The organism is Chitinophaga varians, from assembly GCF_012641275.1.
Taxonomy (GTDB): Bacteria; Bacteroidota; Bacteroidia; order Chitinophagales; family Chitinophagaceae; genus Chitinophaga; species Chitinophaga varians_A.
This window is the reverse complement of sequence record NZ_JABAIA010000003.1, coordinates 980,416-1,441,788: the sequence shown is the minus strand read 5'-3', so window position 1 is coordinate 1,441,788 and position 461,373 is coordinate 980,416. Positions and strand designations below refer to the sequence as shown.

At 50.9% G+C, this 461,373-nt stretch carries 323 protein-coding genes, 1 tRNA gene and 1 riboswitch (2 of these 325 cut by a window edge); of the genes, 132 read left to right on the top strand and 192 right to left on the bottom strand.

Annotated elements, in window-relative coordinates:
* Positions 1-51: the 5' portion of a LysR family transcriptional regulator gene (locus tag HGH92_RS28470; RefSeq protein WP_168874208.1), read on the bottom strand. Its footprint begins 849 nt before the window's first position; 51 of the gene's 900 nt are visible here — the first part of the coding sequence; it begins with the start codon at positions 49-51; its stop codon lies beyond the left edge, outside the window.
* Between the two features lie 149 nt (positions 52-200).
* Here HGH92_RS28470 and HGH92_RS28465 point away from each other — a divergent pair, with 149 nt between their 5' ends.
* Positions 201-1,376, top strand: a complete 1,176-nt coding sequence (locus HGH92_RS28465; protein WP_168874207.1) for an acyltransferase family protein — start codon at positions 201-203, stop codon at positions 1,374-1,376.
* A 6-nt stretch (positions 1,377-1,382) separates the two neighbouring features.
* Here HGH92_RS28465 and HGH92_RS28460 read toward each other — a convergent pair whose 3' ends face one another.
* From HGH92_RS28460 to HGH92_RS28435, 6 genes are all read right to left on the bottom strand, one after another.
* Positions 1,383-2,054 carry an ABC transporter ATP-binding protein gene (locus HGH92_RS28460; RefSeq protein WP_247655065.1) on the bottom strand — a complete coding sequence of 224 codons (672 nt, stop codon included), beginning with the start codon at positions 2,052-2,054 and terminating at the stop codon, positions 1,383-1,385.
* Between the two features lie 2 nt (positions 2,055-2,056).
* Positions 2,057-3,319, bottom strand: coding sequence for an ABC transporter permease (locus HGH92_RS28455; RefSeq protein WP_211092770.1), 1,263 nt, complete (start codon positions 3,317-3,319; stop codon positions 2,057-2,059).
* On the bottom strand, positions 3,316-4,413 hold the full coding sequence (locus tag HGH92_RS28450) for an efflux RND transporter periplasmic adaptor subunit (protein ID WP_168874205.1): 1,098 nt from the start codon (positions 4,411-4,413) through the stop codon (positions 3,316-3,318). The genes HGH92_RS28455 and HGH92_RS28450 overlap by 4 nt, the downstream gene beginning before the upstream one ends.
* An 8-nt stretch (positions 4,414-4,421) precedes the next feature.
* A complete protein-coding gene (locus HGH92_RS28445) occupies positions 4,422-5,753 on the bottom strand; it encodes a TolC family protein (protein ID WP_168874204.1) in 1,332 nt (443 codons plus the stop codon).
* Between the two features lie 64 nt (positions 5,754-5,817).
* Positions 5,818-6,282 (bottom strand): GbsR/MarR family transcriptional regulator, encoded by a 465-nt coding sequence (locus HGH92_RS28440; RefSeq protein WP_168874203.1) that lies wholly within the window; start codon positions 6,280-6,282, stop codon positions 5,818-5,820.
* Between the two features lie 86 nt (positions 6,283-6,368).
* On the bottom strand, positions 6,369-6,971 hold the full coding sequence (locus HGH92_RS28435; protein WP_168874201.1) for an FMN-dependent NADH-azoreductase: 603 nt from the start codon (positions 6,969-6,971) through the stop codon (positions 6,369-6,371).
* A 130-nt stretch (positions 6,972-7,101) separates the two neighbouring features.
* On the opposite strand from HGH92_RS28435, the gene HGH92_RS28430 reads away from it, so the two are divergent.
* Together HGH92_RS28430 and HGH92_RS28425 are read left to right on the top strand one after the other, a co-directional pair.
* On the top strand, positions 7,102-7,449 hold the full coding sequence (locus tag HGH92_RS28430; protein WP_168874199.1) for a winged helix-turn-helix transcriptional regulator: 348 nt from the start codon (positions 7,102-7,104) through the stop codon (positions 7,447-7,449).
* Positions 7,450-7,465: 16 nt separating this feature from the next.
* On the top strand, positions 7,466-7,840 hold the full coding sequence (locus tag HGH92_RS28425; protein WP_168874197.1) for a VOC family protein: 375 nt from the start codon (positions 7,466-7,468) through the stop codon (positions 7,838-7,840).
* A 212-nt stretch (positions 7,841-8,052) separates the two neighbouring features.
* On the opposite strand, the gene HGH92_RS28420 is transcribed toward HGH92_RS28425, so the two are convergent.
* The 3 genes from HGH92_RS28420 to HGH92_RS28410 are packed head-to-tail and all read right to left on the bottom strand — an operon-like array spanning position 8,053 to position 10,130.
* On the bottom strand, positions 8,053-8,751 hold the full coding sequence (locus HGH92_RS28420; RefSeq protein WP_168874195.1) for an alpha/beta fold hydrolase: 699 nt from the start codon (positions 8,749-8,751) through the stop codon (positions 8,053-8,055).
* Between the two features lie 54 nt (positions 8,752-8,805).
* Complete coding sequence (locus HGH92_RS28415) at positions 8,806-9,417, bottom strand: Crp/Fnr family transcriptional regulator (RefSeq protein ID WP_168874193.1); 612 nt, start codon at positions 9,415-9,417, stop codon at positions 8,806-8,808.
* 32 nt (positions 9,418-9,449) lie between these two features.
* The gene (locus tag HGH92_RS28410) at positions 9,450-10,130 is read right to left on the bottom strand and encodes an NAD-dependent epimerase/dehydratase family protein (RefSeq protein WP_168874192.1); all 681 of its coding nucleotides are present in this window, start codon (positions 10,128-10,130) and stop codon (positions 9,450-9,452) included.
* A 156-nt stretch (positions 10,131-10,286) separates the two neighbouring features.
* On the opposite strand from HGH92_RS28410, the gene HGH92_RS28405 reads away from it, so the two are divergent.
* A complete protein-coding gene (locus HGH92_RS28405) occupies positions 10,287-10,940 on the top strand; it encodes a hypothetical protein (RefSeq protein ID WP_168874191.1) in 654 nt (217 codons plus the stop codon).
* On the opposite strand, the gene HGH92_RS28400 is transcribed toward HGH92_RS28405, so the two are convergent.
* Entirely contained in the window at positions 10,935-12,347 is a 1,413-nt protein-coding gene (locus HGH92_RS28400) for a PLP-dependent aminotransferase family protein (RefSeq protein ID WP_168874190.1), read from the bottom strand. The two genes, HGH92_RS28405 and HGH92_RS28400, sit on opposite strands and share 6 nt — an antisense overlap.
* A gap of 94 nt (positions 12,348-12,441) precedes the next feature.
* Between HGH92_RS28400 and HGH92_RS28395 the strand changes: the two genes are divergently transcribed.
* Positions 12,442-12,891 carry a GNAT family N-acetyltransferase gene (locus HGH92_RS28395; protein ID WP_168874189.1) on the top strand — a complete coding sequence of 150 codons (450 nt, stop codon included), beginning with the start codon at positions 12,442-12,444 and terminating at the stop codon, positions 12,889-12,891.
* 62 nt (positions 12,892-12,953) lie between these two features.
* Here the strand turns inward: HGH92_RS28395 and HGH92_RS28390 are convergent, their stop codons facing one another.
* The 5 genes from HGH92_RS28390 to HGH92_RS28370 form a co-directional block, all read right to left on the bottom strand.
* Positions 12,954-13,343: a DoxX family protein gene (locus HGH92_RS28390; protein WP_168874188.1), complete on the bottom strand. Its 390-nt coding sequence runs from the start codon at positions 13,341-13,343 to the stop codon at positions 12,954-12,956.
* A gap of 237 nt (positions 13,344-13,580) precedes the next feature.
* Complete coding sequence (locus tag HGH92_RS28385; RefSeq protein ID WP_168874187.1) at positions 13,581-13,892, bottom strand: hypothetical protein; 312 nt, start codon at positions 13,890-13,892, stop codon at positions 13,581-13,583.
* Positions 13,893-14,035: 143 nt separating this feature from the next.
* A complete protein-coding gene (locus HGH92_RS28380) occupies positions 14,036-15,307 on the bottom strand; it encodes an erythromycin esterase family protein (protein WP_168874186.1) in 1,272 nt (423 codons plus the stop codon).
* A gap of 87 nt (positions 15,308-15,394) precedes the next feature.
* A complete protein-coding gene (locus tag HGH92_RS28375) occupies positions 15,395-15,928 on the bottom strand; it encodes a GNAT family N-acetyltransferase (RefSeq protein WP_168874185.1) in 534 nt (177 codons plus the stop codon).
* Positions 15,925-16,065, bottom strand: a complete 141-nt coding sequence (locus HGH92_RS28370; protein ID WP_168874184.1) for a hypothetical protein — start codon at positions 16,063-16,065, stop codon at positions 15,925-15,927. The genes HGH92_RS28375 and HGH92_RS28370 overlap by 4 nt, the downstream gene beginning before the upstream one ends.
* A gap of 54 nt (positions 16,066-16,119) precedes the next feature.
* On the opposite strand from HGH92_RS28370, the gene HGH92_RS28365 reads away from it, so the two are divergent.
* Positions 16,120-16,521, top strand: a complete 402-nt coding sequence (locus HGH92_RS28365; RefSeq protein WP_168874182.1) for a VOC family protein — start codon at positions 16,120-16,122, stop codon at positions 16,519-16,521.
* 145 nt (positions 16,522-16,666) lie between these two features.
* Here HGH92_RS28365 and HGH92_RS28360 read toward each other — a convergent pair whose 3' ends face one another.
* Positions 16,667-17,647, bottom strand: a complete 981-nt coding sequence (locus HGH92_RS28360; RefSeq protein WP_168874181.1) for a GlxA family transcriptional regulator — start codon at positions 17,645-17,647, stop codon at positions 16,667-16,669.
* A gap of 232 nt (positions 17,648-17,879) precedes the next feature.
* Between HGH92_RS28360 and HGH92_RS28355 the strand changes: the two genes are divergently transcribed.
* Positions 17,880-18,863: an ABC transporter ATP-binding protein gene (locus tag HGH92_RS28355; protein WP_168874180.1), complete on the top strand. Its 984-nt coding sequence runs from the start codon at positions 17,880-17,882 to the stop codon at positions 18,861-18,863.
* Positions 18,864-19,107: 244 nt separating this feature from the next.
* Positions 19,108-21,294 carry an ATP-binding protein gene (locus HGH92_RS28350; protein WP_168874179.1) on the top strand — a complete coding sequence of 729 codons (2,187 nt, stop codon included), beginning with the start codon at positions 19,108-19,110 and terminating at the stop codon, positions 21,292-21,294.
* A gap of 158 nt (positions 21,295-21,452) precedes the next feature.
* Here the strand turns inward: HGH92_RS28350 and pafA are convergent, their stop codons facing one another.
* The 7 genes from pafA to HGH92_RS28315 form a co-directional block, all read right to left on the bottom strand.
* Complete coding sequence (pafA, locus tag HGH92_RS28345) at positions 21,453-23,096, bottom strand: alkaline phosphatase PafA (RefSeq protein WP_168874178.1); 1,644 nt, start codon at positions 23,094-23,096, stop codon at positions 21,453-21,455.
* A gap of 132 nt (positions 23,097-23,228) precedes the next feature.
* Positions 23,229-24,806: a RagB/SusD family nutrient uptake outer membrane protein gene (locus HGH92_RS28340; RefSeq protein WP_168874177.1), complete on the bottom strand. Its 1,578-nt coding sequence runs from the start codon at positions 24,804-24,806 to the stop codon at positions 23,229-23,231.
* Between the two features lie 21 nt (positions 24,807-24,827).
* Entirely contained in the window at positions 24,828-27,896 is a 3,069-nt protein-coding gene (locus HGH92_RS28335) for a SusC/RagA family TonB-linked outer membrane protein (RefSeq protein WP_168874176.1), read from the bottom strand.
* Between the two features lie 26 nt (positions 27,897-27,922).
* Positions 27,923-28,861: a glycerophosphodiester phosphodiesterase family protein gene (locus tag HGH92_RS28330; protein WP_211092768.1), complete on the bottom strand. Its 939-nt coding sequence runs from the start codon at positions 28,859-28,861 to the stop codon at positions 27,923-27,925.
* Between the two features lie 79 nt (positions 28,862-28,940).
* On the bottom strand, positions 28,941-29,669 hold the full coding sequence (locus HGH92_RS28325; RefSeq protein WP_168874175.1) for an MIP/aquaporin family protein: 729 nt from the start codon (positions 29,667-29,669) through the stop codon (positions 28,941-28,943).
* 38 nt (positions 29,670-29,707) lie between these two features.
* Entirely contained in the window at positions 29,708-31,201 is a 1,494-nt protein-coding gene (gene glpK, locus HGH92_RS28320) for a glycerol kinase GlpK (RefSeq protein ID WP_168874174.1), read from the bottom strand.
* Between the two features lie 60 nt (positions 31,202-31,261).
* The gene (locus HGH92_RS28315; protein WP_168874173.1) at positions 31,262-32,863 is read right to left on the bottom strand and encodes a glycerol-3-phosphate dehydrogenase/oxidase; all 1,602 of its coding nucleotides are present in this window, start codon (positions 32,861-32,863) and stop codon (positions 31,262-31,264) included.
* A 306-nt stretch (positions 32,864-33,169) separates the two neighbouring features.
* On the opposite strand from HGH92_RS28315, the gene HGH92_RS28310 reads away from it, so the two are divergent.
* Entirely contained in the window at positions 33,170-33,940 is a 771-nt protein-coding gene (locus tag HGH92_RS28310) for a DeoR/GlpR family DNA-binding transcription regulator (RefSeq protein WP_317166454.1), read from the top strand.
* A gap of 55 nt (positions 33,941-33,995) precedes the next feature.
* Entirely contained in the window at positions 33,996-34,448 is a 453-nt protein-coding gene (locus HGH92_RS28305) for a YhcH/YjgK/YiaL family protein (RefSeq protein ID WP_168874171.1), read from the top strand.
* 111 nt (positions 34,449-34,559) lie between these two features.
* On the opposite strand, the gene HGH92_RS28300 is transcribed toward HGH92_RS28305, so the two are convergent.
* Positions 34,560-34,958 (bottom strand): DUF2809 domain-containing protein, encoded by a 399-nt coding sequence (locus HGH92_RS28300; protein WP_168874170.1) that lies wholly within the window; start codon positions 34,956-34,958, stop codon positions 34,560-34,562.
* Between the two features lie 79 nt (positions 34,959-35,037).
* On the opposite strand from HGH92_RS28300, the gene HGH92_RS28295 reads away from it, so the two are divergent.
* Complete coding sequence (locus tag HGH92_RS28295) at positions 35,038-35,694, top strand: YiiX family permuted papain-like enzyme (protein WP_168874169.1); 657 nt, start codon at positions 35,038-35,040, stop codon at positions 35,692-35,694.
* A gap of 20 nt (positions 35,695-35,714) precedes the next feature.
* On the opposite strand, the gene HGH92_RS28290 is transcribed toward HGH92_RS28295, so the two are convergent.
* From HGH92_RS28290 to HGH92_RS28245, 10 genes are all read right to left on the bottom strand, one after another.
* The gene (locus HGH92_RS28290) at positions 35,715-36,743 is read right to left on the bottom strand and encodes an MlaD family protein (protein ID WP_168874168.1); all 1,029 of its coding nucleotides are present in this window, start codon (positions 36,741-36,743) and stop codon (positions 35,715-35,717) included.
* A 3-nt stretch (positions 36,744-36,746) separates the two neighbouring features.
* Positions 36,747-37,520, bottom strand: coding sequence for an ABC transporter ATP-binding protein (locus HGH92_RS28285; protein WP_247655064.1), 774 nt, complete (start codon positions 37,518-37,520; stop codon positions 36,747-36,749).
* Position 37,521: 1 nt separating this feature from the next.
* On the bottom strand, positions 37,522-38,316 hold the full coding sequence (locus HGH92_RS28280) for an MlaE family ABC transporter permease (RefSeq protein ID WP_168874167.1): 795 nt from the start codon (positions 38,314-38,316) through the stop codon (positions 37,522-37,524).
* Between the two features lie 249 nt (positions 38,317-38,565).
* Positions 38,566-39,051 carry a GNAT family N-acetyltransferase gene (locus HGH92_RS28275; RefSeq protein WP_168874165.1) on the bottom strand — a complete coding sequence of 162 codons (486 nt, stop codon included), beginning with the start codon at positions 39,049-39,051 and terminating at the stop codon, positions 38,566-38,568.
* 268 nt (positions 39,052-39,319) lie between these two features.
* Complete coding sequence (locus HGH92_RS28270) at positions 39,320-39,811, bottom strand: MarR family winged helix-turn-helix transcriptional regulator (RefSeq protein ID WP_211092767.1); 492 nt, start codon at positions 39,809-39,811, stop codon at positions 39,320-39,322.
* Between the two features lie 23 nt (positions 39,812-39,834).
* Positions 39,835-40,608 (bottom strand): hypothetical protein, encoded by a 774-nt coding sequence (locus HGH92_RS28265; protein ID WP_168874164.1) that lies wholly within the window; start codon positions 40,606-40,608, stop codon positions 39,835-39,837.
* 97 nt (positions 40,609-40,705) lie between these two features.
* On the bottom strand, positions 40,706-42,352 hold the full coding sequence (locus tag HGH92_RS28260; RefSeq protein ID WP_168874163.1) for a glycoside hydrolase family 28 protein: 1,647 nt from the start codon (positions 42,350-42,352) through the stop codon (positions 40,706-40,708).
* A gap of 109 nt (positions 42,353-42,461) precedes the next feature.
* Positions 42,462-42,899: a MarR family transcriptional regulator gene (locus HGH92_RS28255; RefSeq protein ID WP_317166453.1), complete on the bottom strand. Its 438-nt coding sequence runs from the start codon at positions 42,897-42,899 to the stop codon at positions 42,462-42,464.
* Between the two features lie 24 nt (positions 42,900-42,923).
* Positions 42,924-43,601 (bottom strand): type 1 glutamine amidotransferase domain-containing protein, encoded by a 678-nt coding sequence (locus tag HGH92_RS28250; protein ID WP_168874161.1) that lies wholly within the window; start codon positions 43,599-43,601, stop codon positions 42,924-42,926.
* A gap of 10 nt (positions 43,602-43,611) precedes the next feature.
* Positions 43,612-44,037, bottom strand: coding sequence for an organic hydroperoxide resistance protein (locus tag HGH92_RS28245; protein WP_168874160.1), 426 nt, complete (start codon positions 44,035-44,037; stop codon positions 43,612-43,614).
* A 539-nt stretch (positions 44,038-44,576) separates the two neighbouring features.
* Between HGH92_RS28245 and HGH92_RS28240 the strand changes: the two genes are divergently transcribed.
* The 5 genes from HGH92_RS28240 to HGH92_RS28220 all read left to right on the top strand — a co-directional run bounded on the left by HGH92_RS28240 (position 44,577) and on the right by HGH92_RS28220 (position 48,657).
* Positions 44,577-45,419, top strand: a complete 843-nt coding sequence (locus HGH92_RS28240; RefSeq protein WP_168874159.1) for a TIGR02452 family protein — start codon at positions 44,577-44,579, stop codon at positions 45,417-45,419.
* Between the two features lie 2 nt (positions 45,420-45,421).
* Positions 45,422-45,970 carry an NADAR family protein gene (locus tag HGH92_RS28235; RefSeq protein WP_168874158.1) on the top strand — a complete coding sequence of 183 codons (549 nt, stop codon included), beginning with the start codon at positions 45,422-45,424 and terminating at the stop codon, positions 45,968-45,970.
* On the top strand, positions 45,970-46,512 hold the full coding sequence (locus HGH92_RS28230; protein ID WP_168874157.1) for an RNA 2'-phosphotransferase: 543 nt from the start codon (positions 45,970-45,972) through the stop codon (positions 46,510-46,512). Before HGH92_RS28235 ends, HGH92_RS28230 begins: the two co-directional genes overlap by 1 nt.
* A gap of 76 nt (positions 46,513-46,588) precedes the next feature.
* Complete coding sequence (gene map / locus HGH92_RS28225; RefSeq protein WP_168874156.1) at positions 46,589-47,347, top strand: type I methionyl aminopeptidase; 759 nt, start codon at positions 46,589-46,591, stop codon at positions 47,345-47,347.
* Between the two features lie 125 nt (positions 47,348-47,472).
* Positions 47,473-48,657 carry a class I SAM-dependent RNA methyltransferase gene (locus HGH92_RS28220; RefSeq protein WP_247655062.1) on the top strand — a complete coding sequence of 395 codons (1,185 nt, stop codon included), beginning with the start codon at positions 47,473-47,475 and terminating at the stop codon, positions 48,655-48,657.
* A 51-nt stretch (positions 48,658-48,708) separates the two neighbouring features.
* Here HGH92_RS28220 and HGH92_RS28215 read toward each other — a convergent pair whose 3' ends face one another.
* The 3 genes from HGH92_RS28215 to HGH92_RS28205 form a co-directional block, all read right to left on the bottom strand.
* Positions 48,709-49,566 (bottom strand): alpha/beta fold hydrolase, encoded by an 858-nt coding sequence (locus HGH92_RS28215; protein ID WP_168874155.1) that lies wholly within the window; start codon positions 49,564-49,566, stop codon positions 48,709-48,711.
* Positions 49,567-49,615: 49 nt separating this feature from the next.
* Positions 49,616-50,200 carry a TetR/AcrR family transcriptional regulator gene (locus HGH92_RS28210; RefSeq protein WP_168874154.1) on the bottom strand — a complete coding sequence of 195 codons (585 nt, stop codon included), beginning with the start codon at positions 50,198-50,200 and terminating at the stop codon, positions 49,616-49,618.
* Positions 50,201-50,347: 147 nt separating this feature from the next.
* A complete protein-coding gene (locus HGH92_RS28205; RefSeq protein WP_078672604.1) occupies positions 50,348-50,821 on the bottom strand; it encodes an Lrp/AsnC ligand binding domain-containing protein in 474 nt (157 codons plus the stop codon).
* A 235-nt stretch (positions 50,822-51,056) separates the two neighbouring features.
* Here HGH92_RS28205 and HGH92_RS28200 point away from each other — a divergent pair, with 235 nt between their 5' ends.
* Both HGH92_RS28200 and HGH92_RS28195 read left to right on the top strand, forming a co-directional pair.
* Entirely contained in the window at positions 51,057-52,244 is a 1,188-nt protein-coding gene (locus HGH92_RS28200; protein WP_168874152.1) for a serine hydrolase domain-containing protein, read from the top strand.
* Positions 52,245-52,294: 50 nt separating this feature from the next.
* Positions 52,295-53,173: a class I SAM-dependent methyltransferase gene (locus HGH92_RS28195; protein ID WP_168874151.1), complete on the top strand. Its 879-nt coding sequence runs from the start codon at positions 52,295-52,297 to the stop codon at positions 53,171-53,173.
* On the opposite strand, the gene HGH92_RS28190 is transcribed toward HGH92_RS28195, so the two are convergent.
* Positions 53,170-53,589: a response regulator gene (locus HGH92_RS28190; protein WP_168874150.1), complete on the bottom strand. Its 420-nt coding sequence runs from the start codon at positions 53,587-53,589 to the stop codon at positions 53,170-53,172. The genes HGH92_RS28195 and HGH92_RS28190 overlap by 4 nt on opposite strands.
* Before the next feature lie 180 nt (positions 53,590-53,769).
* On the opposite strand from HGH92_RS28190, the gene HGH92_RS28185 reads away from it, so the two are divergent.
* Entirely contained in the window at positions 53,770-54,441 is a 672-nt protein-coding gene (locus tag HGH92_RS28185) for a DUF4136 domain-containing protein (protein ID WP_168874149.1), read from the top strand.
* 4 nt (positions 54,442-54,445) lie between these two features.
* Here the strand turns inward: HGH92_RS28185 and HGH92_RS28180 are convergent, their stop codons facing one another.
* A complete protein-coding gene (locus tag HGH92_RS28180; RefSeq protein ID WP_168874148.1) occupies positions 54,446-54,889 on the bottom strand; it encodes a nuclear transport factor 2 family protein in 444 nt (147 codons plus the stop codon).
* Between the two features lie 81 nt (positions 54,890-54,970).
* Between HGH92_RS28180 and HGH92_RS28175 the strand changes: the two genes are divergently transcribed.
* Positions 54,971-55,198 (top strand): DUF3820 family protein, encoded by a 228-nt coding sequence (locus HGH92_RS28175; RefSeq protein ID WP_211092766.1) that lies wholly within the window; start codon positions 54,971-54,973, stop codon positions 55,196-55,198.
* Positions 55,199-55,283: 85 nt separating this feature from the next.
* On the opposite strand, the gene HGH92_RS28170 is transcribed toward HGH92_RS28175, so the two are convergent.
* Positions 55,284-55,775, bottom strand: coding sequence for a polymer-forming cytoskeletal protein (locus HGH92_RS28170; protein WP_168874147.1), 492 nt, complete (start codon positions 55,773-55,775; stop codon positions 55,284-55,286).
* 18 nt (positions 55,776-55,793) lie between these two features.
* Entirely contained in the window at positions 55,794-56,858 is a 1,065-nt protein-coding gene (locus HGH92_RS28165; protein WP_168874146.1) for a ParM/StbA family protein, read from the bottom strand.
* 246 nt (positions 56,859-57,104) lie between these two features.
* On the opposite strand from HGH92_RS28165, the gene HGH92_RS28160 reads away from it, so the two are divergent.
* Both HGH92_RS28160 and HGH92_RS28155 read left to right on the top strand, forming a co-directional pair.
* Positions 57,105-57,470, top strand: a complete 366-nt coding sequence (locus tag HGH92_RS28160) for a hypothetical protein (RefSeq protein WP_168874145.1) — start codon at positions 57,105-57,107, stop codon at positions 57,468-57,470.
* 369 nt (positions 57,471-57,839) lie between these two features.
* Entirely contained in the window at positions 57,840-59,690 is a 1,851-nt protein-coding gene (locus HGH92_RS28155; protein ID WP_168874144.1) for a M1 family metallopeptidase, read from the top strand.
* A gap of 164 nt (positions 59,691-59,854) precedes the next feature.
* Here the strand turns inward: HGH92_RS28155 and HGH92_RS28150 are convergent, their stop codons facing one another.
* Entirely contained in the window at positions 59,855-60,112 is a 258-nt protein-coding gene (locus tag HGH92_RS28150; RefSeq protein ID WP_168803634.1) for an acyl-CoA-binding protein, read from the bottom strand.
* Positions 60,113-60,309: 197 nt separating this feature from the next.
* Here HGH92_RS28150 and lepA point away from each other — a divergent pair, with 197 nt between their 5' ends.
* Together lepA and HGH92_RS28140 are read left to right on the top strand one after the other, a co-directional pair.
* Entirely contained in the window at positions 60,310-62,103 is a 1,794-nt protein-coding gene (lepA, locus tag HGH92_RS28145; protein ID WP_168874143.1) for a translation elongation factor 4, read from the top strand.
* A 127-nt stretch (positions 62,104-62,230) separates the two neighbouring features.
* A complete protein-coding gene (locus HGH92_RS28140) occupies positions 62,231-64,651 on the top strand; it encodes an AsmA-like C-terminal region-containing protein (protein WP_168874142.1) in 2,421 nt (806 codons plus the stop codon).
* Here the strand turns inward: HGH92_RS28140 and HGH92_RS28135 are convergent.
* Positions 64,648-65,943, bottom strand: a complete 1,296-nt coding sequence (locus HGH92_RS28135) for an O-acetylhomoserine aminocarboxypropyltransferase/cysteine synthase family protein (RefSeq protein WP_168874141.1) — start codon at positions 65,941-65,943, stop codon at positions 64,648-64,650. The genes HGH92_RS28140 and HGH92_RS28135 overlap by 4 nt on opposite strands.
* Before the next feature lie 139 nt (positions 65,944-66,082).
* Between HGH92_RS28135 and HGH92_RS28130 the strand changes: the two genes are divergently transcribed.
* From HGH92_RS28130 to HGH92_RS28115, 4 genes are read left to right on the top strand one after another with little or no spacing between them, the layout of a single operon-like run.
* Positions 66,083-67,471: a 3' terminal RNA ribose 2'-O-methyltransferase Hen1 gene (locus HGH92_RS28130; RefSeq protein ID WP_168874140.1), complete on the top strand. Its 1,389-nt coding sequence runs from the start codon at positions 66,083-66,085 to the stop codon at positions 67,469-67,471.
* On the top strand, positions 67,468-68,547 hold the full coding sequence (locus HGH92_RS28125; RefSeq protein WP_247655060.1) for a DNA polymerase beta superfamily protein: 1,080 nt from the start codon (positions 67,468-67,470) through the stop codon (positions 68,545-68,547). The genes HGH92_RS28130 and HGH92_RS28125 overlap by 4 nt, the downstream gene beginning before the upstream one ends.
* Complete coding sequence (locus tag HGH92_RS28120) at positions 68,531-71,131, top strand: polynucleotide kinase-phosphatase (protein WP_168874139.1); 2,601 nt, start codon at positions 68,531-68,533, stop codon at positions 71,129-71,131. The genes HGH92_RS28125 and HGH92_RS28120 overlap by 17 nt, the downstream gene beginning before the upstream one ends.
* A 30-nt stretch (positions 71,132-71,161) precedes the next feature.
* Positions 71,162-72,112, top strand: a complete 951-nt coding sequence (locus tag HGH92_RS28115; RefSeq protein ID WP_168874138.1) for an NADP-dependent oxidoreductase — start codon at positions 71,162-71,164, stop codon at positions 72,110-72,112.
* 79 nt (positions 72,113-72,191) lie between these two features.
* Here the strand turns inward: HGH92_RS28115 and manA are convergent, their stop codons facing one another.
* Positions 72,192-73,397, bottom strand: coding sequence for a mannose-6-phosphate isomerase, class I (manA, locus tag HGH92_RS28110; protein WP_211092765.1), 1,206 nt, complete (start codon positions 73,395-73,397; stop codon positions 72,192-72,194).
* Between the two features lie 210 nt (positions 73,398-73,607).
* Here manA and HGH92_RS28105 point away from each other — a divergent pair, with 210 nt between their 5' ends.
* Together HGH92_RS28105 and HGH92_RS28100 are read left to right on the top strand one after the other, a co-directional pair.
* The gene (locus HGH92_RS28105) at positions 73,608-73,955 is read left to right on the top strand and encodes a YraN family protein (protein WP_168874137.1); all 348 of its coding nucleotides are present in this window, start codon (positions 73,608-73,610) and stop codon (positions 73,953-73,955) included.
* Between the two features lie 305 nt (positions 73,956-74,260).
* Positions 74,261-74,587, top strand: coding sequence for a hypothetical protein (locus HGH92_RS28100; RefSeq protein WP_168874136.1), 327 nt, complete (start codon positions 74,261-74,263; stop codon positions 74,585-74,587).
* An 82-nt stretch (positions 74,588-74,669) separates the two neighbouring features.
* On the opposite strand, the gene purB is transcribed toward HGH92_RS28100, so the two are convergent.
* On the bottom strand, positions 74,670-76,007 hold the full coding sequence (gene purB / locus HGH92_RS28095) for an adenylosuccinate lyase (protein WP_168874135.1): 1,338 nt from the start codon (positions 76,005-76,007) through the stop codon (positions 74,670-74,672).
* 141 nt (positions 76,008-76,148) lie between these two features.
* Between purB and HGH92_RS28090 the strand changes: the two genes are divergently transcribed.
* Together HGH92_RS28090 and HGH92_RS28085 are read left to right on the top strand one after the other, a co-directional pair.
* Positions 76,149-76,898: a menaquinone biosynthetic enzyme MqnA/MqnD family protein gene (locus HGH92_RS28090; protein WP_168874134.1), complete on the top strand. Its 750-nt coding sequence runs from the start codon at positions 76,149-76,151 to the stop codon at positions 76,896-76,898.
* Between the two features lie 126 nt (positions 76,899-77,024).
* A complete protein-coding gene (locus HGH92_RS28085; protein WP_168874133.1) occupies positions 77,025-77,684 on the top strand; it encodes an NADPH-dependent F420 reductase in 660 nt (219 codons plus the stop codon).
* 77 nt (positions 77,685-77,761) lie between these two features.
* Here HGH92_RS28085 and HGH92_RS28080 read toward each other — a convergent pair whose 3' ends face one another.
* The gene (locus HGH92_RS28080; RefSeq protein ID WP_168874132.1) at positions 77,762-79,411 is read right to left on the bottom strand and encodes a M1 family metallopeptidase; all 1,650 of its coding nucleotides are present in this window, start codon (positions 79,409-79,411) and stop codon (positions 77,762-77,764) included.
* 45 nt (positions 79,412-79,456) lie between these two features.
* Between HGH92_RS28080 and HGH92_RS28075 the strand changes: the two genes are divergently transcribed.
* The 14 genes from HGH92_RS28075 (at position 79,457) to HGH92_RS28010 (ending at position 96,451) form a co-directional block, all read left to right on the top strand.
* Positions 79,457-81,100 (top strand): ABC transporter substrate-binding protein, encoded by a 1,644-nt coding sequence (locus HGH92_RS28075; protein ID WP_168874131.1) that lies wholly within the window; start codon positions 79,457-79,459, stop codon positions 81,098-81,100.
* Positions 81,101-81,202: 102 nt separating this feature from the next.
* Positions 81,203-81,976 carry an acyl-CoA desaturase gene (locus HGH92_RS28070; protein ID WP_168874130.1) on the top strand — a complete coding sequence of 258 codons (774 nt, stop codon included), beginning with the start codon at positions 81,203-81,205 and terminating at the stop codon, positions 81,974-81,976.
* Between the two features lie 139 nt (positions 81,977-82,115).
* Positions 82,116-83,003 (top strand): decaprenyl-phosphate phosphoribosyltransferase, encoded by an 888-nt coding sequence (locus HGH92_RS28065; RefSeq protein WP_211092764.1) that lies wholly within the window; start codon positions 82,116-82,118, stop codon positions 83,001-83,003.
* On the top strand, positions 83,003-84,334 hold the full coding sequence (locus HGH92_RS28060) for an FAD-dependent oxidoreductase (protein WP_168874129.1): 1,332 nt from the start codon (positions 83,003-83,005) through the stop codon (positions 84,332-84,334). Before HGH92_RS28065 ends, HGH92_RS28060 begins: the two co-directional genes overlap by 1 nt.
* Before the next feature lie 25 nt (positions 84,335-84,359).
* Entirely contained in the window at positions 84,360-85,091 is a 732-nt protein-coding gene (locus tag HGH92_RS28055; RefSeq protein WP_168874128.1) for an SDR family oxidoreductase, read from the top strand.
* Complete coding sequence (locus HGH92_RS28050; RefSeq protein ID WP_168874127.1) at positions 85,088-85,681, top strand: HAD family hydrolase; 594 nt, start codon at positions 85,088-85,090, stop codon at positions 85,679-85,681. The genes HGH92_RS28055 and HGH92_RS28050 overlap by 4 nt, the downstream gene beginning before the upstream one ends.
* Before the next feature lie 30 nt (positions 85,682-85,711).
* Positions 85,712-87,403: a hypothetical protein gene (locus tag HGH92_RS28045; RefSeq protein WP_168874126.1), complete on the top strand. Its 1,692-nt coding sequence runs from the start codon at positions 85,712-85,714 to the stop codon at positions 87,401-87,403.
* A 100-nt stretch (positions 87,404-87,503) separates the two neighbouring features.
* Positions 87,504-89,867: an ABC transporter permease gene (locus HGH92_RS28040; RefSeq protein WP_168874125.1), complete on the top strand. Its 2,364-nt coding sequence runs from the start codon at positions 87,504-87,506 to the stop codon at positions 89,865-89,867.
* 117 nt (positions 89,868-89,984) lie between these two features.
* Entirely contained in the window at positions 89,985-90,233 is a 249-nt protein-coding gene (locus HGH92_RS28035) for a DUF2695 domain-containing protein (RefSeq protein ID WP_211092763.1), read from the top strand.
* Positions 90,234-90,278: 45 nt separating this feature from the next.
* Positions 90,279-90,881, top strand: a complete 603-nt coding sequence (locus tag HGH92_RS28030; protein WP_168874123.1) for a short chain dehydrogenase — start codon at positions 90,279-90,281, stop codon at positions 90,879-90,881.
* Between the two features lie 583 nt (positions 90,882-91,464).
* The gene (locus tag HGH92_RS28025; protein ID WP_168874122.1) at positions 91,465-92,085 is read left to right on the top strand and encodes a CGNR zinc finger domain-containing protein; all 621 of its coding nucleotides are present in this window, start codon (positions 91,465-91,467) and stop codon (positions 92,083-92,085) included.
* Complete coding sequence (locus HGH92_RS28020; RefSeq protein ID WP_168874121.1) at positions 92,082-92,987, top strand: EamA family transporter; 906 nt, start codon at positions 92,082-92,084, stop codon at positions 92,985-92,987. The genes HGH92_RS28025 and HGH92_RS28020 overlap by 4 nt, the downstream gene beginning before the upstream one ends.
* 30 nt (positions 92,988-93,017) lie before the next feature.
* The gene (locus HGH92_RS28015; RefSeq protein WP_168874120.1) at positions 93,018-93,977 is read left to right on the top strand and encodes a Gfo/Idh/MocA family protein; all 960 of its coding nucleotides are present in this window, start codon (positions 93,018-93,020) and stop codon (positions 93,975-93,977) included.
* A gap of 284 nt (positions 93,978-94,261) precedes the next feature.
* Entirely contained in the window at positions 94,262-96,451 is a 2,190-nt protein-coding gene (locus HGH92_RS28010; RefSeq protein ID WP_168874119.1) for a bifunctional alpha,alpha-trehalose-phosphate synthase (UDP-forming)/trehalose-phosphatase, read from the top strand.
* A 114-nt stretch (positions 96,452-96,565) separates the two neighbouring features.
* On the opposite strand, the gene HGH92_RS28005 is transcribed toward HGH92_RS28010, so the two are convergent.
* Positions 96,566-98,347 (bottom strand): glycoside hydrolase family 15 protein, encoded by a 1,782-nt coding sequence (locus tag HGH92_RS28005; protein ID WP_211092762.1) that lies wholly within the window; start codon positions 98,345-98,347, stop codon positions 96,566-96,568.
* A 102-nt stretch (positions 98,348-98,449) separates the two neighbouring features.
* Between HGH92_RS28005 and glk the strand changes: the two genes are divergently transcribed.
* The 3 genes from glk to HGH92_RS27990 all read left to right on the top strand — a co-directional run bounded on the left by glk (position 98,450) and on the right by HGH92_RS27990 (position 101,502).
* Entirely contained in the window at positions 98,450-99,502 is a 1,053-nt protein-coding gene (gene glk / locus HGH92_RS28000; protein WP_168874118.1) for a glucokinase, read from the top strand.
* 9 nt (positions 99,503-99,511) lie between these two features.
* A riboswitch (Fluoride riboswitch) is annotated at positions 99,512-99,585 on the top strand.
* 46 nt (positions 99,586-99,631) lie between these two features.
* Positions 99,632-100,939, top strand: coding sequence for a voltage-gated chloride channel family protein (locus HGH92_RS27995; protein WP_168874117.1), 1,308 nt, complete (start codon positions 99,632-99,634; stop codon positions 100,937-100,939).
* A 155-nt stretch (positions 100,940-101,094) separates the two neighbouring features.
* Positions 101,095-101,502, top strand: coding sequence for a VOC family protein (locus HGH92_RS27990; protein WP_211092761.1), 408 nt, complete (start codon positions 101,095-101,097; stop codon positions 101,500-101,502).
* Between the two features lie 984 nt (positions 101,503-102,486).
* Here HGH92_RS27990 and HGH92_RS27985 read toward each other — a convergent pair.
* Positions 102,487-103,278 (bottom strand): SDR family NAD(P)-dependent oxidoreductase, encoded by a 792-nt coding sequence (locus HGH92_RS27985; protein WP_168874115.1) that lies wholly within the window; start codon positions 103,276-103,278, stop codon positions 102,487-102,489.
* A gap of 54 nt (positions 103,279-103,332) precedes the next feature.
* Entirely contained in the window at positions 103,333-103,914 is a 582-nt protein-coding gene (locus tag HGH92_RS27980) for a TetR/AcrR family transcriptional regulator (protein ID WP_168874114.1), read from the bottom strand.
* Positions 103,915-104,049: 135 nt separating this feature from the next.
* On the opposite strand from HGH92_RS27980, the gene HGH92_RS27975 reads away from it, so the two are divergent.
* The 5 genes from HGH92_RS27975 (at position 104,050) to HGH92_RS27955 (ending at position 112,059) form a co-directional block, all read left to right on the top strand.
* A complete protein-coding gene (locus tag HGH92_RS27975; RefSeq protein ID WP_168874113.1) occupies positions 104,050-104,646 on the top strand; it encodes an RNA polymerase sigma factor in 597 nt (198 codons plus the stop codon).
* A gap of 85 nt (positions 104,647-104,731) precedes the next feature.
* Entirely contained in the window at positions 104,732-105,757 is a 1,026-nt protein-coding gene (locus HGH92_RS27970) for a FecR family protein (protein ID WP_168874112.1), read from the top strand.
* A 112-nt stretch (positions 105,758-105,869) separates the two neighbouring features.
* The gene (locus HGH92_RS27965; protein ID WP_168874111.1) at positions 105,870-109,295 is read left to right on the top strand and encodes a SusC/RagA family TonB-linked outer membrane protein; all 3,426 of its coding nucleotides are present in this window, start codon (positions 105,870-105,872) and stop codon (positions 109,293-109,295) included.
* Positions 109,296-109,314: 19 nt separating this feature from the next.
* Positions 109,315-110,895, top strand: a complete 1,581-nt coding sequence (locus HGH92_RS27960; protein ID WP_168874110.1) for a RagB/SusD family nutrient uptake outer membrane protein — start codon at positions 109,315-109,317, stop codon at positions 110,893-110,895.
* A 30-nt stretch (positions 110,896-110,925) separates the two neighbouring features.
* Positions 110,926-112,059 carry a TlpA family protein disulfide reductase gene (locus tag HGH92_RS27955; RefSeq protein ID WP_168874109.1) on the top strand — a complete coding sequence of 378 codons (1,134 nt, stop codon included), beginning with the start codon at positions 110,926-110,928 and terminating at the stop codon, positions 112,057-112,059.
* 114 nt (positions 112,060-112,173) lie between these two features.
* On the opposite strand, the gene HGH92_RS27950 is transcribed toward HGH92_RS27955, so the two are convergent.
* The 3 genes from HGH92_RS27950 to HGH92_RS27940 are packed head-to-tail and all read right to left on the bottom strand — an operon-like array spanning position 112,174 to position 116,147.
* Positions 112,174-113,769 carry an MFS transporter gene (locus HGH92_RS27950; protein ID WP_168874108.1) on the bottom strand — a complete coding sequence of 532 codons (1,596 nt, stop codon included), beginning with the start codon at positions 113,767-113,769 and terminating at the stop codon, positions 112,174-112,176.
* 2 nt (positions 113,770-113,771) lie between these two features.
* The gene (locus HGH92_RS27945; RefSeq protein WP_168874107.1) at positions 113,772-114,845 is read right to left on the bottom strand and encodes an HlyD family secretion protein; all 1,074 of its coding nucleotides are present in this window, start codon (positions 114,843-114,845) and stop codon (positions 113,772-113,774) included.
* A gap of 3 nt (positions 114,846-114,848) precedes the next feature.
* Positions 114,849-116,147 carry a TolC family protein gene (locus tag HGH92_RS27940; RefSeq protein WP_168874106.1) on the bottom strand — a complete coding sequence of 433 codons (1,299 nt, stop codon included), beginning with the start codon at positions 116,145-116,147 and terminating at the stop codon, positions 114,849-114,851.
* A gap of 122 nt (positions 116,148-116,269) precedes the next feature.
* Here HGH92_RS27940 and HGH92_RS27935 point away from each other — a divergent pair, with 122 nt between their 5' ends.
* Positions 116,270-117,079, top strand: a complete 810-nt coding sequence (locus HGH92_RS27935) for a helix-turn-helix transcriptional regulator (protein WP_168874105.1) — start codon at positions 116,270-116,272, stop codon at positions 117,077-117,079.
* A 74-nt stretch (positions 117,080-117,153) separates the two neighbouring features.
* Positions 117,154-118,701 carry a S10 family peptidase gene (locus HGH92_RS27930; RefSeq protein WP_168874104.1) on the top strand — a complete coding sequence of 516 codons (1,548 nt, stop codon included), beginning with the start codon at positions 117,154-117,156 and terminating at the stop codon, positions 118,699-118,701.
* Between the two features lie 74 nt (positions 118,702-118,775).
* Here HGH92_RS27930 and HGH92_RS27925 read toward each other — a convergent pair whose 3' ends face one another.
* Positions 118,776-119,468: a GNAT family N-acetyltransferase gene (locus HGH92_RS27925; protein WP_168874103.1), complete on the bottom strand. Its 693-nt coding sequence runs from the start codon at positions 119,466-119,468 to the stop codon at positions 118,776-118,778.
* A gap of 116 nt (positions 119,469-119,584) precedes the next feature.
* Positions 119,585-122,755 carry a carboxypeptidase regulatory-like domain-containing protein gene (locus HGH92_RS27920; RefSeq protein ID WP_168874102.1) on the bottom strand — a complete coding sequence of 1,057 codons (3,171 nt, stop codon included), beginning with the start codon at positions 122,753-122,755 and terminating at the stop codon, positions 119,585-119,587.
* A 425-nt stretch (positions 122,756-123,180) separates the two neighbouring features.
* Between HGH92_RS27920 and HGH92_RS27915 the strand changes: the two genes are divergently transcribed.
* Positions 123,181-124,938 carry a hybrid sensor histidine kinase/response regulator gene (locus HGH92_RS27915; RefSeq protein ID WP_168874101.1) on the top strand — a complete coding sequence of 586 codons (1,758 nt, stop codon included), beginning with the start codon at positions 123,181-123,183 and terminating at the stop codon, positions 124,936-124,938.
* A gap of 157 nt (positions 124,939-125,095) precedes the next feature.
* The gene (locus HGH92_RS27910; protein ID WP_247655059.1) at positions 125,096-126,424 is read left to right on the top strand and encodes a PQQ-dependent sugar dehydrogenase; all 1,329 of its coding nucleotides are present in this window, start codon (positions 125,096-125,098) and stop codon (positions 126,422-126,424) included.
* 74 nt (positions 126,425-126,498) lie between these two features.
* Here HGH92_RS27910 and HGH92_RS27905 read toward each other — a convergent pair whose 3' ends face one another.
* From HGH92_RS27905 to HGH92_RS27895, 3 genes are all read right to left on the bottom strand, one after another.
* Positions 126,499-127,479: a hypothetical protein gene (locus HGH92_RS27905; protein ID WP_168874100.1), complete on the bottom strand. Its 981-nt coding sequence runs from the start codon at positions 127,477-127,479 to the stop codon at positions 126,499-126,501.
* Between the two features lie 54 nt (positions 127,480-127,533).
* A complete protein-coding gene (locus HGH92_RS27900) occupies positions 127,534-128,109 on the bottom strand; it encodes a DUF417 family protein (protein ID WP_168874099.1) in 576 nt (191 codons plus the stop codon).
* 74 nt (positions 128,110-128,183) lie between these two features.
* The gene (locus HGH92_RS27895; RefSeq protein WP_168874098.1) at positions 128,184-129,044 is read right to left on the bottom strand and encodes a helix-turn-helix domain-containing protein; all 861 of its coding nucleotides are present in this window, start codon (positions 129,042-129,044) and stop codon (positions 128,184-128,186) included.
* 157 nt (positions 129,045-129,201) lie between these two features.
* On the opposite strand from HGH92_RS27895, the gene HGH92_RS27890 reads away from it, so the two are divergent.
* Entirely contained in the window at positions 129,202-129,651 is a 450-nt protein-coding gene (locus tag HGH92_RS27890; RefSeq protein ID WP_168874097.1) for a carboxymuconolactone decarboxylase family protein, read from the top strand.
* A gap of 55 nt (positions 129,652-129,706) precedes the next feature.
* Here HGH92_RS27890 and HGH92_RS27885 read toward each other — a convergent pair whose 3' ends face one another.
* On the bottom strand, positions 129,707-130,090 hold the full coding sequence (locus HGH92_RS27885) for a hypothetical protein (RefSeq protein ID WP_168874096.1): 384 nt from the start codon (positions 130,088-130,090) through the stop codon (positions 129,707-129,709).
* 1 nt (position 130,091) lies between these two features.
* Entirely contained in the window at positions 130,092-130,295 is a 204-nt protein-coding gene (locus tag HGH92_RS27880; protein ID WP_168874095.1) for a hypothetical protein, read from the bottom strand.
* A 248-nt stretch (positions 130,296-130,543) separates the two neighbouring features.
* Between HGH92_RS27880 and HGH92_RS27875 the strand changes: the two genes are divergently transcribed.
* Positions 130,544-132,286, top strand: a complete 1,743-nt coding sequence (locus HGH92_RS27875) for a hypothetical protein (RefSeq protein ID WP_168874094.1) — start codon at positions 130,544-130,546, stop codon at positions 132,284-132,286.
* A 1-nt stretch (position 132,287) separates the two neighbouring features.
* Here HGH92_RS27875 and HGH92_RS27870 read toward each other — a convergent pair whose 3' ends face one another.
* Positions 132,288-132,806, bottom strand: coding sequence for a hypothetical protein (locus HGH92_RS27870; RefSeq protein WP_168874093.1), 519 nt, complete (start codon positions 132,804-132,806; stop codon positions 132,288-132,290).
* Positions 132,807-132,858: 52 nt separating this feature from the next.
* Between HGH92_RS27870 and HGH92_RS27865 the strand changes: the two genes are divergently transcribed.
* Positions 132,859-133,569, top strand: a complete 711-nt coding sequence (locus HGH92_RS27865; RefSeq protein ID WP_168874092.1) for a GNAT family N-acetyltransferase — start codon at positions 132,859-132,861, stop codon at positions 133,567-133,569.
* Positions 133,570-133,612: 43 nt separating this feature from the next.
* A complete protein-coding gene (locus tag HGH92_RS27860) occupies positions 133,613-134,461 on the top strand; it encodes a metallophosphoesterase (RefSeq protein WP_168874091.1) in 849 nt (282 codons plus the stop codon).
* On the opposite strand, the gene HGH92_RS27855 is transcribed toward HGH92_RS27860, so the two are convergent.
* The 6 genes from HGH92_RS27855 to bla form a co-directional block, all read right to left on the bottom strand.
* A complete protein-coding gene (locus HGH92_RS27855; RefSeq protein ID WP_168874090.1) occupies positions 134,462-135,148 on the bottom strand; it encodes an outer membrane beta-barrel protein in 687 nt (228 codons plus the stop codon).
* 162 nt (positions 135,149-135,310) lie between these two features.
* Positions 135,311-135,877 carry a dihydrofolate reductase family protein gene (locus HGH92_RS27850; RefSeq protein ID WP_168874089.1) on the bottom strand — a complete coding sequence of 189 codons (567 nt, stop codon included), beginning with the start codon at positions 135,875-135,877 and terminating at the stop codon, positions 135,311-135,313.
* Complete coding sequence (locus tag HGH92_RS27845; protein WP_168874088.1) at positions 135,874-136,077, bottom strand: hypothetical protein; 204 nt, start codon at positions 136,075-136,077, stop codon at positions 135,874-135,876. Before HGH92_RS27845 ends, HGH92_RS27850 begins: the two co-directional genes overlap by 4 nt.
* 27 nt (positions 136,078-136,104) lie before the next feature.
* Positions 136,105-136,380, bottom strand: a complete 276-nt coding sequence (locus HGH92_RS27840; RefSeq protein WP_168874087.1) for an SRPBCC domain-containing protein — start codon at positions 136,378-136,380, stop codon at positions 136,105-136,107.
* The gene (locus HGH92_RS27835; RefSeq protein WP_247655058.1) at positions 136,377-136,712 is read right to left on the bottom strand and encodes an ArsR/SmtB family transcription factor; all 336 of its coding nucleotides are present in this window, start codon (positions 136,710-136,712) and stop codon (positions 136,377-136,379) included. Before HGH92_RS27835 ends, HGH92_RS27840 begins: the two co-directional genes overlap by 4 nt.
* A 185-nt stretch (positions 136,713-136,897) precedes the next feature.
* A complete protein-coding gene (gene bla / locus HGH92_RS27830) occupies positions 136,898-137,653 on the bottom strand; it encodes a subclass B1 metallo-beta-lactamase (RefSeq protein WP_168874085.1) in 756 nt (251 codons plus the stop codon).
* A gap of 171 nt (positions 137,654-137,824) precedes the next feature.
* On the opposite strand from bla, the gene HGH92_RS27825 reads away from it, so the two are divergent.
* Entirely contained in the window at positions 137,825-138,517 is a 693-nt protein-coding gene (locus HGH92_RS27825) for an ankyrin repeat domain-containing protein (protein WP_168874084.1), read from the top strand.
* A gap of 273 nt (positions 138,518-138,790) precedes the next feature.
* On the opposite strand, the gene HGH92_RS27820 is transcribed toward HGH92_RS27825, so the two are convergent.
* Both HGH92_RS27820 and HGH92_RS27815 read right to left on the bottom strand, forming a co-directional pair.
* Complete coding sequence (locus tag HGH92_RS27820) at positions 138,791-139,303, bottom strand: class I SAM-dependent methyltransferase (RefSeq protein ID WP_168874083.1); 513 nt, start codon at positions 139,301-139,303, stop codon at positions 138,791-138,793.
* Positions 139,304-139,313: 10 nt separating this feature from the next.
* Positions 139,314-140,102 (bottom strand): helix-turn-helix transcriptional regulator, encoded by a 789-nt coding sequence (locus HGH92_RS27815; protein ID WP_168874082.1) that lies wholly within the window; start codon positions 140,100-140,102, stop codon positions 139,314-139,316.
* 89 nt (positions 140,103-140,191) lie between these two features.
* Between HGH92_RS27815 and HGH92_RS27810 the strand changes: the two genes are divergently transcribed.
* The 3 genes from HGH92_RS27810 to HGH92_RS27800 are packed head-to-tail and all read left to right on the top strand — an operon-like array spanning position 140,192 to position 144,141.
* The gene (locus HGH92_RS27810) at positions 140,192-141,499 is read left to right on the top strand and encodes a TolC family protein (RefSeq protein ID WP_168874081.1); all 1,308 of its coding nucleotides are present in this window, start codon (positions 140,192-140,194) and stop codon (positions 141,497-141,499) included.
* Positions 141,496-142,545, top strand: coding sequence for an HlyD family secretion protein (locus HGH92_RS27805; protein WP_168874080.1), 1,050 nt, complete (start codon positions 141,496-141,498; stop codon positions 142,543-142,545). The genes HGH92_RS27810 and HGH92_RS27805 overlap by 4 nt, the downstream gene beginning before the upstream one ends.
* Positions 142,546-142,551: 6 nt before the next feature.
* Positions 142,552-144,141, top strand: coding sequence for an MFS transporter (locus tag HGH92_RS27800; protein ID WP_168874079.1), 1,590 nt, complete (start codon positions 142,552-142,554; stop codon positions 144,139-144,141).
* A 47-nt stretch (positions 144,142-144,188) separates the two neighbouring features.
* Here HGH92_RS27800 and HGH92_RS27795 read toward each other — a convergent pair whose 3' ends face one another.
* Positions 144,189-145,280, bottom strand: a complete 1,092-nt coding sequence (locus HGH92_RS27795; protein WP_168874078.1) for a sensor histidine kinase — start codon at positions 145,278-145,280, stop codon at positions 144,189-144,191.
* A gap of 121 nt (positions 145,281-145,401) precedes the next feature.
* Here HGH92_RS27795 and HGH92_RS27790 point away from each other — a divergent pair, with 121 nt between their 5' ends.
* From HGH92_RS27790 to HGH92_RS27765, 6 genes are read left to right on the top strand one after another with little or no spacing between them, the layout of a single operon-like run.
* Positions 145,402-145,779, top strand: coding sequence for a PleD family two-component system response regulator (locus HGH92_RS27790; RefSeq protein ID WP_168874077.1), 378 nt, complete (start codon positions 145,402-145,404; stop codon positions 145,777-145,779).
* Positions 145,780-145,825: 46 nt separating this feature from the next.
* Positions 145,826-146,971 carry a HEAT repeat domain-containing protein gene (locus tag HGH92_RS27785; RefSeq protein ID WP_168874076.1) on the top strand — a complete coding sequence of 382 codons (1,146 nt, stop codon included), beginning with the start codon at positions 145,826-145,828 and terminating at the stop codon, positions 146,969-146,971.
* 6 nt (positions 146,972-146,977) lie between these two features.
* Positions 146,978-148,420, top strand: coding sequence for a glycosyltransferase family 2 protein (locus HGH92_RS27780; RefSeq protein ID WP_168874075.1), 1,443 nt, complete (start codon positions 146,978-146,980; stop codon positions 148,418-148,420).
* Between the two features lie 23 nt (positions 148,421-148,443).
* Positions 148,444-149,940 (top strand): glycosyltransferase family 2 protein, encoded by a 1,497-nt coding sequence (locus HGH92_RS27775; RefSeq protein ID WP_317166452.1) that lies wholly within the window; start codon positions 148,444-148,446, stop codon positions 149,938-149,940.
* Positions 149,941-149,958: 18 nt separating this feature from the next.
* A complete protein-coding gene (locus HGH92_RS27770; RefSeq protein ID WP_168874074.1) occupies positions 149,959-152,832 on the top strand; it encodes a tetratricopeptide repeat protein in 2,874 nt (957 codons plus the stop codon).
* Between the two features lie 20 nt (positions 152,833-152,852).
* The gene (locus HGH92_RS27765; protein ID WP_168874073.1) at positions 152,853-155,105 is read left to right on the top strand and encodes a DUF4838 domain-containing protein; all 2,253 of its coding nucleotides are present in this window, start codon (positions 152,853-152,855) and stop codon (positions 155,103-155,105) included.
* A gap of 2 nt (positions 155,106-155,107) precedes the next feature.
* Here HGH92_RS27765 and HGH92_RS27760 read toward each other — a convergent pair whose 3' ends face one another.
* From HGH92_RS27760 to HGH92_RS33675, 4 genes are all read right to left on the bottom strand, one after another.
* Complete coding sequence (locus HGH92_RS27760; protein ID WP_168874072.1) at positions 155,108-158,977, bottom strand: PAS domain S-box protein; 3,870 nt, start codon at positions 158,975-158,977, stop codon at positions 155,108-155,110.
* 68 nt (positions 158,978-159,045) lie between these two features.
* The gene (locus tag HGH92_RS27755; RefSeq protein WP_168874071.1) at positions 159,046-160,056 is read right to left on the bottom strand and encodes an NAD(P)-dependent alcohol dehydrogenase; all 1,011 of its coding nucleotides are present in this window, start codon (positions 160,054-160,056) and stop codon (positions 159,046-159,048) included.
* Between the two features lie 81 nt (positions 160,057-160,137).
* Positions 160,138-160,662 (bottom strand): helix-turn-helix transcriptional regulator, encoded by a 525-nt coding sequence (locus tag HGH92_RS33680; RefSeq protein WP_211092760.1) that lies wholly within the window; start codon positions 160,660-160,662, stop codon positions 160,138-160,140.
* Positions 160,663-160,677: 15 nt separating this feature from the next.
* The gene (locus HGH92_RS33675; protein WP_211092759.1) at positions 160,678-161,025 is read right to left on the bottom strand and encodes a hypothetical protein; all 348 of its coding nucleotides are present in this window, start codon (positions 161,023-161,025) and stop codon (positions 160,678-160,680) included.
* 60 nt (positions 161,026-161,085) lie between these two features.
* Here HGH92_RS33675 and HGH92_RS27745 point away from each other — a divergent pair, with 60 nt between their 5' ends.
* Positions 161,086-161,715, top strand: a complete 630-nt coding sequence (locus tag HGH92_RS27745) for a hypothetical protein (protein WP_168874070.1) — start codon at positions 161,086-161,088, stop codon at positions 161,713-161,715.
* Entirely contained in the window at positions 161,705-162,322 is a 618-nt protein-coding gene (locus HGH92_RS27740; protein WP_168874069.1) for an amidohydrolase family protein, read from the top strand. The genes HGH92_RS27745 and HGH92_RS27740 overlap by 11 nt, the downstream gene beginning before the upstream one ends.
* A gap of 45 nt (positions 162,323-162,367) precedes the next feature.
* Here HGH92_RS27740 and HGH92_RS27735 read toward each other — a convergent pair whose 3' ends face one another.
* Complete coding sequence (locus HGH92_RS27735) at positions 162,368-163,285, bottom strand: AraC family transcriptional regulator (protein ID WP_168874068.1); 918 nt, start codon at positions 163,283-163,285, stop codon at positions 162,368-162,370.
* A gap of 118 nt (positions 163,286-163,403) precedes the next feature.
* Here HGH92_RS27735 and HGH92_RS27730 point away from each other — a divergent pair, with 118 nt between their 5' ends.
* Entirely contained in the window at positions 163,404-165,119 is a 1,716-nt protein-coding gene (locus HGH92_RS27730) for an amidohydrolase family protein (protein ID WP_168874067.1), read from the top strand.
* 71 nt (positions 165,120-165,190) lie between these two features.
* Positions 165,191-166,207: a WG repeat-containing protein gene (locus HGH92_RS27725; protein WP_168874066.1), complete on the top strand. Its 1,017-nt coding sequence runs from the start codon at positions 165,191-165,193 to the stop codon at positions 166,205-166,207.
* Between the two features lie 15 nt (positions 166,208-166,222).
* Here HGH92_RS27725 and HGH92_RS27720 read toward each other — a convergent pair whose 3' ends face one another.
* The 3 genes from HGH92_RS27720 to HGH92_RS27710 all read right to left on the bottom strand — a co-directional run bounded on the left by HGH92_RS27720 (position 166,223) and on the right by HGH92_RS27710 (position 170,568).
* On the bottom strand, positions 166,223-167,122 hold the full coding sequence (locus HGH92_RS27720) for a DUF6892 domain-containing protein (RefSeq protein ID WP_168874065.1): 900 nt from the start codon (positions 167,120-167,122) through the stop codon (positions 166,223-166,225).
* A gap of 131 nt (positions 167,123-167,253) precedes the next feature.
* Entirely contained in the window at positions 167,254-167,925 is a 672-nt protein-coding gene (locus HGH92_RS27715) for a DUF4844 domain-containing protein (protein WP_168874064.1), read from the bottom strand.
* Between the two features lie 141 nt (positions 167,926-168,066).
* Positions 168,067-170,568: an ABC transporter permease gene (locus tag HGH92_RS27710; RefSeq protein WP_168874063.1), complete on the bottom strand. Its 2,502-nt coding sequence runs from the start codon at positions 170,566-170,568 to the stop codon at positions 168,067-168,069.
* Positions 170,569-170,693: 125 nt separating this feature from the next.
* On the opposite strand from HGH92_RS27710, the gene HGH92_RS27705 reads away from it, so the two are divergent.
* From HGH92_RS27705 to HGH92_RS27685, 5 genes are all read left to right on the top strand, one after another.
* On the top strand, positions 170,694-171,503 hold the full coding sequence (locus HGH92_RS27705) for a GNAT family N-acetyltransferase (RefSeq protein ID WP_168874062.1): 810 nt from the start codon (positions 170,694-170,696) through the stop codon (positions 171,501-171,503).
* A 78-nt stretch (positions 171,504-171,581) separates the two neighbouring features.
* The gene (locus HGH92_RS27700) at positions 171,582-172,523 is read left to right on the top strand and encodes an alpha/beta fold hydrolase (RefSeq protein WP_168874061.1); all 942 of its coding nucleotides are present in this window, start codon (positions 171,582-171,584) and stop codon (positions 172,521-172,523) included.
* A gap of 93 nt (positions 172,524-172,616) precedes the next feature.
* Positions 172,617-173,765, top strand: coding sequence for an FAD-dependent monooxygenase (locus tag HGH92_RS27695; RefSeq protein WP_168874060.1), 1,149 nt, complete (start codon positions 172,617-172,619; stop codon positions 173,763-173,765).
* A gap of 153 nt (positions 173,766-173,918) precedes the next feature.
* Positions 173,919-174,668, top strand: coding sequence for a hypothetical protein (locus HGH92_RS27690; RefSeq protein ID WP_168874059.1), 750 nt, complete (start codon positions 173,919-173,921; stop codon positions 174,666-174,668).
* A 112-nt stretch (positions 174,669-174,780) separates the two neighbouring features.
* On the top strand, positions 174,781-175,476 hold the full coding sequence (locus HGH92_RS27685; protein ID WP_168874058.1) for a hypothetical protein: 696 nt from the start codon (positions 174,781-174,783) through the stop codon (positions 175,474-175,476).
* A 4-nt stretch (positions 175,477-175,480) separates the two neighbouring features.
* Here the strand turns inward: HGH92_RS27685 and HGH92_RS27680 are convergent, their stop codons facing one another.
* The 3 genes from HGH92_RS27680 to HGH92_RS27670 all read right to left on the bottom strand — a co-directional run bounded on the left by HGH92_RS27680 (position 175,481) and on the right by HGH92_RS27670 (position 178,888).
* The gene (locus tag HGH92_RS27680) at positions 175,481-176,962 is read right to left on the bottom strand and encodes a hypothetical protein (RefSeq protein WP_168874057.1); all 1,482 of its coding nucleotides are present in this window, start codon (positions 176,960-176,962) and stop codon (positions 175,481-175,483) included.
* A gap of 80 nt (positions 176,963-177,042) precedes the next feature.
* The gene (locus tag HGH92_RS27675) at positions 177,043-177,600 is read right to left on the bottom strand and encodes an SMI1/KNR4 family protein (RefSeq protein ID WP_168874056.1); all 558 of its coding nucleotides are present in this window, start codon (positions 177,598-177,600) and stop codon (positions 177,043-177,045) included.
* Positions 177,601-177,661: 61 nt separating this feature from the next.
* A complete protein-coding gene (locus tag HGH92_RS27670; RefSeq protein ID WP_168874055.1) occupies positions 177,662-178,888 on the bottom strand; it encodes a thioredoxin family protein in 1,227 nt (408 codons plus the stop codon).
* A 101-nt stretch (positions 178,889-178,989) separates the two neighbouring features.
* On the opposite strand from HGH92_RS27670, the gene HGH92_RS27665 reads away from it, so the two are divergent.
* The 3 genes from HGH92_RS27665 to katG all read left to right on the top strand — a co-directional run bounded on the left by HGH92_RS27665 (position 178,990) and on the right by katG (position 183,570).
* A complete protein-coding gene (locus HGH92_RS27665) occupies positions 178,990-179,850 on the top strand; it encodes an AraC family transcriptional regulator (RefSeq protein WP_168874054.1) in 861 nt (286 codons plus the stop codon).
* An 81-nt stretch (positions 179,851-179,931) separates the two neighbouring features.
* A complete protein-coding gene (locus HGH92_RS27660; protein WP_168874053.1) occupies positions 179,932-181,080 on the top strand; it encodes an FAD-dependent oxidoreductase in 1,149 nt (382 codons plus the stop codon).
* A gap of 219 nt (positions 181,081-181,299) precedes the next feature.
* On the top strand, positions 181,300-183,570 hold the full coding sequence (gene katG / locus HGH92_RS27655; RefSeq protein WP_168874052.1) for a catalase/peroxidase HPI: 2,271 nt from the start codon (positions 181,300-181,302) through the stop codon (positions 183,568-183,570).
* A gap of 53 nt (positions 183,571-183,623) precedes the next feature.
* On the opposite strand, the gene HGH92_RS27650 is transcribed toward katG, so the two are convergent.
* On the bottom strand, positions 183,624-184,214 hold the full coding sequence (locus HGH92_RS27650; RefSeq protein ID WP_168874051.1) for a YdeI/OmpD-associated family protein: 591 nt from the start codon (positions 184,212-184,214) through the stop codon (positions 183,624-183,626).
* A gap of 203 nt (positions 184,215-184,417) precedes the next feature.
* Between HGH92_RS27650 and HGH92_RS27645 the strand changes: the two genes are divergently transcribed.
* The gene (locus HGH92_RS27645) at positions 184,418-185,899 is read left to right on the top strand and encodes an FAD-binding oxidoreductase (RefSeq protein WP_168874050.1); all 1,482 of its coding nucleotides are present in this window, start codon (positions 184,418-184,420) and stop codon (positions 185,897-185,899) included.
* A 79-nt stretch (positions 185,900-185,978) separates the two neighbouring features.
* Here the strand turns inward: HGH92_RS27645 and HGH92_RS27640 are convergent, their stop codons facing one another.
* The 4 genes from HGH92_RS27640 to HGH92_RS27625 form a co-directional block, all read right to left on the bottom strand.
* Positions 185,979-186,470, bottom strand: a complete 492-nt coding sequence (locus HGH92_RS27640; RefSeq protein WP_168874049.1) for a hypothetical protein — start codon at positions 186,468-186,470, stop codon at positions 185,979-185,981.
* Between the two features lie 114 nt (positions 186,471-186,584).
* A complete protein-coding gene (locus tag HGH92_RS27635) occupies positions 186,585-187,403 on the bottom strand; it encodes an alpha/beta hydrolase (protein WP_168874048.1) in 819 nt (272 codons plus the stop codon).
* A 187-nt stretch (positions 187,404-187,590) separates the two neighbouring features.
* A complete protein-coding gene (locus tag HGH92_RS27630) occupies positions 187,591-189,009 on the bottom strand; it encodes an adenosine deaminase (protein ID WP_168874047.1) in 1,419 nt (472 codons plus the stop codon).
* 298 nt (positions 189,010-189,307) lie between these two features.
* Complete coding sequence (locus tag HGH92_RS27625; protein ID WP_168874046.1) at positions 189,308-190,042, bottom strand: DUF3667 domain-containing protein; 735 nt, start codon at positions 190,040-190,042, stop codon at positions 189,308-189,310.
* 87 nt (positions 190,043-190,129) lie between these two features.
* Between HGH92_RS27625 and HGH92_RS27620 the strand changes: the two genes are divergently transcribed.
* Positions 190,130-190,885, top strand: a complete 756-nt coding sequence (locus HGH92_RS27620; RefSeq protein WP_168874045.1) for a response regulator transcription factor — start codon at positions 190,130-190,132, stop codon at positions 190,883-190,885.
* On the opposite strand, the gene HGH92_RS27615 is transcribed toward HGH92_RS27620, so the two are convergent.
* Entirely contained in the window at positions 190,878-191,534 is a 657-nt protein-coding gene (locus tag HGH92_RS27615) for an Imm19 family immunity protein (protein ID WP_168874044.1), read from the bottom strand. The two genes, HGH92_RS27620 and HGH92_RS27615, sit on opposite strands and share 8 nt — an antisense overlap.
* A 264-nt stretch (positions 191,535-191,798) precedes the next feature.
* Complete coding sequence (locus tag HGH92_RS27610) at positions 191,799-193,226, bottom strand: T9SS type A sorting domain-containing protein (protein WP_168874043.1); 1,428 nt, start codon at positions 193,224-193,226, stop codon at positions 191,799-191,801.
* A gap of 351 nt (positions 193,227-193,577) precedes the next feature.
* Between HGH92_RS27610 and HGH92_RS27605 the strand changes: the two genes are divergently transcribed.
* The 4 genes from HGH92_RS27605 (at position 193,578) to HGH92_RS27590 (ending at position 199,025) form a co-directional block, all read left to right on the top strand.
* Complete coding sequence (locus HGH92_RS27605; protein ID WP_168874042.1) at positions 193,578-195,716, top strand: S9 family peptidase; 2,139 nt, start codon at positions 193,578-193,580, stop codon at positions 195,714-195,716.
* A 51-nt stretch (positions 195,717-195,767) separates the two neighbouring features.
* Positions 195,768-197,888, top strand: coding sequence for a sigma 54-interacting transcriptional regulator (locus tag HGH92_RS27600; protein ID WP_168874041.1), 2,121 nt, complete (start codon positions 195,768-195,770; stop codon positions 197,886-197,888).
* A gap of 159 nt (positions 197,889-198,047) precedes the next feature.
* Positions 198,048-198,803: an SDR family oxidoreductase gene (locus tag HGH92_RS27595; RefSeq protein ID WP_168874040.1), complete on the top strand. Its 756-nt coding sequence runs from the start codon at positions 198,048-198,050 to the stop codon at positions 198,801-198,803.
* Positions 198,804-198,842: 39 nt separating this feature from the next.
* Positions 198,843-199,025, top strand: a complete 183-nt coding sequence (locus tag HGH92_RS27590) for a hypothetical protein (protein ID WP_168874039.1) — start codon at positions 198,843-198,845, stop codon at positions 199,023-199,025.
* A gap of 158 nt (positions 199,026-199,183) precedes the next feature.
* Here the strand turns inward: HGH92_RS27590 and HGH92_RS27585 are convergent, their stop codons facing one another.
* Together HGH92_RS27585 and HGH92_RS27580 are read right to left on the bottom strand one after the other, a co-directional pair.
* Entirely contained in the window at positions 199,184-199,660 is a 477-nt protein-coding gene (locus HGH92_RS27585; protein WP_211092758.1) for a hypothetical protein, read from the bottom strand.
* Positions 199,661-199,676: 16 nt separating this feature from the next.
* Positions 199,677-200,138 carry a hypothetical protein gene (locus HGH92_RS27580; protein ID WP_168874037.1) on the bottom strand — a complete coding sequence of 154 codons (462 nt, stop codon included), beginning with the start codon at positions 200,136-200,138 and terminating at the stop codon, positions 199,677-199,679.
* A 166-nt stretch (positions 200,139-200,304) separates the two neighbouring features.
* Between HGH92_RS27580 and HGH92_RS27575 the strand changes: the two genes are divergently transcribed.
* Both HGH92_RS27575 and HGH92_RS27570 read left to right on the top strand, forming a co-directional pair.
* Positions 200,305-201,444, top strand: a complete 1,140-nt coding sequence (locus tag HGH92_RS27575; protein ID WP_168874036.1) for a glycoside hydrolase family 43 protein — start codon at positions 200,305-200,307, stop codon at positions 201,442-201,444.
* A 243-nt stretch (positions 201,445-201,687) separates the two neighbouring features.
* A complete protein-coding gene (locus tag HGH92_RS27570) occupies positions 201,688-202,125 on the top strand; it encodes a hypothetical protein (protein ID WP_168874035.1) in 438 nt (145 codons plus the stop codon).
* 63 nt (positions 202,126-202,188) lie between these two features.
* Here HGH92_RS27570 and HGH92_RS27565 read toward each other — a convergent pair whose 3' ends face one another.
* The gene (locus HGH92_RS27565) at positions 202,189-202,692 is read right to left on the bottom strand and encodes a transposase (protein WP_168874034.1); all 504 of its coding nucleotides are present in this window, start codon (positions 202,690-202,692) and stop codon (positions 202,189-202,191) included.
* A gap of 152 nt (positions 202,693-202,844) precedes the next feature.
* On the opposite strand from HGH92_RS27565, the gene HGH92_RS27560 reads away from it, so the two are divergent.
* Positions 202,845-203,540 carry a MarR family winged helix-turn-helix transcriptional regulator gene (locus HGH92_RS27560; protein WP_168874033.1) on the top strand — a complete coding sequence of 232 codons (696 nt, stop codon included), beginning with the start codon at positions 202,845-202,847 and terminating at the stop codon, positions 203,538-203,540.
* Here HGH92_RS27560 and HGH92_RS27555 read toward each other — a convergent pair.
* Positions 203,527-204,984, bottom strand: a complete 1,458-nt coding sequence (locus HGH92_RS27555; protein ID WP_168874032.1) for a S41 family peptidase — start codon at positions 204,982-204,984, stop codon at positions 203,527-203,529. The genes HGH92_RS27560 and HGH92_RS27555 overlap by 14 nt on opposite strands.
* A gap of 170 nt (positions 204,985-205,154) precedes the next feature.
* Here HGH92_RS27555 and HGH92_RS27550 point away from each other — a divergent pair, with 170 nt between their 5' ends.
* The 6 genes from HGH92_RS27550 (at position 205,155) to HGH92_RS27525 (ending at position 210,185) form a co-directional block, all read left to right on the top strand.
* Positions 205,155-206,873 carry a peptide MFS transporter gene (locus HGH92_RS27550; protein WP_168874031.1) on the top strand — a complete coding sequence of 573 codons (1,719 nt, stop codon included), beginning with the start codon at positions 205,155-205,157 and terminating at the stop codon, positions 206,871-206,873.
* A 49-nt stretch (positions 206,874-206,922) separates the two neighbouring features.
* Positions 206,923-207,387 (top strand): GreA/GreB family elongation factor, encoded by a 465-nt coding sequence (locus HGH92_RS27545; protein ID WP_168874030.1) that lies wholly within the window; start codon positions 206,923-206,925, stop codon positions 207,385-207,387.
* Positions 207,388-207,402: 15 nt separating this feature from the next.
* Positions 207,403-207,702, top strand: coding sequence for a DUF6597 domain-containing transcriptional factor (locus HGH92_RS27540; protein WP_168874029.1), 300 nt, complete (start codon positions 207,403-207,405; stop codon positions 207,700-207,702).
* Positions 207,669-208,316, top strand: coding sequence for a DUF2461 domain-containing protein (locus HGH92_RS27535; RefSeq protein ID WP_168874028.1), 648 nt, complete (start codon positions 207,669-207,671; stop codon positions 208,314-208,316). The genes HGH92_RS27540 and HGH92_RS27535 overlap by 34 nt, the downstream gene beginning before the upstream one ends.
* Before the next feature lie 51 nt (positions 208,317-208,367).
* Positions 208,368-209,273 (top strand): helix-turn-helix domain-containing protein, encoded by a 906-nt coding sequence (locus HGH92_RS27530; RefSeq protein ID WP_168874027.1) that lies wholly within the window; start codon positions 208,368-208,370, stop codon positions 209,271-209,273.
* Between the two features lie 75 nt (positions 209,274-209,348).
* Entirely contained in the window at positions 209,349-210,185 is an 837-nt protein-coding gene (locus tag HGH92_RS27525; RefSeq protein WP_168874026.1) for an SDR family NAD(P)-dependent oxidoreductase, read from the top strand.
* A gap of 37 nt (positions 210,186-210,222) precedes the next feature.
* Here the strand turns inward: HGH92_RS27525 and HGH92_RS27520 are convergent, their stop codons facing one another.
* On the bottom strand, positions 210,223-210,564 hold the full coding sequence (locus tag HGH92_RS27520; RefSeq protein ID WP_168874025.1) for a hypothetical protein: 342 nt from the start codon (positions 210,562-210,564) through the stop codon (positions 210,223-210,225).
* A gap of 79 nt (positions 210,565-210,643) precedes the next feature.
* On the opposite strand from HGH92_RS27520, the gene HGH92_RS27515 reads away from it, so the two are divergent.
* Positions 210,644-211,621 (top strand): hypothetical protein, encoded by a 978-nt coding sequence (locus tag HGH92_RS27515; protein WP_168874024.1) that lies wholly within the window; start codon positions 210,644-210,646, stop codon positions 211,619-211,621.
* A 69-nt stretch (positions 211,622-211,690) separates the two neighbouring features.
* On the opposite strand, the gene HGH92_RS27510 is transcribed toward HGH92_RS27515, so the two are convergent.
* From HGH92_RS27510 to HGH92_RS27450, 13 genes are all read right to left on the bottom strand, one after another.
* The gene (locus HGH92_RS27510) at positions 211,691-212,497 is read right to left on the bottom strand and encodes a hypothetical protein (RefSeq protein WP_168874023.1); all 807 of its coding nucleotides are present in this window, start codon (positions 212,495-212,497) and stop codon (positions 211,691-211,693) included.
* Between the two features lie 239 nt (positions 212,498-212,736).
* Positions 212,737-217,458 carry a beta-L-arabinofuranosidase domain-containing protein gene (locus HGH92_RS33945; protein WP_247655057.1) on the bottom strand — a complete coding sequence of 1,574 codons (4,722 nt, stop codon included), beginning with the start codon at positions 217,456-217,458 and terminating at the stop codon, positions 212,737-212,739.
* Between the two features lie 8 nt (positions 217,459-217,466).
* On the bottom strand, positions 217,467-219,446 hold the full coding sequence (locus HGH92_RS27500; protein WP_168874022.1) for an alpha-L-arabinofuranosidase C-terminal domain-containing protein: 1,980 nt from the start codon (positions 219,444-219,446) through the stop codon (positions 217,467-217,469).
* A gap of 145 nt (positions 219,447-219,591) precedes the next feature.
* Positions 219,592-220,311, bottom strand: coding sequence for an NUDIX hydrolase (locus HGH92_RS27495; RefSeq protein WP_168874021.1), 720 nt, complete (start codon positions 220,309-220,311; stop codon positions 219,592-219,594).
* Between the two features lie 53 nt (positions 220,312-220,364).
* Entirely contained in the window at positions 220,365-222,047 is a 1,683-nt protein-coding gene (locus tag HGH92_RS27490) for a sodium:solute symporter family transporter (RefSeq protein ID WP_168874020.1), read from the bottom strand.
* An 84-nt stretch (positions 222,048-222,131) separates the two neighbouring features.
* A complete protein-coding gene (araA, locus tag HGH92_RS27485; protein ID WP_168874019.1) occupies positions 222,132-223,610 on the bottom strand; it encodes an L-arabinose isomerase in 1,479 nt (492 codons plus the stop codon).
* 11 nt (positions 223,611-223,621) lie between these two features.
* Positions 223,622-224,320, bottom strand: coding sequence for an L-ribulose-5-phosphate 4-epimerase (locus tag HGH92_RS27480; RefSeq protein WP_168874018.1), 699 nt, complete (start codon positions 224,318-224,320; stop codon positions 223,622-223,624).
* Between the two features lie 5 nt (positions 224,321-224,325).
* Positions 224,326-225,999, bottom strand: a complete 1,674-nt coding sequence (locus tag HGH92_RS27475; RefSeq protein WP_168874017.1) for a ribulokinase — start codon at positions 225,997-225,999, stop codon at positions 224,326-224,328.
* A gap of 428 nt (positions 226,000-226,427) precedes the next feature.
* Positions 226,428-227,150 carry a DUF3823 domain-containing protein gene (locus HGH92_RS27470; RefSeq protein ID WP_168874016.1) on the bottom strand — a complete coding sequence of 241 codons (723 nt, stop codon included), beginning with the start codon at positions 227,148-227,150 and terminating at the stop codon, positions 226,428-226,430.
* A 10-nt stretch (positions 227,151-227,160) separates the two neighbouring features.
* Complete coding sequence (locus HGH92_RS27465) at positions 227,161-229,047, bottom strand: RagB/SusD family nutrient uptake outer membrane protein (protein WP_168874015.1); 1,887 nt, start codon at positions 229,045-229,047, stop codon at positions 227,161-227,163.
* A gap of 12 nt (positions 229,048-229,059) precedes the next feature.
* On the bottom strand, positions 229,060-232,257 hold the full coding sequence (locus HGH92_RS27460) for a SusC/RagA family TonB-linked outer membrane protein (protein WP_247655056.1): 3,198 nt from the start codon (positions 232,255-232,257) through the stop codon (positions 229,060-229,062).
* Between the two features lie 295 nt (positions 232,258-232,552).
* Entirely contained in the window at positions 232,553-233,107 is a 555-nt protein-coding gene (locus HGH92_RS27455; RefSeq protein ID WP_168874014.1) for an RNA polymerase sigma-70 factor, read from the bottom strand.
* 159 nt (positions 233,108-233,266) lie between these two features.
* Positions 233,267-235,195 carry a glycoside hydrolase family 97 protein gene (locus tag HGH92_RS27450; protein ID WP_168874013.1) on the bottom strand — a complete coding sequence of 643 codons (1,929 nt, stop codon included), beginning with the start codon at positions 235,193-235,195 and terminating at the stop codon, positions 233,267-233,269.
* 243 nt (positions 235,196-235,438) lie between these two features.
* Here HGH92_RS27450 and HGH92_RS27445 point away from each other — a divergent pair, with 243 nt between their 5' ends.
* The 6 genes from HGH92_RS27445 (at position 235,439) to HGH92_RS27420 (ending at position 248,624) form a co-directional block, all read left to right on the top strand.
* Positions 235,439-235,993 carry a sigma-70 family RNA polymerase sigma factor gene (locus HGH92_RS27445; protein WP_168874012.1) on the top strand — a complete coding sequence of 185 codons (555 nt, stop codon included), beginning with the start codon at positions 235,439-235,441 and terminating at the stop codon, positions 235,991-235,993.
* A 68-nt stretch (positions 235,994-236,061) separates the two neighbouring features.
* Positions 236,062-237,111, top strand: coding sequence for a FecR family protein (locus tag HGH92_RS27440; RefSeq protein ID WP_168874011.1), 1,050 nt, complete (start codon positions 236,062-236,064; stop codon positions 237,109-237,111).
* An 84-nt stretch (positions 237,112-237,195) separates the two neighbouring features.
* On the top strand, positions 237,196-240,354 hold the full coding sequence (locus HGH92_RS27435; RefSeq protein ID WP_168874010.1) for a SusC/RagA family TonB-linked outer membrane protein: 3,159 nt from the start codon (positions 237,196-237,198) through the stop codon (positions 240,352-240,354).
* 17 nt (positions 240,355-240,371) lie between these two features.
* The gene (locus tag HGH92_RS27430; RefSeq protein WP_168874009.1) at positions 240,372-241,973 is read left to right on the top strand and encodes a RagB/SusD family nutrient uptake outer membrane protein; all 1,602 of its coding nucleotides are present in this window, start codon (positions 240,372-240,374) and stop codon (positions 241,971-241,973) included.
* Positions 241,960-243,171, top strand: coding sequence for a sialidase family protein (locus HGH92_RS27425; RefSeq protein ID WP_211092756.1), 1,212 nt, complete (start codon positions 241,960-241,962; stop codon positions 243,169-243,171). The genes HGH92_RS27430 and HGH92_RS27425 overlap by 14 nt, the downstream gene beginning before the upstream one ends.
* Positions 243,172-243,173: 2 nt before the next feature.
* The gene (locus tag HGH92_RS27420) at positions 243,174-248,624 is read left to right on the top strand and encodes an Ig-like domain-containing protein (RefSeq protein ID WP_168874008.1); all 5,451 of its coding nucleotides are present in this window, start codon (positions 243,174-243,176) and stop codon (positions 248,622-248,624) included.
* A gap of 77 nt (positions 248,625-248,701) precedes the next feature.
* On the opposite strand, the gene HGH92_RS27415 is transcribed toward HGH92_RS27420, so the two are convergent.
* Positions 248,702-249,160 carry a hypothetical protein gene (locus tag HGH92_RS27415; RefSeq protein ID WP_168874007.1) on the bottom strand — a complete coding sequence of 153 codons (459 nt, stop codon included), beginning with the start codon at positions 249,158-249,160 and terminating at the stop codon, positions 248,702-248,704.
* A gap of 150 nt (positions 249,161-249,310) precedes the next feature.
* Between HGH92_RS27415 and HGH92_RS27410 the strand changes: the two genes are divergently transcribed.
* The 3 genes from HGH92_RS27410 to HGH92_RS27400 all read left to right on the top strand — a co-directional run bounded on the left by HGH92_RS27410 (position 249,311) and on the right by HGH92_RS27400 (position 253,373).
* Complete coding sequence (locus tag HGH92_RS27410; protein WP_168874006.1) at positions 249,311-250,231, top strand: NAD-dependent epimerase/dehydratase family protein; 921 nt, start codon at positions 249,311-249,313, stop codon at positions 250,229-250,231.
* Positions 250,232-250,373: 142 nt separating this feature from the next.
* Entirely contained in the window at positions 250,374-251,240 is an 867-nt protein-coding gene (locus HGH92_RS27405) for a creatininase family protein (RefSeq protein WP_168874005.1), read from the top strand.
* Between the two features lie 162 nt (positions 251,241-251,402).
* Positions 251,403-253,373, top strand: a complete 1,971-nt coding sequence (locus tag HGH92_RS27400; protein WP_247655055.1) for a serine hydrolase — start codon at positions 251,403-251,405, stop codon at positions 253,371-253,373.
* A gap of 61 nt (positions 253,374-253,434) precedes the next feature.
* Here the strand turns inward: HGH92_RS27400 and HGH92_RS27395 are convergent, their stop codons facing one another.
* The gene (locus HGH92_RS27395) at positions 253,435-253,833 is read right to left on the bottom strand and encodes an NUDIX hydrolase (protein ID WP_168874003.1); all 399 of its coding nucleotides are present in this window, start codon (positions 253,831-253,833) and stop codon (positions 253,435-253,437) included.
* Positions 253,834-253,982: 149 nt separating this feature from the next.
* Positions 253,983-272,450 (bottom strand): non-ribosomal peptide synthase/polyketide synthase, encoded by an 18,468-nt coding sequence (locus tag HGH92_RS27390; protein WP_168874002.1) that lies wholly within the window; start codon positions 272,448-272,450, stop codon positions 253,983-253,985.
* Positions 272,451-273,441: 991 nt separating this feature from the next.
* Between HGH92_RS27390 and HGH92_RS27385 the strand changes: the two genes are divergently transcribed.
* Both HGH92_RS27385 and HGH92_RS27380 read left to right on the top strand, forming a co-directional pair.
* Positions 273,442-274,440 (top strand): terpene synthase family protein, encoded by a 999-nt coding sequence (locus HGH92_RS27385; protein ID WP_168874001.1) that lies wholly within the window; start codon positions 273,442-273,444, stop codon positions 274,438-274,440.
* A 287-nt stretch (positions 274,441-274,727) separates the two neighbouring features.
* Positions 274,728-276,155 (top strand): Gfo/Idh/MocA family oxidoreductase, encoded by a 1,428-nt coding sequence (locus HGH92_RS27380; RefSeq protein ID WP_168874000.1) that lies wholly within the window; start codon positions 274,728-274,730, stop codon positions 276,153-276,155.
* Positions 276,156-276,350: 195 nt separating this feature from the next.
* Here the strand turns inward: HGH92_RS27380 and HGH92_RS27375 are convergent, their stop codons facing one another.
* From HGH92_RS27375 to HGH92_RS27365, 3 genes are all read right to left on the bottom strand, one after another.
* On the bottom strand, positions 276,351-277,337 hold the full coding sequence (locus HGH92_RS27375) for a terpene synthase family protein (protein WP_168873999.1): 987 nt from the start codon (positions 277,335-277,337) through the stop codon (positions 276,351-276,353).
* Positions 277,338-277,625: 288 nt separating this feature from the next.
* Positions 277,626-278,651: a hypothetical protein gene (locus HGH92_RS27370; RefSeq protein ID WP_168873998.1), complete on the bottom strand. Its 1,026-nt coding sequence runs from the start codon at positions 278,649-278,651 to the stop codon at positions 277,626-277,628.
* Between the two features lie 3 nt (positions 278,652-278,654).
* Positions 278,655-278,939, bottom strand: a complete 285-nt coding sequence (locus HGH92_RS27365) for a hypothetical protein (protein ID WP_168873997.1) — start codon at positions 278,937-278,939, stop codon at positions 278,655-278,657.
* 246 nt (positions 278,940-279,185) lie between these two features.
* On the opposite strand from HGH92_RS27365, the gene HGH92_RS27360 reads away from it, so the two are divergent.
* The 5 genes from HGH92_RS27360 (at position 279,186) to HGH92_RS27340 (ending at position 282,241) form a co-directional block, all read left to right on the top strand.
* The gene (locus tag HGH92_RS27360; RefSeq protein ID WP_168873996.1) at positions 279,186-279,767 is read left to right on the top strand and encodes a peroxiredoxin family protein; all 582 of its coding nucleotides are present in this window, start codon (positions 279,186-279,188) and stop codon (positions 279,765-279,767) included.
* Positions 279,768-279,769: 2 nt separating this feature from the next.
* Positions 279,770-280,057 (top strand): thioredoxin family protein, encoded by a 288-nt coding sequence (locus tag HGH92_RS27355; RefSeq protein ID WP_317166459.1) that lies wholly within the window; start codon positions 279,770-279,772, stop codon positions 280,055-280,057.
* 522 nt (positions 280,058-280,579) lie between these two features.
* Positions 280,580-281,668, top strand: coding sequence for an alpha/beta hydrolase (locus HGH92_RS27350; protein ID WP_211092755.1), 1,089 nt, complete (start codon positions 280,580-280,582; stop codon positions 281,666-281,668).
* Between the two features lie 30 nt (positions 281,669-281,698).
* The gene (locus tag HGH92_RS27345; protein WP_168873994.1) at positions 281,699-281,941 is read left to right on the top strand and encodes a hypothetical protein; all 243 of its coding nucleotides are present in this window, start codon (positions 281,699-281,701) and stop codon (positions 281,939-281,941) included.
* A 60-nt stretch (positions 281,942-282,001) separates the two neighbouring features.
* Positions 282,002-282,241, top strand: coding sequence for a hypothetical protein (locus tag HGH92_RS27340; RefSeq protein ID WP_168873993.1), 240 nt, complete (start codon positions 282,002-282,004; stop codon positions 282,239-282,241).
* Positions 282,242-282,370: 129 nt separating this feature from the next.
* Here the strand turns inward: HGH92_RS27340 and HGH92_RS27335 are convergent, their stop codons facing one another.
* The 31 genes from HGH92_RS27335 to HGH92_RS27185 all read right to left on the bottom strand — a co-directional run bounded on the left by HGH92_RS27335 (position 282,371) and on the right by HGH92_RS27185 (position 368,655).
* Positions 282,371-284,800, bottom strand: coding sequence for an ABC transporter permease (locus HGH92_RS27335; RefSeq protein WP_168873992.1), 2,430 nt, complete (start codon positions 284,798-284,800; stop codon positions 282,371-282,373).
* Positions 284,801-285,029: 229 nt separating this feature from the next.
* On the bottom strand, positions 285,030-285,230 hold the full coding sequence (locus HGH92_RS27330) for a hypothetical protein (RefSeq protein ID WP_168873991.1): 201 nt from the start codon (positions 285,228-285,230) through the stop codon (positions 285,030-285,032).
* Between the two features lie 45 nt (positions 285,231-285,275).
* A complete protein-coding gene (locus HGH92_RS27325) occupies positions 285,276-286,115 on the bottom strand; it encodes a DUF6625 family protein (RefSeq protein ID WP_168873990.1) in 840 nt (279 codons plus the stop codon).
* Positions 286,112-286,339, bottom strand: a complete 228-nt coding sequence (locus HGH92_RS27320; protein WP_168873989.1) for a hypothetical protein — start codon at positions 286,337-286,339, stop codon at positions 286,112-286,114. Before HGH92_RS27320 ends, HGH92_RS27325 begins: the two co-directional genes overlap by 4 nt.
* A 48-nt stretch (positions 286,340-286,387) precedes the next feature.
* Positions 286,388-288,013, bottom strand: coding sequence for a vitamin K epoxide reductase family protein (locus HGH92_RS27315; RefSeq protein WP_168873988.1), 1,626 nt, complete (start codon positions 288,011-288,013; stop codon positions 286,388-286,390).
* A gap of 15 nt (positions 288,014-288,028) precedes the next feature.
* Entirely contained in the window at positions 288,029-294,145 is a 6,117-nt protein-coding gene (locus HGH92_RS27310) for a glucoamylase family protein (protein WP_168873987.1), read from the bottom strand.
* A 54-nt stretch (positions 294,146-294,199) separates the two neighbouring features.
* A complete protein-coding gene (locus tag HGH92_RS27305) occupies positions 294,200-295,093 on the bottom strand; it encodes a thioesterase domain-containing protein (protein WP_168873986.1) in 894 nt (297 codons plus the stop codon).
* The gene (locus HGH92_RS27300) at positions 295,023-295,895 is read right to left on the bottom strand and encodes an aspartate/glutamate racemase family protein (RefSeq protein ID WP_168873985.1); all 873 of its coding nucleotides are present in this window, start codon (positions 295,893-295,895) and stop codon (positions 295,023-295,025) included. Before HGH92_RS27300 ends, HGH92_RS27305 begins: the two co-directional genes overlap by 71 nt.
* Complete coding sequence (locus HGH92_RS27295) at positions 295,892-297,361, bottom strand: aspartate aminotransferase family protein (RefSeq protein WP_168873984.1); 1,470 nt, start codon at positions 297,359-297,361, stop codon at positions 295,892-295,894. The genes HGH92_RS27300 and HGH92_RS27295 overlap by 4 nt, the downstream gene beginning before the upstream one ends.
* Positions 297,362-297,388: 27 nt before the next feature.
* On the bottom strand, positions 297,389-298,837 hold the full coding sequence (locus HGH92_RS27290) for a serine hydrolase domain-containing protein (RefSeq protein ID WP_168873983.1): 1,449 nt from the start codon (positions 298,835-298,837) through the stop codon (positions 297,389-297,391).
* 24 nt (positions 298,838-298,861) lie between these two features.
* Positions 298,862-302,680, bottom strand: coding sequence for a non-ribosomal peptide synthetase (locus HGH92_RS27285; RefSeq protein WP_168873982.1), 3,819 nt, complete (start codon positions 302,678-302,680; stop codon positions 298,862-298,864).
* Positions 302,681-302,706: 26 nt separating this feature from the next.
* The gene (locus tag HGH92_RS27280; protein WP_168873981.1) at positions 302,707-305,844 is read right to left on the bottom strand and encodes a non-ribosomal peptide synthetase; all 3,138 of its coding nucleotides are present in this window, start codon (positions 305,842-305,844) and stop codon (positions 302,707-302,709) included.
* 60 nt (positions 305,845-305,904) lie between these two features.
* Positions 305,905-307,764: an asparagine synthase (glutamine-hydrolyzing) gene (gene asnB / locus HGH92_RS27275; RefSeq protein WP_168873980.1), complete on the bottom strand. Its 1,860-nt coding sequence runs from the start codon at positions 307,762-307,764 to the stop codon at positions 305,905-305,907.
* Positions 307,765-307,812: 48 nt separating this feature from the next.
* Entirely contained in the window at positions 307,813-321,255 is a 13,443-nt protein-coding gene (locus HGH92_RS27270) for a non-ribosomal peptide synthetase/type I polyketide synthase (RefSeq protein WP_168873979.1), read from the bottom strand.
* Positions 321,256-321,300: 45 nt separating this feature from the next.
* On the bottom strand, positions 321,301-341,202 hold the full coding sequence (locus HGH92_RS27265) for a non-ribosomal peptide synthase/polyketide synthase (protein ID WP_168873978.1): 19,902 nt from the start codon (positions 341,200-341,202) through the stop codon (positions 321,301-321,303).
* Between the two features lie 19 nt (positions 341,203-341,221).
* Complete coding sequence (locus tag HGH92_RS27260; protein WP_168873977.1) at positions 341,222-347,572, bottom strand: non-ribosomal peptide synthetase; 6,351 nt, start codon at positions 347,570-347,572, stop codon at positions 341,222-341,224.
* A 206-nt stretch (positions 347,573-347,778) separates the two neighbouring features.
* The gene (locus HGH92_RS27255) at positions 347,779-348,534 is read right to left on the bottom strand and encodes a thioesterase II family protein (RefSeq protein WP_168873976.1); all 756 of its coding nucleotides are present in this window, start codon (positions 348,532-348,534) and stop codon (positions 347,779-347,781) included.
* Positions 348,535-348,600: 66 nt separating this feature from the next.
* Entirely contained in the window at positions 348,601-348,978 is a 378-nt protein-coding gene (locus tag HGH92_RS27250; RefSeq protein WP_168873975.1) for a hypothetical protein, read from the bottom strand.
* Between the two features lies 1 nt (position 348,979).
* Positions 348,980-352,075: a cyclic peptide export ABC transporter gene (locus HGH92_RS27245; protein ID WP_168873974.1), complete on the bottom strand. Its 3,096-nt coding sequence runs from the start codon at positions 352,073-352,075 to the stop codon at positions 348,980-348,982.
* 44 nt (positions 352,076-352,119) lie between these two features.
* The gene (locus HGH92_RS27240; protein WP_168873973.1) at positions 352,120-353,001 is read right to left on the bottom strand and encodes a cupin-like domain-containing protein; all 882 of its coding nucleotides are present in this window, start codon (positions 352,999-353,001) and stop codon (positions 352,120-352,122) included.
* Between the two features lie 89 nt (positions 353,002-353,090).
* Positions 353,091-353,603 carry a UpxY family transcription antiterminator gene (locus HGH92_RS27235; RefSeq protein WP_168873972.1) on the bottom strand — a complete coding sequence of 171 codons (513 nt, stop codon included), beginning with the start codon at positions 353,601-353,603 and terminating at the stop codon, positions 353,091-353,093.
* A 525-nt stretch (positions 353,604-354,128) separates the two neighbouring features.
* Positions 354,129-354,809 carry a response regulator transcription factor gene (locus tag HGH92_RS27230; RefSeq protein WP_168873971.1) on the bottom strand — a complete coding sequence of 227 codons (681 nt, stop codon included), beginning with the start codon at positions 354,807-354,809 and terminating at the stop codon, positions 354,129-354,131.
* A gap of 606 nt (positions 354,810-355,415) precedes the next feature.
* Positions 355,416-355,488, bottom strand: a tRNA-Lys gene (locus HGH92_RS27225).
* 167 nt (positions 355,489-355,655) lie between these two features.
* On the bottom strand, positions 355,656-357,008 hold the full coding sequence (locus tag HGH92_RS27220; RefSeq protein ID WP_168873970.1) for a carbohydrate porin: 1,353 nt from the start codon (positions 357,006-357,008) through the stop codon (positions 355,656-355,658).
* Between the two features lie 329 nt (positions 357,009-357,337).
* Entirely contained in the window at positions 357,338-358,306 is a 969-nt protein-coding gene (locus tag HGH92_RS27215; RefSeq protein WP_168873969.1) for a hypothetical protein, read from the bottom strand.
* Positions 358,307-358,802: 496 nt separating this feature from the next.
* On the bottom strand, positions 358,803-360,725 hold the full coding sequence (locus HGH92_RS27210) for a heparinase II/III family protein (protein ID WP_168873968.1): 1,923 nt from the start codon (positions 360,723-360,725) through the stop codon (positions 358,803-358,805).
* 126 nt (positions 360,726-360,851) lie between these two features.
* Positions 360,852-361,871, bottom strand: a complete 1,020-nt coding sequence (locus tag HGH92_RS27205; protein ID WP_168873967.1) for a DUF4466 family protein — start codon at positions 361,869-361,871, stop codon at positions 360,852-360,854.
* A 22-nt stretch (positions 361,872-361,893) separates the two neighbouring features.
* Entirely contained in the window at positions 361,894-362,298 is a 405-nt protein-coding gene (locus tag HGH92_RS27200; protein ID WP_168873966.1) for a hypothetical protein, read from the bottom strand.
* A 29-nt stretch (positions 362,299-362,327) separates the two neighbouring features.
* A complete protein-coding gene (locus tag HGH92_RS27195) occupies positions 362,328-364,184 on the bottom strand; it encodes a RagB/SusD family nutrient uptake outer membrane protein (protein ID WP_168873965.1) in 1,857 nt (618 codons plus the stop codon).
* 10 nt (positions 364,185-364,194) lie between these two features.
* Positions 364,195-367,344 (bottom strand): SusC/RagA family TonB-linked outer membrane protein, encoded by a 3,150-nt coding sequence (locus HGH92_RS27190; protein ID WP_247655054.1) that lies wholly within the window; start codon positions 367,342-367,344, stop codon positions 364,195-364,197.
* 603 nt (positions 367,345-367,947) lie between these two features.
* Positions 367,948-368,655: a FadR/GntR family transcriptional regulator gene (locus HGH92_RS27185; protein ID WP_168873964.1), complete on the bottom strand. Its 708-nt coding sequence runs from the start codon at positions 368,653-368,655 to the stop codon at positions 367,948-367,950.
* A gap of 286 nt (positions 368,656-368,941) precedes the next feature.
* Here HGH92_RS27185 and HGH92_RS27180 point away from each other — a divergent pair, with 286 nt between their 5' ends.
* The 8 genes from HGH92_RS27180 (at position 368,942) to HGH92_RS27145 (ending at position 380,841) form a co-directional block, all read left to right on the top strand.
* Positions 368,942-372,241 carry a SusC/RagA family TonB-linked outer membrane protein gene (locus HGH92_RS27180; RefSeq protein WP_168873963.1) on the top strand — a complete coding sequence of 1,100 codons (3,300 nt, stop codon included), beginning with the start codon at positions 368,942-368,944 and terminating at the stop codon, positions 372,239-372,241.
* A gap of 17 nt (positions 372,242-372,258) precedes the next feature.
* On the top strand, positions 372,259-373,719 hold the full coding sequence (locus HGH92_RS27175) for a RagB/SusD family nutrient uptake outer membrane protein (RefSeq protein ID WP_168873962.1): 1,461 nt from the start codon (positions 372,259-372,261) through the stop codon (positions 373,717-373,719).
* 10 nt (positions 373,720-373,729) lie between these two features.
* Positions 373,730-374,899, top strand: coding sequence for a sialidase family protein (locus HGH92_RS27170; protein ID WP_168873961.1), 1,170 nt, complete (start codon positions 373,730-373,732; stop codon positions 374,897-374,899).
* A 6-nt stretch (positions 374,900-374,905) separates the two neighbouring features.
* On the top strand, positions 374,906-376,063 hold the full coding sequence (locus HGH92_RS27165) for a sialidase family protein (RefSeq protein ID WP_168873960.1): 1,158 nt from the start codon (positions 374,906-374,908) through the stop codon (positions 376,061-376,063).
* Between the two features lie 13 nt (positions 376,064-376,076).
* A complete protein-coding gene (locus HGH92_RS27160) occupies positions 376,077-377,012 on the top strand; it encodes a dihydrodipicolinate synthase family protein (protein ID WP_247655053.1) in 936 nt (311 codons plus the stop codon).
* 11 nt (positions 377,013-377,023) lie between these two features.
* Entirely contained in the window at positions 377,024-377,932 is a 909-nt protein-coding gene (locus HGH92_RS27155; RefSeq protein WP_168873959.1) for an alpha/beta hydrolase, read from the top strand.
* A gap of 19 nt (positions 377,933-377,951) precedes the next feature.
* Positions 377,952-380,540, top strand: coding sequence for a sodium:solute symporter family transporter (locus tag HGH92_RS27150; RefSeq protein WP_168873958.1), 2,589 nt, complete (start codon positions 377,952-377,954; stop codon positions 380,538-380,540).
* A gap of 133 nt (positions 380,541-380,673) precedes the next feature.
* A complete protein-coding gene (locus tag HGH92_RS27145) occupies positions 380,674-380,841 on the top strand; it encodes a hypothetical protein (RefSeq protein ID WP_168873957.1) in 168 nt (55 codons plus the stop codon).
* A gap of 96 nt (positions 380,842-380,937) precedes the next feature.
* Here HGH92_RS27145 and HGH92_RS27140 read toward each other — a convergent pair whose 3' ends face one another.
* The 20 genes from HGH92_RS27140 to HGH92_RS27045 all read right to left on the bottom strand — a co-directional run bounded on the left by HGH92_RS27140 (position 380,938) and on the right by HGH92_RS27045 (position 418,451).
* Entirely contained in the window at positions 380,938-382,938 is a 2,001-nt protein-coding gene (locus HGH92_RS27140) for a glutaminase family protein (RefSeq protein ID WP_168873956.1), read from the bottom strand.
* Between the two features lie 428 nt (positions 382,939-383,366).
* Positions 383,367-384,629, bottom strand: coding sequence for a hypothetical protein (locus HGH92_RS27135; protein ID WP_168873955.1), 1,263 nt, complete (start codon positions 384,627-384,629; stop codon positions 383,367-383,369).
* A 136-nt stretch (positions 384,630-384,765) separates the two neighbouring features.
* The gene (locus tag HGH92_RS27130; protein ID WP_168873954.1) at positions 384,766-387,042 is read right to left on the bottom strand and encodes a family 20 glycosylhydrolase; all 2,277 of its coding nucleotides are present in this window, start codon (positions 387,040-387,042) and stop codon (positions 384,766-384,768) included.
* A 94-nt stretch (positions 387,043-387,136) separates the two neighbouring features.
* Positions 387,137-387,742 (bottom strand): pseudouridine synthase, encoded by a 606-nt coding sequence (locus tag HGH92_RS27125; RefSeq protein ID WP_168873953.1) that lies wholly within the window; start codon positions 387,740-387,742, stop codon positions 387,137-387,139.
* Between the two features lie 21 nt (positions 387,743-387,763).
* A complete protein-coding gene (locus tag HGH92_RS27120; RefSeq protein WP_168873952.1) occupies positions 387,764-388,219 on the bottom strand; it encodes a hypothetical protein in 456 nt (151 codons plus the stop codon).
* Between the two features lie 112 nt (positions 388,220-388,331).
* Entirely contained in the window at positions 388,332-393,356 is a 5,025-nt protein-coding gene (locus HGH92_RS27115; protein WP_168873951.1) for a DUF4132 domain-containing protein, read from the bottom strand.
* A 60-nt stretch (positions 393,357-393,416) separates the two neighbouring features.
* Complete coding sequence (locus HGH92_RS27110) at positions 393,417-393,842, bottom strand: hypothetical protein (protein ID WP_168873950.1); 426 nt, start codon at positions 393,840-393,842, stop codon at positions 393,417-393,419.
* A 69-nt stretch (positions 393,843-393,911) separates the two neighbouring features.
* Positions 393,912-394,274, bottom strand: a complete 363-nt coding sequence (locus HGH92_RS27105; protein ID WP_168873949.1) for a hypothetical protein — start codon at positions 394,272-394,274, stop codon at positions 393,912-393,914.
* 28 nt (positions 394,275-394,302) lie between these two features.
* The gene (locus HGH92_RS27100; protein ID WP_168873948.1) at positions 394,303-394,839 is read right to left on the bottom strand and encodes a YceI family protein; all 537 of its coding nucleotides are present in this window, start codon (positions 394,837-394,839) and stop codon (positions 394,303-394,305) included.
* An 82-nt stretch (positions 394,840-394,921) separates the two neighbouring features.
* On the bottom strand, positions 394,922-395,992 hold the full coding sequence (locus HGH92_RS27095; RefSeq protein ID WP_168873947.1) for a hypothetical protein: 1,071 nt from the start codon (positions 395,990-395,992) through the stop codon (positions 394,922-394,924).
* Positions 395,992-402,594, bottom strand: coding sequence for a fibronectin type III domain-containing protein (locus HGH92_RS27090; RefSeq protein ID WP_168873946.1), 6,603 nt, complete (start codon positions 402,592-402,594; stop codon positions 395,992-395,994). Before HGH92_RS27090 ends, HGH92_RS27095 begins: the two co-directional genes overlap by 1 nt.
* A 36-nt stretch (positions 402,595-402,630) precedes the next feature.
* Entirely contained in the window at positions 402,631-408,021 is a 5,391-nt protein-coding gene (locus HGH92_RS27085) for a T9SS type A sorting domain-containing protein (RefSeq protein WP_168873945.1), read from the bottom strand.
* Between the two features lie 21 nt (positions 408,022-408,042).
* Positions 408,043-409,836: a hypothetical protein gene (locus tag HGH92_RS27080; RefSeq protein ID WP_168873944.1), complete on the bottom strand. Its 1,794-nt coding sequence runs from the start codon at positions 409,834-409,836 to the stop codon at positions 408,043-408,045.
* Positions 409,837-410,032: 196 nt separating this feature from the next.
* Positions 410,033-410,581: an alpha/beta hydrolase gene (locus tag HGH92_RS27075; RefSeq protein WP_168873943.1), complete on the bottom strand. Its 549-nt coding sequence runs from the start codon at positions 410,579-410,581 to the stop codon at positions 410,033-410,035.
* 84 nt (positions 410,582-410,665) lie between these two features.
* On the bottom strand, positions 410,666-413,143 hold the full coding sequence (locus HGH92_RS27070; RefSeq protein WP_168873942.1) for a glycosyl hydrolase family 95 catalytic domain-containing protein: 2,478 nt from the start codon (positions 413,141-413,143) through the stop codon (positions 410,666-410,668).
* A 93-nt stretch (positions 413,144-413,236) separates the two neighbouring features.
* Positions 413,237-413,968: a DUF481 domain-containing protein gene (locus HGH92_RS27065; protein WP_168873941.1), complete on the bottom strand. Its 732-nt coding sequence runs from the start codon at positions 413,966-413,968 to the stop codon at positions 413,237-413,239.
* Positions 413,969-414,041: 73 nt separating this feature from the next.
* Positions 414,042-416,246 carry a GDSL-type esterase/lipase family protein gene (locus HGH92_RS27060; protein ID WP_168873940.1) on the bottom strand — a complete coding sequence of 735 codons (2,205 nt, stop codon included), beginning with the start codon at positions 416,244-416,246 and terminating at the stop codon, positions 414,042-414,044.
* Positions 416,247-416,326: 80 nt separating this feature from the next.
* A complete protein-coding gene (locus tag HGH92_RS27055; RefSeq protein ID WP_168873939.1) occupies positions 416,327-416,977 on the bottom strand; it encodes a response regulator in 651 nt (216 codons plus the stop codon).
* A gap of 140 nt (positions 416,978-417,117) precedes the next feature.
* Complete coding sequence (locus tag HGH92_RS27050) at positions 417,118-417,888, bottom strand: methyltransferase domain-containing protein (protein ID WP_168873938.1); 771 nt, start codon at positions 417,886-417,888, stop codon at positions 417,118-417,120.
* Between the two features lie 83 nt (positions 417,889-417,971).
* On the bottom strand, positions 417,972-418,451 hold the full coding sequence (locus tag HGH92_RS27045; RefSeq protein ID WP_168873937.1) for a DUF4920 domain-containing protein: 480 nt from the start codon (positions 418,449-418,451) through the stop codon (positions 417,972-417,974).
* Between the two features lie 232 nt (positions 418,452-418,683).
* Between HGH92_RS27045 and HGH92_RS27040 the strand changes: the two genes are divergently transcribed.
* The gene (locus HGH92_RS27040) at positions 418,684-419,442 is read left to right on the top strand and encodes an SDR family NAD(P)-dependent oxidoreductase (protein WP_168873936.1); all 759 of its coding nucleotides are present in this window, start codon (positions 418,684-418,686) and stop codon (positions 419,440-419,442) included.
* 68 nt (positions 419,443-419,510) lie between these two features.
* Here the strand turns inward: HGH92_RS27040 and HGH92_RS27035 are convergent, their stop codons facing one another.
* The 11 genes from HGH92_RS27035 to HGH92_RS34240 all read right to left on the bottom strand — a co-directional run bounded on the left by HGH92_RS27035 (position 419,511) and on the right by HGH92_RS34240 (position 430,640).
* Positions 419,511-420,254, bottom strand: coding sequence for a GNAT family N-acetyltransferase (locus tag HGH92_RS27035; protein WP_168873935.1), 744 nt, complete (start codon positions 420,252-420,254; stop codon positions 419,511-419,513).
* An 86-nt stretch (positions 420,255-420,340) separates the two neighbouring features.
* The gene (locus HGH92_RS27030; RefSeq protein WP_168873934.1) at positions 420,341-422,218 is read right to left on the bottom strand and encodes a hypothetical protein; all 1,878 of its coding nucleotides are present in this window, start codon (positions 422,216-422,218) and stop codon (positions 420,341-420,343) included.
* Positions 422,215-423,774: an NAD(P)/FAD-dependent oxidoreductase gene (locus HGH92_RS27025; protein WP_168873933.1), complete on the bottom strand. Its 1,560-nt coding sequence runs from the start codon at positions 423,772-423,774 to the stop codon at positions 422,215-422,217. The genes HGH92_RS27030 and HGH92_RS27025 overlap by 4 nt, the downstream gene beginning before the upstream one ends.
* Positions 423,775-424,077: 303 nt before the next feature.
* Positions 424,078-424,752, bottom strand: a complete 675-nt coding sequence (locus tag HGH92_RS27020) for a DUF6882 domain-containing protein (protein WP_168873932.1) — start codon at positions 424,750-424,752, stop codon at positions 424,078-424,080.
* A 75-nt stretch (positions 424,753-424,827) separates the two neighbouring features.
* Positions 424,828-425,337, bottom strand: coding sequence for a DinB family protein (locus HGH92_RS27015; RefSeq protein ID WP_168873931.1), 510 nt, complete (start codon positions 425,335-425,337; stop codon positions 424,828-424,830).
* Positions 425,338-425,342: 5 nt separating this feature from the next.
* On the bottom strand, positions 425,343-425,966 hold the full coding sequence (gene catB, locus HGH92_RS27010) for a type B chloramphenicol O-acetyltransferase (protein ID WP_168873930.1): 624 nt from the start codon (positions 425,964-425,966) through the stop codon (positions 425,343-425,345).
* 66 nt (positions 425,967-426,032) lie between these two features.
* Positions 426,033-427,478: an MFS transporter gene (locus HGH92_RS27005; RefSeq protein ID WP_168873929.1), complete on the bottom strand. Its 1,446-nt coding sequence runs from the start codon at positions 427,476-427,478 to the stop codon at positions 426,033-426,035.
* Positions 427,479-427,562: 84 nt separating this feature from the next.
* Complete coding sequence (locus HGH92_RS27000) at positions 427,563-428,384, bottom strand: helix-turn-helix domain-containing protein (protein ID WP_168873928.1); 822 nt, start codon at positions 428,382-428,384, stop codon at positions 427,563-427,565.
* Between the two features lie 68 nt (positions 428,385-428,452).
* Positions 428,453-428,833, bottom strand: a complete 381-nt coding sequence (locus HGH92_RS26995) for a YybH family protein (RefSeq protein ID WP_168873927.1) — start codon at positions 428,831-428,833, stop codon at positions 428,453-428,455.
* Between the two features lie 19 nt (positions 428,834-428,852).
* On the bottom strand, positions 428,853-429,626 hold the full coding sequence (locus HGH92_RS26990; RefSeq protein WP_168873926.1) for an isocitrate lyase/phosphoenolpyruvate mutase family protein: 774 nt from the start codon (positions 429,624-429,626) through the stop codon (positions 428,853-428,855).
* 90 nt (positions 429,627-429,716) lie between these two features.
* Positions 429,717-430,640: a DUF6597 domain-containing transcriptional factor gene (locus tag HGH92_RS34240; protein WP_168873925.1), complete on the bottom strand. Its 924-nt coding sequence runs from the start codon at positions 430,638-430,640 to the stop codon at positions 429,717-429,719.
* Between the two features lie 25 nt (positions 430,641-430,665).
* Here HGH92_RS34240 and HGH92_RS26980 point away from each other — a divergent pair, with 25 nt between their 5' ends.
* Positions 430,666-431,109, top strand: a complete 444-nt coding sequence (locus HGH92_RS26980; protein ID WP_168873924.1) for a nuclear transport factor 2 family protein — start codon at positions 430,666-430,668, stop codon at positions 431,107-431,109.
* 70 nt (positions 431,110-431,179) lie between these two features.
* On the opposite strand, the gene HGH92_RS26975 is transcribed toward HGH92_RS26980, so the two are convergent.
* The gene (locus HGH92_RS26975) at positions 431,180-433,783 is read right to left on the bottom strand and encodes a c-type cytochrome (RefSeq protein WP_168873923.1); all 2,604 of its coding nucleotides are present in this window, start codon (positions 433,781-433,783) and stop codon (positions 431,180-431,182) included.
* A gap of 93 nt (positions 433,784-433,876) precedes the next feature.
* Entirely contained in the window at positions 433,877-435,247 is a 1,371-nt protein-coding gene (locus HGH92_RS26970) for a S41 family peptidase (RefSeq protein WP_168873922.1), read from the bottom strand.
* 90 nt (positions 435,248-435,337) lie between these two features.
* On the opposite strand from HGH92_RS26970, the gene HGH92_RS26965 reads away from it, so the two are divergent.
* Positions 435,338-435,820, top strand: a complete 483-nt coding sequence (locus HGH92_RS26965; RefSeq protein ID WP_168873921.1) for a hypothetical protein — start codon at positions 435,338-435,340, stop codon at positions 435,818-435,820.
* Positions 435,821-435,848: 28 nt separating this feature from the next.
* Here HGH92_RS26965 and HGH92_RS26960 read toward each other — a convergent pair whose 3' ends face one another.
* Together HGH92_RS26960 and HGH92_RS26955 are read right to left on the bottom strand one after the other, a co-directional pair.
* On the bottom strand, positions 435,849-436,421 hold the full coding sequence (locus tag HGH92_RS26960; RefSeq protein WP_168873920.1) for a dihydrofolate reductase family protein: 573 nt from the start codon (positions 436,419-436,421) through the stop codon (positions 435,849-435,851).
* 23 nt (positions 436,422-436,444) lie between these two features.
* Positions 436,445-436,867 carry a VOC family protein gene (locus HGH92_RS26955; RefSeq protein ID WP_168873919.1) on the bottom strand — a complete coding sequence of 141 codons (423 nt, stop codon included), beginning with the start codon at positions 436,865-436,867 and terminating at the stop codon, positions 436,445-436,447.
* A 117-nt stretch (positions 436,868-436,984) separates the two neighbouring features.
* On the opposite strand from HGH92_RS26955, the gene HGH92_RS26950 reads away from it, so the two are divergent.
* Entirely contained in the window at positions 436,985-437,965 is a 981-nt protein-coding gene (locus tag HGH92_RS26950; protein WP_168873918.1) for a GlxA family transcriptional regulator, read from the top strand.
* A gap of 8 nt (positions 437,966-437,973) precedes the next feature.
* Here the strand turns inward: HGH92_RS26950 and HGH92_RS26945 are convergent, their stop codons facing one another.
* The 6 genes from HGH92_RS26945 to HGH92_RS26920 all read right to left on the bottom strand — a co-directional run bounded on the left by HGH92_RS26945 (position 437,974) and on the right by HGH92_RS26920 (position 449,060).
* A complete protein-coding gene (locus tag HGH92_RS26945) occupies positions 437,974-441,219 on the bottom strand; it encodes an efflux RND transporter permease subunit (RefSeq protein WP_168873917.1) in 3,246 nt (1,081 codons plus the stop codon).
* Complete coding sequence (locus tag HGH92_RS26940; RefSeq protein WP_168873916.1) at positions 441,216-444,476, bottom strand: efflux RND transporter permease subunit; 3,261 nt, start codon at positions 444,474-444,476, stop codon at positions 441,216-441,218. The genes HGH92_RS26945 and HGH92_RS26940 overlap by 4 nt, the downstream gene beginning before the upstream one ends.
* An 18-nt stretch (positions 444,477-444,494) precedes the next feature.
* Positions 444,495-445,679 (bottom strand): efflux RND transporter periplasmic adaptor subunit, encoded by a 1,185-nt coding sequence (locus HGH92_RS26935; protein WP_168873915.1) that lies wholly within the window; start codon positions 445,677-445,679, stop codon positions 444,495-444,497.
* Between the two features lie 31 nt (positions 445,680-445,710).
* The gene (locus tag HGH92_RS26930; protein WP_168873914.1) at positions 445,711-447,054 is read right to left on the bottom strand and encodes a TolC family protein; all 1,344 of its coding nucleotides are present in this window, start codon (positions 447,052-447,054) and stop codon (positions 445,711-445,713) included.
* Positions 447,055-447,199: 145 nt separating this feature from the next.
* Positions 447,200-448,420 carry an MFS transporter gene (locus HGH92_RS26925; RefSeq protein ID WP_168873913.1) on the bottom strand — a complete coding sequence of 407 codons (1,221 nt, stop codon included), beginning with the start codon at positions 448,418-448,420 and terminating at the stop codon, positions 447,200-447,202.
* Between the two features lie 46 nt (positions 448,421-448,466).
* Complete coding sequence (locus HGH92_RS26920) at positions 448,467-449,060, bottom strand: TetR/AcrR family transcriptional regulator (protein WP_168873912.1); 594 nt, start codon at positions 449,058-449,060, stop codon at positions 448,467-448,469.
* Positions 449,061-449,284: 224 nt separating this feature from the next.
* On the opposite strand from HGH92_RS26920, the gene HGH92_RS26915 reads away from it, so the two are divergent.
* Positions 449,285-450,925, top strand: a complete 1,641-nt coding sequence (locus HGH92_RS26915; protein ID WP_168873911.1) for a peptide MFS transporter — start codon at positions 449,285-449,287, stop codon at positions 450,923-450,925.
* Positions 450,926-451,056: 131 nt separating this feature from the next.
* On the opposite strand, the gene HGH92_RS26910 is transcribed toward HGH92_RS26915, so the two are convergent.
* The 3 genes from HGH92_RS26910 to HGH92_RS26900 are packed head-to-tail and all read right to left on the bottom strand — an operon-like array spanning position 451,057 to position 453,856.
* Positions 451,057-452,022 (bottom strand): ABC transporter permease, encoded by a 966-nt coding sequence (locus HGH92_RS26910; RefSeq protein ID WP_247655052.1) that lies wholly within the window; start codon positions 452,020-452,022, stop codon positions 451,057-451,059.
* Between the two features lie 17 nt (positions 452,023-452,039).
* Positions 452,040-453,017 (bottom strand): ABC transporter ATP-binding protein, encoded by a 978-nt coding sequence (locus tag HGH92_RS26905; RefSeq protein WP_168873909.1) that lies wholly within the window; start codon positions 453,015-453,017, stop codon positions 452,040-452,042.
* 5 nt (positions 453,018-453,022) lie between these two features.
* A complete protein-coding gene (locus tag HGH92_RS26900) occupies positions 453,023-453,856 on the bottom strand; it encodes an NEW3 domain-containing protein (protein ID WP_168873908.1) in 834 nt (277 codons plus the stop codon).
* Positions 453,857-454,367: 511 nt separating this feature from the next.
* Here HGH92_RS26900 and HGH92_RS26895 point away from each other — a divergent pair.
* On the top strand, positions 454,368-454,874 hold the full coding sequence (locus HGH92_RS26895) for a GNAT family N-acetyltransferase (RefSeq protein ID WP_168873907.1): 507 nt from the start codon (positions 454,368-454,370) through the stop codon (positions 454,872-454,874).
* A 176-nt stretch (positions 454,875-455,050) separates the two neighbouring features.
* Complete coding sequence (locus HGH92_RS26890; RefSeq protein ID WP_168873906.1) at positions 455,051-456,127, top strand: serine hydrolase domain-containing protein; 1,077 nt, start codon at positions 455,051-455,053, stop codon at positions 456,125-456,127.
* 16 nt (positions 456,128-456,143) lie between these two features.
* On the opposite strand, the gene HGH92_RS26885 is transcribed toward HGH92_RS26890, so the two are convergent.
* Positions 456,144-457,082 (bottom strand): proline dehydrogenase family protein, encoded by a 939-nt coding sequence (locus HGH92_RS26885; RefSeq protein ID WP_168873905.1) that lies wholly within the window; start codon positions 457,080-457,082, stop codon positions 456,144-456,146.
* A 122-nt stretch (positions 457,083-457,204) separates the two neighbouring features.
* Positions 457,205-459,220, bottom strand: coding sequence for a glycoside hydrolase family 19 protein (locus HGH92_RS26880; protein ID WP_168873904.1), 2,016 nt, complete (start codon positions 459,218-459,220; stop codon positions 457,205-457,207).
* A gap of 403 nt (positions 459,221-459,623) precedes the next feature.
* Between HGH92_RS26880 and HGH92_RS26875 the strand changes: the two genes are divergently transcribed.
* Complete coding sequence (locus HGH92_RS26875) at positions 459,624-459,809, top strand: class I lanthipeptide (protein ID WP_168873903.1); 186 nt, start codon at positions 459,624-459,626, stop codon at positions 459,807-459,809.
* A gap of 96 nt (positions 459,810-459,905) precedes the next feature.
* Here HGH92_RS26875 and HGH92_RS26870 read toward each other — a convergent pair whose 3' ends face one another.
* The 3 genes in view from HGH92_RS26870 to HGH92_RS26860 are tightly spaced (at most 8 nt apart) and all read right to left on the bottom strand, a layout consistent with a single transcriptional unit that may run on beyond the window.
* A complete protein-coding gene (locus HGH92_RS26870) occupies positions 459,906-460,475 on the bottom strand; it encodes a DUF6620 family protein (protein WP_168873902.1) in 570 nt (189 codons plus the stop codon).
* Between the two features lie 8 nt (positions 460,476-460,483).
* Positions 460,484-461,314, bottom strand: coding sequence for a hypothetical protein (locus HGH92_RS26865; protein ID WP_168873901.1), 831 nt, complete (start codon positions 461,312-461,314; stop codon positions 460,484-460,486).
* 2 nt (positions 461,315-461,316) lie between these two features.
* Positions 461,317-461,373, bottom strand: the 3' portion of a protein-coding gene (locus HGH92_RS26860) for a hypothetical protein (RefSeq protein WP_168873900.1). Its footprint extends 192 nt past the window's final position; only the last 57 of its 249 coding nucleotides appear in the window; its start codon lies beyond the right edge, outside the window — the gene reads right to left on this strand; it ends in the stop codon at positions 461,317-461,319.

Here is a 461,373-nt window from a genome sequence, read left to right as displayed (position 1 = left end):
ACTTTTCTCCCTGGCCACTTCAATAAAAACCTGATGGTGGGTGGAAAGCATAACGTATATCAATTACGAATGACGAATTACAAATTGAGGGCTGTATTTGTAATAACAAGTTACAGGATTAGTTGCCGCAGAAAAAAAATAAAAAAAATAAAACGTTTCCTACTTTTGTAAAACACAAAAAAATCTTCCCAACAAACTTTATGTCCACCCATCCCAGGAACGCTGTTCATGCGTTGCAGCACAAGCTGGCGTCGCTCGATCACCTGCGCGCATTCGCCATCTTCTTCGTCTTTTATTATCATTACCGCATCTTCCCGCATCCGGAATGGCTGGACACGCCGGCGCGGTTTGGATGGACAGGCGTGGACCTGTTTTTTGTGCTCAGCGGTTATCTCATAGCAGGGCAGCTGTTCAGAGAGGTGGCAGACACGGGGACGGTTAAACTGAAACCGTTTTATATCAAACGGTTTTTCCGGATCATCCCGCCATACCTGCTGGTGCTGGCATTGTATGTTTTGCTCCCTGTTTTCCGGGAGAAAGAAATGCTGCCTCCCTTGTGGAAGTTTCTCACTTTCACGCAGAACTTCGGCTTAAATCTCAAAACACATGGAACGTTCTCGCATGCCTGGTCGTTGTGCGTAGAGGAACAGTTTTATATCGTGTTTCCCTGTCTGCTTGCACTGTTGCTGTATGTAAAAGCCGGCCGCAGGGCTTTCTGGCTGATACCGCTGCTTTTTGCCGGCGGCTTTTATTGTCGTTGGTGGATATATACGCAGCAGGTGGCGCCGCTCAGCGACAGTCCCAACTTTTGGGTGGTATGGTACCGGGCTATTTATTATCCGGTTTACAACAGGCTGGACGGCTTACTGGCAGGCGTGTCCATCGCGGCGCTCTTTCAGTTCAGGCCATTGGCGAAGGAGTGGGCCAACCGTTATGCCAACCTGCTTTTCCCGGCAGGGCTGGCCTTGCTGGCCGCCGCCTGGTTTATAACGGAAGATAGTCTTTCCCCTGTAGCGACCGTATATGGTTTCCCGTTAGTGTCTGTTGGCTACGGCCTGATAGTGGCCGCGGCGGTATGCCCGCGTTGCTGGCTGTACCGGATCAACTCACGTGTCACGACGTTGATTGCCACACTGTCCTATGCTATTTACCTGAGCCACAAAGGCGTAATACATGTCACCCAGGAGCTGGCAGGGACGCTCGGCCTCGCCAAAAACAGCGGCTGGATGATGTTGTTATGCACCATTACCTGTATACTGGCAGCTTGGTTGATACGTATCCTGATAGAGAAGCCGGCGCTGAAGATGCGGGACCGTGTGCTGGGACGGGCAACCGTTGCCTACAACGCGCAGGGATTAGAAAAGAAAGTGGCCTGACGGGCGTCAATCGGCAATCTTGCCATCTACCAAATGAATAATTTTATCAGAACGTCGGGCAAAATCATCATCATGCGTAACGGTGAGGATGGTTTGTCCACGTTCTGAAGACAGCTGCCGGAAGAGATCGAACACGATGGCGGCATTCTGGCTGTCCAGATTGCCTGTCGGCTCATCGCCCATAATGATCAGCGGTTCGTTGATCAATGCCCGGGCAATGGCCACTCTTTGCTGCTGACCGCCGGAAAGCATGGACGCCCGTTTGGTGGCTTGCTCGTCTACCCCCAACAGTTTTAAGAGGTCCATGGCCCGGTGTTCTATCTCATCAGGAGCATAACGGGCCAGCTTCAGGGCAGGCAGCATCACATTGCGGAGCGCACTGAATTCGGGCAACAGATAATGGAACTGGAATACAAAGCCAATATGATGGTTGCGGAAGTCTGCCAGCCACCGGTTACGTTTGCCTTGCATCTCTTCACCATTGATACGGATGCTGCCTTCAAAAGCCGTGTCCATAGTGGACAACAGATAGAGCAGCGTGGATTTGCCGCTGCCCGATTTACCGGTGATGGAGACAAAATGGCCTTTTTCTATATCCAGACTGACGTCCGTCAGCACCTGCATTTTGGAGGGCTGGTAAAAATATTTGTTGATGTTCCTTACTTCAATCAGGTTCATGGTCATCCTCTTAAAATAGTGATCGGATCTACGCCGGCAGCTTTGCGCGATGGCAGGTAACCGGCAAGGGTAGTGGTGAGAATACCGAAGGTGAAACCGGTAACATAGTACACAGCACTAAAGCTCACCGGCAGATGGTCAAGGGTGATCATGACATCGCTTTTATACGGCATTTTAGAAATACCATAGGCCGCCAGAAAACCGAACACCAGTCCCATTAACGCACCGGTGATACCGATGATAAGCGCCTGTACCAGGAATATCCACCGGATGTCCGTATCGGAAAAGCCCATCGCTTTCAGAATGGCAATATCTTTCATCTTCTCATAAATCATCATGGTAAGAATGTTAAAGATGCCAAAACCCGCTACCAGTAATATGGTGGTGGCTACGCCATAAACGATCATTTTCCGCAGGGCGTCGCCTTCCAGCAGCGCGGAGTTGTCCTGTTTCCAGTCCGAGCCGTGAAAGCCGTACTTGGCCTGTAATTCCTTCGACATGGCCGGCGCCAGCTCCATATCATGTAATTTAATCTTGATGTCGGTGATATAGGAAACCGGCACTTCGAGGAAACGCTGGACGGTATTGAGACTGGCGTAACTCTGCTGTTTGTCGATGTCCGTAAGGCCGGTCTTGAAAATGCCCACTACCTTCACGGAAAAGTTGTTGCCCTTTTCTGTCGTCACTTCCAGCCGGTCGCCGGTTTTTACATTGAGCCGCCGCGCCAGCCCTACGCCCACCACGATGCTGTTAGGGAGGGTAGACAGTTCTCTGAAGCTGCCATCCACCAGTTTAGACTGCAGGTTGAACAAAGCATTCTCCTGTTCAAAACGGATACCGTTGATCGTACCATTGATACTGCTGGAGCCGAGGCGGTAGAACACCTGGGTGCTGACGGACCCGGAAACCGCGGTTACCCGCGGGTCCTGCTGCAATGCCTGTACTATCTGCGGCCCGTCTTTCAGGTTCAGCAGGATGTCTTTTGGTTTTACATGGCTGACCATATTGATGGTGCCAGGCTCGGCGCGGTCCAGTATATTGGAAGGGGCGGTCTGTATCTCGTTGTACAGGCGCAGATGTGGTGATTGTTCAAACGCGACCGCCTGTACGAAATCATTGGAGCCTTGTATAAAGCTGACCATAAAAATGAACACCGTGATACCAAAGGTGACGCCTGCGGTGGCAATCACCGTTTGTTTTAACCGCGCACGCATGTGCGTGAAGGCAATGGTTGCTGCCAGTTTGATATTGGTGAATATTTTCATTTTCCTTCTTTTGTGGCGATCACGTCGCCTGCTTTCAGACCGGATTTTACTTCTACCCAGTCGCCATTGCGGATGCCGGTGACAATGGCGGTTTTATGTAGTTCTTTGCCTTGCTGCAGGTATACGCTGTCGCCTTTCATCAGATAATCGGAAGGTATTACCAGTGCGTTGATGCGTTCCCGTATGAGAATGTTGGCTTCCACTGATGATTGTGGGTAAAAGAGGGCGGTATCCTGTACGGCCGCTTCCACCTGGAAGCTGCGGCTTTCTTTTTGCAGCAGCGGAATGATCTTGTTGACAGTGGCTTCGAACTGTTTGCCCTTGTACACATCGGTTTCAAAGTATACTTTCTGACCGGTCCGTATCTTGCTGATATCGCGTTCGTCGACCAGCAGTTCCAGTTTGAATTGCCCCGGCAGGCCCACCATGACGATAGGGGCATTGAGCTGGGCAAGTTCGCCTGTTTTCAGGTATACTTTATATACACGCCCGTTGACAGGACTTTTCAGCACTTTTCCTTCGCGGCTTTGTGTAGTGGCGGTCAGTTGTTGCCGTGCCTGCAGCAGTTTGCCGGAAAGATCACTTTGCAATGTCTGGTACTGGTCTTGCAGCGTTTTATATTCCGTGGCGCTGGTGGCGGCCTGTACACGGGCCTGTTCGGCGTCTTTCTCGGATACGGCTTTGCTTCGTGCCAGCTCCGTATATCTGTCAGCGTTAAGCGCGTCCTGTTCCTGTTTGGTTTTGGCCAGCGCGATGCGGCTCCTGAGTTCTGTCAGTGCGGCGGACTGTTCCTGCGCATTGCTGCCGGCCAGCGCCACCTGCCGTTGCAGTATGTCTACCTGCTCCAGTTGACCGGGAGTGCCCAGTACGGCCAGCACTTCGTTTTGATGCACGGTATCGCCCTCTTTTACCATTACTTTGAGCAGCAGGTCGGCGGAATTGGCTTTCAGGAAATAGTAGGCTTCAGGCATGATTTCTCCGGAAGCATATACTGCTTCATTCAGCGTGCGGGATTGCACAGTATAACTGGCGGTTTTAGATTTGCAGGCGGCGAACAGTAAGGTCATCCCTGCGATGGAGAGCAATGTTTTCATGCAGATCTTTATTGATGTTGCAGATAGTTGAGTTCAGTGTAATGTTTATAGAAGTCTGTACGCGCGTCGTTAAGTTTGGCCTGTGCGTCGTAGAGGTCCTGTTGTATCTGTTTCAGTTGTATCATATCGATGATGCCCTTGTTGATCTTCTGTTTGCTGAGGGCTTCATTTTCCTGTGCCAGCGCGATATTTTCCTTTTGCAGTTGAATGTCGCCGGAAGCTTTTTCAAGCAGCAGTTTTTCCTGGCGGTATTTCTTTTCCTGCTCCGATTCGTATTGTTTAAAACGGCTGGATGCGGCCAGCCATTGTGCTTTCATGCTGCGCGGTTTGGCGGAAAAGTTAGACCATGATAACGGAAAACGCAGTTCTACGCCCGCGAAGCCTACCGTAAACCAGGGCGAACGGGTGATGAAATCCATCTTGTCGCCAAACCCCTGCTGCTGGTAAGAACCCTTAAAATGCAGGCTGGGATAGTAGTTGGCCCGGGTGTTATGATATTCCTGAGCGGCCACGGCTACTTTCAATTGCTCGGTTTCATAGTCGGGCAACTGTGAAGTACGGTAGTCGTTGATCTCGAGCGGCAGTAACGGACTGGTGGACTGGGTCGTCAACTGGCTGTCCAGCGGAAAGCCCATCCAGAATTTAAGATCGAGGTAAGCCTCCTGTAGTGAAACGCCGGCCTGCTGTACCGCCTGCTGTCTGTTTTTCAGCAATGTGGCAGACTGATTGAACGCAATTTTATCTGTCAGCCCTTTATCAAATTGTAGTTTGATCAGGTCGTGAATCTGCTGATAGTTGCTGTACAGCTGTTGCGCTACGGTGAGATAATCCTGTTGCAGTTGTGTGCTGTAATAGGCTATGCATATGTTTTTCTGCAGGGAACGCTGTAAGGACCGGTATTCGCTGGCGCCGGCCTGTTGTTGTAACCTGGCCAGTTTGATGGCCTGCCAGGTTTTTACGTCTACCAGTGGCAGATTGGCTTCAGCGCCATAGTTGCCCATCCAGGGGGTGCCCATGCGGACCGGCACAAAGGTACCGGCTGGCTGGTTGACCAGCTCACCGGGAAATACCTGCACGGGAATCTTCCAGTAATTGTTTACCGCTGCGGTGACCGAAACGTCCGGGAGAAGTTTGGCGGTGGCGGCTTTGCGGTCTTCTTCCGCGGCAGCGGCGGATTGCGCTTTACTCAGCAGTTCCTGGTTGTGGGTGCCGGCATAGTCAAGGCACTGTTGCAGACTCAGGGCAGTCGTAGGTTGACCGGTGTCTTTCTCAGGCATGGTCTGTCCGTCTGCTACCCGGAAAGGGATAGCCAGCAACAGTAATAGGATACCTGTTTTCATCTTAAACGTTTATTATTCTTTTAGTTCTGAACTTAGAGAACCAATCGCGGCAAAAAAAAGCCCCTTATGAATGGGCCTTGTTAAGTGCGATGGTGCGTTTCCATCTTTCCAGGATGAGCGGCAGTTCCACCAGCATCATTTTATAGAGCAGGGAAACATCCCCTAACTCCTGGTTAAGCTCATCATCAGTTTGACGCATGGACCTGATTTCATCCAAAATCTCAAAAAACATTTTAATCCTCGCGGTGAGCGTATCTTCATTGAACATAGAAGTCACATTAGGAGAGAAATAGCGTTTTCTTTGCCCACCCACGGTTTTAGACGAAATCATCCTCGCTGATTCCAGCATTTTAATAGCGTTGGACACCGCACTTTTGCTGACCCTAAAATACTCCACGATCTGTTCAAACGTTGCTTCATGGCCTTCACACAGTAACAGGTAAATATATGTCCGTGCCGCCACCGGAGTAAGGCCAAGGCCTTCCATGGCAACACTCAGTTTCTCTATCCTGTCTCTGTATTTTTCCAATGCTGTTGTTTTTGTCAACACAAAGTTGAAAAAATAAAGTTGGTTCTCCAAATAAAGAACCAACTTTATTTTCCCTGATAATGGCATTAAATCGCTTCTACACTGGTTAATCCCTTCTCTACAGCGGTTTCTTTGGTGGCAGACAAGCCGGCGCCTTCTATTCGGTAGGTAGTAATATCTGTAATGCCTACAAAACCCAATACATACCGGAGGTATGGTTCGGCAAAATCATACGGGCGCATCGGGCCTTCTGAATAAATGCCATTGGAAGCAATGGCGAGGTACACCTTTTTGCCGGTCAGCTGCCCGACAAACCCTCCGTCCTGGTAGTTCACCGTTTTACCGGGCCGTACAATGTGGTCTACCCATGCTTTGAGCGGCGCAGGCAGATTAAAATTGTAAAGCGGTACGCCAATCACAATAATATCAGCCTCCTGCATTTGGGCAATGGTCGTATCGGACGCTTCCAGCAATGCCTGTTGTTCGGAAGTAAGCGCCGCGGAAGGGGTACGGTAGGCATCTACCAACTCCTTATGCAACCATTGCCAGGACTGCCCGGCCACATTGTTAACCACTACTTCCTTGTCCGGATTCCGCTGTTGCAGCCTTTCAACAATGCGGTTGCCCAGCAGTATGCTATTGGAGGCGTCTCCGCGTGCACTGGATATGATATGCAAGATGTTTCCCATGATTTGTTTTTTTAGATATTTTTGTTCAACAAGAACTTTTTTGCGGTACAAAAATACCTGCCTTTAAAAGCTATACTATCAACATAACCTGTAGGTTAGTGCTAACCTGCGGGATAGTAAATCCGGATATATGGAAACAATAATTTGCGCAGAAAAATGCCAGAGCATGGTCCCCGCAGCGGAAGACACCTTGTATATTATTGCCGGCAAATGGAAAGTGCGCATCATTATCGCGCTGACCGGGGGAGACAAACGGTTCAATGAACTGCAACGGACCTTATCAGGTATCTCCGCCAGGGTGTTGTCCAACGAATTGAAAGACCTGGAACTGAATGGCCTTGTCAGCAGAAAAATACTGGATGACGGCACTATCCTCTATGTCCGCAATGACTATGCAGACTCGCTGAAAAACGTGATGAAGGAATTGGTGCAATGGGGACTGGAGCACAAACAAAAAATACGGAACCGGGAAATCTGACCGGAAAAAACTGACCATGATAAGACCTGAAATTATTATCGCCGTAAAAGACGTGGAGAAAAGCTCCGCGTGGTACCAACACCTGCTGGGCTGCGAAAGCCGCCATGGCGGCAGCACCTTCGAAATCCTCGCCGACCCCGGAGATGACACCGTTGTGTTATGCCTGCACAAATGGGCCGCACACGGACATCCAACCATGACAGATCCAACCCCGACACCAGGCAACGGATTGATTCTCTTTTTCCGGGTGGCAGCTTTCGAAGAAGCATGGAAGAAAGCACAACAACTGAAAGCCGTTGTGGAAGAGCCCCCGCATATAAACAACAACTCCGGCAGAAATGAATTCTCATTGAGAGATCCGGACGGATATTACGTATCTGTCACGGATTAATATGCATTGCAAACGTCCCAGGGCTGAAGCCCAGGGCTGTGATTAGTTATTGGGTTTCTTTCAATTTTGGGCTCTTTCGTTTAAAGCTCAGGCATTAAATGCCATCCAACATAAACGATTGAGTTCCTAATGCTAAAGAACCTGAACAACAAATCGTAGCCCAGGGCTTCAGCCCTGGGACGTTGTTTGAATATTGCCGATACGCGTTTAAATTATTTCCCCAGAAACTCTTCCAGTATACGGTTGAATTCCTCCGGACGCTCCATCATCGGGGCATGGCCACATGCCGGCAATATGACCAGTTGCGCCTGTGGCAGCAGCGATGCAAATTCACGGGCCACTTCCAGCGGGGTAATACGGTCATCATCTCCCCAAATCAATAACGTCGGGGTAGTTATTTCAGGTAAAAGGGGCGCAACGTAATTACGGTTGGCGGACTTGGCGTTTTGTACAATACGCAGGCACTTGACACGGTCCCTGGTGATCTTAAACACTTCTTCTACCAGGGCATCAGTGGCTATGGCGGGATCATGGAAGGTATAGGCTACCCGTTCCCGGATATATTCATAATTGCCCCGTTTGGGATAGCTGCCCATACTGTTGTTTTCGTACAAACCGGAACTGCCGGTCAATACCAGCTGCGATACTTTATCGGGATGCCGGTGCGTAAAAAGGACGGCCACATGGCCGCCGAGGGAATTGCCAATGATGACCGGCTTTTCCAGCTGATGTTGTTGGATATATTTTTCCAGGGAATGAACGAGGTAGCTGAGATTGTCTTCCTTGTGCTGATCAAAAATAGGCAGTAACGGAATGTGAATGTCATAGCGTGATTCAAAATGCTGTATAACACCTTTCCAGTTGCTAAGCCCGCCGAAAAGTCCGTGTAATAAAATCATGCTTTGCTTCATATGATTATTTTTTTGAAGCAAAATTATCAGTTCGTTCTTTCAGCGTCCGTGATCTCAATCACAAAAGTTGCGGGACTGGTCCAGCAGGTATAAACGCGCTCTGCTCAAGGCTTCGCGGCTGGTGTAGAGGTAGCGGGCGATATTGGTGAGGGATATTTTCTGGATAATGGCGGGTCGCCTTTCCAGCAGGAAACGATACCGCTGCAGCGGCGTTTTCAGCGAAAGGATGTACTGGTGCTCCGACTGCTGTTCAGACAACTCCTGGAACAACTGCAGATTGACATGCAGCAGGTTCATATGCAGATCGTACAGCGGCTGCAGTTTTTTGATGTTCATACGCAATATCACCGCGTCTTCCATAGCGGTGATGCTGACTGCTGACGGTGCTTTCTTATTATAGCTCTCACAGTTGGCGAGGAAGTCGTCTGCAAAACCAAAGCGCACTATTTTTTCATTGCCCTCCTCATCGAGGATAGAAAACTTAAACATGCCGGAGAGAACAAAAGCGGAGTAGCGGGCCACTTTACCATAACGCAGAAAAGACTCTCCTTTGCGGATATGTTTTACTACAGCTATGGAGTCCAGCAGTTGCCATTCTTCCGGCGTCACCACCGGGTACTTTTTCATCAGCCGCTGATACCAGGATGGAAGCTCATAAGTTGTCATGGCGTAAAAATAATGGAAAATTACGGGAATTATCAGCAGCTGCTTTTGGCTAGCCTGATGATGTCTTTTCCGTTGATGATCTGCCGGGGATAGTCCAGCAGCGTAACATTCACCATCGCCTGGCCCAGTTCCCGCAGCGTGCAGAAATAATTGGGCTGTATGATCCTGCCCACGGGGTACAGCCAGTTGATGAAACGGTAAAAGGTATGGGTGTTTTTGAGCCCTTTGGTGGGTCTGATGAAGCCTGGCCGGAAAGCATATACTTTCCCGAATGGCAGCTTCATCAGGTCGTTTTCAGTTTTCCCCTTTACCCGTGCCCAGGCACGACGGCCTTTCTCTGTGCTGTCTGTTCCGGCGCCCGACACATAGCAGAAAACCATACCGCTGTTCTGTTCGCTCAGTACACCGGCGACCCGCATGGTAAGGGTATAGGTGAGATGATAATAGGCATCCTGACTGATGCCGATGGAAGATACGCCCAGGCAGAAATAGCAGGCATCATAGCCCCGGAGCTGCTCTGCAATAGGAGACAGCTCCAGGAAATCGTGATGAATAAGCTCTGTTAATTTGGGATGACTGACGCCACTGGGCTTGCGGCTGATCACCAGTACGCGCGCTACCTGTGGGTGATGCAGGCATTCATGAAGCACTCCTTCACCCACCATACCGCTGGCACCGGTAACAATCACTTTCAGTTGCCGGAGTTCGTTCATGGTGATGTTTTATATACAGTAAGTTAATAGCTTTTGGCCAGTTGCCCAAATCAACGCACCAGCGGTTGTTAAAAGGGCTTTTGTGCCATGTCGTGATCAGGTTGCCCAGCGTAAAGAATATTTGTTTATACTCCTTTTTATTCCATTTTTGCAGGCATGGAGAACAAACTGAAATTTATCATAGAGCGGTTGCTGGGCAGGAAATTACAACCGGAAGACGGCGTCAGCGCAGCGGAAATAACGGAAGCGGAAAAAAAGTCAGGCAGTCCTTTGCCACCTGTGCTACAATCTTTTTACCGGCTGGCCGGCAAAGAAGAAACCGTGATGGACAGCTTCCAGCATTTTACACCGCTGGAAACGCTTTTCACAGAAGGGGACAAACTGGTTTTCCTGGAAGAAAATCAGGGTGTATGTGTATGGGGCATCGCCTTGAATGAAACGGCCAGTGACCAGGCTACCGTATATCAATGCCCATATCCGGATGATAAATGGTACGCGGAAGATGATACGTTGACCGCTTTTCTCGAAGCAGTCCTGTACTACCAGTTTGCACAGGGCGGCTACGAATGGGTGAGCGCCCTCTATACTGGCATGGATGATAAGGAAATAGCGATGGTATTGGAAGACGCGCAGCATTGGGAGAAGGTGGTCAACCAACCTGGTAATCTGATCATCTACTGGTACCAGGATACCCTGGTATGGTATTTTCCCGATAAGGAAGGAGGTGTCAGTGAAACACTCTTTGCTTCCTGCCGCACAGAAGACGCCCTGGCGTATATGGAAGACCGTTACAGCTTTAAAGAATTATAAATTCCCCGCAATCCTGCCCAGCTGTTGAAGCTTGCGCTGCAACTGATCTGACCAGGGCATGCCTATCGCTATCCGAAGGCAATTGTCAAACTGCTGTTGCAGCGTAAACATCCGCCCCGGCGAAATACTGATCTTCTGCCGGATGGCCTGCTCATAAAGCTCTGTCGCATCAATGTCTTTGCATAGCTCCACCCAGAGCGACAGTCCCCCTTGCGGCCGCGATATGCGGGTGCCTTCGGGAAAATGGGCAGCTATTGTATTCGTATAGCGGATGCAGTTAGTATGCAATGTATCCCTTAACTTACGCAGGTGCAGGTCATAACCGCCGTTTTCCAGAAACGTGGCAATAGCCTCCTGGGTAAGGGGAGAGGTGGACAACATATGTACGTATTTCATCCGGAGCAGCTGCTCCTTATAACGGCCGGGCGATACCCAGCCGACGCGGTAGCCTGGTGCCAGTGTTTTGGAAACAGAACTGCACCACAATACATTCCCCGTTTTGTCAAAAGCTTTGCAGGTGGAAGGCCGGGAGGCGCCAAAATACAGGTCGCTATACAGGTCGTCTTCTATCAATGGAACATTGTGCTGGTCCAGCAACTGTACAACGGCTTTTTTATGCGCGTCCGGCATGCAACAGCCCAACGGCGTACTGAAATTGGGCACCAGCAGACACAGGTTGATATCCTTAACGACAGCCTTTAGTGCTTTCAGGTCGATACCCGTTTGCGGGTCAGTAGGCAGTTCCAATACCCGCAATCCCATGCTCTGTGCCAATTGCAGGATACCTGAAAACAGCGGGCTCTCGGTAACAATGGTATCGCCGGGTTTGGTCAGGGCCAGCATACAGAGACTAATAGCATTCATACCTCCACAGGTGGTGATGATATCATCGGGAGATAGACTGCCACCCCACATAAAACTGCGTCTGGCCACGGCCTGGCGTAATTTTTCGTTGCCGGGCAACGGCTCATAACCGGTACTGCTGTCTTTCAGTTCGCGGGACGCTTTTAATAAACATTTGTTGAGCTTGGCCACAGGCAATAGCTCTGGTGCCGGCACGCCAACGGAAAAAAACGTCACACCTTTGCGCTCCGTTTCGCCATATATTTTACTGATCAGTTGATGAGGGATGGACCGGCTGTCTTTTCCGGATGGTTTGCTGGCAGCAGGTAAGGGCAACTGCCGGAGACTTGTTTGGGCAACGAAGTAGCCGGATTGCGGTTTGGAGGTGATCAACGCTTTGCTTTCCAGATCAAGATATACCCGTTTGGCGGTGTTCATGCTGATACCCTGTTCCTGGCAGATAGTACGGATGGAAGGCAGTTTGTCGCCCGGCTTTAATACGCCGCCACGGATCAATTGTGTGATTTTCTGTGCTATCTGTTGATAGATATAGTCCTTCTTCATAATTCCCCGTTTATTAACTGTATCTATCAAAAATACAAAAACTGTAACTGTGTCCATGCGCTGTTTTTTCCCATTTTTGTTAAAACTTTTTCAGATGGAGATAAAAACAGGAGCCGCGCAAATGGACCTCGCGGCAATACATCAGTTCCTGCAAAACGATTCCTACTGGGCCAAAGGGATCGATTTTGATATAGTAAAAGCATCGCTGGAAAACTCTTTTTGTGTCGGCGTGTTCCTGGACAACAAGCAGGTTGCTTTTGCCCGCGTCATCACAGACTACCATACGTTTGGCTGGGTGGCAGATGTGTTTGTGTTGCCTGATTACCGGGGCAGGGGTATTTCCAAAAGTATGATGGGTTTTCTGACAGATCAGCCCTGGGTGGGAAAACTGCGCCGGTTCATGCTGAGCACGCGCGACGCACATGAGTTGTACCGTGGATATGGTTTCAGGAGCCCGGGCAATGCGGCATCCATAATGGAGGTACACCGGCCGGACGTCTATCTTAAACGCACGTCCGAAGAAGCGTCCCATGTGTCCGGATAAAAAAAACGGGGAAACTGGTGATGCACCAATTTCCCCGGAAAGGTCATGAGATTAATCAGCGGTTAATCTTTACGCAAAGGTATCAGATTACGAACACCGTTGTCCTGCAGGTATAATCCTGCCCAGGTGAGTACGCCCATCACTACTGCGAACCAAAACGGCTGCGCCACACGGATCATAATGGCCACGGCGCCGCCAAGGTAAGCCGTGATCAGAATGGCGCCCAGTACGGCTGTACGGGGAATAGCATACAGAATGGTAGCGACCAGCAGTACAAAACCAATGAATTGTACCTGTGAAGCCGGCCATCCCAGGGCTACAGAGCCTTCCATGGAGTATTTATTCTGGATCACTTTCATAATCGCATCAAACAGCATAAAAAGAATTACGATGATACTGATCACTTTGCCGGTGATGCGTACTGATTTGGTAGGAGCTGTTATCGTTGTCATGTGTGTAGTTTTTTGTGTAGGTTTTAATGAATAGTAAATTTTTCTGTTTGCCAATCGCCATCAAATCTTTCCGGAAATCCTTGTGGTGATTGACTGATACAAAAGTAGTGTCAATTGCGATAACGTATGTTGTGTGAATCCGACATTCTTAGGGGGTGTTTGCGGCGAAGTGTAAAATGAGACAGCAGCAGTATACTGCTGCTGTCTCATTTTGAAAAAGATAAAAGGGGGAAACGCTTAACAGTGGCTCTCTGCCAGTACTGCAGCAATGTGCTCGCTGGAAAAAGTAACTTCATCTCCCTGCTGTATTGTTTTTACATGTCGGGTGGGAGAGAGCAGAATACCTTTGTACTGATGGGCTTCCACGGCCGTGACTCTCGCCAGCAGCCGCTCTGCTTTGCGGCCGGAGGTACTGAAACCATAAACGAAAAAAAGACACACCGTGTCGCCGTGGGTCAAACGGGATAACTCTTCTGCGGCGGGTTTACTGAATACTCCGGGATTTTCTGCAAGGATCGCGGATACGTTCTCGAACTGTATTGACGCCATATGGTTAAATTGATTATTGGTTGCTGCGACGAGGAATTATTCTAAGATAGGAATAATTTAGGAATTTTCTGATGTACGATTTTTTGATTTGAAAGCGACCTGATCAACCTCATATCAAAAAACCGTACATCAGAAAAAATGGCTCAACGGTCTACCGGCGTGGAGGCGTGTATGTAAAAAAGACCGTCGAAAATCTCCGGCCAGATACCTTTCGTCGGGATAAAGTCAAACAGGGTGGCCTGTTGTTTTTGCTGCAACCAGCCCTTGGCGGTGCGGTAGTCTGTAAACGCCTGTGCATAGCCGCTGGCATCGAGCTGTCCCTCCACGCTGCCCGGCACTACAGGCGGTACGTTAGCGGTTTGACCGTTATTAAAGTCAATGTAAGTTCCGGTAGAACCGGAGAAGCCGATAACATACGCTGCTTTGCCGAAATGTTTGCTCACCGTGGCGCCCATAGGCACATATGTTTGCAGGAAAGGTATGGGCTTGTCATTAGCGTCTGTTAGCTGACTGGTATTTTTGGAGATGTGGATGTTATGTGCCCACACGATAATTTTTTTACCAGGGAAGGCTTTCTCGGCCAGCCAGATAAAATTTTCTGCCATCTGCTTGTCGCGCACGCTTAGCTCATTGCCGGTCACAAGGCCCCAGTAACGCAATGCCTGCGACTCGATACTTTCGGTGATTTTTAACCAGAAACCGGGAGAGGCAGTGAAGTGTGCAGGGTTGTCCGCTTCTTTGGACAACGTGGCTTTGAGCTTATTCAGTACTTTGAAAAACGTTTCCTGTTCCGCAGCGGCAGGCCTGTACTGGTTGGAGGCAAAGGTGGCCAGGGCAACACGCTGAAACAGTTGCCAGCTGCTGTCCGGAAGGGAGATATGTTTTTGTTGCAGGAATTGGTCAAAATCGGGGAATAGCTTCGTCTTGGCAAATTCGCCGGAATGCTGGCTCTCGAAACCGGTCACGACGAGCGGCGTACGGCTCTTCACGTTTGCCTGAATGTAGTCATGCAGGGGCTGCATCTGTTTGCTGGTGGCATACATGAAGAACAGGCTGCCTATGACTTCTTTGGAAAACTGTCCGCCTTTGACGGTGTTGTCCCAGATACGGGCGCAGTCGTACAGACCACTTTCAAATGCCAGCACTTCAAATCCCATCTTTTCATGCAGGAATTTAATAAGCCGTGTTTTGGCGAGAAACGTAGTGGCTTCTCCGTGTGTCTGTTCCCCGAGCAGCACTATCCTGGAGCGGCCGATAGCGGCGCGGAGCGGCTCCAGGTCTGCATAGCGGTCGTCCGACGGATCTATGGAACGGACCTCAACGGCGTTGGGAATATGGGGCGCCTGTGCGGCGGCTGTCTGGTTGTAGAGCGCGAAGGCCAGTAACAATGGCCGGAGGGATTTGCGTATAAGCATAACTGTTAGTGCATAAAATGATGTGCCAGGAAGTCGGCCTGCCCGTTTAAAAGTACTATCGGGCCAGCCTTCCTCCTGGTAATTTAATCATTTTCGCCTGATCAGGTATACACCCTGTAAGGGCAGCGCTTCCAATTCGTCCTGTTGACCTGTCTGCCGGAAATTGTTTTCCTCAAAGTAGGGCAACAACGGGTTGCCGGCATGCTCATGCATCCACAGTGCGTCATAGGATTGTCCTGCCTGCAGGCACTTTTTCATTAATACCGCTGCGCAGCCGCTGTGCTGGTATTGTTGCAAAACGCCAAAGCCGGCCAGCCGTTTTACCTTTTTTTCAGTGAGTACATCCGGCCGTTTCCCGGCGGAGGTGATCAGCGCATATCCGGCCGGCTCCTTGTCGGCATATACCATAAGCCATTGATTGGAAAAATTGTTGATGTCTGATGTGAGTTGTTGTGGCGTAAACCTGCTCAGGTAATCATCCAGCTGGGCGGAGGATAACAGTTGTCCGTATTTTTCCCTGGCCAGTCCGGTGATGAGGGAAAGCAGGGCCTGTATGTTGGCTTCATTGACAACCACAAATTTGGTGGTGATGTTCTGTACGGTCTCCATTGCGTTATTCATTGTTTCACGGCAAAGGTAATCCCGCAGCCTGCCTTTGAGGTGGTACACATCGTATAAAAAGAAGTAGTACAGTTGCGCGTGGTGGCAGGCAACAGTCGCATTTTGCCACCATTATTGTCGTTTTTGGACGCTATCATACGCAGGAAAACGATATAAGTTTGCATCAACATCAAACAAAAAAAAATCCAATTATGGCGACAGCTATCTTCGTTAATCTGCCGGTTAAAGACCTTCAGAAAAGCATTCAGTTTTTTACGCAGCTGGGATACAGCTTCAATCCTCAGTTTACAGATGATAAAGCAGCGTGTATGGTGATTTCTGATACCATCTATGCGATGCTGCTGGTTGAACCGTTCTTTAAGACCTTCACCAATAATGAGATCTGTGATACCAGTACCCATACAGAGTGTCTCAATTGCCTTTCTGCCAGCAGCAGGGAAGAGGTGGATACCATTGTGGCCAAAGCCGTAGCTGCCGGCGCTACAGCGCCCAGAGCGCCGCAGGACCACGGAATTATGTATGGCCACGGTTTCCGTGACCTCGATGGTCATTTCTGGGAGTATATGTTTATGGAACCAATCCCCGCGAATTAATTACAAATTACGAATTACGAATTACAAATTACGAATTACGAATTACGAATTAAGGGCTTCCTTATGGAGAGGATACTAAGTAAACTTCCCATAAAAGAGCCCTTAATTCGTAATTCGTAATTCGTAATTTGTAATTCGTAATTGCTTATTCTACTTCTATTTCCTTGTTGTACCGGTTCCGGTATTGTACCGGCGACATACCGGTTATCTTTTTGAAGGTGATCCGGAAAGCCTTGGGATCGGTATAACCCACATTGTACATTACTTCGTTGACATTTTCGCGGGATGACTCAAGGCTCTTTTTGGCAGCCTCTATTTTCACCCGCTGGATGTACTCGACCACTGTATTGGAAGTGGCTTTCTTAAACCGCCGCTCCAGGTTCCTCCGGCCAAGCGTGAACATATAAGCCAGCTGGTCTACCGTGATCTTTTCCGTGAAATTTTTCTCAATGAATTCCTGCGCTTTGCGGATAGGTTCGTCTTCATGGTCTTTCTGGCCACGGAACACCATAAAGGGCGATTGGCTGTCGCGCTGAATGTCTATCTGGAAAGCTTTGGAGCAGAAAACGGCTATCTGCCGGTCGCAATATTTTTCTATCAGGTAGAGAATGAGGTTGAGGTAGGAAAAAGCACCACCGCTGGAATATATGCCATATTCATCGGTGAGGATTTTATCTTCCACCAGATCTACCTGCGGGTACATTCTTCTGAAATCATTGGCTGCCATCCAATGGGTGGCACACCGGCGGCCGTTCACCAGGCCGGTGGCAGCCAGGAGGAAAGCGCCTACACAAAGACTGCCCACTTCGGCGCCGCCTTTGTACTGTTGCACGATCCAGGGAAGGAACTCCCTGTTCTGCTCAATGATTTTCGGCATATCACCATCCAATGCCGGAATAATGATAAGGTCTGTTTTAGGGATGTCTTTGATAGTGGCATCCGCATAAACAGTGTACATACCCCCGCATGCGGGTACTTCTCGGGTCAGCCCTACCAGCTGTACCTTAAACATAGGGGAGTCGCCATTGTTTTTCAACATCTTGTTTACCTCGGTAAACACCTGACGGGGCCCTTCAATGCTGCCTAGTACGGCTCCCTTGGGAACCAGGATAGATATGTGTTTCATATGGTAAAGGTAAATGGGGTGTTTGTCGGGATCAACCCCTCCGTTTGGCGGAAATACACCCCCTGGGGATGATATATTAACTATTTTCTTTACGCGGACAGAACCCCCTGCCAGCAAGGATTGGGTTGGTTAAATGACTGTCATGGGGTTGTATTTTACCATTTTCTGTTATATTTGCCCGATTGAAAGGTCTTTCGACCGGGCATTTCCGGGTAACAGACAAACAGGACATATGAGCTTTTTAACGGTCTCCAACATCAGTAAAAACCAATTGGGTGTTCCGGTAGTGAAGGATATCAGCTTCACGGTGGAAAAATTTCAGAAAGTGGCTATCGCCGGGGAAACAGGCTCCGGTAAAAGCACGCTGCTGAAAATGATCGGCGGGTTTGCGCAGCCCGATGCCGGTAAGGTGTCTTTTGAAGACGTGAGGGTAGAAGGGCCGCTGGAAGTATTAATTCCCGGACAACCCGGTATCGCTTATCTCTCGCAGCACTTCGAATTGCGTAACAACTATCGCGTGGAGGAGATCCTGTCTTACAACAACAAGCTCACAGAAGAATCGGCTACAGAGTTATATGAGCTGTGCCAGATCTCCCATTTGCTGAAAAGGAAAACAGACCAGTTGTCCGGCGGCGAAAAACAAAGGATCGCACTGGCCAGGCTGCTGGTCACTGCGCCGCGGCTCTTACTGCTGGACGAACCGTTTTCCAACCTGGACCTTATCCATAAAAACAAACTGAAAGAAGTCATCCACGATATCTCCGAAAACCTGGACATCACCTGCATGCTCATTTCACACGATCCGCTGGACATCCTGTCCTGGGCGGACGAAGTGCTGATCATGAAAGACGGTGAAATTGTCCAGCAAGGCACGCCCCGCGAGGTATATGGCCGGCCGGTCAACGAATACGTGGCTGGTCTGCTGGGCACCTATAATCTTTTCAGTCCTGCGAAGGCAAAGAAATTCGCGGGTTTGCCGGGTGTGGAAACCAACAACAAAAATCTCTTCCTTCGCCCCGAAAGCCTTATGCTGGTACCGGAAAGCGAACTGGCTCTGAAAGGCAAGGTCAAACAAGTGCGTTTCTATGGCAGCTTTTACGAGACGGTTGTTACACTTGCTAAAGACACGGTTCTGATCAGGACCGCCAAATCTGAGGTGAAAAAGGGAGACACGGTGTTTCTCTCCATTCACCAGGACGAAGTCTGGTATCTCTGATCCCGACAAGATAAAAGAACGTAAAAGGCTGCCGGTGTTAAATACCGGCAGCCTTGACTGTTAATTCCGAATTTTTCTTTACCTTCCCCTTTATAGCAGCTGAAAGCGCTGACCATATCCTGAATCATCCGTTTTTCTCGTATCATTTTAATCGTATTGTTTTAATCGTATCAGTAACCATCAGTACTGTAAAACCCTCCTGTACTGTATCGTCTTGTATATTCATAACCAACTATACGTTAACATGCGTCGATCACTTAAAATATTCTTCGTTGTTTTGTTCCTGGCCGCCTTTGCCATTGGCGTGCTGTTTATTTTCGGATACGATGTTCACCAGCGCAGCGCAGGAAAACTGCTGGCGTCGGCAGATACCCTGTCCCGTGATAACCCCGGCATACGCCTTATGGACAATGCGTTGTTGACCCTCAGCCGTGCGGAAAATAATTTCCGCATGTTCACCATCACCTACAAAAGGAACTACCTGCAACAGTTTTCCGTTCAGTTGGGAGAAGTTTTGTCGTCAGTAGACATGGTAGCGGGCATGCTGGCCAAAGCCCCTGGCCATCAGCAGTTCGATGGACTGGTGGCTAAAAAAACCGAAGTCTCTGAACGGATAGCCCAGATGAAAAAAGCAACGGACTCCATGTTGTCCACCTCTCTTACGGACGACCGTATCGATAAGCTGCTGAGCAGTATCCCCAGTTATAAGGTCACCCAGATCAAGAAAGACGAGGTGACCATGGATACTGTCAGCAATGTGCAGGCGCAACCGGAGAAAAAGAAAGGGTTCTTTAAAAGACTGGGCAACGCTTTCTCCAACAAAAACAAAGGAGATACGGTAAAAGCGCAGATGGCCGTGCTGGTGAAAACCAAAAGCGGAAAGGTCATCGACAAAGAGACCTATGATGCCCAGCGTATGAAAGATATTATCACGGACGTCAACGGATATTATAAAAAAATCCTGCGCACTCAGCTGTCCAACCGCCTCAAAATAGACGCTGACGAACAGTCGCTGGCCGGTACCAACATCTCTATGCTGGGAGAACTGGACACGCTGATTGTGGCGTTAAGGGAAAACGCCGCCACGGCCCTGGCGCAACAGAAACAACAGGCCAAACAAAGCGTGTATGCCGATGCCAGTACCATGCGCAGCATCGCGGTATGGGGATTTATTTCCCTGGTGCTGGCAGTCGCCACTGCACTGGGAACATATTGGCTGCTACGCAAAAAAGAATTGCAGCTGGAAGCCAGCGAAGAGGCAGCACGGGAGCAGGCCCGCGTGCGGACGGAATTCCTGGCCAATATGAGCCATGAAATACGGACACCACTGAACGCGGTGGTAGGTTTCAGTGAACAACTGGCATACTCCGAACTGTCCGCCAATCAGCGCGATCTGCTACGTTCCGTGGAAACATCCGCTGACATGCTGATGCAGGTGGTCAACGACGTGTTGGACTTCTCCAAGCTGGAAAAAGAATACATTTCCATCCTGCACGAGCCTTTCTCCCTTTACGATACTTTTGAGGACGTGATCAATACCACCCGTATTCTGGCGGTACAAAAGAACCTGGAGTTCACCGCTGATTTTAAGGGAGAACGGCACCGCGAAGTAATGGGCGATGGCTTCCGGCTGAAACAGATCCTGCTCAACCTGATCAGTAACGCCGTCAAATACACGCCCAGCGGCAGTGTAACGGTTACGGGCACACTGGAAACACACTCCGATACCCATGGTCTGTTCACCTTTGCCGTGAAAGATACGGGGGAAGGTATCAGCAAAGAAGCACAGGCCAGTCTGTTTGAACGTTTCTATCAGGCGGCACCGGCGCGGGTGACCGTCAAAGGCACCGGCCTGGGCCTGGCTATCACCAAGAAGCTGGTGGAAATGCACGGAGGCACTATCTCCTTTACCAGCGAGCCGGGACAAGGGTCAGAATTTATCTGCCGGATACCATATGAACTGTCCACCGGCACCAGCCATGAAGCGGTAACCACCGCGGAAACGGAACAACCGGTAGGAGCGTTTATGGAAGGGCGTTATGTCTTAGTGGCCGAAGACCAGGAGATGAACCTGTTATTGATGAAGATGATGCTGACCCGCTGGAAATGCCGTTTTGATATGGCGCGTGACGGAGAAACAGCTGTGCGCATGTTGAGCCAGCAGCGGTACGATCTCGTGCTGCTCGATCTGCACATGCCTAAACTCAGCGGCCTGGAAGTGGTGGAGCGGATACGGAAGGATGCAGATCCGCAGAAGGCGGCGGTGGTAGTGTTGGCGCTTACTGCGGATATCACGGAACAGGACGTACGCGATTTCAAACGTGCCGGCTTCAACGACTGGCTGATGAAACCTTTCCGGGAAATGGACATTTATCGCGTGATCCGCAGGAACCTTAGGCTGGGTGAAAAAGTATCGCCGGAGCAAAACTAAATCCGCCAGGATCGATTCATATCTCACTAAAATAAAAATCCGCGTTGCAAGTCCGGCAGAAAACCAGCTATATTTTGCAATATCAACTGTTTCCTTCCAGACAGACAACACGGAAATATGTCAATCCCCAATTGTGGCCCAGGGCTTCAGCCCTGGGACTATTTTCGGTTAATAACGCTTTCAATCGGGCGGCCCACGCAGCCGTTCGGCATTTGCACATGCAGCATGGCGGCCAGTGTGGCGGCGATGTCTGTCATATGCGTGATTTCGTTGCTGGCGCCATGTTGAACATGCCATCCCATGAATACAAGTGGGATGTGGATGTCATACATGTTCCAGTTGCCATGGGTAGTGCCTTTCTCGAAGCCCTGGTACCATCCTGGTTCGGGGATGATCATCACGGAGCCGGTGCGTTTAGGATTATAGCCATTGGCGATCATGCTTTTGATCGGCTGTGGTATGGGGCTGTCGCCCAGGTTATCGATATCTGCGGCGAACTGTATACCTGGCTGACGCTGGAGGAATTTCACGGTTTCTTTTTTGATGGCGTCGTAGTCCAGTTTATTGGCTTCTATTTTATTGACGTCGTAGTTCACATGATAGTTCATGCCGGAGCGTACGAGGCCTTTTACGCCGAAACGTACAGCCAGCAGGCTGTCCAGGCTGGCCATCATCGGCTTGTCTTTTACAAAGCCGGCAGGCACATTGTATTCGTTCATAAAGCCTACAGAGTGGGCGGCGCCGTGGTCTGCGGTAAGGAATACGAGGTAGTTGCCTTTACCTACTTTTTTGTCGAGATAGCTGAAGAAGCCGGCCAGGTCTTTATCGAGACGGAGGTAGGTGTCTTCCACTTCAATAGAGTTAGGGCCGTATTGGTGGCCTACATAGTCTGTAGAAGCGCAGTTGATGGTGAGAAAGTCGGTGGCTTCACCGTTGCCGAGGTTGTATCCGTCAACGGCTGCCATCGCGAATTCCAGCGTGAGGGTGTTGCCGGAAGGCGTGGTGCGCAGGCTGCCTGGATTTTTTTTGTAGATCTCTTTCATGTTGTGCGGGAACACAGGTGCTTTCTCGCCGCTGAAGGTGCCTTCCCACGATACGTTGTCTGTGCTGCTCTGCACGTAGCTGTTGATAGGGTACAGCGGCTCCCAGGGTTTGGACATGAGCTGCTCCGGCAGTTTGCGGGCATTGAAACGTTTTACCCATTCCGGCAGGTCTTTCATGTAGTATGTGCTGGTGATAAAGCTGCCGTTGGCATCATCAAACCAGAAAGCGCCGCTGGGTGTATGTCCGGCGGGTAGTATGGAAGCGCGGTCTTTCAGCGACACGCCTACTACTTTGGAACGGAAGTTAGTGGCGAAACGCAGTTCATCGGTGATGGTGGATGCCAGCAGGTTGCGTGGCGACATCTGTCCGGCTTTGGAGGTGCTGCCCACGGATTGTGCCACGGTGTCTTCTGTGCAATACCATTTTCTGCCGGTCAGCTGATCGGTCCAGTCATTGCCGGTGATGCCATGGATGGCGGGTACTGACCCGGTATATACGGTGCTGTGTCCTACAGCGGTAAAGGACGGGAGATGGCTGATGGTGGTGTTCTCGCATGAGAAACCTTCATTCAGCATTCTTTTGAAGCCGCCGGATTCATAACGATCAGCATAACGGTACAGGTAATCCCAACGCATCTGGTCCACTACAATTCCCACTACTAGTTTGGGCCTTTCCGGTGCTTGTGCCATTGCCGATGGTCCCAGCCCTATGGCTAAGGAGCCCATCATCAGCAGGGCGGAGAGTTTTAGTCTGGTCATGTTTTTTTAGATTTCTATATAGCTGTAAATAGTTAGCGGTCCTGGTCCCTCAGGCCAGAACCGCTAAGTTTATTCCGTTTCCGCAATTATGCTGCTTTTTTTTGTATGAACGGACAAATAGCTGGATGAATACTAGTATCCCGGATTCTGCTCCAGATTAGGGTTCAGGTCCTTTTCTCCCTGCGGGATAGGCCACCAGTAGTCACGTTTGGGGTTGAAGGTCCTTTTTTCCAGCACCTTGCCGGCGAAGTCATAGATCTCAGTGTTCAGCTCCGTCTCGGCTGTCTTCCAGCGACGGATATCGTTATAATATAATCCTTCACCTGCAAATTCCACGCGTCTTTCATGACGTATCTCGCGGCGCATGTCATCTTTGGAAAGTCCCGGATTGAAACGCGGCATGCCCACCCGGTCACGGAGCTGGTTCAGCGCTGCGTATACGGTTGCATCAGGGCCCGCCGCTTCGTTTTGCGCTTCGGCATACATCATCAGGATGTCAGCATAACGCAGCACAATGAAGTTGATTTCTGACTGACCGCCTTTCAGGTCTTTATCTGCCTGTGCGGGGGCCAGCGTGTCATACACGCTGAATTTTTTAACGCCATAACCGGTAATCGCAAAGCGGCTGGAGTCTACTTTCTTGCCCTGGTACATGTCGGTTGGGAAAGTGATGGTGCCCTGCAGGCGTGGATCACGGTTCAGATAAGGCTTCGTGGCATCGTATCCGGAAGCGGGATCTGTGATCGGCAATCCATTCTTCATATAATAGGCTTGCGCAAGGCCCAGCAGTGGCGCGTTGGAGTTATACTGAGAGCAGATCAGGTCGAAAGAGTTGCCCTGGTTAGGGAACATGTACTGCACGTCGAAAATAACTTCTTTGTTGTTTTCATTAGCTTTGAGGAACAGGTTGCGATAGTTGGCAAATAATCCATACCCGGTGCCACCCAGGTCCATGACCGCTTTGGCAGCGGCAGCTGCGGCGGCCCATTTGGCTGCGTCGTTGCCCGGGTTCAGCAGGGGACTGGCTTCGTACAATAATACCCTTGCCTTCAGCGCCATGGCAGCGCCTTTGGTGGCTCTGCCCTTGTCTGTGGCGCCGTAGGTGAGCGGTAAAACAGCTGCTGCGTCATCCAGGTCTTTGATCACCTGTGCGATCACTTCTTCACGTTTGTTGCGCGGCAGTTTGCTTTGGGTGTTCATGTCCGGTGGGTCCAGGATCAGCGGAACGCCACCATAGTAGTTTTGTATGGTGAAGTAGTAAAAACCGCGCAGGAAGAGCGCCTGGCCTTTCATGATTTTTTTCTGGGCTTCGTCCATGCCGGGCACTTCGTCCACTTTTTTCAGGAAAGTATTGCAACGGCCGATGCCGCCGTAGCAGTCGGCATAACGGGAGCTGATGATACCACCGCTGCTGGGCATTTGCTGGCCGGAAGCGATGGAGTTATAGGCCATTCCGTTGGTTTTATAGTATGCATTGGGTGACATTGTCTCTTCCCAGAGGGCCGTAGCGTTGTTAGAACCTTTGCCGCCGTAGATGCCGTCATTGCGTAACACGGAATAACAGCCGGTCAGCGCTGCATTGGCGGCTTCCGGAGTTCTCCAGAAAGTCTCATCTGTATATTTGTCGTGCGGTTGTGTATCCAGCAGGCTTTTGTTGCAGGCTGACGCCAGCAGGCCCATGGCTACTATCGCTATATGTATCTTTTTCATTTGGATCATGATTGAATAAGATTAGAAGGTTACGTTCAGTCCACCGTTAAAAGTCTTCAGCATCGGGTAACGATACAGGTTGCTCTGGTCCAGAACAGCTTCCGGATCGAAGTCTTTGTAACGGGAGAACGTCAGCAGGTTTTCTCCATTCACAAATACATTCACTTTGCTGATTTTTACTTTAGACAACCACCTGTCAGGCAGGGAATAACCCAGCTGGAGGTTACGCATTCTTACATAAGAGTTGTTTCTCAGCCAGAAATCGGAGCCCCGGAAGTTATCTACGCCATTGGTGCCGGTAGTGACAATAGGCAGGCGCGCATTGGTGTTGGTCGGCGTCCAGACGTCTGTTAACCATTCTTTGGTGGCATTGGCGCCATTTACGAAGGGTAAGGCCAGGTTACCCACTGGGTAGGCTTTAACACCGGCAATACCCTGGAAAGAGGCGCTCAGGGAGATGCCTTTATAGCCTAGGTTGAAGCCAAAACCGAATGTCCATTTGGGCACTGAAGAAGAAGCATCTAACGCTACACGGTCGTCACCGTTGATCACGCCATCGCCATTGATATCTTTGTACTTAATGTAACCGGCTTTGGTTTTTCCGCTCTGGAAGGCGCTTTTAGCTACTTCTTCGTCGGACTGGAAGATGCCGTCAGACAATAGTACATAGTAGGCGTCTATCGGATAACCTGCCTGTGTAATGGTGTTTCCACTGTAGATTTTTTCGCCTCTCAGGTCTATCACCTCGTTTTTGTTGTACGACGCATTACCGTACACACTATAGTCGAGGTTGCCGATATTATTTTTGTATTGCAGCACCAGTTCGATACCGGTGTTGTCTACACGGCCTACGTTTCTTTTAGGCCCGGCCAGGTTACCTACCTGCGAAGGAAGCGCCACTGCCCGCAAAATGCCGTCGGTGATTTTTTTATACACATCAACGGTAACGGCTAAACGGCTTTTGAACAGGTTGACGTCCACACCGGCGTTATAGGTGGTGGTTACTTCCCATTTGATCCCCGGATCTACCGCACTGGTAACAGCAGCGCCGGAACCCAGTACAGGGGCATTGCCGCCAAAGCTGTAGTCTTCACCCATGCTCACTGAAGGCGTATAGCTGTATAACGCTACTGCCTGTGTGCCCAACTGGCCTACGGAAGCGCGCAGTTTCAATACGTCAATCAGGCGGGACTGGAAGAAGGACTCTTTATCTATGCGCCATCCTGCGGAAGCGGAAGGGTAGAAGCCCCAGCGTTTTCCGGGAGCGAAACGGGAAGAACCGTCATAACGGAAAGCGGCTTCAAACAGGTACTTGCCGTCGTAGTCATAGTTGGCACGGCCAAAGTAAGACTCCAGCACATCGCGGGTGGTATTGCCGGAAGTGGCGTTCCAGTACACGCCGGCGCTCAGTGCGTCCAGTGTGCCGTCCAGGTAGCCATACATGCTGGCATCAAACTGGTCCTTGTCGAAGTTGTCATAGCTGGCGCCGAGCATCACGCTCAGGTTATGTTTGGCGGCAAAAGTTTTTTTCCAGTCCAGCGTGTTGTAGAAGTGGATGTTCATGTCATTGTAATCCGTCTTGTACGAACGCGGCGCCGTGTTGGGATTGTTCCAGTTGGTAGCGACATTGGTTTTAGGGTCAAATGTCTGCATACGCGGCGTGAATTGGGTCAGCTGGCCATCGTACTTATCAACGCCAAATTTGATATTGTAATTGATATCAAATGGCAACTTGTATTCAGCAAAGATGGTCGCCAGAAAACGTTGTACGATCTTGGTCTGCAAGCCATTGTAGGACAACATGCGGGGATGCTCCCAGTTGTTACGGCCGGAAGTCCTCATCCAGGAATTGCCATAGCGGCCATCTTCCAGCGTATCTGTCAGGATAGGCAGTGCGCGGGCGAGGTATTCCCAGGTGGAGTTATAAAAAGGCTGCGTATAATTGCGATAGTAGCCATCCAGTGTCAAGCCTGCTCTCAGCCTTTGGGTGACTTGCATGGAGGTGTTAAGGCCTACAGAATATTTTTTCTCGTGGTTACCAGGGCCGAAAAGGATACCTTCCCTGTCGAGATAACCGAGTGACAGACGGTACTGGTATTTGTCAGTGCTACCTGCCACACTCAGGTCATGTTTCTGAATAACGCCGTTTTTGAGTGCGATGTTATACCAGTTATTCGCAGGATACAGGATAGGATTTGTGGCCATGCCCTTTTCATATTCTGCGATCTGTGCGTCTGAATAATCTACTTTGGTGGTGCCTTCATTCAGGTTGGCCTGGTTTTTCAGCTTCATGTAGGCGATCGGATCGTCGATGATATCGGGCAGATAGGTAGCTTTCTGTACGCCACGATAGTAGCTGTAGTTGATTTTAGATGCTCCTTTGCCTTTTTTGGTGGTCACCAGGATAACGCCACTGGCTGCACGCGAGCCGTAGATGGCCGCAGCAGCATCTTTCAGCACGGTGATCGTCTCGATATCGTTCGGATTCAGTTCATCCATGGAATACTCAATTCCGTCAACCAATACCAGCGGTTCGTTACTGCTGAGCGTACCCACGCCACGGATGCGGATCGTGCTGCGGTCTACACCAGGCTGGCTGTTGCTTAGGTTGGTGAACACACCGGGAACGCCCTGCAACGCGTTACTGGCGTTGGTCAGCGGGCGGCCTTCCTGTTGGGCCATGGATACAGTGGTAATAGCGCCGGTGAGCGTGGCTTTTTTCTGTGTGCCATAACCTACCACCACCACGTCGTTGAGCTTTTGTACATCTTCTTCCAGCGTGATATGCAGCGGGGTGGCATTGGTTACTTTGATCTCTTTGGAGAGGTAACCGATAAATGAGATTTTTAACGTAGAACCTGTAGGAGCGTTCAGTTTGAACTGTCCGTCGGCGCTGGTGCTGGCGCCTTTGGTGGTACCTGCCACCTGGATACTAACGCCGGGCAGTGGTGTGCCGCCGGCGCCGGTTATTTTACCGGTGATGCTGACATCCTGTGCATACAGGGATGTGACAGAGATAAGGATGATTCCGAGGCATAGCAATAGCATACCAGCCGGACGGAATGCCCGGAACCGTGTTCGCAATTTCATAGCTGTTTTCTTTTTTTTGGTTGATATTATTTGATCGCTTCTTCCAGCCTGTTGGGATAATCTGTAATGATACCGTCTACGCCCATGGCTTTTAATTGTTTCATTTCTGCCGGTTCCTGTACTGTCCACGGAACAATCAGCATATGTTGGTCATGACATTTTTTGATCAGCTCCGGTGTCACCAGTGGGTAAGCCGGATTGTAGAAGGTGGGTGTAAAGCCCAGCTGTTGCATATTCTGCTCAAACGTTACGTGTTTGTCGCCGGTGAGGAAGCCCAGTCTGATGTGCGGATGCGTTTTATGCAGCACCTGCAGCGGGCGCATGTCGAAGGACTGGATCAGCAGGCGGTTGCCCAATGGCTTCAATTGTTTTACGGCCATCATGATCTTCATGTATTCTTCCGGAGAGGGTTGTTCAGTGCCATCTGTTTTTTCGGAAGACTTTACTTCCAGCAGATAGTAAACAGGAGGCAGGTGGTGTTTGTTAGTATAGTTCTCTACGGAGTCGATCATTTCACCCAGCAGCGGCGCATAGGAGCGGAGGCGTTCCTGTTCGGGGAAAGCGGGATACGGTTTCTCACCGATGATAAAACGACGGATATCGGCGTAGTTCATCTGGTAGAAAATGTACTTGCTGCGTTCTGCGGCCGCGATGTCTTTGCCATCAGGCATGGTGGTGTAAGACGGTGTGAAGGAGGCGTCGTGGTATACTACCACCTGGCCGTCTTTGGTGATGTGTACATCGAATTCGATGGTGTTGGCGCCCGTCTCGATGCCTTTGTACATGGCCGGGATGGTGTTTTCCGGCATCAGTCCCCGGGTACCGCGGTGGCCTACTTTAAAGAAGGCAGGCAGGTCTTTGTGCTGTAAAGCGGTGGTGGGCTTTGATGTTTTACAGGCTGTAAAAACAGTGGCGGCAGCTGCCATGGCACAGGCCATCAGCCGGACATTCATTTGTTTTTTCATTGTTGATGAATTGTTACAGGTTGTATTCATTTTTTCAAACGTGCGTTCGCATATGTATGATGGTTACTAAACGAAATTTTTATTTCAGCAGCAGGTACAGGGCTGCGGCGAGCACGCCACCTGCCAGCGGACCGGCAACCGGTATCCAGGCATAACCCCAGTCACTATGGCCTTTGCCGTTCATCGGCAGGATGGCGTGCATGATGCGGGGGCCCAGGTCTCTGGCCGGGTTGATGGCGTAACCAGTGGTGCCGCCAAGGGAAAGACCGATGGCCCACACCAGGAAAGCTACAGGTACGGCGCCCAGGGAACCCAGTCCCACAGGCGTTTTATCGCTGCCCAGTTCTGCACCGGTAAAGTAGAAGATGGTAAAGAGCAGTACGAACGTACCAGTCACTTCGCAGATAAAGTTACGCAGCGGTTTACGTATAGCCGGCTCCGTGCAGAAGCAGGCGCGTTGCAGGCCATTGTCGGGCGTGGCGTCCAGGTGGTCTTTGTAGTTGTACCAAACCAGGGAAGTGCCCAGCATAGCGCCTGCCAGTTGTGCTACAACAAACATGGGCACGTCAGCCCAGTTGAATTTGCCGGCAGCGGCCAACGCTACGGTCACAGCGGGATTGAGATGTGCGCCGCTGTAAGGGCCGGCCACCACTACGCCTACATATACGGCCAGCGCCCAGCCGGTGGTGATAACGATCCATCCGCCGCTGTTGCCCTTGGTTTTGTTGAGCACCACATTGGCTACTACGCCATTGCCCAGCAGGAGCAGTAATGCAGTGCCTATAAATTCTGCTAAAATCGGAGACATAGAGATTGGTGATTTGTTGGTTTTATATTTGGTTGATATTATTGTTGTGCCCAGTGCCTGGCTGCATCTACGGCTTTATGCCATCCGTTGATCCATGTTTCGCGCTGTTGTTGCTGCGGGTCAGGTGCAAAGGTTTTTTCCATTTGCCACTGGCTGCGGATGTCTTCCAGATTTTGCCAGTAACCGGTGGCCAGTCCCGCGAGGTAGGCGGCTCCCAGGGCGGTGGTTTCGGTGATGCCCGGGCGTACTACTTTCGCTTGCAGGATATCGGCCTGGAACTGCATGAGCAGGTTGTTGCCGGTGGCGCCGCCATCTACGCGCAATTCCTGTATGCTAATACCGGCATCGGCTTCCATGGCTTTGAGCACGTCCATGGTCTGGTAGGCGATGCTCTCGAGCGCGGCACGGGCGATATGTGAAGCGTTGGTGCCGCGGGTCATGCCTACGAGCGTGCCACGGGCATGCTGGTCCCAGTAAGGGGCCCCCAGTCCGGCGAAGGCCGGCACCAGGTATACGCCGTCGTTCTGTGCGGCTTTGGCTGCCAGCGCCTCTACTTCGGAAGAGGAGCGGATGATGCCCAGGCCGTCACGCAGCCACTGCACGATAGCGCCGGCAATGAAGATGCTGCCTTCGAGGGCATAGTGTGTTTCTCCGTTCACTTTCCAGGCAACGGTGGTCAGCAGGTTGTTTTTGCTGAGAATAGGTTTCGGGCCGATGTTCATCAGCATAAAACAGCCGGTGCCATAGGTGTTTTTAACCATGCCGGGCTCGGTGCACATCTGGCCGAACAAGGCGGCATGCTGATCGCCGGCGATACCGGAAATAGGTATCTGTTCAGCGAAAACACCCGGAGCGGTGAGGCCGCATACTTCACTGGATTCTTTTACTTCAGGCAGCATGGAGGCAGGAATGTCCAGCAGTGCCAGCAGTTCTTCGTCCCATGTTTGTGTGTGGATGTTGAACAACATGGTACGGGAGGCGTTGGTGATATCGGTGGCATGTACGGCGCCATGGGTGAGGTTCCACACAAGCCAGGCGTCTACAGTGCCGAAAGCCAGTTTGCCCTGGGCGGCTCTTTCACGGGCGCCACTAACGTTGTCCAGTATCCATTTTACTTTGGTGCCGGAGAAATAGGCATCTATCACGAGACCGGTTTTGGTCCTGATCAGTTCTTCTTTGCCGCCGGCTTTCAGGCTGTCGCAAAAAGCAGCGGTACGGCGGTCCTGCCATACGATGGCGTTGTGTACCGGTTTGCCTGTCTCACGGTCCCATACAATGGTGGTCTCCCGCTGGTTGGTAATACCGATGGCGGCGATGTTGCCACCTTCGAGGCCAACTTTGGCCATTGCTTCGGTGGCTACGCCTATCTGGCTGCTCCATATTTCAGCGGGGTCGTGTTCTACCCATCCCGGTGCGGGAAACAGCTGCGTGAATTCTTTCTGTGCTACAGAAATAATGGCTCCTGTTTTGTCAAAGATGATGGCTCGTGAGCTGGTGGTACCCTGGTCCAGCGCCATTACGTATTTGGTCATGTTTTTCTTTTTCTGCGTGGATAATATAGTTGGCTATAGTGGAATGTCTGTTGCCGTGCCTTAAGCGCCGACAGGCAATTGTTCGCGTGTACGGACATTTTTCAGCAAATAGTTTTGTGCCACGGCGCCAAAGGCTTTTACCTGTTGTTGTTGCCATGCCTCGTCTTTGCCCAGTTCTGCGGCCATCAGTGCGGCCACTTCCGGCGCCATGTCGATGGCTGCCTGTGCATCGAGGAACAGCGCCCTTGTCCTCCTGGCAAGAGTGTCTTCTATGGTGCGTGCCATTTCCTGTCTCACGGCCCATATCACCTGTGCTTTGATATAGGGCAGCCGGGGGTGGAGTGTTTGGGCAAATTCCGGGCGCATGGCCGCCAGTGCCTGTAGCTGTGCGGCATCGCTGCCGTATACGTCCAGCGGGACCTGTGCCATGGGCTGTTTCTGGTATCCGTGTATGCGTAATGTTTTGGTATTGCATTTGGCCGGTGTGATGTTACCCTGACGGATAGCTTCATCCACGGTGTCTTCAGCCATTTTGCGGAAAGTGGTCCATTTGCCGCCGGTGATGGTGATCAGTCCGGAGGGCGCTACAATGATTTTGTGGCTGCGGGAAATTTCCTTGGTGCTGTTGGTATCTTTCTGTGGCGCTGCCAGTGGGCGCAAGCCCGCGAATACACTGAGTACATCGGCACGTGTAGGCGTGCGCGTGAGGTATTGTGCAGCGGTGGCGAGAATGAAATCTATTTCCTGTTCCAGTGCTACCGGCTCCATGCTGTGTGATTCCAAAGGCGTGTCGGTGGTGCCCAGCAATACTTTGTTGTGCCAGGGCACGGCAAAGAGTACACGGCCGTCGGATGTTTTTGGTATCATGATAGCGCTGCTGCTTTGCAAAAAAGACGAGTCGAGCACCAGGTGTACGCCCTGGCTGGGACGTACCATCGGACGGGCACCGGGATTGTCCAGTTGCAGTATCTCATCCACAAATACGCCCGTAGCGTTAATGACGGTGCGGGCAGCCTGGTGGAAGGACTCGCCGCTTTCCAGGTCGGTGGCGGTCACACCGCTGACTTTACCGTTCTCTTTCAGCAGGCCGTCAACCTTACAGTAATTGAGCAGCACGGCGCCATTTTCTGCGGCCGTTTGTGCAATGTTCACAGCAAGACGGGCATCGTCAAACTGACCGTCGTGATATACGATGCCGCCTTTGAGGCCTTCGGCCTGTATATTGGGCAACCGCTGAGTGACTTCGTTTTTACCAATGTGTTTGGACTTGCCCAGGCTCAACCGGCCGGAGAGCAGGTCATATACTTTCAGACCGATAGTATAAAAAGGGCCCTGCCACCAGGAGTAATGAGGAATGATAAACTGTTGGTTATGTGCCAGGTGAGGGGCGTTGTGGAGCAATAGCCCCCTTTCATATAATGCTTCCCTTACCAGTGCCACGTCGCCTTGCGCCAGGTATCTTACGCCGCCGTGTACCAGTTTGGTAGCGCGACTGGATGTTCCTTTGGCAAAGTCCGCCTGTTCCAGCAGCAGGGTTTTATACCCCCTGGAAGCGGCGTCCATGGCTATCCCCAGGCCTGTGGCTCCTCCTCCTATAATGATCATGTCCCAGGTACGGGCAGACATGGATCGCAGGCTTTTGATTGATTCCGGTCTGTTCATATATTTACAATGTTCCTTTTAATTACTTTCAAATTGTTATATTTGAGTGTAAAATAAAAGAAAATAAAACAATTCGAAACCAAAATAGAAAAATAAACGAGAAAGTGAAATATTTTTTGGATGAAAGGGAAAATGGCTGTGAGCAATGGCGGACTTTTCAGTTTCTTCCAAATGAAACTTTCACTGGATAAAAATGTAATAATAGAAAATAGATCGAAAATGGACGCCTTGCTTTTTCGCTCTCTTTGAATGCTTTGCGAGCGAAAAAACTTGCCAATAGGTTTTAATACGTTATTTTTATGTGATATGTCTATGATCAATATAGCTGAACGCCACAAGTTTATACTGGATAAACTGGCAGAAAAAGGATACGTAAATGTGGTCGACCTCTGCAAAGAGCTCGATGTATCGGGCGTGACTATACGTAAAGACCTGAAACTGCTGGAAGATAAAGCACTGCTGTTCCGCTCGCATGGAGGCGCCTCCATCAATAATCCTTACACCAACGATAAACCGGTGAATGAAAAGGAGAAGCTGCGCAGCGAAGAGAAAAACAATATCGGCCTGGCGGCAGCGGCGCTCATAGCACCCAACGACGCAATCATCATCGCATCGGGCACCTCCGTGCTGGCGCTGGCTAAAAATATACATCCCAAAGGGCATCTGACAGTGATCACCGGCGCGCTGAACGTAGCGCTGGAACTGATCCGCATCCCCGATGTGGAAGTGATACAACTCGGCGGCCAGCTCCGTACCAGCTCATCCTCGGTGACGGGCCCGTATGCGGAAAAAATACTGGAAGACTTCTCCTGTAGTAAACTGTTCCTGGGGGTAGACGGTATTGACCTGGAATTTGGCCTTACCACTTCCAATATCATGGAGGCGCATCTCAATCAGAAGATGATCGCTACAGTACAGAAAATCATTGTACTGGCAGACTCCACCAAGTTCGGAAAAAGAGGATTTGGCCGCATCTGTGGCCTGGAAGACGTGGACGAAGTGATCACCGACACCGGCATCTCCCCACATCTCGTAAAAGCCATGGAAGATATGGGCATCAAAGTAACGATCGTATAAACACTTTCGTGTTTTTAAATATCTTTACGGCTCATCCATCTTTATTTATCAGCACATGATTCTCGACACCATCACCAACGCCCATCGCTATCATTGCCTGGGCCCCCGATTTGTCAAGGCTTTTGAATACCTCGCACAAACAGATTTCCATACACTGGAAAAAGGAAAATATGAAATAGACGGTACCAACCTCTTCGCCATCGTGAATGAATATGATACCGTAGACCCGTCAGGTGAACAAATGGAAGCGCATAAAAAATACATCGATATACAATATATCGTGAAAGGCGCTGAACTGATCGGCCATGATTTCCTGCAACAACAAACGCCTTCCAAAGCATACAGCGAAACAGAAGACTACATGCTGTTCGGGGAAAAGCCTGCTTTCTTCACCCGCCTCGATCAACAACACTTTGCTATCTTCTTTCCCACAGACCTGCATATGCCCAATCTCCGGATCGACCAGCCTGCAGCTGTGAAGAAAGTAGTGATCAAATTAGCTGTTTAGAAATTTTTCGATTTCGTAAATCAGCAGAGCGAATAAACGGGAAGAGCGATGCGCGTAATTATCCGCTTCGCTCTTCCCGTTTATCATCAAACAACATCAAAAAATCGTAAATCAGGAAATCCGAAAATAGGGAAGGCGTTCCAGCAAAAGCGCTACTCCCGCTGCTATCGCCGTTCCTACAGCATAACATACGCAATCGCTCCACAAAAAGCCATGCCCCAGTAAAATACCCAGCGGCGTATTACGCAGCTTCACTGCCCATTCTGCCTGGTACAACTGCTGCACTTCAATAGCAATACATACCAGGAAACTGATCACGGAAACTTTCGCAACAGATTTCAGCGGATACAAAAAACGGATGCCGAAAAAAATGCAGGTGGCGGAAAAAACGTCACCGCCATAAATACGGACAAGGGTAGGGAAGTACTGTGGGGCCCATCTGGTGGCTAATCCAAGGGGTATGTTCAACATGATCAGTACAAAATACAGCCAGCGCTTCTTTGCTTTCATGTGCTAAAAATACAACGGCTGTTATTGCTATAAAAGTTTTATCATTACAAAATAAACGATTACCATTAATCCCAAACATATGTCCAGCTTGAAAAAAATAGCATTGTTCTCCTCATTGCCACTGGCGGCGCTTATTGGCGGTGCGCTGTATCTCACCGGAATGCCGGTAAAGAAATCTGTTCAACAACCGCCGGCCGCGAAGGCAGGAGACGTGATCTTCCAGGAATCCATGTCCGATCTGAGTACGGCCATTAAACTGGCCACACATTCGAAGTACAGCCATTGCGGCATTATTCTTCCGAAAGACGGGGAGCTATATGTCTATGAAGCGCTGCAACCAGTGCGCTATACACCACTGCAGGCTTGGATCAACCGGGGGCGCAAAGGACATTATGTTATCAAGCGGCTGAAAAACGCAGACAGTGTTATCACCCAAACGACCGTGCAGAAGATGGTGGACGCAGGTAAAAAATACAACGGGAAGAACTACGATTTTTATTTCGGCTGGTCGGATGAACGGATCTATTGTTCTGAACTGGTCTGGAAGATTTATAAGGAGTCAACAGGGCTGGAACTGGGCAAACTGGAGCAGCTGAAAGACTTTGACCTGAATAGTCCGGCGGTAAAGGAGCAGATGAAACAGATCTATGGTAACAATATCCCAATGACGGAACAGATCATCTCTCCGGTAAGTATGTTTAATTCTCCGCTACTTAAAACGGTGGAAGAAAAATAAAAAAAATCAGGTGCAGGGGCTTATTGGCCCTGCACCTGGTTTAACGCTTTCTCTTTTTCGGCCTGCTCTTTTTTCTCGCGCTTGGCCTGTTTTCTGAAATATCCTCTCAACAGGAAGTTGTGTTTCAACGCTTCCATGTTCTGGTCCAGTTTGGATGAACTGGATTCCAGGTTAGTAATGATTTTCTTCAGGGCAGCAGCTGATTCCTGGTCGTGCAACAGTACGCCGGCGGGCGACTGGTCGCTGGTCAGGTTTTCGCTGACAGATTCGCTGGCTTTTTTCAGGTCGGCCACCATGCCGTTGGCTTTCTGGGCAGCGGCCTCCATTTCGGTCACGGTAGAACGCAGCCTGCTGAACACCACTGTGTCGGTAATCAGGTTATTGGTCAGAGAGCCTTTGGACTGTAACTTGGCGGCATAATCAGCCAGCCTGTCTGTCAGCCGCTGGGTATTGGCCGCGGTGGTTTTCAGGTTGCTCAGCGTTGCCTGTACATTGTTGTATACAGAATCGTCTTTCACCAGTTTGCCGATGGTGCCTTGTCCTTCTGCAATATGTTTGGTGATGCTTTTCAGGTTACCGGTGATTTCCACCAGGTTCTCATTGTTGACCTGCAGGGTAGCCATGATGTTGTCCGGGCTTAAGGCTGCTTCGGCTACGATCACGTCGTTATTGTCTATGGCCGGCATGGTTTCGGTACCGCCGGACAGGACCACGATCTTGTTGCCTACCAGGCCATCGGAGCCAACTTTGGCCTTCACGTCTTTATGGATAAACTGACGGGAGCTTCTTTCTATGTTCATGACCACTTCAATCACGTTGTGTTGTACAAACGTGATCTTTTTAACCGTCCCTACTTTCACGCCGGAATACCAGACATTGTTGCCGGGGGCGAGGCCATTGATATCATGAAACATGGCTTTAACACGGATAGAGGATACAAAAGCCTTGCGTTGTCCGCCGAGGAAGAGTATCCCTACAGTAAAAATGACCAGTCCAACAAAAATGAAGATACCTACTGTTACTGTTCGTTTGTTGCTTTCTTTAATCATAGCTTACTGTATGAAATTGTATTGATAAAAACTTTGGATGAGATCATTTTCTTTCCGGAATACGTCATCGAAGGAACCCTGTGCCACAAACTGTCCTTCCTGCATTACCGCAATGCTGTCACCTGTTTCCTTGGCGCAGGTCAGGTCATGGGTAATGATAATGGAGCTGGTATTGAACCGGCGTTGTACTTCGTTGATGAGGTTATTGATTTCTATGCAGGTGATAGGGTCCAGGCCGGCGGTAGGCTCATCATACAGCATGATCTGTGGTTTCAGGATGAGTGTCCGCGCAATGCCGATGCGTTTACGCTGGCCACCGGACAGTTCTGCCGGCAACTGGTTGATGGCCTGTGACAGTCCCACAGCGTCCAGTACAATGTCTACCATGCGGCGTACCTGGTCGTTGCTGATTTGTTTGTTGTTACGGCGCAGCGGAAAGGCCAGGTTTTCACCAACGGTCATACTATCATAGAGGGCTGCGCTCTGAAAAGAGAAACCTACCTGCATCCGTAGTTCGCGGAGGTCAGCTTCAGTGAGCGCGCTGACGTCTTTTCCCAGCACGTTGACAGTTCCGGAGTCAGGATACAGCAAGCCTACGATGATTTTGATCAGGACTGACTTACCGGTGCCGGACCGTCCGAGTACGACCACATTCTCTCCTTTGTGAACGTCTAAATTGATACCCCGCAACACATGATTTGAACCGAAGGACTTGTAAAGGTCCCTGATCGAAATCACGACGTCGTTCATGTCTATTTCCGGGTTACGTTGTTTCATCCTACCTGATTGAATTTACTACCTGAACAATGATTACTTCTTCTATAAATATCAGGAACATGGAAATCACCACCGAAGTGTTGGCGGCTTTACCTACGCCCTGTGTGCCCTGAGAGGCGTTGTATCCCTGGTAACAGCTTACAATGCCAATCGTAAAACCGTAGGCCATGGCTTTAAAGGTGGAAGCGAACAGGTCCAGGAAGGTGATGTCACTAAAGGCCTTCAGAAAAAAGAAGGTGATGCTGGTCTGTTCGTTTACATGGACATCAAGATAAGAACCCATCAGACCTACCAGGGCGGTGTAGGCCATCAGGATCGGCAAGCATACAGTAGTGGCCAGTACGCGTGTCACTACCAGGTACTTGAACGGATTGATGGCGGATACTTCCATGGCATCTATCTGTTCCGTTACCCGCATAGACCCTAATTCCGCGCCAATACTGGAACCTACCTTGCCCGCACATATCAATGCAGTCACCAGCGGGGCCAGTGCCCTGATCACAGCAATCGCTATCAGCGACGGAAGCCAGGAGGTGGCGCCAAATTCAGACAAGGATGGCCTTGATTGTTTGGTAAATACCAACCCGGTAATAAAGCCTGTTAAGCTAATGAGCGCCAGCGATTTATAGCCAACCATGTAACATTGCCGTATAAATTCCCGGGTTTCAAAGGGGAACCTGAAAAGTTCCCGGAAAAACCGGGCTACGAAAAGAAAGGTGGTATGTACGCTGATGAAAAAGCGATCAATTCCGGGTGATATGAATGGTTTTTCTGGTTGTCCGTTGCTGGAATCCATTTGCCGATTTTTAACTACATGAAACTAAATCTGAGCCCAATAATATTACAAAAAACGGTCTTTTTTGTTATTCCGGTCACAACTTAATGTACATATTTTCAGGCCCATAGCGTCTCAGGCGGGTGAAAACGGGCATTGGAGCAGGGGGAAGGGTAACGGGCAACGTTATACGTTTGGGGATTTTTTTCCGCTATTTGCCGGAAAGAAGCAGCAGACAAAACAATGGCCCCTTGTCTGCTGCTGAAAAATTTAATGGTGGTAGTGGTAAAAAACATCGTCTACCATCATTCTGGGGAAAGCGGCAGGTAACTGGTCAATCGTCACCTGGTCAAATCCTTTTTTCTCATAAAAGCGGCGGGCTGCATGAAGGAAGTTCACCGTGCCCAGGTAAATGTCCCGGATGCCACGGGTGGCGGCGTAACTGAGCAAAGTGTCCAGCAATGAGGTAGCAATGCCATGCTCCCGGCCTCTGTATTCCTTGCGGACAAACATTTTGCGTAGCGCACCGCCGTCAGGCGCATAAGCGATCAGCGCGATGGTGCCTACCAGCCTGTCGCCGTCAAAAGCACCCCAGAAGCCACCTCCGGTCTGATGGTAATACTGCTCGATGTCCAGCAGGTCCTGCTGCTGCGACAGGTTGGTCTGTACGTTGAATTCCTGTTGCTGTATCGGCAGGATCAGATTGATTACCTCTTCCGAATAATCATTGCCAATCGGTCTGTAGGAAATTGCCATGTGATTATTTTTTTACAAAGATATGTAGTTGACTACATAAATGAAAAAAAATATAAAAAAAGCCATGGCAAAGCGTTTTAAAGCAGCATATATTGTATTAAGCAGGGTTGGAGAAGGGCAATGGGGCGTCAGGGGAAGGGTTCATCATACAAACATAAACAGAAAGGCATTATCATAAGGGCTCATCACACAAACATAAACACATCGCAGTCTGGGCTTCATGGAAAGGCATCATCATAAAAACACAAACACATCGTAGCCCAGGGCTTCAGCCCTGGGACTTACGGCGACGAATGTCCTCTGCCCGTTCGAAAAAGCTTTTCTCCCGGAAACGGGCTTCCACTTCATTGACGGCGTCCATGATATTATTGGAGGTATTGGTCAGGTCAGTAAGGGCAGCGGTGATCAGGTCCCAGACAGGCTTCATCTCAGTGACCAGCTGCTGGCCTTTTTCGGTAAGGCTGATCAGGCGTTTGCGGGTGTCGGTCTTGTCTTTCCTGGACCGCACCAGCTTTTTGGCTTCCAGTTCCTTCAGCAGGCTGATGGTAGAGGGATGACTATAGCCTATTTCATGCGCAATTTCCACCACACTCAGTACTTCATTGGCATGCAGGCTGTAAACCACGGGAAACCATTTAGGTTCAAAGTCAATGCCATGGGCTTTATAGATCTGCTGGCCGTCTTTGCGCAGCAACTCGCCCAGGCGCTGCAGGCGCGTGGAAATTGCCAATATGCCGGATTGATCGATCGCATTAATCATACCGCGAAAATAAGCAGTCGCTTTTAAATCGCCACAGAATCTTGCTGGGTATGGAAGCGGAATGACCGGGAGCCGTCTTTCGCCGTGACGATCGTCACCTGCAAGGATTGTCCGGGCGTGGCAGGCAAAGTCTGCATACTGTAAAATGCCTGTGCGCCGATACGGTACCACGTATAGTCCTGGCCGTTAATCACTCCCTGCAGCTGCTCTGTTACAATGCCTCGGATAGTGGCCCTGTGCGTAATGCTTTTAAGGTAGTGCCGGTATCTCCTGATCATAAAACATAAGCCGGCTCCGACTACAAGGGCAGGCGGTGTCCATCCCAGCAGTACGGCGGGCGTGCTGAAATGCTCGGGCATGCCGATCACATAAAAGAGGACAGAGAGAATAATGGCGAAGACCAGTGCTACAAGGCAGGTGTCTTTCAGCAAAGAGGAGCGGGCGGCCGTCAGTATCGGCTGTTCCTGTGATACCTCCGGATGCGCTTCATACAACACAACGGGCAGCAGCCAGGTATCCGCGCCGCAACGAACGGTTTCCAGCCGCACCGGCTGATGTACCAGTCCGGCTGCCTGCGTCAACTGCGGCAAGGCAGCAGAGCCCTGCATGCACAACAACGGGAAGGCCTGTACGAATTGGCCGTCTTCAAAATAATAACGAAGGGTATGGTTTTCGGCGAGTTCCAGTCTCACCAGATGCCCGCTACAGACAGTTTTTTCATACGTGCCAGGGATAATCTCCAGTTCTTTCAGCAGTTGAGCGTCGGCAGCAGACAACGGAACTTGTTTCTGTTGCATCTGTTCATTGGAAGCGTTAGGTGGACAAATAGGATTTACGCATTTCTAATAACAACAAAATACGTAAAAATATTATGATAACCGTCAGCACCCTGTGTTATTTTATTTGCACTGCTGACAGACTGCCCTGTAATGCTTGCTGCGCTTTACGATGATCGCCACCCTCTATGATAATGTTGTCACTCCGATCTCCTTTAACCTGTAAAAATGTACGGGCGTCAGACAACAACCTGGTGGCTGTGCACAATACATCCTGGCTGTTAATGAACCGCAGCGCGGTCGCATCAGGATGTCCCTGTATGCTCAACGCGTGGAAAGCTGCGTCGGAAACATTATCCAATACCAGGGCAGGGCGCAGGTCCGGTTCCCGGTAAGTAAGCCGTACATTTTGCAACGTGAGCCCTTTTACATTGCGCGCATACAGTCCATAGGCGCCGGCGCCGGCGGGAGCGCTGCCCCATACCCCGAAGTATTCAACGGAAACGGCCGGTACTTCCTTAGCCGCCATGGCAGCCGTGCCTCCGCCGGCGGCGGTTATCTGTACGTCAGTAAAACTGATGTTTTCCAGATAGCTGTTGCCCACGCCGTTAAGGGTGATACAGCTGTATTGCTCTCCTTCAAAAGGTTTTACATCAAAAGGAATATCCGGATGGTTCACCGGTTTAGTGACCAGCGATGCCCGGATGTTGTTGAACGAAATGTTACGGACAAACGTATCGTTGTAGTTGCCTGCATTAAAACCGATGCCTATAGGTCCGGTGACATTCTCCATTACAATGTTGCTGAAAAGCAGGTTCTCTATTTTTGATTTGCCTGCGCCAATCTTGATGGGACATCCATAGGTGTCGTAAATAATACAATTGGATACCGTGATGTTTTTTACCTCGCCGCTGCCAAAGCGGAAGACAGACCATCGGGTACTGAACGTGCAGTTGGTGATGGTAACAAACTGGTTGCTGCCAAAGAGTGCGCAGCCATCATCCTGGCAGGCCACGTCACAGTCTGAGATATGGATATGTTGACTGCTGTTAAAATGGAACCCGTCATTGTTACGGTTAACGCGGTTGTATATACGAACACCGCGGATGTTCACTTCCCGGCATTCCAGGATACGGAAGCAGTGATAGGCGCTACGGGTGAAGAATGTATCTTTTATGCCTATGTGGCGGCAGCGATAAAAAATCACCAGGTGCGGCCGGTCAAAATTTCCGCCTTTCTGCCCGCCCGGACCGGTACCATCTCCTTTGCCATTATTGAAGTGAATGCCGTCCCCATCAATAGTGCCGCTGCCTTCTATACACACGTTTTCGGCATTGGCGGCAAAAAGGAATACAACATTGCCGTTGCCGGGCGGTATGGCGGCTGGCGCCTGATAATCTTCCCTGCGGGGACTTCCCAGGATACGCCCGCCAACGGCCAGATGTAGCGTTACATTACTTTTAAGTTCCAGGGTGCCGCACAGATAATCACCGACAGGCACCAGTACCGTACCGCCCCGCTGTTGATGGCATTCGTCAATGGCACGTTGAATAGCTGCGGTGTCATTGGTCTGACCATCGCCGCGGGCGCCATACCGCCTGATATCGTAGATGCCAGGCTGATTTTCTTTCGCCGGTGCTGATGCCCCAAGGACCATGGAGGGAAGGGCGCAGGCCCCGGCAGTTGCCAGGGCAGGCATGGAAATTTTTTGAAGCCAGGCACGGCGACTCAGGCCGGAGGCTTCTCCGGTAGGGTAGTTCGTCATAATCGTGGTTTTATGCAAACGATTGCATTTTACACTAAAATAATCATTTTTCGAAGAGAAGAAAGAGAATATTGATGAACGTTCGGGAGAGAGAAAAATGATGAACTGATTACCCTTTCAATGCCGGTTTAAGCCGGTACAGCAATGGTGTGATCGCGTCTTTAATATCCTGCATTTCGGTAGCGGTGATGCCCAGGCTCTCGGCCAGCCGGAGCGGTGTTTCGGCAGCCTGTTGCTCCAGCGCAGCGCCTTGTGGCGTGAGCTGGATATTTACTACACGCTCGTCTTCTTTGCTGCGTACCCGCCTGATCAGCTTCTTGGCTTCCAGCCGTTTCAGTAACGGGGTTAACGTACCGGAATCCAGCATCAGCGTTTCTCCAAGTGTTTTTACATTCATGGACTGATGCTCCCATAGCAGCAACATCACCAGGTATTGCGGATACGTAAGGTCCAGCTCACCCAGGAATGGCTGATAATGGGAGGTGATCAGTCGCGATAATGCGTATATCGGAAAACAAAGTTGATTGGAGAATTTGAGCTGTTTCAATGTTCGCAATTTAACAACACAAAACTACGCTAATGTTTCCAGTAAAATACGGGCTACTTCTTCGGAGGACGCCGGGTTCTGGCCGGTGATCAGCAGGCCGTCCCGCAGCGCATAGGGATGCCAGTCCTTTTCCTTGCTGTAAATGCCGCCATTCTTTTTCAGCTCCTCTTCCACAAGAAAAGGAACGATCTTGGTCAGCTGCACGGCATCTTCTTCGGTATTGCTGAACCCTGTTACTTCTTTACCTTTTACCAGCGGCTCACCGTTAGGGGCTTTGACTTTGTTTAACACGCCCGGTGCATGACAAACGAAGGCCACCGGCTTGTTCTGCTTGTAAAATGTCTCAATCAGTGCGATAGACACAGGGTCGTTGGCGAGGTCCCACAACGGCCCGTGGCCGCCTGGATAAAATACTGCGTCGTAATCGTCGGCAGCTACCTCATTGAGCTTCGCGGTATGCGCCAGTTTGTTTTGCAGGGCCTGGTCTTCATTGAACCGCTGTGTGGCGGGCGTCTGAAAATCCGGAAGCTCGCTTTTCGGATCAATGGGAGGCTGCCCGCCTTTCGGCGACGCGATGGTGACTTCCGCGCCTGCATCTGCCAGCGCATAGTACGGCGCTGCGAATTCTTCTATCCAGAAACCAGTCTTCTGACCAGTGTTTCCCAGTTCATCATGGGAGGTAAGCACAATTAATACTTTCATAAGAAACAGTTTAAATCACTTCAAGGTCAACGGAAATATTACCCTGTGTAGCCAGTGAATAAGGACATACCTGGTGCGCTTTTTCCACCAGCTCCCGGGCCAACTGCAGGTCGGTGTCCGGAACATGTACCCGCAGCTTTACAGATAACCCATAACCGCCCGCATTGTTCTTGCCCAGGCTAACTTCTGCGGTAACGCTGGTGGTACCGGTCTGTACCCGCTGTGTCCGGATCACCAGATTAAGCGCCCCGTCAAAACAGGCGGCGTAACCGGCGGCAAACAGTTGTTCGGGGTTGGTATGAGCGCCGCCCTGGCCACCCATGGAGGTCGGCATTCTTACTTCAAGGTCCAGTACGCCGTCAGATGTGCGGACATGGCCGTTTCTGCCGCCTGTGGCGGTGGCTTGCGCGGTATAAATTGTTTCTGTGATTGTCATAACTTGAATTTTAGTAGTGTAAAATTAAATTGTGTGCAACTTAATTCCAAATATTTTTTTCTGTGGTTACACCAGCGGTCAGTACACCAGACCATATAACCAGTGAATTAAAACCCTGACATTAACTGCTCCGCAGTGTCCGGATGGGCTGCCAGCAGTAATGAAAAGCGGGGGATGGACGGATACCACGCGGCTCGGCAGTTCTTACACAAACACGGGAATCGCCGGATATAAAGCCAAATAGATTCGCTGCTTCATCAACAAGAGGCGCAAACGCCTGTAGGTACGGACTATACCTGCAATCTCTCGGCACCATCCGGTAAATAGTTTGGCAACGTCAAAGACTATACGCACATTTCAGCCCCCGGCTCGGTCTGACCGGGGCTTTCTGTATCCAGACCATCCTGAAAAGAAAAAAATGTTGCCCGTTAAAATAAATTTGTTTTACTTTGCGTCATAATGACGTAAACAAACATCAGCATAGGAAGCAGTACCCCATTGATGCGCTTTCAATCACCTGATGTGTAAATGATGACAACATGAAAAAAGAAACAAGGGCAAAGATTGCCTGGGAAACACTGGACATCCTGACCAGTGGCAGTTATGTTAATCCCCGCGGAAAAACAGTAAACATTCAGCCCGCCCTGCAAGATGCCGCCAACAACACTGTATTATACCGCCCTGATGACTTTGAAACGGTTTATCTTCAGCGCGACCAACAGCCTGTTCAGCACGAAGGCCGTATTGAAGTAACAGGTGAAAGCACTTATGCGGCCGCCTATCGGTTGGTAGTAGAAGAGAAGCAGGCGAATGTTTGCTGCCTGAACTTTGCTTCTGCTAAAAATCCGGGTGGTGGTTTCCTTAAAGGCGCCCATGCGCAGGAAGAAGCACTGGCCAGGGCCAGCGGCCTTTACACCTGCCTGCAGCAGCAACCAGAAATGTATCAGATCAACAGGAATAACGGCAGTTGTCTTTATACGGACCATATGATATATTCTCCATTGGTGCCGGTATTCCGCAACGATGCCGGTCAGCTGCTGGAAGACTATTATACGGTATCAGTTATCACGGCGCCTGCCGTAAATGCAGGAGCAGTGAACGACAATGAGCCGGAAAATATCAACCGTATCCAACCGGTCATGTTGGCCAGAATGGAGAAACTGTTGTCTGTAGCCGTGGCACAGCAACAGACCACCCTGGTACTCGGTGCCTGGGGCTGCGGCGTATTCCGTAACAATAAAGAAGATGTGGCCGGATGGTTTGCCTCCCTGCTGAACTGTGACACATTCCGCCATCGGTTCGCTAAAGTGGTATTTGCGGTATATGATAATACGGCCGGTCAGGACACGGTCCGTACTTTTAAAAACAAACTAACTAATTAAGCATGTCTTATAATAATCAGTGGCTGATCGAAAAGTATCAGCGTAAAGATAAAATCAAGTACCTGTTTTTCTGGGGACATCAGGAATCACCCAATGGTACGGTTACCCAGAGTTGTTTAAGCCAGTGGTGGGTAGCACCCTTCCGGGAAAACGGTATCACTTATCCTACCGCAGAGCACTGGATGATGGCCGGGAAAGCGCGCCTGTTCAACGACGACGCGACCCTGCAGCGCATCCTGAAAGCAAAAACGCCTGCTGAAGCCAAGAAACTCGGCCGACTGGTACAATCATTCGATCCGGTGTTGTGGGATGAAAACAAATCTGCTATCGTGATCGCTGGTAACCTGTTGAAGTTTTCCCAGCATCCGGACTTAAAAACATTTTTATTAAACACGAAAGACCGCGTCCTGGTAGAAGCCAGTCCGGTCGATTCCATATGGGGCATCGGTATGAAGTCCGATCACGAACATGTGGAGAACCCCCTGCGCTGGAAAGGCCAGAACCTGCTGGGTTATGCGCTCATGGCGGTCAGGGACAAACTATTATCATAATGGACCAGAAAAGAAGAAAAAATATCAGCAAATTCATGAGCCTTGTACTGCGGCATAGCCCGGAAATTATCGGTCTGAAACTGGATGATCAGGGTTGGGCCGATGTACAGGAACTAATGGGCAAAGCCGCCCGTAAAGGCCAGCGGTTCAGCATGGAAGAGCTGCTGGAAGTGGTAGCGGAATGTGAAAAACAACGTTTCGCGCTCAATGAAGACCACACGCGCATCCGAGCCAACCAGGGGCATTCTATTGATGTGTCGCTGGACCTCGAAACGGCTACACCACCGGAATACCTTTACCACGGCACTGTAGGAAAATTTATGCAGGCAATCCGGCAGGAGGGACTGCGCAAAATGAGCCGGCACCATGTACACCTTTCCGAACAAAGGGATACCGCCACCGCCGTAGGCGCACGCAGAGGCCAGCCGGTGATACTCACCGTCCACAGTGGCCGCATGTTCCGGGACGGCATCACCTTTTTCCGGTCGGCCAACAACGTATGGCTGACAGACAACGTGCCGGCGAAGTATATTGAGTTTTAAAAGTGGCGGCGCCAGTCGCCACTTTTGATGGTTTGCAATGCTTTTGCTACCTTTATTATGAACAAAAAAAGCAGCTATGTCAATTACATCAGAAGCGGAATTACAAGGAATGAAAAGGATCAGTGAAGTGGTGGCCGTTACGTTGAAGGAGATGCGCAACTACGCCAAACCGGGTATGTCCGCAAAGGAAGTAGACGAATTCGGAGGAGAAGTACTGCAACGGTATGGTGCTAAATCCGCCCCCAAACTTACCTACGGTTTTCCCGGGTGGACGTGCATCAGCATCAACAACGAAATAGCCCATGGTATTCCCCATGCTACAAAGATCCTGCAGGAAGGTGATCTGGTGAACATCGACGTATCTGCGGAACTGGATGGTTTCTGGGCAGACAACGGCGGCTCATTTGTATTGGGCAATGACCTGCACCGGCACCTGCCACTGGTCAACGCTTCCCGCAATATCCTGTATAAAGCGCTTGGCCAGATCCGTGGCGGCGTAAAAATCGCTGACATCGGAAAGCTGATAGAAAAGGAAGCCGCGAAAGCCGGTTTTACCGTCATCCGTAACCTGGCCGGTCACGGTGTAGGCAGAGGCCTGCACGAAGCGCCGGAAGATATTCTCAACTGCTACGAAAAACGCAATAAGGAACGCTTCCGTAAAAACAGCGTTGTGGCCGTGGAAACCTTTATCTCTACCCACTCTAACTACGCCAATCAGGCCAATGACGGCTGGACGCTTATCGGCAACAAAGGCGGATTTGTAGCCCAGCACGAACATACCATCGTTATCACAGATGGCGCGCCTATCATCCTCACAGCGGATAACGAGATTTAGGAATTTGGATATTTTGTTATTAAGTCACTGACAGCGTTCCTTCACAGAGACACTTTCCCGGCAACTCAATAACAAAATATCCAAATACCAAAATTTCTAAATAACCAAATGTTTACATTTGCCGGATGATGTCTTTATATACAAAGAAAGCACCGGTAACCGTCACCTGTCACAAACGGTTGACTCCTTACCTCGAACAGGAAATAAAAGAACTGGGTTTTACCGTTGAAGAAACTTTTGTAACGGGCGTACGCCTGTTAGCCTCCGTCAATGAATGTATCCGCTTAAACCTCCAACTGCGCTGCGCCAGCCAGGTATTATACAGTCTCCAACAGTTCGAAGCCTTTAATGCCGACGATATATACAGGGAGCTGAAATCGTATCCCTGGGAAACCTTGCTCCCGGCCGACGGATACTTCTCCATTACCAGTAATGTACAGAATGAGACCATCAATAACAGCATGTTTGCCAACCTGCGGGTGAAAGATGCTGTGATAGACCGTATGCGCGAAAAAACCGGCCAACGCCCGTCCACGGGGGCTGAGCTGAATGGTGCCGTGGTCCACCTGTTCTGGAAAAATGAGCATGCGGAAATATTTATTGATACCTCCGGCGATTCACTGGGCCGTCACGGCTACCGCAAAATACCCGGAAAAGCACCGATGCTGGAAGGACTGGCAGCAGCCACTATTCTGGCTACGCGCTGGGACCGCCGTTCACCGTTTATCAACCCGATGTGCGGCTCCGGCACCGTTGCCATTGAAGCGGCACTGATAGCCACTAACAGCCGTCCGGGCCTGTTCCGCAACAACTATGCTTTTATGCACCTGCTGGGATATGATGAAAAGATATATCTGGAGGAACGGGGCATTCTGGAAAGCCAGATCGTAGATGTACCGGAACTGAAGATCATTGCAACGGACCTAAGCCCGCTGGCCGTGGAGAATGCCCGGAAAAACGCGCGCGCAGCCGGCGTAGCGGATATGATCACGTTCTCTGTCTGCGATTTTGCCGCCACACCAGTGCCTGAAGAAGGTGGCGGGGTAGTATATATGAACCCCGAATACGGCCTGCGTCTGGGAGAAATCACGGCGCTGGAGGAAACATATGGCCGTATCGGTGATTTTATGAAACAGCGTTGTGGTGGTTACACCGGTTACATCTTCACCGGCAACCTGGACCTGGCCAAGAAGATTGGTCTTAAAGCCAAACGCAGGATAGAGTTTTATAACAGTACACTCGATTGCCGGCTCCTGGAATACGAACTGTACGCCGGTACCCGCGATGCCCGTAAGCTTGCGCAGGAATAGAACAGCAGGGTCGGCATGCCAGGAGGTATGCCGACCGGCCTTTTTATTCTCTTATGATTGTTCCCCTTTCTTCAGAAATGTTTTGATCAGTGCGGCCACTTCGTCGCAGTATTCCTCCAGTAAAAAGTGCCCCCCTTCAAACAAGTGCAGTTCTGCGTCCGGCAGGTCCCGGAGGTAAGCGACGGCGCCTTCTCCCGGGAAGATATTGTCATTTTTGCCCCATGTGATCAGGGTACGTGGCTGATGCTGGCGTAACCATGCCTGCCACGCCGGGTACAGCGTAAAGTTGGTGCCGTAGTTGGCAAACAATACCCGCTGTATGGGCTTGTCGATCACAGCAGCGTCAAAAGTCCAGCTGTCCGGTGAAATGCGGGACGGGTCAGCAGCGCCTACCAGGTTGTCCGTGCGCATTCCTTCAATGCTCAGCATGCGGTCCACTGCTGCGGCCAGCGCTACCGGATCACCGGCTTCCTGTAAGCGGCCTATCTCCTGGACGAGTGGTCCCAGCCCCTCCGTATAGGCGTTGGCGTTTTGGACCAGCAAGGAGGCCACCCATTCAGGGTGACGGGTAATAATGCGAAAGCCTACAGGGCCGCCATAATCCTGCATGTACAAATGGAACCTGGTGATGCCCAGCTGTATGATAAACTGTTCCATGACGGCAGCCACGTTGTCAAAGGTGTAGGTGAATACGTCCGTCGCCGGCTTGCTGCTGTAGCCAAAACCAGGGTAGTCGGGCGCTATTACGTGATAGTCTTCCGCCAGCGCCGGTATCAGGTGGCGGTACATGTGGGAGGAAGACGGGAAACCGTGCAATAGCAGTACTACCGGGGCGTTCGGGTTGCCTGCCTCGCGGTAGAAAATGTCCAGATCGTTGATAGTGACGGTGCGGTAAGATGTTGCGCTCATATATGTTTTTTAAATTGTACTATTTGGTACAAAATTGATGAAAAAAATGTCAGAAGACAGGGGAGAGGTTGAGTTCAATCAACGCGGAGAGTCCGTCGGCATGAGGATACATCCGCCGGGTGATATTCAGTCCGTTCCACAGGTTCACGAGGTGCCTGGCCAGTACAGGCGCCGGCGTTTTGGTTTTTAGCCGGCCGCTTTTCTGTCCTTGCTCCATCACGGCGGTGAACAGCTGTTCCATCTCCTGGAGGCGGTGAACGGCCTTGCGTTCCAGTGCCGGTTCTGTGTGTGACAGCTCCGCGATGGTGTTGCCCATAAAGCAGCCTTTCATATGCACCGCGCGGCTTTCCTGCGCAATATGCCGGAAGAAGTCCAGTACAGCAGTAACCGGGTCATCGCCTGTGGCAACGGCAGTTCGCAGGTCTGTAAAGGCCCGTGTGCTGAACTGCTCCATCGTCTTTTCAAAAATTTCCTGTTTACCGCCGGGGAACGCGTTATAAAAACTGCCTTTCCCGATTCCCATGGCTGTCAGCAAATCTTCGGTGGATGTAGCCTCGTAGCCCCGTTCCCAGAAGACGGTCATTGCTTTGCGGATCACTTCCTGCTCGTCAAATATGCGGTTTCTTCCTGCCATGATTTAAATTGTACTATTTGGTACAAAAATAATAAAAAATACTAAACAACAAAATTTCCGGATGGAACAAAAAGGGTTATCAGGGAGAAGAAGGAGGTCGAAAAAAAAGAATGAAGGCGGTAAGGCCTTCATTCACTGCTATGATCGTTAACTTATTTCACTCACATTGACAGGCCGCGAGAAACTTTCTTCCAGCGAAATAATCGTTTCTGTACGCTCGATGCCTTTGATATGCTGCAAATCATCCTGTAATATCTTACGCAGTTCCGCACTGTCGCGGCAGATGATCTCTGCAAACATGCTATAGGCGCCCGTTGTATAGTTTAACCGCACAATCTGCGGTATCTTCAGCAACTGCCTCGCCACATTCTCATACAGGGAACTTTTTTCGAGATAAATACCAATGAAAGCCAATACATCGTAACCGATCGCCCGCAGGTTCACCTGCAACCGGGTACCTTTGATCACGCCCATTTCATGCAACTTCTTAATGCGCACATGGATAGTACCGCCTGATACAAACAGCTTTTTACCCAATTCGGCATATGAAATACCGGCATCTGTTGACATTTCTGAAATGATCTGTAAATCTAATTTGTCAATATTTAAAGAGTGGCTCATTTTCGCAGGGCGATTTAGATTATTTTCTAAAAATATGCATTTTATTGCAATAATCGCAAAAAAATATGAATTACAAGTTTCCCCCGGCCGTTTTTTGAAGGAATATGTTTTATATCCGTACACGAACGGCCATTTCCGGACACCCATTGATCGTCAATGACGCCTATCCTGCTGAAAACCAATGATCCGGCTATCCGGCATGTTTTTGTTTTCCCTGGTAGAAAATTTACGCCCGATGAAAACAATATCATCCCTGTTGCTCACTTGTTTCTTTGCAGCAACCTGCTTCGCGCAGTCCATCAAACGCCTTGACAACACTACCATTGCGCCGCAGGCGCTGACAGCCCGTATACAACAGCTCATGGACACCGCGCGTGTAACCGGCATGACGATAGCCGTTTTTAACCGCAATAAACCTGTTTACGTACGCGCCTTTGGCTTCGCAGACAAAACAACAAAAGCTCCAATGGACACCGGCACCATCTTCTGGGCCTGCTCCTACAGCAAGGCGGTATTTGCCTACTGTGTGATGAAACTGGTGGACCAGCACGTCATTGATCTGGACACACCTTTGGTGAGATATCTTCCCAAATCCTTACCGGATTATGTGTTCGATAAAAAAACGAGAGGGTACCAGGATATCCGGGAAGATCATCGTTATGAAAAAATAACAGCCCGCATGTGCCTCGACCACACTACCGGACTCCCCAACTACCGCGGGTTTGAAGAAGACGGAAAACTGAAGATCAAATCCGATCCCGGTACTTTGTACGGTTATTCCGGTGAAGGCATCTACCTGTTGCAGTTCGTATTGGAACAAATCACCGGCAAGGACTATGAAACTATCGCGCAGGAACAGGTGTTCAAACCGCTGGGAATGAGCCACAGCAACTATATCTGGCAGAAAGCATTCGATGCGCGCCACTGCCTGGGGCATGATACAGCGCAGCATGCCTATGAATTCGATGCCAGGACCCGCGCGCATGCCGCCGGTTCCCTCTATACCACTATTACCGACTGGGACCGGTTTCTGACAGCCATGCTCACCGGTGAAGGCCTTAGCCGTAAAAGCGCCGCAGCGATGCTACAGGCACAGATACCCATCCTCTCAAAAAAACAGTTCGGCCCTGAAGCCTTGGTATATGACAAAACACCTGCCACCACCAATATCTTTTACGGACTGGGCGTTGGCCTGCTGAAAACACCTGTGGGCAGAGCTTTCTTTAAAGAAGGCCACAGCGAAGGCTGGGGGCACTACACCATCGCCTTCCCGGAAAAACAGATGGCAGTTGCGATCATGACAAACAGCGATAACGGGGAAGACATCTTTAAAGCTTTGCTGGAGACGGCTATCGGAGACGTATATACGCCGTGGTACTGGGAAAACTATATTCCTTACAATCACGCGACAGCGAAATATTGATAATTTCATCCTGATTATGTAAATTGTCTTTCTCCAAAAAAGACACAACCATGAAGGAATCTGCCTCGAGTAAAACCGCGCAGTATATGGCACTATTCCGTGCTATGGAAACCACCCGTTCAGAAAAAAAAAGAGTATTCAGGGATAAATATGCACACCTCTTTTTATCACCCGGTTTGAAGGTGGCGGCATGGTTGAGCCATCTGCGCGTTTTTCGTAAGGTAGTTGAAAATATTATCCGCAAAAAAATTCCCGGCGCCTATACCTCCGGCATAGCCCGCACCCGGTTAATAGATGAGTTACTGGAGGAAGCCGTCCGCAAAGGAGCCCGGCAGGTCATGATCCTGGGGGCCGGCTTCGATACCAGGGGCCTCCGGCTGCCGTTTCTGCATGGTATGCCGGTCATCGAAATAGACCATCCCAATACGGCCAAATACAAGCTGTCAAGGCTCAGCAGGCAACATATTCCCAGGCATATCCGCTACTATCAGATAGATTTCAACCGGCAGAGCCTTGACCAGCTGGGGGCGCAGCATCAATTCGATTTTACGGTGCCCACTGCCATCATCTGGGAAGGGGTGACCAACTACCTCACCGCGGAAGCTATTGACAGTACTTTTGCCTTTCTGCAACGGTTCCCGCCAGGATCTCACGTCATCTTCACCTATGTGCACCAGGAAGTGCTGGACAATCCGGCGACTTTTACAGGCGCCGAAAAACTACTGAAAGACGTTGCTAACCTGGAAGAAAAATGGACTTTCGGTTTTGAACCGTCCGCATTGGCTGCTTACCTGCAGCGTTTCGGGTTCACCCTCACCAAAGACCTCGGGGCCGATGAATACCGGGCGCTTTATCTGAATGGAAGGGAAAAAGAAAAAGGGTATGAATTTTACCGGGTGGCTTTCGCCCGCCGGACAGAAGAGGGTTAATGTAAAGAAGAAGTACCTCTGGCCAATACTATCTGCAATAACTTACACAGGTCGTCAAACCGTGCTGGTTTGGTGATATAATCGACGGCGCCCATGGAACGGGCGGTGGATATTTCCCGGGGTTCATCACTGGTGCTGTAAATAATCACCGGGATATCTTTCAGGTGTTCAATATCCTTGATCCGCTCCAGGAAAACGATACCATTCATCAACGGCATATTCAGGTCCAGAAAAATAAGGTCGGGTTTGTAAGCGCGGGTACAAAGATTGTCCAGTGCCTCCTGGCCGTTGCCGGCGGTGAGGCATTTCACAGGATGATTCAGTTCCGCCAGCGCCAGTTTGAAAAGCTCCTGGTCATCTGTATCATCGTCCACCAACAGGAGGGTTTTTAGCTCTCCATGATCTTTGTATTCCATATAGCGGTCTCCAGGTTATAAATGTACGGTTTATTCTCTGAATAAAAGGTGCTCAAAATACTATATAATTCATTCACGCTCACGCCTATATGTAGCGTTTAAAGCTGAACATTTTGACGCTGTGGATGTTATCCATATAGACACAAACCCCCTTTTCCGGGGATTGTTAAAAAAAATCTTATGTGTACATTATTTGCATCTTTTGGCCGCCGCTACCGGGGACATATTGCCCTGCTGGCGATAGCGCTGTTTATAGCCGCTTGCGGCACTTCCGTTCATATGACCGGTACCTGGAAAGACCCGGCGGCTGAACAAGGCGGTTACCACAATATCCTGGTGGCCGGCCTCAGCTCCAACCAGACAGCACGCGCCACCGTGGAAGGTAAACTGGTGGCACAGTTACAGCAACACGGGGTGACGGCCGGGAAAAGCATCGATCTGTTTCCGCCCAACTTCGACCCTAAAAAGGAAGAATCAGTAAAAAACGCTTCCGGCAAGATCGAAGCTGCCGGCTACAAGGCGGTGCTGACCGTGACACTGGTCAACAAGGAGTCTGAAACCCGTTATGTGCCCGGCTCCGTGATGTATGCGCCATATCCTGCCTATGGCTGGTATGGCCGGTTCTGGGGTTACTATGGCTACATGTACAATTCTGTGTATTCACCGGGATACTATACAACTGACAAGGTTTATTTCCTGGAAAGCAACTTGTACGACCTTACCCAGGACGGGAAACTGGTGTGGTCCGGCCAGTCAGAAACCTATAACCCCAACAGCCTCGAATCTTTTGCGACCGCCTATGCCAAAAAAGTGGCGGAGGCATTGCAGAACAACGGGCTGCTAAAACGGTAGCGGGTCAGTTGGAAGGCTGGTTGTCATAATAGGTACGGTCCTGGATGATCTTGCCATCTTCAACGGTAAAAACCACGCAAATGGGGAGTTGCCATTTTTTGCCGTCCCGGCCTGTGGCGCTGGAAACAAATTCAACGATGATATGGTTTTTATCGCCGTAGATTTCTTTTACCTCATCATGAACATCAGGAAACAACTGATGGAGGCCCTGATATTTTTTAGTCAGCTGGGAACGGGTGAGCGTCACCATTTCCGGACCGGATTCGGGGTCCAGGAACCGCGCCGAATCGGCGTAGCAGGCCGCCATCTTATGCCAGTCGTGTTCATTAAAAGCAGCGAACATTTCCTTTACCACCTGAACATGAGGGTTGGACAGGCTGATTTTTCCTCCAGGCTGAACACAGGACGCCAACAGGAAAAGAGATAAAAACGTACAGTACATTTTCATAGCAGGGTAATTGGTTTGAGTGAAATCAAATTACGAAGAAGTACGATAAAAGCCTAACTTGCCTGTTTTATAATTGATTTTATGGAGATGACACAACCGAACCCGGAGATATTGCAGCAACTGGTGACCATGAAAATGCCCTTCGGGAAGTATAAGGACGTTGTACTGTGCGATTTGCCGGTAAGTTATCTGGAATGGTTTCAGCGCAATGGCTTTCCCAAAGGGAAACTGGGCATGATGCTGGAAACGATGCTGGTCATCAAAATGAACGGCCTTACACATTTGCTGACACCACTGAAAAAACAATAATGCCTGAAAGAAAAGAGGCTGCCTCGTTTGCGGGCAGCCTCTCCAAATAACGTTTAAGTATATACGTTGTTTAGTCAGGACATGGTTAAAACCAACTGGTGGTTTGTTCTTCTTCTTCGTTGGCGGCCGACGCGGCAGGAGTTGCAGCGGCAGCAGTAACAGGAAGGGTTTCTCCCGCCACAGGAGAATGATGTGGTTCTACAGCGGATGGTGTTTCCGTTTTAGGCGTGGGAAGCACATTTTTACGGATGGCTCCTTCCACGACCGCGCCCTCTTCCAGTTCAAGGACAATGGCATTCACATCTCCCTTGACGAAGGCTTTATTGCTAATATGCGCTTTGTTGCTGATATACACGTCTCCATACACTTTTCCGTGTACAACGAGGTCGGCTGCGTAAATATGCCCTTTAATGCTGGCAGTTTCGCTCACTACCAGTTTGCCGGTCGTTTTTACATTACCCTTTACGTTTCCGTCAATCCGTCCTGAAATCGTAGCGTCGATGCTGCCGTTTACGGATACTTCTTTCGGGATACGAAATGCTCCCGGTACAATAATGTTTCGGAAAAAATGTCTCACACTTATCACACAAAGAAATTAGAGGGTTATGGGATTATTTACGACTGGTTGATGCTCGTCATCGAATGTAGAGATAATAGAACTGGAGTTGCCAAGGTCGAGGCCTACGCTCCGTTGAGGTTTATTGTCTGATATCCGAAGACTGTTATAAAGATAACCAATACTCATGAGTTTTTCAGGATCGGGCGCCACTTCTACCGGAATAAAATCACGGAACTCTTCCTGGAAAGCATCGGTCAGTTCTTTATAGTAAGCACCGCCACCCATCAGGTATATTTTTTCGCAGCTTTCAAAGTCCAGATCGGTGAAGTAGCTGCGCATCAGCGGAGATACCACTTCTTTGTAATACTGTGTCAGTACACCTTTACGCATCTCCCGCAGGTCAATGCGTTTACGGTTGGTGAAAATGGAGCCTTTCATAAAGGCATCGTCTACCTGGTGTTCGTTTTTCATCTCCAGGTAATGTTTCTGGTTCAGTTCACGGGTCAGGTTGTTGATAGCGTAACGGATACCGTGGGAGCTGAAGCAGGTACGGTGTACCAGCCCGTCGCCGGTGGCCATGCCGCCTTCTATGGTGCCGAAACCGAAGCTGATAGCGATGAAATTGTCCAACTGCGGTTCGTTGATGGTCTTTTTCAGGCCAATGATGCCGCCTACGATCTCGGGGATGACTTCATATTTTTCGATGTCGAACATCGCTTTTTTGAAAGACCCTTTGGTATTGTACGTCTGCGTATCATAGTCGATGAGGAAATGCCTTTTGCTCAGGAACTGCTCAGCGGCGGTCTTGTAGACATTGTAAGTGGAAAAAGGGAAGCCCATAGTGAGCGCAATGGGTTGCTGTACTTTGTCGGCGGTATTCAGCAGTGCCGCTTTGAACAGGATTTCATAGTCTTCTTCAGTCGGAGCTGCATTGGTAATCCTTCCGGGATTGATGCCTCCTCGTTTGGCCAGGTTGCCTACCAGATACCAGGTTTCATCTTTTTTGATCTTCAAGCCGTTGAGCAAATCCTTGCTCGAGTTTTCGGTGTTCCCAAAGGCAGTCTCAAAAACGCTGGGAAAACTGGTTGTAGTTACTTTCATAGTGTTGTATTGATAATAACGGTTGTTTTCTCAATTTAGCCGGGATGAGGGTTTCATCATGATACTAAACAGGGCTTAAATATATAAAATATTAATAAACAAGGGGATGACAATCGCTGAATGTAAGTTAAATTTAATACACGTTCTCTGAATTACAAAATACGACATCATACTAAAAAGGCCGGATTCCCGTTTTTTAAGAGTCCCCCTTGTCCCTGCCTGCATTCACCTTTTATCTGGTTTTTCATGCGATCCATGCGATATGCCTGGCTGCTTTCAGGGCTGCTATGGGCTTGTAACTCCTCCCAAAAAATTTATACCGCCCCCGCCATCGGTGCGGAAGCGCAGTTCGACAAAGGGCTGCGTCCCGAAAAACATCCTAAATACCTGTTCGATAAAAAGACAATGAAAGACCTCGAACGGCAGGGCGTGGTGTCTGAATACAACAGCAAACGGAGGAATACTGCCCCTACGGCACCCGTGAAAAAAGCCGGTGGCGATGGTCCCGCCGCCACAGACTCCACCGCGCATACAAAAGACAGCACCGGTACCATACTGCCTCATCCGGCAGATAGCGTGCGGCCGCAACAGGACAGTATTCCTCATGGTTAAAATGCCTTTGAATTTTGACGGCCTTTTGGACGTCACATTTTGCTCCCAGGGCTAAAGCCCTGGGCTACGTTGTGTATGGCTTTTTCCGAATATGGGTTTATAAGGGGTGGGGCTGGTATCTCAAACAACTCATGGCGATAACTTAAAAGATAACTATCGCTCAAAGGTTGCAGCATCCAATTCAGATTATTTAATCACCCTTCAAAAGTGCAGGTACCAGGTCTCTCCTGTAATTAAAAGGCCCCAACCCTGAAAGAAACTGAAACACATCGTAGCCCAGGGCTTAAGCCCTGGGAATCGCGAAAATCCCTATTTTTGAAGAACAAGCCCTTCAGTTTGCGGCTCTTTACGAATGATGAATGATGTATAATGACAAAGCGTTTCCTTTTTTTACTGTTGCTGGCAGGCTGGCAACAGGTTACAGCACAATCCCTGTTCATGCCACGGAATATCCGTCAGGCATATGAGAAACAAACACGGAACGAAAGTGGAGCCCCGGGCCCGCGCTATTGGCAAAATAAAGCCAGTTACGATATCCAGGTGAAGTTTGAACCTGCGACCAACCTGGTGTCTGGGTCAGAAACCATCGTGTATACCAACAACAGCCCGGACACACTACGTTTCCTGAACTTTAAGCTTTTTGCCAACCTCTTCCAGCATGGCGCCATCCGTAATATGGTGGTGACGGCGGAAGACCTGCACAAAGGGGTGGCCATTAAAAATTTTAAAGTCAATGGTACGGCCCGAAGTGTGTCGGCCGTCACCGGAACCAATATGCCGGTGAACGTGGACGACCTCGCACCGGGACAACAGGCAAAGATCTCCCTCGACTTCTCCTATGTACTGAATGAAAACACGCATATCCGCACAGGCACAGTAGATACCGGCGCTTATTTTATTGCTTACTTCTTCCCGAGAGTAGCGGTGTATGACGATATCAACGGATGGGACATGGTGCCCTACAACGGCGTGACAGAGTTCTATAACGATTTCAGCGATTTTCGTGTAGCGGTCACCGTACCCGGCAATTACCAGGTATGGGCCACCGGCGACTTGAAAAACGGACAGGAAGTGTATACCGATACCTACCTGAAAAGAATTGCCCGCGCTGAAAAAAGTGACGAGGTCATCGACATTATTGACAGCTCAGACATCCGGAAGGGAAATATTTCCCCCCGCAAAAGCTCCAATACCTGGCGGTTTGAAGCCTCCAATGTGGTGGATTTCGCTTTCGCCACCAGTAACCACTATTGCTGGAAAGCTGCCAGCGTAGAAGTGGACCCGTCCACGAAACGCCGCACCCGGGTGGATATAGCCTTCAATCCCACACACCCGGACTATTTTGAAGTAATTGACTACGCAACAATGACCGTCGATAAAATGAGCCATCGTTTCCCGAAATGGCCGTTCCCTTATCCGCATATCACCATATTCGACGGGCTGGACCAGATGGAGTACCCCATGATGGTAAACGACAACCCGGTATCCAGCAAAGCGGGCGCCATAGAGCTGACTGATCACGAGATCTTTCATACCATGTTCCCTTTTTATATGGGCACCAACGAAACCATCTACGCCTGGATGGACGAAGGCTGGGCCACCATAGGAGAGTGGCTGATTTCTCCCATGATCGATTCCACCATCGTGGACAACTACGGCATGCCCAATTACAACGCTATTGCAGGCCGTGCCCAGGACCTTCCTATCATGACGCCTTCCAACCAGCTGACAGACGCCTACATGACCAATTCCTATCCCAAACCGGCTCTGGGCTATCTCTATGTAAAAGATATGCTGGGCGACAGCCTTTTTCTAAAAGCACTGCATCATTATATCCGCACCTGGAACGGCAAACATCCGCAGCCGTATGACTTCTTCAACTGCATCAATACCGGCTCCGGCAGGAACCTGAACTGGTTCTGGAAAAGCTGGTTCTTCGATGATGGCTACCCGGACCTGGCCATCGAAAAAGTCAACCGTAACGGACAACGATGGGAAGTGACCATCTTGTCCAAAGGCACCAAACCCGTACCAGTGGACGTGACAGTATTGTTCGATGACCAGACAACGCTGCAGCTGCATAAAAGCATCGAATGCTGGGAAAAAGGCAATAAAACTGTAACGCTGGGGTTCTCTTCTTCCAAAAAAATCAGTAAAGTAACATTGGGAAGCACCTGGGTGGCCGATGTAAATCCTTCGGATAACGTGAAGGTGTTGTAGGGCAACATCGTTGAAATAATGGCGGGGGATGAACGCAATGAGCTATGATTACACAGCGGTCTGTTTTTCCCATGCCGCAATTAACCATAGCTTAGGTGCGCTGCCTTGAAAAGATCTAAAACAAAACGTAGCCCAGGGCTTTAGCCCTGGGAACAAAAATGCAATCAGCCTTTCAGGCGTTTTACGAGATCAATGTATTCCTGCATGGCAGCCTCTTTGGACTTACCTTTCAGCGCAGCCCAGGCTTCATGTTTGGCTTTAGCTACAAAGTCGAACGGATTGGCCGGAGGGTCTGTGTCCACATCACCGGTGGAACCTTGTTTGTAAAGGCTGTATAATTGCAGCAGTATCTCATTGGACGGTTTCTCAGAGAGGGTTTTGCTTTCAGCAGCAGCTTGTTCAAATTGTGCGGTCAGGTCCATATCATCAGGTTTTAGATCAAATAATATCCCACAGGGGGATTTATATCTAATATATGAAAAATTGACAATCCGCATGTAGCATGTTTATCAAAACATAATCGACTGAAACCGCTGACTAATGAACTAATTTTAATACCTTTGCGGCCTGAAAAGGTTTAATGCGGCACTTTAGCCGCCACAGGCCAGTAAATCAACATATGAAGAATATTCGCAATTTTTGTATCATTGCCCATATTGACCACGGTAAGAGTACCCTGGCTGACCGATTATTGGAATTTACCAAAACGATCTCTGATCGTGACATGCAGGCGCAGGTGCTGGACGACATGGACCTGGAACGTGAGAAAGGCATCACTATCAAGAGCCACGCCATCCAAATGAATTACACCGCCAAAAACGGCGAAAAATATACCTTTAACCTGATCGATACCCCTGGTCACGTGGATTTCTCCTACGAAGTGTCCCGCGCGCTGGCTGCCTGCGAAGGCGCCCTGCTGCTGGTAGACGCTGCCCAGGGTATCCAGGCCCAAACCATCTCCAACCTGTACCTCGCACTGGAAAACGATCTGGAAATCATCCCTGTGATCAATAAAATTGATATGCCGGGCGCCATGATCGAAGAGGTGAAAGACCAGATCATTGAACTGATCGGTGTAAAAGATGAAGACATCCTGCTGGCTTCCGGTAAAACCGGTATCGGCATCGAGGAAATCCTTGAAGCGATCGTAACCCGTATCCCGGCCCCCAAAGGCAGCCTGGACACACCGCTGCAGGCGCTCATCTTCGACAGCGTGTTCAACTCTTTCCGCGGCATCATCGCCTACTTCCGTGTGTACAACGGTTCCATCAAAAAAGGAGATAAAATCAAATTCGTTAATACTGGGGAAGAATATGAAGCCGATGAAGTAGGTATCCTCAAACTGGGACTGGAACCCCGTAAGGAGGTATTTGCCGGCGACGTGGGTTATATCATCACCGGTATCAAAAGCGCAAAAGAAGTAAAAGTAGGGGATACCATCACCCTCGCCAGCAACCCTTGCGAAGAAGGCATCAAAGGCTTCCAGGAGGTAAAACCAATGGTATTTGCCGGTATCTTCCCGGTGGTGACCGAAGATTTCGAAGAGCTGCGCGAATGTATGGACAAACTCCAGCTCAACGACGCCTCCCTGACCTACGAACTGGAAACGTCTCAGGCGCTGGGCTTCGGCTTCCGTTGCGGCTTCCTGGGCATGCTCCACATGGAGATCATCCAGGAACGTCTCGAAAGGGAGTTTAACCAGACGGTGATCACCACCGTGCCCAACGTAGGGTTCATTGCCCATACCACCAGAGATGGCGTGGTGATCGTGAACAACCCGAGCGAAATGCCGGACCCTACAAAACTGGAAAGGATCGAAGAACCTTTTATCCGCGCGCAGATCATCACCAAACCGGAATATATCGGTAACATCATGACCCTCTGCCTCGGGAAACGTGGTATCCTGCTCAACCAGAGCTATCTGACCACCACCCGTGTAGAGCTTATGTTTGAACTGCCGCTCACCGAGATCGTATTCGACTTCTATGATAAACTGAAGAGCCAGACCCGCGGGTATGCCTCTTTTGACTATACGCCAATTGGCTTCCGTGACAGCGACATCGTGAAAATGGACATCCTGCTCAACGGCGATAAGGTGGATGCCCTGAGCGCGCTGATCCACCGCAGCAGGGCACAGGACTTCGGCCGCAAGCTCTGCGAAAAGCTGAAAGACCTGTTGCCACGCCAACAGTTCCTCATCGCCATCCAGGCTGCCGTAGGCGCCAAAATCCTGGCCCGCGAAAACATCAGCGCCATGCGTAAGGACGTTACCGCAAAATGTTATGGCGGTGACATCTCCCGTAAACGTAAACTGCTGGAGAAACAGAAAGAAGGTAAAAAACGTATGCGCCAGATCGGTAACGTGGAAGTGCCGCAGGAAGCCTTCCTGGCCGTACTTAAGCTGGATGACTAATACGCTGAAAATCTATATAACGGCGAAGGTTCTACGGAATCTTCGCCGTTTTTATTTTCCGTAAAAGCGGAATTTTTCGTAAACTGTTTACGTGTTCGAATGTTATACCCTTTAAAACATCCATTACATGCGTAAATGGCTCAAAGTTGTGCTGATTGCAGGAGGAAGCCTCATCGCCCTGATCATACTGTTGTCTGTAGGCCTGGCACTGTACATTAAAGTCAATAAAGCTGCGTTCCTGAAGCAGATTACGGACCAGCTCAATGACAATATCAATGGAAAGTTATCTGTGGAAGATATGGAGCCCTCCCTCTTCAAAAGCTTCCCCAACGTGTCTATCGCCCTGAAAAAAGTACAGGTGCAGGACAGCCTTTGGCAACAACATCATCATGCCCTGTTGGACCTGGACTATATTTTCGTACGGGTGAACACGTTATCACTGTTACGCAAACACGTAGATGTAAAAGAAATCGCCCTGGAAAAAGGTAATATCTACCTGTATACCGACAGCACCGGTTATAGCAACACTTCAGCATTCATTGCCAGCAAAAGCGGCAGGAAGAACGGCTCCTCCAAAGACGCCGATGTCAGTAATATCGCGCTTTCCCAGATCACTTTTACAATAGACAACCGCCAGAAGTTCAAACTTTTTGAACTGGACGTCCAGGAGATGGATGGCAAGCTGAAGAGTACGGATTCCGGTATGCACCTCGACATGCGCTCTAAAATCCTGGCCCGCAATTTTTCATTCAATACCAACAAGGGCAGTTACCTGAAAGGCAGGACCCTGGGACTTGACCTGTCCCTGTTTTTTAATAAGACAACCAAACAGTTGATCATACCGGAACAACAGATAAAGATCGATAATACGCCCGTGCAGATAGCCGGTGTATTCGATTTCTCTGAGAAACCGCCACCATTCAGACTGAAGATCAATGCTAACCAGGTATTGCTGCAGGAGGCGGGTTCGTGGCTGTCACCCAATATATCCGGTAAACTGTCGACCATCCACCTCACGGCGCCGCTGGACGCGGAGGCTAACCTGCAGGGACATATGAAATTCCGGGACACGCCACATGTGGTCGTTACCTGGAAAACCACGAAAAACACACTGGTGACCGCCGTGGGCGAATGGAACAATTGCAGTTTCTCCGGACGCTTTAATAATGAAGTGGTACCCGGTGCCGGCCATACTGATGAAAACTCAGCGGTGAACATCTTTGGCCTGAAGGCTTCCCTGGGCCAGGTGCCGCTGGAAGCTGATACTATCCGCGTGGTGAACCTCAAACAACCCCTGTTGCGTGGCCATTTCCGGTCGCAGTTCCCGCTGGCGCACCTTAATACCGCCGCCAGTGATGTGCCACTGTTGTTCAGCGAAGGCACGGCTTCGGCAGACCTGTATTACACCGGACCGGTACTGAAAACCGACAATACGCCTTCCGCCCTGGAAGGAACGGTGCAAATACAAAGGGGCGGGTTTACTTACCTCCCGCGTGACCTTACTTTCCACGATTGCAGCGCCACGTTGCAGTTTACCGGGCAGGACCTGCTGGTACGCAATGTCCGCATACAATCCCGGAAAAGCGCGCTCCAGATGGAAGGCACCATCCGCAATATGATGAACCTGTACTTTACCGCACCGGAGAAGATAGAGCTGGATTGGAAGATCAGAAGCGCCCTGGTGGACCTTAATGAGTTCAAAAGTTTCCTGACCACCCGTAAAGGAAAGAAAGCCGCCCACAAGCCGAAAGCCAAAGCAGCAGGCAGGGTAGGCGAACAACTGGACAAAGTGCTGGCTTCGAGCAACGTGAAAATGGACGTGGCACTGGACAAGATCGTGTTTGAACATTTTACTGCCCAGAATGTGACAGCGCTCATTGCCATGACAGAATCAGACCTGTTGCTCAACAAGATCGCCTTCCAGCACGCCGGCGGCACAGCCCAGGCGTCGGGCACCGTACATCAGCAGGGTAACAACAATACTTTCAAAATGAACGCCAATGTCAACAATGTGCATATCGCGCAACTGTTTTATGCGTTCAATAATTTTGGGCTGGACGGCCTGCAGTCAAACAATCTCAAGGGAATTGTGTCTGCCAAAGCAGATATAAAGGGGAACGTATTGGATAATGGCGCGCTGGCAAAAAACTCCTTGTATGGTACGGTCAACTTTACCCTGCGAAACGGTGCCCTGGTGAATTTCGGGCCCATCGAAGACATCGGCCTCTTTTTGTTCCGCCGCAGGCGGCTGGACAGTATTACAATTGAAAACCTCAGCAATACCTTCCAGATACAGGGAAACAAAATCCTGATACCGCCTATGCGCATCGCATCCAGTGCAGTGAACATAGACGTGAACGGTGTATACGGTCTTACCGGTGGAACTAATATCAACCTGGACGTTCCATTGCGTAACCCCGCCAAAGACTCTGCTATCACCGATAAAGCCGAAAAACGGCGCAGAAGCAGGAAAGGTATTATCCTGCATCTCCACGCCGTTTCAGGAAGTGATGGTAAGGTTAAGATCAAGCTGGGCAAAGGCGATTAAGCGCCAAATGCCAGTCTGATATCTTCCCTGATATCGTCAATATGTTCTACACCCAGGGATATACGCAGCAGCCCCGGTTCCACGCCGGCGGCCCGTTGTTCCTCTTCGCTGAGCTGGGAGTGAGTGGTAGTGGCCGGGTGAATGATCAGCGTTTTGCTGTCGCCTACATTGGCCAGATGGTATATTAACTGTAACGACTGTACGAACTTGTCAGCAGCTTCTTTGCCGCCTTTAATTTTAAAGCTCAGTACGCCACCGAAGCCGTTTTGCAGGTATTTCTGCGCCAGGCCGTGATATTTGTTGCCTGGCAGGCCGGGGTAGTTTACGTACTCCACCTGCGGCTGTTCGGCCAGCCATTGTGCCAGCTGAAGGGCATTGTCTACCGTACGTTGTACACGCAGGGACAGGCTTTCCAGTCCCTGCAGGAACAGGAACGCATTCTGTGGCGCCAGGGCAGGACCCCAGCTACGGAGGCCGGTCACACGGGCGCGGATGATGTAGGCGATATTACCAAACGGGCTGTGGGAGCCAAATACCTCCCAGAATTTCATGCCATGGTAAGCATCATCGGGTTCGCTGAATTGTTTGAACTTTCCGTTGCCCCAGTTGTAATTGCCGCCGTCTACGATGATACCGCCGATGCTGGTGCCATGGCCGCCGATCCATTTGGTGGCTGCTTCCACTACCACGTTTGCGCCATGTTCCAGCGGCCGGCACAGGTAGCCGCCGGCGCCAAAGGTATTGTCTACTATCAGCGGCAGGTCATGCTTGCGCGCAATAGCGCCGAGCTTTTCGAAATCAGGAATAGCAAAGCCCGGGTTACCGATGGTTTCCACATAAATGGCTTTGGTATTTTCGTCTATCTGTTTTTCAAAGCTCTCCGGGTTATCTAGGTCGGCAAACCGGGCTTCTACGCCTATTCTTTTGAAGCTGACCTTAAACTGGTTGTAGGTGCCGCCATACAGATAGGAGGAGGTCACGAAGTTATCTCCCGGCAGCAGGATGTTGTGCAGCGCAATAAACTGGGCAGCCTGTCCGGATGCTACGGCCAATGCGCCTACGCCGCCTTCCAGCGCCGCCACCCTTTTTTCAAATACGTCCGTGGTAGGGTTCATAATGCGGGTGTATATATTGCCGAACTGTTTCAGTTCAAACAGGTCCGCCGCATGCTCCGCACTGTCAAAGGTATAAGAGGTAGTCTGGTAAATAGGAACCGCAGCCGATTTAGTGGTGGGGTCGGGGCTATACCCGGCATGTACCTGCAGGGTCTCAAAATGTAACTTCCTGGACATAATCTTGGTGTTTTATGAAGGTAGACAAAAGAAATAGTCCACAAATATAGTAGACTAATTTAGATTTCCAAATGATCGGGGTATATAAAATAAACTGTTATCTTCGGATGATCATTTGACGATTGTTTTTAGTGAACCTATGTTATTAACGATTACAACTACACGTTACCCCGCTACAGACCTTGGTTATCTGTTGCACAAACATCCGGCTAAGGTGCATACATTTCCTTTGACTGCCGGTGATGTACACATTTTTTATCCTGAAGCTACTGAAGAAAAATGCACAGCGGCTTTGCTGCTGGACCTTGACCCGGTGCGGCTTACCCGTAAAAACGGTCCGGGAGGCAATGATTTTGCACTGGAGCTGTATGTCAACGACCGGCCCTATGTGGCCTCTTCTTTTATGAGCGCCGCTATTTCACAGGCATATTCATCGGCCATGAACGGCCGTTGCAAAGACAAGCCCGAACTGGTGGACGTAGCCTTCCCGCTGGAAGTGACTTTGTCCGTGCTGCCCGTTAACGGCGGCGAACCACTGTTACGCAGCCTCTTTGAACCACTGGGTTACGAAGTAAGCGTACAGTCTTTACCGTTAGATACCCAATTTACGGAATGGGGCCGGAGCAGGTACTACGAAGTATCCCTGAAAAACACGCTGCCGCTATGGATGCTGTTATCACAGTTATATGTGCTGATACCGGTATGTGATAACGATAAACACTATTTTATCGGTAACCATGAGATTGAAAAACTCATGGAGAAAGGGCGCGACTGGCTGGAGGACCATCTGGCAAAGGAACTGATTGTACGTCGTTATATGAAGCACCTTGGCCCGCTCACCCGTCAGGCACTGGACCTGATCATGAAAGAGGAGGCTGTGCCGGAAGAAATAGAAGACACGCCGGCGCCCGCAGAAAAAATACGCCTGCACGACCTGCGCCTGCAAACGGTCCGCGACCTGTTGCTGGAACAGCAGGTAACTTCCGTTGCTGATCTGGGCTGCGGCGAAGGTAAACTGCTGCGGCTTTTGATGGAGAAACCTGCCTTTACCCGCATACTGGGCATGGACGTCAGTTACCGCTCACTGGAAATCGCGGGGGAAAAACTCAAACTGGACCGTATGCCCGAGCGGCAACGGAAACGGCTGGAATTAATACAAGGGTCCCTGTTATATAAAGATAAACGTCTCTCTGGTTTCGATGCGGCCACCCTCGTGGAAGTGATCGAACACCTGGAACCGCCACGTCTTGCGGTGCTGGAGAAAGTAGTATTTGAATACGCGCGTCCGTCTCTTGTGATTATCACGACGGTCAACGCGGAATATAACATTAAATACGAATCCCTTAACGCCGGCACTTTCAGGCATAACGACCACCGCTTTGAATGGACCCGGCCGGAGTTTGAAGCCTGGGCCACAGTGGTGGCGGAGCGTTTCGGATACACCGTTACTTTTAAACCGTTGGGCGAATGGGACGACGCAGTGGGCGCGCCCAGCCAGTTGGCACTGTTTACAATTGCAGATACATGATGACGTACGCTACATTAAAAGAACAAAGAGAATATCTGCTGCTGGAATGCATCAGCGGCAGCAGGGCTTATAACCTGCACGTACCCACGTCGGACACAGACCTGAAGGGCATTTTTATATTGCCGCAGGCGGAGCTGTATGGCATGAGCTTTACCGATCAGGTGTCGAATGACAGCAATGATGAAGTATACTTTGAGATAAAACGTTTCCTCGAACTCCTGGAGAAAAACAATCCCAATATCCTGGAATTGCTGAGTACACAGCAGGAGAATTGCCTGTTCCGTCATCCACTGATGGACCTCGTAAAGCCGGAGGATTTTCTTTCGCGCCTCTGTATGGACACCTTTGCAGGATACGCTCAAACCCAGATCAAAAGGGCACGTGGCCTCAATAAAAAGATTAACCAGTCATTCCCGGAAACAAGAAAAGATATCCTCGAATTTTGTTACGTGGTGCAGGGGAGCCAGAGCCTTCCCCTGAAACAATGGCTGGAAGCGAATCAGCTGCAACAGGAAGATTGTGGCATCTCCAGGATCGACCATTTCCGGGATGCCTATGCCTTGTTTCACCGGTATCAGTTTCCCCGTCCCGTAAGCCTGAAAGGCCTGTTCTCCGGCGCACAGGCAAACGATGTGCAGTTAAGTGCCATTCCTAAAGGGGTGGAACCGGTGGCGGTAATGCATTTTAACAAGGACGGCTATACGGTGTATTGCAGGGAGTTTGCGTCCTACTGGGACTGGGTGGAACATCGCAACGAAGCAAGGTATCAGCATAACCAGCAACTGGGCGCCGACTACGACAGCAAACACATGATGCATACCTTCCGGCTGTTGAACATGGCGGAGGAGATAGCCCTTTACCGGGAAGTGCGCGTATTCCGGGAGGACCGTGATTTCCTGTTAAGTATCCGCAGCGGGGAGTTTGCCTATGACACATTGATGCAGATGGCAACGGAAAAATTAACGCGTATAGAAGAACTGTATGCCAAATCAGACCTGCCGGAACGCCCCGACCCGGCCCTGACGCAGCAACTGTTAATTAAGATCAGAGAAGAATTTTATGGCAAGAAGAAATAATTTGTCCCATATATCCATTCCGGAATTGTCACTGGTACTGCTGGTAGGGCCGTCAGGCGCCGGTAAGTCCACCTTTGCCCGGAAATATTTTAAATCCACGGAAATCATCTCTTCTGATGTGTGCCGCGGATTGGTCAGTGATGATGAAAACAATCAGGTGGTATCAGCCGATGCTTTTGAGCTGGCGCGCTTTATGGCCGCCAAACGCCTCAAACACGGGCTGCTGACCGTAATAGATGCTACCAACGTACAACCTGAAAGCCGCAAAGACTGGATAAGGCTGGCCAGGGAATACCATGTGTTGCCGGTGGCTATTGTGCTGAACCTCCCCGAAGAAGTGTGCCGCAAACGCAACCAGTCCCGTCCGGACCGCAATTTCGGCGGCCATGTGATCCCGCAACAGATCAGCCAGTTGAAGCGCAACCTCCGACACCTGAAGGAAGAAGGCTTCCGCCAGGTATATGAACTGCGCTCCGAAGAAGATGTGGCCATGCTGGAAACCATTACCCGCACGCCGTTATACAATAATAAAAAAGATGAACACGGGCCGTTTGATATTATCGGAGACGTACACGGCTGTTATGATGAGCTGTGTACGCTGCTGCAGCAGTTGGGTTACGGCATAGACCGTGAACATGCGGAGCTGATAAGTGCGCCGCAGACGACTAACGAAGACGGCTATACGCGTACCCGCAAGCCTGTGTTTGTAGGCGACCTGGTGGACAGGGGGCCGGCTTCTCCGCAGGTGCTGCGCCTGGTGATGAATATGGTCGGCAACGGTTCCGCGCTGTGCGTACCGGGCAATCACGACGCCAAGCTCCTCAAATGGCTCAACGGCAGGCAGGTGCAGCTAAAGCATGGCCTGGAAAAGACGGTGGAGCAACTGGGTTCCGAAACACCGGAATTCCTGGAAGCAGTAAAAACATTCATCGATGGGTTAATCAGCCATTATGTACTGGACGATGGCAAGCTGGTGGTAGCACATGCCGGCCTGAAGGAAAATATGCAGGGCCGCGGCTCCGGCGCAGTAAGGGAGTTCTGTATGTATGGCGAAACCACCGGAGAAATAGACGAATTCGGTCTGCCGGTCCGCTATAACTGGGCGCTGGAATATAAAGGCAAAGCCATGGTGGTGTACGGGCATACGCCTGTGCCGCAGGCCCAGTGGCTGAACCGCACCATTGACATAGACACCGGTTGCGTTTTCGGAGGCAGCCTTACCGCGCTCCGTTATCCTGAGAAAGAGCTGGTGTCCGTACCGGCACTGCAACAGTATGCTGTGCCCGCCCGGCCGATAGGCTATAACGCTGACAGCAGCCTGAGTGTGCAACAGCAATATGATGGCCTGCTGGATATTGCAGACTTCATCGGAAAAAAAATTGTAGACACCCGCTACAGCCGCAATATCACTATCCGGGAGGAAAACAGCATCGCGGCACTGGAAGTGATGAGCCGTTTCGCCATCAATCCCAAATGGATGATTTACCTGCCACCGACTATGTCTCCGGTGGAAACATCCAATCTGCCGGGACTGCTGGAACATCCGGAAGGCGGACTGCAATACTTCCGGGAGACCGGCGTGCAGAAGGTGGTGTGTGAAGAAAAACACATGGGTTCCCGCGCTATTGTGGTGGTGTGCCGTAATGAGGACGTAGCCCGCGACCGTTTTGGAGTAGATGGGGAAGGCATTGGTGTGGTATATACCCGTACAGGACGTAGTTTCTTTACAGACAAAACGCTGGAACAGGCGTTTCTGGCCCGTGTCAATACAGCGCTGGAAACGTCCGGTTTCTATCACGATCACGAAACAGACTGGGTATGCCTGGACTGTGAACTGATGCCCTGGAGCGCCAAAGCACAGGCGTTGCTGCAGCAACAGTATGCTGCCGTGGGGACCGCTGCCAGTCAGGCGTTGCCGGCGGTGACAGCCGCGCTGGAGCAGGCGGTCCGCAACAATGTGCCTGCTCAATTGTTATTGGAGAAGTACCGCGGCCGTCAGCAACAGGTAACGGACTATGTGGCCGCCTATCGTCAGTACTGCTGGCCGGTACACAAACTGGAAGATTATAAACTGGCGCCTTTTCATATCATGGCCACAGAGGGTAAAACCTATTTCGACAAAGACCATGAATGGCATATGACCAATATCCGCAAATTCTGCGAGACAGACGCGGAGCTGCTGCTGGCCACCGCTTACCAGGTGGTCACCATCGGAGACCCGGAAAGCGAGCAGGCGGCGATCACGTGGTGGGAAAAACTCACAGCCGCAGGAGGCGAAGGAATGGTGATGAAACCTCACCAGTTCCTGACCACCGATACAAAGGGAATCATCCAACCGGCCGTGAAAGTACGGGGCAAAAATTATCTTCGTATTATTTATGGACCGGAATATGATGCGCCGGAGAACTTGTCGAGACTGCGTTCCAGAGGGCTGGGGGCCAAGCGCTCACTGGCTTTGCGGGAATTTGCCCTGGGACTGGAAGGACTGGAAAGATTTGTTGGTAAGGAGCCACTGCAAATGGTGCATCAGTGCGTTTTCGGTATCTTAGCGCTCGAAAGCGAACCGGTAGACCCCCGGTTGTAACCTGTTACTATTAATCAAACAAAGAAGCATATGAAAGCCATAGCCGTATCTGAATTTAAAGGTACCCCGACTTTGATGGACTTGCCCAAACCCGCCATCAGACCCGGTACTGTACTGATCAAAGTACAGGCCGCCGGTATGAACCCGTTCGACTGGAAAATGACTGACGGGATTATGAATAATGGAAAAACACCACACCAGTTTCCGCTGATCATGGGAGTGGACGGCGCCGGCGTGATTGAAGAAGTAGGAGAAGGCGTGACACGTTTTAAAAAAGGAGACCTGGTATATGGACAGTTCATCCATATGCCTATTGGCGAAGGCTCTTATGCTGAATATGCCATTGTGCCCGAGAAGTCAGGCCTCACCATAGCACCGATGAGAATACAGCCGGAAGAAGCAGCTGCAGTGCCTACTTCAGGCATGACGGCACTGCAAATGGTGGAGAAACTCAAATTGCAAAAGGGAGATGCTGTGCTGATCAACGGTGCTACCGGCGGTGTAGGTTCTTTTGCTACGCAGATCGCTGCCGCCAAAGGCCTGAAGGTGATTGCCACTGTGGGCGATGAGGACGATGCTAAACGCATGCATCGGTTGGGCGCAGCGGTGACCATCAACTATAAAAAAGCGCCGCTGGCAGACCAGGTAAAAGCAAAATTCCCCCATGGCGTAGATGGTCTGCTTGACCTGATAGGCAATAAAGAAAAGTTCGAGCAGAACCTCGATCTGGTAAAAGAAGGAGGCGGCGCACTGACCACGCAGTTTGTAGCGGACGATGAAGTGCTCAAGGCGAAGAAACTGCACGGCGGAAACTTTGAAACAGAAGGGAGCCCCGCGGCGCTGGACCAGCTTTCCCGCCTGATAGACCAGGGGCAGATCAAGGTGCCGGTGGAGAACAAAATCAGACTGGAAGATGCGCCGGCCGCTATCGCTGCCAGCCGTGAAGGAAAAGCCACCGGCAAGACGGTGATTGTTATGTAACTTTTGACTGGTTACCATAAAAGAGAAAAGCAGTGCAGGACCACCCTGCACTGCTTTTTCTTTTCTGTATAAAGAGTAATTATTTTACCGGCACAGTTGCCTTGAATATTTCCACGTTGTCGGCGGTGGTGATTTCATAGCTTTCGCCGTAGGCAGCCATTACACATTGGCCTTTATGAAGGGCCAGCGTGTCAGAGCCCTTCACGGTAGCAGTACCGCTCATGACGATCATGATTTCAGCCGCTTTTGCAGTATATTGATATACCTGTCCGGCACTGAGGTTGATTTTGCTGACTACAAAATCAGGAGCAGGCGTAGGATAGATTTTTTCCAGTCCGCCTGAAATGCTGTCACCGGCAAGCACGTTCGGATGCACGGCTTCAAAGCGGGTATGCTTCAGCAGTTCCGGCACATCAATATGTTTGGGCGTAAGGCCGCCACGCAGCACGTTGTCTGAATTGGCCATCAGTTCCACGTTCTGGCCTTCCAGGTAAGCGTGCGGGATACCTGCGTCCTGAAACACGGCCTGTCCGGGCTGTACATGAACGATGTTGAAGAAATAAATGGAGAAGATGCCCCTGTCGAGGTTGTCGGCGCCGTTTGGATCATTGAGCACTGCGCGTGCCGCCCAGAATGCCGGATCTGATTTAGAGAGTTTGCCGGCTTTGTAGTCCGGGATGAGGCGGTCTGTCAGCGGGCGCAGGATGATGTTGACCAGTGCCTGTGGCATTTCCATCACACTTTTATACAAGCCGAAATAACCTTCGTTTTCGTATATACCTACCAGTGAGGTAAACTCGGCGGTGTCCTGCAATACCTGCCGCAGCTTATCTTCCGGCAGGAAGCCGTGCAGCAGCCAGAATTCGCTGAGCGCCACCATGATTTCGGGTTTGTGGTTGGCGTCTTTATAGTTGCGGTTAGGTGCATTGAGCGGTATCCCTGCTGCATTTTCCCGGGCAAATCCTTTTTCGGCTTCTTCCTTGGTAGGGTGTACCTGAATAGACAGCATGTCTTTCACGTCCAGTATCTTGAGGAGATAAGGCAGTTCCTGGAACTGTTGCCATACCTGTGGCCCTACAATGCCTGCCGGATCTTGTTGTATCAGTTCATTCATGGGCACCGGACCATTGCTGGTGGTAATGGTGGACGGTGCGCTAGGATGCGCGCCCATCCAGTATTCTGCACTGGGTTTTTCCGATGGGGCTATTCCCAGCAAAGCGGGGATGTAAGTAGAACCGCCCCAGGCATAATGCTGAATCTTTCCATCCAGTCTGAATAATTTCATAAAAACGATTTACGGTTTATGGTTTTAACGGTTTGTCATCAGGCCGCCCTGTCGCAGCAAGGCCGAACCAGCGTGCATTGATAACTATCTGCAAATTACTGTCAAATTATTCAGATTTTTAAGCCCCCGGATGCTAAATAGTTGAAAAGCAAGCGGCTGCCGCCGGAAAAGTGTACCTTAGCGATCATTGTTTGTTAAACCATTGCCCCGATGAACCCACAGCACACAGGCCGTGAAGGCGAAAAGATCGCACAGGAATATGTGCGCCGCTTCTGTACAATCCGCCATACTAACTGGAAACACCACCGAAAGGAAATTGATATCGTTGCGGAAAATAACGGCACCATTTATTTTATTGAAGTCAAAGCCAGAAATGGCAGCCGTTTCGGCTGGCCGGAAGAAGCGGTGGACCATAAAAAGCAGGAACATATACAGGTAGTGGCGGCAGCTTACCTGGAGTATTTTCAACTCTGTCCGCCGGCTATCCGGTTCGATATCATTGCGGTGACCTTTGAGACGGGAGGCCACGAACTGCTGCACCTGCGGGATGTGTTCTGATGCTGCGTGTTCGCAGCGGCAGGGAAACAGGAAAAGATTTACATCGATTGCAGAAGTTAAAGCGCGCTGTCATGCTTATTGGACGTGTTTTAGCAACGTATTGCGTTAACCAATACTTAACAAAATAAACACTTATAATCTATGTTTAATAAAAAGATATTTTATATCTTTGCCGTGCAAAAAAAATGACCCCTGTGAGTAATCACAAACCCGCTTAAAAACCGGGTCAGCTATCATAATCATCTCCCTGGAAAAACTCCGTACAACACCTTTAATGGTATTGTTCATCATATAAAATTATTATTATGAACTTATGGAGCTTGATGGTATTTATTCAACAGACAATGGGAGCGATAGCGATCAACAGCAATAGTTTACCATGCAGGATCATTCAGGAACAACAATATAGTGGTCGTCTCTTTGTGCAGATGGAATCAGTGGGAGCGGAGGACAGCCCAATATTGACAATATCAGACAATCATCACTCACCCGTGCGCATGATCCCTATTGCGCCAAACAGCATATCAGCGGGGCAACTGGTATGTTTGACTGGATTATCAGCCGGAGAATATATAGCCCGTGTAACCGTGGCCGGAAGGGTCGCAGAAAAAAACATCGAAATAAGACAGTAAAGCTGTCTTAATGCTTTCGGGAGTCATATTAGATTTAGGGATTTTCTGATTGAACATCAAATCAGAAAATCCCTAAATTATTTTACCACAGGCCGGTATAGTTATGCGGCGTAATGGCTTTCAGTTCCTTCTTCAGCGCAGCGCTGATTTTCAGGCCATCAATGAATTTATGCATGCTCTTCTGGGTGATGTGCTCTCCGCCACGGGTCAGCTCTTTCAGCGCTTCGTACGGTTGCGGGTAGTTCTCACGGCGTAACACGGTCTGTATAGCTTCCGCTACTACTGCCCAGTTGTTTTCCAGGTCTTCCTTCAGTTTTGCCTCGTTGAGGATCAGTTTATCCAGGCCTTTCTGAATAGACTTGGTGGCGAGCAGTGTATGACCGAAAGGCACGCCCACATTGCGGAGCACAGTAGAATCGGTCAGATCGCGCTGCAGACGGGAAATCGGCAGTTTGGCGCTCAGGTGTTCAAACACGGCATTAGCGATACCAAGGTTGCCTTCTGCATTTTCAAAGTCGATCGGGTTTACTTTATGCGGCATCGCGGAAGAACCAACTTCATTCTTTTTGATCTTCTGTTTAAAATAATCCATGGAGATGTAAGTCCACACGTCGCGGCAGAAGTCGATCAGGATATTGTTCACCCGTTTGAGGGCATCAAACTGGGCGGCGATGTTATCGTAATGTTCAATCTGGGTGGTGTACTTCATCCTTTGCAGGCCGAGGGTGTTGTTCACGAACTTCTCACCGAACTTCTCCCAGTTGATTTTAGGGAAAGCCACATTATGGGCGTTGAAGTTACCGGTAGCACCGCCAAACTTGGCAGCGAAAGGAATTTCACCCAGCAGTTTAATCTGTCCTTCGAGGCGTTCTACAAACACCAGTATTTCCTTGCCCAGGATGGTAGGAGATGCCGGTTGACCGTGGGTACGCGCCAGCATAGGCACTTTCATCCAGGATTCACCCAGCTTTTTAAGGGCCAGGACCAGGTTGGCCAGGGTAGGCATGTACACGTGTTCTACGGCGTCTTTCCATAACAGGGGGGTAGCCGTATTGTTCACGTCCTGGGAGGTGAGGCCAAAATGTACCCATTCCAGCTTGTCTTCCAGGCCGAGGTTCTTCAGCTCATTTTTCAGGAAGTACTCCACTGCCTTCACGTCGTGGTTGGTGATTTTTTCGGTGTCTTTGATCAGCTGCGCGTTCTCAATCGTAAACTCCTGGTAGATTTTGCGCAGGGCAGGAACTTTGGCCTTGGGTAAGGTAAACAGCTTCTGATCGGCCAGCGCAATAAAATATTCCACCTCTACCATCACACGGTAACGGATCAACGCAAATTCGGAAAAATAGCCCGCAAGTTCGTCCAGTTGCTTGCGATAGCGCCCATCCAGCGGGGAAATGGCAGTTAATGGTTGTAGTTGCATAATATATATGTATTCCAGTTTTTACAAAAAAAGCCTGCAGGGAAAACAAGTCCTTCTTTACCGCCTGTTTTCAGGGGGGATTCAGGATTTGAACTTGTTATCCGGGATTTAGTTACTTTTGCAGCTTCAAAATTACTGAAATTGGAACGGAAAGTAAAAGTTGCGGCTGTAAGTTATTTGAATACGAAGCCTTTGTTATACGGATTCAGGAATCATCCGGTAATGGAACAGATGGAATTGTCAGTGGATTATCCTGCTAAAATCGCCCAGCAGCTGATAGACGGAGAGGTAGATGTGGCCCTGGTGCCGGTGGCTATTATCCCAAAACTGAAAGAACATCATATTATAGCAGACTATGGTATTGGCGCGGAAGGCCCGGTGGCATCCGTATGCCTGTACAGCGATGTGCCCCTGAACGAAATCAAACGGATTTACCTGGACTACCAGAGCCGTACTTCCGTTGCCCTGCTGAAAATACTGGTCAAAGAATACTGGAAACTGAATGTGGAGCTGGTACCTACCACCGGCGACTATGAAGATAAAATCAAAGGCACTGACGCTGGTCTTGTTATCGGTGACCGTGCCCTGGCACAACGGAAAGTGTCTCCCTTCATCTTCGATCTTGCGGAACACTGGATGCGCTTTACCAGCTTGCCTTTCCTCTTCGCGGCCTGGATCAGCAACAAACAACTGCCGGAGACATTTATCCAGCAGTTCAATGATGCGACCAGCACCGGCATTAAAAACATACCCGCCGTGGTAGCGGAAAACCCGTACGATCTGTACGACCTCACCACCTACTACGTACACAACCTCAGTTATCCCATCACACCGGCCAAGCGCCAGGGCATGCAGAAGTTCCTGACCTACATCAGGGATCTGGGCATTTAGTCATTTTTTTATTTGATTATTTAAAAGGCTGTGGAGATCATACAGGATCTTCACAGCCTTTTAAATAATCAAATAGCTAAATAAAAAAATGGCTAAATTCATAGCTCAACAAATGCGCCCGCGGTCATGAGAATCGGTATCCTCGGTAGTGGTCCTGTTGGACTGACGCTAGGCAAAGGCCTTATTCAAACCGGCCATCATATTACGATTGGCACCCGTAACCCCGCCAGGGAAGGGTTGCAGCAATGGGCCAAACAACAGGGGCAGCAAGCTGCCATTGGTACTTTCCGCCAGGCATCCGAATTCGGGGAGCTGATCATTATCTGCACCAGTTGGATAGGCACCAAAAAAGCCATCGAAGCCGCCGGCATCTGGAACTTCAAAGGAAAGACAGTGGTGGATGTGACCAACCCAGTAGATGACAAAGGCCCGGATGAGAAAGGTCGCCTTAACCTGCTCATAGGACATACCAATTCCGCCGGCGAACAGATCCAGGCCTGGCTGCCGCCGGACGCTAAAGTGGTCAAGGCCCTCAGTTGCATCGGATACAAACACATGCTCGCCCCCAACTTCGAGGAAGGTTCTCCTACTATGTTTATCGCCGGCAATAACCCCGAAGCCAAACAAACAGTGGTAGATCTCCTGAATGAATTCGGTTGGAATGATGTGGCTGACGTAGGCAGCATAGAGATGAGCCGCAGCATAGAACCACTGGCTGTTTTATGGACGGCCTATGGTTATTTAAACAACAGCAGCGGACATGCGTTTAAATTGCTGAAGAAATAGCCAGCACATCAAACTATAAAATAAAAGCGGGTAGCACACAATGCTACCCGCTTTTATTTATGTGAAGACCACCTGCATTACTTGTTATCAGTAGCCTCTTTTCTTTTTATGTTGATGTAAAACCCTTTGTCCACCTCGAACTTGTTTGGGTCGGGCAGGCTGATACTGGCTGTACGCCAGGTGGTGGCAGGATAGATCAGTTTAAATCCGTTTTCGTTCAGCTTCACCCGCACAGGCATATTAAAATCCTTTACGCAATTCACCCAGCGGTATTGTACCTGCTGTCCAATGATGCGATACTCCAAAGTAGGAATAACGGTGTCCCGCAGATACTGGTCAAACACGCGTCCAAGGTCCATGCCTGCGGCATTGCTCATATACCGTTCTATGTCCTGTGTGGTCACAGTCTGATGATAGAAGGTTTTGTTCATGCCACGCAGCATCTGGCGGAAAGCCTCGTCGTTGTTCATGATCAGCCGGATGTTGTTGATCATGTTGGCGCCTTTATAGTACATATCGCCGCTGCCTTCTGTATTTACGCCGTATGGCCCGATGATAGGGACATCATTTTTGATATTGTGGCGGATGCCGGCCACGTATTCCTCACCGGCCTTAAGTCCGTACTGGCATTGGGTGAACAGCGTTTCGGAGTAGTTGGTGAAAGATTCATGTATCCACATGTCCGCAATGTCTTTGCTGGTGATGCTGTTGCCAAACCATTCATGGCCGCTCTCATGGATAATGAGGAAGTCCCATTTGAGGCCCCAGCCGGTGCCTGATAAGTCACGGCCCATATAACCCATCTTGAATTTATTGCCATAGGCTACGGCACTCTGGTGCTCCATGCCGAGGAACGGCGATTCCACCAGTTTATAGGAATCTTTATAGAAAGGGTATTTGCCAAACCAGTACTCAAAACATTTGAGCATCGGCTTTACTATTTTGAAATGTTCTGTCGCTTTGTCCACGTTATAGTCCAGCACCCAGTAGCTGAGGTCCAGTTTGCCGCCTTCTCCGGAGTAACTGTCTTTTATTTCAGCATAATGGCCTACGTTGAGTGCCACATCATAGTTGTTGATGGGATTGCTGACGTACCAGGTATAAGTGGCGGTTCCGTCGGGGTTGTCTGTCTTTTTCTTCAGCCGTCCGTTGGACACGTCCGTCATTTCAGCGGGCACGGTCACATTGATCGTCATGTTCTCCGGCTCATCGCTTTGATGGTCTTTGTTGGGCCACCATGCGCTGGCGCCGAAATGCTGTACCGCGGTAGACACCCATGGGCGTTGTTTTTCATCCCGCGCCCATATTACGCCGCCATCCCAGGGGGCATTTTTTGCTTTATGCGGCTTGCCGTTATAGAATACTGTGATGCGTTTGGTTTTGTCTTTAGCCTGCGGCGCCTTTATTTTCACCAGCCAGGCATTGCCTTCGCGGGTAAAGGTCAGCGATTGTTTGTCCTGTAGCACACTGTCGATCACCATCGGCTCCTGCAGGTCTATCTGCATTACAGAGTCGGGTTTCAGCACTTTATAGGTGATGGTATTGAATCCGCTGAAGGTGCTGTCTTCCAGATGTACCTGTACATGGAGATCATAGGAGGTCACGTCCCACCAGGCTCTTTCTTTGGTGATAGAACCCCGCAGGGTGTCTGCTTTGGTGAAGTGCTGCTGGGCGCTGAGGGAGCCCGCCGTCAGCAGGGCCATACATAATATGGTGATGCCACGCATAATTAATGATATATTTTATGCGGAAAGATATTAATTTACCGGCAAATGAAAAGTAGTTATTGTCAGGTGGTTATATCCGTTCTTTGCCTTGGAGGACTGTGCAGCTTGTTGCTCGGTTCCTGCGGACATACGGAAAGCCATGATCAGCAGGTATTTCGATATAACCAGACAGAAGGGATCAGCAGCCTGGACCCGGCCTTTGCCAAAAGTCAGGCCGTTATCTGGGCGGTAAGCCAGTTGTATAATACACTGGTGGCGCAGGACACCAACCTGACCATTCAGCCTTCCCTGGCCCGGCAATGGCAGGTGTCCGCCGATCACCGCACATATACCTTCGAACTGCGGACAGACGTCTATTTTCATGACAATGATATTTTTCCTGGAGGGAAGGGGCGGCGTATGACAGCGCAGGACGTGGTCTACAGCCTGCAACGGATCATCGACCCTGCCACTGCTTCCCCGGGCGCCTGGATATTCAACGGCCGTATTGCGGCGGACAGCGGCTTCCGCGCACTGAACGATTCCACCTTTCAGCTGACGTTGGTAAGACCTTTCCATCCTATACTGGGCATTCTGAGCATGCAGTATTGTTCGATAGTGCCGCATGAAGCCGTGGAGAAATATGGTAAAGACTTCCGGAACCATCCCTGTGGCACAGGACCGTTTAAATTCTTCTTCTGGGACGAAGGCCAGGGACTGGTCTTCCATCGCAACCCGAACTATTTTGAGCGCGACGCCCAGGGGAGGCGGTTGCCTTACCTCGACGCTGTGCAGATCAGTTTTCTGGATAGTAAAGCATCCGAGTTCCTGATGTTCCGTCAGGGACAGCTGGACTTTATTAATGACATCGATGCTTCCTTTAAAGACGAAATCCTCAGCAAACAGGGAGCACTGAAGCAGGAGTGGAGAGATAAAATGGTGCTGGACAAAAAGCCTTTCCTGAATACCGAATACCTGGGCTTCCTGGCAGACAGTAATAACGCCCTGGTGAAAAATGCACCTACGCGGATAAAGAAGGTACGGCAGGCCATCAACTACGGGTTCGACCGTACGAAGATGATCACCTACCTGCGCAACGGAAAAGGTACGCCCGCATCGTCGGGTTTTGTGCCGGCGGGACTGCCGTCGTTTGATACTGCCAAAGTAAAAGGATATACCTACGATCCCGGAAAGGCGCGGCAGTTGCTGGCAGAGGCGGGGTTCCCGGGTGGAAAAGGCCTGCCGGTCATTAAGCTGCTGTCTATTCCTATCTATGCCGACATGGCGGATTATGTAGCCAACCAGTTGCAGGAAATTGGTATCCGCATACAGGTGGAGGTGGTGCAGAAAAGCCTGCTGCTGGAGCAAACAGCCAAGTCACAGGCGCTCTTTTTCCGCGGCAGCTGGATAGCCGATTATCCCGACGCAGAGAGTTACCTGGCCATGTTCTACAGCCGTAATCCCGCGCCGCCCAATTACACCCGCTACGCTAATCCGGCCTTTGACAAGTTATATGAACAGGCACTGGAGGAAAACAATGACAGCCTGCGGTATGAACTGTATCAGCAGATGGACCGTCAGATCATTGCTGACGCTCCGGTGGTGCCGCTGTTCTACGACCAGGTGGTGCGGCTGGTCCAGCCTCATGTGTCCGGTCTTTATAATAACGGGATGAACCTGTTGGAACTCAGGTATGTTCGTAAGAAATAGTTTTTTAACATTTCATTAGCTATACGAATTTGTAAAAAGGCGTGAAAGCCCGGTATTTAAGTATACCTTTGGAGATTATTTGTCAAATTTTAAAGTATTCTAATGACGGCGATCCTGATATTCTTCTGTGTGCACTGGTTCTTGTCACTGTTCTTCCACACGTTTTATCTGCACCGTTATGCATCTCATCAGATGTATACCACCAATAAATTCTGGGAACGTTTCTTTTATTTCTGTACCTGGTTTTTCCAGGGGTCTTCCTATCTCATCCCGCGTGCTTACGGGGTGATGCACCGGATGCACCACGAATACAGCGATACTGAACACGATCCGCATTCTCCGCATTTCTTTAAGGATGTGTGGACCATGATGGTGCAGACCCGTAAGATCTACAATGGCTTCGTGACCCGTACCAACACAGTAGACGCTAAGTTTATGGAGGAGCCACTTCCGGAATGGGAAGCAATGGACAGGTTTGGTGACAGCAATATCACCCGCATAGCCTGGATGGCTATTTATGTTGCTTTCTACGTGGCTTTTGTGCCTGCCGGCATGTGGTATCTTTACCTGTTGCTGCCGATCCACTTCCTGATGGGCCCTGTACAGGGAGCTATCGTGAACTGGTGTGGCCACAAATACGGTTACAGCAACTTTGATAACGGTGACAAGTCTAAAAACACTTCTCCCTGGGGTATCATCCTGCTGGGCGAACTGTTCCAGAACAATCACCACAAATTCAAAGACAGTCCTAACTTTGCCAAAAAATGGTACGAACTGGACCCAAGCTACCAGGTGATGAAACTGCTGAACGTAGTAGGCATCATTAAACTCAAACCGGCGCTGGTAACACCGGCCCGCATGAAAAAAGCGGCTTAATCAATACCGTACAATCAATCTGTTACAATAGAAAAATGTCTCACCGCAAGGGTGGGACATTTTTTTTATGTCCGGGAAGACGATGGGAAAAAGAATAAAATTGTAATTTGGCGCGTCAACTTTACCCTGATTCCCCATCATGAAGTACATCAAATTACTCCGGCCTGCACACTGGGCAAAGAATGTCTTCCTGTTCATCCCGCTGTTTTTCGCCGGAGAAATCTTCAATGTGGCCAAGATGCTGGACCTGCTGCTTGCTTTTATCGCCTTTAGTATTACCGCCAGCAGCATTTATATCATCAATGACTATCAGGATATTGAGGCCGACCGGAAACACCCGGTGAAGTGTAAGCGGCCGCTGGCGTCGGGAGAGATATCAAAGCCGGCAGGACTGGCCATGTTCCTATTGTGTGTGGCCCTCGGGGGCGGCTTGGCATGGCTGGTAAGCTCCAAGTTCGCTTTTGTAGTGGGAATTTACTTTGTGATGAACCTGTTATATAGTTTCGGGTTGAAACACATCTCTATTCTGGACATTATCATCCTGGCCATCGGTTTTGTATTAAGGGTAAAGGCCGGGGGCATAGCCGGAGGCATCGCTATCTCTGAATGGCTGATGGTCATGATTTTCCTGCTGGCGCTGTTCATGGCTATCGCCAAACGCCGTGATGATGTGCTGATCCGCCTGGAGTCCGGGCAGGAAATGCGCAAAGCGGCCAAAGGTTATAATCCCGATTTCCTCAATGTGATGCTTTCGCTGGTTTCAGCGGTGATCATCGTCTGTTACCTGATGTACACCATGGCGCCTGAAACACAGGTGCGGTTTCATACCTACCGCCTCTATTACACGACGCTTTTTGTAATTGGCGGATTATTACGATATTTGCAAATAACCTACGTGGAGAACAACACTGGTTCTCCCACCAAGATCCTATATAAAGACCGTTTTATTCAATTAACCATACTCCTGTGGGTGCTGAGTTTTTATGTGCTGATTTATTGGCCCACTAATAAAGTTTTTTTTGAATAATGCAGAAGCGGTTAGCTAACTGGGGTAATTACCCCGCTATTACATCTGAAGAAAGTGCGTATACGCAGGAAGAGCAGCTACGGTCGTTCGTAGTGGCCAATCATGGGTTTATTGCCCGTGGCAATGGCCGTTGTTACGGAGATGCCTCCCTGGGGAAGCACAGCCTGTCGATGCTCCGGTACGACAAGGTCCTCTCTTTCGATACCACTGCCGGCGTGCTGGAGACCCAGGCGGGTGTTACACTTGACCAGATACTGGACATCATTGTCCCTAAAGGATGGTTCCTGCCGGTAACGCCAGGGACCAAGTTCATTACGGTAGGCGGTGCGGTAGCGTCCGACGTGCATGGTAAAAACCATCACTTGGAAGGCGCGTTCTCCGGCCACATTACTGAAATGGACGTGATCATCGGCGACGGCACTACGGTCACCTGTTCACCTGACCGGCATACTGACCTGTACTGGGCTACCTGCGGCGGGATGGGACTTACCGGAGTGATCACCCGTGTAAAATTCGGCCTGAAAAAAATGGAGACGGCCTACATCAAACAAAAACAAATCAAAGCCCGTAACCTCGAAGAGGTGGTGCGGCTGTTTGACGAGTATAAACACTATACCTATTCCATGGCATGGATTGACTGCCTGCAAAAAGGGGATTCCTTTGGGCGCAGCATCCTGATCGTGGGAGAACACGCTACCAAAGCGGAACTGAACGGGAAACAAGCGCAGGCTCCGTTGCAACTACCATCTAAACCGCGGCTGACCGTACCGTTTAACCTGCCTTCTTTCATCCTGAACACATTTACCGTTAAGGCCTTCAACTGGTTGTACTACGGCAAGAACTTCAAAAAGGAGATCAACAACGTGGTGCCTTATGAACCGTTCTTCTATCCGCTGGACGCCATCCTGCACTGGAACCGCGGTTACGGTAAGGCAGGCTTCATACAATATCAGTTTGTATTGTCACTGGACCAGAAGGATGGACTGATTGCGATCCTGCGGCGCATCAGTGAAAAAGGATGGGGATCTTTTCTCGCTGTACTGAAAGTGTTTGGCCGGCAGGACTCCCTGATCTCTTTCCCGATGGAAGGTTATACGCTGGCACTGGATTTCCCGGTACGGAAAGGGCTTTTCGAATTCCTCGATGAGCTGGACGAAATAGTGTTGCAGTATGGCGGCCGTTTGTACCTGTCCAAAGATGCCCGTATGAAACAGGACGTGTTCTGGAAAAGTTACCCCAACGCGGAACGTTTTGCAGAGATCGTGAAGGCATATAACCCTGGTAAACGGTTTGAATCACTGCAATCAGAAAGGTTACTGCTGACAAAATAGTTCCCTTATTAACCAAACACCTTCAATGCCTACAGTACTTCTTTTAGGCGCAGGCTCGGACATGGCAGTGGCCATAGCGCGCCGGTTTGCTGCCGCTCAATATGATATACAACTGGCTGGCCGTCAGGCCGCCGCGCTGCGTCCTTTGCAGCAGGACCTTCAGATAAGGTACGGTATTACCGCTACCGTGCATTCTTTCGATGCCACTGCTTACGATACGCATGCCGATTTTTTGGCCGCCCTGCCTGTAACACCGGACATTACGGTATGTGCCTTTGGGTACCTGGGAGACCAGGAGCAGGCGCAACACGACTGGCAGGAGGCATCCCGCATCCTGCACGCCAATTTCACAGGTGCTGTGTCTGTACTAAATGTGATCGCCAATGTTTACGAAGCAAAGAAAGCCGGCATGATCGTCGGCATCAGTTCCGTGGCAGGTGAAAGGGGAAGGCAAAGCAATTATATATATGGTAGTGCGAAGGCCGGTTTTACCGCCTATCTCAGCGGGTTGCGCAACCGCCTTTTTCGTAGTGGCGTTCACGTAATGAGCGTGCAGCCGGGGTTCGTCAACACCCGGATGACCCAGCATCTGACCCTGCCGCCGTTACTGACGGCGCAACCGGAACAGGTGGCCCGGGTGGTGTTCAAAGCGGTGCAACGGAAGAAAAATGTATTGTTCGTAAAATGGCCATGGAGATATATCATGCTGATTATTAAGTTGATACCTGAGCCCATCTTTAAAAAATTAAAACTGTGACGGGCATCGCCTTTTTCGATTTCGACGGTACCATCACCCATAAGGACACGATGTGGGAGATCATCCGTTTCCAGAAGGGAAGCGCCGCCCTGTACCGGGGTATCGCCCGGCTGGCACCCGGACTGGTCCGTTTTAAACTGGGCAGGCAAACAGCACAGGAAAGCAAGGAGCAGGTGCTGCGCCATTTTTTCGGCGGGATGCCGGAAGAGCAGTTTACCGAAAACTGCCGGCGTTTTTGCAGGGAACGGCTGCCGTTGTTGGTACGTGAGCCTGCGCTGGCAGCTATCCGTAAGCATCAACAGGAGGGCCGTCAGGTGGTGGTGGTAACCGCTTCTGCCCATAATTGGGTGGAGCCCTGGTGCGTGGCACAGGGCATCGACTGTATTGCCAGCACCCTGGAAGTGCAGGACGGACGGATCACAGGGCGGCTCTCCGGCGTGAATTGCAATGGTGAGGAGAAAGTAGTGCGTATACAGCAGCGGTTTAACCTGCACGACTATACGGATATCTACGCTTACGGCGACACCAGCGGCGACCGGCCTATGCTGGCGCTGGCACAATACGCTACCTACAAACCTTTCAGAAAATAAAGGATAATACATCCTAATAACAGATACAGTATGTCTAATTCGTTTCCCAATGCCCGCAGATGGGCGGTTATAGAAATCATAGTTATCGTGCTGCTGGCACTGGTACCATTGTTTACTACGTTTCCCTATCGCGTGAACATCTTCCTGTCATGGGAAGGGGCTTACAGGCTGTCTTCCGGGCAGGTTCCCTTTAAAGACTATGGCAGCCCGCTGGGCTATGGTTTCTGGATCATCCCTGCACTGTTCTTTAAAATCTTCGGTCCGCAAATGATCACACTGGTGAAGGCACAGGTGTTCATCAATATTATAGCCGGGCTTTCCTTCCGGTCTATCCTCAAAAGCCTGAACGTGACGCCCGGCGTGCGGCTGCTTTCGGTACTGGTGTTCGTGATGTCTTATTCCTTCTTTAACTTCTGGCCGTGGTACAATCATACCGTAATTGTGTACGAACTGGTGGGCCTTAGTTTCCTGATGCGTTCCTTTTTTGCGGAAGGCAACGGGCGCCGGTACCTGCTGATGACGCTGGCGGCTTTGTTTATCTTCTTATCGCTCTTCACCAAACAGGATGGTGGCGGGATGGCGCTTATGCTGTGCCTGGCGCTGTTGGCCTACAATTCATTGGAAACCCGCCGCTGGCTGGACCTGCCGGTGTTCCTCGGGCTGTTCGCGGTGATTGCCGTGGCTTTCATCGTTCCCCTGATGCCGGGATTCGCCTACTGGTTTAATCACGGACAGGCGCCGCACAGCTCACGGTTAGCCCTAAACGATTTTACAGACGAGATCATGGGCGGTTCCAATTGGATCAAGATCTATGTGTTGCTGGCAGCACTTTGCCTGGCTGCGGGCGTAAAACAATGGGGCAGCTGGATACACGAACGCCGGGAGGTACTGTTTGCGCTGCTGACGCTGGGTATCTTAGGCGAAGCGGCCATTTTCCAGGTCACCAGCTACACGCCGCCGGACAACAACATTTTCTTCCATAGTTTTGCTTTCGCCTTCATTGCCAGCTGGTTATGCCACTTGCTGTCAATACCCCTCAACTCGGGCAGGTCTTTAATTGCGGCTACCGCACTGATTTTGTTCTGGTGGTCCGGTACCTGGTGGAAATACATCGGCCGGTACACAGACAGGTTGTTCCCTGTGCAGGAAGTGGCTTATGCGCCCAATGACAGTACCCATGAAAATGTGGTGTCCCGCCGGAACTTTATGGTCAATACCGACACCACAGATGTACCGGTGTCGGAGTGGACTTTCTCCCGACTGCCGGTGTTCCACAAGATTTATATGCCGCAGCAGACAGTGGCCGGTATTGATCGCGTACTGGCGTTACCGGTAGTACAGCAGAAAAAAGAAGGTATCCGGGTGTTGAATATGACAGAGCTGACGCCGCTGGCGGAAGCCATGCCTTTCAAACTGGAAACCGGGCAGGATTATCCGCTGTGGTACCACCTTGGTGTGGGCATGTTCAACCGCCAGCTGTCGGCGTTTAAGGGGAAGGTACGGGACCGTCATTATGATCTTGTCCTCTACGAGTATGCGCCAACGTTAAACAACTTCTTCCCGTTTGCCTTAAGAAGTGAACTGCGGCAGCATTATCAGCTGGTAGACTCTTTCCTGGCGCCACGCCGGCCTACCAATGCGATGATCGAAGTGTATGTGGCAGCAGGCGCGCAGCGTCCGTATACGGACGCGCTGCTTCCCAAAGCGGACACTTTAAAATAGTATGATATGTTTTATGGATTGTATTAAATGGATATAGAAAGCGGCACCTTCCTTGGTGCCGCTTTTATTTTATCTTTTCGCTATCCGTAACCATCTCACCATGTTTATCAACTACCTGACAGTAGCCTGGCGTAACCTGTTGAAACACCGGCTTTTTACCCTGCTTAATTTAACCGGTTTGTCTACCGGCCTCGCCTGTACGTTATTAATTTGTCTCTGGATAACAGACGAGTGGCGCATGGACCGCTTTCATGAAAACGGCCCGCGGCTGTACACCGTCATGGAAAGCAAACCCCACGCGAAGGGGTTGTTGACAACGATGGAATCGCCTGCACAGCTGGCAGATGTGCTGAAACAGGAAATGCCGGAAGTGGAGGCGTCGGTGGTCAGTACCCCCCGGGGCTGGTTTCCGGGTTTTACCGTGACCGCAGCGGGCAAGCACCTGAAAAGCGAAGGGCTTTTTGCTGGTAAAGACTTTTTTGACATCTTCAGTTATCCTTTGCTCATGGGTGATAAAAAGCAGGTGTTGGCTGATAATAATGGTATAGTGATCTCTGAGAGCATGGCCCTGCGTTTATTCGGCACCGTTAATAATATAACAGGTCGCCAGTTGGACTGGCAGGTCGACGTGTTCAAAAGGCCGGCCGTGGTGGCGGGCGTCTTTAAAGACGTGCCGGGTATCTCTTCTTTACAGTTCGATTTTATTCTTCCCTTCAGTGCTTTTAAATCGTTGATGCGTATTGGTGACAATCTGGAACCCGGAGGGCCGTTTGTCACCTGGTTGCTGTTGAAGGAAGGCATAACGGTACCCGCCTTTAATGCCAAACTGACCCGGTTCATGCAGGACCGCACCGGTGCGAAGGCTCGTACTTCCTTTGTGGCGCCATATGCCGACAACTATCTGTATGGCACGTACGAAAACTGGCATCAGGCAGGAGGCAGGATTACCTATGTGAAACTGTTTGGCCTGATAGGATTATTTATTGTTTTTATTGCAGCGGTCAATTTCATGAACCTTGCTACTGCCCGGGCGAATATCCGGATGAAGGAGGTGGGCGTACGCAAAACGCTGGGGGCCAGCCGTTGGGCGCTGATAAAACAGTTTCTGGGTGAGTCACTGTTGCTGTCGGTACTGTCGTTGTTACTGGCCATACTGATGGTATGGCTGTTACTAGGCCCTTTCAACCTCATTACCGGAAAGCGACTGCAGCTGGAGTTCAGCTTGCCGCTGGCAGCATTATTTACCGGTATTACCTTATTTACAGGACTGCTGGCCGGCAGTTATCCTGCCTTTTTCCTGTCGGCGTTTAAGCCGGTGCTGGTATTGAAAGGGAAAATGGTGAACAGCGTCAGTGGGCTATGGGCCAGGAAGGGACTGGTGGTATTTCAGTTCAGCCTTTCTGTAGTATTGATTGTGGCAGTAATGGTAGTGGAGCATCAACTGGCGTATATCCGGGACCGTAATCTTGGTTACCAGAAAGACCATGTAGTATATTTTAATGCAGAAGGAAAAGTACCGGAGCATATGGATGCCTTTCTGGCCGCTGTCCGGGAAATACCCGGCGTGGTGACGGCCTCCAGTATGGTGGGCAGTGTATTTGGGGAAGCCAGTCAGCCAATAAACTGGGAAAGGCAGGGCCGTACAGAGAATATCCTCTTCAGACCGTTCCAGACGGGGGAAGGGATGCTGGAGACGTTGGGTATCCAACTGAAAGAAGGGACAGGCTTTTCCGGTAACTATGCCGCAGACACCTCCCGCATTATTTTCAATGAGGCAGCCATAGCCGCCATGGGACTGGAGCAGCCAGTGGGTAAAACCATCCTGTTTGGAAACGCCAGGCGTGAGATCGTGGGCGTAGTAAAAGATTTTAATTTCCAATCGTTGCATAGCCGTGTACAGCCGCTTTTTTTCATCATAGAGCCAAGGGGTGGTACCGTTATGTTGAAAATCAGTGCAGGAATGGAGCAGGACGTGCTGAAACGGCTGGAGGGTTTTTACCGTGCCTACAATCCGGGGTATGTGCTGGAAAGCCATTTCCTGGATGAAGACTATCAGGCGCTGTACACTGCTGAAAAGCGGGTGGGCACACTGGCAGGTTACGCTGCAGCACTTACCATCGTAATATCCTGCCTGGGTGTTTTCGGTCTCGCAGCCTTTACCGCCGAAACCCGCCGGCGTGAAATAGGCATCCGCAAAGTGCTGGGAGCAAAGACCGCTCAACTTACCTTGTTGCTGTCAAAGGATTTGCTACGGGCCGTTAGTCTGGCTATTGGCATCGGGTTGCCGCTTGCCTGGTTGATGATGCATCGCTGGCTCGACCAGTTTGCCTATCGGTCGCATTTTGGCTGGGAGATATTAGCCATGGCAGGGGGAGCTACGTTTGCCGTGACTTTCCTCACTGTAGGCGTGCAAACAGTCCGCGCCTCCCTGCGCAATCCGGTGGAAGCCCTGAAAGCGGAGTAATACCCATCGGCATACAGGGATGTTGATATTTTGTACTTTACGGCCGGAAACCTAAAGTAGCTTATCAAGATGCCATCAAAAGCAGAAAAAGAACGTAGGAAGCAACTGCTAGCCCCCTTGCAACAACGGGCAGCGGCAGCATTTGAAGAAAGCCTGCCGATGCCACGTGAACAATTTCAGCAACTCTTTGATTACCTGGACGAAACACTGGGTACACATGGCTGTGACCATTCTCCGAGGCTGACACTAAGTTGTCTGAAGGCAGCCGGATTGCCAGAGCCGGAATCTGTTTTGATCTGGCTGCGGGAACATGGCGGTCATTGTGACTGCGAGATACTGGCCAATGTAGAGGACTTGTTCGAATAGCGAATTACTATCTCCCGCATAATCAAACATAAAATTATTTAATATATGAAAATCCTGATGATCGGTACTACCGGGGCCATTGGCATGAAGGTAAGGGAAGCACTGTTGGAAAGGCATGAAGTCATAGCAGCGGGCCGCAGTAGCAGGGATGTACGTGTGGACATTACTGATGAGGCTTCTATTGACCAGCTGTATAAAACAGTGGGTAATATTGACGCAGTAGTGGTCACGGCCGGATCTTCCGGCATGAAGAGTTTCCAGCAGCTACATGCGGAGGATGTAATGGAGGCTATCCATTCCAAGTTAATGGGCCAGGTAAATGTGGTCTTAAAGGGGCAGCATTATCTGAACAACAATGGCTCTTTTACGCTGACGTCCGGGATACTGGCAGACGAGGCCGCCCGCGATACGGTGGCCGGGGCTATCGTCAGCGGCGCTGTAAACAGCTTTGTGATGGCTGCTGCTACCGAATTGCAGCGGGGCATCCGTATCAATGCTGTTAGTCCCGGGCTTGCAGAAGACTCAGCAGGGGCCATTGGGCATTTGTTCCCCGGGTTTAATCCGGTGCCGATGCAGCGCCTGGTGAATGCCTACCTGAGAAGTATCGAAGGGCTGGTGACCGGACAGGTACTTCGGGTCCATGAGTAGTAAATGGCCGCCAAAAACGGCATACAGTTTAAACCAAAATACAGCTGGCTGTTTTCTTTTTTTGTCGTTTGGCTACGACAAATGTCGTCCATAAAAAGTGGCCCGTTCCTGGATAACCGGTCATTATGACACTTCTTAATATATCTCCAAGGCATCTCGGACCGCACCATAAGGGTTCTCATAAGGTTATATTTATTATATGCAAATAATATTCGTATATTCGATAATATAAAATTATTTTGTATTCGTAAATATATAAAGATAGTTCGTTTTTTTAGTGTAATATTGCCCCCGCCGGTCATTCCTGCAAGCAGGAGATGAGCTGCTCAAAAAATTCGACTTTCCTTTAGCGATATCTGCCTTAAAATACTATTATACTTACCAGGGAAGAGCCACCAAAAGTGGCTCTTTTTGTTGTTGTAAGTTGGTGATTTTAAGTTGATTATTTAGCTTTCGTTGTTGTAATGATTTAAGAGATGAAATTCCGTGCCAAAGCCTTAGTTTTTATTAACCATCAAAATTAATTTTACCGGTTAATATAATGCCTTACATTTGTGCAGAGGACTATCTTAAACACTGATTTATGTCTGCAGAAAAAAGCATCGCCACTTTACGCTTTGATGGCGGAATACTTTGTCTGGATTTCGTGAACACGGTCAGTAACCGGATGAAGCCAGCCTCACATGATTACCTTTCCGGTTTTAGGGAACTACTGGAATGGTACGATCGTACGGGAGTGATTACTGCCAAAGTGTCTCATACATTAGAACGGCTGGCGAAGGGATATCCGCAAAAAGCAACTGTCGTTTTTGACAAAAGCATTGGGCTGCGGGAGTTACTATTGCGGCTTTTTACGGCTGCTATCCATCGGAAAGCACCTGACCCTTCAGACCTGCATTTGTTTAACACTTATGTTGCCGAGGCATATGCCAATATTGAAGTGGCCTGGAAACCTGCGCAACGTCGGGGAGAATTATTGTTTAACGCGCCGGCACTGGAGCAGTTGATCTGGTGGCTGGTAAAGTCTGCACTGGAACTTTATACAGGAAATGGTTTACAGCAGGTGCGGCAATGTCCTTCCTGCGGGTGGCTGTTTCTCGACAAAAGTCGTAATGGCTCCCGTAAATGGTGCAGCATGAGCAGTTGTGGGGATATCAATAAGGTGCAGCAATTTAATCAGCGTAATAAAAAGAAAGCAAAATGACCGCGTCCATAAAACCAGCCAGCTCAGGGTCAAAGACCTTCCTGTATCTATTGGCGGTATATGTCATCTGGGGATCTACCTATCTGGGTATGAAGATCGCTACGGAAACCGTACCGCCCTTTTTATTGTCGGCCCTCCGCTTTTTTGCCGCCGGAGGTATCCTGTTGATCATTGGTTATCTTAAAGAAAGGAGTATTCCCACTAAGAGGCAGTTGTTGTCCGCCATTTTCGTAGGGGTATTGCTGATAGGTATCGGCAATACTACCGTGGCGCTGGCCGTTCACTATATGCCTTCCGGGCTGGTGGCCCTGATCGTGGCAGCCATGCCTGCCTGGTTTATGGGACTGGACTGGGCCTTCTTTAGCAGGAAACGCCCGTCGTTGCTGACTACAGTAGGGATTGTGCTGGGGTTCCTGGGGCTGTTCCTGTTGTTTAACCCGTTCTCGGCAGCACATGCCACCCGCAGTTTTCCTTTGTGGCCCATTCTTGTGGTAGTGGCGGGCAATATTTGCTGGGCGACCGGTTCCCTGTTCGTACAACGGCTGCCGATGCCTGCCCAGATGACCAGTACCGCTATTCAGATGCTGGCAGGTGGAGTGTTTTCATTACTGGCCAGCGGATTACTGGAGCCCGGGGCATGGGACACACTACCGGGAATGTCCCAACGTAGCTGGCTGGCTTATATTTATCTTGTTATGATCGGATCACTGGTTGGTTATACCTCTTACAGCTGGCTTACCAGGAATGCGCCGCCCCGTCTCACCGCCACCTATGCTTATGTGAACCCGGTCGTAGCGATGTTCCTGGGCTGGGCCATCGGCAACGAAGTGATCGACAGCATGGTGGGCGTATCAGCTGCTGTTGTCATTGCAGGGGTAGTGCTGATGACGTTAAAGAAGTAATTTGTATTTTGTCTGCTTAATCAGGAAACTATGGACAGGATCAACTGGGGCATCATTGGCTGCGGTAATGTAACAGAAGTAAAGAGCGGCCCCGGCTTCCGGCTGGCTGCCAGCAGTGACGTAACCGCCGTTATGCGCCGCAACCGGGAGCTGGCGCAGGACTATGCGCGGCGTCACCAGGTAGACCGTTACTATGACGATGCCAATGAGCTGTTGCAGGACCCGGATGTGAACGCGGTCTATATCGCTACGCCGCCAGGCAGCCATGAAGCATATGCCCTCGCCGCCATAGCGCGGGGCCTGCCGGTATATATTGAAAAGCCGGTCGGCGTTGACCTGTCAGCAGCCCGCCGTATAGCTGCAGCCGTCAATGCGGGTGGTGTTCGTGCCTGTGTGGCGCATTACCGTCGTCGGCTGCCTGCATTTGTGGCAGTGAAGCAGTGGCTGGCGGAAGGGCGTATCGGCCGGGTGCTGCATGTGGACCTGCGCCTGTGGAAAGCGGCCCCCAGGGAGAACGCCGGATGGCGCCTGGACCCTGCCTTGTCAGGCGGCGGCCACTTTCACGACCTCGCCCCGCATCAGCTGGATATCCTCCTATATTATTTCGGACGACCGTTAAAGATCAGCGGTATCAGTGTCGGAGCAGATCCACGTATAGCCGACCAGGTTAGCGGGCAGATACTGTTTCCCGGGGAAGTGCTTTTTAACGGCAGCTGGAATTTCGCAGCGCCTGCCGGCCGGGAGGAGGACAATTGTACCATTACCGGAGATGCCGGGACCATCCGCTTTCATTTCTTCCGGAATTTCGACGTGGCCACGCTGGAGACGGCGGCCGGGACCGAATCTTTCCGTTTCGACACGCCTGCCCATGTCCAGGCGCCGCTGATAGCCGAAGTAGTGCAGTATTTCCGCGGGCAAGGCGCTAATCCCTCTTCTGTGGAAGATGCCGTCATTGGAATGGAGATGATGGACCAACTGCTCGGCCAATAAATACCCTTTATTTTTATATGTGTTGAAACCCCTGCGTAGCAAGTATTTCGCAGGAAGGGGAGATATTTCCCTTCCTTTTGCCCTTGAAAACCATTATATTGCGAAGATCACCCTTTGCAGGAAAACCCGCTATCCCACTCCGGATATGCCCTGTTGATGAACCACAGCCGCTTTAGCAGCATTATATTTATTTAAATGTATCGGTTCCGCTCTTTTGGGTGTGCTATTTGTTTTTGTTGCTGCACACAGATCACGTAATTGATAATTAGAGATATAAACTGACTATGAGAAAGACTATTATTGTATCGAACAGGCTACCGGTAAAAATTACAGAGAAAGACGGTGAGTTTACACTGCAGGCCAGTGAAGGTGGATTGGCTACCGGTTTGGGATCTATTTACAGGGAAGGGAATAACATCTGGCTGGGATGGCCCGGACAGGAAATCAGTGATCCGAAACAACAGGAGAAAATCACCAAACAGCTCAGGCAAATGAACCTGATGCCCGTTTTTCTCACACAGGAAGAAATCAATAATTTCTACGAAGGGTTCTCCAATGAAACGCTATGGCCCGTATTCCATTACATGGCGGTTTATGCCCGCTATGACCAGGGCTACTGGGACGCTTATTACCAGGTGAACAAAAAATTCCGCGATATCGTGCTGCAGGTGGCCGAGCAAGGCGATATCATCTGGATACATGATTATCAGCTACTGCTGCTGCCAGGTATGCTGCGGGCAGAAATGCCGGAAATGTCCATCGGCTTTTTCAACCATATTCCTTTCCCTTCGTATGAGTTGTTCCGCCTGATCCCGTGGCGTGCGGAGCTGATAGAAGGGATGCTGGGAGCTGATCTGATGGGATTTCATACGTTCGATGACACCCGCCACTTCCTTAATGCCGCCAGCCGTATTATGCCGGTGAATACCAGCGCGAACATCGTTTCCTATAATGACAGGATTACCGTTGTGGAAACATTTCCGATGGGAATCGACTTCAATAAATTCTCCCATCTCGGGCAAGATCCTGAGGTAAAACACCAGCTGCAAAACCTGAAAGAGAATTTTCAGCAGGAGAGAATGGTACTTTCTATCGACCGGCTGGATTACAGTAAGGGCATCCTGCAACGCCTGCAGGCCTTTGAGCTGCTGCTCCAGCTGCATCCGGAGTATGTCGGTAAAGTTGTCTTGTATATGATCGTAGTGCCATCCAGAGACACTGTTCCGCAATACAAAGAGCTGCGGGATGAAATTGATAAACTGGTAGGGAATATCAACGCACGATTCCGTACGCTTAGCTGGCATCCGGTGCAATATTTTTATCGTTCCTTCCCGGTAGAGGTGCTGTCGGCCCTTTATAATTATGCAGATATCTGTCTGGTAACGCCTATGCGGGACGGGATGAACCTCGTCAGCAAGGAGTATGTGGCCAGTCGCAATGATAATGACGGTGTATTGATTCTCAGCGAAATGGCCGGTGCGTCTAAAGAGCTGATTGACGCTATCATCGTTAACCCCAATAATATCGGGGCTATTACCCGGGCTATTGTGGACGCATTGAATATGCCTTTGCCCGAACAACAGCGGCGCATGAAACAGATGCGGCAGCTGGTATCTAAATTCAACATCAACCACTGGGTGAAATTGTTTATGACCCGTTTGGAGGAGGTGAACCAGATGCAACAGAACATGTTGGCCCGCCGGGTAAATCAGGAAACAGCAGTGATGATACGGCAGCAGTACAGGCAATCCAAAAGACGTATCATTTTCCTGGACTATGATGGCACCCTGGTAGGTTTTCAGACCAATATAGATATGGCGGCGCCGGACCCGGACCTTTATCAGCTGTTAAGAGAGCTTGCCAGTTTCCCGGGCAATGACCTTGTGATGATCAGCGGCAGGAAACATGAAACACTGGGAGAGTGGTTTGGCCACTTACCGCTTGACCTGATCGCGGAACATGGAGCGTGGCAGAAGACAAAAGAAGGAGAGTGGTATCAGCTTCCGGGACTTACTGACAAATGGAAACAGGAAATATTTCCCATGTTGGAGCTGGCCACAGACCGCACCCCCGGATCTTTTATAGAAGAGAAAAGTTATTCGCTGGTGTGGCACTATCGTAAAGTGGAATCCGGTCTGGGTGAACAGCGTGCCAATGAACTCATGAACACCCTGCGATACTATACTGTGGAAAAGGGTTTACAGGTATTGCCCGGTGACAAGGTGATTGAAGTAAAGAATGTTGAGATCAATAAAGGTAAGGCGGCGCTGAGCTGGTTGAACCACAAGAAGTATGATTTTATTATGGCGATGGGGGACGACGTAACTGATGAAGATATTTTTAAAGCCCTGCCGCCGAAGGCGATCACCATTAAAGTGGGAAGTCAGGTATCAGCCGCACAATATTATCTCCGCAGCCATCATGAAGTAAGGCATTTACTGCGCACGCTGAAAACAGTTCAGTTGGATGTGTAGCGATTTTGGTATTTAGATATTTTATTGGTGTTTTGTTATGATTTAAAATTTATATATAAAAATACAGCTAATAAATCACCAATAAAATATCTAAATATCAAAATAGATAAATCCCTAAATGAAGATGGGCTTATCGAGTTTCATGGCGATGCGATAGGCGGCATTCATGAGGCCTACGTGGCTATAAGCCTGCGGGAAATTGCCCCATTGGCTGCCGGTAGCCGATTCCACGTCCTCGCTGAAGAGCAGAAGATGGTTGGAGTATTGGAGCAGCTTGCTGAATTCACGTTGCGCATCGTCGAGCCGCCCCACGCAGGCGAGCGCTTCCACATACCAGAATGCACACACTAGAAAAGTGGTCTTTGGCAGCCCGAAATCGTCAGAGTGCCGGTAACGGTAAAACAGTCCTTCTGGTGTTTTCAATTCCTTTTCCAGTCCGGCCAGGTGATCACGCGCCTTTTCAGACGCAGGGTCCAGGTAGTTCATCATGATCAGCTGTAGGGTACTGGCATCCAGGTGTTGGCTGCCTGCAGCGTTGGTATATACTTTCCGCACGGGATCGTAGCAGCTTTCGATATGGGCTGCGGCCCGGTTTTTCAGCGCAATGGCACGGTCAATCAGTTCTTCATTGCCAATGGTACGGGCCATTTTTTCGGCGGCATTACAACCTGCCCACTGGAACAGGTTCGTATAGCAGTGTACGTTAGCCATGTTCCGAAATTCCCAGATACCTGCATCTTTTTCATCGATGGTCCGTTCTATCTTCTTCAGCAGCAGATTGATCCACCGGTCAGAGTCCTTTCTTTCAGAGAAAATAAAACGGTGGTCGGTATACAGGGGCAACATGGAGATCAGCACCTGTCCATATATATCATTCTGAATATGTTCGTATGCCTGATTGCCTATCCTCACCGGCTGATTGCCCATATAACCGTCCAGATGGGGGAGGATGGTCTCTATCAAATCCTTCTTACCGGTAATACCATATAGTGGTTGATAGCGGAAATCACCTGAGAAAGAGATGTCTGTGATATAGCTGAAATACTTCTCCATCTCCTCGAAATGTCCGATATGGTTCAGTGCGGTGATCACATAATAGGTGTCACGCATCCAGCAATAGCGATAGTCCCAGTTGCGGCCGCTGTCCGGGAACTCGGGGAGGCTGGTGGTACTGGCGGCTATAATGGCGCCGGTATCTTCGTTCTGGTGTATTTTGAGCGCCAGTGCGGCACGGATCACGTATGGCTGGTGGTAGTTGGCAATGGAAGAGTGTTTGATCCAGGTGCGCCAATAGGCGATCGTTTCACGAAAGAACTGCTCCGCGGTGCTGGTCAATGGTGCTTCCAACGGCTGGCCGTAGGTCAGTATCAGGTATTTGGTATCATTCAATACAAAATATTCTTCCTCAAAAACATAGCTGACCGCGATATTGGTGGTCAGCCTTATTTTATCTTCACATCCCGCAAATTCAATATGGTTGCTGCCCCGGACAGGATGCAGGAGCGCTGCGCCGTAATCGCAGGTGGGCGTGCATTTCACGCGCACACGGGGAGAGCCTTCCAGTGGTTCCACTTTCCTGATCAGCATCAACGGCTTAAAAAACCGTTCGTATTGCAGAAAGCGGGGAGCGAAGTCAGTCACCCGGTAGCTCCCTTCATGCGTTGTGATTTCCGTACAGAGAATATTGGTGTTCTCCATATAATACTGGTGGGAATCAAAATCACCATTGGGCAAAATGGAAAAGGTACCGCCTTTTTTACGGTCGAGCAGCCCGCCGAAAATAAAAGAGCTGTCCATCCGCGGCCAGCAGAGCCAGTCTACATTAGTGTCTTTGTTAATATGCGCCAGGAATGCGCAATTGCCGATAAGTCCAGTCTGATAGGTATGTCTTTCCATTAAAATCAATTTATTGGTTTTACATTTTTTTCAGAAAATTGTTCAACGAGGGGCAAATGCTGTTCCAATTTGACTATTTTTAGGAGATAAGTTCACGATGTTATGCAGACGATCAAAAAGCAGCATTATTTGCCCAGGTTTGTAGCGCCCGTAAATGAGCAGGGGAAGGACCTGTATTTGCTGGCGGGCGACCTGGGTGGCACCAAGACCAACCTGGCGCTGTTCCGATTGACCGATGGAGAGCTGGACCTGGTGCGTGAAGACAAATACGCTTCCCGCGACTATGCCAGTTTCTCAGAGATTATCCAGCATTTTATCAGTCAGGGAGGGCAAGAGCCGCAGCGTATATGCATTGGCGTGGCAGGGCCCGTGGTTAAGGGAAAAGTGGAGCTGACCAACCTGGCCCGTGAACTAAGTGAAGACGAGATCCGGCAGGCGACGGGCATCCGTGCAGTGGCCCTTATCAACGACCTGGAAGCTACCGCCTATGGCCTGGCCACCTTATCGCCCGGACAACTGACCACGTTGCACCGTGGCGCGGCCGACAACAGTGGCAATATGGCTATCATCGCTCCGGGCACGGGGTTGGGGATGGCCGGACTATACTGGGATGGCCAGTATCATCATCCCTTCCCGACAGAAGGCGGTCATGGCGACTTTGCGCCGCGAACAGAACTGGACATTGCGCTGTTGCGTTATCTGCAGGAAAAATATGAGGTCGCCAGCTGGGAACGGGTGATTTCGGGCCCTGGTATTGTGACCATCTTCCAGTTCCTGCGGGATGTGAAAGGCATGGAAGTACCGTCAGCACTGGTAGCTGAAATGGCCACCGGCGATGATGCGGCCGCCATCAGCAAGGCAGCCATGGAAGGGAAAGTTCCCATTTGCATGAAGACCATGGAGCTGTTTGTGCGTTATCTGGGCCGTGAATCGTGCAACCTCGTGTTGAAAATGAAGTCCACCGGAGGGCTGTTCCTTGGAGGGGGCATTCCACCGAAGATAGCGCGGCTACTGGAAACGGGCGAATTCTACCATCATTATATGCAGGGCGACCGGATGGCCGAATTGCTGGGCAGTGTTCCCATTCATATTGTCAATAATGATAAGTCAGCCCTTTGGGGCGCAGCATATTATGCTGGATTATTAGCAGATTAGTTTTATTTTTGCGGCACAGGAAATGGTGTCTTCCTGCTCAGAACCGTTTCGGGTCCTCCGAAACTGATGGCGCCTACAAAACGAACCTGGCGATGCACAAGTGTCGTCGTAAACTGCTGTTTGTAGGACATGAAACAACACTCGAATAAACCGGAACAAGTAACAGTGGCGTATCAGCTGCTGAGATGGACAGTATTGGTATTACCAGTAGCCCTTATCGTGGGCAGTCTGGTAGCCCTCTTTTTATGGTTGCTGGACAAGGCAACAAAAATACGCTTCGAGCATGGCTGGCTGCTGTACCTGTTGCCTGTGGCTGGCGTATTGATTTATTGGTTGTACCGTCTGGGTGGCAGGAATGCAGAGAAAGGTAATAACCTGATCATGGACGAAATACACCAGCCGGGTGGCGGTGTTCCTGCGAGAATGGCGCCATTGGTGCTGTTGACGACCGTTATCACCCATCTGTTTGGCGGTTCCGCCGGGCGGGAAGGCACAGCGGTACAAATAGGCGGCAGCATGGCAGCATGGACCGGTAAAACGTTGGGGCTAACCCAAAGGGATATACGTATATTATTGATGACCGGTATTGCGGCGGGTTTTGGCGCCGTATTCGGTACCCCGATCGCGGGTACTGTATTTGCTCTGGAAGTGCTGGCCATCGGCGCGATGCGCTACGACGCCCTGGTGCCTTGCCTTATCGCCGCCGTGCTGGCCGATGTGGTGTGTTCAGCCTGGGGTATTTCCCATACGCACTATCAAATATTATATACCAGTACACACCTGACGCCTTATGTGCCTTTTGTGAAAGCGGATTTACTGCTCTTACTGAAAGTAATTGTGGTGGGCGTAGCTTTCGGGCTGACCAGTTTCTTGTTCTCCTGGCTGATACATGCTATTAAACATAACGCCAATACCTATATTAAAATACCCTGGTTGATTCCGGTGGTGGGCGGTGTAATGATCATCACCATGACATTCATCGCCGGTACCCGGGATTATCTGGGACTGGGCGTTTATAGCCAGTCACCGGATGGCATCAGCATTGTCAACGCTTTCCGTAACACAGGGACTATTTCCGATTGGAGCTGGCTGTGGAAGCTCGTTTTTACTGCCGTGACCCTGGGAATGGGATTTAAAGGAGGGGAGGTGACCCCCCTGTTTTTTATGGGTGCCACGCTGGGCCATACGCTGGCGCTGCTGCTTGGCGCGCCGGTTGACCTGTTCGCAGGACTGGGCTTCATTGCTGTATTTGCCGGAGCCACCAATACCCCGTTAGCCTGCACCTTGATGGGCGTCGAGCTTTTTGGCGCCGACCATGTTCTTTATTTTGCCGTGGCGTGTTTCACCGCTTACTATTTCAGCGGGCACTCCGGTATTTATGCTTCGCAGAAGCTGGTGGTATCGAAATTTTATTCCAACCCTGAATCTGGTCGCTGACGTTTTAGATATGGACAATAGACTACTGCCTGTCGATAACAAAATGGCCACAGTGACTTATTTGAGCGCTAACAATTTTGTTAGTCCGATGGTGTGTTCTTATCATGTAGTATGTTTGCAGCATGAAGAAGACGAATATCACGGGCATCCATCATTTGGCTATTCAGGCGAATGATTTCTTTGCCACCTGCAGATTTTATGAGGAGCTGGGTCTTACGCCGTTTCATTCCTGGACGCTACCAGCATTCAATATTACACATGCCGCGCTGCTGCAAATTCCGGGCACAGGATCATTTATAGAGGTCTTCGATAAAGACGCCCATATCGCCACGCAAGGCCGCCGGAGAGCACCCGGAGAAGACGTTGTCGCAGGCGCATTGCTGCACCTGGCGCTCACTGTGGATGATGTGGACGCAGCGTATGCGCATGCAATATCTCTCGGCGCTACGAGTTGCGTTGAGCCTGGGGAGTTATCGTTGGGACAGCCGCCTTTGAAAGTCCGGAACGCACTGGTGTACGGGCTGGATGGCGAAGTGATCGAATTCATAGCCGTTATTGCATAATATTTTTTGCTACATTTTTTGCCGCCAGCGTGTGGGCTTTGTCAAGCTGTGTGCATGCCGGCGGCATTTTCATTTCTTTGATGGTTAGGACCTATGGTCACCGTTCCATATATACAGTTTAACACCAGCAAATGATCCAGGCCAACAAAGCCTGCACCAGCACAAAGAATACTATAAAGATATTCTACCTCGCCGTTGGGGTATAGGTCAGGTTATACTGAGACATCAACGAGATTTTACCCCAAAAACGAAGGCGCTGAGAATTCAACATCCGTACATCAGCTCAGCATCAATTCGTATAAACCAGCCACAGCGGCTTCATTTCGTGCAATTTCCGCCCATTTTAGTAGAGACTTTTTCGCTGAGGGAGAATCAAAATCAGAGCTCCCAAATATTCTTATAATAAACATTATGTTAAATAGAAAAAAAACCATAAGAAGTATAAGAAAAGTTCATAGCAAAAAGCGGATTAAACCGTTTTGAGGAAGCCGCCCAGGGTACCCTATGTTCAGCCACTATACAGCCGATTCCGGGGCTCTTAAAGCGTAAGATCATATTGATGTGCGATGACGACTAATATAGAATGCTTCTCTCCTCCCATAAACACGCTTCTTATATGAAGACACGGTCGTCGTGAAGCCACGCGATAACCTGACTATCAAAGAACCAGAAACGCGAACAACACATCATACAACGGAGATGTATAACGCATACGCCCTATCCAGTTTAAAAGCAAAGGTTAGAGAATGAAATGCCAGCAGGAAACGCTGGTAAGATGAAGGGTTAGCACTGATGCGAGGAAATGATTTCCCGCAGGGATTTCAGCGAAGATACTAATTCCCGCTAAACTTTCCAAGTCAGGACGCGGGATGATTCAATGAGATGAACTAACGGTTACCTATGTACGAAATATGCGATTCTCAGCGCGTTCGATGAAGGCCCTGAGAATCGCATAAAACAATTGAACCTTAAGCTCCGTCCGGATTACAGCGTTCTCAGCGCGCCGCCATCGGCCCGGATAGACGCTCCATTGATGGCTGATGACAACGGACTGGCGAGGTAAACGGCCAGGCTGGCAATTTCCGCAGGCGCTATAAAACGTTCCAGTAATGAATGCGGATTTGCCTGTTGCATGATCTGTTGTTTGATCACGTCCACAGGAGCCTGATGTGCGGCGGCAATCTGTTCTACAGCTGCTGCTACGCCTTCTGAATAAGTGGGCCCGCCGAGAATCGTATTGACTGTTACCTGTTTCCCTTTAGTTAATTTCGATAACCCATTACCTAAGGCCATCATGGCGGCTTTGGAGGCGCCATAGTGAATCATGTTGCCCGGAATGTTGACACCAGACTCGCTACTGATGAAAATAATCCGGCCGTCGTTCCTCGAAAGCATCCCCGGTAACACATGCCTGGAAAGCCTTACAGCGCTCATGACGTTGACATTGTACATATGGAGCCATTCTGCGTCGGTTATGTCCATAAGGTCTTTTACCTCGAATATGCCTGCGTTGTTGACAAGAATATCTATCTCAGGCAGCTGCTGTAGCAAGGTTTCCATGTCTTCTGCGTGTGCCAGATCTGCCGCAATGCCGGATAAAGCCGCCTCGGGGCAGCATATACGTATCTGCTGTACAGCCAGGTCTACTTTCGCCTGTGTTCTGCCGTGGACCACCACTTCGGCACCTTCCTGTGCCATTTGTTGCGCTATCGCAAATCCGATCCCCTGAGTGGAACCACTGATAAAAACACGCTTTGATGCTAACTGTAAATCCATATTATAATTGGTCTATATTTCTGTAATGATCATTACAAAAATTGGTAAAAAATTTTAAGTCAATGCACTCAGCTGCATCTCGATCAGTTCTTTCAGCTTTTCCTTATTCGGATGCATCCTCCTGGTCACGTTAAGGCCGTTCCAACAAGTGATCAGATATCTTCCTAAAACAGCAGCATCCGCAGGATTGGCAATAGCGCCGGACCGCTGCGCCTCTCTGATAGCGTCGGTAAACATCCGCTCCACATCTTTCAGGATGCCCACCGCTTCCGCCTCCAGGTCGCTGTCCACAAAAGCCAGGGCTGTCACGGTATTGGCAACAATACATCCTTTCATATGGGTATGCTCATCTGCTTCTGCCAGACTTCTGAAAAAATCTTTGATCAGCTCAACAGGCGCTTCGTGTTGTTTCATCTCTTTCTTAAATGCCATAAAGGCTTCGCGCCGCTGCTGCAGCGCTTTTGAAAAGAGTTCTTTCTTCCCGCCCCGGAACGTATTGTACAAACTGCCGCTTCCCATTTGGGTGGCTGTCTGCAGGTCCTGCAGGGACGCTGCACTGTAGCCCTTTTCCCAGAATACCTGCTGGGCCTTTAAGACAACAGCGTCGTTGTCATGTGTTGTTGGTCTTCCTCTCATTTTTGTAACGATCAATACAAAAATAAAAAACATAACCGTTCTGCCAAAATTATTTCTGCTTCTTCCCTGTTATCCGCCGTCTACGTATTGCCCGACAAGATAATAACCGGAAAATTTCTATCTTTAGCCTCGCTGATGGACACTAATGGACAACGGAATATCAACGTTATATTTAATGCTCCGGATTCCGCAGAGGCGGCAGCCGCTTATAAGGATTATTACAAGCAGCTGTACAACTATGGCAGGAAACTGACGGACAATAATAGTCTGATAGAAGACGCCATTCATGACGTGTTTGTGTCCATGTGGCAGGCTTACAGCCGCAATCCCGCCATGGACGCCAGCAAAAGTTATGTGTACAGTAGCTTTCGCCGTAAACTGTTCCGCTACCACGAGGATGCCATCAAGCGGATGCAGCGCGAAGAACGCGCCAGCCAGGCCGCCACTCCCGAATTCGGCGCTGATCATTTTCTGATTCACCGGGAACAGGACCAGCAGCTCAAAACAGCCATACTACAGGCTTTGCAACAACTTACGCCACGGCAGCGGGAAGCCGTTTACCTTCGCTTCTATGAAAACATGCAGTACGATGAAATTGCCAGGGTAATGGATATCTCTGTTAAAGCCACCTACAAGCTCATGGCCCGTGCTTTGGATGAGCTGAAACAACTGGTCAACATCCCCTTCTACCTGCTGCTACCTATGCTTCGGTTACTGTTTATCCGGCAGTAACGAAATCTTTTAAAAAAACTTTTGTCTCCATGGGGTAATATCTCCCTGTGCTGACTTATATATATCAGTAAACAGCTAAAACAGGATGCAGCGCAATAAACAGGACAATGAAACATACAGTGTGACCGACCTTGTGGGTAATCCTTCTTTTGTGAGATGGGTACTGCAGCACGATCCAACAGCAGCGACAACATGGGAACCATGGATAGCCGCTGCCCCGGAGCATGCCACCATGGCGGAAACTGCGAGGCAACTGCTTTTACAGGTACGATTTACAACGCATGAGCCACCAACAGCAGCACCAACAGCATCCTATACCAGGTTTACGCATACCATCTCGCAGTTACAACAGGAGCCTGTCAAACGCAGACACCTATACGCTGTGCTGACGTGGCGCAACGCCGCCATCTGGGCCGGACTGCTGGCCTGTGTGGGAACAGCCGCCTGGTATACCTGGCAACAAAAAAGGACCCTGGCGGTAACTACCACCTTTGGAGAAACCAGACAGGTGGTACTTCCGGACAGTTCACTCGTTACCCTGCGGGCCAACTCCAGGCTGACCTTCCGCCGTTCCCTCAACGGGCAGCTACGCGAGGCCTGGCTCCATGGTGAAGCATATTTCAGGGTGAACCAGGATAAAAAAGCGGCCGGATTTGTTGTACACACGCCAGATGCTGATGTGACCGTACTGGGCACCGCTTTTGATCTGAAACAAAGACACCACCGGACAACCGTGTTCCTGCAATCAGGAAAAGTACGCGTAGATTTTCATGATCCGCGGCAAACAAGCAGGATCCTCTCCCCTGGCGATCTCATGGAATATGATGCACAGGACAAACAGGTTTCCGCTTCCAGGACGGACAGCAGCTACAGTAGCTGGGTGCAAGGCAAACTCACGCTGGTAGACGCTCCCCTGTCAGAGATTATAGAGATTCTGGAGAATAACTACGGGGAAAAAGTAGTGGTGAACGATGAAAAAATCAAACAAAGAAAAATAGAGGGTATTATATATCTGGAGAGCAAAGCAGACATTCTCTTTATCATCTCCAACGTCCTCGACATAGAAATCAGCCGCAGAAACGACACCATGTATTTCAGTAACCGAAAATAAAAATTATAACAAAAGCCAATCATTCAGTCCGGAGCACATCCACCATAAGCGCTGACTGTATGCAGAACAAGGACTAGCGACAGCTAACCAAAATCATATAAACCAACTAACGATGAGGAAAGTCTTATTCTTCCCTATGGGAATGGTATTGCTTTGCCTGAATGCCACTACCCTCCCGCAAAGGGCCATGGCGCAGCAAACCGTACCAACCGGTAAACAACGGCAGGAAAAAATGACCGTGGATGCGGCATTAAAAAAGCTGGAAAAAAAATACGGCGTCACCTTTGTCTATGACAAAACACTCGCTTCTGAAAAGTACACTTCCGTTAATCCGGAACATGCCGGCAACCAGAGCGTGGAAGATCAGCTGAAAGCGATCCTCTACCCTAACGGTCTGCTGTTCCTGTATATTAAAAAGGACTACTATGCCATTACTGTCAATAAAGACAAAGGCAACAACATCCTGACGACTGACAACGCCCCGAAAGAAGAAGATCCATCACAGCCACTTCCGACGGTTGCCGCAGCTCCTGCAAGAGGACGCGTAACGGATGAAAAAGGCATGCCCATTGAACGGATCAGCGTACAGGTGGCCGGCACTACCACCGGCGCCTATACGGATGCCAACGGCTCATTTAACATACCTAATGCCGCCAATAAAAAACTGATGATCAGTGGCGTAGGGTACGCGCCCCGGGAAGTACAGACCCTCGGTGCGACACCTGTAAACGTAACGCTCCTCAGCTCTTCCAAAGAACTGACGGAAGTGGTGGTGGTAGGTTATGGTGAACAAAAAAGAGTAAAAGTGCTCGGCGCTATCAGCACAGTTAACAGTAAAGAAATCGCAGAAGCGCCCGTAGCAAGAGTTACCGACGCCCTGGCCGGTCGTGCGCCCGGTTTGTTTGTATCCAAAGGCAGCGGCGCCCCGGGTAAAGGCTCCACATTTTACGTCCGTGGTATCAGCACTACCAACAACTCCGAACCACTGGTGGTGATTGACGGTATTCCCAACCGAAGCCTCGACGACCTCGCGCCTACCGAAGTGGAGACTATTTCCGTATTGAAAGATGCATCCGCTATTGCGGTGTACGGTGCCAGAGCGGCCAATGGTGTTATTCTCGTTACCACCAAAGGCGGTCGGTCCGGTAAACCTGTTATCAGTTTCAGCGGAAACCTCACTGTTCAGCAACAGACACGCCCGCTCAAACCACTGGGTTCCTACGAATATGCCAAACTATACAACCAGGCACTGAAAAATGAAAACAGCTTCAATCCCGCGCTGGGAAAGGGCTACACAGATGATGTCCTGGAAAAATTCAGGACCGGCAACGACCCTGACCGTTATCCGAACACGGACTGGTACGGTGATATCCTCGCCCCCACTTCCATACAGCAACGGTACGATCTGTCTGTCAGCGGCGGCAATGAAAAAACACGCTACTTTGTATCTGCCGGCTATAACAATGAAGGTGGTTTTTACCCCGTAGTCAATTACAAACGGTACAATGTGCGCTCCAACCTCCAGACAGAAATCACCAAAGGCCTGTTGTTCGACGTTAAAATAGCAGGCATCATGTCTGACAGCAAGGACACGCGCGGTGGCGGAGGACAAGTGGTGAAAATGGCGATTTCCAGTCCACCCTATTATGTTAACCAATTCAGCAACGGTCTGTATGGCTTCGTTCCTGCTGCCAGAGGTAATGCTTATCAGCAGTCCAGAGGTGAAGACGGTTACATACAGAACAATAACAACACTTTCACCGGCACCCTCTCCCTGCAATACAAACTGCCGTTCGTAGAAGGTCTGTCCTTCAAGGGGACCTTCGCTTACGACAGGCTGGTGCTTAACTCCAGGAGCTTCTCCAAACCTTATGTATTGTACACGATGGACAATGCAGGCGTGATGAAGAAAGCCAACAACCTGCCGGCCGCGCCTGAACTGTCAGAGAGCACCAGGCAGAACAATTTTGCTACCAGTGAGTTTTCCGTTAACTATGACCGGTCGTTTAAAGACCATCATGTAGGTGGCATGTTGCTGTTTACACAGACCTCTTATAACGAACGTTCTTTTGGCGCCACCGGCAGAAATTTTGTGTCGCCGGCGCTGGAAATACTCAATGCCGCCGATCCCACCAACGTGGCAGTGTCAGGGACCGCCAGCCGTCAGAACAGACAAGGGGTTGTTGGCCGTTTTACCTACGACTACCAACAAAAATACCTGTTCGAAATGAACTTCCGGTATGATGGTTCAGACATCTTCCCGCAGGGCGGCCGCTTCGGTTTCTTCCCTTCTGTGGGCGCCGGCTGGGTGATATCCAAAGAAAACTTCTTCCCGCAAAAAAGCCTGGTCGACTACCTCAAATTACGTGGCTCCTGGGGCCAGCTGGGCAACGACCGTGTAGATCCTTACCAGTTCCTCGCGAGCTATAGCCTCGTGGGTGCTGACAGATATGGCGTCAGCCATGGTTACTCCTTCGGTGGCACCAGCCCCGTGTACTACCAGGGCCTGGAGCTGAACGTATTGCCCAACCCTAATTTCACCTGGGAAAAAGCTGTGATGAGCAACATCGGCTTCGATATGCAATTGTGGGACAACCGGATCACTGTTGCCGGTGACTATTTCTATAAAAGAACGAAAGATATCCTTGCCCCCAGGGCACAAGCCGTACCGGACGTGATTGGAATAAAGTTGCCCGTAGAAAATGCAGGCATCGTAGACAACCGCGGCTTCGAAATCAGCGTCGGTTACAATGGCAAGACGGACAAGTTCACCTATTATGTAAAACCTAATCTCACCTTCGCCCGCAACAAAGTGGTATACTATCCTGAAGCCAGTTCCATTCCTGAATGGCAGCGCCTAACCGGCAAGCCTATTATCATGAAGCCGGCAGGTAGTGCCTATAACCCGAAGTTCGTGTCCAATGGGCTGTACCAGTCACAGGACGAAGTGGAGAAAGGGCCTAAACCATTGTACCCGACCGTATCCGCAGGTGATATCAGGTATGTTGATATTGATGGTGATGGAAAAATCACCAACAACGACAGGATAGTTGCCGACAATGGCGGTTATCCGGAAATACAATACGGCATCGCTATGGGAGGCCGCTACAAAGGGTTTGAACTGAACCTCCTCTGGCAGGGCAATGGTAACGTGAAAGCGTATGTGTACGGTTCCTACTCTTTCCCCTTTACCGCCGACGGACATCCGCAGGAGATACACAAAGACTACTGGACACCGGAAAATCCAACTGCCGCATTTCCCAGGTTGTCTGTGGCCTATGTTAATAATACCGAACACTCCGATTACTGGTTACACAACGCTTCCTTTATCCGCCTGAAGAACGCCGAACTGGCTTACAACTTACCGGAGTATATGCTGCGCCGTGCGGGCATCAAAGGAGTAAGAGTATATATAAATGGCAATAACCTGCTCACATTCAGTCGTTTGAAACAAATTGACCCCGAGGCTGCCGCCAACAATACGGTTGCCTATCCGATCATTCGGAGCTACAATGCGGGTATTAATGTTCAACTGTAAACAACCAATAACAGTCATCATGAAAAAATATGCATATCTCCTTTTGCTCACCGCCTACTGCCTGACGGCCTGCCAGAAGGACTTTCTGAACAAAGGCCCGCTAGACAGGTTTACCGATGAGCTTATATGGAAAGACAGTAGCCTGGTCAATCTCTATATCGCTAACATCTACTCTGGTATTATCTCCGAATACGACCGTGGCGGCAGTGACCTGATGATGAGCTATACCGACGAAGGTGAATCGAACCGTCCTTACCTGGACGGCCAGCTGGTAAACTTTGCCCAGTATAATTCCGCTACCGGTGTGTTCAGCGACAACTGGACCAGCAACTACGCCAGCATCCGTAAATGCAACACGCTGCTGGAGCAGCTGCAATCAGCTCCTTTCAGTGCGGCGCTGCAACAAAGGATGCGCGGCGAAGCCTACTTCCTGCGCGCTTTCTTTTACATGGACATCTACGCGTATTTCGGCGCATTCCCTATTGTTGACAAATCACTGGGGCTGAACGACGAACTGGCTATCCCACGCGCCACCAATAAAGAATGTGTCAACTTCATCCTGAAAGATCTTGAAGCGGCAGCCGCTCTCCTTCCCGCCACTTATACAGACAAGGCACAGACAGGCCGCGCCACCAAAGGCGCCTGCTATGCCATGAAATGCCGGCTGCTGCTTAACGAACAGGATTACCAGGGTGCTGCTGCCGCAGCCAAACAGGTGATGGACCTCAACCAGTACAAGCTGTTCCCGGATTTTAAGGCAATGTTTCAACCTGCGAATGACAACAACGTAGAGGTTATTTTCGATAAACAGTTTGGCAGCCTGCAAAGCAAACAAAAACATGACCTGAACGATTACGAGTACCCGCGTAACTTCACCGGATTCGCCAGCGGCGTGAACGATCCTACGCAAAACATCGTGGACGCGTTTCAGATGAAAGACGGCAAGTCATGGAATGAATCGGCGCTGTACAACCCAGACCGTCCCTACGAAAACCGCGATCCCCGCCTTTACAGCAGCGTACTGTATGACGGCATGATGTTCCGCGGAGAGATACTGGACCTGCAGAAAGGCAGCGCCGCCAATCCGGCGGAACGTGGTACTGCCACCGGCTATTATCTCAAAAAATTCCTGGACACGACCTACGATCTGAAGGGAATTTCCAATCCCAACCTGAACAACTGCATCATTATGCGGCTGGGGGAAGTATATCTCAACTACGCTGAGTGCCAGCTGAAACTGGGTAATGCAGAAGAAGCACGCACGTACGTCAACCTTATCCGCGCACGTGCAGGCATGCCCGTTATTCCCGCTGGTGAAATGACCTGGGAAAAATACGAACAGGAAAGGACGGTGGAACTGGCCTTCGAGGGACAACGCTGGTTTGATGTGCGCCGCTGGAAAAAAGGGCCAGAACTACTTGGCCGCCCGGTGTATGGCATGGTGATCACCGTTGCCAACGGCAAACGCGCCTATACCCGTTCAAAGATCGAAGACCGGGTATTTGTGGCGCCTAAAATGTACATGTTCCCTATTCCCCTGGATGTGATGAACAAATATCCGGCAGGAAAAGAATTGAAACAAAACCCTGAATGGGATTAACTTAGCGTGCCAACCATTTAATCAGTCAATATGAAAAAAATTACAACCAGCGCCCGTATCCTGTTGCTGTTCACCGCTTTAAGCACAGGAGCCTATGCACAACAAAAGACTGTTGTCATTAAAGGCACCGTGGTGGGCGATACCCGTGGCTATGACCGCATAGACATGTACTCCCGTAACCCGGACCGCTACGACTCTATGACGGTCACCAATAAAACCTTCTCCGGTGAAGTCCCTTTTGAAGCGCCCTACCGGCAGTTATTCGCATCACTGTATGATTCAAAAGTACGTGGCGGCTACGCGCCTCAGGCCATCCTGATCGACAAACCAGGCACCTATCGCGTAGTAGCCCGTATAGACAGTACCGGTACCCATTACTCTTCTCCCGACGGCGCCGCGCAACAGGTGTATGCCGCTTTCAATGAGGAAATGGACAAAACCTGGGACGGTATCGAAAAAAAGATGAAGGACAAGTATGGTGCTGATGTCATGAAAAGCCTCTATGGCAAAAACGCCAATGCCGCAGCTGGCGCCGAAATGGAGGCTATGGAAAAAGCCGCCATCAACAAACTGGTGCAACACTATGTAAGCAAGAACCCGGGATCTTATGCATCAGCGGTGATCCTGCAACGTAACAGCGGCTCCCTGGACGATAAAACGCTGACTGCTTTATATACCCAGCTCACCCCGGCCATAAAGGCACTGCGTGAAGGAGAAGCCGTTAAAACAGAGATCGCTGCCCGCAAACTCAGCGTCAACGGCGCTACGCCGGCAGATTTCACGCTGAAGAACGAAGTGGAAAAAGCCGTTAAGCTGTCCGATTACAAAGGCAAATACGTGCTCATTGATTTCTGGGCCAGCTGGTGTGGCCCCTGCCGCGCCGCTTTCCCGCACATGCGTGAACTGTACGCACAGTATAAAGACAAAAATTTTGAGATACTCAGCATCTCCACTGATCGCGACAAAGCCGCCTGGCTTAAAGCCGTAAAGGATGAAAACAATCCATGGCCACAAGCCCATGATGACAAAGGCGAAGTATCTAAAAACACGTTCAATGTACAGGTGCTGCCCACCCTGTTCCTGCTGGACCCGAAAGGCAAAATCATCGCCCAAAAACTCGAAGGAGAAGCACTCGACAAAAAACTGAAAGAGCTTTTGCCATAGTAGAAATCAATACCAACCATTCAAAAAAGAAAAGACGCAGTTCATGCGTCTTTTCTTTTAATAGCCATATAACAATCAAAATCAGCTCGTTATAATTTCCCACTTCAAACAAAGCTAGAACGTGGCCGCAGCGGGCTGTTTAGCTTTCACGTCAATGATCGTACGATTAATGAACGGCGCCATAATGATCAACAACATTAATCCCAGGATCAATATCACCACCATCTCATTATAATCCATCGCATATTTCAGAAAAGCCTGTTTCTGTATCGCCTTGTTCAACAGCCCTGTGGCAGCACGGCCGGCCATGTCCGGCTCCATGCCCCGCGCATGCAACGCAGACTCGTACAGATGAAGTCTTTCCTGCAAACCATTGTCGGCCCGGGAAACATGATCACTCAGGCGCATGGCATGTGTGCCTGAATAAAACAACGAGAAATAATTGATCAACGCTGTACTGATGCCGAAGAAAGCGAAACGGATAAATACGCCCACCGCTGCGGCCGACTGGCTAAGCTCTGTCGGCACTGAAGAAATAGTGAACAGCAGTATCGGCGTAAATACCATACCCGCTCCCATTCCCTGTAACAGTAACGGCAGTATGAAAGTATTCATATCTGCTTCGGACGCAAAGAGAAAGTACATCCCACCGTGAAATAATAATAACAGGAAAAAACCGGCCAACCAGATAAACTGCAGCGGGCGTTTCTTAACGATCAACCTGCCGGAGATAACGGCCCCGATGATAATTCCCGCAATATTGTAAATGAGCAGTTCGTACAGATTGATCGGGTCCATGCCCAGCACCGTGGAGAAATAGCTGGTGGTAATAGAGAACGCGCCTCTGATCAGGTACAACATGCCGATCAGAAAAATACCGAACAGAAATGCCCTCGACTGAAATACTTCCTGGTGTATAAAAGGCCGTTTGCGTGTGAGTTGTCTTGTTACAAATACAATCGCCAGTAAAACGATGGCAATGAGGCTCCAGACGATGGAGTCATCCTGCAGCCAATAGTACTGCTGCCCGTAGGTGACCACATACCCGATGAGAATAAGCATGGGGCTGTAGAGGAAGAAGCTGGCCCAGTCCAGCTGGTACAGCGGTGTTTTCCTCACCAGGTGTACTTTGTTCATCAGCAGGAGTAGCAATATTCCGCCGGGCACAAATGTGTAGATGATCATTTTATAGAGCACATTGTATTCGAAGTTGTCTACCAGCGGGGCAGTCACCAGGGAAGTCAGGGATGCGGAGCACAGGATCATGGTGTAAAAAATGGCATACCCGGTTTCCCGCGCGTGCTCTGATTTTAGCCGTCCGAAGAGTAATGTCAGACAGATGCTGGTCACGCCGCAATTCACCATCCCTTGCAGAAAGCGGCCTGCAAAGAGTACCGTCAGTGAACGGGTATTGTAACACGCATAACTTATCAGTACCTGTAATACCAGGCATATCAGAAAATATTCCTTGGTGGACACGCGGCTGAAAAAGCGGCGTTCCAGCGGTGTAAAGCTGGCGAGGGCGGCGTAATACAACAGCATGGAAAACTGTATGTCGGCCGGTTCCACCCCGTAGAACCCTGTTGCCGCGCTGATATTGGCAGTTGACAACGCAAATAGCATGACCGTAGGAAACATCACGAGGAAGATCGTGAGCCTGGTCAGCCATTCCGGCGCCCATGACCTGAATATGGGATTACCTTTGCTCATGATCATTGACGGGCTTTAGATACAGATACATTGACGCTCATACCGGCCGACAGCGCTTTCAGTTCTTCCGGCGTGCCGTTTAGGCGTATCCGTACGGGGATGCGTTGTGCTATCTTCACAAAGTTGCCCGTAGCATTGTCTGGCGGCAGCAATGAAAACCGGCTGCCGGTGGCGCCTGACAGGGACTCTATTTTGCCGGTGAAAGTTTTTCCCGGAAAGGCATCTACGATGATGTTGGTAGTTTCCCCGATAAACATGTGACGGATCTGTGTTTCCTTGAAATTGGCCACTACCCATTTACCGGCTTCCCAGTCCACGATGTAGGCGAGTGTCTGGCCAGCCTGGATCAGCTGCCCCGGTTGGATGGTACGGCGGCCCATTTTACCGTTATACGGCGCGGTGATGACAGTATAGGAAACAGTGAGGGCCCTGTTTTTTACAACGGCCTCTCTCCTTTTAATTTCCGCTTCCAGCGCGCTCTGCTGCACGCGGGCGTCATTGATTTTGGCAAGGGACGCATTGTAGGCGTCTATGGCAGTATTATAGTCAGAGCGGGCCACGGCCAGGGCAGCTTCCACTTTTTCCAGTTGCTGTTTGGTCGCAGACTCCGCATCGTAGAGTTTTTTGTAGCGGTCGTATTCCTGTTCCTGGTTATGCAGCTTTGCTTTGGCTGCGGCGATCTGTGACTGGTATACTTTGGCCGATTCGGCAGAAGTGGACACATTGCTCTGGATAACGCCGACCTGTGCTTTGGCGTTCAACAGCGCCGCATCCGCTTCCTGTTGCTGTGCGGCATATTCGCTGTTATCTATGATCACGAGCGTGTCTCCCTTCTTTACTTCCTGGTTTTCCTCATAACGGATAGACGCCACGTAGCCAGTAACTTTAGCCACTACGGGGTTGATATATTCATCGACCTGCGCGTCGTTGGTTTCTTCGTATTTCCATTGGTGCAACAGCGTTCTTATGCCCCATATGGCGAGGCATATCACCACAATGGAGGCAACCACGGTTGTGATCCTCGATATAATCCTGTCTGTTTTGTTCGTGTTCGTGTTGGTGTGTGTGTTGCTCATATATTAAAGGTTGCCTGTTGCTTTCAATAATTGATAGTATTGTAATTGCGCCGTTACTTCCGCATTGGTGAGATCAAAGCGGGACTGCAGCAGCTGTGTTTCCGCGTCCAGCAGGTCGGTCAGCAGTGAGAGCTGATTAAAATAGGTATTGTTCACGATCCGGAAATTTTCCTGCGCCTGCAGGATGTTCTCCTGTGCCACGCGGATACGTTCCAGTGCTTCTGTATAACGGAGATAACCGGCACGCACTTCTTCACGGACCTTGTCTTTGGTATCGGCGTGCTCTATCTCCTGTTGTTCCAGCGCTATCCTGGCAGCTTGTTTTTTGTGTTTGTTCTGATATAAGGCCGATATAGGCAGTCCTGCCTTTATACCTACCTGTCCGAGGCCGTACAGGCTGATGGCGTATGGATAAAACAGGATCTGCGGGTAGGCATAGGAGTATTCTGCAAACAACCCGACTTTAGGCAGGATGTTCGATTTTACTTCTTTGAGCCTGAGCTCACTCAAGGCTGTTTCCTTCTCTGAAATCTTAAAGGGGAAAGCGTGCTCATAGGCCTCTGCCAGGTAGCCGTTGTAGTCTTTTTCCGGAACGGCGGCCAGTGCCAGTGTGTCCAGTGCCAGGCGGTTGTCGATACTGTCTGGCTGACCGATCATAATATTGAGCCGCTGGTTGGCGATGAGGAGACTGTTCCTTATTTCCAGCAGCGTCATTTTCTGTTTGGAGAGTTTCAGTTCCGCGCGCAACACATCGCTTTTCAGCACTACGCCGTTCTTCAGCAGCTGCCTTATTTCTTCCAGTTCTTTCTCACGGTCACGGATATCCAGTAACAGTACTTTTTCGTACATGCGGTACCGGTATATGTCCAGATAAAAGGCCGCTGCCTTGTATTTAATTTCAGCGTTGGTCATGTTGCGCTGTTCTGCCGCCAGCTCGCTTTCTGTCTGCCTGACGGTGATTTCGCGGGATGTTTTACCGCCATTGTATACGTTGAGGTAGGCATCTGCGCCAACAGAGTAAGCCTGATGTACGACCGGAAACTGTGTGGGAGCATTAAAAATCCCCTTTTCATACATCGGCAGATTGGATACCCGGGAATAGGAGCCGCTGGCTTTTATCTCCGGCAGCCGCTCGTCCATGGCAGCTTTGACCTGTTGTTGGGCACCGGCCACCCGCAGCTGTTGCATCTGTAATTGTTTGTTGTACAAGGCAGCCTTATTCCATACATCCGTTAACGTTAAGGGGCTCTGCTCAGGGTTCTGACAAACGGCTGTTTTGCCGGCCAATAATGCAGAGAGCATTATTCCCGCAAGCCATTTATTACTAATTGAAGACATATTGATTCTGATGAAGTTGCAAAGTTCAATTCATCCTGGTTAAATTATTTGTTATAAATTGCCATTAATTTGCTAAATCCGGCCAAATGGAAGAATTTAAACCCGAACTGATCATCGAGCAAGTGGACAGGATACCGGAATCCGCCTACATATGGCACTGGAAAACGGAGCATCACTTTCCCTTCCATAAACATAACAAAGGACAACTCACCTATGTTGAGGGGGGCGTCGCTTTTTTATATACCAGAGACAAGACCTATTTCCTGCCGGCAAGACATTACATGTGGGTGCCTGCGGGCGTGGAGCACTATTTTGCGCACCGCTATCCGGCCAACTTTGTCCGCACGATCTACTTCTTTAAGGATGAAGACGACGAGCAGGTGCCGTTTTACCGTCAGACGGGCATCTATCCGGTGAATACGTTGCTGCTGGAGATGATACTGTACACGGCCAAATGGGACAAAGACGTGTTGCCCGGTTCCAACGGTTATCGTTTTGTAAAGGCTATTAAGAACATCCTGCCGGACATCAGTACTTCTCCGTTGCCGATCAACCTGCCGACTACTGATAACAAGCGGCTGCAGCCTGTATTGCGGCATATCAACGAGAACCTGGGCGAGCCGCTGACGCTTGAATCCATCAGCACTGAGTTTAACATCAGCGAACGTACGCTGACTCGGCTTTTCCGGTCTACTATGGACATCTCTTTTTTTCAGTACCTGAAACTGGCCAGGATGATCAAAGCTATGGGTTACCTGCTGGAGACAGAAAAGACCATCAGTGAAATAGCCTGGGATACCGGCTACAACAGCGTGTCCGCATTCAGCAATACTTTCTTTAAACTGGTGGGCAAACGTCCGTCCGACTTCCAGCTAAAGGAAACAGGAAAGGGATGACCGGTTTGGATTTCCCGATATTTGGTTATAAATAGCAGCCTACAACAGCTTATCACCAAATATCTGATCTAATTATGAGCGTATTCAACAAGGCCTGGATGCCTTTATTTGTGGCTGGTCTCACCAGTCTGTCATCCGCAGTACAGGCCCAACAGGCGCCGCCATCCGGCAAACCGGCGCCTAAAGCAGACATCACCGGCGCCAACCCGACATTATCCCTCAGTGCGGACACTGCTGTCACCAGTTATCATGATGTTACCGTTAAAGGGCAGAAGATCCCCTATAAAGCCATTGCCGGCACACAGCCGGTATGGGACCAGGACGGCAAAACCGTCGCCGGGCTTTTTTACACCTATTATGAAAGGACCGATGTAAAAGACCGGGCTTCCCGTCCGCTGGTCATCTCCTTCAATGGTGGCCCCGGCACGCCCTCTGTATGGATGCAGATCGCGTATACCGGTCCCCGTCTGTTGAATATTGATGATGAAGGATATCCCGTACAGCCTTACGGCATACGTGAAAACCCACAGTCTATTCTCGACATTGCGGACATCGTTTACATCGATCCTGCCAACACCGGCTATTCCCGGATTAATAAAGACGCGCCACGCGACAAATTTTTCGGCACCAACGCTGACATAAAATACCTCGCAGAGTGGATCAACACGTTCGTTTCCCGCCACAACCGCTGGGCATCGCCGAAGTACCTCATCGGGGAAAGTTATGGCACCACCCGGGTGTCCGGTCTGGCGTTGGAACTGCAAAACGCGCAATGGATGTACCTCAACGGCGTCATCCTGGTATCGCCAACTGATCTGGGCATAGCACGCAGCGGGCCGGTAGATGCGGCATTGTCATTGCCTTACTTTGCCGCCACCGCCTGGTACCACAAGGCACTGGGCACCGACCTTCAACAGAAAGACCTGACAGCCGTACTGCCGGAAGTAGAGAACTTCACGATCCAGGAACTGATACCTGCCATCAGCCAGGGGGGCTTCCTCGATGACCAAAAGAGAAAAGACATCGCCGCCCGCATGGCCCGCTATTCCGGCCTCTCCGAAAAAGTGATCCTGCAGCACAACCTGAATATCCCGGTAGATTTCTTCTGGAAAGAACTGCTCCGTGACCGCGGTTATACCGTAGGCCGCCTGGATTCTCGCTACCTGGGCCAGGATAAAGAAGATGCCGGCGCTTCCCCTGACTACAATGCAGAACTGACTTCCTGGCTCCATGCCTTTACACCGGCAATGAACATCTACCTGCGCGAAGAGCTGAAGTTCAGCACAGATCTCAAATACATGATGTTTGGCCCGGTACATCCGTGGGACCGCAGCAACGACCGCACCGGCGAAAACCTTCGTCAGGCGATGGCAGCGAATCCCTATCTCCATGTGATGATACAGTCAGGGTATTATGACGGCGCGTGTGATTATTTCAATGCGAAATACAGCATGTGGCAACTTGATCCGGGCGGACGGCTGAAGAACCGCTTGTCCTGGAAAGGCTACCGCAGCGGACATATGATGTACCTCCGTAAGGATGATCTGGCAACGGGCAACGAAGATATCCGGGAATTTATCCGGAAGTCGCTGCCAAAAGCCGGACAGCCGGCAAAATACTAGTGCCCGCAAAGCGTATATAAATAAAGGCCTGCCAGTATTAGCATACTGGCAGGCCTTTATTATTGTAACCCTTTTTATGATTTGATGATCTTTCTAAACACGATTTCTCCACGGGTAACGAAGCCCATATGCTCATAGAGACGAATCGCCCTTTCGTTGGCCAGCGACACATGCAGCATGGAAGTGATGCCCTCCTCGGCGTGTTGTCTGCATAGGCGGGTGATCAACTGCTGCGCATACCCTCTGCCGGTATAAGCGGGATCGGTAACAATGGCGCTTAGCTCCGTAAAGCCTGCCATACGCATCCGCTCTCCGGCCATGGCCACCAGGCGGCCTTCCTGCCGGATACCGTAATAGGAACCCAACGAAGGCGTGTCCAGATTGTAGTAGCCCGGCTGCACCCGGTTGACCAGCTCATACATTTCAGGCCTGTCGGCAGCAGTCAGCAGGCAGATTTCCACTGGTGTTTTAACCGGCAGCTCCACCATTTCCCGCAGCACCATCTGTGCGCAGGGCAGCTCCAGCACTACCTGCCAGTCGGCCGGCAGCACTGGTAATTTTCCTACCAGGAAACAATAATCCCCTTCGTTTAGCCATGGCTGTAAGTCCTCCGGCTGATACGCCGATGCGTGATCGTAGCCGATGAAGGAAAGAATGCTCCGGCGATATCTTTTTACGTGACGGGTACCTTCCGACATTGCGGCCTGCACGGTTGTCAGTGCATTCCAGACGGGGTTGTCCAGTACTTGTTCATCTGTTGCTTCCAATGTTAGCGGTATTGATTCCTTACAAAGATTCTAAAAAGCCGGGAGTTTAGCAAGGCCAAAATAAAACAGCCCGGGGTGCTTTTCCCCGGGCTGTTTTATCTTTTTTCAGGATGACATCAGAAGCCGTACCTGATACCCAGCTGTATCTGCCAAGGGTTACCGGAGGGCACTACTACACCGGAATTGACGTTTACGTCGTACTTGTAGGTGGATGAAGCAGGATCGAAGCCGCCCAATGAGTACAGGTTCTGTTTGCCCAGCACCTTGCTGGCGCCCCATGCTTTGTTGAACATATTGGCTACGTTAAAGAAATCACCGGAAAGCTCTACGAACTGTGATTTGCCGAAGTTAAATTTCTTTGCAATACGCACGTCCCACACACCGTAAAAACTATTGATACCACCGTTTCTTTCCGCTACCTTGCCGCTGCTTTTACGCAAATAGTCCTTGATACTGTTATCTACGTTGGGGTTATCGAGGATGGACTTGAGGCCGTTGCGGATAGCGGCCGGTACACCAGGATCATTCACGTCGAACACATAGGCGAGATCGTTAGAGCTTACAAAGTCCCCGTTCACATTTCCATTTACTGCGAGAGAGTAACGTGTACCGCCTATACCGGAATAGCGTACGCCCACGTTGATACCCCAGAAGCTGGGCGCAGTGCCGTAGAACACTACCTTGTGGCGGAACTGGTTGTCGGAATAGGACATAACGCTGAGGTTGCGCGGATCATCTTTCACCATCAGGGACAGTGTAGCGGTATTGGCGACGTCACCATTATAAGAGGTATTGTCCTTTGAATCGTTCCAGGTGTAGCTGAAAGAAATTTCACCATCTCTGAAATAACGGTAGGTACCGTCCACCACAAAGGCGAACTGGTTTACCTTGCCTTCGCTGTTCAATTCCAGCACACGGCCCACTTTGGTGCTTTTGCGCCCGTTCTGCCAGTCTGCATAACCATTGCCCGGGTTAATGGTATTGGCAGGCACATATACGCCCCGGTCACCTTCGTTTGCCAGACGGAAATAGGGCTGGTCCACCATGTTGCGGTCCACGTACATATAGTTGTGGCGCGCCAGCGTGGCGAAGAATGTCAGTCCCATTTTGAAACGGTCAGTAAAGAAGTGGTTATAGGAGAGGTTGGTTTTATATACCACTGGTATACGGGCATCTTTGCCGTTCATGTTAATAGTACCAATGCGGGGCAGGCCGAGTTTATCGAACAGTTCCTTACCAGGCGCAGTAGAAGGGTTTTTCCGGTATTCCACGAAATTAGGGGCAGGCACCTGGGCGCCCTGCACGTCTACGGTCAGCACCTTGGTACCGTCGAACAACATGTTGTTGATCATTGCATAGTTGTTGATATCGGAGCCAAAGATGGCCGCGCCAAAACGGAGGTAGTCGCGATGCTGCTCATTGATGTCCCAGTTGAACTGCAGGCGGGGCTGCAGCTGGAAAGTACGCAGTGAATTGTCTGTGCGCAGGCCCAGTTCCTGGTATACTGTTTCGTTGAAATTGGGCTTATTGAGATAAGTGGTATAGTCTGCACGCAGCCCGGCGATCATTTCAAAACCTTTAAACAATTCTGTCTGCATCTGAGCGTACAGCGCCGCGCTGACGATATTTTGTTTCACGCTGGGATCATCTGCCAGGGCTACTTCGCGGGCATAACGATATGGCGTCATGTTATTGAAGTTGTCCATGCCTGTAAAATAGAAGCGGCCGTTCATTTCGCTGCCATACAGGGAGTTCATGTGGCTGTACATGACATCTGCACCGAAAGTAAAGTTGGCTTTGTTGGTATTGTAATACAGGTTATTGACCAGTTGAAACACATTGTTGTAGAAGTGCTCGGGAGAATACCGTTGCCCGCCGAGCTGTATGCTGGTGAACACATCTTTGCCATTCACATTAGACTTCACCCTTTCCACAATACCGCGTGGGATGTTCTGTGCAGGCAGTTGAGCGCCGGGGGAGCTTTCTTCAAAAGTGTACAGGTGCTGTACTTTCAGCTCGTTGGTCATTTTAGGGCTGATAGTGGTACGGAGGGTGGCCAGCAGGCTGTTGTTGACCGCCTTGGCATTGGCGTACACCTCATACAGGTTGATAGCGGTGTTATCATCGCGGCCCAGCGGAGCGCGGTCATTGACATAGTTGTCGCGAATAGTCAGGAGGTTGCGTTCATTCAGCTGCCAGTCGATGCGGGCAAAGGCGGCGTCGGTACCTCTCTTTTTGTTGAAGGAGCCGAACTGCGGCGTTTCTGCCACGCCGTATTTGCCACGGGCAATCTGAAGGAAATTATCCAGTGTGGATTGTGTGACGTTCAGTCGTTTTTCGTCTTCCGGTGTTTTAATATCAGCCAGCTGCAGCGGGCGGGCATCAGCCTGATGGTCCCATGCAATGAAGAAGTGAGCTTTATTGCGGATGATAGGGCCACCGAGAGAAAAGCCGTACTGGTAGGTGGAGAAGTCGTTCTGCCGTTTATTACCACGGATATCATTAGGGCTTGATAATTTATCGTGCCGCATGAAGGCGAAAGCGCTTCCTGAGAATGTGTTGGTACCGGATTTGGTCACCGTGCTGATGGTACCTCCGCCGCTGCGGCCATAGGTCACATCGTACTGGTTGGTCACCACTTTAAATTCCCGGATCGCTTCCATGGAGATGGCGTAAGGGCCGCCTATCCTGGTGTTGGTGCCACTGCTGGAGGTCGGGTTCTTGGCAGAAGTACCGTCAATTGTAATGTTTGTTGACGACCCTAACTGACCGGCGAGATTGTTACCGCTGCTGAGGGGCGACAGATCGATCAGCGAGGTGAAGTTACGGCCGTTTACCGGCAGCCGGGCGATGTCCTTTGCAGAGACCGTAGTGGCGGCGCCGAAGTTCTCCGTTTTGTTTTTGAGGCCGGAGCCTACCACTTTTATTTCCTGCATGCTTACCGCGGCCGATTGCAGCGCAATATTGACCCTTACCACGTCGCCCTGGTTAAGCGCGTAGCCGGTACGTTTCTGTTCCTGGAAGCCCAGCGAGGTCACGTTGACCGTGTAAGGGCCGCCCAGCGGCATTTCCCGGAAAGTAAACTCTCCTTTGGCATTGGTAATGGTACGGCTGGTAAAACCGGTGGATTCATTGCGGACCACTACCGAAGCGCCGGGCACCGGTTGTTTGTTTTCGTCCGTGATCATCCCCAGTATAGACGCCTGTGTGGTCTGTGCTACCGATGGCTGTAGGAAAAGGCATGTCAGTAAAGACAAAAGAAAAAGAAAGTGACAGATAGGTTTCATATGGTTTTGAACTTTTCAAGTGGGCGAAAATATAGCTGGTATTATGAAAATCAAATTCCGGGGCCGATTCATAACGTAAAATTCACATTGACCCACTGCGGCCCGCTTTCTATTTTGGTTGAATACAGAACAGAAAAATAATAAATAAAAACTAAAAAAGAAAACAAAATAAAACAATTCGAAATCATTTAGTCATTTAACTGTTTAATTATTTAAATGATTAAATGGCTAAATAATTTACCGCCTGCTGTTTTACCTCTCTCCTGCTTTCCTATTTTTAAGGTGATTTTTAACACATTGCGTTTACAACAGATCATTGAACCAAAGCCCGACAGAACATGCTTATGAAGCGCTGATAGCGCATAATAACAACGAACATGAAAACACCTCAAATGACTATTGAAAATCTTATTTAATGCTGTCACATGTACACATCAACCCAACCCCGCCTCCTAAAGTCCTTAAGAGCGCCGCTGTTCGCCGGTACGGCAGGCCTTACCAGTCAGGAAGAAAGAAGACCTGTTATCCTCGCCAATGCGTTGGCCCTTATTGTTACGATAATGGTGCTGATTATCGGTTCTTACTTTTATGTACTGCATCCTACGCCTTTTATCCTGGCGCCCGTGTTAATGGAAGCCACCGGATTCATGTCGGTGGTGCTGCTTAATCATTTCCGGCAGTACTTCAGGGCCAGCCTGGTCATGTTGCTGATACATGGCATCTTTGCGGTATACTGGAGCTGTTTACTGGAAGACGCCATTCCGACGGACCTGGTGATCGCTTTCCTTGCCGTGATCGTCTTCCATCTTTGCAATACGTTCTTCCTGAACAGGGAACGGAAAGTACTGGTGTCTACGTTGGCCATCACGCTTTCATTAATGGCACTGGTGCATATTAATCACCGTCATCCGGTGATTGTGCCGCTGGAGCTGACTGAAAAAGCGATGTATATGATGCATGTGCTGACAGCGGCCGGTTTTGTGACCATGATGGTGCTGGTGATGTCGTTTTACATTGGTAAAATACATGCCCTGCTGCAATCAGAAAGAAAACTGAAAGAAGCTTCCATGGCCAAAAGCACGTTCCTGCGGGAAACCTATCATGAACTACGGACACCCCTCAACGCTATTTATGGTATCGCCCAGCTGTTACAGTTGCGGAAGAGCGATGAAGACAGTGAAGAGCATAAAGAAATAGACGACCTCTATTCCGCCTGTTATATTGCGCGCAATATCATCAACAACGTGCTGGACATGTCGCGCATTGACGCCGGCAGGTTTAATACCGTTACCCGGGAATCGCTGGACCTCCGGGAGTGCGTGGGGCATTGCGCGGCCATCAGCCGGTATATTGCGCATTCAAGGGGCATCACTGTCCGCGAGAGCTTCGACAAACAACTCCCGGCCATCATCTACAGTGATAAGATCATTCTCACCAAAATCATCAACAACCTGTTGTCCAATGCGGTGAAATTCGCCACTGGCAACAGTACAGTGTCTGTCACCGGAGAACGTTACGGGCAACAGATCATTTTCCGGGTGATCAATGAAGGCATCATTCATCCAGAAAAAGCCAGGCATATCTTCGAAGCGTTTGTGTCCGAGCGAAACCAGATCACCGAAGCCACCGGCCTGGGTCTGTCTATCACCAAACACCTGGTCACCTTACTGGGTGGCAGGATATATATGGAACCGGACGAAATGAGCACCCATACCATCATCACCTTCACCTTACCGCTGGAGACGGCCAGGGAGAACAATACCACTTCCATCCGGCAGCATTATCGCCGGGACGTGTTTCCCGGTGCTACTGCACTGATCATTGAAGACGATCTGGTAAGCAGTGCATTGCTCAGCAAAATACTGGCCCATATGGGCATCGCGCCTATCCTCTGCCACGACGGGGCCGCAGCCCTGCAGCGTATACAGTTGGAGAAACCGGACATCGTTATCACCGATCTGCACATGTCTGGCATGGGCGGCAAAGAACTGCTACGGCAATTGCGCCGTGACAGCTTTCTGAAGGACATCCCAGTACTGGTTGTTTCGGGAGACGCTTTCGTTTCCGTAAAAGAAGAGCTGTTACAGGCAGGCGCCAGCGCCTATATTTCCAAGCCTGTGCATTTCAATGAGCTCTACCAGGCGCTGGCCGCGCACCTGCCCCGTTTCCAGACGCCGGCCTGATATTAATACAGTGATTTGTTTATTTGATTATTTGCTCACAGAGTGCTCCTCCGTGCGTCATATTTTTTTCAGCATCTTCCATTATTTTCGTACTTTTTATGGCCTTCAACGGTCACGGACATCCGAAAGTCCATTATTTTGCACTAAACACAATACTATGAAAACAGGATTATGGCCTATCCGGTCAGACAAGCGGGTTTTCAGGGCGATGGCCCTGAGCCTTTTAATGCCGTCTGCCATGCTGGTACTGCACAGCTGCAATAACAATCCGGGTACGGAAGCACCTAAAGGCCCCGCTGCCGACAATGGTAACGTTGGCCTGGAGCTGCCGCAGGGATTTGGCGCGCTTCGTTTTGCCGACAGCACCGGTAATGCCCGTCACCTGACCGTGAATAAAAACGGCGTGGTGTATGTTAAACTGGAGAACCCGGTCAACGGCAACGCCATTGTGGTGCTGAAAGATAAAAACGGCGACGGCCGTGCAGATGAACGTTCCGCGTTTGCTCCCTACGGCGGCACCGGTATCGCCATTAAAGACGGCTACCTGTATGCTTCCTCCAACACCAGCGTGTTCCGTTACAAACTGAACGACCAGCAGGAAGTAGCAGACCCGCAACATCCGGACACTATCGTCAGTGGGCTGATAGACCGCGGACAACACAATTCAAAATCCATTGCCCTGGACAATAACGGTAACCTATATGTGAATATCGGGGCACCTTCCAATATATGCCAGGAAAAAGACCGTACCAAAGGTTCCCCGGGCATGCAGCCATGCCCCCTGCTGGATTCTGCCGGCGGTATCTGGGTGTTCAAGGCCAATGAACTGAACCAGGGATATCATAACGGCAAACGGTACGCTACCGGCCTTCGCAACGTGGTGGGCCTCGACTGGAACAGCCAGGCCAATGCGCTTTTTGTAATGCAGCACGGCCGTGACAACCTGCACGACTTTTTCCCTGAACTGTACGACGCCAAACAATCAGCCGAGCTGCCCGCCGAAACCATGTACAAACTGCATGACGGCTCCAACTGCGGCTGGCCGTACATTTACTACGACCATATACAGCAGAAAAAAATCGTTTGTCCTGAATATGGTGGCGATGGTAAAAAAGCTGTCACTGACAAATATGACGATCCGGTTGCCACTTTCCCGGGCCACCTCGCTCCTAACGCGCTGCTGTTCTATACCGGCAACATGTTCCCTGAGCGTTATAAAAACGGAGCGTTCATCGCGTTCCACGGTTCCTGGAACAGGGCCCCTGAACCACAACAGGGCTTCTTTGTGGCTTTTGTGCCTTTTAAAGACGGAGCACCTTCCGGCAAATGGGAAGTATTCGCCAAAGGTTTCGCCGGCAAAGAAAACATTGCCGCGCCCGGTGATGCGCTCCACCGTCCCTGTGGTCTCGCGCAAGGCCCCGATGGCTCCCTGTACGTGTCTGACGACAAGATGGGCACCATCTACCGCATTGTCTACAAACAATAACAGTGTATACAGCCACAATAAAAAAGCAGCTCCACGGAGCTGCTTTTCTTATTAATATAATTCAATCACTATCGTCAGCGGGTCAGTAAAGCTACTTTCCGGTCTTTCGTGATAACAGCCACGGCTTTTGTTTCCCGGTTATACGAAATCTGTGGCGCTTCTATGTGATGAATGATAGAAGATACCTGAGGGTTGACAAGAAATTCCTCCAGCTGGTCCACCACCTCACCGGTGCGGTAATTGATAATACGCGGACAGCCGGCCAGGTCCCAGGTATACGTATTATCTATGGGAAAAATATTACCAAAGATCCCTTTGACGGTGACAGGTGCTGACAACGCGTCTGTTTCCAGGTCCCAGACCACCAGTTGGCCTGGTTGCAGCGCCTCCGCATTTTCAGCTTCTTCGTCCATCAGTTCTCCGTCCCCGATGGCGCCGATCAGTACCTCATGGTTACTGATGAAGCCTGCCACGCCTACTTCTGCATCAACATCCGGACTTTTCTTAACCTGGTCCAGCAACTTAGGGTCCTGCAGGCATGCTTCGATATTAAAGGCCACCACCATATCCCAGGGATGCCATACCCAGCCTTTACTGATGAGCCACTTGTTATCCGTGCTTACCTCGAGGCGGGAATAAAAATAGTCCTGCGGCTCGCGGCCTTCCACGCGGGTGATCACCTCTCCTGTTTCCACATCTTCAAAGTCCAGCTGGCAGTAGGCCTGCGGGCAATGGGCCAGGTAGGTCCTGCCGTTGGGCGCCACAAAAAACGCTGCCGGATATTCGTATACCTCTGCCTGATAGTATGACCGGTTAACTTCCCGAAGCATTTTGCCGTTTTTCAGCAGCAGCCCTTTGGTGCCCTGCTTAGTAAAAATCAGTGCATATTGTCCGTCCGCTGAAGTGATGGCTGCATCGAAATTATAAGCGTAATGTATTTGTTGGGCAGGCCATTCGCCGTCGCCATGTATTTTTGTGCTTGTGGCCCAGTCTACGAGATCATTTCCCCGCCAGGATATCGTTTTGGTGTGAACGTCTGTTATTTGGAGTTGCATAGGTAGTTACTTTTTTGTAGCCGGTAAAGATATTAAAAAACGCGCAGGGACACACTACTTTATGCCTTTACGCTGAAGATAAATACCGGCAGACTCACTCATGGTGACCAGCGCCCCTCCCATGATCATCACATCTTTGATCACCAGTCTGCCGCGGCCGGAAAGATAAGGGAATCCCCATTGATGGTCTGTCAGGTGTGGCACCCAGGATTCCGGTGTGGTGACCAGGAAAGACAAAGTACCTACTGTCATGATAAACACCAGTGCGCTGCCCACCACACTGGCCAGCGGCGCCATGCGGTATATGGCCACCAGCACTGCCAACGTGATCAGGAAAACGCCGAGGCCGCGGGAGAAGCCGTATGTATTGTTGTTTTCATGCCAGGTATGGTTCACCTCAATCAGTTCCCCTTCCTTGTTCATGTGTGTCTTATACTCGCCGGGGTTATTGTAAAAGAAGGACATAAAAGGACTGTTGGCCACAAAGGGAACAATGCCGTCTGCCTCGTAGGTAGAAAATTTTAAGGCGCCTATCCAGACAAACACGATGACGATTCCCCAGCGTACGACTTTTTTTCCCAATTGATCAAGGTTGGCAATGGCCTGCAGGACTTTGTTCATGGCTTTCATTTGTTCGTTTTTTAAAGATGAATGACGATACAAATGTAGAACGGGCATCAGCGCCGGGCCATGGAGGGAAAAGGCTATTGCATGGACAAATCTGCCACGATAGATATGCCTGTCCGCTGGCGGAACGTCTGCGGCGATACGCCGGTATTTTTCTTAAAGAAGCGACTGAAATAGAACTCATCATCAAACCGCAGCGCGTAGGCGATTTCTTTGATGCTCTTGCGTGTCAGGTGCAGTTGTTTCTTGGCTTCCAGTACCAGGCGGTCCTGGATCAGGCGGGAAGGTGATTTACCAAAATAGCGGTTGCATTTTTTTGTGAAGTGGTTCGGGGAAATAGCCAGTAGTTCAGCATAGTCGGCCGGTTTGTGCAAGGTAAGGTAATGTTGGTCCAGCAACACGCGGAAACGTTCCATCTGATCGTCCGGCTGCGGTCCGTCCGGTGTTATTACCTGCGTTTTCTGCCGGATAGCACTGGACTTGGCCAGCAACAATTGCAGATACGCTTTGAGCACCATATCAGAAGGCGCCTCTTGTTTAAACTCTGCTTCCAGCTGGGTGATCAATTGAAAAAAGCCCAGGGATTCATCTTTGGACAACTGTATAAAAGGCTGCTGATAGATATTATTAAATAGCGATCCATTACAGGCTACTTCCGCGCGGTGATGTTCAATACAATAAAAATCGCCGTGGAAGCGCAGCTGGAAATAAGGCAGGTCCGTGTCTGCCTCGAGGCGCAACAGCTGAAACGGGGTGGCAAACAACAGTACCGGTCCGTTGAAGGCCGTCACGGAAAAATCGGCATGAAATATCCCGCTGCCTGCGGGAACAAATAAAACAACATATTCCGCAAATTGTACCGGCTGTGACCATGCGGCTGACGCCTCCTGTTGCAGACCGAAAAGCAACTCCTGTGTATCCGTGTGTACCGCTTTCATTTACTGGTTTTAATCACTCGCCAAAATCCATCTAACAAATTTAAAGACAATCTATTTTAAATAAAATTAAAAAATATTTAAAAATGATGTCCTAAATGGAAATATCAGGTTGTCATCTTATCAAAACAAATATTAATCAAAATTAAAACGATACAAAATGGAAGCAAGAATTTCTTTCGGAGATGTTAAAAAAGGATTTGCAGACGGACTGTTTAAAACAGGCGCTTATCTCCGTCAGGGGCTGGACCAGAAGCTGCATGAACTGATCAACACCCGTATGTCCCAGATCAATGGTTGTGCTTATTGCCTGGACATGCACTTTAAAGATGCTACTCACATTGGGGAAACTGCACAAAGGTTATATTCTCTGCCGGCATGGCGTGAGACGCCTTATTACAGTGAAGCAGAAAGAGCTGCATTAGCCTTTGCAGAAGCGCTGAACGCCAATCACATGGATGATGAAACTTATGATGAACTGGCCAAACATTTCAGTAAAGAAGAAATTGCCGATATCGCGTTGTCAGTAGCGATGATTGGCACCTGGAACAAATTAAACATTGCTTTCAGGACAGTGCCTGGCGGCTACGCTGTGGGCCAACACGGCTAATTTGATGATCGCGCAGTTCCTTGTTCCTACGGGCAGCAGCAAGGAACTGCGATCATTACCTATATCCTTCACCGTTAGTGCCATGCAACGCCACAGGCCAGTGCTGCCAGCCATAGTACCCTGCGGCGCCGGCGAAATACGCCGCTACGTCCAGCCAGTCGCCCGTATAACGGGGTGAATAACGGGGCATTATCCATTCAAACACCACAGCCACATAACAGGCAATAAACAGGACATATCCGAGCGGCAGCAAATAATCGCTGCGCTTCACTATCCAACGTTGGACCACTACCAGGCATGCCTGCGCTATCAGTGGCACCACGATGAGGTCTGTCAGGTGACCGTTCAGCCAAGGTAACGGGTGACCGCTCCATCGGGCGAGATGGACCATCAGCCATGACAAACCGCTGATACCTAATATGTAAAACAGCCGTTTCATGTTACAGCGCAAATGACACCGCAATGGCCAGCAGGGCTGTTACCACGCCTGCTACTCCCAAAAAAGCCGCAAAACCGACCTGTTTCATTGCTTTTTTTATACCGGAATCTTCCGGTTTGATCGGCAATACACTGTCTCTCAACCTTTGAATAAAAGACTTTTTGTCTTCTTCCTCTTCGTTGTTCGTGGTGGTATATTCGGTCATAACTTTAAATTTAGGCCAAATGTACTATTTTTTAAGATAACCACCATGATTTTCGTGTCCATTCTTTTCCGCTGGATTTTCATGCTATTATTTTTCAGGGACATTTCGTAAGGCATACCGGGATTTTTCCCGTTGTTCAAAAATGTTATTCATTTTCCATTGCCATCCCCTGAAAATACCTTTATTTTAAGTTTTCGTCCCTTTAACTGTCGCGGCAAAATTTCTATCTGTGAACTACAACCCAAAATATGAAGGGACTACTCATTATTGCCATTACATTAACCATTACATCCGGGCGTTTATTCGCCTACAACTACGGAGAGCACAAACTGATCGGCGACGCGGCGTTTTTGCGTTTTTTAAAGTCATTACCGGAGAATAACAAAGCACAGCTGCTGCGTTACCTGGACATACGGTCTGACGATCAGGGCCGTTATTATTTCGGCACTTTTTCCGGTCCTGACCAAAGCCGCATCTCTTATGGCGTTCTGAACGGCCTCAGCGGCGACCATGAACGCAACCCCATGTTACTGGAAGAGCAGCTGCATTACCAGCATTCCGTTATGGAGCGGATCATCAAGCTGCATGATCAATACATTGCTATGGGCTACACCGCTGCCCCTGATGGTAAACTGTCCAAGCTGGACTTCAGTTATGCCCTCAAAGCCGCCCTCAACCTTTCACACTTTTATGAATACCGTAAAGGGTTCCGGGAACAGTTGCGGTACTTCAGCAAAGCCTCTGTCCGTCTCTGTGAAAAACCGGTGCTGGTGGACAGTATTTTTAAAAGGCTGGGACGCACTAACGCCATCAACATGTATGTAACACTCCATGTACTGGCGATAGACCTGGCAGAACAAAGCGGACAGCTGTCCGGGAAAAATGACGACGCCTCCAGGCAAATGTTTTTTTATGCCATGCTCTTTAACGCTTTCGCCGACCATTTCCTGGAAGATGCGTTCTCCTCGGGCCACCTGGTAGTGAACCGCACCATTTTTGAATCCGTCACCAACAACAAATCGTTGCATGACTTCTATTCGGCCAATGGCTGCACCGTGGTAAACCGTAAAGGCCAGATATGGTACGCCTATGGTGACGGGCAGTTCAATAACCCACATCACAGCTGGCAGAAGAACACCACGCTCGGGGCCATACACTACGAAACCTTTACGCCGGAAGCCGAACGGATCATTCACGCCGTCACCCTGTCTCTACAAGACCTCAGCGATGCTTTTCAAAGAGGCTCGGCAGACAAAGGCTTCACCGCTTTTCTGGATAAGATCCCTGACAACCGCGCCGATCAACCGCTTTATCTCATCTTTCATATCCCCAGCCTGGCTTGGGTCCCCATTCCTTACCGTTCCGATATGGACGCGCTGTTTGAAAACCGCGGCACTATTACCGCCGCCATGCGGCAAGCCAATGCACCGTTACGTTACCGCGACTTCGTACGCGCCCGCGTAGGCAACTCCCTTTCCATAGGACTTGTCAGCGGCACAGCCTCCGCAGACCATTATATGCTGGGGCCTGAAATACGGATCAACGCAGGCAACTTCCTTAAACATTTTGATTATAACAGTGACGGTGGTAAAAAAGGTCTGATGGACTACTGGCTCGGCTATACGGTTTCCGGCAGTTTCGCCAACCTGAAGGACAAGGATGCAGAGCAGCCCACCAGGTCTGCACAACAGGTCAGGGTTGGTATTAAGGGCAACTTCGACTATTGGGTAAGCAACAAACGGTTCATCGGGCTGTACACTTATGCAGAAACCGGCGCACAGTTCACCCGCAGCCGTACCACCTTTATTTTCGTGCCTTCCATCGGCATACAGTTATCGTCTTTGTTGAACATCAATGTGGAAAATATGAAAAGCTGGGCACGTATCCCGCTTCAGTACCTGCTGCCATTGAAGCTGCGATATGGCGCCGTTTATTCAGGACATGAAGTGCCCCGGTACTTTACGTCCGCAGACATCGATATCCTGCTATAAATCACCGGGGCACTCTGCGGGCCAGCAAACGTCTGCAGGTGGCTGCTTCTTTAGGCCATACCTTTTCAGGGTCGAGTGTATCATCCTCAAAACGGTTATGCCCCAACGTTGTGTTATCAATCATTTTTTTACGGAAAAAATAATACCTTCCCTCAAAATTCCGTTCAAGGGAGTCCGTTCTAAGGGCTCCCTTTTTTTCATCATAATAGAAAACATCCGACTGTTCATACACAAATATCAGCTCATTATTTTTGAAATAGAACTCCACCACCTCCACGCCGCTGGAGTATCCTATCCAACGGACAGCCTTGACCAACAGTTTATTTTTATAGTACCCCGTCAGGCTGCCGCCACCGTCGCTCATCTCCTTCATCCAGTCCTCGTTCATCAGCGAGACCTGTTTCAGGGTACTGTCACGGTTGATTTGCCCGACCGCCTCCCTGATGGAGGCTTTGTTCTGAGCTGCTACGGTCATGGCAGTCAGTAAGATGCAGGCCAACAGGCACATGGTTTTATTCATCGGATGAAGTATTTTACCGGAAGATAAATATTAATTAGGATAACTTGCAGTGATGAAAACCACGAATGACCTGACAACAACGGTGTTGATGCAGTTACATGCCGATGTTCTTTTCACTTATGATTCCCGTGGCAGGATGCAACAGGCCAACGAGCCATGGCCTGACCGCGGCCCTGCTCCCCTGTTTTTCATGGGCATCCCTGTAACGGGGACGCCTATATGCAAATACAGGCATGATGTGCCCGACGAGCTGGCACAGGCCCTGACAGCACAAGCCCTCCTGGCCGTATCCGCCGGCATGCCCGCTAGCCCTCCACCGGATACGGCACAATACCGGCATTTGTTACAGGCCGACAAATGGGAAGCGGGGCCCTCTTTTCTTGTGCCGGAAAACTTTACCGCCGCTATATCCGGTATACAGCTGACACCGGAACACGCCCCCCTGTTAGGAACTGGTTTTGCCTGGCTTGGACCGGAGCTGGATTATGTACAGCCCTGCGCCGCCGTGGTGGAAGATGGGCAGGTGGCGGCTGTTTGCCGCAGCGTGCGTATCACAGCGGCCGCACATGAAGCAGGCATTGAAACACTGGTGCCTTTCAGGGGAAAAGGATATGCCGCCGCGGCACTTGCCTGCTGGGCAGCCCTGGTCCGCAAGGCTGGTGCATTGCCATTGTACAGCACATCCTGGAGCAATCATGCCTCCCGTAGCGTGGCGCGTAAAGCGGGTCTCCTTTGTTACGGCAGCACGCTCTCTGTTGGCTGAGCCGTATTTTTCGTAGCTTTGGCGCTTATTTGTTTGTTCAACGATGAGACTAGCCATATTCGCCGATGTTCACGGCAAACTGTTGTTACCCTTTAAACTGGTGGACCTTTACCAGCAACAAACCGGCAAAAAGATTGATTTTATCCTGCAATGCGGCGACATGGGCGCCTATCCGGATATTCATAACCTTGATAAGGCCACGTTGAAACATGCGCGGCAAAACCGTGATGAGTTAGGGTTTCATGATGATTTTATCAGGGAGCAACCAGCTGTCCGGCAGTTGCTGGACCGCCTTAATATAGATATGATCTGTGTACGCGGCAATCACGAAGACCATGATTTTCTTGACAAACTGGAGCAAGCCAACACTGCACTTCCCCGCTTTCCGATAGATATATATCACCGCGTGTTTGTGTGCCGGTCCGGTGTAAAACAGGAACTGCGCAAAGAACAGGAAGTTATCTACCTGGCAGGCATCGGCCGTATCGGCGATGCCAAAGGCAGAACGGACAAACGTTTCATCCAGGAATATGAGCAACGGGAAGTCAAAAGACTGCTCAAAAGCAGCGGGCATCTGGATATTCTCCTTACCCATGACAAAGACGACAGCAGCCAGCGGGGTTACGGCATGAGAGCCATCCGCGAGGTACTGGACCATGTACCGGTACTTTATCACTTCTATGGCCACACGGGAGAACCCTTCCGGCAGGAAGCGGATACCAACGGCATTACGCAGTCCGTGAAAGTCAGTGAACTGGAGTTTGGCCCCAGCGGGATTCTGCCGGAAGGATGTATGTTGATCATAGAGCATCAATCAGAGGGGTTCAGCGCACTGGAAGTTGTCAGCCAGCGGCTTACCAACCAGTTGACACAATACAACTGGAAAGACTGATCAGAGATGGAACCGCAGCCCTGCAGACAAGCTGAGATGCGACAGGTTTTCCCGCTGGTCGTCTTTCAGCTCTCTTGTTTCGGTCATGCCAGCCCGTTCAATAGTAACCCGGCCTACTGTTCCGGCCAGATAGGAAAACTGTGCCCCTGCGTACAATTTACGGGCAATCCGGATATCGTACCCCACATCCAGGCCGGAACCCAAAGCGCCACCTTTGATCGTCACCGGATACGCGGCCACCTGGCCGTTATCACGATAACGCATATAGCCGAGTGAAGCACCAATCAGGAAAGCCTGGCTATAGTCACTTTTTGTGTATACGCGGCCGCAAAAGGTAGCACCATAAAAAGTAATCCCGATATTGTCAGCCACATTGGTGCGCATATAACCGTCCGAAGGGCTTTCGGCGGCCACCACGCCACTTCCGGAAGCCTGGAACCGCAGGTATTTCACCCCTACGCCCCATTCGTCATTGAAATAATACTGCACGTCTGCGCCCACATTAAAACCGGATTTCAGTTTTTTCATATAGTCGCGGGCATCGCCGGAAAAGGAAGAAGGAACCTTACCTATGCGGTAGCTGTAGCCGCCATTTACCGCGATCCGGAAACGGGGCACGTCTTTGTCTTGCGCCTTTACCCCAAAAGCGAGGGCGCTCATCATAAATAACAGGGATAATTTTTTCATCGATAACAGTATATAGCGGGTTTAAGTTGACAGGTTGCAGGTATTCGATATAGGTTTACATATTACGGTTGACAAGCCGTAATATTAAACATAATAGCCCACAATTTTTGTTTTTTAACTTTCAGGATAAGCCCTATAACTGTTATCGCTATACGTTGTGCCTCAGCGGGGAGCATAATGCATCAGCACAATGCCGCAATTATAGCGGGTGCTGTTTTTCAGCGTCAGTTGGCAGAAATCGGACAGTCCGTTGAAAACAGGATCGCCATGCCCCAATGCTACCGGGTTTACGAAGAAGTAGTATTCATCTACCAGGTCCTCTTTCAACAGATCAGACACAAAAGAAGTACCGCCATACACGATCAGGTCTTTGCCAGGCTGCTGTTTAAGCCGGTCCACTTCCGTTGCCAGTTCTCCATTTGCCACAGTAGTATTTTCCCAGACGGAACGGTCCAGCGTTTTGCTAAACACCACTTTTTGCATGGCCACAATACGCTGCGCCACTTCATGCATCGTATCTTCCGGGCGGGTAAATACCTCCTGCCAATAAGGAATATAGTCTACCGCCAGTTTACGTCCTATCAGGACCGTATCACAACTGTCGGCTAATTCCAACACCTGCGGCCGTATTTCTTCCCAGGCCCAGGTAACCCAATGCTGCTCATCATTAGGGCCTGCGGCAACAAAACCGTCCATCGAGATCTGCATCTGTAATTTCAGTTTTCTCATATGTTGTTGATTTTACGGAGATAAATGACCAGTTGACCGAAGGTGCCGCCGAAACCTTTCTGCAGGCTGCCGTTGATAGACAGAAAAGACGCCGTTTCCTCCGGGCTGGCAGCCAGTGGCTGGCCGACCAGGGAAAGCACCGTTTCCTCTCCTTCCTCGTGCAGCGTGATCCGGTAAAGGATTTCCAGCGGGAAAGGCATATCAAACGGCGCTTTCACCACCTGTGCCTACTCATCTGCAAAAGCATTCGTAAACTCCAGCAGGTGAGGCGGCTGAATATCCCGGAACAGAAAACGGCCATAGCTCACCTGTCCCGCTCCTTCCATCCTGAAGTGGAAAATGCCGCCAGGCCTGAAATCCAGGCTGATCACGCTGTTACGTGTTTCTACAGGTCCCCACCACTCGTTCAGCGCTTCCGCTGTGGAAAAAGCCTTAAATACCAGGTCACGCGGTGCTTTGAACCGGTATTCCATCTTAAAATTTGCGGGTGTGTTATTGCTCATTTGTGTGATTTTTTTCCGCTTTGAACTTTTTGCAGATAGCTGTCGAGCGACTTGAATTGTGTGGCCCAGAACTGCTGGCAATGGTCTACCCAGGTCGTCACTTCCTTCAACTGTTCCAGCCGGGCTTCACAATACCGTTCCCTTCCCTGTTTTTTGATCACGATCAAACCACACTCCGTGAGAATTTTGACATGCAGTGAAACCGCCTGGCGGCTTACCTCAAAGTTCTCTGCGATCGTGTTCACGTTGAGCGGCTGACGGGCCACCATTTCAATAATCTGACGCCGTGTAGGGTCAGCTATCGCCTGAAAAACATCTCTTCTGATTTCCAATATGCAAGTATTTGATTGCGAACATACGCGCAAGCATTTACTTGCACAAATTTTTCTTTTTTCATAAATAAGGCCCCGGGGAACATACCCCGGGGCCATAATATTTACGCAGCCTGTCCGGCCTGCAACGCTTGTGATGTTATTTTCAGGTGCTGTTCTGCAACGTATGGTTTAGTTGAAAGTTCTCACTGCGGGTGTTTTTCTTCGTAGGCTTTAATCAGCTTGATCGTGTAGTCGCAGGCGTTACGACGGTCATCGAGCGGGCCATGGCCCGGCACCGTAACTACCGGGTGCGGGTAACGGGCTTTCAGCCGCAGCATGGATTTTTCCCATTCGTATGGTTTGGCGTCCGACAAGTTGCCGAGGTCACGGGAATCGGTGCTTTTAACGAAGCAGCCGCCATACAGCACCTTGTCTTCCGGCACGTATACCACTATGTTGTCCGGACTATGTCCTGCGCCCGGGAAAAATACTTCCACACGCCGGTCACCGAAGCGGAAGGTGGTATCTTCCGGAATGATATACTGCGCCTGGTCGTTGTGTTCTTTCTTACACAGCGCCAATGTCTGCGCGGTGGAATACGTTTTAATTCCTTTTGCCGCCAGTGCGGCCAATCCGAGCGTACGGTCGTCATGGAAATGCGTGGCGATGCAGGCAATCACCTTTTTACCATGCCGTTGCCGGATAGCATTCAACAGCGGGCCGAGCTGTGTTGTGTCCCATGGCACGTCTATCATTACTGCGCCCTGGCGGGTAACGATGTACATACTGTTGGACGGGACACGGGTACCGTCATCCAGTGTGCCACTTGTCGTATATACGTAACAGTTACCAGCCAGATGGCTGATCTTCAGCGGCTCTTCTTTTGTCTGGGTTTTAGCCACCGAAGGCAGCAAAGCAGCCATGAGGGCAATGCCCGATATATATTTAAGTTGCTTCATAATTGACAGGATTTGATGAGTGGTGTTGGCTGCTGCAATGTTAGGCAAGTTTACCCACATCACAAAACAGCTTTTGCCAGTGAGAAACGAAAAGTACCACGATAGTGATAATTATCACCATTTCAGGAAGAAAGGCCGGCTTAATTTTGATGCAGCATAAACACTTCCCGCATGCGAAGCTGTCACTTTATTTTATCACTGATACTTTCAATGACGATTGCCATGACCGGATGTACACAGGACAAACAAACTCCCGCTCCTTCCGGAGGCAACGGCAGTCTTTTACTAAAGGCTGCAGCCGTCAATGACACTGCCGTCATCAGGCAGCTGCTGGAGGGCAAAGCAGACATCGCTGCGCGGGACAACAAACAGCGTACCGCCCTGATGCTGGCCACCTATAATCATCACACCGCGGCAGCGGCCCTGCTGATTGCAGCCGGGGCCGACGTGAACGCACAGGACGACATCCTTAACAGCCCGTTTCTGTATGCCGGTGCGGAAGGTTACTCCGACATTTTACAGCTATGCCTGAAAGCAGGCGCCAATTACAAAATATACAACCGCTATGGCGGCACAGCGCTGATACCGGCCTGCGAACGCGGACATGTGGAAGTGGTGCGTACCCTGTTACAGGACAAGACCTTCCCCATTGACCATGTGAACCGCCTTGGCTGGACCGGCCTGCTGGAAGCCATTATCCTCAGCAACGGCGGTCCGGCACATATACAGATCGTTCAAATGCTGGTGGATGCCGGATGCAACGTGAACCTGGCAGACAAAGACGGGGTGACACCGCTGGCACATGCACGGCAACGCGGATTTAAAGAAATTGCCGGTATTCTGGAAAGAACCGGCGCAAAATAATTATATGCCACACCTGGAAAAACCGAAGAACAAACCAATGACGAATCAGCATGGATAGATAAGGGTTAACCGATGACTTGTTACAACAAAGAAAGCATAGCTGTCTGCTATGCTTTTCTTTTTACCATACTGTGTTGATTTGCGCCTACAAACCATCTTTATTGGAAGGGTCCCATTTTTATCATCTGAGGACTACAAAAATATTGGTAACTGCTCAGTTCAACAATCGCAGGCAGGCAGTAATATTTCACCATGGTAAACCAGTACGCTTGTTTACTTTCCCACCTTTACTGCATACATGCTGCCGGAACGATATACCGACGGCCGCTCTCCAAGAAAAGAAATATCCGGAAACCCTTCGTCTGCCAGCAGCTGCTGCAGCACATTCCGCCGGACAGGATAAGGCACCCAGGTATTGGCTGCATCAGTATCATATTCCACGATCACCCATTGTGCGCCGGGAGCCAGCTGTTTGGCCAGGCGGCGCAACAATGCCGGTTTGTCTTTCACATAGTGCAGGGAATTGGCCATCAGTACCCCTTGCAACGCTGCTACGGGTAGCCGTTCCCGTATAAAGTCGAGTTGCAGCGGGACGATTTCCTGTGCCGCCGGATTGGCCCTGGCCGTAAGCCTCACCGGCTCCCGATCGATGGCATATATCGTGCTGCCGGCGGGCAGCAGGTTAGCCAGCGCATAGGTAAATAATCCGCTGCCGCAGCCCAGGTCCACCCAGGTGCCGGCCGTATAATCCGCTTTGATCAGTTGTATTGCATCCTGTAATTCCATGACATTATTTTTATTTCAGCAGCCGGAAATCACTGGGCCGCATGTTGAGCATTTGCTGGAAAGTATTGCTGAACGCTGTTATCCCGGAGTAGCCCACCTCGTAGGCCACCTCGCTCACATTCATTTCTGTTTGCAGCAACAGCTCCATAGCTTTTATCATCTTCAGCATTTTTACGTATTGCAGGAAAGACGTGTTCAGTGTTTGTTTGAAGAGCCGTGTCAGGTTACGCACGCTGTAACCGAAGCGGGCAGCCACTTCCGGTAGCATCAGGGGTTCACTGACATTATTATGCAAATACCGCAGGATGTCCTGTATCCTGCTGTCTTCCGTAGTAGGCAGTAGGATGGAAAACGGCCGGCCGCTGGTATGTGGCAGTATATGCTTCAACGTTGTCAACAGCTCATGCTGCCAGTTGCCAGGCAGGATGTGCCCCTTCCAGGAGGCCGACAGCTGCAGTATTTCATTCACCACGCCTGTTACGGGATAGATGCTCAGCTTACCATAAAAAGGATGGCGGGCATCTTCCTCATCCATAAAATAAATATTATGGATCACCAGCGAAGAACTGTTGAACTTAATGTTATGGTCCACCCGCGGCGGTATCCAGACATAATGCCGCGCAGGAATGTAGTATTGTTTGTCATGCGTGTTCAGGTAAGCAATGCCTCCTTCCACCAGCAGTATCTGGCTTTTATCATGACAGTGCATCGGGAAGCGGTTTTCAAGCGGTTCATTCAACACATAAATGGCGTCCGGATGGCTGTCAATTTCATTCCTGAATTTTTTAAACATGTCCATACATGGCCAAAATTAGTAAATATTTGGCCTGTTATATCAAATAAGACTTCCCGCCGGTGATGAATTTTGCATCAACCATTTTTTTACAGATGATGAAATACTGTTTTTTACGTTTATCCCTGCTGCTGGCAACGGTTTTCCCATGGCCCGCCAGCGGGCAGCAACCACATGCCGGCGGCATGACACTGGCAGCGATATGGGAGCAGGCCGAAGCCGGCAACCGGCAGATCAGCCTGCAACAGCAGGAGCTGGCGGGCAACGCTGAAAAGGTGCAGGCTGCCCGTGATACAAGACTGCCTGCTGTAAATACAGACGCCGCCTACTCCCGCCTGAGCAACATGCCGCTTTACACCAATGGTATCCTGCACACCCCTACGCAGTTTCCTGTTTCCCATGAGCATTATACCATCGGCGGCAATCTCTACCTCAATCTGTACGACGGCGGAAAGACAACCCGGGAAATAGCCATGGCCAGGGCGGAGCAGTCCATCTCCGCGACGAAGCTGCAACGTTCGGTGGCAGACATCCGTTATCAGTCGGCCGTATATTTTCTGGACCTGTACCGTTATCAGCAGTTCAGCATTTTGCTGGAACAGGATATCCGTTCCAGTGAGTTGCAACTCTCGGAGATAAAGCAGCTGTATAAAAACGGGCTGGTGCTAAAAAGCGATGTGTTGCGGGAAGAAGTGAAGATATCCAATCAGCGGTTATCGTTGACGGAGATCAATAACAACATTGCTATCAATACGCAGCGGCTCAACTACCTGATGGGCCGGCCAGACACGTGCGCCATCCACCCTATCGTGGACCTGCCTGATGTAGCGGGCCCGGCTCCTGATACCAGCAGCCGTGAAGCCATCGAATATAAGCTGGCATTGAAGCATACCAGTCTCGGCGCTTTGCGGCTGGAGCATGTAAAAGCCGCACCACTGCCTAAATTGGGCTTCTTTGCCGACTATCGTTATACCTATCCGCAAACCTCCTATTATCCGTATTCCCGCGTGCCCTGGTCTGGCGGACAGGCAGGCTTCAGCGTCAGTGTTCCTGTTTCCTCCTTTTACCAGAACAGGCATAAAACACGCGAGGCGCGCATAGCATGGCAACAGCAGCTGACGATGGCCGCCAGCATACAGGACGACCTCAGGCAAGACATACACGCTGCTTTCCTGCATTACCAGGAAGCTGTACAACAAACCACTGTGGCCCGCAACAACATGCTACAGGCTACTGAAAGCCTCCGCATCCTGCGCAGCTCTTATTTTAATCAGCAGTCCCTGTTGAGCGACCTGCTCGACGCAGAGACACAGCTACTGCAATCCAAATTCAATCTTACCACCGCTATGGTAAAGGTGCGGGTGCAACATTATCAATTACTCAGATTAACAGGAAAAATATGAACAAACAACTGACTGCTACTGACCGGTTTATCATTTATACCACACGTGCATTCGCACTGCTTTTAGTCACCGGCCTTTGCTGCTGGGGCGTCTGGTACTGCCTTCGCCTGGCACGTTATGAGGAAACCAATGACGCCCAGGTGGAAGCCTATATCAATCCCGTGAGTGCCAGGGTATCAGGCTATATCCATGAGATACATTTTGAAGAAAACCAGTCCGTCAAAGCCGGCGATACGCTGGTGGTGATCGACAACCGCGACTACCTGGCGCAGGCCGCTGAGGCGGAAGCGGCGCTGGAAAATGCGCGGGCGCAGACCATCCTGCTGGAAAGCAGGATCAGCACCTTAAAAAACGAAGCAGCCGTGTCTGCCGCCAGGATTGACGCGGCCAAAGCGCGTATGCAGCATCAGCAGCAGGAATACAGGCGGTTTGCCAACCTGCTGGCGGAAGAATCCACCACTCCGCAACGTTTTGACAATGTGAAGGCCGCGCTGGACATCGCCACCTCAGAATACCAGGCGGCGCTGCGTGACCATGCCTCCGCGGAGGCCCGTATTACAGAAGCCTCCCATCAGTCGGCCGCCGTGACCGCGGAAATCAAACGCCGGCAGGCGGTGGCCGAACAGCATCAGCTCAGTGTAGGCTATACCGTTATCCGCGCCCCTTACAACGGCCGCGTAGGGCGTAAGAACATCCAGGTAGGGCAACTGATACAGGCCGGGCAACCGCTCACTTTCATCTCCAATGATGAAACGCCCAAGTGGGTGGTGGCCAATTTTAAAGAAACACAGGTACAGCAGTTCCGGGCCGGCCAACCGGTGAGCGTTACCGTGGATGCCTTTCCCGGAGAGACTTTCCGCGGAGAGATCGCCTCCTTCTCTCCTGCTACCGGTTCCCGCTATTCGTTGTTGCCGCCGGACAATGCCACCGGTAATTTTGTGAAGATCATCCAGCGGATACCGGTGCGTATCAGGCTGGTTGAAAGTCCCGCTGTACTGGCGCGCCTGGTGGCCGGTATGAATGCCAATGTATCTGTCAGTAAATAACTACTTATGTCATCTGTCAACTTACCTCTTTTTAAGCCATGGGCGCCGGAATGGCTGATCCGCACCACCATCTTCCTGATGTTGCTGCCTGCGTTGGGCGTGTTCGCTTTGTATTTCAGCAATGGCGCTGAAACAACCGGTTACTACGGCATGGAGCCGGCAGACATGCAGTATTCCGTGGTGTTGATGTATGCCTCGCTTGTCACTTTCCTGCCGATAGACGACCGGCTGGTAAAGTATGTGAAGCCGCGGCCGTACTTTCTGATAGCGGTAGCCCTCAATACACTGACCTGCTTTATTTGCGCCAACAGCCGTAACCTGGCTGTTTTTATGGCCTGCCGTTTTGTACAGGGGGCGGTATGTGCGTTATTTTGCAGTATTTGCCTGCATATGATCTTCTCCCGGCTGCGTTCGGACAGGATGCGGGTGATCGGCTATACGGTGTTTTACGGAACGTTACAGGTATCTATCCCTACCTGCGCGTTCTTTTGCAGCCGGATATTACACTACTTTGACTTCAACAACCTGTTTTATTTCGTGGTACTGGCTGAGATACCTGGCCTGGTATTAATGCTGGCGATCACCAACAATGTGCGTTTCCGGAAGAAGTTCCCGTTGTACCAGCTGGACTGGTCCAGTTATATTTTATATACGGTGCTGTTGTGTATTGTGGGTTATATCTTCGTATATGGCCAGCAGCTCAACTGGTTTTCCAGTCCGCAGTTACGCTGGTTGCTGCTCGCCGGGCTTGCCAGCGGCCTGCTTTTCGGCGTACGGCAACTGGCGTTAAAACGCCCGCTGCTACAGCTGCGGCTGTTCCGGTTTGCAGGCTTCAGGAACGGGTTATTGCTGCTAATGGCGTACTATACCTTCAAAGGCACTACCGGCAACGTTTACGCGTATTTACAGGGAGTGCTGATGGTAGACCCGCTCAACCTTACACCTGTGTGGACGGCTAATATAGCCGGCATTATCACAGGGATGCTGGTAGCCTCCCGGCTGGTACTAAACCAAACGGATACACGCTGGATACTGGGCAGCGGATTTTTGTCGCTGTTGTTATTTCATGTCTGTATGTATTTTCTGTTTTCCAGCCAGGCCAATACCAGCCAGTTTTTGCTGCCCATGTGGATACAGGGTTATGGTACCGGCGCCCTGTTTGTGCCTATTGTGATGTACGTGGTAGCGTCCGTTCCTGCCGCCATGGCCGGCACTGTGTCTTTCATCGGCATCGCCGCCCGTTATACCGGTTTTTGCGGCAGTATTGCCTTTGCCAACTATTTCCAGTTATACGGGAAGAGTGTTCACTATAATAAATTCAGGGAGCAGTTCACCGGTATCAATCCTATACGGGAAGAGGTGTTGGGGCAGTTCCGGCAACATTTCCTGGCCGGCGGCAAGGATATGGCCACCGCGCAGCAGCTGGCGGAAGGTTCCGCCCGGCGCATGTTGCAGGAGCAGACAGGCTTACGCACATCAATGGATTATTACACGTGGATGATCATCGGTTTAAGTGTATTGATTACCGTTATTATGGCAGGTCCGTGGATAAAGCAGCAGCTGTTGCGGCCGCGGCGGGCGTTTACGCCGTATTGAAGTGAACCGGAGACCTATTGCCCCGGGCAACAAACCGGGGCAATATTTTATTTTCTCCATTCGAAATAAAAACAGCTTCCTTCCCCTTTCACCGATTCCACCCACACTTTACCGCCCTGCGTTTCCACCAGCAGCTTCAGGATATTGAGTCCGATGCCCGTGCCTTTGCCGTTATCATCGTCATTATCTATTTTTTCGAAGAGGCGGAAAATGCGCTCGTTGTCTTTTTCTGCTATACCAGGCCCGTTATCTTTCACAAAAAACTGGTAGTAATCGCCCCGGTCTTCTCCTCCGACAGCGATTTCCACCTGCGGCTTGTCTACATATTTAATAGCATTGCTGATCAGGTTCTGGAATACCTGTTGCAGTTTCTGGCGGCTGGTATACAGGGCCGGCAGGTTGTCTGCCACGCGGATGTGTACGTTGGCCGGCGGAAACAGCAGCTGCACCAGTTGTTCCAGCAGCGCTTTCACCTCTACCATTTCTTCCGGCTGATTATCCTGGTGTTCGCGGCTATAATCCAGGATGGCCGAGATCATATCGGCCAGTTTATGGGAAGCGCCCACGGCCATGTCCACAAAAGACAGCAGCTCTTCGGACTGCTGCAAAGCTTCTTCCTCCCGTAAAATCAGCAACAGGCTGGTGATACCGGAGAGCGGGGATTTGAGGTCGTGCGCCACTACGTGCATAAAACGCTCCAGTTGGCCGTTGACCTGCTCTTTGGCCTTCAGGGCCATTTTCAGCTCCTGCTGATAATAATACAGTCTTTCGAAGACGTCCACTTTAGCACGGGTCAGGTGTTTATGCAGCGGTTTGGGGAGATAATCTACCGCTCCCTTCTCGAAACCTTTCAGCATATCCTCTTCGTCCTTGTTAGTGGCCGTAACAAAAATGACGGAGATATCTTTGGTCTGCGGATTGGCTTTCAGCTGGCGGGCCACTTCGTAGCCGTCCATGTCCGGCATCTGCACATCGAGCATCACCAGGCCGATATCATCCTGTTCCCGGGCTATGTCCAGGGCTTCATGGCCGGAGGTGGCCAGTACGAAAGTCCGCCCCTCTGCCTCGAGCATACGCTGCAATACTAAAAGGTTGGCTTTGTGGTCGTCTACCAATAATATCTTGAACTTCGCCGTCATAACAATATACTTCCATCGCAAATATAGGGCATAAAAAAGCAGACATTTACATATAATTCCTATCTTTATTGAAAGAGTCAACAGGGACCATAACCGCCATGAGTAACCGCTAATCTCATATATGCATAAAATACTTGTTATCGAAGACGATGAAGTAATGCCGAAAATCATTCAACGGATACTTCATAAGGAAGCCTATCAACTGGACCACGTTGTGAATGGGAAAGAGGCCATTCAGAAGCTGGAAGAGACCAACTATGGCTATGATCTGATCATTACTGACATCATGATGCCATATGCCAATGGTTTTGAAATCCTCAGCCGGGTAAAGAGCAGGAAGGAAGGCAAGCCCATTGCTGTAATTATTGTTTCCAATGCCGGCAATGAAGATATGATCCTGGAAGGCTTTAAACTGGGGGCTGACGACTTCCTGAAGAAACCGGTCATTCCCGGTGAACTGCTTATCCGTGTGAAACGATTACTGATGCAATACCAGTAATTATTTCTTTGTCCACACGCTATTTTACTGACTATTTCCTGCGACCATGAAAACCATTCCGGCATTTATTTCGGCTACTATAGACCAGTTCCGGTATGCCCCGCTCGTGATACAGATTGCGGTCGTCTTCACTGCCGTAGCGGTGTCGATGACGGCCATCGCCTATATTTCCATCCTGCTGAACCGCTACCGGAGCTACCGGCGGGAGAAAAAACTGGCCGCCCTCCATCCGATGATCGATGATCTGCTCACCGAACATATCCTGATGAACGAGGCTCTGTACACTGATGAAGCCGTGGAGACAGCTGTGCCGGTAGAGGTTTTTGACAAACCCGTTTTTGAAAAAAAATGGGCGCGGCAGGTGCTGATCCAGCGGCTCATGCAATACCGCGAAAACGTACAGGGCGCCATGGGCAACCAGCTGCGCAGCCTGTACATACAACTGGGACTGGACAAAGACTCCCTGAAAAAGCTGAAGTCCCGCCACTGGAACCACAAAATCCAGGCACTGGGCGAACTGACCAACATGGACATCCCCATTGCCGATGTGATCATTCTGCCGTTAACGAATAGCCGTAACCGTGAGTTACGCGCCACCGCCCGGCATGCCTACATCAAACTGAGCAAAAACGAGCCTTTCAAGTTTTTCGACGTAGCCACCGAACCGTTGCTGCTATGGGACCAGGTGGAGCTGTTCCGTATTATCTCCACCACCGACCGGATATCGATCCCCAATTTTGCCCAATGGATCACCTACTCCTCCAATAAAAGCATTATTTCTTTCTGTCTGAAGCTGGTAGAGCATTACCAGCAGCTGAGCGCCGTGCCTGCCGTCGTAAAACTGCTGGACACCCGTGACCATTACCTGCGGGCCAATGCCATCAACTGTCTGGGTAAACTGAGAATTGAAAGTGTGGAAGACAAACTGCTGAGCATGTACGACAGCCAGCCTCATCACTGCCGCGTTGAAATACTGAAAGCCTTTGGACGTATCAGCAGCGGCAGACAGGTAGAATTCCTGCGGCAGGAGTTCCTGCATTCCTCTGATTTCGAAATACGTAAACATGCGGCCAAATCGCTGATCAATAACCAATGGGCTGCCGGCAGCCTTATCCAGGAACTGGTGGATACCGCCACCAGGGAGAATAAACTCATCCTGAAACATTGCATGAACCCATTAATCAAATTTTAGTCGTTGATGGACAGTACATTCTGGGAAATGCTCAGGGACATATTTGAGACCGGCACTTTTATTTACGGTGCAGTGCTGCTGGGCACCTATGCCCTGCTGGCGCTGTTTTCCATCATCGCCGTCCGCGCCTACGCCAAAAAGGGGGAATCGCAACAGGTGGACATATTGCTCAAATCGCCGCTGGCGCCGGGCATCACCGTGCTGGCACCCGCTTATAACGAGGGATTGACCATTATATACAATGTCCGCTCCCTGATGACGTTGGTCTATCCCCGTTATGAAATCATCGTTATCAATGATGGCAGTACCGACAACAGCCTGGAGCAACTGATCGAAGCCTTTGAGCTGGTGGCAGTGGATTTCGCCTATAACGTTAAGATCCCTACGCAGCCGGTGCGCAAAATTTATAAATCCACTAATCCGGCTTATGCCCTGCTGACCATTATCGACAAAGTAAATGGTAAAAGCAAGGCCGATGCTGTTAACGCCGGCATCAATGCCGCTTCCTACGATTATTTTGTGTGTACGGACGTAGACTGTATCCTGCACGAACATACGTTAATGGAGCTGATCAAGCCGGTGATGCAGGAACCACATAAGCGGGTGATCGCCACCGGCGCTACCCTGCGTATTGCCAACTCCTGCGAATTTGACCAGGGCGTAATGACCAGGATGCGGCCGCCGCGGCAGTTGCTGCCCCGCTTCCAGGAAGTGGAATATATCCGGGCCTTTGTACTGGGCAAAATGGGCTGGAGCCTGATCAACTGCGTCCCTAACGTGTCCGGCGGCCTCGGGCTGTTTGACAAAGAGGTGGCCATTCGCAGCGGCGGGTATGACTTCAGTTCTTTCGGGGAAGACATGGAGCTGATGACCCGCATGTGCCGCTACGCCAGTGACAACAAGATCGACTATGCTATCCGGTATGTGCCCCGTACGCTCTGCTGGACGGAAGCGCCGGTGACCGTCCGCATTTTCGGGAGGCAGCGTACCCGTTGGGCCAGAGGGCTTGCCCAGCTGATGCATGCCCACTTCAGCATGTTCCTTAACCCACGTTATGGCCGCATGGGCATGATCATCTTTCCCTACAACTTCTTTTTTGAATTGCTGGCGCCTTTAGTAGAAGCTGTTGGTATCGTGTTTTATCTCACCGGCGCCATACTGGGGCTTATCAACTGGCCCACAGCGCTGTTGCTGCTGTTATTTATATATACTTATTCCGTGATGATCACCACGCTCGCCATCCTGTGGGACCAGCTTACCTTCCGGTACTACAAGAGCTGGCGGGAAGTGATATATCTCTGTGCCACACCGCTGATGGAAATGTTTATCTATCATCCGCTGATCGTGTTTTTTTCGTTACGGGGATATTTCTATTTCCTTACCGGGAAAAAGAGCAGCTGGGGCAATATGCAGCGTCGTGGCTTCAAGCAGCAGGCAGCTGCCCAATAATCAGATTTTAAATTATCGATATAGTGGAATGGTTCAAAAATTTCTATGAAGGCTTCGTATTTGTTTTCGGCTGCGTGATGCTGCTGATGTATGCCTTGCTCGCCCTGCTGTCGTTGCGGGGCATCCGGCGTTTCCAGCGTACGACCAGCTATGTCGACTATACGAAAATGCTGGACTCCCCGCTGGCGCCCGGCATCTCCGTTATTGCGCCGGCCTACAACGAAGGCGTGACCATCATCTCCAACGTACGCTCGTTGCTCACGCTGGTGTATCCCAAATATGAAGTGATCATCATCAATGATGGCAGTACTGATGACACATTGGAGAAACTGATCAGCGAATTTGAGTTACAGGAAGTGGACTTCGCCTATAACGAGCGGATCAAGTCCCAGCCTGTCAAACGTGTCTTTAAGTCGGTCAATAATGTTTACGACAAGCTGCTTGTCATCGATAAAGTAAATGGTAAAAGCAAGGCGGATGCGTCCAATGCCGGTATCAATGCCGCCGCCTATAATTATTTTCTTTGCACCGATGTAGACAGTATCCTGGAGAAAGATACCCTGTTACGTTTGATCAAACCCTTTATGGACGAAGAGCACCAGCGGGTCAAGGCCGTAGGCGAGCCCTGTCCCGAATGTGGTTACGTACATTTCGAGGAAGACAGCGTGCGGGTAATTGCCTCCGGCGCCACGCTGCGGCTGGCCAATTCCTGTGAGGTGGACGAAGGCGTGATTACCCGGGTAAGGCCACCACGCCAATGGCTGCCACGCTTCCAGGAGATGGAGTATATCCGCGCCTACGTACTCGGTAAAATGGGCTGGAGCCTTATCAACTGCGTACCCAACGTGTCCGGCGGCCTCGGGCTGTTCGACAAGGAAATAGCCATCAAAGCCGGCGGCTATGACAGCCAGTCGTTCGCAGAAGATATGGACATCGTTACCCGTATGTGTACGTACATGATCGACAACAAGCTGAAATACGCCATCCGGTATATACCTACCTCGCAATGCTGGACAGAAGGGCCTCCCACCCTGAAAGTCTTCAGCCGGCAGCGTACCCGCTGGGGCCGCGGCCTTGCCGAGATCATCACTATGCACCGCAGGGTGCTGTTTCATCCGCGGTACAAACAACTGGGGCTGGTGGTGCTTCCCTATAACCTCCTTTTTGAATTCTTAGCGCCCATCATTGAGTTCACCGGTATCCTGTTTTATATCTACCTGATCATTACCGGCCAGATCAACTGGCATTATGCACTGGTATTATTGTCTTTTGTATACCTGTATTCTGTGATGATCACCACGCTGGCCATCTGGTGGGACCATATGACCTATCATTATTATAAAACCTGGCGGGAAGTGATAGGACTGGCCCTGATGGCTTTCCTGGAGCCGTTGTTTTATCACCCGCTGATCGTCTTTTTCGCTCTGAGAGGATATTATTATTTCCTGACCGGCAAAAAACACTCCTGGGGCAATATGCAGCGACAGGGCTTTGGCAAAAAGAAAACCGCAAACGCTTAGTACAAATTTTTTCTATAGATGAGGACATCCGTGTTGAAATATGTTTTACTGATAACCGCTACCGCAGCTGTTCTGCCGGGCATGGCACAAAACAAAAACAAAGGCCGGGCAGCCGAGTCGGTTTATGACGACGCCGTAAAAGCCATGCGGGCCAGGCAGTATCCGGAAGCCATCCGTCTTTCCCGGCAGGCGCTGGACCTGCAACCCGATTTTGTGGACCAGCAGCTGCTGCTGGGCAGGCTCTATCAACTCACCGGGCAACATGACAGCGCCCGCAAATATATCCGGCAGGTGCTGACCACCGCTCCCCGCTACCGCGATGCCTATCTCTATGCCATCAATATTGAACTGGCCCAAAAACAATACGAGGAAGCCGAATGTTATGCAGATATGGCGCTGGGGTATTTCAACGGCGACCGGGAATTTATGCTGAAGAAACTAGGTGTCATGGACGAAGCCCGCAAATTCTACCAGGGCAGCAATTACGCCAATACCCTGCTGGACAGGTATGGCGCCGACACCACCGTGCAGAAGGCCGTGACAGGCCATTTTCTGCTGGCAGGCAGCTACTTCCGTAAAAATAATTACAACAACCTCGCCCGTGACAACTACGAAAAGGCACTGATGACCGACCCATCCAACCAGGAGGCAAGGCAGGCACTCACGGGCATGGACATACGCAACAATAACTACAACGCCGCCCTGGAACGGATAGAAGCCGAACTGGCCACCCATCCCAACTCCTACGATCTGCTGATGGCCAAACTGGAGATGCTGCATGAGCTGCACCGTTATCCCGAAGCTATAAGCCTCCTGGAAAATATCATCAAACGTTTTCCGGGAGACACCAGGGCCCGCAGCCAGCAGGTGCCCCTACGCATGGAAGCTGCCGCCTATTATACCAACACCGACCCATACGCACTGTATGCCAGCATACTCGAAAAAAATCCCGGCAACCAGGACGCCCTGCAGAAGCTGATCGGCCTGAGCGTGTCACGTGGCGCCTACCGCGAAGCGCTCAACTGGATCAACCTTGGCCTGAAAAGCCATCCTGATGACGCCCGGCTGCTGGGCCTGAAGGCAGACATGCTGGAGAGCGACCGCAAGTACACAGAGGCCGCCATGATCTCTGAAAAGCTGCTACAACGGCAACCCGGCAACACCGCCGAACGTGAACGCCTCGGCCGGCTCTATCTTGCCAGCGGCCGCGAATATCTCGTACAACAACAATACCCGGAAGCGCTCACGGCATTCGAAAATGCCCTACGCGTCACCCCTGCCGATACCGCCGCGCCGGACCTGCTGGCCAATACCTACCTGCTGCAGAAAAAACCCGCGCAGGCAGTAACGGTCCTGGACCAGGCCTTACAACAGCATCCCGCCAATGCACGTTTCCTGTTGAAAAAAGCCAACATACTGGCCGATATGGGCCAGTACGACCAGGCCACCGCTATTATGGAACCTCTGTTGCAGCAGTATCCGGTGAACACGCAATACTCATCCCTGCTACAGGACATCCATCTCAGCGCCGGCAGAATACTGATGCAGCACGAAGAATATGAACAAGCCAAAAGGCAGTTCCAGGCGGTACTGGCCTTACAGCCCGGCCAGCCGGAGGCGCTGCAATACCTGATCAACGCAGAAAGCGCCATGCAGCAGCCAGACAGCGCACTGGCACGGCTGGACCAGGCATTGCAACAAGACCCGCATAACCGGGAGCTGTTATTTAAGAAAGCAGGCATTCTTAGCACGCAACATCAGTACGCAGCTGCCGGCGCCATCCTCGACAGCCTGCGGCAGCAATACCCTTTTACCGTAAAATACCGTAACGCCTATACGGACAATCTGCTGGCCGCCGGCACCACCGCACAGCGCCGTCAACAGCCCGACAGCGCGCTGCAAACTTTCCGCCAGGTGCTGGCCATCAACCGGAAAGACTCTGCTGCATTGCTGTATACCATCAACCTGTACAATGGGAAAGGCGCCTATGACAGCGCGCTCGTATATGCAGACCAGGGCCTCCGGTATTATCCGGACAACGCAGCGTTCCTGGAAAAACGGGTCGTTACCCTGGAGAATAAAAAAGACTATAGCGCCGCTTCGCTGGCGGCAGATTCCCTGTTGCGCTACAGCAACACCACGGCGCATACGGATTACGCCGACTACCTGCGCAGCAAAACGCTCAAAAACCAATTCGGGCTGTTCTTCCTGCGCTCCAGTTATGACTATGGCACCAGTCGCTGGTACAACATTGCCACCGCGGAATACCGCCATTTTATGAAGCGCGGCAGCTATGCCGCAAGGCTGAACTACGGCGGACGGACGGAAGGCACCGGCGTGATGGGCGAAGCAGAATTGTACTACACCCATAACCGTCGCAATTATTCGTATGCCCTTGCCAGTTATGCCAATTCCGACGTGTTCCCTACCGCCCGGCTGGCGTACTCCCTCTTCCATACTTTCGGGAAAAGCATAGAAGCGGAGCTGGGCGCGCGTTACCTGAAGGCAGACACTTCCAACATATACTCCGGCGTGGTATCGGTGGCCAACCGGTTCAACGATTTTTATGTGAACCTTCGCGCCTACTTCATCAGTGACCAGCCGCATTTTTATACCTCTTTCAATCTTACTACCCGGTACTATATGAACCGTGATCAGGATTATCTGCTGCTGGTGGCCGGTTTGGGCACCTCTCCTGATGACCGCAGCCGGCTGGTGCAGTTCCCGCAACTGGCAGGGCTGCTTACCCGCAGCGTAGGCACCGGTTACCAGAAGACCATCCGGTACCGCACTACACTGGGGCTGTACGGCACCTGGATCAACCAAAAGATCAGCCCCACCATTTTTCAGAACCAGTATGATATCTTTGTAACGGTACAACGAAAATTCTAACCAAATTTATGCGCAGGAAGATGACATACCTACTTTACATTATGACGTTGTTCGGTTACGGCTGCCAATCCCTTACCGGCGGCGATATCGCGTTGGTATCGGGCGGTAAAAGCAACTACGTGATCGTATTGCCCGCTGATGCGGGCAAGAACGACCAGCATGCCGCTGACGTGCTGAAAGACTATGTAAAAAGGATGTCCGGCGCCAGCCTGAACATCGTCAAAGAAAATACCTTAAAAGATAAAAATCAGCCCGCCATATTTATCGGTCACACCGATCATGCGGCTAATATCAATACCGGGGAAATAAAGCCCGAAGGGTTTATGCTGGCCACCGACTCACGCGATGTGTATGTGATCGGCGGCAGCGGCAAAGGCGTGGTCTATGGCGTTTATACACTGCTGGAACAATACTTCGGCTGCCGCAAATACAGTCAGGCGCCCGCCACCGTGCCCAAAGTTAAAGACGTACGCGTGCCGGCACAATTACATGACCTGCAGGAGCCGGCTTTCACCTACCGTGAAACCTACTACCCTGCTGCATTTGACAATGAATACCTCGAATGGCACAAGCTGCACCGCTTTGAAGACCTGTGGGGCCTGTGGGGCCACTCTTTCTTTAAGCTGGTGCCGCCCCGCGCCTGGTTCTCCTCCCATCCCGAATACTTCGCCCTGGTGAAAGGCATCCGGCAGCCTACACAGCTGTGCCTCAGCAACGAAAACGTATTCCGTTTGGTGGTGGATTCATTGCGGCAGGCCATTAAAGAAAACCCGGACGCCATGTACTGGTCCGTTTCACAGGAAGATGGCGGCGGCTATTGCACCTGCGACCTTTGCCGCAAAGTGGACGACGAAGAAGGCGGTCCCTCCGGGTCGCTGATACGTTTCGTGAACAAGGTGGCGGCACAGTTCCCGGAGCGGCAGTTCACCACGCTGTCGTATTTGTATTCCTCCAAGCCGCCGCAACGTACCAAACCGGCCTCCAATGTGATCATCATGCTCAGCTCCATAGATGCGCTGCGACAGGAGCCACTGAGCACCATTCCTTCAGCTGCTGCTTTCCGCAAAAACCTGGATGCCTGGGGCACGGTCACATCACGTCTCTTTGTCTGGGATTATACCACCCAGTTCACCAACTACCTGGCGCCTTTCCCGGACTACGACAACCTGCAGCCCAACCTGCAATACCTGTCGGGCCACAAAGTAAGCGGCGTATTCTCACAAGGCAGCGGCGACACCCACAGCGACATGGCGGAATTCAATGCCTACGTACAAGCTAAATATCTCTGGGACCCCAAAGCAGACGTTGATAAATTACAGGATGATTTTTTACAGGGGTACTATGGCAAAGCCGGCAAAAACATGCGGCAGTACGTGAACGCACTGGAGAACACACTCAAACAAACCAAAGCCCCGCTTGATATTTATGGCAACCCGGTCAACCACCACCGCGACTACCTTTCGCCGCTGGCCATTGACACTTACAGCAAACTGCTCGACAAAGCCGAAGCGGCCGTGGAAACACAGCCTGAATTGTTAAAACGCGTGTATACGGCACGGTTACCACTGGAATATACCGTTCTGCAACAGTCCCGTTTTTTCGGCACCGAACCGCACGGCTACCTCGAAGCCAAGGGCAAAGAATATGTAGTTAATCCGCGCTGGCCGGAAAGAATACGGAAATTTACAGCCGCCTGTAAAGCAGCAGGCGTTACTACGTTGGCCGAAGGCGGCGTGAGCCCCGACGGCTACCAACAGGAATGGGATAGTCTCCTGGCCCGCAAATGGGTCAGCAGCCTGGCTTTCAGGGCACCAGTATCACTGGTGAACCCGCCGGCCCCGGAGTTCCCCGGCAAAGGCGCACAAACGCTCACCGACGGACTGGAAGGCGGCAGGGACTTCAGCCTCAACTGGCTGTACCTGTATGGTAAAGACCTTGTTGCCGTGATAGACCTGGGCACCGCCAAACCGGTCAATACCGTGTTTATGCATTTCCTTCAGGACGCCCGTCATTATATTTTTAATCCGTCCCGCGTAAGTATTGCTGTATCAGAAGATAACACCCACTTCACGGACGTAGGGGAACAAGCCGTTACTCCATTGCAGGGCGAAGATTATGATATCAAAAACACACCGGTGTCCTTCAAACTAACGGGAAAGGCTGTACGCTACATCCGGATCACGGGTGTTTGTCCAACGGACATTCCCGTGTGGCGGGAAGCACCTGAAAGCAAGCGCCCCGCCATCTGCTGTGATGAAATTTATGTACAATAATATCAGGGTAACTTGTTCAGTGCCAGCTGAACAGCTATAATGGCTTTATCCAGTTCTGTTGCCAGTACCTGCAACTGTTCCGCTGCAGGGCCGTTATTTTCGGTGTCCCGGATAGCTTTTTCCAGTCCGCTCAAACCGGCGTAGGTGGTTACGCTTCGCATACTGTGGCATATCTCTCCTATCCTTTTCGGATGCTGCGTCATGTCTTTTTCAGCCAGTTCCTGTCTGACCGATTTACAGTCGTCCAGCAACAGAGAGAGCGTTTCGCGGAGCAGCGGGTCCTGATCGTTGTCACTGCCGAGGTAGCCCATCAGTACGGAGAGGTCTAACGGATGGATGTCTGCCGGTTGCGGCGTGGCATCGTCGTCACTGCTCACCCATTTATTGACCAGCTCCAGGATTTCGTCTTCCACAAAAGGTTTCGACAGAAAGTCGTCCATGCCGGCGGCGTGGCATCGCTCGCGTTCACCTTTGGTATTGCCGGCGGTCAGTGCGATCACCGGTGTATGTTTTTCCGGAAACAGCTCCCGGATACGGCGGGTGGCATCGTATCCGTTCATCTCCGGCATTTGAATATCCATAAATATGAGGTCGGGCTGTTCACCGGCGTAGAGCGATACCGCTTCCTGGCCGGTCCTGGCTTCTATGATGGTGGAAGTGGGTATCGAGCGGGAGATAATGGTTTTAATCAGGAGCATATTGACATTATTGTCTTCCGCCAGCAATACCTTTAAAGAACTGCGGTCCGGCTTCCGCTTTTGCTGCACGGATTTTCCTGAGCCATCCTGGTCCGTGTTCTTCATGGACAGATGCGCCAACGCATTGTACAGGTCCTGCATTTTGACCGGCTTCACCAGCCGTTGTTCCACTCTCAGTTCTTCACAAACCCGTTGTACCGTTTCATCATCCGAAGAACTGTACAACAATACCACTGGCGTCCAGGTGCCGAGCTGGTCGGCCATCTTCCGCATTTTACGAAGCGTTTCCAGTCCATCCATGACCGGCATGTGGTAGTCCATCAATACAGCGTCATAAGTGCGACCTTCCATCAGCAGCTGCAAGGCTTCAAAGCCGCTTTTGGCCATGTCTGTCTCGATGCCTTTCAGCAGCAGCATCTGTTCCAGGATGGTGCGGTTATGTTCATTATCATCCGTCACCAGTACTTTTTTCACCGCTTCAATATGCTGCCATGTCATGGGTGGGCCATCGGCTGTTTCCACCGTTATTTCGAAAAAGAAAGTGCTGCCCTCTCCCGGTTCGCTCTGTAGTTGCAACCGGCTGTTCATCAATGCCAGCAGTTTGTTGGAGATGGTGAGGCCAAGGCCCGTACCACCATATCTTTTGGTGATGGAGATATCTTCCTGGGAGAATGCTTCAAAGATTTTTTCCTGGCGCTCTTTCCGGATACCGATACCAGTGTCGGACACTTCGAACCGGATGGTGCGGCGGTAGGCCGTATCAGCCGGCGAAACGGGATATACCTTCAGGCCTACTTCGCCTTTTTCCGTAAACTTGACCGCGTTGGAGAGCAGGTTGACCAATATCTGCTTCAGCCGCAGCTGGTCGGTCCAGATGAACCGGGGCAGCTCAGCGGATATATCATAAATCATTTCGAGGCCTTTGCTTTGTGCCTGGAACTTCACCATATCGCTCACCTGGCCGCTCACTTCGAAGATGTCGAGCTTCTGCACGTCCAGTTCCAGTTTACCGGCTTCTATCTTCGAAAAATCCAGGATATCGTTGATAATGTTCAGCAGGGTGCCGGCGCTTTGGTTTACAATAGACAGGTACTGGTGTTGTACATCATTGAGCCGTGTTTTCAGTACGAGATCGGTAAAGCCGATGATGCCATTCAACGGGGTCCTGATTTCGTGGCTCATATTGGCCAGAAACTCGGATTTGGCCACACTGGCCTGTTCCGCCAGCAGTTTGGCCTGCCGCAGCTCTTCCTGGTGCAGCGCGATGGCGGTCACATCTTCCGTCAGAATGGTAATCCCTCCTACACCGCCATCATGATTAAACCATGGTCTTATTTCCCAGCGCAGATGCTGGTCATGTTTCCATTCCGGCGGCCGCCAGATGAATTCTCCATTTTTGTGTGTTTTTCCGGCAACCGTATCACGGTAGATCTGTTTGAAACCTTCCGGTATGTTGGGCAACAGTTCATAGACGGTTTTCCCGTAAAGCGCCTGGCCTTTCAGCTGGTTATCTTCTTCCCATGCGTTACTGCAGGCGATGATCCGCAGTCTTTTGTCCAGCATTACCACTGCTGCAGGGGTATGTTCCACAAAAGCAGAGAGCTTTGATTTTTCATCGAGCAGCAGTTGTTCCGCTTTTTTGCGGTCGGTAATATCGGTGGCAATGTGCAGATACCCTGTCAGTTCGTTGTCCATGTTATAGATGGCCGAGATGACGAGGGACACGTTTACAGCAGAGCCATCTTTCCGTATGTAAGTCCATTCCTGCTGAGCTGTCTGCCGATGCCGGGCAGCCGCCACTGCAAATATTTCCATGGGAGCGACGCGCTGCGCCGCGGCCCTTTCGGACAATTCAGCCGGTTCGTGAAACGTGGCCGGTGTTTGTTTACCGACAATCTCCCGGGCAGTATAGCCCAGGAGATTTTCCGCGCCTTTATTGAACAGGGTGATAGTGCCATCCAGCGCAGTAGCAATGATACTGACATCGATGGCGGACTGCAGCACGTCTTCCAACAGTTTGCGTGACCGCTGTATTTCTTCTTCCAGCCGTTTCTGCCGGTCGATGTCCTGGAATGTGCCGTACAGGCGGACGCATTTGCCATCTCTGATTTCAGGGCTGCCGATAGAGCGTATCCAGATATTTCTGCCTTTAGCCGTAACGATCTCCAGTTCAATGTCCCACGGCTCATGAAATTCTATTCCTCTGTTTACCACCTCCTCCATTGCGGTACGGTTGGCGCCTTTATAGAAGTGGAGGGCGCCTTCCAGCGTTGGCACAAAATCGTCATCTACTTCATGAATATGACGGGTCACATCCGACCAGTAAGGCAGTTGTTTCATGACATCAAACTGCCAGAAGCCGATCCTGGCCACGCTATTGGTCTGTTCCAGCATCTGGGTGGTCAGCTTCAGGTCTTTTTCCAGTGCATGCCTCAACGTTATATCCAGCGCGTTAGCTATCACGTAAGGATTTCCGTCGATAGAGTATTCAAGCACGTTGTTGTACAGCCAAATGCGTATGCTTCCATCGCGATGGCGTGTATGCATGATACCGCTGACCTGTTTTTCTTTTTTGATGGCCTCGAGATATTCATACACACCTTCCGCAAATGCAGCGGGGACGATATCCCAGAGCGTACCGCCGATGATTTCTTCCGGCTGGTAACCCAGGCTTTCAGCGCTCGCGCGGTTTACCGCCAGCAGTTTTCCTTCGAGGTCATGCATACACATCATACCCCTGGAGTTATTAAAAAACACCCTGAACTGGTGTTCGCTTTCCTGTAACTGGCGTTCCCGCTGGATCTCCTGTGTGATGTCCCTGCCTACGGCGAAGATATTGCCGTTCGCCATTTCGGGAGAAGCCATCCACTGCAGCCATACATATTCACCGTTTGTTTTACGCATACGGTTGACAAAGTTGACCGTATTGATGCCTTCGTTCAGGCCTTTCAGTTGTTCCGCCGAACTGTCGGCATCTTCCGGATGAATGATATCAAACACCGGGCGGCCCAGTATTTCCTCAGGTTTCCAGCCCAGCACCTTTGAGAAGGCGGGGTTCACCAAATCAAAGGTGCCGCCGCTGCCTACCAGACAGAACAGATCATTGGACAATAGAAAAAACTTGCGGAAATATTCCATTTCCTCCGTGCGCGCAGAAGCCGACTGGTTTAACATAGCATGTGGTTAATAGTGCTGTCAATTTACGAAAACTAAACACATTCACCACTTCCTTTTCTGTTCAATCAACTGTTTTTCAACACAATCCGGTAGCGTGCCTTGCCTGCTTCCAGGTGACGGATGGCTTCGTTCACCTGTTCCATAGGATACTCCTCTACGATGGGATAAATGTTGTGGCGCACACAGAAATCGAGCATTTTCCGGATCGTTGCCGGTCCGCCGCCAGGGCTTCCCGCAACAGATTTCTGTCCGGCGATCATATCAAAAACAGGAACGGCGATGGGCTCCTGTGTGATGCCCACCATATGCAGTTTTCCTTTGGGTGCGAGGCAACTCAGGAATACATTCCATTCCAGGGGCACGTTCACCGTGCTCAATATAAAATCCAGTTGTCCCTGCACACTTTTCAGTGCGGCAGCATCTGTGGAATCTATCACACGGGTGGCGCCCATGCTGCGGATTTCGTCGTACTTGGAGGAATTAGAACTAAAGGCAACCACCTCGCAGCCCCAATGTTGCAGGATGCGCAACGCCAGGTGCCCGAGACCGCCGATACCGATCACGCCTACCCTGTCAGTGGGTTTCACGCCTTCCAGCAGCAACGGGTTAAAGACAGTGAGCCCCGCACAGAGCAGCGGGCCGGCTTTGGCCATATCGATATCTTTAGGCAACGGGATAACCCATGACCGGTGGCCCCGCACGATATCCGCAAATCCTCCGGGGCGGTCTATCAACATCTGTTCTGCCTCAGCGCACAATTGCTGATTGCCTTCCTGGCAATGGTGGCAATGCATGCACGATTCCGAGAACCAGCTAAGGCCCACTTTATCGCCTACCCGTATGCCTTTCACATGGCTGCCGGTGCGAATTACTTCTCCCACCACTTCATGCCCCGGCACCAGCGGATAACTTGAAACGCCCCAGTCATTATTGATCATGCTCAGGTCCGAGTGACAGAGCCCGCAATAAGCCACTTTGATATCCACTTGTTCAGCGCCGATCTCAGGCAGCTCATATTCATATCTTTCCAGCCTTCCGTGAGGCGCTTTGGCTGCGTAGCCGCTAACTTTCGTCATACAATAAGAATTTTTCAGACCGTAAAATTATCGGGCAGGCGGGCATGAAAGTTCATCTTATCAATGGAAAAAGTATAAAAATCAAAGGACGTGCGTACGCACGTGCCTGGGGGCGTGACCTGTTTGTTTTTTAAAGAAACCGGAGAAGTAGTTGGAGGATTCAAATCCAAGGCAGTTGGCGATAGTGGCCACGGGCCAATCGGTATGGCGTAACAGCGCTTTCGCTTCCTGTAATATCCGGTCAGCAATATGCGTGGACGTTGATTTGCCGGTCACTTCCCGCACCGCGTGGTTCAGATGATTGACATGTACCGCCAGGGCCTGGGCATAGTCGCCGGCAGCGCGTAGCGCCAGTTGCCGCCCCGGGGAATCTATCGGAAACTCGCGCTCCATGCGCTCGAAAAAATTGGCCGTAATACGTTCCGCTGCATTCTGCTGACGGATGCTGATGGTATGGGGCGTTATCTTTAGTGCTTCATGTACCAGCAGCTGGAGATAGTTGCGCAACAAGTCGTATTTATAAAGATAGTCTGACTGCATTTCTTCCAGCATGTACTGAAAGATGGCCGTGATACGTTTTTCCTGCACAGCATCCAGGAAAAACACCGGACTGCTGCCGGGTTAGAAGAGCGGCGCCTGCTGCATACTTTCATTCCGTTCCCCGTTTTGCAGGAATGCTTGCTGAAACATACAGAAAAAGCCGGGTTGTTCAATGGACACCGGTTCCCAGCCAAAGGGCGTATGGGGATTAAAAAATACCAGGGCAGGGCGATCGATCAGTGTCTCCCGGTCATGCCAGCTGAGGCGGGACTGGCCCTGCAGAAGCGATACTTTATAATAATCGCGCCGGTTGTAGATATGAGGTACAGTACAGTGGTCGCCGTTTTCAAATACATTAAACAAGCGGCTTTCCTCTCCTATGATGCCTCTGTCGTCATAAAATGCCGCTATCGTTTCCTTTCTTCCCATGGCTTCAAAATTAAGAAAATCAAAGAATAAAAACGTACCTTAAACGCACAACTCTTCCATATGAAAACGTATCTTTTAGCGTTGTTCTCTTGTTTTTTCCTGACTGCCCGCGCGCAGTCTGATCTGGCCGTTGTAGGCGCCCGCGTGTATCCGTCACCGGGAACGCCGCCTATTGAACATGGCGTGGTGCTCATCAAAAACGGAAAGATCGTCGCCGTGGGTGACCAGCAGCAGGTGAAAGTACCGGCCAACCTGCGTGTCATAGACGGCAAAGGGCTGGTGTTACTGGCAGGCTTCTGGAATTCGCATGTGCATTTTATGAGCCCGGTGTGGGAACATGCTGACAGCCTGCCTGCGGCGCAGCTTACCGCGCAGCTGACTGAAATGCTGACCAGTCACGGGTTTACCCATGCATTTGACCTGGCCACGCTCAATTTCCGCAATCTGCGTGCCTTGCGGGACCGGGTACGGTCCGGCGAAGTAGACGGGCCCGCCATTCTCAGTGCCGGCGAACCGTTTGTGCCACCTAATGGCAGTCCTTTTTATGTACGCCCTATCAAGCTGCCCGAAATCAGCACGCCCGAGGACGCTGTGGCATACGTAAAAAAACAGCTCGATGCCGGCGCAGACGCCATCAAAATATGGTCTGCCTCCCCGATAGGCGACAACAATAGTGGCGATGCCGATTGATATCATAAAAGCGGCCACTACTACCGCGCACCAGTACCACAAGCCCGTATTCGCGCACCCTACCTCTGATACCGGAATGCGTGTAGCCGTTGCCGGTGGGGCGGACATACTGGCCCATGTGTCGCCGGATGGCTATGTAGGGTGGAAACAGGCGGACGTGGATATGTTGCGGCAGCATCATGTAGCCGTTATCCCCACCCTGAAACTGTACAAATGGGAACTGGAAAGGGAAAAAGTACCCAACCCGGAAGAACACAAACTCGTGAAAACGGCGATAGAACAGATAGGCGTGTTTGCCAAAGGCGGCGGCGAAATCCTGTTCGGTACGGACGTAGGTTATATATCTGATTTCAGCACGGAAGATGAATTTCGTTTTCTCGGCGCCGCAGGCCTCACTTTCGACCAGATACTGACCTCGCTGACCACCGCCCCTGCCAAACGCTTTGGCATGGCGGAACAATCCGGGCGCATAGCCAAAGGGCTGGATGCGGACCTGGTACTGCTGAAAGCCGATCCTCATGCGGACGTCAGGAACTTCGCGGCGATAGCCTATACCATCCGAAAGGGAAAGGTGATCTATGATGCACAGGCATCTGACAAAAAATAAAAAAGCAATGGCTGTCTCTCAGAAAAGACAGCCATTGCTTTTTTATCATGATATTGGCCTGCCTCTGAAGCGCGTAGGCTGCATCCCGTAGGCGGCTTTAAACGCCCGGCTGAATGCCGCCGCATTTTCAAATCCGCATCTCCAGGCAATGTCCTGTACCTGCTCATTTGAATGTTGCAGCAGGCTGGCAGCCTGCTGAAGCCTGATAGTTGTCAGGTACTGATAAGGCGTGGTATGAAATACCGCCTTGAACTGTCTGACCAGTTGCGGCACAGACAGTCCTGCCAGCGCACCTATACCGCCCAGGTCGATAGGCTCCCCGTGAGAGGAATGCAGTACATCCCTGGCAACGCATAAACGTCTGTATACTTCCTTCCGGGTGCTGGCTTTTACGGCACTGACGCGGACGGTGTCCCTTATGTCCCGCTGATGTGCCCCTATCAGGTAACGCAGCAGGAAAACAAGGTACTCATCGGTCATGGCCTCGTTATAGCCTTTTGTTTCGAGCTGGCCGACAAGACCGGCCAGCTGCCTGGCCATATCCGGGGTGATGGGACGAAGCGTCTGGAAAAATTCGGGCATACTGCCACCGCCTGAGTCGGGATAATCCAGCGATAACCCGTCGCTGTGAAGCGTATCAAATAACACCGATGCTGCAAAATCATTTTTAAAGAAGATAGACAGGCTCCGTACTTTCTCGTTACTGCTAATGCGACAGGAATAACGCTGGTCATTGTTCAGCAGCAGAAACTGGCCCGGACGGATAATTATCTGCCGGCCATCAACACCATAGGTCTCTTCCCCGCTCAGCACGGTTTTAATGGAGAGGCAGCCCACATGGTCGTCGCAATGGCTTTCCTTACTCTCCGCATGGAAAATAATATTGTGCTTTTTGAATTTATTAAAATGCAGGGCCTCATCAAACCCAGGCTGCGTATGATCTGGTAAGCGGGTGAAATACATGTGACCTGAACAAAATCTTCATGATGAAGTTAGCACTTTAAGTTAAACTTTTACAGCAACGGAAAATTGAGCATTTTGGCATAGCCGCGTCGCCGGGCAGCGTATATTTTCGCGCTCTATGAAACGATTCACGATATTAATATTGATGTTGACAGCCTGCCTGCCGTTAAAGACTGTGTTTGCCCAGCAGGAAACCTGGATTACCAACGCGAGCCTGGTTGACCCGGCCAGGAGGACCATCCAACACGGCATGACCGTGGTTTTTAAAGGCAACCTGATTACCGCCGTCCACAAAAGGAAAGCTCCTGGAAATGCAGTGGTCATTGATGCGGGCGGAAAATTCCTCGTGCCCGGCCTAACGGATGCGCATGTACATTTTTTTCAGAGCGGCGGACTGTATACCCGGCCAGATTTTATAGACCTGCGCAAAATCCGGCCTTATGAAGAGGAAATAAAAGAAGTGCATAAAGGACTTGAACAGCAGTTGCGCCGCTATGTGCAAAATGGCATTACCACGGTCTTTGACGTAGGTACCACCTATCGCTTGCTCAACCGGAGAAAAGAAATGACAGAATGGGCCGTAGCGCCACAGGTATACATGGCCGGCCCTATTATCACGACGGCCGCCAATCCCGCATATGACAGCCTGAAAGAGGACGCACCGTTTGCAAGGGCTACTACCGCGGCAGAAGGCCGCAGGCTGGTAGAGGAGCAATTACCTTACAAACCTGACCTTATCAAGCTGGTGTTCAGGCCCGGAGGCAAAGCAGCAGCAGATTACCTGCCCGTTGTGCGGGCAGTCATTGACCAGGCGCATCTTCATGGCCTCCGGGTGGCCGTGCATGCCACCGAGCGGACCGCTGCACAGCTGGCGGCGGAAGCAGGTGCGGATTTTCTCGTACACAGCGTGGGAGATGAAGTATTGGATGACGACTTTGTGGCACTGATCAAAAAGAAAAAGATAGTGGTATGCCCTACCCTGTTAATGGAAGATGGCTACCTGCACACGTTTGACCAGTCGCGCGTGTTTACTGCCCGCGAGCTGACATACGCAGAACCGTTTGCCCTTGGCAGCCTCTACGACCTGAAACAGCTGCCGGATACCGCCATCGCGCGCCTCTACCAAATAAAAGCAGCAGAACATACGCCCCGGACAGCAGCCATCAACCGTATCAGTCAACTGAACCTCAAAAAACTCAGTGATGCGGGGGTGACGATCGTCAGCGGAACAGACGCCGGCAATATCGGTACGCTGCACGCCGTCAGCCTGTTGCCGGAGCTGTTGCAAATGCAGCAAAGCGGGATGAGCAGCTGGCAGGTGCTGCAGTCGGCGACTGTCAATACGGCCGCTATCCTGAAACGTGCCGGTTATACCGGCAATATCACGGCCGGACAACCGGCCAACATGCTGCTCCTGGATGGTGATCCGATCGCCGACCTTCATCAGCTGGAGCATATTCACCGCGTTATCCGGAACGGACGGGTGATTGATCCGGACACGGTGATACATTATACGCCGGCATCGCTGGTACAGCGGCAGCTCAACGCCTATAACAGCCGCAATATGGAGGCTTTCCTCGCAACGTATGCTGAAGACGCGGAACTGCTCAATTTTCCTGACAAACTGCTTCGCAAGGGAAAGGAAGACTTACGCAAGGCATATTTCTTTTTCGACATCGCCCGTTTGTTGCACTGCCGTATTGTGAAACGAATTACAGAAGACAACTACGTCATCGACGAAGAACATATTGTAGACGACCACGGCACACGCGGTGGCACCGCTATTTACCAGGTGGAAAAAGAGAAAATAAAAAAAGTATATTTTGTTAAATAACCAAATAAAAAAATAAAAGGCCGGGTCCACATTTTTCTTTATTTTTTCAGCTGAAAAACCAGTAAAAGAAAATGAGAAAGCGTGTTGTGACCCTCGGCCTGTTATGTGCAACGATAACTGTTTGTGCCCAGAATAAACTGTATTACTTCCCGACGGCCGACAGCGCCCGTGTTGGCGTAAAAAATGATCAGGGAAAGATTATCATCCCGGCTAAATTTTCCGGCATTATCAACTACGACTTTGACCAGGCCATTACCGGCCCCACGGTAGAGTTCTACGATGTGTCCACACCTGTGAAAACCCCGAAGCTGTCGCCCGCCGTGCCATGCGGAGAAGTCTTTGACCGAAAAGGGAAATTCCTTTATTATCCGCTGATGTACGACAATGGCCCGGATTACTGGGAAGAAGGGCTGCGCCGTTATGTGGAGAATGGGAAAGTTGGATTTGCAGACAGAAGCGGCCACAAGGTAATTCCGGCAAAATGGGATTTTGTGTCGCCGTTCAACTATGGTTATGCTACGGTATATGAAGGCGGATGGCAGAAAAAATATGAGCAAGGCGGTGAGCATTGGTATATATCAGCAACATCCACCAAAGCTGTCAGCTATCTGATCAACAAAAAAGGAGAACGGATAAACCCGGGCGCACAGCGGCACCCAAAGGATTACAAAGATGCAGACCGGTACTACCCATATCCGTTCCAATACAATGCCCTGGAGCAGAAAATCATCGACAGCCTGCAACAGCTGGATGTCATCAACGACATCAACCTCGTTAACCACTATGAAGACGGTCCCCGCAAAGACCGCCTGCTTCAATTCGAAATAACGGAAAAACCTGCACCGGACTTTCCGTATTATACCGTGCAAGGCTATACGCAGCAACGCAAAGAAGACAACATTCAGTTTATTGTCAGCCAGGACTGGAAACAATACCAATACCAGCCTTGGGCAGCCGTGGCACCGGTTCCCATGCGCCAATGGATCATTGATCAACTCCATGAATGCAAGGCCTTCATGGAACAACATACAGATGCCCCGTTTAAATTTGATGCAGACGCACGGCTAAAGGAATGGACGCAGCGCTAACGTAGACAGCGGAAATTAAATGGATTCCACTGTGATACCTTTTTCCGCCAGTTGCGCCTGTATTTCCGCGAGGTTATCGGCATAAAAAAGATTCATCCGCTTCAGGTTGGGGAAATGTCTGACATCTTCAAAATCCCGGATATTGAAGGTATCATCTTCCCCATCCCAGAACCGCAACAGGTGAAGGTATATATCATCTCCGCCGTCCTGCGAGATCTCGGTGATCTCCGGTGCATATTTTTTATCGATCTCCAGGGCTTCAAAGTAAGCGGTGACCTCCGGTATAAATTCATAGCCTTCTTCTTCCACATCTATTTCCCGGCCGGCATAATTCTTCACAAAATCATACAGGTCGAATGCAGGCTTCAGGAGTTCTTTATTATACATCAACTCCTGTATCACGGCCAGTTTGAAGTTAAAGTCCTTAAACGCTATTTTTTCTCCTGCAATGGGCTGGTATTTATATTTGTCTGAGTAGACTTTGGGCGCCGGCGGTTCGTGCTGGCTGATAACAATACTCTTCAGCTGCTTGTCTTCCATATCTATCCATACATCCAAATCACCAATGGTCAGCGTTCCGCCTTCATCCCATTTGTTGACCTTCCTGGCTGATTGTATGTTTTTGTCAATGTAAGCCCGATAGTCCATCCCGTTGATTGTAAAGGTGCCGAGAAAAACTGATGCGGGAGAAAAATCCAGGAAACCGGATATGTAGTCGATAGAGAGCCCTTCTACCTTACGGCCGTCTTTAGCATAGGCCAAGGCTCCCAGCGTATCCCAGGTATAGATATGGTTATATTTTTTAGACACGTGCCGGGCTTCTCCCAGCAAGGATTTCAACTGTTCTATATCCAGCGGAAAGCGCAACTCCGTACCGTTCAGTGCGAAGCGGTCGTCAGTGATTGTAATTTGCATAGATGATATTTGTTCCTGTTAACAAACGGGAACAAATATCGCAATTTTAACGCATCTGCCAATACCAGTCTTTCTTATAGGGTTGCCCTTTGTGGTGATCAGGCCATGCAGGCTGTTCCCTGCACCGGGCTCTATCGTTGTCTGAAATATTTAATCTGCTCCAGCCTGATAAAGGCCTGTTCTTCTGTGAACTCTTGCCTGGGGAGGCTTTCCACCTGGTGAAAACCGTTGAAGCGTAGTTCTTTCACATCCGGCCCAATGCTGTACAGGTTATATTCCCGGCAGGAATTGCACTGGATGATCCACCAGTCTGTATCTGGTATGCCGTGCTTTTTCTCCAGCACCAGTGCTTCCAGCGATTGTCCGCAGCCGGTGCATGTCTGTGAGCGGATTTCCAGGACCTGTTCTTTTTTCTTTCCTCTTATAAAATTTACCACTTTCATCAGGTTGAAAAAAAAGCTGCCGTAGAGCCATTTACTCAACTCCTCTTTAAGGTCCACTCTTACAATGCCTGCCAGCTCATAAAAAGTATCGCAGATAAATTCGCGGTCTTCCGTATCAAAAACATTTTTGTTCAGCATGTTTAGCGCATCCATCAACAGCTTCTTGTAATCTTTCTCTGTGGCGCCTTGCCGGGCTGCCGCCATCAGCTTGTCGGCGAAATGGTTAAAGAACCTTTCAAGGCCGTCACGGGTTTCATTATCAGAAGGGTTGAGCCCTCTGTCCATGTATGCGGAATAGGAAAATTTGCCACGCTCTTTAAAATTAGACAGGGCGGTAATAAGGAATGGTTGCGTGTTCATGCCTGCAGTTTGTTCCGCCAAGATAACCTATTACCACCAATTTTAAGATTTAATGTGATGAAAAAAACGGCGGCTCACTGTCACCCCTATACGCTCCCGGCCGCTGCATGCCCGGCGCACTCAAAAGAGGTTAACTGACGGTTATTCCGCTTTCAGCGACTTAACCGGGTTCATTAAGGCAGCCTTCACAGACTGATAGCTTACTGTCAGCAAGGCGATGATCAAAGCCAGCAAGCCTGCCAGCGCCAGCATCCACCATTGTATCTGTATGCGGTACACAAAGTCTTCCAGCCATTTGTCCATGATGTACCAGGCGGCCGGCACTGCGATAATAAAACCGAAGAATACCAGTTTGATATAGTCTTTGCTCAGCAGTCCGACGATATTGGTGACGGTAGCTCCCAGCACCTTCCGCACTCCTATTTCCTTGCGGCGTTGTTCCGTGGTATACGCTGCCAGTCCGAATAAGCCCAGGGAAGCGATCAGGATGGCCAGTATGGTGAACCCGCCGAACATTTTACCCAGCCGGGTCTCTTTTTTATAGAGTTGATCGAAATGATCATCGACAAACTGGTATTCGAAGGGATAGGGCGTGTACCGTTTGATGGCCTGCCCAAAGAGCGCGATGGTGCGGGGAAGGTCTTCCGGGCGCACCCTGGCGGAGATATACCCTGTAGGCGCCTGGTCGAGCGTAAGTACCAGCGGGCCGGCTATATGATGAATGGAATTAAAATGAAAATCGCGCACTACGCCGATAACCGTTCTTCTTCCGTGTCCATCGGAATAATCGAACCCTTTTCCGATGGCTTCTTCCGGTGTCCAGCCAAGGGCTTTGGCTGCCGTTTCGTTGATCAGGGCTATCGGTGCGCCGAGGGTGTCTGTACCAAAATCACGTGAAAAACCGCGGCCGGCGACGGTGCTCAGCCCATATACGTTCATGAAATCATAATCGACGCCGGTGGTACGGCTGTTCACTCTTTCCCCATTGCTGCCGGGCCAGTTCAGTATGCTCTGGTTGGTATTAAACCCGGTGGGCAGGTACAGCGAATAACTCATGGACAGGATACCGGGGTGACTGAGCAGTTCTTTACGGAGCGTGTTGTAGTTACGGGTCACCACCTCGTCGTTTACCCTGATGGCCAGCACATGTTCCCTGTTATATCCCAGTTGCTGGTGTTGTACCAGTTGCATTTGCCGGTAGATGATAAAGCTGCCCGCCACCAGTACGATAGATACCGCATACTGGCCGACGATCAGGACCCGTTGCAGGGAAAAGCTGCCGGCGCGGACACCTTGTTTTCCTTTGAGCACCTGCGCCGGCCGCAGGGCTGTCATCAGGAAAGCAGGATAACTGCCGGACAACAGGCTTACCAGCAGCACCAGCAGCAGCAGTCCCGGCACCAGGAAAGGATTGCTCCGGTAATCCAGGTGAAGGGAGCGGTCCATCAGCTGACTGAAAAACGGCAGCAAAAGATGCACCAGTCCCAATGCCAGCACCAGTGCCAGCGCCGTCATGATCAGGGATTCACCGAGAAACTGCATCATCAGCTGGCCGCGCAGGGCGCCAGCCACCTTGCGCATCCCTATTTCCTGCGCGCGGTGCGCAGAGCGGGCCACCGCCAGGTTGGTATAGTTTACACAGGCCAGCAGCAGGATCACAAAGCCGATGGCCAGAAAAAGATATACATATTTATCGCTGCCACTTTGTTCAAACTCAAGGGTATCGAGGTGCTGCGATTGCAGGTGAATGGTTTTCAGCGGCTGTAGCAGAAAGCGGAGGCGGTCTTCCGGACGCCAGCGTGACAGATGTTCATCGATATAGGTATGTAGTTTCTGCTCCAGCTTTGGCGCATCAGCGGGATTGGCCAGCACGGCGTAGGTGTATATGCCGTTGTTCATCCAGGGATCTTTCACCGAGCAGTCCATATAGTGGGGATCGGCAGTAACGGGGAGAACAAACCGGAACTGTAAATGCGAAGCCGCCGGTATATCGGCCAGGATGCCCGTCACGATATGCGGCTGGTCATGCTGGTACAGCAGCGTTTTGCCCATGGGGTCCTGTTCTCCGAATATCCGGCGTGCCAGGGATGCTGTCAGTACAATGCCGTTGGGCGTTTTCAGCGCCGTAGCCGGGTCGCCCTGCAGGAAGGGAAAAGTGAATATCCGCAGGAATGCCGTATCTGCGAAGATGCCCTGTTCCCTGAAATGGTGATCGCCCACGGTGAGCAGCGGGTTATTGGCCTGCTCTATGGTAGTGGCAGCCTTCACTTCCGGGAACTCGCGCAGCAATGCGCCTGCCAGCGCCGGTGAAGTGGTGGCCCAGTAGTCCTGACCTTTGGAAACAGGGCGTTGCTGTACCACGCGGAAAATCCCGTCTGCATTGGCATGGAAACGGTCAAACGACCACTCATGCTGAACAAACAGCAGTATAAGGATAAAGCAGGCCAGCCCTGTGGCCAGGCCGAAAATATTGATAAAGGAATACCCCGGGTTGCGTAACAGGTTACGCCAGGCGATCTTGAAATAATTCCCTAACATGGCGGTGACTATTTGACTTACCGGCAACAAGAATGCTGCCGCTTCCTGAAGATACGCTGTTACCGCCGCTTTCCGGCATTTGAGGAGATTAATGCCTGTCCACATCTGGACGGTGATTGTCCGGTTCCGGACAACGATAAAACATTCTCCGGACTACTATGCTTCTCTGCATCGGACTACTGCTGCCGCTAGATTTATCCGTATACTTGCGCTGAATCAGTTTTGAAACCATGAAACCATTAGACCCGACCGCCTACTCCGCGCTGGCAGCAGCATTGAAAACCGCCCCTATCAATACCCTTTTCGCACAGGCAGTAGTGGACGGAAAAGTTAACGGCAAAGTATATACGAACAATCCAGCAGATCCCCGCACTTTTTACATTGTACATCCCTATGGCATGTCGCTATTGTGGGGAGACAGCAGCCATGAGGACTTTCACCGGCAGCTCAAAGACCACGTCGCCAATGTGCAGGGCGTACGGCAGGGCGAAGAATGGCTACAAGCGTTCCCCGACAGCTGGGACGCGGTACTGGACAACCTTTTCAGGGACGAACAGCAGCAGCCCGTGGCCCACGTGGAACGGGATACCCGCCTTAATTTCAAATTTAATGCGGACAAATACCGCCAACAACACAAACAACTGCCGGCAGATGCGCCTGTTCAGATCGTAACAGCTACCCGTAATGATTATGAGCAGATGACAGGGACCGTTATCCCGGTGCATTTCTGGGCTGATGCCGACGAGTTTGTCAGCCAGAGTGTTGGTTACAGCGTGTATTACGACAATACCCTTGCATCCCTCGCCTTCGCCGCATTTGTCAATGATGAAGTACTGGAGATAGCCATTGAAACCTGCACACCCTTCCGCGGGAAAGGTTTGGCTTACCACTCCTGTGCCGCACTGATCGACTACTGCCTGGAACGAGGGCTCGAGCCGATATGGGCCTGCCGGGGCAATAACACCGGTTCACGCAGGCTGGCCCAGCAACTGGGCTTCGACATCTCCCGGGAACTGCCTTATTATAAATTGTTGGTATAATAAACAAAAGAGGATGGTCTTTCCGCAGAACCTTTCACGCCAGGTGATTGTTTTAATTGCTGAACATCATTCTTTTAAATGAAATACGCTCTTCTCACCCTCTTGCTTTCGTTCCATGTGGCAGCGCATGCGCAATCACCACTTGATTATTATGATACGCTCCGGATCGGAGGCATACGGCAGGTTATCTCAGTAAAGGGAAATCCGGATGGTCCTCTGTTGCTGTTCCTGCATGGAGGGCCAGGCGAATCGCGTATGCCGCAGGCAGAAACGATCTCCCGGGAACTCCAGCCACATGCCCTCATTGTCATGTGGGACCAGCGGGAAACCGGTAAAACCCTGGCGTTAAATCGTGCACCCCTGCCCGTTACCCTGCAACAGGCAGAACAAGATACTTATGAACTGGTACAGGCCCTGCTACAGCGGTTCAAACGGCAAAAGCTCTATCTCATGGGCGAATCGTGGGGCACGGTACTTGGTTTCCATGTGGCAGCCACCCACCCTGAATTGTTGCAGGGCTTACTGGTGGTGTGCCCGGTGATCAACCAGGAACCCAGCGAAAAAATGGCGCTGGAAAAAATGAAAACATGGGCGAAGGAAAATAAAAATACCCTGGCCCTGCGCGAGTTAAGTGCCGTCAGAATTCCTTTCGCCAATAGCGACCAGCTGTATTATTCCCGGAAATGGATGCATGCCATGGACGGGCAACCTTATTCCGATACAACGATGGTACGGTCATACTTTGCCACGTGGTCACAAACCTGGTTGCCTCCCTGGAACGAAGCGGCTGCACAGAACCTGCTGACATCGTTGCCCCGTCTCCGTTGTCCCGTCTACTTCTTCCTGGGCGGGAAGGATTATCAGACCAATGCCCAAATTGCCAAAAGCTATTATCAGAAGCTGATCGCTCCCCGTAAAGAGTTATACTGGTTTAAAGACGCCACGCATATGGTGATGATCACAGAAGCCGATTCCATACAAAAGATCATCCGCGATAAAATACTTCAACCAGCCCGATAAATAATATTTCCTTTAAAGCCTTTTTCGAAGAAAATTCAATCCCGTTGCATGGTTTTCGAAAAAATTAGTACATTTGACCTAAATTAGTGTTTTATGAAAGCAATTATCATCGGGGGCGGTATAGGCGGCCTCACGACTGCCATTGCCTTGCAGCAACGGGGCTGGCATTACGAGGTATATGAAGCTGCGCCGGAATACAAAGCGGTAGGGGCCGGTATCCTGTTAGGGGCCAATGCCATGAAGGTATATCGACAGCTGGGCATAGCAGACGCATTGATATCACAGAGCGGACATTTGGAGCAACTGTACATAAAAGACTACAAGGGAAAAGTGCTGCAGCAAATTGACAACAACCTGTTACAACAACAGTATGGCTCCCGCAGCGTCCCCATACACCGGGCCACCCTTCAGGCCGCATTGCTGGGGTATCTTAATACACCTGTCAGAACAGGAAAAAAATGTATCGCCGTTGATGAGACGCAGAACGGCGTCATCGCCCGTTTTGAAGACGGCAGCGAAACCAAAGGCGACATCCTTATTGCTGCTGACGGTATCCGTTCCGCCGTACGTGAGCAATACATCGGTAGCCATGGCTATCGTTATTCAGGACAAACCTGCTGGCGTACGACCGTCACCATGAACCTCCCCATGGCAGAGCGTACCGTCACCTCCGAAGTATGGGGCGGCAAGGGCAACGGCGTCAGGGCTTCGTTTATGCATGTGGGTGGGGACCAGGTATATTTCTGGTTTACCAGAAGGCTGCCGGAAGGCACACCCCTGACCAACGATGAGGCATTGGCGCTGATACAACGGGAACTGTCAGGCTTCAGCGGACATATGAAGGAAGTCGTGGCCCACATTGACCCGTCAAAACTGATCCGTTCAGACCTTTATGACCTGGCGCCCACCCAAAACTGGCACAAAGGTCATGTAGTATTGCTGGGAGATGCTGCACACGCCACCACGCCTAACCTGGGCCAGGGCGCCAGTCAGGCCATCGAAGACGCATATGCACTGGCTGAGAGTCTCTTCCTCCACTATGCCCCTGATACGGCTTTCCGCCACTATGTAGCGAAACGGATGAAACGTGCCCATAAAATTGTGCGCATGTCGTGGCAGCTGGCGTTGCTGACCAACTGGCAAGGGAGCATTGCAGCAGGGCTTAGGAATTTCCTGGTACGCAACATGCCGGCCAGCACGACTAAACGTCAACTGGACTTTTTGTATAATATTGAACTGTAAATGCATGACCGAAAGTGCCGCCTCCCTCAACAACGTACGCCTATAAACGGAAAAAGCATGTGATGGAGGCAAGGTGGATAAGGATTATTTCGCACATGAGAACTTCGTGTTCTGTTTCATTTTGGTAACTTGTCTGTTCACAACCTTTACTATATGAAAAGCACATTCTTCATAGCAATACTGGTCATGGGACATCTTTCTGTGACCGCCCAGTCCACCAAATTATTTGATATTGTACATATCAATATCAAGGATACCACTCTTAGAAAGACTGAAAAGGATTTTATCCGTAAAACGCTCCATTTCTTTGAGGATGAAAATTATATAGTAAGAAAGACCTGTAGCGGAGAATGGGGCGGCACTATCGTTTTTAAAAGCAAAAAAACAGGAGTTGAATATGCATGTGGAGCCACATGTCCGGTTGTTGTCAATAAAATAGACAGGAGATATGTTGTTTCCAGCTCCCTTAATCACCTTTCTGGTATCTGCAGGGTTGTTCAAATCGACCATCCGGATTCCATGCAAATTTATGAGCCTTTTAAGCCCAAACAAAAAACCCGAAAAGGCCAAGTCATTATAAGATCTGCTGGTGATGATGAGTCCAGGTCATCCAAAGGTACCATAGCTCTTGCAGGTACGCTAGGTATGACCATCATCGTCAGCTTTCCCTATGAAGGGCAGCTCTATCATGTTACTTCGGATTACCGGCAGACCTATCTTTCAAAAATTGAAAACGGTAAATTTGTACATCTTGACACTATCTGTGACAAAAGCCTCTGGACATACGACGACACCGTTATTCAGACCGTTGACGGCCATTACATTGTCTTCTTTCATAATCATGTAACCCAAGGCTATCTGAACATATCTGGTGCTAAAATTGAAGTGAACACTTATCTGTGACCTTGCCTGTCAGTTATCTTACTTATATTAGCCCCGTTCCAAATATTCAGTTATGCGCCAGTGTGTTTTTGGTCATTTTCCATTTAGCAGCATTCTAGTACTTTTTGCAAGCGTGATGTACAGCCTTAGCAGCTGTGAAATCAAACCAGCAAAAAAGTCATCGTCGGCAAAACAAGACACGCTGCCAGCAAACCAACACATTGATCACGATACCCTGCTGACCACTATCAACCGCGATACGCTTCGTCTTACAAAAGAAGTATACAATACCGTTGCCGACTGTTTTCCTTCTTTGTTGTCCCCTTCCTACGCTACACATCCGGATGTATTGTATCTCTCCAGGAGTGGCAATACTGATGTATTTGAAAGCGAAGCAGGGCGCGATTATTTCTGTGAAGTTTATTATTTTTTTATGATGCAGCAACCCAAAGCCATTGCGCAGAATGCTGTCAGCCTGCAATTGCAGCAGCTATTTTCGGCCATCAATGACGTGGAAGGCAGGTTACATTGTGGCGGCACCTATTTTGGCCACCGCCACGAAAGGCTGCCTGCCTATGCAGTTTATGCGGCCTACTACTATCCTGAATACCAGACGGAGAAGACATACGATATTACGCCTCAGAAACGTCACTACATGGCCATGCTACGGCAAATGGCCACAGACGAGATGAGCATCGAAGATGATTGCGCCGGCGACCAGCAACGGGTTATACAGGAACAGCTGACCAACATCGACAAACTGATCACCGGTAAATTCTACCTGCAGCAATGCCTGACATTCCAACATCAAGGTTACGATTTTGAATAACCTGCTATTTCCCGCATTCAAACGTTTTCCATAGCTGGTCCATCTGCTGCCATACCGCGTGGCCGGCCGGGCGGGGCGACAGTTCCACAAATAGTGCTTTCCGCCGGGCCGCCGCGCAGTCTTTCACATGCAGGGCAACGTGTAGCCGTATGGGTTGTACGCCCATATAGTCCAGCATATCTATTTCACCGTTGAATGTTTGTGCATCGCCGGGAAGGCTTTTTACGGGCGTCAGCTGTACTTTCACCGGTACAACCTTATCTGCCGGTATTTTCCGGGGAGCAATATTACGGCCCACCAGTCCTTCGTAATATGTTTTCAAATAAGATTCAAGCGTGACTTTGTCCAGCTGCGGTTTTCCTTCCAGCCACCACAGAAAGCAGTAGCTCCAGTATTCTTCGCTTTTCTGATCTCCCCAGCCAGGTAAAAAGCGCAGGTCTTCATATCCCTGGTAACTGATGGCAGGTGCGAATTCTATCGGGAACTTCATCCTTTCCACCGCCCATCCGGCGGGTGTGCCCAGCTGATAGTTGCCCGGTACGTTTTCCGGAAGGAAATGCAGTTTACGCCGCATCCACTGCACCAGTTCCGTTTCATCCACGATGGACCAGGAATGGGGATTACGCTCCCCATTGGCATTGTAACCAGGCGATTTGGCCTGTACCAGTTCAGCGTCTTCGTTGCCCTGTTGCCGCAGGCGGCTGATCATTTCAGAGGCGGCAGCTGCATTGATATCATACAGACTGTTGCGTCTTTCTTTCATTTGCCAGCCCATGTCTATATCATGGTAGCTCCTGACTGCCATGTGTTGCAGGAAACGTTCGTTGCCCGGTGCTTCACTATCCATGTAAAACGGGGAAACGGCCACGTAACGCGGGAGATTGGCGGGCAGTTCCCCCAACTGGTCTGCCAGCATTTTTTTAATCATCTTTCCTTCATTGGTGCTTCTTGCGCTATAGTTCCTTTTGATGAATTTATCGTATCGCTGTAGCAGGTCCGGTACATCTACCGGCCCGTCCACTGAAAATACCGCCTGTGGCTGTACCGGGAAAACAGCCGGCTGCTCTTTACATAGTTCCGTGTACCGCAATGCCAGCGATCCTCCGGCAGAGAACCCGCCGATCACGAACCGGTCAGGCGCTACCTTGTACCGCTGCACTACGTCCCTCAGCACGGCGTTGAGCTTTTGCTGTAACTCGTCCGAGAGTATCAGGTTGGGGCCTCCGCCGACCGCGATGGTCAGTATATCATTGGTCCAGGCGATGTTCTGTAATTTGCTGGCAGCAAACACCGCTTCCGGAGGATCATTGAAGCCCGGCATCAGCACCATAACGCCCTGGATCTTGCCAGATGCAGGCCGCAAGGCGATATAATAACCGGTGGAAGAAGCGGTGGAATCCACCACTACCGGCTCAAACTGCTGGGAGAAGGCAGGAAGGGCCAAACAACAAAACAGGACTACACAACGGATAGTACGTGCAAGCATAAACGAGGATTTACCCTCAAATTAAAAACCGCTCTTCTAAAAGAATGTTAAATCCTGTAGCGCTGGATAATTTCGTTTGTCTATTTTACATGAAACTTCCTGGGATAGCCTTTTATAAAGTGTTCCAGGGTGAAGAAGTCGTCAAAAGAAGCCGGTGGGGTTTCTTCATAGTATTGATTAACGACCTGGAAGAAGCCTTCCAGATCAGGAGCGATCACGTTGCGGTCGTTGTCCCTGTGCCAGAACTCCACCAGTTGTCCTTTCGTGCCTGTGAAAACGCCGGCCATATCGTAACAGATATAATCACCGCCGCCGTTGTGGAAAATGGGAATCCAGGCGGCATTCCACCAGTTTTCCACCTCAAAATCATAGCCGATCATACCAGTCATTTCTTTTGCCACCTCCAGTGCTTCCTGCAGGGGCAGGAAACTGGAATTATTGACAAACGCCTCGTAGCAATCGTCCCTTTGCCCGTTCTTCCACTGATAAAGCGCTTTGAGGTCTTCCGGCAGGGTGATGGCATATGTCTTTTCCAGGGCGGCTATTGCGTCTGCCGTCAGCGGAGCATTCAGATGCGTATAAAGCTCCGGCCTTAATTGTGACAGGTGTTGGTCCAGCGTAGCTAACTGTTTCTGCATGATGTTATTGGATAACGGTTTTTCAAAATTACAGATAAGCGCTCACAGATAGTCTACAATATTATTTCTTTTTTTGTTCCAGTTCCTTTATCAAATCTGTAAATGGCTTTGTTCCCGGCATCAACGCATCACACCGTTTCGCCCAGAGCAAGGCATCCGCCAGTGCTTTATTTTCCGAAGGCGGCAACTGGGCGAAGGCTTGCGCAGCGGTATACAGCTGTTCAGTGATTTCCCTTGAATAAACTTTGGCGATGATTTGTTTTTCCTCAGCAAAGCCTGGTATTTTAGTACTGTCCCGGGCGCCGGTTAAGAAAGGTTGCATGATTTCATTATAGCGCCGTTTGTCTTCCGAACGGATGGAATCAATGGCAACGGCAAAGGGCCGCGCAGCCATAATGTAGCCGGCTTTCTTCAACAGGTCATAATCTCTGGTGAGACCGCTGTAAAGAAGGTCGAGGCGGTTCAGGAAGGCCTGTTGACCAGCATTGAGGCCGGCCAACTGCCGTCCGAATGCCGCCAGGGCATTATATTCCAGCAGCCGTTTCTCTTTTAACGCCAGGCCTGCGCCGTTTCTCACCAGCTTTTCAAAGAGACGGCCATTCACCTTCGCTTTGGCAGTATCACTTAGTTGCGGGTAGTGGCCCATCAGGTATATAGCAGCTGCGGAGCGTGTTCCATTCAGGTGCCGGGCCAAAAACAATAAAGTACTGTCATCTTCCAACACATTTAAAGGAATGGTTTTAAAGTACGCATCCAGCACTTCGCTGTTGTCCAGGTCGGCTTCCGCGAGGCGTTGGAGATAATGCCGCAGGAACCGGGGACTGCGGTCACCGTCTGCGAACAGTTTTTCCAGGTTTCCCGGATTATTTTTATCGGCGCCTGCCTGTACTGCCGCGTCTGCGAGCGCGATGAAAGGGTTTTTCTCTCTTTCGCCGGTCACCTTATGAACGACATATCCGCCGCTGTTCAGAAACAGAAACGTCGGATAGGCGCCAACGTTATACTTCCGTGACAACTCCACGCCCTCTCCTTTTTCTGCGTCCAGTTTATAGGCGATAAAATGCGTGGCATATTTCCGTGCCACGGCCGCATCGGTAAAGATCTCCCTGTCCATGTATTTGCAGGGGCCGCACCATTCCGTATATACATCCACAAATATCATCTTCTGCTGTTGGCGGGCTGCTTCCTGTACTTCTTTCCAGGAGCCTTTAAAAAACTGTATACCGCTTTGCGCCGATAAAGTCGGGGCCGCGAAAATCAGGGAACAAAAGATGAGCAACTTTTTCATCGTCGGGAAGGTATTATGGTGGAATCGCGGGTAAATATAGAAAAAACACCGGGAGCAAGTCAACAAAAAAAGCGGATCTTGCAACCGTAAAACGTTGCACGATGGGGCGTAAAAAGACGGTCATACCCATACATACACTGGAAACGGCCCATGGGGAAGGCATTGCCATACGGCGCCTGCGGGCGGCCGGTGCCGGAGATATTTATCAACCGGAGGCCCATCGGGACGATCACTATCTTTTCCTGTTGGTGGAAAGCGGCAGTTGCCGCTTTATGATCGACTTTGAGCAGTATGAGATCAGGCAGGGAGAAATTATCTACGTATATCCGGGACAGGTACATGCCTGTGTACATGCCGATCACGTACAGGCGACAGCGTTATCCCTGGCACCGGAGCAGATACCGGCTGTCTACAGCAGTGCGCTGGAGGCGGTCAATGGTATGCAGCAGCCGCTTCTCCCCGATATATCTTCTATTGGCATACTGACGCAAGGGCTGCAGCTGCTGGAACAATTGCTGGAACAACCGGCGGACCGGCCTTTCCGCCAGCAGATGTTGAACGGCGGCATCGATATATGCACCGGTATTATTACCGGCGCCTATAAAAATGCCCGGCAGGTAAACAATCCCGGCAGCAGGCCGGAAGCTATCATGCGCCAGTTCAAGGCTTTGCTGGTAAATAACTACCTGACTTTAAGGACCCCGTCGGCCTATGCCGCAGCGCTGCATATCTCCGCCACTTATCTCAGTGAAATCGTCACCGCGCAATCCGGCTTTACGGTCAACCACTGGATACATGAGCAACTGATGCTGGAAGCCAGGCGCCGGTTGTACCATACCGATGATACCATCAAAGAAATAGCCCATGGGCTGGGGTATGAAGACCATGCTTACTTCTCCCGCCTGTTCCGGAAAAAAACGGGTATTACTCCACAGCAGTTCCGCGCCCAATCCCGAAAATAGTACCAGCCATCCCCGTGTTTGTCCATTTTTTGCCATCGGTTTGTACCGGAGCTTTGCTGGCAAATACATACAACCATGGCAATGAAAGTAATAATTGCAGGCGCCGGCCTCGGTGGCCTTTGTCTGGCACAGGGCCTGAAAAAAGCCGGAATAGATTTTACCGTATTTGAAAAAGATGCCTCCTTCAACAGCAGGACACAAGGCTACCGTATCCGGATCGATTATGCCGGTCAGCAGTCGCTGGCAGCATGCCTTCCTGCAGACCTGTATGCCGCATTTGAAAACAGTGCTGCGCTGCCGGCGCCGGTGTACACAATGGACACGCGGATGCAGGCGCTGGAGAACAAATGGGTGGACCAGTGGATAAAAGATGAAAGAGAAATACCCGCCGATCTGAAAGCGGACCGTCATACCCTGCGGCGGGTGCTTATCACCCGCATTGAAGATCAGGTGGTATTTGACAAAGACCTTACCAGCTACCATGTGCAACCTGACCAACGCATACAATGTTTTTTTGCAGATGGGGAAACCATTACCGCAGATCTGTTGGTGATCGCCAATGGCGCCGCTTCTGCGCTTACGGGCAGCTGTTTTCCCGGCACCGGGTTGCATGACACCGGCAATGTGTGCATCTATGGAAAAGTGCAGTGGGACGAGCAGCGCCGGCAGCTGCTCTCTCCCGGCACCAGCGTTATTTTCGGGGAGAATATAGCGGGTATTATTGATGTGATGACATTTAACCGGGACCTTCATACCATTGTGACGCCACCGGAAGATTATCTCTATTGGGCGCTGATTGGGCAGCGCTGCAGTTTCGGGATGCAGCGCGATCAGTCACTGAGACTGTCTGTTGCAGAGCTGCAGGAAGCGATTACGCAGGCCACCAGTACTTTCCCTGCTGCCTTGGACCCGTTGTTCAGCGGTGCTGCTGTCACTGCCAGCGCTATTGTTCCCGTGCGGCATTCCGTACAGGGGCGGCGGGCAGGCCAGGCACCGGTGACCGTGATGGGCGATGCCATTCATACCATGAGCCCTGCCGCCGGACTGGGCGCCAATACGGCACTGCGTGATGCCGCCGCGCTGACAGCACACCTGAAAAAATCCATTGACGGTGGACTATCGCTAATGAGCACATTATTAAATTATGAAGACCAGATGCTGACCTACAGTGCTGAAGCCATTGCCGCATCAAAAAAGGGCAGCGCATTGCTTTACAACAGCGGGGAATAAATTGAAATTTAGTATATTTAGAAGTAGCACTCCGGAGACCGTGGCGTATTCTGTGTTATATAGATGTACCACAACCGGCGGCTTGTTCTACGAATAGGTTTTAACTATTAGATTATAGAACTAATTGATTTTTCCTATATCCCTGTTACCCGTACTTTTACCGACCACACCCTTACCGGTGTAAGCACATTATTCCTTCCATACCCAAAATTGAAACAAATGGAAAATGAAGTAAAAGACATCAGTAAATGCCCATTTCATAATGGCACGATGAAGCACAACGTTGGCGGTGGCGGCACCAGAAACCCCGACTGGTGGCCCAATCAGTTAAAAGTAAGTATCCTCCGTCAAAATTCGGCCTTGTCCAATCCGATGGAGAAAGATTTCGACTATGCCGAAGCCTTCAAAAGTCTTGACCTGGAAGCCGTAAAGAAAGACCTTCATGCGCTGATGACCGATTCTCAGGATTGGTGGCCGGCTGACTTCGGTCACTATGGTCCATTATTCATTCGTATGGCATGGCATAGTGCCGGCACCTATCGTGTGGGTGATGGCCGTGGTGGTGCGGGTGCAGGGCTGCAACGGTTTGCGCCGCTGAACAGCTGGCCCGACAATGTGAGCCTCGACAAGGCACGCAGGCTGCTGTGGCCTGTGAAACAAAAATATGGCAATAAACTTTCCTGGGCTGACCTGTTGATCCTTACCGGCAACGTAGCGCTGGAATCCATGGGCTTCAAAACATTTGGTTTTGCAGGCGGTCGTGAAGACGCATGGGAACCGGACGAATCAGTATACTGGGGCTCAGAAAGGACCTGGCTCGGCGGCGATATCCGTTACGCCCACGGTTCCCCCGGCGTGGTGGAGAACCACGGCGTGACTGTAACGGATGAAGATGCAGATGGCGATGTGCATGCTCGTAATCTCGAAAAACCACTGGCAGCCGTTCAGATGGGGCTCATTTATGTAAACCCTGAAGGCCCGGATGGCAACCCTGACCCCATAGCTGCCGCCAAAGATATCCGCGACACCTTCGGCCGCATGGCGATGAACGATGAAGAAACCGTTGCCCTGATTGCCGGTGGCCACAGTTTCGGTAAAACCCACGGTGCCGCTCCTGCCACCAACGTAGGCAAGGAACCCGAAGCCGCAGATATGGAATTACAGGGCCTTGGCTGGGCCAACAGCCATGGTACCGGCAAAGGCGCCGATACCATCACCAGCGGCCTGGAAGTAATATGGACCAAAACGCCCACACAGTGGAGCAATAACTTCTTTGAGAACCTGTTCAACTACGAATGGCAACTCACCAAAAGCCCGGCCGGCGCGCACCAGTGGGTGGCAAAAAATGCCGACAGCATCATCCCCGACGCTTACGACGGCAGCAAAAAGCACCTGCCTACCATGCTTACCACCGATCTTTCCCTTCGGTTTGACCCGGTGTACGAGAAGATCTCCCGGCGATTCCTGGAGAACCCGGACCAGTTTGCAGATGCTTTCGCAAGGGCATGGTTTAAACTGACCCATCGTGATATGGGGCCGCGCAGCCGTTACCTCGGCGCCGATGTGCCGGCAGAAGTACTGCTCTGGCAAGATCCTATTCCTGAAGTGGACCATCCGCTGATCAATGAGCAGGACGTCGCAGCGCTGAAAACAAAAATCCTCGCTTCCGGCCTCACTGTATCTGAACTGGTGTCCACTGCATGGGCCTCCGCCTCTACCTTCCGCGGTTCCGACAAACGCGGCGGCGCCAACGGCGCCCGTATCCGCCTGGCACCACAGAAATACTGGCAGGTCAACAATCCACCTCAACTGGATAAAGTACTGGGCCAACTGGAAACCATCCAGAAAGAATTCAACGGCACCGGTAAAAAAGTATCGCTGGCCGATCTGATCGTATTGGCTGGTTGCGCAGGGATTGAAAAAGCCGCCAAAGACGCGGGCCAGACAGTCACCGTACCATTTACACCCGGCCGCATGGACGCTTCCCAGGAACAGACAGACGTTGAATCAGCAGGTTTCCTGGAACCACTGGCAGATGGCTTCCGCAACTACCGCAAAGCTAAAATCCCGGTGTCCACCGAAGAACTGCTGATCGATAAAGCGCAGCTGCTCACCCTCACGGCCCCTGAACTGACCGTGCTGCTGGGCGGTCTGCGGGTGCTGAACATCAACTATGATGGCTCCAAACACGGTGTCTTCACCGACCGTCCGGGCCAGCTGACAAACGATTTCTTCGTCAACCTCCTTGATATGAGAACTGCGTGGAAAGCCACCGGTCCGGACAAGGAAGTGTATGAAGGCAGCGACCGCAGCACCGGAAAAGTAAAATGGACTGGCACCCGTGCAGACCTGGTATTCGGCGCCAATGCTGAACTGAGGGCCGTTGCGGAAGTATATGGCAGCGCAGACGGACAAACTAAATTTGTGAAAGACTTCGTGGCCGCATGGGATAAAGTGATGAATCTCGACCGGTTCGATTTACACAGATGATCTTTCTCATAAGAGCTAAAACAAAACAGCCTCCATCAGGAGGCTGTTTTGTTTTAGTCGTTTAATCCTTTCCCTGCAAGGATATGATCGATATATTTTTCGATCCTGGATATTCTTGTTTTGGACTGTTTGGCGGCTGAGAAATACAACAGATAACCTCTTTGGCGCCCTGGCGTCAGGGCTTCAAAGGCTTTTTTCAGCGCCGGCTTTTTATCCAGCAGCTGCTGAAACTCTTCCGGCATGTTAAACTCTTCTGTCTTTTTGTACTCCACCCTATAGCCGGCCTTTTCTATTTCTATGGCTTCATATACGTATGCCTTCAGGGCACGCGTCAACTTCACGATCTCACGCACATTGGTAAAACGGACCTGGCGGGTAGCCTGTACGTTTTCTGTCTGTATCACCAGGATACCTTCCGGGTCGGCCATCAGCGCACCTTTAAAGAACAATATGGCACAATACTCTTTGAAACCGTGCATCAAAACGATATTATTACCGTTGTATGTATAACAGGGTACGCCCCATTTTAATTCTTCCGTTAATTGACAATCAAGCAGGATTTCTCTCAGTTTTTCAAACTCTTCACGCCACTTGTCGGATCTTTCCATGAATGCATCGACTTTTTCTGCGCCGGTTTTTGCCATAGAAGTAGGTTTACGCTGGATTTTATGATTTGATTTCTGAACTGGTTTTCCTTCGCAATATAATCTGTATCCGGAAAATATGCAATTACAGGCATGTTCCGGAAAGCGTTTGTTAGTTTTCGGGCAATCCTTATCTTTATTTCATGGTCATGTGAACCATGTATTATCACCCTCGTCAAACATATCTTTGTTAAACTCATGCTATGGAAAAAATAACTCCTGAGGATATACGTTATTCCGACCTCGCGGACAAACGATTCAACAAACGTTTTGCAGGAAAGCCCGAATATATTGTTTTGCCGACCAGTACAGCGGAAGTGACAGCAGCGGTACAGGAAGCGGTGAACAGTAAACGACGGCTGGTAGTACGCAGCGGCGGGCATTGTCTCGAAGGCTTTGTGACAGACCCGGCCGTTCAGGTGCTGCTCGATATGTCGATGATGACCAACATCAGTTATGATACCGGTCGGGCTGCTTTTATGGTAGAAGCCGGCGCCACTGTTGGCGAAACTTACCGGAGGCTGTTTCTTGGCTGGGGCGTGGTATTGCCTGCCGGAGAACATCCTGGCATAGGCATGGGCGGGCACGTGGTGGGCGGCGCCTTTGGTTTTCTCTGCCGGGAATATGGCCTCGCAGCGGATTATCTTTACGGCGTGGAAGTGGTGACCGTAGATGCTTCAGGGAAAGCGCATGCCGTGATAGCCACCAGGGAAACCAATGACCCTAACCGGGAGCTTTGGTGGGCGCATACCGGCGCCGGCGGCGGCAACCTCGGTATCGTCACCCGCTACTGGTTACGCTCTCCGGATGCCATTGGCAATGATCCTTATACCGCGTTGCCTAAAGCACCGTCCTCCATCACTACCTTCAGGGTATCGTGGGACTGGAAACAGGTAGATGAAGGAGCTTTTAACCGCCTGGCAAAAAATTTCGGCACCTGGTGTCAGCAGAACAGTGGGGCCCACTCTCCCAGCCTTCCCTTGTTCAGTATACTTTTTTTGAACCATCGGAACATTGGTAAGCTGGAGATAAAAGGGCTGGTCACCGGAGCCAATGCCCGTCAGCTTATAGATGATCACCTGGCAGATATAGCCGTCCCCGTTGGCGTCCCGTATGCCTTACAGACAGAAGAAAGCCCCTGGCTGCGTTTTGCGCTCAATCCGTTCCCGGAGCTGTTTCAGCCGGGCATGGACAGTGTGGCCGCTAAAGTGAAGGATGCTTACTTCCGTCAACCGCTGACAGACAGCCAGGTGGCAACGGCTTACCGGTACCTGACCATAGAAGCGCCTATCGGCGGAGGTTTGGGCATGGCAACCTATGGGGGCAAAGTAAACGCCGTTGCACACGATGCCACGGCCACGGCTCAACGAAGCTGTATCATGGACGTGGCCTGCAATACCGGCTGGGTAGATCCGAAAAGCGCCGAGCCCAGTCTGGCCTGGGTACGTAATTTTTATAAAGACCTATTCGCCGGCTCCGGCGGTGTGCCGGTCCCCAATGAACAAACCGACGGCGCCATGATCAACCACCCTGACACGGACCTTGCCGACCCGGCATTGAACCAGTCAGGCACGCCGTGGTATACACTTTACTACAAAGACAACTACCCAAGATTGCAACAGGTGAAAGCCAAATGGGACCCGTTGAATATATTTCATCATGCATTGTCCATACAACCGGCATAAAACAGATAAGCGGTGTACCGACGTACACCGCTTGACTTATCTGCGATTATAAAGATCAGCTGACACCGCTGAAAATTATCTACTGCCCCTTGTAGGTGAAATTTTTGCTGTACGCGCCCGCGCCTGCTACGATCGTGGCAGTTTCGTTTGTCTGCACCTGACCGTTTATTTCAGCCTTATAGGTTAATACAATTGTCTCTCCGTCCATGTTCGTACAGTCCACGTGTAAAGAACCAAAATCAAAAGCTTTAACTGTTTCTAAAACATAGGTCTTGGTGCTTCCCAAAAACTTTTTATCGTCTACAACAACATTATCCTGATTCCCCTGGCCGTCGCCATTGACTTTCCATACGGGTGCGCCATATTGGCTGGCATCGTGATTGCCTGCCTGTGCAGAAAAGTCCAGGTTATCCATTTCAGAGACACCGGTAGCGGTAACCGTATATTTGATCGTTATCTTATTGGCTGAAGGAGCCGGATCATCCTTTTTACTGCAACCGGTAAAGGTAAAAGTGGCAACGGCAGCCAGGCACAGTCCCCAAACAATGTTTTTCGCTTTTTTAGTTCCCATTTATGTGTATTGAAGGTTAGAATGAATGTAGCAAAGGTAGGCTGGTGCTACACCCGTGACAATACCGGGAAACCAGCATTTTCCTTTACTGGTTTGGGGACTGGTGTCTGACTACTAACGGGGCGCTGTAAAGAACAGGTTAAACCACAAAACCTGGTATTTAGCGGCTTTCGACCAATAAGCATGATCATGCGCCCCTTCCGTTTCCATATAGGTATGCGCCACGTGATGCTTGTCCAGGTATTCGTGCAGCCGGCGGTTGTAAGCCAGGAAAGGATCTGCGGTACCGCACGTGATCATCAGCTGTTGCTGGCTGAATACAAAATACCGCGCATTGTCCAGCACATTATAATACTTCCATTTAGTACTGTCGGCCCCCACCAGTTTGTCAATACCGAAATCCATCACAAACGGCTTGAAGTCCACCGCGCCGCACATACTTCCCAGCGCACCAAAACTACCGGCGTGTTTCAGTCCCACATACAGCGCACCGTGGCCTCCCATGCTCCAGCCCATCAGGCCCCGCTGGTCGCGCGTGGCGATGGTAGGATAATGCTGGTCCACATAATTCACCAACTCCCCGCCCACAAACGTTTCATACTGACTGTCCTTTTTAACCGGGCTATTGATATACCAGCTGTCAAATCCGCCGTCGGGGATAACGAACAATATGCCATATTGATCTGCCATCTGAGGCAAAGACGGGATATCAGCTTTTAAAGTACGGTCCGGGTTACCGCTATATCCGTGCAAGACATATACCGTAGGGAAACGTTGGCCGGTCTTTGATGTCGCCGGGACCACCACCAGCGTGCGCACCGGTTTTCCCATAGCGTTGCTGAAAACAGCAAGGGTATCCACAGTGGCAGCCTTCACGTACACTACAGGCATTAGTACCAGCGCCAGCCACAGGGCGATGATTGATTGTTTCATATATTCTGTTTTAAAAGATGACAAAAAACAACCGTTCAATAACCTCCGAAACCCTTGGCCTCCGGAGGTTTTCAACAGCATGGGGCAAAACTAGAACGGTTGTCCGTCATAAACATTTACATATGTTGATGTCTGTAGATTTTTTTTAGCGTTCATTACGAACATGAGGAGTAAGACAAAGTAGCTGTTATTTCTTTATGAGCCGGTGAGTGCGGAGTACCTGTTCTTCAAACCTTGCCAGCGCAGCGTCCAGACGTTGCTGCTGTTGATTTTTAACCGCTGCGGGCCGTATAAAACTGTACTGAATACTGTTTCTGATCATCTGTTTAATATCCGCATAACGCAACGAAGGATAGCGGGCAGCCAACAATACGTACTGCCGGGTAAGGTCTGTGCGGAGCACGCCGGCATCATCGGTACTGATAACCACAGGTACCTGGCGGGCATGGTACAGCAGAACGGGGTGCTGCTCATCCTTGATCTTCAAAATAAATTCATTGCTGCTGAGATTGATTTCCACCGGAATTTTTCTCCGGGCCATGGTGTCGAGCAACGCATTGCAGGCTGTTTCATAGGCAACAGACACACCGTGGCCAATTCTCCTGGCGCCGGCGGTCATCACGGCATCCGTAATATGTGTACGCAGTTGCTCCGGCCTTACCATTCCCATGGCCAGCTCGCCGGCGTGCAGTGAATATGGCACACCGGGATAGAGACGGGACAATTGGGCAAACATCAACATATGAAGACGATAATCTCTCATAGACACCTCTCCGTCTTCAGGTTTCAGCAGGTTCACTCCCACCACCAGCGAGCCCCGGTCCACTGCCTCAAAAGCCAGCAGCAGCCGCCGGTATACGTCCAACGGGGCATCCGACCTGGACGCTGCCAGATGATAACGCAACATAAACGTTGAATCATCTACGTTAGCCTGATAATGCAACCGTTCCAACCGATGCAGGAAGTTGTCCACCGCTCCGCTAACACCACGCTCCAGCAGTGTGGCACGGGCCTTATCCAGTATCTCAAATACCGCCAGGCTGTCTTTCAGCGAGGCAGCGGTCAGTATTTTTTCCCAACCGGTATTTTCCGGCAGCCTGATCGCCGTGTCCAGTTGTCCCACCTGCGTTTCTATATACTGCACATGTTCGCTGACAGCTCTTTCTTTCAGCTCCCTCAGGCCATGGGCCATGCCGAACGACGCTATGAACGACATTTTCGTGAACGTGGCAAAAAAATGTTCATCGGATGGACGCAGCGATTCCTCATAATCCTTTACAGAAGCCATCCGCAGAAACGCCTGTTTAAGCGAATCAAAACGCGCATTGCGGGGCAGTTCCCCGAAACGCTTCCATGGTGCCAGATGCTCCGTTCCCGGCGTGTCTACTTCCGCCGTGGCAGTGTTAATCCAGCCGTTACTGTCCGAGAGTATCTGCCAATACGTTTCCCCATAAACAGATCCTGAAAAATGATGATGGAGATCGCCCCCTTTCGGCATGGCGGAGAAGAATACCGTCAGCAAAAGCGGGTCATGGCGTATCTGCTCAAAATAATCGCTGACCCGGCGGGAGGTGTCTTTTTCTTCAGGCGTAGGGGTTAACGCCATCAGGCCGGCCAGTATGACCGTTACAGCAATTGTTGTTATGATTCGTTTCGATATTATTCGAATACTACCTCCAGATGCTTTTATAATGCACCCTGCAACATCAGCCATACCAGTATTAGTCCGCGACATGAGAACAGGAGGGTTTACCATATAAGGTTTTAATGCAATGGAAAATACGTAATTCCACGCAATTAAGAACAATCCCCCAATTGTATTCACTACCCAAGATCCCTTCAATGCCGCGATCGAGGCAGGGCTATCAAACTATGGTCAAAGGTAACCGGATTGACGGGCATTACTACGCGTGCATCATTTTCGCCAGCACATCGACCATCGTGCCAACGAAGACAACTACCAGGTAAAAGGAGAACATACCGAGCATATAGGCCACAAAAGCCAGTAAATAGCCAAGCGGCTTTTTGCCGGCAAAAAACTGGCCGATGGCCCAGGCACAGTAAATGAATGGCAGGATACTGCCTGCCATCATCAGGCTGACGTGCAGTACTCCCTGCGCCAGCGCGAACACGGCCATGATCAGCATACCCGTTCCCATGGTAAAACAGAGCAGGACCACTATCTCAAAGAAATTATAATGGTACTTTCTGAATATCAGCTTCAGCCACAAGGCAATGAATAGGCCTATTATGATATTGGCATAGCCGTAATGATGCTCCACCCACCGGAAAATACCGATAGTGGCTGATGTCGCTGTGCTGCCGATTTCTTTTTCAATATGAAAGAAGTGGGCTATGGTAGAGTACACCAAAGATGTGATGATGATATAGACAACGGGCTTCACCAGCTTGTCCCGCTTCTTCGTAAGATACTCCCTGACATTACGGCCAGGCCTGAGCAGCAATTCCTTAATGGTATATAACAGTCCTTTTTCCACGTGCAACAGGTGCTGGACCTCATGCAACACATAGTGGCTATCGATACGTTTTAATACGGCAGGTTGCCCGCAATGGCCACAGAATTTTTCATTAACAGGGGTTTCACAGTTGGTACAGGTTGATGTCGACAGCTCACTCATGAAAAAAAATCTTTACATCAAAAATCAAAACAAAAATATTATGAATGCCTACACTTTAGTGTAAATTTGTCTTGTTCAGTTATACACATGAAAAACAACCTATACTCCGGTCTGCTGACAAAAAACAAGCTGGGCAATACTCCCGGCGCCGATCAACCAAAAGATTACCTCGAAGTCGCGAAAGCATTTGCACGACTGACGTATCAAAGCCTTTACGTGATCGACTATACGGACATGTCTTTCGACTATGTCTCGGACAACCCGCTGTTTTTATGCGGCTATTCCGCAGCAGAAGTACTTCAGGCAGGATATGACTTTTACTTTAAGCATGTTCCGCCGGAAGACCTGCAATTGCTGACCACCCTCAATGAAGCAGGATTTAACTTCTACCGGCAGCTCCCGGCGGAGGAACGGCTGTTGTACAGCATCACCTACGACTTTCACCTGATTGACCGGAACGGCAAGCAGGAATTAATCAATCATAAGCTGACGCCTCTTTTCCTTAACAGCGAAGGGAAAATATGGAAGGCCCTGTGTATTGTCTCCATTTCACACCACCAGACAGCGGGCAACGTCCGCATCTATAAACAAGGGTCGGATGAAGTATGGGACCTGGGGTTAACGAACAACACCTGGCGGAAGTCAGACAAACCAACACTGACGGAAAGAGAAACGGAGGTATTACGATTGCATGCGCAGGGGTTAACCATCAGCGAAATCGCCCAACGGCTGCATGTGGTGCCCGATACCGTCAAATACTACCGCCGGCGCATCTTCGAGCGGCTGAACGTTGACAACATGACAGAAGCGCTGTCCTACGCCATTAACAGCAAAATCATCTGACGGCGGAATAGATCACTTCATTGACCTTTACCAGGCTTGCAGCGTCATTATTACGGTTCCTTTCCGAGTGGTTCCGGCTGGTCACCAGCCCGATACCCGTTTTGTATTCAAATACATTGCTTTCCTCGTCCGGGAAAATAAGGTGGCGCGTCAGAAAGTTTGTGAGCATACGCCGCTGTTCATCTTGCAGGTCCAGCGCGGTAGCTTTCAGGTGTTCGCCGATAGCTGCGGCTATGGCAGATTGCTCTGATTCCTTTCCAACCGCCAGCGGCAGCAGCAGCCAAAACAACAATGAAGGGTCAGTCCTGTCATTATTTACAATAGCCTGCAATTCCTCCCAACTCAACAGGGAAAGGTGAAAATGCCCGCCGGTATTACCTAAGTAAGTATCGTTTAAAAAATAAACGGTTTCATGGGGATGAAACTCCGCGTAAAATGTGACCGTCTCATTGAGGCGGTGCATGTAGGTATATCCTTTCCAGTCGCCTTCTGCCGGACCTGTCAATTCATCCAGCCACTCCCCTGCCGGCATTTCGAAGATTTCCGGTAAATAGTCCGTCAACGTCATCTCCAACTCATCATCGGAAGCAAAGGGGAATTGCGCTAATAAAAACAGGCAGAAATTTTTATCTGATAACTGAAGTTCCATGCTATTAAATTTATTTACAGAAGGGCAACCGGCATACTTCACCGGCCGGCCTGTAACAGCTTCCGCAGCTGATAAAAGAAACGCTCTGTCAGCAGCAGGTTACGGATCACGGTTTCGGTATTGCCTTTTAATTCCTTGTCAAAGGTAAGCGTTTTGTGAAAAGATGTATGTAGCCGGTATATTTGCGACGGGCAATGGTCTGAAAACGTAACGGCCTGCGTTCAATATTTAACTGAACACAGGCCGTGATACAATTTTGAGTGATTACAGGGAGTGAGAGATGATCACCACCTTGCTCTGTTTTTCTTTTCCGTTGGTTATCTGCAGGATATAAGTTCCTTCTTTTACGTTCTGTACGTCCATCACCGCCCTGGTAGCGCCGTGGGACAGCTTCATTCTTTTGATTTCCTTATAGTACATATCATACAGGATGATATCACTGGCGTCTTGTACTCCCGCGGTTTTCTCTATGGTGGCGGTAGTACCGGACATTTCTATATTGAGGTAGTTGTTGGCCGGATTAGGACTTGCCATGAAAGTGTTGCCACCACTGGAGCTGAGCCTGCCTGTCCTGTTTAAAGCTGTACTCCACCCACATTCGTTCTTCCATTTTACGTACATAGAGACCGATCCTGGGAAAGTAGGATTGGAAACATTGTTCATCCGCACATAAATCATACGCTTATTATTGTAATAGTCCTCTATAGTCCCTCCGATCACGTCCCATTCAATATCCAGTATTGTTCCATTGTTTGCAGGCGGTGCTACAGAAAACTCATAGCTCGCCCCTCCATTAAAGATTATACCGTTACGGGCAAACCCTGAAATAAAATCAATGGGTGGTGTACCGGTACCTACAGTTTTAGCAGTTGTATTGCTGTTACCGCATTCGCCCGAAGCAGTTACACTAATGCTGGCCTGATAAATGCCTCCAACAGACGATATTTGAACACTGTTACCACCGGCTCCTGTAGTTGTAACAGGAGGAGCCTGACCGTTAATCCTGACATTGGCATTATCTGCATTCCATGTATAGGACACAGCGTCGGGAAAGGGCGGCACAGTGAATGTCTGCGAACTATTATCACAAACAACACTAGGGCCCGTAATAGCGCCCAATGAAGGCTTAGGCCTGGCTATCCTGACCGTCTCACTGCGTGTCCTGTTACAACTGTCGTTCCGCGCACTGAGCGTTACCGTACCTTCGGCTCCACTATTAATGTCCATGGTAAACTGATTGGCGCTGACACGGGTCATAGGCCAGCCGGCATCATTGGTCACATCATAAAAGTCTCCTCTTGGAACACCGTTAATGGTAATGGTGGTGGCTCCCCGGAATGAGCAGGGAAACGACTTTGTCATGGTCGTATAGGCTATGGGGTTACCAATGGCTAATACCGTAATTACTCCGGAAGTATCATACGATGTTGTTCCATCGGCCCATGATATCCTGGTGAGGATACGAGGCTTTTTAGGCTGATCATTCGGGAACCTGATATAACAGGTAGTACCTGTCGGCTGGACATTACCATAGCCATCGATCACCGTGTAGCTCATCGTCCAATACGGCCTGGTGGTTGCATAAAAATAGGGATACTGCGTATCCGGGCATACCGTGGTCTCCCCTATCAGCTGCGCATGTGCCAGCAGGGAGAAAAAGAAAGCAAAACAAAAAAGGATCGTAGATTTCATGGCATTTCTGAGGGTTTTATTAACAATAATGATTAACGAGCCAGCGTCATTTTCATGACAGGAACAATGTGGGTAACATAATATCAGGCGTACAGGATACTACCGCACAGGTTAACGGTTATATGAGATCAGTGTTGATATTTGGATAGTTGGGCTACAGGTTTAGAGATTTAACAACTAAAAAGTTCTATGTCTAAGCTAGTCAATAAATCAAAAATGATAAAAAATTTCTGTCACTTGATATTTTTGTAGTCACCCGTTTTAGGTCAATATACGCGTACAATTCATCAATAACCGCTAACAACGGAACCTTACGATCCCTATATTTACGCGCTACACACGATAGACAATATGAAATACAGCTTATTTTGGGGAGCACTGGCCACCTGTTGCCTCTCCGGCGCCGCGCTGTTGGCACAACAACCTTATCTGCCCGATCATGCGGAAATGATGCAGCGCTACAGGAAAGTACAGTTGCTGGACAGCCTTACCCGCAAAAAGATAGTGCGGCATAACGTGGAGGCCAGCTGGTTTCCCGGAGGAGAACAGTGTTGGTATGCCGTGAACAATAACAGTCAGGACTCTACGAAAATCTATTACCTGGTCAATGCCCTCACCGGCCGTAAGGAAGTCATCAGAGACACAACCAGGATCAACCGGCTGACGGCCGGCAGCACGCCGCAGTCGCCGGTTGTGCAGCGTGCGCCCTCCCGTTGGCAGGACTTTGAAACAGATTCTGTATCCGCGGACAAACAATGGATGGCCCGTATCATTAACGGCAACGTCTATATTCAATCCACCAAAGACAGTACACTGACACAGCTCACCACCAATGGGGCTGACAGCGGGCAGGCAGCCCGCTATGAAGCGCTCGCGTGGTCGCCGGACAGCAAATATTTTGTCGGCTATCTCACCCGCCCTGTCGTAGATTCGCCGGTGTACCATATCCTGACAGACGTAGCCGGCACTACCCGCGGACAGCTGCGTTCCCAGCCCTACAAACAACCCGGCGATCCTTTTCCGGTCTATCAGCTATATGTTTTTTCCGTTGCCGGTAAAAAGGTGATCAGGGCAGATGCCGAACCGCTGGACTTCTTCGGTCCACCAGTGTTACACTGGCGGCACAACCAGCCTCGCTATTTTTTATATGAGAAAGTGGACCGGGGCCATCAGCGTTTTCGTGTCATTGAAGCAGATGCACTGACTGGCAATACCCGTACCGTACTGGACGAACAATCGCCTACTTTTATTTATGAGTCCCGTCTCTATACACATTATCTGCCGGAGACCAATGAAATGTTGTGGACCTCTGAAAAAGACGGCTGGCGGCACATCTACCTCGTCAACACACTCACCGGCGCTATTAAAAGGCAGGTCACCCGGGGCGAATGGGTGGTACGCGGCATCGATAGTGTAGACACTAAAAAACGGGAGATATGGTTCCGCGCCGGTGGCATGGAGCAGGCAGAAGACCCTTACTTCGTTCATTATTATCGTATAGGCATAGACGATGGCAGGCTGACAAAACTGACGCCCGCGGCAGGAAATCACCAGGTGTATTTTTCTCCCGACAGGAAATACTATATCGATAAATATTCCCAGGTAAATGTTCCGCCGGTGAATGAACTGCGCCGTACCGCCGACGGAAAGCTCATCACTGTGCTCGAACGAGCCGACGTCAGTAGCTGGCAGGCCACCGGCGTACCTTTCCCGGAGCCGTTTCATGCCAAAGGCAGGGACGGCAAAACAGACATCTGGGGTATAATGTGCCGGCCTACAGACTATGACAGCACACGGTTGTACCCTGTTATCGAGAACATATACGCCGGGCCGCACGACGCTTTTGTGCCTAAAAGCTTTATGAGTTACTACATCGACATGCAGCGCCTGGCCGACCTGGGCTTTATCGTTGTACAAATAGACGGCATGGGCACCGCCAACCGTTCCAAGGCGTTTCATGACGTATGCTGGAAAAACCTCGCCGATGCTGGTTTCCCCGACCGTATCCGCTGGATCAAAGCCCTCGCTGAAAAATACCCTTTTGTGGACACCTCCAGAGTGGGACTGTACGGCACTTCCGCCGGCGGCCAAAATGCGCTCGGCGGCCTGCTCCATCATCCGGAATTTTACAAGGCGGCAGTGTCTTCCTGTGGCTGCCATGACAACCGCGTGGATAAACAGTGGTGGAATGAGCAATGGATGGGCTACCCTGTTGGCAAACATTACGAAGAACAGTCCAACGTTACCAATGCCGGTAAACTGAAAGGCGATCTTCTGCTGATAGTGGGAGAAGCAGATACCAACGTACCGCCGGAATCCACCTACCGCGTGATCAACGCGCTCATCAAAAGCAACAAGACCTTTGACTTCCTTCCCATACCCGGCATGGGACACAGCGATGGCGGCCCTTATGGCCGGAGCAGGCGCAATGACTTCTTTGTGCAGCACCTGTTGAAAGTTACGCCGCCGGACAGGAATACTAACGAGTAAGTATAACTGCCAGCTTATTCACTATATTTAGGCCTGACTTAACGCGACTTCATGAAAAGAGACAAACCTCAGGTGCCTCAGCTGCCTGTTCTCTCCCAGGCAGTGCTCGAACAGGAAAGAAAGATGTTGCTTGATCTGGGTAATGATATCACCAGGGTCAGAGATAAAAACGATCTGCTGTTCCTTTTCTCCAGGCGACTCAAACGTTATTTTTATTTCACCCATACCATCATCACGCTTATTGATGAAAAGGCCGGAACTTATACTCCTTTTCTGCTGGACAATGAATCCTCTCCCATCCGGAAACATCCCATGTACCCGGAATTAATACAGGCCCACTTCCGCCTGAATGAGCCCTTTATACAGGCTATATTACAGGCCGAAGGCCCTGTCTCATTTCTGTTGGAAGACATCATGGACCAACCGGGAAGCCCTGTTTTTCTAAAGGTCAATTATGAAAAAGGGGTAAGAGAAATCCTCATGACCAAAATCATGATGGGAGACAAGCCCATGGGCTTTATTCATATGTACACCGACAAACCGGGGAGCTTCACCCATGAGTTCAAAAGTGTTATCAATGGTATTGTTCCCCAGTTATCGGGTGCGGTGTCCAATATCATCAAAAATGAAGAGATCCACAAAACGGAGAGGGAAAAGTCTTTTCTGCTGGATTTCAGCAATGAGATCGCGCTCGTAAGGTCCCAGACAGACCTGCAGGCCGCCATCTTCAAAGTGCTGGATAAGACCATGGGCACCAAACTGGCTATGATCAGGCTGATTGACGATGATAATATCCATTTGTCTACGTTCATGTGTGATCCGACGTTATTTGGCGGCACTAAAGCCACATTTGACCAGATGTCGAATAGGAAGATTACTATAGAAGAACCCTATACGTCAAAGGTATTGGCCAGCAGAGAAGGACTGATATTCAATGTAGCAGAAGAAATCAACAGTGGTAATGACTATGCTAAATTATGGGCTACTACCGGCTTAAAAAACATGTACAGCTTTCCCCTGCGGGTGGGTGACCGAAATATTGGCACTATCTGGTTATTGGCCAATAAGCTTAGTAAACTATTGCTGAAAGGTATCTGCGCGCAGATATCCATCGCCATCGCCAATATACAGGCCAATGAAAAACTGTTGGCCTACAAAAAACAGCTCGAAGACGAAAACGATTATCTGAAAGAACAGATCAGGACTTTCTATAATTTTTCTGAAATCGTGGGCAACGGAGCTGCCATGCAGGAGGTCTACCGCCTGGTGTCGCTTGTGGCCACATCCGGCACCACAGTGCTGGTACTGGGTGAAACCGGCACCGGCAAAGAGCTGATTGCCCGTGCAATTCATAACGCCTCCACGCGTAGGGACAAACTGATGGTGAAAGTCAACTGCGCCGCGCTGCCCGCCAATCTGATAGAAAGCGAGTTGTTCGGACATGAACGGGGCGCCTTTACCGGGGCTACAGACAGGCATATCGGCAAGTTTGAACTGGCCAACCATAGCACATTGTTTCTTGACGAGATCGGGGAACTGCCACTGGAAGCGCAGGCTAAGTTATTGCGCGTTATCCAGGAGCGGGAGCTGGAAAGGGTCGGCGGTAAACAAACCATCAAAGTGGATGTCCGGCTGATTGCCGCCACCAACCGCCACCTTGAAGAGGCTGTCCGGAAAGGTCAGTTCCGGGAGGACCTCTACTACCGGTTGAATGTGTTTCCTGTCACGCTGCCGCCCTTGCGCGACCGGCCCGAAGACATTGCACCGCTTGCCAATTTTTTCGTTCAAAAATATGCACGCAATGCCGGCCGGAAAATCAGTCAGATTGCCCCCGGGGCCATACAACAATTAAACAGTTACAGCTGGCCCGGTAATGTGCGGGAGCTGGAGCACCTGATAGAACGCAGCGTGCTGCTATCACCCGATGGCATATTGAAGGATATTGACATCCCCCGGAAAAGCATGGCAGTACAACAAAATCCGGCTTATCCCACGAACCGCTCGCTGGAAGAGATGGAACGCAGCTATATCATCGAAGTGCTGAAACGCTGCGGCGGCAAGATTTCCGGCGTCGGGGGCGCTGCGGAGGTCTTACAGGTCCCGGGTAACACGCTGCATTCCAAAATAAAAAAGCTGGGCATCACGAAGGCTGATTATTTCGCCCGTAACTGACGTAGCGGCCGTCTCACTAAATATCGTGAACAATATCGTGCTTTCACGAAATACAGGGAAAAAAGAATGGTCTGAAATCCTGCACAAAACTGATTATCAACGTTTTGTACTTATGGCATTTAACTGGACTTCCTGACTGCAAACGAAAAACATCAACTTATGAAAATTGTAGTCATCGGAGGCTCAGGCCTCATCGGGAGCAAAGTAGTCGCCAAACTTAATCAGGCAGGCCACGAGGTCATCGCCGCTTCACCGGCAACAGGCATTAATACCATTACCGGAGAGGGACTGGACCAGGCATTGGCAGGTACGGATGTTGTGGTGGACCTGGCCAACTCCCCTTCTTTTGAAGACAACGCAGTGATGGCGTTCTTTCGCACCGCCGGCAACAACCTGCTGCCAGCAGAAATCAAAGCAGGTGTAAAACACCATCTGGCGCTTTCCATCGTAGGCGTAGACCTCATGCAGGATAGCGGCTATATGCGCGCTAAAAAGGTACAGGAAGACCTGATCAAACAATCCGGCGTGCCATATACCGTTATCCGCAGTACGCAGTTCTTTGAGTTCATTGGCGGTATTGCGAACCAGGCCACAGAGGGCAACGTAGTTCATATCTCTGATCTGCAGTTTCAGCCTATTGCAGCAGAAGACGTGGCTACTTTTGTGGCAGAAGCTGCGCTGGCAGCGCCCGTCAACGGCATTCAGGAAATTGCGGGGCCCGGCCGCTTCACCATGCCGGAACTGATTACCCGTTACCTCAAAGCAGGCAACGATCCCCGTAAAGTCGAGCCCAACCAAAACCTGCAATACTATGGGGCCAGGATCAGCTATGCGGCATTGGTGCCGGCCGGCCAGGCGAAATTAGGCGCCATCGATTTTGAAAACTGGTTGAGCAGCCAGCTGGCCAACGCCTGACACTCATCACGACATGTTTCACCTCTAAACTGAACAGTCATGCATTTCACTTTTCTGCATCCGTTCAAACTAAAGTTACACGACGATCATTCGCTGGTACCGCTTCATACAGCCCCGCACAATACCGGCGAAGGCGGTGAATTTCTGGATGACGCCCTGCGCATGGAAGACCTCTTCCTGGCGGCGGATGACAATAGTACTGCCCAAATGAACAACGCCTGACAAGCTTCCCCGGGGCCGCTCCTGATACGGAGCGGCCTTTATAGTCCGCCCGGACCAGCACCAGCGCTTTCAATCCGGTTTTGGTAAAGAAAGTACCCCACGACGGACGGTGATAAATCGCTTGTCACGGATTTCAGGAAGTATCATGTTGTTTCTTTTCACTGCGAAGACGACGGCAGCAACGCCATGATGGGCCCCAGTATCCCTTCTTCAAATTCCGCCACCATAATAGCGGAAGCTTTTCCTCCGCCAAAAGTGGGACTGATCTTATAGTTTTTTACCAGCTGCCGCTTTTTGATCCCTATCGCATAGTGCCAGTCGCCGGATTCCGAACTGGTAATGATTGCCATTTCGTCCAGCTTCATAAGCTGTTTTTTCCCGAATGGCGGGTTCTCCCTATATACAGCATTGGTAGCTTTGTCAAACTCATAGCGGACATTATACCGGAAGAAATAATCTATCAAACCTTGAATAACGAGGTAGATAATCAGGGCGCTGCACAGTACTATGGGCGTATCTCCCAGCCTGGAGTAAAAGACGGCCAGGAAAAGGCCCGCCACGGTAGCGATGATCACGTACCATTTCAGGCTGGATGCCAACCGGCGGTTAGGCTGCAAGGAAATCATGCCAGGCATTATCCTTACATTTAACTCATTTTGAAGACTCATGCGCACCAATTATTTCCTCAATATCATTTAAAACATTCTGCATGGCCCTTTTGGTGATACCCTGCGCCAGCGAAGCTGATTTTTCCTTTCCATCCTTCAGGAAATATACATTCAGGGTGGTATTGGTGGTAATGAAATTCCTTCTGATGGAATACAACTCAAAATGCTGAATATCCTCAATAGGTATGGTATAGGCCGGTCTTAACAGGGCCATTTTCACGTTGATCACTTTTCTGTCCATGTCGATTACCAGCGACTTGGTGAAGGCGCTTAATATAAACATCACCGCTGCGGCCAGGAACAGCCACATCACAGCAGCAGATTTGACATGAAAGCCAAAATAGGCAAAGCCCAGCGTCAGCGTGATGACTATAATACTAAATCCGTATTGGGGCTTCATTTTGTACACATTACCTTCTCTGGTAAATCCTTTGGGTTGTTCCATTTTTTAATATTCGGGTTATATAATCAGATTTTTCAATTCATCCGGGCTATGGGCGCTACAGCACTGTAAAAAGTACAGCCGTACCCGTTGGGCGGGCGCAATTTACATAAAATCGCTTTCATTTCTGATTTTCAGCGGTTATATTTGTCTACCTGACATGTACGCCATGAACAAAGTAAAAAATTCCACGATTGTCCTGCTGTTAACCAGCCTTTTCCAATACACCGGAACATTTGCGCAGTCGGGGGGCTCCTTCCGGAATCCGCTGCCGGTAAAGTTTGGCGATCCTTACGTGTTACAAACGAAAGCGAGCACCTACTATATGTACGGCACCGGAGGTGTGGCCAAAAATGGATTTGCCGCTTATTCGTCCACCGACCTTGTGCATTGGAAAGACGAGGGACAGGTGTTTCATGCAGGCAACCGCAACGGCTGGAGCGATTCCACTGCCGCCTGGAATGGCGCCTATTGGGCGCCTGAAGTATATGAACATCAGGGGCGGTTTTATTTGTTCTATAGCGCGCAATGGAAAAACAATCCTGGCAAAGAACTGGAAAATTTTCGTATAGGGGTGGCCGTGTCAGACAGCCCTACCGGGCCTTTCACCGACCTGTCCGACAAACCTGTTTTTGATCCGGGTTATCCGGTGATTGATGCCAATGTGTTGTTTGACCCCGGCGGTAAGATTTATCTCTATTACTCCCGCTGCTGCTACAAACATCCGGTGCAAAGCGAAGTGGCTGACTGGGCAAGAAAAAAAGGTTGGTTTGATACGATAGAAGAAAGCTGGGTATATGGTGTTGAACTTAAACCGGATTTCAGCGGGGTTATCGGAGAACCGGTATTGTTGCTTCGTCCGCCGGTGAAGATGGACGATAAACAAGCGGAATGGGAGAGCCGCTCCGTTACGTCCAAAGAAGTCAATCGCCGCTGGACAGAAGGTTCTGTCATCTTTAAAAAAGCGGACACCTACTACATGATGTATTCCGCCAATTATTTCGGTGGCAAAAACTACGCAGTGGGATATGCCACCTCCAAAAGCCCGCTCGGCCCGTTTGTCAAAGCAGCCAACAATCCTGTATTGCAGAAAAATACAGACAAAGGCGGCGTGGTGACAGGAACAGGCCACAACAGCATTACGTATTCACCTGACGGTAAGGAGATGCTCTGTGTGTATCATGCCCGGACGATGGCCACCGGTGAAGAACGGGTGGTATTTATAGACCGGATGAAAGTCTTGCCAGACGGCAGGCTGGTGGTGAAAGGACCGACCACCGGGCCTCAGCCAGTACCTAAACATAAATGAAACGAACGCACGAAGAAAGTCAAATCACCAATACATCATATATAAGGTAACATTATCTTTCCACCTGCTTCGCGGAAGTATTTTTTTTGTTTAAATTCGATATTGGTTGTCATTGGCATTCAACTATTTTTTCAATTCTCAAAGTAACCAAAGTAAAATATCTCATATAATCCTCCTCTTTAACAATACAGTTGAGATCATCTCACACTCATAACCATTTCCTAACAATTAAAATCTATCACTATGACAGGAAAAGCACAGCCCGTTGAAGCCATAGGCTCCGAGCTATCAAACGACCCTAATTGTACCATCACCATCACTCCGCAAGGTGGTATATCCTACTATCCGGATAACGTTGCAGACAATAACATCAGCGATGCGCAAAGCGCAATAGACCAGCTGACATTTTTTGATTTATGGAAACTTCCTCCTTTCCGGATCGACTACGGCTCTGTGCGGCTGGCAGTAATGGGCGCTATTGCGGGCGGTGGCCGCACCTGGCAGGTACAAATCATTGAAGGGCAGGAAGGCTTCCCGATTTCCTCTGTCCTTGTTCAGGGCAATCTGGTGACAGCTTCCACTGATGAAAGGCGGGATTATGTACAAAAAATGGCGCGCAACGCACTGAACCAAAGCCTCTCGTCCAGAAATACCATGGACATGACCGGCCCCTGCAAATAATTATAGTTGCCGTGCTGTATAAAAAGATAAGCCTTCAGGCGATGGTGCCTGAAGGCTTATCTTTTATGGGCGCAGGTTAAATAACCGGACACATAAAGGAACCAGCCCTATGGACACTGCCATAAAAATGGCCACACGAATATAGTTCAGCAGCTGCCAGCGTGCTGTTCTCGCTGCCAGGTCTTTTACCACAGCCTGTGTTTCAGCTATCTGCTGAAAATTGATAATGTTGGGCGCAAAAAATGCAAGTGTCCATACCCTGACCGCAAAGTGGATGACAAACAATACCAGCAACCAGTTTCTTGCGAAGTCAATTTTCCAGCAAAATATAATCGCCAGTATAAAGGTGACCTCATGCAGTGAATGGAATACTATCCAGAAATTTTTCAGGCTCGCCCCTCTCCCGTCCAATAATAGTTTGAAGTTGTCCGGCGGCGCCGCGGCCCATTTGGGCACAAATACCAGTGTCTCAAATATCTGCGCCCCGTTCATCAGAAAATATACCAGCGTGGTGATATACAGCCATAGTTCCGCCCTTGTAAGGTAGCTTGTCGTGATATTCATCATTTTATCGTCTTTTTAAAACGAAAGACAACTGAACAATTCAATCGTTTTCGTCCCATTTTAATTTAAAATACATCTATTTCGATACAAATATCATCATAAAATCGGTTCTGGCAAATTATTTTGCTATTTTTACCTCGAATTCGATATAAATTATGGGAGAACTCACGAAACTCATCAGTGCCTGGGAAGAATACACGCAGAAAAACGGTACTGCCTCAGCCACCGCATTTTGCATGTATTATTTAGCGCAGGAAAGCAATAATGACCTGTTCGGCGGACTGACGCCTCCTGATATAGACACCACCTTTGCGAAACTGATCGGAAGGCTGGCAAATATGCAGACGGCCTATTCCAAAATGGCGCTGCAAGAGCTGCCAGGGTTTGAGCTGGAATGGTTTTATTTTCTGAATACCATCTATCACCTGAAAGAAGTCAGGAAAACACAAGTCATACAATACAATTTCACGGAACAGACTACCGGCATCGATATACTCAACAAACTGAAAAACCTGGGATATATTGCCGAGAGAACTGACCCGGAAGACAAGCGGGCCAAGCTGGTCAGCGTCACCAAAACCGGAGAAAAAATCCTTTTCAAAGTGTACCAGCTGCTGCACAAACCCACCTTGCTGATGTACAATGACATTGATCACAAAGACAAACAAGTAGTCGTCAATATCCTGAAGGACACCGAAACCAAACACCAGGAAATACTGTCTACCGTCAAACAAAAGTCGATAGATGACCTTCTTTCAGAAACATTAGGCGAAGAAAAAATGGCGGCTATCATGCAGGAACGGGAAAAAATGTTCAGGCACTGGAATGCCAAACGCCTCAAAGAGAAATAGCAACTTCCTGTCTTGACTGCCCGGCAATCAACTCCATGGTCAATTCCATAGATTTATCCACCCCGCTGATGATATCATTTATTGTCATTTTCACGGGATAGTCTGGCATTGTTCCCCTGCCGAAATTTATTTTGGGATCTACAGCAGTAAAATATCCCTGTAAAGGGACGGTGAGCACCATTTTCGTCGGGCGCAGGTTCACGCCCGGCATAAGACCGCTATTATTCCCCTGGTATCCGCCACCTGTCTCTTCACCGACGAAAACAGCTTTTTTATGGCTGCTCAGCACACTGGCCACATCCGCACAGGACGACATACAAAAGCCGTTGATCAACACATACACCTTTCCTTTATAAGCGTAGGGAGATGGCTGCTGTACTTCAAAAAAATCAAAGTCCTTCACCGTCTTACCCTTCTGCCACAGCCAGACTGAATCTTTCAGGACAGGTTTCCTGTACCAGATGCCCGCTATCCCTTTGATTTTTTTTGCGATTTTATCCGTCACCTCAATCCGGTCCCAATACCGGTAAGGCTTATCGAAGAAAAAACCGGAAAAATAAGCGGCATTTACATCTGAGCCCCCTGTATTATACCGTAAATCAACCACCAGATTGGGAATACCTTTTTGACGCAACTCCTCAAATGTTTTGTCCATAAATTCCCTAAACTGCTGGTCCCCCCGTTTTATCGCCGAGTTAGCAAAAGAATGTATCGTCAGAACTGCGGTGTTGCCTGTCACCTCAAAAGCAAGTTGCTTCGGATAGCTGAACTCCTTCAGAAACCCGTCCTGCGCGATATCCTTCTTCATTACTGCCGGGACGGTGATTAGCACCTCGCGGTCATGTTGTTTCACAGCAAGCGAAAAAGTATCTGTCACCTCTATGACGGACCGGTACCAGGATGGAAACATATGATACAGCGCCCGGTATTTCATGGTTTGATTATAGCCGTCGGCCGGAATGGCCGGCAGCAACAACTTCAGCACTTCCGGTATGCTTTTGCCATTGATGGCCAGCAGCTCATCTCCGGGAACAATGGTTTTGTCAGTACTATAGTTCTTCACCACAAATGCCCGGTTACCATCGCAGCATAATTGTAAAGGCAACAGGTTGGGAGATTTGTCCAGCCAGCCTTTATAGTTTGCGCCGGTGATAAGATCGGTGTGCAGGCAGCCGATGCGTGCCACCATTGGTTTCAGCTTGCGGTATAGCTCCAGTTCCGTCATAGGTGCATTCACGGTAGTCTTCAGGGAGTCAAGGTATCGTTTAAATTCCGCTCTGGAATAGTAACGGTAAACTCCGGGCTGAGATGTTGCCAACGCTTCGGCTGCGTTGTCAATAACGCGAAGGCATATATCACGGGGATATCTTTTTGTGAGCGCTTTCTGGGCAAACAGCGTGTGGGCAGCCAGGATAAAAGAAAGGGACAGTAATATTTTGGGCATTCTTCTTTTCTTTCAAAAATAACCGTGGAAGGGTTAAAAAGGTGTTAAGACCGGACAAGACTGGATAAGCTGGTTAAAATGAAAGTATATTCTGCTAATTACTGCGAAGCCATATCTGTCAGGAAACAGCATATTTATATCCTGGACCACGTACTGAAAAAAATAACGCTATGCCTGAAACTTCCGGACCGGTATCTCACCCTAAAGGTCTTTATATCCTGTTTGTCACTGAAATGTGGGAGCGGTTCAACTACTACGGGATGCGTGCAGTGCTGATCCTGTTTATGACCAAGGCATTGCTGTTCAGCAAGGTATTTGCCGCCAACCTGTATGGCAGTTATACCGGCCTCATTTACCTGACGCCCCTGCTCGGCGGTTATATCGCCGACCGCTACTGGGGCAACAAACGTTCTATCATTATCGGAGGCGTTGTGATGGCCGTGGGGGAAATCATCCTCTTTGCCAGTGCTTCGCTGTTTCATAGCTACCCTTCTCTGTCGTTGCTGTTGTTTTTCTCCGGCCTGGGCTGCATGATTGCTGGTAACGGCTTTTTTAAACCGAATATTTCCTCGCTTGTAGGGCAGCTGTATCCCGACGGAGATAACAGGAAAGATACCGCCTATACCATCTTTTACATGGGCATTAATACCGGCGGGGCGCTGGGGCCTATTATCTGCGGGCTGGCAGGTGATACCGGTAATCCTGCTGATTTTAAATGGGCTTTTTTAGCCGGCGGCATCAGTATGATCATCAGTGTAGCCGTACAGGTAGTTTTCCATCACCGGTATGTGACGGCTCCCGATGGCAAGGTGCTGGGGCTTACGCCCGAACATGTACCGGTAAAACTGCTGCAGCCTGCCGCTATTATCGCCGGGCTGGTGCTTTTCGCGTTATTGATGATCGGGCTGTTATACCTGGACGCCACTGTGATCAACTATCTCTCTTACCTCATGCTGGCCGCGGTGGTGCTGATAGCAGTGATTATCTTCAGAGACAGGTCGCTCACCCATGCGGAAAAACAGCGCATCAAAGTGATTTTTATCGTTTCCTTTTTTGTGATATTCTTCTGGGCGGCGTTCGAGCAGGCCGGCGCTTCGCTGACATTTTTCACAGATGAGCAAACTGACAGGCAGTTGAACTGGCGCATCCCCATATGGTGTATTCAGCTGGTATCGGCTTTGCTGCTGTACACATTGTACGCCCTGTTCCGCAAAGCACAACAGCGGCTGTCGTCCCCGGCAGACCGGCCGTTGCGCCTGACGGTATACGGACTGCTATTGTTTTTCCTGGCGGGCATAACGGGGACGGACATATATTTATTGATAAGACAGGAAGACAGCCTTTTAATAAGAGAAATACCACCCAGCCTCTTCCTTTCTCTCGGCTCCATTTACATTGTTTTGTTTGCACCTTTCTTTGCCTGGTTATGGCCCAGGCTGGGAAAATATGAACCTTCCGCTCCCGTTAAAATGGCCATTGGCCTGTTATTACTGGCATGCGGCTATTTGTGGATCGCAGTTGGTGTAAAGGACATTGCGCCCGGCACCAAAGTGAGCATTATCTGGATCACCGGGATGTACGCCCTGCATGCGTTTGGAGAGTTCTGCCTCTCACCGATAGGCCTCTCCCTTGTCAACAGGTTATCGCCGCTTAAATTTTCTTCCTTAATGATGGCTGTCTGGTTCCTCGCTACGGCCGCTGCCAACAAATTTGCCGGCGTGCTAAGTACCCTGTACCCTGAACATGGCAGGACGGTTATTTTCCTGGGATATTCCATCCGCAATGCCTATGATTTCTTCCTGCTGTTTGTGGCCATGGGCGGCGTATCTGCGATCGTGTTACTGATGATGTCAAAATGGTTATCGGCCATGATGGCTGCCCGTAAATAAAATCTTACCTTCACCCGGTATACACAGAACATAAAATTCAGTTATTCTCATGATGATGGAAGAAAAGATCGCTCATAAACTTCTACTTAAAAACTATTGTGAGCAGATTATCCTTCAACGCATCGCCATCACGCAGCAGGCCATGGACGAGGCCCAGGCTGCCGCCAACCAGGAAGGGAAAAGTTCTGCCGGCGACAAATACGAAACAGCAAGGGCCATGAGCCACCTGGAAAAAGATATGCATGCCAGACAACTGCTGGCCCACCAGGAAAGCCTGCATACACTTCGTATGATCAATGTGCAGGTAATCTATAACGCTCCGGCTGCGGGCGCATTCATACGGTCTACCACCACCAACTTCTTTATTGGCGGCGGCCTCGGCAAACAGATCGTCAATGGGGAAACGGTCGTGTTCCTCTCTCCCGCCTCCCCGCTGGCATTGCAACTATTACATAAAAAAACAGGAGATGAATTTACCTTTAAGGGAAAAGAGAAGATCATCACCATCTATTAAACACCCACCCATCCAATGGACCGTCAGATATATGAACCGCATACCGACCTGTCGGCGCTTGTTGAATGTTATTGGACATTGGAAAGCCCCAAAGAAACAACGCCCCTGAAAAATACCATCGTTCCTGATGGCAGAATGAAAATGATCTTCCACTATGGCGATCCGTACAAACGGTACACTGACAACGGCGATAGCATCGTTCTGCCAAAATGTTTTGTCATCGGGCAACTGACACGGCCGCTGGAAGTAGCGCCTACCGGAGAAACCGGTACTTTTTTCGTATGCTTTCGAAAATATCTGTACTGCATTTCCTGAAAGACCTGGAAAAGAACAACAACCGGGAATGGTTTACTGCGCATAAAAACCGCTATACCAGCGCCCGTGAAGACTGTGCCTCATTCGTAGAGGAGCTGATAAAGGAAATGTCCGGATTCGATACCGCAATCGGTAACGTGGACGCCCAAAAATCACTTTTCAGGATATATCGCGATACCAGGTTCTCTGCTAATAAAGATCCTTACAAAACCAATTTCGGCGCCAGCATTGGCTCCGGCCATGCAGGTTACTATCTCCACATCCAGCCCGGGCAGTCCTTTCTGGCCGGCGGCATTTATATGCTTGACAATACGCAACTCAAAGAGCTCCGGAAAGAAATTTCATATAATGCTGACGCATTCAAAAAGATCATACTTGGAAAAAATTTCCGTGACCATTTCGGAAGTTTGAGTGAAGATGATAAACTCAAACGTGTTCCCTTGGGCTTTGACAAAGATGATCCCATGGCGGAATACCTGAAGCTGAAACACTTTGTGGCCACGCGCCCTGTCACTGATAAGGAGCTGCTGGAAAACGACGCCCCTAAAAAGTTTGCTGCCATATATAAATGCCTGAAACCGCTAAATGATTTTCTGAACGCTCCCTTTTTGTAAAATTTAGCTGGTTGCCAAAAAAAGTTTCATTTTTGCAGGTGATACTGATTTATGGCAAAAGCACCCGAATCGCTCGAACAGTTTTACAGGGATAAGTTTGGCAGCTTATCGGAGGACCTTCAAAAGAACATCGGACAGTTCAATGTTTTCAGAATTGAAGACAGGGTCCGTAAAGGCATTACTTCGCCCAGTTTTATCCGCCGGGACTTCTTTAAGATCATGCTTTTTCAGGGGGACAATGTGTTCCACTATGGCGACGAAAGTATTCCTGTAAGCGGGAACACCTTATTTTTTTTCAATCCGCTGGTGCCGTACACCCACGACCCTTTGCATCCTGATACCGGCGGCTATTTCTGTGTGTTCAGGGATGAATTTTTCAAGGAATACGCGCGCCTGAACGTAAGCAAATTGCCTTTGTTTACCATGGCATCGAAGCCCGTATTTGGCCTGGACGATGAAACCACGAAAGAAGTAAAAAGTATTTTTGAAAAAATGATCCGGGAGCTGGACTCGGACTACGTCTTTAAGTACGAGCTGATCAGGAGCTACGTCAGCGAACTAATTTATTTCGCGATGAAGCTCCAGCCGGCGAATAACATATATGAGCATCCTGATGCAGCCTCCCGGATCACCGCGGTGTTTACAGAACTGCTGGAACGTCAGTTCCCTATTGAGTCTGCATCGCAACGGTTTGAACTGCGCTCCCCGAAAGCCTTTGCAGAAAGGCTTTCCATTCATGTCAATTATCTCAACCGGGCCATCAGGAAAACCACAGGGCGCACCACTACCGAGCTCATCTTCGAGCGCCTTACCGCAGAAGCCAAAGCCCTGTTAAGGCATACCAACTGGAACATTGCCGAAATCAGCTACGTGCTGGGCTTCGAAGACCAGGCACACTTCAACAACTTCTTCAAAAAACAGACCTCTATGAATCCCTCCGGCTTCAGACAGGTTTGAATTTGACAAATAATGGTTTGTATCCCACAAAAACGATGGCTATCGACGCGGTAACTTTGCTCTTAAAAGAAATTTATGAGCGATACAAAAGTCTGGTACATCACCGGCGCATCCAAAGGAATGGGACTGTCCCTGGTGAAAGATCTGTTAACACAAGGCCATAGCGTAGCTGCCACCTCAAGGTCCACCACGGCACTGGAAGCATTTAAATCGTATGGCGACAGGTTTTTGCCGTTACATGTTGACCTGAAAAACGAGCAGTCAGTGGCCAGTTCACTTCAGCAAACCCTAGAAAAATTCGGCCGGCTGGACGTAGTTGTCAACAATGCCGGCTATGGATTGGGCGGCGCGCTGGAAGAACTTACCTCAGCGGAAATCGAGGAAAATTTCCAGGTCAACTTTTTCGCCGTGGTACGGGTGATACAGCAGGCGTTGCCCTACATGAGAAAACAGCGGTCAGGGCATATTATCAATATCTCTTCCATTGCGGGCTTTGCGCCGGGCATCGGATGGACCGTGTATTGCGCCGCGAAGTTTGCGGTGAGCGGTCTTAGCAACGCCCTGGTAACGGACCTGAAGCCGTTGGGAATTCATGTGACCAATGTAATGCCGGGCGCCTTCAGAACGAATTTTGCCGAGGTAGATTCTATCGCGTACCGCCAGCGTCACATAGAGGACTACGCCCATTTACGGGAGTACCATGATAAGATCAGCAACATGAGCGGCGCCCAGCCGGGCGATCCGGATAAAATGGCAGCTGTCTTCCTGAAACTGGTGGCTAGTCCCAATCCCCCCATGGACCTGTTTCTGGGCAGTGATGCATTCAATCGCGCCAGCACCAGGATTACGCAATTACAGGCACAAATGGAAAACTGGAAGGAAGATACTTTTTCAACTGATTTTACAGTCTAGCGTATTCATTGCATCTCCTCCCTGCCACAGGCCCGTCCTAATGCCAGTCATGAAAACAATAGCGGCATTGACGGGCCTGTGGCGTCCTGGCAATTTTGTGGCACTTCGGACAGAGATTTAAGGGCAACTCATGCCGGTGTTCATTCCATACACGCTTTATAATACTGTCTTTCAACGCCTGATTTCCATCTGCAATCATGGCCAGTATCCTTGGGTCGTCACTGATCCATCCTTTTTGCCGCATGATGGCAAGAATTGATTCAGACTGTGTGTTGAAACCATAACTGATGGCCTTCTTCGCGTCTAACTCATCTTCCGTCATAAATTTCTCACAGTACCGATAAATATAGTCTTCCAGTTCGGGGTATAGGGTATCCATTTATTGTTATGTAGTTGCTTTGAGTAAATGTAACGTTAGTTTTTTATTTTTGTCACCAACTAATTATAACCTATACAACATGATAAACTTAAGCAAGTTAGCCCTATCGGTAGCTACACTCCCACTACGTTTTTTTTCGCAAAGCCCGGTTATTCGTTGCACGGTAAAAAGCAGCCTGTTACTGGTATTTATTTTTCCCTTGTTTCTTGCAGGCTTCCGGGCCGGCGCACAAAATCCTACCATAGTGGGTCACATGTATAACGCCAACACGGCTAATTACGCCTGGATCAAGCTTGGTACACTGACGATGCCACAGGAAGGTTCAACCGCTACTATCCGGTTCCATGGAGGCACCGGTTATAACGCAGGGATAACCCAGATGGGACAGACAGAGCTGTACATCCGTACCAGCAACGGATCTTCTATGGTCAACGGCTTTCCTTTCAGCGCGTATGCTACACGCACCGGTTATATAGCACCTGTATCTCTGATAAAGATCATCCCCAATGTAGCCGGGGCGGCACCTACCTCCTATGATATTTATATTTATCATGGTGGTTATGTTGGTTACTCTATTTATGAAGTAGTAACGATTAGCGGCGCCTATCAGCGGCTGGAGCAAATAACAGCAGCTCCCACGCAAGGGTATGATGTTCCGTTTAACCTCACGGTGCAAAATGATGTCAACCTCTCCAATGCACTGCGTACCAACTACACCACCGGCAATGTAACGATCGGCTCTCCCACAAAAAAATCGCAGCTCATGGTTAATGGCGATATTTTCACCAACAGGGTAAAGGTGAGCACCGACAACTGGCCGGATTATGTATTTAGTCCTGAGTTTGAGTTACGCCCTATTTCCGACCTGGCCCGCTATATCACGGAAAACAAACACCTGCCGGATTTACCAGCCGCAAAGGAAGTAGAAACACAGGGTCAAGATGTTGGAGAAATCAATAAAATCCTGGTAAAGAAGATGGAGGAAATGAGCCTGTATATTATTCAGCTGGACAACCGGATGAAGGAACTGGAAGGAAAACTGAATCAGAAAAAATAATCGGGGAAGCATCAACAATATGTGATTGGTTCGATATACCCTGAAAAGTATCGGACCAATCACAAAATGTTACCCAATCGAAAAAGGAATAAAGTAGTATCTGCCGTTATAATGCAAAACCAACCTGAAACCCGGCGTCGGTGCGGTTTGCATTACTTCCAGTTTATATGGATCGATACTTTCACCGTCTATATCCTTGTACTTTAGCTTCGCTATGGCGGACGTTTTCTTTTCCGCGATATTATACCTGTAGATTTTGTCATCTTTGACGTAAAACACGTAGGTTACATCTTCCACTTTAACAATCGGCGCATTGGTGACATTATGTATGTCCTGGTCCACCACCAGAGCTTCGCCATTTACAATACTAACCAGGTATACTGTTCCCGGGCTATTGGTTTCCGCCACTTCTTTCTTCAACTGTATACTGACCCAGTCGCCACCTGCTTCCGGCAGCCATACCTTAAAAACGCTGTCTATCCGGAAAAGGGTATCTTTCTTATTGATAAGAGAGAAGGTATAACATTCAAAGTCTCCTTCTTCCAGGGGCACAATGCCCGACCAGTTTACATTGGCTTTTATGCCATTTAACATCCTGAACTTGTCCCGCTGCGTGGAATCGGGTAAATCAATCATCTCATTCCGCCAGGTATAGGGCTTTAGCAATCCGGGTGCGATCAGTATAGCGGGTAGTTGATTTTCAGCCACAACAGGTGCTGATGTTGCTAATGCTGACGCCGGGAGGCTGTCCACCTGTCGCTGTGCGGCCGGCAGCCTGACAGATCCACGACAACCTGCTGACATGATATAAACCGCGATACAACCAGTAAGGGAAAGATTCTTTAGCGATATCCTTGCTGTATGCTTTTTTTTCATCTTCCGGATTTTTTGTTTAACCAATCACAAAGTATGCTGGCCGGATGTTTCTGACGCCCTACCAGCCGTGATGCTGGATACAAACATATTACCTTCCTTTAATAAAACATATTATTCTATATGATCATTTCATTAACCCCACCGGCTCATATTCGTATATACGTCTTAGTTACCTATTCCTTCAAAAAAAAGATGCCCCGCCATATGATGGCGGGACATCCATTTTATCGCTGATACAATTATTTAACCATCCATTCCTGAATACCGGAGGAGTTCTCCGATGACAACTGCACCTCCATTTTTAACGCGGTGGTTTTCACCGGGTCAAACCTCACCACGTTATACTGGTCTTTCGCAGTGCCGTAACTACCGGCATTTTGCACTGGTATCCATTCATTGCCCTTTTTGTAGTACAGCTTCCAGGAAGCGGGCACACGGCAACCACCGAATGGACCATCATCGTACCAGTACACACTGGAAGAAGAGATAGTGTACTCCTGGTCAAAATCATACTGTACCCATTCTGCTGTACCTTGTTTGGGCCACCAGTGAAAATACAGGGTGCTGTTATCTTTTGAGTCCCTGGGTTCAAACTGGTCGTTCAGGGCCATGTACATTTTTTTGTTAGGCGCAGAAGCGCTGACCTTACTTTTAGAAGCGATGGTGGGCGCAGGTTTGGGACGGGCAGCGGCTTCTTCAAAGGGAATCCACACGGTCATCTCCCCAGGGCCACGGTTGGCCCAGGCATAATACGGTATAGCCGTTACCGTTTGGGCCGACTTCACCAGCGTCTGGCTGTTCAGCTGCCGGCTGGCGGACATTCCTTTCATTTCCAGCGCCATGACGCCATTCAGTAGCGAAGGCTTATAGACAGCATGCACCGGCGCATTTTTATCGACGATGATGTTCTGCACCGTGGCATCTTTGTTGTCAGGCGCTTCCAGGCAATACATCAGCGGGCCGCGTTGCAGTGCGAAACGGCCTTTATCTGCTTCGACGAGGCTGTCGGCCATCACTTTCTGCACTTCGACCGGAAAATCCAGGCTCACCTTATCGTTCGTTTTCCAGGTGCGGTCCAGTACGGCGTAACCTTTTTCCATGCGGTATTGCGCCGGCTGACCGTTCAGCAGGATGCTGATCTTTTTTTGCGGCGTTCCAGGCGCATCGAAATAGAGCTCTCCCGGTACCGGCTTGTTCTGCGCCCATCCCGGAATACGGACGTGCAGCGCGAAAGCAGTGGCTTTGTCTGGAGCTACCGTGATGTCTGTTCTGCCGTCCCATGGGTAGTTGGTACGCTGGGTAACTTTTACTTTTCCGACAGGCAGGGTTATCTCGGCGGTATTGCCAACAAAGAGGTTCACATACAGATGGTTGGCATTTTGCCCATAGATATAACCCGGCATGGAAGGCAGGAAGCGTGTCATATTGGAAATACAACAGGCGCACCCAAACCATGCGCTGCGTTGGTGCTGCCCCATGGAAGCCAGCGGATTAGGATAAAAGAAGTGGTCCCCGCTGAGCGATACGCCGCTCAGCAGGCCGTTGTACAGGGTACGTTCCATCACGTCGATATATTTGGCATCGCCGTGCAGCAGGAACATGCGGCTGTTCCAGTACACGTTGGCAATGGCCGCACAGGTTTCCGCGTAGGCGGACATATTAGGCAGCTCATAGGCGTGGCCGAACGCTTCACCGTTGCCGGTAGCGCCAATACCGCCGGTAATATATAATTTCCGGTCCACCACATCATGCCAGATATCGTCAATGGCCGACAGGTACTGCTGATTACCGGTCAGCGCCGCCACATCGGCCATACCGGTGTACATATACGCTGCCCTTACGGCATGTCCTACAGCTTCGTGCTGCTCGGTCACTTTTTTATAGGACTGGTTATACTCGCCACTGTTGGGTTTGCCCGGACCCCGTACATCGAGGAAAAATTTAGCCAGGTCGAGATACTCCTTTTTGCCGGTCACCCGGTACATCCTGGTGAGCCCTGTTTCAACGATCTGATGCCCGGGAAAACGCTCTTCTTTGCCAAATCCGAATACGCTCACCAGCAGGTCTGCGTTTTTGATGGCGATGTCCAGCAGCGACCTTTTGCCAGTAGCCTGATAATGTGCTACAGCGGCTTCAAACAGGTGGCCGGAGTTATATAGTTCATGGCTCAGGTCTTCTTCTTTTTCCCAGCGTTTGGTACCCATCCATTCATGCGGATGCGTTGTTTTCATGGTCCTGAAAGTATACAGGTACCCATCTTTTTCCTGTGCGGCGCCAATAATGGCGATCAGAGTATCCAGGTACTTGTCGAGTTCCGGGTTTTTCTTCACCTGCAGGCTGTACGAGGCGCCTTCAATCACTTTATACAGGTCTGTATCATCAAAGGTGTACTCGGTCATTTTATCATCCTGAAGTTTACCGGCGGCCCGCAGGAAATTGTCGATACGACCTGTTTTCCGGCATTGCTCCAGGGTATAGGGAATAGACACCTCGGCATTTACTTTTATTTTCGGCGCCCAGAAATTATCAGACACGTGTACCTGCGTGAAGGGTACCGGCTGAATGGGATAATCCTGCTTCAACTGCCCTCCGGCGGAGGTGTGTCTGATCATTCTTACCGGGCCGTATACAGGGCCGGCGCTGTTATTGGGACGGGCCTGCAGTTTAACCGTTACCGTTTGTTTACCACGGGTGACGGCTACCGGCAACGGATATATGATTTCATAGAATTTGCTGGCTTTGTATTGATTGAGGTCTTCGGTGGCGATCTTTACGTCATCGATAAAGATATCGAACGTGCGGTAACGGTTGTCCATTCCCCAATAGTTGCAAAGGAGACTGTTCTCCATACTGCTGTCCACCTTCATGGTGAACGTGAGCGCTCCCCCGTCGTCGGCTATACGCCATTTACGGCCGTGGTCTTCGCCGGTGCTGCTTTTATCCGCGGTGAGATGGTGGTCCCTCTCCGGCTGCATTTCGCCCAGGCGCAGGATGTCGACGGTGCTGGCCTCTATCTGCTGCTGCCGTCTTTTCTCTGCGGCATATCTTTCCTGTTGAACGGCCCACTCCTGTGGCGTAAAGATGTCCCAGTACACGCTGTAATGTTCCTGCTGCACGGTGCTGAAAGGCACCAGTTGCAGTTCATTGGGCTGCCCTGTCTGGCGGGTATGGAATACCAGCGGCTGTTGCGGATCACGGATTACCCATTTCGCCGGATTACGCTCCGGTGTAACCAGTACAGGAATACCGGTAACCGGGTCCGGCTCCTTGTCTCCCAGCACGCCTGCCAGTACCACGGGGCCATACAGCAGCGCTATACGACCGGGATTGTCAGGCATGGCTTCACTGTAAATGCCCATCGGAAGCGAGAGTGTTACCTGGTCGCCATCGTTCCATTTGCGTTGCAGGGAAATATAACCATCAGCACCGGCAGTAATGTTCGTTTGTACCTGGCCGTTAACGGATACCTGGATGCCGTCCTTTGCCCACCGCGGCTGGCGGATACGCAAAGGAAACGAAGCGGCTTTGCGTGTATGAATGGTAAACAATACCTTATCGTCAGCCGGCAGTTGGGTGGTTTGTTCTATGGTAACGTTCCGGTCACGCCAGTGCAGGCGGGAAGGGATGAACAGGTTCACATACAAACTACCGTCTGCCCCTTCAAAATAAATGCTTTCGCCATATTTCACGTGATTCTCCATGCCAGAGCCTACGCAACAGGTAAACGTATGGAACGAATCACTGAATTCCTTACGGGCGCCCATTCGCAGCGGCACAAAATAACACATCATGCCATTCTGATGGTTTTGTGAAGCGAGGATATGATTGTACAGTCCGCGTTCATAATAATCCATCAGGTTGGCTGCCGGGCGCAGGGCAAACAGGTGCCGCGTGAGCTTAAGCATGTTATAGGTGTTGCAGGTCTCCATGGTGTTGTCCGTCAGCTGGTCGTTCAGTTTGTCCGCCGGCCCCAGGTACTCATAGTTGCTGTTACCGCCAGGCGCATAGGAATGGTGCCCTGTCACCGTGTTCCAGAAGAAAGCCGCGATGGTGCTGTCTTTCCTGTTGCCGGTAAGCTCATAGCGACGGATACAGCCTACCACTTTGGGGATCTGCGTATTGGAATGTTTGCCGGGCAATACGTCCAGTTGCGCAGCGAGGGAATCAAGGATACGCCGGTCATGAAACCGGAAAGACATGTCCAGGTACTTCTTTTCGGCGGTCAGCGCGTAAGTGTTTACCAACACATCGTTCATGCCGCCATATTCGCACAACAACATTTTTTGCACCAGTGAATCCGGGAGATGATCAACGATTGTCCCTGTCCAGTCGGCCATGCCTTTCTCTACCGTCAGCGCTTTTTTATTGCCGCAATAGAAATAGGCGTCCAGCAGGCCGGCCATTATTTTGTGTACAGTGTACCAGGGCGACCAGCCGCCGTTCAGGTCAAATCCACGGGAGCGGATATTACCTGCCGCCACTTGTGCCCATAAAGTATCTTCACCCGGAATAGCGCCCAGGTAGCCGGTCTTGCGGTGCTCCTGGCATACCGCCAGTTCATCCACCATGTAGTTCACCCGGTCAAGAAATCGTTTGTCACCGGTGGCAGCGTATTGCATGGAACAGGCCGACAGGTAATGGCCGAGGGTGTGACCGGCCAGCCCGGTGGATTCCCAGCCTCCATAACGTGCTGCTTTTTCCTTTAAACCGGCATGATTGCGGAAATCGGCCAGCAGCCTGTCAGGTTCCACTATCAGCAGATAGCCGGCATCGGCTTCCATGGCTTTTTTAAACGGGCCGTCCAATACCTCTACGTCCCGAAGGGAAAAGGTATATGCCTGCAAGGGCACCACCGGCTTCACTTTCACGACAGCATCATGCAGGCCGGGCACATAAGATTGCGCAGCGATATCGGTCAGTCCTGCATGTAACGCCAGCAAAACAAGGAACAACTTCTTCATAACAACACTTACTTGTTTATTTTAACCCTGATCACATAAAAAGACCATGGCGCGATTTCAGTACGGACCGTTTTTCCTTTGACAGCGATGTTCTTTTCCTCGGGAGCGATACCCACTGGTTGTTCCAGCGAATTCACCGCCTGGAGGCTGTTGCTTCGCAGGATAGTCAGCCGCCCGCTGGCCGCCAGGCTTTTTACGCCTTCCACTGCCACTGCTACCGGCTGGGCCGTGCCCGCCGCATTGACCAGCTTGATCACCAGTTCACCGCTTTTTTCATCTACTACCGTAGAAGCATATACGCTGTCCTGTCCGCTGATCACTTTGTAATCTTTTAATATGGGCACTACCACGGTGCCTTTATTATTGGCGTAGAGTTTTTGCACGTAGTAGTTGGGAGTGCCGTACGCGCGCAGGTTATCGAACCAGATAAGGTCCGGCGCCCACTGCCATCCGTCCACATGTGCCAGCAGTGGTGCATAGGACGCCATCGTCACTACATCGGCATTGCGTTCCAGGCCCGTCATGAACGCTGCTTCCGCCAGGGCGCTTTGCCAGTTATTGCGCTGGAGGCCCTCGGTGCCCCTGCTATGAGCGGCGTATTCGCCGGCGAAGATCTTAGGTCCTTTACGGTCGTATGCATCATACCGGGCCGCATTGCCGAGGAACCATTCCGGCGGACTATAATAATGTTCATCGAGGATATCCGCCTGTAATTTGCGGAGAGTATCGTTCAGGAAATTGAACTTGTCGCCTGACGGACTGGGGCCAAGACTGTTGACCAGCCTGATGTCCGGGTATTTGTCCTTAATCGCTTTTGCAAACAAGGTATATCTTTCCACGTATTGTGGCCCCCATTGTTCATTGCCCACGCCCAGCATTTTCAGGTTAAACGGAGCCGGATGTCCCATTTTGGCCCTCAGCGCGCCCCATTTGGTAGTAACACCGCCATTGGCAAACTCGATGAGGTCCAGCGCGTCCTGGATGTACGGGTCCAGTTCGTTGACAGCCACCACTTCCCCGCTGTTATACTGGCAGGCCATGCCGCAGTTAAGGATCGGTAACGGTGACGCTCCTATGTCTTCCGCCAGCAGGAAGTATTCAAAGAACCCGAGGCCAAAAGACTGGAAATAGTCTGGCGCTGCGCGGTGCGCAAATTCGGTGTTCCAGCGGTTGATGATCAGTTCACGTTCGCTCACGTCGCCAACCGTTTTTTTCCACTGGTAGCGGTTTGCCAGGTCACGGCCTTCCACGATACAGCCGCCGGGAAAGCGGAGGAAGCCCGGATGCAGGTCGGCCAGCAATTGTACCAGGTCGGCCCGGAGACCGTTGCCGCGTTCTTTCCAGGTGTGTTGCGGGAACAGGGATATCATGTCAGCATCTATCCCGCCGCTGCCTGTAAAAGTCAGTTGCAGCTTGCCTTTTGCAGCGGTAGCTGCTGCCGTAAAACTGGCTTTGTATAACTGCCAGCTGTCACCGGCCGGCGATATGGTAGTTGTTCCGATGGTTTTGCCGGCATCATCCAGCAGGTTTACGGTGAGCTTTACAGCGCTGCCAGGCTGCAGGCGGGCGTATAGCGAGAAGTTATACTGCTCCCCTGCCTTAATGCCCATGCCACGGAAACCTTCATTCACCATCGTAAAACTGCGTGCGGCCGGCAGGGTTATCTTTGCAAAACGAGGGTTGGAGCTGTTATCCTCCTGGCGGTTGACTACCAGTATCTGCCCGTTGGACACCGCGCCTTCCGGGACGGTCCAGCCCATCAGCGGAACACTGAATTCAAAAGATCGGTTCTTTACCAGTTCAGCATAAATGCCGCCGTCGGCGCTGAAGTTGATGTCTTCGAAGAAGATGCCCCACATGTTGGGGGACACCGATGCCTTCACCTCCCCTGCCTTTACCGTGAAATTCAGCGGCTGCTGGGCAGTTGAGGGAAGCACGTAAGCGCCTGTCATAAGTGCCAGTGAGCTAATGATATGTCGTATTTTCATATGCGGTTGTGCCTGTTTTTTTTTTATAGTATACGATATAATACGGTATATCGATGGCTATACTTTAATTGTCATTTAAACAATTATATTATTCCGCAAAAAAAGTGTTCCCCTGGGATGGGGAACACTTTTTTTACACGCATTTTTATAATGTACCGTTCCGCTGTAATACATGCGGGTCGGGGACGAAGTTCAGGAAAGCATGGAAGTTGGCATTATATTTTTTCCGGTCGATCTTGTAATACCAGGCGCCTTTCTTTGAGCTTAGCTTGTCTTTGTCTGCCAGCTTTACCAGCAGTTTGGTAGAAAGGACCTTTCGGCTGAAGTTACCTTTATCGAACGTGGTATTGTATACTGATTCATACAATTGCTGCAATTGAGGAATGGTAAACTTCGCCGGCAGCAGTTCCAGCAACAGCGGATGCAAGGCTGCCTTATAGCGGAGCTTTTCCTTGGCCAGGTCCACCATCTCCTTATGGTCAAAGATCAGGTCGGGATGATGGTTAATAGGGAACCATACGGCATGAAAGTCCTCGTTGAGCTGCTGTTTGTACTTTTGTATGTCAATCAGTGCGGTATAGGCGACAGACACAGTACGCTCCACGGTATCACGGGACGGAGAGCTGAAAGTATGCAGTTGTTCCATATAGATACCATCCAGTCCGGTGAGATTTTTCAGGACCCTGCTGGCTGCCTCTTCCGCACTTTCATGTTCCTGTATAAAACCGCCCACCAGGCTCCATTTGCCTTTACATGGCTCAAACCCCCTTTGTATCAGCAACAGTTTCAGCTCCTGGCCATCGAACCCAAAAATGATACAGTCAACGGCAAATAACAACCTGGTCTGCTGCGAGTATCTCTTCATAAAAACAAATTAGGAGATGAAAGTACAATATATTGACGGGAATTCCCACACCCTTACCAGAACCGGATATACAAAGCAGACAACAGCAATAATATAACGACGATCAGCACAGTGGTAGCCGGTGTGACCCTGAACATGGCCTTGTCCAGCACAAAGGCTTTCGGATTGACTTTCGGTCCTGCGAAACTGATCAGCACCATGACGATCATGGTAAACATAAAGGCCAGTCCCATACAGATGAGGAAAGGTATTTCATACCCGCCTTTCCCGTTAGGGTAAGCAGTATAGAAAATGGTTTCATGCCCCAATACCGCCGGTGCAAACTGGTTAAAGAACACACACAGCGTAAACCCGGTGATGATACCGGCTACGGCAGCCGCGCCGGTAGTGCGTTTCCAGAACATGCCCAGTATAAACATGGCAAATACGCCCGGACTGATAAAACCGGTATATTTCTGGATGAACGTAAATCCGCCTTCGCCGCCTATGCCCAGCAGATCGTTCCAGGTGAAGAGGATTCCCAGCAGCATCGCCGTGATAACGGTGATACGTCCGGTCCACACCAGCTTCGCTTCGGATGCGTCTTTTTTGATGTATTTACGGTAAATGTCCAGGGTAAAAATGGTGGAGATACTGTTGGCCTTCCCTGCCAGGGAAGCCACGATTGCGGCCGTCAGCGCCGCTATGGACAAACCTTTCAGGCCCGAAGGCAGGAAACCCAGGATGGCCGCGTAGGCGCCGTCTTTGCTGGCCAGACCAGGCAGGTGGCCATTTTTCTGCAATACGTAGGCAGCAATACCGGGCAACATCACGATAACAGGCATCATGATCTTCAACAGCCCTGCAAAGAGGATGCCGTGGCGGGCCGTTTGCAGATCAGCGCCCAGCGCGCGTTGTGTGATGTACTGGTTACAGCCCCAGTAGTTCAGGTTCACGATCCATTGTCCTGCTGCGTACATCAGGATACCCGGCAGCACCAGGTATTTGTTGATATATTCCTGTGAAGAAGCGGTGGTCGGTTTGGCCAGTATCATATGAAAATGGTCGGGCGCATCTTTCATCAGCGCATTAAAACCCGCCAGGGCATCGTGCCCCAGGCCAAATTTCTCACTGACAAGCGTCAGCGCCATATAAGTGGTGGCCAGCCCCCCGATGATCAATACCCCTACCTGGATCACATCCGTGTAACCGATCACCTTCATACCTCCGAGGGTAATGATGATGGCAAACACAGACAGGGCAATCATCACCACATGCAGGTACTCACCGCCCAGTAGTCCGTTGATGGCCAGCGCGCCGAGGTATAAAATAGAAGTAAGGTTAACGAACACATAGAGAAACAGCCAGAAAACAGCCATGATCAGCGCCACGGTTTCGTTGTAGCGCGTCTTCAAAAACTGTGGCATGGTATAAATTTTATTCTTCAGGTAGATAGGAATAAACCAAACCGCGATAATGATCAATGCGATGGCTGCGATCCATTCATAGGCCGCTACGGCAATGCCGACAAAATAACCATCGCCGCTCATGCCGATAAACTGCTCTGCGGAAATATTGGAAGCAATGAGCGAGGCGCCGATGGCCCACCAGGTGAGGGAACCTTCGGCCAGGAAAAAGTCTTTGGTATCGGAATCAGTTTTCTTTTTCCGTCTGTATATCCAGTAACCATATACAGCAACAACAATGAAGTAGATAATAAAGACGATTATATCGCCGGTGGAAAGAATGTTTTGCATAACGGGCTGTTTGTTGGAAGTTGGCATGTGATACCGCAGCATGCATTCCCGGTGTTTTACCGGGAACGCCCGCTGCAAATGGGATTATCGATAACAGACATCGTTCCAGCGAAGCTCATTCCTGAACTCCCGCAGGTCTGTATTTTTGCCGATGAGGGCCAGTTCAATACCTGCCATGTCTGCGAAGTCCTGCATCTGTGCGGCGGTAAGGTTCTGGCTGTAGCAGGTATGATGTGCGCCGCCGGCCAGTATCCAGGCGGTGCAGCCTTGCTTCATGTCCGGGTATGGCTTCCACAATACGCGGGCCACCGGTAACTTCGGCAGGTCCTGTGGCGGTGCCACGGCCTCCACTTCATTGACCAGCAGGCGGAAACGGTTGCCCATGTCCACGATGGAAGCATTGATAGCAGGACCGGCAGCGGAGTTAAATACCAGCCGCACCGGGTCTGCCTTTCCTCCTATTCCCAACGGATGTTTTTCACAGGAGGGCTTACCGTCTGCAATGGACTCACAGATTTCCAGCATGTGAGACCCAAGCACCATAGGATTGGCCGGATCAAAGTGATAGGTATAATCTTCCATGAAAGAGTTGCCGCCTGGTAAACCGCTGCCCATTACTTTCATGGCCCTTACCAGCGCGGCTGTTTTCCAGTCGCCTTCGCCGGCAAAACCATACCCCGCTTTCATGAGCCGCTGTACGGCAATACCGGGCAGCTGTATCATGCCGTGCAGGTCTTCGAAAGTATCGGAGAACCCTTTAAAGTTTCCTTCTTCCAGGAATGTTTTCAGCCCCAGTTCTATCCTGGCCGCGTCTTTCAGCGCCTGGTCCTGCAACAGTGCGGCAGAAACCGTATAGGCTTCCCCGTATTCCTTCACCAGCGCGGTCACGGCGGCATCAGAGATACTGTTGATGACCTGCACCAGGTCGCCGATGCCATGTGTGTTACAGGAGAATCCCAACTTCGATTCCGCTTCCACTTTATCACCATCTGTTACCGCCACGTAGCGCATGTTGTCGCCGAAACGAACGAAGCGCGCCCCCTGCCAGTCGTGCCATCCTGCGGCCACCCTTGCCCAGGCGCCCAGTTCTGTCAGTACTTCAGGGTCCTGCCAGTGGCCGGTGATCACTTTCCGGTTGATCCGCATGCGGCTCATCATAAACCCAAACTCTCTGTCGCCATGGGCGCTTTGATTGAGGTTCATAAAGTCCATGTCTATTTCGCTCCAGGGGATATCGCGGTTGAACTGCGTATGCAGGTGGCAAATGGGCCTGGACAATGCTTTCAGCCCTCGTATCCACATTTTGGCGGGCGAGAACGTATGCATCCAGGTGATGACGCCGATACAATTGGGCGTGCTGTTGGCTTCCATGCATACCGCGTAAATTTCATCCGCTGTTTTAACAGTGGGCTTATAAACCACGGTAACGGGTATACGGGCATCCTGGTGAAGCGAAGCCGCAATTTCCCGGCTGTGCGCAGCCACCTGTTTTAATGTTTCTTCGCCGTATAAGTGCTGGCTACCCGTTACAAACCAGACCTCGTAGTTTTTCAGATCAATCATGTTCGCTTGTTTTACTGCCCGTAATAGGAATTGGGGCCATGTTTACGTTCAAAGTGTTTTTTGATCAGCGCATCTTTCAGCCGGGGAGCATTCCCGTTGATGGATTCTGTGAGATAGGCCATTTGCGCGACCGACTCCAATACCGCGCTGTTATATACTGCTTTGGCAGGTGTAGCGCCCCAGGTGAAGGGAGCATGGTTTCCTACCAGAATCATTTCTATTTCTTTATAGGACAATCCGCGTTCCGCCAGCGTATTGATGATCTGGAAACCGGTCTGGTATTCATAATCGCCGGCGATCATATCATCGTGCATGGGCGGGGCGCAGGGGATGTCGATGGTGTTATGGTCAGCATGGGTAGTGCCATAGATGGGGATATCGCGCTGGCTCTGCGCCCATGCCGTGGCATAGGTGGAGTGTGTATGCACGATACCGCCAATATCTTCCCAGTGCTTATACAATACTGCATGGGTAAGGGTATCAGAAGAAGGGCGCAGTTGTCCTTCCACTGTTTTCCCGTCGAAGTCCACTATCACCATTTTTTCGGGAGATAGTTCCGCATAGGGAACGCCGCTGGGTTTGATGGCAAACACGCCCAGTCCTCGGTCTGCCGCGCTGACGTTGCCGAAGGTGAAGATGACCAGTCCCAGCGCAGGCAGCTGCATATTGGCTTCATAGGCCGCCTGCCGGATATGTTGATACTGTTGCATACAAATTAATCAGTGTTGACGGTGGCGGTGAAAGCCCCTAATGATTTATATTTCCGGTACCTGTTTTCGTATATGCCTGCATAGCGGGCGTTGGGCTGATAGGTGACTTCAAACCCCTGCCCCATGGCTTCCATGGCGTCTTCCACTTTAGGGAAGATGCCTGCCGCCGTAGCGGCGAACATGGCGGCGCCCAGTGCGCAGGTTTGTTCCGAGCGGTGTATCCGTATGGGCATGTTCATAATGTCGGCCATCATCTGCATGATGAAAGGTGATTTTTTGGCCACGCCGCCGATGCCGATGAGTCCTTTTACCGGCACGCCTTCCCTTTCAAAGCGCTCTACGATGGCTTTGGCGCCAAAGCAGGTGGATTCCGCCACGGCGCGGAAAATGCGTGGCGTATCGGAAGCCAGGTTAAGGCCGGTGAGCGTGCCTTTGAGCGACTGGTCCGCGTCGGGCGTACGGCGGCCGTTCAGCCAGTCGATGCCCAGCTCGTCGTGTTCCTGCGGCGGGATCAGCGCCGCCTGTTTGGCCAGCTCGGCGATCATCCTGCCGGAGGCTTCCTGCGCCAGCTTTGCGGCGATCTCCGGAGTGATAAGGGAGGACGATGGCAGCAGGTGCTGTAACGGCCATGCCAGTACGTTGCTGAACCAGGCATAGGCATCGCCGAAGGCGGACTGCCCCGCTTCCATGCCCATCATGCCTGGTATCACGGAGCCTGGCACCTGCCCGCAGATACCTTTTACCAGTTTGTGTTCCATTTCTTCCATCGGCGCCACCAGCATATCGCAGGTGGAGGTGCCCATTACCTTGCTGAGATGATACGGTTCTATTTGTCCGCCTACGGCGCCCATGTGTGCGTCGAAAGCGCCGATGCCTATCACCACGTCAGTGGAAAGCCCCAGCCTTTCCGCCCATTCAGGGCAAAGGTGGCCGGCCGCTTCACCGGCGGTATAGGTCCGGGTAAAAAGCTTTTTGGTAAATCCTGACAACAGCGGGTCTATGGCCGTGAAGAACGCGTCCGGCGGCAGACCGCAAAATTCCGTGGCAAACAACGCTTTGTGGCCCGCGCTGCAAATGCCACGTTTCATCTGCCGGATATGTTTCCCGCCGGACAACAGAAACGGTATCCAGTCGCAGTGTTCCACCCACGAGTAAGTGGCCTGCCGTACCGCTTCGTCTGCCCGGAGAATATGCAGCAGCTTGGCCCAGAACCATTCCGAGGAATAAATCCCTCCTACATAACGCAGGTAGTTCTGTTGGAAGGTGGCGGCGGTAGCATTGATGGCTGCAGCCTCCTTCAGGGCCGTATGGTCTTTCCAAAGCACGAACATGGCATTGGGATTATCCTGGAAAGCCGGTGTGAGCGCCAGCGGCGTACCCGTTTCATCTACCGCTACCGGCGTGGAACCGGTAGTGTCCACCGAAATAGCTTTAATGTTGGCGGCAGCTCCCGGGCCCGCCTGTTGCAGGCATTGCCGGATGGTGGCTTCCAGTCCCTCTATATAATCCAGGGGATGCTGGCGGAACCGGCTTTCTGCTGCGTTGCAGTACAGTCCGTCCTTCCAGCGTGGGTAATAAAATACAGCTGAGGCAATTTCATTTCCATTGTGTACATCCACTATGATCGCGCGTACCGAATCGGTACCGTAGTCTACTCCTATTACCCAGAATGAGCTCATATTAATTATTTGATTGACATTTATTTAAAAAGGCAGCAATAATTGGCAGGTATTATCTCCCGTGGAAAACATCAGGCCGGGGTATGACTGTGCATACATAACGGCGGCGTCTTTTCATAACATGGATCTAAAAACCGGTACAGCATCTATTCTTTTGCTGTGACAATCCAAAAAAACAAAATAATTGTCACATTTACAATTAAAACATCAAAAAAAACTTTTAAAAAAGATAAAACATTGAGCTGCAAAGCATTTCCGGCAACATTTTGTATCCCCGCGGTACATAATACCCAAAATAAGAAGCGCCCCAAAAGAGGCGCCTCTGTTAACAGCTAAAGTTTAAAACATAGGGATTGTCAGCGTATTCATCTTTCGCATCTAATCTGAACACCTGGCAACCAGGACTTTTTTCCGGCTTTATTGCCCGGTTACGGCAGCTTCAGCTGCTGCACGGTACTGTATATCCTTTCCGCCACCCCGGAGGTTTTTACGCCGATCCGTGCGTAACAGTATTTTTTGTTGTACAAACTAAGCAGGTTCAACTGCTTTACCCTGTCGGCACTGCTGCTATATTTGGACGACTTTAAACTGACTTTGGCGGTCAGCTGTGTTCCGGTGGCCAGGGGCGATACATCGGTCAGTTCTATCTGGTTGATGGCGTCCACAAATTGCGTGGCCCCCACATACAGCGTGGCAGATTCCAGTGTCTTACCACTGACCACCTGGCTGATGGTAAACGTGGCGGTAACACTGCTGTCTGCCGGCTGATAACTGAATGTAGTCCCTCCTACGGTGAAAAACGGGGTCACCGCCAGGTCAATCTCCGTACTGCCGTTCACGTTCACATCAATGGAATCGGTATTGTCCTGCCACGGACCGTTGCCCCGCAGTAATGTCAGCTTGTACTGTCCGTTAAACAGCACGGCCTGGAACCGGCCGTCCTGGTCAATGTACACGGGTATCTTATTAAACAGCTGGTACCCGTGCTGCCACAGCTCCATCTGCACCCCGTTGGAACGAAGGCCCAGGGCCTCCTTATTATACACTACACGGCCTTTGAGGATGGAGGACGGTGGATCATAATTGTCTTTTTTGCAGCCGGCCAGTATGGCTAACAGGGCCAGCAGCGTGACTATATTTCTCTGTAACATGATCATAAGATTAGTGATTGGGATTGGGTACCAGTTTAGGATTGTTGTTGATCCACGATTGATCTATCTGCGAATAGTAGTTGCCGATACGGAAGAAACGCGGCACCCGGAAACGGGGCGGCAGCACTTTATCGAAAACGTACTTACCGTCTCTGGCCGGGTCTCCGGGCTTCACCACGCGATAGGGATACAGACCGTACACCATATCGTTGGGGTTACCGGCATCACCATTCCAGAGTTTGTCTGCTATGCGCCAGCGTTTCAGGTCCCAAACGCGGTGGTCTTCAAATGCCAGTTCCACCCGGCGTTCGTTCCTCAGCTTGTCGATCGTCAGCATAGCCAGGCTGTTGGCCGGGAAACCCGCCCTCTCCCGCAGCTCATTGACATAAGTGAGCGCTTCGGACATCTGTCCCAGTTCCAGCGCGGCTTCTGCGGCATTGAGATATATTTCTCCCAGCCGGAAACGTACCCACCAAACCGTACTTTGAATACCGCGTGTACTCGTGCCCGTGCCGGCATCAATGAACTTACGGAGATAAAAACCAGTGGTGCTTACTTCCTGGATGTCGCGGTGAGGACCGGCGCTTCCTACCAGCAGTTTGCCGTCCGTCCAGTTCGAACTTAAGTCCGCCCCCTCGATGGTATTAAACCGGTTGGCAGCGGCATCCCAGGCTTTCACGCCTGCCTGCATTTCGATGGTCTGCCCCTTGAAGCCGGCGCCGGGATAGATCACCGTGCCATACAGGCGCGCATCTTTATTGGCAAAAATATCCTGCGGCTTATCGTAATAAATGTAGTCGGAATTGTCCGCTGTCCGCGTTTTTAAGGTACCGGGCGTACCATCGAGATACTCAAAACTCTCTACCAGTCCCAAAGACGGCGTAATACCGGAAGACGACAGGTTATCTTCCCGGATACTGCGAACAATATTGTCGTAAGAGAACAAATGTCTTTTGGTAGGATTTAAAAAGTCCTGCACAAAAATGGCTTCCCGGTTGGCGATTTTATTGACCACCGCTTCATAGAAATTTTCGCCCTTATTGGGGTTGTTGCGGTACAGCGAATAAAAACCGCTGCTGATAATTTCTTTGGAGGCGTTCAGCGACTGCTGGTAGTAAGCATCCGCCTTCGATGCCGGGATGCCCACCTCTCCATTGGGCAACGTGATATTGACATTGCCGGCGATGTTATTGTATTTGGCGAGCGAACCGGCGTATAACATTGCACGGCTCTTCAGGGCCAGCGCGGTATATTTGTTGGCGCGGGTATTGCTGGCCGACTTGTTGGAGCCTGTGTTACTGATAATATTGCCCAGGTCGCCCTGAATGGCGTCCATCTCGGCGGCAATAAAATCATATACTTCGCTTTCTTTGGCACGGGGCACCTGCAGTGGCGTAGGATCGCCGCTATAGTCATATATCAGCTGTTTGGTGATCAGCGGCACGCCGCCCATTCTTTTCACCATTTCGAAATAAACATACGCCCGCAGGAACCGCAGCTCCGCCGAAAATTGTTTTTTCTGGTCAGCAGGCAGACTGACACTGTAGCGGTCAATACCTTCAAGGGCCAGGTTAATGTCCCTGATCAGTTCATATTCCCACAGCGCCCAGCGGTTATACGGATAGGTGGTGATATTGTTGCGGCCATCGTTGCCGGAATAGCCGGACCACATGGCATCGTCATAATCGGCCATATTGGCCCAGTTGCCGGTCATGCCCATATCGGTAGGGAGACGGTCATAATAATTCGCCAGCAATGCCAGTATCTGTTTGGGATCGTTCCACACCTGTTCTTCCAGCAGGATGGTCTTGGGTTTCCGTTCCAACCAGTCTTTTTTACAGGCCGCCCCTAACAGCAACAACAGGAGCATCATCATGTAATAGGCAGTATTTTTCATCAGCGGACTGTTTTATAGTGAGAGATTAAAACCAAAAAGATAAAGCTTCTGCTGTGGGTAAATCAGCCCGTTGGAGCTGGCCACCTCGGGGTCTATCTGATAGGCGCTGAGATTGTCTATCGAAAAAAGATTAGACGCAGAGGCATATACGCGCAGTTTTGAAATACGGGTGCGCTTCAACAGCTTTTGCGGGAAGCTGTACCCCAGTTCCAGTGTTTTCAGCCGCAGGTACCGTACGTTCGTGACCCAGAAATCGTTGCGCCGCGCATTATTGTTACCGCCTTTACGGGTTGCGGGGAACTTGCCGGGAATCCACTCACTGAAAGGATTGTACGGGTCTGCCCGGTGCCAGCGGTCGCTCAGCATATAGGCGGGAGAGTTACCATTGTTCTGGAAAGGATAACGCAGCTCCCAATCGCGAAAATAGGACTGCATGCCTGCTCCTGCAAAATCAAACGCCAGGTTAAAACCTTTCCATTGCAGATTGCCATTGATGCCGTAGGTAAAATACGGGAGTGCGCCCTCCGCATAGCCGATTGGCCTTTCATCCAAATAGTTGATGATACCGTCGCCGTTCACGTCTTTGTAAATGAAGTCACCGGGCAGCTGTGTCCTGTTGCCTTGTTCATCGTTATTCACCTTGTAATTGTCGATTTCCTGCTGTGACTGGAACCGGCCGATCACTTCGTATCCCCAGTTGATATTGCCCCAGCGGTTTTCGTAGGAGTTGCGGTATTCATCCCAGGAACTGCCAAAACGCGGTTTGTAGCTGCTGATGTCCCTGCGGCGGGCGATGGTGCCGTTGATGCCGATGGAATAATTAAAATCGCCCGCTTTGTCCTGGTAGGTGATCATTCCGTCCATACCGCGGGTGGCGTCTTTATTGAGATTTTCCAGGGGCAGCCCGTACCCTACTTCATTAGGCAGCAGCACATCGTACCGGGCGGCAGGCAGACCGGTGCGCAGCCGCTCAAACACATCGAACTGACCGGTGATCCTGCCCCGCAGCAGTGTAACGTCAATGCCTATATTTTTGGAATGGTTCACCACCCATGACAGGTTAGTGATGGGCAGGCCGCGCGGACGGATACCGTTGACATAACTACCGTTGAACACTGCGCTACCCTGGTTGAAGTTATATCCGCTCAGGTAGGTGAACATGGTAGGTGGCGTGCCCAGTCCCAGTTCGCTGCCCGTTTGCCCGTAGGAGGCCCTTATCTTGAGGTCTGTCACCACAGAATTCAGTCTGCTGTTCTGGAAGAAAGGTTCCTGGGAAATACGCCATCCCAGGGACACGCCGGGAAAAAATCCCCATCGTTTGTCCGGTGCATAGAGGAAAGAGCCATCATAGCGGCCCAGCATCTCCAGAAGGTATTTCTGTTTGTAGTTGTAGTTGATACGGCCTACATAACCGGCACGCGCCTCCGTAGCCCATGAATCGTCGAGATAGTCCAGGTTGGCCAGCTGCATGACCGGAATATAATCATTCGGCGGAACGGTATGCAGGGCGAGGTAATCGTTCTCCATGTCCGAACGTTCATAGGCTGCCACGGCGGAAACAGCATGCGCACCCAGCTGCTTGTTGTAGCTCAGCTGTAATTGTGCAAAGCGGGATACGATATTCCGCTTGTGCTTTTCGCGCCAGGGATTCTGGTTGCCGCCGGTAATACGATAACTGTCGGTGGCAGGGTCATATGTATAGGAATTGTACGTGTATTCGAAGCCATCAAAGTCTTCATTGGTAAAATTGTAGGAATACAGGCCTTTGAGCACCATGCCCCATTTGAAAGTATACTGCGCATTGACATTCACATTCACCGCGCGGAACAGCTCATCGATGTAGCCGGTTATATTGTCTTTGTATGTGGCCGGATTGATATTGACGCTATGGCCGGTATTGATGTAGTTGGGATTGTCGTTGGCATAGAGCGGTTCTGTGGGCCACATACTGGAAATACTCAGCAGCGGGTTGAAATAATCATCCAGTCCGGGTACGCCGACGTTATGTCTTTTTTCAATGCGGGCGCTGATTTCCGTGCCTACTTCCAGCCCTTTGGCCACGCTGCCGTTGAGATTGGCCTGGAGATTGGTGCGTTGGAAGTTAAAGTCTTTGATGATGGCGTCCTGTCGCATGTGGCTCAGTGACAGGTAGTAGTTGGAACGTTGCGACCCTCCGGAAGCGTTCATGCTCATATAATACTGTGGCACGTTAGGCCGTGTCACGGATTTAAAGTGATCATAACTTTTATATCCTTTTTCGGTACCGGCCTCCCATTTGGCCAGTTGTTCCGGCGTATAGATCAATGCTATGTCTGAAGGCGCGGCATTGCCGGCATTCTGGGCGGCTTCGAGCTGTCCCCGCACATACTGCCCAGCATTGGCCGGACGCGGATAACGTGTAAAATTCTGCAGCCCGTAATAACTGGAGAAATTGATGGACGTTTGTTCCCGCCGTTTGCCCTTTTTTGTGGTCACGAGCACTACGCCATTGGATGCACGTAAACCATATATAGAGGCAGATGCGTCTTTCAGCACGGTGATGCTCTCAATATCTTCTATGGTGAGGTTGTTAAAGAGGTTCTGCCCGGAGATGCCTGTGTTAAAGCCGAAGGCAGTGCTGCCGTTGTTGGTGCTGTAAGGCACGCCGTCTATCACATACAGCGGATCACCGAGGTTCCTGATCTGCAGCGAGGTACCATTGCCCGGCCTGGAATCAGTAGCGCGGAAAGTAACACCCGCCACTTTGCCTACCAGCGCGCTGGTAGCGGCTACTGCCGGCGTTCTCACCAGGTCAACGGAATTGATGCTGCTGGTAGCGCCGGTAACCGTGGCTTTCTTTTGCGACGTATAGCCTACCACGATCACATCGTTGAGCGTGGAAAACTCATCGGGCAATACCAGGTTTATTGCCGAGCCTTCGGCCGGCACCGGTCTTTCCTGTGGCTTGAAGCCGATGGAGGAAAAAATGAGAACATTGCCTGCGGCGGCAGAGAGGCTGTAACGGCCGTTGGCATCGGTGTGAGTGGAGGCTGTGCCGTCTTTCACACGTACGGTCACGCCGGCCAGCGGCTCACCTTTTTCACTGCGGACAGTGCCTGTAATAGTTTTCGTGGATGCCGGCTGCTGTCCAAAGCCCAGACCAGGCAGGAAAAACAGGGCGCAGGATATCATCACCAGCCACAAAAGGGCAGGCGGAATTTTTTTCATCATGGAATTTGAATTTTGAATAGGTCAATAGTTCATATCAGTCTGGTTGACAATTAATGGCATAACTACATGGCTCTCTGACGGGACAGAGATGATGCCCATTGATTTTTTTCATACACGTGGTTGCTTTGATTATCGATTTTTCAGTTCATATTCTGTGGAATCAGTCATCACAGTATAGCCTTCGTGGAACAGGCTACTTTATCAGTTTTGGCTTTGATCGCTACGGCACATTAATGAAGTGTTCAAAAACAGGGCGTGGTAGTAGAAGCAATAAAAAAAATCCGGTACCGTGTATTTATGCGTTCAGCTTCAGGTGTAGATATTTCAGTGCGTTGTTTATTTGCTTCTTTACCGTTTTATCGGAGATATTTAATTTGTGGCTTATTTCCCGGTGGGACAGTTCTTCTTTCCTGCTGAGAATAAATACCTGCCGCATTTTCAGGGGGAGCTTGTCTACTTCGCGGTTCAGTATTCTCGATAGTTCGTCAGCAGCCAGCTGCTGCTCAAACAGGTCGTCTTCTTCCCCGAAGAGCAGGCGCCAGGAGGCCCTGAAATGATGCTTCCTTGCTTCGTTACGCATATACCTGAAACCGCCATACCGTACGCAGGAAAAAAGATAGGTGTACAGGGATTCAATATGATGCAGGTCGCTGCGGCGTTTCCACAGGGAAACAAATACCTCCTGGAGGATATCTTCTGCCTCTGCGGTGTCTTTAATGACCTTCACCAGATAGCCGTAGAGCCGTTCCCGGTACCTTGCATAAATCACATTAAATGCCTCGCTGTTATTTTCTCTCAGTAAACTTAACAGCATACCATCTGCAAATTGTTGAAGATGCACATCACTCATATATGGGGAATTAGTATCAACGTGAAACCCGTCACCAGCCCGGTCCAGGCGTGACTTATAACAAACTGCATAGGCCAGATTGCAAACCTATATTAATAATTGTCTAATATACAAATAAAAATAACTGACACACTTCTCTGAGATACTATTGTTGTGATATTATTCCAGTATCATTAAAAATCCGCCGGAGGGCTTCATTTCAACCGTCTGACCGGACGTTGCATTTGTTATATTAAAAGAAAACGCATCGTTTCCCTCTGTGATGAGCTGCCCTTTCGTTTTACCGAAAGCCGCAAGGTCCACCTGGACCTGTTGCGGGCCCGATTGTGCATTGATACCGGCGACATACCATTTTGAACCTGCTCTTCTGGCCAGTACCACGTATTTTCCGGGATAGCCCGCCAGGAATTTCACATCGTCCCAGGCGGAGGGCAGTTCACGCAGCACCGTTTTTACCTGTGGGTCTACTTTTGCCATTCCTTCCGGGGATTCAGCATAGTGTTGTATCCCGGAGAGGAACAGCACTGACAGTGCCAGTTGAAACGCGTTGCTGGTTTTCCGTTGCGTATAGGACTGTACTTTATATAAGTTCATCGGAGTGTAGTCCATTGGATCAAATGCATTCCTGGTAAAAGGCAGCATGGTACAGATTTCCGCTTCCCTGTCGGCGTCGCCCTGGCCAAAGGTCACGTTTTCGAAACCTCTCACCGCCTCTGCCGTCACCAGATGGGGATAGGTGCGTGCCCATCCTCTCGGCAGCGTGGCGCCGTGAAAATTCACCATCAGCCCGTTGGCAGCCGCGTCTTTCAGGATATCGATGTAGTATTGAATGACGGACTGGCCGTCGCCGGCAAAGAAATCTATTTTCACGCCTTTGATGCCCATTTTACTGATCCGCGCAAACTCTTTCATGCGGCCTTCATGTGTGAGCAACAGGTTTTTAGGCGTATATTTTACCGTGTTCCAGTCGCCCGCAGAATTGTACCACAGCAACAGGGACACGTTTTTTTTCTTCGCATAGTCTGCCAGCTGCTGCATCCGTTCGTAGCCGATTTTACGGTCCCAGTCAACATCAATCAGGCAATACTGCCAATGCATGTCCGCAGCAAAATCGATGTACCGCAGCTGTTCTTCATAGGTAATAAAATCGTCTTTGGAGTTGATCCAGCTCCAGGAAGCCTTTCCTGGTTTAACAAACGATGTGTTTTGTATAACAGCGGGCCTGGCCACGTCAGTGCCTGCGGTAGAGGTAATGATCGTTTCCAGCGACCCGATGGTGATGACCCTCCATGGTGATGCAAATGGCAAGGTCGCCTGCGGCAGATAACCTTTGCCGGTGATGACCTCCTTCGGATCGGGGAACCCAACCGTAAAGGTGCCGGGCGTACCGGAAGACAACAACCGGGTAGCGCAGTAGTTGCCGTCCATTGCGGCTTCTGTCAACAGTACCCAACTGTCTTTTACTTTAAACAATGCCGGGTATACCCAGCCGGTTTTATTCGCTTCCACATTTTCTACGGGAACGGCTGTACGATAATGTTCCTCATAGGCCGGGTTTACGCTTTCCCAGCCAGACCTGGCCACCTGCATGGGCTGCAGCCAGGTAGTAGTGCCTGCGGGGAAATTAAAGGCGGTATTTTCTTTCAGTACCTGTTTCATTCCGGCGGACTTGCCTGTCAGCAAATACTTAAACGCCACAGCATCATTGGACACCTGAAATACGATGTCTATCCCGGCTTTCTTCGCATTCACATAATGCAGCACCCGCTGGTTTGCCTGGTAGCTGACCGCAGATTTTTTATAATAGATCATCCGGTAGTTGTCATTCACCTGACGGTTGTCGGAGGCGGCTACAAAGCGGAGCTGATGCGACATATCAGCATCTGCCAGTTCCATTCCCAGCATGGAAGAATCTATCACTATTGTTTCATGATGCTTCACCTGGTAACGGATTTCCCCTTCCCTCCCGCTCCATACAGCTACCTGTATGTGGTGATCAGGACTAAAGATCAGGACTTCCTTTGACTGCGCCCGTGCGTGCGTTAGCGATAAGAATAAGATGGCCAGGATGATGTTTGCGCTTTTCATAACTATAAATATATAAGCCGTTTTTGAAACGGTCCGAAACGTGGTGTTCTCAAAAATAATAAATAAATGTCATTTTGACTATTATAATTTTTTTTCAGAAGGCATAACAAAAAATCCGGAAGCCGTACCTCCGGATTTTTTTCGGGACCAAAAACCTTCCCGTTTTCCGTTGTGGAACTGCTGACCGCCCGCTAGGAATTTCCACATTTATTTATTTAAATTGCTGTGATAAATGACCGCGTTTTGAATATTATAGCTGCTTTGAAACAAGGTAACCTTTTGGCTTTTAACGAAGTCTATTATTCCTGGCACAAAAGGGTATATTATTTTATTCTCCAGAAAACCAAGTCATCCTTCATTGCAGAAGAGGTGACGCAGCTTACATTCATCAAATGCTGGAACTACCGGGAAAGCCTTGCTGACGATCTGCAGATAGAGTCGCAGCTGTTCCGCATTGCCCGTACCACGCTGATCGACTTCCTCCGGAAGGAAACTGTTTACCAGGAAAAGGTGGTCCACGTTATAGACAGGTACACCCTGCCGGTAGATGACCTTTGGGGCAAGCTGGCGGAAAAGGAACTACAGGCAAAGCTGGCCAACATATTAAAGGAAATGCCTCCCATGCGGCGTAAAGTATTCGAAATGAGCCGCTTTAATGGTATGAACTACCAGCAGATCGCACACAAACTTTCCTTGTCGCCCCGAACAGTGGAAACACATATTTTCCAGGCCATCAAACAGATAAAACACGCCCTTGGGGTGCTCATCTCCCTCCTGGCATGGCTTAGCCGGTTTTAATTTTTTTTTGACGGGACTACGTAGTTAGCCTGTCACAAACGTATTACTTACTATCAGCCAAATATCATATGATCAATGATGAATTACTGATACGGTTTTTCAGCAATCAATGCACACCGGAAGAAGCCCGCAGGGTAGCCAATTACCTGCAGGAGCATCCTGATATGCTGGAGAAATACCTGCCGGAAGAGGAATTCCTGCAACTGCAGGAAGGCAGCCACTTTCCGGAAGCCGTTTCCCGGCAGTGGCTGAAGAATATTCATCAGCAAACGGTGCCAGGCAATAATCGCAGGAAATGGGCTGCACGACTGGCCATCGCGGCAGTAACGGCCGGCGTGCTGGCCGGCGGAACATTGCTTCTCTTCCGCCAGGACCGCCCCAAAATAACGGCCATTAATCCAGGCATAACGGCAACGGTACCGCCTGAACGACAACAACAGACTATCAACACGGGCCATAAAACCATGGCCATTACATTGCCGGACGGCTCGGTCGTACAGTTGCTTCCGGCAGCTTCCATCGTGTACGACAAACAATTCACAGACAACAGGAACATCTACCTGACCGGAGAAGCCGGGTTCACGGTGGCTGCCGATAAAATACACCCCTTCGTCGTGTATAGCGGTGAACTATATACGACCGCACTGGGCACCTTTTTTCATGTAAAAGCCATCCCCGGGGAAGACATCATCAGCATCAGGCTCAACAGCGGGAAAGTAATGGTGCAGGGGGCCGTCAACAACAAAAAAATCATCAGCGACGTAGTACTGACTCCTGGCAAAGCGCTTAACTACTACCGTAAAACAGGCAAAGCGCTGGTGACAGACTTCAACACCAGGAGCGCAGACCTGCCGGTAAAAGCCGGCAACAACGGCGCCGGATACACGAAACCGGACTGGTATAAATTTAATAATCAACCAATGTCGCAGGTATTGGACCAGCTGAGTAATTATTATGGCGTAGCTATCTACTATTATCCTTCAGACGTGATATCGATTTATTTCGATGGTAAATTTGAAAAAACAGATTCCCTGGAGAAAATACTGACTGATTTAACGCTGCCCAATAACCTGACGCTGATCCGGAATGATAGCGGATTTATAATCAAGAGGAAATAATTCACCCATATAGTTCTGTCCACAAGCGGGCGCCTTTAGCGCTCCGGGCCTGCTATGCCCTGTATTTAAAAACACGTTCCAGTTATGAAGATGTTCTATCAACCAAAATGGTTTCTGTTTCTGCTGCCAGTCATGCTGATATCAGGCCTTTCAATGACCACCCGGGCCCAGGGCCGCATGCAGTTGACCGGCACCGTGCGCACCGACCTGGGTGATCTTCTTCCCAATGCCTCGGTGGTAGCGCTCAATGAAAAAACAAAGTATACCGCCGGTGTCATGACGGACAGCAACGGCGTGTTCCGTTTCTCCGGACTGCCTCCCGAAGGAAAATATTCCTTCAGCATTTCCTACATGGGCTTTGAAACGCAGCGACTCGACAACATATCCCTGAAACCGGGCGCCACGCTCACTTTGTCGGTACGCCTCGTCAAAACAGTAGCGGCCCTGAGCGACATTGTGGTGATCGGCTACGGCACCGCCAAAAAGAAGAACGTAGTAGGCGCGTTCAACGTGGTAACGGTGAAAGAAGCCGGCGCTGTCAACGCCACCAACCCTTCACAGTTGCTCATCGGTAAAGCTGCCGGCGTACAGGTGTTGCAAAGCAGCGGCAGCGCCGGCGCAGATGCCCAGATCATCATCAGAGGCACCGGCAGCTTCACCGACATCAATCCGCTGTATGTAGTGGACGGCATCCAGGGCACCAAAAACCTTTTTAACACGCTCAATCCGCAAGACATAGAAAGCATCACCGTCCTCAAAGATGCGGCTTCTACCGCCATCTACGGCTCTGCGGCTGCCAACGGCGTGGTGATCATCACCACCAAAAAAGGGAAGACCGGTCCGCCCCGCGTCAGTTTCACTTCCCAATGGGGCACAGCCAAAGCCTGGAAACAACTTCACCTGCTCAATGCGGCACAATATGTGGACGCGCTGAAAGACCTCGCTGCGACCAAAAACACCGTGCTACCGGCCAAATTCGGCACCGCGGCCGTATTGCAGGACAGCACCAACTGGCAGGACGCTGTTTTCTGCAACGCCCTGGTATCCGAAAATGATCTCAATATCAGCGGTGGCGGTGAAAAGGTAAACTATAGCGTATCTGCCTCCTATATAGATCAACAGGCGATCCTGACCGACGCCACCAACAAAAGGTTCCAGGCACGCGTAGGCCTGGAGGAAACACTGGGCCGCTTCCGGTTCACACAAAATATCATCGTCCGGCAGTATGTCAGCAAAGGCAACTATGCCAATATCATCAACGCCATACAATATGCTCCCTATAAGCCCATTCTGGACCCATCCATCCAGGGCGGATATTCTATCCTCTCCAACATCGATGATTTCAGCAATGCCGTTAACCCCCTGCAGGAGATAGCCATGAAAAGCCAAACGACTAAATCCATGGCTTTCTTCCCGCAGCTGTCAGGTGAGGTAAGGCTCCTTGACGGATTAAAACTCCGCTCACAGTTCGCGGCAGAAGTCAACTCCAGCCGCAGCAACAGTTATCAGCAACAGTACCAGTCGTCCAACTTCCTGAACCAGGCGCGCCAATCCATGCTGACTTTTACGGAGAACTCCTACTACATGCTGGAAAACTATCTCTCGTACGACAAGCTGCTGGGCAAACACCAGTTTTCCGCAATTGCCGGACAGAGCTATATAGACCCGGGCATCACCAACGGTTCATCTGTCAGGGGTACCGGGCAACCTAACGACAATATCCCCAATGTAGGCGTAGCCTCTTTCCAGTCTGTCACCAACAGTTATTCCAACTATGCGCGCCCTTCCGTGATCTCCTACTATGGCCGGTTGAACTATACCTATGACGATAAATACATACTGACTTCCAGCTACCGCCGGGATGGCGCATCCAACTTCGGCCCCAACAACCGTTACGGTAATTTCTTCGGCGGCGGCGTGTCATGGCGCTTTTCGGAAGAAACATTTATTAAAAATTCCATCCCGGTGCTGTCGGACGGCAAGCTGAGTGTCAACTGGGGACAGACCGGCAACAACAATATTCCCAACTTCCTCAATACCGCCAAAACCTACCAGGGCACGCCTGGTGGCGCGTTGGTATATTCCCTGGGCAGTACGGAAACATTTGTGTCCGGCACCACGCTCACCACGCTCAGCAACCCGGACTTAAAATGGGAGCAAACCAACCAGATCGACATAGGCATGGCACTGGCATTCTTCAATAACCGCCTCACCATTGAAGCCGACTGGTACGACCGCAAAAGCAGCGGCCTGCTGGTCACCACCCTGCTGCCTGCCAGTATTGGTGTGAGCCCAACGGGCACGCAGCCACGAAAAACAGTAAACGCAGCGGACGCACGTAACAGCGGGTTTGAGTTAACGATCGGTTACAGGGAAAAGATCAACAAAAACCTAAGCTTCAATATAAGCGTCAATGGTTCTCTTAACCACAACGAAGTATTGTCATTAGGCGATCAGTTTTCCGCACCTATCCAGGCCGGTGCCTTCACGCCCGTACCTGCCACTACCTATACCGCCGCCGGCAGCGCCATTGGCGCCTTCTACGGCTACCGGCTGGACCATGTGGCCAGGGATGCTGAGGAAATAAATGCGCTCAATCTTGAAGCAGCCAAAAGAACAGGCAAACCGGACGCAAAGTACCAGGACGGTCTGCTGCCCGGTGATTTTATTTACAAAGACATCGACGGCGATGGCGTAGTCACCGCCAAAGACCAGGAGATATTGGGCAGCGCCATCCCCAAATATATCTACGGTATCAATGCAGGCGTCACCTATAAAAACTTCGACCTGAACCTGGTATTATCAGGTGTCAGCGGATCAAAACTCCTGAACGGCTTAAAACTATACACCAGCTTCATGTCTACCGGGCATAACGCCGGCACCGACATCCTCGACAGGTGGCGGAAGCCCGGCGATGTGGCTGCGCTGCCCAGGATAGGCCAGAACGTGACCGGCAACGGCAACCTGCGCCCGTCCGACTGGTGGCTGGAAGACGGCAGCTACCTTCGTTTAAGGAACATCACTGTTGGATATAACGTTCCCGCATCAACGTTAACCAGCACCACCAAAGGCTCACTTAAATCACTGCGCGTTTACATCGCAGCCCAGAACCTGATCACCATCACCAGGTATTCCGGTTATGATCCGGAGGTGGCGGGGGATTATCTATTTGCACGCGGTATAGACCAGGGCCAGGTACCGCAGCCAAGAACCTTCCTCGCAGGCGTTCAATTAGGGTTTTAATTTTTAAATGTGATTTTATGAAGAAGTATATATACCAATTACTGCTGATAACCGGGCTGACGATGGTTTCCTCCGGATGTAAAAAGTCGCGCCTCGACCTGGTAGACCAGAGCGCCTACGCTTACGATACCTATTTCACCAACATCGGCGCGATGAACCAGGCCACCATCGCCAGTTACGCCACGTTATTACACCCGGGACTATGGGCCAGGGAGTATTATTACATCTTTGACCTGATGGGCAATGAAGCCAAACGCGCCAGCTTTCTGCTGGGCGCTGAACAGGAACTGGGCGATTACAGCTTCGGCACCAATAACGCCGACCAGAGCGCTTTATGGAGCTCTCTCTACCGGATGATCTTCCGCACCAACCTGGTGCTGGACAGGGCCGCCGCCTGGAACCCCACCGCCACCGCAGACCGCGCCAAACTGAATCAATACCTCGCGGAAGTTAAATTCCTGCGGGCCTACGCCTATTTTCATTTAGTGACCTTATGGGGTGATGTACCTCTCTACACCGACTATCAAACCACACTGCACAATAACTATTTATCCCGAAGCCCTGCCGCCGAAGTGTGGAAGCAGGTAGAAAAAGATCTGACAGAAGCTGAGGCCACCGCAGAACTGCCCACCGTATATCCCGCCGCAGAATTAGGAAGGGTGACCAAAGGCGCCGTGATAGCCCTTCTTGGGAAAGTGTACCTGTACCAGAAAAAATGGGCGCAGGCGCAAACATCTTTCGAAAAACTGATGGGCGCACCATATACCTACAAACTCGATCCTTCGTTCGATAATGTTTTCAGCACCACCAACCAGAACACGCCGGAAAACATCTTTCAAATCATGGACCAGCAGTGGACCGACTGGGGCGTTGGTTCCCCTTACTATATGTTTGGCAACGGCGCCGAGCAGGTAGGTAAACAAACACATACCGGCCGCGCCATGGAATACGGCTGGAACGACTGGAAAAACGTGTACATCAGTAATGCCGCCGTGAAAGCGTTCACGTATCCTCATCCCACCACCGGTGACCCGTATACCGATCCCCGCGCCAAATCCACCTTCTATGGCACCGCCGCTTCAGGCGGAGAAACCATGTATTGCCAGCAATGTGCCACCGGCGCAAAACCATTCCCTTTTGACGCCACCGATCCGCAGGGCGACTATCGCTGGAAAAAATATGAGTATTACAACCTCGTGGAAAAGTACGGTGACCCGAAAAGTCCTATCAACGGGCAGGTGATCCGCCTGGCAGATGTAATGCTGATGCTGGCGGAAGCGTATATCCAGCAAGGCAATACCGGCAACGCGCCGCTGGCACTGATAGACAGCGTTCGTTCCCGTTCTCAGGCCGTACTGTACACCACGCTGGGCGACAGGGACAACGCCATGAAAATACTGATGCGCGAACGTCAGCTGGAATTATGCGGAGAGCAGTGCCGGTATTTCGATCTGCTGAGATGGGGCACTATCAAACAAACGATCAACGCGGAAAAAGCCGCAGAGCCGGGAAGCGGCATGCAGCCTTTCCAGGACAAACACCTGCTGTTCCCTATTCCGGACGTGGAGAAAAACTATAATGCCAATGTGGCCAAAGACATTCGCAATGGCTGGAATTAATGCCCTCCTTCATATAAAGCGGATAGGCTTCATCGCTTTATTGCCACTGGCCGTTTCCTCTTCCGCACAGGATTACCCTTCTGCTAAAGTACCGGGAGTGGTCATCCAGCACATTTCTGCAAGGGAGAAACTATACATAGGTTCTCCCAGCATCTGCATACTGCCCGATGGACATTACCTCGCCAGTCATGAATATTTTGGTCCGGGCCGCACAGGCAAGAGCAGGGCACAGATATTCAGTTCCGCGGACAAAGGAAAAACCTGGCAAAAAATAGCAGAGATAGACGGACAGGAATGGTCGCAGTTATTTGTCTATAACGGGGAAGCCTATATTATAGGGCCTGAAACTGCCGGTGGTGACGTCGTTATACGGAAATCATCCGATGGTGGTCATACCTGGACACAGCCGGACACCAGGCAACATGGAAGGCTGCTGGAAGGAAAATTCCATGCCGCTGCAACGCCGGTGCTTATCTACAAAAAACGTATCTGGAAAGCGCTGGAAGATCTTAACGGCCCCGGTGGCCAGTGGGGCCGCGGCTTTCGCTCCTTTATCATCTCCGCGCCGGCAGGCGCGGACCTCCTCGATGCCGGCAACTGGACCGTCTCCAACGCGCTCGGGTACGACTCCACTTATCTCGGCGGCCACTTCGGCGGATGGCTGGAAGGCAATGCCGTAGCGGCGCCGGACGGGCACGTGGTAACAATGTTACGGACCGACTATCGTGTGAACGGCGATGAGAAAGCAGCCATCATCGACGTGGACAGCACCGGCAAACAGATATCATTCACACCAGCCACCGGGTTCATTGACTTCCCTGGTGGCTGCAAAAAATTTACCGTCAGGTATGATCCGGTAAGCAGGCAGTACTGGACCATCAGCAATTATGTGCCTACCGCCTTCAAAGGCGGAAACCCTGAAAGAACAAGGAACACCGCCGCCCTGATGTCGTCGCCCGACCTGAAAAACTGGCGGGTACGCGGTATTGTGCTGTATCATCCGGATGTGGCCAAACACGGGTTTCAATACCTCGATTTTCAGTTCGACGACAAAGACATTATTGCGGTATCAAGAACAGCTTTTGACGACGCCGACGGCGGAGCGGACAACCAGCATAACGCCAACTACCTTACGTTCCACCGTATCAGGAACTTCAGACATTATAAGACACCCGGACCCTTAAAAATTCCACTATGAACATGAAAAAGATTTACTACCTCCTATTGTTAACGATGGTCTGTCTGACCGCACCGCGGCACACACAGGCACAAACGTACATCTGGAACCCCGTGCGGATAGGCGGTTCCGGCGCCCTTCCTAACTTTGTGCCGCATCCTAAAGTCCCGGACCTTTATTTCATCACCACTGATGTGGGCACTCCTTACCGGTGGAATAAAGACCTGCAAAAATGGGAATATTTAATGCTGTTCAAAAAGATGCCTGTCGAATACTGGAGCTGGGAATTCAGTCAACGTTGCGGCAGTATCGGCGTGGATCCGAACGATGCCACCGGCAACATTCTGTATGCCACTGTAGAACACGTGGCCGGCCCCTCGCCCGGCAGAGGGACCAGCGCAGGCACCGTAATGAAGAGTACTGACCGGGGCGATACCTGGACCGATTTACATGTGCCCATCCTGGTAGATCCCAACGGCTCACAGACTTACGGGGACCGTATACAGGTAGACCCTTCCAACAGCAACCGGGTATGGGTGATAACAGATAAGACCGGCGCCTGGAAATCAGAAGATGCCGGCGCCAGCTGGTCGCAGGTAAGCGCCATCCCTACCGCAGGCACCTCTTCTTTCCTGCTTTTCGACAAAAGCGCCGGCACTATCAACATCAACGGCGTCAATGTCACTAAGCGGATTTATATCGGCCGCTCCCCCGGCGTATACGTATCTGAAGACGGCGGCGGTTCGTTCACCCTGATGCCCAACAGCCCCGTGTATGCCACACGTGCCACACTTCATGCAGACGGAACGCTGTATGTTTCTGCCGGCAGGTTCAACGGTATTAAAAAAGGCGTATTCAAATATAAAGGCGGCGGATGGCAGGACATCTCCCCCATTTATTTAGATCCTGATTCCACGAAAGAGAAAAGATCTTTTGCCAAAGTAGCGGTCAACCCCGCCAATTCAGAAGACATCATTGTAAGCACCCGCGGCAGCTGGCAAAAAGATCCCTATTTTATTTCCCATAAAGGCGGTGCCCCGGGCTACTATACACAGGGAAAAATCAACACCCGTGATAATTCAGAAGCCCCGCATTCCGCCAATGACGGTTTATCGTACAATGCGCCCGGCCATAACCCGTATACCTTCACCTGGGACCCTTTTCATCCCGACAGAGTATGGATCAATGACCTGTTGGACATACTGTCGACTGATAACATTTCCGCTTCCGCCAATGACTGGAAGATCCGTGTGGTCGGACTGGAAGAGATCATGGTAACAGGCCCTATGGTGGCGCCTCCCAGCGGCAAGAGCGTACTGCTCACCGCCACCGCGGACGTGGGCGGCGGCCATCACCGTTCCCTGTCGGAGCCTTTATTCGAGGGTGCGGTGTCCAATACCGCGCTGCATAACAACGTCTTCAGCGCTTTCAATATGAATGGGGTGGCCTTCCAGTACACCGATCCTAATTTCATTGTGCGCGTAGGTTCCGACGGCGCCGGCACTTCCAACATCAGCGACTCGCGCTCAGGTTATTCCACCGATGGCGGCGATACCTATACGCTCTTCCCTAAATCACCGGGCTTACGTGGACGCATATCCGTATCTGCCAACCGCAGAAACATCGTCTGGCTCACGCAAATGGACGGCAACAACCTGGGCAACGTTTACTGGTCGTCCGACCTGGGCAGCAGCTGGACAAAATCCACCGGCCTTTCAGCAGGAATATTACCTGCAGGCGGACAGTGGATGGTATACCCGGGGGAAAACCACCTGGCGTCGGATAAAGTAAACGGCGACTATTTCTACATATGGGACCGCGGTTCGTTTTTCGTTAGCTCCGATGGTGGGAAGTCGTTCGTGAAAACAGCCGCCGCCGGCCTTACCGCCAATGGCGGCAACAACTCCAATGGTTCCGCTTATGCCACCACCTCCAATGTGGAAACAACGCCCGGCAAAACAGGCGACGTATGGATCGCCTACCACAACGAGGCTTATCCGCAAAACAGCGGTCTTTATCACACTACAGATACCGGCAAAACATTCGTGAAGGTAGGCGGAGACACCTTTAAGCCTAAATGGGTGGCCGTGGCCCTGTCTGACACGACACCCAATGCGCACCTGGCGCTGTATGTTACCAGCCAGGCCATTCCCATTAACGGCATTGCCTACGGCGCCTTCCGTTCAGATGACACCGGCCGCACCTGGTCCACCATCCTGGACCGCCTGCCGGGTGTAGCTCCCAGTATTACTGCCGATAACAGGGGCCGGATGGTCGTTTCCGTGCACGGAAATGGCATGTACTTCGGTACGCCGGTAGCAGGACCGGTGCAGGCCGTGGAAATTATCAATGCCGCCTCAGACACGGTTGTAAAAGGATATTCCATTAAACTGACAGCGAAGCTGACACCCGCCTATCCTACCAATCCGGCCGTCACCTGGCGTTCTTCCGACACCAGCATAGCCAAAGTGGACGCCTTCGGCAACCTCAGTGCCATCAATACAGGCGTCGTCACCATTACGCTGACATCGGTCGATGGCGGGAAAACCAACAGCCGGCAGATCACCGTCATTCCGCCCGTGATATCCACAGGCGTTACCATCGATAGCATTGTTTACGGCACCATGAATACGCCGCGGCAGATAGCCGTTGCCGTTATACCGGCCAACACTACCAATAAAATGCTGAACTGGTCGGTGGCAGACAGCACCGTTGCCAGTGTGGATGCCAACGGCACCCTGACAGGCCTGAAACAAGGCAGTACCACCCTCACTATTTCAGCCTCAGACGGAGGTTTCACCAAAACCGTACAGCTGGTCGTTAACACCACGGTGATAGCCATTAATGCAGGCAGTACCGGCAACCCCGCCACACCCTATCAGACTACGGCAATCGGCCAGTATGTGCCCGAAGGCCCGGCCGGCACAGACAAACTATGGCATGCAGGTTATACCGGAAACGTCAAAATCACGGCCACCGTGGACCTCAGCCAGGTAACATCGCCGGCGCCACGCCAGGTATATGAGTACATGCGCATCTCCAGGTACAACCAAACACCGATGCGTTATTATTTCCGTAACCTGATCGCCAACGCCAACTACTCACTGCGCCTGCATTTCGTTGAGCCTGTCGATGCCGACAAAGCCAACCGGACATTCAGCGTAAAGACCAGCGGCGACAGCCTCATCAACTTCAACGTATACCAGGCCGCCGGCAATAAGCTGAACACGGTGATCACGCGCACCCTGGAAGCAAAATCCGACAATGATGGCACCATCGTCGTATACTTCTTTCCCAATGGCACCCTTAACGGCCCTTATACTGCGTCTATAGCGGCCCTCGAGGCGCGTATCATCCTGCTTCAGGGAATCAGTATCACTTCAGACAGCAGCAACCTCTATGTGAACTATAAAGACACGCTGAAGCTGACCACCACCCCGGCCAACGCCACCAACCGGAACGTAGTGTACAAATCGTCCAACGACGCCATAGCCACCGTAGACATGAACGGCATCGTTACCGGAAAAGCTGCCGGCACCGTGACTATCACCGCTAAATCCGTGGAAAGCGGTTTCACCGCCAGCAAAACCTATACAGTCATCTATATTCCCGTAGCGGCGTTAACGTTAGACACCACCGCCGCCACCGTATCTGTAGGCGCCACCTTGCAGCTGAACGCGACTATCAGTCCGTCCAAAGCCAGCAACAAAGGCGTGACCTGGAGCACGTCCGACAGCACCATTGCTACTGTCAGCAACAACGGGACCATCACCGGCATCAAACAGGGTGATGTCGTCATCAGGGCCATAGCGGCAGACAACGCCGCCATAGTGGCGCAAGCCAATGTCCACATTGCGAATGTGCTGGCCACCGGCTTAACATTCCAGCCGTCGCCGATCACCATCGGAGAAAAAGACACTATCCGGGTAAATATTACCTATATACCCGCCAACACTTCCATAAAAAAAGTAACCTGGAGCGGCTCCAATCCCGCATTGGCCACCATCGACAGCACCGGCCTGATCACCGCCGTCAAACAGGGTACGCTGACCATTACCGCCAATACCCACGATGGCTCAGGCGTTTCCGCGACACTGCCGGTAACGGTAGTACCGTTTGATTCCTGCGGCGGAATACCCAACTACGGCTTTGAGAGCGGCATGGTGAACTGGCTGTCCTATAAAGATACCGCGCTTACCCCGGGCGCTGTATATGCCGTCAGCGGCAAGGGCCATTCCGGCGACAAAGCCGCCACACTGGGATATGGTCCAGTAAAGACCGCGTTGAACATGCAAAATACCATCCCCGTAAGAGGCGGCAGTATCATCGTATTCACCAAATGGATCAAGGTAGAAAAAGACGCCAATGGTTATCCGTGGTGGGCAGGATATGGCGTTGGTTTCATAGACAGTACAGGCGCCGCCACCGGCAACGCCTCTTATGCAAAAGACGTGTACAATGTGCCCGCTTACCTCGACAACTGGGCGCAGATAAGAGATACCGTCAATGTGCCTGACAGCGCAACAGGACTGACGTACTGGATCGCTAAAACGGGCCCCGGCACCGTATGGGTGGACGATTATTGCATAGAAGTTTTAAAGACAAATAAATCGGCCGTACTGGGCATCAACGCAGGCACCACCAACACGCCTGCCGGGCCATATGCCAATACCACCTTCGCGCAATATGTTCCGGAAGGCCCTACGGGCACGGATAAACTGTGGCATGCCGGTTATACCTGGGTGCAAAAAGTGGACGGCCCTGTGGACGTATCGAAGGTGACCGATCCCGCTCCGCCACAGGTCTACGAGTATATCCGCATATTCAAAGACAATGTCACCCAGATGCGGTATTACCTGCGCAACCTCGCGCCCAACAACGTATACGCCGTCCGTATGCACTTTGTGGAACCACAGGACGCACAAAAAAACAACCGCGTGTTCAGCGTCAAAGCCACCAATGGACTGGACAGTCTCACCGACTTCAATGTATACCAGGCCGCAGGCAACAAACTGAACACCGCCATTACCAGGACCATCCGCGCAAAAGCAGATGCCAGCGGTTTGATCATGGTTTTCTTCTACCCCAAAAAAGGCTTGTATGATCCTTATAGCGGCGCCATTGCGGCCATTGAAGTACGGACCACCTCACCCGGGGACACCCTGCAAAGCCTGACCGCCAATACCACCATGGTGGCGCCTGGCGGCGGAAAGTTAAATCCACACAGTGAGCCGGACTTCACAACCGAAGTATATCCCAATCCTTCAAGCAGTGTGTTTAATGTAAGAATGACTTCTTCTGCGAAAACACCAGCACTGCTGACGATTGTCAATAATGCCGGCAACATCATCTATACCACGAGGATAAACACCGGTGAGTATTATCAGGTAGGTCAACAGCTCGACCCCGGGATTTATTACATCAATATCAGACAAGGCACCCAAACCAAAATGATGAAAGTGGTGAAACACTAGAAATCAAACTAACATAAAAAAGCTGTCTCATATTAAATGAGACAGCTTTTTTATCCAATATGTTTAATGTTTAATACCTATACCTCTTTCCTCTCAATCCCATCAAAGGGAACCCCGAACTGTTTTGCATAGACTTCCATTTGTTCCGGTATCAACTCGCTGTTCTCCAGCCAATCCAGTTGAATCTCCAGAGGTTCTCTGCCGTCAGTAAAAAATAATATCAGGTAGACGAACAAACTGCCTTCACCCACCTCTTTCCTGATGGCATAGCTGCGCAAGGAACGCCAGTCATATGTATGCTCTTTATACCAGATCCCTTCCTGGTTCAGTTCCAGCACCAGGGAATGTCGAATAGCCGTCCAGGTGCAGCCGACACAGGCGACGATGCCAATGATCAAAAACAGCCATCCGAAAAATGCAAGGGCGCTACCCGTCGCCAGCCAGTAATAGCCCTGCCATGCAGCCAAAAAGCCAATTATTGCTGACACCGAATAGCCGACGCGATGTCTTCTGTATTGTGCGGTGGGTATTTCCATGTGGTGCGCTTTCCATAAAATTACGCTATTTATGTAAACCTGTGGTGGCTGCTCTTCCGTAGACGCATGTCCGTATATCGCCATTAAACCAAATACCTTTGTGGCTGTTTATTGTATAACATCCTTCATCCACTGCTTTAAATTCATCATATGCAGACAATACTGGGGGCCAATGGACAAATTGGCGAAGAGCTGGCCAGGGAACTAAAAAGGAACTTCACTGCTGATATCAGGATCGTTAGCCGGCATGCAAAAAAAGTAAACGATACCGACAGCCTGTTTCCCGCCGACCTTTCCATCAAAGACAACGCCATCAGGGCCGTTGCCGGCAGTGAAATAGCTTACTTTACTTTAGGACTTCCGATGAGTTCTGATTTATGGGAAGAACAATTTCCCCGTATAACCGGCAACGTTATCGAAGCCTGCAAAATCAACAAGACCAGGCTGGTCTTCTTTGATAACACCTACATGTACCCGCAGGATGGAAGGCCCCTTACAGAACAAACCCCTTTCGAACCAGTAGGAAGGAAAGGCAGGGTACGGCAGGAAATGGCAAACATGCTGTTAAAAGAAATAAATGCCGGGACCATAGAAGCCGTGATCTGCCGTGCGCCGGAGTTTTACGGCCCAGGTAAAACTCAGAGCATCACCAATACCTTAATCTTTGACAATATTAAAAAGCACAAAAAACTGAAAGTACCCCTGCGCGATGATAAACTGAGAAGCCTGATCTGGACGCCGGATGCCAGCAGGGCCACAGCCTTGATTGGCAACACACCGGGAGCCTACCAGCAGACCTGGCACCTTCCGGTGGATAATAACAGGTTAACCTACCGACAATTCATTACCCTGGCTTCATCGGTTTATAATACCGAATTGAAATATTCCGTTATTCCCAAGATCCTCTTTAAAACAGGCGCTTTGTTCAACAGCCGCGTAAAAGAGCTACAGGAGCTACTTCCCAGGTATGAATACGATAATATATTCGATGATTCAAAATTCCGGAAACGTTTCCCTGACTTTCAGATAACAACCTACCGGGAGGGAGTTACACTGATCTCAAATGAATAGCAGTACTTTAAGTCAGTACGTCACTGTGTCAATACTATACATGAATTTATTTCATTAATAACTACATATTAATCTACTACCTTCATGTAAATCTTATGCGCATAAGATAACCATTCATCAACTGTCAACCACCTTAAATCACATGAAACGCTATTTCCTGACACTTGCCGCCTTACTCGCATTCAACTGCCTTTTTGCACAGGAGCTGCCTGCCCGCTGGGACGAACTTGTAGCCAGTGATTTCCCCGCAGCACTGCAAAAGTCTTCAAAGACCTGTATCCTCCCTATCGGCATACTCGAAAAACACGGTCTGCATTCACCGCTTGGCACCGACCTGATCCATGTGCGCGAATGGGCTGCCCGTGCCGTGAAATCAGAATACGCTGTTGTCTTCCCGGATTATTTTTATGGGCAGATCAACGAGGCCCGGCATCAGCCCGGCACCTTTTCGCTTCCCAACAAACTGATACTGGAACTACTGGAAGCCACCTGCGACGAGATAGCGCGGAACGGCTTCGATAAGATCATCATTTTGAACGGACATGGCGGCAACCCTGAATTCCTGGAATTCTTTATGCAGGGCTTGCTGAACAAGCGCCACAACTATGCTGTTTACCTGTACCGGCCGGAAAGCGACCCGGAATTCGTCAAAGCGTACCAAAAAAACCACGTCACCGATGTAACCGCCGATCTGCATGGAGGCGAAAGCGAAACATCTCTTTTGCTGCACTATCGCCCTGATTTAATGCGCATGTCCCGTGCCTCCGGTGAAAGCGGCATAAACCAGCAACGGTCACGATTACCGGGCCTATACACGCCTATCTGGTGGTATTCCTCCTACCCTAATCATTACGCCGGCGATGCTTCAAAATCCGGCGCTGAACTGGGAAAGCTCATCAGCGACCATGAAATAGCACAGTTCATTAAAGCACTAAAAGCTGTAAAGGCCGATACTAAAACCATCGAATTGCAAAATGAGTTTTTTGACAGGGTCGATCAATTGAAGTGACTTCCCGGTTTTCATAAGTTCATTTCGGGCCGGCAGTACACGGTTTATGCAACTTTTTCACGGCAGCGGTGTCTTTATCTATGAATTCACTTATACCCTGGCCCGAATCTATTACACATGTCACTATCATTGTTAAAACCAATTTGCATATTTGCCTTATGTATGCTTTTTTGTAAGTGCCTGTCCGCCCACAACGGGAGTGTTGCCTACGCGTATCCGCTTGGTAAGATCGTTGTGGACGGAGACCTGTCTGACTGGCCCAAAGATGCTGTCAAGTATAAGATCGCCATAAGCCCGTCGGACACCAGGCCCCGGGACGACTCCGATTTTTCCGGCTATTTCCAACTGGGCTACGACCTTGGCAATCAGTCACTGTATGTCGCTTTTACCATTACAGATGACGACTTCGTGGAAGACACCTCCAAAAATGTGCGGTGGAACAGCCAGGACGGGCTGGAGGTGAGCATTGATGCCCGTCATCTGCTTTCCGGCTCCGGAGTGGCGTCGTTTATGTACAGCAGAACGCTTCATACCATCAACAATGCCTTCTACGATCCTTTTGCCAGCAAAGCCGGCTGGGACATGATGGAGGTGGCGATGACCCGCAGGGGCAATACCCGTATCTATGAATGGCGTATGCACCTGGGAAATGAGCTGGCCGCAGGCAAATCTATAGGCTTCGATTTTCATGTGTACGACAAAGACAGCGATGGCAGTATCACCTGGTCTGCCTGGGGAAAGGGAAAATCCAAATACATGAACCCCAACAGTCTCGGTGACATTATTTTCCTGCCTGCCGGCAAAGAACTGTCCACTGTTTCCGGGCAACTCAGCTGGAGCCAACCACAAGCCGTAAAGCTACCGGACGTAATTCGGTTCATCTCCCTGGACAATCCCCCGTTTTGGACGACCGCCGCAGTAGACAGCCTTGGAAATTATACCATAGCGGTGCCACCCGGAAAATACCAGCTCGCGCTGCCTGACCCCTACTATAAGTCCAACGGCCAGGTGTACGCTACCGCGCAGAAAGTTCCCATTACTATTATTGCGCAGTCGGGAAGGAAAACTGTGGCACCTGCATTTCGTATATCATCTGCCCCGGTCCCTGACCTGATTCCCGACAAAGGTGTATTATTCAACTTCTCCGCGTCCAGTGCCAGCCAGATAGATCATTTTATCGAAACCTATCAGGCATATTATGGCATACCCGGCGTGTCGCTGGCTTTAATTAAAGACGGCCGGTTGATTTACCACAAAACCTATGGTGTCAGTAACACGATGACGGGAGAAAAAGTAAATGACAATACGCTGTTCGAGGCAGCCTCCATCACAAAGCCCGTATTTGCCTTTGCTGTTGAACGGCTGGCAGACCGTGGGGTGATAGATCTCGACAAACCTCTATATGAATACCTTCCTTACAAAGACATCGAATATGACGAGCGCTATAAGCTGATGACCGCCAGACACGTCCTGACACACCGGACGGGCTTTCCCAACTGGCGCTGGATGAATAATGACGGGAAACTGGACCTGAAATTTACTCCCGGAACAGCGTATAACTATTCAGGTGAGGGCTTCGAATACTTAAAGATGGTAGTGGAAAAAATTACCGGCAAGAAAGTGGAACAGGTACTGCACGAAGAAGTAATTGAACCAATAGGGCTCTACCATACCTTCTTTTCAAAAAATGATTCCTTACAGTGGATGGCCGCATATGGCCACTACGACAAGCTTCCAAATAAAAATGACCTGCCGGAAACCCCTGGCATGGCTTATTCCATGTATACAGAAGCAAAAGTATTCACGCGGTTCATGTTATATTTGCTGGAACGGCAAGGCCTTAAACCGGAAACATATGACGCCATCATGTCGAAACATTCAGATTATCCCCCGGAAGACAAGACCCACAATCCGAAGGATATTGCATACATGGGTATGAGCCTTCAGATCAGGGAAACTCCTTTTGGCAAGACATTCAGCCATGGCGGCAACAATGGCGATTTCACCTGCAGGTTTGAAGTGTACAAAGACCTCAAAATGGGATATGCTATTTTTACCAACTCCAATACTTCAGATGTTTTACTGGAAAACCTCCACAGGTTCCTGGTAGAAGGCAAAGATGTGAAGCCATAACATCATATAAATAACAAAGGCTTTAAAACAAGTAGTTTTGAAGCCTTTGTTATTTGTGTCATTAGTCGATCAAATGTTGATCTTTTAAAAAATCAAAAATCAATTTATCAACTTCTGAAATTTTATCTTTGTCAGCATACTTTAACCACCTGAGTTCTTCTATTTCTGCGGATTCTTTTAATGTTCCGGTATAATCTGCGGTGTAACAGGTCATCTTCACCAAAACACCGTCCGGATGGCTGTCTGCCTGCGCTTCAAACGTTCCGACGAATTTCAGTGTTTCAGTTTTAAGTTCCACTGTAAGTTCCTCCAACACCTCGCGGCACAACGCCTGCTCATCATTTTCCCCCTGTTCTCTTTTACCTCCGGGGATATAATACTTTTGTTTTCCGAAAGACTTTGTAGATAATATAGATTTATTTTTAATTTCTATCCAGGCCAGCTTGTCAATTATTTTCATATTCTTTTTGAGATGTAATGTTGCGTCAAATATAACGTGCTGCAAATTAAAGATTATTAATACATAGCAACCTATTTCATCCCGCTAAAAAAACAAGACCTGCGACTTGCGCAGGCCTTGTAATATTCCATCTCGTCACGCTGAACGCATCAGTAGTCTCTCAAAGAGGCCATTTTCCTGCGAACAGGCTCAAAGAAACCAACTTCCACAGCATACTGAATCATCAGGTGTACTTTTTCCTCATCGAAGCGCGCCCATCGGAATTTCATTTTCTTCAGGATGGCATTTGTGGCCTCATAACATACCTGGTACGGGTGCCCTATATCCTGCCTGTCATCGCCGAAGAGGTCAGCCTGCAGGAACAAACGGTCTATCAGGTCTTTTTTGGTATTGTACGATTGCAGCATTTTCTCCAGGTAAGTATAGGTGTTGGCCAATTCCAGATCGTACCCGTAACTGTTCAGATAAGCTACAAACTCAGCAGCAGAGAGCAGGTGCGGGTTACGGACGTGGTAATTCCTGTTCAGCAATGCGGGCTTGTCAAAAATCTGCAGTATTGCCGCAGACACCTGGTCGATGTTGGACAACTCCACCTCATTGAATTCTTCCGGCATCACCTGGAAGGAAATAAACCCTTTGATCTGGTTATAGAAGGCATTGTTATCGATATTCTCCTGGAACTTGCCCGTAGCAGAATGAAATGACAAGTGGCCCACGCGATAGATATTCACGTCAGTTCCTTCTGCCCTGGCCGTGTCCAGCAAGCGTTCCGCTTCGAGTTTGCTCTTGGCATAGAAGTTTGGCACTTCCTGTCCCTTGAACAAATCGGCTTCGGTGTAGAGGTAGTCGGTACTGTCTTTCGCTGCCATACCTGCCACACTGGTAGTGGAGATATGATGGATGACCTTTTTCTTTCCTGTTTTGCAAAAATCCAATATCGTCTGTACAGAGCGCGTGTTCACCGCTTCAAACTCGCTGTAGCTGCCATAGTGTTTTACGTTGGCGGCCGTATTCAGGATACAGTCCGTTTCGGACATCAGCGTCTCAAACACGGCAGCGTCCATGCCCAGCTGCGGTAGAGCGATATCTCCCTTCCATACCCGCAGGTTTGCCTGGTCTTTAGGCAATGGCTTACCAAAGTAAAAAGCATACTTCTCCGACAACCGGCTAAAGGCCGCTTCATCGCTTTCTGCGCGCACCAGCACGCATACCGGCGTATCGCGCTGCAGCAGGTCATATAACAAATGAATGCCCAGGTAGCCTGTTGCGCCCAGCAGTAAGATCTGCTGATAAGTGGTGGTGCTGCTGACGTCCAGCTGTTGCCACGCTTTCACTTCTTCCAGGTACGGCCGTTGCTGTTCTGCCAGCATATGCTGCATTTGCGCTGCCTGTGCCTGCATGGCTTCGTGGTCCGTCTGCGCCGGATCGAACCTGGCCATCAATGCCGCCAGTTTGTTTTTAAAGTGATTCTTTTCATAAATCACATATTTAGAGATACCGGCAATGGTGGGATGTTGGAACAGGTCATTGATGGAAACCTGGAAATCCACCTTCATCTTGGCGATCAACCGGATCGCGGTGATAGAGTTACCACCGGCAGCAAAGAAATTGTCGTGTATGCTTAACCGTGGTAAGTTCAGCACCTCTTTCCATATTTCCAGCAGCCGTTCTTCTATTTCGTTGGCTGGACCCGCATCCTGCTGTTGCCCTGTGAGCATCTGGGAGGTTGGCGACGGTAATCCTTTCCTGTCAATCTTGCCGTTAGGCGTGAGCGGGAACGACTCCATCGGAATGATCACCGGCGGCACCATAAAGTCGGGCAGTTTGCGCTTCAGATAGGCAACAATAGCGTCTTTATTGAATTCTTCCTGTGGTATCACATAAGCCACGAGCAGTTTATTGTCATGCTCTCCCCCTTTCACTACTACCACCGCTTCATTCACCTGCTCACATTCCTGCAGCACGTTTTCTATTTCACCCAGTTCAATACGGTATCCGCGTACTTTCACCTGCTCATCGATCCGCCCCATGTATTCGATATTTCCGTCGGGCAGCCAGCGGCCCAGATCGCCGGTACGGTACATCCGGGTTTCGCCGTCACCGGCAAAAGGATTGATAACAAATTTTTCCTGGGTAAGCTCCGGACGGTTGAGATAACCGCGGGCCAGACCGGCGCCACTCACACAAATCTCACCTGCCACACCTACCGGGCATAGTCCGCCATGCGCGTCCTGGATGTACACCTGCATGTTAGCTACCGGCTTTCCGATCACTACTACGCCGTCTTCCCGGATAGGGTCATCGGACAAGGTGGTGCAGATACTGTTTTCCGTAGGCCCGTAGGCGTTAAGAAACCGTACGCCCCGGGCTTGCAGGAACCTGCCATCTTCCCGGTTTAACGGCTCACCACAGGACACAATGGTTTTCACCCTGCCCAACAGGTCTTTCATGCTATGCAGGTAGGACGGCGGTAAAAACAACACCTCCACTTTTCGTTTATTGATCAGCGTTGCAAATCCGGCGGAAGACATCAGGTCTTCCTTACGCGGCAGCACTAGTACGGCGCCATGAGACAATGTGCTGAATATTTCCATGCAGGAGGCATCGAAACCTATAGACGCGAACTGTAACACACGGGTGTCTGTTTGTATCTGCAGCACCTCCTGCTGACAAACCAGGTTCACTACGCCGCCATGTTCCACCAATACGCCTTTCGGTTTGCCTGTAGAGCCGGAAGTGTATATCACATAGGCCAGATCACCGGCAGCCGGACTGTCCGGCAGTGCCGTTACCGGATAATTGGCAAACAAATCCGCGTCTGCGGCCATCACGAGGGTAACACCTGCTGTTGCGGCGCCCAGTCTGTCGCTGGCAGCAGGGCTACTGACCATAATGCCTGCGGCGGTATCCTCCAGGATATACTGTATCCTTTCAGCCGGATATTCCGGGTCTACTGGCACATATGCACCACCTGCCTTCATAATACCATATATACTGATAATCATCTCCGGTGAGCGCTCCATACACAAAGGCACCAGCGTGTCCCGGACCACCCCTTTGCTCCGCAGGTAGTAGGCCATCTGGTTAGAGCGTTCGTCCAGTTCTTTATAAGTCAATGTACCGTCCTTAAACATCAACGCTACTGCGTCAGGCACAGCCGCTGCCGTGTCCGAGAACAAACTCACCAGGGAAGCGCCCTGCGGCACTTCGGTGATATTGCTGTTAAAGCCTTCCAGCAGCTGTTGTTCTTCTGCTTCGTCCAATAACGGCAACGCACATATGCGTGTGGCGGGTTGAAGGGTAATGGACCGCAACAAATGCTCAAAATGTTTACCCATCCTTCTCACGGTATCCCCGTAGAACAGGTCCGTACTGTATTGAATGATCAGGGAAAGCCCGTCTGCCGTCTCTTTCAGGCAGAAGTTAAGGTCAAAGACAGACGTGATATGGTCCAGCGGTTCTTCCGATAACTGCACGGCCCCCAATGTCAGCTCGGGTATGTCCGGCGTATTCTGCAATACCAGCATCACCTGGAACAACGGGCTGCGGCTCATATCGCGCTCCGTCACTACAGCGTCCACTATCTTCTCCAGGGGCACTTCCTGGTATTCATAGGCGCTCAGCGTCGTTTGTTTTACCTGTTGCAGCAGGGAAAGGAATTCCGGGTTACCGGCGAGATTGCTGCGCAGGGCCAACGTGTTGATGAAGAAGCCGGCGAGGCCTTCCACCTCCTGGCGGATACGGCCGGAGATTGGCGTGCCCACGCAGATGTCATCCTGCCCGCTGTAACGGTACAATAACACATTGAGGGCTGTCAGCAACGTCATGAAAAGCGTCACCCCTTCCTGTTGGGACAGGGCCAGCAATTGTTCTGACAGTTCATGGTCGAATTGCAGGTATTCCACAGCGCCGTTTTTGCCTTTTATTGCCGGTCTTGTTTTATCTGTCGGCAGTTGCAGCGCCGGTACGCCTTTCAGGTTTTCTTTCCAGTAAAGCAGCTGCGTCGCCAGTACCTCGTCTGACATATACGTCCGCTGCCAGATGGCGTAGTCCGCATATTGTATGTCGAGTGCGGGCAATTTCACTTTCTCACCGGCAGTATAACCCTTGTAAAGGGCAATCAATTCCCTGAACAGAATACCGATAGACCAACCATCGGAGGCAATATGGTGCATGTTCATCACCAGAATGTGCGTATTGGCGTCCAGTGCGATCAGGTGCACCCGTAACATATGCTCCCTGGTAAGGTCAAAAGGTTTCCTTATCAAACTATGCACAAGGGAACGATAATCCGCTATTGCCTGCGGACGGCCGCACAGATCAATTTGTTGCAGCTGCCATTGCTGCGCAGGCAATACCTGTTGACCGGAATGCCCGTCCACCTGTACAATGACAGACCGCAGCACCTCGTGCCGGTCCACCAGGTCACGGAACGCGTTTGCCAGCGCCGCTTTATCCAGGACGCCTTCCATCCGCAACACTACCGGCATATGGTATTGCACGCTGCCTTCCATCTGATCGATGAACCACAAACGTTCCTGGCTATACGACAACGGAATCAGTTCCGGCCGTTGCTGCGGTGTTACCGCCGGCAGCAGCAAGCCCTTGCCGTGCTGGCGGATAAACGCCGCCAGCCTCGCGATGGTAGGATTGGCAAAGATGGATTTCACCGCCATTTCCACCTCCATTTGCTTACGCAGGGCAGACTGCAGGCGCATGGCCAACAACGAATGGCCTCCCAGCTCAAAGAAGTTATCGTGCACACTTATTTTTTCCACCTGTAACAGCGCACTCCAGATACCAGCCAGTTGTTGTTCCGTCAGGTTACGTGGCGCCACGTACCCTGCGCCGCCGAGCGCGCTCAGGTCAGCTTCGGGCAGTGCGCGTTTGTTGACCTTGCCGTTATTGGTCAACGGCAGTTCCGGTAAAGTGATGAAAAGAGATGGGACCATATACTCCGGCAGCCTGGACTGCATCCATGTGCGCAGTTCGTCTTTGCCGAAGTGCTGCTGTGGCACCACATAGGCTACCAGCCGTTTATTGCCGTATTGATCATTTTTTACAAGCACCACACATTGCGCCACCAGGTCACACTGACCCAGTACGCTTTCCACCTCGCCTATTTCCACCCGGTTACCGCGGATCTTCACCTGGTCGTCCTTACGCGCCAGGTAGTTGATATTGCCGTCGGGCAACCAGCAGCAGACATCGCCGGTTTTGTACAAGCGTCCTGCCCCGGTCACATCAAACGGATCGGCCATAAAACGTTCGGCCGTCAGTTCCGGCAGATGCAGGTATCCTTTGGCCACCTGTACACCACCGATGAACAGCTCCCCTGGCACTCCAACCGGACAGGGATTACCGTTGGCATCCAGGATATATAGTTTCGTATTGGCAATCGGCTTACCGATAGGCGGCAATACCCGGTGGGTATAGTCTTCCGGCTGTATCGTGTAGGCACTCACCACGTGCGCTTCCGTAGGCCCGTACTGGTTATGCAGTCGGGTATTGCCTTTTTCCAGGAACAACCGGAGGTCATTGCTCAGTTTGAGCTGTTCACCGGCTGTAACCACCTCCTGCAGGTATTGCGGGTAGATACCGCTTTCCTGTGCGTATTCGACCAGGTTTTTTAATACCACATAAGGCAGGAAGAGGCAATTGATTTTTTCTGTGTTGATCTGTTCCATCAGGACAGCCATGTCTTTCCGGCGTTGTTCGTCCACCAGGTGAAGACTGCCGCCAAAACTGAGCGTGAAGAATATCTCCTGGAAGCTCACGTCGAAATTGATACTGGCGAACTGCAATATACGTTTAGGCGTCCGGGTATCGATCTCCTGTTGTTGCCAGCAAAGCAGGTTAAACAAGGCCTTGTCAGGCATTTCCACGCCTTTCGGTTGCCCGGTGGAACCAGAAGTATAGATCAGGTAAGTCAGCTTGTCCGGAGAAGTATACCGGTCGGGGTCCGTCACCGGCTGGCCCGATAGTACCGCTTCTCCAGCTGTTGCTGATAATGTCAGTATCCGTTCCGTTGGGATGTCTGCGGGTAAAACCGTCTGGCTGCGTGCATCTGTGATCATCAGGGTGAAGTCAGTGTCGGCCAGGATATAACGGATACGCACCTCCGGATAAGCCGGATCCACCGGCACATAAGTGGCGCCTGCCTTCAGGATGCCGACAATGGCGGTGATCATCTCCGGAGAGCGGGACATACAAACGGGTATCAGTGTATTTTCCACCACCCCTTTTTTCCGGAGATAATGGGCCAGTTGATTGGCCCTTTCATTCAGCTGCCGGTAAGTATACCGTTCCGTTCCAAAAACAACGGCCACTGCGTCCGGCGTTTGCCGTGCCTGCGCTTCGAACAGGTCTATCACCGCCATACCGGCAGGATAGGTACCGGCCGTATCATTAAAGGTCTGTACTAATTGTTTTTCTTCAGCCGCCGTAAGCATCGGCAATGTTCCTATATGTCTGGAAGGCGCTGTCACCACCGCTTCCAGGAGTACCAGGTAATGTTCCATCATCCTGGCGATGGTAGCCTCCTCATAGAGATCGCTGCAATACTCCACCCGGAAACGCAGCCCGGTAGCAGTAGTGGTAACATCCACCGTCAGATCGAATTTGGAAGTGGTGTTAGGCACCGGCTGTATCGTTACCTGCACATCGTCCAACTGCAAATCCGGCACCTCCGGCAGGTTCTGCATAATAAACATCACCTGGAACAAGGGCGTACGGCTTATATCACGGTCGCTCACCACGGCTTCCACGATTTTCTCAAACGGGGCGTCCTGGTATTGGTACGCCTCCAGCAAAGTGGCTTTTACCTGCCGGAGCAGCGACAGGAAGTCCGGGTTACCGGACAGGTTACTGCGCAGCGCAATGGTATTGACAAAAAAACCGATAAGCGGTTCTATCGTTTGCTGGGTACGGTTGGCAATAGGGCTGCCCACACAGATGTCTTCCTGTCCGCTGTAGCGGTACAGCAACACTTTAAAAGCGGCCAGCATCGTCATAAACAACGTGGCCCCCTGCTGCCTGGACAGCTGGTTTAACCCGGCTGTCAGCGTGCCGTCCACCTCATAGTACAAGGTGTTGCCGCGGGTGCTTACCGTGGCAGGGCGCGGGAAATCGGTGGGCAACTGCAGTGTTGTGATATCATCCAGCTTTTCTTTCCAGTACGACAACTGCTGATCGAGCAGGGCGCCCTGCAGGTGATGCCGGTGCCACAACGCATAGTCTGCATACTGCACCTGCAAAGGCTCCAGCTGGTGCGGCTGATGCCGGTGCTCCGCTTCGTACAGCCGTATCAGTTCCTTGAGCAATATTGACACAGACCAGCCATCAGATGCGATATGGTGCTGCACCACTACAAGGAAGTGCTCACGGGCAGCCAGTTGCACCAGCTGTACCCGCAACATATAATCCGTTGCCAGGTTGAATGGCTGGTTACAATACCTTTCAATTTCTTCCAATACCTTCTCCCGGTCAGCTTCCCCGGTCCTGTCCCTTACCTGCAGCTGCCAGCTGCCGGAAGGCAGGATATGCTGGCTTAGCTCTCCGTCTTCTTCCAGGAAAACGGTACGCAGCGCTTCATGTCTGTCTACAATTGTTTTCAGGGCGTTTTCCAGTGCTGTCACGTCCGGATCGCCATCCAGTTTTAACACCATTGGCATATGGTAAGCAACGCTGCCTTCCATGCGGTCTATAAACCACAACCTTTCCTGCGCGGAAGAAAGCGGCAGCTTTCCTTCCCGCGGAGATGCAGTCACGGCCGGCAATACAGCGCCTGGTTGCTGACCACGGATATGCTCAGCCAATGTGGCTACTGTCGGATGAGTAAAGAGGTCACGTATGGGGACCTCAACATTCAGCTCACGCCGTATGGCAGATACCACACGGGTCACCAATAGTGAATGGCCGCCCAGTTCAAAGAAGTTATCATATATGCCTATCCGTGACACCTTCAGCAATTGTTGCCAGATACCTGTCAACGCCAGCTCCGTGGCATTACGCGGAGGCATATACGCTGCTGCTGGCATCAGGGACTGTTCCGGCTCAGGCAAGGCTCGCTTATTTACCTTCCCGTTGCTGGTCAGCGGCAGTTTTTCCAGTGGCACCAGGGCTGCGGGCACCATATAGTCCGGCAGCAACTGTTTGAGATAAGTCTGTATTTTCTCTCTTTCAAAGGCACCTGCCGGCACGATATAACCAGCAAGGTATTTACTGCCCTGCTCATTCGTGCGCGCCATTACTACCGCTTGTTCCACCCATTCACACTGTTGCAGCACCCTTTCCGTTTCACCCGGTTCAATACGGTAGCCCCGTATCTTCACCTGGTCGTCTGTTCGGCCCAGGCAAAGCACGTTGCCGTCTGCCTGCCAGCATCCCAGGTCCCCGGTCTTATATAACCGTTCGACGCGGCCGTTATCAAACTGATGGAAGATGAACCGTTCTGCTGTCAGCTCCGGTAAGTTGAGGTAACCTAAGGCAAGACCGGCACCACCGACATAGATTTCGCCGGTAACACCCACCGGCACTATCTGGCGGCGGCTGTCCAGGATATATACCTTCCGGTTGCTCAACGGCCGGCCGACCGGCACCGGTACCTTCACTTCACCTGTTTCTACTGTATAGGTAATAGAAAAGGTCGTATTCTCCGTAGGACCGTAACCGTTAATAACGGTCAGGGCGGGATACCGTTGTTTTAATTTGCTGATATGTTCTTCGGATAGTTTCTCCCCACCGGCCAGCACTACCGATAAGGGTTCAAAAATACTGATGTCGGTATCGATCAGCTGATTGAACCAGCTGGCGGTAAACCACATCATATTTACCTGGTGAGCGCTGATTTCCCGTTTCAGTACCTCGTTGTCCAGCAACTGCTGTTCCGGGCAGAGAATAAGGCGGCCGCCGTTAAGCAACATGCCCCAATACTCAAAGGTAGCGGCATCGAAAGAAGGGGCGCCGGTGGACAATAAACTATCCGCCGCGCTAAAGGACACATAGTCCACTCCTTTCACAAGGCTCACCACATTCTGATGGCTTACCATCACCCCTTTGGGCTTACCGGTAGAACCGGAGGTATAAATGACATAAGCCAGGTCCTGCGGAAGCGCCACTGGCAATGGCGTTGACATCGTCATGGACGCCAGTGTTTCAGCCAGCTGGTCCAGGCAAACAGGCTTCATGGCTGTAGCTGTCTGCTCCAGTGCTGCTGCATGCGTGGTGGTAGTGAGCAACAGCGTACTGTCGCTTTCGGCCAGCATGTAGCTGATACGTTCTGCCGGATAATGCGGATCTACCGGCACATAAGCGCCTCCTGCCTTTAATATCGCCAGGATAGCGGTGATCAGCCATTCTGACCGCTCCATGCAAACGGGCACCCGCATGCCGGAGGTTACACCTGCCTCCACGAGGTATTGCGCCAGTTGTGTGGAAGCAATATCCAACGTCTGGTAGGTTATTTCCCTACCGTCAAATACCAGGGCTGTGGCATCCGGTGTCAGCGCAGCCTGTTCCGCGAAGAGAGCTGTGATGTTTTTATCAGCCGGGTAGCTGCTGTCTGTCTGGTTAAAACCTTTCAGCAACTGTGTTTCTTCCTCCGCCGACAACATCGGCAAAAAGCCTACTGCTGCGGAAGGGCTCACAACGATGGCCGCCAGCAGTTGTTTGAAGTGCCTGATCATTTGCAGCACTGTCTCTTCCCTAAACAGGTCCGTGCAATATTCCACGCTGCCTGTCAGTCCTCCGGCTGTTTCCTCTACAGTGAAATTAAGGTCTACCTGCGCCGTGGTATACGCGATCCTTTCCGGTTGCAAATGTGTGGCGCCCAGGGCGAGGTCAGTGGCCACCGGCATGTTCTGCAATGTAAAGATCACCTGGAACAGCGGGCTGTAACTCAGATCACGTTCCTTCACGACTGCCTCCACCACTTTTTCAAACGGCACATCCTGGTGCTCGTAGGCATCCAGCGTCATATTTTTCACCTGTTGCAGCAAAGTGGCAAAGGTTGGGTTATCATGCAGCTGCGTGCGCAGTGCCAGCGTATTGACAAAACAACCGATCAGGCTCTCCGTTTCCTGCCGGGTACGGCCTGAAACAGGACTGCCTACGGTGATATCTTCCTGGCCGCTGTAGCGGTAAAGCAACACATTAAAAGCCGCCAGCAATGTCATGAACAGGGTAGTTCCCTCCTGCTGCGACAATGCCTGTAACTGTTGCTGCAGGGTATCGTCGATATGGAACGGTATAATGGCGCCCCTGTTGGAAAATACTGCGGGACGGGTATAGTCAAGCGGTAATTGTAACGTGGCCGCATCCGCCAGCTGGCGCTCCCAATAGGCTTGTTGCCGCTCCAGCACCGTTGCTGACATATAAGCACGTTGCCAGCGGGCATAGTCCGTATACTGGATGTCCGGTGGAAGTAAAGCCGGTACTTGTTGCTGGTCCAATGCAGCATACAGCTCCATCAGCTCTTTGACAAAGATGCTGACGGACCATCCGTCGCCGGCAATGTGATGCAGCGTCAGGGCGAGGATATGCTCCTCCGCTGCCAATGTGATCAGTTGTCCGCGTAACATATGGTCGGCAGACAAATTAAAAGGCTTATCAATCAAGGCTTTCACATAAGCATGCAAATCGGTAATATCTCCCACGGGCTCCTGGCGGCTGATTATTTCCAGTTGCCAGCCATCGCTGTCCATTATCCGCTGATGCGGCTGTTCGTCAATAACGGTAATGACAGTACGTAGTACAGCATGCCGGTTGACGATCTCCCGGATGGCCCTTTCCAGCGCCTGTTCGTTGACCGCTCCTGTCAGGCGGAACACCATTGGGATATGATATTGAATACTGCCGCTCAGCCGGTCGATAAACCAAAGCCTTTCCTGTGCAAAGGACAATGGTTGCGGGCTGGTATATGCTTCCGCTGTAATTCCCTGTTGCACTGGCCCTGTCTGTTGCATGATACAGGCTGCCAGGCCTGCTATGGTAGGATAATTGAAGATGGTCTTCACCGGTATCTCGGCCTTCAACTGCTTTCTGATGGCGGATTGCAGGCGCATGGCCAAAAGGGAATGTCCGCCAGACTCAAAGAAATGGTCATGTATGCCAATGCGCTCCCGGCCAAGCAATTGCTGCCAGATGGCTGTCAGCATGCTTTCCTGTTCATTACGGGGAGCCATATACGCTGCATCTGAGAGCGCGGCGTCATCCGGCGCCGGCAGGGCCTTTTTATCCACTTTCCCATTAGGAGTAAGTGGCAATGCTTTCACGGCCATCAGGAAAGAAGGTAGCATATAATCCGGTAACCTTTCTTTGAGATAGGCCTGTATGGCTTCTTTATCAAAGTTGTTTTCCGGGACCACATAGCCGGTCAGGTATTTGTTTTGTTGTTTATCTGTCCAGACGGTCACCACGGCCTGTTTAACGGCAGGGCAGCCTTCCAGCACGCGTTCTGTTTCACCGGGCTCGATGCGGAACCCGCGGATCTTCACCTGTTCATCCACACGGCCCATATAAACGATGTTACCGTCAGGCATCCAGCGGGCCAGGTCACCGGTGCGGTACATTCTGGCGGCCGGGTCATCCGTGAAAGGATCCGGTATAAACCGGGCAGCGGTCAGTTCCGCGTCCAGGTATCCTTTGGCTACACCATCGCCGCCCACATACAGTTCTCCTGTTACGCCAACCGGCACCGGTTGCCCCGAACTATCAAGGATATACGCTGTCCGGTTGTTCAACGGACGGCCGATAGGCACGTTGCCGTTAACCGTCGCTTCATGGATACGGTAGTAAAGGGAGAAAGTTGTGTTCTCCGTAGGGCCGTATATGTTAGTCAGCGCGATATGCGGACAGGCACGTCTGAATTTGTCCGCATGTTTTTCCGATATTTTCTCCCCTCCTGTCAGCACTTCCTGCAACCCCGCAAATACCGTGATGTCCATATCTATCAACTGGTTGAACCAGCTGGTGGTAAAGAACATTTTGGTAACGCGGCGCTGACAAAGCTCCTGCCGGAGTAATTCGATGTCCAGCAGACTGCTTTCCGTGCTTAATACCACACAACCGCCGTTCAACAGGGCGCCCCAATATTCAAAAGTGGTAGCGTCAAAGGAAAGAGAGCCGGCGGAAAGAATGACATCGTCTTTGGTGAGCGTCATATACTCCTGCGACTTCACCAGGCTCACCACATTTTTATGTGTAACCGCCACGCCTTTGGGCTTACCGGTAGAACCGGAGGTATACATGACATAAGCCACTGTCTCCGGTGAGGGCTGTTCTGCCAATGCATGCGCCGGATATTGCAACAGGGCAGGATTATCATCTATATACAGTATCTCTTTATCAGCAACGATTTTCAGGGTGTCCTTCCAATTCATGTCGCTTATCACCAGCGGGCTGTCGCAATCCCCCAGTAACTGCAAGATCCTTTCTGCAGGGTATTCCGGATTTACCGGAACATAGGCACCACCGGCTTTCAGAATCCCCAGCACTGATACCATCAGGCCGGCAGAACGTTTCATGCATACGGGCACATATGCGCCAGCACTCAATCCTTTACTGCGCAACTGGTGTGCAAGGCGGTTAGCCGCTTCATCCAGCGCTTTATACGTAAATGACGTTGTATCATATACCACGGCAATAGCATCTGGCGTTTGGGCCGCCTGTTCTTCAAAAAGCGTAGTGATGCTCCTATCCGCAGGATAAGGGCTGGTTGTCTGATTAAAATCATACAACAGCTGTGTTTTCTCCGCCGCTGTCAGTAAAGTAATATCCGCGATGGTATTGACAGGCCGGGTAGCTATCTGCATCAGCACCTGTTCAAAATGAGCGGCTATCATCCGTACATAAGCGCCGTCCAGCAGCGTTTCGTTGTACACCAGGCCGATATCAACCCCTTCAGCCATCATCACACGAAGCGTTAGCGGATAGTTGGCCTGTTCCTGTACCTGGAAGTGTTGCAGTTGCAGTTTCCAGTCGGGAGATTGTAAAGCAGGGTTCACCGGATAGTTTTCAAAAACCAGGAGACTGTCAAACAACTCTTCGCGGATGCCAGTCCAACGCTGGATGTCATTCAAGGCCGCATACTGGTGTTCACGGCTTTGCAGCTGCGCCGCCTGTATTTCCTGCAGCCAGCCGACGATTGTTTGCTCATTGGCCAACGCGGTGTGCAGTGGCAGCGTGTTGATATACAAGCCGATTTTTTTATCTGCACCAGGCAGTTCATCCGGCCGGCCGGCGACCGTCACGCCGAACATGGCGGCAGGCTTGCCGGTATAGCGGGACAACAGGTACGCCCACACGCCCTGCACCAGCGTGTTGAGGGTAATACGTTGCTGTTGTGTATACGTTTCCAGTTGCTGACGGGCCACAGCGTCCAGGTGCAAACCGGTTTCCCGGAAGCGCCCTTCCCCTTTTGTACGGGAAGCCGTGGTAGTTACAAACGGTAAGAAACATCCTTCGGTCACCGCATTCAGATAGCCGCGCCAGTAGGTTTCCTCAGCAGAAAGGTCCCTGTCTGCCAGGAAACGGACGTAGTCCGCGAATTCATCTGACTTCAGTGATGGCAGGGGCTTATTGGTAACGATAGCTTCGTAAGTTTCCACCAGTTCGCCAAGCAGCACCGGCAATGACCAGCCGTCCATCAGCAGGTGATGGTAAGTCCATTGCATACGATATTTGTCATCTTGCAGGCGGAATAAAGTGATACGCATCAGAGGCGCTTTTTCAAAGTCCAGCCCCTGTTTCCGGTCTGCCGCCATCCAGGCCTCAAGCGCTTCCTGCTGTGCCGTTTCCGTCATGTGGCGGTAGTCCAGCACTGTGAAAGGCAATGTAACCTGATGGTATACGCATTGTACCGGGATACTGCAAATCTTTGCGTAGAACGCGCTGCGGAAAATAGTATGATGCTGTAACAGGTATTCCCAGCTTTGTTGAAATGCCGCTACCTGCAAATGGGGAAGCTCGCATCCAAACTGTTCGATGTAGGCACCGCCCTTTTCATCATACAGTCCGTGGAACAACATCCCCTCCTGCAATCCGGTGAGCCGGTATAATCCGGCTACCTGAGATCTTCTGGAAAGGCCTGCTTCCGTAGCATCGAGGAACAGGTCCAGCTCATCGTTGGTCATCACATCACCCAGTCCGTAATCAGAAGGCGAAGCGACCGGCGCCAGCTGGCTGCGGTCAGCACAATGCGTGATGAGTGTTTCCAGGTGATGACAGTAGTCTGCCGCGATGGCTGCCACCGTGGCCGCATGGAAGTGCAGCCGGCTATAGCTCCATTCCATGACTAGCTCGCCGTCACGAATCATGCTGTTGACAGCCAGTTTTTCGGGCACGATACGTTCCGGCGCCCCGCCGGCTTCCAGGGAAGACAATGACGTTTTAACCGCCCCTTGTCCCGCAGGCATGTTATCTGCCTGGCCGAGGTAGTTAAAGCCTGTTTCCCAGGGCACAGCGCCTTGCAGGGCAGCCTGTTTGCCGATATATTTGTTAATGCCATAGCCGATGCCTTTGTCAGGCACCTGCCGCAACTGTTCTTTTATGTCTCTGATCAGCCGGCCGACAGACGTGCCGGCAGCGGCTTCCAGCCATACCGGATATTGGCTGGTGAACCAACCGATGGTGCGGTTAACCGCCGCGCCCGGCGCGATCTCCTCCCTGCCGTGCCCTTCCAGTCCTACCAGTACGCCTGCGCCTTTGTTCCAGGCCGTCAGGGTCAGGGCCAGCGCGGCCAACAGGATATCATTAATTTCCGTTTTATAGGCCGCAGGCACTTCCTGTAACAGGCGGCGCGTAGCCGTTGCATCAAGGCGCACTGTTTCCCTGCGTATATCCGATACAGTTACCTTACCGGTATGTGTCAGATCGGTATGTAATGGTGAGCATTTAGCCACCACCGTTTCCCAATAACGCTGCTGCCGCTGGCCATGGCTACTTTGTGCATAGGCTGTCAGCGCATCGTGCCACTGACGGCAGGAACTGCCCTTGGCGCCCAGTACGGCATCTGCCGTCATGGTGGGTTGCTCCAGCAGGCGGTTAAGATCTTCCAGAAGAATACGCCACGATACGCCGTCGATGGCCAGGTGATGTACTACCAGCAATAACCGGTTGTTGGCCTCGTTGGCAGGCGTTTGGATCAGGGAGGCCTGCAACAGCACACCATTAAAGATGTCCAGGCGTGCCTGGCTTTCAGCTACGCAAACGGGGACATGCTGCTGCCAGTTGTCCGGCATGCCGCGTAAGTCCTCAATACGCAAGGCCGCCTCCGCTGCGCCATAGGACTGTTGCCAGCCATCAGCATCCTGATGATAGGTAAAACGAAGTGCATCATGGTATTGCACCAGTTGCCGGAGGGCGGCTTCCAGTATTACAGGTGACAGCTGCTTATCTGTTTCCAGCAGCAGCTGTTGCGTAAATAAGGCCGGTCGGCTGTTGCCTTCTTCTTCGAAGTACCAGTGCTGGATAGGCAGCAGCCCGCATGTACCTGTCAGTTGCCCTTGTTCGCCGATGGCGTGTTCCGTTTTTTTCACGGACAGCAACTGCGCCAGCGCGGCTACTGTCTGGTGTTTGAACAGGTCTTTTGCTTTCAGCTCATGTCCCAGTCTCCTGGCACGGCTCACCACCTGCATGGATACGATGGAGTCACCTCCCAGCTCGATGAAGTTATCGTATATCCCTACCCGTTGCAGTCCCAGCAGCTCCTGCCAGATTGCCGCCAGCTGCCGTTCCGCTTCATTACGCGGCGCTACGTATTCCTGTAGCTGAAGGTCGCCTGCTTCGGGCGCCGGCAGCGCTTTTTTATCCACCTTGCCGTTGACCGACAGCGGTAGCTGTGCCAGTTCAATGAGTACCGATGGCACCATATATTCCGGCAGTTTTTCTTTCAACCGGTTTAATACGGCCATCTTATTATAACCCGCGCTGGTGGTCACATATCCCACGAGGCGCTTGTTGTTCCGTTCGTCTGTCCATGCAACTACCACGGCGTGTTTAACACCTTCGCATTCCTGCAAAGCGTGTCCGATTTCACCTAATTCAATACGGTAGCCGCGGATCTTTACCTGGTCATCTATGCGGCCCAGGTATTCGATATTGCCGTCCGGTAGCCAGCGGCCGGTATCTCCGGTTTTATAGAGCCGGTTGCCCGCATTATCGGTAATAAATTTTTCTGCCGTCATTGCCGGCAGGTGCAGGTAACCATTTGCCACCTGCGGGCCACTCACATACAATTCTCCGGTCACGCCAACCGGCAATACCCGTTGCTGCGCATCCAGTATATGTATCCGCATATTGGCCACGGGTTTCCCGATGGTGATCAGTTTATCCTCCGGTTGTATTTGTGCCACAGACGACCATACAGTACATTCCGTAGGCCCGTATTCGTTATACAGCGCCGCTTTTTTCACCTCTCTGAAGTGACGCTGTGCCAGAGAGACTTCCAGCGCTTCGCCTGCCAGGATAACGGTGGACAGGGCGGCATGCTGCAACAGTCTTTCTTCCAGGAGAAACCGGTAATAGGAAGGCACACACAGTACCATATCAGTATGGGTGAGTATTTCCCTGACAGTCTCCGCGTCTTTCAGCGTCTCCTCCCGGCATACGATCAGTCTGCCGCCGGTACACAACGTACCAAATATGACCGCTACCGAGGAATCGAATGAGAAAGAGGGCACCAGCAATGCTGTGCCAGTGCTGCCATAATAGGCTATTCTCGCCTGCGTGGAAGCCACCAGTTGCTGGTGTGCGATGGTGACACCTTTCGGATTGCCGGTAGAACCGGACGTATAAATCACATAGGCAGCGTGTTGCGGTTGCAGGGCCGTCTCTACTGGTGTTACAGGGTATTCTGGCAGTACATCCGCCATTTGGCGGACATCGATAATTTCCGCGGTGGTGTATTGTTCCAGTGGCAGGTTGCCAGCCACATTGCTGACCACTACCGCCGCCCGGGTGTCCTGCAGCATGAAGGTGATCCGGTGTTGCGGATAGGCAGGATCTACCGGCACATAGGCGCCACCGGCTTTCAGCACCGCCAATATTCCGATGATCATTTCTGCGGAACGCTCCATACATACCGGGACGAAAGTATTCTCCCGCACGCCTTTTTCACGGAGGTAATGCGCCAGCTGGTTGGCCTTTTCATCCAGCTGCCGGTACGTGAGCGTTTGGTTTTCAAACACCAGCGCTTCGGCTGTTGGCCGGAGCCGCACCTGCTCTTCTATGAGCGCATGGATAGAATGACAAGGCGCAACCGCTATATTGTTATCGTTAAAGGCAGCCAGCAGCGCTTGCTCTTCTTCCGGCAGGATGCTGATCTCATCCAGTTTCCGTTCCTGTGTGCCGCCTAATTGCTGCATGACATATAACAAGCGCTTCACCAATAAACGTATATCCGTTTCTGTGAAATGCGACGGGTAATAATCCGCTTTCAGCTGCAGTGGCTGTCCTTTCCCGTAGTCGCGCCAGAGCAGCTCCAGCGGGTAACGGGTGATCTCACTTGTCAGCTCCCGGGTAACAGCCTGAATATCTTCCCCGAAATCCAGGTGGAGGTCTAGGTTAGCATGGTTGACAAGGATATCTACCAGCTGTTCCGTTGTACCATTCAGTTTCAGCGACCGGCTCAGGTCAGCTATCTGGTAGTGCTGATGTTGGTTGTCGTTTTTTCTGGCAACGGCAATATTCTCCAGCAGCGCAGCTACGGTATCTTCCTGTTGGTAAATGCCCTGAAACGGCGTAATACCGGAAAACATACCGGCTATCTGCTGCAATGCTTTATCCTTTCTGCGATGTACCGGTGTGCCGAATACAAATGCAGCGTGTTCAGTTGTTTTCGCGAAATAAATGGTGAGCGCCGCCAGCGTCAGCCGGAGCAGATTGGCCTGAGTGACCTGTTGCACGTTTTCCAGCGCGGCCTTTTCCTCAGCCGTAAATTCCAGGACGAAGGTCCGGCATTGGCGTGGGTGCACGTCTGCGCGGTGGTACCTGCGTTCCAGCAGTTGGACCGGCTTCTTACCGATCATCTTTTTCCAGTAGGCAGCGTCTTCCTGGTATGCCGGCGATTGTTGGTAAGCGAGCGCTTCGCCGGCTGCTGACACATAGGAAACCGGTGACCAGTCAAGCTTCGTTCCCTGGAGTAAGGAGCGGTATTGGCTGGCTACGTACTGATAGCTTGCGGCCAGTCCGTAACCATCGATGATCAGGTGATGATATTTACAGAAATACCAATGTTCATCCGGCGCTATGGACAACAGGTATTGTTCGCAGAGCGCATTTTCTTTTTGAAGGATGAAAGGTGTTTCGAGGCGTTCCCGTATCCATTTTTCTACGGCATCCGGCGGTGTACCCGTGAAATCCATACATACGACTTCCTGTCTGATGAAGCTGTCGTCCACATAGGCTTGTGGCGTATGGTCATTAACGTCAAAACGCATCCGGTATACATCAAATACGGCTGGCAACGTTTCGGCGGCGGCGATGAATTTTTCTTTGTGGAGAGCCCCGGTGATCCGGGTTACACCTCCAACGTTGTAGGTCGAGTTTTCTGCATTGATCAGTAAATCCATCAGGATATCCCGCTGGGCAGGATGAATGTGCGTTGCGTGTAGTGGCATGGTCTAACGGTCATTAATTGATGAGGAAATAAATCAGGCGTGTACCTGAAAACGCTGTCCTTCTCTGTTATGACAAGCAATGACAATGCTTGTCCAACAGGCTACAGCAGCTGGCAACAGGTTAAAAAGCGTCAGTATGTTTGTGCAGATAATCGTATTACATGATCAATGAATATCGTTATTGATGTGGTAATCGTTGTACTGCCGGCACCGTTAGAGAAACGGGTGCGATAAACAATTTCTGGATAGTAATTTTGAGTTCATGTCTGTAGGGTATTTTATAATAGGAAAAACTTTTACCTGCTTATAGTTCATGACTATAAACATGGAAACACACGTCATGACACATCGTGTCTGGTAATCTGGTGTATGATATCATAAAATGATTGCATGAAGATCCTGATATTGCATTTGCAATACGGCAAAAACCTCAGCCAGCCTGATATTTTTTTGTTAAACACACATGACTTCTTAAGTCAAACAATAACAGGTCACTATTAAAAAATCATGTCAAAGTGGTAGAGTTTCTCATAAGCCCAGGGCTTTTAAACAAGGTTCCGCAGTTTTTTAATACGATTTTAATCGGGTTTCGGAATTGGCACGAACAAGGCATTTAGTCTATCACTAAAATTGCGGCATGAAGGTAAATAAATTTCATAACTAGACAAAAAAAATTGGATTAACGATTGCGATATAATTTGCGCAGCACTGAAATTATTTCGCAGTAGAATAAGCAGGCCGGCCGGTTTCACAGCGTGGCGTCCGTTTTTACTTCGTACATTATCTCTCCGTCTATGCTGCAAAAAAGTCAAAAAAAATGTGGTTTCTTTTTTGTAAATTCCAATACGCAAATATTTCGTCAACAACGCTCAAAATAACCTTTCAAAATGTAACCGGCATGATGACAGACCCACTGCATTCCGATCACACCCATATCTTCCCTTCACAGAGAAGCCCGCGCCTGTTTTCCTAACCCGTAAAACGATTTGTAATGAAGCCAGCACAATTTAACCCAAGGGACTATTTACCTTTAAATTTCTATCCATGGCCCAATCTGGTCAACCCACATCTTGAACAAATGGGCAGGGATATGGAATCCTGGATCGATAATGACTATACTTTCCTGACACCGGAACAGGTATTGAAGTACAAAAAAATGCGGTTACATGCCTGTACGGCCTGCATGTGGCCTGATTTAACGTACGAGCAAACCATTCCCTGTAACAGGTTTATGCTCCAGTATGTTGTGCTCGACGATCAACTGGAAGATTTATCGCTTGAAGAAAAGCAACAACAGCGTATCCGTTGCATGGAAATTCTGAACGGCGCCGCCCTGCTGCCCGAGGAAAATGCAATTTACCAGCACCTGGCGCTTATCCGGGACGAGTTCCGTGCGTTTATGCCTGAAACATGGATGCAGCGTTTCATTCGATACTTCTATCTGACATTCAGGTATGGAATTGAAGTCGAACATTCCTATAAAGCAGCCAATCAGCCTCCACCCTCTTTCGTTGTTTACAAAGCAATCCGCGAATATGCCGTGCTGATGTATCCTTACCTGGTACTCGGGGAGATTGAATCGGGCCTGGTTTTACCCGATCATATCATTGACCATTGCGTCTTTCAGCGAATGATGACCCTGATGGTGAGAATTATAATATGGCAAAATGATATTCACTCCTTACCCAAAGAGTTGGCCAAAGGAACGGAGGTTTTTAATGTAATTTTTGTACTTCAAAGGCAGTATGGCCTTTCCCTGGAAGATGCCTGCAAAGAGACCTTGCGGATTCACAATGCGGACCTTGACGAGCTGCTTACTTTACACAAAGAGTATCGGGAATTCGGAGAGTACCAGGAACATGTGGACAAATTCGTCTACTATTTTGGGCTTGGCGTTCAGGGGGTGAATACATTTTATGTACAGGAAACAGAAAGATATTTACCCGGAGGAAAAGGATTTGCATGGCCGGAGAAAAACACCGCTATATAAGACATACTTAGGTATTGCCTGCCGTTGTGTTATTTCCAATTATAACGTGAACGACCCAACGCCCTGCCGGTCTTAAACAGACCTGCATATCACGGAGGGATTATCTGTTCTTTTTTGATCAATGCTGATTCTTTTTTTTACACAGTATAAATATTAACTATATTTATATCTATGTAATGTAATTATTAAAGATTATTTTCTGTCTATTAAATAAAGTTGAGCGAAAAATTTCCATCGATTGCAAAACCTTTTTTATATTTTGTGGTCAGCATTTAACAAATCACGCTATGAATCACAATAACTCAAGACGGAGTTTCCTGAAGCAAGCGGCGCTGGCCACCCTGGCCACCGCTACGCCAGGTCTGCTGATGGCTGCAGCGAAGCCGCATGTACGCAAAATAGGACCTAATGAAAAAGTCAACCTTGCCTTCATTGGCATCGGCAACAGAGGCGGAGAGATAGCCCAGGCGCTCTACAAGACCGGACTGGCAAACATTGTGGCGCTTTGTGACGTAGACATGGGCGCGCCGCATACCCTGGAGGTCATGAAGATGTTCCCTAACGTACCTCGCTTCCAGGACTTCCGTCAGATGTTCGACAAGATGGGCAACCAGATTGATGCCGTGTCCATCGGTGTGCCTGACTTCTCACATTTCCCGATCACGATGATGGCGATAGGCCTGGGCAAACACGTGTATGTAGAAAAACCCATGGCACGCACCTTCAACGAAGTGGAACTGATGATGAAGGCCGCCCGCAAACATCCGAAAGTAGTGACACAAATGGGCAACCAGGGGCATTCTGAAGCCAATTACTTCCAGTTTAAAGCCTGGACAGAAGCCGGTATCATCAAAGATGTAACAGCCATTACTGCCCATATGAACTCCCCACGGCGCTGGCATGGCTGGAACCCTAATATCACTTCGTTCCCGGCCGCAGAGCAGGCGCCTGCCACCCTCGACTGGAACATCTGGCAGATGGCGACACAGGGTCACTCCTATAATAAAGATTTCGTAAACGGTCAATGGCGCTGCTGGTTCGACTTCGGCATGGGCGCACTGGGAGACTGGGGCGCGCATATCATTGATACCGCCCATCAATTCCTCGATCTGGGCCTGCCGTACGAAGTTGACCCGGTCAAGCTCACCGGCCACAACAACTTCTTCTACCCGATGTCTTCCACACTGGCATTCAAATTCCCTAAAAGAGGAAATATGCCCGCACTGGACATCACCTGGTACGACGGCGTGGACAACCTGCCGCCCATTCCCGCCGGATACGGCGTATCAGGGCTCGATCCCAATATCCCGCCCCCAAGCAACGGGCCTATTGCACCTGCCAAACTCAATCCCGGTAAGATCATCTACAGTAAAGAACTTACTTTTAAGGGAGGCTCTCACGGCAGTACGCTCTCCATCATTCCGGAGGAAAAAGCAAAAGCAATGGCAGACAAACTGCCGGTAGTGCCGGCAAGCCCGTCCAACCACTTTAAGAACTTCCTGCTGGCATGTAAAGGTGAAGAGCAGACACGGTCTCCGTTCGCTATTGCCGGTCCGCTCAGCCAGGTGTTCTGCCTCGGCGTACTGGCGCAGTGGACTGGTGAGAAACTACAGTTCGACCGGGAAAAGAAAATCATTACCAATAACAAACACGCCAACGAACTGCTGGTCGGCCCACCACCGAGAAAAGGCTGGGAACAGTATTATAAAGTTTAAAAAGAGAGAGGACTACGGTCCTCTTTTTTTGTGCCGGATTACGATGCCATCATTAATTGTTCATTTATCACAGTCCCTGAAACAAAACGCAAACGACACGTAAAAGACCGGCACAGTTGACCTTCAATTTTCAAAGTCCCTTTGCCGAACCTTTCATGAAGAAGAAAACGAATGATAGATGAAGGGAGTATAACACTAGACTTTGGGAAGTTCCTTTATTTGAGGAAAACCATTGGCGCCATATCGCTCTGTCTCCAATAAAGAAACGGATTGCCATCCCTTTATAAAAAAAACCATTCCCGTTACTAATCCATCTACAGCATTGTTCCATTCTCCAAAATCCGGAAGGGAAGCCCGCAATCGATGGAACTCTTCCAGGTCCGCATTGTGCATACGTATCGTCTCCTCCAAAGCATCTTCCCTGGATAATTGACAGTGATGTTGCAATACTTTTACTACATTGAAATATATCTCTCCACTTTCTTCATCTTTAAGTAAAGACTGTACGTCATTGAAATAGCCGATAATCCTGGTAGTAAGATCATACAGTCTTTTGATGACGGGATGTGAATAAATATTATCGGGCAAGGTGACTTCGTTCTGGATTTCAATGGTCTCAATAAATGCACAAATCATCAATATTCTTACCCTGACATTAAGCAGATTTCCCACAGTTGGAAATATTTTATGCTGTTTATAGATCACTTCCATTTCCAGGCCGTCAAAATAATCGTTTAACGTGTTAGCAAAGCGATCCATGGAGGTTTCAGGAATAAACTGTAGAAAGCCCTCCCGTATGGCATATAATTGATATGCAAGGGGTATTTGTGCTTCTTCAGGCGTAATCCGTCCTTTCAATACAGCAATGGACCGCTCTTGCGCGTTCCTGACCTCAGCGGCAGTAGCTATTTCATACATATCGTCATTGTACATAGACCAAAGCATAAACCGCCCCAAAGGCAACATACGGTCAAAACTCCGGGTCGTAGGCCACCAACGGGCAGACATGAATCCTGTTTTGGTCCGTTTGTATTTTTCCCTTGTTGAATACGGAATCAAATCTTTCAGTTCTCCGTCAATCCATTGCGTGTCCGTTACTTCTTGTAGTATTGCTGCAAACGGACTGATCATGTCAGGAAATGGATAATTAAAGCGGTCATTGAGGATTTTTTTGGTGTTCATGGCTATTATTTTGAGGTCTATGAATTTACGAAACTGGAAAACAAGCGCCTAAAAATATATTTTGCTATTTCTTTAAGGTGAACGTACGGGAAAGAAATCGGGGAACATACAAAAGAACACGACTAAACGCTTCCCTAAAAAAACAAACCCCGCGACATACGCGAGGTTTCTAAAGTTCTATGATCCCGCTGAGATCATATCAAGAAAAACTGTGATTAAATTAAATTGTATTTCATGATAAAGCCCGCGTCGTCGCGGGCTTTATCATGAAATACAATGGTCCTTTTATCAAGGGTTGATTTTATAAGCCGGGAACGCCTGGAAATCAGCGTAAAATACACCGTCGCGCACCTTGATTCCTCCCGGAGTAATAATGTAAGGAGGCAGCCAGTCTGTATTGTTTTCATCAGGGAAGTACATGGCGAAGAAAGTACGGTCTACACTGGGATCAGCATAGAAAACATGAACTGCACGCTGCACTCCTGCCGGAGGGGTTGGCGTATCCCGTATCCGTGTGCTGTATGCGTAAAAAGCAGTACCTGTTTTGTCCCAGATGGTTTCATCCTGCGGATACATAGAAAAAAGCACGGAGGTTCTGTTTGCCTTCTTCACATATCTGTATACAGGGACCGTTCCTGTCTGCTGTTGTGTGAAAGCAAAAAACTCTTTTCTAAGCCCATAATATCCGGTGGTTACCTGCTTATCATACAGAGGTATGCCGGGAGCACGCGTTTGGTCAACATACAGATCATATGACTTACCGTCTTCTGTGATGGTTAAATATACAGGAGCCAATGAAGTATTCTCAAAACCGGCAGGCGGATCAATAAGTGAAATATCTTTACTGCTGGGCAGGATAGACCGTCTGTACCCAAGCATTTTCCGTCTGAATAGTTCCTCTGGTGATACTATAGCATTTTCAACACCATAACTGTTAGCGCTATAAATAGTCATAGGCTGCGGTGAAGACGACCTTATCCTTAGGGATATCCTTCCGGTCATTTTGTTTGCCGGTAATGTAGCGTCTATATTATCTGCAATCCCGGCAGAGGAGGTCGCGGTGTATGTTTTTGCCGGGCCAATCACCAGTGTTTCTGTAGAACTAATATATACCACATCTACAACAATCGTATTAAACATGTTGTCTGGTACGTAGCCCAGATTATATGCCGCCTTAAAGGTGGTAGCTTTTGAAGGATCGACAACCAGGTTCTTATTTTGATTGGCGGGTATACTGAAGACTTGTATAAAGAACGAGGCCTTTACCTGCAAAGCCGTCAAGCAGATTGCTGCAAACATCAGAAGTTTCTTCATGGCTTATTTTTTGTTTTCCTCGTAATCAGTTAAAGCATCATCGTAGCTAACCACATTGATGTGGTAGATGGAAAAGAAACCATTTTTTTTATCGTAGCCTACGTCACCGTCGTTTAGCTGGTACTTTTTAACGATGAACGATCGGATAGCTTCCGCTTCAGCGTTAATTTGCGGCTTTTCAGCAGGCGGCGCTACCGGCACTTCCGTGGAGGATTTTTTACAACCGAGCGCACATAGCAATGCCAGGGCACCGGCTATTACCGGATTCAACATTTTTGAGTGTTTCATGATGATCTGTTTTGTTCTACATAATTAAATGCCGGACGTAGGATGGGTTATACATGGGTTCCTGTACTACAGCGGGTAAAAAATATCTGATAAGGCAAAAGTACCTCATGCCCGTTTTCCCGGATAGTATAAAAACGACATTTTCCTATGGCTGGCGTCTGACATTCCGGTTTAATTGAAAATCCCCAAAGTATTCATATCTTAAATACCGTTATTATTTATTGTAAATAACTATTAATCCCGTTTATGAAAGTCATTCACCCTATTATTCTTTTTTCCCTGTTTACATCAACCGCTTATTCACAAAGCAATGTCAACAACAAACCTCCCACCGAAAAAGGAAAACTAACGATATCACAACTCTGGGAAAATCGTGTTAAACCGTTTATCGGCAAGGATTATTTCAAATTAACTAATGCCGATTCCATATTTAAGAATGCCGGCATGGAAATGCCCGAAGGCGTTTGTTTGATTAACCTCTGGTTCGCGAATTGTCGTCCTTGTATAACTGAATTTCCTGATCTTGTTAAACTAAGTGAAAAATACGCAGGTAAAAATTTCAGGATCGTATCGCTGACATTTGAAAATGATTCAACTATCGATACGTTCAGAAAGAAATACAATCTTCCATTTATGCCCAGACATATATCCAGGGAGGCATGTTACGAGCTCAACTTAAAAAATGGATTTCCGACTAATATTATTTTGAACACTTCCGGCATCATTGCTTATATTAGCATGGGAGGCAGCTCAAATCCGGAGACAAGCTCCCTAATTTTCGAAGAAGAATTAGTCCCTGTAATTGATAGTATCCTGAGCCATTTGTAGATATTTTTTATTCCTATTCTATTGATATAAGCTTTATTAATGAAGTAATGTTCTCTGACAAATTCTATGTTGTTGACTTCTGGTCAGAATGGTGTGGTCCTTGTGCTGCAATGCGCCCGGTCATCGAAGAACTCGTCAATGAGTATGCTGGTAAAGTACAAGTGGGTAAAATAAATGTGGACCAGAATCCCTATCGTACTAAAGAATACGAAATCACCAGCCTCCCTGTAATCATGTTCTTCAGAGCAGGCAAGCCTGAAAACCCAGAGATTCTTCAAGCCACGACCTAGACTAGCAAAATGGAATATCTCACCACTCCTACCAGGCTTATTTTTGAACAGGAACAATTGACAATCGTGATTATCAATTGTTCCTGACATTTTTTCAATGCACTATTGCGCAGAAAATGACTTCTGCTTTACCCGTATCAAGGAAGCTTAATTATTGTCTAATGCATGTAAGTGACTGTACAACAACCAAAGACCACAGGGGTCATTAGAATACAAATCCCCGATAGATTTTCTTCAGCAACATCAGAACACCAACCATTCTTCGACGCTTCAAAAAGACGAAGGTTTAGAGCGGAAAACCTTAGTTGAAAAACATTACTGTTTGATGGTAGCTTTCAGATTAACCTGTATAAAGTACGGGAAAGAAATCAGGGTTATACAAAAAGAACTCGACTAAACTTTTGACCCCATCCACGGCACCAGTATGACCATTGCTGCCATAATTGTACGAATAACAATTTTATTGGAAATCTCTTCGGATTGACTTATTTTTCGTGGTAACCACGTTTTAATTACTACCACATGAGAAAACCGCGACCCTTCCTCCTCCTTCTTTTTATCTTGCTGGCGCCCTGTTTGATGGTGAGATGCCTGGCGCAGAAAAAACCTGTCGTGAAAGGCACCGTGCAACGGATAAAAATTCATAGTAAGCTGCTGGAGGGCAATCTCAGTGGCGACAGTGCCGACCGCTATGCTTCCGTTTACCTGCCTGCCGGCTATAACAACGCGGGCGGGAAGCGTTACCCGGTGGTTTATTTCCTGCATGGCTATACCGACAATGACGCCAAAGTATATGGGTTTGAAAAGCACTGGATGTCGCTGCCGGCCGTACTGGACACGGCCTTTTCGCAGAACCCGGGCAGCGGAATGATCTTCGTCACCCCCGACGCCTATACGCTTTTCCAGGGCAGCATGTACTCCAACTCCGTCACCACCGGCAACTGGGAAGATTTTATCGCCACCGAGCTGGTAAGCTATATAGACAGCCACTACCGGACCATTGCCCGCAAAGAAGGCCGGGGCATTTGCGGTCACTCCATGGGTGGCTACGGCGCCCTCCGCATCGGCGAAAAAAACCCGGATGTGTTTTCAGCAGTGTACCTGTTGAGCCCCTGCTGCCTCAACTCCTCCTCAGGCTCCGCGGACGGCCTTCGCCAGCAGCTGCTGCGGGCCGACAGTATCAGGACCATCGACGCATTCAGGCAGGCCGACTTTTTCACCAAAGCGCTCTTCGCTTCCGCCGCGGCATGGTCGCCCAATCCCGAAAATCCGCCCTTCTACCTCGATCTGCCGGTGAAAGATGGCGCGCTGCAGCCGCAGGTACTCTTAAAATGGGACGCCAACCGCCCCCTGAACGACCTCGATCAATATATCTACAATATCAGAAAATTAAAATCCATCGGTTTCGATGCAGGCGATAAAGACAGGGGCATCGCCGAAAGCATTAAAACGTTGCATGCAGACCTGCGCAGGTACGGCATTGAGCATTCTTTTGAAATCTATGACGGTGACCACATCAATCGTATCGGCCAACGGATAGGAGACAAAATGTTGCAGTTCTTTTCCCGTAGCCTGTTATCTGACGGCGCGGCAAAGCAGATCAGGAAGTAGCCCCTAACGACTATCCTATACTAAAAGCAGTTGCGGGGCTGTCCGTACCTGGTGCTGGATGAACCGTTCTCCCACTTTGTCCCCGGATCGCAGTCCAGCAACATCCCGAAGTTGGCCGGCGGCGCGAAAATATATCTATTCCGACTGCCGGGGTTTGAGCTGGAGTGGTTTTATTTTATGAACACCATCTACCAGTTGAAAGAAGTAAAGAAAACACAGGTCATCCAGTACAACTTCACCGAACAGACCACGGGCATCGACATTCCTTCATAAACTGAAAAAAAGGGATATATCTCGGAAAGAGTGGACCCCGACGATAAACGAGCTAAGCTGGTGAGTATCACCAAAGCAGGCGCGAAAATTCTCGCCAAAGCCTATACGTTATTGTACAAGCCTATCCTGCTGATGTACCACGACATTGACCCGAAGGACAAACAGGTGGTGATCAACATCTTCAGGGATACAGAAAAAAAGCACCAGGAGATGTTCTCCGGTGCTAAAAACAAATCTATCGACGACCTGCTCACAGAAATACCGGGCGCGGAAAAGGTGGAGCAAATGACGCGGGAATAGCAAAACAGGGTGGCGAAGTTTGCGGAGGGGAAAAAGAATACGCCATAAAGAGCAGACAAAAATGGAAGCGACCGGCGCTAATCTTTGTATGTCCTTTATGGCGGTTTAACGTAGCGTATTATATCCCGGTTATTCGGACCGCAGGCTCTTTAAGGGATTAGTTAGGGCAGCTTTAACAGACTGGAAGCTGACGGTTATCAGCGCGATCATCATGGCGATGACACCTGCCAGCACGAAGAGCCACCAGCTGAGTGAAATGCGGTAGGCAAAGCTCTGCAGCCATTTATTCATGATCCACCAGCCAAGGGGTGCTGCGATCAGAAAGGCGATAAGCACCAGCCTCAGAAAATCCTTTGACAGCAGTGCCACAATGCTTTCCACGCTTGCGCCCAGCACCTTCCGGACCCCTATCTCCTTGATGCGTTGTTCCGCAATGTACGCCGCCAGTCCAAATATCCCCAGGCAGGCTATAAATATGGCAAGTCCTGAGAAAAGCAGTGCAATCCTGCCTACTCTCCTTTCCGCGTCGTACATTGCATCAAAAGATTCATCCAGGAACCGGTAACTGAAAGGCACTTCCGGTGCGATGCTCTTCCATAGTTCCCCGACTTCGTTCACCAGGTCGTTCAGCCGGGTGGTATTTACACGGAAAGCCGCCAACCCCGTACTTCTGTCAAGGAAGAAACACAGCGGGCCCACCTTCTCACGCAGGCTTTCGTAATTGAAATTCTTAACCACCCCGATAATAGTACGTGGAATTGTTTTGGTATCCTGCCACTGATAGATCGTTTTGCCTACCGGATCGTCCAGCCCCCATAACTTGGCAGCTGTTTCATTGATAATCACCGCGGAGGAGTCGCTGCCAAAATCGCGTGAAAAGTTACGGCCTTTTATTATTTTCATTCCCAGCGTTCCTATATAGTCATAGTCAATCCGCCATGTCTGTATATTGATACTGCTCTTCGCCGTCACCACCGCTTCCGTGGAAATGACGGTATTACTGCGGTCAGTATTGGATACCGGCAGCGAAGAGCTCAGCGTTCCGCTGCTGACGCCCGACAGTTTCACTACGCGGTCTTTAAAAGCATCTGCTTTATTGCCCAGCGCCCAGGTGCCGTTAATGATCAGCACCTGGTCTTTGTTAAAGCCGATGTTCTTGCTTTGTATGTAGTGCAGCTGGCGATACACCACCAGCGTTCCGATGATCAGCACAATGGAAGTAAAAAACTGAAACACGACCAACACATTCCGCAGTCCGCCGGACTTGCTGTTCAGTTTAAACTTCCCTTTCAGCGTTTCAATAGGTCTAAAAGCTGAAAGGAAGAAAGCCGGGTAACTGCCCGCCAGTAGTCCAACCACAAAAGGCAATATAATCAGTACCGGCAGGATGTAGGGTGAAAGAAAGGCTTTGACGCCAATTAGTTTTCCGGTTAACTCATTAAACATAGGCAGCACCACGGCAGCCAGCGCTACGGCCAACAGCATGGATAACAATACAATCAGGATAGACTCGGTCAGAAACTGAAAGATCAGGTCTTTTCTCTCGGTGCCCAGTACTTTCCTGATAGCCACTTCTCTGGCCCTGTTTGCAGAACGGGCCGTTGTCAGGTTCATGAAGTTTACACAGGCTATCAGCAATATAAACAGTGCCACCGCAGAGAAAATGTACACATACTGAATACTTCCCGGCGGCCGCAGCTCCTCCTCAAGGTTAGAGTACAGGTGTATCCTGGTAAGCGGCATCAGCCAGTAGTTGACCTTGTTGCCGGCATTGATAAACTCTTCCATGGTGGTTACGTGCATCCGTTCCTGTATATGCGGCAGCAGGTACTTACGAACGTATTCGGGAAATTTCTTCTCCACAGTGGCCGGCCTCACGTGTTTGCCCAGTACCAGGTAGGTATAAAAATTATGGCTTCCTACCTGTCCCCAGTCATAATGAAGGCTGCTCATGGAGAACAAAAGGTCGTAACGGAAATGCGAATTTTCCGGCATATCCTCTATGACGGCTGTGACCCTGTAGGGTACAACCCCATCGCCCTCCTGTACTTCCAGTGTTTTGCCAACTGCCTGGAGCATACCAAAATATTTCTTTGCCAACGAAGCGGAAATGACAACCGTATTGGGCTCTGCAAGAGCTGTGTTTCCGTTTCCTTCTATCACATGGAAACTGAATACGTCAAAAAAAGTGGAGTCTGCGTTAGCCGCGCGGGTTTCTGTAATAAACTCATTCCCTTTCTTTACCAGCCGGCTGCCATTATGCGTATAAATGCGTGTATACTGTTCTATTTCGGGATAATCTTTTTTCAGTAATCCTCCCATGGCGTCTGGTGAGTTGGGCATGGTACGGTCTACACCGCCCATCCGCATGTCCAGGTGAATACGGTAGATACGGTCCGCTTTTTTATGAAAGCGGTCATAACTCAGCTCATCGATAACATACAGGGAGATCAGCAGGAAACAGCAAAGGCCCGTAGCCAGGCCGGCGATGTTGATAGCAGTGAATCCCCGCTTACGTAACAGGTTTCTGCGGGCAATAGCAAGATAATTCCGAATCATAATTTTAAGAGTATAAAGGGCGTGCCAATACCTTAGCGCATTGGAAAACAGTACACTGTATTTGCCAATAATCATGTAACTGTCCGGATTCGGACAGGGCGATGTCCGTTTTCTAAAATATTGGGTTCGTCCGGTAATAACGATATCACGTAAACGGATACCCTGAAATAGCTATACAAAATAACTTTTTTGATCAACGCGGCAAACGCTGCGGTCCGGGGGGACCGGCTCAGGCATCTTTCACAACACATACGTTCCCTTCGCAATACAATCCACTGCAGCAATTGAGGGCGCTTTCCGTATCGCAGTGAGCAGCATGTACCTGGCAATCAGGAATGCCGGCCATGATCTTTTTCATTTCCTCAGGTGTCAGTGCCTGCTTCATTTGCCGGAAATTTAGTTTCTTCAGTTCTGTCGTATTTGGTTCCATCAGGAGAAATTAATGTGGTTATCATAAAAATATTCCCGTACATGATCAATAAATACGGGCAGGGCTAATACGAAACGTATCTTTTACCTTTTCAGGCCGGTGTTTGGGCTGATAGACTTTTTTAAACTCCAGCAGGTGATACAGCAAAACTTCAAACTGGTTCTTATAGATCAGTTGCCCTTTGCTCCAGATCATTCTCCCCGGCCTTCCTTCAATGGCATGCATATCAAAATAGGCCCGTACCGCTCCCTGCTCCTGGAGTCTTTTAACCAGGTGCGTCATGCTTTCCACCTCGCTGGGGATCTGCTGATAAGGAACAGAATGCGCAAATTCAAAGAAGGTAAGGTTCGTTTCATCGAAATTAAAATACCGTTCTGTGGTGAATACTTTTTTATAGTCGCTGCTTTCCTTGAAAAGGTGGTTCATCCGCTCATTATTACGGTACAACGTAAACCAGCTGGAAATATAATCGTGCCGGAGGCAGATCATATCATAATTGTCCAGTATGGTATCGTCCAGGAATTTCCGGATATTACCAAAGAGGATGTCGGTATCCGCCTGGCCCCAGAAATCGTATTCCTGCACGTACTCGTGAAACAGCAGGCCGAATGCCGGCCTTAAGTCACAGATCTTATAAGGCTGTGGCGTCGTCACCACGTCAAAGCCCAATACTGATGTGGCTTTCCGGCGGAATGCCTCCAGGGTCATTTTTATAAAACGGACATTAGGAGGCAACTCCAGGCCGGTTTCATGATCAGCAAACAACAAAAAATCGACACCGGGATTATACCGGCAGGATAACACAAAATAGGGGAAATACCAGGGCGTGGGGCCGAAGTAAGTACTTAGGAGCACAATCCGGTGTTCTTTTTTTACTAGCGTCATATCGTGTCATTTAAATGTTTTTCCTCGCTTGCCCGCGTTGCAGCGCGCCGTTTTTCGGTACCACAGACGGCATCCACGCAATACAGGCCGCTGCAGCAATTCAGCTGTTGCTCGGTATTGCAGGCTTCTCCATACCGCTGGCAATCCGCCACCGCAGCGCGGATCTTTTTCATGGCTTCCCGGTCCATAGCCTGTTGCGTTATTGATAAAGTCCGGTTTTTCATTTTTTCTGTTAATTTTTTGACGATGAAAGAGAGTTACTTTCCGGCATATCAGCGGAGCAACTGTTTCAGCTCCGCCAGCTGATATAGCCGTGGCAACCGATGGCCATTTACGAAGTAGGCAGGCGTTGTAGTTATCTCTTCCCGCCTGCACCAGGCGTTCATTTGCGCGATGGCGTGCTCCGCTGCGGGCGATTCGCTGGCCGGGTACCTGGCTGCAAATGTCCCGTAGTGTTTGCGGGGCGATAAGTACCAGTCATCCAATGCCTGCCGCATCAACTGTTCATCATGCTTCAGATAAACAGCAAGGAAATGACGTACAACTCTTGTTGCCGGATCATCGGCTTTTCCTGATGCTGCAAAAATGATCTGTATCCTGACGTTGTCATTTTCGTTCAGCAATTCATTGATAGCGGGGTGCGCCCGTGCACAATGGCTGCAATAGGGGTTACATATTTTGACAATCGTATGTTCCGCATCAGCATTGCCCAATATGATACCCAACTGCCTGGGATCGGCTATTATACGCGGCTGTTTAGCCAACTGGCCTTCAAATACCTCTTCATTGTATTTGAGGCTGAACAGTTCTCTTTTCAGTACTGTATTCAGCTGGGCTTTTACCAGCAGCGGTTTCGCCCAAAACCACACCGTTACCGGAATGAAAAAAAGCAGGCCCGCCATTACCAGCAGCTGCGGCTGCACGTTCCACAAGGGTGAGGCGCCATTCAGCGCAGGTTTCCAATAGGCCGGCCAGCTTACCGCCAGTTCAGCAGCCAGCAGCACCTGCACGCAGAGGCATAACAGGCACCACTGCCGGACCACCCGCCATTGATAAAACACGGAAAACAGGATATATGGCAATGCCAGGGCATTCAGCCAGGCCAGCAAGGGCCATGTACCCTCGTGCCCCGACGCTAATACCGCCAACAGAAACCCACCTGCAAAATAAAAGTACCCTGCTTCGCTCCAGCTCAGCCCTCCCGGCAGCCTCGACGCGGGTGACTGCAGCACGGCATCGCAATTGATTTTTTTGCCGGCCGCACACACCTGCTGTAAAGCTAAACCGGACTTGTCTGTCCCGTACCACAATAACAGGCAGGTGATAAAACAGCCGATGCTTTTTATCAGCGCCAACACAACCAACAGCAGCAGATACGGTGGCGTAGCTACGAAAATGCAGCCGCAGGCCATCAGCAACAACAACAGCAGCAGCAACGGCCTGATGGCGCTTCGCGGCAGCAGCCGCTGCTTTTCTGTTACGCTGCCTGTGCGTACCGGCTTTTCCGCCAGTAGCACCACTCCACCCCATTCCCGCAGAAATATGTCGCGTTTCTGGGTGATCTCCCTGCTTTTACCTGCCGGGCGCATATACGTAACCTTGTCTTCCGAAACAGCGGTTAAAACAGCAAAAGAGCCGCCGTTACTATTCATATAAGCCAACGCCGGAAACGGCAACATGGATAACTCCTCTGCAGCCGGCCGCAACGCCGCATTCCTGATCTTCCATCGGCCCAGCACGTCGCTGATGGCCAGCAGGCTGGGATAATCCGGGTGCAGCAACACCGCGTCGGCAACTGCCGCGGTATCCACCCTCATCCTCAGCTGACGCATTAACAGCAGTGTGGCAGCCACAGGGTTTTCGCGTAAGCGGGGGTGTAAGAAGGCATTGATCATCATACATCATATGTTAAATCAGACTGTCAGCGGAGCTTCGTCTGCCATATCGTAACTGCTTACCGGCAATTCCGCCATCCTCCATTTCTCCCGGGTGATCACGTACACCGCTTTGTTCAGCAAGGCACGGTCGTCTTCCGTGAGAACGCCCACCTGCCTGACAAAAATGCCGCCCCGGTGGTGATTAAGCGCATCTGCCCCGATGCCGGAAGAAATCAGCTCCATCAGCAACCTTTGCAGGAAGGTGCGATAACAGCTCTGGTCTTCGTTCCAGATGACTAATGTCAGGTACAATCCATGCAGGCGCCAGAAGGCGTGCATTTGTATTACCCGGGACACCATTTCAATATGGGCGGTATCGTGCACCCGCAGCAATATGACCTGCCTGGCATGCAACGGTCCGTTCACCCTGGCGGTATCAGGCTGGTATGATGTGCGCCCGGGAAAAATCGCGGCGCCTGCCATTCTGCGAAACAGCTGAATGTCCTCTTCTGTGGCGTTCAGGTATTTTAGCACAGACCTGCCGTGTTCTTTGACTGCACTTACGAGCTGCTGTGCCGGTTGAGGACGGGTAGCCCGTTCCAGCAGCGCCTTACAGGCTTCGCGGCTGTCGGCGACTCCCATTAAAATATCCACGGTGATGGTTTCTCCCGGCTCCAGCAACAGGTCTCCGTGCTGCGCAATCCCGGAATAAGGGCTTACCCCGGAAAGGTCTGCCGGCCGACCGCCTATTCCGTCAGGTCCGTCTGTTTCATAGCGGAGCGCCTGTACTTTGCCTCCGTGTATTCTCATGCTGTAAAACAGCCATGGAGAACGGCCGAAAGCAGTGCTGGTTTTCCGTGTGCAGAAGACCGCCTGTTTATCGGATGCCACTTCCGTTATCACAGGAGGCAGCGGCGTCCCCCGGGCCGCAACAGGCATCAGTGCCACCTCAGCATATCCTGTCAGCTTCAGGCTCCGTTTTCTGTCTGTAAGGTTATGGACAGACCATCGTCTTATTTCCACATCATCTTCCGGAGAAACCATGACACGGACATGCAGTTCCAGATCCCGGTGCCGGCAATTGAAATCAGCATATCCAAGGGAGAACACAGTTTTATAATCGGAATGCGGTGCAGAAAGCGGATGGCAGGAGGCCGACACGCAGGTTTGCTCCCCTTGTTCACTGATAAAGAAAAACAAGCCACAACGGTCTGGTCCGCCGCCTTCCCAGTGGGTTACAGCCACATCTTCCCAGCGGCTGTAACCTGTACCGGCGTTGGTCATCATCACACGATACCTGCCATTACCCAATAACTGTACCTCGGGCGCCATGGTAACCGTATGTTGCATTCGCGGGGTACCTTCACCAGGCTGTGAAAATATTTCAGGCGCCTGTTCCGGATGTTCCGGGGCTGCCTCTTTTCGCAACAGCAACGCCGTGCTGCCAGGCACGCGCTCCTGTAAAAGCAGCAGCGTGGACTCCAGCTGCGGATCTGCAACAAAGCGACGCTGCATACACCAGTCCGACAACACGTTGGCAAAGGAAAGGAAACTCATTCCCTGATGATGTACCATGTATGTACGCACCGGCGAAAAACGTTGTCCCCTGGAAACACGGGACTGCGTATAGTCCACTGCTTCATGTAAGCCATATCTTCCCACCATGCCAAGAGATGCCAGCAGCTGCAGGTTCCCGCAGGCTTCTGCCGGCTGCACCATTAAAGCAAGCGCAGTAGCATAAGGCGCCACCACCTGGTCTTCCTCTGCATGATCGCGTTTCAGGCTGAGCTCCGGGATACCGAATACTTTGTAACCATAATGCGTGCCGTCCGTGAAAGTATTGTAAGCCGATTCTGAAACGCCCCAGGGTATTCCCTGTCTTTTTCCATATGCCATCTGCTGTTGTACAGCGCCCTTACAGGCAACATCCAGCAACGTATTGTCGAAATTAGGCATAACCAGCAGCGGCATGAGGTATTCGAACATGGTACCGTTTGCGGACAACAGCGACAGGACATCATTTTCCCGGACAACAGCCCTTCCGCTTGCAAACCAGGCTTTGACCGGCAGCTTGTCCTGACAAATGGCTACAAACGTGGCAAGCCGCGACTCCGATGCCAGTACATCGTAATTATCAGTATCCAGCGTGTTCGCTTCCACATGATACCCGATTGATAACAGCTGTTCCTGTTTCTTAAACAGGAAATCATACTCCATGTCTGCAAACGAAGCACATTTCGCCACCATATCTTTTAACAATGCAATCCGTTCGCCGGCATACTGTCCGGCACGGGCCATACATTCCCTCAGACCTTCCGGTTCTGCTTCGGCCATGCTACCGGCGTCCGTTGCAAGTGACCATCCTGCCAGCTCATACAGCGAAGGGATATGCCGCGGCAGCAGGTGGCTATACGAAACCGGTATAGCAGGCAGCCATAACCAGGGCGCCAGTGCATTCAACTCGTGCATAATGGCGTTACACTGCTGTTGCAGCGCCGACAGCCAGTAGGCCGCATCTGTTCCCCTCTCTGTGATGATGTTCTCTGCGAGCCGCGATACACAGGACACAAGATGCTCCATGGCCGTTTTAAAATCCCTGAGCGTAACGGGATCTGCTTTAACGCACTGATAAAACTCTGTCTTCAGCGGTTCCGGTATGTTTCCAGCGCCGGCTTCTTCTTTCAACAGCTCGAAGGTATCACGCAGCCCTTTAAACAGCTCTGCGCTGAAAACGGGTTGCGAAGGCATGGAAAGACAGCCCTGGCGCAGCGTCAGCAGGTGGCCGGCCAGATTGCCTGAATCTACCGTGGAGATGAAGTCCAGGGTAGGCTGCATCGTCTTGTTATCATACCAGTTGTAAAAATGTCCTTTATAGCGTTGCAGCCGCCCCATCGCCTCCAATATACCGGAGGTACAGGTGATGAAACGTCCCTGCGTAGAATAGCCGAGATCCACCGCCGCCAGGTTGGACAGCAGGGCAAGTCCCATGTTCGTTGGCGAAGTATAGGTGGCCAGGTGTGGTGCAGGATACTCCTGATAGTGATCGGGTGGCAGCCAGTTGCCTTCACTGTTAACAAACTCTTCAAAGTAGGCCCATGTCCGGCGGGCCAGTTTCCGCAGAAACAACAGCTGTGCAGAGGTGAACTTCGTTTCCTGTACCGTCCAGGAATGTACGAGAAACCACCCCGCCAGCGGAGAAAGCAACCAAAGCAACAGAACGGGCGACAACCACCATATGATGTCCGCCCTGCTGATTACCAGGTAAGCTGTCAGCATAACAGCCATGAAAGGGCCGGCCCACATCACGCGGCATAACGCCCAGATGCTACGCAGCCCCACATACTTCAGGCTTCCGGAAGGTTCCCATTCAAGCAACCTTTTTCCTGAAACAAAGAGGCGCCAATGTACCCGTACAATGGCATCGAGAGCGTTATATGCGTTGAAAGGCAAAGCGATGATATCGTAGAGGTTGAGCGCCAAACGGTTGGCCGCCTCCTCAGCCGCGCCTTTCCAGTGCCTGGCGGTCAGCATCCGTCGGGGTGCCTTCAGCAGCTTTCCTGTAAAAAGCACTACGGCAGGTGACATCAATATCAGCAGGGATATCAGCGTCCAGGGTAAAGGATCAGGCATCATGGTCCATCCAAGTATCAGCAGCAGCAGGCAGGCTGGCTGCACCAGGCTGCTGCGCAGGTTGTCGGCCACTTTCCAGCGGGACAATATGCTCAGTGGGTTCCTCACTGCTTTTCCGTGAAACCCGGGCACGCGGGGGCCTGTCCACGCCGCAATCTGCCAATCGCCCCGCATCCAGCGGTTACGCCGCTTTACATCTGTGAGATAGTTAAACGACGGCTCATACAGTTTTACGTCGCTCAGCAAGCCAGATCGCAGATAGGTACCTTCAAGCAGATCATGACTTAATATCCTGTTTTCGGGCAACCGGTCCTGCAAGCATTCAAGCACTATGTCCACATCATAAATTCCTTTGCCGATAAACGATCCTTCTCCGAAGAGATCCTGATAAAGGTCCATCGCCGCAACGGTGTATGGGTCCAGGTCAGGTCCGCTGCCTGTCAGGTACTGGTAAAGAGAATTATCCATGCCCCTGATGTCAGTGGCTATAACGGGTTGCAGAATACCGTAACCGGCTATTACCCGTCCTTTTTCCGGGCTGTATACCGGCTGGTTCAGCGGGTGGGCCATGGCGCCAATCATCTTCCAGGCGGCATCTCTTGGCAGCTGCGTATCTGCGTCCAGTGTAATCACGTACTTTACTGCGGGAACGTTTCCGTTGTTGCCGGCAATAACGGAAAAATTTTCCTGCCGCTGCCCTCGCAGCAGGGCATTCAGCTCCATCAGTTTTCCTCGTTTACGCTCATATCCCATCCACCTGGCTTCACCGGCATTCCATTTACGCGGCCTATGGAAAAGGAAAAAAATATCCCCGTTTTCTCCACGATACCTGTTGTTCAGCAATGCTATCTTTTGTTCCACCTGTTGTAGCAATTCCTCGTCCCCCGGCATAGTTTGGTGTATGCTGTCGGTAAAATCCGTCAGTAGTCCGAAGTACAAATGCTGGTACCTGTTGGCGAGATACCGTACCTCCAGCGAGTGCACCAGCTCTTCAATTTCCGATTCGTTTGTGAGCATAGCGGGAACAACAACAAGCGTGCTATATTTCTCCGGGATGCCCTGCGAGAAATCCAACCGCGGCACTAATACCTGTCTGACTGCGGCCGCTGCCAGTCCGTCCACCATATTTTTTGCCGCCTGGCTCCAGCCAACGGCGAGCGCCAGGATGGCCAGTACCATCCATGCGGGATGCAGCTGTGATATGGGTACTATTGCCATGAAACCGGCTATCCCGGCCAGCGTGACGCCCAGTATCGCACCGGGATAAATCAGTAAAGGTACCGCGGCATGTAGCCGCCGCCATATCCGGTGGTTAACGATGCGGATGCCCAGGAATGCTTCCAGTTGCCGCCGTCCTTTTCCGGCGAGGTAATAACCGATATGTCCCTCAGGACCGACCGCCGGTTGTCCGGTGCATTCGCCGCAACTGCTTTTTGCCAGTAAAACAGCTGTTTCCGCCACCTTCAGTTCAGACACCTTCGCTTTACCGGCAATAATGCCTACCTGTTTGCGGTAAAACTCGCGGGTAAAGGCGTCCATACGGGTATAGGCGCCCGCTGCGTCGGCACCGAGCACCGGCTCCACAACGCTGCAGGTATCTGCAAACCGGTTCCAGTCCACCGTATCCATGATACGCAGACTGCTCAAGCTGTTGCGGAACGACAGCCGGTCCTGCAATTGTTCTTCTTCTGTGCGCTGTATCAGCCGGTCTGCCGTAGTTCCTTTTTCCATGAGCTTTTGTTCCAGCATTACTAACGGGAGCCCCGCTCCGGGCGCATACGTCCTGAGCCGCCTTATCAGCTCGGCCATCACCATATCGCTTTCGCTGTATGCTGTATGAAAGAAGCCTGCCAACACTTCGTATATGCTTTCCTGGTCATCAGCAGCCCATATCTTACCGGTCCAGCAATTGGCATGATGCTGATCTATCTTTACTACGGCAAATCGCAGGGCAAGGCTGCACAGGTTTTCTATCAGCGCCAGTTTCAATATGGCAGGGATATATTTCAGCTCGCCCGCCCGCAGTACAGATATCGACTGATAAGCGCTGATATAGGAGGCCAGATCTTTCGGTTCTATCTGGGCATTGGTATGAGCAATGATCCCTGCAATGAGATCATAAATCCTCGGAAGCCCGCGGGAGGGCCCGTCTTCCAGGCAGGGTATTTCCCCGGGGTATTTACGGATCAGATTTCTGGCACTATTGATCTGGTCTGCCAGAAAATAAAAACTCGCTTTCCACCCTCTGTTCTGTACCGCCTGCCTGCCTGTCTGGCTCACCCTGGACAGCAGCTGCTGTACTTCCAGCAACTTTTTCTCGCAGGTGGCCAACCGTTTTAGCAGCCCGGCTATCCTACATCCAGAACCCAAACGGTGGCGGTGCGCAATCTCCCTGCAATGCGCCTCCATCTGTTCTGCATAGAAAAGGGCCGCCCTGAACGGCGGGCGGTGGTCTGCCAGCTTTTTCAGTTTCCGCCGTTTACCGGCATAGAACAACTCTTTACGCCGCAATGATTTTCGCATATCAGATCTTTTGAAATATCGTTTTGATGTAACTGCCCCTTGCCAGGCTGTATTTCAGCCCTGGAGCCTTTCTTTGATATATCCGGCGGTAACGAATACGTTATCTCCCCATAACATATTATGGTGGTTGGCATGCACCTGGCGCACGTCTACATCGTGCGCGTATGTTGCCCATCCGCGGGTATCCCCGCTACCTTCGCTGTTATCGGTGTTCATAGCCGCTTTTATCAACAGAACTTTAGTATTAATGCGGCCCTGGGGAATATAGGCGATGCGGGCATTATATATCCTTACATTAATGAGTCTTGCACAGTATGCAATGCTGTTGGCACGGTGTGGAATTTTCGAGCAAATGAAGTCTGCTACGCAGGACACCATGTCCTTCTCGGGAGTGCCGGCAAGCATCTCCCATAGTTCCGCGCTCCAGTCGGGATAGGGCGGGACCAGTATGCGGAAACCTTCCAGGTAGTCCCTTGTCAGCTCCAGTACCGAAGCGGCGAGGGAGGTTTCCGGAGTAATACCATGCCGGTGGCTGATACCCTGGTCCAGTGCCGCCACGAAATCCAGGCACTCCCCTGCCGCCTCCAGCTGCCGGGCCATTTCGTACATGATATATACGCCGAAAGAATGAGACATGAGCCGGTAAGGCCCTTGCGGCTGCACCGCTTTCATCCAGCGGATATTCTGCGAGGCAATGTCCTGCATACTTTCCAGCGGTGTTTCACCCGGGGAAATGCCCATCATATCAATTCCATACACAGGGCATACTTTCCGGAAGATGTTCCCATACAGCCGGAACCTGTCCGACTTGCCTCCTATCCCGGGTATAATGAACAGCGGCCTGCCTTCATGGTTGAAGTTGAGGTGATGTACGTGTTTATTCCTGCGGCAGTGGTCCGTTGGTGCCGGAACCTGTATGCCCGTTACTGTTACATGTGTTTTTGACATCGTAATAGAATTTGCAATGTTCCTGAGCTGTGGCTGCCTGGTTACGGGCTTCTTTTACAAGCGCCGTTGCCAGTATTTCAGCGGGATCGATGATTCTCATATTTCTCACCGTCCCTGCGGTGAGTATCAGCGGTAACTCGGTACAACCCAGAATAACGGCGTCGGCCCTGTTTTCCTCAAAAAAGCCAACCGCTTCCTCCATCAGTTCCCTGGCCGGAGCTTTAATATTTCCGGAGTTTGACTTAACACCAAATACCGGATCATATATCATGCGATGGATAACGTTTTCCTGGAAGGCCGGAGCTGGCACTATGGGCTCGTATCCATATTTTTGCAACAGCTCCTGGTAAATACCGGACCGGTATGTTCCGGTTGTTGCCATCAGACCTATCCGGCGGATATGCGGGTGATATGCTTTCAGGTAGCGGCAGGTTTCCAGCGGCATGTGAACGAGCGTAGCGCGGCTTCCTGCCTTCCGCAGTTCTTCCCTGATGACATCATAAATGCGGGGAGCGTGCGCGGTGTTGCATGCAAGCCCTATCACCATGGCGCCGGCATTCTCCAGCTTCTGCACCACCTCCGCGATGCTGTAAGCCGGATTGATCTTCACCTGACCGGCGAGAAAAGCACTTCTGTCCCCAATGTCCCCGGGGAAAGACATGAGGATAACCGGTAAATGCTCCTGATCTTTGCCTGCTGAAGTACAGCGGAGAACATGGCTGAACAGTGCGCATCCCGCCTGCGGCCCCATACCCCCTACAATACCAATAACCTTACTGATACGTACCATCGTGCTGTTCATTCAGTATATGCTATACCGTTAGTAACTGTTCGGTTAACTTCTTCGAAAATGGCCAGCGCATTATCGATCAGTTCCCGGTTCACGATTAACGGAGGAAGAAAACGCACCACGTTGTTGTAATGTCCTCCTATTTCAAACACCAATCCTTTGGCGAAACACATCTTCCTGATCGTTCTCACAATGGCCGGATCGGGGGCTTTGGATTTTTTGTCCTTCACGTATTCCACCCCAATGAATAATCCTTTGCCCCTGATATCTCCCACGGCAGGCGAAAAAGCCAGCAGTTCGTGCAGCCGGGACAGCATGTAGGCTCCCATTTCCCGGGTATGCTCTGCCACATTGTATTCCCTCACAAAATCAAATGCGCCGTTGCCCGCTGCGATGCTGACCTGGTTTCCCCTGAAGGTCCCGATATGATCACCGGCTCCCCAGGATTCGACCTGCTTGTTGTAGATAATGGCAGAAATCGGAAACCCGATACCACCCAAACCTTTGGACATGGTGATGATGTCGGGGAATACATTGCTCTCGCGGAACGCCCAGAAATCTCCTGTTCTGAAAAATCCGCATTGTATTTCGTCGAAAATCACCACGATATCATTTTCCCTGGCTATGTTCACTATCTTTTCCAGGAACCCCTCCTTGGGGATAACGGTTCCGCCTTCGCCCTGAATGGGCTCCAGCAGGATCGCTGCCGGCTTTGCCATGCCAGAATGAGGATTTTCCAGCACATACCTCAGGTACTCTGCGCAATCCAGCTGGCAGTTGTCGGCCGTTTTTTTGAACGGACACCTGTAGCAATAACTGTATGGAACGAAACTCACATTGGGCATATTGGAGCGCAGCTTCTCGCGCAGCTTTACAAGGCTGGTTGCCGACAAAGCCCCGGAAGTCATCCCGTGATAAGAGCCATGGAAGGCGATTACGCCTTCTCTTCCCGTTTTATGTTTGGCCAGTTTGATAGCTGCTTCAACAGCATCGGACCCGGTGGGGCCGCAAAAACTGACTTTAAATTCACTGCGGAGCTCAGCCGGCAGCTGGTGCAGAATTTTCTGAATCAGTTCAATTTTGTTCACCGTTGGGAAGTCCAGCATGTGTATCAGGTCTTCCTGCTGACGCTTTACATATTTCAGCACATAGTCGTTACAATGGCCTACATTCAATACACCGGCGCCGCTGAAAAAATCGATAAAGCGGTTTCCGTCGACATCTTCAACTATCGCTCCCCTGGCGCGTTTTACAGCCATTGGCATTTCCCTGGGATAGGAGACGATACTGCCTTCAAGAGAACGCTGTATGTCCAGCAGCTCTTTAGAGCGTTCACCGGGAATAGTTTCAGACACGATCCTTGCGCCGGGCCCCAGGTGAAAATCCTGAAACCTGGCCGCAGGTCTGTCCTGCAATACTTCAGCGGGAGACAATGGGGTATCGAATGAGTCAGGCTCATGAGGGTTTTTCTTTTCCATCTTTCTGAGGGTTTTAATGTGATCGATTCATTTAACGGCGGGCTCCTTTTTTTGAAGCTCCTCGCGGCATAATTTCAGATAGGGCTCAACAGGTTCAAGATCGAAGCCCAGCTCTTTTGAATGTTCCAGGTTATTAAAGGCGGGCGCATATTTCTGCAGCGCCATCTGGGCGTGGCCCAGCAGGTAGTAGGCCAGTGAAGATGAAGGCGAAAGCCGGATATTGTCCAACAGGATTTTTTCCGCCACTTCACTATTTCCTTCCACGAAAATGTATCCCAGCTCATTCAGCGTTTTGCACCGGGTAATGCTGTCGGCCGTGGCTTTCAGTTGCCCTATGCCTTTGAACATTTCGGCAACACCGCGTTTCCTGTATAGTTGCAGTAGCCTGATGGTGTGACTGGGATATTGCCCCACCACGTATTCCGAGCGGAAAAAAGCACTCAGGTCCAGCCCTGTGGTGAGCTCATTTATCCTCCGGGCCATCACGGTACCACGGTCGCTGTTGGTCAGCATTACAAAACCGCATTTCTTTTTTACGGAATAGAACATGAGGTTTTTGAAGCCCGGGGTAATACCTCCATGAGACAAGATGGTATCGCCCGGCGTAATGATCAGCTCAAAGCCCGGCCCATAGCAATATGCGGGGTTATGCGGGTCTAGCCCTATCCGGGGTGTCTGTATCTCCCGTATCCTGTCGGCAGAAATATTCTTCCCGTCAAACAAGGCGATGACCAGCTTCGCATAATCGGCGGCCGTAAGATGCATCCCGCCGGCAGGAACCGGACCTTCGTTTTTCCATTTTTTATAGGCTACCCCCAGGCTGTTGTGGCCCACGGCATAATTAAGCGGTTGGGTTTTGTAGGACGTGTATGTATGTTTCAAATGCAGTGGGGAGATAATCATCTTCGATATGTACTCGTCGTACGATTGGCCCAGCAGTTTTTTCACCACTTCCGCGAGGTACTGGTATCCTTCGCCGGAATAGACAAATTTGGTTCCCGGGTCGGCCATGATTTCCAGCGTATCCGGGTTATTGTCAGGCTTCCAGTTTTCTATTCCTGAACAGTGACTCAACACCATGCGGGCGGTGATTAACCGGTACCGATTGTCGTGTTTGAGCATATCATATTCGAGATAGCGGCAAAGCGGCGTATCGGGTTGCAGAACACCTTTATCTATCAGCCTGTTGACCACAAATACCAGGAAACTTTTACTCAGAGAACCGGCCTCGAAGATGGTTTCGTCATTGATCCGCCTGTTGCCGTTCAGCGGACGGCATTCAAAAGTTTTATAAAAAGCGAGGCGACCATCACGGATAACGGCCAGTGAAAGGGCAGGCACCCCTGCTTCCCACATCATCCGGTGGACCTGCCGGTCGAAATCCTTTGAAGGCGCCGATTGCGACCTGGCCACTACCGACAGGCAGAGACCACACGCCAGCAGGAGACTACAGTGTTTGAGGATATTGATTTTCATGCGGTTAAATTGAGCGTGTAAGGGCTATCTGGCCAGTTCCTCCAGGCTTTCGCGGTAATGGTCCATAAAGGTTTTGATAGTCAGCGGCGCGTACTGCTCCGTGCTATAGGTGAGGCTTAACTCCAGCCGTCTGTTGATCAGCATTCCTGATATGGTCCAGTCGTACTCCCTGGTCCGCTTCGGTGAAATTTCCCGTCCCGTGGGTTCTGCTGCTATTCGGTAGGCACGGCCGGCCAGGTCGGCATCAAACTGGCCGAGGTAATTGAAGTTGATCTGCGGCCGGGCCTCCTGCCCGGTGGGAGGCGCGCCGGGTGCGAGATATTTACGCACCAGATAGTCGACGCCGTTATTCGGTACACGGCGAAGAAGGCCCCGTACATCTTTTACTATGGCTGGCAGGTAGTCTTCCGCGCTTTCGAGCAGCACCGGGTATATAGCTGTGAACCACCCCAGCGTGCGGCTGACGTTAACACCCTGCGTCAACTCTTCTCTACCGTGAGCTTCCAGGTCGACCAGTATATTTTGTTTTCCGTATTGTTTTCTTACCGCTGCCAGCAGCGCACCCAGCAACATTTCGTCTACGCGGGCATTATACCATGCCTGGCCGTTTCCAAGGAGATCGGCGGTGGCGCGGCTGTTCAGTGTAAAAGAAACCGTGCGGCTATCGCCTGTCAAACCGGGAGGTCTGTTAAAATCCCGCCGCAGAGGGTCCACCGGCTTACGGGATATCTCGTCCCAGTATCTGGCGGCTTTCCGGAACTTTTTACTCCGCGCATACTCCCGCAGGTGCAGGGCCCATGTTTTTAACGAGTCGGTCTTCAGCGGGAAGTCCGGTGGTTTTCCATTTATTGATTGTTTATACAGACGGTCAATGTCTTCGAACAGTATACGCCATGATATTCCGTCTATCTCCAGATGATGGACCACGATCAACAGCCTGCTGCCATCTTTCAGATGAAACAGCCCCGGCTTTATCAGCGGTCCGTTTTCCAGATCTATACCTGCCTGTAGCTTATTACATTCCTCCAGTAGCAGCGCCTCAGGCGCCGCTATGTTACGCAGGTCTGTTTCCGGTACAAGCAACGGCTGTCCAGGGGGCCTGCACTCCTGTACCACTGTCCCGTCTTTATAACGGAACACCATCCGCAGCGCGTCATGGTGGTCGGCTATCCTGCTCAAAATTTCACGGGCCATGTCAACAGACAAACCGTCAGGGAAATGCAGCATGACCGACTGGTTAAAGTGTTGCTTTTCAGCGGTGGCGTCTGCAAAAAAATGCAGCTGTACCGGTAACAGAGGAACGATGCCGGTTTCAGCTTCCTGCGGTGAAACAAGCGACCTCTTTATCAGGCGCCTGGCGAGCTCGCGGATGGTCTCGCAGGCCATGATATCCTTTACGCCGATTTCATATCCGGCGCTGCGCACCCTTGCGCTGATTTGCAGTGCCTTTATCGAATCAGCACCCAGCATAAAAAGGTTGTCTTCCACTCCTATCTGCGTTTCCTCCAATACCTCTTCCCAAATACCTGCCAGCAACGTTTCTTCAGGGGTAACAGGAGCAATGTAGTCACCGGTCAGCCGGGAAGCCGGCCCGGGAAGCGCGGCCACGTCCAGCTTACCGTTGGGTGTCAGTGGAAAGTACTCCAGCGCGATATAATGCATCGGCAACATATAGGCCGGCAGTCGTTCTGCAAGAAAATCCCGTAGTGCCGTTGACGTTGTTTTCTCTGCAGGCACGTAGTAGGCGGCCAGGTGTTTTCCTTTATTATCTTCCCGTGCGATGACTGCCGCATCGCGAACAGCGTAGTGTTGCAGCAGATGATGCTTTACCTCCGCCGGCTCAACGCGAAAACCCCGGATCTTCAGCTGTGTGTCTATTCTTCCCAAAAATTCGATAATACCTCCGGGCAACCACCGGGCAAGATCACCGGTCCGGTATAGCCGGTCACCGTCTACAAACAGGTTGGCCATAAACTTAGCTCTGGTCTGGTTTTCATCGTTGAGATAGCCTTTTGCCACGCCATCGCCGCCAACATACAGTTCGCCCGGCACCCCCACGGCCTGAAGATTACCATCAATATCGAGTATATAAGCCGTGGAATTGCTGACCGGTTTCCCCACAGGAATATTGTACAGGTAATCTTTCTGAATAAGATGACAAGCAGAAAAAGTAGTATTCTCCGTAGGTCCGTACCCGTTAATTACCTGTAGGCCCGGATGCTGCTGGCGCACCTGGTTGATATAACGCGGTGTCAGTACATCGCCGCCAACGAGGAGATAGCGCAACGGTTTAAATATGGAAGCATCTATGCCTGTATGCTGATCGAATAACGAAGCAGTCAGCCACAGCGTGTTAATGTTGTATTCTGCCAATGCTTTCCCCAACTTCGCCGTATCCATCAGCACTTCTTTACCGGGGAGGAAAAGCCGCCCGCCGTTGAGCAACGCGCCCCATATCTCGAAAGTGGTAGCGTCAAAAGCGGGTGCGCCTGTCTGCAAAATATGTGTCTGCCGGTTAAGTGTCACATAGTTCGTGTTTTTCACCAGCCGTATCACATTCCGGTGAGTGACCGCTACCCCTTTGGGGATACCGGTCGACCCTGAAGTGAACATTATATAAGCGGTATCATCCGGGCCTGCCGGCAAACTTTCGTTGTCGGGGTCATTTTCCGCTTTGAGCGTTTCGATGATGCATACAGCAACATCTTCCGGAAGCCATCCGGCGTAATGTTGCTGTGCGAGGACAGTCTTCACCTTTGCTTCTTTCAGCATGAGCTCATGCCTGCCGGCGGGGTGCTCTGGATCCAGCGGCAGGTAAGCTGCGCCTGCTCTTAGAATACCAATTATGGCAGCTACTGCCTCAATGGACCGGTCGGCCAGCACCGCCACACAGGCCCCTCGCCCGCCGCCCTGCCGGCGTACCTCCCCGGATATGACAGTTGCCATTTCATGCAACCGCCGATAGCTGACGCTTATTTCTCCGGCGGTAATGGCCGTATTTTCGGGGGCGAGTCGCACCTGTTCTTCAAACAATGCCGTAATCGTGTTATCCGAAGGATAACTGGTCCTCGTGTCGTTAAATTCGCAGCGTATCTGGTATATCTCACCTGCGGTGGTCATTTCCGCCTCACTGACTTTTGCTTTTGCCGCGCCCAGGCAGTTCGCCAGCAGGATAAAATAGCGGTCTGCCAGCTGCTGAATAAACCCCGCATCCATGCGGGCCGCATTATACTGTACCTCCAGCTCCAGTTCCTGCTGTCCGCGGAAACAGAAAAGCAGATCCGGAGTATGGGCACCGAATGATTCGGGGGAGTGTATCCCCCTGACCATCATGCCCGTTGTTGCCACCTCATTCAAGATGTCCCTTTTTTGTTCCAGTATGCGCTCAACAGGGTATCCGCTGTGCTGAAGATCGGCTGCCAGCATATCTTTCAGCTTCAGCAGAAAATCCTGGAATGAAACATCCCCGAAATCATTCATGCGGACTGGCACAATACGTTCATCGTCTCCAGTCAATACAGCATCGCTGTACACGGGGCAGAGGATCATCACGTCGCCGGACAGGGAGTATTTTCTGGCCAGTATACCTAATACAGCCAGCAGTACAATATACCGCGCCTTGTCCGACACAGCGATACGCTGAAGCCTGCCTGTTACCTCTGTCGGTGCAGTAACAGTACAGGTGGCTGTCTGGCGGGCGACATGGCTATCGTGGAGTTTTCCATAGTCAATAAAATAAGCGGCAGGTTGAAATCCGGCAAAACGTTGTTGCCAGTAACTTCTTGCCCTGGCCCTTGCGTTTGTTTCAAGGGACTTGTAATCGAGTGTGGGTCCGGTAGACATGTATATAAGTGCTGGGAGTTAAAAAATCAGAAGTTAAAAGAGATTTCTTCACCGGCAGTGACAGGCGCAATACTGCTGTCATCTATAACATCGGCGATGGCGCCTCTGGAGTGACGCGCTAGTTTTTGCGTCAGCTCAACAAACCGGGATGCCAGCAACCGGGCATCTTCGGGGGTAAAGTACTGCCTTGAAAATTCCAGGCGGAAGTAAAAGGCTGTATCATCTTCAAACGAGATGAGCGTCAGCGGGTATGCAGGGGAAGCGTGCTCCACTTCATATAGCCGGAAAGGTGATCCGGTTGCCTCCAAATGTCCGCGTTCAAAATTTTGAAAAACAAACATGGTCCTGAACAGCTCGCGTTCCTGTTGACCACCCCTCCTGTTCAGAACATGCTGAATATCCGAAAGATCATACATCTGGCGGTCGCCTGCCTGCACCAGGTGGCGATGCAGGTCATAGATAAAATCCGTTACCTTTTGGTCCGGACGAACCAGGCTCCTCACCGGCAACGTTTTCACAAACATTCCCACCACATTTTCCAGCTCATACTGCGTTCTTCCCGAAGCTGCAACCCCTACTACAATATCTTCCTGGCCGGTGATCTGCGAAAGAAAGAGGAAATACACAGACAATAATACAGGGGCAATAGTGACTTCCTTTTCACTCAAATCTTTTATCAGCGGCGCCAGCAACTGTTTGCTGACTGCGACCGTCACCTGTCCGGCCTGGTCCGGCAGCTCACCCGTTCCGCGGGAAACGGGCAGATGTAGTACGGGCACTTCCCTTTCCAGTATTTTCAGCCAGAACTCGCGGTTGGCAAGGTATTCTTCCGTCATCCTGAAATTCCATTCCCATTCTGCGTAATCCTTATATTGTATGGCCAGCGGGGGCAGCATCTTTCCCTGGTAGAGCTTTATAAAATCGGTATACAGTACCTGCTGTGAAATGCCATCGCAGATAATATGATGTATGTCCATCACAAGTATGCTGCGGCCATCGTTTACAGTAATCAGCATACATCGGAGCAACGGGGCACATTCGAGGTCAAAAGACCTGACAAAAGAAGCGATAGCTCCCGTTATTGCATGAGGGTCACAATTTATTGCTTCCAGGGAGAAGTTGATATCTTCCTGTATTACCTGCATCAACCGGTTGTCAACAAACCGGAAAGCTGTTCTCAGGCTTTCATGACGGCGTAGCAGCGCTTGGACGGCGGTCTCAATCTTGTCCCGGTGTACCTCACCGGCTATCTCCCAAGCCACCGGCATGTTGTACGCAGTACTGTTGCGGTCCTTAGCATAATCGTAGTACATTCTCTCCTGGACGGCAGTAACATGATAGGCGGCTTTCGGCACAGCGGGAGTGATGGTATAAAACGTTTCACGGGCCGACTGCCGGATAAGCGCCGCCTGCTTTTTGATGGTCAGGTTATCGAACAGCGCCTGCAGGGAAAATCTCACCTGGAATTCGTTGTATATCCTGCCGATCAGCTTCATCACCGCGAGCGAATTGCCGCCGGCATGGTGAAAACTGTCGTCTGTTGAAATGGGTCTGTCTCCGAGAATTTCTTTCCAGATACCCAGCAATGAGACCTCTGTATGGTCCGTCGGGGCAACGATGGGACGCTGGCGGTTCCCAACCTGGCTCTTTAGTTTGTTGTAGTCAATTTTTCCGTTGCTCAGCAGGGGGAACCTATCTACCTTCTCTACCACCGGGGGAATCATATAAGCTGGCAGGTTGGCATGAAGATGCTCCAAAATGCGTGTTAGAGCATCGGGGTGGTTTTTGTATGTTTCCTGTAATACTACGAAGGCCATCAGGGAGGTGTTGCCGTTTTCCCCGCGGTCGGTGACCAACGCGCTTTTTACTATGCCGGAGGCTATCAGCTGCTGCTCTATCTCATCCGGTTCTATCCGGATACCGTTGACCTTCATCTGCCGGTCTGCCCTGCCTATCAGGTCTACTTTTTTATTTACCAGGAAGCGCGCAATGTCCCCTGTCCGGAATGCGATGGTATCACCCAATACTTCGTCATGTATTCTTACAAACCGTTCCCTGGTCATCTCTGTATCATTCAGGTAGCCTTTGGTTGCATAGTTGGTGATGATATACAGCTCCCCCGGGATCATAGGCCCACAGGGTTGTCCGGCATCATCACAGATCATCAGCCTCGTATCCGCGATCGGCTCCCCTATTGGTATCCTGGCTTTGCTGATATCAGCAGGTGTGATGCGGTGAAAGACGCGGACCATTGTACATTCTGTGGGCCCGTACAGATTCACCAGCTGTATCCTTTCCCCGAAAACAGCGTACCACGGGGCCAGCTCAGAAGGAATCACTTTCTCGCCGGATAGCAGCACATGTTTCAGCTTACTGAAATGCTGCGTGGTAAGCCTGTCGTTGTTGATGAGCCGGAATAAAGACGGTACGCAGTGGACAAGGGTGATCCCCTCCCGGTCTATCCATTCGGTAATGCGGTCAGGCGTCAGGAAAGTTTCATCATCGGGCGGCACGCAGATCGTCCCGCCCTGCAGCAACGGTGCAAAGATGTCCCGCAGAAAAGCATCGAAATAGGGGCTGATGAACTGACTGCATCTGCAGCCTGTATCAATGCAGAACGTTTCGGTTTCCCATTTCAAGAACTGCAACAGGCTGCCATTTCTGCCGATAATCCCTTTGGGCCTGCCGGTTGACCCGGAGGTAAAATAAATATAAAGGCTGTCCTGTTCGTCCCACGCAGGATAGATACCTGCTACCATATCTGCCTGTTGCGGGCTGGCAGCCGCATCTTCCACATAGCAAATGGATACATGCGCATCGTGCAGCTTATTGATATGGGGCGAGCAACGGGATGTCAGGAAAACGGCGGGGGCCAGTTCTTCCAGGATGGTCGCCAGCCGGTTGGCCGGCAGCGAAAGGTCTACCGGCACAAAAACACATCCTGCATTGGCAATACCGATAATAGCAGTGATGAGATCTGCGCGATCGCTGAAATAGACAGCTATCCTTGCTTCTTTTCCAAGCTCCATGCCCGTTAAAAAGGAGGTAATGCTGTTGGCGCCGGTCAGCAGCTCTGCGTAGCTGACATGCCTGCTGCCGTACTCCACGGCGGTCTTATCAGCATGGCCACGCAGGCTGCTGATCAGTTCAGACTGAAAGGTCATAACATAGATTTAATTGGCGAGATTTGCGTATGATCGGTCCCTGTAAGGGAAACAGGCGGGCTATCGGAAGTATTCGTCCAGCAATATGCCCAGTGTCAGTACAATCATCAGCTGGTCTGTTTCAAAAGGCAGATCAAGCGTGAATGTTTCCTGACTGTACATTTTTTTCAGGTGTTCTACCTGTCCCGGATTAAAAATCCCCTGTCTCTTTATCTGCTCATATGACAGCAGGTCATTGATATATTCCACATTGCGGCGGAGAAGGTAAGGACTGCCGGGCGCCACGAACCCGTATTTTTCTCTTTCAACCACATTTTTGGAAACAAAGCGTCCGGCCATTTTTTTCAGGATGTATTTTTCGGTAAACCCGTTCAGTTTAAGATCCGAGGGGACGGTTGCAGAAAACTCCACCAGCTCCCTGTCCAGGAAAGGATACCTGACTTCCACGGAATTGGCAAGCGCCATCCTGTCTCCATGATCAGACACGAGGTGATCCACCAACCGGAGCTTATAATCGATATACGCTCTTTTATTCACCATATCCCGGTTTCTAAGCCTGTCCCTGTTGACCACAAAATGCCGGAGGCAGTTGAAGTCGTGGTAAACCGCATTTACCGCGTCGCCATAAAGGCTTCTTTTGTCTGCCTCCGTCTCCACAAAATTACGCTCGTAAAAAAAGTCCCCGTCGCCCCATACTTTTTCGCGGAGTGCCTGCTCTCGCGGGGTAATGGCATGTTGCATCACCTGCATGGCCCTCATTTTATCGAACCTGAAACCTACATACCCGGCAAACAACTCATCGGCGCCTTCGCCGGACAATACGACTTTAATGCCTTTTGAACGGACCGACTCTGACAGGGAAAGCGAGGCGGTATTATAGGATTCCTTCAAAGGACATTCACAATGATAGATCACTTGCCGCAGCCTTTCGCTGATATCATCATAAAAGAAGATCTTCCGGTTAAGCGCGGCCTTGCTTTCTCTTGCCACGAGTTGCTGATATGCTGATTCGGAAAACTGAGATTCCACAAAATCTATCGAGAAAGCCTCTTTCACATTCCCCGCTGCCAACAGGCAAACCTTCATGGCAATGGCAGATGAGTCCAGCCCTCCGCTCAGATAAAATCCCAACGGCACATCACTCCTCAACCGGAGGTTTACCGATGCGCAAAACAGCTCCTCCAGTCTGTCTACAAAATATTTCTCGGGTTTTCCGCCGTCTCCTATCTGCCCTTCGGGATAAATGAGATCCCAGTATTCCACCTTGCTGATCTTTCCTTTGTTATCAATATGCAGATAGTGACCGTTTTCGAGGCTGGAAATATTTTTAAACATTGTGACAGGACTGATCAGCCCTGCAAACGTCAATATCTGGTCCAGCCCTGTGAGGTTCAACTCCCGGGTTACCAGGGGATGCTCCAGTATCGCTTTGATCTCTGAACCAAAAATAAAGGCATTGCCGGCAGTTGTATAGAAGAATGGCACGATGCCCATCTGGTCACGTACACCATAAGCGCATTGTTTTTTGCGGTCATACAGCAAAAAGGCAAACTGGCCGTTCAGCTTGTTCAGGAAGTCCATCCCGTGTTCTTCATACAAGTGCACGATGACCTCTACATCTGAATCCGTCCGGAACGCGTGTCCTTTTTTCTTCAGTTGCTGCCTGAGCTCTATATAGTTAAATATCTCTCCGTTGCAGATCACGACAACAGACCTGTCTTCATTATACAGGGGCTGCATTCCGTTTTCCAGGCCGATGATGCTGAGCCTGGAAAAGCCCAGCGCCACATTATCAAGCAGTACTGTTTCCTGGGCATCCGGTCCGCGGTGGCGTAGCTTGCTGTTCATTTGCGCTACGATCTTTTTGTCATATTCCGACAGCGGTCCGTCATATTTAATATATCCGCAAATTCCACACATAAAATAGCGTTAAATATCAGGTTAAGTTTGTGTAAACCGGCGTGCTGTTCATGATATGACCACTTCCGGCTTTATGCCGTTAATATGTATACTTCCGTTTTCCAGCACAGCTTCGGTAATGTTTTTATAGTAGGCCGCCAGCAACCCGATCTCTTCTGCCTCATAGAGTGCTTTGTTGTAGATGAAATACAAATTCCAGCAGTCTCCCTCTTCTGCGATTTGTAAACTGAGCGGATGATCTGTTGTAGCAATCCACAGGTCTTCGCAGGGCACAAAATCAAGATCATCCGGTTCTATCGTGGCCGGTCTTGCGGTGATAAGTGAAAAATGTGCGTCAATGAGCGCGGGAACGGTATTACCATCTGCCCGAAGCATAGACACCATGTCCTCATATTGATAATCCTGGTGTTCAAAAGCTTCCAATACAACATTCCGGACCATCTGCAACAGTTCCGCGTAAGGTGTATTTTCATCAAATTGCAATCGTAGGGGCAGCAGGTTCACAAACGTCCCCACCACGTCGAGCAGTCGCTCCTGCGGCCTTCCTAAGCTTTCAGTACCGATCGTGATGTCAGTGCCTCCGGACACTTTTGACAGGAGTATATAGTAGACAGAAAGCAGGAGCATAAAATCTGACACCCCCGAAGCCCTGGCGAGCCTGGAAGCTGCCGTTCGCAAATGGCTGCCCAGCTCCATCCGGTAGCAGCCGGCCACCTGCATATCGGGCACGCCGCCGTTGCGGGCGATCAGCCACGAAGCGCCCTCCGGCTTATTGGCCAGCTTTTTCCGCCAGAACTCCTGCTGTTGTTTCAGACTTCCGTGCCGCTGCCGTTGCCAGCAGGCATAATCCGTGTACCTCAACGCCAGCGGCGCCGGTGTGGCTCCTTTATAAAACGCCTTAAAGTCGTTCATCAGAATATCGCGGGAAACCCCGTCACATACGATATGATGTATATCAACAAACAGGAAGTTCTCCTCATCGTTTAACTGCAGCACGCCACAACGGACCAGATTACCGGCCTGCAGATCAAAGGGCCTGACAAACCCTCTGAAGGCGTCGTCCACTGTTTGATAGCCGGCGCTCAGGTCTACGATCTCCACGTCCGCTGTATCGTCTACCCGTTGAACCAACCCGCCGGGCGTAAGCAAAAAGGCGGTGCGCAGCCCTTCGTGGCGGCTGACCAGCAGCCGGATGGACTGTTGCAGCCTTTCCAGGTCCGGCTTGCCGCTCATGCGATAGACTTTACAGTTATTATAAGTGAGATTATCTTTTACCAGTGTATGCTCATAAAATATTCTTTCCTGTGCAGAAGATGCCGGGTAGTAGTCCATTTTCTCCCGGCGCCGGATCATTATTGCCTCTTCTTTACGCAGCGTATCCACAATGCGCGCCAGCTGTTCAATAGTCGGCGTATGGAAGATTTGCTGTATACCCGGCCTGACGGCAAATAATCCCTGTATGCGGTAATTTAGCCTTACAGCGGTGACGGAATGGCCGCCCAGTTCAAAGAAGTCATCCTTTACACTAATGGTTACAGCATCTATCTGTAGCAGTCCTGCCCATATTCCGGCCAGTGTTTGCTCCGTCCGTGTGCGTGGAGCCACGTAACTTCCTTCCGGCCTTACCCCGGGGTCAGGCAGCGCTTTGCGGTCTATCTTTCCGCTTCCCGTAAGGGGCAGCTTATCAATCCGTACGTAAGCAACAGGCACCATGTGGTCCGGGAGGCGGGCTGCCAGATAGTCTTTCAGCCGCCAATGCTCAATTTCGTTATCCGCTACATACCACGCCACGAGCTGTTTGCTGCCCCCCTTTTCCAACAGCCCGACAACAGCCTGCTTTATTTCCTGAAAACCGGTTAATCGATTTTCTATTTCTCCTGTTTCCACCCTGAACCCTCTGATCTTAACCTGATGATCGATCCGCCCCAGCAACTCGATATTACCATCGGGGAGTATCGTGGCCAGGTCTCCGGTACGGTATACTTTGCCTGTCGTCAGTGAATGAATCGAAACAAACTTTTCTTCTGTCAGCGCCTCCTGATGCAGGTAGCCTTCGCCCACGCTGTCTCCCGCCACGCATAGTTCTCCCGGAATGCCGGGCGGCTGTATTTTCAGCTGCCTGTCGACGATAAATATTTTTGTGTTACCTGCCGGCCTGCCAATCGTCGGACGCCGGAAGAACGATGGGTCGGTTATCCGTTGTGCCACAACGCCGATGGTCGTTTCTGTTGGTCCATAGTGATTGATGTATTGAATATGCCCGTAGTACTTCATGGCTTTTTCGATATCGGCCGGCACTATAGGTTCCCCTCCGAGCAGAATATGCCTGAGCGCAGGCAACGGACATCGTCCGAAGGCCGGTGCTTCCACTATGGCGCTGAACAGGGTGGGCGTGAGCTTCAGATAGGTAATATGGTTATCCGCCACATACTGCAACAACTCTTCGGGCGAACGGTAACAGGAAGGCGATACCAGGTGCAATGTGCCCCCACCGGCCAGCACCGGGAATATAGAAGAATAACCGAGGTCAAAAGCGTACGAGGAGGTAAGCACTGATTGATCGCCCGGCGTCAATGGCAGCATTTGCGTGAACCACCGTACATAGTTGGCAAGATTGCGGTGCCTGATTTTTACACCTTTGGGGCGGCCAGTGCTGCCGGAGGTATAGATAACGTATGCCGGGCATTCCGGTCTGGCCGGAAGACAATCCTCATTTGTAGTGCCTGCGGGCAGCTGCCGGTGTATCATCAGCTTTTCTCCATCGAAATGCAGGTCTTGCTGCAGGTCCTCAGTCGTTAACAGCAAGCCTGCGCGGCTTTCCAGGAGTACCTCCGCCTGGCGCCCGGTATGCTGCCCCGGGTCCAGCGGCAGAAACGCTTTGCCTGCCTTGAGGACGCCCAACAATGCAATCATCATTTCCACAGAAGGAGACACATAAACGGCCACCAGTTCGCCTGCATACGGCCGTTGGCGTATCCGCCCGGCCATTTCGGTGCTTCTTTCACTCAGTTCCCGGTAAGTGATCCTGTCATCTCCATACACCACGGCATCGTGCAGGGGCCTCTGCGCAACCTGTTCTTCAAACATATGAATAAAAGTTTTTTCGTTGCTGTAACGAAGTACCGCTTCATTCAGCTGTACCAGCCATGCTTTTTCTGCTTCCGTTATCATTTCCAGATCTGCTGCCGGCCGCGCCCAGTCGTTCGCCAGGCCGGTGATGATCTGCTCCAGGTGAGCAGCCAGGCGGCCAACGGCGGCGGTGTCATATATCTGTGGATTGTATTTGAAATTGATACAGATCGTATCTCCCGGCATAATAACAACAGCCAGGTCATAGTTTGTCTGCACGTCAACAGTTACACCGGTAATGGCCAGCCCGCCTGCCTGAAGGCCGCCGCCCTGTATCGCGCTACTGATGGGGTAGTTCTCAAAAACGAGGATATGATCGAGCAATTCCCTTCCGGGCTCACTGAGCGCCTGTATCTCCGCCAGGGAATGGAAGTGATGTACTTCCCCGTTCAGCGCGGTTTCCTGTAGCTTTCTTAAAAGGCGGGGCATCGTATCTTCTGCAGTCCAGGTTACCCTCACCGGGATGGTGTTAATAAAAAGTCCTACCATAGACTCGATTCCTGCTACCTCCGCAGGGCGGCCGGATACAACGGCACCAAACACTACATCGGAAGTATTGTTATATCGTCCCAGCATAAGAGCCCATGCCAGCTGCAGGATGGTATTGATAGTCACGCCATACTTGATGGACATATTCTTCAACTGTCCCGTCACGCCGGGAGCAATGAGCAGTTCCTGTACCAGCATACCGGGAGGCGCGGCTGTTGCAGCGGGTGAAACCTTTGCGGCAGCACGCAGGGTAACAGGGCTGTCATACCCGGATAAATACTGCCGCCAGTACCCAACCGATGCAGAGGTGTTCCTGCTGACGAGCCATGAGATGTATTCGCTGTAAGGTTTAACCGGTGGCAGCGCTGCTTTCCCGCCACTGCTGCAAGCGTGGTACAGTTTCCGGAAATCATCGATAATGAGGCTCATGCACCAGCCGTCCATCAGGATATGATGATAGCTCCATATAAACGCACAGGCTTCGTCTGACAGCTGCAAAATGGTCAGGCGCATTAATACATCCTTCTCCAGATTGAATTTGCGCGACTTGTCCTGTAACTGATAAGACCGGATGACCGCCTCCTTTCCTTTCTCCCTGCATTCCGGTGAGACATCGATATATGCGAAATCTACTTTCCTGGCCTGTAGCACCACCTGCAACGGGCGGTCCAGCCCTTCGTGCACGAAAGCCGTACGTAATACGCTGTAGCGGTCTATGATAACGTTCATGGCTTGTTCAACTGCCTCTATATTTAAAGTGCCCTCCACGCGGCAGGTGAGCTGCTCAAAATAATAACGGCCATGTTCATCGTAGAGCGTATGGAAGAAGATACCTTCCTGCATGGGCGACAGGGGATATACGTCCGCCACGGCATAGCGCTTCTGCAAAGCGTCCAGCTGTTCTACCGTCAGCGCTTTATAAGTAAGATCGGAAGGCGTAAGCTCCCTGATATTTTCCGCGCAGCAACAGGCGGTAATCTGTTCGAGATAGTCTTTGCAGGCATGCATCAGGGAGCGGATGGTTTCGGGGTAATATTGTTCCCGGCTGAAACGCAGGTTCAGCTCAAGCGTTCCATTGGCGATATGCCCCGATATTTCCAGTTCATATTCAAGTATTTCTTCCCCGTGCTGCTCGTCACCGCTGCTTTCGGGTGCCATCGCATACAGTGGGCCACCGTTGTCTTCATCGAACTGACCGAGATAATTGAAAATGATCTGCGGGCGCGTCTCATGTTCCGGCGGCACATGTGCTTCGGGGTCCATAAACCTCCATATGCCATAATCGATGCCGTTATTGGGTATGGCCCGCAGTGTTTCCTTGACAGCCTTAATTGTTGTGCCCAGGTCTTCTCCCGCAACTTCCAGTGTCACGGGGAAAATACTGGTAAACCATCCTACTGTTCGGCTGATGTCTGTTCCAGGCACGAGCTCTTCGCGCCCGTGACCTTCCAGGTCCAGTCGCAGGATATTATTTCCATATTGCCTGCGTACCGCCAGCAGCAACGCAGTCAGCAGCAGGTCATTGATGCGGGTACCAAAACGATGATGCGCCGTTGTTATCAATGCCGCTGTAGTAGCATGATCCAGCCGTATGGTTTCTATAGCCGCATGCGCCAGCGTTCCCTGTTCGGTATTATGGTCGCGCCTGATGGGCACTGTTTTACCCGGCGCTGGTAATGCCCAGTAACACTTCGCTTTTTGATAAGATTCCGTACGTATATATTCCGACAGGCGTGATGGCCAGTTTAAAAAGGCATCCGTTTTGGGAGGCAGCCCGGGCACTTCATTTTTCTGCAGCCTGTCATACAGCGAAGCTATATCTTCCAGCAGGATACGCCACGAAATACCATCCACCACCAGGTGATGGATGACGATCAGTAATCGGCTGCCATCGGGCATATGTGACAGGGCAAGCCGCATCAACGGGCCGGATTGCAGATCGATCCCTGCCTGTACGCTATTGCAGGCAGCCAGGAGTGCTGCCGCCGGGTCCGGCGTACCCCGGAAGTCATACTCCCTGCACCAGAGCTCCATATCAACGCCCCGGTTCTCCATCATTATGTCACCGTCGCCGTTGTGCCTCAACACCATCCGGAGCGCATCATGGTGTTCCTGTATGCGGATAAAGATCTTTTTGACAACATCGACAGATATTCCTGCGGGAAAATTGAGCAATACTGACTGGTTATAGTGATGTTTCCGGGTGACAGGCCCTTCAAAGAAAAGCCGCTGTACCGGTGTGAGTATAGCCGTACCTGTTACAGGCGACTGATCACTGACGCTGACAACCGGCCGTACCCGGTTTGCCAGTTCGCGGATATTCTGGCAGATAAAAATATCTTTCACAGAGATCTCATAACCGGCTGACCTCAGACGGGAAACAATCTGCGTTGATTTGATGGAATCTCCGCCGATGGCGAAAAAGTTGTCCGTTACACCAACTGTCTGTATTTCCAGTACTTTGCACCAGATGTCTGCCAGTAGCTGTTCGCTGGAAGTGACGGGCATCTCCTGCATTTCTGTCCGGCTTGCCTCCGGCGCCGGAAGTGCTTTCCTGTCCAATTTGCCATTCACAGTACGCGGCATCTTCTCCATCCAGACAAAAAATGAGGGCACCATATACTCTGGAAGGCGGCTCATGAGGTAAGTCCGAAGGTCGTCTGCTGATAACGCCTGACCGGCCACATAATAGGCCGCCAGGAACCGGCTGCCGTTTTTCTCGCGGTCCAGCACCGCCACTTCTTTCAGCTGACCATGTTGCAGGAGATGATTTTCCACTTCGCTCAACTCAATACGATGACCACGGATTTTTACCTGGTGGTCGCGGCGCCCGTTGAACACAATATTTCCATCGGGCAGGTAATATCCCATGTCACCGGTGCAATACAGCACGCTGTAGTCTGCTGACCAGGGGTTGGCGTCCGTAATAAAAGGATTCGGTATAAATGCGCGGGCGGTCTTCTCGTTGTCCTGCCAGTATCCCTTGCCCACCCCCACGCCGGCAATACAAATTTCTCCGACAACTCCCACCGGGCAAAGGTTACGGTATCTATCCAGAATGTATATCCTTATATTCCCAACGGGCTTACCGATGGGGATGACAGGCCTGTCATCATCCGGCCGGATAAGGTATAGCGTCACATCATCCGACGCTTCTGCGGGGCCGTAAGCATTAATAAGCCTAACATCCGGATAGGCGCCGTACCATCTGGCGGCTAGCGCCGGTGTGATCAGTTCGGCGGTAGGTATCACCCATCGTAGCGGTAGCCGCTGCGGCGCGCCTGACAGCAACGCTTCGTCCAGCAACGAGCCGAGCAACGAAGGTACCATCTCCGCGATGGTGACTTGTTTTTCCCGGATTTCCTTCAGCAACCTGGCCGGGTCCTGCACGATATCCTTGTCTATAATGCAGGTCCTGCCGCCTGTCAGCAGCGCGCATAAAAACTGCCAGACAGATATATCAAAACTGCAGGAAGCCATTTGTGCAATAACATCGCCTTCGCCCAGCTGCAGTGCCTCTATCATCGCATAGATATGGTTAAGCATCCCCAGCTGGTGCACCATTACGCCTTTAGGGCGGCCGGTAGTGCCGGAGGTAAAGATGATATAGGCAATATCGTCGGCTTTTGCAGGTTCTGGTATAGCCGTTCCCTGGTCGGTCTGAACAACATCCTCTACATTACAGATTTCTGCTGATAGCCCCGGGTCATCAGCCAACGAAAGCGACTGCCTGTTCACAAGCACGACCTCAGCATTACTGTCTGTAATGATTTCCAGTACGCGTTGTGACGGATAGTCTGTTTCCACCGGCACATACGCCGCACCGGCGCGGAAAGTACCCAGGATGGCCGTCAGCATATCAATACCTCTTGGCATGTACAACGCCACCCTGCTCCCTGCCTTTATGCCTTTTGCCGCAAGATATTGACCCAGCCTGGCTGCACGGCCATACAGCTCGTGGTAGTTTAACGAAAGATGGCGATGTTCTACCGCAATATGCTCCGGCGTGCGCAACATCTGCTCCATGAAAAGGGCAAAAAAAGTTTTCTCCCTTTCTATGTGCTTAACCGTGTCGTTAAAGGTGTTCAGCAACAGCTCTCTTTCCGCTCCCTGCACCAGAGCGATGGAGGCAATCCTGTCATCTGCGTTGGCACAGACAGCGTTTACGATCCTACGCAGATAAGTGATAAAACGTTCGATGGTATTGCGGCTGAAAAGCTCTGTAGAGTATTCAAAATTCAAATGCAGCCGTCCGTTCAGTTCTCCGGCAGTCAGCGACAGGTCAAACTGGGAGATAGCGCTTCCCGCAGGATACGGTGACAGGCGCAGGTCAGGTAGCTCCAGCAGCGTATCGTTAAAGTTTTGATACACAAACCACACATCAAACAACGGGTTACGGCTGGTATCGCGCGCCAGCTTAAGCTCGTCGATCAGCGATTCGTAGGGATATGCCTGCCTGTCGAATACATTCAGTGCCTTTGAACGTACCTCGCGCAGTAAAGTACGGAAGGACATTTCTCCACGTGGGAAGGTGCGTATCGCCACTGTGTTGACAAACATTCCCATGATGCTTTCCAGATCGGCATGATCGCGTCCTGAGGTAGGGGTACCGATCACAACATCTTCCTGGCCGGACAATTTTCCCAGCAGCACGCTGTATACCGCCAGCAACACCATGAATAATGTTGCGCCTTCCGCTTCTGCTATCTCCCGGAGCTGTTGTGTTTCCTGTTCACCGAGATCAAACTCTATGGTGGCGCCTTTGTAATTTCGTACCAAAGGTCTACTGTAGTCTAATGGGAGGTCCAGTGCAGCCGCCTCCTCCGCGAATTCCTCCAGCCACCAATGGCGATGCTGTTCCAACAACTGCCTCCGGGCTTCGGTACGCTGCCACACTGCATAATCCCTGTATTGCAGTTTTACTTCGGCGAGCTCCTGCCCGTTGTAGAGCGCCATAAATTCTTTCAGGAATATATTGAATGATACGCCATCCGAGATAAAGTGATGCATATCAATCATCAGGAGAAATTCGTCTGTGCTTATCTCCACCAGAGCTATACGAAGCAGCGGACCACTGTGCAGATCAAATGGCCGGACAAACCCTTTTATTACCTCCGGAAGTTCATCTTCTGTTGCCATTATGTGGTCCAGCGGGATATGTACGGCATCTGTTATCTTCTGTACCGCCGTGCCCTCTTCAAACCCGACATAGGTCCTTAATATCTCGTGCCGTGCCACGATCCTGTTTATGACACGGTTAAACTTCTCTTTGTCGACCGGTCCTTTTATCCGGATCATCTGAGAAAGGTTGTAGGCGAGCGACGACCGGTCGAATTCATACAGGAAATGCTGTCTTTGCTGTACTGCGCTCAGCGGATACCAGTCTTTCCGCGGAGATGGCGCAACCGGGGCATATGTAGACGCTTCATCGTTGTGAACGGCGGCGGTGGCGGCAATCAACGCAGCCATTTTTTCGACGGTTGAATGATGGAAGAAGTCGCGCACCGATATTTCAACATGAAAAGCGCTACGTAGTCTGCCGATCATCGTCAGGGCCTTCAGCGAGTCTCCGCCGATTTCGAAGAAGTCGTCTTCAGCGGTAATCTCGCGGTCAAAGAACTGTTGCCATAATGCGGTCAGCGCCTGCGTTGCCACACCTGGCGCCGCTGCTGTTACGGGCAATGACGCCTCATATGCCGGCAGCACCGGCTGCAAAGCCGGCTGTTGATTTTCCGGCCTGTTGCCGTAAATCCACCGGTCCAGCCTTGCATACAGGTCCGATGCGGACACCAGTACGCCCGGCAGTTCCTTCATGGCGGGTATACGTTCCAGCACTGCCATCACCTCCTCTTTACCGATCAGGTCTGCCGTGGCGCTTTCCAGCTCAAGGCCGTCCAGGCTGACGTTTATCCAGTTCTCCAGTTTCTCCTGTGCTTTGTGGCTGCTGATGAAGTGGTCCATGAAGGCATTGGCCGGCGCATAAGCGCCAAAGCCTATACCTCCGAGTACAGCCGACAGCGACGAGATGATGAGGCAAAAATCTACCTGCTTTCCTTCCAGCACTTCTTTCAGTGCCTGCACGCCCTTTATCTTTGGTTCGAACTGCGCGTCAAAATCCGCTGCGGTTAGTTCCGATGCGGGGCTAACGGAGCTGCCGCCGGTGATGCCTGCCGCATGAATAACGCCATGCAGCGCGCCGAAACGTGCTTCGCATTCCTTTACCGCTGCAGCCAGCCGGGCGGGGTCTGCCACGTTGCAGGACAGGTATGCCACCTTACCGGCTGTATGTTTTTCCAGCCTGCGAAGCCTTTGCAGCTTTTCCACCTGTGCCGGACAGAGGTTGTCTGATGTTGCTGTCAGCAACCCGGTGCGGCCAAGTAACATTACCCTGGCGTTGTGTGTACGGAGAAGATAATCCGCGATCACAAAACCCAGGTTCCCCAGTCCGCCGGTAATAAGGTATACTCCTTCCTGCCGGAATGCATGGGCATGGGGAGGGGTTATCCGCTCAAATGTTTGCCGCCACCGCTTCCCGTGGCGAAAGCAGGTTACCGCGCCCCGTTCCGCAGTTTGTATTTCCCGTTGGAGGAACGTGGCGAAATCGGCCCGCAGCAAATCTTCCAGGTCTATATCAATGTGACTGGCGCGCATCCCAGGCGTTTCCTGCGACAATACTTTCAGCAGGGCCGGCGCCAGCACCTGAAGACCGGCAGGTCCGGCAGCGTCAAGGATATAATACATTTTATGGGTAATCACCACAAACTGCGGGGCACGTTCTCCATATGCCTGGCAGCTTTTGGCCAGCTCCAGCAGGCCATAACAGCACCGGCTCAACACGGCTGCCGAAACAGTCTGTGAAACAGGTTCCTGTATTCCCCAGCAATAAACGATGCAGTGAGGCAACCGATGACTTTTAGCCAGAGCGGTCAGTAACTGATCGAAATGTGCCCTGCACGAAGGATCGATGGTATAGGCATCGTCTGTATGCTGATAAAAAGCGTCGCCGGCAGTTACGCAGATGATCTTTTCTCCAGCTGCTTTGTAGCCGGAAGCCAGCGCTTCCCCCACACCGCACTCATCTGCCAGCAGCAACGTGTAGCCGGTCTCCTTCACGGGCCGCGGGCACTGTACGGGCGGAGCAATCGTCCAGGAAGGTGTATAGAACCAACGGGACATATCAGCATCCTTCTGCAGAGCCCTGTCAGCCGTCATCTCCGACAGCATGCGGGAAGCGTCCACATACACCGGGAATTTGGTTTTCTCAAATGAATAGGTTGGCAGGGATATTTTACGGCGTACCTGTCCCTGATAAAATTGTTGCCAGTCGGGCACAATTCCCCATTGCCACAGCTGTCCTATGCCAGCCAGCAACCGGTGCAGGTCTCCCGTATCTTCCCGGGGATGCCGGGTAAGCTGGCAGACTTTATGTGTAGCGTTCTGCGCTTTACCTGACTGCACAAAGGATCCCAGGGTTTTCCCCGGCCCTGCCTCTATCAGCACCGTGTGTTCCTGTTGCAGAATTGTTGCTATGCCGTCTGCAAACAAAACCGTGTGCCTGAGATGATTTACCCAGTACCCGGGCGTACAGATCATGGCGTCGGCCGCCGGAAGGCCGGTAAGGTTTGAAATAAAAGGGATCTGCTGCGGATGCATCTGCACCCGGGCCACCACCTGATGAAATTCATCCAGCACGCTGTCCATCAGGTAGGAATGAAAGGCATGGGAGGTACGCAGTAGCCTGCTGGCATATCCTTCCGCATTCAATACTGCGCCAAACTCACTGATGGCGGCCTCTGTTCCTGCTACCACACAGAGAGAACTGCTGTTTACCGCCGCCAGCGAAATGTTTTTATAATGGGGCAGCAGGTTTTCGAGCGCTTTCCTCCCCATGGAGACAGCGAGCATCTTTCCTCTTGGCGCCTTCTGCATCAGTTCTCCTCTTTTCACCACCAGCCACAGGGCATCTTCCAGCGAGAACACGCCACTGATGCAGGCAGCCACATATTCTCCCACACTGTGGCCAATCATCAGGTCGGGAAGAATCCCCCATGTGATCAGCAGGCGGGCCAGCGCATACTCCACGATAAACAACAGGGGCTGCGTGCAGGCTGTTTCATCAATCGCAGTAGTATCTGCCCCGTCTTCAGGAAACACAACAGGGTACAGTTGCCTGCCGGATATTTTTTCAACGATGGCGAATGCTTTGTCTGTCTCTTCCCGGAATACCGGTTCAGAGGTATATAGTTCCCTGCACATGTTGATATATTGCGATCCCTGCCCGGGGAACATAAAAACTTTCCGGTAGTGCTGCGTACGGGTGGCTGATTCGCTGTCTTCCACCGGCGCCTTCGCCAGTTGAGCGATCGCTTCGCTGAAGGTTTCGCTGACCACATATTTCCGGTATCGGAACGATTTTCTGCCTGTCTGGAGCGTATATGCCAGGTCAGCAAGGCTGGCGTCACTGTTTTGTTCAAGAAAGGCTTTTAGGTTAGCAGCAGCTCTTTCCAGCGCCGGCTTTGTCTTCGCCGACAGCATGAGCAGATGACTTTTCCGGCCATCTGCCACATCGGGCGCCTGCGGCGCTTCTTCGAGTATGAGATGTGCATTGGTGCCGCCAATACCGAAGGAGCTGACGCCGGCCCGCAACGGGTACTGATCGTTGCGCCATTCCCGGAGGGCGGTATTTACATAAAAAGGCGTACCTGTAAAACCGATCTCCCGGTTAGGTGTCTGAAAATGCAGGCTGGGCGGGAGCTGCCGGTACCGAAGCGACAATACAACTTTGATCAGCCCTGCGATACCCGCTGCCGTGTCCAGATGTCCTATGTTGGTTTTTACCGATCCGACCGCACAATATTTCGCCTCGCTTTTTCCAAACACGGCATTGAGCGCCTCCATCTCCACGGGATCTCCCAGTTTGGTGGCGGTACCATGCGCCTCGATATAGCTGATGGTCTCCGGCGCTGTCTTCGCCCATTTCTGCGCCATCATGATAGCTTCTATCTGCCCTTTGACAGATGGCGCCGTATATCCTACCTTGCCGGCCCCGTCGTTGTTTATGCCGCTGCCTTTGATAACAGCCCAGATATTATCTCCATCTTTCAGCGCATTCTTCAGTGTTTTCAGCACCACCACGCCGGCGCCTTCGCCGGCAACAGTTCCACTGGCAGCGTCGTCGAACGTGCGGCAATGCCCGTCTTTCGAATAAATCATACCTTCCTGGTACAGGTATCCCCTGCGCGGCCTGTTGGTGACCGTTACTCCGCCGGCTACCGCCATTCCGCATTCTCCCAGCAATAAACTCTTACACGCCATATGCACTGCCACCAGCGATGTTGAACAGGCTGTATCCAGAAAAACCGACGGACCTTTCAGATTGAGGTCATAAGATAATTTGGTGGCAATGAATTTGGGGTTGGACAATAGGGAAAGCGTGAAGTCATCCACTTTTCCGTCCCTGTTCATGAGCTGTGCATACAGCTCCCAGTTGATATCCGGCGAAGCTCCGGCAAACATCCCGATTTTATAGGGCGTTTCATCCGGGTTGCAACCGGCATCCTCCAGCGCCGCCCAGACGCACTCATGAAATACCCTCATCTGCGGTGTCATGATCCCCGCTTCATCCGGCCGGTAATTAAAAAAGGCAGCATCAAAGCAATCCTTGTCTTCCAGTAGCCCATTCGCCTTTACATAGCCCGGGGTGTTGATCAAACGCTCGTCTTCCCCGTCTTCCCGCAACTCTTCATCCGTGAAAAAGCGGACAGATTCTACACCGGCAGCCAGGTTGTTCCAGAAGGCATGGACGTCAGCAGCGCCCGGAAACCGTCCGGCCATACCGATGATCGCGATTTCTAATCCCGTATATGTACTCATCTTTTTGCAATTGAGATAGTTTATTCTGACTTTAATAGCAGTAGATTATTCGTTGGCGCCGGATGGCCCGTCCTGCAACAGGTCCAGCACAGCGCCGGCTTCGTTAAGGTCCTGCTCAAGGCGGTTTTCCAGTGCAGACAAATCCGCGTCTCCATTCATAAGGTATTGTTCCTGGCTGCTGATGGTGGGCAACCGGAACATGCCCGCTACTGAGAGATTACAACCGAAAGCATCGTTAATGCGGCTATTCAGGGCCATTAAGCTGATGGAATGGCCACCCAGATCAAAAAAGTTGGTATTGATGCCTATTTTGTCTCTATCCAGGTGTAATACTTCCGACCAGATCTCCACGAGCTTCGTGCCGATAGGTGTAGACGCCGCCTCATACTGTGCTGACGCCATTATCCCTGGGTCGGGCAATCGTTTCCTGTCGGCCTTGCCGTTGGGAGTGAGCGGTATGGAGGGTAAGTGAACAAAATAAGCCGGCACCATGTAGGCGGGAAGGCGCGCCAGCAAATAGTCTTTCAGTGCATCGGCGGCTATCGCCTCTGCAGCGGTGTAGTACGCGGCAAGGTATTTATGGTCGCCTCTTTCCAGCACCGCCACCACCACATCCTGGACAGGGGCATATGCGGCCAGTGTATTCTCTATCTCGCCGGGTTCAATCCGGAACCCTCTTATCTTCACCTGGTTGTCTTTCCTTCCGATAAAGCAGATATTTCCGTCGGGCAACCAGCAGGCCATGTCGCCCGTTTTGTACATTCTTTCTCCATCGAAAAACGGGTCCGCCACAAAACGCTCTTTTGTAAGCGCGTCGCTGTTTACATATCCGCGGGCTAACCCGGCGCCGGAGATACAGAGTTCTCCTGGTACGCCAACAGGTTGCAGCTGGTGATCAGCATTCAGGATATAAACTCTTTTATTCGCTATGGGCCGCCCTATGCTGTATACGGTATTCGCTTTGTCGTGCCGCAGCGCCGCATAGGAGGTCCATATAGCATCCTCCGTAGGGCCATAGAGGTTATACAGCTCAAATGGCAGCTCGCCGGCCGGGTGATACTTCAACCTGTCGCCCGCCACATTTACCACCCGCAGGGAGGGGGGCGCGCCTGGCCATTCATTTTGCAGCAGATATTCGGCCAGTGCGGTTGGCAGGAATGTGATCTCCACCCTGTTTTCCTTCAGCCATGACTGCATCAGGGCTGCGTCTGTACGCAGGTATTCCGGCGCCACGCAAAGACAGCCCCCGCTTGTCAAAGCAGGCCATATTTCAAAAGCGGCCGCATCAAAAGTGATGCTGGCGATCTGGCTAAACACCATCCCGGGGGATATTTGATAGATGTGCTGATAATTGCACAGCATATTCGATATTCCGCGTTGCGTCACGGCTACGCCTTTGGGCTTGCCTGTTGTTCCCGAGGTATAGATGATGTAGATAATATCTTCTGGCAGTATTGCGGCAGGTTGATAGGCTATGTTATCATCCCAGCCGTCTTCCCCTGTAATGACAAGGCTTTCTGTTGCCTCCCCGGCAGGCATGCCGTGCTGCAGGGCTGCCTGAACCACCAGTAGCGCAGCACCGCAATCTCCCAGCATATACGTGTTCCGTTCGCGGGAAGCGTCGGGAGATAACGGTACGTATGTGCAGCCTGCCAGCAGGATGCCCAGCATACCGGCTACCATTTCGGGAGATATGGCGCACAGCAAGCCTATTGCGGCTTTACCCCTGCCACCCAGCTTTTCGTCGATCTGGCGGGCAATGCAGCAGGCTTTGTTGTGCAACTGCCGGTAGCTGATATTTCTGCCTTCAAACCGAATGGCGGTGCTGTCGGGATCTGTGGCCGCCCTTTTTGTAAACAAAGCCACAACCGTATCCTGGTGTTCAAACGGAAGCCGCATGTCGTTAAATGCATACAGCAGCTGCTGTTTTTCCTGCGGCGAAACAATCTCCAGGTCTGCCACGCGCTGTTTCACCGTTGTGACCACCTGCGTGACGACACGGCCCAGGTGAAGCATCAGCTTCTCTATCTGCTCGTCCGTATACACGGTAGCATCATAGTAGAACTTCAAGGTCATCTCCCGTGCGGGGATAATGACCACCGAAAGGCTGTAATTTGCCTGCTCAAATATCTCTGCGTCCGTTATACTGTAGCCCGCACCGTTTTCCGTCGCTGTTGCATCTACCATACCTGCACTTTCGGGGTAATTCTCGAAGACCATAATGTGATCAAACAGCTCCTGCCCTGTTGTAGTGAGCGACTGGATGTCCGGTAGCGGATGATAATGATGGGGTTCGCTTTGCAGTGCCCGTGCCTGTATACCTTTCAGCAGGTCGAGGACCGTATCTGTTTCCTCATATTTCACCCGCACAGGGACGGTATTGATAAACAGGCCCACCATTTCCTCCACCCCGGCTATCTCTGCCGGACGGCCAGATACCACGCAGCCAAATACCACATCCCGCACATTATTGTACTTCGCAAGTAAAATACTCCAGCTGGCCTGCAAAAGCGTATTGACCGTTATGTGATGGTCTGCTGCAATTTGCTGCAATGCGCATACCTGCTCTGCACTGAGCACCAGTTGCCGGATACGTTGCTGATATGGTATTGTTATTTGTTGCCGGGATGTTTTATCTCTGAAGCTCGTCAGCGTATCATAAGACGCGAGATAGTTTTTCCAGTAGTCTGCCGCCAGTGCCTTATCCCTGCTTTCCAGCCAGGCGATATAGCGGGAATATTCCCGCACGGCAGGAAGGGCAACAGTTCTGCCGGTTTCATAAGCTGCATATATCTTCCTGAATTCATTTAAAATGATACCGATGCACCAGCCATCCATCAGGATATGATGGAAGCTCCATATCAAGCGGTACTCCTCATCTGCAATGCGGATAATGGAAAGGCGCATCAGCATATCTGCTTCGAGGTTAAATTTTTTCTGCCGGTCGCGCAAGCGGTACTGTTCCACCAGCCCGGCCGCTGGTGTTATCAGGCATTCTTTACGGGCATCTGTAAAGGTGATGGTCATCTTCCTTTCTTTCAGGACTGCCTGCAGAGGGCGCTGTTGTCCTTTCTGCAGGAACACCGTACGCAGGATGGCATAGCGGTGGATAATAGCGTTCATAGCCTTTTCTACCAGGGCGATATCCAGCGGCCCCGTTATGCTGCAAACCAGCTGATCAAAATAGTGTTCAGCCTCTGGCTCCATCAGCGCATGAAACAGCATTCCTTCCTGCATAGGCGCCATCGGGTAAATATCTTCCAACTCGTATTGCTGTTGCAGCGATTCAAGCTGCGGAAGCGTGAGATCTTTGAAGGTGAGATCAGACGGGGTCAGCTCCACATTAGCGCCGCTGCAGCAATAGCTGGTTATTTCTTCGAGCGCATTGCGGTACGATTCCATCAATGCCGTGATAGTTTCTCTGTTATAGCGACAAGTGCTGTACACCAGTTGCATGGTCAGCCGGCCCCCCACTACTCTTCCGGATATTTCCCAGTCATATGCTCCTTCTTCCAACAGGGAAGTCTCGCGGCTTCTGGTATCGTCCGATACACTAAACGTCTTGCCGGTAATATCGGTATCGAACTGACCGAGGTAGTTAAAGCTGATGCGGGAACGTACATCTCCCGGAATAGTGTTGCCTTTTTGGTATCTCCATATCGTATAGTCGATACCGTTATTGGGTATATGGCGGAGCAGCTCTTTTACTTCCCTGATCATACGGGAAAGGCTATCCGCATCGCTGGCCAGCAATACCGGATAGATACTGGTGAACCAGCCTACGGTACGACTAATGTTCGCACCAGGCACTTCCTCCCGTCCGTGCCCTTCCAGGTCCAGCAATATGCCGTGCTGCTGATAGCAACGGCGGATGCCCAACAGCAATCCCGCCAGCAGCAGATCATTGATGCGTGTGCCAAAGCGCCGGTGGGCATCGCCCAGCAACTGGCTGGTCAGCTCGCGGGCCAATACGAACGTTTCCACTTCCTGTTCATCTGCTCTGTTTGTCCCTTCCGGAAAGTCGCGTTTCAACGGAGGATAAGCCTGTGCATCGAAAGAAGCCCAGTAAGCGCATGCCTTCGTATAGGCTTTGCCGGCAGTATAGTCCGACAGCCTTGACGGCCACGACAGGAATGCATCGGTCTTCTCCGGCAACAGCAGCGGTTCTCCCCGCAAGAGCTGACCATGCAGTGTGCCGATATCTTCGAGCAGGATACGCCAGCTCACACCATCCACCACCAGGTGGTGAACCACGATCAACAGCCGGCTGCCTTCCGCCACATGAAACAAACCGGCCCGGAGCAACGGCCCGGCCGAAAGATCGATACCTGCCTGTATTTCATTACAGCGGGCAGACAATAGCGCAGCTTCATCCGCAGCATTGCTGAAGTCATCTTCCGTTATCCATTCCTGCATTTCCAGCCCCTGGTTATACATGCAGATGCCTTCCTCTTCTTCGCGGAACACCATTCGCAGCGCATCATGATGCGCCATCAAGGCAGACAGAATCTTCCGCGCGTTGCCAACCGACAGCCCCTCGCTGAACAACAACATCACCGATTGGTTATAATGATGCCGGTGTACCAGCGGCATTTCAAAAAACATTCGTTGCACCGGCGTTAATACAGACTTGCCGGTTACCACCGACTGATCGGCGACAGTGACCTTTTTCTTCAATACCACTGCCAGCTCCCGTATCGTCTGATGAACAAATACATCATTGACAGACAGCTCGTATCCCTCCGCACGTACCCGCGACACCACCTGTATAGATTTTATGGAGTCGCCACCCAGTGCGAAGAAGTTACTATCAACACCCGCCCGGGCGCAGCCCAGTACAGCAGACCATATGCGTGCGAGGCATTCCTCTTCCGCCGATACGGGCATAACATATGCCACATCGCCCTCCGTCATCACGTCCGGCAATGCTTTTTTATCCAGCTTCCCGTTTACATTAAGCGGAAACTTTGCCAATGCCATAAAATGCGCGGGCACCATATAATCCGGCAGTCTGGCCGACAGGAAACGTTTTAAGGAAGATGGAGCTATTTCTTCATCTGCAACATAATACGCTGCCAGGCACCGGCCATTTTTCCCTTCCGCGGCCAGTACAGCCACTTCCCGGATGCCTTCGTACCGCGCCAGCTGCATTTCAATCTCACCCAATTCAATCCGGAAACCCCGCACTTTCACCTGGTCATCTATCCTGCCAAGGAACGCTATATTTCCGTCCGGCAGCCAGCGGGCCAGATCTCCTGACCGGTAAATACGTTCACCCGTATAAGGGTTAGCGACGAATTTCTGACTGGTCAACGCTTCATTATTCAGATAACAGAGGGAAAGCCCCGCGCCCGATATACACAGCTCGCCGGCCACGCCTTCGGGCACCAGCTGCTGCCGACTGTTCAGTATATAGACGCCGGTATTGGTGATAGGACGGCCGATGGGGACAGTGTCCAGGCTTCGGACCTCGTTGACAGGATAGAAGGTTGAGAAAACGGTGGCTTCCGTTGGCCCGTAGACATGAATGAGCCTTTCTTTTCCCAACAACTCAAATGCCTTCCTTACATGCTGGACAGACACCCTTTCTCCGCCAAACAATATCCTGCGCACATGTGTAAGGCATGTGCCCTGCTCTTCTATGAGTATGTTAAATAAAGCGGTCGTTATAAAGAATACCGAAATCTGTTTCTCTTGTATCAGCCGGGCCAGCGCCGAAAGATCATCGATCATCTCCCGCCGGATCATAAACAACGTTGCACCATTCAACAATGCACCGAAAATGTCGAATACAGAACCATCAAATGCAAAACTGGAAAGTTGCAGTATTCTGTCCCTACCGGTGATGCTGATATAATTGGCTTCCCGCGTCAGCCGTATCACGCCCGACTGGCTGATGACCGTTCCTTTGGGGCGGCCGGTGGAACCGGATGTGTAGATGATGTAGGCTGCATCATTCAGGGTGGTAACAGGCGGCAACGCAGAGGCTTCACCACCTTCGAGGTTTAGCACGTGCATCGCAATGGTCCGGATGCCAAAGTCTGCCATCGTATATCCCTGGTCGGTTAATATTATCGAAGCGCCGGAATCGGCCAGTATATAACCGATCCTGTCTTCGGGGCTTCCGGGATCAACCGGCAGATACACCGCGCCAACCTTCAATACAGCCATCAGACTGATAATCATTTCCGGCGAGCGGTCGCATATGATAGCGACGATGTCGCCTTTCCCTGCGCCGGCCGTTTTTAATATATGAGCCAGCCGGTTGCACTTTCTGTCGAGCTCCGAATAAGTCAGTGATATGTCTTCAAAAACAAGCGCTGTATGTTCCGGTACCTGTGCCGCCTGCCTTTCGAATAATGACACAATAGTATCTGTGTCAGCATAGTCTTTCCCGGTATCGTTATACAGATATAACAGCCGTTGCTGCTCTTCGGCTGACAATATGCTGATCTCCGGCACGTTTATTTCGCCACCTCCAGCGAGCTGCCGGATGATTTCATCCATATGCCCCACTACCCGCCGTATCTGACGGTCTTCATACCGGCGCTTATTATATTCAAAACGGATGGAAATATTTTCCCCGGGCGTAACCACGAGGGCCAGGTCATAATTGGCCCGTTCAAACACCGCTATGCTTTCTATCCTGTAGTCGTTATCTGCATCGGTACCTGCCAGCAAGGCCGTCAGCGGGTAATTGTCAAATACCATGATATGGTCCAGCAACAACCTGCCCGGTGCGCTGCCGGCCTGTATTTCCGACAACGGATGATAATGATGCGGCTCGGCCGATAATGCCGCTTCCTGCACCCGGCGCAGCAATGATGAGATCTTTTCTTCCGGCCCGTAGCTGATGCGTACCGGCACCGTATTGATAAAGAGTCCCACCATCGACTCCACATCGGCCAGCTCCGCAGGGCGGCCGGACACTACCGCACCGAAGACCACATCCTCTGCCTGGTTGTATTTACTCAACAGTATTCCCCATGCTACCTGTAAAACGGTGTTTATCGTTACGCCATTATCTATGGCTAACCGATGCAATTGGCCGGTCCTTTCTTCTCCCAATAACATCGCCTCTTTTGCCAGTTCATAACCACCCCCCTCTGCTTTGCCGTGTTCGGGGATTATACCCGTCATGTTTTCAAAACCAGACAGGTATTCTTTCCAGTATTGCGCCGACAAGGCGGCGTCTCGCTCTTCCAGCCAGCTGATGTAATCTCCGTAGGGACGTACCGCCGGCAGCAATACCTCGCTGCCACGGCTGTATTGCTGATACAGCGCTTTAAAATCGCGCATAATAATACCCATGCACCAGCCATCCATCAGCACATGGTGATAACTCCATATCAACTCATATGCAGATGCTGCCAAACGCAGGACGGTCACCCGCATCAGCACATCACGGCCCAGGTCGAACTTACGGCTCCGGTCCTGCTGACGAATACGGTCAACGACTGCCGCCGTTCCTTCCTGCACACAGGCTTCACGCATATCTTCATAGGACACTTTCATTCTCCTCCCGCGGTATACAATCTGTAACGGACGTTCATAACCCTCATGTACAAACTGTGTACGCAGTATCGCATAACGCGCAATGATGCCGTTCATCGCATGTTCTATCGCCGCGATGTCCAGGCGGCCCTGCAAACGGCAGCTCAGTTGCTCAAAATACTGGTCGCCTTCTCTGTCGTATAACGCATGGAACAGCATACCCTCCTGCATCGGAGACAACGGGTAGATATTTTCCAGCGCATGTTCCGATTGTAACGCATCCACCTGCGACAACGTCAGCGATTTGTAAACCAGGTCTGAAGGACTCAGTTCTACCTTCCCGTGACGACAACATGCTTCCGTGATCTCTTCCAGCGCGTCCCGATACGACTGCATAAAAATCCGCACCCTGTCCGCGGCATATTGCCGGGGGCTGTACGTGAGCGTCATCTCCAGCTCCCCGCCCAGCACCATGCCGGACACCTCCCAGTCGTATTCCGCTGTTTCCCCCTCCCAGATCTCACGGCCACCGGCGCCGCTTACCGCCGTAAAATATTCTCCCGACACTGCTGTATCAAACTGGCCAAGGTAGTTGAAGATCACACGGGAACGTCTACGAGTGTGCTCTACGCTGTTGCATACATATTGCCGGATCATATAGTCGATACCGTTATTGGGCACCCGGCGCAGCGTTTCTTTCACCTCGCGGACCAGGCGCGTAAGGTTGTTTACATCTCCAGACAACCATACAGGGTAAATGCTGGTAAACCAACCTACCGTACGGCTGATATCCGCTCCCAAAAGCTCTTCGCGGCCATGGCTTTCCAGGTCCAGCAGGATGCCCGGCTGTTGGTAACAACGGTGCATGCCCAGCAGCAGACCTGCCAGCAACAGATCGTTGATGCGGGTGCCGAAGCTCCGGTGTGCTTCGCCCAGCAGCCGGCCCGTCAACTGCCTGCTTAGACGGAATCTTTCTACCTGCTGCCCGCCTGTTTTGTTCGTGCCTTCAGGGTAATCGCGGTTCAACACCGGATAGGCGCCTGCATCGAAAGTATTCCAGTACCGGCAGCCCTTCGCAAACGCCTTGCCCTCACTATATTCCGACAACCGTGACGGCCACAACAGGAAGGCATCCGTTTTCCCCGGCAGCTGCAGCGGTTCGTTCCGCTGCTGCTGGCCATACAGGGTATGCATATCTTCCAGCAGGATACGCCAGCTGACACCATCCACCACCAGGTGATGGACCACCAGCAGCAACCGGCTGCCTTCCGCCAGGTGAAACAGTCCGCCACGCAGCAGCGGGCCTGCGGCCAGATCAATACCTGCCTGCATTTCATCGCAGCGCGCCAGCAGCGAGGCTTCCGCTTCCGGCTCGCCGCGCAGGTCATATTCCTCCAGCGACACTGCCAGCTCCGGGCCCTGATTATGCATGAACACACCTTCCGCTTCTTCCGCGAAGACCATCCGCAGCGCATCATGATGCTCCTGTAGCATGGCCAGCATTTGCCGTGCACGGTCGGCCCCAAGGCCGTCAGGAAACAACAGCATCACCGACTGGTTATAGTGGTGCCGACGGGCAAAAGGCGTTTCAAAAAACAACCGCTGTATAGGCGTCAGAGCGGCCCTGCCTACCACGGTGGCCCTATTGGCAGGCACCTCCGCCGCCTTCGCCACATTAGCCGCCAGCAATCGCACCGTTGGCCAGGAAAAAATATCTTTAACAGATAAGCTATAGCCTGCTGTACGCAAACGCGATACTATCTGTATAGATTTAATAGAATCTCCGCCCGCAGCGAAAAAATTCTCTGCCACGCCAATATCTGCTATCCCCAATACCTCCGACCAGACAACCGCTATCACTCTTTCAGCTTCGGACGACGGTGCATCGCCGCTTTTACTGCCTATTACATCCGGCGAGGGCAACGCCTTCCGGTCCAGCTTTCCGGTAGTGGTCAACGGCATATTTGGCAGACGAAGGTAATAGGCCGGAACCATGTAATCCGGCAGGGTTTCAGACAGAAACGCCCTTAGCAATGCCATGTCTATCTCCTGCTCCGCCACATAATATGCCACGAGGTATTTACTGCCATCCCTGTCATGTGCCGTCACTACCGCCTCTTTTACCCCTTGATACATGCTGAGACGGTTTTCTATTTCACCGGGTTCTATCCTGAAACCCCTTATTTTCACCTGTTCATCCGCCCTGCCCAGGAATGCCAGGTTTCCGTCCGGCAACCAGCAGGCCAGATCACCGGTACGGTACATCAGCCCACCCGGCATAAAGGGGTCAGAAACAAACCGCTGCCGGGTCAGCACAGGATCATTGACGTATCCGGCCGCAAGTCCGTCGCCGGCAATGAACAACTCCCCTTTTATTCCTTCGGGCAACAGCTCCTTATTTTTTCCAAGGATATACACGCGGGTGTTATCCAGGGGCCTGCCAACAGGAATAGTGCCACCGGAAACATGCATATCGGTGATCAGGCACTGTATCGCCGTAACCGTTGTTTCCGTAGGCCCGTATTCGTTATAAAAATCATAATCCCGGTAAAAGCGAGTTGCCGTCTGTACCTTGCACTGCTCGCCTCCGGCTATAACCCTTTTTACGTTATTGGGTGTTTTGAGTGTAATGTTTTCCAGGAAAGAAGGTGTAGCATGAAGGTGCGTCACGTTCATCGCTGAAATATAGTCGTTGAACAGGTCATTGTCTGTTATCCTCTCCCTTTCTATCAACACCAGGGCGGCACCGGCCGACAGTGCCAGCCAGATCTGTTCTACGGAGGCATCGAAACATATCGTGGAGAACTGCAGAATACGGTCCTGCTCATCTATATCAAAAGTTCTTTGTTGAGACAATACCAGGTTAACCACCGAATGATGGGATACCATTACACCTTTAGGCTTACCGGTAGAACCCGACGTATAGATAATATAGGCTGTATGTCCGGCCAGGCTTTGCGGGCCGGGCAGCCCAGGCGCCGCTTCATGCTCAGGCAGACGTCTGACGTCTGCAGTCTTGATAAAGTCGGCGTAAAGACAGGTCGTTTTTTCTTCCGTCAGCAATAGTACGGCGTTGGTCTCCTCCAGCAAATGCCGGTTGCGGGTATAAGGCAGCCCGGCCTCCAGCGGCAGATAAGCCGCTCCGGCTTTCAGGATGCCCAACATAGCAATAATCATTTCAGGAGACCTTTCTATCATCAGTCCTACTACTGCTCCCGGCGTTACGCCGCTGGCTGCTAAGTAACTGGCCACCCGGCCTGCACGGTTATTCAGTTCGCTGTAGGTCAGGCTGACATCATTGCAGCGCAGCGCCGTCCTGCCGGGGTGTGCCCGGACGCTCTTTTCAAACATATCAACAAGAGACATCTCCTGCGGATATACTGTCACCGGCCGGTTAAACTCGTGCAAAATCCGGTATGTCTCCTCAGCGGTCAATATCTCTATGGCAGATACCGGCACCGCGCTGTTATTGAGGAGCTGTGTTATTATCAATTGAAAGTGTCCCACTACACGCTTCATGAACCCTTTATCAAACGCATGGGCATTATAATGCAGTGTAACGCTTGTCTTTTCATTCGAAGCTACAACGACAGACAGATTGTAATTAGTCTGCTCATGTACCACTAAGTCGGATATACGAAAATCCAGCTCTTCCTGCCCTGGCCCCATGATCGTATCTGCCAGCGGATAGTTTTCAAATACCATGATATGGTCCAGCAGCGACCTGCCGGGCGTGCTGCCGGCCTGTATTTCCGACAACGGATGATAATGATGCGGCTCGGCCGCTAGTGCCGCTTCCTGCACCCGGCGCAGCAATGATGAGATCTTTTCTTCCGGCCCGTAGCTGATGCGTACCGGCACCGTATTGATAAAGAGTCCCACCATCGACTCCACATCGGCCAGCTCCGCAGGGCGGCCGGACACCACCGCGCCGAAGACCACATCGTCTGCCTGGTTGTATTTACTCAACAGTATTCCCCATGCTACCTGTAAAACGGTGTTTACCGTTACGCCATTATCTACGGCTAACCGATGCAATTGGCCGGTCCTTTCTTCTCCCAATAACATCGCCTCTTTTGCCAGTTCATAACCACCCCCCTCTGCTTTGCCGTGTTCGGGGATTATACCTGTCATGTTTTCAAAACCAGACAGGTATTCTTTCCAGTATTGCGCCGACAAGGCGGCGTCTCGCTCTTCCAGCCAGCTGATGTAATCTCCGTAGGGACGTACCGCCGGCAGCAATACCTCGCTGCCACGGCTGTATTGCTGATACAGCGCTTTAAAATCGCGCATAATAATACCCATGCACCAGCCATCCATCAGCACATGGTGATAACTCCATATCAACTCATATGCAGATGCTGCCAAACGCAGGACGGTCACCCGCATCAGCACATCACGGCCCAGGTCGAACTTACGGCTCCGGTCCTGCTGACGAATACGGTCAACGACTGCCGCCGTTCCTTCCTGCACACAGGCTTCACGCATATCTTCATAGGACACTTTCATTCTCCTCCCGCGGTATACAATCTGTAACGGACGTTCATAACCCTCATGTACAAACTGTGTACGCAGTATCGCATAACGCGCAATGATGCCGTTCATCGCATGTTCTATCGCCGCGATGTCCAGGCGGCCCTGCAAACGGCAGCTCAGTTGCTCAAAATACTGGTCGCCTTCTCTGTCGTATAACGCATGGAACAGCATACCCTCCTGCATCGGAGACAACGGGTAGATATTTTCCAGCGCATGTTCCGATTGTAACGCATCCACCTGCGACAACGTCAGCGATTTGTAAACCAGGTCTGAAGGACTCAGTTCTACCTTCCCGTGACGACAACATGCTTCCGTGATCTCTTCCAGCGCGTCCCGATACGACTGCATAAAAATCCGCACCCTGTCCGCGGCATATTGCCGGGGGCTGTACGTGAGCGTCATCTCCAGCTCCCCGCCCAGCACCATGCCGGACACCTCCCAGTCGTATTCCGCTGTTTCCCCCTCCCAGATCTCACGGCCACCGGCGCCGCTTACCGCCGTAAAATATTCTCCCGACACTGCTGTATCAAACTGGCCAAGGTAGTTGAAGATCACACGGGAACGTCTACGAGTGTGCTCTACGCTGTTGCATACATATTGCCGGATCATATAGTCGATACCGTTATTGGGCACCCGGCGCAGCGTTTCTTTCACCTCGCGGACCAGGCGCGTAAGGTTGTTTACATCTCCAGACAACCATACAGGGTAAATGCTGGTAAACCAACCTACCGTACGGCTGATATCCGCTCCCAAAAGCTCTTCGCGGCCATGGCTTTCCAGGTCCAGCAGGATGCCCGGCTGTTGGTAACAACGGTGCATGCCCAGCAGCAGACCTGCCAGCAACAGATCGTTGATGCGGGTGCCGAAGCTCCGGTGTGCTTCGCCCAGCAGCCGGCCCGTCAACTGCCTGCTTAGACGGAATCTTTCTACCTGCTGCCCGCCTGTTTTGTTCGTGCCTTCAGGGTAATCGCGGTTCAACACCGGATAGGCGCCTGCATCGAAAGTATTCCAGTACCGGCAGCCCTTCGCAAACGCCTTGCCCTCACTATATTCCGACAACCGTGACGGCCACAACAGGAAGGCATCCGTTTTCCCCGGCAGCTGCAGCGGTTCGTTCTGCTGCTGCTGGCCATACAGGGTATGCATATCTTCCAGCAGGATACGCCAGCTGACACCATCCACCACCAGGTGATGGACCACCAGCAGCAACCGGCTGCCTTCCGCCAGGTGAAACAGTCCGCCACGCAGCAGCGGGCCTGCGGCCAGATCAATACCTGCCTGCATTTCATCGCAGCGCGCCAGCAGCGAGGCTTCCGCTTCCGGCTCGCCGCGCAGGTCATATTCCTCCAGCGACACTGCCAGCTCCGGGCCCTGATTATGCATGAACACACCTTCCGCTTCTTCCGCGAAGACCATCCGCAGCGCATCATGATGCTCCTGTAGCATGGCCAGCATTTGCCGTGCACGGTCGGCCCCAAGGCCGTCAGGAAACAACAGCATCACCGACTGGTTATAGTGGTGCCGACGGGCAAAAGGCGTTTCAAAAAACAACCGCTGTATAGGCGTCAGAGCGGCCCTGCCTACTACCGCCGACTGGTCTGCCTGTTTTCCGGTCCTCTTCAGTCGTACCGCCAGCTCCCGGATAGTTTGATGAATAAATATATCTTTCACAGATAATTCATATCCTGCACTGCGTAGTGCAGACACGATCTGGGTAGACCTGATGGAGTCTCCGCCCACCGCAAAAAAATTGTCAGTCACGCTGATGCCATCCGCGGCCAGTACCTTAGACCATACCTCTACCAGCAGCTTTTCTTCCACTGTCAGCACCTGCCCGTTGTCAACCGGCGCCTGTTTATGTTCCGGCGCGGGAAGTGCTTTTTTGTCCAGCTTCCCATTCACCGTCAGGGGCATTCTCTTCAGCCACACATAAAAAGAGGGTACCATATAATCCGGTAATCTGCCGGACAGGAAGCCTCGCAATACAGCGTCTTCCAATGCTGTATCAGCTATATAATACGCCACCAGGTATTGGGCGCCGTTTTTTTCGCGGGGCAGCACGGTCACTTCTCTGATACCCGGCCATTGCAGCAGATGGCTTTCTATCTCACGGCATTCGATGCGGTGGCCGCGGACCTTCACCTGATCGTCGCGCCGGCCGGTGAATACGATATTGCCATCAGGCCGATAGTAGCCTGTATCGCCCGTCCGGTACAGATAACGATAATCTTCTTCGCCATCTTCCGAAAAAGGATTGGGCACAAAAGCACGGAGGGTCTTCTCCTGGTCTTTCCAGTATCCTTTACCAACAGAAATCCCCGCAATACAGATTTCGCCGCGCACTCCCAGGGGGCACAAGTTCATATATTGGTCCGTAATGTATATGCGTGTATTTCTTACCGGCTTTCCGATAGGGATGATCTCTCCTTCCGCTACATCTTTCCCGATGAAATAGAGTGTTACATCATCCGACGCTTCGGCGGGCCCGTAGGCATTTATCAGCGGAACGCCGGGATAACAATCGTACCATTTGTTCACCAGTGCAGTACTGATCTGCTCTGCCGTAGGTATCATCCACCGCAGGCATGGCAGGTGGTTTTTCCCTGCGTTATTCATCGCCTCGTCCACAAAAGCGCGCAGCAGCGAAGGCACCATTTCAGCAATCGTCACCTTGCTTTCCTGCATTTCTCTGAGCAGGCTGCCGGCGTCGAGCTGTGTATCTTTATCGATGATGCATGTTTGTCCTCCAACGAGCAGCGCACATAAAAACTGCCATACGGAGATATCAAAGCTGCAGGAGGCGGTCTGTGCGATCACATCCCCGTTGCCGGGGCCCATCGCCTCTATCATCGCATACAGATGGTTGAGCATCCCCTGCTGGTGCACCATGGCCCCTTTGGGTTTCCCGGTGGTACCGGACGTATAGATGATGTAAGCAATATCGTCCGGTCCAGCTACCTCCGGCACTGCGTCTTCGTCGGCGCTCCATTGTTCCATATGGCTGACAGACAATATTTCGCCGACGGCAGGTACTTTGCTTTTTATTGCTTCTGCGGCAGACAGCGTCTGATCATCCACCAGCACAATACCCGGTTCGCTATCGGCTAGTATTTCCATCACGCGATGCGGGGGATATTCCATTTCTACCGGCACATAGGCCGCGCCTGCTCCGAATGTGCCCAATATGGCGGTAAGCATGTCGATACCTCTGGACATGTACAGCGCCACCCGACTTCCCCGCCCGATGCCTTTTGCCGCCAGGTAAGCTGACAGGTCCGTTGCCCGTTTCAGCAACGCGCTGTAAGTTAACTGTGCTCCGTTATACACCACTGCCGGATATTCCGGCGTACCTTGCGCCTGCTCCTGAAAGAGCGTAAAAAAGGTCTTTTGCCTTTCGAATGGAGTCTCTGTTTCGTTGAACGTATGCAGCAGCAGCCGTCTCTCCGCCGGGCCTACCAGCCCGATATCACGAAGCCGGCAGCCTGCATTACCGGTAATAGCGGTAACAATTGCCCGGAAATAGCCGCAGAAACGATCTATCGTTTCTGCGCTGAACAATTCCGTGGAATATTCGAAGTTCAGGTGCAGCCGTCCTTCTCTTTCTCCCGCCGTTAGCGAAATATCGAACTGCGAGATGGGAGCCCCGATTTCACAGGGGGTTATGGTAAGCCCCGGCACCTCCGGTACAGCAGTTTCAAAATTCTGATATACAAACCACACGTCGAACAACGGGTTACGGCTGGTATCACGCGATACCTTCAAATCGTCTATCAGTAGTTCATAAGGGTATGCCTGCCTGTCGAAGACTGCCAGCGTACGTGACCTAATTTCCCTTAAAAAACTACGGAACGGTATCTCTCCCTGCGGCCGTGTGCGTATAACGACTGTATTGACAAACATTCCCATTACAGCTTCGAGATCCGCATGATCGCGCCCGGAAGCAGGCGTACCGATCACCACGTCTTCCTCCGCGGCCAGTTTGCCCAGCAGGATGCTGAACAACGACAGGACCACCATGAACATGGTGGCGCCCTCCGCATCCCCCAACGCTTTCAGCATTGCGGTTTCCCTGCTGCTCAACGAAAAATGAACGTTAGCGCCCTCATAACTGCGTATGAGCGGCCGCTTAAAGTCCAACGGCAAACCGAGGACGGGGGGCTCTTCAGCAAATTCATTTATCCAGAACTCGCGCGAGCCCGACACTACTGCCTGGTAACCAGCGCTGTTTTGCCAGGCTGCATAATCCCGGTATTGAAAAACAGGCGCCGCTACCGACGTCCCCTGATATAAAGCCATCAACTCCCTTACGAGCAATCCCTGGGATACGCCGTCTGTGATAATGTGATGCAGGTCCAGCAACAAAATATGCTCTTCCTCCTCACATTCGATCCATCCCGCTCTCATCAGCGGGGCTATACCCACATCAAAAGGTCTGATGAATTGTTGCAACAATGCGCTGGTATTGCCATCTGAACGATACTCTTCCATCATAACCGTAACGCTGTCCAGTATTTTCTGGTATGGCTCGCCGTTGACCGTTACAAATAACGTTCTCAGGTTTTCATTTCTGCGAACAAGCTCCTGCAGCGCTTCGGTCATGCGGGACTTATCTACCGGCCCTGTAATCCTGAGGGCCAGCGGCGCATTATAAGCGAGTGAAGATTTATCGAACTGATATAAAAAATACAGCCGTTTCTGTACCGAGCTCAGGGGATAATACTGCCGTTTCTCTGTTTTAAACAACCGGCCACGTCTTCCGGCGTGTTGTTCTGTCCTGGCGCGCAAACAGGCAGCGAGGCTTTTGATAGTGGGATTATCGAAAAGGGTTTTAAGTGGAAGTTCCACATCAAACTGTTTTCCGATGCGGTTGATCAATCGTAAAGCCTGCAAAGAATCGCCTCCCGTATCAAAAAAGCTGCTATCGGTATTGACATATGCATGTCCCAGCACTTCCTGCCATAGCTGCGCCAGCTTTTGTTCCGTCTCGTTGGCGGGCGCGTCTCCTTCTTCACTGAAGTCAGTCAGTGCCGTCGGTTCTGGCAACATGTTCCGGTCCAGCTTTCCGCTCACTGTCAGTGGCATCGCCCGCAAATGTACATACCATGCAGGGACCATATATTCCGGCAGGCCCCGGGAAAGCCAATCCCGCAGGTCCTTCCTTTCCAGCGGGCTATCCGATACATAATAGGCAACGAGGTATTTTTCACCGTTCCGTTCTCTGGCAACCACGGCGGCTTCCGTAATATGCGTATGTGCCAGCAGGTGAGATGCCACTTCTCCCGGTTCTATTCTGACACCTCTTATCTTTACCTGTTCATCCTGCCGGCCCAGGAAAGCTATATTGCCATCCGGAAGCCATCTGGCGAGGTCCCCGGTCCTGTAGATCCTCTCTCCCGGCAGTGCAGGGCATTGTGTAAACTTCTCAGCGGTAAGCGCCTCGCGGCCCAGGTAGCCTCTTGCCAGCCCCACGCCGGCGATACACAGCTCCCCTACCGCGCCTGCCGGTAAAAGCGACTGGTCTTTTCCAAGGATATATAACCTGACATTGTTGATAGGTTTGCCGATGGGCACCACATGATATTCATGCTCAAAGCTGCACTCATAAAATGATACGTCTACTGTGGCTTCTGTTGGCCCATATAAGTTAATCAAACGGCTGCCGCAATATTTGTGAAGCGTATCAGCAAACAATTGTACCTGCGCAGGCATGAGCGCTTCGCCGCTTGTAAATACCTGCCGCAACCGCTTTATCGCTGCGAAGTTAAACCCATCGTTCATGGTGGCGAGAAATGCATTGAGCATCGACGGTACAAAATGGATGGTTGTAACGCCATGTTCCTGTATGGCCCTGATGATCTCTGCAGGGTCTTTTTCCGCGCCGGGCTCCGGAAGGTATAACGACGCGCCGGTGAAAGACCACCAGTACAATTCCCATATGGACACATCAAACACCAGCGGCGTTTTCTGCAACAGCACATCATCTTCGGTAAGCGGGTATTGCTGCTGCATCCAGGTGATTCTGTTAACCACCGAACGATGCTCCACCATTACTCCCTTCGGTTTCCCGGTGGAGCCGGAAGTATAGATCACATAGGCGAGATCATTCCCATCGACAGCCGGAAAATTAACCGGACTATCGTCTGACCAGGCCGCGGCTTCATCCGGGTCTATCAGCGCAATGGCAGCCGGCAACGAGGCCTTCACGTGTCCGGCACGTGTAATCATGGCTTTCAGGCCAGCATCTCCGGCGACGGCATTCACACGTTCTGCAGGAAAGTCAGGATCAATCGGAACATATACGGCACCGGCTTTAAGAATCCCAAAGATGACGGGTAACAATTGTATTTCCCGCGGCAGCATCACACCTACCAGATCGCCGGCGTTAATGCCGGCATTGCTTTTTAGAAAAGCTGCTGTTTTATGGATTGCAGATTGAAGCTCCATATAGGTAAGTGACAGGTTGCCACATCGCAGGGCTGTATTGCCCGGCGTCCGCTTCACCTGTTGTTCAAACAGCGAGATAATGGTGTCCCGCTGCGGGTAAGAAACGGCGGTGTCGTTCAGTTCCTGCGTCAGGTATTTTCTTTCAGCTGCCGAAATAAGATCTGAAAAGCATACTGCCTGTCCGGGATGGTGTAAGCCTTGCCGGAGCACGCGGCCGAAATACGTTTCCAGGTACCCGATAAAAGCCTCATTCACAAGTTCCGCGTCATAAGTACACTCCAGCTCCAGCGCTTCGTTAAAAAATACCGTGACGACCAGCGGGATACCGGTATGCTCATATACAGCCCTTAACCGGACGTCCCATCCGGCATGTGCCGTCGTTGCCCCGGTGACCGGGTAATTCTCCACGGCTATCACAGTGTCGAACAGGTCTTCTGAAGGTTTCAGATCCAGCAGCTTCTTGATCTCCGCATAAGATGTATTACAGTAGTCGCTCCGCTCAAGCAATGCTTTGTTGACCCGTATCGTCAGCTGCGCAAAAGTTTCATCTGCGGCGGGCGCCATCCGAAGCGGAACGGTATTGATAAAATTACCCATCACCATTTCAAGCCCCCTGATGGTTTCATCCCTGGTCGAAACAGCAGTGCCAAAAACAATATCTTCCGCATGGAACCAATGCCGGAGCAGTACGCCATAGGCAGCATAGATAATAGCTGCCCCTGTAACGCCATACAGTGCTGAAAATGCCTTCACATCCAGGCCGGCGATGTGAAAGGAGCGCTTCTGAAGCCTGTTGGCCACAACATCTCCCACAGGCGTTTTCGGGAAACAGGCTGTCACGGGATACCCCGACAGGTGGTTTTTCCAATATGTGTCGCCGGCCCCTTGTAAAACTCTTTGTGCCAATGCGCGGTACACGTCGCCATAGGCAGGCTTTTCGACATGGACTATATGACGACCTCCGGCCAGATCATTGTAATACCGGAAGAGTTCTTTCAGCAAAATAGCTGTACTCCAGCCATCATACAATATATGATGATGTGTAATCACCAAAACAAATTGTTGTTCCGCCACCCTGAGTACGGTCAGCCGGAGCGGCTGCCGGGCCAGGTCCAGTCGTTTGTGCAGGTCTTCCTGCAGGAACTGCCCTGCACTGGCCTGAGCGCGGCTTTCTTTCTGCTGTGAAAAATCGACGAATGCAATCGGCAGATGATGGCTATGAAGGATGATCTGGACAGGCTTGCTAACTTCAGACCAGCGGAAAACCGATCTCAGTACCTGGTTGGCGGCCTGTACTTCATCAAACGCCTGCTGTAACAGGTTTAGCTCCAACTGCCCCCGGATATCAAAAGACAATTGAACGTTATACAACCCCTGGTCATCTTCTTTCAGGTAGTGATATAACATTCCCTTTTGAACCATGCTGAGCTCGAAAATGCCCTCTACATTTGTTCTTTCTATCTTTTCAATCATGATATGCGGTTTAATATAACTAACGGAGTAAATCGTTTATTTCCTGATCGTCCAGTCCCGCCGTGTCAAACGCCGGCATTGTTGCCGTCAGGTCTTTTTTGTGACTGATATGCGCAGCAATTGAGCGGACGTGCTCCTGCATCCGTTCCATCAGCGCCTGCATGGTGGACCGGAAATGTGCCTGGTGGTTGTAATGAAGCTGCATGATCAGCTTACCGTTTAAAATCATCGCCAGCAGCTCTACCCGGGCCGTCATGCTGTTACCGGGATCTGAATCGCTGTCGGTTGTAAGTCCGCAGAAGGAAAACAAATCATTCTCCAGCTCCTTTGAAAACTGGCCAAGGTAATTGAAACGGACCGCAGTCTGCGGTATTTCACTTTTAGCATGGGCATTGTATCGCGTTCCCCAACACATGCCGCTTTGCACCTGGTCTTTAACAGCCTTCAACAAGCCGTCTATACCGGTTGCCGGCAATTCCAGCACCTGGGGATACATTTCGGTGAGCCATCCCACCGTACGGGAAGTATCCGGCATTTCGGGATGCCTGCCATGGCTTTCGTATTCCACTACCACAACAGTTTTCCCTGTCCACTCGTGTAAAGTCTGAAGCAGGGCGGCACTCAGCAGTACCAGCATATCGCTTTCATAAAAGCGATAGGCATCCTTCAGCAACACGCCTGTCTGCGCTGCATCGAGGCCACCAACGATCTCCCTGCGGTTTATCATCCTCCAGTCGTGCGTATGAACATCCAGTGGCAGGGTAAAACCGCTGTTTTCTATTACCGGCGAAAGGGCCCTTTCCGGAAACAGGCGGATGAGCTTCTCCCGCCACCCTGCCAATGGTGCTGTCTTTTCCGGCAGTACCACCTCCCGGCCGTTTTCCAGCGCGGTGTAGCCGTGGTACAAATCTTCGAGTATAATTCTCCATGACACCCCGTCTGTCACCAGGTGATGCGCCGTTATCAGCAACAAGGATTCGCCTGCTTCAAAGGAGAACAGCGCCCCCTTCAGCAGCAAACTACCAGTGATATCGAACGCGCCTTTTACCTTCCGGTATATGGTGGTGAGACCGTCTCCCCCGACATCTCCGATACTGTACTTTTCAACTATGGACCGGGTATCTAAATGCGCAGGATTATAGAATAAGGTCTTCCGTTCTGGGTCATAGTTCATGCGCAGTCCATCATGGTGCTGTACCACATGCGAGAAAGCCTGTTCCAGCAGTTTATGATTAACGGGCCTCTTGAGCCGCAACAGTACTGATTGGTTAAAGTAGTGAGGGTTCTCAAAAGCCTGTTCAAAAAACCAGCCCTCAGCAGGAGTCATCTCCCGCTCGCCGCTGATTATACCCTGCTCATATTTGTTTTCCGCACCCGTCCTTCCGATGTGGGGGCATATCTGCTCTATGGTATGGTAGGTTAGTATGTCCCTGGCCTTTAGCAACATATTCCTGCCCAAAAGGCGGGAAGCTATCTGCACCGCTTTGATGGAATCGCCACCTGATGCATAAAAGTTGTCCCTGACGGAGCGAACGGGCGTTTCGAGCACCTCCTCCCATGCCTCTATCAATGCTGCAGCCGCTGCGTCGGTGGGTAAGGACTGTTCGGGAGCGGCCATGTTTTCCGGCTGAGGCAACGCCTTCAGGTCAGCTTTTCCGTTTGCCGTCAGTGGTATTTCTCCTATTTCTATTATACAGGACGGGAGCATGTAATACGGAAGCCTTTCGGCCAGGTAAAAACGCAGGGCCGTTTCCCTGCCCACGCTGCCGGCCTTCCACCTGATATACGCGCAAAGCAGTTTTACGCCGGCCAGGCCGGCAGTCACCGTAACAATCGTATCGTCCACATCAGGATGCTGTTTAAGACATTGTTCGATCTCCCTCAGTTCTATACGATGACCGTTCAGCTTCACCTGCTCATCCGACCTTCCGAGGAAAACCACGGTACCATCCGGCAACCTCCGGCCAATATCTCCTGTCTTGTACATCCGTTCTCCTGCGTGGAAAGGATCCGCTACAAATTTCTCCCGCGTCAGCGCTTCGTCTGCCTGGTACCCTTTGGCCAGTCCGCCGCCGGCGATATATATTTCTCCATGTACGCCGCAGGCTACTGGTTTCCGGTATTTATCCAGCAGGTAAATACGGCTGTTGGCAGCAGGTACGCCGATTGGCACCTGCGGCGTTAGCTCTTCGGGGTTAAACAGGTGGATCATACATCCAACCGTAGCTTCCGTAGGGCCATATTCGTTATAGATTTCAATGTTGCCGCCTGCCTGCTCATATATCTCCCTGGCCAGGCCGGTATCCAGTTGCTCGCCTCCTACGATGATCCGCCTAACCCGGCTTCCGGGTTTCTCCAGCCATTTGCCGGCCGCCATTATCCTAAGATGGGATGGCGTGGCTTTGATCACATCGCACTTATTGTCTGTCAACATATTCACCAGCGACAGGTTATCGCCATCCTCGCCGTAAATCACAATCCTGTTGCCCGTGATCAATGGTGTAAATATCGATGTCAGCGTCAGGTCAAACGAAACGGACGTATAAAGCGGCATCGTTACCTGTGCACCGCGGATATAGCTTTCAGCCGCCCAGCAGGTATAATTGATCAGCGAGCGATGGGTGATCATAACGCCCTTGGGCCTGCCGGTGGTGCCGGAGGTATATAATACATAAGAAAGATGATCAGGATCACTAACTGATAACACCTTCTTGGACGCAGCCGGCGGCACCTCTTTTATGTACAGATTAGCTACCCCCGGATACACATTCCTGTCTTTGTTGCTCTCATCGCAGATGAGCAAACGGCAACGGCTGCTTTCCAGCACATAACGCACCCTTTCTGCCGGCCAGCCAGGCTCCAAAGGCAGGTAATATCCACCGGCTTTCAGCACGGCTAATATGCTGACCAGCAGCTCCGGTGTGGCCGGCAATAAAATCGCCACCGGTGCATCCTGGCCTACCCCCTGTTCTTTCAGCCAGCCAGCCACGCGGTCCGCCTGTTCGTTCAATTCATGAAATGAGTAGGTCGTATTTCCATGCTCCACCGCAATATTTGAAGGCGTTCGCCAGACCTGCTCTTCAAACAACCGGTGAATACCGCTACCAGCTGCATATTCCCTGCCGGTGGCATTGTATTTACGGACGTACCGTTCAAATTCCGTCTCGCTGAGCATGGACCAGTCAGCAATACTGTCTGTGCCGTTACTGACGGCCCTGCGTGCAAGTTGCAGGAAGCCATCCGCAAAGGCCGCCATCGTCTCCTTCCGGAAAAGTTTTGCTGAGTATTCTATAAAACACCGCAGGGCGGGGCCGTCCTCAAAGACTTCCATCGAGATGTCATACTTTGAGGTACCGTTGTCGAAGAACCACGGTGTCAACGTGAAATCGTTGTTACTGAAGACCGGCAGTTCCATATTCTGATACAGGAACATGGTATCAAATACCGGATTACGGCTGCTGTCCGGGTCCGGCGCGATCTGGCGGACCAGATCATCGAAGGGATAATCCTGATGATGCAGCGCTTCGGCCACATGCTGCTGCTGTTTTTCCAGGAACCGCACAAAAGTGTCTTCCCCCGATACATGGCACCTGACAGCCAGGTTGTTGACAAACATACCCTGTATCTCCAGCAGATCGGGATGCCGCCTGCCGGATACCGGTATTCCGATCACCAGCTCATCCTGCCCTGTTATTTTTGACAGGAATACGGTATATACGCTGAACAGCAGTACATGCAGGGAACAATCCATTCTGCGCGCCAGTGCCCTTAGCTGTTCCGTCAGCTCTTTACCAGCCTCAAATGCGATTTTCCCTCCTTCGGTGCTCAGCACCGGGGGACGCTGAAAATCGGCAGGCAGGGACAACACCGGCAAATCACCCTGCAACTGTTGCTGCCAGTACCCGGCATGTTCCCGCAACTTTCCTGACAGCCGGTTGTCTTCTTCCCATTGCACAAAATCGCTGTATCGCAGGGACGACGGCGTACCCCCTTCGCCGTTATAGTATTCCATTAACGTTTTTACAAAAAGGGAGATAGATACGCCATCCGCTATGATATGATGAAAATCCAGGAAAAGGTAACATTCCTCCGCATCAGTATGAAGGAGCTTGGCTCTAAACAGCGGCCCTTGCCCAAGGTCAAATGGTTGTACCAGTTCCCTCAGCGCTTCACTGACCTGGTCTGGCGCACACACGATCTTCTCCAGCGTAAAATGTGTGGTCTTCTTTACAATGAATGAAGGAACGGGGTCCATACTGAAAACGGCCCGCAACATATCATGCCGGGCTATCAAATCTTTTATGCCCTGCTCCAGCTTCTCATGTTGCACGCTTCCCCGTATCCGGAAGGCCGCCGGTAAATTATAGGTAACAGTGCTTTTGTTCAGCTGCCAGAAATAGTACATTCGCCGCTGCGATGAAGACAACGGGCAATATGGTCTTTCAATGCCGGCAGGTATGGGCTGGTATCCGTTTTCCCCGTTTTGCCGGATCGCTGCTGCCAGCTCTCTGACGGTTTGCTTCGTGTAAATGAAGTCAGCAGGCAGCGCAGTGTTAAATGCTTTTGCGGCGAGAAGGCTTAATTCCGCCACTTTCAATGAGCTGAGGCCGGCTTCAAAAAAATTGCGGTGTACATCATTCCATTTTTCACCGAATATTTTTTCGCATATGTCCAGTAGTTTCCTTTCATATCCGTCAACAGAAAAACGGTTCACCTCCCCGGGCGATGCCGCTTGTTCCAGCGTTTCCATGACGTCAGCGAAGGCGCCTTCCCGGTATAGTTCCAACAACCGGAACCGCTGCAGCTTGCCACTGGTGGTACGGGGAATATCCTTTACCGGTACGACCCTGTCCAGTTCAATTCCCGCCTTCGCCCCCACCAGCGTCTTTAACGCTTGTGCTATCGAAATAAAATCGCTGATATCCCCCCGGTGAAAAACAAATGCAATACATTCCTCGCGCTGCGTGCTGCTGTTAAAATGGCCGGCAACCGCTATTTTGTTCAGTTCGATCCCTTCCACATCTTCCGCTATCTGCTCGATATCTGCAGGATAAAAATTCTGTCCGTTGACAAAGATGATGTCTTTTTCTCTACCCGTAATATACAGGCAACCATCCAGCATAAAACCCAGATCACCGGTGCGCAGCCATCCATCGGCGGTAATGGCACACGCTGTAGCCTCCTGGTTGTTATAATAACCGCAGGTTACGTTGTCTCCCTTTATATGTATATGCCCCACTGTCCCTGCCGGCACCGGCATATCCTGCCTGTCTGTGATTCTGAGGGAACAGTTCTTTACCGGTTTTCCCACATTAACCAGCGTAACAGCACTATCTCCGGGGGCAATGAGTGCCACCTGATCGCCGTCATTGAGTTGTCGTCTGTCCACACACAACGATACCACCTGGTCGGCCATTCCGGAAATAGTAACGGCAAGGCTGGCTTCCGCAAGCCCGTAAACCGGGCACATGGCGCTGCGCCGGACGCCGTAAGCGGCGCATTTATCAAGGAACTCAGCGCAAAGCCTTTCAGACACCGGCTCAGCGCCGTTGTAGATGATCCGCACCCCGGAAAGATCCCACTTCCCGGTATGCTGATCGTGTACATGCTTCAGGAAATAACGGTATCCAAAGTTCGGTGAGCAGAGCACGGTGGCTTTGTATTCATTCGCTTTCTCCAGCCATCCTGCGGGGCGGCGGACAAAGCTCTGGGTAGGCATGATATATTGGTCCATCCCGCTGAACATAGGGCTCAGATGAAACCCGATCAGTCCCATGTCATGTGTTAAGGGCATCCAGCTGAAAGTGGCGTCATCTTCGGTGTATGCCGACGCCTGTGCGATAGCATCGATATTGCAGATCAGATTGCCGTGCGTCAGCACAACTCCTTTCGGGCTACCGGTGGACCCGGACGAAAACTGGATGAAGGCAATATCCGATGGCGATACTTCTTTTACCACTCCCACACCCTGGCAGCCATTTAAATCAGCCGTATCAATTGCATTGTCGCACATGGCCAACCAGCTGTTTTCCATTCCCTGTTCCCGCGCATAGACACGCAGCTTCTGTAGATCAGGCTGTGAGACCATCATGTAGGGATTATTCAGTATCTCCCATACGTTAAATAACTTATGCCGGTGATCATCTTTTGCACCCGGTGACAGTGGTACCGGAATAATGCCACCCAGCATACAGGCCCAGAATACGATCAGAAATACCCTGTTTTCCTGGAGCGGCAACACTAATTCGTCGCCGGGGCTTATTCCCCTGCGTTGCAATAATCCCAGTACTTTCAGGGCAGCATCATACAGGTCGCCATAAGAAAGAAATTCATCTTTCCCGGTAGGTTCGATAAAGGTTATCCCTTTCAAACCTGATTTTCTCAGGTCTAAAAGCGAGGTCAATGTTTCAGGTTTCATGGTAGCTAAAAGGAATCAACAGCGGGCCACCGGACGTGCGCCCGCGCATTCTAAAATGGTTCTTTTAATTTCCGGGAGAACACGGCTCAGACATAAGCCGCGCAGCAGTGTCAGAGGACGAGATTAAGATGGCCACTGCTTTACAACAGGATAGCATTTCAAGAGAACGATGCCAGTCCGGCGTTCTGCCGGTCTTCCCGGCGCGCACAGGCCCTTTGTATGACATTATTGATGCAATCCAGTATCTGATCAGTATCATCGTGGATAAAGAAATGTCCGCCTTCAAAGTAGACCACGCTGCAGAGCGTATGGTTATGTTTTTTCCAGCCGTCGCATTGTTCCGGGGTCAGTTCATCGTCTTTACCCAGGAAGACAGAAATATCACAAGGAAGCGGCTTTGTCTCCCGGTTGTATCTTTCTTCGTCGGCAAGGCGGAAATCATTTTTCAACAGAGGCAGAAATATCTCAAGTAGCTCGGGATACTCAAAAAATTCACGGGGAGTGCCACCCAGCTGCATCACTTCCGCGCGAAACTCATCGTCCGTCATCAAAGCGTAGTTCTTTTCGGGTTTGCCTTTCACGCCGGGAGCACCTCTTCCGGAAAAAAATATATGCAGAGGTACCGGCAGGTTGTCGTGTACAATCCTCTGCGCCAGTTCAAAGGCGATCATGCTGCCCATGCTATGTCCATACAAAGCATAGTGCCCTTTTCGCACATCATCTTTTATGATCCGGTACACATCATCCACCATTTCGTCCACACTTCGGTATAAAGGTTCCTGCATACGCTTTCCTCTTCCTGCAAGTTCCACCGGTACCAGTTCAACAAACGGAAGCAGCTGCCGGTGCCATTTGTTAAATACCGCGGCTGAACCGCCCGCGTAAGGAAAACAAAACAATTTTACCTTATCCATAAAAAAGAAAGATTTACATTACATGTTAACTATTTGACGGTCCGTGTTGCGGGACGTATGCGGGCATCAGTGGCCGTAACCGGGATATTCCCCGTTTTCGTCGACCCCCGGTACATATTTCGCCTTCCATTCCATGACGGCCTGCTCGCGCTCCTCCCTGGTAGAATCCGGCATAGGCCGGTATTTGAGCACTTTGATCCAGGGTCCCTGCAAAAAAGTTTTCAAACCGTTGTCGTCAGCATTTTCAAACAGGTATCTCAGTGCATTACCAAGGTGTTCGGCCTCCCCCACGAACCTACAGTTCACCGGGTCTTTGTCTACAATGCCAAAAACGGCATATATGGCCTTTAACGATGGCAGCTGAGCGAGGTTGTCTTTTCCGTCGAGATTAAAGCGCTTGTGCCAGATCTCAAGGCTGACAGTATCCTGGTCGGTGTTGATCATCTTACTTGTTTTTCCTGTTAAATAAAGGGATCGTTATATTTTCAGACAATACTTCATGCAGCGGGTATTCATTTCTGTATAATTCAAGACGGCCCTGCGTCATTTTGAATACCCTGTCGGCAACATCAAAGTAATGGTCGTCGTGCGTGATGGCAATAATGATCCTGCCTTGTCTTTTCATCTCCGGAAGTAACGTGCGGTAAAAGAAATTCCGGTACTCCGGGTCCTGGTCTGCCGCCCATTCGTCAAAAAGATATACCGGCGAGTCTTCCAGGTAACACTGTAAAAGGGCCAGCCTCTTTCTCTGTCCGCCTGACAATTCAATGGTGCTGTATATATCTTCATTGATGGTTACTTTTCCTTCCAGCTTTAGTATTTTCAGATAGTTATCTACCTCTTCCTGCCTGCCTTTCAGGTCGATATCATATAGCTTTCTGAACAGATGGGCAGGACTGAATACAACGGAAAAATACTCGCTTAGCTGGCGGCTATTTACCGGTTTGCCATTTACCAGTAACCGTCCTTCGTCAGGCTCGTATAATCCTGAAAGCAGTTTAGCCAGTGTGGTCTTGCCACTGCCATTGCCGCCAATGATAAACAGCACCTCCCCTTTCCGGGCTTCCAGGTTAATCGGCCCTACCGAAAACAACAACTGCTCCTGTTCATCCTTATACCCGAAGCAAACGCCTTCCAGCCCAATGCTGTTCACGACCGGTTCGTGGGGTTCCGGCAGCAGTTCCTCCCCCTGACCGGCAGGCAACTCTGCGGTAAACCTGCGGACCCTGTTCCAGGCTATCCTCAGGTGTAAAATCGCTGGTACTGACCCTAATATGGCATTGACCGGGCCAATCAGGTAGAGCAACAGAATGATGAAATTCATAATCACATAACGCTGTATATCAGGGAAAATCCTGGGGAAGGCGAAAGCTACCAATCCCAGTAAGGCTACCAGCAGCGACTCGCCTACCAGAAAAGCATGTACGAAACGGACATCGGCTTTTATCAGCCTGTCCCTGTAGTCCCCTGTAGTTCCGGAGATGTCGGCCTTATAGGCCAGTTTCTTCTTCCGGCGGATGCTGATCTCCTTGAATCCATCTACCATTCCGTTGATCAGGTGAATAAACACATTGCGCATATCGCGTGCCGCTTCAAAATACCTGTTGGTAGTTTTACTCACCAGGAAATAAAGTATGGAGATAGCTGCCACCAGCAATACGGTAAGCACCGTTGCCCAGAAAGCGATGGATGCGAGGTACAGAAAAGCGCCGGCGGCGGTAAAAATGCTGGTGATCAGCGTGACCAGCATACTCGTCGACTCGCCGATGGTAGTCACATCGTCGTTCAGAGCCGTATAGATCCTGCCCCTGTCAATTCTTTCAAACTTTTGAAACGTGGAAGCAAATATCCTGTCAATCAGTTTTATCTGTAAATCATATACCAGCTTTCTGGTTAACCTGATAAGGCTGACCTGTACAAACCTTCTGCCGAGCAGATACATACCTAAAGCCAGCACATAATAAAAAACAAGGTATCGGAGCGGCAACGCTGTTTCCAGGGCTGAAGTCACTAATATGATAATTAGCATATTGGCAAGGCCAGACAATATGCTTATCAGGATCAGGGAGGGGACTGTTCTCCTGAATATATTATTTTCCGGGAAGACGAGTCTGACAACATATACCAGACCGCTGACCGCGATGGCCGCAAGTATAAGAACGATCAATGCGGTGAAGCTCATGGGAGTCCATACCCCAACTGTTTTCCACGAAAAGCCGCCCAGCGCCTCAGGTAAAAGATAGATACCGAACAAAAAAGGAGCAGTTAAAAAAAGTGCAGCCATTGCCCTCCATACCTGCCGGTATGAAATACCTGCATATTTTCTTTTTCCTCCTGCAATGCCGCCGATGGCGATGCATAAAAAGACCAGCGCTCCCAATACGTATATACCGATTACAGCGGACAGCAGGGAGAAGACCTTATCATTTCCGTCATCAGGCACGTTTGTTTTTGGCAGGGGTTCTCCTGACAACAACTTCATGACCGTTTCCCCGATGGCGGCAGTAGAACTGCTGTTGGAATTTGCGAGTACGACAACACCGGTACTGTCTTCCGGCCGGAATGCCACATAAGATGTGAAATTGGGATTTTGTCCGCCGTGGTAGATTTCTCCGTTGCCATTCAGCGACACTTCCCATCCCATGGCATAAGACGCCATATTGTGCAGGGGCACTTTTTCGTCGCGCTGCTGCGTTGCTCGGGCCAACCGTGAAAGCAGCGAGCTGTCTGCAGCCATCTGGAAGCGCAGCCACCTGGCCATGTCCACGGCATTCGAAATAATATATCCGGCGGCGTAGTTTCCTTTATAGACAGGCGCCGCATATACACGCGGCCTGAAGAAGCTGATTTTGTGGCCGCTTGCCATTGCCGAGCTGTCTGATGGCACTCCCACAGCCGTATGGACCATTCCCAGCTTCTGAAAAATGTGTTGCTGCAGGTAATCATCAAACGGCTTTCCTGTTACCTTTTCAATGACCAGTGCAAGGACGTCGTAATTGATTGTGGCATATTCGTAGCCCTTTCCGGGGAGGCGCCGTAAACGGACGCCTGTTAACCGTTTGATGGTCTGATCAAGCGCATTGCTGTCGGCGCTTTCCGGTATCAGCCCGATTGTCTCCCAGGGAATACCGCTCGTCTGATGCAACAGCTGGCGTAAGGTAACCGTCACAATGCTATCCCTGTACCTGGCGTAAAACCAGGGAAGGTAAGCAGACACACTGCTGTCGAGATCTATTTTTTCCCGGTTTGCCAGGTCAAGTATCGCCAATGCAACAAATGCCTTGCTGCACGATCCTATTTCAAACAGTGTATAGGGAGTAACCGGTGTCCGCAGTTCTGCGTTTGCATATCCGTAGCTGCGGATAGTTAGCCGGCCTTTTTTTATCATAACGAGGCTGAGCCCGGGTATTTTCCCCTGCTTCATCTGCCGTGTTACCTGTTCATCGATCTGTTGGCCGGGCACTTCCGACGCCGCGCAAGCGGCACTTAGAGCGCCTGTAATGCAGATGATGAACAGTAGTCTGAGGACGTGTTGCGTCATTTAACTGGTTTTTAAGCTTTGCCGGCTCCGGTCTGCAAAAGGGATTAACTGATATAATTCAGGTAAGATTTATAGTACGGGAAGATGATCTTTGGCGGAACTTTTAATCCCACCCCCAAAAGTATCAGCGAATTATAATAGATATTTTTCCGGGGGGCACCTTCAAAGAGCGAAAACACTCCTTTGCCGGCGCTCCTGGGCGTATGCCAGTCGATATTAAACGAAATGGAATAGCTTAATCCGTGTACCTGGTGCAGCATACCTGAAGGTATATACAACACATCTCCCGGCTCCAGGACCACCTCTACAAGCGTCAGCCCTTTTGCTTCCGGGAAGCGTTCGTAGTCTGGCCTGGCAGGATCAAAATCAGACCATCTCCATCCTTTGATATAGCACATGGCCTTCTGGTTGCCGGGGATCAGGATAAATTTTTTACGTCCTGCTACCTGAAAAAAAAGATTGTGCGTATATAACGTGTCAAAATGCAGGGGAGTCAGGCTACCCGTTGCCCCCATGAAAAACTGTATATAGTTATGCCAGTTCTTCCAATACCATTTAGGCAGCAGCTCCAGCGGGAAGGGTTCAATATCCTGTACCAGCGATGGAAGCAGGTGAAAAATCGGCACGTCGTGCAGGTAAAGCGGTTGAGGCGGGCACTTGCCATCGCGGAGCTGCCTCTCATGCTCCTCCAGCAGCGAAACGTATTCGCTGAGGTACAGCGTCTCCCGTTTTCCGGAAGCCACATCTGCATTTTTGGCTGCCAGCTTCAGGTCCCCTTCTATGGATTTGAAATAATCTGCATTCCATATCTTCAGGGCCTTCCAGGCCGCCGTGGCCTTTCGGATGCGAAGCGGCCTTCCCGGTTTAACGTAATCATTGTAAAAAGAGTCACGGGAAATATTATCCAGAGTGATTACCTGGTCCATATCACATAAAATTTTTTATTGTAAAATCAATTGTGCAGGGTAGTCCCCTGATACACCGGGAAACCCGTTGGAAAAGCTGTAAAACCAGCTTAATCAGAGGTAGTTAAAAAATATTCAGGATGCAGTTCCATCAGCAGGTTACGTTGAAGTATATGTATCCTGACCAGGATCTTTTTGCGGTTGTCGGCATGAATGATCTCGCAGGGAATACCGGTCAGCGGCCCATGTTTGATAAACAGCTGCATTCCCGGCCTGAAGTAATCGGATGACACTTCTATATTCTCGTCTATTTCAGTCAGCGTGCGTATGTAGTCGATAACGTCTTCCGGGACGCGGGCCACTTCACGGCCGAACTTCACATAATGCAAGACACCTCTTGCGCCCAGCCCCTGGTAGTAGTCATGTATGTTATTCAGGTAGACGAACACATAGGATTCAAAAAGCGGAGCTGAAATATATTTTTTGCGGTCATGCCACGTTCTCAACTCTTTTTTTACGGGAAGATAGAGGGACATACCTTCTTCCGTCAGCTGGTCTGCCACTTTTTTTTCATGGCGCGACCTGGTATATAAGACATACCATCCTGCAACAAATTTGTTCATTCCGTCTTTTTTAGGGGGTGAAAGTCAATCTGAATGGGTTACACTGAGTGGAGCAACTATTGTTGTGAAACACTAATGGTTATTTGGCCAGGTTTAATTTGAACTGTAAAGGATACAGCTATCGCAACTGCAAGTAACATTACCTGCTTTCATTGAAAAAAGGACGTTATAAAATGGTTATCTGAGTTTGGAAATTATCTACCGGTCCAGTCTCAACTATGTTCAAATTACTGTAAATGCATAAAATAAACGATCGTAATTCCGCTACATTTCATTGCGGATTTTACTAAAAAAATATTTCGTTTTCATGAAAGGCTTGCCGGCATGGCACAAAAAGGCTGCTGCCTCCTTTCTCAAAGGAAACTCATGAGTTCGACTGCTCTAAAGTGACTCGCAATGATGATATTTAGGGAATTGGCGGTTCTTTAATAGCCCCCGGATTTACAGTTAGTATTTTCTTTTGAATGCGGCTAATAACAACAGAACTTAGGTCAGGATCTCCAGCTGAAGTAGCGGTTTTCGAGGTCAAGTGTATTGATCAATTAGTACAATCTTTTTGTTTATCGCATACTTCAGCAGTCCCACTGTCGATTTCACACCCAGCTTCTCTTTCATATTTTGCCGGATCTTTTCTATTGACCTTACGCTCAGGAATACCTCATCCGCGATTTCTTTATTGCTCTTTTCTTCCCAAAGCAACTGCAAAATTCTTTTTTCCCGGTCGTCCAGCACTGCCAGGTCCAATACCGTATATATCCTGCTGTTACTATTGTTATTGTTGTGCCTGTGAAGGTACAATGCCTCTGTCAGCAGTTTATTACGGTGTATTTCGCCTTCCGCAACAGACACGATGGCCCGTACCAGCTCTTCCGGCTCATCCATTTTGGAAATATACCCATGGATGCCCAGGTCGAGCAGACTACTTATAAGGCTTACGTCTGTGGACTTCGATAGTATCAGTATTTTAATTTCTGGATACTCACTTCGGATAATCTCCAGGGCGTCGAGTACATTTTGTTGATGGACAAAGACGTCTATCAGCAAAACATTCACGTCAACATCCCGTAACTTTTTAAACAAAGAAGACAATTCCGATGTATGAAAAACAACCTCCATATTTCTTTGTCCGAGGAGGTAGTTCTTCATCATCTTAATAAACAGAGAGCTCTCATCTACGATAGCCAGATGGATAGGTTTCAGTGACATAAGCTAAAAATTTGGAGATTTAAACAAGTGAAAACAATATGTTTCGTTACTGATACAAGGACATTCATTTATGATAGTGGCTAATTTGATGGGTCTCAGTGACATAGATAAAAAATTTGGAGATTTATGGCAATCGGTCAACAAAATGTGTCATTAAAATACAATATTCCTTCAATAATTCAGACAACAGAATTACTCCCCTGGCAGGAAGCAACAACATGCCGCAACGACGATCATTTTGCCCGGGAAATAGCGCCTGTACACCATATTACGATAGTTTTCCCGCACGCGGGAACCTGACAAACAAACCTACCCCAACGGCTATCCGAAGATGGATTAATGTGCATTTATTCTCTGTGAGTAAAGAGGGGCACAATGATTACTGGACAACTTTAGAAGAAAAACTATCAGGTACAGAGGAGTAGAAGTTATTGTTCCTTGTTTTATTGGAAGACCGTTGCCGGCGTCATCACTAAGCCAGCCTACAGGCGTTCAAACGGCCGGCTCCGTAAAGCGTTTAAGCGAGGAATCGGACCTGTTAAACAGCTGCCGGAAGAGCATAAAAAACGCCTTCAAATTCAACGAATCTGAAGGCGTTTTTAGTAGTGATCCCGCTGGGACTCGAACCCAGGGCCCATACATTAAAAGTGTATTGCTCTACCAACTGAGCTACGGAATCATATCGCTGCTTACACTGCGAACACCCTCATTGTTAAGGGATTGCAAAGATAGAAAAATATTTTTCCCTGCAAAATATTTTTGAAACATTTTTATTTATAGAGTAAAAATAATCAATGCTGTGGCTGATTTCAACGGATACTTTTTTCACAAATCTGTATAGGCATACTAGAACATAATGTGTCCTCTTAGTCCAAACACATGCACGGGTCCTCTGTCCTTATTGTATCCTGGATGGTTTACGTACTGGTAGTCGAACGTTAGTTGCAGAAACCTGTTCAGCTGAGCATTGTAGTAGGTTTCCAGGATGCCTTCATGCCCGTAGTTCAGCCGGCCATCTCCAAGTATAAATCCATAGCCGCCTGCGGCCAGAAAATCCCGGTGGTCCGGAGAGACGCCATTTACCACGCCTGCGATGCCTGCTACATCGTTCCGCCGTTTCCATTTGGTCCCTTTCAGTGCCAGGCCACCGCTAAGGGTCCTGTCTATTTCCGTGAATGCCCATGTAACGTACTTTCCATCATTCCATCCTACCCTGCAGAAGAAGCCAAGATCATCACTCAGTTGCTGGTCGATATTTAATCCCAGCCCGTACTTATGCCCGCCGTAAGTAGTATTTTCGGAAGCGCCACGGATTACATGCAGCAAAAAAGTATCCTGGCTGGCAATAGCAGCCAGGCCCTGTTTGTAGGAAGGCGCCCTGTTCCAGGCGCTGCTGACCAGGAAACGGATCGTACCGCTACGCTGCCCGAACTGAAGTTGATGCTGAAATTCGAACGTTTCCGCATGTGCGTGCCCGTTATACTCCATCAGGTGATAATTGGCTATCCGGGGCACTGCCACTGTGGATATACGTATTGCATATTTCGGTTTGATAAGCTCTACTACCACCCCTTCCGTATAGCCCCTGGTATTGGCAGGATAGTCCCAGGCGCCATTAGCCCAGACAGACCAGTTGAAAAACTGTGTTCTGGGATCTTTTCCATATGCATTATTATCATAAAAATCCTCCATGGCAAACTTCCCTATGCTGACGGTAATCCTGCTGGATGGCACCTTGTCTGCCACCTGATTCACATCATCTGCTATATCTTCTTCTGCCTTACCTAAACGGAAATGTTGCTGCAAATACGCACGCGCAATAAACACCTGTGGCTGCACAGCGCCAACCCGATATGTTTCACCATTCAATGCGCCCGCTACGCCCGAAGCAGAACTAAGTCCTTTTCCGCCGGATACCTCGGGGTTAAAATAAAATGCCGCCCCCTTCCACAATCTGCGGCCAACAAAAATAGTGGCGGTAAGGCTCTGCGCCGTGGGCTCCACGGAGTCAGCCAGACTGTTGTCTCCCCGATACATTGACCTGAAACCGGAATGCTGCTGGCCAATAACGGTAGCCTGAAAATGAAAACTCCATTTAGATGCACGTGCTGTACTGTCGCCCCCATTTTGAGCTGCCGCTATCTGTACAAAGCCGAACCATACAGCAATACCAACAATAATCTTTTGGTAGATTGCCATAATACATAGTATTTATTAAATGCGCTGATTGGATGCTGATCTTTGCAGGAAAAATCAACCAAAGCAACAATATATTGGAGATTAAAAATAAAAGCAGCTTTATGGAAGATACGAATTAATCCTCAAACAGTAGTAGTAGCAGTTTGCGCTGCAAAAATCCCAGGAATTGATTGAAGAAGCAATGGAGAAAAATACAATGATAGGCGTTTCAAGGGAATTATTCTGCTATAATTCTTCGTAGCAAGGCAAGGTAGGGTGATTATAAAAGTAGCAAGACTTCATAAGGCAGATACTTTGAAGTCTTGCTACTTAATTATAGGTAACGAAGATCAGCTATGCTGGTACAAACACCATGAAAATTCGCCAACTGCAATGGCCACTCCAATAGGGCCAATTACTTTCTTGGCAACTGTTCTGAATGCGGTGGTAATAGCTGCCATTGTCCATGCAGAAGCACTGGATTGTGCCAGTGCCCAAAAAATGTCTGCTCCAATTGCCTCCATGGCACAAGTACCAATAGCGGCAACAGTAAGCACCTCATAGCCCGGGTCCTGTTGTCCTATGACATACCAGGTAGTATCACCTGTTAATCTGTTTACAAGCTTTGTCAACCGGCCGTTTATATAACCGTGTTCATTATGAAAGGTATATCCGTCCGGATAATTGATAAATGGTTTTGGTGTTTTCTCAATTTGCACCAGCGATAGTGTAAATGGAACCAGGTCTTCTTCTGTTCCGCCCTGGGAATAAATCATATCGTTGATATCAGCATCCGTCAGTCCTTTGGAATGTAAATAGGTCCTTGATTCAGCGATCAAAGGCTGAAGACTTGTTTTGGCTGTCTGCTTTGATAACGTAATCGGATAATTTGAACTGGATGCATTAGCGTTAAACTGAATAACTGCCTGGCCCTGTTCTCTTAAATTGACCACATCCTGTATGGTGCTGGCGTTATTATACAGGTTTAGCAGATTAGCGGATGGTATAGTGGGAAATTGGATATAATAGGTGACTTCATCATCTGATGTACCAGTGAGTGTTTCCGTTTTTGCATTGCCCATTTTTGCTGCAGGCCTGACAGGAGTCGCCATGATCTGCTTTTTATACTGCTCTACAGCGGCCAGTAGCCTTTGACCATCAGCACTAACCTCTTTTACAGCCGGCACACCCTGATGTGTTTTGCCGCATGAATAAAACACCAGTGCAAAAACAAGCATCAGCAGTACGACTGGAAATGGAGCAGCCATTAGCTTGAAGATAGGTTTGGCTAACAAGGGGAAAATTCGGGGGGACTTCATAAGTGTGTGTTTTAATTTATGTAAACAATTAATATAGACGACGTGTCTCAACCTTCTTTCGGTACATCAATCATTGGGCAACCGGTATTTATGGGTATAACGATGGCAACATGCTCGTCCTGCCAGCCTTCATGCATCTTTTACCAGGGATGATCAACCAGGTAAAAGGCGTTTTGAAAATAGATAATTAAAACCACCGGAGAAAAATTGTTGTTTTTTTTGAGGATTAAAAAGACAGTATCGCTTTTTTCATCAGACAAACTCCTACACTTCTGACATACGCTATGGCACTGCATTGTAGGATACCATAAACCATCTGTAAGGAGAAAATCATGATAAAAAAAATATTTTTTCTTACATACAGCAGCAATTAATCATGATATAAAACCTCAGTAAGGACTGCGAATTAGTTGCAGTGCATAAAATCTTATTTACACAGATACAGGAAAACTCAACAAAACCCTGAACTGTGGCCAAATTAAAACCATGACCGTACTTACTGTACACTCCCTGAATTGGTAATACGAAGCTCCATCTCTCCTTCTTTCACAGGTGCTTTCGCTTTCAATATAATACGGTAAATATTATCGCCCCACTTCTGCCGGATCCCCTCGTCTTCCATCTGTTGCAGGGGCACTTTCTCCACCGATGCTTCAAGTAATTCTGCCGGATAAGTGACCACAAAATCCTGTATCTGCAGTTGTCCAGGCCGGGAAACATCCACCGGATAACATGTCATCAGGTACTGCCTGAATGTTCCCGGCGCCTGCAAGGCAAAGCTGTCGGTCACATGCACTGCCCTGCCCCGGTCCAGCCGCACGCTGCGGCGCCACTGCCGGATACCTGCCTGTTCGGGGTATGCCGCCGCAATATCCATAGACATGCGGCTGTACCCGGCGGCCGACTGGTACGCTGCGTCGGTCGCTTTGTACCGGGCGCCGGCCAACTGCGTGTAGCCGTTGACGTCCGGCAGGTTGTGATAGTCGGAACGGTTGAACCAGATATCATAACGTTTACTGCTAAACGTACGTGCGGTATAGGTGCCCCGGCCTACATCAATGATGACCGGCAGCCCGTTGTGGTATACAATGAAGTTGCCGATATCATTGTGGTTATGGCTTTCGTCGTTGTTACCGCCTTTAACGGCCACATAGAAACCGGCAGCGCTGCCGCCACGGTCGCGTGCCGCCATCACCTGGAGGTCCGGCCACCAGGTGTCTCGCGGCAAGGGCAATCCTTTGGCGGCGGCTTTCACCTCCTGTTGCATAAAGCGGGCAAAAAACTGCCGGAAGAAATGATACGTGCCGGCGGATTTGTTGTCCTGGTAATAGAAAGCGCCAAAACGCATCATATCCGGATCTCCGATAGCTTTGCCGAAACGGTAGATCATCATCCCGTCCATTCCCGGCTGCGGATCGGCATCTGCAAAATCAAGGAAATAACGCTCGCTGATCTGCGCGAGATAGATGAACTGTGCCATCTTCTTCACTTTGGTATCCTGGAACACATAGCTGAAAGCGCCATGAGTGGCCAGGTCCAGCAGGGAGATGTTATCATACAGGGAGGCGGCGGCAGCTCCCCAGTAACCCGGACCTTCGTCGCAGCCACCATCTGCCGGATAGGGATTCAGGAAATTGTCGAGGGTGCGCAGTACCTGCTGCACGGCCGCTGCCCTTTTATGCTCGTCTCTCTCGAGCAACAATACTGCATTCAGCCAGTTGGAACAGATCCACGGGTTCCAGTTATTAGGACGGCGGCCGGTACTACTGCTGTTGCCCATCCAACTGTGATGTTTGGTGGCCAGCGGCTCAAAAATGCGCCGGTTGGTTTCATAGTATATCCGTTTCCGTACCTGCGGAGAAACAGCATCCAGCTGGGAGCCGACATAATAATCCACCCACGCCAGCAAGGTGGCCGTTTCGGCGGAAAACAGCTCTACGAAAGGATCAGCCACATCAGGCAGCCCGGCATAACTGTCGCCTTTGGGCAAATGTGCGGACGCTCCCCAGAAAGACTCTTCACAGACAGACCATACGCCGTTGATGATATCATCGATAAACCGGCCTTTGTGTTCATAGATTTCTGCCAGCAGCAAGGTTGCCAGCGCCTCCCGTTTGCGGTTGGCGATAGCCTGATAATCGCTGCGGTTGCCGGTACGCACAATCAACAGCGACGTGGTGGCGGGAATGCCCGGCCACTCATAATGCAGATAACGCTCTGCCTTGCGGACGGCCGCATCGGCCACCTCTTTGTCCGCGGTCCAGGCGGTGTCACCGGCAGGCGGGAAAGGTATCCACGATACGCGGGGAATAAGCTGCTGTGATAACTGCGCTGTGGTGTATTTACTGCTCAACAAATCCTGCGAGACTGCCGGCAGGGATAATAACAACACTATCGTCCAACAAAAAAATGATCGCATAAGATATCATTTTGGAGTTATGAATTACGAATGAAGGGCTATTTTATTGAGCGGCCATTTAGTAACCGTTCCATAAGAAAGCCCTTCATTCGTAATTCGTAATTCGTAATTCGTAATTCGTAATTTCTACTTCAGCGTATAACGCTTAATGCTGATACGCGCTGACTGCGCGGTATTATCTACCTTATTGACAAAAATGTAAGCGCGGTATTTGCCATCGCTGGTTTCCACCCACACGCCGCCTTCTTCCTTTAATCCCAGCGCGAAATCAGGCGATGCAGACATATCCAGCTTTTCAAAATCCACATCGTCCACGAAGGTGGTGCCATACTTCAGGCCTGCCAGGTGAAAGTCCTGCACATTCCAGGCTTTGCTCAGTTTCGTATCCCTGTTGACGTTAGCCGGCAACGTTACGCCCGGCAGATAATCTTTAGGCGCTGCCGGCGCTACCAGGGCATGTCCAAACTGGACCGACAGGTTGCGGTACAGGTATACCAGGTCTATCTTGTCCGGATTGGCGGCGGCTTCCGCGGCGTTGTACAAAGCCAGGTCTGCGATAGACAAGTAACACTTATTGTTGTTGGTAGGCGTCAGGTTGAGTTTCATGTCCATTTTTGCAATGGTATAAGGCCCCATGTCGTACGATACAGTCTCCCCGTTGCTGCTCGTGGCCGTGAAGGTAAATTTCACTGTCCTGCCCCTCGCCTCTTCGGGTATCCGGTAGAAATAACGGAGCGTCACGGCATTGGTATCTTTGGTGAAAGTCACCACGTTGGCTCCCTCTTTGGTAACGGATCGGTCGCCAACTTTAACGGGAACGTCTACACCGCTGCCATTGGTATAAAAAGAGCTGTCCTGCAAATAGGTGGCCGAATTAGCCTGGTCGCCGGGCTTCACCTGCACACCAGGGATAGATGCCACCACCTGTGCTGACACCAGTTTCCCTTTGGCTGCCGGAATACCGATGGCATAGGCAAACTCTATGTTGAGGCCAACGAGATTGGGGCCTAGCGACCGTTTGATACAGTCGTTCTGCAATTCGTTTTTAGGCTTGGGCACCTCGTAGTCCCCGTCTTTCGTGCAGGCCGTCGCCATCAGCAGCGACGCGCACACCAACGATATATAGGAAAAATATTTACCTCTCATGATTCATGTTTTTAACTGCAACTCACTTTTGCACGGTGATAATAACGGTGTATGTTTTTCTTACCTGCCTGTTTCCGGACACGACGGTGTATTTCTTCGGATTGGCCAGGTCAGAAAAGTCAACTTTCCCGGTGATCTTTGGGTCCAGCTTGGCGTCTGTTACCAGCGTGAACTGTGGCCACAGGTTTTTCAGATCGGTGCCAAAGAAGACTTCCTGCTGAATGGTACAAGCCACGGTATCGATCACCGGCGCTTTGGAACGCACGGTCTGGAAGTCTGCGCCCAGCAACTCAAAATTGCTCACATAACATTCTGACCGGGTGGTGATCAACAAACCGTCTTCATCAATCGGCTGGTCTTTTTTGCAACTGCTCCATATCAGTATCGTCATGAGAAGGAGGCTGGTTATAATGATATATTTTTTCATCTGTTGTTTTTTAGGTAGATAGATAATGACTACATCCACGGCGTGTTTTGTGTCAGGTTCGGGTTACGGTCACGCTCACTCTGCGGTATCTTAAAGATGTAACATTGCTGCATGGCTCTGTCGTTGGTGTTCTGGAAGTAGCGTTGCTGTTGCGCCCCCCAGGTGTCTATGCGCCATACGCCGGGGCCTCCGGGCGGGTTCCAGTTTTTTTCCAGTGTTCTCCAGCGGCGTACATCAAAAGAACGATGGCCTTCACCCAGCAACTCTACAATACGCTCCTGTTCAATGGCGGCAAAGAAAGCATCTTTGGTGCCCGTCTTGCTGCCTGCCAGCGGCGGCAGATTGCCGCGAAGCCGCACCCTGTTCACCAGGGCGATGGCATCGGCCTGTGGGCCGTTTACTTCATTGGTTGCTTCTGCGTACATCAGGAACACATCGGCCAAACGCATCACCGGGAAGGCATAATCACCGTCACTGCGGCCCTGGCCGGCGTAGTTGCGCAAAAACTTACGGAAAACATAACCGGAATTGCTGCCATCCGTGTTGTAAGTGAGGAAAGTTTCCCCGTCTATCACAAACGGCTGTGCCCAGGTTTTATAAATGAAAGGCACCCAGCCGGTGGATTTCAGGGAAGCCATGCCTACGCTTACTTCATAGTCCCACATGATAGAAGCCTTCATACGATAGTCACGGTTGGCATAACTCTGTGGGTTCACAGCGGAATTCAGCCGGGTCCTGGCGTCCGCCACGGTGGAAGGGTTCAGCGGAATCATTTTAGGTGCGAAATCACCCGTGATGGTAGACTGGTACCTGTCTGCTATTTCATAACGCGGCGTTACCCAACATTGGGAACCTTCATGGGAACGGCCGGCAAAATCACGCATCAGCTCCTCGCCCTGGAAAGTACCGATACCGCCATGGGCAAATGCCATGACCATTTCTCCGTCGCCATTGGCCACCGGTGTAAATAAATAATAATAGTTGGGCAATGTGTCGGCCCTGCCCAAACGACCGACTACGCCCGGCGCGCCGCCTCTGAAGAGGTCCAGGCCGAAGTCGTTGATCACATGCCTGAAATCATCTGCCGCGCCCTGGTAAGCTGCTGTGGCAACGGCCGTACTGGGTTTGAACGTGCTCAATTCCGGCCATCCGTTTTTATTCCAGCTGGCCCAATACAGCTGCAACTTCCCCCGGAAGGCCAGTGCGGCAGGTTTGGCGGCACGGCCAACCTGGTCGGACCTGGCGGGCAGCTTGTCAATGGCATAGGTAAAATCCGCCATGATGGAGTCTTTTATCTGTGCAATGGGCATGCGTGACAGCGATACCACTTCGTCGTTGCTGGTAACGGTATGTCCCAGGTAAGGCACATCGCCCCACATGGAGATGAGGCGGAAGTAAACCATTCCGCGCAACAGGCGGGCTTCTCCCAATATGCGCTCCAGCTTGGGCACAGACACGTTGCTGCCGGAGGCCAGCATTTTACGGACGTTGTCAATTACGTAATTGGTGCGGTTCACACCGCCGTACAGGTATTTGTACATGGCATCAAACTGCTGTCCGAAACCGGAAGGGCTAAAGCCGGAAGATCCGGTGTTAACAGCATAGGCACCGCCATTCTGGAGGTCGTCTTTGGCAGCGCTGACACCACGGACACGCACATACTCTCCTTGCCCATCGAAATAATAGTCGCGGTCAAAAAGCGGCCTTACGTCTGCGTAGGCGCCCATGATGCCCGCCAGCGCGTCGGCATCTGTTTTCCAGAACACCTCTTTGTCCACTTCCATGCTGGAAGGCTGGTCCAGCAGGTGTTTGGTGCAACTGCCCCCCAGCATTGCCATGCCGGCCAGTACAGTCATAATACGTATCGTAGAAGTATATTTTTTCATGATTACTACTTTAGAGTCCCACATTTACACCAACGGAATAAGTTTTATTCAGCGGATATGCATTGCTTTTGTTGCCTGTCTGCTCCGGATCAAGGCCACGGAAAGAAGTGATAGTGGCAATGTTCTCAGCAGAGCCATAGATACGGAAACTGTTGATGCCAATACGTTTCATCAAACTGGCCGGCAACATATATCCCAGCTGGATATTTTTCAGGCGCAGGTAAGCGAGGTTATCAAGCCAGAAAGTACTCTCTTCCCGGTTACCGGAGCCGCCTATACGAGGCCATGCACCGTCCCTGTTGTCCAATGACCAGGGGTTGGTCCAGTGCGACCAGGAAGCTGCATAGCGGCTGGCGCTGAAGTTTACGTCGTTGTAGTTGTTGAGCCAGAAATCTTTACGGCCTGCTGACCCCTGTAGTAAAAATGCAATGTCAAATCCTTTCCAGGAAGCGTTGAAGCCCATGGCGAAGTTGGTTGTAGGCCTGTCACGCTGCACATTGGGATAAGCGACTTTGTCGTTGTCGTCGATCCTGCCGTCGCCGTTAACGTCTTTGCGCAGGATATCTCCCGGAGATGCGCCCTGTGGCGTATTATTGTAGATGTCCTGCCAGGTTTGCGCAATGCCCAGGTCCTGGTATACATACAGGAAGTGGTAGGGCATGTTAAGAAACGTATAGCCGCGACCGAGATACTCGTTCCACTTCTCCAGAGTGGTGCGGTTATACGATGCGTTCAGGTTTACACCGTACCGCACAGGCCCGAAATGATCAGACCAGTTTAAGTTCAGCTCCACGCCTTTGTTACGCAGGTTGCCGATATTCTTACGGGGCGCCACGTACGCACCGCTGAGCAACAGTGACAAATCGGAGGGCCTGACCATGCCGGTAGTAAGACGGTTATAGTAGTCCAGTTCAGCATTAAGGCGGCCGGCGAGAAAGCTCAGGTCCAGCCCCAGGTTAAATACACCGGTGTTCTCCCAGCTAAAGTCGGGGTTGATCATTTTCTGGTACACCAGCCCTTTCACTACGGCGCCGTCAATATAATAATGGCTGCCGGACAGGGTGCTTTGTTGTTCATATCGGTCTACGCCGCTGTTATTGCCTAACTGACCGTAAGAAGCGCGGAACTTGCCACTGGTGAGAACGCGGCTGAGGAAAGGTTTCAGAAAGCTTTCTTCCGTAAAGCGCCATCCCAGCGCTACAGAAGGAAAGAACCCAAACTGGTGCCCAGGCAGGAATTTGGAGGAACCGTCATAACGGAAGTTGGCTTCAAACAAATAGCGGTCAAATGCGGTATAATTCACACGGCCGATGTAGGAACGCAACCCTTCGCTGGAGCTGCTGCCGCCGGTAGTCTGTATGCTTGTGAGGGCCGCATCTATTTCATGCAGGCCGGGGAACAGGCGGTCATTACGTCCGCTGCGTTGCAGCCGGTCATACCAGAACTCTTCGCTGTACACGCCTGTCACCGTAAGATCGTGGTTAACGCCAAATGCCTTGTGGTAGGTCAGTCTGCCGTTCAGCATGGTTTTATAGCCGGTGGAGGTCTGGTTGCTGATGCCTGCATTTTCGCCTACATATACCCTACTACCGTTGATGCCTGATTGAAAATTGAAAGCAGTGGCAGGAATAGCTGCGCTGTACGCAAACTGGTTGTAGTAGTTAAGCGAATAGTCCACCCTGCCGGTGAGCCCTGGCAGCGGTGTCCAGTCCAGGTATATATTACCATTAGCTTCCTGGCGGTTCTGCCGGTTGAGCGAATTCGTATACACCACATAAGGGTTATAGGCCTGCGGATCTTCACCGTAGGCCATTACGCCGCCGAATTTACCGGTGACAGGGTCGTACGGGGTGATGCCGGCGATAGCATAGCGCATATCAAAACCTGCGGTATTGCTGCTGGAAGCGTCCGTGAAGCCGTCTTCCAAAGCGTAGATAAACTTCGACCAGTTACCGTTGAAGCGGATGCCGGTGTTCATGTTTTTACGCAGTTTATAATCGTAGTTGAAGCGCACATTGTAGCGGGTATAATCGTTGTTGATCTGTAACCCTTTTTCATCCTGTACGCCTACAGACAGGAAGAAGTTGGAAACGTCATTTCCACCGGAAGCGGAGAGGTTATAGTTCTGCGTGCTGCCGGTGCGCATGATGATATTCCACCAGTCGGTGTTGGGGTACCTCAGCGGGTCTATCATGCCCATGGCCATCCACTGGTCAATGGTGCCGTCTTTAAAGGTGAGGTTGTCGCGCAGGGTGCCTACGAGGCCCAGGCGTTGTTCCAGCGTGAGCGCGCGTGGATAGTTGGCCATAAAATCGTATGCCCGTGTAGGTTGCTGGAAACCGTATAGCCCGTTGAAGTTGAGTGCCGTCTTACGCTGACCTTTACCTGATTTGGTGGTAATGAGTATAACTCCGTTGGCTGCACGGGAACCATACACCGAAGCGGAAGTCGCATCTTTCAGTACAGAGATGCTTTCAATATCGTTCATGTTGATGCGGTTGATGTCCACATCCGGCATACCGTCCACCACGATGAGCGGGTTGGCGTTGTTGACGGTGCCGAGGCCACGGATAACGAGGCTGGCGCTGTTTTTACCGGCCATGCCGGACGACTGCACCGCTGACAGGCCGGGCACCAGTCCGGAGAGTGCAGAGGAAGCGTTGGGCAATGCCCTGCTGGTAATTTTTTCATCCACTTTGATAGCGGAAACAGCGCCGACGAGGTTTACTTTACGTTGCGTGCCATAGCCTACCACCACCACTTCGCCCAGTGCCTTCTGGTCTGTGGTCAGGATGATGTTGATGTTCTTTTGTCCGGCATAGGCCACCTGTTGTTTTACGAAGCCCATGGAGCTGAATTCGAGCGTGCCGGTTTTGGCGGTTGTTTTGAGCGTGAATTTTCCTTCCGGATCGGTGACAGTGCCGGCAGTGGTGCCTTTCAGCGATACTGTCACGCCTGGCAGGGCCTGGCCTTTTTCATCTTTAACGACGCCGGTGATGAACCGGTGCTCTTCCTGCGGCGTCTGAAAGACCGGTGCCTTCACAGCGTAGGCAGGTACCGTGACTGCGCAGAAAAGCCCGGTGGTGGCCATTAGGGCCAGGAAACACCAGCCAGCGCGGTCGTTACGGAATGTCCGGTAACGTGGTGATTGATTATTCATAATTGGAATTTATTTAAGCTGTATAAGGGACATGAACGGCCTGACGGAGACGTAGTCTTCCATCTTCTAGCAAACGTTTGCACAAAAAATTGCGATATTTTTTAATCCTCTTTTTTTGAATGATAGACAGCTACTCTTTGCTGTGGCTGATTAAAACTTTGGTTGTTTACGAATAATGATTTACTGTCCTGTTTAAATGCTGCCGAACATGGTTTTCCGGCATTTTTCAATTTTGGCTGATCCTGTTTTTAAGTGTACCACATACACTTTGTATGCTCAGTAACGTGGTGGTGCTTTTTCAAAAATATAAAAAACAATCGATTGTAATAATTTTATTTTTAAGCTGGATCACTATACAGAATATTTATTAGATAATATTTGAAAAAGAAAGTGCCTACAAGATAGGGAAAAGAGGCGTTTTTGCAACAGAAAAAACGTGTTATGAATATAACATGCAACAGGTCATTTTAGAAAAATCCGGTCACCAGAATGCATACGTTTGCAGGCAAGGTGTCTGCAAAAATCATATAATCGATACCGTTAGTCCGGTAACGTTCTGAATAAAAATGGGGAATGCCTTGCGTTACGGTCCCGGACTTCATGCTACTCTTCTTCTTCCTCCATTACCGGATTGGCCTTCTCCGGAAACAACGTGCCCATGTTCTCAAAGCGGGTGTTCAGGTGCAGGCGCATGGCTGTGCGGAAAGCATCTGCGGTGCCGCATTTCAGGATCTCCAGCAACGATTCGTGCGAGATGATCTGTTTTACTTTCCAGTCTTTACGACGAGGGGCATAGGTGGCAAACAGTGTATTCAGCAGGTTCTGGAAGGCGTACAATGACTTGTTGCCGGACATTTTATACAACGTGCTGTGAAAACGTATATCCAGTTTGATGAGCTGCTCTGAGTCCACCGTCATGTTTTCTTCTTCAATGATACGTTGCAGGTCGTTCAGGTAACGTTCCTCTTTATGCAGGTACAGGAAATCGGCCATGCCTATTTCCAGCATCAGGCGTACTTCATACAGGTCTTTCAACGAGTCTTTGTCCAGCGTGCCGGACGAAAGGATGGTCTTAAACCCGTAAAATATATTCGGCGAGGTGAGCACAGTGCCCCGTTTGCGCTTCGTTTCGATAAAGCCCAGAATGCGCAGCCGGCTCAGTGCTTCCCGCAATACTACCCGGCTCACGCCCAGTATTTCCGCCAGCTCGTTCTCTTTGGGCAGCGAATCACCCAGCTGGTAGCCTTTCTCAGAGATATACTTCAGTATTTTCCGCTCAATCTGCTCCGCCAGGGTAAGGTCCTTTTGCATCTATTAAGTAGTATTTATTGTTTTTAATTGATCCTAAAAATAATCTTTTTGCTGAATCACAGACAATTTTCTACCAATAAAGGTAGAAATTCGAATTAATATGTACTACAAATAAATTAATTTATATACTTTTAGAGCGAAATATGGCCAACATTTCACTATTTTTTCATTTTTAAATACTACATATTAATAGAACATCGCAAAACCAAGCTGTTAAAATCAACCACTGCCGCATATGTAATACTTAAAAGCGGACAACCCAACCAACATCTAAATATTCACGGTTATGAAAAAACAACATCTACCACGTTTACACTGGCCGGGAAGCTGGTTACTGGTAGCCCTTACCTGGTTTTCTTTCTTACCGGTATCGGCCAGACAACAACCACCACAGGAATCTCCCGCCAGAAAAAATATATCCGTCACCGGTAAGGTCACCGATGCGGCCAACAGGCCCATGCCCGGTGTGACGGTCATCCAGAAAGGCACGCAGAACGGCGTCATCACCGATGCAGCCGGCAACTACCGCCTCCTGGTACCCGCGGATGCTATACTGCTATTCAGCATCATCGGCATGGACACCCGCGAAATACCGGTCAACAGCCGCCCGCAGCTATCGGTATCTCTCAGCGAAAAATCCACCGCCCTCAACGAAGTAGTGGCCATCGGCTACGGTAAACAGTCCCGCGCCACCCTTACCACGGCCATCTCCCGCGTAAACGCGAAAGAATTTGAACATACACCGGGACAAAATCCCCTGCTGCAAATGCAAGGCAAAGTACCCGGACTTACCTTGCAGGTCAACAGCGGTCAGCCCGGCGCCGATCCGCAAATATTTCTCCGCGGCGGCACCACTACCTCTCCTGAAAAAGACGCGCCACTGCTGATCATAGACGGCATGGTGTCACAAGGCATGCGCAGCATCTCCGATATGAACACCGACGATATCGAATCCGTACAGGTGCTCAAAGACGCGGCCTCCACTGCCATCTATGGAGCACGCGCGGCCAACGGCATCATTATCATTAAAACAAAATCCGGCAAAGCCGGCAAACCACGCGTCAGCTTCGGCTTCAACTACGGACTGGAACAACAGGCGAAACAATACAAGTTCCTCAGCGCACGCGACTACATCTACGTAAGCCGCAAAAACACGATGGACTACAACAAAACCAATCCGGACTTCTACCTCACCGGCGGCCGCTATGGCATGTCTACCGGCAATCCGCGCAATTCCAAAAACACCCTGGAATTCCTCGACACCTATATACAAAACTACGGTCAGGCCTATGTGGACCAGCTCCTGCAAAAAGAAGGCTGGGAAACCATGACAGACCCCGTCACCGGTAAACAGCTCCTGTTCAAAGGCACCGACTACCAGGACATCACCTTCAACAACGGCAACAAAAAACAATACGATGTCAGCGTTAGCGGTGGCAGCGACAAAGGCACATACTACCTCGGCCTCGGCCACGCCAACCAGGACGGCATCATCGCAGGTACCTTCTATAAAAACTATAATGGCCTGTTCAACGGCACCTATAAACTGAGCAACAAATGGACACTCAATACCAACATGAGTTACCAGGTACGTTACTCCAATTCACCCAATAACGACAACAACGTATTGAGCCGCTCCGTCACCATGCCGCCTACCTACCGTCTCTATTATGAAGACGGCACGCCCGCGCCGGGAGAAGGGATAGCCTCCTTCCGCAGCCGCCTGCATGAAATCTATTACAAGGAAAGTTACACCGACATCAAAGTGTACCGCACTACCTTCCAGCTGGGCGCCGACTGGGACATCCTGCCGGGACTGCGCTTCTCCCCTTCCTTCGCCTGGTTCACCACGGAAGGAAAAGAAAACAGATTTGAAGCCTACAATGAAACCAATCCAAACAGGAACGCTTCCGCAGCACATAACCTTAACAGGCATACGCAGGCAGACGCGGTACTTAATTACAATAAAACCATTGGCAACCGCCATCACTTCAATGCCATGGCGGGCACCAGCTACATTAATGATTACGATTACAACATGAGCGGCAGTGGTTATGGCGCACCTAACGACAACATACCTACGCTGAATGCCACCAAAGTGGAAACTCAACGCACGTCCACTTCCGAATCCACAGAAATATTAATGAGCTACTTCGGCCGGTTGAACTACGATTTCGATAACAAATACCTGTTCTCCGCCAGTATCCGCAGCGACGGCTCTTCCCGGTTCTCCGGCAATCACCGCTGGGCCGCTTTTCCCGGTGTATCTGCCGGATGGAACCTGCACCACGAAAACTTCTGGGAACCGCTGCAACCGGTCATATCCCTGTTTAAAATCAGGGGCAGCTGGGGCCAGGCAGGCAACAACGCACTTTCTATCTTCGACTCCCAGGGCCAGTACAGCACCTCCCTCAGTGGCAACCTGCTGAGTTACATGGGCAACACCGGCATCCTCAATACTACCCTGCCCAACAACGACCTGGTATGGGAAACCACCACCTCCGTAGATGCCGGCCTGGACATCGGTTTGCTGAAAGACCGTATTACCATCCTGCTGGACTTCTACAACAAAATCACCGACAACCGCCTGTTCGATAAACCACTGGACGCCACTACCGGCTTCAGTAAAATTCGCAGCAACTACGGTACTATCCGCAACCGCGGCATCGAAGTGGAACTAAACGCCACACCCGTTAAAACACGCAACTTCACCTGGAACACCGGCATCACCTTTGCCTTCAACCTCAGCACAGTAGTATCCCTGCCGGGCAACGGCGAAGCGAAGAACAGGATCGGCGGCAACTACATCTTCGACCCTAACACCGGCCAATACACGAAAGTCGGCGGCCTCGCCGAAGGCGAACGTTTCGGTGGCCGCTGGGCCTACCAGCTCGATGGCGTTTACTCCACCGATAAAGACGCCGCCGGCGCACCTTACGACGTGGAAGCCAACGGCCGCAAAAAAACCGGTGGCGACGCGATCTGGCACGACTTCGATAAAAACGATACGATCGACTACCGCGATATGACGTTTATGGGATATATCCGTCCGGATAAACAGGGCGCCATCGTCAACACCCTCACCTACAAAGGCATCAGCCTCCGCATAGTGGCAGACTACGCCCTCGGACATGTGATTGACAACGGCTTCAGAGGGAAAGCCAACGGCAGCTCGCGCAACAACAACCAGGCGCTCACCGACGTCATCAGCGATGCTATCTGGAAACAACAGGGCGACCAGGCCAGCATTCCCAAATACACCGTACAAAGCGATTATGATTACAATTTCAAAAACCATAACCGTGCTGCCAACGGCCTGGGCAATGATGGGACTGCGAGCAACAACTCCCTCTATTACAAAAAAGGCGACTACCTGGCACTGCGTGAAATATCGCTGAGCTACAGTATCCATGCGGCCCTGCTGCAGAAGACAGGCATCAGCAGCATCGATGTGTTTGGCGGTATCTATAACATCTGCTACTTCACCAAATACGACGGCCTGTCGCCCGAAGTGTTCACCGGTGTAGACCCCGGCCTGTACCCGCGTCCCCGCCAGTACAACCTGGGCGTTAAAGTCAATTTTTAAACTGTAAACTAACGATCATGAATAAACGCTCCCTTCTATACAGCTGCCTGATCGCTTTATTGCCGGCCTTCTCCTGCAACAAGGTGCTGGACGTAAAGACCGTTTCAGACATCACCAATGCCAGCTACTGGAAATCGCCCGGCGATGTGACCGGCTACCTGACCGGCATCTATGCCCTGCTGCGCGGCACTGTCAACGATAAAAACTATTTCAATACCACTTACTATATGGAAGACCGCAGCGATGCCTTTATCGCCGGTCTGGAAGGCGGCATGTCCACCGCCTGGCAGCAGAACCTTAACAATGCCAATGCGCCCAACTGGCTTAACTATTACAATATTATCTATCATTGCAACCTCCTGCTGAAAAATGCGCCGGGCATCAATTTTCCTAACAGTACCGACCGTGACCGTGCCATGGCGGAGACCTATTTCATTCGCGCCTATACGTACTTCTGGCTGATACGCTCCTGGGGCGATGTGCCGCTGATGCTGGAGCCTGTGGCCAGCAGCAACCAGCAACAGCCCTCCCGCGCCCCTGCCGTGGACGTGATGGCCCAGGTATTAAAAGATATCGATGCCGCCATTGCGCTGTTCCCTGAAGGCGCTTTCGTCAACAAAAACCGGGCTTCCAAACCCGCGGCCTTCACGCTGAAAGCCGATGCCCTGCTGTGGAAGTTCAAAGTACTCAAAGGCAATGATGCCGACCTACAGGAGGCGATGACCGCGCTGCAACAGGTGGAAAGCACCGCCGGTCTCACACTGCTCGATAACTTTGCTTCTGTCTTCGCCACCAACAACCGGGCAAATGCAGAAATCATTTTTTCTGTTTATTTTAAGAAAGATGAACGAAGCGATATGTATGGCAGTCAGCTGAAACCACGCGATATCTTTGTACAGGACGCCGTCAACAAAAATGATATTGCAGCGGCCAAAAACGGCGCCCGTAGCCAGTATATGCCCAGCCCGAAGTTCGAATCCATGTTCACCGACGCCGCCGATAAAAGAAAGAATGCCTCTTTTATCAAAGCCATCGGGCCTAACAATAAACTGATAGGCGTGTTTGATAACAAGTTCAGAGGTACCAAAGACACGGACTGGTTTTATGATGCCGACATCGTTATCTACCGCTTCGCGGAAATATTCCTGCTCAAGGCGGAAGCGCTGGCGGCCCTTGGGCGTGTATCCGATGCCGTTACCGCGCTGAACCGCACCCGGACAAGGGCCGGCATCGGCAACTATACCGGACCGGCAGACAAAACAAGCGTGGAAAAAGAGATATTGAACGAACGTTTCCGGGAACTGTGGCTGGAACAGAAAAGATGGCCCGACCTGCTGCGTTTTCACTATGCAGGCACCATCAACGTATACACGGAAGTGCCTAATCTGAACGGTAAAAACGTACCGCTGTATTTTCCTATTCCGAAAGCGCAGATAGACCTGAATCCGAACCTGAAACAAACTGCCGGCTACCAATAAACAATTCATCATGAAACGGACCACCGCGAAAGCATTACTGCTACTCACCACCGGCCTTTTCCTGCTGGCCTCCTGTAAGGGCGGCGGCAGCGAAAACCTGACGCCGGCGCCACCGCCCGGTAACAATGGCGGTAATACCACCGACAGCATCCCGTTTATTTTCAGGGAGAAGACCGGCGGCTACAGCTGTTATCGCATACCCGCCATCGTTAGGACAAAAACCGGCGTGCTGCTGGCTTTCGCCGAAGCGCGCAAAAACAGCTGCAAAGACGAAGGCGATATAGACCTGCTGGTAAAACGTTCTGCCGACGGCGGCAAAACATGGAGCGCTCCCATTATGGTATGGGACGACGGTGCCAACACCTGCGGCAACCCCGTGCCGGTGCTCGATGAACAGACCGGCCGCCTCCAGCTGCTGATGACATGGAACCTGGGCGAAGACAATATCGGCGCCATCAACGCCGGCACCAGCAAAGATACCCGCCGCGTGTTCGTCACCAGCAGCGATGACGAAGGCCTCACCTGGGCGCCTGCCAAAGAAATCTCGAAAGATGTCAAGAAACCGGGATGGGCGTGGTATGGCACCGGCCCATGCCATGGCATACAGCTCAAACGCGGCCCTCATGCCGGCAGGCTCGTCATCCCCTGTGATTATATGTCGCTCAAAACAGCGGACAGCCCTTCTCGTGACTCAGCGCATGTCATTTACTCCGACGACCACGGCCAGCGCTGGAAACTGGGCGGCATCGCCAATAAAGACCATGGCGCGGAAAGCACCGTGGCCGAACTGTCCGACGGACAGCTTATGCTCAATATCCGCAACAGCGCCGGCGGCGCCAGGCTGGTGACCACCAGCACCGACGGCGGCGCATCCTGGCTGCCGGTAAAGGCCGACTATACGCTGGTGGAACCTGTCTGCCAGGGCAGCCTGCTCTCCTGGAAACAATGGCTGTTCTTTTCCAACCCGGCCAGCACCGCCCGCGAAAACATGACCATCCGGCTCAGCACCGACGACGGCAATAACTGGAGCAAGTCCTGCAGGATATACAGCGGCCCTTCGGCCTACTCCGACATCGTGATGCTGTCGGACACGGAAATTGCTATCTTCTATGAAGCTGGTTATAAAAAACCCTATGAAGGCATCGCCTATAAAGTGATACCTGTTACCGATTTTAAATAGAGAGATATGAAGACGATCGTATATGCCTGCCTATTATGGATGGTGTTTTTCCCTAAGCTGCTGCTGGGCCAGCACGATAGCACGGTACTGTTCAGCGCCGGCGCCGGTGGTTACAAAAGTTACCGCATCCCGGCGCTCCTGGCCGCTGGCAATGGCCAGCTGCTGGCTTTCTGTGAAGGCCGCAAAGAAAGCGCCGCCGATGCCGGAGATATAGATATCCTGCTGAAACGCTCTGCCGATGGCGGTCAAACCTGGTCGGCCACGCAGGTAGTATGGGACGACGGCCCGCACACCTGCGGCAATCCTTGCCCAGTGCTGGACGCCGCCACCGGCACCATCTGGCTGCTGCTGACCCGCAACGAAGGACCGGACAAAGAACACGATATCATCCATAAAACGGCGACGCATACACGCACCGTCTGGGTCTGCCAAAGCGACGACAACGGCGCCACGTGGTCAAAGCCGGAAGACATCACCGCCACCACGAAAGATCCTTTATGGGGCTGGTATGCCACCGGCCCGGGCATAGGCATACAGCTGCAACATGGGCCCCATAAGGGCCGCCTGGTGGTGCCCTGCGACCACAGTTATGACGACAGCAGCGGCCATGTGGCCAAAGGGCCCTATGAATACGGATCACACGTTATCTATAGCGACGACCACGGAAAGTCCTGGCAACGCGGCGGCAACATCCGCCCTAAAGTGAACGAATGCCAGTTGACCGAACTAGCCGACGGCCGTGGCGGCCTGCTGATGAGCCTCCGCTCCTATTTCGGCCGCGGGTTGCGTACCCAGTCCATCAGCCATGACGGCGGTCTTAGCTGGAGCGCTCCCGCTGACGTGCCCTCGCTCACAGACCCTGTCTGTCAGGCCAGCATCGTCCGATACCGCTGGCCCTCCCGCAAACGCAGCGGCATCCTGCTGTTCCTGAACCCGGCCAGTGACAAAAGGATGAACATGACGCTCAAAGCCAGCAGCGACGATGGACTTAGCTGGCAACCGCTGCGCGTGCTGCACGCCGGACCGGCGGCTTATTCCTCACTGGCCGTATTGCCTGGCGGGGACATCGCCTGCCTGTACGAAGCCGGGGAGCAAAGCGCCTACAGCCATCTTATCTACCAAAAAATCAACAAAAAAATTATAAGCCATATCCATCAACAATAAGCACAACGAACACATGAACGACATGACAGCAACACGCATTCAGGGATTGGTGGCCGCACCATTTACCCCCATGCACGCCGACGGAAGCATCCATACCGAACGGATACACGAAATAGTGCAGACACTGATCAGCAACGGTATTACAGGTATGTTTGTCTGCGGCAGCACCGGAGAAGGCCCTTCTATGACCACGGCCGAAAGAATGGAAACCGCCGCAGCCTTCATCCGCGCCGCAGAAAAAAAACTGAAAGTATTCGTACACGTAGGACATAACAGTCTGCAGGAAGCCAAACAGCTGGCAGCCCATGCACAGGAGCATGGCGCCGATTTTATCTCTGCCACGCTGCCTACTTACTTTAAAATACAGACCATACAAGGCCTGATAGACAGTCTGGCCACTATTGCGGCAGGTGCCCCGCAGCTGCCGCTGTTCTATTATAATATTCCGGCACTCACCGGCATCTCGCTTGATATGGTGGCATTCCTCGAACAGGCCGCCGGTAAACTGCCTACCCTTGCCGGTATTAAATACACCGCGCCTTTCATGCATGACTTCCAGGCGTGTATGCATGCCAGTGAAGGACGGTACGAACTACTCTACGGCACGGACGAAATGCTGCTGAGCGCCCTCGCTACCGGCTCCCATGGTTTTATCGGCAGCACCTATAATTTCGCCGCGCCGTTGTATAACGACCTGATACAGGCTTTCGCCGACGGACAGCTGCAAAAGGCGCAACAGTGCCAGCTGCGCTCCGTGGAAATGGTGCGCATCATCGTCAAATACGGCGGGCTGCGTGCCCAGAAGGCCATGATGCGTATGATAGGCCTTGACTGCGGCAATGTAAGATTACCGTTACAACCTTTTGAAGAGAACGAGTATATTTCCATGGAAAAAGACCTGCGCGCCATCGGCTTCTTCGACTGGTGTACCCGGGTCGCCAAACCATAAAATCCACGTTCATGAAAAAGTTCCTTTTGATCAGCATGCTGACAGTCAGCGCCTTTATTGCCCAGGCCCAACAAGGCAAATCCATTCTCTTATACCCTGAAGGCGTACCCAATTCCAAGCCAGCGCCGGCCGATTACCGGGAAGATGCCGACAGCAACCGCATACGGCTGGTCACCCAACCGGAGCTGATTCCTTTTCACGCGCCGGCCGGCAAAGCTACCGGCGCCGCGGTCGTGATCTGCCCGGGCGGCGGATATGGCAGCGTGGTGATAGGCCGTGAAGGGTATGCCATCGCACGGCGCTTTCAACAGGCAGGCGTTTCCGCGTTCGTCGTTAAATACCGTCTGCCAAACGACCGGATCATGCCTGACAAGTCCAAAGGGCCATTGCAGGATGCGCAGCGTGCATTGCAAATTGTACGGCAACATGCCGCCGAATGGGGCCTGCAGCCCGGCAAGACCGGCATCATCGGCTTTTCTGCCGGCGGGCATCTCGCTTCTACTGTAGGTACGCATTTCGCACAACCCGTGATCGACAATCCTGCGCAGCTGAACCTTCGCCCGGATTTTATGATACTCGTGTACCCTGTGATCAGCTTTACTTCGTATATGCATGCCGGTTCCAGGAAGAACCTGCTGGGAGAAAACCCCGACAGCGGGCTGATAAAGCTGTACAGCAATGAGTTGCAGGTAACGGCCAATACCCCGCCCACTTTCCTGCTGCATGCACAGGACGACAAAGTAGTGCCGGTGCAGAACAGCCTGCTGTTTTACAATGCGCTGGTCAATGCCGGCGTAAAGGCGGAGATGCACCTCTACCAGAACGGCGGTCATGGTTTCGGGCTGTACAATAAAACCACGCAGGACGATTGGTTTGAGCGATGCCTGCACTGGATGCAGGCCAACAGCTGGATACAATGACCAGCGTAAAACACACGTCATGAAAAAACTGATTCTTCCTTTATTATTGATATTGGGTATGTCTTTCCGCACTACCGTCAGCCGTGGCCAGGAGGCGCCGGCCGGCTATTTCTCCTGGGGGCAGCTTCCTGTCCTGCCGGATGATCATGGGTTTGCCGGGTCCTTTGCCGGCGTGTCCAATAATGCTTTGCTGGTGGCCGGTGGCGCTAACTTCCCTGATGGACGTGCGCCCTGGAACGGCGGTATTAAACAGTGGCATGATCAGGTATGGGCACTCGAAAAGCCCGGTGGCCAATGGAAACAGGCGGGCAAGCTGCCGATGCCGCTGGGCTACGGTGTGTCCGCCACCTGGCGGGACGCGCTCGTATGTGTAGGCGGCAGTAATAAGGACGGTCATACTGCTACAGCATTCCTGCTCCGGTATACTAACGGGCAGGTACAAACGGAGCCCTTGCCCGACCTGCCGGTTACAAGCGCCAACGCCAGCGGTGCGCTGGATGGCGACATCCTGTATATTGCAGGTGGAACGGAAACGCCTTCCGATACTACCGCCGTCAAATATTTTTGGTCGATAGATCTGTCCAGGCCCGCTGGCAGCCGCCAGTGGCAGATACTTCCACCCTTTCCCGGGCCGGCGCGTATGTTGGCCGTAGCGGGCGTGCAGCAACATCATTTTTACCTTTTCAGCGGCGTACATACGTATACGTTACCCGGCGAGGCTACCATACGCCGCACCTTTCTGGCGGACGCCTGGTGTTATGAACCTGGCAAAGGCTGGCGCAGCGTAGCGTCCCTGCCTCATGCAGCCGCAGCGGCGCCCAGTCCGGCTTTCACGGCGGGGCAGTCACAACTGTTGATCTTCGGCGGTGACGATGGCCGGTACTTTGAACAAAGCAGCCAGTTAAAAGAGCAGCATCCGGGTTTCTCCGACGACATACTCGGCTACAACACCATCACCGACACCTGGGCCGTTACCGGACATATGCCGGTACAAAAAGCCGGTGACAGCGTCACTAACCCCAACGGCAGTACGTGGGCGCCGGTGACTACCCCTACGGTTGTATGGCAGGGCCAGCTGATTATCCCCGGCGGAGAAGTAAGGCCTGCCACCAGGACACCACGGATACTAACGGCCACGCCTACACAGCCGCCCAGCGGCTTCCGGTTGACCGACTGGATGGTGGTGGGACTGTATTTTCTGCTTGTGGTGGGTATCAGCGTAGTGGTTTCCCGCAACATGCAGAACACGACCAGTGATTTCTTCCTCGGTGGAGGCAAAATACCCTGGTGGGCAGCCGGTCTTAGTATATTTGGCTCAAAGCTCAGCGCGCTCACGTTCATTGCTATTCCGGCCAAGGCCTTCGCCACTGACTGGGTATACTTTCTTAATAATATGATGATCGTGGTGGTGGCCCCGCTCATCGTTTATTTTTACCTGCCCTACTTCCGTAAGCTGAAGCTCACCAGCGTATATGAATACCTGGCCATCCGCTTCAGTCCCGGTGTAAAATTGCTGGGGAGTTTTACCTTCCTGGTATTTCAGGTCAGCCGTCTGGGTATTGTGATTTACCTGCCTGCGTTAGTGTTAAGTGCCGTGACCGGGGTCAACATCATTATCTGCATTGTGGCCACCAGTGCCATCACCACCGCCTATAGCGCTTCGGGGGGCATTGAGGCCGTTATCTGGACAGAAGTGATGCAGGTAGGCGTGTTACTGGGCGGTGCGCTGCTTAGCCTTGTCTTTATATCCCACTCACTGGATGGTGGTTTCGGCCAGGTGTTTACCGAGGCCGCTGCCCATGGCAAGTTCAGACTGGCCATTCTGCAATGGGACATCACACAGCCGGTGCTTTGGGTGATCTTTGTAGGCGGTTTCCTGACACAGCTGGTCACGTACTCATCTGATCAGGTGGTGGTACAGCGTTACCTGACCACATCCACCGAAAAAGAGGCCCGCCAGTCGATCTACACTAACGCGCTGCTGGTCATTCCCGCTTCGCTTATTTTTTTCCTGGTGGGTACGGCGTTGTGGGTATACTTCCGGCACCATCCGGCCAACCTGAACCCGCATGGCAATACCGACGATGTGTTTCCCTGGTATATCTCCCAGCAGCTGCCGGCAGGACTGGCAGGGCTTGTAATAGCCGGTCTTTTCGCCGCTACGATGTCCACCATCAGTTCCAGCATGAATGCCATTGCAACCGTGATCACCACCGATTTTTATCCCTTGTTCAGGCCTGCGGCCGATGACAAACAGCGATTTGTATTCGCCCGCCGGATGACTGTGATACTGGGCGTATTGGGCTGTGGCATTGCGCTCTACCTGGTATCGCTGCACAACACTTCTATCTGGGACCAATACCTGAAAATCATCGGGTTATTTGGCGGATGCCTCGCAGGCATGTTCCTGGCAGGTATTTTTATTCCAAAGGTGAATGCACGGGGAATTATCACCGGCTTTACCATCAGCGCCGTAAGCCTCTATTTTGTGCAACGTTATACCACGATCAATTTTTTCCTGTACCCCGCCGTGGCGGTGGTGATCTGTGTAGTGACCGGTTACCTGGCCTCGTTGGGCACTGGTCGGGAGGCCGCTCAGGCCGTATAAAAGCGGGAACTATAGACAGCGTTGTGTGCAATATTTGCATCAGTATTGGTCGCAACAACCTTTACAAGTAATTAATTTCCAGTTCATTATATTTCGGCATGTTTTTCCCGGCTATTTTTTAAAACCGTTTTTTATGAAACGTAACCGTCACAGCAGAACGGCTAAAATGAACCGGAGCCGTTCTCATCACGAACAGGATGAACGGACCAATAATCCATCATCATCCGAACAGAACATGCAGAACCGGGAACAACCTATTGAAACTTCAAAAAAACACGGTGAACACCGTAAAGGCAAATAACACAAAAAGCCCCGGGCGTAAAACCCGGGGCTTATTTTTTGTCCCAGGGCTGAACCGCCGGGCTACAATCTGAAACACGAATAATATGATTGATGCTTATTTTCCTTTATGCAGCTTGAGGTCCAGCATCTTCATAAAATATCCTCCCACCACGCTCCTTGCCTGAAACCCTACTTTTTTACCATCTGTTGTTTCATGCCAGTCGCTCAGCGGAACACGTGTAGGCGTCTCCGTTATATACCGGTACAACGGTTGAACAAAGGGTGTCATATCATCTCCCAACACGGCAGTCCACATGATCCAGTCAGATTTTGTGTAAGTTTTCCGGCTATCCAGCGGCAGGCCGAAAGGTTGTTGTTTTCCTAGGTAATAGTTTATCTCCTTACTATAAACATCCTTCGGAAAGAGATGAAAATCAAGCACTTTGTCCCACACCATATTATACTTCTGGCTCCAGGTGCCAGGCTTGCCAAAGGCGAGCGTGTAGTGGTCACCGTCAGCTGCCAGGTCTTGCCATTTTTGGGCCATGTCACGGGCCTGATTATTATATCGTGTAGCCGTTGCCGTTTCTCCGAGCATACCGGCCAGCATGGCGTATGACTTAATACCCATGATAGCTTTCAGGGAAAGGTTGGCATTGCGTGCCAGGTGCCCGGCAAAGTCGTCGGTACATAACTGGTTGGCCGGATCGAAGCCTGCCTGCAGGAGGTAATCGGCCCAGGTAGTCAGCGTTTTCCAATGTGCCTTGGCGTAATTTGCGTTGCCTTCCACCGCGGCAATAGCTCCCGCCAGGATCAGCATATTTCCAGACTCCTCAACAGGCATATCTTCCCCATATACCTGCCCGTTAGCCAACGGGTAAGTACCCAGGTCATGCGCAGCAAAAGGTTTGGTGTAACGTCCGCTTTCGGAATATTCAAAGATGCCGGTCATCATGCCTTTCAGCAGATCGGGGTTATACAGGAGGAAAAGAGGAGCCGAAGGATAGGTGACATCTACTGTGTTAATACAACCATTGCTGAAATTTTCTTTGGACAGAAACAGCAGCTGTCCTTTAGGGCCCTTCACCAGTTTATGGGCGGCCACGCTCTGGCGGTAGGCCAGTTCACACAATGCTGCATACTGCTCTCCGCCGGCGACGATGGCGTCGGCACGCAGCTCCCGGTCAAATGCTTCGCACTGCTGTTGCACGGTGGCGTAATCCTTCAGCGCCGTATTAAGTTCGTTTTCAATGGTGGCCCCCGGTGTATCTTTCCACCACGCCTTCAGGTTGGTGTTAAAATACTGGATGGCATAGAGGTCATCATAACCAAGCAGGAACAACTGCTCCTTCGGCGCCGTGCCTACCAAGCCCAACGACACGCTGGTGCTCAGCATCTGCTGCCGGTCTCCTCCGGCCACGCTGGTTTTCTTATGAACAAAGCGCTGTGCCGCTTCAGCCGGGGAACAGACGTACTGGTCAGCCTTTGCCGACAAAGGAACTCCCACATACAGGTAACCCCAGTCAATACGCAGGTCATCCCCTTTTTTCTGTAATACCGGCTGCGACACGGTGCCGGCTTTCAACAAGGACAACTTTCCGTTGGTGAACTGCCTGGCAGTGACAGGCTGCGACGGCCCATTGACGGCCAGGTCAGAGGAAGCACCGAAATACACGTCTACAGCGTGTTGCCTGTTGTCGATCGCATGTACGCAGTAAGAAATGTAGGACACCGGTCGGGACATCAACCTAAGATCACGCACCAATAAGGGCGATGTAAAGGTCAGTGTAAGGGCGACCTGCCCGCACCTGAACTGATAAACAGTCTGGGTGGCATGTACCGCCACGTCCGTCTGTTGCGCTGGCACAATACCCGCTTCTGGGCCGTCAGAGGCGCCCAACACCCGGTAAGTCACGCCGTCCACCTTCACCAGGCCGGACAACGCCTGCTGCGCTCCTGTCCAGTGAACAGTAGCAGCCTTGTTAAGCGTGTCTGTATCAGACCAGACACTGAAATACGGATCATGGGTTATCAGCGGATAAGCGGGCGCTTTCTGCTGGGCTTGTACACGGTATCCGGCGATACCTAAACATAAAAGGACCAGGATTCTCTTCATAACGGGAATATTAAGCGTATTTTTTACAGTTATGAAAAATAGCAAGCTTTTTCAGGAATGAAAGAGAAAAATGATGAACGGCGTCCCAGGGCTGAAGCTGTGGGCTACATGTCTCTTCAGCCGTAGCTGCTGAGATCAGGCAAATCAGTATTGCAGGCGAAGATTAGTGTTTTGTGCGGAAATTAAACAGCATTGACCGTGTAAAGGTCGGCTTTTAAGTACGCTCAGGCTATAATAAGCAGTTCTTTAACCTTATGAACCCGAAACACAACGTAGTCCAGGGCTTCAGCCCTGGGACAAAAAAACGCAGACCCTGCAAACGCCTTGGAGGCCCTGAGAAGCCTTTTTAGTACGTTATTCAGATCTGCGCGTATCTTGAGTCAGATAATTCGGAGCGCAAAAATAAAACAATTAAAATAAATATTCAACTAAAACCAGATAAACCATTGTGGCTGCCAGCGTACCAGGCTGGCGATGGCCCAGATGAGCACCGCCATTCCCAGGCTGCCCACTGCTTTACGGTTTTTCCAGGAGTAACCTAACAATACCGGCACCTCCCAGTACTTGGCGATGACATACAGCAGCAGTCCACCGAGACCGGTCCAGGTAAGCATGGGGATGGTCTGTTGACCGCCTGTCAGTACACAGGCGCACAACCACCCTACCGTAAGCAATTGCAGCCAGATATAGTTCTTCGTTCCGCAGCGGGTCACTTCTTCGATGGACATTGGCAGCAGCATACACGCCAGCAGTACAGACACTGCGATCAATATCTCCGGCCGCAGCGGCGGCAGTAACACCAGCGCTATCCATAACAGCAGGGTTGCCGCAGCGTACATGGCCAGCTGTTTATCGGCCCGCCTTGATTCCACCGGAAACGGCAATACCAGCCGTCTCAGGATTTTATACAGGTATACCACAGGAGGCAAGGTAAACAAGGCCACCATGCCCGGCACCACCACTTCATAGCCATACCATTCTTCGGGAACGCGGAACATCAGCCAGCCCAGCGCCAGCGTGGCGCCCAATGCCGGCAGCCCCACTTCGATGATGGACTCCTTCGTGGTGCTGCGCCGCTCCAGATGATCGACCACATGCTCCAGGTAACGCTTGATCTGGTCCTGCCGTGTAGCCACCGCCGTTAGTTGCGCCCACAGGGTGAAAACGGAGACCTGCAAAACTACGGTCCGCAACATCTCATCCCCGATCAGCACCCCTCCGTAGATGCCGGCCACACTCAGCAGCAACAGCTCCCACGTAAGCATGCGCGGTGAGAAAATACGGCGGAACAAACGATACAACCTGGCATACAGCCAGCCATATATCCGGCTCCAGTAACGGCTTAACAGCTGTAACAGCGAATAAGCTGCAATGAGCGCGGCCAGTCCTATCAGCAGCCGCGAAGCGGTAAACACCCCACGCAACGCCTGCAGGCGCGAAGGCTGCTTTACCTTGTACACCAGCTCCGTGTTGGTCAGCAGCTCCTTCGCCAGGATGCCGGCCTCCGCATGGCCTACCTCTTTCAGCTCCTGCGCATGCTGCTGCCAGAAACTGTCAGCCACAGGCTGCCCGGCGTACGTTTGTAACGTACCATATTGATACAATAATTTCTTCTGGGAAACGGAAAGCCCCGACAAGGTCTGTGCGAGGTCATAATCCCTGGTTTGGGCGTATGCAGAACAGGTTAACATTACAATGATGACCATGATTACTGCTGATCGAAGCCTACAGCTAATACTCATACATTTCATTTTCTTACAGAAACAGCCTGCAATATAAACAAACGACGGTAGAACTACGCATCGGCTGTAATCATGGTCATTATACCTATAATTTTTGGAGTGGGCCGCCTTTCACGTTATACTCCAGCTTCAGCGTATATCCGCCGCCGCCTTCCACAAAATCCACTTTCAGCGGATGCCAGCCTTTTTCCAGCGCCACCTGCCCGCTTTTCTGCAAAGGAGCATGCCAGCCGTCATTGTTGACCACCGCTTTGTTGTCGATGTACAACATACCGCCGTCATCGCAGGTGAGATAAAAACTGTAGATGGCTGTTTCCGGCGCGTAAAAGTACCCTTGCAGGCGGGCGCCAAAGGCTTCGCCATGGCCGAGCCCTTCGGGGATGACCACATTATCTGTGCGCAGCGTGCTGTCCGGCGTGGCCTTTATTTTAGCGGTGGTTTTAAACGCGCCTTTGAAGTAGTCCAGCTGAAAGCCGGTCGTAGCAGGTTTGTCAGCCAGCGCCTTCGCATAAGCCTCCTGGCGGTAACGAAGGGTGTAGATGTCCCCGCGGTTGCCCATCGGGCTGAAGGCCGCCAGCTTAAAGGTCTGCGGAGCTGTTACCGGCAGTGCTGCGGGCAATACCGGCGACTGTGGCCCGGGAACAGACCCGTCGGTAGTGTAACGTATAGTCGTGCCGGTTAAAGGGGCCTTCACTTCCAGCATACCTTTGTCCACAAACACGTTGTCTTCGGTAAATCCTTCCAGGTCGGGCAAGCGGTAATGCACCCCCAGCTGATCGAGGCGGGCAAATTGTTCGTTTAACCGTTGGAGGTAGTTATCATAATCCTGGCGGTGTGTCCATAATACTTCCGCCAGGGCTGTCATGCGGGGCATGAACATATAATCGGCGCGTTTTTCGGAAGGAATGTATTCTGTCCAGATATTGGCCTGTGCGCCCATGATGGTGGTCGCTTCGGCGGCGGTCAGCCCTTTGGGCACCGGTTCGAAATGGTATACATTACCAAGGGAGTTCCTGTCTGGCACAGCATCGAAATACAGCGGGTTGCCCGGTGTCATGATCACTTTGTTACCGTGACGGGCAGCCTTTACCGGGGCGTCAGGCACCCAGGCCCGCCAGTACATGAGGATAGCGGTGGGACTGATACCGCCTTCCAGGATCTCGTCCCAGCCGATCAGCACCTTGCCTTTGGAATGGAAGAATTTCTCCATTCTTTTCACGAAGTAGCTCTGTAACTCTTCTACATTCTTCAGGTTGTTGGCCTTCATCACTTCCGCACACAGCGGAGAAGCAGCCCAGCTGGTCTTTTCCACCTCATCAGCGCCGAGGTGCATGTATTTGGACGGGAAAAGCGCTGCTATCTCGGTATATACATCTTCCGCAAACCGGAAAGTGCTTTCATTGCAGGGGCAGATAGGCGTAGAGAAATCTTTGCCCCAGCCGGACTTGCCGTCACAGGTGAGGAAAGGATAGGCGCGGATGGCAGCCATCATATGGCCCGGCATATCTATTTCCGGGATGATCTCTATATGGCGGGCGGCGGCATAAGCGATAACGTCTTTCATCTGAGCCTGCGTATAAAAGCCACCATAGAGGGTTTTACCATCTTTATGAATAACGTGCTCCTGGTCAATTGCCATATCGGGGTTCTCCTTTGCTTTTTCCATGCAAACAGAATCCTGGTTGTTCCATTCTCTCCAGGCGCCTACGGAAGTCAGCAACGGGTATTTTTTGATTTCAATACGCCAGCCCTGGTCATCTGTCAGGTGCAGGTGCAGCTTGTTCATCTTATACAGCGCCAGCAGATCGATAAATTTCTTCAGATAGCTGACAGAGAAAAAATGGCGGGACACATCGAGGTGCATACCACGCCAGGCATATACCGGGTGATCTTTCAACTGCATGGCCGGAATGGCTACAGACCGCAGGTTACCGGTCGTACGGCCTTCGATGGTGGAGGGCATCAGCTGCCGCAGGGTAACAATGGCCCTGAAAAAACCGGCGGGTGATTTAGCGCCGATCAGCAACTGCTGCGGCGTTACCTGCAAGGTGTAGTCTTCCTCTCCGGACAACGTCAGGTCCTGTTTCAGCACAATTGTGTTGCCGGAAGCGGCAGTAGCCGTTTTCAGCGTAGTGCCAATCCCCTGTTTCACCAGTGCCTGCAGCTGCGTCACTTCATTGGCAAACGCGCGTGCATTGACAGGCAATACCAGTCGGGTGCTGCCGGTAATGGTAAAAGACCCTTCCATCGGGACCAACTGCTGCGGATAAGGAATAACCGGGTAACGTTTTTCCTGGGCATGGGCAGAATAAAGCCCTATCCCTAACGCCAAAGACAGCGTCAGAACGAAAACTCTTCTCATAAAAAATTCTTGTTATAGCATGATTTCCAACAAGCAAACCTAACAAGAAAAGAAGGCGCTTCCTAATGGGATATTCCCATTTTCGGGTTTTATTTTATAGGTCAGTGGCTAATTTCAGGCGTTCGAAGAAGGTGGCTTGGTCCAGTTCCCTTACTTCACCGGGCTGCATGTCCCCCAGCTCCATGTTTTCTATAGACACGCGGATGAGGCGCTGGCAGCGGTGTTTCACCGCCCCCACCATTTTGCGCACCTGATGGTATTTGCCTTCCGTAAGGGTGATCAGTAACCAGGTATGCGGCGCCCGGTCCGGCGTTTCGGAAGGACGGGGCAACAGGCCGACGGGCCTGTCTACGATAGACACTTTATGAGGCACCGCCACATATTCCAGCTGCCCGGTGATGGGAATGCGGACGCCCGTTTGCAGCCGTTGCAGCGTCTGGGGCAGCACATGCCCTTTGACCCGTACGAGATAGGTACGCTGGTGTGGTTGTTCTCCCTGGAACAACAGCCGGGTTATCTTTTTATTGGTCGTAAGCAACAACAATCCTTCCGAATGATTGTCCAACCGGCCGATGGCATGCGTTCCTTCAGGAAATTGAAAATCCAGGTCACCCAGCAGTTTCACTTTTCCTGCATCGGAACTGATAAACTGGGAAACCATGTCATATGGTTTGTAGATAATAAAATAGCGGTGCGTCATGTGGCTGCAAATTGCCACAAATCAACGGAATTTCCATAGGGGCTTTCCGGGGCGGGGCAATGCCGGCTCCCGGGTATATAGCAGTTCGTTGGACAACAGGCCCAGCATCACCGGTGCGCCGGTCAGCTGAAACGGGCTGCCCGCATAGGGTTGGGCCAGTATAATCCGGTGCTGGTAGTCTTTATCGTAGAGGACAAACATAAACGCTTCCCCCGAGATCTGCATTTTATGATCGGTATAAAGGGCATCTTTTGCATACACAGCATACAGGGGACCGTTTTCCCGGAGGCGTTGGTCAAACCAGTCGTCCGCCGTTGCCAGGACGGGAGCTTCTTCCATCTGCTGCCCCGGGGTATTCACCAGCAACAGGACAGGGCTCAGGGATGCAGCATGGTTGTTTTTTAAACCTGCTACATATTCCAGCATTAGCGAAAAATGGTTCATCAACTCGTTGGAAACATCCTGTAGTCCGTGCATAGCAGACAGTATTAGGCTTACGTCCTGACCGGTAAAAACCAAACATACAGAATATTACTGATAAAAAAACAATCAACCCCGGGCTTTAGCCCGGGGCTACGATTTGTTTATCTTAATTATGCGATAGCTGCTCTAAGACGGTAGGGTCCTGTATTTCGTGGTCCCTGGCCAGCAGCAGCACTTTGGAGATCAATTCGGCTGATTTCGGGTCTTCGTCCACAAACGGAAGGAAGATACGGCCCCTGTGCTGGGAATGTACCGGCAAAATGGAGATATACCTTCCCGGCAGCTGGTGTACCACCGCACTGCCCAGGTGTACGCTGTATTCGCCCAGCTTACCTTTGATCGTAGCATGGTTGCCGTTCACTTTCACATTGGAGAGCTTAAAGAGGCGGAGCGTTTCTTCCAGCAGCACTTTTCTCATTTCGATGGAAGAATGGCTGGCTTCCGGGTCTACCCCGCCCACATGGGCCACGCTTACCACCAGGTCCAGGTCGCGCATCACTTCACTGAAGATCAGCGGGGAGATGTCTTTAAACGCTACCGGTGTGTAGGTTTTAAGATCGTGGAATTTAATGGTTTCCAGCGTGGGGCTTTCCACTTCTGCCGGTGAGAACCAATCGGCCATGGCGTATATCTTAGCTACAAAACCCTCCTTGTGGAATACTTTCTGTAAACCTTCCTCGTAGTCCACTTTCCAGCCCCTGGTTTTGAGCAGGGCGGCTGTCTGCGTAGGTTGTACCTGGTGGCCGGCATAACGGCGCGACACGGACACTTCTTTCAGTTCGTCCTCCAGCGGCACATACAGCTCACGGAAGACCTGTTTGAACGGCTGCTGAACGGACTTCTCAAAACAATAACGCTGATAATCGCTCCACACGCCTGCCTGGTTCAGATCACTGCTATGGGCAATGCGGATGCCGTCTTTGGCTGTCAGCTTCGTCGCTTTTCCTTTGGCGTCTATCAGGCTGCCGCTGTGATAAAAACCGTTGGCCTGGTCCGTGATGAACACCAGCTTTTCGAGGTGTTTGGCAATCACGGGGTGGTCGAACAGGGTGGAAATTTCCTCAAAGGAGAAGACATCCCCGCGTACCATGGCGTCTTCCAGCCCTTTACGGGAGCGGCGGAATTGTTCACGCAGTGTTTTCTTATACTCGTTCAGCTCTTCTATCTTCTTGTCCTTTTTATATTTTGGGGGAACAGCTTTCAGTTGTTTGTCTCCCTTGAAGGCTACCACGTCCGCCTGTCCTTCTTCGTCGATGACCAGTCCTATTACCACGTCATCGTACTGCACCTGTGTTTCTTTAGACAGAATGCCCTGCACCTGCCGGGTTTCCATGGCCCAGGTCAGTCGTTGCGGATCGGCATATCCGGCATTGCGGGCCAGGTTTTCCATAGCGATCCGCAGTGCCAGCGCTTCGCTGGATTGTTTCTGGGCGCCAAACTGGCGGCTTTCTTTCTTAAATTGCTGAAGGTATTCGTAACGGGCCAGCACATCTTTTTCCGGGTTGTTTTTGCTCAGTGGTATCAGGCCATAGAGGCGCAGGTAGTCCTGGTCCCGTTTGTCTTTTACCTTCTGCGTCACTTCCTTGATCTTCAGATCGCCGGTGATAACGTCAGCGTATAAACGTGCGCGGCGGTGGGCGTTGCCATCGCTGATATACTTCGCTGCTTCGTATACGATGGCCCAGCGCTGTTTGCCCAGTTCCTTATAGGCTTTCACAAACCAGTCCTTGTCTACTGCGCCATCTTTGAAGTCCTGTAAGTCCACTGCGGAGTAGCGGGCAATTTCACTTTCCGCTTCCGCGTTTTGTTCGTTGCCGGCAGATTTGGTATGGGCATGCATCCACCAGATAGCGGAATCCAGGCCTTTCCAGCCCAGGTGCTGGCTGACGAACTTCTGCCACTGTGGCGCATATACGGCCGCTTCTATCAGTTGCGCTTCCGTCAGTTTCACTTTCTTCACGGTTTCATCAAACAGCTCCTGTGTATCTTCCGGCAACGGGAAACAGCATTTCAGCAACAGGCTGAATATTTTCTGTTTGCTCATAGCCTCGGCGTTATAGCTATAGACGTAACCCCGGTTGAGCGTCGTTTTCCCAAGGCCGGCCCATATCTCACCGAAACGTTTAACACCGTAGATAACTCCCAGTACCTGCACCATCTTGGTTACCGGCGTGGCGGAGTCTCCCCTTTTCAGTTCAATGTCCAGGAAGTGTTCCCTGACTTTAATGAACATCCTTTCCAGGAACGGATGATCTTCGAAATAATTTTCCTTGTTTTTGCCTTTGCGGCCGTTAGACAATGTGCGCATGTTCTCCGGACTGATCAGCCCGCGGTACATCTCACTTTCGGATATTATTCCGGCTTCAAAGGCTTTGACAAATACCGGTAATGGCGGCAGGTATTTTGGCGCCAGCTCCGGCAGACCGGAGAACTGCCGCCAGTGATAAAGGTTCCAGCAGTCTTCCAGCAGTTGTTTGTCAGAAGGTATTTCATATAAGAAAGACAGAAAACGTTCCAGCCGTGCGTTGCCTTGCCAGCCTTTCAGGCCGTAGTAGCTATTTTCCGTATACTGCAGCATTTCAGGGGTCAATTCATTAAACACCCGTTTGCAGGCCCCCAACAGGAACGCTGCCCGCTGTTCAAACGGATGGATCAGCTGCAGCGCGATGGTCACCTTCAGTACGGGGTCGCTGGATTTATAACGGCGCCCGCCTCTTAAGGCCTCGGGTATCACGTGCTCATAAAGCGGCACGTATTGTTTCATGATATTACTGCCTTTCACTTCTTCTTCCGCGTCATACATGTCGCTCATCAGGGAGGTCAATATGAAAATGTCCCGGGGCGTAAGGCCGCTTTCCTGGTACCAGGCTTCCCATACTTCCGGTAACGGGAAATACGAATATTGTTCCTCGTTGGAAGTAAATTTATAGCTGTACGTCTTGCGGTTCTGGAAGCTGTTAGCCAGCAACACCATGGATTTGGAGTTGTCGTAGTTCTCTACTTCATACTCGTAGGCAGCATGTTGCTGAAACAGCTCATTCAATTTATTGAATTGCTCATGCAACTTCTCCATGGGCATGGAGAAGCCATAAGGCCCTTCCGCGAGGCATTTACTATAGTAGTCGTCGGGGCTTACCGGCGGCAGTACCACCGGTGAAATAGCAGCCGGGTCGTACAGCCCATAGCCATTCTCTGCGGAGTAAGACAGTACATTGCTCTCTTCCGAAAGCTGGGACAATAATATTTCCTCTTTCTGGGAGATGTTTTTCCGTTCCCTGAAGGCGGCGGTCCATGCAGTGCGTTGGGCAGCGAGGCGGTTGCTTTTTTGCAGGCGCAGCGCGATGTCCAGTCCGCCGAGGCGTTGCTCCACGTCTCCCTGCAGGAGTTTGGATGTTACCGCAGTCACAATATCATCCTGCTGGCTCAACACCATCTCAATGGTTTTACTTCTGGCAGACGCCCCTTTACGTTTTAGTATATCCGTAAACGTTTCCATCTCTTCCAGCGTAAACTGCTGGCCCTGCAGGGCATTGAACGCGATGGACACCACATATTCTCCCCTGTCTTTCAGCAGGCGCAGCGCAAAATTGCGCTGGAAAGTGGTCAGCGCCCCTTCTTTTTCTTCCTGATAGAAGCTGGGAGCATAACCTTTGAGCAGGCTGCGGGACAGCTGTTCACGCAGGGAGACGTTCATCTCATCAAAATATCCCAACACGATTTCCAGCCGGTCGTCCCGGTCGTTGATCAATTTGATCATCGCATTGAAGACATTGTTGCGTTCATATTTGATGGACAGCCACGAAAAAATATTTCCTTCAAATGTCTTTTCTTTTTCTTTTACCTGTTGAACGATGGCATGGAGCCTGTCGAACATCTCAGGAAAGTAGGTATCATAATGTGGTGCATTCTGTTGCACCTTGTTATTGATGATCACCAGCGCCCTGGCCACTACGGCCAGATCGGTGTCCAGCAGGCCTTCATAGGCGGCCGGCATGTCCACGTTGTAGTAATTGGTTTCCACGGCGAACTTCAGCGCCAGGGAACGTTTTTCCGCGCTCTTGTCTTCCAGCAACTGGAATACCAGCGGGCGTGTAGCCATGACATCGAGCACGCCCAGTGCCCATAGCGCCATGTACACTTCTGTATTGTTCTTGCTTTTCATGGCAGCAGGAATCGTATTGGGCGCTTCCAGGTATTCCAGGCCTTTCTCGAGGAAAGAACGGACGGTGGTTTCTTTCTCTGCCTCCCAGAAGAGGCCGGCCCATACGTCCAGTGCGCGGACCACAGACGAGAAGCGGGTCAGCTTATTGTCCAGCACCACTTTCAGCATATATTTCAGCGCCCCTACAGAAGTTTCATCGAGCGACTCCATGACTGACTGGCGCAGGCCTTCCTGCCGCTGTGCAGCCAGGAGCAGTTTCTCCACCAGCTCCCATGCCGCCTGTTTATTGCTGGTCAGCAGCGCTTTGATCAGCGCACGGCTTACTTTCGCATCCGGATTTTTGTTATAGATAATATCTTCGCATGCCTTAAAGAAGGATTCATTGCCCAGATCGATGGCAGCAGCCCATATGCGGAATAACGCCACTTCCAAAAGCTGTCCTTCACAACGCAACTGTTCTTCCAGGGTCAGGTCAAAGCAGGCAAATTCCACTTTCGGATAATAGGCGAACTGATGTGCCCCCGGAATGGCCTGTCGCAGGAACTCCAGCTGGAGAACGAAATAGACCTCCGGATCATTGGGCGCCCGGAAGGAACGGCGGGCGTAACCGGTCTGGTACATCTGGTACGGAATCTGATGCCAGGCGTGTTTAACGTAAGCGCCGGTTTCCCTGCCAAAGAGGTATTCCAGCAGGTTGCCGGCTTCCGTTGTGTCCCAGAAGCCTTTTTTTAGCAGCTCTTCGAGCCGGATATATTTTTGGTCCTTATAGGTAATTGCGAATGTTTGATAATAGCCATTTTGCTTTTCACGCACCAGCAGCTCATTGAGCAGGATCAATACGATTTCAGCGGTGTCTTTCGTCACCAGCGGATGCGTGGTTTCGCCATTGTAAACGGCTTTCAGGTCAGTGACCAGATTTTCGATGTAATGGGGTTTAGTCCTGGTCTTCAGGAATTCTTTAACGTCCATGGTCAAACAAATTAAGGTATGGTAATCGGGTTAAAAAATGAATGTCGGCATCAGTGTTTTTTACCAGAAACTACCGGCGAGGAAGGTCAGCCGGATGAAGGTGATCACGGTTTCGGGATGTAGCACAAAGGTACGGTCAAGTCCCTGTAACTCCTCCTCATCGGCGAATACGGCGAACAGGCCATCTTCGTAGGCCAGCATCGCTGTCTCCTGTGCTTTTGCCAGATCGGCCTTATTTTCATTGTAAATACTGCCAAAGCCCACCTTTCCGGTGCCGGCCTGGTCGGTAATTTGTTCTTTGGAGAGAAAGGGCAAAAGATTTTTCTCTAAAGGTTTGTCGTTATAGGCAGTCACCTGTTGTTTGACAACAGCTGCCAGCAAGTCGCGGAGTGACGGGTTAACGGGCAAATCATCTATGACAATCTTTTGTTTCTCTATCAGTGCATGTTTTCTGCCAGCTTGCCTGGCATTGATAATCAGGTCCATTCTATAGTCTTATCGGTACACAAACAAAGTTCAGTAGCGAAGATAGGAATACCCGCCGAACATCAAAAGTTATTTTTTGACAGTCCACCAGGGCTGTAAAGCCAGCCAGATCAGGGCCGGCAGCAGGTGCATGGGCGCAGCCAGGCCAGGGAAAAGCTCCGGCGCGGGTATGTCCAGCGGAAGATCCACCAGGAAGGGAATCCCCGCACTGAGCACTGAAAACAACACCAGCCAGGCATTGAAGCTGCGGGGCACCGCTCCTTTCCATCGCTCCAGCAGCCAGCAAGCCAGCATGATCGCCATGGCGGCCACAATATTGGCGCTGATGATGGCCGCTACCGGCGCCACCCGGGAGAAATCCACCCCGAGCGCCGCCTGGTAAAAAACAGCGTACCCTGTGGACAGTGCCGCCGCCATAAGACCTGTGGCCATGCCACACCAAAAGAGAACGGGCCGCATATTACCGGGCAGTAACAGGAACGGTTACGGTAAGATGGGTATAGTCGGATTCATCTCCACGGGGCGTGGTAATGCCAAAGTCGCCGCGGTTGACTTTAAAGGCCCCCTGAAATACGCCCTTGTCACCGTTACGCGTGAAAGTAAAAGGAATGGTGAACGGTTTTTTAATGCCATGCATATCGAGGGTGCCTTTCGCATCGTAGCCCGTGGCAGTTTTCACCACTTCGGAAGAAACGAAATGAATGTAGGGGTACTTTTCAGCGTCGAACCATTTCTCGCCACGGGCATGGCGGTTTTTAAGGCCGTTGCCGGTATTGATGGAAGAGACGTCCACCTGCACGTCGAACTTTGCCGAAGCAGGATCTTTCTCGTCGAATATGACGGTGCCTTTCATGGATTCAAAGGCGCCGTCTGCGTACTTACCAGTGAATTTGATGGAATATCCGTTGCTGATTTTCCAGTTTTGGGTGGTGATAAAGGTAAAAGCAGCCATCAGCATTACCAGCAGGGCAGCCGCCGGATAAATAATCTTTTTCATGAGTAACAGTTTGTGTTTCCAGGGCAAAAATAAAGCCGGCTTTGTGACAAAGCCGGCTTAAAGTTACGTGATTTATAAGAGTTTAGTTTCGTTCGTAGATATAAAGCACATTGTTGCTGTCGGCTACAAAAAGATACTGGTCATTACCGTAAGGCGCCGTGCGGAGCGTGGCGCCGGGGGCCATAGGGACCTCTGTTATCCAGGTTGCGGCTTCCTGTGCAATATCGAAGATACCGATACAGTTGATCGCGTGCTGACTACCCTCCGTCATCCTGGCTTTGATGTGAAACCTGTCTTTCGCCAGATGGCAGGAATAGACATAGACACCACTGCCGGCGGTATCTTTTAATGGATGCTGCAACATAGTCAGGCTTTCCGAAGACGCATCAAAGCTGGCGAACATATTGCCCAACAGGATATATCTTCGGCCATTATAGGTACCTCCATCTACCGGTCCTGATAAGTCTACCGGCAGCAGATTCCCGTTCCTGTTTGTAAAATGCGTAAGCTCCAGGGTCACATCACCTGTATGTACATCCACTGCTATAACTTTATTGCCGTTAACCACCGCGATCACTTCTTTATCACTGGCCATCATCAGTTGGTAAAAAGCATGGTCATAGCGGTCTTTGTCCGGCACTTCCGACAGATAGCGCGGGTCCAGATCTATAAGTTCACGATGTTCGCCGGTGGCCAGGGAGAGCCGGTTAATAACATTGGGCCGAACCCTGGGACCATCCTTTTTGATGTAATACAGTGAATCGTCCTGTACAATGTGCTGAACGCCCAGTGCAATATGCTGTCGCCATACTTCCTGCCCTGCAGCGTTTAGCCGCAACAGTTGGTTGGGCCTCACAGACCGGTCGGTAACCAGAAGATCCTCTCCGATCTGAGCGTTAGGGAACCAGCCCTCTCCCATCACTTTTTGGGTACCATCGGCCAGTATTGCCGTCAGTGCCCCATCGCAATGCAGGACAGGGTTACCTCCCAGGGTATAGACAGTATGACAATCCTTTAAATTGTCAGCCAGCAACTGTTGCGTCAGGTCTTTTTTGCTGACGGCCCAAAGAGACGACTGCCGCTCAATATATAACAGATCTTCACTTTCATTTATGATGACACACTCACTTTGTTTTTCTTTCAGTCTGTACATTATTCTGCTTTGATAAAATTATAAATAGGACTGTTGACATCTTCTATTTCATCGGCAAAATCCTGCATGTTAATGCCGAACAGCTCCTCCATTTTTGTCGCCCCAAGTCCGGTAGTGCCGGAATTGGTGTACCATTCCCGGTATCTTTCCCTAAACACTGCCTGCACGAGTTGTTTCGCTCTGCTCAACGTGATTTTTCTGCCATCGAAATAATACGTCACGTCAGCGATGTTCCTCGCTCTCCGGAAATATGCCGACATCTGGTTACCGAAGTATACCCGTTTGCTGGCATTATTCAAGAAATCCCGTGCAGTGGTGGCGCCCCAGCTTTTGAATTCAAACAATTTCTCCCTGCCTGCCCCTGTGACCTTGATATCAAAGCGGCACTTGCTTCTTATTCCCTCATCAGTCTGATCATCCGCCAGATTGTCTTCATCGCTGCCAGTGAGCCTGTCCAGTTCATCGTCAAAAACAACGGTACCGCCCGCAAACTGGGAAGGGAATGCTCTCAGGATACGCAACTGGAAGGCGGCACCATACACCATCCTGTACGCCCTGGGCTGTTTCAGCTCATCCCAAAGTTTTCCGAAATTGTAATGATCGGAAAAATACTTAAGATCTTTAATATACTCATCCAGGAACTGCAGAATTATTTTAGACGGATTCTTACAGGTATTACAAGGAAGCCCCTTATTGGCCGATAACACGGCGATCAGGCCTCCTGTACGGCCTACGTTATTATTAAAGCCGGGATCAGCCATTGCCTTCCTGACTTCCTCCAATCCGGGATAGTCCATTTCATAATTCCTGGAAACAGCTGCCTTGGCCGCCCTTACCAGTTCCCATGCGGCTAGTAAACCAACATTTATGTCCCCCACGTGATTGGTGATATGCTTGACATCACCTGTCTGAATTTCTATCTCTTCCAGTAAATCTCTCAGATCATACACATCAAAATCTTCATCTAACATATAATCCAATACAGCATTGACTTCAGTTTTCTTCAGATTCGCACACAGTTTGGCAATACCATCCCGATGGGTCATCATTGATTTAACGTACAGCTGTTCAAACTTACGGCAGATGGCTTCATTCTGGAATGTTGTACAGAAATTGCACTTCCGTTTATTCAGTACTTCTGTAACGCCTTCAGGTGTGGCATAGGCAATTCTGGTTTCTCCTTGGGGAAGTGTGACCGTTACAATGTCCGGCTCCGCGTCCGTAACTGCTTTACCTGCGTTAACAGCTTTACTTGCCACAACATAGACTTTAACAGTGGCTTCTTCGGTAAACTGCGCCGGTTTCATTTCTGTTAACAGGCCTAATTCTTCCTGCATTTTTTTGAGCGGCACATGCTCGAGTCTTTGAACTTCCTTCAGTAATGTCTCTGTGCCCAGGCCTTCCACAATTTTGCTTGTCTCCTCCATGGTCAGCACTTCCAGGTCTCTTATGGTACCACTCTGCACGCGTGGTTGCGGTCCTCCGTAACCACGTTTTTCCAGTACAAGGAGGAAATCTTTTACAGACGAACCTGCGGAGGCATCCTTACCTACGTGGAAAATAACGGTGCCCGCCTGCTTTTCAATGTTGGTAACGGTAGATACAAAGCTGGCACCCCTGCTGTCTAACCCGGCATTAGGAACTTTGCTCAAAATTCTGGAGTCCCTGATAGTATAGCCGGGAGGAGGACCGTCAGGGATGTCGTTTATCGCTCTTTTCCATCCGTCAGCCAGATTGGGAGGAGGAGTAATACCGTTCTCCATGGTGTTTCGGATTTCGTTGACAGTATTGCTGATGCGGCGCAACTCTCTGATTTTACCAATGCTCCATACAGAGATGTTAATAGCATCAACACCCAGCGCTGTGTAATCGACGGTCGCTTTCAGTTTGTCCCATGCTTCATAAAAGTCTCTGTACAGTTGGTATTTTTGCGGAGTCATCGCATTCCTTTCTGCCTGAACCATGATATCTGCGGCAGATACCACCGTTGTCACCCTGGACACCACCTGCGATGTCCTCGCCAGTACGGAGGAAATCGCTGACAGCGAAGTGCCGCCTGACTCAGGGGCAGCCAGTACCGCCGCCACTACAGTAGCGATATCAAACACAGTCCTTATCTTGCGATTATTGGAGGAACGTTCCAGATCTCTGTTGATGACCACCGACATATAAGCGGGCACCACTTTCTTTTCACCTGCAGTCACCCCATTTTCATAAAAGTTGGACACGGACATGATGGTCATCGGTTCAAACGGGTCCATTGCCTCGTCGTAAGCCACCGGAATACCTGGTTTGTCGAGGGAGCTGCTGCCCGGCATGTTGAAGGTCGGGTAGACACTTAGCATGCTGTAACGTTGTGTCAGCAATATTTTACCTTCTGAAGAGAGGGACGCGCTTCCTTCCTTGTCAACAGTGTATTCGTAATAGTTAAACACTGGCTTACCACCGGATTTTAATCCGATCAGGTATTCCTGTTCACCTGGCAGATAAGGAATAGAATCCAACCCGAACATGCCCACGTGGTGGTATTTCACGGTAAGCGGCACTTTCAGGTCAGTATAATTCTCCTTTATCCAGGGATTGATTTCTTCGAACACTTCCCTCACATTCTCGTAACCTACGCCATTGAACCATTTATTTGCCTCCTGCCACAAAGTGCGCAGCCACAAATACTTGTTGGCCATAACTCCCTGCTTCAACAATGCGGCACGGTCACTTTTAGGGGTCGTCCTGAACAGGTCCAGCACAATAAAGTGTCCATCATTGGTGGTATACCAGGCAGGATCCGTATACCAGTTGTCATTTTCCATACCCTTTGACAACAGCTGGTTGAGGATATACAACCTGTCAGTCAGGTTCAGCTGCACCATCGCGCAAGGCGAGTAATTATTTTTTATCAGGTCATGAATGAATTCTACTGTTTTTCTGGCAGCCACGGCATCATGCAGTTGCTGATGCAGCTGCGATTTATTATCGGCTATCTTCGCCATTTCAACCAGCGTCTTCTCCCTGATCGTCTGGTACAGTTTATATCCGCCGTCCATTCCTTCAGTAGGCCCATAAACGATCTTGCGAAGCGGTGCTTCCGCCATTGAAATATCCCATTGTTCTCCCAGGCAGCCGGCGAAGGCCAACAAATCTTCCTTCTTCAGGTTGGCAATGGTGTAGAAAGTCATATAGTGGCTCACCGTGCTCTTCTCGTCCAGTACCTCCAGCAGGAAACTGCCTATAGTAGCTTCCTCCTTGCCTTTATAGCGGAATGCTACATTACCATTGATAAACGCCAGCCCGGCGGCATCCAGTTCAATCAGTTTAGGCGCCACTTTCTTTCTCTCCAATACAGCTTTCAGGCTGTTTTCCTCTAACACGAAGTCAAGATCAACAATCGAGAAATCGTTTACCCGTACTGGTGATTTAGGTTTAAAGCGGGAGGCATAAGTAATAAACTTGCCTTCTTTTACCCCGAGGAATACGGCGATACCGGTGTCTGCACCTAGTGTTTTGGAAACATCCTCTTTATAGAAGCTACCTTCCCCGTTCATATAACCATGGAATGCTGCACTGCCATAGCTGCCGGAATAATGTACCTGTTTAACATCGAACGATAACAGCGCACCCAGCGGCACCAGGTCTTCCGACGGCAGGTTCATATCTACCTGTCCTCTCACCTTGTAGAAGGTCCTGTCCAGTGTAGAAAAGGTAAGGTTGGTGGCATCCTGTGGCAATGTAATCATCGTACCTGCAGGCGTGAGGAACGTATAAGTATTGGAAGGTTTGTTAATGAATTCCTCAAATACCTTCACAGTGCCGAATGACACCTGCTGCTGGTCCTGGTCATTTTCGAAAATGCCCCATACGTGGCCCGGATCATGCACTACATCCCACTGATATTTCAGCAGCGAGTAGCCGTTGCCGTAATCCATGAGGTTATCCGTGCTCCGGATGTCCAGCCCGATGCCGGCGCTGAAGGTATGTTCCAGCGTATAGGCGCCGTGACCGGTTTCGTGTGCCACCGTGCGGCCTACGCTTTCTGCGGAGGCGCCTTTGGCGAAGATGAAACCGAACTGGCTCTGTCGCGGCATTTTACCCTGAAGGTCGCCGTCGTTTAACGCGGCTTCATTTATCACAAACAGGTAGCTGGTATTTTTATCTGCCTTATGGTCTTTACCGTAAGCCTTGCGCATGGCTTTCTCCTCTCCGGTAAAACCATTGCCCAGGAAGGAACTATGGCTGTCCTGCAACAAGTTGTCCTTGTTCAGGTCCCATGCAGTGTTATCGCGGAAGCTCTCATCTACGGTTACTGTATAGGTGACACCTATTTTTTCATAGGCATCTTTCAGCGCTTTTTCCACAGCTTCCTTCTGCACCGTGGCTTTACCTACAGGAATCAGCACTACCTGCTTTTGTGTAGGTGCATAGCTGGCCACCAGCAATTTGCCCATACTGATGTTTTTGCCACCTTTGGCGTACACCGCATAGATCTCCTGCGCATCGCCCGCAGGGCCGCCGGTAAGGGTGATCACAAATCCTTCCGGTGATGGGGAGGATGGATAAACAATGCCTTTACCGCTGACAAACCTGATTTTGCTGGTATCGATGTCTTTCGCTCCTGATAATGTGGCGATCACCTGGTCCTGCTCTCCGGGGAGGATAGCCTTGGCTGCCACGCGGTAACGGCCATCAGCCAGTTTCTCATAACTGCTGTCCAGCACCGCTTTACCGTAGTAGTTATCTTTCCAGGCATCGAAAGCATACCTGCTGTTTTTACCGGAGAAGGTGAACATACCATTGCTCAGGTCCAGCTTATTGAGCGCAGCCAAAGCCTCCGGGTTGCCGGCGAGGCTCTTGTCACGTGTGCCCGCTGACGTTACCTTGCCGTTTTTATCGACATTGTAAAGGTTACCATCAGTGTCTTCTATCACCAGCGGCAGGCCTTTACCTTTTTCTTTATAGTTGACAGTTTCAGACTGGCCGGTATTGGAATCGGTAAAGGTGATCGTGCCGTCTTCCGTATTGACTTTGATACTTTCTTTGGTGAACAGGTGCAATTTCGTCACGATGTCGGGCACCACGTCGCCGGTCTTCACATGGCCTACGTCATCGCCACCGCGTTGATTTTTCTGTTCATCGCTGATGAATTTATCGATGCCTTCCGTTACCGCCTGCATCTCGCCGCGGGTCACCACCATATCTGTGTTAACGCTGATCTGTTTGAACTGCACCAGCATACCGCCACCGAATCCGGGGGTAACGATCTTACCACGACCGCTATATACGCCATCACCACCGGAGATGTCACTCACCAGCACATCAAAATGCCCGATACGGAAAATAGCGCCGCGGGAGGCGGAAGGCAGCGGTGCGTTGTTTTGTGGCGCCTGCAATAATGCAGGGTCGCCGCAGGTGAACGTACGCAGCGGTTTAGTCGTCACCGTTACTACGTCACTGAATGGACCGTAAACGCCGGCCACCCGCCATTGCAGACGGGCTTCATAGCTTCGGTCCGGCTCCAGGCTATGTACATTGAGCGCGGTATCGGTTGGAGACTCTGAAGTTTGCCAGTCGAATTCCACACCGTCTTTTTTGACGGCACGGTACTGCACCCTATAGGCTTCTACCCGGTAGGCCGCGCTGGCAGGTGCTGCGGGCCATTGCAGCTTCATGGTCCTTTCGCCGGTAGCCTCGCCTGACAGTTTCGGTTTACTGATTTTGTTGGTCTCAAAGGGATTATTGCCCAGATAGGTAAAACGGCAGCTCTGGCTTAAGCCCTGGTTGCTGAACATATCACGGCCACTTTTATCGCGTGCCTGCACTATCCAGACATACTCCATGCTGTCTGTAAGCGCCGGTTCTCCGGGGCCATAGGGGATTGTGGTGTTATCTGTAGTAATGGTATAAATCGGCCGGGTACTGCGTACAATGTAATCCGGGTTGCTGTTTTTCGGTTTGATCTCATAAAGGGAAAAGATATACTCGGTTCCCCCTCCTTCCAGTGGATTGGGCGTATTACGGCTGCTCCAGCTGAAAGTGAGAAACTGCGGGTCTCTTTTCTCTACGCGGCTGCCGCAGATGGGCAGGTTCAGCAAAGGAGGATCGCTTTTCTGGAAGAAAAAGATATTGGCACCGGCATTACTCACCTGCACCTGTGGCCGTCGATAGTCGAAGGCCGTGAAGGTGATGCGGTAAGAGCCTTCCGGCAGGGAGCGGGTGCGCTCATAACTGTCACGGCTAAACCCTCCGCTGAATTCGATGTTGTTGGTATTAAGATAATCAGCCAGGTCGGTGCCGCTGATGATGGTAGGCACCCCTGCGCTCAGGGTGAGCGGCCGTGGCGTGAAAGCCGGTGCTGTACGCATGATCAGTGCGCCGTTCCGCTCCACTGTCATCTGCAGTCTCACATCGTAGGACGGTTTGGTCAGGTCGTTCTGCACCAGGATGACCCGCAGCTTGTCACTTCCCGGCACCACATAGTCCGGGAGGTAAACACTGTACGGCGGGATAATCTGTGTGCTGGCAGTAACAGGGTACTGCTGCGCTGCCGCCGTCTGACAGATACAGATCAACAACAGATAACTCAATAAGTAACGGAATAGGTTAGGCATACCGCGGATGCTGATTATAATAGTTGATAAAATGTTTTAATGACTGATAATGAACCGTACGTCCCTGCTCTCATTTTCGGTGACTACCCTCAGGATGAAGATGCCGTTGTTGACACTGCCCAGCGCGATACGGTCGTCTATCTGCAAGGCAGGGCTATAAGGCTGCTTCACAAGGATACGCCCATTCAGGTCGAAGACGGTCACTATCACCTGCTGTTTACGTTTCAGTTTTATCTGGAAACGGAAATTGCCGTCATTCGGATTGGGCGACAACATCACGGTATCTATCACGGAAACGGGCACACTGTATGATGGCCCGGCAAGCGGGTCGTAAGCGTTGATCTGGATATCTTTGCGCACCTGATAGGTACACTCCCCGAAAGTGGCTTTCATGGCCACCCAGTAAGTACCTGCGGTGGTAAAGCGGACCAGTGGCGTACCGCGGTCATAGCCCAGCAGAATCGCCTGCGGATCGAAAGTCCAGCTGACCAGGTCCGGCGCCGGGAGACTGATCTCCTTGATCACCAGCGTATCGAAAGCATTTTTCCGGGATGCTACCAGGAAGTTGACGTCCGGCTTCACATTTCGTTTAGTGATGGTAGTTGTACCGGTAGCGCCGCAACCGCGGGCATCCTGAGCTTTGAGGGTATACGCTCCCGCCGGGAGGTTGGCAAAGCTGTTGCCCTCCCCCCAGGCGCCGTTGTTCAGCGCATACTGGTAAGGCCGGGTCCCGCCTTGCACAATAGCTTCCACCGTGCCGTCGTCTACACCGTCGCATATCTGCGAACCGTTGACGGTCAGGCCCAGTGCCGCCGGTTGTGTTACCTCGTAGCTGTAAGACTGGCCGCAGCCTTTGCCGTCCGTCACTTTGACGGTATAGTTTCCCGCGGTGAGGCTTTGCGCCTGCGCGCCGCTCACCCCTGCGTTATTCCATTGATAGTTATAGTTGCCATCACCACCAGCCGGCTGCAATACAATAGTGCCGCTAGCTTCGCCGTAACAACGTACAGGCGTCACCGTAGCCGTGGCGGTTACCGGCGGATACATTTCTTTCACCGTGGTAACTATGGTTGCTGCGCAACCGTTCACATCTTTTACCTCCAGGGTGTAATTACCTACCAGCAGGGAGCTGAATGTTGGCGACGCCTGCGGCGCGCCGTTGTTCATCGTATAGGCGTAAGGCGTAGTGCCGCCTGTTGATTGCAGCGTGATGCTGCCGGTAGGTATACCGCCACAGGCCAGATGGGTAATATCTGACACCGTGAGCGATACCGGTGCTGCCGGCTGCTGCAGTAGAATATTTTTAGTGATTTCGCAACCGCGGCCGTCTTTTATTTTCACAGCGTAACTGCCGGCCGCCATACCGGTATATTGTGATGTCCCCGTATAGGCGCCGCCGTTAATGCTGTACAGATATCCCTGGTATCCGCCATCGTTGCCACCGGAAGTAATGAAGCTGAAAGCGCCGTCCGACAGGCCGAAGCAGGATATCTGCCTTCCGTGGAAGTCAGAAACGATGGCTGTTGCTGATAAAGGCGCTGCAGGCGCGGTAATAGATACTACGTTGCTTACAGAGGAATAACATCCGATGGCGTCCTTCACCCGGATGGTATAGTCACCTGCGCCCAGAGGCGTTGCGTTGGTAAAAGCCGTATAGGCGCCACCGTTCATGGCGTATTCATTTGTCAGTTGACCGCTGCCGCCATGGGCCTGTACTAAAATAGCGCCAGTCGTGCCAAAACAAATAATATCGTTGCTGGTAATATTATCTACAGTAATAGCAGGGTTCACAGAAAGCACTTGTACTGCCAGCGTGTTACCGCAGCTATTGGCATCCCGCACAGTGACGGTATAATTACCCGCAGTAAGACCGGAGAACACCGGCGTGGCCTGCCAATCGGTGCCGTTCAGGCTGTATTGCAGGGCACCTGTGCCGCCACTGCCTGCCACCGTAATGCTGCCGCCCGGAATGGCCGCGCAACGTACATCCTGTTTGCTCACCAGCTGTATGGTCAACGCCTGCGCAGATTCGGTAAACCTGTAATTGAGGGTGGCGGTACAGCCGCGGCCGTCTTTTACGGTGAACGTGTGCATGCCCGCTTTGATACCTGTTATCAGGGAAGCCGGGCCAAAAGCGCCGTTATCTATTGCATACGTATAGCCGTTGTAGGTAGCGCCATTACCGCCGGTGGCGTTCAGTTGCACGGAACCGTTGTCTCCACCTGCGCAGGAAATATTATACCCGTTGTAGTCTGAGAATACACCGGAAAGCGCCAGCACTGCCGGCGGTGCGGTGATAGTAAGCTGTTTGTTGTAAGTCAGGCTACAACCGTGATTGTCTGTCACTTTTAGCGCATACACGCCGGCATTCAGTGCGGCGCCGCTGGTATAAGGTTTGGCGGTGGCCCAGTTATCTGTACTGAGGTGGTATTGATAGCTGCCATCGCCACCGGTGGCGTTCATGGCAATACTGCCGGTAGTGTTGAAACATTGTATATCCGTTGCCGTAGCGGCCGTAAAGGCCAGTGCCGGGTACTGATGAAGGACCGTCAGCGTGGTGTCTTTAGTACAGCCGTTGGCATCTGTGATATGCAGGGCATAGTTGCCGGCCGGCAGGTTGGTTGCTGTAGCGCCAGTGATATTGGTACCGTTGATCTGCCAGCGGTAAGGTGCCGCGCCGCCCATGATATTGGTGGTGATGCTGCCGGTAGACTGGCCAAAGCAGGTCACATCCTGCTTAGTGGCGTTGATGCTCATTTGTGGCTGCGCCAGCCTTATGCTACCGGAAGCCTCACATCCTCGGGCGTCTTTTACGCTGATAGCATAGGTACCAGCGGTTAAACCGGAGAATATGTTTGACGGTTGATAGGCGCCGTTGTTCAGTTTATATTGATAACCCGTATAAGCACCACCGTTACCGCCTGTCGCCATGATGGTAATTTTACCATCTGCCGCACCGTTGCAGGAAACCTGGAATCCGTTGTAGGCCGACAACTGTGTGGTAAAACCCAATGCTGCCGCCGGCAGGTCCACATTATAGGCATTGGGCAGGTCCAGCATGCAACCTTTACCGTCTTTGATACGGAAATGGTAGCTGCCGGCCGTATGTACCCTGCTGCCGGGTGTAAACGCCGTATAGTCGGTCCCGTTCAGGGTATAAAAATAAGTATAGGTATTATCTCCCCCGCTGGCGGAGATATTAATGGCAGCACCGTCTGCCAGGCAGACCGCCGGCGTAATGGTTACTCCGCCAGACTGTAAAGCTGGAAGTTCGGTAATAGTCACCACACCAGACTGTACAGAACAGTTGGTGGATTTACTGTCGGAAACGGTTACACGGTAGGTGCCGGCACTCAGTGCATCTATTTTGGTGTCGCTGTCAAACCAGAAAGGATTGGTGGTCCAGACGCCGTTTTTCAGTTGTTCCCATTTGTAGCTATAGAGTCCCGATCCGCCACTGGCCAATGCTTTCACGATACCGTCCTGCGCGCCGTTGCAGCTGATATTGCCAGATTGCAGGCTGACTTGCAGCACTGGTGGTTCTGTGATAGTCACCGGTTGAGAGGTCGCGTCGTTACAACCGGGCACATTATTTTGTAGAGTAACAGTATAGGTACCGGCGGTCAGTCCGTTAAAAGATCCCGTACTGTTGCTCACCGTGGGCATACCGGTGCGTTGCAGCAGAAACATATAGCTACCCGAACCGCCACCAGCGGAGTATTTCAGCGAACCGTCACTTCCACCAAAACAGGTGACCATATTAAGCGCATCCTGTGTTAACGTCAACGGGGGTACGGCGTTCAGGCTCACGGTACTAATCCAGCCGGTGCAGGTGGGATAATCCATGTTCAGTATTTCCACCGAGTAGTCGCCATTGGCCAACCCCGAAAAGGTATAGTTCCTGGAAGTGGTGACAGCGCTCTGTTGCAGCAGCGCAGCACCTTTATACAGCTTGTACTGATAGTTGGTAATGCCCGGATCAGCCACAACACTGATACTGCCATTGCCAGGAGAGATGCAGGCAGGATGTTGCGGTGTCAGTTGGCCTTTTACCTGTGGTGGCTGGGTGATGGTGGTAGCGACGGTTTTGATGGCGTTACAGGTGCCGTCTCTTACTTCTGCCACATAAGAACCGGCGGGCAACCCGGTCCAGTTCATGGTGTTGGCGGCAGCCCGTTGCTCTGTGCGGAAAATGTTACCGTCTTTTTTCAGGGTGAAAAAGTAACCGGATTGAGTGCCGTTGCCACCGGCAGCCGTCACCGCAATGGCGCCGTCACTGCCACCGAAACAGCTCACATTTGTAGTCGTGCCCAGGCTTTCTGATAACTCCGTTAATTCAGTCATTGTCACAGGTACCGGTGTAAAACAGTTCCCTGCATTAGCGGAAGGATTGATCACCCATAAAGTATATTCACCCTTAGGGATATTAGTGATGGATATCCCTCCTGCTACCGGTACTTTACCCTGGCTCCAGTCCTGCTGGTCGCCACAGGTAGACACCGGACCGGACAAACCGGGATCACACGGTATATTGCTGGTCCCTTTGCGCAATATCCAGCGCATCTCCGTAAAGCCGCTGGTAATAGCGCTGGCAGGCAGTGTCACGGTCCCATTCGTTTGTCCGGGACAGTTAGGTACGACAGTCAGTTTGCCGCCATCCACTTTAGGTGCCGGCGGCTGGAAAGTGATCACTTTCGTGCCCGGCGAATAAGGAGAATAACACAAAACGTTGCCGTACTTAATTCTGGCACGGCAACGGAAAGTGATGTTAGTTGTCCCGGCAGCGATCTGCGGGAACAATTTTACCGGGATGAACCGGTATTCGTAATACGTAGTAAAACCATATTCTGAGGGAGGTAAATCTGTCCAATCGTTGGGCTGTCCAAGGCTATACTGCCATTCCACGGCCATTTCGCCCAGGTTAGGAATGGGAAACAGGTCCCAGTTGCCTGGTGATGTAATACTGGTGAGCTGATCACCACAGATATCATTGGAGGCTGCTCCCACGGCGTTAGGCGCTATCATCACATACATCAGTTTTACCTGATATCCGTTCTTTGACACATAGGCCTGTGGGAAATCCCGTCCCGACTGAATCCATGCCTGGTCTACCGGATAACCGTTCTCCAGTGAAAAAGCCTCCGATGCAGCGCCATTAATATAAAAGTCTAACTGAGGTGTATAATTGGTCGTCCCTTTGTAGGTGCTCCCGCTACCGATAGGCGAATTACCAACAAGCGGATACCTGTCGGGATTACCATAAATACCCATGGCCAGTGTACCACTGACAGGTGTTGTATTGCTGACGTTGAGGTAATAGGTAACCGGCTGGGGCAGTAAAACGTTTTCATTGATTTGACTGTACACTGACTGGCACAGCCCCTGGAGGAAGGTGTTTAACAAAAGGTATAGGCAGATCTTTCTCATGAGCGGGGGCGGTTTCCGTTATCAAAATGAATAGGTATAGTTAAGCGTGCTGGTCAACTCATTATATCCCGGTTGCGTGCCACTGGCGCTGCGCAGCAGCCACATGACAGATGCCCCGACGTTGTGCGTCCTTTTGTTGTTCAACAGTCTTCGCTTACTGTCCGTGCCCACAGCGTCGTTTTGGGTTTTAGGTTTGGGTGAATAGTTGACCGTCAGGCCGGTGTTGAACACGCTGCTGTTGCTGTTGCTGGTTACGCCGGTACTTTGGGAAGAAGCCTGCGTAATATTGTAGGTAGCGGTAACGCCTGTACGAAGGGTTTTATCCAGGTATTGTTTATTGGCGCTTACACTGGGCCCCATGAAGGTGGTATTCAGTCCAGCGGCCGTATTGCAGTAAAAGTTTAATGCGCCACTGAGCGACAGCGCCCGTGGTTGCAGGCTGTAGGAATAGCTCAGGTTAGATGTAAAAAATTTGCTGAGGTTTTCAGCAGCATCTTTAGCGGTGCTTTTATCGCTGGCATATTGATAGGATGAGTTCAGGGAGATGGAATGCTGCACTTGTTTAGTACCGGTGCGGTACATGATCATCCCGTTATAGCTGTTGTTGACCTGATAAAAATCCAGTGTGTCCAGCGGATTCGTGAAGTAAGGATCTATCAGCGGCCGTACGCGGGTGTAATTGCTGAAGTTGGAGTAGCCGCCGTTGATGGCCCAGTGCTCATTCGGTACAATATTCGCGTTAACGTTGGCCACCACCCGTTGTGCATCGCTGTTTTTGCTATTGTCAAGGTTATTCACCTGCATACCGGCATTGGCGGCGATGTTCACCTTTCCGCCGAAGAGCTGGAAAGTTGGCGCCACGGTGATGTTGCGCATATCGTTCACTACGTTGTAAGCCCCCAGGGTGACATAGTCCGGTGCCACCCTTTCATACCGCAGTTGTATGGTGTAGAAATTTCCGGTGTACCCCAGTCCGGCCTGTATTGCGTCAAAGTAGCGGGTGCTGCCCGTAGGCGACAGGAATTTGCCAAGGAAGTTGGAAGTGCCTCTGCTGCTGTCGAACGCGTTCTTTTCAGAACGGGTGTCGCGATTGAGAGCGGACACGGAATATTCCACATCCACGAAAACCCGTTTCAGGAGGTTCTGGCGGACGTTAAAAGCCATGGCCACGTTTTCACGCGGCGTAATGGTGGCGTCGTCCGGGATATAGGGAATAGAAGATGCCTTGTCCTTCGCTTTAAAGAGTGATATGCTATAGGCGTTACCGTTATCTTCATATCCCATCTTCACGCCATAGCCTATACGTTCAAATGCCGCGCGGTTGTAGCTCTCCGGGTTCAGCACATCAAAAGGCACTGCTTTCAGCAGTTTGCCGTACATGGCTGATACGCGCCATTTGCCGGGTGTCAGCTCCACCCCTACGCCATCGAACATATGGCCGGCCAGCGTGTAGTTGCTGAACTGCATGCTGGTGGTGCCGAAGTAAGCACGCGCCCATTTGTAGGACGGCGCAAAACGAAACTGGTTGAACGGCTGGGAATAGTTGCGGCCCTGGTTACTGTAGCTAAAAGAAAAGGGCATATCATAGCCGAACAGGTTGATGTTGAGATTGCCGTTAAGGTACCAGGCAAACGGATCACGGCGACTGTCGATGCCGCTGGCCGTGTACGTGGTAGTACTGGCGCTGATGGAGCCACTCATGGTCACTCCTTTTTTTACGCCCAGCTGGTCCAGGGCTTGTGACAGTGCGACAGTAGAAGTTAACAGCAACAACAGGACAGACAATGCTGCCAGGCAACAGTGCTTTTTACACATGGGTATAGGGATAGGGCTTAGTTATTTCCGCTCAAATATATATTTTATTTTAATTTATTAATATTATTTATTTATAAAGAGGAGACAAAACTGACAATCAAAGACTTATCATGATCATCTCTTTTGGTAAAAAGGCGTGTGTGTACCATCTTTCAATTGGTGGCACGATCACTTTTTTCACGACAGTCTTTAATGTTTACAGTTTTTCGATATCGGTCGCTACTAATGACAGATCATTATTAAACTGATGTCCTCCAACGGGCAGTTCACGAAAAACCGCCCATGGTAAGTGTTGTTGATAGCGTTTGAAGTGGTCAAATGGCACCACCTCATCATCCTCGCATTGATAAAAGAAAACAGGAAGTTCTTTAGGCAGTTTATTGGCAAAATGTTGCTGTAGCTTAAGCGGTTGTACCCAATCCTCAGCACCGCTCCAGAATGGCGGAGCGACCAGGAAAAGTCCGGCGATGCTCTTTGGCGTGCCGTTTTCAGAAAGAAATTTCAATAACATGGAAGCCCCGAGTGAATGTCCTGCTAAAATAAGTTCTTTCCTGGCGGCAATCTGGTTGCCAATCTGCTGCAACCATTGCGGTCCAAAATCAGGCGCAGTTTCATCCGGAAGCATCTGTGGGTAGTGTACAATATAATTACGTCCCAATGCAGTTTGCAGGGAAGCCACCAATGGTTTGTCTGCTTTGTAGCCTCCGTTACCTCCACCTTGTATGAATAACACATCTTTTTCCATGTTCAATGTATTTTGATTGTTTGGAAATTATTTGATGTAGTTGATGGGGCTGTTGTGCAATGGAGTGACCGTTACACTTTCGTACTACCGTTCCCGTTGCAACGTCACCTCCTCTCCTTTTGCAGTGGCAAAAGACAGCAGTTCACCTTTCAGCACCTGTGTCTTTTTACCCTGGCGGTATAGCGCCACGGCGCCTTTCCAGGGGTTGCGTATTTTACAAACTCCTCCCTGTGTGGCTTCCAGTTTCACAAAAGGGATATTGCCCTGCTTCATGGCGCTGGTCACCACAAAGCCTCCCCGGCACAACAGGGCATACTGCGCGTCCCATGATCGGGGCCAGGCCGGGAACACATGGATCACATTTTCCTGTCCCGGGCCTGCGGGCACACTCTGGCACAATGCCAGCTGCAGCGCTTCTGCGGCCCTTCCCAGCCGTTGCACGTTCGTTGTCTGATACCCCTCGCTCAGGTCCATACGATTGGCCAGCACGGTTTCATTTTTACGGCGGCGCAACTGGTTAGGCACCAGATACTGCACCGCTTCCGGCCTTCCCAGCAAAGCCCCTGTGGCTGGTAGTTTGGAGAGCACATATATGCCCACCGTACTGTCGATGCCGTTATCAAAATAGGTATTGTACGTGTCATTCCCGGTTTGCTGTATATCACGGTCGCTTTCAAGGGTGCAGAGGTCGAAGAACCACACCGGCATAGTGTTGCCATCCGGATGCCACGACGGATTGCCCTGCAGCACCGGTAGCAGGGAACGGCTCCAGGTGGTTTTGCCGTTCTCTTTCACCTGGGGCAACGGTGATAAATGGTCCAGGAACTCCTGCCATACGGGCAGCATGTCGTTGTCTGTCTGCAACAGCCGTGCGGCTTTGATCACTACCGGAAAAATACCGCGCATGGCGGATATCTCTTCCACCGTATTATGCCCGTCCCATATGGATTCGTTATCATTGATATGATAGATATGGTACCGGCCATCTTTTTCCTTCCGGACGTTGGGGAAATTGCGGTAAAATTCCGCTACGCCTTTCAGCATAGGGTACGCCCGCTGACGCAACCAGGCGGTGTCCTGCGTATATTCATAGCGCAACCAGTACTGGTAGGCTATTTTAGCGCCACGGGAAAAGATGTGGCTCACATGTCCGAACGTACTGTTGCTTTTACTGCCGGTATGCCAACGGCCGTTCTTCCAGCCTTCATCCTTTTTCCAGTTCCAACGGCTCAGGAAAGGCATCTGCGTGTAGGCGTAATCTTTAAAGCTCTGAGAACGTTGCTCCCAGGGCTTTCTGACCAGGTAAAGATCTCTCATTTCGCCGGCTATGCTGTCCGGTAATGCCGGCGTATTGTCAAAGCCGGTCGTTTCCGGGATATAAATACCTTTGCTGCCCCATTGTTGCCGCGCCGCCAGCGCATAGGAATCATAAGCCCTGCTGTACATGTCAAACATAGGGTCCAGCAGTTCGGTGTGGTTGGTCTGGAACAAAGCGTTGTACAGGCAACTTTGATTAGCGCCCCAGTACAGGTGGCCCCATTTCCGCTCGTCGCCGTTGGTAGACCATAACATGCCGTTGAATTTAACCGGGTACTTACCACGGGAACTGCTGCCCATGATATACAGGTACCAGGCGTAATGCTGTGCTACATAATCCGCCTGTCCATCGTCGCTGTGCAGCTGTATATAGGAACGCTGCCAGAATTTCCGCCACCAGTCACGGTTATCATTTAATAATGCTGCAAAGCCCTTTTTCCGCGCCGCTTCCAGTTTCCCTATTGCGGTCTTCACCACATCTTCTGAAGGGTCAAAGCTGGCCGCAGTAGCGCTATATATGGTAAAATCCGGACCACCGGGCAACGTTCTCAGTCTGACGGACGTGGCAGTGTTCTGCTCCGCCTCCACCGGCCGGCCACTGACAGCCGCCACCAATGCGCTGCTGCAGTAATAACCATCTTCCCGGAATTCCTGTGTGAGTATAATATAATCTCCTTCCTGCCGCAGTCTGGACGTTGCAACATGGCTTCCGGTACGGGCAACGGGCATACGCAGCATGCGCAGTTCCGTCGTCACCGGCAGCGACGTGGTACGCCGGTCGCTGATCTCCAGTGCCAGCACATCTTCCCGCTCCCATATCAGCCCCCGGGCAGACACGTTCCGCCCGGAAATTGTACTCAGTCCTTCATAACAGGATAAATGCTGGTGAAATGCCGGCGCCGAAAACACGTCCTGCCCGAAGTCCACGTCCATGTAGCCGGTACCGCCGCAATAGTCTGTGTTTCTTTCAAAAAAGCTGTTGGACGCAGAGCTGTTGCCGAATACATCTACCCGATTCAACTGAAACTTAAGAGAGGAAGGCACGGTCCATACCAGCGTGCCCATACGGCCGTTGCCCAGCGGCATCCCTTCTTCGGAACGCAGCACCGGCCTGGCGTAGTCCAGGTCCGCAGCACCGGCGATAGCAGCATAATTAACGGTAACAGTGTCTTTGTTGCCCGTATAGGCATACAGGTGAGTAACGGCGCACAGGCCGGTACATAACATGGAAATAAGGTGTTTCATACAGCCGGGTATTTACAGAACAACTCCAAGATATTCCCATTACCGGTATATTGTTGATAGCAAATTGCTGAAGGATGCTGGTATTTTAGCCTGCTAGAAATACTTCTCAAAAGTGACGCCGTAGTTGAACAACAGGTTTTCCCTGTCGGTACGGTTCAGTTTATTGTATGTCATCGCGGCGGTGAGGCTCAGCCAGCTGCGTAGTTTGATAGACATGCTGTTCACACACCGGATCATATAGTCGTCCCCGTGCATCAATGAATTCTGAAAATAGTTGCTGCCTTCAAACACGATCATATTGCGGATGGTCCATTTATACTGTACCCGGAAGGAGTTACGCACGGTACTGTAGATATCCTGAATGGTGTCATGCAGGAACAGGTCGCTGTTTTCAAACAGCAACCCGTCCGTAATATTCAGTATGGCATTGGGACGGCGTATCAGGTCATAACCAACCCCTACGCCGCCCTGGAAGCGGTTATTGATCTTCAGGGAATAACTTCTGTCGTAGTTGGCCAATCCCCAGTAATAAATCTGGGCCGTATCGGTATACAGGTTAAAATCCACTGCTGCCGCTACGTCATTGTTGGTCAGCGATGCATTGTTTTTACCGTACACATAACTGGCCCCGGCATTGAGCGAGACCTTTTTCTTACTGACTTTAAAGCCGAAGTTATTATTCAACAAATAAGAGTTACCATCGTTGGTGCGGTTAATAGACCCTGTTGAAGCATATTTCACCAGATAGTGCGTGGAATCACTAAACTGCGCAAAACCGGTATAACCATACAGCAGGACAACAATCAGGGTAACTATTCTCTTCATAATCAATTTCTTAATATGTTAGCGGTGGTTTATGCCGCAACAATTAACGTGCCCGAAGTTGTCGTGTCTGCCATTAAAACACTTCCTGTTTTAGTGCTTCTGCCCAGATCTGATAGCCTTTCTCTGTCGGATGAACGAAATCATACATGATTTCCTTCAGCACGACTCCGTCCGGCGTCAGCATTTTCGGGCCGATGTCCACAAGACGAATATTTTCCTTTGCCGCAAATGCTGCCAACAACCGGTTGGTTTCATTGATGACCGCCCTGCGGGGATGATCGGGCTTTTGCTCACGCGGGAAAATCGCCATCAGCACAATTTTAGCCTGAGGCACTTTGGAACGGATGCGGCCACAGACTGCGGCAATGCCCTCCACAATTTCCGCCGGCGTATTGGCGCGGGCGTTATTGGTCTGACTGGTGTTGTTGGTACCGATCAACAGCACCACGGTGCGGGGATGCAGCCCGTCCAGCTGCCCATGGTCCAGCCGCCACAATACGTTCTGTGTCCGGTCCCACCCAAAACCCAGGTTCAGTACCCGATGACTGCCATACAATGCTGCCCAGGCTTCGGGGCCATTGGCTTTACGCAGCTGCCCGTCGGCGCTCCTCAGTAAGGGATAGCCGCCAAAAAAATGGGTGATGGAATTGCCGATCATGACAATTTCAGGATCGATGGAATCCTTTATGCGTAACACTTCCGTATGCCTGGCCCACCAGTCGTAGCTGTCATTTTCCAGTTTTGGGACGGGGATAATGGCCGTATTCGCCGGCAAGGCGGTGTCCCGGCTGTGATCATTCATCAGTTGTGACAACAGCGGTTCCATGGCTTTGGCCCAGGCCAGGGCGCCGGCCGGGCTGGGATGCAGCCAGTCGGGCATCTGGTCCTGCCGGATGGTGCCATCGAGGTTAAGGAACACATGGTTTACATCGCAATAAAATATATGCTGGTTGTCTGCCAGTTTGGACACCAGTTCAGATGCCCGGTCCAGTATCATCCGGTGCGACGTGGGATTAGGCCCGTCATAGCTGCCCGGGAAACAACGCAGCAGGATGATCTTTGTATCAGGTAATTTTTCGCGCAGCAGTTGCACGATAGCCTTGATACCGCCTGCCAGCTGGCCGGCGGTATGACGCACCGGGTAATTTTTTTCATCGATATTGTTGGTACCTATTTCCAGCGTCACCACTTTCGGTGACTGTCCTTTCAGCTCACCGTGTTCAAGGTTCCAGAGGATATTCTCTGTCCGATAGCCGCTGAAGCCCAGGTTCAGCGCTTTGCGGGGCGCAAAGAACTGGTTCCATACCGGTTGATAGGCTGTCTTTTCAAAGTTATGGGTGATGGAATTGCCGATCATGATCAGGTCGTACTGTTGGGAGGCGACTTCCTTCAACTTCTGGTCGTGACGTTTATGGTTGTCCCCTTCTGTGGGCACAGCAGCCGTGTTCACACCGGATGACAGGGTGTCCGGTTTTTCCAGGAAGGCCTGTAACAATGCCGGCCAATTTGCCGCAGCGCCGCGCAATGGCTTCTCCATGCCGAAGCCGTGGCCACCGTCGGGCAGCAGTTCGTAACGGCCTTTGCCGTCGTAGCCTTTCCAGACCTTGCCATATTGTATGCAGCTGTTGACCCACTCCTGGTTGTCATCTTTGGCGATAAGGGTAAAGAGCCGGGAGTGCAGCACCGGCGGCGGTAACACTGCCGGATATACGGAGCCGGGACGCGTTTCGTGGAGATAGGCCGGATATATCAGCAGGAGGTTATGTGGCTGGGCTGCCAGTGGCAGCTGTTGCATGGCGCTGGCAGCCAGATGCCCGCCGGCGGAATATCCCATCATGCTCAGTGTTTTATTATGCAGCCCCAGTTTACCGGCTTTGTCCTGCAACAGCTGCCAGGCTTTCAGGGCGTCTGCCAGCGCGAGCTTGCGGGTATCCGGGCCTGCCGCCACACGGTACTCCAGCATGGCCACATCGTATCCGAGTTTATTGAGAAAGGCGGCAGTCAGGCTTCCTTCCGACTTAACGGCCAGCACCTCGTATCCGCCGCCGGGGAACAGTAACACCGTGCCTTTCGCCGGTCTGTGGCTGGCGGGAAACAACTGTAGCAATGGTTGCCTGACGAGATGGACAAGGTCGTCTTTTTCTACAGGGTTGCCTTTCTGCAAAGGCGCGCCTTCCAGCGATACATAACGTTGGGCCCATGTTGCAGCGGGTAAACATAATAGCAGGAATACTGCTATACACCGGGAGTATCCGGATAAAAATGGAAAGTTCTTCATACGTAGCATTCAGCGCGTACAAAGTAGAAAAAAAATTCTGTTATGCATACTGCCGAATAAACAGAAGAAAGGGGCACGGGTCAATACCCGGTGATCATTTTATGCTGAACAGCGGCCATGATAAGTTCCGCCACATTTTTCACATCAAATTTCTGCAACAGGTTACGGCGGTGCGTTTCGATGGTCAACGGGCTTACATTCAGCTCCTGCGCCATCACAGGCGTGGTTTTGCCCTGTGACACCAATTGCAATATCTGTTTTTCCCGTTTGGTCAATGCAGGTACCTGTTTGAATTCATGTTGTGAAGGACGGGTAATAATTTCCTTTACTTCCCTGCTGAAAGCGATCTCTCCTTTCAGCGCCTCTTTCAGGCAGTTGAGCAACTCCGTGGAGGAGACGTTCTTTACGAGGTAGCCGCTGGCCCCATTCTGTAGTATCTGGAGGATGATACTGCGTTCGGTATGGTTGCTTAACGCCAGCACGACTGTTTCCGGCGACAGCTTTTTTATATCCCGGCAAAGGTCCATTCCGCTGGTGTCGGGCAGCATGATGTCCAGCAATACCAGGTCCACTCTGTTGTGTTGTAAAAAGTCCATGAAGTCTTTGCCACGCGTAAAGCTGCCTGCAATGGATATCTGCGGTTCTTCTTTCAGGAGCGTCCTTAATCCTTCGATCACGATAGGATGGTCATCAACAATGGCGAGGACGATATTGTCATTCATCAGCGACATGGGCACTACAGTTTTTGTAAAAATGCTACAATATCCTTACATGAAGAAGGGTCAGCACCAAAAATACCGGGAAACCAGTAGATAAAAAGATAACGGCCCCCGGTGTTACCGGCGGGCCGTTATTATCATGATCAGCCCTGTTAAAGGCTGGCTTGTACGTCTTTCAGCTTCATGGTCATGGACTGCGCCGACTGGAGCGTCCAGGCATCATATTCTTCGATGGCCTGTAGTCTTTCAGCTTCGGAGATGAACCCGTGTTCCACCACCTGCGGGCCTCTCAGCTCCGCCACTTTTGACCAGATGGCCGCCTTATTGGTGAAGCCGGCTTCCGCCCTGCTGTACTTTTCATCTGCGTTATAGGACTGGATATTGCGGTAACCTGCTTTTTCAAAAAGTGCCGGCAGATTGTCCGCTATTTTGTTGTCCATTCCCGCATCTGCGCGCCACCGGAGGAAGGCATCATAGAAGCGCTGCATACTGGCCGGCGGGGCGGGGTCCCATTCCAGTTTTGTATGGTTATAGTCCAGGATAGACACATAACCGCCGGGCACCAGCAATTCGCGGAAGCGCAGCAGCGCCGCCAGCGGATCATTCAGCCATTGTAATACCCGTGCTGAAACAATCACATCATATTTTCTGTGGGGCTGCCAGGTGTACAGGTCAGCCGTGAGCAGTTGCAGGTTGGCCACATCTTTTTGATCTTCCAGTCCTTTAGCGATCAGGTGTTCGTTGGCGTCTATACCGGTAGCGCTTCCGTGTTCTCCTACAATGTCTGCGATGCCGGCGGTGATAGCACCGGTACCGCAACCTACGTCCAGCACATGCATACCGGGTTTCAACAATGGCAGCAATGTCGCGTAACTGGTTTGTAATGTTCTGTCGTCCAGGATAATGGACGTTCCTTTTGGCATGGTAGCCCTTTTTGAGGCTTTGTCCTGCATATAGCTATTTTGATTTTTATTCCACCGCCGGTATATACCACCGGCGGTTGTTCTTATTCCACTACCCGTATGCCGCTGGCGGTATATCTTATTTCCCTTTTGGGCGCGGTAATGGCGTCGATCTCCTGTTGCGGCTTCCTGGCGTCTTTGGCATAGTGTTGTAATTCTTCCACTGAGGTAATATGCTGATAGGCTTCGCCGTCCAGCACAATGGTTTTTCCTTTGATATCGAGCGGAACAAAGAAGGCATACTCTTTCATCTTCACAAACGCCGTGGTGCTGTCATTTACTTTCAGCTGCATCCAGCATCCTTTTTTTGGACATACGTCCAGCACCTGTGCTTTGATTTTCACTGCAACTTTACCAGTGTCGTTATTCAACAGGGAAGGGAGTTTGGACGCATCTATAGCGCCGGCTGCCGTAGTACCGGCACCATAAGTGGTATTGAGGGTCGCTTTTCCTTTCGGGGGTTGTGCTGTCGCAGCCAGACCGGCTGTCATTAACAGTGCGCACAACATTACTTTGTATTTCATGTTCAAATAGGTTTTGTACTAAGATAAGAAAGAACTATTGACAATTACCATAGACTATTATTCCCATATCTTACAAAAACGTTAAAACTCCGGTAAACTGCCCTGTGCCCCTGGCATTATGTTGTATATTTGCCTCATCGAAAACTACCCCGCGGGCTTATTTACCTCCTACACACTGCTATTCCTGTTGTTGTTATTTGTCGAGATGGTATTATCTTAAAAATATATTGTCATGAAACGATTGGAAAACAAAGTAGCCCTTATCACGGGCGGAGCAGGAAGCATCGGCCAGACGACCGCAAAATTATTCATTGAAGAAGGTGCCAAGGTAATACTGGTAGACCTTGACGAATCCGCTTTACAAAAAGCGGTATCCGGGCTGGGCCCTGATGCAGCCTATGTTACAGCTGATGTTACCGTCGCCGCCGATGTGGAGCGATATGCCCGGGAAGCCGTCAAAAAGTTCGGAAAGATTGATATTTTCTTTAACAACGCTGGTATTGAAGGCGTAGTAAAACCCATTACCGAGTTCCCTGAGGATGTATTTGACAAGGTGATGGCCGTCAATGTCAAAGGTGTTTTCCTGGGCTGTAAATATGTGCTGCCGCAAATGAACGATGGTGCCAGTATGATCATCACTTCTTCTGTGGCCGGTCTTGGCGCATCGCCTAACTTCGTGGCTTATACGACCAGCAAACATGCCACCCTTGGCATTATGAAGACAGCCGCGTTGGAAGCCGCTCCCCGTAAGATACGTGTTAACAGTATACACCCGTCACCGGTAGACAACCGGATGATGCGCTCCATTGAAGAGGGCTATGAGCCGGGCAAAGGGGAAGAGATGCATAAAATGTTTGCTGCCGGTATTCCGCTGGGGCGCTATGCACAACCGCTGGAAATCGCCAAACTGGTGCTGTTCCTCGGATCTGACGACAGCCAGTTTATATCCGGCGCCCAGTATGTGATCGACGGTGGTTCTTCCGCCAGATAATTGTCTTACTAACCCATTCAGATAACGGCTTCCCTCAGACGGGGGAAGCCTTCTTCTTATTATTGGTTTTATATAGTATGTGCGTAAGTGATCACCTCTTTCACTGGTTCAAAGCCAAGGCGGGTATAAATGGGCAGCCCCGCTTTGGAAGCGTGCAGCACGCAGTAACGCCTGCCGTCTTCCACACATTCCTGCAGCAACCGCGTTGTCATCGCAGCGGCCAGGCCTTTGCCCCTGAATTCCGGCAGCGTACCGATAAAATGCAGTCCGGCATTACCGGCTTCATCATAGTATATCAGCCCGCTACATGCCGGAGCGCCATCAACCGTGCCGGTAAAGACTTTGATTTTATTTTCCTGTCCAAGCAAACGGGCCACTACGGCGCCGTCTACACGATAATTAAAAGAGCCTGCTGCAATAGTGGCGAAGGTGTGAGCGTCTGCTTCACTTTCCGCCAACCGGAAAACGATCTTGTCAGAACACGCTCCCGGCGGGTTTTCCCGCAGATAGATGATCATGCCCTGCAATGTCATTTTAGGCTGAAAGCCTGCTGCGGCCAGCTGTGGTCCGAAAGCTTCGGCTACAGATGCCGTAAAGGTGACCGCATCGGGCAACAGCCCCGCTTTGATTTGAGTGGATATTTCCGTCAGTGCCGTTGTATTTTGTACATCGAATACACGCCGCGGCCAGTCAGATCCTTCCGGCATGATGGCTTTATAGGAAGGCGCCGTAGTGAGCAGTCCCGCCCGCTCCCCTACGTACGCCCAATGTTCAAACAGGTTTCCGATAATATGTTTTTCTTCTTGTTCCATTTCTCCAGATAAGACTACAAAAATAGCAGTCTCTCCAATGCAAGTAGTAGTCCAGTATTAAACGGACCGGTAGTCCAGTTTACCGGCTACTTACAATATGTTTTCAGTAACTGAGGCGCCTGCTGCGAACCTAATATCGCGGCCTGTTGCAGGTCCTGACAGGCTTTGGGACGGTCGTTCAGCATCAGCCAGCTGACACCGCGGCCCAGATACACGTCCGGCTCCGCGGGTTTCAGCGCCAGCGCGGCGGTAAAATCAGCTATTGACTGTGCCACGTCCTTCTTCCTGTCACGCTCATACACGCCTTTGAAATACAACAGGCGCTCTTCTTTCGGATATGCCTGCATCAGCGAGGCGAAGAAACGGTCATTGTCCGCAGGCTGCGGCCACAACTTCACGAACAACACCGCCAGGGCTTCTCTCTCACGGTTCTGTATGACATACACAGGCGCAAAAGTGCTGTCATTCAGGAAGACGTTGACCGGCATATTCGTATAGTTCTCACCGGTATAGTGCGATTCCCAGATGACCAGCTGCCCCGGCTGCATCGCCGCTTTGCCGGCGGCCGATATGCTACCGGTGTGCACAGTGTCATTAGGATGGCGCCCCGCAGCCCAGAAATACCACGGATGGTTGCAGTACACTTTCTGCTGCCGCAACGGCCCACTCCCCACAAAGGCGGTCATGTCGTTCATGCCCCCTCGTTCCTGGTTACCATGACTGTCAGGATTTTCGTAGTACAGCGTAAACAACACCTGCCACACCAACAACGCGGCAGCTATGCCATACGGGGGTTTTCTCTTTTTGGAGAACACCGGCAAAACAGCCAGCAGACAGCATACCACCAATGCTTTAAATATCGTATAGTCTTTCTTGTCAGGGTTATATGTCTGCCGCAAATGCAATTCGTTCGTAAAACTCAGCCACGCCACAAGCAGGATAAACACTACGAATACCCATAACTCTTTGCGGTCGCGGGGCCTCGCCGGCCTAACATTCTTTTTTGTAACGGCAGGCACTGTAAACATGTCCCACCAATAGTTAAAACCATACACGCAGATCACGGCTGCAAAAGGCGCCAGTGTGATCAGGTTGCGCAAGGCGCCGCCCGACTGTCCCAGGTCCATATACACCGCGAAAATGACATAGATCAGAAATCCAACGGTAAACTGCAACACGATAAAATAATCAGCCAGCATCTTCTTTAAATGCTCCAGGTATCCCCAGAGAAAAAAGAAAAAAGCCACCGGGCCCAGTACGTACACATACTTGCCAATATGATGGGTGAGACCCACATGTCCATAACGGTTCTTCTTCTCACCGCTGGACAGCATCTCCTGCACCAGCGCCAATGGTTGGCCGGTATATATGAACAGTCCCAGGCCCCATGCCGCCAGGCCGGCGCCCAGCAAAGGAATATACCGGTACATCCGCTGCTGCAACAAAGGGAACAACCAGAAAGGCAGGAACAGCACCCCTTCCGGACGGGCCAGCGGCAGCAGTCCTCCTACCAGCGCAAACCAGCCAAACTGTTTGCGGTATAAAAAGTAAATACCCAGGCAGACTAAAAAAGAGGCCAGCGGCTCTGTCATCGCATCTCTGGAAATACCAAACAAAAATGTCTGGAATAATAAGAAAACCATGACTACCACAGCATGCGGCACGCCTTTATGTTTGAGCGCCCTGTACAGTAAAATACCTGATCCTGCTGTCAGCAATACCATCGTTACCACCACACCCATCCTTCCGAAAAGCTGCACCGGCAAATAAAACAACACCACAAACAAGGGCCTGTTCCAGGAGGAAAGAAATTCTTTCGGATGTTTGCCGGCGTCCTGCACGTTCAGAAAGCGGCTGATGGCGTCATCATCCCAGGTGTAGTTGGAGAGCTGCGACCATATCAGCGAAACGAGCACAAATACCAGCGCGCAGATCAGATAATCGTATTGTTTCCATTTTTTCATACTGCCTGTTTTTCTTCGTGATATTCCTGTTCTGTATTGATGCCCCAGATGTTGTCCCGGCTGGCGACGCCTTGTATGATGTTGTCTACCGCTGTCATGGCGGTCAGCATAGAGTGGTCTGCATTGTTGTATTTATGCATGCCATTGCGGCCCACAAGGAACAAGTTACGGACCGTGTCCGTATATTCCCGCAGCTCATCAAACTGCTGGTAGGTGCCAAAATAAGCGGGATAAGTCTTCTTCATGCGCACGATGGTGCTGTCTCTCACATGCTCCCGCCGGATGATACCAATTTTATGGAGCTCATCGATACCAAAGTTAATAAAGCGCTGGTCGTCCATGGCCCACAATTCATCGCCTTCGTTGCAGAAGTATTCCAGTCCTATCCATACGCGGTCCGGGTCGCTGACCATGAACGGGCTCCAGTTATTGAAGATCTGCAACCGTCCCACTTTGACATCGTTTTCCTGTATATAGATCCAGTTGTCTTTGATCAGGCCATGTTGTTGTTCTATCACCAATTTATCGAGCAGAAGCCCTATCGTCACAAAGTCGCGGTATTCCAGACCAGCGGCGATATCACGCACGCGCTGTGGCACAGGGCCTTTCATGGCGGCCACCAGGTCTTTCACCGGCATGGTGGAGAAGCAGTAATCCCCCTCAAACCGTTGTGCGGCCGTTTCCACGCCGGTAACACGACCGTCTTCCAGGTGGATGCCTTTTACTTCCTGGTGCATGTGTATTTCCCCGCCCATGGCTTTGATGCGATCCGCCACTTCTTCCCAGAGCTGTCCCGGTCCGTATTTTGGATACAGGAAACGTTCTATCAGGCTGGTTTCCGTTTCTTTCTGATGGATGTCTGCCGGCTTTTTGGGCGCTGCCATTTTTTTCAGGGCATGTTTAATGGTTTTGGAGACAGACAATTTTTTGATCCGTTGATGTCCCCAGGCGGCATCTATTTCATTACAGGGCTTTCCCCAAACTTTCTCCGTATAGTCTTTGAAGAAAGTCTTATAGAGTACTTTCCCGAAACGTTTGATAAAAAAATCTTCCAGTGTTTTTTCCTGTTTCCGGTAGAAGGCACGGGTACACCCATACGAAACCATGATCCTGCAAAGCCGCAACAGGCCGAGCTTTGAGATGGTGCTTACAGACATGGTGAGCGGGTACAGGAATAGTTTGCGCTGATAATAGATGCGGGACAAACGGTCACGGATCAGCATCACCAGGTCGGGATTTTTTGGTGTGTTTTGTTCAGCCGCCACAGAAAGCGTCCGTTCTTTCCGCTGGTAGCTGATACGCACCTGTTCGGACGGAGCGCCGATAGGCATGATTTGCAGCCACCAGTTCATCACACGGTCTGACTTCGAAAAGAAGCGGTGGCCACCGATGTCTATACGGTTGCCTTTGTAGCGGACGGTTTTGGATATACCGCCAATATCTCCGGATGCTTCCAGGATAATAGGCTTAATATCTGTACGGGTAAGCAGTTCGTAAGCCGCTGTCAGGCCCGCAGGGCCGGCGCCGATAATAATGGCTGTTTTGTTGTTTGTCATGGCGGAAATAGCTAAGCGGAATCATCACTTTCTTCCAGCACTATTCCTGTTGACAAACGGCAGACATCTCCCTAAAAATTTCACGGTCACCGCTAACAGGTACCATGGTAAGAAAAGGAGCCTGACAGCAGCCTTCCAGCATAGTATGGCATAATAAAAAGCACGTTCCATCATCATAAAATATTCGTGATACAGCCTGCGCGGGGCCAGTGTTTGTTAACTAACTGCCACTAATACACGATGATGGAACAATACCCTTATATCAGCATAAAAAAAGTCCGGGAATTTTCCCGGACCCGTATTTTAGGAGAGTTGGCCGTTGAGGCTTGCGAGCCGGTGTAGCTCATCGAACGTGGCTACAATGGTACTGCCGTTGTAGGTGGCAGACAATTCCTTTTCTTTCATGATCACGTCAAATGCCTTGGCTTTGAGATAGCTGGCCAGCGCCTGTTGATGGTCCATTTCAAATAAAGAAATCAGCTGTGGAAAAACAGTCAACACCCGTTGCGGGCTGTCGGTGCGCACCTTGTCGACCACTTCACTTTTGATGGTCACCAGCAGCGCGCCGCTGCCATAATCCGCCACATAGTAGGCGCTGGAGCCAAACATACCGGAGGCTATCAGTCCGATATAATGTACATCATTGATAGCACACTCAAACTGGCCGGTAGTGAACAAAGGCAACTGATGTTCTTCACCGTAGGCTTTTAGTTGCGCTGCCTGTTGCAAAAGGTTTTCCGGGAGGTCGGACTGGGTATTGGCCCAACCCCAGAGGAAGGTTTCAGACGAATGGGAGAAAGTGCCCATGATCTGGATAGGGAACGTCAGCTGGTCACCGAAGCTGATCACCCCTTCGCTGAGGTCGACGGTCCAGTTGTTATCGCCGATAACGGCTGACAGATCATTCTGTTTATCCAGTGCAATACCGCCGTATTGAGCGATAAGGTCCTTCGCGGACAGGGCTGTTGAATCAGACATGTTACTTCTTTTTTATTATCAGGTGTCAAGATACGTTATTGGCAGCTCACCTTCACCGACGCCGTGGAGAAATTTTTAGGCTGATGCCTTCTCCCGGATGCCTGCCAGATGATGGTCATCATGTTCGGCTACAAAATATGCCAGGTCAATAATGCGCATCGGCGTCTTCAAACGTGGATGCAGCGCGGTTTTATCCAGCTGTGCCTCATCCAGTGCGAGCAGCTTTTTCACCAGCAATGTCCGCTGCTCCCGGAAGCGCTGCAGCAGCTCTGCGAGCGCGGTCGCGTTGTGGTTGGCCTGATGCGTACGTTGGTTTGTCAGGTCCGCCACACGTAACTCCGCCTTCCCGTTGACAAAGTCATCGAACCGGCCGGACCATAGTGGTTCCATATCAGAGAGGTGCCCTGCTTCTTCCTTGACAGACCATTGTTCTCCGGATTTATTGACTAATACCGCTTCCGCCAGACCGCGGGTCAGCTCCTCCAGGCGGGCAGGTGTGCCCGCGAGGCGTTCAATGATGTCCGGCATTACGCCGTTGTCTGTAATAGCCGGAAATGACCGGTCAAACCATGCTGTCCTTTTCATCGTGACTATGCTTTATAAAAATCATACAATGCTTTGATATCACTACTGCAAAGCAATGGCATCGCAGCTTTCAGCTTGTCGTCCGGCCAGTTCCACCATTCCATTTCCAGCAAACGCGCGATATCTTCCTCCGCGAAACGTTTCCGTATTTCTTTGCCCGGATTGCCTCCCATTACGCTGTAAGGCGCCACATCTTTGGTGATCAGCGCCCTGCTGCCGATGATAGCGCCATGCCCTATTTTCACGCCCGGCATGATCACCGCTTCGGTGCCTATCCACACATCGTTGCCGATCACTGTATCACCCGTCGGCCTGAAACCATCAATACTGCCTTCAAAAGCAGCTACTTCCGGCATATAGAAAAAAGGAAAACTGGATACCCAGTCATGCCGGTGCCCCTGGTTACCTGCCATGATAAAGGCAGCACCAGTGCCAATAGAACAGTAACTTCCGATAATCAACTTATCTACATCCGTTCTGTCAGGCATCAGGTATTTCGCACAGTCATCAAAAGAGTGGCCGTGATAATAACCAGAGTAATAACTATAGGCGCCCACGATAATATTAGGATTGGTAACCTGTTCAGATAATAATTTACCACGAAAAGGGCTTTCAAAATAATTTTCCATGCTGCTCAATTTTAAATCACGAACAGCAAGATACGATTAGTTGACGAGCCACCGTGCAAATTTGATCTATACTATCTCCGCCATCTCTTGTGCTGTCACCGCGGTTTTCTTCACATCCATTTTCGTGAGCAGCATTGTTGCCGCTACCGCAGGTGGAATAATAAAACAGCCATACAGCCAGGTAGCCGCATTGATGGCGCCCGCAACCCCGCCCGGGTGCGTCATGCCGCCGGCATTGGCAATAAGGCCGGACAGCGCCGCGCCAAAAGTCATGGCCATCAGCTGAACGGTCGTAATAGATGTGGAGGTCAGTTCAATTTCGTTGGGTGGTGCCAGTGAGAACACCCTAACCACCAGGTGAGGCCATGGCAGTCCGATGCCGGCGCCGATCAGCAATAGGGAAACGCAGAGGCCTGCCAGCACATAGGTACTATACGCCATACCGGAAAGCCAGGCCACTCCCGCCAGTCCGGCGCTCATCAGCAATGCGCCGATGAGCGCCAGCTTCATCACGGCCGCGGAGTTCACGCCGGAAAATGCCATCGAAGCGGCAGACCATCCCAATGCCACCAGCACCGTCAGATAGCCGGCTTCCAATGCGGTAAAGCCATGTATGGTTTGCTCGAAATAAGGGATAAATATCTCTACCGCCGCCACCAGCGCCAGCAGTACGATTACCAGGTATACCATGCCCAGCGGAGAAGACAGGCGGTAAGCGTCGGAAGGCAACAATCTCACCTTACTGCCCCTCTCCGATCTCACCAACAACACAATCAGCAACAGCGCTGCAAGCAGGCCCGCCAGATTATACACCAGGCTTTCCATGACACTGCCCACGGACACTGCCAGTGCAGATAATAATAACAACAGCAGTTTCTCTACAGGGACCGGTGTTTTAGCGCCTGCCGCATGTTTGGCGGGCAAGATAAATTCGGTGAACACCAATAGCAAGATACCGATGACCAGGATAACGGCAAAGGCTGTACGCCAATTGCCATATTCGGCAAAGATGCCGCCGACAAAGGGACCGACAAAGGCGCCTACGCCCCACATGCCCGATACCAGCGCCATGGCCTTGGCCCACAGCCGTGATTCAAAAATGATCCGGATCATGCCATAGGAAAGCGCGAACAGCAGTCCGCCCCCCAGCCCCTGCACGGCTCTTGCCATCAATAATACGTACATCGTTGGCGCCGCCATAGAAATAATTGCTCCCGCCACAAAAAGCAGGATGGCCCAGCGATAAGCCTTCCGGGGGCCGCTGGCCGATAAGAAACGGGCCGACACCACCGACCCGATAATAGAGGCCACCACGAATATGGTAGTATTCCAGGCGTAATAAGCTAACCCACCTATCTCCCGGACAATAGAAGGCATAATGGTGGCCACAATATAAATGTTGGTCACGTGCAGTAAAACGCCCAATGCCAGCGCAATGGCTTTATATTTATTATTCTCCGCAAACAAATCGGTCCAACCGGCATTTGTCGCTGTCTGTTCTTTTGTGTCCATACTGTGTATATTCAGATTTGTCCACAAAAGTCGCCCGTTTTTCAGGCGGCATCAATCTCCAAACAGCGGAAAGAATAGCCAATTTTACGGAAGTTGCCGGTATTCCTTAGGAGTAAGCCCGGTTTTCAGTTTAAAGAAGCGGGTAAAATGCGAAGCATTGTCAAATTTAAAATAGCCGGCCGCCTCTTTTACAGACAAAGCGCTGTACTTCAGCTGGTATTGCATTTCGAGCAACAACCTTTCGTGAATTATTTCCAGGGCGGTCTTACCGGTTTCCTCTTTGACCGTTTCGCTGAGATGTTTGGCCGTTACGCCCAGCAGCACCGCATATTCAGCGATGGTGCGTAATTCCAGGAACTGTTCTTCCACCAGTTTTTTAAACTGGAAAGTAAGCTGGTACTGCCGGTTCATATTCTTGCGAAACCGCAGCAGGCAGTATTCGCAGGCCCTGTTATAATCATAGAGCAGTTCTGTGAGGACCAGGCGTATCACCTCAAAATGAAACGGCCGGGTGCCGTCATACTCTTCGGCAAGCGTCTTAAACTTGCGGTGTACGCCGGGAAGCGCATTATCCTCCAGTTCAAATACCGGCGGATATTCCGGATGCAGGTACAGCAGCTCGTCAATGACCTGCTCCCTGATATGGCTTTTGTACAAAAAACTTTGGGTAAACAGCAGTTGTTGCGTAGCAAAATCCGGCGTGATCCGATCTACCGAAAAGATCTGTTTCGGCGATATAATCGCCATATGGCCAGGGGCCAGTGTAAACCGGTGATACCCTACGGTGACGTCCATCTCCCCGCGCAAACCCAGCATCAGCGTGTAATAATCGTTCTTCACCGGCTGACCGGCTTTCAGGCATTCATTATTTTTCAGCAATACAAATTCAGCATCGTTGGACAGCATAGCTTCACTGGTTTCAAAACAACCAAATTTACGGATTCTGTTGTTTTAAAACCAGTGAAGCTTTGGGGTTATGCCTTCAGTGTGTCCAGCGCACCGAAAGCGTGGTCTATCACCACTTTCCAGGAGCCGTCCGCCTGACGCCGCATCACCTCTATTCCTTTGGCGCTGACTTTCACTTCGTCACCGTCGGTGATGTTCCATTCAGAGCGGCCTACCGCCACATCGCCGGTTTGCAGGCAATACACTGTTTTAATCTCCATCGTTCCTTTCACAGCCATAATGGCCTTTACGGCTTCTTCAAACTGCTGCTTACCGGATACTACTTTCCCCGGCTCGGGCACAATGATGCCATTGTAATCATAAATAGTATACACCTGGTTGATGTCGCCGGTGTTAAAAGCCGCCGCCAGCGCGGCGTGCACGTCTTCTGCTTTTTTAGGTAAATGCATGTCTGGATTTTTAATTTGTTTAGATAAAAAGAGGATCAAAACTACCTTCGGTGGTGATGGCTTCTGACAGCTCACCGATGGTGTCATATACTTTATTGTAGAGGAAAGGTCCCATACTGACGCGTTTTACGCCGAGCTTTTCCAGTGTGCCCAGGGCAGGCAGGCCGGGCATACACATCACGTTGAGCGGCAAATTGGTTTGACTGACTGCCGCAGCGATCGCCCCTTCTTCCATTATACAAGGCAGGAAAATACCATCGGCGCCTGCTGTTTCATATAGCCGCAACCGTTGTTCCGTTTCTGTTTCCTTGTTGGCCACATTCAGTAAATAGGTATCGCTGCGGACATTGAGAAAGAGCGCAGCACCTGCGGCAGCCAGCTTGTTGCGGAGATGTTCTACAGTGGCCGCAAACGTTTTTGCCTCCTGTAATACACGGCCTGTACTCCCGATAGTGGAGTCTTCGAGGTTGATGCCCACCACACCGGCTTCCAGCAACCGGGAAATATTAGCGTAGATCGCCTCCGGGGAATGGCCGTAGCCCATTTCAATATCCATGGACAAGGGTATACGCAGTACGGCCATGATGCGGCGTACCATAAACAGATAGTCGTCGAAAGGCATCCCTTCCCCATCTTCGTAGCCCAGGCTTGCTGCCACCGCCGCGCTGGACGTGGCCACCGCCTGGAAACCTTTTTCCTGGAAACGGCGGGCGCTCTCCGGGTTCCATACGTTAGGCAGCAGTAATAAATTTTCCTGATGCAGTGCTTTAAATGCATTAAACATGGATGACATGGTCATTCGTTTGAAATGAATAAATGTTGTTTGTTGACAACACAAAACTACTGCAGCGGGAAAGCGTGAAATTGTACAGATCGGAACAGCTTAACTGTTGGACGCCGCCAGTGTCACAGGCGATTGGTCGGGCGTATAACCGGAAGGGGTATGACCGGTAAAGGATTTGAATTCGCGGATAAAATGGGACTGGTCAAAATAACCACAATCATAGGCAATGGCCGTCAGCGGCGCTTCATTTCTGATCACCAGCTGCAAGCTGTTTTGAAAGCGATGAATTTTGCTGTACAGCTTGGGCGTGAGACCGGTATATTGCACAAATAGTTTCTGCAGGTAGCGGGCAGTAATGCCATAGCGGGCGGCCACGTTCTCTATATTATCAAAAAAGCCCGGCTGGCGGATTTCATGCATCACGCTGTCCAGCATGCTCACTTTAGTATGCCTTTTTTCAGACCACAACAGCCGTTGCCACAGAAAGTCCTCCAGCAACAGCAGTCGTTCCCGCCAGGCGGGTGTTTCCTGCAAACGTGCATGCAGCGCAGACACCTCCCTGCCAAATACCTCGCGGAAGTCGCTGACCTGATCGTTAAAGAGATCTACTTTATCGGAGAAAAAGAATGCGGCGGCATGGGGGAAAAAACGAACGCCCAGCATCGTGTTACGGCCTTCGGAACGCACCGGCAGCGGTTTGGTGATCTGGCCCCACAGCTCCACCGGCGGCGTGGCCTTAAACCCTGTGCCGTTGTCAGTCAGCCAGTGGCCGGTACCTAAATTAAAGATGATTTCCATGTTGCCGCTGGGGAAAACGGTATCTTCAAATGCCGTGGCAGCATCTGATTCATAAGTGTAATAACACTTTACATACTGTTTCAGCCTGTCACCCGGCCTTATTTCCTTGTATTCCATGGCTGTTGCTGGTACCGGAAGGTACGACAAATCCGGTCCGAGGTCAAAAATATAACCCTTTGACTGGTCATAATTGTACAAAACGGAACAAAAAAATTCTACTTTCACACCCTCTTCTTTCAAACAAGCAACTATGGAAACATCCCACATCCTTCCTGTCATACAAGCGGTGTTTAAAGGCGCCGACGCCCGGGACTGGGCCTTAGCAGAACGTTCATTTGCACCCGAAGTGGTATATGACTATACCTCCATGGCCGGCGGACAACCGCTTACCCTTACTGCTGCCGCTATTATCGGCATGTGGAAACAGTTTTTGCCCGGCTTCGATAAAACCGAGCACCGGATCTCCGATTTTAAGATCGCCGCAGAAGGCGATGCCGTGGCGGTGCAATTCAATGGTCATGCGACGCACGTGATCGATCAGGCGGTATGGATAGTAGAAGGCACCTATGAAACCAGGCTGGTACAGACAGCTGACCGCTGGCAGCTTACCTTCTTCAAATTCAACCTGCTACGCCAGGAAGGCGACCTGCAACTGCCGGCGCTGGCGCAACAACGCGCAGCACAAGGGCAGTAATATCACAACAAGGGGGCCGACCTTTCCGGCCAGCCCCCTTGCATGGTAGCAACAATCTTATCGTAATAGTTTATTTCTTTTGTTGTGACAGGAAGTTGACCAGTGACGCAAATTCCTCGTATGATAACGCATTGGCGAGGCCTGTCGGCATCATAGACGTTTTCATTTCCTTACGGCTGAGAATATCCGCTGTTTTGACTGTATACACTTCGCCGGCAATGTCTCTCATGACCACTTTGGTGGCGGTTTCTTCCGTAATGAAGCCAACGTAGGTTTTATTTCCCTTAGCCGTCACCGTTACCGTGGCAAAGCCCTGGGAGATAGATGCATTGGGCTTCAGGATGGATTCTGCGATACGCTCGCGGTTCATGATGGAACCGATCTGTCCCATAAACGGCCCTTTCATCTTTTCTTCCCTGGTAAGGCTGTGACAGGCCACGCAGCCCTGGTTGACGAACAGTATCTTTCCTTTAGCGGGATCGCCTTTTATCTGTTTCACCGCCAGGAGTACGTCTTCGATAGATGATTTACCCACCTGTCCTTTTTTGCTTTTTATCTTTTCCAGGTCGACTTTAGGTTCTTTTGCAGCAACAGCCTCTGTTTTCTTCAGCGGTGCAAAAGCGGCGATCTCCATTCTGTGGCGGGCATCCAGCTCACGGAACTGCTCCATGCGTGCCGGATCGGCTTTCAGGGCTTCTTTCTTCAGGAATTTTTCGATCACCGGTGACCCTGCCCACAGCACAGCTTTGTAGTACGGGCCATGTGAATCCGGGCGGGTGCCCCACCACCAGGACGCATCGTATGCAGCCTCTTTTTTATACAGGCGGGCCAGGGTGGTCAGTATCTGTTTTTTCAGTTTTATGTCTTTTGAGTGCTGATAGGCAGCGATTAAGCCGTTCACCGCTTTTTCATCATGCATATAACGCAAAGCCCATAAGGCCAGCGCCGGATTGGGGCCGTTTATTGCCGACACGGCCGCATCTACGGCATTCAGTTCCACCAGCGCCCGTACGGCGAGGTGCGGCAATATAATAGCGGCGTTAGGTGTAGCATGCGGACCTTCCTTGTCTTTCGCCGGCGCCACAAACGAGGCGGGCACTTTTGTTTGCAACAAAGCTGTGGCAGCGTCCAAGCGGCCGAGGCGGCCCAGTCCCACTATCGCTGCAGCGCGAACGCGGGGCGATGCGTCCTGCAGGCCATCCAGGAAAGGTTGCTCCGGCACGTCCGCCAGCAGGCCTTTACGATCGGCCAGCGCCCTTAATGCATGTTCCTTCATCGCCGCATCTTTGGTCAGTTCCACCAAAGCGGGGATACCATTTTTCCCTGTTGCCTGCGCATAGGTATACAGACCGGCTACGCGGGCATACAATGGCTGCTGTGCATCAGATGCGATCTTCAACGCAGCGGCAATTCCCTGCTGATCGTTCCGTTGCAGCAATTCGCGGGAGGCGCTTAACCGGGCTACCGCACTGGCTGACTTCAGCATGCCAATCAGCTCATCCACTGAGGCTTTGGCCGGGTCTGGGAATGCCTTATAAGTCCAGTTGTTTGGCACGGCACGCACCACAAAGCCGATGGTATCGCTGCCGGAGTAACCGGCGCCATCCCATGCGGAAAGGTAAAGCCTGCCTGACCCGTCAACATCCAGGTCGGTAATTTGCGGCAGCGCTATAAAATCTTCTTCTTTTTGTGTGAAGGTAGGCCCGTCGGGCGTTACACGGTGAATATACAGCATGCTCCTGCCCCAATCGGCCATCATGGGAACATTGTTGTATTTCTCAGGCCAGCCTGGTTCGGCCATGAACAGGGCGCCGGTACCGGAACCGCCGCCAAGGTCCGCCAGGGCAGGTACTATTTCATCTGTAAAATGCTGGAACAACACCGGGTATCCATATTCGCCGGACTGAAGGTGGTGCGAGAAACGTACGTTCCATCCACCGCCGTCGTTGGTATTTTCTCTTGTGAAGACATTCATGTAGGGATCGATGGCCACGTCATACACATTGCGTGTGCCATGGGTGAACACTTCCATTTCCGTGCCGTCGGGGCGCACTCTCACGATCCCGCCACCCAGCATGGTCAGTTTCTTGCCGGAACGGTCTGTGGCATCATGGAAGCCAAAGTCGCCCACCGCGATATAGATCCAGCCATCAATACCCATGCGGATACCATTAGTGGCGTGGTCTGTTCCTCTTTCCTGGATATATTTGGTGTTGCTGAGATGTTCAATGAGCGGCTTCGGGGGGCCGTCGGCCTTCCCATCGCCATCTTTATCTTCAAACACTACGAGGGCCATCCCTGTGGCTTTCCCTGTTTCTTTGGAAAAAGTGGTGTGCAATACAAATACCTGGTTGCCCATGACGATAATGCCACGTGGATTGTCAACATCGGCAAAATCCGTATGTTCATCCATTTTGCCGTCATTGTCCTTGTCTACCAGCTTCAATATCCGGCCTTTCCCCGGGTCTTTGCCAAGAGAGCCAATCATGTCTACGCCGACAAACACCTCGCCTGTGGGCGCCACCGCCAGGCAGGCCGGACTGGGTGTAATAGCAGGACCGGAAAACTTTGTAATAGTTAATTCAGCAGGCGTGGTTTGCGCGTATCCTGAAAACGGCTTTGCTGCGATGAGCGCTGTAAGGGAACAGGCCAACGCGACTGGAAATCTCGTCATTGTTAACTGCTTGTGTAATAGTGGAATTTTAATTTTATTAGCCGGTCAAGATATAAAAAAGTTTTTCTTATCGTGGAATTATTATTTGAAAGGCTAATGAACGGTTTTTATCAGATACTCCAACACCGGGTCTTTGTCCCCCACCTTATCCTGTAACTGTGGCTTCATCGCCACATCCGGCAGTACCGGCCCGTTTTTAGTTCTGTTACAATCGGCGCCGTGGCTCAGTGACGTGGTGGATTGTATCCTGATACCGCTGTTGGGGAGCACTATCGGGAACGCCTCTCCGAAATCTATTACATTTTCACCCGTAGGTTCCCCGAGGATAGTACCCAGTCCGTAGACCTTCACCACGTCGGCCATGGCCATGGCGCTGGAGAAAGTAAAGGCGCCTGTGATGAAATATACCTTTCCGTCGAACACAGTGTCTCTTTTAAAAGGGCCCTCTTTCGGGATACAGTCTTCGCTCTCCCACACCGTGCCGTTGGCATGTTGCAGATAACTGTCGGTGGTATCCCCTCCTGCTATCAGCATATCTTTATAAGGCTGGCTGATTTTCCAGCTTTTACGTCCCCAGGAGTATTTTTTATGGGTGATATAGCTGAACAACAGATCAGCCAGCAGGGTATTGCCACCGCTGTTTTGCCGGAGATCGATTGCCAGGTGACGGATGCCGGCTGTTTTGAATTCGTGGAAACAGCTGTCCAGAAAGGTGCGAAAAGCATTCACATTACCGCTCAGGCTTCTGACATCGATGTAACCCAGTTTGCTGTTCAGTAAACGGTACGTATACGGCTGTGCGATATGCGGCATGGTGGCGGCAAGCGCCTGTCTGAACGGCACTCCGGCAGATATGACAGTGCTACCGGTCAGGCCCTTGTTGTCTTTGTAACTTAGTACAAAAGGAGGTTGTATCCCCTTTAAAAACAGGAAGTAACTCAACAAACGGCTGGACGCTTCTTCCCGGAAGGATGGCAACCCGGCCATTCCACTCAGTATTTCTTCGTAAAGGGCGTCCATTTTCCGGCCATTAATATCGGTGATCTCTGCGCCTGCCGGAATACCCAGGTCGGCAGCCAGTTTAGCAGGAATATATATCCGGTGTTTATCCTGCGCCAGTTTATACGGGAAGAACTGGTCCTTTTTCATTTCATCTCTGAAAAAAGGTTGTCCCAGTTGCGGCGTACTGTGCGCATCCCCCAGCAGTGCCGTAATACGGTAGAATGTCCACACCAGATCACGGGTATGGATGGAATCTCCGATGGAGCGTTTAATCTTGTCTATGCCGGCGTTGTAGTCTTTTTGGGAGACATGCATAAACGGCGCGTAGTGTGAAGCCTGTAACGTGCGGGTGTATTCATCGATATCTGCGATTGCCTGCCGGCGTGACAGCGTCGACTGCCCCCGGCTGATATTTGTTCCCAGCAGCAGTGTCAATAGGAATATCCAGTTTTTAACATTCATGTAGCCGTTATTGTTAGGTATCAAGGCTGCCCAATATACACAATTTTGCCTCGGAATTCGTTACCTTGTGGCTCCTATAGGCCTGATACCATGGAACAACAACAGACCATTTTTGACAAGAGTTTTGACGAAGTTCATACCTTGCGCCGGCGCCAGCTGATGCAGCCGTGGCTGAAATTATACACCTGGATAACTATCGGTTTCGGCCTGCTTTTTTCTTTCCTGATTTTTAGGGAGTCGATCACTGCTTTTAAGGCATCCCCACAAGACAATGCCGGCTATATTGTTGGTTTCGCCATTGTGGGCATCATTATTTCGGCGATATACTTAGCGCCTGCGGTCCTGGTATGGCTCGAAGTCAAATGGGCCATATGGTTCAACATCGTCATTGCGGCGCTCTGGGTAGTTACGATTGCATTAGGCACCATCATGTCGGGCACAGACAGTCTGTATGTTGGTGTCACTATCATCTATTTTATTCCCTTCTGGGCGGGACTGTTCCCGCTGCGGCGCAGATGGAGCAAAGAAGCGATATCCGGCCCGACGCTCCGGAAACTGCGGGGACAGCTTTAAACCTGCCGCCCGTGCAGGTTTAAAGCCTTTATTTAATCACTTCATAATGTGCGCCGATCACGCCCGACTTCAGTTGTTTTGAACGGAGCATTTTCAGTTTCACCGGTGTTTTCAGGTCTTCAAACATCCGGGTGCCGGCACCCAGTACAATGGGCTGAATCGTCAACTGCAATTCGTCGATCAGGCCAAGGTCCGCGAAAGACTGGGCCAGGCCAGGACTGCCAAATATTACAAGATCTTTCCCCGGCGTGGCTTTCAGCTTTTGCACTTCTTCGGTGATGTTGTCTTTGATCAGCCTGGTATTGTTCCATTCTGCCTTTTCCATGGTGGTGGAGAACACTACTTTGGGAATATCCTGTACCCATTGGGCGTGTTTCAGGCTACGCGCATTCTGTGTCTCCGGTTTTTCCAGCACGGTAGGCCAGTAACCGGCCATCATGTCGTAAGTGGTACGCCCGTACAGTGGCATGCCTACTGAGTCTACTATGGCATCGGCGTATTCCTGTAATTCCTGGTCATAGCTGATCCAGCCCAGGCCGCCGTTTTCGTCGCACACATAATTATCGATCGAAACGTGCATGAACAATACTACTTTTCTCATTTTTTCAGGTTTTTGTGGTTTAACTATTTTTTTGGATAGATGTGATTACAGCTAAGTAGCCAATGGTGGCCGTATTTGTCCGTGAGCACCCCAAACAGGCCTCCCGAGATGGTGTCCTGCAGCGGATGACAGGCCACCCCGCCGGCAGACAGTTTCCGGTAACAGTCCCTCGTTTCCTTTTCACCCCGGCAATGCAATAATAACGAAACTGCGTTGCCTTTGATCAACCCTTCCTCACCTACCATATCAGAGCCTGTCAGCACCAGCTCACCGCTCACCAGCGTGGCCTGCACCACTGCCTCCCTGAACGGTTCAGGCAATACTGCCGCCCCTTCCGCTTCTGCCACCGTCCGAAAGCTCAGGTCACCGCCCAGACATTCCCGGTAAAAGCTCATCGCCTCACGGCAATTACCATCGAAGGTGAGATATGCGCTAATTTGTATCATTTTCCTATTTTTGGTGACAACACAAAACTACTCCGCCGCGAAAAGATCTACGGCAGGGTTTCACGACAATTGAGAAAGGCGAAAACGACAACACCGTTTATGACAACAGCTAACCGTATGAAACACATTTCAATCCTGATACCCAGAGGCCAAAGCAGCCTGGTAAATATCGAAGGAAGCCTGCAAATACTGTCAGAGGTCAATGTCATCCGCGCCGCCAGAGGCGAAGCGCCACTGTTCAATATCCAGCTGGTAGGACTTTCTCCCAATACCAGCCAGCGTAACGGACGGTTCACCATCAACCCCGACGCGTTAATCGACGAGGTACATCAGACAGACCTGATCATTATCCCTTCCCTGCAGGGCGACCAGCAGCGGGCCGCGGAAATGAACCAGGAATTTATTCCGTGGATACTGGAACAGCGCAAACAAGGCGCTGAAATTGCCTGTCTTTGTATAGGCGCCTTTTTCCTGGCAGCCACCGGCCTGCTGGACAACCGCCCCTGCACCACCCACTGGCAACTGGCAGGACAGTTCTCCCGGATGTTCCCCGATGCTAAAATGGTGCCTTCCCAGCTGATCACTGACGAAGACGGCATCTATACCAGCGGCGGCGCTTTCGCCTACCTCAATCTGCTGGTATATCTTATTGAGAAATATGCCGGCCGGGAAATGGCCATCGACATCGCTAAAGGATTTCTCATTGATATAGACAGAAAGAGCCAGTCGCCCTTTATTATTTTTGAAGGACAAAAAGCACATGACGACCAGGAAATCAAAATGGCGCAGGAGTTCATCGAACAAAACTATCCCGAAAAAATCACCATCGATTTTCTGGCCAATAAATTTGCTATCGGCCGGCGCAACTTTGAACGCCGGTTCCAGAAATCCACCAATAATACGGTCAATGAATATGTGCAACGGGTAAAAGTGGAAGCCGCCAAACGCAGGCTGGAAACCACCCGCAAGAACGTCAGCGAAGTCATGTACGAAGTAGGTTATACCGATACCCAGAGCTTCCGGGAGATATTCAAACGACTGACCGGTTTAACGCCTGTAGAGTATCGTAACAAGTACAACGAAACCGCTATTGCATAATCATCTTCTTACTTTTCTTTACGCGCCTGTTCGATATCATATTCCAGTTCCGGATCAATGTTCTGCGCTTCCACCTTTTTCTCTTTTTCCATTAACAGCTGATGATTGGCCGCCAGCCACGCCAGCTTCTTTTTGCCATAGCTCAATCGCGTAAACAGCACAAACAGCACCGGCACGATAAAGATGGCGATACAGGAAGAAGCCACCATCCCGCCCTGCACCGTTACCCCGATGGTTTTGCGGGACTGCGCACCGGCGCCTTCGGCCAGCACCATCGGCATCACACCCAATATAAACGCCAGCGAAGTCATAATGATAGGGCGCAGACGCAACTTCACCGCCTCCAGCGTGGATTTGATCAGGTTCTCCCCACGGTCTACCCTCACCTTCGCAAACTCCACGATCAATATCGCATTCTTGGCAGACAGCCCTATCAGGGTGATCAGCCCGATCTGCGCATACACATTATTGGACAGCGCCGGCATGGTGGTGAGCGCGAAAATGGCGCCGAAAGCGCTGATAGGCACCGCCAGCATCACGGAGAAAGGCACCGACCAACTCTCATACAATGCCGCCAGGAACAGGAAAACAAAGATGATGGAAAACAGGAAGATATACACCGTCATAGAGCCCGCCTGTATTTCCTGGTAACTCAACCCCGAAAATTCATACGTATAACCTCGTGGCAATACCTTCGCTGCCACTTCCTTCAGTGTTTCGATGCTCTGGCCGGTGCTGTAGCCCATCGGCGTAGAGCCGTCCACTTCAGCAGAACGAAAAATATTAAAATGTGTGATCAGCGGCGCCGTGGAAATAGGCTTGTAACTTACCAGCGTGCTTAATGGCAGCATCTCTGCGGCTGAATTGCGGACATAATATTTTTCCAGGTCGCTGATCAGCGCACGGGTGGCGGTGTCTGACTGCACAATGGCCCGGTAGGTACGGTTATACAGCGTGAAGTTGCCTACCAGCCTGCTGCCCATAAACCCCTGTATAGTACTGAACACGTCTGCTACGTTTACGCCCAGCTTCTGACACTTTTCCCGGTCGAGCGACAATTCGAATGCCGGCGTGTGTGCGGCATAGTTACAGTATGCCGTAGCGGTGGCCGGCTCCTTTTTCAGTGCGGCTACAAACTTGTTCATCACCGTTTCAAAAGCATGGATATCATCGCTGGTATTGCCCTGCTCTACCTGCATACTAAAGCCCGCAGCGGTGCCCAGCCCCCTAATGGCCGGCGATGCATTGATGGTAAGCCTTGCGTTACGCACTCCTGCCGCTTCTATACGTTTTTTGATCACGGCCATGATACCGGGTATCTGTGTCTCCGGCGTGGTACGTTCGCTCCACGGTTGCAGCATACAAAAAATGCTGGCGCCGTTGGAAGTGGCGCCACCGCTTAACACGTTCATGCCGGAGATAGCGTTGTAATGTTTTATCCCCGGTGTTTCCCCCACCACTTTCATCACCTTCATGAGTGTCTGCTCCGTTTGTGTAGTGGCCGTTCCTTCCGCCAGCTGTATGCCGATCAGCACACGGCCGCCGTCTTCTGAAGGGATAAAGCCCGAAGGCTTACTTTTGAAAAGCACAATGGTGCCCAGACAGATCACCAGCAATGTCAGCACCACCAGCATGGTGTATTTGATGCAGTAACGGACGCCATTGGCATACTTCACGGTTACTTTATCAAACCAGTTATTAAAACGAAAGAAAAAACGATTGAGGCCTTTTGACTGCTCATCGACCGGAGAAGGCCGCAGCAACAGCGTACACAGCGCCGGTGTCAGCGACAATGCTATAAACGCAGACAGCACCACCGATATCGCGATGGTAATGGCAAACTGCTGGTACAATTTTCCCGTGATACCGGGAATAAAACCCACCGGCACAAATACAGATGCCAGGATGAGCGCAATAGCCACCACGGGACCGGATATCTCTTTCATAGCGCGGTAGGTGGCCTCTTTCGGCGACATCTGCTCACGGTCTATAAAATGCTGCACCGCCTCCACCACAATGATGGCATCGTCCACCACAATACCGATGGCCAGCACAAAACCAAACAGCGTCAGGGTGTTAATGGTAAATCCCAGCGGGATAAACAAAATAAACGTGCTGATAACAGACACCGGGATAGCAATGATAGGAATGATGGCGGAACGCCAGTTCTGAAGGAACAGGAACACTACCAGTACTACCAGCCCCAGGGCTTCAAACAACGTCTTCACTACTTCGGCGATAGACACCTGTATGATGGTGACATTCTCAAACGGTACAGCATAGTCCACATCGGGAGGAAATGATTTTTTCAGGCGCGCCAGTTCGGCGTACACGTTTTCCGCCGTCTGCAAAGCATTGCTGGTGGGCGACTGGTACACCATGACCGTTGTGGCCGGATGGCCGTCTGCAAAACCCTGATTGCCATAGTTGAACTTACCCAGGTTAACCCGGGCGATGTCTTTGAGGTACACCAGCTCACCGGTGGCCGGAACCTTTTTGACCACTACTTTTTCGTATTGTTCCGGTTTGGTGAGCAGGCTGTTCACCACGATGGTGTATTCATGCGTCTGGTCACGGAACTGTGGCGGCGCGCCCACTGCCCCTGCGGCGATATAAATGTTCTGTCGCTGCAAAGCGGTGATCACATCTGCCGGCATCAGGCCATAGGAAGCCATCTTTTTAGGGTCCATCCAGATACGCATACTGAACGGGTTACCGCGCGACTGCACGTCCCCCACGCCCGGCACACGCAACAGGGCGTCTACGATGAACGTACTGGTGTAGTTGTCCAGAAAAGTAATATCGTGTGTGCCTTTAGGTGAGTAGATGGCCAGGTTCATCAGCTGGTCCGGGTTGCGCGCCCTTACCGTCACCCCCAGCTGGCTTACTACGGAAGGCAGTACCGGCGCGGCGAGTCCCACCCTGTTCTGTACGTTCAGCGTGGCGATGTTCACGTTGGTCCCCACGTCGAAGGTTACATTGATATTGGCGGAACCGGTCTGTGTATTGGTGCTCTGCATGTACATCATGCCCGGCACGCCGTTTACCTGTTCTTCTATGGGGATGGTCACCGTTTGCTCCACCGTCTGTGCGTCAGCGCCGGTATAGTTGGCGTTGATGCTGACACCGGGCGGCGTGATTTTGGGGAACTGGTCCAGCGGAAGCTGATACATACAAATAAGACCGGAGATCGTGAGCACAACAGATATCACGATCGCGGTAACCGGTCTTTTTATGAATGTATTGGCAATCATCCGTTTGCTGGTTTATCAAAATCGCGTGAGCGTTTTATTTCAAATTCCAGTTCAGGGTCTATGTCCTGCTGTTCTATCTTGCTGGCTTTTTCCATCAGGCTTTCATGGTGTTCCTTTAACCATGCCAGCTTCTTCCTGCCGTAAGACAGCCGGGTGATGACCACAAACAGTACCGGCACTACGAAAATGGCGATGGTAGAGGCAGCGATCATGCCGCCCAATACGGTGAAACCGATGGTGCGGCGGGAAACAGCGCCTGCGCCGGTGGCCAGTACCAGCGGCAGCACGCCCAGGATGAAGGCCATAGAGGTCATCACGATAGGGCGCAGCCTCAGTTTCACGGCATCCAGGGTGGACTGCATCAGGTCTTCCCCCCTGTCTACCCGCACCTTCGCAAATTCCACAATGAGGATCGCGTTTTTGGCCGCCAGACCGATAAGCGTGATCATCCCGATTTGTGCGTACACGTTGTTTGTCAGCCCGGGCACCAGCCACAAAGTGAAAATAGCGCCGAAGACACCGATGGGCACCGCCAGCAGCACCGAGAAAGGCACCGACCAGCTTTCGTACAACGCCGACAGGAACAGGAACACAAACGTGATGGAAAATATAAAGATATAGATGGTGGCCGATCCTGCTTTGATCTCTTCATGGCTAAGCCCGGAAAACTCGTAGGCATACCCTTCCGGCAACACTTTCGATGCCACCTGCTGTAATGCCTCAATAGTTTCGGAGGTACTGTAGCCTACTCCCGACACACCGTCTATCTCCGCGGAGCGGAAGATATTAAAATGCGAGATCAGCGGCGACGTCTCCATGGGCTTATAGCTGACCAGCGTGCCTAATGGCAGCATCTGCCCCGCCTGGTTACGGACATAGTACTTGTTCAGATCGGATATGACGTTGCGGAAAGCGGTATCCGCCTGTACCACCACATGGAAGGTACGGTTGTAGGTCGTAAAATCGTTGATGTACATACTGCCCATAAACGCCTGTATGGTGGTAAAAACATCGCCTACATCGGCGCCCAGCTTCTCGCATTTCTCGCGGTCCACCGTGACCGCAAATCCCGGGGTATGCGCATTATAAAAGCTATAAGCACCGGATATGGCCGGGTTCTTATTGGCTTCTGTCACAAATTTACTGACCACGTTCTCGAATGCGTGGAGATCGTCAGTGGTGCTGCGTTGTTCTATCTGGAGACTGAAGCCTACCGTAGCACCCACGCCGGGCAACGGCGACGGCTGTACGACCTCCACGTTGGCATCATTAATACCTGCGTCGGCAATTCGTTTTTTCAGCTCCGTGATAATACCCGGCACCTGCTCCCTTCTACGTTTTCGTTGGTCCCAGGGCGTTAGTTGCAGGTAGATGGTGCCGCAGTTGGAATTGGACGCGTTGTTGATCACGTTCAGGCCCGACAACGCGGCATAGTGGCCTACTCCGGGTGTTTCCGCCACCACCTTCATCAGCTTGTCCATCACCTGTACCGAACGTGTGGTAGAGGATGCAGGCGGCAGCTGATAGGTGACATACAGGTTGCCGTCATCTTCTGAGGGAATAAAGCCGGATGATTTATGCGCAAGCAAAAAGAATGCAGCCCCGCAGATGATCAACAATAGCACGATCACCAGGGCGGCCCGTTGAATACTGCGGTCCACGCCACTTACGTACCTGTCCGTGATACGGTCAAACCACCGGTTGAACCCTGAAAACAATTTACTGATGCCTTTTTCCTTCCTGGCAGGGTCTGTTGGTTTCAGCAACAGGGTACACAGCGCCGGCGTCAATGACAGCGCCACAAACGCCGAGATGATCACTGAAATGGCAATCGTAATGGCAAACTGCTGGTACAGCCGCCCGACGATGCCCGGGATAAATCCTACCGGCACAAATACCGCCGCCAGTATCAGCGCAATGGCCACCACCGGCGCGGAAATATCTTTCATGGCATAGTACGTGGCCTCTTTGGGCGACATCCCTTTTTCATCCATATAGTGCTGCACCGCTTCCACCACAATGATGGCATCGTCCACCACAATACCGATGGCCAGCACAAAACCAAACATGGTCAGCGTATTGATGGTAAATCCCAGGGGTATAAAAAAGCAGAAGGTGCCAAAGATAGAGACAGGGATGGCCAGCACGGGGATCAGCGTGGAGCGGAAGTTCTGTAAGAAGACAAATACTACCACCGCCACCAGGGCGAGGGTCATCAACAGTGTCACCACAACGTCGCTCATGGATACCTTCACCACTGTTACGGATTCGAAAGGTACTTTGTACTCCACGTCTGCCGGGAAAAACTGCTTCAGCTGCTCCAGCTCTTTATAAATACCAGCGGCTGTCTTTAATGCATTGCTGCCCGGCGCCTGATAAATGCGCAGGTAAGACGCACGATGGCCGTCCACGAAAGAGTTGCTCGAAAAGCTGAACTTGCCCAGCTCCACCCTGGCGATGTCTTTCAGGTATACCAGCGCTCCGGTGGCAGGCATGGTCTTCACGATAATGTTTTCGAACTCCGATACTTTGCTTAGCCTCCCATTGACCAGTATGCCCAGCTCAAAAGTCTGCGTACCGGATTGCGGCGGCACGCCCGCTGAGCCGGCGGCCACCTGTACGTTCTGGGTGTTCAATGCGTTGATGACGTCCTGTGGTGTGATGCTGTAGGCAGCCATTTTCTCGGGATTCATCCACACCCGCATACTGAAATTATCGGCGAAGCTGTTGATAGTGCCTACGCCGGGCACCCTCAACAGTGCGTCCTGGATGAAAATATTGGTGTAGTTATCGAGGAATGTAATATCGTGTGTGCCTTTGGGTGAGTAGATGGCCACCATCATCAACATACTGGGGTTGACGGCGCGCACCGTGAGGCCGAGGCGGGTGGCCGCACTGGGTATCAGCGGCGTGGCAATGCTGACGCGGTTTTGCACGTCCAGCGTGGCGATGTCGATATTGGTGCCGATACTGTAGGTGACAGTCGCCTGCATGTTGCCGTTGTTGGAGCTGTTGCTTTGCATGTATTCCATGCCGGGCGTGCCGTTTACCTGCTGCTCTATGGGCGTGGCCACTGTTTGTTCGACCGTCTGTGCGTCCGCACCGATATACTGCCCGTTGATCTGCACAACGGGCGGCGTGATGTCCGGATACTGGTCAACAGGCAGGTTGAGGATACACACGCTCCCTGTCAGTACCAGTAAAATGGATACCACAATGGCCGTAACGGGTCTTTTGATGAATGTATTTGCAATCATGCGGCGCCTTTCATCTGTTTATTTCGATTTGCCGGAACCGGTCCCTGCATGTGTTTTTTTACTTTGTAGGGTGATGGCCGAGCCATCATGTATGGACTGTATACCGTCTACGACTACACGGTCACCATCGGCCACGCCGGACAGGATGATCACATCAGGCCCGATCGTTTGTCCCAGCTGTACTTTTTTCTGGATGGCATGAAGGCCCTTTTCCGTTGTGTCGTCGGTGTTATTTTTGGCAGCTATCACGGTGTCTTTGGCCACAAACAGGAAGTATTCGCCCATCTGTTCAATGACGGCTTTGCCCGGCACTACCATCTGCGGAGCAGATTCCTGGTTACGCACCCGTACCACGCAGCTCATGCCTACTTTCAGGAGATACTGCGGATTGGGGAAGACCAGCCGCACCCGGATAGTGCCTGTCTGCGGGTCCACCGCCCTGTCTATCACCGATATCTTTCCGGGATAGGGATAGAGGGTATTGTCCGGCAGCTGCAGCGTAAACAATGAATCGGGCATCGTTTTACTGTCTGCCTTGAACCGTTCAAAGGCCAGCAGTTGTTTTTCGTTGACCAGAAAATCCACTGCCATCGGGTCGTTGGTGGAGATGGTATTGAGGATGGTCTGTCCGCCTGTCACCACATTGCCCAGCCTTACCGCGCTGATGCCGATGGTACCGTCGAAAGGCGCATAGATACTGGCGAAGTTCAGGTTGGTCTTCGCAGTGCGGAGTGCTTCCTGCGCCGCTTTGGTCTGGCTTTTTGCTGTTTCCAGCGATATCATGGCGTGATCGTAGAGTTGTTTGGCGACGGCGTTGTATTTGTTTAGGTACACGTAGCGGTCTGCGTCCTGCTGTTGCTGCAGCTGGTTGGCCTCCGCCACTTTCACGTTGGCGGCGGCCTGGTCATAGGCAGCCTGGTAAATCCGTTTATCTATCTCATACAACAGTTGTCCTTTATGTACCTGTGCCCCGTCGGCAGCAAAAATGCCGGTCACATAGCCCTGCACCACGGAAGGGACGATATTGACCTGGCTCAGCGCCTGTGCGGTGGACGGGTATTTGTCGTAGTAGCGGACCGCCTTGCTTTCCACCGTATACAGGTTGACCGGCACCGGCGGATTGGATGCCGGTGGTTTCTGTTTACAGGAAAAGAAAGCGGCCGTTCCCCATATCATGATAACGTATCGTGTTACGCTATTCATAGAGTGTATTTTACTTTTTGCAGCAATAATGTTAATACGTAATGTCCCCCATGGCCTTTTGCCAGTCAATTTTGCTGGAAAGGGTCTGGAACAATGCGTTCAGGTATGTCAACTGAGAAGTTCTCAGATTGGATTCGGCGGTAATTACATTAAGGTAGGGAACAATGCCCTGTTTGTATTGCAGGTCAACGACAAAGTACACCCGTTTGGCCAGCGCCACATTTTCCTTCAGCTGCCGCATGTTGTACACATTGCTTTTATAGCTGGCCAGGGCGGTCGCGTATTGCGAATAGATCGTTGACCGCAGGTTGGTCTCGCTCCAATCCAGCACCTGTTCCTGCAACCTTGACCGGTGGGCGTTCTGTATGCGGTTAAAGCCGGTGAACAGCGGCAGGCTAAGCGTCAGTCCAATCATGGAGTTAGGATAGGCGGCGTTGTACAGTTTATCGAAATTATTATTCTGGAAGGCCGCGTTATAGTTAAAGAAAGCGGAAAGCGACGGGAAGATGGCCGTTTTCTCATAGTAGCGGGTGAGCTCATGCTGCATGGCTTTTTGTACGGTTAACTGCTTAAGCTCTATTCTTTTCTCGTATTGTAACGGTTCTGAGATGTCGATATCAATGTCTTTGAGCATGGCCGTGCTGTCATAGGTAACGTTGAACTGCTGTTCCTGGGGATATCCCATAAACTGTTTCAGTGCAGCGTACTGGGGCCGGACGTTCTCTATGGCTTGTACCAGCTGTCCCAGTGAGGTGTTCAGTGTGATCTGCGCCTGTTCGTAGTCTGTTTCATCCACAATGCCGCCTACATATTGATGATAGGCCGTGCGCATGCTTTCCCCCAGGCGGGCGGTATCTTCCTTCAGCACATCGATCTGCTGCAGGGTAAGCAGCAGGCCATAAAAAGTGATGCTGACATTGGCCACAAGGTCAATTTTACTGCTGTCCACGCTCTGTTGGGCCGCTTTGGTATTGAGTGGCGCCAGGCGGGTAGCGTAAATCAGGCTGGGGTTAAAGATATTCTGGGTAACGCCGATGCCCGGTGTAGAGGTATTGACCACGCTTGTCTGTATGGGCGTTTCCACGCCGTTGATATTGGAAAGCGCGGTAGGACGTTGCAGGTAGTGGTTAAGATTGGCCGTGAGCCCTACCTGCGGGTACCAGCCCGACTGGCTGATGGCGTTGGAGGCTTTGGTGATTTCCGTCCTGATCATCGATTGCTGCAGCGCAGGCTGATGCTGCAATGCATAGTCAATGCACTGCCGGAGGGATAACGATGTAATACTGTCATTTACTTGTTGACCAACAGCTGCTAACGGAACAGTAACACAAAAAACGAGTAAAAAACAAATGGATATTGTTTTTGTCTTCCCCAAATGATTCATGCCATTTATCATCTTAGCTTAACCTTTGACAATAAACAGAACGACTATGTTTAAATCTTCAAAAGAAATAGAAGAATGACAAGAGATAGACTATTTTTTTAAATATCATCTGATACCTGAGGGGGTCACTTCAAACTTATAACGATCGTTTATAATCCGTCTTCAGAAAGCGGTAAAATGTCCCGGCTATCAGGAGGCAAACGACGCCCTGTAAGAGTGTACAGGTCTGCGGAGAAATCATTTTGGCCAGCCAGCCCACCAGTACGCTTCCCAGGGGCAATGTGCCGAATGCCGCCATGGCAAAGAAACCTACCACCCGGCCGCGCATGTGCTCAGCGGACACTGTCTGTACCACGGTATTGCAGATGGGGAGGGCAGACATTGTGCCGAAGCCGCATACGAAACACAGGAACAGGTATACCGGCAGGATGGTCGTCTGCGACATTACCATCAACCCAAAACCTAAAATGATCAGGTTTACGAACAGTATCCTTTTCAGTTGGCCGCTTTTCTTCTGGGACGCCAGGAACAAGGTGGCGGTCAATGCGCCGATCCCGGTAGCCGCGTTAATAAAGCCGTAGGTGGCCGCGTTGCCTTTAAAGACGTCCCGTGCATAGAAAGGCTGCAAAGTGTTGTAGGTGGCCACGAACAGGCATATCAGCCCGAGCACCAGCAGTATCCGGCTGATCTCTTTCTGCGAGCGGGTGTATGCCAGTCCGTCCCTGAAATCCGCCCAGGCATTTTTACCGCGTCTGGTCATTTGCCTTTGCGGGAACTTCATCAGTGTCAGACAAATGATCACCGCCACGAAGCTGACCGCGTTGGCGATAAAACAGGCCGTGGCGCCGTAGCGGGCCAGCACAATGCCTGACAGGGCCGGTCCTACCAGCCTTGACAGGTTGTTCAGGGATGAATTCATCGCAATGGCGCCTGCCAGGTCTTCCTTGTTGAGAACAATATCGTTGACCATCGCCTGCCTGGACGGCACATCATACGCGTTGGCCAGGCCCAGCAATACGCTCAGGCCCAGCAGCCCCCAGAGCGGATTGGTGCTGTAATGATAGACCAGCGTTAACGCCACCGCCTGTACGGCGGAGACAAGCTGGGTGGCCATCAGCACTTTATAACGGTCGTATCTGTCGGCCACAATGCCGCCTGCCGGCGACAATAAAAACGAAGGGAACTGCTCGGCGAAGGTGGTCAGTCCCACCAGGAAAACCGAGTGCGTCAGCGTGTACACCACCCATATCACCGCAGTGCGCTGCATCCACATACCGATGCGTGATATCAGCTGGCCGTAGAAAAACAGGCTATAGTTGCGTGATTCAAAAACCCTGAAGGTATGTCGAAAGCTCATCTTTTAGACTAAAATCAATTTCCGGTCGAATTTTATACAAAAATTTTTATTGCAGTCCCCGCAGGAAAAGCCGGCAAAATGCCGGCAGCATGCGGTCTGCCTGTTCAGCCGCTCCGAACACGTTGATTTCCCGGTTCATGCCTCTGAGCGCTGACAGGAAAATAAACACCGCCTCTTCCAGTTCGGCTGTTTTCAGCGGCTTAATATCACCGTCTTCCCCGCCCTGTATGAGTAATTGCTGCAGGATGACCTTTTCCTGCTGCAGGTACCGCAGGTGTACTGCTTTTTTCGTTTCGTTGTACCTGGACAGCGCTTCCGCGTCCATGCCCAGCTCCATGGTGCGGTAGAGGGATTTGCGTTTTCTTGCCATTTCGAACTTCACCGTGGCAAACGTCAGCAGTTTGTCCCGGAGGGATGTCCTGCTGCTGATACGTTTCATGGTTTCCAGGAGAATTTCACTGATTTCCGTTTCCAGCACCGCGTTAAAGATCTCTTCCTTGCTTTTGAAATAATAATATAGCGAGCTTTTTCCCATCCCGGCCGCCCTGGCCACGTCTTCCATGGTCACCATGCCCAGTCCTTTCTCCTGGAAAAGCTGCTGCGCTGTTAATAATATATGTGTTCTTTTATCAGTGGCCATCTTTCTTTATAATAGTGCAAAGGTAGTTATTTTCGACCAAATTTTAATTTTAGTCGAAAAACGATCGCCTTCCTTTCTTTCAGCCGCTTTTGTGTAAACTCCGGGAAGGAGGGACAGAAAGGCTGATAATTTCCATCTTTCCCTTATTTTAGCGGTTTGGCAGCGGCTGGTACGGCCGGCAGCTGTCATGCATAACCTATATCACGTACACCATTTGATTTTACATGAAAAAAGCAAGTAATCATCCGGCAGCATTGCCTTTCCTGTTCCTCTCCGAGATGTGGGAGCGTTTTGGTTTTTATCTGATCCTCGGGATTTTTCAGTTGTACCTGACCGACACGGCAAAAGGTGGCTGGGGCATGGACCGTGCCACTGCTGCGGATATCTTCGGGACTTTCATCGCTTTCGTATACCTGACACCGTTTCTCGGTGGGCTGATAGCCGACCGTAAACTGGGTTACAGTAAATCGATTATCATTGGCGGGATACTGATGGGCATTGGTTATATGGGACTGGCCGTACATAACCTCACCGTGTTTTACCTGTCCCTTGCATTGATCTGTATTGGCAATGGTTTTTTCAAACCGAATATCTCCACCTTGCTGGGAAATGTGTACAGTGATGAAAAGTACCGCAGCCGGAAAGATACCGGGTATAATATTTTTTACATGGGGATCAATATCGGCGCATTTATCTGCAACTTCTTTGCAGCTTTCCTGCGCAACACCATCGGCTGGGGTGCCGCCTTTATTGCCGCCGGTATCGGGATGTTCCTCGGGGTACTGATTTTTATTATCGGTATGAAACATTACCGTCACGCTGACGTGCGCAAGCCCGTACAGGAAGGAGACATGCCGCTGAGCAAAATTTTCTCGGTGGTGTTCCTGCCAGCCATCGTAGTAGGTTTGGGCGCATGGTTTATTCCGGGCAATATCTTCGGCTCTGACTCCACAGATGCATTCATCTTCGCCTGTATTCCCATCTTATTGTTTTTTGTTTCGCTGCTGGTCAAGGCCGATGCCAAAGACCGCAAGCCGCTCTCCGCGCTGCTGGCCATCTTTGCAGTGTCTATCGTGTTCTGGGCCGTATTTAAGCAGAACGGCACGGCGCTAACCACCTGGGCGCAGTATTACACCGACCGGGAAATACCCTCCGCTATCCAGCAACCCGCCCAGCGGCTGTACCTGGCCGAAACAGTGGTGAACAAAGCCGACTCCGTGACGGCCTACGATGAAGAATTCAGGGTAGTGCGTGACGCGGCCGGCAAACCACAGAAAGTATGGGACAAAGTCCCTTATTTCAAAAACGTGGCGCCGGAGAAAATGCCCGCTGAAGGACAAAGCATCAGTCTGTATAATACAGAGTTGTTCCAGTCCATCAATCCATTCTTTGTGATCACGCTGACACCATTGATCGTACTTTTCTTCGCCATGTTGCGCAAACGGGACAAGGAGCCCTCCACACCTTCCAAGATAGCCTGGGGCCTGCTGATATCCGCCCTTTCCACCCTGATGATGGTGGGCGCGGTCTACGTATGCAGCAACGGCGCTATCAAAGCATCGCCCTGGTGGCTGATCGGATGTTACGGCATCATCACCGTAGGGGAACTGTTTCTCAGCCCGATGGGATTGTCCCTCGTCTCCAAGCTGAGCCCCGCGCGTATCACCTCCCTGATGATGGGCGGTTGGTTCCTGGCCACTTCTATTGGCAACAAACTGTCAGGCATCCTGGCAACGTTATGGGACACCTATGACAACAAGGCGAACTATTTCCTCGTCAACTTCCTGTTGCTGGGAGGCGCGGCCGCTGTGATTTTCCTGATGCTGCGCTGGCTGAACAGGATCTTCAAGGAATCCGTCAGATAACAGTTACGGCTATATGTTCTTTCCCGGCGCAAAGTGACTCTGTCACCCGCGTTTTCCAGGAAAAATATTTGTATAAAAAGAGACCTGCGCTACGTAAGCGCAGGTCTCTTTTTATCTATGCCACCGCTAAGTTACGTCCTGATTTCCCTGCGCATAAAGAGATAGTATGCCCACGCAAAACAAGCCGTAGATGCCGCGAGCAGTCCTGTCACCTGCGGCCAAACTATCATCAGGCTTTCTTTGAAAGGCAGCGGCGCAGGGATAGCGCCGGCCATCTGCTCCATGCTAAGTGGCCCCAGGCTTCGTACCGACGGCATCAGCAAGGTAGTGGCCGCATCCGTGTACAGCTGGCTTGGCGCCACCCGGAAAAAGGAGATCAGGATATTGTTGTAGGCGATGACCTGTTCAGGCTGTAATGACGCCGGGTCTGGCAACAACGCCCTGGCCACCATGTTCACGATGATCTGGTAAAAGACGGTAAAGAACAACCATATGCCGATGGCAGTAATCGCAGAAGTGGCAGCATGTCTGAAAGCCACGGAAAGACATATCGAAAGACTTAGCCAAAAGCCGACATATATCACACTCAGCACTATAAATGCCAATATGCGGAACAGTTCAGCCGCTTCCATCGGAACGCCGGTAAGGATCAGCCCCGCTCCCGTCATCAGTAATACCAGGCTCAGAAAAAGCGTGCCTACAATGAGCAATGCCGCGTAAAACTTGGCCAGCAAAAGATTGTCACGGTACACCGGCTGCGCCAGCAGGCGTACCAGCGTGCCATTGTTTTTTTCAGAGTTTACCGCATCAAACCCCAGCGCTATGCCCAGCAACGGGCCGAGGAAACTGATAAAGACGTGAAAGGTAGGCAATGAATTATCTGATGTCGTCAGCAATTTCAGGTACACAAAAACGTGGTCGGGGTCATTTACGTCCCGTACCGCTTTCCCCAGGTGGGACAATGATATGTACATGGCGCCGGCAAAAGTAAACAGTACCAGCAGCAACATAATGATAAACCGCCAGCTGCGGATATGGTCCCCTACCTCCTTGCGGACCATCACTTCAAACGGGCTCCGGGCACGTTGCTTCGACAAAATGTTATTGAAATAAACTAGCGGGCCTCCCATTGGATATTTTCTTTTTTAATGTTGTTCTCAAAAAAACGATGGTAGATTTCATCCAGACCATATTCCTTTTTATGCACGCCGGTAATGTTCAGGCCATATTGCACCAGGAAGCCTACGATGTCCGGCGTGATATCCGTGCTGCAAGACACTTCTATGGTGTCTGCGCCGATAGTGATGCTGGTAACGCCCTCGAGGCGGCGCAGCTGCCGCTCCACCTCTTCCGGCGCTGACAGCGCTTCTCTGACAGTTATCTGCGTCACATAGGAATCTTTACCGAACAAGCTGCCGGACAAGGTTTCGATATTTCCTTCCGCCAGCAGTCTTCCTTCCACGAAGATGCCCACACGGTCGCAGATTTGCTGCATCTGGTGGAGATGGTGCGATGACAGGATGACCGTCAGTTCCTGTTCCATGCTGAGTTGCCGGATGAGGTGCAGAAAGTCGCGTATCCCGCTGGGGTCTATGCCCAGCGTGGGTTCATCCAGTATCATCACGTCCGGTTCCCTGATGAGCAGGTCTGCCAGGCCCAGACGTTGTTTCATACCTCGTGAGTAAGCGCCTGTTTTCTTATACATCTCCGCCCCCAGTCCCACCATTTCCATCGTCTTCTTTGCGCGGCCGGCAATTTCCTGTTCTGCGATCCCATTCAGCCGGCCGATGTACAGGAGATTATCAAGCGCGGTCATGTTATCATAAAACCCGGCGCTATCAGGAAGATAGCCCACTTTACGCCTTACCGCAACGGGGTTGCGGGTAGCATTGATACCGCACACCACAGCCTGGCCCGCAGATGGCTCCGCCAGTCCCAGCATCATCAGGATGGTAGTCGTTTTACCGGCACCGTTAGGTCCGAGCAGCCCGAATATCTCTCCCTTATTGATTTTCAGGGAGAGATTGTCCACCGCTTTTTTAACGCCGTAGTATTTTGTCAGTCCATCCAGTTCAATAATAGGATTCTCCATAAGCGCTACCTCCTTCCGTATTTACGCACCAGGTAATACACTATTCCCAGGGATGCCAGGATGACGAGGATGCCGATCCATCCCGCCAGCAGAGAGGTTTTCACCGTCATGCGGAAGGTGGCGTTGCTATTGACGTTGTTATTTCTGGCCGTAAAATTGGTGACATAATCGCCGGCGATCGTCTTGTCCGGGACCTGCAGTGTGGCAGTAACCTGCTGTTCCCTGCCCGGCTCCAGCCGGTCTATTTTAGCCGGTTCAAACGTAGCGGTCCATGATACCGGGGCCTGCGCTGACAGCTCCAGCGCTTCCAGCGGCAGCGTGCCGCTGTTTTTAACCGTCAGCTGGATTTGTTTGCTGCGGCCTTCCGTGATATCATCACTGAGCCTTCCAGACGGCGTAGTTAGTTCCACGCCATAGTTGCCCTTTACCACCGCTTCCACGTTCAGACGGAGTGTGTCCCCTGGCGTAATAGCGGCCACCGGGATAGTATATTTCCCTGGTTTAACCAAAGGCGCAGCGGTGATTTCAATGGCTATGTCCTGCGTTCTGCCGGAGTCCATCCGCAGCCCGGCTATCTGGCTGCCTTCAGTCCGGAACAGGACGCTCCAGCCTTCTGGTGCGGAGGCGCCTAATTCATACACCTGCGTATGACCGCTGCCGTTATACAGGCTGGCGTTGTACCGGAAGGGTTCTTTCGCGGCAGACTCCAGGTTCATCAACCGTACCGTAAAGGCGGACTTTCCTTTGCCGGCACCTTTCTGGGCATGCACAGGCATCGTGAAAACAAAGAAAGAAAAACAAAAAAGTGAAACTTTCAGATGGTGTAATAACACTGACATAGGAGAAAATATATTGGTTGTTGAAAATAAAATACTGTAGGCCGCTCCTGGTCGGGAGTAGCTTAAATAGGACAACAGACGGTGGTCAAACACCGTCCCTTATGCTGTTAATGCGGGATTTTGTCAATACGGGCCGTCTTTCCCTGAGCGGAAAGTACGCAGCGGCGGCAAGGGGGTGATATCCGGAATAATGACGTTGGTTACTTTTTCTGTGGGTACAGGTTTTAGAAATCTCTTGTGATGTGCTGTTTTGGTTTTTAGAATGTTCCTCATGCTAGATGAAATTGAATCGATTAAAAAACAAAATCAAATAGAAAAATATGTGCGTCCCCGTTTGGCAGACTGGATTTTTCTGACAATAGCAATAGGCGAAAGTTAAAATTTCATTTGTTATAATAATGTTAAAACAAGTCCAAACCCTTACGGGCAGGCGCTATGGGCAAATGCGGACACTAAAGCGGCGCAACGTTCCGGAGTGTTTCGTACTTTTGGAAACAAACATTCAGGAATTATGGCATTGGAATTCAGAAAAGCGACATCAGCAGATGCAGACCAGATTTGGAACATATTGGAGAAAGCTATCGCACGCAGAAAAGCCGAAGGCAGCGACCAGTGGCAGGACGGATATCCTAATCCTGCTGTAGTGGCCCACGACATAGAAAACGGACATGGCTATGTTCTGGCCGGCGAAGGTAAAATAGCCGGTTATATAGCAGTGCTCATCAATGATGAACCGGCCTATGCGGAGATCAAAGGCACCTGGCTGACAGACGGTGATTTTGTAGTATACCATCGTGTAGCCATTTCAGATGATTTCCTCGGTCAGGGCCTGGCACAGGAGATGTTAAAGCGCGTGGACGAGTATGCTGCCGCGAACAATATCAGGAGCGTCCGGGCAGACACCAACTTCGATAATAAAGGTATGTTGCGCATTTTCGAGAAGCTGGGTTATGTGTATTGCGGCGAGGTGTTCTTCCGTGGCTCAGCACGGCTGGCATTCGAGAAAGTATTGCCTTAACATTTATATTATGAAGCAGATCAACACCCTGGCCGGGCTACAACTGGCCAGAGCAGGATAGTGCCTGAAAACAAACCGGGCAGTCGGAAAAATTAGCTATATTTATTGCTCAACGCCTCCGGCTGTACATAACGACAGGATTTGACACGCTCGTTTTCTATTACAACTCCTATATCATGAGAAAGACCGTCTTCCTGGCATATCTTCTTGTCACTATTGGCAACGCATTCGGACAATCCTCCAAGGTGAACCTGTTTATCGATTCCTTTGTCATAAAAAACAATTTCAACGGTACCATTCTGCTGGCCAAAGAAAATAGTGCCTGGTATAAAAAGAGTTTCGGCTTCGCCAACTTCCGGCAGCAAATCCCCAATACAACTGATACCCGTTATAAAATCGCCTCTATCACCAAAGCCTTTACAGCCGTATTGATCTTCCAACTGTATGAAAAAGGTAAAATTGATTTATATAAAACCATCAATAACTATCTTCCCGATTACAAAGGAGAAGCAGCCAATAAAGTGACGCTCTTACAGTTGCTGAATATGACATCCGGCATCCACAATATGGATGCGGACCTCACCCTCGAATCAGCACTGAAGAAGGGCATGCCACAGTATCAGCTACCACATACCACTGACGAGATGCTCACGCTTTACAGTAGCGGCAAACTGGAAACGGAACCAGGTAAAGTATGGGATTACAACAATGCCGATTATATCATCCTCGGGAAAATAATTGAACGTGTTACGGGCAAAACCTTTGAAGAAAATCTCCAGGCCAGCATCCTGCAACCATTGGAGATGGCCAATAGCGGCATTGCCTATCAGCAGAAGATAATTCCCCGCCTCGCCGACACCTATTTCTACCGTGACGATATTAAAGCCCTGGTCAACGATCTTCCGGCTTACATGGAAAACTGGTATGCTTCCGGCGCTATGTATGCCACCGCCGATGATATACTCAGGTTTGCCAACGCTTTGTTTGGCAAGAAACTGTTAAAACAGGCTACGCTCGATCTGATGTTTACCTCCGGGCTCAACGAATATGGCTGCGGCGTGTGGGTTTATAAAGATTATGAGATTCACCACAGGCATTATACCATTATCAAAAGGCCTGGCTCTATTATGGGCGCACAGGCCATGCTGTTTCATGTGCTGGAAAAAGGCGCTACAATTATTATCCTCAGTAATGCCGCCACTACCAGCCTGGACGAGTTTGCGGCGAAGATCGCAGAGCAGGTCGTTGAATAACGATTACTTTATCCGGTCAGCTAACGATATCGTTCAATGCCCGGAAGATGTTCAAAGGATATTCCGCCAGCCGGTTGCATAAGTAGAGGTACCACTCTTTCCCATAAACGAAATACAATTTAGCGGGATGTCCTTCTTCCTTTAACACCTCCAGCTGTTCTGTCTGGATACCATACAGGCTTTCAAATTCATACCTGTCTTTAGCCGGCTTATACTGGCGTATCAGTTCCTTCACCTGCTGTTGCACCTCATGATGATGTGTAGCAATGGAACACAGATGGCCATCAAACAACAGTTGCGCCACGTAGCCGAGATAGGCTTCGTCCAGCTGTTCTCCCCTTGGCATGGAAAGCCCGGGGGCTGTTTCAAATGCACCCTTTACAATTCTGATTCTTCCCGGCTCTTTTATAAGCTCTTTAAAATCGTCTTTTGACCGGTAGAGATAGGCCTGCATGGTAATGCCTACACCGCTGTATTCCCTTACTGCACGTTTATAGGTGTTAATGATAGCGTCCGTACGCTCGGTGCCTTCCGCGCTGATGATCACCTCTGTCGCGCTTTGGGCAGCTTCCGCGCAGATAGCCATCAGGTTGCTAAAACACAGGTCTTCGGAGACGGCCAGTCCAATATGGGAGAGGTCCAGTGATACGGTTGAATATAATTTGCGGCTGCCTGTTTCCCGGCATATCCTGATGAACTCCCGGGTAGCGTCCAGGGCCTCCTGCTCATTCCGGGTGCTTTCGCCCATAAATTCCACCGAGCATTTAAAGCCCTGCTGATTTTGTTGTACTACTTTCACGAGAGTTTCCTCCAGCGTTTCACCACCGATGTACCTGTCGGCCGCCTTTTTCAATACGTTAAATAAAGCCTCGTTCTCCAGAATAAATGCCTTTGCCTCTTCATTTAAGGCCGCTTTCTTTAGCGCTGCTGATCCTATACTCAATAATTTATCCATTGGTCTTTTTTATTTAGCTAAATGTAAGCATTATACGAAAACAATGCGGAGGGAAAAAACGAACAGCCCCGTTTTCCGGCGAATATGCCGGAAGACGGGGCTGTTAAAGGCTTTTGACAGGTTTAATTTTTTATGAACGTGACGGCGCTGTTCCTGTTGGCGCCATCACCACTGATTTGCAGTATCCATACGCCGGCCGGCAAACGGTTTACGTCCAGCTGTACGGTATGCCAACCATCGTGGGATGCTTCGTAATACACCTGTTGCATGCGCTGCAAGGTGGTGTTATGAAGCACCGACAGGTAGTACTTCCCTCCTGCCGGCGCAGCGAATTTTACATACAGCACATTACCGGCAACAGGATTGGGGTATATCACGGTGTTGCTGACCGCCTGGCTGACAGCCGCGCTGGCGCCGCAATCCCGTACATACGTCCAGGGTTGCCCTGCGCCGCTGTTCTGGTCAGGCTGATTGTTTTGGGTCCACCAGTTAGCCTTGTAGATTTTGTTTTTATACACGGCCAGGTTGCCGGCGGAATAGGCTTTAGACGGCATCCATTGCGCGATGCCGCTGCAGCCGGTATCTGTCCGCGGGCCGCCGGTGCAGGCGCCCAGCAGTTCCCAGGTATCACTGCTGCCAGGCACGCTGGCGCTGCCTGCCCACCATTTATTACGGTAGATGTTGTTGTTATAGAGGACAATATTTCCTGCCGTGGTGTAGTTCTGGGAAGCCTGCCATGGCGGGAGGTTGGCGCAGCCTTCAAACGTAGTGCTGTTCCATACGGCGAAGCTTACGGTGGAAGTAACGGTATCCAGTCCGTTTCGTATACCCTTTGCCGTGGCAGTGTATTTGTTGTACGCCGGCGGCGTCCATTGAATAACGGAGTCATTGAACAGCTGGCCGTTTACAATGATCTGGATTTTGCTGATTTCATTACGGGGATCGTTTTTGGTGACGGCCACGGTAACGGGGCCCAGGTACGTAGTGGAAAGGATTCCATTGGCGGGTTGCAGGAAACGGATGGATGTAAGGCTGGCGCACTCTCCGTTGTCGACGGTAAATCTGGACATATTGGCACAACCGCAGTTGGCGGTGTTGTTGCCACCATTCAGTTCCAGGCTCACCTGTTTGATAGTGGCATAGCGCTGGAAGTGTGCGATGCGGCTCAGTACTTTGGTATTTTCCTGTCCGCTGCCGCATTCGATACCGCCGTTGATGATGTTGACCGTAGCGCCAAATCCTGGCTTAATGCCGGCGGCCTGCTGTGCCGGCGTGGGCGTCCATTTGCCGGGGACCATTACATCGTGGCAGGATGGTTTGGGATACTGAGGGGCCATCCAGAACCAGAGACCGGTTTCGAAGGCGATGACGCCATCCTGTATCACTTTTTCGGGATTGGCCAGCAATACGTTTTTGTCACCGAATATCAGCTCGCTGGCCTGGCCATAGTTGTAGTTGTAGCTGATCTGAATGGGTCCCCTGCCATGATAAGACTTCCCGGGCGCGGGAGGGTATATGGTGTTGGTCTCATCCCGGTAACCGATGTTGTTGGTGCCTTCGTAACCTTGCTCTTCGCGGAAATACAATCCCCAGGCGTATTGCCCGCCGGGGGCCGTGGGCCAGCCTCCCGTTGTTTCCTGGGAGATGTTGGCCAGAAAGGCCACCAGTTCCCTTTTCCGGGCATTGATATCGCCTTCTGCCGCAAAGGTGCCATAGTCCAGCACCTGTGTAATAATGGCCAGTCCGCTCCAGGTAGGGTCATTAAAACCCGGATCGGTCCGGATCACGGTGATAGCACCCGTGGTTTTGTCAGTACGGGTGATGCGGTAGTAGTCAGTACCACAGCGCCTTTCCAGCAGCACCTTTACATTGGCCATGCGCCGTACCGCTTCCACAAAATTGCTGTAGGAATAAAAATCCTTGTCAGGGCTTGTGGGCAGTGTTCCGGCGCCGGTACGGTCGTCGGGATTGAAACGGTGAGGAAAAAGCACGTCCCATTCCGCACTGCTGATCAGTGAAGAAACAGACGTATCGGCGGCAAACTTCACGTTCGCCGGATGTGCGGGTCCGTTGGCTGACGTACGTGCCCGGCATAACAGACATAGTAATACAATCGTAATCAGAGGGGGGATTTTCATAACTAGCTGATTTGAAGAGTGGGAAAATGATCGTTAAACTACAATCCCTCATTGCTACAATACAGCAGCTCCGCCGGAAAAGTATAGCCGTCGCCGGTATAGTAAAAATTATCCTGATCACTGCGGCGTATATGCCATTGGGTTGTAGCAACTGCAAAATGCAACCGATAATTATTTGCAGCCTGCAAAAAGATTTTTTTGTTATGCTGATCACCGGGAGAAATCCACTGCATAATCATCTCACTAAAACGATACTACTTTTAGTGTAACACGGCGGCAATCTGCCACGCGCCCGGTTTTAAGGCAGACTTTTTGTTATCTTTAAGAAAGATGAACCTTTGCCCTGTAGACCGTTCCCAGACACATTTACAGCCATTTGACCCACCCTTTAAATCTTACTGTTATGAAAAAGAAAAACCCGTTGAACCCAAAACTGTCCCTGAACAAAAAAACAGTCGGCATACTGTTACAGAAGCCTGGCATAGCGATGGCTGGGAACCAGCTCGCAGCGCTGAAAGGCGGCCGTCTCACCACTATCGGAAAGACCTGCATTCCCTGGACTTTCGGAGAAGCCTGTGAGGTGAACTAAAGGAGCGGCACGCCGCTTCCTGTTATAAACCGGAAAGCCGTATAAATCCTGCGATTTATACGGCTTTCACTTATGCTGACCACTTGTATCGATCCATTAAAACTGGATGTCATCCGCCACATTGCCGCCCTGGGCATCTGCAAACAGCTGCTGATATTTTGCCTTGTAAGCATCCTGCTGCGACGTATAGGCTTCGAAGTTAGCCTGTATGTCCTGGTGGATCTGTTCACTCCAGATAGATGCGGCAATCTGGAAATCACCCAGCGTGATACCGTATTTATCCGCCACCCACTGTGCGCCGTCCAGGCCGTATTCATATGCTGTGTTCCTGGCCACTTCCAGTTCCTGGTAGAAGGCTTTATCGGATTTAATTCTTTCTGTGTTCGCGTTTCCTTCTGCGGAAGTATTGGCTTTCAGGTTGCTGAATTTAGGATGCTGGTCGGCCTGGCCAAAATATTGCCCGAACAGGGTAACGATCTCGAAAGAAGCATCCTGCTTCATACGCTCGGGCCACAGGAGGTTGGCTTCCTGCCATACAGGCAATTCCACGCCGAGGGCGGTGGCCACATCGGCCTCGCTCAAACCGCTTCCTAATTTAGCACAGGCTGCGCTGTAATCTTCCAGGGTAATGCCGTGAATGGGGGCTAATAACGGATTTTCAGACATAAATAATCTTATTTATAATGATTAAAGGTATACTCTTCCAATAGTCGCTGATAAAATTTTTCATTCTCAGCCGTCATGTCCGGCACGATCTTATTCCACTCGTCGAACATGGCGCGCAGGTACTTTTTATATAGCTCCGGGTCTTGCGGACGGCTGTTTTCATAGGCCGTACGAAGCGCTGCTGTCCGTTGCTCTGCCAGCTCCCGTGCGTTATGTAGCACCATCCTGGCCCCTGAAGACGGGCTGAAGGTATTCTGTGACTGGCAGAAGGGGCAGGTAACGTAAGTATCAATGAAAAACATCTTCGGAATGGTCAGATGGCCTCCGCATTGTTTGCAGGCAAACTGGTCCCTGATTTTTTCGAAGGCTTCCAGCTGCTGCCGGTACTCGCTTTCCAGGTCCCGCTCACCGGCTGCGTGCTGCAGTGCTTCCAGTGCTTCGTTGAGCCTTTCATCAAAGAGATTGTACCGGTCCAGGCAGGCCATCCTGAAATCGTGGACGTACCTGCGGTATTCGCTGCCGGCCGGCGTGGTGATAGCCGGTAAATCCGCTTCAGCGCGATACATGAAGGAGATGATATTTTCCTCTTTTACATCATTGGCTTTGTCCCGCATATGGTTGATCTGCCCTCTCAGGCCTTGCAACATATGAGAATGCGACCGTTTGTACGGGTCTGTATCTTCCTTAAAAACCTGTTGCAGCTCCAGTATACCGGCGGCGGTGAGTTCAGCGATGCGGGCCTCGAGCTTGTCCAGAAATACAAACCAGCGGTCCTGCCTGGATTTCAGCTCACTCAGCAGTGCCGGGTTGTTATATTTCTCCTTAAAAAAACCAAACATTATCAGGAGTTATTTTCTTTTTTGATATGGATGCCGTCTGTCAGGGTGATGTTCATGAA

What these genes read in the sequence shown, in the direction of transcription:
- HGH92_RS27515 (WP_168874024.1), top strand. Translation starts at nt 210,644, where the DNA reads ATGATAAACTTAAGCAAGTTAGCCCTATCGGTAGCTACACTCCCACTA.
- HGH92_RS27765 (WP_168874073.1), top strand. Translation starts at nt 152,853, where the DNA reads ATGACATACCTACTTTACATTATGACGTTGTTCGGTTACGGCTGCCAA.
- HGH92_RS27935 (WP_168874105.1), top strand. Translation starts at nt 116,270, where the DNA reads ATGGAAGAATTTAAACCCGAACTGATCATCGAGCAAGTGGACAGGATA.
- HGH92_RS27530 (WP_168874027.1), top strand. Translation starts at nt 208,368, where the DNA reads ATGGCAAAAGCACCCGAATCGCTCGAACAGTTTTACAGGGATAAGTTT.
- HGH92_RS28125 (WP_247655060.1), top strand. Translation starts at nt 67,468, where the DNA reads ATGATGACGTACGCTACATTAAAAGAACAAAGAGAATATCTGCTGCTG.
- HGH92_RS28020 (WP_168874121.1), top strand. Translation starts at nt 92,082, where the DNA reads ATGACCGCGTCCATAAAACCAGCCAGCTCAGGGTCAAAGACCTTCCTG.
- HGH92_RS27205 (WP_168873967.1), bottom strand. Translation starts at nt 361,871, where the DNA reads ATGAGAGGTAAATATTTTTCCTATATATCGTTGGTGTGCGCGTCGCTG.
- HGH92_RS27885 (WP_168874096.1), bottom strand. Translation starts at nt 130,090, where the DNA reads ATGAAACGGCTGTTTTACATATTAGGTATCAGCGGTTTGTCATGGCTG.
- HGH92_RS27955 (WP_168874109.1), top strand. Translation starts at nt 110,926, where the DNA reads ATGAAAAAAATTACAACCAGCGCCCGTATCCTGTTGCTGTTCACCGCT.
- HGH92_RS28270 (WP_211092767.1), bottom strand. Translation starts at nt 39,811, where the DNA reads ATGATTAATGCGATCGATCAATCCGGCATATTGGCAATTTCCACGCGC.
- HGH92_RS28015 (WP_168874120.1), top strand. Translation starts at nt 93,018, where the DNA reads ATGGACAGGATCAACTGGGGCATCATTGGCTGCGGTAATGTAACAGAA.
- HGH92_RS28390 (WP_168874188.1), bottom strand. Translation starts at nt 13,343, where the DNA reads ATGACAACGATAACAGCTCCTACCAAATCAGTACGCATCACCGGCAAA.
- HGH92_RS28425 (WP_168874197.1), top strand. Translation starts at nt 7,466, where the DNA reads ATGATAAGACCTGAAATTATTATCGCCGTAAAAGACGTGGAGAAAAGC.
- HGH92_RS27045 (WP_168873937.1), bottom strand. Translation starts at nt 418,451, where the DNA reads ATGAAATACAAAGTAATGTTGTGCGCACTGTTAATGACAGCCGGTCTG.
- HGH92_RS28305 (WP_168874171.1), top strand. Translation starts at nt 33,996, where the DNA reads ATGATTCTCGACACCATCACCAACGCCCATCGCTATCATTGCCTGGGC.
- HGH92_RS28315 (WP_168874173.1), bottom strand. Translation starts at nt 32,863, where the DNA reads ATGAACAGACCGGAATCAATCAAAAGCCTGCGATCCATGTCTGCCCGT.
- HGH92_RS28160 (WP_168874145.1), top strand. Translation starts at nt 57,105, where the DNA reads ATGCGATCCATGCGATATGCCTGGCTGCTTTCAGGGCTGCTATGGGCT.
- HGH92_RS27730 (WP_168874067.1), top strand. Translation starts at nt 163,404, where the DNA reads ATGAAACGATTCACGATATTAATATTGATGTTGACAGCCTGCCTGCCG.
- HGH92_RS27375 (WP_168873999.1), bottom strand. Translation starts at nt 277,337, where the DNA reads ATGAACACCAAAAAAATCCTCAATGACCGCTTTAATTATCCATTTCCT.
- HGH92_RS27690 (WP_168874059.1), top strand. Translation starts at nt 173,919, where the DNA reads ATGAAAAGCACATTCTTCATAGCAATACTGGTCATGGGACATCTTTCT.
- HGH92_RS27370 (WP_168873998.1), bottom strand. Translation starts at nt 278,651, where the DNA reads ATGAAGAAACTTCTGATGTTTGCAGCAATCTGCTTGACGGCTTTGCAG.
- HGH92_RS28275 (WP_168874165.1), bottom strand. Translation starts at nt 39,051, where the DNA reads ATGGCAATTTCCTACAGACCGATTGGCAATGATTATTCGGAAGAGGTA.
- HGH92_RS27070 (WP_168873942.1), bottom strand. Translation starts at nt 413,143, where the DNA reads ATGAAACACCTTATTTCCATGTTATGTACCGGCCTGTGCGCCGTTACT.
- HGH92_RS28135 (WP_168874141.1), bottom strand. Translation starts at nt 65,943, where the DNA reads ATGTCCAGGAAGTTACATTTTGAGACCCTGCAGGTACATGCCGGGTAT.
- HGH92_RS27270 (WP_168873979.1), bottom strand. Translation starts at nt 321,255, where the DNA reads ATGAGTACATATACGGGATTAGAAATCGCGATCATCGGTATGGCCGGA.
- HGH92_RS27940 (WP_168874106.1), bottom strand. Translation starts at nt 116,147, where the DNA reads ATGCTCTCTGCATTATTGGCCGGCAAAACAGCCGTTTGTCAGAACCCT.
- HGH92_RS28025 (WP_168874122.1), top strand. Translation starts at nt 91,465, where the DNA reads ATGTCTGCAGAAAAAAGCATCGCCACTTTACGCTTTGATGGCGGAATA.
- HGH92_RS27155 (WP_168873959.1), top strand. Translation starts at nt 377,024, where the DNA reads ATGAAAAAGTTCCTTTTGATCAGCATGCTGACAGTCAGCGCCTTTATT.
- HGH92_RS27330 (WP_168873991.1), bottom strand. Translation starts at nt 285,230, where the DNA reads ATGGAACCAAATACGACAGAACTGAAGAAACTAAATTTCCGGCAAATG.
- HGH92_RS27435 (WP_168874010.1), top strand. Translation starts at nt 237,196, where the DNA reads ATGAAGATGTTCTATCAACCAAAATGGTTTCTGTTTCTGCTGCCAGTC.
- HGH92_RS27100 (WP_168873948.1), bottom strand. Translation starts at nt 394,839, where the DNA reads ATGAAAAAGATTATTTATCCGGCGGCTGCCCTGCTGGTAATGCTGATG.
- HGH92_RS26925 (WP_168873913.1), bottom strand. Translation starts at nt 448,420, where the DNA reads ATGAGCTTTCGACATACCTTCAGGGTTTTTGAATCACGCAACTATAGC.
- HGH92_RS27350 (WP_211092755.1), top strand. Translation starts at nt 280,580, where the DNA reads ATGAGAAAACCGCGACCCTTCCTCCTCCTTCTTTTTATCTTGCTGGCG.
- HGH92_RS28360 (WP_168874181.1), bottom strand. Translation starts at nt 17,647, where the DNA reads ATGAAACACATATCTATCCTGGTTCCCAAGGGAGCCGTACTAGGCAGC.
- HGH92_RS27240 (WP_168873973.1), bottom strand. Translation starts at nt 353,001, where the DNA reads ATGGACCAGGTAATCACTCTGGATAATATTTCCCGTGACTCTTTTTAC.
- HGH92_RS27535 (WP_168874028.1), top strand. Translation starts at nt 207,669, where the DNA reads ATGCTTTCGAAAATATCTGTACTGCATTTCCTGAAAGACCTGGAAAAG.
- HGH92_RS27160 (WP_247655053.1), top strand. Translation starts at nt 376,077, where the DNA reads ATGAACGACATGACAGCAACACGCATTCAGGGATTGGTGGCCGCACCA.
- HGH92_RS27845 (WP_168874088.1), bottom strand. Translation starts at nt 136,077, where the DNA reads ATGCCTTTCCCGCTGGAAATCCTTTACCGGATCACGCTGCACGAGGAA.
- HGH92_RS26980 (WP_168873924.1), top strand. Translation starts at nt 430,666, where the DNA reads ATGGAAACATCCCACATCCTTCCTGTCATACAAGCGGTGTTTAAAGGC.
- HGH92_RS27965 (WP_168874111.1), top strand. Translation starts at nt 105,870, where the DNA reads ATGAGGAAAGTCTTATTCTTCCCTATGGGAATGGTATTGCTTTGCCTG.
- HGH92_RS28350 (WP_168874179.1), top strand. Translation starts at nt 19,108, where the DNA reads ATGCGTCGATCACTTAAAATATTCTTCGTTGTTTTGTTCCTGGCCGCC.
- HGH92_RS26975 (WP_168873923.1), bottom strand. Translation starts at nt 433,783, where the DNA reads ATGACGAGATTTCCAGTCGCGTTGGCCTGTTCCCTTACAGCGCTCATC.
- HGH92_RS28250 (WP_168874161.1), bottom strand. Translation starts at nt 43,601, where the DNA reads ATGAAAGTATTAATTGTGCTTACCTCCCATGATGAACTGGGAAACACT.
- HGH92_RS33945 (WP_247655057.1), bottom strand. Translation starts at nt 217,458, where the DNA reads ATGAAGAAGTTGTTCCTTGTTTTGCTGGCGTTACATGCAGGACTGACC.
- HGH92_RS28385 (WP_168874187.1), bottom strand. Translation starts at nt 13,892, where the DNA reads ATGGCGTCAATACAGTTCGAGAACGTATCCGCGATCCTTGCAGAAAAT.
- HGH92_RS28150 (WP_168803634.1), bottom strand. Translation starts at nt 60,112, where the DNA reads ATGGACCTGACCGCACAATTTGAACAAGCTGCTGCTGAAAGCAAAACC.
- HGH92_RS26890 (WP_168873906.1), top strand. Translation starts at nt 455,051, where the DNA reads ATGAGAAAGACCGTCTTCCTGGCATATCTTCTTGTCACTATTGGCAAC.
- HGH92_RS27455 (WP_168874014.1), bottom strand. Translation starts at nt 233,107, where the DNA reads ATGAGTGATGTGCATCTTCAACAATTTGCAGATGGTATGCTGTTAAGT.
- HGH92_RS27615 (WP_168874044.1), bottom strand. Translation starts at nt 191,534, where the DNA reads ATGGAACTTCAGTTATCAGATAAAAATTTCTGCCTGTTTTTATTAGCG.
- HGH92_RS27995 (WP_168874117.1), top strand. Translation starts at nt 99,632, where the DNA reads ATGAAACAACACTCGAATAAACCGGAACAAGTAACAGTGGCGTATCAG.
- HGH92_RS27190 (WP_247655054.1), bottom strand. Translation starts at nt 367,344, where the DNA reads ATGAATAATCAATCACCACGTTACCGGACATTCCGTAACGACCGCGCT.
- HGH92_RS27390 (WP_168874002.1), bottom strand. Translation starts at nt 272,450, where the DNA reads ATGCCACTACACGCAACGCACATTCATCCTGCCCAGCGGGATATCCTG.
- HGH92_RS28175 (WP_211092766.1), top strand. Translation starts at nt 54,971, where the DNA reads ATGGAGATGACACAACCGAACCCGGAGATATTGCAGCAACTGGTGACC.
- asnB (WP_168873980.1), bottom strand. Translation starts at nt 307,764, where the DNA reads ATGTGTGGAATTTGCGGATATATTAAATATGACGGACCGCTGTCGGAA.
- HGH92_RS27920 (WP_168874102.1), bottom strand. Translation starts at nt 122,755, where the DNA reads ATGAAACCTATCTGTCACTTTCTTTTTCTTTTGTCTTTACTGACATGC.
- HGH92_RS27760 (WP_168874072.1), bottom strand. Translation starts at nt 158,977, where the DNA reads ATGTTAAACCAGTCGGCTTCTGCGCGCACGGAGGAAATGGAATATTTC.
- HGH92_RS26870 (WP_168873902.1), bottom strand. Translation starts at nt 460,475, where the DNA reads ATGTCTGAAAATCCGTTATTAGCCCCCATTCACGGCATTACCCTGGAA.
- HGH92_RS26940 (WP_168873916.1), bottom strand. Translation starts at nt 444,476, where the DNA reads ATGATTGCAAATACATTCATCAAAAGACCCGTTACGGCCATTGTGGTA.
- HGH92_RS27550 (WP_168874031.1), top strand. Translation starts at nt 205,155, where the DNA reads ATGCCTGAAACTTCCGGACCGGTATCTCACCCTAAAGGTCTTTATATC.
- HGH92_RS27630 (WP_168874047.1), bottom strand. Translation starts at nt 189,009, where the DNA reads ATGGCGTTAACCCCTACGCCTGAAGAAAAAGACACCTCCCGCCGGGTC.
- HGH92_RS27325 (WP_168873990.1), bottom strand. Translation starts at nt 286,115, where the DNA reads ATGACGCTAGTAAAAAAAGAACACCGGATTGTGCTCCTAAGTACTTAC.
- HGH92_RS27425 (WP_211092756.1), top strand. Translation starts at nt 241,960, where the DNA reads ATGGCTGGAATTAATGCCCTCCTTCATATAAAGCGGATAGGCTTCATC.
- HGH92_RS28070 (WP_168874130.1), top strand. Translation starts at nt 81,203, where the DNA reads ATGACGGCGATCCTGATATTCTTCTGTGTGCACTGGTTCTTGTCACTG.
- HGH92_RS27145 (WP_168873957.1), top strand. Translation starts at nt 380,674, where the DNA reads ATGAAACGTAACCGTCACAGCAGAACGGCTAAAATGAACCGGAGCCGT.
- HGH92_RS28130 (WP_168874140.1), top strand. Translation starts at nt 66,083, where the DNA reads ATGTTATTAACGATTACAACTACACGTTACCCCGCTACAGACCTTGGT.
- HGH92_RS26915 (WP_168873911.1), top strand. Translation starts at nt 449,285, where the DNA reads ATGAAAAAAGCAAGTAATCATCCGGCAGCATTGCCTTTCCTGTTCCTC.
- HGH92_RS27895 (WP_168874098.1), bottom strand. Translation starts at nt 129,044, where the DNA reads ATGAAAGCGGTACACACGGATACACAGGAGTTGCTTTTCGGTCTGCAA.
- HGH92_RS28120 (WP_168874139.1), top strand. Translation starts at nt 68,531, where the DNA reads ATGGCAAGAAGAAATAATTTGTCCCATATATCCATTCCGGAATTGTCA.
- HGH92_RS28240 (WP_168874159.1), top strand. Translation starts at nt 44,577, where the DNA reads ATGAAAAAAGAAACAAGGGCAAAGATTGCCTGGGAAACACTGGACATC.
- HGH92_RS27365 (WP_168873997.1), bottom strand. Translation starts at nt 278,939, where the DNA reads ATGAAACACTCAAAAATGTTGAATCCGGTAATAGCCGGTGCCCTGGCA.
- HGH92_RS27215 (WP_168873969.1), bottom strand. Translation starts at nt 358,306, where the DNA reads ATGAAGTCCCCCCGAATTTTCCCCTTGTTAGCCAAACCTATCTTCAAG.
- HGH92_RS28355 (WP_168874180.1), top strand. Translation starts at nt 17,880, where the DNA reads ATGAGCTTTTTAACGGTCTCCAACATCAGTAAAAACCAATTGGGTGTT.
- HGH92_RS27110 (WP_168873950.1), bottom strand. Translation starts at nt 393,842, where the DNA reads ATGGACCTGATTATCAATGCCAGGCAAGCTGGCAGAAAACATGCACTG.
- HGH92_RS27130 (WP_168873954.1), bottom strand. Translation starts at nt 387,042, where the DNA reads ATGAGAAGAGTTTTCGTTCTGACGCTGTCTTTGGCGTTAGGGATAGGG.
- HGH92_RS27800 (WP_168874079.1), top strand. Translation starts at nt 142,552, where the DNA reads ATGTCATCTGTCAACTTACCTCTTTTTAAGCCATGGGCGCCGGAATGG.
- HGH92_RS28335 (WP_168874176.1), bottom strand. Translation starts at nt 27,896, where the DNA reads ATGAAATTGCGAACACGGTTCCGGGCATTCCGTCCGGCTGGTATGCTA.
- HGH92_RS28370 (WP_168874184.1), bottom strand. Translation starts at nt 16,065, where the DNA reads ATGATAGCGTCCAAAAACGACAATAATGGTGGCAAAATGCGACTGTTG.
- HGH92_RS27600 (WP_168874041.1), top strand. Translation starts at nt 195,768, where the DNA reads ATGAAAAGAGACAAACCTCAGGTGCCTCAGCTGCCTGTTCTCTCCCAG.
- HGH92_RS28030 (WP_168874123.1), top strand. Translation starts at nt 90,279, where the DNA reads ATGAAAATCCTGATGATCGGTACTACCGGGGCCATTGGCATGAAGGTA.
- HGH92_RS26905 (WP_168873909.1), bottom strand. Translation starts at nt 453,017, where the DNA reads ATGGAGAATCCTATTATTGAACTGGATGGACTGACAAAATACTACGGC.
- HGH92_RS27290 (WP_168873983.1), bottom strand. Translation starts at nt 298,837, where the DNA reads ATGAAAATCAATATCCTCAAACACTGTAGTCTCCTGCTGGCGTGTGGT.
- HGH92_RS27785 (WP_168874076.1), top strand. Translation starts at nt 145,826, where the DNA reads ATGAAAACCATTCCGGCATTTATTTCGGCTACTATAGACCAGTTCCGG.
- HGH92_RS27095 (WP_168873947.1), bottom strand. Translation starts at nt 395,992, where the DNA reads ATGTACAGACTGAAAGAAAAACAAAGTGAGTGTGTCATCATAAATGAA.
- HGH92_RS27790 (WP_168874077.1), top strand. Translation starts at nt 145,402, where the DNA reads ATGCATAAAATACTTGTTATCGAAGACGATGAAGTAATGCCGAAAATC.
- HGH92_RS27005 (WP_168873929.1), bottom strand. Translation starts at nt 427,478, where the DNA reads ATGGACACAAAAGAACAGACAGCGACAAATGCCGGTTGGACCGATTTG.
- HGH92_RS28045 (WP_168874126.1), top strand. Translation starts at nt 85,712, where the DNA reads ATGTCTAATTCGTTTCCCAATGCCCGCAGATGGGCGGTTATAGAAATC.
- HGH92_RS27310 (WP_168873987.1), bottom strand. Translation starts at nt 294,145, where the DNA reads ATGCGAAAATCATTGCGGCGTAAAGAGTTGTTCTATGCCGGTAAACGG.
- HGH92_RS28420 (WP_168874195.1), bottom strand. Translation starts at nt 8,751, where the DNA reads ATGAAGCAAAGCATGATTTTATTACACGGACTTTTCGGCGGGCTTAGC.
- HGH92_RS28205 (WP_078672604.1), bottom strand. Translation starts at nt 50,821, where the DNA reads ATGAGCCACTCTTTAAATATTGACAAATTAGATTTACAGATCATTTCA.
- HGH92_RS27605 (WP_168874042.1), top strand. Translation starts at nt 193,578, where the DNA reads ATGAAATACAGCTTATTTTGGGGAGCACTGGCCACCTGTTGCCTCTCC.
- HGH92_RS27590 (WP_168874039.1), top strand. Translation starts at nt 198,843, where the DNA reads ATGCATTTCACTTTTCTGCATCCGTTCAAACTAAAGTTACACGACGAT.
- HGH92_RS27540 (WP_168874029.1), top strand. Translation starts at nt 207,403, where the DNA reads ATGGACCGTCAGATATATGAACCGCATACCGACCTGTCGGCGCTTGTT.
- HGH92_RS28400 (WP_168874190.1), bottom strand. Translation starts at nt 12,347, where the DNA reads ATGAAGAAGGACTATATCTATCAACAGATAGCACAGAAAATCACACAA.
- HGH92_RS28435 (WP_168874201.1), bottom strand. Translation starts at nt 6,971, where the DNA reads ATGGGAAACATCTTGCATATCATATCCAGTGCACGCGGAGACGCCTCC.
- HGH92_RS27185 (WP_168873964.1), bottom strand. Translation starts at nt 368,655, where the DNA reads ATGCAAAAGGACCTTACCCTGGCGGAGCAGATTGAGCGGAAAATACTG.
- HGH92_RS28115 (WP_168874138.1), top strand. Translation starts at nt 71,162, where the DNA reads ATGAAAGCCATAGCCGTATCTGAATTTAAAGGTACCCCGACTTTGATG.
- HGH92_RS27840 (WP_168874087.1), bottom strand. Translation starts at nt 136,380, where the DNA reads ATGAGCAATAACACACCCGCAAATTTTAAGATGGAATACCGGTTCAAA.
- HGH92_RS27280 (WP_168873981.1), bottom strand. Translation starts at nt 305,844, where the DNA reads ATGACCTTTCAGTCTGAACTGATCAGCAGCCTGCGTGGCCATGCTGAT.
- HGH92_RS27710 (WP_168874063.1), bottom strand. Translation starts at nt 170,568, where the DNA reads ATGTGGACAGGCATTAATCTCCTCAAATGCCGGAAAGCGGCGGTAACA.
- HGH92_RS28415 (WP_168874193.1), bottom strand. Translation starts at nt 9,417, where the DNA reads ATGACAACTTATGAGCTTCCATCCTGGTATCAGCGGCTGATGAAAAAG.
- HGH92_RS27180 (WP_168873963.1), top strand. Translation starts at nt 368,942, where the DNA reads ATGAAAAAACAACATCTACCACGTTTACACTGGCCGGGAAGCTGGTTA.
- HGH92_RS27360 (WP_168873996.1), top strand. Translation starts at nt 279,186, where the DNA reads ATGAAAGTCATTCACCCTATTATTCTTTTTTCCCTGTTTACATCAACC.
- HGH92_RS27440 (WP_168874011.1), top strand. Translation starts at nt 236,062, where the DNA reads ATGATCAATGATGAATTACTGATACGGTTTTTCAGCAATCAATGCACA.
- HGH92_RS28105 (WP_168874137.1), top strand. Translation starts at nt 73,608, where the DNA reads ATGAACCCACAGCACACAGGCCGTGAAGGCGAAAAGATCGCACAGGAA.
- HGH92_RS27140 (WP_168873956.1), bottom strand. Translation starts at nt 382,938, where the DNA reads ATGAAGAGAATCCTGGTCCTTTTATGTTTAGGTATCGCCGGATACCGT.
- HGH92_RS28460 (WP_247655065.1), bottom strand. Translation starts at nt 2,054, where the DNA reads ATGAACCTGATTGAAGTAAGGAACATCAACAAATATTTTTACCAGCCC.
- HGH92_RS28185 (WP_168874149.1), top strand. Translation starts at nt 53,770, where the DNA reads ATGTGTACATTATTTGCATCTTTTGGCCGCCGCTACCGGGGACATATT.
- HGH92_RS27245 (WP_168873974.1), bottom strand. Translation starts at nt 352,075, where the DNA reads ATGACGCAACACGTCCTCAGACTACTGTTCATCATCTGCATTACAGGC.
- HGH92_RS27495 (WP_168874021.1), bottom strand. Translation starts at nt 220,311, where the DNA reads ATGAAGAGATACTCGCAGCAGACCAGGTTGTTATTTGCCGTTGACTGT.
- HGH92_RS26960 (WP_168873920.1), bottom strand. Translation starts at nt 436,421, where the DNA reads ATGAGAAAAGTAGTATTGTTCATGCACGTTTCGATCGATAATTATGTG.
- HGH92_RS27875 (WP_168874094.1), top strand. Translation starts at nt 130,544, where the DNA reads ATGAAGGGACTACTCATTATTGCCATTACATTAACCATTACATCCGGG.
- purB (WP_168874135.1), bottom strand. Translation starts at nt 76,007, where the DNA reads ATGCAACTACAACCATTAACTGCCATTTCCCCGCTGGATGGGCGCTAT.
- HGH92_RS27665 (WP_168874054.1), top strand. Translation starts at nt 178,990, where the DNA reads ATGGGGCGTAAAAAGACGGTCATACCCATACATACACTGGAAACGGCC.
- HGH92_RS27735 (WP_168874068.1), bottom strand. Translation starts at nt 163,285, where the DNA reads ATGTATTTCACCCGCTTACCAGATCATACGCAGCCTGGGTTTGATGAG.
- HGH92_RS27820 (WP_168874083.1), bottom strand. Translation starts at nt 139,303, where the DNA reads ATGGAATTACAGGATGCAATACAACTGATCAAAGCGGATTATACGGCC.
- HGH92_RS27020 (WP_168873932.1), bottom strand. Translation starts at nt 424,752, where the DNA reads ATGTCTGATTCAACAGCCCTGTCCGCGAAGGACCTTATCGCTCAATAC.
- HGH92_RS27265 (WP_168873978.1), bottom strand. Translation starts at nt 341,202, where the DNA reads ATGATTGAAAAGATAGAAAGAACAAATGTAGAGGGCATTTTCGAGCTC.
- HGH92_RS27480 (WP_168874018.1), bottom strand. Translation starts at nt 224,320, where the DNA reads ATGCAACAGTATCAACATATCCGGCAGGCGGCCTATGAAGCCAATATG.
- HGH92_RS27635 (WP_168874048.1), bottom strand. Translation starts at nt 187,403, where the DNA reads ATGAAACAATCAATCATCGCCCTGTGGCTGGCGCTGGTACTAATGCCT.
- HGH92_RS28055 (WP_168874128.1), top strand. Translation starts at nt 84,360, where the DNA reads ATGCCTACAGTACTTCTTTTAGGCGCAGGCTCGGACATGGCAGTGGCC.
- HGH92_RS27285 (WP_168873982.1), bottom strand. Translation starts at nt 302,680, where the DNA reads ATGTCTACCGGACCCACACTCGATTACAAGTCCCTTGAAACAAACGCA.
- HGH92_RS27200 (WP_168873966.1), bottom strand. Translation starts at nt 362,298, where the DNA reads ATGAAAAAATATATCATTATAACCAGCCTCCTTCTCATGACGATACTG.
- HGH92_RS27220 (WP_168873970.1), bottom strand. Translation starts at nt 357,008, where the DNA reads ATGGCAATCTACCAAAAGATTATTGTTGGTATTGCTGTATGGTTCGGC.
- HGH92_RS27465 (WP_168874015.1), bottom strand. Translation starts at nt 229,047, where the DNA reads ATGAAAAATACTGCCTATTACATGATGATGCTCCTGTTGTTGCTGTTA.
- HGH92_RS27410 (WP_168874006.1), top strand. Translation starts at nt 249,311, where the DNA reads ATGCAGACAATACTGGGGGCCAATGGACAAATTGGCGAAGAGCTGGCC.
- HGH92_RS27650 (WP_168874051.1), bottom strand. Translation starts at nt 184,214, where the DNA reads ATGGCAAAAACCGGCGCAGAAAAAGTCGATGCATTCATGGAAAGATCC.
- HGH92_RS27060 (WP_168873940.1), bottom strand. Translation starts at nt 416,246, where the DNA reads ATGAAGAACTTTCCATTTTTATCCGGATACTCCCGGTGTATAGCAGTA.
- HGH92_RS27420 (WP_168874008.1), top strand. Translation starts at nt 243,174, where the DNA reads ATGAAAAAGATTTACTACCTCCTATTGTTAACGATGGTCTGTCTGACC.
- HGH92_RS27915 (WP_168874101.1), top strand. Translation starts at nt 123,181, where the DNA reads ATGTACACATCAACCCAACCCCGCCTCCTAAAGTCCTTAAGAGCGCCG.
- HGH92_RS28380 (WP_168874186.1), bottom strand. Translation starts at nt 15,307, where the DNA reads ATGCTTATACGCAAATCCCTCCGGCCATTGTTACTGGCCTTCGCGCTC.
- HGH92_RS27850 (WP_168874089.1), bottom strand. Translation starts at nt 135,877, where the DNA reads ATGAGAAAACTGAAATTACAGATGCAGATCTCGATGGACGGTTTTGTT.
- HGH92_RS27415 (WP_168874007.1), bottom strand. Translation starts at nt 249,160, where the DNA reads ATGGAAATACCCACCGCACAATACAGAAGACATCGCGTCGGCTATTCG.
- HGH92_RS28280 (WP_168874167.1), bottom strand. Translation starts at nt 38,316, where the DNA reads ATGGATTCCAGCAACGGACAACCAGAAAAACCATTCATATCACCCGGA.
- HGH92_RS28190 (WP_168874150.1), bottom strand. Translation starts at nt 53,589, where the DNA reads ATGGAATACAAAGATCATGGAGAGCTAAAAACCCTCCTGTTGGTGGAC.
- HGH92_RS28165 (WP_168874146.1), bottom strand. Translation starts at nt 56,858, where the DNA reads ATGAAAGTAACTACAACCAGTTTTCCCAGCGTTTTTGAGACTGCCTTT.
- HGH92_RS28465 (WP_168874207.1), top strand. Translation starts at nt 201, where the DNA reads ATGTCCACCCATCCCAGGAACGCTGTTCATGCGTTGCAGCACAAGCTG.
- HGH92_RS28395 (WP_168874189.1), top strand. Translation starts at nt 12,442, where the DNA reads ATGGAGATAAAAACAGGAGCCGCGCAAATGGACCTCGCGGCAATACAT.
- HGH92_RS27015 (WP_168873931.1), bottom strand. Translation starts at nt 425,337, where the DNA reads ATGAAAAGGACAGCATGGTTTGACCGGTCATTTCCGGCTATTACAGAC.
- glpK (WP_168874174.1), bottom strand. Translation starts at nt 31,201, where the DNA reads ATGACCAAATACGTAATGGCGCTGGACCAGGGTACCACCAGCTCACGA.
- HGH92_RS28450 (WP_168874205.1), bottom strand. Translation starts at nt 4,413, where the DNA reads ATGAAAACATTGCTCTCCATCGCAGGGATGACCTTACTGTTCGCCGCC.
- HGH92_RS27610 (WP_168874043.1), bottom strand. Translation starts at nt 193,226, where the DNA reads ATGAAATCTACGATCCTTTTTTGTTTTGCTTTCTTTTTCTCCCTGCTG.
- HGH92_RS27805 (WP_168874080.1), top strand. Translation starts at nt 141,496, where the DNA reads ATGAACAAACAACTGACTGCTACTGACCGGTTTATCATTTATACCACA.
- HGH92_RS26970 (WP_168873922.1), bottom strand. Translation starts at nt 435,247, where the DNA reads ATGAATGTTAAAAACTGGATATTCCTATTGACACTGCTGCTGGGAACA.
- manA (WP_211092765.1), bottom strand. Translation starts at nt 73,397, where the DNA reads ATGAAATTATTCAGACTGGATGGAAAGATTCAGCATTATGCCTGGGGC.
- HGH92_RS28180 (WP_168874148.1), bottom strand. Translation starts at nt 54,889, where the DNA reads ATGAAAATGTACTGTACGTTTTTATCTCTTTTCCTGTTGGCGTCCTGT.
- HGH92_RS26885 (WP_168873905.1), bottom strand. Translation starts at nt 457,082, where the DNA reads ATGGATAAATTATTGAGTATAGGATCAGCAGCGCTAAAGAAAGCGGCC.
- HGH92_RS27880 (WP_168874095.1), bottom strand. Translation starts at nt 130,295, where the DNA reads ATGACCGAATATACCACCACGAACAACGAAGAGGAAGAAGACAAAAAG.
- HGH92_RS28235 (WP_168874158.1), top strand. Translation starts at nt 45,422, where the DNA reads ATGTCTTATAATAATCAGTGGCTGATCGAAAAGTATCAGCGTAAAGAT.
- HGH92_RS27810 (WP_168874081.1), top strand. Translation starts at nt 140,192, where the DNA reads ATGATGAAATACTGTTTTTTACGTTTATCCCTGCTGCTGGCAACGGTT.
- HGH92_RS27945 (WP_168874107.1), bottom strand. Translation starts at nt 114,845, where the DNA reads ATGAGCAACACACACACCAACACGAACACGAACAAAACAGACAGGATT.
- HGH92_RS28245 (WP_168874160.1), bottom strand. Translation starts at nt 44,037, where the DNA reads ATGACAATCACAGAAACAATTTATACCGCGCAAGCCACCGCCACAGGC.
- HGH92_RS27195 (WP_168873965.1), bottom strand. Translation starts at nt 364,184, where the DNA reads ATGAAAAAATATACTTCTACGATACGTATTATGACTGTACTGGCCGGC.
- HGH92_RS26950 (WP_168873918.1), top strand. Translation starts at nt 436,985, where the DNA reads ATGAAACACATTTCAATCCTGATACCCAGAGGCCAAAGCAGCCTGGTA.
- glk (WP_168874118.1), top strand. Translation starts at nt 98,450, where the DNA reads ATGCAGACGATCAAAAAGCAGCATTATTTGCCCAGGTTTGTAGCGCCC.
- HGH92_RS28260 (WP_168874163.1), bottom strand. Translation starts at nt 42,352, where the DNA reads ATGACGAACTACCCTACCGGAGAAGCCTCCGGCCTGAGTCGCCGTGCC.
- HGH92_RS27230 (WP_168873971.1), bottom strand. Translation starts at nt 354,809, where the DNA reads ATGTCACTGAAACCTATCCATCTGGCTATCGTAGATGAGAGCTCTCTG.
- HGH92_RS27385 (WP_168874001.1), top strand. Translation starts at nt 273,442, where the DNA reads ATGAAGCCAGCACAATTTAACCCAAGGGACTATTTACCTTTAAATTTC.
- HGH92_RS26875 (WP_168873903.1), top strand. Translation starts at nt 459,624, where the DNA reads ATGAAAAAGAAAAACCCGTTGAACCCAAAACTGTCCCTGAACAAAAAA.
- HGH92_RS28295 (WP_168874169.1), top strand. Translation starts at nt 35,038, where the DNA reads ATGTCCAGCTTGAAAAAAATAGCATTGTTCTCCTCATTGCCACTGGCG.
- HGH92_RS27170 (WP_168873961.1), top strand. Translation starts at nt 373,730, where the DNA reads ATGAAACGGACCACCGCGAAAGCATTACTGCTACTCACCACCGGCCTT.
- HGH92_RS28265 (WP_168874164.1), bottom strand. Translation starts at nt 40,608, where the DNA reads ATGCAACAGAAACAAGTTCCGTTGTCTGCTGCCGACGCTCAACTGCTG.
- HGH92_RS28060 (WP_168874129.1), top strand. Translation starts at nt 83,003, where the DNA reads ATGCAGAAGCGGTTAGCTAACTGGGGTAATTACCCCGCTATTACATCT.
- HGH92_RS27400 (WP_247655055.1), top strand. Translation starts at nt 251,403, where the DNA reads ATGCTTTTTTGTAAGTGCCTGTCCGCCCACAACGGGAGTGTTGCCTAC.
- HGH92_RS27305 (WP_168873986.1), bottom strand. Translation starts at nt 295,093, where the DNA reads ATGTCAAAAACACATGTAACAGTAACGGGCATACAGGTTCCGGCACCA.
- HGH92_RS27085 (WP_168873945.1), bottom strand. Translation starts at nt 408,021, where the DNA reads ATGAGAAAGATCTGCCTATACCTTTTGTTAAACACCTTCCTCCAGGGG.
- HGH92_RS28140 (WP_168874142.1), top strand. Translation starts at nt 62,231, where the DNA reads ATGCGTAAATGGCTCAAAGTTGTGCTGATTGCAGGAGGAAGCCTCATC.
- HGH92_RS27890 (WP_168874097.1), top strand. Translation starts at nt 129,202, where the DNA reads ATGGAAGCAAGAATTTCTTTCGGAGATGTTAAAAAAGGATTTGCAGAC.
- HGH92_RS27825 (WP_168874084.1), top strand. Translation starts at nt 137,825, where the DNA reads ATGCGAAGCTGTCACTTTATTTTATCACTGATACTTTCAATGACGATT.
- HGH92_RS27700 (WP_168874061.1), top strand. Translation starts at nt 171,582, where the DNA reads ATGAAATACGCTCTTCTCACCCTCTTGCTTTCGTTCCATGTGGCAGCG.
- HGH92_RS27620 (WP_168874045.1), top strand. Translation starts at nt 190,130, where the DNA reads ATGAAAAACAACCTATACTCCGGTCTGCTGACAAAAAACAAGCTGGGC.
- lepA (WP_168874143.1), top strand. Translation starts at nt 60,310, where the DNA reads ATGAAGAATATTCGCAATTTTTGTATCATTGCCCATATTGACCACGGT.
- HGH92_RS27255 (WP_168873976.1), bottom strand. Translation starts at nt 348,534, where the DNA reads ATGGATAAGGTAAAATTGTTTTGTTTTCCTTACGCGGGCGGTTCAGCC.
- HGH92_RS27080 (WP_168873944.1), bottom strand. Translation starts at nt 409,836, where the DNA reads ATGTGTAAAAAGCACTGTTGCCTGGCAGCATTGTCTGTCCTGTTGTTG.
- HGH92_RS28445 (WP_168874204.1), bottom strand. Translation starts at nt 5,753, where the DNA reads ATGAAAACAGGTATCCTATTACTGTTGCTGGCTATCCCTTTCCGGGTA.
- HGH92_RS27745 (WP_168874070.1), top strand. Translation starts at nt 161,086, where the DNA reads ATGAAAACGTATCTTTTAGCGTTGTTCTCTTGTTTTTTCCTGACTGCC.
- HGH92_RS28285 (WP_247655064.1), bottom strand. Translation starts at nt 37,520, where the DNA reads ATGAAACAACGTAACCCGGAAATAGACATGAACGACGTCGTGATTTCG.
- HGH92_RS27165 (WP_168873960.1), top strand. Translation starts at nt 374,906, where the DNA reads ATGAAGACGATCGTATATGCCTGCCTATTATGGATGGTGTTTTTCCCT.
- map (WP_168874156.1), top strand. Translation starts at nt 46,589, where the DNA reads ATGTCAATTACATCAGAAGCGGAATTACAAGGAATGAAAAGGATCAGT.
- HGH92_RS27720 (WP_168874065.1), bottom strand. Translation starts at nt 167,122, where the DNA reads ATGCAAATTACAATCACTGACGACCGCTTCGCACTGAACGGTACGGAG.
- HGH92_RS27645 (WP_168874050.1), top strand. Translation starts at nt 184,418, where the DNA reads ATGGAAAAAATAACTCCTGAGGATATACGTTATTCCGACCTCGCGGAC.
- HGH92_RS27335 (WP_168873992.1), bottom strand. Translation starts at nt 284,800, where the DNA reads ATGATTCGGAATTATCTTGCTATTGCCCGCAGAAACCTGTTACGTAAG.
- katG (WP_168874052.1), top strand. Translation starts at nt 181,300, where the DNA reads ATGGAAAATGAAGTAAAAGACATCAGTAAATGCCCATTTCATAATGGC.
- HGH92_RS27300 (WP_168873985.1), bottom strand. Translation starts at nt 295,895, where the DNA reads ATGAACAGCACGATGGTACGTATCAGTAAGGTTATTGGTATTGTAGGG.
- HGH92_RS26945 (WP_168873917.1), bottom strand. Translation starts at nt 441,219, where the DNA reads ATGATTGCCAATACATTCATAAAAAGACCGGTTACCGCGATCGTGATA.
- HGH92_RS27575 (WP_168874036.1), top strand. Translation starts at nt 200,305, where the DNA reads ATGAACAAAGTAAAAAATTCCACGATTGTCCTGCTGTTAACCAGCCTT.
- HGH92_RS28365 (WP_168874182.1), top strand. Translation starts at nt 16,120, where the DNA reads ATGGCGACAGCTATCTTCGTTAATCTGCCGGTTAAAGACCTTCAGAAA.
- HGH92_RS27565 (WP_168874034.1), bottom strand. Translation starts at nt 202,692, where the DNA reads ATGATGAATATCACGACAAGCTACCTTACAAGGGCGGAACTATGGCTG.
- HGH92_RS27320 (WP_168873989.1), bottom strand. Translation starts at nt 286,339, where the DNA reads ATGAAAAACCGGACTTTATCAATAACGCAACAGGCTATGGACCGGGAA.
- HGH92_RS27780 (WP_168874075.1), top strand. Translation starts at nt 146,978, where the DNA reads ATGGACAGTACATTCTGGGAAATGCTCAGGGACATATTTGAGACCGGC.
- HGH92_RS28300 (WP_168874170.1), bottom strand. Translation starts at nt 34,958, where the DNA reads ATGAAAGCAAAGAAGCGCTGGCTGTATTTTGTACTGATCATGTTGAAC.
- HGH92_RS27975 (WP_168874113.1), top strand. Translation starts at nt 104,050, where the DNA reads ATGGACACTAATGGACAACGGAATATCAACGTTATATTTAATGCTCCG.
- HGH92_RS27980 (WP_168874114.1), bottom strand. Translation starts at nt 103,914, where the DNA reads ATGAGAGGAAGACCAACAACACATGACAACGACGCTGTTGTCTTAAAG.
- HGH92_RS27035 (WP_168873935.1), bottom strand. Translation starts at nt 420,254, where the DNA reads ATGGAACAAGAAGAAAAACATATTATCGGAAACCTGTTTGAACATTGG.
- HGH92_RS27910 (WP_247655059.1), top strand. Translation starts at nt 125,096, where the DNA reads ATGAAAACAGGATTATGGCCTATCCGGTCAGACAAGCGGGTTTTCAGG.
- HGH92_RS27870 (WP_168874093.1), bottom strand. Translation starts at nt 132,806, where the DNA reads ATGAATAAAACCATGTGCCTGTTGGCCTGCATCTTACTGACTGCCATG.
- HGH92_RS28155 (WP_168874144.1), top strand. Translation starts at nt 57,840, where the DNA reads ATGACAAAGCGTTTCCTTTTTTTACTGTTGCTGGCAGGCTGGCAACAG.
- HGH92_RS27680 (WP_168874057.1), bottom strand. Translation starts at nt 176,962, where the DNA reads ATGCTTGCACGTACTATCCGTTGTGTAGTCCTGTTTTGTTGTTTGGCC.
- HGH92_RS27755 (WP_168874071.1), bottom strand. Translation starts at nt 160,056, where the DNA reads ATGACGAAAGTTAGCGGCTACGCAGCCAAAGCGCCTCACGGAAGGCTG.
- HGH92_RS27520 (WP_168874025.1), bottom strand. Translation starts at nt 210,564, where the DNA reads ATGGATACCCTATACCCCGAACTGGAAGACTATATTTATCGGTACTGT.
- HGH92_RS26920 (WP_168873912.1), bottom strand. Translation starts at nt 449,060, where the DNA reads ATGGCCACTGATAAAAGAACACATATATTATTAACAGCGCAGCAGCTT.
- HGH92_RS27525 (WP_168874026.1), top strand. Translation starts at nt 209,349, where the DNA reads ATGAGCGATACAAAAGTCTGGTACATCACCGGCGCATCCAAAGGAATG.
- HGH92_RS27120 (WP_168873952.1), bottom strand. Translation starts at nt 388,219, where the DNA reads ATGCACGGACTACAGGATGTTTCCAACGAGTTGATGAACCATTTTTCG.
- HGH92_RS26900 (WP_168873908.1), bottom strand. Translation starts at nt 453,856, where the DNA reads ATGTCAGTGTTATTACACCATCTGAAAGTTTCACTTTTTTGTTTTTCT.
- HGH92_RS28330 (WP_211092768.1), bottom strand. Translation starts at nt 28,861, where the DNA reads ATGAAAAAACAAATGAATGTCCGGCTGATGGCCTGTGCCATGGCAGCT.
- HGH92_RS27025 (WP_168873933.1), bottom strand. Translation starts at nt 423,774, where the DNA reads ATGACAAACAACAAAACAGCCATTATTATCGGCGCCGGCCCTGCGGGC.
- HGH92_RS28430 (WP_168874199.1), top strand. Translation starts at nt 7,102, where the DNA reads ATGGAAACAATAATTTGCGCAGAAAAATGCCAGAGCATGGTCCCCGCA.
- HGH92_RS27560 (WP_168874033.1), top strand. Translation starts at nt 202,845, where the DNA reads ATGGGAGAACTCACGAAACTCATCAGTGCCTGGGAAGAATACACGCAG.
- HGH92_RS27250 (WP_168873975.1), bottom strand. Translation starts at nt 348,978, where the DNA reads ATGATCAACACCGACCAGGATACTGTCAGCCTTGAGATCTGGCACAAG.
- HGH92_RS28410 (WP_168874192.1), bottom strand. Translation starts at nt 10,130, where the DNA reads ATGAACGAACTCCGGCAACTGAAAGTGATTGTTACCGGTGCCAGCGGT.
- HGH92_RS28215 (WP_168874155.1), bottom strand. Translation starts at nt 49,566, where the DNA reads ATGAGCGCAACATCTTACCGCACCGTCACTATCAACGATCTGGACATT.
- HGH92_RS28405 (WP_168874191.1), top strand. Translation starts at nt 10,287, where the DNA reads ATGGAGAACAAACTGAAATTTATCATAGAGCGGTTGCTGGGCAGGAAA.
- HGH92_RS27030 (WP_168873934.1), bottom strand. Translation starts at nt 422,218, where the DNA reads ATGAAAAAATGGAAACAATACGATTATCTGATCTGCGCGCTGGTATTT.
- HGH92_RS28075 (WP_168874131.1), top strand. Translation starts at nt 79,457, where the DNA reads ATGAAAAGTAGTTATTGTCAGGTGGTTATATCCGTTCTTTGCCTTGGA.
- HGH92_RS27090 (WP_168873946.1), bottom strand. Translation starts at nt 402,594, where the DNA reads ATGCCTAACCTATTCCGTTACTTATTGAGTTATCTGTTGTTGATCTGT.
- HGH92_RS27125 (WP_168873953.1), bottom strand. Translation starts at nt 387,742, where the DNA reads ATGACGCACCGCTATTTTATTATCTACAAACCATATGACATGGTTTCC.
- HGH92_RS27865 (WP_168874092.1), top strand. Translation starts at nt 132,859, where the DNA reads ATGAAAACCACGAATGACCTGACAACAACGGTGTTGATGCAGTTACAT.
- HGH92_RS26955 (WP_168873919.1), bottom strand. Translation starts at nt 436,867, where the DNA reads ATGATACAAATTAGCGCATATCTCACCTTCGATGGTAATTGCCGTGAG.
- HGH92_RS27380 (WP_168874000.1), top strand. Translation starts at nt 274,728, where the DNA reads ATGAATCACAATAACTCAAGACGGAGTTTCCTGAAGCAAGCGGCGCTG.
- HGH92_RS28230 (WP_168874157.1), top strand. Translation starts at nt 45,970, where the DNA reads ATGGACCAGAAAAGAAGAAAAAATATCAGCAAATTCATGAGCCTTGTA.
- HGH92_RS28310 (WP_317166454.1), top strand. Translation starts at nt 33,170, where the DNA reads ATGTCTATGATCAATATAGCTGAACGCCACAAGTTTATACTGGATAAA.
- HGH92_RS28085 (WP_168874133.1), top strand. Translation starts at nt 77,025, where the DNA reads ATGAGAATCGGTATCCTCGGTAGTGGTCCTGTTGGACTGACGCTAGGC.
- HGH92_RS27740 (WP_168874069.1), top strand. Translation starts at nt 161,705, where the DNA reads ATGCCGATTGATATCATAAAAGCGGCCACTACTACCGCGCACCAGTAC.
- HGH92_RS27040 (WP_168873936.1), top strand. Translation starts at nt 418,684, where the DNA reads ATGAAACGATTGGAAAACAAAGTAGCCCTTATCACGGGCGGAGCAGGA.
- HGH92_RS27055 (WP_168873939.1), bottom strand. Translation starts at nt 416,977, where the DNA reads ATGTCGCTGATGAATGACAATATCGTCCTCGCCATTGTTGATGACCAT.
- HGH92_RS27175 (WP_168873962.1), top strand. Translation starts at nt 372,259, where the DNA reads ATGAATAAACGCTCCCTTCTATACAGCTGCCTGATCGCTTTATTGCCG.
- HGH92_RS27855 (WP_168874090.1), bottom strand. Translation starts at nt 135,148, where the DNA reads ATGAAAAAATTATCCCTGTTATTTATGATGAGCGCCCTCGCTTTTGGG.
- HGH92_RS27450 (WP_168874013.1), bottom strand. Translation starts at nt 235,195, where the DNA reads ATGAAAAGCGCAAACATCATCCTGGCCATCTTATTCTTATCGCTAACG.
- HGH92_RS28220 (WP_247655062.1), top strand. Translation starts at nt 47,473, where the DNA reads ATGATGTCTTTATATACAAAGAAAGCACCGGTAACCGTCACCTGTCAC.
- HGH92_RS27715 (WP_168874064.1), bottom strand. Translation starts at nt 167,925, where the DNA reads ATGAACACGCAACCATTCCTTATTACCGCCCTGTCTAATTTTAAAGAG.
- HGH92_RS27705 (WP_168874062.1), top strand. Translation starts at nt 170,694, where the DNA reads ATGAAACCATTAGACCCGACCGCCTACTCCGCGCTGGCAGCAGCATTG.
- HGH92_RS27570 (WP_168874035.1), top strand. Translation starts at nt 201,688, where the DNA reads ATGACAGGAAAAGCACAGCCCGTTGAAGCCATAGGCTCCGAGCTATCA.
- HGH92_RS27795 (WP_168874078.1), bottom strand. Translation starts at nt 145,280, where the DNA reads ATGACGGCGAAGTTCAAGATATTATTGGTAGACGACCACAAAGCCAAC.
- HGH92_RS27770 (WP_168874074.1), top strand. Translation starts at nt 149,959, where the DNA reads ATGAGGACATCCGTGTTGAAATATGTTTTACTGATAACCGCTACCGCA.
- HGH92_RS28010 (WP_168874119.1), top strand. Translation starts at nt 94,262, where the DNA reads ATGAGAAAGACTATTATTGTATCGAACAGGCTACCGGTAAAAATTACA.
- HGH92_RS27395 (WP_168874003.1), bottom strand. Translation starts at nt 253,833, where the DNA reads ATGAAAATAATTGACAAGCTGGCCTGGATAGAAATTAAAAATAAATCT.
- pafA (WP_168874178.1), bottom strand. Translation starts at nt 23,096, where the DNA reads ATGACCAGACTAAAACTCTCCGCCCTGCTGATGATGGGCTCCTTAGCC.
- HGH92_RS28290 (WP_168874168.1), bottom strand. Translation starts at nt 36,743, where the DNA reads ATGATTAAAGAAAGCAACAAACGAACAGTAACAGTAGGTATCTTCATT.
- catB (WP_168873930.1), bottom strand. Translation starts at nt 425,966, where the DNA reads ATGGAAAATTATTTTGAAAGCCCTTTTCGTGGTAAATTATTATCTGAA.
- HGH92_RS28100 (WP_168874136.1), top strand. Translation starts at nt 74,261, where the DNA reads ATGAACTTATGGAGCTTGATGGTATTTATTCAACAGACAATGGGAGCG.
- HGH92_RS26880 (WP_168873904.1), bottom strand. Translation starts at nt 459,220, where the DNA reads ATGAAAATCCCCCCTCTGATTACGATTGTATTACTATGTCTGTTATGC.
- HGH92_RS27135 (WP_168873955.1), bottom strand. Translation starts at nt 384,629, where the DNA reads ATGTTAACCTGTTCTGCATACGCCCAAACCAGGGATTATGACCTCGCA.
- HGH92_RS27695 (WP_168874060.1), top strand. Translation starts at nt 172,617, where the DNA reads ATGAAAGCAATTATCATCGGGGGCGGTATAGGCGGCCTCACGACTGCC.
- HGH92_RS27115 (WP_168873951.1), bottom strand. Translation starts at nt 393,356, where the DNA reads ATGGACGTTAAAGAATTCCTGAAGACCAGGACTAAACCCCATTACATC.
- HGH92_RS28040 (WP_168874125.1), top strand. Translation starts at nt 87,504, where the DNA reads ATGTTTATCAACTACCTGACAGTAGCCTGGCGTAACCTGTTGAAACAC.
- HGH92_RS27510 (WP_168874023.1), bottom strand. Translation starts at nt 212,497, where the DNA reads ATGAAAAAAAAGCATACAGCAAGGATATCGCTAAAGAATCTTTCCCTT.
- HGH92_RS27430 (WP_168874009.1), top strand. Translation starts at nt 240,372, where the DNA reads ATGAAGAAGTATATATACCAATTACTGCTGATAACCGGGCTGACGATG.
- HGH92_RS28195 (WP_168874151.1), top strand. Translation starts at nt 52,295, where the DNA reads ATGAAGGAATCTGCCTCGAGTAAAACCGCGCAGTATATGGCACTATTC.
- HGH92_RS27815 (WP_168874082.1), bottom strand. Translation starts at nt 140,102, where the DNA reads ATGGACATGTTTAAAAAATTCAGGAATGAAATTGACAGCCATCCGGAC.
- HGH92_RS28455 (WP_211092770.1), bottom strand. Translation starts at nt 3,319, where the DNA reads ATGAAAATATTCACCAATATCAAACTGGCAGCAACCATTGCCTTCACG.
- HGH92_RS27595 (WP_168874040.1), top strand. Translation starts at nt 198,048, where the DNA reads ATGAAAATTGTAGTCATCGGAGGCTCAGGCCTCATCGGGAGCAAAGTA.
- HGH92_RS27660 (WP_168874053.1), top strand. Translation starts at nt 179,932, where the DNA reads ATGAAAGTAATAATTGCAGGCGCCGGCCTCGGTGGCCTTTGTCTGGCA.
- HGH92_RS27960 (WP_168874110.1), top strand. Translation starts at nt 109,315, where the DNA reads ATGAAAAAATATGCATATCTCCTTTTGCTCACCGCCTACTGCCTGACG.
- HGH92_RS27075 (WP_168873943.1), bottom strand. Translation starts at nt 410,581, where the DNA reads ATGGAAAAAGATGTGTTATTCATACAAGGTGGAGGTAACGGAGGCTAC.
- HGH92_RS28210 (WP_168874154.1), bottom strand. Translation starts at nt 50,200, where the DNA reads ATGGCAGGAAGAAACCGCATATTTGACGAGCAGGAAGTGATCCGCAAA.
- araA (WP_168874019.1), bottom strand. Translation starts at nt 223,610, where the DNA reads ATGATTGATCTGAAAAACTACGAGGTCTGGTTTGTAACGGGTAGCCAG.
- HGH92_RS27860 (WP_168874091.1), top strand. Translation starts at nt 133,613, where the DNA reads ATGAGACTAGCCATATTCGCCGATGTTCACGGCAAACTGTTGTTACCC.
- HGH92_RS27235 (WP_168873972.1), bottom strand. Translation starts at nt 353,603, where the DNA reads ATGAACAAATTTGTTGCAGGATGGTATGTCTTATATACCAGGTCGCGC.
- HGH92_RS27970 (WP_168874112.1), top strand. Translation starts at nt 104,732, where the DNA reads ATGCAGCGCAATAAACAGGACAATGAAACATACAGTGTGACCGACCTT.
- bla (WP_168874085.1), bottom strand. Translation starts at nt 137,653, where the DNA reads ATGAAGCAACTTAAATATATATCGGGCATTGCCCTCATGGCTGCTTTG.
- HGH92_RS27905 (WP_168874100.1), bottom strand. Translation starts at nt 127,479, where the DNA reads ATGCAACTCCAAATAACAGACGTTCACACCAAAACGATATCCTGGCGG.
- HGH92_RS26865 (WP_168873901.1), bottom strand. Translation starts at nt 461,314, where the DNA reads ATGTTTGGTTTTTTTAAGGAGAAATATAACAACCCGGCACTGCTGAGT.
- HGH92_RS27500 (WP_168874022.1), bottom strand. Translation starts at nt 219,446, where the DNA reads ATGAAAATACGACATATCATTAGCTCACTGGCACTTATGACAGGCGCT.
- HGH92_RS27475 (WP_168874017.1), bottom strand. Translation starts at nt 225,999, where the DNA reads ATGAGCTCATTCTGGGTAATAGGAGTAGACTACGGTACCGATTCGGTA.
- HGH92_RS26935 (WP_168873915.1), bottom strand. Translation starts at nt 445,679, where the DNA reads ATGAATAGCGTAACACGATACGTTATCATGATATGGGGAACGGCCGCT.
- HGH92_RS27470 (WP_168874016.1), bottom strand. Translation starts at nt 227,150, where the DNA reads ATGTTACAGAGAAATATAGTCACGCTGCTGGCCCTGTTAGCCATACTG.
- HGH92_RS27900 (WP_168874099.1), bottom strand. Translation starts at nt 128,109, where the DNA reads ATGAAAGCCATGAACAAAGTCCTGCAGGCCATTGCCAACCTTGATCAA.
- HGH92_RS27210 (WP_168873968.1), bottom strand. Translation starts at nt 360,725, where the DNA reads ATGCGATCATTTTTTTGTTGGACGATAGTGTTGTTATTATCCCTGCCG.
- HGH92_RS28005 (WP_211092762.1), bottom strand. Translation starts at nt 98,347, where the DNA reads ATGGAAAGACATACCTATCAGACTGGACTTATCGGCAATTGCGCATTC.
- HGH92_RS28375 (WP_168874185.1), bottom strand. Translation starts at nt 15,928, where the DNA reads ATGAATAACGCAATGGAGACCGTACAGAACATCACCACCAAATTTGTG.
- HGH92_RS27985 (WP_168874115.1), bottom strand. Translation starts at nt 103,278, where the DNA reads ATGGATTTACAGTTAGCATCAAAGCGTGTTTTTATCAGTGGTTCCACT.
- HGH92_RS27640 (WP_168874049.1), bottom strand. Translation starts at nt 186,470, where the DNA reads ATGGGAACTAAAAAAGCGAAAAACATTGTTTGGGGACTGTGCCTGGCT.
- HGH92_RS27490 (WP_168874020.1), bottom strand. Translation starts at nt 222,047, where the DNA reads ATGCAAAACATTCTTTCCACCGGCGATATAATCGTCTTTATTATCTAC.
- HGH92_RS27000 (WP_168873928.1), bottom strand. Translation starts at nt 428,384, where the DNA reads ATGCTGTCCAACGATGCTGAATTTGTATTGCTGAAAAATAATGAATGC.
- HGH92_RS27315 (WP_168873988.1), bottom strand. Translation starts at nt 288,013, where the DNA reads ATGATGATCAATGCCTTCTTACACCCCCGCTTACGCGAAAACCCTGTG.
- HGH92_RS27150 (WP_168873958.1), top strand. Translation starts at nt 377,952, where the DNA reads ATGAAAAAACTGATTCTTCCTTTATTATTGATATTGGGTATGTCTTTC.
- HGH92_RS27670 (WP_168874055.1), bottom strand. Translation starts at nt 178,888, where the DNA reads ATGAAAAAGTTGCTCATCTTTTGTTCCCTGATTTTCGCGGCCCCGACT.
- HGH92_RS27580 (WP_168874037.1), bottom strand. Translation starts at nt 200,138, where the DNA reads ATGGAACAACCCAAAGGATTTACCAGAGAAGGTAATGTGTACAAAATG.
- HGH92_RS27555 (WP_168874032.1), bottom strand. Translation starts at nt 204,984, where the DNA reads ATGCCCAAAATATTACTGTCCCTTTCTTTTATCCTGGCTGCCCACACG.
- HGH92_RS26965 (WP_168873921.1), top strand. Translation starts at nt 435,338, where the DNA reads ATGGAACAACAACAGACCATTTTTGACAAGAGTTTTGACGAAGTTCAT.
- HGH92_RS27950 (WP_168874108.1), bottom strand. Translation starts at nt 113,769, where the DNA reads ATGAGCAAAGGTAATCCCATATTCAGGTCATGGGCGCCGGAATGGCTG.
- HGH92_RS27105 (WP_168873949.1), bottom strand. Translation starts at nt 394,274, where the DNA reads ATGGCCACAGGTCTTATGGCGGCGGCACTGTCCACAGGGTACGCTGTT.
- HGH92_RS27725 (WP_168874066.1), top strand. Translation starts at nt 165,191, where the DNA reads ATGAGAAAGCGTGTTGTGACCCTCGGCCTGTTATGTGCAACGATAACT.
- HGH92_RS27675 (WP_168874056.1), bottom strand. Translation starts at nt 177,600, where the DNA reads ATGCAGAAACAGTTAGCTACGCTGGACCAACACCTGTCACAATTAAGG.
- HGH92_RS27065 (WP_168873941.1), bottom strand. Translation starts at nt 413,968, where the DNA reads ATGAAGAGAATAGTTACCCTGATTGTTGTCCTGCTGTATGGTTATACC.
- HGH92_RS27050 (WP_168873938.1), bottom strand. Translation starts at nt 417,888, where the DNA reads ATGCCAAAAGGAACGTCCATTATCCTGGACGACAGAACATTACAAACC.
- HGH92_RS33675 (WP_211092759.1), bottom strand. Translation starts at nt 161,025, where the DNA reads ATGGGAAGAAAGGAAACGATAGCGGCATTTTATGACGACAGAGGCATC.
- HGH92_RS28065 (WP_211092764.1), top strand. Translation starts at nt 82,116, where the DNA reads ATGAAGTACATCAAATTACTCCGGCCTGCACACTGGGCAAAGAATGTC.
- HGH92_RS27930 (WP_168874104.1), top strand. Translation starts at nt 117,154, where the DNA reads ATGAGCGTATTCAACAAGGCCTGGATGCCTTTATTTGTGGCTGGTCTC.
- HGH92_RS27545 (WP_168874030.1), top strand. Translation starts at nt 206,923, where the DNA reads ATGATGATGGAAGAAAAGATCGCTCATAAACTTCTACTTAAAAACTAT.
- HGH92_RS26995 (WP_168873927.1), bottom strand. Translation starts at nt 428,833, where the DNA reads ATGCATTTACCTAAAAAAGCAGAAGACGTGCACGCCGCGCTGGCGGCG.
- HGH92_RS28325 (WP_168874175.1), bottom strand. Translation starts at nt 29,669, where the DNA reads ATGTCTCCGATTTTAGCAGAATTTATAGGCACTGCATTACTGCTCCTG.
- HGH92_RS26990 (WP_168873926.1), bottom strand. Translation starts at nt 429,626, where the DNA reads ATGTCATCCATGTTTAATGCATTTAAAGCACTGCATCAGGAAAATTTA.
- HGH92_RS28080 (WP_168874132.1), bottom strand. Translation starts at nt 79,411, where the DNA reads ATGCGTGGCATCACCATATTATGTATGGCCCTGCTGACGGCGGGCTCC.
- HGH92_RS27625 (WP_168874046.1), bottom strand. Translation starts at nt 190,042, where the DNA reads ATGAGTGAGCTGTCGACATCAACCTGTACCAACTGTGAAACCCCTGTT.
- HGH92_RS28200 (WP_168874152.1), top strand. Translation starts at nt 51,057, where the DNA reads ATGAAAACAATATCATCCCTGTTGCTCACTTGTTTCTTTGCAGCAACC.
- HGH92_RS28340 (WP_168874177.1), bottom strand. Translation starts at nt 24,806, where the DNA reads ATGAAAAAGATACATATAGCGATAGTAGCCATGGGCCTGCTGGCGTCA.
- HGH92_RS26895 (WP_168873907.1), top strand. Translation starts at nt 454,368, where the DNA reads ATGGCATTGGAATTCAGAAAAGCGACATCAGCAGATGCAGACCAGATT.
- HGH92_RS27460 (WP_247655056.1), bottom strand. Translation starts at nt 232,257, where the DNA reads ATGATGAAAAAAATTCCGCCTGCCCTTTTGTGGCTGGTGATGATATCC.
- HGH92_RS27295 (WP_168873984.1), bottom strand. Translation starts at nt 297,361, where the DNA reads ATGGAAAAGAAAAACCCTCATGAGCCTGACTCATTCGATACCCCATTG.
- HGH92_RS27585 (WP_211092758.1), bottom strand. Translation starts at nt 199,660, where the DNA reads ATGCCTGGCATGATTTCCTTGCAGCCTAACCGCCGGTTGGCATCCAGC.
- HGH92_RS27405 (WP_168874005.1), top strand. Translation starts at nt 250,374, where the DNA reads ATGAAACGCTATTTCCTGACACTTGCCGCCTTACTCGCATTCAACTGC.